At 43.9% G+C, this 461373-nt stretch carries 382 protein-coding genes, 1 rRNA gene, 1 pseudogene, 4 riboswitches and 1 other annotated feature (1 of these 389 only partly in view); of the genes and pseudogenes, 93 read left to right on the top strand and 291 right to left on the bottom strand.

Annotation, left to right across the window (positions count from 1 at the left end; genetic code table 11):
- The 5 genes from FPZ44_RS16515 to FPZ44_RS16535 all read right to left on the bottom strand — a co-directional run.
- A 16S ribosomal RNA gene (locus FPZ44_RS16515) occupies positions 1-219 on the bottom strand; the annotation flags it as partial.
- Between the two features lie 366 nt (positions 220-585).
- On the bottom strand, positions 586-3045 hold the full coding sequence (locus tag FPZ44_RS16520; protein ID WP_144991892.1) for a glycoside hydrolase family 31 protein: 2460 nt from the start codon (positions 3043-3045) through the stop codon (positions 586-588).
- Between the two features lie 282 nt (positions 3046-3327).
- Entirely contained in the window at positions 3328-4173 is an 846-nt protein-coding gene (locus FPZ44_RS16525) for a sugar ABC transporter permease (RefSeq protein ID WP_144991893.1), read from the bottom strand.
- On the bottom strand, positions 4170-5510 hold the full coding sequence (locus tag FPZ44_RS16530; protein WP_261378396.1) for a carbohydrate ABC transporter permease: 1341 nt from the start codon (positions 5508-5510) through the stop codon (positions 4170-4172). The genes FPZ44_RS16525 and FPZ44_RS16530 overlap by 4 nt, the downstream gene beginning before the upstream one ends.
- Before the next feature lie 107 nt (positions 5511-5617).
- The gene (locus tag FPZ44_RS16535; protein WP_144991894.1) at positions 5618-6901 is read right to left on the bottom strand and encodes a sugar ABC transporter substrate-binding protein; all 1284 of its coding nucleotides are present in this window, start codon (positions 6899-6901) and stop codon (positions 5618-5620) included.
- Positions 6902-7511: 610 nt separating this feature from the next.
- Here FPZ44_RS16535 and FPZ44_RS16540 point away from each other — a divergent pair.
- Positions 7512-8555, top strand: a complete 1044-nt coding sequence (locus tag FPZ44_RS16540; protein WP_144991895.1) for a LacI family DNA-binding transcriptional regulator — start codon at positions 7512-7514, stop codon at positions 8553-8555.
- Between the two features lie 151 nt (positions 8556-8706).
- Here FPZ44_RS16540 and ligA read toward each other — a convergent pair whose 3' ends face one another.
- From ligA to FPZ44_RS16630, 18 genes are all read right to left on the bottom strand, one after another.
- Positions 8707-10767 (bottom strand): NAD-dependent DNA ligase LigA, encoded by a 2061-nt coding sequence (gene ligA, locus FPZ44_RS16545; protein ID WP_261378397.1) that lies wholly within the window; start codon positions 10765-10767, stop codon positions 8707-8709.
- Between the two features lie 186 nt (positions 10768-10953).
- Positions 10954-13404: a DNA helicase PcrA gene (gene pcrA / locus FPZ44_RS16550; RefSeq protein WP_144991896.1), complete on the bottom strand. Its 2451-nt coding sequence runs from the start codon at positions 13402-13404 to the stop codon at positions 10954-10956.
- Positions 13405-13475: 71 nt separating this feature from the next.
- Positions 13476-14228 (bottom strand): heptaprenylglyceryl phosphate synthase, encoded by a 753-nt coding sequence (gene pcrB, locus FPZ44_RS16555; RefSeq protein ID WP_261378398.1) that lies wholly within the window; start codon positions 14226-14228, stop codon positions 13476-13478.
- A gap of 493 nt (positions 14229-14721) precedes the next feature.
- A complete protein-coding gene (locus FPZ44_RS16560; RefSeq protein ID WP_144991897.1) occupies positions 14722-16128 on the bottom strand; it encodes an undecaprenyl-phosphate glucose phosphotransferase in 1407 nt (468 codons plus the stop codon).
- 72 nt (positions 16129-16200) lie between these two features.
- The gene (locus FPZ44_RS16565; RefSeq protein ID WP_144991898.1) at positions 16201-17088 is read right to left on the bottom strand and encodes a glycosyltransferase family 2 protein; all 888 of its coding nucleotides are present in this window, start codon (positions 17086-17088) and stop codon (positions 16201-16203) included.
- A 141-nt stretch (positions 17089-17229) separates the two neighbouring features.
- A complete protein-coding gene (locus FPZ44_RS16570; RefSeq protein ID WP_144991899.1) occupies positions 17230-18150 on the bottom strand; it encodes a glycosyltransferase family 2 protein in 921 nt (306 codons plus the stop codon).
- A gap of 13 nt (positions 18151-18163) precedes the next feature.
- Complete coding sequence (gene rfbD / locus FPZ44_RS16575) at positions 18164-19012, bottom strand: dTDP-4-dehydrorhamnose reductase (protein ID WP_144991900.1); 849 nt, start codon at positions 19010-19012, stop codon at positions 18164-18166.
- Positions 19012-20031: a dTDP-glucose 4,6-dehydratase gene (rfbB, locus tag FPZ44_RS16580; RefSeq protein WP_144991901.1), complete on the bottom strand. Its 1020-nt coding sequence runs from the start codon at positions 20029-20031 to the stop codon at positions 19012-19014. The genes rfbD and rfbB overlap by 1 nt, the downstream gene beginning before the upstream one ends.
- A 12-nt stretch (positions 20032-20043) precedes the next feature.
- Positions 20044-20592 (bottom strand): dTDP-4-dehydrorhamnose 3,5-epimerase, encoded by a 549-nt coding sequence (gene rfbC, locus FPZ44_RS16585; protein ID WP_144991902.1) that lies wholly within the window; start codon positions 20590-20592, stop codon positions 20044-20046.
- Positions 20593-20610: 18 nt separating this feature from the next.
- On the bottom strand, positions 20611-21354 hold the full coding sequence (locus tag FPZ44_RS16590) for a sugar phosphate nucleotidyltransferase (RefSeq protein WP_144991903.1): 744 nt from the start codon (positions 21352-21354) through the stop codon (positions 20611-20613).
- Positions 21355-21397: 43 nt separating this feature from the next.
- A complete protein-coding gene (locus tag FPZ44_RS16595; protein WP_144991904.1) occupies positions 21398-22507 on the bottom strand; it encodes a glycosyltransferase family protein in 1110 nt (369 codons plus the stop codon).
- A gap of 101 nt (positions 22508-22608) precedes the next feature.
- Positions 22609-24057, bottom strand: a complete 1449-nt coding sequence (wsfD, locus tag FPZ44_RS16600; RefSeq protein ID WP_144991905.1) for a glycan biosynthesis hexose transferase WsfD — start codon at positions 24055-24057, stop codon at positions 22609-22611.
- A 12-nt stretch (positions 24058-24069) separates the two neighbouring features.
- Positions 24070-25011 (bottom strand): lysylphosphatidylglycerol synthase transmembrane domain-containing protein, encoded by a 942-nt coding sequence (locus FPZ44_RS16605; protein WP_144991906.1) that lies wholly within the window; start codon positions 25009-25011, stop codon positions 24070-24072.
- 13 nt (positions 25012-25024) lie between these two features.
- A complete protein-coding gene (locus FPZ44_RS16610; RefSeq protein ID WP_144991907.1) occupies positions 25025-25441 on the bottom strand; it encodes a divergent PAP2 family protein in 417 nt (138 codons plus the stop codon).
- A 13-nt stretch (positions 25442-25454) separates the two neighbouring features.
- A complete protein-coding gene (locus tag FPZ44_RS16615) occupies positions 25455-26354 on the bottom strand; it encodes a decaprenyl-phosphate phosphoribosyltransferase (RefSeq protein ID WP_144992704.1) in 900 nt (299 codons plus the stop codon).
- A gap of 40 nt (positions 26355-26394) precedes the next feature.
- The gene (locus tag FPZ44_RS16620) at positions 26395-28677 is read right to left on the bottom strand and encodes a methyltransferase domain-containing protein (protein WP_186786110.1); all 2283 of its coding nucleotides are present in this window, start codon (positions 28675-28677) and stop codon (positions 26395-26397) included.
- Complete coding sequence (locus FPZ44_RS16625) at positions 28667-29971, bottom strand: ABC transporter ATP-binding protein (RefSeq protein WP_144991909.1); 1305 nt, start codon at positions 29969-29971, stop codon at positions 28667-28669. Before FPZ44_RS16625 ends, FPZ44_RS16620 begins: the two co-directional genes overlap by 11 nt.
- A gap of 12 nt (positions 29972-29983) precedes the next feature.
- The gene (locus tag FPZ44_RS16630; protein WP_144991910.1) at positions 29984-30793 is read right to left on the bottom strand and encodes an ABC transporter permease; all 810 of its coding nucleotides are present in this window, start codon (positions 30791-30793) and stop codon (positions 29984-29986) included.
- Positions 30794-31251: 458 nt separating this feature from the next.
- Here FPZ44_RS16630 and FPZ44_RS16635 point away from each other — a divergent pair, with 458 nt between their 5' ends.
- Entirely contained in the window at positions 31252-33708 is a 2457-nt protein-coding gene (locus FPZ44_RS16635) for an O-antigen ligase family protein (protein WP_144991911.1), read from the top strand.
- A 36-nt stretch (positions 33709-33744) separates the two neighbouring features.
- Here FPZ44_RS16635 and galU read toward each other — a convergent pair whose 3' ends face one another.
- A complete protein-coding gene (gene galU / locus FPZ44_RS16640; protein WP_144991912.1) occupies positions 33745-34617 on the bottom strand; it encodes a UTP--glucose-1-phosphate uridylyltransferase GalU in 873 nt (290 codons plus the stop codon).
- Positions 34618-34754: 137 nt separating this feature from the next.
- Here galU and galE point away from each other — a divergent pair, with 137 nt between their 5' ends.
- Positions 34755-35750 (top strand): UDP-glucose 4-epimerase GalE, encoded by a 996-nt coding sequence (gene galE, locus FPZ44_RS16645; RefSeq protein ID WP_144991913.1) that lies wholly within the window; start codon positions 34755-34757, stop codon positions 35748-35750.
- 184 nt (positions 35751-35934) lie between these two features.
- Here the strand turns inward: galE and FPZ44_RS16650 are convergent, their stop codons facing one another.
- The 9 genes from FPZ44_RS16650 to uvrB form a co-directional block, all read right to left on the bottom strand.
- Positions 35935-38493: a U32 family peptidase gene (locus FPZ44_RS16650; protein WP_144991914.1), complete on the bottom strand. Its 2559-nt coding sequence runs from the start codon at positions 38491-38493 to the stop codon at positions 35935-35937.
- A gap of 153 nt (positions 38494-38646) precedes the next feature.
- Positions 38647-39744, bottom strand: a complete 1098-nt coding sequence (locus FPZ44_RS16655; protein WP_144991915.1) for a stalk domain-containing protein — start codon at positions 39742-39744, stop codon at positions 38647-38649.
- A 167-nt stretch (positions 39745-39911) separates the two neighbouring features.
- Positions 39912-40550: a PepSY domain-containing protein gene (locus FPZ44_RS16660; protein ID WP_144991916.1), complete on the bottom strand. Its 639-nt coding sequence runs from the start codon at positions 40548-40550 to the stop codon at positions 39912-39914.
- 400 nt (positions 40551-40950) lie between these two features.
- On the bottom strand, positions 40951-41478 hold the full coding sequence (locus FPZ44_RS16665) for a PepSY domain-containing protein (RefSeq protein ID WP_144991917.1): 528 nt from the start codon (positions 41476-41478) through the stop codon (positions 40951-40953).
- Positions 41479-41662: 184 nt separating this feature from the next.
- Positions 41663-42700: a S1C family serine protease gene (locus FPZ44_RS16670; RefSeq protein WP_186786111.1), complete on the bottom strand. Its 1038-nt coding sequence runs from the start codon at positions 42698-42700 to the stop codon at positions 41663-41665.
- 309 nt (positions 42701-43009) lie between these two features.
- Positions 43010-43249 carry a hypothetical protein gene (locus tag FPZ44_RS16675; RefSeq protein ID WP_144991919.1) on the bottom strand — a complete coding sequence of 80 codons (240 nt, stop codon included), beginning with the start codon at positions 43247-43249 and terminating at the stop codon, positions 43010-43012.
- A 272-nt stretch (positions 43250-43521) separates the two neighbouring features.
- Positions 43522-44289, bottom strand: a complete 768-nt coding sequence (locus FPZ44_RS16680; protein ID WP_144991920.1) for an HAD family hydrolase — start codon at positions 44287-44289, stop codon at positions 43522-43524.
- A 390-nt stretch (positions 44290-44679) separates the two neighbouring features.
- On the bottom strand, positions 44680-47571 hold the full coding sequence (gene uvrA, locus FPZ44_RS16685) for an excinuclease ABC subunit UvrA (RefSeq protein WP_144991921.1): 2892 nt from the start codon (positions 47569-47571) through the stop codon (positions 44680-44682).
- A 105-nt stretch (positions 47572-47676) separates the two neighbouring features.
- On the bottom strand, positions 47677-49674 hold the full coding sequence (uvrB, locus tag FPZ44_RS16690) for an excinuclease ABC subunit UvrB (protein ID WP_144991922.1): 1998 nt from the start codon (positions 49672-49674) through the stop codon (positions 47677-47679).
- Between the two features lie 310 nt (positions 49675-49984).
- On the opposite strand from uvrB, the gene FPZ44_RS16695 reads away from it, so the two are divergent.
- Both FPZ44_RS16695 and FPZ44_RS16700 read left to right on the top strand, forming a co-directional pair.
- Positions 49985-50797 carry a flagellar motor protein gene (locus FPZ44_RS16695; protein WP_144991923.1) on the top strand — a complete coding sequence of 271 codons (813 nt, stop codon included), beginning with the start codon at positions 49985-49987 and terminating at the stop codon, positions 50795-50797.
- The gene (locus tag FPZ44_RS16700) at positions 50781-51647 is read left to right on the top strand and encodes an OmpA/MotB family protein (RefSeq protein ID WP_144991924.1); all 867 of its coding nucleotides are present in this window, start codon (positions 50781-50783) and stop codon (positions 51645-51647) included. The genes FPZ44_RS16695 and FPZ44_RS16700 overlap by 17 nt, the downstream gene beginning before the upstream one ends.
- A gap of 254 nt (positions 51648-51901) precedes the next feature.
- On the opposite strand, the gene FPZ44_RS16705 is transcribed toward FPZ44_RS16700, so the two are convergent.
- The 5 genes from FPZ44_RS16705 to ftsE form a co-directional block, all read right to left on the bottom strand.
- Complete coding sequence (locus tag FPZ44_RS16705; protein WP_144991925.1) at positions 51902-53206, bottom strand: PDZ domain-containing protein; 1305 nt, start codon at positions 53204-53206, stop codon at positions 51902-51904.
- A 220-nt stretch (positions 53207-53426) separates the two neighbouring features.
- On the bottom strand, positions 53427-54863 hold the full coding sequence (locus FPZ44_RS16710) for a S41 family peptidase (protein ID WP_144991926.1): 1437 nt from the start codon (positions 54861-54863) through the stop codon (positions 53427-53429).
- Positions 54864-54932: 69 nt separating this feature from the next.
- The gene (locus FPZ44_RS16715) at positions 54933-56174 is read right to left on the bottom strand and encodes a murein hydrolase activator EnvC family protein (RefSeq protein ID WP_261378399.1); all 1242 of its coding nucleotides are present in this window, start codon (positions 56172-56174) and stop codon (positions 54933-54935) included.
- 63 nt (positions 56175-56237) lie between these two features.
- Positions 56238-57155, bottom strand: coding sequence for a permease-like cell division protein FtsX (ftsX, locus tag FPZ44_RS16720; protein ID WP_144991927.1), 918 nt, complete (start codon positions 57153-57155; stop codon positions 56238-56240).
- Positions 57145-57831, bottom strand: a complete 687-nt coding sequence (ftsE, locus tag FPZ44_RS16725) for a cell division ATP-binding protein FtsE (protein ID WP_144991928.1) — start codon at positions 57829-57831, stop codon at positions 57145-57147. Before ftsE ends, ftsX begins: the two co-directional genes overlap by 11 nt.
- A gap of 303 nt (positions 57832-58134) precedes the next feature.
- On the opposite strand from ftsE, the gene FPZ44_RS16730 reads away from it, so the two are divergent.
- Entirely contained in the window at positions 58135-59571 is a 1437-nt protein-coding gene (locus FPZ44_RS16730; protein ID WP_144991929.1) for a VanW family protein, read from the top strand.
- A gap of 185 nt (positions 59572-59756) precedes the next feature.
- On the opposite strand, the gene argH is transcribed toward FPZ44_RS16730, so the two are convergent.
- The 71 genes from argH to FPZ44_RS17085 all read right to left on the bottom strand — a co-directional run bounded on the left by argH (position 59757) and on the right by FPZ44_RS17085 (position 151933).
- Positions 59757-61202 (bottom strand): argininosuccinate lyase, encoded by a 1446-nt coding sequence (gene argH, locus FPZ44_RS16735; protein ID WP_144991930.1) that lies wholly within the window; start codon positions 61200-61202, stop codon positions 59757-59759.
- An 88-nt stretch (positions 61203-61290) separates the two neighbouring features.
- Positions 61291-62571, bottom strand: a complete 1281-nt coding sequence (locus FPZ44_RS16740; RefSeq protein ID WP_144992708.1) for an argininosuccinate synthase — start codon at positions 62569-62571, stop codon at positions 61291-61293.
- Positions 62572-62714: 143 nt separating this feature from the next.
- The gene (gene argF, locus FPZ44_RS16745) at positions 62715-63662 is read right to left on the bottom strand and encodes an ornithine carbamoyltransferase (RefSeq protein ID WP_144991931.1); all 948 of its coding nucleotides are present in this window, start codon (positions 63660-63662) and stop codon (positions 62715-62717) included.
- A gap of 112 nt (positions 63663-63774) precedes the next feature.
- Entirely contained in the window at positions 63775-64980 is a 1206-nt protein-coding gene (locus tag FPZ44_RS16750; protein WP_144991932.1) for an acetylornithine transaminase, read from the bottom strand.
- A gap of 125 nt (positions 64981-65105) precedes the next feature.
- Positions 65106-65927 carry an acetylglutamate kinase gene (gene argB / locus FPZ44_RS16755; RefSeq protein WP_144991933.1) on the bottom strand — a complete coding sequence of 274 codons (822 nt, stop codon included), beginning with the start codon at positions 65925-65927 and terminating at the stop codon, positions 65106-65108.
- A 14-nt stretch (positions 65928-65941) separates the two neighbouring features.
- Positions 65942-67228, bottom strand: coding sequence for a bifunctional glutamate N-acetyltransferase/amino-acid acetyltransferase ArgJ (gene argJ, locus FPZ44_RS16760; RefSeq protein ID WP_144991934.1), 1287 nt, complete (start codon positions 67226-67228; stop codon positions 65942-65944).
- A gap of 58 nt (positions 67229-67286) precedes the next feature.
- Complete coding sequence (argC, locus tag FPZ44_RS16765; protein WP_222429817.1) at positions 67287-68354, bottom strand: N-acetyl-gamma-glutamyl-phosphate reductase; 1068 nt, start codon at positions 68352-68354, stop codon at positions 67287-67289.
- A 537-nt stretch (positions 68355-68891) separates the two neighbouring features.
- A complete protein-coding gene (locus tag FPZ44_RS16770; protein WP_144991935.1) occupies positions 68892-69785 on the bottom strand; it encodes a YitT family protein in 894 nt (297 codons plus the stop codon).
- Positions 69786-70100: 315 nt separating this feature from the next.
- Positions 70101-71217, bottom strand: a protein-coding gene (prfB, locus tag FPZ44_RS16775) for a peptide chain release factor 2 (RefSeq protein WP_261378421.1) whose coding sequence is annotated in 2 segments (ribosomal slippage) — positions 70101-71144 and positions 71146-71217 — 1116 coding nt in all. Because the reading frame shifts where the segments join, the coding sequence is not laid out codon by codon here.
- 174 nt (positions 71218-71391) lie between these two features.
- Positions 71392-73893, bottom strand: a complete 2502-nt coding sequence (secA, locus tag FPZ44_RS16780; protein ID WP_144991937.1) for a preprotein translocase subunit SecA — start codon at positions 73891-73893, stop codon at positions 71392-71394.
- 270 nt (positions 73894-74163) lie between these two features.
- A complete protein-coding gene (gene hpf / locus FPZ44_RS16785) occupies positions 74164-74721 on the bottom strand; it encodes a ribosome hibernation-promoting factor, HPF/YfiA family (protein ID WP_028593778.1) in 558 nt (185 codons plus the stop codon).
- Between the two features lie 419 nt (positions 74722-75140).
- Positions 75141-75338, bottom strand: coding sequence for a cold shock domain-containing protein (locus FPZ44_RS16790; RefSeq protein WP_019424729.1), 198 nt, complete (start codon positions 75336-75338; stop codon positions 75141-75143).
- Between the two features lie 163 nt (positions 75339-75501).
- Positions 75502-77163, bottom strand: coding sequence for a glycosyltransferase (locus FPZ44_RS16795; RefSeq protein ID WP_144991938.1), 1662 nt, complete (start codon positions 77161-77163; stop codon positions 75502-75504).
- Between the two features lie 31 nt (positions 77164-77194).
- On the bottom strand, positions 77195-78946 hold the full coding sequence (locus FPZ44_RS16800; protein ID WP_144991939.1) for a glycosyltransferase: 1752 nt from the start codon (positions 78944-78946) through the stop codon (positions 77195-77197).
- A gap of 42 nt (positions 78947-78988) precedes the next feature.
- Positions 78989-80239: a flagellin lysine-N-methylase gene (gene fliB / locus FPZ44_RS16805; RefSeq protein ID WP_144991941.1), complete on the bottom strand. Its 1251-nt coding sequence runs from the start codon at positions 80237-80239 to the stop codon at positions 78989-78991.
- Positions 80240-80260: 21 nt separating this feature from the next.
- On the bottom strand, positions 80261-82138 hold the full coding sequence (locus tag FPZ44_RS16810) for a tetratricopeptide repeat-containing glycosyltransferase family 2 protein (protein ID WP_144991943.1): 1878 nt from the start codon (positions 82136-82138) through the stop codon (positions 80261-80263).
- 4 nt (positions 82139-82142) lie between these two features.
- Positions 82143-83246 carry a glycosyltransferase gene (locus tag FPZ44_RS16815; protein WP_144991945.1) on the bottom strand — a complete coding sequence of 368 codons (1104 nt, stop codon included), beginning with the start codon at positions 83244-83246 and terminating at the stop codon, positions 82143-82145.
- Positions 83247-83313: 67 nt separating this feature from the next.
- Positions 83314-87861 carry an IPT/TIG domain-containing protein gene (locus FPZ44_RS16820; RefSeq protein ID WP_144991947.1) on the bottom strand — a complete coding sequence of 1516 codons (4548 nt, stop codon included), beginning with the start codon at positions 87859-87861 and terminating at the stop codon, positions 83314-83316.
- 18 nt (positions 87862-87879) lie between these two features.
- On the bottom strand, positions 87880-88227 hold the full coding sequence (locus tag FPZ44_RS16825; protein WP_144991949.1) for a hypothetical protein: 348 nt from the start codon (positions 88225-88227) through the stop codon (positions 87880-87882).
- The gene (fliS, locus tag FPZ44_RS16830; RefSeq protein WP_261378400.1) at positions 88214-88615 is read right to left on the bottom strand and encodes a flagellar export chaperone FliS; all 402 of its coding nucleotides are present in this window, start codon (positions 88613-88615) and stop codon (positions 88214-88216) included. Before fliS ends, FPZ44_RS16825 begins: the two co-directional genes overlap by 14 nt.
- Positions 88616-88646: 31 nt before the next feature.
- Positions 88647-90143, bottom strand: a complete 1497-nt coding sequence (gene fliD, locus FPZ44_RS16835) for a flagellar filament capping protein FliD (protein ID WP_144991951.1) — start codon at positions 90141-90143, stop codon at positions 88647-88649.
- 17 nt (positions 90144-90160) lie between these two features.
- The gene (locus FPZ44_RS16840) at positions 90161-90496 is read right to left on the bottom strand and encodes a flagellar protein FlaG (protein ID WP_144991953.1); all 336 of its coding nucleotides are present in this window, start codon (positions 90494-90496) and stop codon (positions 90161-90163) included.
- A gap of 91 nt (positions 90497-90587) precedes the next feature.
- Positions 90588-91418 (bottom strand): flagellin N-terminal helical domain-containing protein, encoded by an 831-nt coding sequence (locus tag FPZ44_RS16845; protein WP_144991955.1) that lies wholly within the window; start codon positions 91416-91418, stop codon positions 90588-90590.
- Positions 91419-91583: 165 nt separating this feature from the next.
- Positions 91584-91826, bottom strand: coding sequence for a carbon storage regulator CsrA (gene csrA / locus FPZ44_RS16850; RefSeq protein WP_144991957.1), 243 nt, complete (start codon positions 91824-91826; stop codon positions 91584-91586).
- On the bottom strand, positions 91826-92254 hold the full coding sequence (locus tag FPZ44_RS16855) for a flagellar assembly protein FliW (protein ID WP_144991959.1): 429 nt from the start codon (positions 92252-92254) through the stop codon (positions 91826-91828). Before FPZ44_RS16855 ends, csrA begins: the two co-directional genes overlap by 1 nt.
- A gap of 67 nt (positions 92255-92321) precedes the next feature.
- Positions 92322-92894, bottom strand: a complete 573-nt coding sequence (locus tag FPZ44_RS16860; protein ID WP_144991961.1) for a DUF6470 family protein — start codon at positions 92892-92894, stop codon at positions 92322-92324.
- Positions 92895-92904: 10 nt separating this feature from the next.
- Entirely contained in the window at positions 92905-93798 is an 894-nt protein-coding gene (flgL, locus tag FPZ44_RS16865; RefSeq protein ID WP_144991963.1) for a flagellar hook-associated protein FlgL, read from the bottom strand.
- A 14-nt stretch (positions 93799-93812) separates the two neighbouring features.
- Positions 93813-95381, bottom strand: coding sequence for a flagellar hook-associated protein FlgK (gene flgK / locus FPZ44_RS16870; protein ID WP_144991965.1), 1569 nt, complete (start codon positions 95379-95381; stop codon positions 93813-93815).
- A 152-nt stretch (positions 95382-95533) separates the two neighbouring features.
- Positions 95534-96031, bottom strand: a complete 498-nt coding sequence (locus FPZ44_RS16875; RefSeq protein WP_144991967.1) for a flagellar protein FlgN — start codon at positions 96029-96031, stop codon at positions 95534-95536.
- Positions 96032-96039: 8 nt separating this feature from the next.
- Positions 96040-96327: a flagellar biosynthesis anti-sigma factor FlgM gene (gene flgM, locus FPZ44_RS16880; RefSeq protein WP_418789183.1), complete on the bottom strand. Its 288-nt coding sequence runs from the start codon at positions 96325-96327 to the stop codon at positions 96040-96042.
- A 126-nt stretch (positions 96328-96453) separates the two neighbouring features.
- Positions 96454-96858: a TIGR03826 family flagellar region protein gene (locus tag FPZ44_RS16885; protein ID WP_144991971.1), complete on the bottom strand. Its 405-nt coding sequence runs from the start codon at positions 96856-96858 to the stop codon at positions 96454-96456.
- 193 nt (positions 96859-97051) lie between these two features.
- A complete protein-coding gene (locus FPZ44_RS16890; protein WP_144991973.1) occupies positions 97052-97969 on the bottom strand; it encodes a ComF family protein in 918 nt (305 codons plus the stop codon).
- Positions 97970-98167: 198 nt separating this feature from the next.
- Entirely contained in the window at positions 98168-100213 is a 2046-nt protein-coding gene (locus FPZ44_RS16895) for an ATP-dependent helicase ComFA (RefSeq protein WP_144991975.1), read from the bottom strand.
- 369 nt (positions 100214-100582) lie between these two features.
- On the bottom strand, positions 100583-101026 hold the full coding sequence (locus tag FPZ44_RS16900; RefSeq protein ID WP_144991977.1) for a glycosyltransferase family 2 protein: 444 nt from the start codon (positions 101024-101026) through the stop codon (positions 100583-100585).
- Between the two features lie 278 nt (positions 101027-101304).
- Positions 101305-102027, bottom strand: a complete 723-nt coding sequence (locus FPZ44_RS16905; protein WP_144991979.1) for a response regulator — start codon at positions 102025-102027, stop codon at positions 101305-101307.
- Positions 102028-102031: 4 nt separating this feature from the next.
- Positions 102032-103192, bottom strand: coding sequence for a sensor histidine kinase (locus tag FPZ44_RS16910; protein ID WP_144991981.1), 1161 nt, complete (start codon positions 103190-103192; stop codon positions 102032-102034).
- A 62-nt stretch (positions 103193-103254) separates the two neighbouring features.
- Positions 103255-105945, bottom strand: a complete 2691-nt coding sequence (locus FPZ44_RS16915; RefSeq protein WP_186786113.1) for a stalk domain-containing protein — start codon at positions 105943-105945, stop codon at positions 103255-103257.
- 271 nt (positions 105946-106216) lie between these two features.
- Positions 106217-110578, bottom strand: a complete 4362-nt coding sequence (locus FPZ44_RS16920; RefSeq protein ID WP_144991985.1) for an Ig-like domain-containing protein — start codon at positions 110576-110578, stop codon at positions 106217-106219.
- 170 nt (positions 110579-110748) lie between these two features.
- Positions 110749-111948 carry a methionine adenosyltransferase gene (gene metK / locus FPZ44_RS16925; protein WP_144991987.1) on the bottom strand — a complete coding sequence of 400 codons (1200 nt, stop codon included), beginning with the start codon at positions 111946-111948 and terminating at the stop codon, positions 110749-110751.
- Positions 111949-112129: 181 nt separating this feature from the next.
- Entirely contained in the window at positions 112130-112417 is a 288-nt protein-coding gene (locus FPZ44_RS16930) for an alpha/beta-type small acid-soluble spore protein (protein WP_144991989.1), read from the bottom strand.
- 222 nt (positions 112418-112639) lie between these two features.
- Positions 112640-113209 (bottom strand): hypothetical protein, encoded by a 570-nt coding sequence (locus FPZ44_RS16935; protein WP_261378401.1) that lies wholly within the window; start codon positions 113207-113209, stop codon positions 112640-112642.
- A gap of 27 nt (positions 113210-113236) precedes the next feature.
- Positions 113237-115777, bottom strand: a complete 2541-nt coding sequence (locus tag FPZ44_RS16940; protein WP_144991991.1) for a hypothetical protein — start codon at positions 115775-115777, stop codon at positions 113237-113239.
- A 168-nt stretch (positions 115778-115945) separates the two neighbouring features.
- On the bottom strand, positions 115946-118993 hold the full coding sequence (locus FPZ44_RS16945; protein WP_186786114.1) for an S-layer homology domain-containing protein: 3048 nt from the start codon (positions 118991-118993) through the stop codon (positions 115946-115948).
- A gap of 616 nt (positions 118994-119609) precedes the next feature.
- The gene (locus tag FPZ44_RS16950) at positions 119610-123611 is read right to left on the bottom strand and encodes an S-layer homology domain-containing protein (RefSeq protein ID WP_144991995.1); all 4002 of its coding nucleotides are present in this window, start codon (positions 123609-123611) and stop codon (positions 119610-119612) included.
- Positions 123612-123823: 212 nt separating this feature from the next.
- Entirely contained in the window at positions 123824-124951 is a 1128-nt protein-coding gene (locus FPZ44_RS16955; RefSeq protein ID WP_144991997.1) for an MraY family glycosyltransferase, read from the bottom strand.
- Positions 124952-125068: 117 nt separating this feature from the next.
- Positions 125069-125824 (bottom strand): WecB/TagA/CpsF family glycosyltransferase, encoded by a 756-nt coding sequence (locus FPZ44_RS16960; protein ID WP_144992716.1) that lies wholly within the window; start codon positions 125822-125824, stop codon positions 125069-125071.
- An 8-nt stretch (positions 125825-125832) separates the two neighbouring features.
- A complete protein-coding gene (gene csaB, locus FPZ44_RS16965) occupies positions 125833-126960 on the bottom strand; it encodes a polysaccharide pyruvyl transferase CsaB (protein ID WP_144991999.1) in 1128 nt (375 codons plus the stop codon).
- Positions 126936-128945, bottom strand: a complete 2010-nt coding sequence (locus tag FPZ44_RS16970) for a DUF5693 family protein (RefSeq protein ID WP_144992001.1) — start codon at positions 128943-128945, stop codon at positions 126936-126938. The genes csaB and FPZ44_RS16970 overlap by 25 nt, the downstream gene beginning before the upstream one ends.
- A 144-nt stretch (positions 128946-129089) precedes the next feature.
- The gene (gene fabZ, locus FPZ44_RS16975; protein WP_144992003.1) at positions 129090-129527 is read right to left on the bottom strand and encodes a 3-hydroxyacyl-ACP dehydratase FabZ; all 438 of its coding nucleotides are present in this window, start codon (positions 129525-129527) and stop codon (positions 129090-129092) included.
- A 192-nt stretch (positions 129528-129719) separates the two neighbouring features.
- Complete coding sequence (locus tag FPZ44_RS16980) at positions 129720-130244, bottom strand: CDP-alcohol phosphatidyltransferase family protein (protein WP_186786115.1); 525 nt, start codon at positions 130242-130244, stop codon at positions 129720-129722.
- Between the two features lie 154 nt (positions 130245-130398).
- Positions 130399-130734 carry a DNA-directed RNA polymerase subunit beta gene (locus FPZ44_RS16985; protein ID WP_144992007.1) on the bottom strand — a complete coding sequence of 112 codons (336 nt, stop codon included), beginning with the start codon at positions 130732-130734 and terminating at the stop codon, positions 130399-130401.
- A 21-nt stretch (positions 130735-130755) separates the two neighbouring features.
- Positions 130756-131598, bottom strand: coding sequence for a flagellar hook-basal body protein (locus FPZ44_RS16990; protein ID WP_144992009.1), 843 nt, complete (start codon positions 131596-131598; stop codon positions 130756-130758).
- A gap of 33 nt (positions 131599-131631) precedes the next feature.
- Entirely contained in the window at positions 131632-132483 is an 852-nt protein-coding gene (locus FPZ44_RS16995; RefSeq protein ID WP_144992011.1) for a flagellar hook-basal body protein, read from the bottom strand.
- Positions 132484-132561: 78 nt separating this feature from the next.
- Positions 132562-133563 carry a rod shape-determining protein gene (gene mreB, locus FPZ44_RS17000; RefSeq protein ID WP_144992013.1) on the bottom strand — a complete coding sequence of 334 codons (1002 nt, stop codon included), beginning with the start codon at positions 133561-133563 and terminating at the stop codon, positions 132562-132564.
- Positions 133564-133746: 183 nt separating this feature from the next.
- The gene (spoIIID, locus tag FPZ44_RS17005) at positions 133747-134034 is read right to left on the bottom strand and encodes a sporulation transcriptional regulator SpoIIID (protein WP_028593821.1); all 288 of its coding nucleotides are present in this window, start codon (positions 134032-134034) and stop codon (positions 133747-133749) included.
- Positions 134035-134210: 176 nt separating this feature from the next.
- Positions 134211-134912, bottom strand: coding sequence for a peptidoglycan DD-metalloendopeptidase family protein (locus FPZ44_RS17010; protein WP_418789187.1), 702 nt, complete (start codon positions 134910-134912; stop codon positions 134211-134213).
- Positions 134913-135116: 204 nt separating this feature from the next.
- Positions 135117-136376, bottom strand: a complete 1260-nt coding sequence (gene spoIID, locus FPZ44_RS17015) for a stage II sporulation protein D (RefSeq protein WP_144992017.1) — start codon at positions 136374-136376, stop codon at positions 135117-135119.
- Positions 136377-136694: 318 nt separating this feature from the next.
- Positions 136695-138032, bottom strand: a complete 1338-nt coding sequence (gene murA, locus FPZ44_RS17020) for a UDP-N-acetylglucosamine 1-carboxyvinyltransferase (protein WP_144992019.1) — start codon at positions 138030-138032, stop codon at positions 136695-136697.
- Positions 138033-138242: 210 nt separating this feature from the next.
- Entirely contained in the window at positions 138243-138497 is a 255-nt protein-coding gene (locus tag FPZ44_RS17025) for a DUF1146 family protein (RefSeq protein ID WP_144992021.1), read from the bottom strand.
- 94 nt (positions 138498-138591) lie between these two features.
- Positions 138592-141129, bottom strand: coding sequence for a S8 family peptidase (locus FPZ44_RS17030; protein ID WP_144992023.1), 2538 nt, complete (start codon positions 141127-141129; stop codon positions 138592-138594).
- Between the two features lie 552 nt (positions 141130-141681).
- Positions 141682-143349 (bottom strand): NADH-quinone oxidoreductase subunit N, encoded by a 1668-nt coding sequence (locus FPZ44_RS17035; RefSeq protein WP_144992025.1) that lies wholly within the window; start codon positions 143347-143349, stop codon positions 141682-141684.
- A gap of 4 nt (positions 143350-143353) precedes the next feature.
- Complete coding sequence (locus FPZ44_RS17040) at positions 143354-144967, bottom strand: complex I subunit 4 family protein (protein WP_144992027.1); 1614 nt, start codon at positions 144965-144967, stop codon at positions 143354-143356.
- A complete protein-coding gene (nuoL, locus tag FPZ44_RS17045) occupies positions 144968-146944 on the bottom strand; it encodes an NADH-quinone oxidoreductase subunit L (protein ID WP_144992029.1) in 1977 nt (658 codons plus the stop codon).
- Positions 146945-146964: 20 nt separating this feature from the next.
- On the bottom strand, positions 146965-147276 hold the full coding sequence (nuoK, locus tag FPZ44_RS17050; protein WP_144992031.1) for an NADH-quinone oxidoreductase subunit NuoK: 312 nt from the start codon (positions 147274-147276) through the stop codon (positions 146965-146967).
- Positions 147277-147843: an NADH-quinone oxidoreductase subunit J gene (locus FPZ44_RS17055; protein ID WP_144992034.1), complete on the bottom strand. Its 567-nt coding sequence runs from the start codon at positions 147841-147843 to the stop codon at positions 147277-147279.
- On the bottom strand, positions 147836-148288 hold the full coding sequence (gene nuoI / locus FPZ44_RS17060; protein WP_144992036.1) for an NADH-quinone oxidoreductase subunit NuoI: 453 nt from the start codon (positions 148286-148288) through the stop codon (positions 147836-147838). The genes FPZ44_RS17055 and nuoI overlap by 8 nt, the downstream gene beginning before the upstream one ends.
- Before the next feature lie 67 nt (positions 148289-148355).
- Positions 148356-149366 (bottom strand): NADH-quinone oxidoreductase subunit NuoH, encoded by a 1011-nt coding sequence (nuoH, locus tag FPZ44_RS17065; protein ID WP_144992038.1) that lies wholly within the window; start codon positions 149364-149366, stop codon positions 148356-148358.
- On the bottom strand, positions 149366-150466 hold the full coding sequence (locus FPZ44_RS17070; RefSeq protein ID WP_144992040.1) for an NADH-quinone oxidoreductase subunit D: 1101 nt from the start codon (positions 150464-150466) through the stop codon (positions 149366-149368). Before FPZ44_RS17070 ends, nuoH begins: the two co-directional genes overlap by 1 nt.
- 5 nt (positions 150467-150471) lie before the next feature.
- Positions 150472-151065: an NADH-quinone oxidoreductase subunit C gene (locus tag FPZ44_RS17075; protein WP_144992042.1), complete on the bottom strand. Its 594-nt coding sequence runs from the start codon at positions 151063-151065 to the stop codon at positions 150472-150474.
- On the bottom strand, positions 151062-151580 hold the full coding sequence (locus FPZ44_RS17080; RefSeq protein ID WP_144992044.1) for a NuoB/complex I 20 kDa subunit family protein: 519 nt from the start codon (positions 151578-151580) through the stop codon (positions 151062-151064). The genes FPZ44_RS17075 and FPZ44_RS17080 overlap by 4 nt, the downstream gene beginning before the upstream one ends.
- Entirely contained in the window at positions 151565-151933 is a 369-nt protein-coding gene (locus tag FPZ44_RS17085; RefSeq protein ID WP_272482994.1) for an NADH-quinone oxidoreductase subunit A, read from the bottom strand. The genes FPZ44_RS17080 and FPZ44_RS17085 overlap by 16 nt, the downstream gene beginning before the upstream one ends.
- A 625-nt stretch (positions 151934-152558) precedes the next feature.
- Here FPZ44_RS17085 and FPZ44_RS17090 point away from each other — a divergent pair.
- Positions 152559-153344 (top strand): alpha/beta fold hydrolase, encoded by a 786-nt coding sequence (locus FPZ44_RS17090; RefSeq protein WP_144992046.1) that lies wholly within the window; start codon positions 152559-152561, stop codon positions 153342-153344.
- Between the two features lie 360 nt (positions 153345-153704).
- Positions 153705-155045: an FAD-dependent oxidoreductase gene (locus FPZ44_RS17095; RefSeq protein ID WP_144992048.1), complete on the top strand. Its 1341-nt coding sequence runs from the start codon at positions 153705-153707 to the stop codon at positions 155043-155045.
- 110 nt (positions 155046-155155) lie between these two features.
- Here FPZ44_RS17095 and FPZ44_RS17100 read toward each other — a convergent pair whose 3' ends face one another.
- From FPZ44_RS17100 to FPZ44_RS17215, 24 genes are all read right to left on the bottom strand, one after another.
- Positions 155156-155569, bottom strand: a complete 414-nt coding sequence (locus FPZ44_RS17100) for a F0F1 ATP synthase subunit epsilon (protein ID WP_144992050.1) — start codon at positions 155567-155569, stop codon at positions 155156-155158.
- Positions 155570-155637: 68 nt separating this feature from the next.
- On the bottom strand, positions 155638-157044 hold the full coding sequence (gene atpD / locus FPZ44_RS17105; protein WP_144992052.1) for a F0F1 ATP synthase subunit beta: 1407 nt from the start codon (positions 157042-157044) through the stop codon (positions 155638-155640).
- A gap of 34 nt (positions 157045-157078) precedes the next feature.
- The gene (gene atpG, locus FPZ44_RS17110) at positions 157079-157954 is read right to left on the bottom strand and encodes an ATP synthase F1 subunit gamma (protein WP_144992054.1); all 876 of its coding nucleotides are present in this window, start codon (positions 157952-157954) and stop codon (positions 157079-157081) included.
- Positions 157955-158063: 109 nt separating this feature from the next.
- Positions 158064-159578: a F0F1 ATP synthase subunit alpha gene (atpA, locus tag FPZ44_RS17115; RefSeq protein ID WP_144992056.1), complete on the bottom strand. Its 1515-nt coding sequence runs from the start codon at positions 159576-159578 to the stop codon at positions 158064-158066.
- 32 nt (positions 159579-159610) lie between these two features.
- The gene (locus FPZ44_RS17120) at positions 159611-160159 is read right to left on the bottom strand and encodes a F0F1 ATP synthase subunit delta (RefSeq protein ID WP_144992058.1); all 549 of its coding nucleotides are present in this window, start codon (positions 160157-160159) and stop codon (positions 159611-159613) included.
- Positions 160156-160641, bottom strand: coding sequence for a F0F1 ATP synthase subunit B (gene atpF / locus FPZ44_RS17125; protein ID WP_144992060.1), 486 nt, complete (start codon positions 160639-160641; stop codon positions 160156-160158). Before atpF ends, FPZ44_RS17120 begins: the two co-directional genes overlap by 4 nt.
- A gap of 96 nt (positions 160642-160737) precedes the next feature.
- Positions 160738-160953 carry a F0F1 ATP synthase subunit C gene (gene atpE, locus FPZ44_RS17130; protein ID WP_028593843.1) on the bottom strand — a complete coding sequence of 72 codons (216 nt, stop codon included), beginning with the start codon at positions 160951-160953 and terminating at the stop codon, positions 160738-160740.
- 101 nt (positions 160954-161054) lie between these two features.
- On the bottom strand, positions 161055-161831 hold the full coding sequence (gene atpB / locus FPZ44_RS17135; protein WP_144992062.1) for a F0F1 ATP synthase subunit A: 777 nt from the start codon (positions 161829-161831) through the stop codon (positions 161055-161057).
- Between the two features lie 27 nt (positions 161832-161858).
- Positions 161859-162233, bottom strand: coding sequence for an ATP synthase subunit I (locus FPZ44_RS17140; protein ID WP_144992064.1), 375 nt, complete (start codon positions 162231-162233; stop codon positions 161859-161861).
- Entirely contained in the window at positions 162226-162459 is a 234-nt protein-coding gene (locus tag FPZ44_RS17145) for an ATPase F0F1 (protein WP_144992066.1), read from the bottom strand. Before FPZ44_RS17145 ends, FPZ44_RS17140 begins: the two co-directional genes overlap by 8 nt.
- Positions 162460-162635: 176 nt before the next feature.
- Entirely contained in the window at positions 162636-163790 is a 1155-nt protein-coding gene (wecB, locus tag FPZ44_RS17150; protein ID WP_144992068.1) for a non-hydrolyzing UDP-N-acetylglucosamine 2-epimerase, read from the bottom strand.
- Between the two features lie 73 nt (positions 163791-163863).
- Entirely contained in the window at positions 163864-164493 is a 630-nt protein-coding gene (upp, locus tag FPZ44_RS17155) for a uracil phosphoribosyltransferase (RefSeq protein ID WP_144992070.1), read from the bottom strand.
- Positions 164494-164723: 230 nt separating this feature from the next.
- Positions 164724-165764, bottom strand: a complete 1041-nt coding sequence (locus tag FPZ44_RS17160; protein ID WP_144992072.1) for a glycine-rich domain-containing protein — start codon at positions 165762-165764, stop codon at positions 164724-164726.
- A 228-nt stretch (positions 165765-165992) separates the two neighbouring features.
- Positions 165993-167249, bottom strand: a complete 1257-nt coding sequence (glyA, locus tag FPZ44_RS17165; RefSeq protein ID WP_144992074.1) for a serine hydroxymethyltransferase — start codon at positions 167247-167249, stop codon at positions 165993-165995.
- A gap of 160 nt (positions 167250-167409) precedes the next feature.
- A complete protein-coding gene (locus FPZ44_RS17170; RefSeq protein WP_144992076.1) occupies positions 167410-168006 on the bottom strand; it encodes a TIGR01440 family protein in 597 nt (198 codons plus the stop codon).
- 18 nt (positions 168007-168024) lie between these two features.
- Positions 168025-168483 (bottom strand): ribose 5-phosphate isomerase B, encoded by a 459-nt coding sequence (gene rpiB, locus FPZ44_RS17175; protein WP_144992078.1) that lies wholly within the window; start codon positions 168481-168483, stop codon positions 168025-168027.
- 171 nt (positions 168484-168654) lie between these two features.
- Positions 168655-168738: riboswitch (ZMP/ZTP riboswitch) on the bottom strand.
- A gap of 45 nt (positions 168739-168783) precedes the next feature.
- Positions 168784-169374, bottom strand: a complete 591-nt coding sequence (locus FPZ44_RS17180; protein ID WP_144992080.1) for a low molecular weight protein arginine phosphatase — start codon at positions 169372-169374, stop codon at positions 168784-168786.
- 61 nt (positions 169375-169435) lie between these two features.
- Entirely contained in the window at positions 169436-169993 is a 558-nt protein-coding gene (locus FPZ44_RS17185) for a manganese efflux pump MntP (protein ID WP_144992720.1), read from the bottom strand.
- Between the two features lie 160 nt (positions 169994-170153).
- Positions 170154-171470: an L-threonylcarbamoyladenylate synthase gene (locus FPZ44_RS17190; RefSeq protein ID WP_144992082.1), complete on the bottom strand. Its 1317-nt coding sequence runs from the start codon at positions 171468-171470 to the stop codon at positions 170154-170156.
- A 495-nt stretch (positions 171471-171965) separates the two neighbouring features.
- The gene (spoIIR, locus tag FPZ44_RS17195) at positions 171966-172775 is read right to left on the bottom strand and encodes a stage II sporulation protein R (protein WP_144992084.1); all 810 of its coding nucleotides are present in this window, start codon (positions 172773-172775) and stop codon (positions 171966-171968) included.
- A gap of 878 nt (positions 172776-173653) precedes the next feature.
- Positions 173654-174568, bottom strand: coding sequence for a peptide chain release factor N(5)-glutamine methyltransferase (prmC, locus tag FPZ44_RS17200; RefSeq protein WP_144992086.1), 915 nt, complete (start codon positions 174566-174568; stop codon positions 173654-173656).
- The gene (gene prfA / locus FPZ44_RS17205; RefSeq protein WP_144992088.1) at positions 174565-175635 is read right to left on the bottom strand and encodes a peptide chain release factor 1; all 1071 of its coding nucleotides are present in this window, start codon (positions 175633-175635) and stop codon (positions 174565-174567) included. Before prfA ends, prmC begins: the two co-directional genes overlap by 4 nt.
- Before the next feature lie 80 nt (positions 175636-175715).
- Positions 175716-176816: a redox-regulated ATPase YchF gene (gene ychF, locus FPZ44_RS17210; protein ID WP_144992090.1), complete on the bottom strand. Its 1101-nt coding sequence runs from the start codon at positions 176814-176816 to the stop codon at positions 175716-175718.
- Between the two features lie 355 nt (positions 176817-177171).
- Complete coding sequence (locus FPZ44_RS17215) at positions 177172-177912, bottom strand: Calx-beta domain-containing protein (RefSeq protein WP_144992092.1); 741 nt, start codon at positions 177910-177912, stop codon at positions 177172-177174.
- A gap of 190 nt (positions 177913-178102) precedes the next feature.
- Here FPZ44_RS17215 and FPZ44_RS26515 point away from each other — a divergent pair, with 190 nt between their 5' ends.
- Positions 178103-178246, top strand: a complete 144-nt coding sequence (locus tag FPZ44_RS26515) for a hypothetical protein (protein ID WP_186786116.1) — start codon at positions 178103-178105, stop codon at positions 178244-178246.
- 122 nt (positions 178247-178368) lie between these two features.
- On the opposite strand, the gene FPZ44_RS17220 is transcribed toward FPZ44_RS26515, so the two are convergent.
- From FPZ44_RS17220 to cls, 15 genes are all read right to left on the bottom strand, one after another.
- Entirely contained in the window at positions 178369-180822 is a 2454-nt protein-coding gene (locus FPZ44_RS17220; RefSeq protein ID WP_144992094.1) for a beta-ketoacyl-[acyl-carrier-protein] synthase family protein, read from the bottom strand.
- 9 nt (positions 180823-180831) lie between these two features.
- Complete coding sequence (locus tag FPZ44_RS17225) at positions 180832-181956, bottom strand: aminomethyl transferase family protein (RefSeq protein WP_186786117.1); 1125 nt, start codon at positions 181954-181956, stop codon at positions 180832-180834.
- 68 nt (positions 181957-182024) lie between these two features.
- Positions 182025-182318, bottom strand: a complete 294-nt coding sequence (locus FPZ44_RS17230; protein ID WP_028593862.1) for an acyl carrier protein — start codon at positions 182316-182318, stop codon at positions 182025-182027.
- Between the two features lie 42 nt (positions 182319-182360).
- Complete coding sequence (locus FPZ44_RS17235) at positions 182361-182831, bottom strand: acyl-CoA thioesterase (protein WP_144992098.1); 471 nt, start codon at positions 182829-182831, stop codon at positions 182361-182363.
- 553 nt (positions 182832-183384) lie between these two features.
- The gene (fabZ, locus tag FPZ44_RS17240) at positions 183385-183909 is read right to left on the bottom strand and encodes a 3-hydroxyacyl-ACP dehydratase FabZ (RefSeq protein ID WP_144992100.1); all 525 of its coding nucleotides are present in this window, start codon (positions 183907-183909) and stop codon (positions 183385-183387) included.
- 51 nt (positions 183910-183960) lie between these two features.
- On the bottom strand, positions 183961-184713 hold the full coding sequence (fabG, locus tag FPZ44_RS17245; protein ID WP_144992102.1) for a 3-oxoacyl-[acyl-carrier-protein] reductase: 753 nt from the start codon (positions 184711-184713) through the stop codon (positions 183961-183963).
- A gap of 2 nt (positions 184714-184715) precedes the next feature.
- On the bottom strand, positions 184716-185660 hold the full coding sequence (locus FPZ44_RS17250; protein WP_186786118.1) for an ACP S-malonyltransferase: 945 nt from the start codon (positions 185658-185660) through the stop codon (positions 184716-184718).
- A gap of 604 nt (positions 185661-186264) precedes the next feature.
- On the bottom strand, positions 186265-187206 hold the full coding sequence (locus FPZ44_RS17255) for a hypothetical protein (protein ID WP_144992106.1): 942 nt from the start codon (positions 187204-187206) through the stop codon (positions 186265-186267).
- Between the two features lie 213 nt (positions 187207-187419).
- Complete coding sequence (locus FPZ44_RS17260) at positions 187420-188778, bottom strand: sodium-dependent transporter (protein ID WP_144992108.1); 1359 nt, start codon at positions 188776-188778, stop codon at positions 187420-187422.
- A 229-nt stretch (positions 188779-189007) separates the two neighbouring features.
- Positions 189008-190786 (bottom strand): methyl-accepting chemotaxis protein, encoded by a 1779-nt coding sequence (locus tag FPZ44_RS17265; RefSeq protein WP_144992110.1) that lies wholly within the window; start codon positions 190784-190786, stop codon positions 189008-189010.
- A gap of 233 nt (positions 190787-191019) precedes the next feature.
- Positions 191020-192081: a type 2 isopentenyl-diphosphate Delta-isomerase gene (gene fni, locus FPZ44_RS17270; protein WP_144992112.1), complete on the bottom strand. Its 1062-nt coding sequence runs from the start codon at positions 192079-192081 to the stop codon at positions 191020-191022.
- A gap of 244 nt (positions 192082-192325) precedes the next feature.
- A complete protein-coding gene (gene sdaAA / locus FPZ44_RS17275; protein ID WP_144992114.1) occupies positions 192326-193192 on the bottom strand; it encodes an L-serine ammonia-lyase, iron-sulfur-dependent, subunit alpha in 867 nt (288 codons plus the stop codon).
- 29 nt (positions 193193-193221) lie between these two features.
- Entirely contained in the window at positions 193222-193884 is a 663-nt protein-coding gene (gene sdaAB / locus FPZ44_RS17280) for an L-serine ammonia-lyase, iron-sulfur-dependent subunit beta (protein ID WP_144992116.1), read from the bottom strand.
- A gap of 263 nt (positions 193885-194147) precedes the next feature.
- A complete protein-coding gene (locus FPZ44_RS17285) occupies positions 194148-195026 on the bottom strand; it encodes an ABC transporter ATP-binding protein (protein ID WP_144992118.1) in 879 nt (292 codons plus the stop codon).
- Positions 195027-195277: 251 nt separating this feature from the next.
- A complete protein-coding gene (cls, locus tag FPZ44_RS17290; protein WP_144992120.1) occupies positions 195278-196795 on the bottom strand; it encodes a cardiolipin synthase in 1518 nt (505 codons plus the stop codon).
- A 352-nt stretch (positions 196796-197147) separates the two neighbouring features.
- Between cls and FPZ44_RS17295 the strand changes: the two genes are divergently transcribed.
- From FPZ44_RS17295 to FPZ44_RS17305, 3 genes are all read left to right on the top strand, one after another.
- Complete coding sequence (locus FPZ44_RS17295) at positions 197148-197720, top strand: TetR/AcrR family transcriptional regulator (RefSeq protein WP_144992122.1); 573 nt, start codon at positions 197148-197150, stop codon at positions 197718-197720.
- A gap of 108 nt (positions 197721-197828) precedes the next feature.
- Complete coding sequence (locus FPZ44_RS17300; protein ID WP_144992124.1) at positions 197829-198176, top strand: DMT family transporter; 348 nt, start codon at positions 197829-197831, stop codon at positions 198174-198176.
- Positions 198176-198490 (top strand): DMT family transporter, encoded by a 315-nt coding sequence (locus tag FPZ44_RS17305; RefSeq protein WP_144992126.1) that lies wholly within the window; start codon positions 198176-198178, stop codon positions 198488-198490. Before FPZ44_RS17300 ends, FPZ44_RS17305 begins: the two co-directional genes overlap by 1 nt.
- 400 nt (positions 198491-198890) lie before the next feature.
- On the opposite strand, the gene FPZ44_RS17310 is transcribed toward FPZ44_RS17305, so the two are convergent.
- Positions 198891-199571 (bottom strand): TorD/DmsD family molecular chaperone, encoded by a 681-nt coding sequence (locus tag FPZ44_RS17310; RefSeq protein WP_144992128.1) that lies wholly within the window; start codon positions 199569-199571, stop codon positions 198891-198893.
- A gap of 859 nt (positions 199572-200430) precedes the next feature.
- On the opposite strand from FPZ44_RS17310, the gene FPZ44_RS17315 reads away from it, so the two are divergent.
- The 5 genes from FPZ44_RS17315 to FPZ44_RS17335 all read left to right on the top strand — a co-directional run bounded on the left by FPZ44_RS17315 (position 200431) and on the right by FPZ44_RS17335 (position 205036).
- A complete protein-coding gene (locus tag FPZ44_RS17315) occupies positions 200431-201522 on the top strand; it encodes a M24 family metallopeptidase (RefSeq protein WP_144992130.1) in 1092 nt (363 codons plus the stop codon).
- Positions 201523-201916: 394 nt separating this feature from the next.
- Positions 201917-202582, top strand: coding sequence for an amino acid ABC transporter permease (locus tag FPZ44_RS17320; protein ID WP_144992132.1), 666 nt, complete (start codon positions 201917-201919; stop codon positions 202580-202582).
- On the top strand, positions 202563-203216 hold the full coding sequence (locus FPZ44_RS17325; protein WP_144992134.1) for an amino acid ABC transporter permease: 654 nt from the start codon (positions 202563-202565) through the stop codon (positions 203214-203216). Before FPZ44_RS17320 ends, FPZ44_RS17325 begins: the two co-directional genes overlap by 20 nt.
- A 132-nt stretch (positions 203217-203348) precedes the next feature.
- Positions 203349-204131, top strand: coding sequence for an amino acid ABC transporter ATP-binding protein (locus FPZ44_RS17330; protein ID WP_144992136.1), 783 nt, complete (start codon positions 203349-203351; stop codon positions 204129-204131).
- A complete protein-coding gene (locus FPZ44_RS17335) occupies positions 204128-205036 on the top strand; it encodes a transporter substrate-binding domain-containing protein (RefSeq protein WP_144992138.1) in 909 nt (302 codons plus the stop codon). Before FPZ44_RS17330 ends, FPZ44_RS17335 begins: the two co-directional genes overlap by 4 nt.
- A 337-nt stretch (positions 205037-205373) precedes the next feature.
- Here FPZ44_RS17335 and FPZ44_RS27165 read toward each other — a convergent pair whose 3' ends face one another.
- From FPZ44_RS27165 to FPZ44_RS17380, 10 genes are all read right to left on the bottom strand, one after another.
- The gene (locus FPZ44_RS27165; RefSeq protein ID WP_222429819.1) at positions 205374-205457 is read right to left on the bottom strand and encodes a putative holin-like toxin; all 84 of its coding nucleotides are present in this window, start codon (positions 205455-205457) and stop codon (positions 205374-205376) included.
- Between the two features lie 283 nt (positions 205458-205740).
- Positions 205741-206304, bottom strand: coding sequence for a hypothetical protein (locus FPZ44_RS17340; RefSeq protein ID WP_144992140.1), 564 nt, complete (start codon positions 206302-206304; stop codon positions 205741-205743).
- 68 nt (positions 206305-206372) lie between these two features.
- Positions 206373-206825 carry a hypothetical protein gene (locus tag FPZ44_RS17345; RefSeq protein WP_144992142.1) on the bottom strand — a complete coding sequence of 151 codons (453 nt, stop codon included), beginning with the start codon at positions 206823-206825 and terminating at the stop codon, positions 206373-206375.
- 156 nt (positions 206826-206981) lie between these two features.
- On the bottom strand, positions 206982-209711 hold the full coding sequence (locus FPZ44_RS17350) for an alpha-mannosidase (RefSeq protein ID WP_144992144.1): 2730 nt from the start codon (positions 209709-209711) through the stop codon (positions 206982-206984).
- Positions 209712-209756: 45 nt separating this feature from the next.
- Positions 209757-211040: a glycoside hydrolase family 125 protein gene (locus FPZ44_RS17355; RefSeq protein ID WP_144992146.1), complete on the bottom strand. Its 1284-nt coding sequence runs from the start codon at positions 211038-211040 to the stop codon at positions 209757-209759.
- A 182-nt stretch (positions 211041-211222) separates the two neighbouring features.
- Complete coding sequence (locus tag FPZ44_RS17360; protein ID WP_144992148.1) at positions 211223-212704, bottom strand: ABC transporter substrate-binding protein; 1482 nt, start codon at positions 212702-212704, stop codon at positions 211223-211225.
- Positions 212705-212815: 111 nt separating this feature from the next.
- Positions 212816-213733, bottom strand: a complete 918-nt coding sequence (locus FPZ44_RS17365) for a carbohydrate ABC transporter permease (protein WP_144992150.1) — start codon at positions 213731-213733, stop codon at positions 212816-212818.
- A 17-nt stretch (positions 213734-213750) separates the two neighbouring features.
- Positions 213751-214698: an ABC transporter permease gene (locus FPZ44_RS17370; RefSeq protein ID WP_418789184.1), complete on the bottom strand. Its 948-nt coding sequence runs from the start codon at positions 214696-214698 to the stop codon at positions 213751-213753.
- A gap of 738 nt (positions 214699-215436) precedes the next feature.
- Positions 215437-217020 (bottom strand): response regulator transcription factor, encoded by a 1584-nt coding sequence (locus tag FPZ44_RS17375; protein ID WP_144992155.1) that lies wholly within the window; start codon positions 217018-217020, stop codon positions 215437-215439.
- A gap of 32 nt (positions 217021-217052) precedes the next feature.
- On the bottom strand, positions 217053-218951 hold the full coding sequence (locus tag FPZ44_RS17380) for a sensor histidine kinase (protein WP_144992156.1): 1899 nt from the start codon (positions 218949-218951) through the stop codon (positions 217053-217055).
- Positions 218952-219412: 461 nt separating this feature from the next.
- On the opposite strand from FPZ44_RS17380, the gene FPZ44_RS17385 reads away from it, so the two are divergent.
- The gene (locus tag FPZ44_RS17385; RefSeq protein ID WP_144992158.1) at positions 219413-220294 is read left to right on the top strand and encodes a C40 family peptidase; all 882 of its coding nucleotides are present in this window, start codon (positions 219413-219415) and stop codon (positions 220292-220294) included.
- Positions 220295-220413: 119 nt separating this feature from the next.
- Here the strand turns inward: FPZ44_RS17385 and FPZ44_RS17390 are convergent, their stop codons facing one another.
- The gene (locus tag FPZ44_RS17390; RefSeq protein ID WP_144992160.1) at positions 220414-221316 is read right to left on the bottom strand and encodes a LysR family transcriptional regulator; all 903 of its coding nucleotides are present in this window, start codon (positions 221314-221316) and stop codon (positions 220414-220416) included.
- A gap of 122 nt (positions 221317-221438) precedes the next feature.
- On the opposite strand from FPZ44_RS17390, the gene FPZ44_RS17395 reads away from it, so the two are divergent.
- Positions 221439-222482, top strand: coding sequence for a 2,3-butanediol dehydrogenase (locus FPZ44_RS17395; RefSeq protein ID WP_144992162.1), 1044 nt, complete (start codon positions 221439-221441; stop codon positions 222480-222482).
- A 129-nt stretch (positions 222483-222611) separates the two neighbouring features.
- Here the strand turns inward: FPZ44_RS17395 and FPZ44_RS17400 are convergent, their stop codons facing one another.
- The 4 genes from FPZ44_RS17400 to FPZ44_RS17415 form a co-directional block, all read right to left on the bottom strand.
- Positions 222612-224078, bottom strand: coding sequence for a VanW family protein (locus FPZ44_RS17400; protein WP_144992164.1), 1467 nt, complete (start codon positions 224076-224078; stop codon positions 222612-222614).
- Between the two features lie 259 nt (positions 224079-224337).
- Positions 224338-226008, bottom strand: coding sequence for a glutamine--tRNA ligase/YqeY domain fusion protein (locus tag FPZ44_RS17405; protein WP_144992166.1), 1671 nt, complete (start codon positions 226006-226008; stop codon positions 224338-224340).
- Positions 226009-226099: 91 nt separating this feature from the next.
- Positions 226100-227353 carry a threonine ammonia-lyase IlvA gene (gene ilvA, locus FPZ44_RS17410; RefSeq protein WP_144992168.1) on the bottom strand — a complete coding sequence of 418 codons (1254 nt, stop codon included), beginning with the start codon at positions 227351-227353 and terminating at the stop codon, positions 226100-226102.
- Positions 227354-227478: 125 nt separating this feature from the next.
- Positions 227479-227805 (bottom strand) — a binding site (T-box leader).
- A gap of 221 nt (positions 227806-228026) precedes the next feature.
- Entirely contained in the window at positions 228027-229292 is a 1266-nt protein-coding gene (locus tag FPZ44_RS17415; RefSeq protein WP_144992170.1) for an MFS transporter, read from the bottom strand.
- Positions 229293-229568: 276 nt separating this feature from the next.
- Between FPZ44_RS17415 and FPZ44_RS17420 the strand changes: the two genes are divergently transcribed.
- Positions 229569-230921: a Na+/H+ antiporter family protein gene (locus FPZ44_RS17420; protein ID WP_144992172.1), complete on the top strand. Its 1353-nt coding sequence runs from the start codon at positions 229569-229571 to the stop codon at positions 230919-230921.
- A gap of 202 nt (positions 230922-231123) precedes the next feature.
- Here the strand turns inward: FPZ44_RS17420 and FPZ44_RS17425 are convergent, their stop codons facing one another.
- Positions 231124-232674 carry an MDR family MFS transporter gene (locus tag FPZ44_RS17425; RefSeq protein ID WP_418789188.1) on the bottom strand — a complete coding sequence of 517 codons (1551 nt, stop codon included), beginning with the start codon at positions 232672-232674 and terminating at the stop codon, positions 231124-231126.
- A gap of 478 nt (positions 232675-233152) precedes the next feature.
- Between FPZ44_RS17425 and FPZ44_RS17430 the strand changes: the two genes are divergently transcribed.
- Positions 233153-233572, top strand: coding sequence for a hypothetical protein (locus tag FPZ44_RS17430; protein ID WP_144992177.1), 420 nt, complete (start codon positions 233153-233155; stop codon positions 233570-233572).
- A 262-nt stretch (positions 233573-233834) separates the two neighbouring features.
- Here the strand turns inward: FPZ44_RS17430 and FPZ44_RS17435 are convergent, their stop codons facing one another.
- From FPZ44_RS17435 to FPZ44_RS17450, 4 genes are all read right to left on the bottom strand, one after another.
- The gene (locus tag FPZ44_RS17435) at positions 233835-234680 is read right to left on the bottom strand and encodes an ABC transporter ATP-binding protein (protein ID WP_144992179.1); all 846 of its coding nucleotides are present in this window, start codon (positions 234678-234680) and stop codon (positions 233835-233837) included.
- 14 nt (positions 234681-234694) lie between these two features.
- Complete coding sequence (locus tag FPZ44_RS17440; protein ID WP_144992181.1) at positions 234695-235468, bottom strand: ABC transporter permease; 774 nt, start codon at positions 235466-235468, stop codon at positions 234695-234697.
- Positions 235468-235758, bottom strand: a complete 291-nt coding sequence (locus FPZ44_RS17445) for a thiamine-binding protein (RefSeq protein WP_144992183.1) — start codon at positions 235756-235758, stop codon at positions 235468-235470. The genes FPZ44_RS17440 and FPZ44_RS17445 overlap by 1 nt, the downstream gene beginning before the upstream one ends.
- Before the next feature lie 104 nt (positions 235759-235862).
- On the bottom strand, positions 235863-236897 hold the full coding sequence (locus FPZ44_RS17450; protein ID WP_144992185.1) for an ABC transporter substrate-binding protein: 1035 nt from the start codon (positions 236895-236897) through the stop codon (positions 235863-235865).
- A 319-nt stretch (positions 236898-237216) separates the two neighbouring features.
- A riboswitch (TPP riboswitch) is annotated at positions 237217-237332 on the bottom strand.
- 186 nt (positions 237333-237518) lie between these two features.
- Here FPZ44_RS17450 and FPZ44_RS17455 point away from each other — a divergent pair.
- Both FPZ44_RS17455 and FPZ44_RS17460 read left to right on the top strand, forming a co-directional pair.
- Positions 237519-238019 (top strand): DUF1722 domain-containing protein, encoded by a 501-nt coding sequence (locus FPZ44_RS17455; protein ID WP_186786120.1) that lies wholly within the window; start codon positions 237519-237521, stop codon positions 238017-238019.
- Positions 238020-238149: 130 nt separating this feature from the next.
- Positions 238150-238905 carry a ZIP family metal transporter gene (locus FPZ44_RS17460; protein WP_144992189.1) on the top strand — a complete coding sequence of 252 codons (756 nt, stop codon included), beginning with the start codon at positions 238150-238152 and terminating at the stop codon, positions 238903-238905.
- A 101-nt stretch (positions 238906-239006) separates the two neighbouring features.
- Here FPZ44_RS17460 and FPZ44_RS17465 read toward each other — a convergent pair whose 3' ends face one another.
- Positions 239007-239426 carry an Lrp/AsnC family transcriptional regulator gene (locus FPZ44_RS17465; RefSeq protein WP_144992191.1) on the bottom strand — a complete coding sequence of 140 codons (420 nt, stop codon included), beginning with the start codon at positions 239424-239426 and terminating at the stop codon, positions 239007-239009.
- A gap of 153 nt (positions 239427-239579) precedes the next feature.
- Here FPZ44_RS17465 and FPZ44_RS17470 point away from each other — a divergent pair.
- The 3 genes and pseudogenes from FPZ44_RS17470 to FPZ44_RS17480 all read left to right on the top strand — a co-directional run.
- Positions 239580-239744 (top strand): annotated as a pseudogene (locus tag FPZ44_RS17470) (DUF1272 domain-containing protein); the annotation flags it as partial.
- A gap of 385 nt (positions 239745-240129) precedes the next feature.
- Positions 240130-240765: a matrixin family metalloprotease gene (locus FPZ44_RS17475; protein WP_144992195.1), complete on the top strand. Its 636-nt coding sequence runs from the start codon at positions 240130-240132 to the stop codon at positions 240763-240765.
- Positions 240766-240784: 19 nt separating this feature from the next.
- Positions 240785-241492, top strand: coding sequence for a hypothetical protein (locus FPZ44_RS17480; protein WP_144992197.1), 708 nt, complete (start codon positions 240785-240787; stop codon positions 241490-241492).
- Between the two features lie 124 nt (positions 241493-241616).
- Here FPZ44_RS17480 and FPZ44_RS17485 read toward each other — a convergent pair whose 3' ends face one another.
- Positions 241617-242300: a queuosine precursor transporter gene (locus FPZ44_RS17485; RefSeq protein ID WP_144992199.1), complete on the bottom strand. Its 684-nt coding sequence runs from the start codon at positions 242298-242300 to the stop codon at positions 241617-241619.
- Positions 242301-242657: 357 nt separating this feature from the next.
- Here FPZ44_RS17485 and FPZ44_RS17490 point away from each other — a divergent pair, with 357 nt between their 5' ends.
- The 5 genes from FPZ44_RS17490 to FPZ44_RS17510 all read left to right on the top strand — a co-directional run bounded on the left by FPZ44_RS17490 (position 242658) and on the right by FPZ44_RS17510 (position 247553).
- A complete protein-coding gene (locus FPZ44_RS17490) occupies positions 242658-243164 on the top strand; it encodes an FMN-binding protein (RefSeq protein ID WP_144992201.1) in 507 nt (168 codons plus the stop codon).
- A gap of 192 nt (positions 243165-243356) precedes the next feature.
- On the top strand, positions 243357-245234 hold the full coding sequence (locus FPZ44_RS17495) for an FAD-dependent oxidoreductase (protein ID WP_144992203.1): 1878 nt from the start codon (positions 243357-243359) through the stop codon (positions 245232-245234).
- Between the two features lie 93 nt (positions 245235-245327).
- Entirely contained in the window at positions 245328-245810 is a 483-nt protein-coding gene (locus FPZ44_RS17500; RefSeq protein ID WP_144992204.1) for an adenylate kinase and related kinase, read from the top strand.
- Positions 245797-246792 (top strand): polyprenyl synthetase family protein, encoded by a 996-nt coding sequence (locus FPZ44_RS17505; protein WP_144992205.1) that lies wholly within the window; start codon positions 245797-245799, stop codon positions 246790-246792. Before FPZ44_RS17500 ends, FPZ44_RS17505 begins: the two co-directional genes overlap by 14 nt.
- A 254-nt stretch (positions 246793-247046) precedes the next feature.
- The gene (locus tag FPZ44_RS17510) at positions 247047-247553 is read left to right on the top strand and encodes an ADP-heptose synthase (RefSeq protein ID WP_261378402.1); all 507 of its coding nucleotides are present in this window, start codon (positions 247047-247049) and stop codon (positions 247551-247553) included.
- Between the two features lie 467 nt (positions 247554-248020).
- Here FPZ44_RS17510 and FPZ44_RS17515 read toward each other — a convergent pair whose 3' ends face one another.
- The 11 genes from FPZ44_RS17515 to FPZ44_RS17565 all read right to left on the bottom strand — a co-directional run bounded on the left by FPZ44_RS17515 (position 248021) and on the right by FPZ44_RS17565 (position 259931).
- Entirely contained in the window at positions 248021-248347 is a 327-nt protein-coding gene (locus FPZ44_RS17515) for a PadR family transcriptional regulator (protein WP_144992206.1), read from the bottom strand.
- 3 nt (positions 248348-248350) lie between these two features.
- Positions 248351-249721, bottom strand: coding sequence for an FtsW/RodA/SpoVE family cell cycle protein (locus FPZ44_RS17520; protein ID WP_144992207.1), 1371 nt, complete (start codon positions 249719-249721; stop codon positions 248351-248353).
- A gap of 434 nt (positions 249722-250155) precedes the next feature.
- Entirely contained in the window at positions 250156-251205 is a 1050-nt protein-coding gene (locus FPZ44_RS17525) for a type III polyketide synthase (protein WP_144992208.1), read from the bottom strand.
- Between the two features lie 435 nt (positions 251206-251640).
- Positions 251641-252513: a UbiA-like polyprenyltransferase gene (locus tag FPZ44_RS17530; protein ID WP_144992209.1), complete on the bottom strand. Its 873-nt coding sequence runs from the start codon at positions 252511-252513 to the stop codon at positions 251641-251643.
- Positions 252497-253846: an aspartate aminotransferase family protein gene (locus tag FPZ44_RS17535; RefSeq protein ID WP_261378403.1), complete on the bottom strand. Its 1350-nt coding sequence runs from the start codon at positions 253844-253846 to the stop codon at positions 252497-252499. Before FPZ44_RS17535 ends, FPZ44_RS17530 begins: the two co-directional genes overlap by 17 nt.
- A gap of 220 nt (positions 253847-254066) precedes the next feature.
- A complete protein-coding gene (locus FPZ44_RS17540; protein WP_144992210.1) occupies positions 254067-256058 on the bottom strand; it encodes a peptidase U32 family protein in 1992 nt (663 codons plus the stop codon).
- Between the two features lie 245 nt (positions 256059-256303).
- Positions 256304-257101, bottom strand: coding sequence for an energy-coupling factor transporter transmembrane component T family protein (locus FPZ44_RS17545; RefSeq protein ID WP_261378404.1), 798 nt, complete (start codon positions 257099-257101; stop codon positions 256304-256306).
- The gene (locus FPZ44_RS17550; protein ID WP_144992211.1) at positions 257098-258171 is read right to left on the bottom strand and encodes an ATP-binding cassette domain-containing protein; all 1074 of its coding nucleotides are present in this window, start codon (positions 258169-258171) and stop codon (positions 257098-257100) included. Before FPZ44_RS17550 ends, FPZ44_RS17545 begins: the two co-directional genes overlap by 4 nt.
- Positions 258144-258977, bottom strand: a complete 834-nt coding sequence (locus FPZ44_RS17555) for an energy-coupling factor transporter ATPase (protein WP_186786121.1) — start codon at positions 258975-258977, stop codon at positions 258144-258146. The genes FPZ44_RS17550 and FPZ44_RS17555 overlap by 28 nt, the downstream gene beginning before the upstream one ends.
- A 5-nt stretch (positions 258978-258982) precedes the next feature.
- Positions 258983-259555, bottom strand: a complete 573-nt coding sequence (locus FPZ44_RS17560; protein ID WP_144992213.1) for a Gx transporter family protein — start codon at positions 259553-259555, stop codon at positions 258983-258985.
- Positions 259539-259931 (bottom strand): NusG domain II-containing protein, encoded by a 393-nt coding sequence (locus FPZ44_RS17565; RefSeq protein WP_144992214.1) that lies wholly within the window; start codon positions 259929-259931, stop codon positions 259539-259541. Before FPZ44_RS17565 ends, FPZ44_RS17560 begins: the two co-directional genes overlap by 17 nt.
- A 265-nt stretch (positions 259932-260196) precedes the next feature.
- On the opposite strand from FPZ44_RS17565, the gene FPZ44_RS17570 reads away from it, so the two are divergent.
- Positions 260197-261276: an FAD:protein FMN transferase gene (locus FPZ44_RS17570; protein WP_261378407.1), complete on the top strand. Its 1080-nt coding sequence runs from the start codon at positions 260197-260199 to the stop codon at positions 261274-261276.
- Between the two features lie 217 nt (positions 261277-261493).
- Positions 261494-262834: an anaerobic C4-dicarboxylate transporter family protein gene (locus FPZ44_RS17575; protein ID WP_144992215.1), complete on the top strand. Its 1341-nt coding sequence runs from the start codon at positions 261494-261496 to the stop codon at positions 262832-262834.
- A gap of 137 nt (positions 262835-262971) precedes the next feature.
- Here FPZ44_RS17575 and FPZ44_RS26520 read toward each other — a convergent pair whose 3' ends face one another.
- Positions 262972-263136, bottom strand: coding sequence for a hypothetical protein (locus FPZ44_RS26520; RefSeq protein ID WP_186786122.1), 165 nt, complete (start codon positions 263134-263136; stop codon positions 262972-262974).
- 264 nt (positions 263137-263400) lie between these two features.
- Between FPZ44_RS26520 and FPZ44_RS17580 the strand changes: the two genes are divergently transcribed.
- The gene (locus FPZ44_RS17580) at positions 263401-264369 is read left to right on the top strand and encodes a ring-cleaving dioxygenase (protein ID WP_144992216.1); all 969 of its coding nucleotides are present in this window, start codon (positions 263401-263403) and stop codon (positions 264367-264369) included.
- 138 nt (positions 264370-264507) lie between these two features.
- Here FPZ44_RS17580 and FPZ44_RS17585 read toward each other — a convergent pair whose 3' ends face one another.
- The 5 genes from FPZ44_RS17585 to FPZ44_RS17605 all read right to left on the bottom strand — a co-directional run bounded on the left by FPZ44_RS17585 (position 264508) and on the right by FPZ44_RS17605 (position 271255).
- Positions 264508-264852 (bottom strand): FMN-binding protein, encoded by a 345-nt coding sequence (locus FPZ44_RS17585; RefSeq protein WP_028593920.1) that lies wholly within the window; start codon positions 264850-264852, stop codon positions 264508-264510.
- A 111-nt stretch (positions 264853-264963) separates the two neighbouring features.
- Positions 264964-266385, bottom strand: a complete 1422-nt coding sequence (locus tag FPZ44_RS17590) for a flavocytochrome c (protein ID WP_144992218.1) — start codon at positions 266383-266385, stop codon at positions 264964-264966.
- 322 nt (positions 266386-266707) lie between these two features.
- On the bottom strand, positions 266708-269107 hold the full coding sequence (locus tag FPZ44_RS17595) for a sensor histidine kinase (RefSeq protein ID WP_144992220.1): 2400 nt from the start codon (positions 269105-269107) through the stop codon (positions 266708-266710).
- Positions 269108-269283: 176 nt separating this feature from the next.
- Positions 269284-270240: a polyprenyl synthetase family protein gene (locus FPZ44_RS17600; RefSeq protein ID WP_144992222.1), complete on the bottom strand. Its 957-nt coding sequence runs from the start codon at positions 270238-270240 to the stop codon at positions 269284-269286.
- A gap of 172 nt (positions 270241-270412) precedes the next feature.
- Positions 270413-271255: a formate/nitrite transporter family protein gene (locus tag FPZ44_RS17605; protein ID WP_144992224.1), complete on the bottom strand. Its 843-nt coding sequence runs from the start codon at positions 271253-271255 to the stop codon at positions 270413-270415.
- Between the two features lie 246 nt (positions 271256-271501).
- On the opposite strand from FPZ44_RS17605, the gene FPZ44_RS17610 reads away from it, so the two are divergent.
- The 3 genes from FPZ44_RS17610 (at position 271502) to FPZ44_RS17620 (ending at position 273510) form a co-directional block, all read left to right on the top strand.
- The gene (locus FPZ44_RS17610; protein ID WP_144992226.1) at positions 271502-272035 is read left to right on the top strand and encodes a hypothetical protein; all 534 of its coding nucleotides are present in this window, start codon (positions 271502-271504) and stop codon (positions 272033-272035) included.
- Entirely contained in the window at positions 272035-272616 is a 582-nt protein-coding gene (locus tag FPZ44_RS17615; RefSeq protein ID WP_144992228.1) for a hypothetical protein, read from the top strand. Before FPZ44_RS17610 ends, FPZ44_RS17615 begins: the two co-directional genes overlap by 1 nt.
- Before the next feature lie 255 nt (positions 272617-272871).
- Positions 272872-273510, top strand: coding sequence for a hypothetical protein (locus tag FPZ44_RS17620; protein ID WP_144992230.1), 639 nt, complete (start codon positions 272872-272874; stop codon positions 273508-273510).
- A 197-nt stretch (positions 273511-273707) separates the two neighbouring features.
- Here the strand turns inward: FPZ44_RS17620 and FPZ44_RS17625 are convergent, their stop codons facing one another.
- Positions 273708-275141, bottom strand: coding sequence for an NAD(P)/FAD-dependent oxidoreductase (locus FPZ44_RS17625; RefSeq protein WP_144992730.1), 1434 nt, complete (start codon positions 275139-275141; stop codon positions 273708-273710).
- 103 nt (positions 275142-275244) lie between these two features.
- Positions 275245-275345: riboswitch (purine riboswitch) on the bottom strand.
- Between the two features lie 257 nt (positions 275346-275602).
- On the opposite strand from FPZ44_RS17625, the gene FPZ44_RS17630 reads away from it, so the two are divergent.
- The 3 genes from FPZ44_RS17630 (at position 275603) to FPZ44_RS17640 (ending at position 278767) form a co-directional block, all read left to right on the top strand.
- Positions 275603-276886, top strand: coding sequence for a LytTR family transcriptional regulator DNA-binding domain-containing protein (locus FPZ44_RS17630; protein ID WP_261378408.1), 1284 nt, complete (start codon positions 275603-275605; stop codon positions 276884-276886).
- Between the two features lie 313 nt (positions 276887-277199).
- Complete coding sequence (locus FPZ44_RS17635) at positions 277200-278054, top strand: ABC transporter ATP-binding protein (RefSeq protein ID WP_144992232.1); 855 nt, start codon at positions 277200-277202, stop codon at positions 278052-278054.
- On the top strand, positions 278051-278767 hold the full coding sequence (locus FPZ44_RS17640; RefSeq protein ID WP_144992234.1) for an ABC transporter permease: 717 nt from the start codon (positions 278051-278053) through the stop codon (positions 278765-278767). Before FPZ44_RS17635 ends, FPZ44_RS17640 begins: the two co-directional genes overlap by 4 nt.
- Before the next feature lie 146 nt (positions 278768-278913).
- On the opposite strand, the gene FPZ44_RS17645 is transcribed toward FPZ44_RS17640, so the two are convergent.
- Positions 278914-279207: a YciI family protein gene (locus FPZ44_RS17645; RefSeq protein ID WP_144992236.1), complete on the bottom strand. Its 294-nt coding sequence runs from the start codon at positions 279205-279207 to the stop codon at positions 278914-278916.
- A 418-nt stretch (positions 279208-279625) separates the two neighbouring features.
- On the opposite strand from FPZ44_RS17645, the gene FPZ44_RS17650 reads away from it, so the two are divergent.
- The gene (locus tag FPZ44_RS17650; protein ID WP_144992238.1) at positions 279626-281002 is read left to right on the top strand and encodes a YjiH family protein; all 1377 of its coding nucleotides are present in this window, start codon (positions 279626-279628) and stop codon (positions 281000-281002) included.
- A gap of 339 nt (positions 281003-281341) precedes the next feature.
- Positions 281342-282631, top strand: a complete 1290-nt coding sequence (locus tag FPZ44_RS17655) for an MFS transporter (protein WP_144992240.1) — start codon at positions 281342-281344, stop codon at positions 282629-282631.
- A gap of 77 nt (positions 282632-282708) precedes the next feature.
- On the opposite strand, the gene FPZ44_RS17660 is transcribed toward FPZ44_RS17655, so the two are convergent.
- The 6 genes from FPZ44_RS17660 to FPZ44_RS17690 all read right to left on the bottom strand — a co-directional run bounded on the left by FPZ44_RS17660 (position 282709) and on the right by FPZ44_RS17690 (position 292612).
- The gene (locus tag FPZ44_RS17660; RefSeq protein WP_144992242.1) at positions 282709-283113 is read right to left on the bottom strand and encodes a hypothetical protein; all 405 of its coding nucleotides are present in this window, start codon (positions 283111-283113) and stop codon (positions 282709-282711) included.
- A 210-nt stretch (positions 283114-283323) separates the two neighbouring features.
- Positions 283324-284514 (bottom strand): MFS transporter, encoded by a 1191-nt coding sequence (locus FPZ44_RS17665; protein ID WP_144992244.1) that lies wholly within the window; start codon positions 284512-284514, stop codon positions 283324-283326.
- A gap of 362 nt (positions 284515-284876) precedes the next feature.
- A complete protein-coding gene (locus tag FPZ44_RS17670; RefSeq protein ID WP_186786123.1) occupies positions 284877-285698 on the bottom strand; it encodes an MBL fold metallo-hydrolase in 822 nt (273 codons plus the stop codon).
- 273 nt (positions 285699-285971) lie between these two features.
- Positions 285972-286769, bottom strand: a complete 798-nt coding sequence (locus tag FPZ44_RS17675) for a phosphotransferase (RefSeq protein ID WP_144992248.1) — start codon at positions 286767-286769, stop codon at positions 285972-285974.
- Between the two features lie 727 nt (positions 286770-287496).
- Positions 287497-290358 (bottom strand): ATP-dependent helicase HrpB, encoded by a 2862-nt coding sequence (gene hrpB / locus FPZ44_RS26905; protein ID WP_261378409.1) that lies wholly within the window; start codon positions 290356-290358, stop codon positions 287497-287499.
- Positions 290359-290815: 457 nt separating this feature from the next.
- Entirely contained in the window at positions 290816-292612 is a 1797-nt protein-coding gene (locus tag FPZ44_RS17690; protein WP_144992250.1) for a S9 family peptidase, read from the bottom strand.
- 349 nt (positions 292613-292961) lie between these two features.
- Here FPZ44_RS17690 and FPZ44_RS17695 point away from each other — a divergent pair, with 349 nt between their 5' ends.
- Genes FPZ44_RS17695 through FPZ44_RS17710 form a run of 4 tightly spaced genes read left to right on the top strand, consistent with a single transcriptional unit; the run spans position 292962 to position 296737 of the window.
- Positions 292962-293951: a sulfonate ABC transporter substrate-binding protein gene (locus tag FPZ44_RS17695; protein ID WP_144992252.1), complete on the top strand. Its 990-nt coding sequence runs from the start codon at positions 292962-292964 to the stop codon at positions 293949-293951.
- A gap of 20 nt (positions 293952-293971) precedes the next feature.
- Positions 293972-295168: an FMNH2-dependent alkanesulfonate monooxygenase gene (gene ssuD, locus FPZ44_RS17700; RefSeq protein WP_144992254.1), complete on the top strand. Its 1197-nt coding sequence runs from the start codon at positions 293972-293974 to the stop codon at positions 295166-295168.
- Positions 295137-295967 carry an aliphatic sulfonate ABC transporter permease SsuC gene (gene ssuC / locus FPZ44_RS17705; RefSeq protein ID WP_144992256.1) on the top strand — a complete coding sequence of 277 codons (831 nt, stop codon included), beginning with the start codon at positions 295137-295139 and terminating at the stop codon, positions 295965-295967. Before ssuD ends, ssuC begins: the two co-directional genes overlap by 32 nt.
- A complete protein-coding gene (locus FPZ44_RS17710) occupies positions 295964-296737 on the top strand; it encodes an ATP-binding cassette domain-containing protein (RefSeq protein ID WP_144992258.1) in 774 nt (257 codons plus the stop codon). The genes ssuC and FPZ44_RS17710 overlap by 4 nt, the downstream gene beginning before the upstream one ends.
- A gap of 123 nt (positions 296738-296860) precedes the next feature.
- Here the strand turns inward: FPZ44_RS17710 and FPZ44_RS17715 are convergent, their stop codons facing one another.
- The 3 genes from FPZ44_RS17715 to FPZ44_RS17725 all read right to left on the bottom strand — a co-directional run bounded on the left by FPZ44_RS17715 (position 296861) and on the right by FPZ44_RS17725 (position 302209).
- Positions 296861-297556, bottom strand: coding sequence for a hypothetical protein (locus FPZ44_RS17715; RefSeq protein WP_144992260.1), 696 nt, complete (start codon positions 297554-297556; stop codon positions 296861-296863).
- 320 nt (positions 297557-297876) lie between these two features.
- The gene (locus tag FPZ44_RS17720) at positions 297877-299943 is read right to left on the bottom strand and encodes a serine hydrolase domain-containing protein (protein ID WP_261378410.1); all 2067 of its coding nucleotides are present in this window, start codon (positions 299941-299943) and stop codon (positions 297877-297879) included.
- 148 nt (positions 299944-300091) lie between these two features.
- On the bottom strand, positions 300092-302209 hold the full coding sequence (locus FPZ44_RS17725; protein WP_144992262.1) for a serine hydrolase: 2118 nt from the start codon (positions 302207-302209) through the stop codon (positions 300092-300094).
- Between the two features lie 194 nt (positions 302210-302403).
- Between FPZ44_RS17725 and FPZ44_RS17730 the strand changes: the two genes are divergently transcribed.
- Positions 302404-303117, top strand: coding sequence for a response regulator transcription factor (locus FPZ44_RS17730; RefSeq protein WP_144992263.1), 714 nt, complete (start codon positions 302404-302406; stop codon positions 303115-303117).
- Positions 303110-304603, top strand: coding sequence for a HAMP domain-containing sensor histidine kinase (locus FPZ44_RS17735; protein WP_186786124.1), 1494 nt, complete (start codon positions 303110-303112; stop codon positions 304601-304603). Before FPZ44_RS17730 ends, FPZ44_RS17735 begins: the two co-directional genes overlap by 8 nt.
- 100 nt (positions 304604-304703) lie before the next feature.
- Here FPZ44_RS17735 and FPZ44_RS17740 read toward each other — a convergent pair whose 3' ends face one another.
- Positions 304704-306122: an amino acid permease gene (locus FPZ44_RS17740; RefSeq protein ID WP_144992738.1), complete on the bottom strand. Its 1419-nt coding sequence runs from the start codon at positions 306120-306122 to the stop codon at positions 304704-304706.
- 375 nt (positions 306123-306497) lie between these two features.
- On the opposite strand from FPZ44_RS17740, the gene FPZ44_RS17745 reads away from it, so the two are divergent.
- Positions 306498-306839, top strand: coding sequence for an antibiotic biosynthesis monooxygenase family protein (locus tag FPZ44_RS17745; RefSeq protein ID WP_144992267.1), 342 nt, complete (start codon positions 306498-306500; stop codon positions 306837-306839).
- Between the two features lie 434 nt (positions 306840-307273).
- Here the strand turns inward: FPZ44_RS17745 and serS are convergent, their stop codons facing one another.
- The 4 genes from serS to FPZ44_RS17765 all read right to left on the bottom strand — a co-directional run bounded on the left by serS (position 307274) and on the right by FPZ44_RS17765 (position 314070).
- Positions 307274-308557 (bottom strand): serine--tRNA ligase, encoded by a 1284-nt coding sequence (gene serS, locus FPZ44_RS17750; RefSeq protein ID WP_144992269.1) that lies wholly within the window; start codon positions 308555-308557, stop codon positions 307274-307276.
- A gap of 425 nt (positions 308558-308982) precedes the next feature.
- Positions 308983-310740 (bottom strand): methyl-accepting chemotaxis protein, encoded by a 1758-nt coding sequence (locus FPZ44_RS17755; RefSeq protein ID WP_144992271.1) that lies wholly within the window; start codon positions 310738-310740, stop codon positions 308983-308985.
- A 318-nt stretch (positions 310741-311058) separates the two neighbouring features.
- Positions 311059-312354: an NCS2 family permease gene (locus FPZ44_RS17760; protein WP_144992273.1), complete on the bottom strand. Its 1296-nt coding sequence runs from the start codon at positions 312352-312354 to the stop codon at positions 311059-311061.
- 225 nt (positions 312355-312579) lie between these two features.
- Positions 312580-314070, bottom strand: coding sequence for an aminotransferase-like domain-containing protein (locus FPZ44_RS17765; protein WP_144992275.1), 1491 nt, complete (start codon positions 314068-314070; stop codon positions 312580-312582).
- Between the two features lie 260 nt (positions 314071-314330).
- Between FPZ44_RS17765 and FPZ44_RS17770 the strand changes: the two genes are divergently transcribed.
- Positions 314331-314954, top strand: coding sequence for a LysE/ArgO family amino acid transporter (locus FPZ44_RS17770; RefSeq protein ID WP_144992277.1), 624 nt, complete (start codon positions 314331-314333; stop codon positions 314952-314954).
- Here FPZ44_RS17770 and FPZ44_RS17775 read toward each other — a convergent pair.
- The 3 genes from FPZ44_RS17775 to FPZ44_RS17785 form a co-directional block, all read right to left on the bottom strand.
- On the bottom strand, positions 314940-315851 hold the full coding sequence (locus FPZ44_RS17775; protein WP_144992279.1) for a prenyltransferase/squalene oxidase repeat-containing protein: 912 nt from the start codon (positions 315849-315851) through the stop codon (positions 314940-314942). The genes FPZ44_RS17770 and FPZ44_RS17775 overlap by 15 nt on opposite strands.
- 91 nt (positions 315852-315942) lie before the next feature.
- Positions 315943-316623 (bottom strand): AlkZ-related protein, encoded by a 681-nt coding sequence (locus FPZ44_RS17780; RefSeq protein ID WP_144992281.1) that lies wholly within the window; start codon positions 316621-316623, stop codon positions 315943-315945.
- A gap of 140 nt (positions 316624-316763) precedes the next feature.
- The gene (locus FPZ44_RS17785; RefSeq protein ID WP_144992283.1) at positions 316764-317759 is read right to left on the bottom strand and encodes a helix-turn-helix transcriptional regulator; all 996 of its coding nucleotides are present in this window, start codon (positions 317757-317759) and stop codon (positions 316764-316766) included.
- Positions 317760-318010: 251 nt separating this feature from the next.
- On the opposite strand from FPZ44_RS17785, the gene FPZ44_RS17790 reads away from it, so the two are divergent.
- Positions 318011-319051, top strand: coding sequence for a hypothetical protein (locus tag FPZ44_RS17790; RefSeq protein ID WP_144992285.1), 1041 nt, complete (start codon positions 318011-318013; stop codon positions 319049-319051).
- Between the two features lie 142 nt (positions 319052-319193).
- On the opposite strand, the gene FPZ44_RS17795 is transcribed toward FPZ44_RS17790, so the two are convergent.
- Positions 319194-322409 (bottom strand): efflux RND transporter permease subunit, encoded by a 3216-nt coding sequence (locus FPZ44_RS17795; protein ID WP_144992287.1) that lies wholly within the window; start codon positions 322407-322409, stop codon positions 319194-319196.
- 252 nt (positions 322410-322661) lie between these two features.
- Between FPZ44_RS17795 and FPZ44_RS17800 the strand changes: the two genes are divergently transcribed.
- Positions 322662-323549, top strand: coding sequence for a TetR/AcrR family transcriptional regulator (locus tag FPZ44_RS17800; RefSeq protein ID WP_144992289.1), 888 nt, complete (start codon positions 322662-322664; stop codon positions 323547-323549).
- Between the two features lie 142 nt (positions 323550-323691).
- Here the strand turns inward: FPZ44_RS17800 and FPZ44_RS17805 are convergent, their stop codons facing one another.
- Positions 323692-325476, bottom strand: a complete 1785-nt coding sequence (locus FPZ44_RS17805) for a sensor domain-containing diguanylate cyclase (RefSeq protein ID WP_144992291.1) — start codon at positions 325474-325476, stop codon at positions 323692-323694.
- Positions 325477-325764: 288 nt separating this feature from the next.
- A riboswitch (purine riboswitch) is annotated at positions 325765-325866 on the top strand.
- Positions 325867-325972: 106 nt separating this feature from the next.
- On the opposite strand from FPZ44_RS17805, the gene ade reads away from it, so the two are divergent.
- Positions 325973-327856, top strand: a complete 1884-nt coding sequence (gene ade / locus FPZ44_RS17810) for an adenine deaminase (protein ID WP_261378423.1) — start codon at positions 325973-325975, stop codon at positions 327854-327856.
- A 143-nt stretch (positions 327857-327999) separates the two neighbouring features.
- Here the strand turns inward: ade and FPZ44_RS17815 are convergent, their stop codons facing one another.
- The 7 genes from FPZ44_RS17815 to pdxR all read right to left on the bottom strand — a co-directional run bounded on the left by FPZ44_RS17815 (position 328000) and on the right by pdxR (position 338334).
- Positions 328000-328872: a polysaccharide deacetylase family protein gene (locus FPZ44_RS17815; RefSeq protein WP_261378411.1), complete on the bottom strand. Its 873-nt coding sequence runs from the start codon at positions 328870-328872 to the stop codon at positions 328000-328002.
- A 179-nt stretch (positions 328873-329051) separates the two neighbouring features.
- A complete protein-coding gene (locus FPZ44_RS17820) occupies positions 329052-329501 on the bottom strand; it encodes a hypothetical protein (protein ID WP_144992293.1) in 450 nt (149 codons plus the stop codon).
- Positions 329502-329705: 204 nt separating this feature from the next.
- A complete protein-coding gene (locus FPZ44_RS17825) occupies positions 329706-331577 on the bottom strand; it encodes an ABC transporter ATP-binding protein (protein WP_144992295.1) in 1872 nt (623 codons plus the stop codon).
- On the bottom strand, positions 331574-333304 hold the full coding sequence (locus FPZ44_RS17830; RefSeq protein WP_144992297.1) for an ABC transporter ATP-binding protein: 1731 nt from the start codon (positions 333302-333304) through the stop codon (positions 331574-331576). The genes FPZ44_RS17825 and FPZ44_RS17830 overlap by 4 nt, the downstream gene beginning before the upstream one ends.
- Positions 333305-333344: 40 nt before the next feature.
- Positions 333345-333845: a MarR family winged helix-turn-helix transcriptional regulator gene (locus FPZ44_RS17835; RefSeq protein WP_261378412.1), complete on the bottom strand. Its 501-nt coding sequence runs from the start codon at positions 333843-333845 to the stop codon at positions 333345-333347.
- A gap of 211 nt (positions 333846-334056) precedes the next feature.
- On the bottom strand, positions 334057-336816 hold the full coding sequence (locus FPZ44_RS17840; protein ID WP_144992299.1) for a response regulator: 2760 nt from the start codon (positions 336814-336816) through the stop codon (positions 334057-334059).
- Between the two features lie 141 nt (positions 336817-336957).
- Positions 336958-338334 carry a MocR-like pyridoxine biosynthesis transcription factor PdxR gene (gene pdxR, locus FPZ44_RS17845; protein WP_335926133.1) on the bottom strand — a complete coding sequence of 459 codons (1377 nt, stop codon included), beginning with the start codon at positions 338332-338334 and terminating at the stop codon, positions 336958-336960.
- 515 nt (positions 338335-338849) lie between these two features.
- Here pdxR and FPZ44_RS17850 point away from each other — a divergent pair.
- From FPZ44_RS17850 to FPZ44_RS17875, 6 genes are all read left to right on the top strand, one after another.
- Positions 338850-340187 (top strand): MFS transporter, encoded by a 1338-nt coding sequence (locus tag FPZ44_RS17850; RefSeq protein WP_144992303.1) that lies wholly within the window; start codon positions 338850-338852, stop codon positions 340185-340187.
- Between the two features lie 644 nt (positions 340188-340831).
- Positions 340832-342169, top strand: a complete 1338-nt coding sequence (locus FPZ44_RS17855; RefSeq protein ID WP_144992305.1) for an extracellular solute-binding protein — start codon at positions 340832-340834, stop codon at positions 342167-342169.
- A gap of 119 nt (positions 342170-342288) precedes the next feature.
- Entirely contained in the window at positions 342289-343170 is an 882-nt protein-coding gene (locus FPZ44_RS17860; protein WP_144992307.1) for a carbohydrate ABC transporter permease, read from the top strand.
- Complete coding sequence (locus tag FPZ44_RS17865; protein WP_144992309.1) at positions 343170-344000, top strand: carbohydrate ABC transporter permease; 831 nt, start codon at positions 343170-343172, stop codon at positions 343998-344000. Before FPZ44_RS17860 ends, FPZ44_RS17865 begins: the two co-directional genes overlap by 1 nt.
- A gap of 165 nt (positions 344001-344165) precedes the next feature.
- Positions 344166-345503 carry a TrkH family potassium uptake protein gene (locus FPZ44_RS17870; RefSeq protein WP_144992746.1) on the top strand — a complete coding sequence of 446 codons (1338 nt, stop codon included), beginning with the start codon at positions 344166-344168 and terminating at the stop codon, positions 345501-345503.
- Between the two features lie 253 nt (positions 345504-345756).
- Complete coding sequence (locus tag FPZ44_RS17875) at positions 345757-346554, top strand: carbonic anhydrase (protein WP_144992311.1); 798 nt, start codon at positions 345757-345759, stop codon at positions 346552-346554.
- Positions 346555-346684: 130 nt separating this feature from the next.
- Here FPZ44_RS17875 and FPZ44_RS17880 read toward each other — a convergent pair whose 3' ends face one another.
- From FPZ44_RS17880 to FPZ44_RS17890, 3 genes are all read right to left on the bottom strand, one after another.
- Entirely contained in the window at positions 346685-347623 is a 939-nt protein-coding gene (locus FPZ44_RS17880; RefSeq protein WP_144992313.1) for a DMT family transporter, read from the bottom strand.
- Between the two features lie 237 nt (positions 347624-347860).
- Positions 347861-348238 (bottom strand): PH domain-containing protein, encoded by a 378-nt coding sequence (locus tag FPZ44_RS17885; RefSeq protein WP_144992315.1) that lies wholly within the window; start codon positions 348236-348238, stop codon positions 347861-347863.
- 73 nt (positions 348239-348311) lie between these two features.
- Complete coding sequence (locus FPZ44_RS17890; protein ID WP_144992317.1) at positions 348312-348842, bottom strand: hypothetical protein; 531 nt, start codon at positions 348840-348842, stop codon at positions 348312-348314.
- A 316-nt stretch (positions 348843-349158) separates the two neighbouring features.
- On the opposite strand from FPZ44_RS17890, the gene FPZ44_RS17895 reads away from it, so the two are divergent.
- Entirely contained in the window at positions 349159-351351 is a 2193-nt protein-coding gene (locus FPZ44_RS17895; RefSeq protein ID WP_261378413.1) for a glycosyl hydrolase family 18 protein, read from the top strand.
- Positions 351352-351471: 120 nt separating this feature from the next.
- On the opposite strand, the gene FPZ44_RS17900 is transcribed toward FPZ44_RS17895, so the two are convergent.
- The 8 genes from FPZ44_RS17900 to FPZ44_RS17940 all read right to left on the bottom strand — a co-directional run bounded on the left by FPZ44_RS17900 (position 351472) and on the right by FPZ44_RS17940 (position 362590).
- Complete coding sequence (locus tag FPZ44_RS17900) at positions 351472-352083, bottom strand: alpha/beta hydrolase (protein WP_144992319.1); 612 nt, start codon at positions 352081-352083, stop codon at positions 351472-351474.
- 301 nt (positions 352084-352384) lie between these two features.
- Positions 352385-354358, bottom strand: a complete 1974-nt coding sequence (locus tag FPZ44_RS17905) for an amino acid ABC transporter ATP-binding/permease protein (protein WP_144992321.1) — start codon at positions 354356-354358, stop codon at positions 352385-352387.
- Positions 354355-356115, bottom strand: coding sequence for a thiol reductant ABC exporter subunit CydD (gene cydD / locus FPZ44_RS17910; RefSeq protein WP_144992323.1), 1761 nt, complete (start codon positions 356113-356115; stop codon positions 354355-354357). Before cydD ends, FPZ44_RS17905 begins: the two co-directional genes overlap by 4 nt.
- Entirely contained in the window at positions 356115-357128 is a 1014-nt protein-coding gene (gene cydB / locus FPZ44_RS17915) for a cytochrome d ubiquinol oxidase subunit II (protein WP_144992325.1), read from the bottom strand. The genes cydD and cydB overlap by 1 nt, the downstream gene beginning before the upstream one ends.
- Positions 357118-358518: a cytochrome ubiquinol oxidase subunit I gene (locus tag FPZ44_RS17920; protein ID WP_144992327.1), complete on the bottom strand. Its 1401-nt coding sequence runs from the start codon at positions 358516-358518 to the stop codon at positions 357118-357120. Before FPZ44_RS17920 ends, cydB begins: the two co-directional genes overlap by 11 nt.
- Positions 358519-359210: 692 nt before the next feature.
- Entirely contained in the window at positions 359211-360476 is a 1266-nt protein-coding gene (locus FPZ44_RS17930; protein WP_144992331.1) for a helix-turn-helix domain-containing protein, read from the bottom strand.
- A 391-nt stretch (positions 360477-360867) separates the two neighbouring features.
- Positions 360868-361812, bottom strand: coding sequence for a 1,4-dihydroxy-2-naphthoate polyprenyltransferase (locus tag FPZ44_RS17935; RefSeq protein WP_144992333.1), 945 nt, complete (start codon positions 361810-361812; stop codon positions 360868-360870).
- A gap of 178 nt (positions 361813-361990) precedes the next feature.
- Positions 361991-362590, bottom strand: a complete 600-nt coding sequence (locus FPZ44_RS17940; protein ID WP_144992336.1) for a nitroreductase family protein — start codon at positions 362588-362590, stop codon at positions 361991-361993.
- 173 nt (positions 362591-362763) lie between these two features.
- On the opposite strand from FPZ44_RS17940, the gene FPZ44_RS17945 reads away from it, so the two are divergent.
- Positions 362764-363123 carry a winged helix-turn-helix transcriptional regulator gene (locus FPZ44_RS17945; RefSeq protein WP_144992338.1) on the top strand — a complete coding sequence of 120 codons (360 nt, stop codon included), beginning with the start codon at positions 362764-362766 and terminating at the stop codon, positions 363121-363123.
- Between the two features lie 95 nt (positions 363124-363218).
- Here the strand turns inward: FPZ44_RS17945 and FPZ44_RS17950 are convergent, their stop codons facing one another.
- From FPZ44_RS17950 to FPZ44_RS17960, 3 genes are all read right to left on the bottom strand, one after another.
- Positions 363219-363938 carry a 3-ketoacyl-ACP reductase gene (locus tag FPZ44_RS17950; RefSeq protein ID WP_144992750.1) on the bottom strand — a complete coding sequence of 240 codons (720 nt, stop codon included), beginning with the start codon at positions 363936-363938 and terminating at the stop codon, positions 363219-363221.
- 102 nt (positions 363939-364040) lie between these two features.
- The gene (locus tag FPZ44_RS17955; protein ID WP_144992340.1) at positions 364041-364349 is read right to left on the bottom strand and encodes an antibiotic biosynthesis monooxygenase; all 309 of its coding nucleotides are present in this window, start codon (positions 364347-364349) and stop codon (positions 364041-364043) included.
- A gap of 238 nt (positions 364350-364587) precedes the next feature.
- Positions 364588-365367, bottom strand: coding sequence for a TerC family protein (locus FPZ44_RS17960; RefSeq protein WP_144992342.1), 780 nt, complete (start codon positions 365365-365367; stop codon positions 364588-364590).
- Positions 365368-365924: 557 nt separating this feature from the next.
- Between FPZ44_RS17960 and FPZ44_RS17965 the strand changes: the two genes are divergently transcribed.
- Positions 365925-366737 carry a lipoate--protein ligase family protein gene (locus FPZ44_RS17965; RefSeq protein WP_261378426.1) on the top strand — a complete coding sequence of 271 codons (813 nt, stop codon included), beginning with the start codon at positions 365925-365927 and terminating at the stop codon, positions 366735-366737.
- Positions 366738-366962: 225 nt separating this feature from the next.
- Entirely contained in the window at positions 366963-367400 is a 438-nt protein-coding gene (locus tag FPZ44_RS17970; RefSeq protein ID WP_144992344.1) for a hypothetical protein, read from the top strand.
- 220 nt (positions 367401-367620) lie between these two features.
- Here the strand turns inward: FPZ44_RS17970 and FPZ44_RS17975 are convergent, their stop codons facing one another.
- Positions 367621-368790, bottom strand: a complete 1170-nt coding sequence (locus tag FPZ44_RS17975) for a DUF418 domain-containing protein (protein WP_261378427.1) — start codon at positions 368788-368790, stop codon at positions 367621-367623.
- A gap of 175 nt (positions 368791-368965) precedes the next feature.
- Here FPZ44_RS17975 and FPZ44_RS17980 point away from each other — a divergent pair, with 175 nt between their 5' ends.
- The 3 genes from FPZ44_RS17980 (at position 368966) to FPZ44_RS17990 (ending at position 372028) form a co-directional block, all read left to right on the top strand.
- Positions 368966-370342, top strand: a complete 1377-nt coding sequence (locus FPZ44_RS17980) for a carboxypeptidase-like regulatory domain-containing protein (protein WP_144992348.1) — start codon at positions 368966-368968, stop codon at positions 370340-370342.
- Positions 370343-370532: 190 nt separating this feature from the next.
- Positions 370533-371162 (top strand): LysE family transporter, encoded by a 630-nt coding sequence (locus FPZ44_RS17985; protein ID WP_144992350.1) that lies wholly within the window; start codon positions 370533-370535, stop codon positions 371160-371162.
- Between the two features lie 98 nt (positions 371163-371260).
- Positions 371261-372028 carry a YqcI/YcgG family protein gene (locus FPZ44_RS17990; protein ID WP_144992352.1) on the top strand — a complete coding sequence of 256 codons (768 nt, stop codon included), beginning with the start codon at positions 371261-371263 and terminating at the stop codon, positions 372026-372028.
- Between the two features lie 84 nt (positions 372029-372112).
- On the opposite strand, the gene FPZ44_RS17995 is transcribed toward FPZ44_RS17990, so the two are convergent.
- From FPZ44_RS17995 to FPZ44_RS18025, 7 genes are all read right to left on the bottom strand, one after another.
- The gene (locus FPZ44_RS17995) at positions 372113-373447 is read right to left on the bottom strand and encodes an amino acid permease (RefSeq protein ID WP_144992754.1); all 1335 of its coding nucleotides are present in this window, start codon (positions 373445-373447) and stop codon (positions 372113-372115) included.
- A gap of 200 nt (positions 373448-373647) precedes the next feature.
- The gene (locus tag FPZ44_RS18000) at positions 373648-374091 is read right to left on the bottom strand and encodes a threonine/serine exporter family protein (protein WP_144992354.1); all 444 of its coding nucleotides are present in this window, start codon (positions 374089-374091) and stop codon (positions 373648-373650) included.
- Between the two features lie 24 nt (positions 374092-374115).
- Positions 374116-374874, bottom strand: coding sequence for a threonine/serine exporter family protein (locus tag FPZ44_RS18005; protein ID WP_144992355.1), 759 nt, complete (start codon positions 374872-374874; stop codon positions 374116-374118).
- A gap of 159 nt (positions 374875-375033) precedes the next feature.
- Positions 375034-376299, bottom strand: coding sequence for a CapA family protein (locus FPZ44_RS18010; protein ID WP_144992357.1), 1266 nt, complete (start codon positions 376297-376299; stop codon positions 375034-375036).
- A gap of 287 nt (positions 376300-376586) precedes the next feature.
- Positions 376587-377960, bottom strand: coding sequence for a serine hydrolase domain-containing protein (locus FPZ44_RS18015; protein WP_144992359.1), 1374 nt, complete (start codon positions 377958-377960; stop codon positions 376587-376589).
- Between the two features lie 67 nt (positions 377961-378027).
- A complete protein-coding gene (locus FPZ44_RS18020; protein WP_186786129.1) occupies positions 378028-378489 on the bottom strand; it encodes a MarR family winged helix-turn-helix transcriptional regulator in 462 nt (153 codons plus the stop codon).
- Between the two features lie 271 nt (positions 378490-378760).
- Positions 378761-379372 carry a nitroreductase family protein gene (locus FPZ44_RS18025; RefSeq protein WP_144992361.1) on the bottom strand — a complete coding sequence of 204 codons (612 nt, stop codon included), beginning with the start codon at positions 379370-379372 and terminating at the stop codon, positions 378761-378763.
- 184 nt (positions 379373-379556) lie between these two features.
- On the opposite strand from FPZ44_RS18025, the gene FPZ44_RS18030 reads away from it, so the two are divergent.
- Positions 379557-380669, top strand: a complete 1113-nt coding sequence (locus tag FPZ44_RS18030) for a hypothetical protein (protein ID WP_144992363.1) — start codon at positions 379557-379559, stop codon at positions 380667-380669.
- Between the two features lie 89 nt (positions 380670-380758).
- On the opposite strand, the gene FPZ44_RS18035 is transcribed toward FPZ44_RS18030, so the two are convergent.
- From FPZ44_RS18035 to FPZ44_RS18045, 3 genes are all read right to left on the bottom strand, one after another.
- Positions 380759-381466 carry a DNA alkylation repair protein gene (locus FPZ44_RS18035; RefSeq protein WP_144992365.1) on the bottom strand — a complete coding sequence of 236 codons (708 nt, stop codon included), beginning with the start codon at positions 381464-381466 and terminating at the stop codon, positions 380759-380761.
- Between the two features lie 143 nt (positions 381467-381609).
- Positions 381610-381993: an ArsR/SmtB family transcription factor gene (locus FPZ44_RS18040; protein WP_144992367.1), complete on the bottom strand. Its 384-nt coding sequence runs from the start codon at positions 381991-381993 to the stop codon at positions 381610-381612.
- Position 381994: 1 nt separating this feature from the next.
- Positions 381995-382420: an SRPBCC family protein gene (locus FPZ44_RS18045; RefSeq protein WP_144992369.1), complete on the bottom strand. Its 426-nt coding sequence runs from the start codon at positions 382418-382420 to the stop codon at positions 381995-381997.
- 311 nt (positions 382421-382731) lie between these two features.
- Between FPZ44_RS18045 and FPZ44_RS18050 the strand changes: the two genes are divergently transcribed.
- The gene (locus tag FPZ44_RS18050; protein ID WP_144992371.1) at positions 382732-383703 is read left to right on the top strand and encodes a peptidoglycan-binding domain-containing protein; all 972 of its coding nucleotides are present in this window, start codon (positions 382732-382734) and stop codon (positions 383701-383703) included.
- 125 nt (positions 383704-383828) lie between these two features.
- Here the strand turns inward: FPZ44_RS18050 and FPZ44_RS18055 are convergent, their stop codons facing one another.
- On the bottom strand, positions 383829-384419 hold the full coding sequence (locus tag FPZ44_RS18055) for a DUF1802 family protein (RefSeq protein WP_144992373.1): 591 nt from the start codon (positions 384417-384419) through the stop codon (positions 383829-383831).
- A 231-nt stretch (positions 384420-384650) separates the two neighbouring features.
- Between FPZ44_RS18055 and FPZ44_RS18060 the strand changes: the two genes are divergently transcribed.
- Positions 384651-385478 carry a GNAT family N-acetyltransferase gene (locus FPZ44_RS18060; RefSeq protein WP_186786130.1) on the top strand — a complete coding sequence of 276 codons (828 nt, stop codon included), beginning with the start codon at positions 384651-384653 and terminating at the stop codon, positions 385476-385478.
- Between the two features lie 133 nt (positions 385479-385611).
- Here FPZ44_RS18060 and FPZ44_RS18065 read toward each other — a convergent pair whose 3' ends face one another.
- Both FPZ44_RS18065 and FPZ44_RS18070 read right to left on the bottom strand, forming a co-directional pair.
- Entirely contained in the window at positions 385612-386544 is a 933-nt protein-coding gene (locus tag FPZ44_RS18065; RefSeq protein ID WP_144992377.1) for a macrolide 2'-phosphotransferase, read from the bottom strand.
- Between the two features lie 486 nt (positions 386545-387030).
- Positions 387031-387444, bottom strand: coding sequence for an Lrp/AsnC family transcriptional regulator (locus FPZ44_RS18070; RefSeq protein WP_144992379.1), 414 nt, complete (start codon positions 387442-387444; stop codon positions 387031-387033).
- A 141-nt stretch (positions 387445-387585) separates the two neighbouring features.
- Between FPZ44_RS18070 and FPZ44_RS18075 the strand changes: the two genes are divergently transcribed.
- Complete coding sequence (locus tag FPZ44_RS18075) at positions 387586-388116, top strand: hypothetical protein (protein ID WP_144992381.1); 531 nt, start codon at positions 387586-387588, stop codon at positions 388114-388116.
- Positions 388117-388265: 149 nt separating this feature from the next.
- Here FPZ44_RS18075 and FPZ44_RS18080 read toward each other — a convergent pair whose 3' ends face one another.
- The 3 genes from FPZ44_RS18080 to FPZ44_RS18090 form a co-directional block, all read right to left on the bottom strand.
- Positions 388266-389246: a hypothetical protein gene (locus FPZ44_RS18080; RefSeq protein ID WP_144992383.1), complete on the bottom strand. Its 981-nt coding sequence runs from the start codon at positions 389244-389246 to the stop codon at positions 388266-388268.
- Positions 389236-389814, bottom strand: coding sequence for a sigma-70 family RNA polymerase sigma factor (locus FPZ44_RS18085; protein ID WP_144992385.1), 579 nt, complete (start codon positions 389812-389814; stop codon positions 389236-389238). Before FPZ44_RS18085 ends, FPZ44_RS18080 begins: the two co-directional genes overlap by 11 nt.
- 81 nt (positions 389815-389895) lie before the next feature.
- Positions 389896-390525, bottom strand: a complete 630-nt coding sequence (locus FPZ44_RS18090; protein ID WP_144992387.1) for a CDP-alcohol phosphatidyltransferase family protein — start codon at positions 390523-390525, stop codon at positions 389896-389898.
- 103 nt (positions 390526-390628) lie between these two features.
- On the opposite strand from FPZ44_RS18090, the gene FPZ44_RS18095 reads away from it, so the two are divergent.
- From FPZ44_RS18095 to FPZ44_RS18105, 3 genes are all read left to right on the top strand, one after another.
- A complete protein-coding gene (locus FPZ44_RS18095; protein WP_144992389.1) occupies positions 390629-393238 on the top strand; it encodes a PEP/pyruvate-binding domain-containing protein in 2610 nt (869 codons plus the stop codon).
- Positions 393235-394125: a hypothetical protein gene (locus tag FPZ44_RS18100; protein ID WP_144992391.1), complete on the top strand. Its 891-nt coding sequence runs from the start codon at positions 393235-393237 to the stop codon at positions 394123-394125. The genes FPZ44_RS18095 and FPZ44_RS18100 overlap by 4 nt, the downstream gene beginning before the upstream one ends.
- 67 nt (positions 394126-394192) lie before the next feature.
- A complete protein-coding gene (locus FPZ44_RS18105) occupies positions 394193-394783 on the top strand; it encodes a CDP-archaeol synthase (protein ID WP_186786131.1) in 591 nt (196 codons plus the stop codon).
- Between the two features lie 46 nt (positions 394784-394829).
- On the opposite strand, the gene FPZ44_RS18110 is transcribed toward FPZ44_RS18105, so the two are convergent.
- Together FPZ44_RS18110 and FPZ44_RS18115 are read right to left on the bottom strand one after the other, a co-directional pair.
- A complete protein-coding gene (locus FPZ44_RS18110; RefSeq protein WP_186786132.1) occupies positions 394830-397622 on the bottom strand; it encodes a phosphotransferase in 2793 nt (930 codons plus the stop codon).
- Between the two features lie 143 nt (positions 397623-397765).
- A complete protein-coding gene (locus FPZ44_RS18115) occupies positions 397766-399676 on the bottom strand; it encodes a beta-N-acetylhexosaminidase (protein ID WP_144992396.1) in 1911 nt (636 codons plus the stop codon).
- A 576-nt stretch (positions 399677-400252) separates the two neighbouring features.
- On the opposite strand from FPZ44_RS18115, the gene FPZ44_RS18120 reads away from it, so the two are divergent.
- Positions 400253-400564: a hypothetical protein gene (locus FPZ44_RS18120; RefSeq protein ID WP_144992398.1), complete on the top strand. Its 312-nt coding sequence runs from the start codon at positions 400253-400255 to the stop codon at positions 400562-400564.
- A gap of 283 nt (positions 400565-400847) precedes the next feature.
- Here the strand turns inward: FPZ44_RS18120 and rlmN are convergent, their stop codons facing one another.
- The gene (rlmN, locus tag FPZ44_RS18125) at positions 400848-401918 is read right to left on the bottom strand and encodes a dual-specificity RNA methyltransferase RlmN (RefSeq protein ID WP_144992400.1); all 1071 of its coding nucleotides are present in this window, start codon (positions 401916-401918) and stop codon (positions 400848-400850) included.
- 377 nt (positions 401919-402295) lie between these two features.
- On the opposite strand from rlmN, the gene FPZ44_RS18130 reads away from it, so the two are divergent.
- Complete coding sequence (locus FPZ44_RS18130) at positions 402296-403681, top strand: choice-of-anchor I domain-containing protein (RefSeq protein WP_144992402.1); 1386 nt, start codon at positions 402296-402298, stop codon at positions 403679-403681.
- A 30-nt stretch (positions 403682-403711) separates the two neighbouring features.
- On the top strand, positions 403712-404497 hold the full coding sequence (locus FPZ44_RS18135) for a hypothetical protein (RefSeq protein WP_144992404.1): 786 nt from the start codon (positions 403712-403714) through the stop codon (positions 404495-404497).
- Positions 404498-404588: 91 nt separating this feature from the next.
- Here FPZ44_RS18135 and FPZ44_RS18140 read toward each other — a convergent pair whose 3' ends face one another.
- Positions 404589-405425: a YitT family protein gene (locus FPZ44_RS18140; protein ID WP_144992406.1), complete on the bottom strand. Its 837-nt coding sequence runs from the start codon at positions 405423-405425 to the stop codon at positions 404589-404591.
- 687 nt (positions 405426-406112) lie between these two features.
- On the opposite strand from FPZ44_RS18140, the gene FPZ44_RS18145 reads away from it, so the two are divergent.
- Entirely contained in the window at positions 406113-407243 is a 1131-nt protein-coding gene (locus FPZ44_RS18145; RefSeq protein ID WP_335926132.1) for a saccharopine dehydrogenase family protein, read from the top strand.
- A 114-nt stretch (positions 407244-407357) separates the two neighbouring features.
- Here the strand turns inward: FPZ44_RS18145 and FPZ44_RS18150 are convergent, their stop codons facing one another.
- The 7 genes from FPZ44_RS18150 to FPZ44_RS18180 form a co-directional block, all read right to left on the bottom strand.
- Positions 407358-408335, bottom strand: a complete 978-nt coding sequence (locus FPZ44_RS18150; protein ID WP_144992408.1) for a ring-cleaving dioxygenase — start codon at positions 408333-408335, stop codon at positions 407358-407360.
- Between the two features lie 437 nt (positions 408336-408772).
- Positions 408773-409429: a hydrolase gene (locus FPZ44_RS18155; RefSeq protein WP_144992410.1), complete on the bottom strand. Its 657-nt coding sequence runs from the start codon at positions 409427-409429 to the stop codon at positions 408773-408775.
- A gap of 425 nt (positions 409430-409854) precedes the next feature.
- Positions 409855-410634, bottom strand: coding sequence for an SDR family oxidoreductase (locus tag FPZ44_RS18160; protein WP_144992412.1), 780 nt, complete (start codon positions 410632-410634; stop codon positions 409855-409857).
- A gap of 385 nt (positions 410635-411019) precedes the next feature.
- Positions 411020-411376: a nucleotide excision repair endonuclease gene (locus FPZ44_RS18165; RefSeq protein ID WP_144992414.1), complete on the bottom strand. Its 357-nt coding sequence runs from the start codon at positions 411374-411376 to the stop codon at positions 411020-411022.
- Positions 411377-411514: 138 nt separating this feature from the next.
- The gene (locus FPZ44_RS18170) at positions 411515-412261 is read right to left on the bottom strand and encodes a hypothetical protein (RefSeq protein ID WP_144992416.1); all 747 of its coding nucleotides are present in this window, start codon (positions 412259-412261) and stop codon (positions 411515-411517) included.
- On the bottom strand, positions 412254-412835 hold the full coding sequence (locus FPZ44_RS18175; protein ID WP_261378414.1) for a sigma-70 family RNA polymerase sigma factor: 582 nt from the start codon (positions 412833-412835) through the stop codon (positions 412254-412256). The genes FPZ44_RS18170 and FPZ44_RS18175 overlap by 8 nt, the downstream gene beginning before the upstream one ends.
- Positions 412836-413060: 225 nt before the next feature.
- Positions 413061-414110 carry an NAD(P)/FAD-dependent oxidoreductase gene (locus FPZ44_RS18180; RefSeq protein ID WP_144992418.1) on the bottom strand — a complete coding sequence of 350 codons (1050 nt, stop codon included), beginning with the start codon at positions 414108-414110 and terminating at the stop codon, positions 413061-413063.
- Positions 414111-414368: 258 nt separating this feature from the next.
- Between FPZ44_RS18180 and FPZ44_RS18185 the strand changes: the two genes are divergently transcribed.
- The 3 genes from FPZ44_RS18185 (at position 414369) to FPZ44_RS18195 (ending at position 417428) form a co-directional block, all read left to right on the top strand.
- Entirely contained in the window at positions 414369-415286 is a 918-nt protein-coding gene (locus tag FPZ44_RS18185; RefSeq protein WP_144992763.1) for an iron-hydroxamate ABC transporter substrate-binding protein, read from the top strand.
- 121 nt (positions 415287-415407) lie between these two features.
- Positions 415408-416424: a FecCD family ABC transporter permease gene (locus FPZ44_RS18190; RefSeq protein ID WP_144992420.1), complete on the top strand. Its 1017-nt coding sequence runs from the start codon at positions 415408-415410 to the stop codon at positions 416422-416424.
- Positions 416421-417428, top strand: a complete 1008-nt coding sequence (locus tag FPZ44_RS18195; RefSeq protein WP_144992422.1) for a FecCD family ABC transporter permease — start codon at positions 416421-416423, stop codon at positions 417426-417428. The genes FPZ44_RS18190 and FPZ44_RS18195 overlap by 4 nt, the downstream gene beginning before the upstream one ends.
- A gap of 141 nt (positions 417429-417569) precedes the next feature.
- Here the strand turns inward: FPZ44_RS18195 and FPZ44_RS18200 are convergent, their stop codons facing one another.
- The 3 genes from FPZ44_RS18200 to FPZ44_RS18210 form a co-directional block, all read right to left on the bottom strand.
- Entirely contained in the window at positions 417570-418307 is a 738-nt protein-coding gene (locus FPZ44_RS18200) for an SDR family NAD(P)-dependent oxidoreductase (protein ID WP_144992424.1), read from the bottom strand.
- Between the two features lie 210 nt (positions 418308-418517).
- Positions 418518-419261 carry an SDR family NAD(P)-dependent oxidoreductase gene (locus FPZ44_RS18205; RefSeq protein WP_144992426.1) on the bottom strand — a complete coding sequence of 248 codons (744 nt, stop codon included), beginning with the start codon at positions 419259-419261 and terminating at the stop codon, positions 418518-418520.
- Positions 419262-419300: 39 nt separating this feature from the next.
- The gene (locus FPZ44_RS18210; RefSeq protein ID WP_186786133.1) at positions 419301-420053 is read right to left on the bottom strand and encodes an SDR family NAD(P)-dependent oxidoreductase; all 753 of its coding nucleotides are present in this window, start codon (positions 420051-420053) and stop codon (positions 419301-419303) included.
- 124 nt (positions 420054-420177) lie between these two features.
- On the opposite strand from FPZ44_RS18210, the gene FPZ44_RS18215 reads away from it, so the two are divergent.
- Positions 420178-421089, top strand: a complete 912-nt coding sequence (locus tag FPZ44_RS18215; RefSeq protein WP_144992430.1) for a LysR family transcriptional regulator — start codon at positions 420178-420180, stop codon at positions 421087-421089.
- Between the two features lie 81 nt (positions 421090-421170).
- On the opposite strand, the gene FPZ44_RS18220 is transcribed toward FPZ44_RS18215, so the two are convergent.
- Both FPZ44_RS18220 and FPZ44_RS18225 read right to left on the bottom strand, forming a co-directional pair.
- The gene (locus FPZ44_RS18220; RefSeq protein ID WP_144992432.1) at positions 421171-422196 is read right to left on the bottom strand and encodes a serine hydrolase domain-containing protein; all 1026 of its coding nucleotides are present in this window, start codon (positions 422194-422196) and stop codon (positions 421171-421173) included.
- Positions 422197-422357: 161 nt separating this feature from the next.
- On the bottom strand, positions 422358-423116 hold the full coding sequence (locus FPZ44_RS18225) for a class I SAM-dependent methyltransferase (protein ID WP_261378415.1): 759 nt from the start codon (positions 423114-423116) through the stop codon (positions 422358-422360).
- Positions 423117-423502: 386 nt separating this feature from the next.
- Here FPZ44_RS18225 and FPZ44_RS18230 point away from each other — a divergent pair, with 386 nt between their 5' ends.
- Entirely contained in the window at positions 423503-423910 is a 408-nt protein-coding gene (locus FPZ44_RS18230; protein ID WP_222429818.1) for a winged helix-turn-helix transcriptional regulator, read from the top strand.
- A 267-nt stretch (positions 423911-424177) separates the two neighbouring features.
- A complete protein-coding gene (locus FPZ44_RS18235) occupies positions 424178-424717 on the top strand; it encodes an NAD(P)H-dependent oxidoreductase (protein WP_144992769.1) in 540 nt (179 codons plus the stop codon).
- 90 nt (positions 424718-424807) lie between these two features.
- Here FPZ44_RS18235 and FPZ44_RS18240 read toward each other — a convergent pair whose 3' ends face one another.
- Positions 424808-425482, bottom strand: a complete 675-nt coding sequence (locus FPZ44_RS18240; RefSeq protein WP_144992434.1) for a YdeI/OmpD-associated family protein — start codon at positions 425480-425482, stop codon at positions 424808-424810.
- 162 nt (positions 425483-425644) lie between these two features.
- Here FPZ44_RS18240 and FPZ44_RS18245 point away from each other — a divergent pair, with 162 nt between their 5' ends.
- Positions 425645-427414 carry a sulfatase family protein gene (locus FPZ44_RS18245; RefSeq protein WP_144992436.1) on the top strand — a complete coding sequence of 590 codons (1770 nt, stop codon included), beginning with the start codon at positions 425645-425647 and terminating at the stop codon, positions 427412-427414.
- Between the two features lie 9 nt (positions 427415-427423).
- On the opposite strand, the gene FPZ44_RS18250 is transcribed toward FPZ44_RS18245, so the two are convergent.
- A complete protein-coding gene (locus tag FPZ44_RS18250; RefSeq protein WP_418789191.1) occupies positions 427424-427558 on the bottom strand; it encodes a hypothetical protein in 135 nt (44 codons plus the stop codon).
- Between the two features lie 172 nt (positions 427559-427730).
- The gene (locus FPZ44_RS18255; protein ID WP_144992438.1) at positions 427731-428555 is read right to left on the bottom strand and encodes a Cof-type HAD-IIB family hydrolase; all 825 of its coding nucleotides are present in this window, start codon (positions 428553-428555) and stop codon (positions 427731-427733) included.
- A gap of 294 nt (positions 428556-428849) precedes the next feature.
- Here FPZ44_RS18255 and FPZ44_RS18260 point away from each other — a divergent pair, with 294 nt between their 5' ends.
- Both FPZ44_RS18260 and FPZ44_RS18265 read left to right on the top strand, forming a co-directional pair.
- Complete coding sequence (locus tag FPZ44_RS18260; protein ID WP_261378416.1) at positions 428850-429515, top strand: HAD family hydrolase; 666 nt, start codon at positions 428850-428852, stop codon at positions 429513-429515.
- Complete coding sequence (locus FPZ44_RS18265) at positions 429505-430122, top strand: NUDIX hydrolase (protein WP_144992440.1); 618 nt, start codon at positions 429505-429507, stop codon at positions 430120-430122. Before FPZ44_RS18260 ends, FPZ44_RS18265 begins: the two co-directional genes overlap by 11 nt.
- Positions 430123-430253: 131 nt before the next feature.
- Here FPZ44_RS18265 and FPZ44_RS27035 read toward each other — a convergent pair whose 3' ends face one another.
- Together FPZ44_RS27035 and FPZ44_RS18275 are read right to left on the bottom strand one after the other, a co-directional pair.
- Complete coding sequence (locus FPZ44_RS27035; protein WP_144992442.1) at positions 430254-431177, bottom strand: exosporium glycoprotein BclB-related protein; 924 nt, start codon at positions 431175-431177, stop codon at positions 430254-430256.
- Between the two features lie 166 nt (positions 431178-431343).
- Positions 431344-432198, bottom strand: coding sequence for an AraC family transcriptional regulator (locus FPZ44_RS18275; RefSeq protein ID WP_144992444.1), 855 nt, complete (start codon positions 432196-432198; stop codon positions 431344-431346).
- Between the two features lie 361 nt (positions 432199-432559).
- On the opposite strand from FPZ44_RS18275, the gene FPZ44_RS18280 reads away from it, so the two are divergent.
- A complete protein-coding gene (locus FPZ44_RS18280; RefSeq protein ID WP_144992446.1) occupies positions 432560-433276 on the top strand; it encodes a Dph6-related ATP pyrophosphatase in 717 nt (238 codons plus the stop codon).
- A gap of 114 nt (positions 433277-433390) precedes the next feature.
- Here FPZ44_RS18280 and FPZ44_RS18285 read toward each other — a convergent pair whose 3' ends face one another.
- The 8 genes from FPZ44_RS18285 to FPZ44_RS18320 all read right to left on the bottom strand — a co-directional run bounded on the left by FPZ44_RS18285 (position 433391) and on the right by FPZ44_RS18320 (position 441842).
- Complete coding sequence (locus tag FPZ44_RS18285; protein ID WP_144992448.1) at positions 433391-435238, bottom strand: sensor histidine kinase; 1848 nt, start codon at positions 435236-435238, stop codon at positions 433391-433393.
- Positions 435235-435915: a response regulator transcription factor gene (locus FPZ44_RS18290; RefSeq protein ID WP_144992450.1), complete on the bottom strand. Its 681-nt coding sequence runs from the start codon at positions 435913-435915 to the stop codon at positions 435235-435237. Before FPZ44_RS18290 ends, FPZ44_RS18285 begins: the two co-directional genes overlap by 4 nt.
- A gap of 82 nt (positions 435916-435997) precedes the next feature.
- Complete coding sequence (locus tag FPZ44_RS18295; protein ID WP_144992451.1) at positions 435998-436654, bottom strand: hypothetical protein; 657 nt, start codon at positions 436652-436654, stop codon at positions 435998-436000.
- A 25-nt stretch (positions 436655-436679) separates the two neighbouring features.
- Positions 436680-437972 carry an ABC transporter substrate-binding protein gene (locus FPZ44_RS18300; RefSeq protein ID WP_144992454.1) on the bottom strand — a complete coding sequence of 431 codons (1293 nt, stop codon included), beginning with the start codon at positions 437970-437972 and terminating at the stop codon, positions 436680-436682.
- Positions 437973-438023: 51 nt separating this feature from the next.
- Positions 438024-439208, bottom strand: coding sequence for an efflux RND transporter periplasmic adaptor subunit (locus FPZ44_RS18305; protein ID WP_144992456.1), 1185 nt, complete (start codon positions 439206-439208; stop codon positions 438024-438026).
- A gap of 12 nt (positions 439209-439220) precedes the next feature.
- Positions 439221-440099, bottom strand: a complete 879-nt coding sequence (locus FPZ44_RS18310) for a carbohydrate ABC transporter permease (protein WP_144992458.1) — start codon at positions 440097-440099, stop codon at positions 439221-439223.
- Positions 440100-440111: 12 nt separating this feature from the next.
- Complete coding sequence (locus FPZ44_RS18315; RefSeq protein ID WP_144992460.1) at positions 440112-440990, bottom strand: carbohydrate ABC transporter permease; 879 nt, start codon at positions 440988-440990, stop codon at positions 440112-440114.
- Positions 440991-441092: 102 nt separating this feature from the next.
- Complete coding sequence (locus FPZ44_RS18320; protein ID WP_261378417.1) at positions 441093-441842, bottom strand: N-acetylmuramoyl-L-alanine amidase family protein; 750 nt, start codon at positions 441840-441842, stop codon at positions 441093-441095.
- Positions 441843-442059: 217 nt separating this feature from the next.
- On the opposite strand from FPZ44_RS18320, the gene FPZ44_RS18325 reads away from it, so the two are divergent.
- Complete coding sequence (locus FPZ44_RS18325; RefSeq protein ID WP_144992462.1) at positions 442060-443505, top strand: DEAD/DEAH box helicase; 1446 nt, start codon at positions 442060-442062, stop codon at positions 443503-443505.
- A 229-nt stretch (positions 443506-443734) separates the two neighbouring features.
- On the opposite strand, the gene FPZ44_RS18330 is transcribed toward FPZ44_RS18325, so the two are convergent.
- On the bottom strand, positions 443735-444670 hold the full coding sequence (locus FPZ44_RS18330) for an aminoglycoside phosphotransferase family protein (protein ID WP_144992464.1): 936 nt from the start codon (positions 444668-444670) through the stop codon (positions 443735-443737).
- Positions 444671-444875: 205 nt separating this feature from the next.
- Positions 444876-445358 (bottom strand): SRPBCC family protein, encoded by a 483-nt coding sequence (locus FPZ44_RS18335; RefSeq protein WP_144992466.1) that lies wholly within the window; start codon positions 445356-445358, stop codon positions 444876-444878.
- 208 nt (positions 445359-445566) lie between these two features.
- On the opposite strand from FPZ44_RS18335, the gene FPZ44_RS18340 reads away from it, so the two are divergent.
- Positions 445567-445953 (top strand): tautomerase family protein, encoded by a 387-nt coding sequence (locus FPZ44_RS18340; protein WP_144992468.1) that lies wholly within the window; start codon positions 445567-445569, stop codon positions 445951-445953.
- Positions 445954-445972: 19 nt separating this feature from the next.
- Positions 445973-446569: a DUF1989 domain-containing protein gene (locus FPZ44_RS18345; RefSeq protein ID WP_144992470.1), complete on the top strand. Its 597-nt coding sequence runs from the start codon at positions 445973-445975 to the stop codon at positions 446567-446569.
- A gap of 134 nt (positions 446570-446703) precedes the next feature.
- On the opposite strand, the gene glpX is transcribed toward FPZ44_RS18345, so the two are convergent.
- The 7 genes from glpX to FPZ44_RS18380 form a co-directional block, all read right to left on the bottom strand.
- The gene (gene glpX / locus FPZ44_RS18350) at positions 446704-447690 is read right to left on the bottom strand and encodes a class II fructose-bisphosphatase (RefSeq protein WP_144992472.1); all 987 of its coding nucleotides are present in this window, start codon (positions 447688-447690) and stop codon (positions 446704-446706) included.
- Between the two features lie 15 nt (positions 447691-447705).
- Positions 447706-448509: a pyruvate, water dikinase regulatory protein gene (locus tag FPZ44_RS18355; protein ID WP_144992474.1), complete on the bottom strand. Its 804-nt coding sequence runs from the start codon at positions 448507-448509 to the stop codon at positions 447706-447708.
- A gap of 24 nt (positions 448510-448533) precedes the next feature.
- The gene (locus FPZ44_RS18360; RefSeq protein WP_261378429.1) at positions 448534-449214 is read right to left on the bottom strand and encodes a CBS domain-containing protein; all 681 of its coding nucleotides are present in this window, start codon (positions 449212-449214) and stop codon (positions 448534-448536) included.
- 125 nt (positions 449215-449339) lie between these two features.
- Positions 449340-450362: a type I glyceraldehyde-3-phosphate dehydrogenase gene (gene gap / locus FPZ44_RS18365; protein WP_144992476.1), complete on the bottom strand. Its 1023-nt coding sequence runs from the start codon at positions 450360-450362 to the stop codon at positions 449340-449342.
- A 229-nt stretch (positions 450363-450591) separates the two neighbouring features.
- Positions 450592-452007 (bottom strand): ABC transporter substrate-binding protein, encoded by a 1416-nt coding sequence (locus FPZ44_RS18370; protein ID WP_144992478.1) that lies wholly within the window; start codon positions 452005-452007, stop codon positions 450592-450594.
- Between the two features lie 89 nt (positions 452008-452096).
- A complete protein-coding gene (locus FPZ44_RS18375; protein ID WP_186786134.1) occupies positions 452097-453059 on the bottom strand; it encodes a hypothetical protein in 963 nt (320 codons plus the stop codon).
- Entirely contained in the window at positions 453016-453609 is a 594-nt protein-coding gene (locus FPZ44_RS18380) for an RNA polymerase sigma factor (RefSeq protein WP_144992482.1), read from the bottom strand. The genes FPZ44_RS18375 and FPZ44_RS18380 overlap by 44 nt, the downstream gene beginning before the upstream one ends.
- A gap of 210 nt (positions 453610-453819) precedes the next feature.
- On the opposite strand from FPZ44_RS18380, the gene FPZ44_RS18385 reads away from it, so the two are divergent.
- Positions 453820-454713 carry a GNAT family N-acetyltransferase gene (locus tag FPZ44_RS18385; RefSeq protein ID WP_144992484.1) on the top strand — a complete coding sequence of 298 codons (894 nt, stop codon included), beginning with the start codon at positions 453820-453822 and terminating at the stop codon, positions 454711-454713.
- Between the two features lie 63 nt (positions 454714-454776).
- On the opposite strand, the gene FPZ44_RS18390 is transcribed toward FPZ44_RS18385, so the two are convergent.
- The 5 genes from FPZ44_RS18390 to FPZ44_RS18410 form a co-directional block, all read right to left on the bottom strand.
- Positions 454777-455418: an NAD(P)-dependent oxidoreductase gene (locus tag FPZ44_RS18390; protein ID WP_144992486.1), complete on the bottom strand. Its 642-nt coding sequence runs from the start codon at positions 455416-455418 to the stop codon at positions 454777-454779.
- A gap of 135 nt (positions 455419-455553) precedes the next feature.
- Positions 455554-456000 carry an Rrf2 family transcriptional regulator gene (locus FPZ44_RS18395; RefSeq protein WP_144992488.1) on the bottom strand — a complete coding sequence of 149 codons (447 nt, stop codon included), beginning with the start codon at positions 455998-456000 and terminating at the stop codon, positions 455554-455556.
- Between the two features lie 267 nt (positions 456001-456267).
- On the bottom strand, positions 456268-457212 hold the full coding sequence (locus FPZ44_RS18400; protein ID WP_144992490.1) for a metal ABC transporter substrate-binding protein: 945 nt from the start codon (positions 457210-457212) through the stop codon (positions 456268-456270).
- A gap of 15 nt (positions 457213-457227) precedes the next feature.
- The gene (locus tag FPZ44_RS18405; protein ID WP_144992775.1) at positions 457228-458085 is read right to left on the bottom strand and encodes a metal ABC transporter permease; all 858 of its coding nucleotides are present in this window, start codon (positions 458083-458085) and stop codon (positions 457228-457230) included.
- On the bottom strand, positions 458085-458828 hold the full coding sequence (locus FPZ44_RS18410) for a metal ABC transporter ATP-binding protein (RefSeq protein WP_144992492.1): 744 nt from the start codon (positions 458826-458828) through the stop codon (positions 458085-458087). The genes FPZ44_RS18405 and FPZ44_RS18410 overlap by 1 nt, the downstream gene beginning before the upstream one ends.
- Before the next feature lie 479 nt (positions 458829-459307).
- Between FPZ44_RS18410 and mle the strand changes: the two genes are divergently transcribed.
- On the top strand, positions 459308-460168 hold the full coding sequence (mle, locus tag FPZ44_RS18415; RefSeq protein WP_144992494.1) for an alpha/beta fold macrolide esterase: 861 nt from the start codon (positions 459308-459310) through the stop codon (positions 460166-460168).
- A gap of 109 nt (positions 460169-460277) precedes the next feature.
- On the opposite strand, the gene FPZ44_RS18420 is transcribed toward mle, so the two are convergent.
- Positions 460278-460565, bottom strand: a complete 288-nt coding sequence (locus FPZ44_RS18420) for an alpha/beta-type small acid-soluble spore protein (RefSeq protein ID WP_144992496.1) — start codon at positions 460563-460565, stop codon at positions 460278-460280.
- Between the two features lie 134 nt (positions 460566-460699).
- Between FPZ44_RS18420 and FPZ44_RS18425 the strand changes: the two genes are divergently transcribed.
- Positions 460700-461373, top strand: the start of a protein-coding gene (locus FPZ44_RS18425; RefSeq protein ID WP_144992498.1) for a hybrid sensor histidine kinase/response regulator. Its footprint extends 2467 nt past the window's final position; only the first 674 of its 3141 coding nucleotides appear in the window; the start codon lies at positions 460700-460702; the stop codon falls past the right edge of the window.

Below are 461373 nucleotides of genomic sequence, written 5' to 3' on the forward strand. Positions count from 1 at the left end.
TCCGTCTTTCTCTTCTCCCTCAGGCGAGGAAAAAGCCTATCCGGTATTAGCTACCGTTTCCGGTAGTTATCCCAGTCTTACAGGCAGGTTGCCTACGTGTTACTCACCCGTCCGCCGCTAACCTTCAGGAGTGCAAGCACTCCATCAAGTCCGCTCGACTTGCATGTATTAGGCACGCCGCCAGCGTTCGTCCTGAGCCAGGATCAAACTCTCCATAAAAGTGTTTGACTTGCTCATTTGTATTGCTGACGAGAATTAATTCTCATTGCTTTGTCATTTGTTCAGTTTTCAAGGAACTTGAAACATTCAACATTTTGTGTCGAACATTTATATATGTTATCAGAAACGATTTTGTCTGTCAATTCTTTTTTTCGACTCTTTTCAACAACATTTTGTTTAACTTGTTGTTTTTTGTTTCGTCGTCGAACTGACAAGAATTAATTTATCATGAATACAACTTTGTTGCAACTAATAAAATATTCCATTTTAACAAATAACTAATCTCTCCTACTATTTAAATCAAATAGAAGCCGCCTTATCACTCTCACGAAGGATAAGACGGCCTCTATTCAGGTTATTAATATACTATTTAAGAACAATTATTGCATCCAATAGAGAAGCGCTATCTTGGCACTTCACAACTACTTCTTTGCTTTCTACATTCCAAGACCAACCGCTAGCAGCTTGATTCAAAGCTTCCTCAGACAACTGTTCGCCAGCACCTTGCACTTGAGCAGGAGCTTCTGCAAGACCAATTACACGAACATTGATATGAGAACGTTTGGCCTCATAGCCTTGATGCTTATAATTCATTTGAATGCGAACGCTATCTGCACCTTGTTCAACTTCAGTGCTTACGATATTGTACGCGCCCTCTTCATATTTGTAAGTCAAGCCGTCATCTTCATACCAGTTAAGGTTGTAGTTGCCTGCTTCACCTTTCAAGTATACGCATGCTGTTACACTTGCGTCTTCAATCGCTTCACCTGCATATTGACGCAGAGATTCTTCCATACGAACGGAACCAGCACGTACATACAACGGCATTGTTTCGATTGGTGCATGTGCATGAATATGACATCCACCTTCAAGACGCTCACGTGTCCACTCGTCATACCATTCACCTGCTGGCAAGTAGACAGAACGCCATTCTGTGCTCGGACGATAGATTGGTGCTACAAGAACAGAGTCACCAACTAGGAACTGGTCACACAAGTTGAATGTTTCAGGATCGTTTGGATACTCAAGCACAAGCGGTCTCATAATTGGAAGACCTGTTTGAGAAGCCTCATGGAACCAGTGATACAAGTAAGGCATCCAACGATAACGAAGAGAAATGTATTCACGTTGAATGTTTTCGTACTTATCACCAAAGGACCACGGCTCTTGGCGTACCATGTCGATTGCGGAATGGTTACGTGCGAACGGGAAGAATACGCCCATTTGCGTCCAACGAGTCAACAATTCTCCACTTGTGTGGTGTGCAAATCCGCCGATATCCGGACCTGAGAACGGTACACCAGACATACCAAGGTTAAGCACCATTGGCATAGCCATAGACATATGCTCCCAGAAGCTGCGGTTGTCACCTGTCCATACAGCTGCGTAACGTTGAATACCGCTGTAACCAGCACGAGTTAGAACGAATGGACGATTGCCCTTCAATTCTTTTTTCAAACCTTCGAAAGTCGCTTGAGACATGTTCATTCCATACAAGTTATGAACTTCGCCATGCGTCTTGCGGTTTCCGTCGTTGCCATGAACGATTTCTGTATCCATTGTCTTCGTTTCGTTGAAGATCGCTGGCTCATTCATGTCATTCCAAATACCCTCGATACCAAGGTCCGTGTAGAAGCTTTGCTTCTCACCCCACCAGTCGCGAACACGTTCTTCTGTGAAATCAGGGAACGCACTTTCTTCTGGCCATACTTTACCGATATATAGTTGGCCTTCTGCGTATTTACAGAAGTAGTTGTTATCGATACCTTCCATATATGCTGGATATTTAGCGTCACGCTTAACACCTGGATCAACGATCGGAACGATGTGGAAACCCATCTCTTTAAGCTCTGCCATCATACCAGCTGGATCTGGGTAACGCTCTTCATCAAATGTGAACACACGATAGCCTGTCATGTAATGAATATCAAGATGGATAACATCACAAGGAATCTGTTTTTCACGGAAGGAACGAGCCAAGTTCATAACTTCCTCGCGGTTCATATAGCTATAGCGAGATTGATGGTATCCAAGCGACCATTTTGGAGGCAATGGCATACGACCTGTCATTTCTGTATATTGACGGATAACTTCTTTTAAGTCTGGACCTGCATATACGTACATATCCATATCGCCAGTGCGAGTCTGGATCATAAATGCATCTTCATGAACACGCATATCGAATACTGTGCGTCCTGGATTATCAAGGAACAAACCGTAAGCTTGACCTTGACGTAATACTGCCATCATTGGGATGGACTGATACAACTCTTCCATTTCAGGCACGTGTGGTGCGTATACGTCTGTATTCCACATTGTGTAGCGCTCACCGCGCTTATCAAGGAAGCCTGTTTTTTCGCCAAGACCGTATAGACGATCTTCAGACTCCATTGTAAGTTGTGCTGTGAAATCCCCTTGATGCTCAGCATGACGAATCAGGCTGCGCATTGCAAATAGCTTGCGGCCATTTTGCATCACGTCAAACGTTCCATTTTGACGATCGATATTCATCGTAAGTTCGCCATAAGTAACGAGGACCGTCGTTTCCGTAACACTATGCTTTAGCTGCTTCGCAGAAAGAGTGCCATCTTCTTGACGGTTGATCATCGCTGCAGATGTGCGCCAGTCTGGCTTGTTGCCGTAAAATACTTTCCACTGCATAACTTGTTCATTGATTGCTTTTACAGCTAGATTAAATCTTTCTCCCCACAAAATGAGAGCTTCACCTTGTACTTCAACTCGTGTAACACGTCCTAGAGTAAGACCACTTTTCACTTCTTGTTGACCTTTTGCATCTGGATGTATCGCTTCACTTGTATCCAACATGGTTGAGGCCTCCTTTCTCTCTATACCGAATCCATTCGTTTTTTTGTTAAAGCGGTTAAACATAACTATGGCATCATTGCTTATGATAATTGTGAATATTATTATTTTCCGATCGCCGATGCAGCCGAATGATTGATAACTGTTCGTCATGATAACATCCGACTGCAAACGATCATTGTCGTAACTTTTAAATCGGTAGTGATGTTCAATCGAGTACAGCCAGCTTTTTTCTAAACTGTTACTAAATCGTATTTGAGTTTCTTCTTATATGAAGAAATGAATTTATCCTTTGCTCGCTCCAGCCGTCAAACCTTCCACTAGGAAGCGTTGTAGGAACAAGAACAAGAGTGTAATCGGAACTGCGATCAGAACGGAACCTGCCGCAAACATCGTAAAGCTACTGGATGAGTTGTTTGCAACCATATCCCATAGTCCAACTGCGAGTGTCCAGTTCTCTTTCGTACGTAATACCATTCTTGCCAAGATAAAGTCTACCCATGGACCAACGAATGTAGTGAGTGCTACATACGTAATCATTGGCTTCGACACTGGTAACATAATTTTTGTGAAAATCGTCCAATGCGAAGCACCGTCAATACGAGCCGCCTCTTCTAAGCTCTTCGGAATCGTATCAAAGAATCCTTTGACGAGGAATACACCCAACGGTGCACCTGCCGAGTAAACCAATATTAATGCCAAGTGAGAATCCAACAAGTTAAGTTGATTCAACAAAATGTATATCGCGATGATTGACATGAAACCTGGGAACATCCCTAGTACCAAAATCGTTGACAGCACTGTTTTGCGCCCACGGAAACGGAAACGAGACAACGCATAAGCAGTCGTAATAACGAGACACAGTGCAATAATCGTGGTGCATATCGCAACCTTCAACGTATTCAAGTACCACTGCCCATACATAAACTGCTCAGATGTAAAGAGATTCACATAATGCTCGAGTGTTGGATTCCTTGGAATCAATGTATCACTGAAAATGGACGTCCCCGGACGAATGGATGACATTAGGATCCATAACGTTGGATAAAATACCGTCAGGGCGATTAGTCCAAGTAAGATATAGCTTAACGTCAGACGAATAATAGACTTTTTCTTTCTCCCCATCATCATTGGATCATATCCTCCTCTTGGAACGAACGCGTACGTCTATAATTCCAGATCGACAGAGATGCAACGATAATAAAGATGAGAATACCAATCGCAGCAGCGATACTGTACTTGTGATTATCGAGTGTCAGCTTATAGAGCCATGTAACAAGCAAGTCTGTGCTTCCTGCATATTGATAGTCACCATTAGCTGGTGCACCACCTGTCATCAAGAAGATAACGTTAAAGTTGTTGATGTTACCTGCAAATTGCATGATGAGAATTGGAGCTGTTGAGTACAATACCATCGGCATTGTAATAGCACGGAACTTCTGCCAAGCGCTTGCCCCGTCAACATCAGCTGCTTCATACAGGTCTTTCGGAATCGTCGTCAATACGCCTAATACAAGCACCATGGTTACAGGAACACCAACCCATGTATTTACTAACAGCACCGTTACTTTCGCCCAGAATGGATCAGACAGCCACGGCAGCTTGCCAAGGCCGAAGTAGGACAAGTATTGATTAATCGGTCCGAACTCGCCGTTGAACATGTTGCGCATAATCAAGAACGATACCATTTGCGGAATTGCATATGGAATGATGAAGATTGTACGCCACATTACTTTGAACTTGATACCTGCTTGCTGAATAAGAAGGGCAACGAGAATACCGCCGAAATAACAGCTCACTGTCGCTAGAACTGCCCAAATAAGTGTCCATGTAAGTACACCGTAGAACGTTTCACTCCACGTACCAAGTGTTAGCAAGTCTGAGAAGTTTTTAAAGCCAACCCAATCGACAAGATTACCTGGCGGGATATGACCCGGCATAGAATAGTTCGTGAACGCCAACATAATCATGAAAACGATTGGCATGATGGTAAAGAACAACACACCTGTAGCTGGAAGCGCAAGGAACAAATGTGCGAACTTATTTTCACCTACATACTGCAAGCTTTGAATAAAATTATTCTCTTGTCCACCATTCTCGATTGTCGTTCTAACACGATATGCATCACGCACCACCGTAACAAAGATCCAAATAAACAATAAGAAGACTAGTATGGTAATTAGACCTTCTATAATTAGAAATATAGAATGATCCCCATGTACCGTTTGCCACATCTTGCCGACTTTTACTCTTCCAGTTGGTGTATCGCCAAGTGTAACGAGTCCCCATACCGCTTGCGGCATCGCTGGAATCAGATACATCAACATCATAATCTCGGACGCAAGCAGTATCGCACCTTTAACGAACTGGCGATTGTAGAACTGTCCTAAGCCCCATACTAACGCGGACATAACAGCTGCACGTGTCGCCTTGCTAGTTGGCACCGCTTGCTTCATTGTAGTATCCATTAGGCTTCTCTCCTTTCCTATGTGCCCTCCTGCATAAACAGATCATGTTCATGATGAGAGGGAAAAGCCCAGAGAAACCTGTGCTGTTCTCCGGGCTTCCCTATCTATTATTGTTTGATTGCGTCTGTGATCTGCTTAACAGCACCGTCAAGAGCCTGTTTCGGATCTTTACCTTTATTCAATGCGTCACTGAATGCAGATGCCATTGGACTCCATACACTGTTCATTTCAGGAATAGCTGGCATTAAGTAAGAGTTTTTGAACTGCTCCAAAATAGCTGATGTGATTGGATCACTTGTTACTTTGGAATCTTTTGCTGCTTCGATGTTAGCTGGTACAGTACCTGTCATTTCGAACTCTTTCAATTGCGCTTCTTTGGAAGATGCGAATTCAGCATACAACTTAGCTGCATTCGGGAATTTCGTAAATGCGTTAACATACCAAGCTTTTACACCAGAGAAGGACTTGGATGGTTTACCTTGAATGGATGGGATTGGAGCAGCTCCGAAATCGATTCCGGATTTCTTCAAGTCACCAATAACCCATGGACCATCAACGCTCATTGCCAATTGTCCGCTTGTGAACAAACCTTTTTTAATATCAAACGTTACGTCAGATGTTTTCAAAGGCAATACTTGTTTAACAAAATCTTGTTGGAACTTCAAACCGCTAACTGCACCTTCGTTGTTCAAGCCGATATCAGCTGTATCTGTATCATTTTGACCAAAGATGTAACCGCCAGTGGAAGCGACCCAGAAGAAGTCAAAGTAGAAGTTACCCATTTCCCACATGAATGTGTATTGCTTCTTAGCTGGGTCATTCATCGTCTTGGAAAGCTCGATAACTTCTTCCATTGTTTTAGGAGCTCCGTTAGGAAGAAGCTTTTTGTTATAGAACATCAAATATGTTTCAATCGAACGCGGGTATCCATAAAGCATTCCGTCGTAGGAAGTTGCGTTAACGGACAATTCCGAGTTATTTTTGCGTGTTTGTTCTTCGTGATAGTCATTTGGAAGAATAAGTCCAGCTGATACTACACGACCCAAGTTATCATGCGGGAACATAAGAACGTCCGCACCGATACCTGCAGGACCGTCAGTTGTCAATTTGTTCGCTGTATCTCCACCGGATACTTCCTCGAACTTAACAGGAATACCGTATTTTGCTGTGAACTCTTTGTTGATCGCTTCAACGAACGGGCGAGCTTCTTTACTCTCCCAAACAACCAAGCTTGCACCCTCTTCAGGCTTCAACTCACCAGTATCACCAGTAGTCGCTTCAGTAGTTGGCTGTTCAGGTGCTGGCGTAGATGCCTTGCCCCCCAAAGAACATGCCGACAAAGTAAATACCATCATTGCAGATAACAACAGAGAAACCCATTTCTTTTTCATGTGCAGAAACTCCCTTCGTTCTGTATGCTGTGGTCCTTATTTCTGGCTTTCCTTCTAAAGCATGTTAGTGAAGGATGAAGCCCCTTGCTTGAAGAGGTTGTTCAACTCGTCCTCTTTGCGAACTCGTACGTAAAACGATATATCCGATCGTGCCCTGGTCTTCTTCACTTCTGCGCCATGATGATCAGTACTCAAAAAATGAGTTATCGGTATCTTGCAAGCTGGATAATATCCACACTCACAATACATATACTATTAGCATGTATTATAGGCTTACCTGTTTACCGCTAAAGTAATTCACCTTGGAGCTAACCGTCCTGAAGATCCCCTCTCCGATTAGTAATGTAGCTTTACTTCACGAGATCTTTACTGGCCAATCATTTTTTATGCAAACCTTTGCACAATGTTTTTTAAAAATAACCGCCTTCACTTGAAAGAGATTGTAAGCGGTTACTGTTTAATTAGTATACATCGGATTTTTTTTCTTGTAAATCGTTTGCATAAACTTTTTTTTTGACTATACTTGATGATGAATATCTAAAAACACTTTAACGAGAAACCTCTAACAGGTATACTCAAAACATATTGCTTCGAAATGAGGATCCAACCTATGGCTATTACTATTGTAGATGTAGCACTTAAGGCCGGCGTTTCACCCTCTACCGTCTCACGTGTCATTTCTAACGACTCGCGAATCAGTCAGAAGACAAGTAAAAAAGTTCGAAAAATAATGGAGGAGCTAGGCTATCATCCAAATATGATGGCTAAGAGCCTTGTAACAAAAACAACCCATAATCTCGGTATCATCTTGCCTCGCCCTGCGGAAGAACTGTTCCGCAACCAATTCTTCTCTGAAATTATTCGCGGTATCGTTACAAAAGCTGCTTCAAGTGGCTATGATGTGTTGATGACCACAGGTATTAATGCTGATGAAGAAGAAGCCGCAGTACGTCGACTTGTACAGGGACGTGTAGTTGACGGTATCATTATGCTGTCTTCCCGCCAAGATGAACACATCATTTCTTTTCTTAAAGATAGGAATTTCCCGTTCGTGCTTGTTGGACGCAGTGAGCATCATGCTGATATTATCTCTGTCGATAATGATAATGTAGCAGCAGCTTATGACGTTACCAAGAAACTGCTGGAGCAAGGTCATGAACGCATTGCATTTATGAGCGGACCTGCAAACTTGACAGTATCGAAAGACCGTTTTAGCGGATACCATAAGGCACTGCTGGAAGCAGGCTTTCCGCTTCGGAATGAGTACATCTGTGAAGCTGGATTCACTGCTGAATCAGCGTCTCAAGCGGCTATGGATCTGATGAATTTGAAAAATCGTCCGACTGCCATTATAACGATCGACGACGTAATAGCATTCGGTGTCATTCGTACGTTGTGGAACAACGGAATGTTAGTCCCTGAACAATGCAGTGTTGTTGGCTTTAACAATACGATTATGTCGGAGATGTGCCTTCCCCCTATTGCAAGCGTCGATATCGGCATTTATCAGATGGGTATTTCGGCTGCACATACGCTTATTTCAACGATAAAGGGCGAGGGCTACGGTCAAGCTCGCATTATCGTACCGCACCAGTTAATTTGGCGTGAATCTGTCTCTGTTCCAGATGCTTCAAATGTTAAAACAACCGGCTAATAAGTTCAGTTATGGGCAATGTAGTGCGTGTAATGAATTGTTTTCATACCACAATACGTATGCTGGTAACCCGCTGTACATGAATATCGCTTTGGCATGAATAAAGGCCCTATGTCTGCATTGTGGGATGCAGGCATAGGGCCTTTAGCATTTATTGACCAAGTGCTTCGTTTAACAGTCTAATGAGCTCATTCTCATCTGTGATGACAGGGATGCCAAGCTGCTCTGCCTTGGTGAGCTTGCTTCCCGCTTTCTCTCCTGCGATGACGAGATCGGTCTTCTTCGAAACGCTTCCTGTCACTTTCGCGCCACAAGCCTCTAACTTCGCTGTTGCATCATCGCGTGTAAGTTGATGCAAGGTGCCCGTAAGCACGACTGTTTTGCCAAAGAAGACAGATTCCGTATTTACTACTTTCTCTTCTTCAGCAGCAACTTGTGGTGCTACCCCGTGAGCCAGCATGCGTTCGATGCTGCTGCGCTGCAATGGATCTTGGAAAAATCCTACGATGCTGTCAGCAACGATAGAGCCGACATCTGGCAAGTTAACAAGTTCCTCTGGCGTAGCTTGCATAATTGCTTCAAGGCTGCGATAGTGATCCGCCAATACGCGCGTTGTTGTCTTACCCGTATTCGGAATGCCAAGCGCATTCAGAAACGCTGCCAACTCTCTTGTCTTGCTTACTTCGAGAGCTTGCAGTAAATTATTCGCCTTCTTCTCTCCAAAACGATTCAAGCCGACCAACTGTTCAAAAGTAAGTCCAAATAGATCGGCTGGATCACGCACTTCCAGCTCATCATACAATTGCTCTGCTGTCTTCTCGCTAAATGTCTCAATATCCATTGCATCACGGGAAGCGAAGTGCGACAGTCGAGCAACGATTTGCGGTTTACAACCAAGCTTATTATTACAGAACAGGTGAGCGCCGCGTAATTCTAATTCAGAATCGCACGCCGGACAAGTTGTAGGAAATACGATCTCTTCCCCTTCAGGCTCATCTGGCACCTTTCCTAATATTTCAGGGATAACATCATTCGAACGACGTATAAATACACGTGCGCCTAGTGCATGTTTCAAGTTCTTGCGCTCAATGTCTCCGATGTTGTTGAGCGTACAATTTTGCACAGTTACTCCGGCGAGTTCGACCGCTTCTACACGTGCAAGCGGCGTTACTTTACCCGTGCGTCCTACATTCCAGCTAACTGACTCTAAAATGGTAGATGTTTCTTCCGCTTCGAACTTGAACGCTACTGCCCATCGTGGGAACTTATCTGTGTAGCCAAGTACTTCGCGAGTTCGCATATCAGTAAGCTTAACAACAGCTCCGTCTATCAAGAAATCCAAGCTTGCTCTGCGCTCTTGAATACGCAACAGTTCTGCTTTAAGTTCGTCCATGCTTGAGAAATATTCAGCGTATGGATTGACTTTGAACTTATTGTCTCGTAAAAATTGCAGCATCTCCTGATGATCAGCAAATATCTTGCTTTCCGCATAGCCAATGTTATAAAAATAAGCAGATAGCTTGCGTGTCGCAGTCACTTGCGGGTTCAAGTTGCGCAGGGCGCCTGCTGCTGCATTACGAGCATTTTTAAGCGGTTCAGCTGCTGTCTCATTGTATGCTTGCAGGACAGACAAGTTCATAATGCCTTCGCCTTGCACTTCAATCGTTCCATCCTTATATGGAATCGTTAACGGCACGGATTGAATGGTCTTCACTTGTGGCAAGATTGACTCACCCATAACACCATTACCTCGGGTTGAGGCTTGGACAAGCTGTCCGTCCGTATACGTCAAGTTAAGCGTCAATCCGTCGAATTTCAGCTCGACCACGAAAGATGGATCTGGCAATTGCTTGTCAGGATTTTTACTATTGTAATCATTAATCAGCCTCAGTACGCGCTGGTGCCACGCCTCTAAGCTGTCCATATCCTGTGCTTTATCCAAGCTCCACAGACGAGCTTGATGACGATGCGGCTCGAAACCACTTAGCGTCTCACCACCAACCCGCTGCGTAGGAGAATCAGGCAGAACGATACCTGAATCTTGCTCTAGAGCGACTAATTCGTCATATAGCCGGTCATATTCTTTGTCGCTAACAATCGGGTTGTCCAACGTATAGTAGTGGTAATTGTATTGATTCAATTGTGCAATCAGCTGCTCCATACGCGTTTGCGTTGGCTCAGACAGTTGCTGGGCTTGTCGCCTCTCGTCCATCTGGGCATGCCCCTCTCATTAAGCTTTATAGCATTAATCATTGATTGTATTAAGATTTAGCCAGTAGCAGCTTACCACAGTCATGTTCCACCTCAAGACAAGTTGAAGCATAACAATGATGAACTAATATCCTCCCATTTACCTCATGGTGGATTCATCACATTTCACATCAACGTATAAAGGTAACTACACCTTCGTTACTGGCGCAAATGCTGCTAGCAAACGTTTAAGCCCTACAGGTGCTGGGAAAGCAATTTGCAGTTCTGTATCGGTACCTGTACCTTTTACAGAAACGATGACGCCTGTTCCCCACTTCGCATGAGAGACCTTGTCACCTGCTACGTATGAAGCATTACCGCCACCTGTTTCACGCGCTTTATCGAGCGGAGAGGTTACCTTAACTTCCGGCGCACTTGGACGCACTCCTTGTCCCGCTCCCATTGAGCTGGTACGGTTCGCTCCACCCGAACCAAAGCCACCAGATCGTGACTGACCTGGTGCAATACCTCCTCCTGCTCCATAGCCAACCGTACCGGATTGGGATCCGTTATAACCTAATCCACGTCCACCGTAAGCAGAAGCAGTTCCCTGACGGCCGTAACGGTCATATTGACCATAGCGGCTTCCTGACGGTGAAACATCCTCTTTCAAATGCTCCGGTATTTCATCTAAGAAGCGAGAAGGCTTATTAGCATTGGTTCGTCCAAAGAGCGTACGCGTACGTGCACAGCTCAGGAACAACTGTTTCTCAGCACGTGTAATCCCTACATAAGCAAGACGACGCTCTTCCTCTAACTCATTTTCATCGGTAAAGGTACGACTGTGCGGGAATACGCCTTCCTCCATACCGATAATAAATACAACAGGGAACTCCAAGCCCTTCGCACTATGCATCGTCATTAAGATAACAGCATCTTGCGGTTCGTTCTCATCTGCTTTGTCTCCAAGCGTATCAATATCCGCAATAAGCGCTAGATCCGTAAGGAAGGAAACAAGTGATTTGTCCTCGTTACGCTTCTCAAATTCTTGAGTAACAGACAAGAACTCGTCTATATTCTCTAGTCTCGCTTTGGATTCCAATGTATTTTCACGTTGGAGCTCAAGCTTGTATTCAGATAATTCAAGCAATTTCTCTGTCAGTTCTGTAACTGACAAATACTCTAACATACGATGCAGACTATCGATCATCGCGTGGAACTCACGCAACGCGTTCTTTGTCTTTGGCGCAATATCCAACATGTCCATATCTGTAATGACTTGCATCATGGAAACGCCTCGTGACGTAGCTGCTTCAGCAATCTTAGCCAATGTCGTCGCACCTATACCACGTTTCGGCACATTAATAATACGATCCAAATCAATATCACTGTCAGGATTGGAAACAAGCTTCAGGTAAGCGAGCAAGTCTTTAATCTCTTTACGATCATAGAACTTGATGCCGCCGACAATTTGATACGGAATATCTGACTTAATAAGAATTTCCTCGATAACACGAGACTGTGCATTCGTACGATATAAAATAGCGTGATTGTCATACGACATCCCACTCATCTGATTTTTCTTAATTTCCGCCGTAACAAAATAACCTTCATCATGCTCTGTATCTGCTTGATACATCTTGATCAGGTTGCCTTCGCCTGAGTCAGTCCATAATTTCTTCGGCTTGCGTCCTGTATTCAGCTTAATGACTTCATTCGCTGCGTTCAGGATATTTGCTGTGGAACGATAGTTCTGCTCTAGCAGAATCGCCGTTGCACTTGGGTAGTCTTCTTCAAAGTTCATAATATTTGTAATGTCCGCACCACGCCATCCATAGATGGACTGATCGCTATCACCAACGACACAAATGTTTTGATGCTGATCTGCTAGCATACGGCAAAGCATATACTGGGCACGGTTCGTATCTTGATACTCATCTACATGGATGTACTTGAACTTTTTCTGGTAATAATCGAGTACTTCTGGCACTTCACGGAATAAATCCGTCGTTTTCATAATTAGATCATCGAAGTCGAGCGCATTGTTAGCTTTAAGTCGTTTCTGATATGCTTTATACACTTTGGCTACAATACCTTCGAAATAATCTCTGGCCTTTTGCTCGAATCTACCCGGAGCGATAAGTTCATTCTTTGCTGAACTCATAACGGCTTGTACAGCTTTCGGGTCAAACTGCTTGGTGTCTATATTCAAATCCTTCATACAACCGCGGATAACCGAAAGTTGGTCAGAAGAATCAAGAATCGTAAAGTTGGATGTAAAACCAATCCGTTCAATATCTTTTCGCAAAATACGTACACACATCGAGTGGAACGTCGACACCCAAATATCGTGACCTTCTGGCCCGACTAACTTAGCTACACGCTCTTGCATCTCACGAGCTGCTTTATTCGTAAACGTAAGCGCCAGTATACTCCATGGAGCTGCCTTGCGTGTTGCAATTAAATAAGCAATTCGATGGGTCAGTACGCGTGTCTTACCTGAACCCGCTCCCGCCATAATAAGCAGCGGTCCTTCCGTTGTCTCAACAGCACGACCCTGCTCAGGATTTAGCTTCTTAATTGCAGCGTGGATATCCACGCTTAACTGAGGGTTCGGTCGTTTATTATCACTTCCAGATGATTGTAAAAATTCAAACATAATGCCGTTGCTCCTTTCTATATAAATAGGTTGTCCTGTTTAGCTTGATTTGTTCATTTCTCTTCTCTTTATTAAATATTATCCTCTATTGCGACTGCCTTCACTGCATTTACCGTAGCCAATGCCGCTGCCATATCTTCATAAATAATATTGCCTACAACAACGATATCAGCTGCTTCAGCGGCCTCCTGCGCTTGTTCTACAGTCGTAACGCCGCCTCCATAAATGACGAATGCCTGACTCATAGCTGTTCGGATTGCTTTCACCGCATCCATATCGCCAAATGCACCGCTGTACTCTACATATACAAGTGGCAGCCTCATCAACTTGTCCGCTACTTGAGCATAGGCCACAGCTTCTTTCTTCGTGAGGTTTGCCTTGGCTTCGCTCACTTTTGCCGCTGTACATTCTGGGTTTAGAATTAGATAGCCTTCAGGAATAAGAAGATCCCATGGCATCATATACCCGTATTGCTCAATTGCACGCTGATGCTGGCCTACCAACCAATCTGGATTCGTCGTATTAAGTACCATTGGAATCAAGTATGCATCGAATCCTGGAACGACAGCATCCAAATCGGATACTTCTTGAACTACGGGCAGTTCATAACGTCGAATACGTGCCATTAGGTCCACTGTATTGTCAAATGTTATGCCACTCGATCCGCCAACGATAATAGCATCTGTTCCTGAGAGACATACTTTATCTAATGCCTCATCACTGATTTCCTTATCAGGGTCCAGCTTAAAAACATGTCGCCATGATGGCAACTGTATATCATCAATTGCACTTCTATGTGCTTCTTGCTTTACCGAAGCTGTCACGTTGTTACCTCCACTCTATCCTTACACCTCGTTATTACAAGGCGAGCTTACACACGTAATGTCTGGCACAATTTCGCCCAATAAAATTAAGTCTAAGTGAGTACGTAGGGGGTGTCAATGTGAGTATGTGGAGGCATCAGAAAATGAAGATGTGTTATATACAAACTTCACGATATACGAATGTACGTTCTAATTTAATTGTATAAAAAATACTCCGCATTGTCACGTATGACATGTTAGACGGAGTATCATTCATCAAGCCATACATATGCTTATCCGCAAAATAGGTGAACACCATCTAGGTTAACCATCTCCATAGAAACAAAATGGTTACCCACAATAATAGACCTAGAAGTATGCCGTTCAACCAACCACGTCCAGTTGTACCTTCTTCCCATGAATCCGGTGCCTGCTTCATAAACGACCAACTCCCCTTCTTAAGAATGATATTCTCAGTCTGGGGAGTTTTTTCTTCGTTTTATACCTATTACGATTAATAAGCGTTTTTATTTACGAATCCATTCCAAATCGTCTTCCAAATAATTTTGATATCAAATAATAAGGACCAGTTCTCAATATAGAAAATATCGTGGCGGATGCGCTCTTCAATTGATGTATCTCCACGGAGGCCGTTACTTTGCGCCCATCCTGTAATTCCAGGTCTTACGTGATGCTTAACCATGTACTTCGGAATCTCTTCCTTGAACTGTTCTACAAAATAAGGGCGTTCAGGGCGTGGACCTACTACACTCATATGGCCAAAAAGGACATTGAAAAACTGTGGCAGTTCATCTAGACTCGTTTTCCGCAAAAAGCTTCCGAACTTTGTCTTACGCGGATCATTTTCCGTTGTCCATTGTGTATCTGCCGTATGTACCGTATCAACCCGCATGGAACGGAATTTGTACATGTTGAAATTTCTACGATTCAGGCCGACACGTTCTTGCTTAAAGATAATAGGACCACGAGAAGTTAATTTGATACCAATAGCAATTGCAGCTAAAACAGGTAACGTTAAAAGAATCGCTGTAACGGCAAATAAAATGTCAAAGCTTCGCTTAAATATACGATTACTCATTATATCTAATGGAATGTCCCTTACGTTAATGAGCGGCATGCCAGCAAAGTTGTCGAAGTATGGTCTAGCCGGTAAATAGTCAAAGAAGTCAGGAATAATCAACGTTCGTACTCCCGCTTTTTCACACACATTAATCAGTGTTGGAAATTTATGATGCACATCGAGTGGAAGAGCAATAATAACTTCATCGATAAGTTGCTTATTCAAAATGTCTTCCAGTTCATTCAAGGTTCCTAGTATCGGTTTGTACGCTTTTTCATCATCTCGATCCCATACAGCATGATCATCAAGGAATCCCACCACTTCGTATCCTAATTCAGGTGAATAGGATAAATTGGAATAGAATCGTTTCCCTAAAGAGCCCGCTCCAACAATAAGAATGAACTGTTTGTTATAACCCTTTTGTCTAACTGTACGCAACGTCAGCTTAACTGCATAACGGTACAAAATTGTCAGGAATGTAGCTGTGGTAACAAAGATAGCTAGATATTCACGAGAAATGTGAACTTCCTTCATTACGAACAACAAACCAAACAGTATAAACAAACTTATCACTTGAGTTTGAACGATACGTATGAGTTGGTCTGCAAATCGTTTCTTCCGATGGATCATGTACAGTGAAGTTAGAATACCAATTAGCAGAAAAACAAGTGCATATGCTCCAGACCACATAAGATAGCTGTTAAATGGAAGCGCCGAATCTCCATTCAACAGTCCACTCTTGAACTTGATCCACCAAGCGATGCCCATGGCAGCAGCGACACATACCATATCAAACAGCATATACATATTGGTTAAAAACCTTTGGTTTTTGCGAATCATATTGACCTCAACCTTATTTCAATGATTTACTTTCATTTCCTATTATAACGCAGTTCCCATGTTTACATAAAGTTATTTCTTATTTGTAAACAATGCCTTCGCCTTAAAACAGGTATTCAGTGCTAACGCTACTGCTGTCTTTACCACGATGCCTGTATACATAAATGCATTCACCCACCACGGATAATACTTAGCAAAGTTTTTCTTATGAAGAAGATAAATCGCTCTATGAAATTCATACGTAATTTTGTACGGCTTGTTGCGGCTACTAGCTCGTTTTAAATGAAGAATGGATGTAGCTGCGTGGTAATAGTTCACCCATCCTGCCTGCTGTATACGATAGCACCAGTCCACGTCTTCCCCATACATAAAATAATCCTCATCCAACATACCAACCTGTTCAATTGCTTCACGCCGCACCATCATAAATGCACCTACAAGGCAGTCAATTGGATACGAACCATTCTCGTCCAAGTCTCCACGATGGTAGGCATTATATTTCGGGCTATTTGGATAACGTTTTGAGATACCTGATACATAGTAAAATGTTGCTGCTGGTGTTGGAAAACCTCGCTTGCAAGCTTTGTCTAAGCTGCCATCAGGCAGTACCACTTTGCATCCTGCTGAACCAACTTTAGGGTTCTCATCCATAAATCGAATCATGATATCAAAAGTGTCAGGTTGTACAATTGTATCGGAGTTAAGTAGCAATACATATCTGCCCTTTGCAACATGCATTCCTTGATTATTAGCTTTGGAGAATCCAAGATTATCTTTATTTTCAATAAGATGAACACATGGATATTGTTGTTTCACCGCGACTACTGTATCATCCTTTGAAGCGTTGTCCACCAAGATGATTTCGTACGTATATTCAGTCTCTGACTCTAAGACGGAAGCTACGCAGTTCAAAGTTAATTGCTTCGTATTATAATTCACAATAATAATGGAAAGATCCATAAATATACTCCTTTACTTCAGCTACAATTAACCCTTAACATGAGTCATTGCTTGTACGTAACAGACTATTTTGATCACTTACTATATGTGACTATAACACAAAACCGACAGCACTTGGCTTTTCCCTCGCTGTCGGTCTGTTTATATATAGCCTATCATAATTAGAAATTGAAATAATCTCTGCTCTAACCATGATTGACGATACAGTCTGCACTTCTTCAAAAATCGATATCGCTGAATCCAATCCAATCGCGGTTCAATAAACCATTCTAATTGTTCTCTCTTTGAAGGCTCGAGAAGATGTGCATAATGTCGTGAAAATTCTCGTGCTTGGCGAACCAATAATCGTTTGCCTGAATGCTTACGGAAACTAGCCCATTTCTTCAGAATTAGCTCCCATTTAGATGCATTCCCACCTACTACATTATTTTCATGCTGTCGATACAAAATGGAAGGCTCTGCTTCGTACCGCACATCACCGAATGCAGATATACATAAGTACGCCCACCAGTCATGCATTAATATTGCATCAGTCTCTACCTCACTTTGAGCAAGTAAGTTCCTAGCCTTCTTATTAAAGGTTATTGTAGCACCAACTGCAATATTTTGAATCAATGCATTGTTAAATCCAGGTGACTGTTGTGGAAGTGCTGGCCATATATTTAACTCATTCAAATTCGAATCAACCATTTGGGTAGCTGTAAAGAACATGGCTGGCAATCCTCTTCCACTCAGGCTATCTACAGCTCTCTGTACTTTATCTGTCAGCCAAATATCATCCTGATCACAAAAACAGAAGTAGTCAAAACAATCATACGAAGCTTGTATGAGTTCCATGAAACTTCTGACCACACCTACATTTTCCCCTTGAATTAACCGAATTCTATTCGGGAAAGATTCCATAAAACTTTGAATTTCATTAATTGTGTCATCTGTAGAACCATCATCACGTATCAAGATTTCGATATTGGTGTAGCTCTGTTTAATAATACTATCCAGCTGTTGCTTAATATATCGTTCTCCATTATAAGTAGACAATAGTACTTGGACACTGCTGCTCACCTTGACACACTCCCTATTTGATACTACTTGCTAGTATAAAACGTTTCAACGCATCTTTCCAATGTGGGAGTGTTTCAAAGCCATTTGTTCGAATGCTTAGCGGTTCCATCACTGAATACTGCGGCCGTGGAGCAGGACGCGGAAATTGTTCTGTCGTACATGGGATTAACTCAATATCTATATTACTCCGCCTCATTATTTCTTCCGCAAATTCATACCAACTGCAAACACCTGAATTGGATGCATGGTATATTCCATAGCGTTCTGTCACCACCAAATTCAGTAAAAACTCCGCTAAATCAACTGTATAAGTAGGAGAACCTATTTGATCATGAACGATGGACAATTGTTCTCTCTCCAAACCAAGTTTCATCATTGTCTTCACAAAGTTAGTACCATACTGACCGAACACCCAAGAAGTACGTACGATAAAATAACGCGAAGAAAGAGTTTGTACTAATACTTCCCCCGCTCGTTTAGACTTACCGTATATTCCTTGCGGATTCGTATTGTCGTACTCATGATACGGCTTATTGCCGCATCCATCAAATACATAATCCGTACTAATGTATACAATCTTAGCACCAATTAACTCAGCGGCGACTGCTACATTACGAGTACCAACAGCATTAACCAAATAAGCTTGATCAATATCCGTTTCCGCCTGATCCACAGCTGTGTAGGCTGCACAATGTATAACTACATCAGGCCGTTTTTCGATGAGCACTTGCTGACATTGCTCTTGCTTCGTTATATCCAATTTGGTACGATTACAAGCTACAACATCATGTCCATGTCCAAGGAATAACTCCACAACATCCTGTCCCAGCTGTCCATCTGCACCAGTAACAAGAACTTTCATTAGTTACCACCCAAGCGACCGGCATACTGCTTATTGTAATATTCTTGATAAGCACCCGTCAGAATTCGTTTCCACCACTCCTGATTATTTAAATACCAACGAATGGTTTCTCTAATGCCCGTTTCAAAATTGTGCTTTGGCTGCCAGCCTAATTCAGTAGTAAGTTTTGTCGCATCAATCCCATATCTTCGGTCATGACCTGGTCGATCTTCAACATAACGAATTAAGGATTCAGGCTTACCAAGCTCCTTGAGAATTGTTTTAACGATCTGGATGTTTGTACGTTCATTGCTACCGCCTACATTATAAATTTCACCATTTACTCCTTTATGAACGACCAAATCAATCGCACTGCAATGATCTTCTACATACAACCAATCACGAATATTTAATCCATCTCCATACACAGGTAGTTCCTTATCTGCTAGTGCATTAGCAATCATTAAAGGAATGAGCTTCTCTGGGAAATGATAAGGGCCATAATTATTCGAGCAGCGGGTAATATTGATTGGGAGTCCAAATGTTTCATGGTAAGCACGAACAAGCAGATCCCCCCCAGCTTTACTAGCTGAGTAAGGGCTATTTGGAGCTAGAGGGGTCTCTTCCGTGAATAGTCCTGTTTCTCCAAGCGAGCCATAAACTTCATCAGTAGAAACCTGTACAAATTTTTTCACCTTATATTTTTTAGCTGCATCAAGTAATACTTGAGTTCCTTGCACATTTGTTTTCACGAAAATGCCAGGATCAATAATCGAGCGATCCACATGAGATTCGGCTGCAAAGTTAACAACAACGTCAACGCCTGTTTGAAATAGCTTATCTATCACTACTTCATCGACAATGTCTGCTTTTACAAAGGAGTAGTTAGGATGATCTTGCACAACTTGCAAGTTCTCTAAATTCCCTGCGTACGTCAATACATCGACGTTTATAATCTGATAGTTCGGATATTTATTAAGCATATAAATAACAAAGTTACTACCGATAAAACCGGCACCGCCTGTAACGAGTAATTTCAAGGCTTCTTCCCCCTACTCAAAATTCATTTCGGCATCTTTTAATAATGGGAGCTTTTCATCCTTAACTGATAGAATAGGATTGGATGTTGGCCAATCTATCCCTAGTGTCAGATCATTCCAACGAATTCCACGGTCATGCTCTTTAGAGTAGTATTCATCCACTTTATAAAAGACCTGCGTGTTCGGCACTAACGTACAAAAACCGTGGGCAAATCCTTTCGGAACTAGCAGCTGCCGTTTATTATACTCACTAAGAATAACACCAACCCATTGTCCGAAAGTAGGAGAGCTTTTACGAATATCAACGATAACATCATAAATAGCTCCAGAAAGCACACGTACAAGTTTCGTTTGTGCTTTATCATTCAGCTGATAATGTAAACCTCTTATTACCCCTGTTTCTACAGATAAGGATTGATTATCTTGTACAAATGTATGCTTTATACCGATTTCATGAAACTTCTTTTCATTATAACCTTCCATAAAAAAACCCCGGTGGTCACCATGGACCACCGGTTCAATTATACATGCTCCTTGTAAATCCAAAGGTATGACTTTCATCAGCGTATCCTCCCAAAATTACAACTTCAAGGTACCAAACTCACTACCAAAAATGATATCCTTCGCCAACTCGTTCGCACGAGCTAGAGAAGTATGCGTACCTGCATCAGTCCACCAACCTTGCAAAACATCAAAAGTAAGCTCTTCACGTTTAATATATGCATTGTTAACATCCGTAATCTCTAATTCACCGCGACCAGACGGCTTAAGTGTTTTAATGATATCGAACACCTTAGAATCAAACATATAAATCCCTGTTACAGCATAATTACTTTTCGGTTGACTAGGCTTTTCTTCAATAGAAATAATTCTCTCACCTTCGAGTTCAGCCACTCCATAGCGCTGAGGATCATGAACTTCTTGAAGAAGAATTTTCGCTCCACTACCTTGTCTTCGGAAATTATCCACATAAGCTGTAATATCGTCTTCAAAAACATTATCACCAAGGATTACAATCATTTGATCATTACTTACAAAATGCTCCGCTAAATCTAATGCTTGTGCAATACCCCCTGCTTCATCTTGAACCTTATATGTGAAGCAGACTCCTAATTCACTTCCACTACCTAAAAGGTTAACAACATCCCCCATATGCTCTTTACCAGTAACAATAAGAATATCAAGTATTCCAGCTTGCTTAAGTTTGTCTATGGAATGAAATATCATTGGATATTTTCCAACAGGCAGCAAATGTTTATTTGTAACTTTAGTTAAAGGAAAAAGGCGAGAACCCGTTCCACCCGCTAATATAACACCCTTCATATGTTGGTTCCTCCTCGATCACTTGTCATGAGAGTAGTCTTAATTAAAAGTGATTGTTACGCTCTATATATTTTTGAATAATAGTTTGTACCTCAACTATTCTCTCGTCCCAACCGTTGTTGTTAATAAAATTCATTGTTGCTTCTTTTGAACTCTTTGTTCTAGGCTCTTGTAATAACTCCCTAACAATATTCACTAAATCATTATTATTCGAATAAAGATATGCATAATCATTAAATTTAATCGTTTCTTGATACTTCACGACTATAGTAGGTTTATGAAGAGCAATATACTCGTACACTTTAACAGGATCAACTGATAAAATCAGCTCATTAATTTTAAATGGCATAATAAAAGCATCTGCCATTTGACAATGGTTAAATAGTTCTTCATGCTTAACTGTTCCTCGATATTGAATACGTGGATGTGATGGAATCTCGATTTCTTTGGGTCCATACAATACAATTTCAACATCATCAAAAGTGTTTACTACTTCTAAGATTGCTTCAAAATCAACCCACTCGCCTATAGTTCCAAAATAGGTGATACTAAATAGCTTTTTACGCTCAGCTAAATTAGTATACTGTATGTCATGCTGAAATACAGATTGTCGTTCTATTGCATTATTAACAACATATACATTGTCCCCCGAGCCTCGCTCTTTCATTTTTAATTTTAAATTTGCTGAAGAAGCAAATATAAAATCAGCTCGTTGAATTAATTGTTGCTCAAGACCATAAATAAAGTCCTTTATCTCTCTTTTTTGAGGAAAACCCATTACATCATCCATACAATCATATACTATGATGGAATTATTTAATCGACTGATATCTATAAATTGAAGCAATATCGGAGATGTAATCCATATAACGGTATAATCACCGTTATATATTTGCTTCAATTTGTTATGATTGATTGCAGTTTCAGCCATCCTCAACAAACGATACCGAGCTGACATGGGTACTTTTTTCAGTGTTTCAATTTGTTTCAAACTAGAAGCCCTACTATTTTTTATGGAATTGTTATCTGTGTATTTTTTTACATAAAACAAGTCGACTTTATATAAATCACTTAACTTCTCAGCTAAAAAATGTGGTCGTTGTTTTATCCAATTCCAATCCACATGCATTAGGTATGCTATTCGGTAAGACATCAATCCCACTCCACATTTTTACTTTTTATACATAATCGAAACAATTAAAAAACATGCCCATATCTAATTAGAGTATGGGCATTCTAGCAACATGATCATTTTTAGTTAAGCTTCTTCGCACCAAAAAATCTATTGTTAGTAATTAACTTCCAAACAACTATAAGGAGGCTAATAAAAATAGTTACATCAAATAAGACATTAAACAAGAATAAATGCTTTTCGAATTCATTCGTTCCTTCTCCTGCAATAGTTGCCGGTATTTGTAATACAGCAACTACTCCGATCATAAAGAAGTATTCTAAATGTAACTTATGCTCTTTTTTAACAGCTTTAAAGTATAAATATAACAATAATAGAGAGTAGGAAATGATATAAATATACAAGAACAAATATGATTTTCCAAAGAAATGTTCTTTTAAACTACTCCACCAAGATAGAATTGTAGCTTTTTCTCTTGGTGATGTATCTTCGCTCTTTTCGTAATTGCCCAAATAATCTGGACGTACAACAAAAAGAGAATTGCTATTTTTATTAATGATTTCAAACAATTTTGCAGGATTCTTTAAATAAAAGCCGACTACTTTAGAGTTAGAAATATTTTTGTTGAAGTTGTTATAAAACTCCTCAGTGTGTATATCCATCGGCTTATTAGCTAAAAAGAATGTCGTATCCTTAAGAATTGCGTATTCTGGTGTAACATTAAATGACTCCAAATCCGCTTCAGGGTTTGATGAATACTTTAATACACCTGAAAAAATACTATTATACTGGTTAACCTGCTTGATTGTTGCAGGCGTACTCATAAACATGGCAGCTGATGACAGCAATAACGTTAATGATACCAGCGACAGAATAACTCTGTCCTTTAATGTTTTATGAATCCACATCAATCTAATAGGAAACAATAAAAGAAAGAAACCAATTACACTGGTTTGAGTTTTGGCTGTTATAAATATAATTGTTGAAATAACGAACAACACAATCAATCCATAGTTGAGGCTATCCTTTTGAATAATATTAACTGACAAAACAATAGTAAGAAGTAAAAATATATAGGCAGCTGATTCACTATAAAATGAATTAAAATAACTAAGGTAACCAATATCACAAAAAACAAATAAGAATAATAAAATCATCGCCCATTTAATAATCTGGCTACTAGTTTTTATTTTTAGTAAAAAATAAAAACTTAGCAAGAATACTACCATATGAATAAAACCCAAAAAACGAATGTCAAATACATCATCACTTGTAAAAAGATTATCGACAAATACTGCAAACTTTACCAGAAACGTCTGAGAAGTAACATAATAATCATTTCCCAGCTGATGAGGCACTACAGGGATAGTTTCAAACTCTGTTGTTATATAATCAAAAAACATATTAGAATTATCTTTATCAAAGTACTTTAACCCAGCATTGTCCATAACCCTTATAAAGTCACCATTATTAGCTAAACCTACTACTGGTCTCATTAATAGAATATAGGTTAATAGTACACCTAATACAACTAATAATATTGCCCCTGTTCTTTTATTTATGTGACTCATTACAAAACCCCTCTATATATACTTGGTTTTCTTTTTGAAAAACACTATAATGCCTATAGCTACTCCTAACCACAAGGTAATTACCCTTATAAGAAGAGTCAATGATATAGCCAGTGATTTTTCAACTCCAAATGACAGGAATAATCCCGTCATACTGATTTCAGAGACTCCCATTCCACCCGGCAACATAGAAACTGCACCAGCCAATGTGCCGAAAGAGAAAATAAATAGATTATGCAAAAGCGATAAATCAAGGCCTAGTGATTTCGTGAAAATATATAACGATATACAGTCTGTTAACCAAGCAAGCGCACTGAGTAAAATAGATATCGCAAGCGGTTTGAATTTAAACAAATCCTGTGTATTACCGTAAAATTGTATAATGCTTTCTTTCCTCTTCTCAACCCACTTAACTTTACACAAGAACTCTATAATACTAATACTAAGTTTTGGTCTTTGTAAGATAAATAATGTTATAGTAAGACCTAAAAATACTGTAAAAAACAAAACTACTCCGAACGAGAACAAAGTAATCCCTAAACTCATTATAAGTAAGATTCCAAACAAATCAGTTATCCATTCAGATAAAATTACAGGGGAAGATTTAGATAGTTCTGTTTTGTTCAGTTTCTTCAAGGAATGAATTTTTATTAGTTCCCCTACTTTACCTGGCGTGATTGACATGGCCCTTCCAATCCAGTAAATGTTAAACGAATCTCTTTGAGGAACATGAATCCCTACTGTGTTGAGTAAATACGACCACTTCAAAAATCTCAGGTAATAGCCTAAAAATGATATCACGATTGTTGCTAATAAATAAATTGGATGAATCTTTGATATAGTTTCAATAATTAAATTTATATCACCTAGTAAAATAAATAATAAAAATACAAACGCCCCAATAAACACACCAGTGATTATCTTGGTTCTTAGCTTTTCATTATTCTCTAACAAAGTATCTCACACCTTAAGAAAAAGACTGAAAAATAATGTTTAATATATATCCCAATATTACTCCCAAAACCAAACCACCCAAAACCTCTACTTTAGTATGCCCCATACGTTCTCTGAGCTTTTCTTTTTTGTCCTTATATTCTAATTGATTCAATACCTTTGCATGCTGCCCTACAAATATCCGTAATCCTGTAGCGTCAATAATTACTATATACGTAATAGCAACAGCCAAGCCAAAAATAGGACTAAAGAAACCTTCATTTAAACCTACTAAAATAGTTGGCGTGGTAATTACAGTCGTATGAGTACTTGGGAATCCACCATTACCAATTAAATTTTTAGCTTCATTCTTAAAACGCACATAATTAATTAAATATTTAAGAACCCCTGATACAAACCACGCAATGAAGGGAGCTAGAAAATATGGCACTCTAAATACCACCTTACTCGAAATATTTTAAAATAATAAAAACGGAAGATGCGTACATGATCACAGTCACCAATATATGCTTGTCTTCCAACAAAACTTTTTCTGGTGCTCCACCTTGTTTTTCAATATGTATGAGATACAAATATCTAAACATCCCGTAGATCACCATAGGAATAGTCCACATCAAATGAATAGAGTGTTCAGATGTAAATGTGAACATAGAGTAACTTATTATTGTTGCAGTGGTTACGATAGCACTTAGCTGATTTAAAAATTCTGAAGAATAACTATCTAGCACTTTTCTATGAGTACCTTTCTTATTCTCTAACAGTTCAAGTTCATGCTTTCGCTTATTAATTGCCATAAATAGCGCTAATAACATCGTACAAAGCAAGAACCATGGTGTGAAGTTAACACCAATGGCTAACCCCCCTCCAATAGCTCTCAATACAAAACCTGCGGCGATAATCATAACATCCAAAATAACAACGTGCTTCAGTCTTAGCGAATAAGCTACATTTAATAAGAAATATATTGCTATTGTCACAAAGAACAATGGATCAATTACTAAAGAGAGAATTAATGTAGAAATCAATACAATAGCTCCGAAACAAATAGCTATATTAGCGTTTAAAGCACCCGATGCCATTGGTCTAAATTTTTTCTCAGGATGTTTTCTATCAGCCTCTCGATCAACATAGTCATTCAGGATATATACACATCCTGAAATAAGGCAGAACAAGAAAAATGCAATAATAGAATTATATACCATATTAACATTTAATTTGCTCAATGAAAACAAAGGCGCTGCAAACACAAGTAAGTTTTTAGTCCACTGCTTTGGGCGCATTTGCAGTAACAATAACATGAAAATATTTGATTCGCGCAACGCACCTTCGGTATTATCCATCATCTTAGTTGATAGTTTCAATTAATTCACCTGTTTCTATTATTTATAGTGAATCGTTGTTGTCTATAAGTTGAGCTATATGCTTAGCTTTTGACTTCCACGTATTGTCTAGCGCTTCACTGTTTATAATTTGGTTATACTCCACATCATTTCTCATACTTAATGCTTTATCAATAGAATCAATAAATGAATCATGATCTTTTGCAACAAGTACTGACTTATACTTTCGGCATTCAGGCAAGTCACTAGTGACAATTGGATGACCTAGCGCCATGTACTCGAATAGTTTTATAGGTGATGTAGCCTCTGTAATTTCATTAATTAAAAATGGTATTGTTGAAACATCAAAATGTACAGCATACTTAGGAAGTTCCTTATAATTAATCGGACCAACAATACTAATGTTCTCATACTTGCCTAAGTCATGTTGCTCCAAAGAACCATCGTAATTCCAGCCAATCAATAGTATTTCATAATCCGGTCTTTCAGATGCTAGTTTTTCAACTAGTCTATAATCAAACCATTTAGCTAATGCACCAAAGTATCCAATAATCGGCTTCTTCTTGTTAACTATTTTTTTGATATCATCTGGTACTACGCTCTTATCCACTGACTGAAAATGATTCATCTCTACTCCGTTAGTTACTAGCTTAAAATTATTACTACGGTATTGAGATACTTCTTGATAAAGCTTATCTGCAGTGGCAACTACAATACATCTTTCATCTTTCAATACATCCAAATGTCTTCCAATTACATTATTTTTCGATGTACAAAGATCTTCGTGTAATGCGTCCAAATACTCATACAAAACCTTATTTCCAAGTTGCAGTTGTTCATGAATAAACTCGGATGTGATCTGACCATCTTGGGCATAGACATGTACAATACGAGACTTAATATTTTTCATTAGCAACTCATACTGATCTGTTATATAAAGATTTGGATAGCCTTCGTATTCCTTAAAGCCTCTAACATCATCGTAATGATTGATTGTGCAATAAAAATACAAATAGCCACAATCTGATAGGTTAAGTGCTATATGCTGCGGTCTTTGGAATAAAGGTATGTCCCAATCTAGTAATGGTGGATAGATGATAATTGGTTTATCTTTATGATGCGATAAGATTTTTTGTAAATTGTATTCATTCTCACTCTTATATCGAATATTAATATATTTCTTTTTTAGTTTAGAATAGACTTTTTTCGTCGTTACCTTTACTCCATTATTTTTAATGGATTTAAAAAATTTACCTATATTCGATCCATCACGCAGTTTATAGTATTTCCTTGCAACTTTCCACAAATTAGAGTCATGAATTTTATTCAATTCAAGTGTAACTGCATATCTCTCATCGATAAGCTTAGCAACTTCATACTTTTGTTTATCAACTTCCTGCTTTTGCTGCTCCACTAACTTTTTCTCTTTTAATAAATCAGCTTGGATTTCAAGAATTTCTCCTCTACATTTTTCAAGCTCTTCATGAACTTGAACAGACTTCTGAGAGAGTGTTTTAATTTGGCTATCAAGTTGATTTACTTCATTTCGGCAAGCTACCAATTCACTTTCTTTCTGCATAACGTGTATCTGGGAAGAATGTAGCTCTTGCCTTAGACTTCCATTAAGATCCAATAGTTCAGTTCTCTGTTGTTCTATTCCTTTTAAATAAAGGACATTATAATCAAACTTTATGTTCTCTATATCAACTGTATTTGAATTAGCATAAACAACAAAGACTTGTTTACCATACCAAGGTGTTTTAGGATCTCTCCTACAATCAATTTCATTAAAATGCACCAAATTGAAATTGTTCATAGCAACAGGAAAAGTATTATAATCAAATGTGTAAAAATGTTCACTTATCCTGTCGTATTCTTGGAAAGGCAACAATAAAATAATATACTTCGCCGTTACTTCTGTGAGCTTTCGTATAGATTCCATTGGATTTAAGAAATGTTCAAATGTATTAGAAGAGAAAAGAACATCGTACTTTTTTGATAGTTCTTGAATATTTCCGCATATAAAATTCAAGTTTGGGTAAGCTAATTTTGCTTTATGAATAGCCGACTCAGAGAAATCCATTCCTACTAGTTCGTTTTCTGCAAAAAACTGAGATAATACGTGTACACCATCACCCTCAGCACAGCCTGCATCACAGAAACTTAGCTTATTGTCTTTGATATCCTTTGATAACCATTCAGGAAATTCTTTAATAGCTAAGTTCACGAAATACCCGGTTTGTTCTCTCCCTTTATTTTCTTCCCAATCTGTATCGAATCTATCGTCCCAATACTCCTTTGTGTTCACAGCATTTTTAGACATCATTTTCCAGCTCCAAATAATTAATTTTATGAATAACAGGTACATTCATTACGCCGAACAATATTTTATCAGAGGTAACTTGGAAGTATTTGGCGCCTTCAATATAATCATAGTACTCTGGAATTGTATTTTTCCGATCTTCAATTGCAGCGACTAGTACATATTCTCCAGGAGTTAGATAATTATAGAATTCAAAAGATACTCTCGCATAGTTCCCTGACTTATTAATTTGGAATCTCTCATTATCAAAAGTTGTAGATACAACCAAATCAAGTCCAACTTTATTTTTTATCGAGACTGCAATACTCAAATGTTCAAGATCCATGATTTCGGAAACATAAAATATGATGTCGATTTGAATATATTGCCCCGTGGATATACTATCTACTTTCTTTTTCTTTTCATTAAACATTTCTACATAACGAATAGAATCGGGAGAGCTCCCCCACCTATTTAACGGTTTGAAATCACTTCTCTCGATATTATTTTCAGTCAATGCTACGCCGCTCTTACTCGAAGTTCCCATGCTATTTTGTCCTGCTTCATTTTTACTTAATTGATTCATATACTCAATATAATTAGAGGTAACTTGAGTAGCATCTCCCTGCTCAAAAACTACCCCTTCATTAATCCAAAGAGCACTGTCACAGAAGTTGCGTACAGCATTAATATCATGGGATACAAATAGAATAGTTACGCCCTTTTCTTTCAACTCTCTAAATTTGTTATAGCATTTCAATTGGAATCTAACATCACCAACAGCCAGCGCTTCATCAACAATTAATATATCAGGATCAACATTTATTGAAACTGAAAATGCAAGTCTAGCAAACATACCGCTTGAGTACATTTTGACTGGTTGGTTTACGAAATCTCCAATGTCAGCGAATTCAAGAATACTTTCTATTTTTGCATCAATTTCTTCTTTCGATAGTCCTAAAATCGTGCCATTCAAATAAATATTCTCAATCCCGGTATACTCTGGATTAAATCCTGCACCTAGTTCTAACAGTGCTGATACTTTGCCTTTAATATTAATTTCTCCAGAACTTTGTGATAGGACACCGGTTATAATTTTCAACAAGGTAGATTTACCCGAGCCATTTTTCCCGATTATCCCCATTGTCTCGCCTTTTTTCAATTCTAAAGAAACATTTTTCAAAGCATAATATTCATTGTGATACTTTTTCGATGTCAGACTGAATGATTCTTTCAATCTGTCTATCGGTTTTTCATACAATCTGTAAACTTTCGAAACATCATTCAGTTTAATAACACATTCGAAATCCGTACTCATATCATAAACTCCTCATAGCACATCAGAAAAATGTGGTCTTAATTTTTTAAATAAAGTCACGCCAACAAACAAGAGAACTGTACAGAATCCCCAGAAATATATAGTTAGGCTTGGTCTTTCCCAAAACCAAGTATGATATAAAAATGTCTGTCTATACCCGTCAACAATATAATATAGAGGATTTAATTTTATAAAAATCTGATACTTCTCTGGTAAAATATCATACGACCAGAAGATCGGTGTTAACCAAAATCCAAATTGCAAAATCATATTTAGTATCTGTCCAACGTCCTTAATAAAAACAATTAAGGCCGATAAAACCATCGTTAACCCCGTTACAAGCACCAATGTTGCAAATAGATAATAAAAATACTGTAAGTAATATATGGTGTTAGGGAAATCGTATAAGTTAAGCAGCAAGAACAAAATAGATACAAAGAAAATATGAATAAATGAAGCTGAAATTATTTTTACAACTGGCAATATTTCAACTTTGAAAACTACCTTTTTAACTAAATAGCTATTATCCACAACTGCATTTGCAGCACCAGAGACACTTTCAGAGAAAAAGAGCCATGGGACCATCCCTGATAATAACCATAGAATAAAAGGAATATCTCCAATAGGCATCGACCTAAATCCAACTTGAAAAACAAACCAGTAAATTAGAATCATCAATGCCGGGTGTACAAATGCCCATAATATTCCTAAATATGAACCTAAATGTTTGGATTGAAAGTCTTTCTTCGATAAGCGAAGAATAAGAGACTTATTAATATATATGTCTTTAAAAAAACCAAAGAAATCTCTTAACACACTCATAACGCCAAATTATCCTTTCATAATACGATTTATCTTTCATCCTGTAAAAGCTCTATCTTCTACATCAATACACATCTCATTAAAAAGAGTAATGACTATTCCGTAAAAGAAGCTTTATGTTCAAATGCTAGTTACTCGGTTACTCCTTTCAACATTGTTTTCGACTATCCATGTCATCCTAAGTATCAAATGTATAGAATCAATTATTCAAAGTCGGGGAATTATTTCTTCCCCCGTAATCCCTTTACTGTATACCTACTATAAACATAACTTTTCACAGAAGAGATTTACAGAATATGTATAACTATTCTTGATAACGAACAAGAGAATAAACATGCAAACCTATCTATATGTCAACTTGTACCCACACATTTATAATATAGATATTTGCTTTGACTCGAGTCCATTTTTTATTTATGGTAGTATAAGAAAAAATGCTCAGTAAAGGAGAGTAAAACTTGTCGACATATGGATATGTAAATCCATCATCTAAAGGCGGTAAAGATTCAATCCAGCGCCCATGGATTTTGGTTGGAATCGTCGTGCTTTTTTTAATTTGGTCACCATTTAGAACTGCTCTATTCAACGGACAGATCAGCTCTTTTGAAGAACCAATCTATGCTGCAGTGCTGTTTTCAGCAATACTAGGCTTTGTAATGATACCCACAATTGCTAAACAATTCAAGTGGACTAGCCAGCATGATACTCTTAAGCTACTTATATTTTTACTTCCAATAAGCTATGGAGTTTCGCTAATTAATGCAGCTTCTTCTTATCTAGCCGTCAATATGCTGCTAATTATGACGATATATGCGCTATTTTTTATCGCCTCGTCTATTATAACGCAAGATGGCGCCTTAAATCGAATTTTATCAATAACTTTAGTAGCTACATCTTATATGATTGTCCTATTCGGATTACTCCATTGGTTAGGAAATGGCCCTGGTGTTACATCACTAGTCAAGTGGCTTGGAGTTCCATTATCAGATGATGGACAAGTTTATCGCGACGCAGTTATGGTTGACTCTAACGGAGCGCGTCTAACATCTGTCTTCCAATATGCGAATACATACGCAGCATACCTTATGGCATTCTTGTTCGCAGCACTTTACCTCATAGGAATAGATAAAAAATGGTGGGGCCGAGGCATTCATAGCTTTATGCTCGTACCAATTGTTCTATCCATTTTCCTGACGTTGTCTCGTGGTGGACTTGTATTGCTGCCAGTAGTATTCGTAGTGTTGTTGCTATTCTTGAAACCACATCGCCAGATTATATGGATTGTACATCTACTAATAAGTGGTATAGCAACTATTCTGATTTTAAATCCTGTAACAGAATTAGGGCTTCAATTACAGCAAACTTTCAATACAGGGCAATCTTTAAGCGGATGGGCGTATATCTTAGTTGCATCCCTAATCTCAGCAGTATTATCGCTAGCTATAGAACGTTGGGTTGCTCCTTTGCTTGAACAAAAACTAAGCCGTCTTTCTGCACGTAAAGCTTCATCATTCTTTATTCCAGTAGGCGGTGTTGTACTAGGGGCAATCGTAATTGCACTCCTTGCAGGTACAAGTGCAAAAAATATACTTCCTGAGAATATCAAAGTTCGATTCGAAAACATTAACTTTGAGCAGCACAGTGTTCTTGAACGTATTACCTTCTATAAAGATTCTGCTAAAGTAATAGCTGACTACCCACTCATTGGTGCCGGTGGTGGTGCATGGGCTGCATTGTATGAGGAATATCAAAATAACCCTTATACATCTCGTCAAGCTCACAGCTTCTTTATGCAATATGCGGTTGAGGTTGGTCTAATTGGTTTCGTATTGTTTATGGGAATTCTCATTTATATTTACACGCAATATATTCGTTCTTACATTCGAGCTTCTGAAGAGAAACGTGAAAGTTACTTCCTGTACTTCATTATTGCAACTTCTATTCTCGTGCATAGCTTAATGGACTTTAATATGAGCTATGTGTTTATAGGCGTACTTGTATTTATTGCACTAGGCGCCATGACTGCCGCCATAGATGACAAACCATTGAAACGCTTCACTTGGCAACCGAAAAAGGTACGTATCGTATTTAGTAGCATCATCGGTGTACTATCTCTAACATTACTTATTACTGCAAGTGTATTTATAAGTGCAGCAAACGGTCATGCTCAAGCTCATGAAACAGCCCAAGCTTCTAATAATTTCAATGAAATCATTGAACCGCTTGATAAAGCGTTAGGTATACGTCCTACTCACCCTGACTATGTGAGATTTAAGACATCCCTATTAGTTCAGGTATATCAACAAACCCAAGATGATGCTTATTTCAATGAGGCAAAAGATCTGTTGTTATCTACTCTAGAACATGAGCCTTCAAACCGGAACTTATGGAATCAACTTGTATCTGTATATGCAAGCAAAGGAATGGAAAAAGAAATTTATGATATTTTCCATCAAAACAAGGAACGCTATCCTTGGGAGCTTGATTGGTATGAAGAGTACATGAAGATTTCTTCCCGTTTAGGGTATGTCTCACTTGAAAATGAACAAGAAAAGAACAAATATCTAGGTTCCACGTTACAAGCACTTGAGCATATTGAACAAGGTATGGAGCATCTCAAAACATTGCCTAAAGGACAGTTACAGGGTGATCCATTCCACATAACTAACAAAGTAGCCTTGTATGCTGGCCAAGCTTATTTCTTACTTGGTCAAACTCAAGAAGCACACGATATGATGAAGCCTCATTTACAGGCCGATCTTAAGGATCAAACGAATCGCGAGCTAATGAGATGGTATCTAGCATCTGTACAAAAGCTCGGATTAAAAGATGAGACAAATCTAGCAAGCTTACTTGCAGCTGATCCTAATGAACAAGCTCAGCTCGACTCATTAGTGAATTTAAAACTAAAATAACAATAAAAATGGCACGGGATTAATCCCGCGCCATTTTTATTTACTCTTTTCAAGTTGCATCTCCATAAATTTCAGTAGCTCACCTCTTAATTCAGGACGCTGTAGTGCAAAATGAATCGTAGTCTCGATAAACCCCAGCTTCTCTCCGACATCATGACGCTGCCCTTCGAAGTGATACGCTAACACCTGTTCTTCTTTCCCGACAGCAGCAATAGCATCCGTTAATTGTATTTCACCATTAACGCCAGCCTCTTGCGCTTCAAGAAGCTCAAAAATTCTTGGAGTAAGTATGTATCTCCCCATGATCGCCCAATTCGAAGGTGCAGAACCAACCGGAGGCTTCTCCACTAAGCGTTCTGTGGTCATAATTCGTTCTGTCAGCTGACGACCTGCCACAACCCCATATCTACTAACATCTTCCCAAGGCACTGGTTGAACCCCTACAACGGAAGATTCATATTGTTCATATACATTAATCATTTGTTTTAGACAAGGCTGTTCTGCCTGTACGATGTCATCTCCCAACAGAACCGCGAATGGCTCATCGCCTATAAACTTACGAGCACACCAAATTGCGTGCCCTAACCCACGCGGCTCCCTTTGACGAATATAATGAATATTCGCCATTTCTGAAGACTTGCGAACTTCTTCAAGCAACGCCAATTTATCTTTTTCCATCAACACATGTTCAAGCTCGAAGTAATTATCAAAGTGATCCTCAATTGCTCGTTTTCCTTTACCCGTAACAATAATAATATCTTCAATTCCTGAAGCAACCGCCTCTTCCACGATGTATTGTATGGTCGGCTTGTCTACGATAGGAAGCATTTCTTTTGGCATTGCCTTTGTAGCAGGCAGGAATCTCGTTCCTAGACCTGCAGCAGGAATGATGGCTTTACGAATCTTCACTTGGTCATCCCCTTAGCTTTGATTTATAATCAAGATAAAAGACATTATACAAACACCTTCTACCTTTTACCAATTCAAAACATTATACTACAATATAAGCTTTAATACATATAACTAAAATCAACAGGAGGAAACCCATGAGCATTCTTGTGACAGGCGGTGCAGGGTATATCGGTTCTCATACCGTACAAGCTTTACTTGATGGTGGTTATAATGTTGTCGTTGTTGATAACCTCACCACAGGACATATTGAATCGATCAATCAAGCTCAAGTTAAATTCTATTCATGTGATATTAGAGATAAAGAAATGTTGAGCCGTATTATGCGGGAGCACTCTGTTGAATCCGTTATTCACTTTGCTGCCAGCTCCTTAGTGGGAGAAAGCATGAAAGATCCAGCAAAATATTATGACAACAATGTGTACGGAACTCAATGCTTGCTCGAGGCAATGTCATCCCAAAATGTAAAACATATCGTTTTCTCATCAACCGCTGCAACTTATGGAAATCCCAAGCAATTACCTATTCTAGAAACGGAACCAACCATGCCAACAAACACATATGGTGAAACGAAGCTTACAATGGAACGTATGATGCGATGGTTTGAGCAGGCATACGGAATGACCTATGTAGCACTTAGGTATTTTAATGCAGCTGGTGCTAGCGAAAACGGGGCAATTGGTGAGGATCACACACCAGAAACGCATCTTATCCCTCTTGTACTTCAGGTTGCTTTGAATCAACGGGAACATATTTCTGTATTCGGCGATGATTACGATACTTCGGACGGTACATGTATTCGTGACTATATCCACGTCTCCGATTTAGCAGACGCTCATGTTAAGGCACTTCAGCACCTACAAGACGGTGGTACTAGCGATGTATTCAACCTTGGTAATGGTAACGGATATTCCGTATTAGAAATTATTGAAGCAGCACGCGTCGTAACCGGACATTCCATTCCAGCTCGTATGGAAGCAAGACGTGAAGGTGATCCAGCAATCCTCATCGCAGATGCTTCCAAGGCTAGAGAACAACTGAAATGGGTTCCCCAGTGGACGGATATTCAGCAAATCATTTCTTCAGCTTGGAAATGGCATCAGGCCAATCCAAAGGGTTATGCTAATGAATGATAGAAAAGCTCTAACAGGCACCATCTACATCGTTAAAAAAATCCCTCTACACGACACCTATTATTAGGAGCGTGTAGAGGGATTTTGCTATTATACTTACTTCATCTTTTTCAATTAAGCCTCTCATGCAATCGCACAGATTACATCATAACGTCAATTAAAGTGCAATTAAAGAAGATCTCTATTATTTCACCAACTGACCACGTGTAACTCCAAGTTGGTTAGTTGCTTTCAGCTTACGCCATACTTGCGTGCCGCTAACTTGGCCAAGCAAAGCTTGCTGATAAAGATCAATAACCTCAGATACCTGCTCCGGTGTCTCCTCTAGGAACTCTACGCGATAAGTCGGAACACCCAATTCCATAAAGTTCGCCAAGTATTCTGCACCCGATTGCTCGATAGCGTTATACACCGTGTTACGACAGCCTTCGTCAACACGAACAGGGTGAGACATTCCGATACGGTCACGCAAGGAAATGTTGTGTTCCTCACATGGACGGCCACAGTTCGTATAGTCAGTACCCTCACTTAGGAATGTACAGTACGTACAGTGCTCCGTATGGAACATCGGCAAATGCTGATGAATAACGATTTCAAGCTTGGACGTTTCTGATTTACCCAACATATCAACCATTTGCTGAATATTCAAGTCATACGATGGAGTAATCTTGTCCAAACCTTCCTCGATAAATAACTGAACCGCTTTATGGTTCGCTACGTTCAAGGAGAAGTCACCGATAATTTGTGGGAACTTACCGTATTCCAGCTGAACGTCAGCAGGTACAATACCTTCAGCAATTTGCTTTTCCCACCCCGCCTTAGCTTGCATATAGAAATACAAAGCTCCTGTATTACGCACCAACACCGCATCTGGCTTAAGCTTCAAAATGTTGCGATGGTATCCGTTCTCGTTCGGCATATGAATACGCGGCGTAACAAGTGCAATTGGCTTGCCCGCAGCGCGACATGTTTCGATTGCAGCAGGGAACTGCTTAATAAATTCGAAGTCAGCGTAAATCATCGCTACATCCGTTTTTACCGCAGTTTGTACCTGTTCCAGTGTACGACATAGTACCGTCAGCTGCGCTTCGCCATAAGCGACAGGCGTGTGCTCAACAACCCCATCCGCCATGACATCGACGTTATGCTTTACATACACAGGAGGCTTCGGTCGCTCGCCTGCCAAGTGATCCACAGCACGACGACGAATCGCATTCAACTCGCGCATTGGGACAATTACGTCACCTTCCAATGTTACGTCGATCTGCTCCAATTGGTATACTGTACCGCCAAGGCGGCCAAGCTGCTCTTCCAACAAAGCTTTGTCCATCGGGCGTTTCTGCGCCGCTTCCAGCATCATCTCAGAAGCAACTTCAACAGTTGTTCCCTTTTGCACGTCTGTCCACCACGTACGCAAAGGCTCGCCTACACGGCCTTCTACGCGCACATGCATCGGGAATACCTTATATGGCTTCTCCGTGTCAAACGTAGCACGCATGCGCTTATCTAACGCCTGGTCACTTGTCTTCCAAATCTTATCGCCAACTTTAACTCGACGAAGATCTACATCGCTGCGGCCTGGAACAATGTCCACGACCCAGCCTTCTTCCGCTTCGCCTTCGAGCTTAACGCCCTTGCGGCGAAGATCATAGATGCGTCCGCCTTCTTCCTTCTTCGTCGGGTCGCCTGCATCAAAGCCAATACCATCTCCGCGCTTAAGGGGCGCTTCGATCTTACACACGACGCCGTCGCGCAGTACTTGCTCAACGCGTCCTACATACACACCGCGGCTCTTCGGGAACGTACCGTCTACGAGCTGTTTATTGTTCGTACCGCTCAAGAAGCCATGCGTAAAGCCGCGAGAGAAGCTCTGCTGCAGTTCACGTACTTCTTCCTTCGTCGGTCCCGTCCATGTACCCGCAAAATAATCATCAATTGCTTTGCGATACTTGCTCACAACGTTCGCTACATACTCAGGCTGTTTCATACGGCCTTCGATTTTGAAGGAAACAACGCCTGCTTCAATTAAATCAGGAACGAGCTCAATTGCCGCCAAATCCTTCGGTGACAACAAATATGTGATATCACCCATCGGTTGATGCTCGCCGTCTACCATCATGTCATATGGCAAGCGGCATGCTTGTGCACATTCACCGCGGTTCGCAGAGCGGCCGCCCCACATCTCAGATGTCAAACATTGTCCTGAGTAGGATACGCACAATGCACCGTGTACGAATACTTCAAGTGGTACATTTGCAGAATCCGCAATTTTTTTAATCTGCTTCAAGTTATTCTCACGACCAAGTACAACCCGCTCCATATCGTACGGCTTCGTAAACTCAACCGCTTCAGGCGACGTAATCGTCATCTGAGTAGAACCGTGAATCGGGAAGTCTGGAGACATCTCACGGATCATTTTCACAAGACCTAGATCCTGTACAATAACCGCATCCACCCCTGCATCGATACAAGCATCGATAAGAGTCTGCGCATCCTTCAATTCGTCCTCAAATACAAGTATATTGAAAGTCAAAAACCCTTTTACTCCATAGCTATGCAAATAAGCCATAATGTCTGGTAGGTCATCCATGCGGAAGTTATTTGCACGCGCACGCGCATTGAACTTCTCTACACCGAAAAATATCGCATCTGCTCCGTTTGCAACGGCAGCTCTCATACAATCCCAATCTCCAGCCGGCGCCAACAACTCTATATCTTCTCGTCTAATCTCTCTCATTCTCATCCTCCGTAAGTTGCGTTAAGCACTAACTATATAAGTTTACCCCATTCCCCTGCTTCGATCTACCTAAAGTGATCATTTGCCATGATAACGGTCACAAAAAAAAGCGCTACTCCTCAGAAATCGGAGTAACGCGGCTGTATGGTATACTGCGGTTCACTGAAGTTCACTATCGCCAGAACCAACTACATGATTAATATTTAAAGTTTCTACGCCTTCCAGCTTATACTGAAGGGCAAACGTATTCACGAGAGAAATGTTGTCTCTCACTTTATTTCTATCTTTACTATACAAAACGATTGTAAATGCAGTGTCCCCGGCATATATAGTCCTCAAAAAAGAATAGTTATCCCCCTCATAGTAACCAAATTCATAGAAGGTGTTTCCTGCATAAGTGCCTATTCGAGGCTTTTCAAAGCCTTTTCCCTTTTTCGAACTATATCCATCAATCGAGTCAAAGTTCCCAAATGTGTTAGTTATTCTATTCTCATTATAGTAAGGCTTATGCGTTGGTTGATATTTTCTTAACCTTATATATAAAGTTAGATCATCATATCGATGTTCAAAAGTATGAGTTCTATCACTATTCATAAACTCATTTGGTCGCTTCCACTCCGTTGGATAAGCAATAGACCAACGGTAGTTAGGATGGCCAATACGTCGTAAGTTATGAGCATCATGAAGAATTTTCTTTTCTTGCTTAGATACATCTGAGTATCGAACCAAGGCATATACCGGAATGTCACTATAAAAGTGGATAAAGTACTCCATCTTATATGTATCTTTAAATACCCGGATCGGCATAACCATCTGTTCCCCACTTCCCTTTGTAGCGACTGGCAGATTTATATCTTTTCCATTTAAAATAGCGTGACGAGAGTCGCTATAAAACTCCCATGTCTGATTATCGTTTGCAAGTAGAATCCGATTTCCGTCTACACTCAACTCTAGGCCAGTAAACTTTGCAATCCAATGAGCCGGAAGCATAAAATGCTCATTTTCAATATAAGGCTTATTCTTCATTTTTATTATTTTGCCGTTATAAGAAGCTTCATTATGACCTGGACTTACATGTAGAAAATGTACGTCTTTATAAGAGTCAAATAGCTTTTCATCTGTCTGCGAAGCCGCCTGCGCCGCAACCTGATCAGTAGTTGAGATAACCATCCAACCTAATATACTCACAAATAACAATATCATTTTAGCGGTGCTGCCCTTACAGCATTGTACATGCACATTTCTGCTCATTAGCATCTTTTCGTTCTCCCCAAGTTGTATTGTTGAATAAACAAATAAAATAGCTCTGGCCCAGTCCTCAGATCACCCCCCTACCGCACGCCCCAATTATACCCAACCTATACACAAAAGAGCACCCCTAGGGATGCCCTTTTATCTACTTCTAAATTAAATATCTTCGCTAATTAGTCTTCCAATTCCACTTTTAATACTTTGCCTGTCTCAGCACTTACGTACACAGTAGCATCGTCGCCCTTTTTCACATCAATTTCTACTTCATATACATATTCATATACGTGATTGCGGAACTTTTTCTCAAGCTCAACATCTTCCACTTTACCAGATACTTGGGACAATGCTATTTTCTTAGCTTGCTCTTTGCTGAAATTCACTTTAGTTGTAGGTGCATTTTTCTTATCATCACGATCATCATTGTCATCGTCATTATCATCATGGTCGTCACGATCGTTATAATCGTCGTCATGCTTGCCATTCTTTTTAAAATCCTTTTCCCACGTCACAAGAGCTGTCGTTGCATCGATGATCACTTCATCTTCTTTATCTTTGCGGTTCTCGAACTCAACATGATAAACGAGACGACCATTGATGTTCTCCAATTCGATTTCATCAATTTTAGCATCCTTGAACAAACCTTTAGCGATTGTCTTCGCTTGTGCGAGAGATAGTTTCACTTCATTTTGATTAGCTGCTTGCACTGCTCTTGCCTTCGTTTCGTTATTGTTGTCGGCCATAACTACAGAACCAAATCCTACGCCACCCATTAATACTGCTCCTGCAACTGTTGCTACTACCCAATTTTTCATTTTGTTTTCCTCCTAATAATGTATCGTTAAATTTAATTTCATTCGTACTTCGTAATCATCTTCATTCTTGCGACTATGCTGCCGTTTGCTCTTGTTGTTCTTTCCTATGACCTTATATTAACCCTGCTAAATGAGAACACATGGATAGAAAGATGAGAATTTGATGAGAAATGAGCAAGAAAAGATGAAACGGTTTATCACTATTGCAATATTTCTGTAAAGGCTATTGGCATGAGCATTCCTAAGCCCGAACATACAGAAAGACACCTCCTGGGGAAAGGTGCCTCTCATCATCCCTGCTATTTATATAAAAACAATTGGAGTGGCCAACATCTTACTTATTATTTGTATTTGTTCTTGCTGTTGTTGCATCTAATCGAACAATACGAATAACTAAATCTTAATCTTCGTCTCCATCATCACTATCATCATCTTGATCGTCATCGCTGTCGTCATTATCGTCATCATCATTATCATCGTTGTCATCATCTTGATCGTCGTTATCATCATTATCGTCACGATTATCATCTATATCGTCATTATCATCATCGTTGTCATCGCGATCATCGTCTCTGTCATCATGATCATCATCGTCATCATTCGATTTGAAATCTTTTTCGAATGTTACGCTTCCCGTATCTGCATCAATGTAAATCTCATCTTCTTTATCTTTGCGGTTCTCGAACTCGACATGGTACACAAGACGGCCATTTTTCTTTTCCAGCTCGATCTCATCGATCTTGCCGCCGTTATACACTTGCTTCGCAATTTGTTTTGCTAACGTTAACGAAATTCGAACTTCGTTCTTTTTCGAAGTTTGCACAACCTTCGCTTGCTTATTATCATGATCCGCATTCACTACACTACCAAATCCAAGTCCACTTACCACTAACGCACCTGCCACTGAAGTCGCAATCCATTTTTTCATCTTACATTTCCTCCTTGAAAGTTGAATTGTCGTTATGCTTCCTGCTGTACGATTCTGCTGTTCTTACTTACATCCTTATCATAGATGTCGAAAATGAGAAGAAAATAATAGCAAAATGAGAAATTGATGAGAATATAAGAATAACAAAAAACCTGCTCCGTGAAGAAGCAGGTCCACCATCTTCTTATTTTTTCCCTAACGTTACTTTCTTTTCAACTACTTTACCATTAGATCGTTGCTTTACCTTCACCTTAATGGTTTTACCCGGCAATACGCCTTTAAGCGCCTCGTTTACATCAACAATCGTTTGAACAGCATGACCGTTCACGGTGAGCAGTTTGTCTCCTTTGCTCAAACCCGCTTTTTTGGCATTTGCCGATTTCACCTCTGTAATCGTCAATCCTTCTTTCGTCGGCAATCCGTAAGAGGCCGCCCAGCTCTCTTCCAACATAATACCAATCGAAGCTCGTCTCACCTTGCTATGTTGAAGCATTTCAGATACTACCCATCTTACCGTATCTGCAGGCACAGCGAATCCAAGCGTATCAACATCCTCGCCGAATGCCTTCAACGTATTTACACCAATTACTTCACCACGTAAATTAACAAGCGGTCCGCCGCTATTTCCTGGATTGATCGCTGCATCTGTTTGCAAATATCGATAAGGCTCATCAATATTGCGATCCAATCCGCTTACAACTCCTGCACTCACGCTATTTCGCAGCTTTACTTGTAAAGGAACTCCGAAAGCAACAACTGTTTCACCAAGCTCCACTTTTTTGTCATTAGAAGCCAGCTTCAGCGTCTTCAAGTTCTTTGCATTAATTTTAATCAAAGCAATATCAGTCTCTACATCTACCAGAGACTTCACCACATCGTACTTCTTCCCATCCTGAAAAATAACTTTTACATCTTTGAGCCCATTTACTACATGTGCATTTGTAACGATCCAGCCATCACTGCGAATGGCAAAGCCAGAGCCAAATCCTAGCGCATCCCGCGGATCTTCCACTTCTTCTAACAACAATGGATCTTGCCCAATAATCGTTACTACCGCAGGATTCACCTGTTTTACTAGATTCGGAATAACATTCGATGACACTTTAGCTAAAGCAGTTGAAGATTGTACAGCTCCTACAGAATGAGGAACCACCGTTACGGCTACAGCCATAACTAACGTTATTATCATAGTAAATAAAGGCCAACTTCTCGTTTTCTTCACACCCAGCACTCCTGACATTGCATATAATCATATTCTCATATCTATCTATTATAGTCGTTCTCCCTAGTTAGGGAATAAAAAAACTCTTTGACGATAATCATCAAAGAGCTCAATACTATCCGACGTCTATAAATCAGTCCCCACTTGACTGATTTCTTCTACACATATCTGTTGTTCCACTTCCCAGCTTCTAACTCAGCCGGCAGCGATGTCCCTTATTACTCTCATATGTACGAATACCCCATTACATATAAATCAAGCAAGAGTTAGCAACATCCTACGTTATCAAACTAATAGAAGCTAGCTGCATTACTTTAAAAAGAAGAAATAATCTGGCGGATTCATTCCAAGATACCCGTAAACCATAACGATATCTGCAAGAATAAATGTAAGCAAGCTTACTGCAGCAAATCCAAGTGCGAATAAGTTACGGGGACGCTGCTTCACTTGTCTAATCAGTGCCCAGAGCAAAATTAAAGTAAATGCGACCATAAATACATCGAACCAATCAAAGGCGACTTTGCCTGCCTCACCTGCAGCTATTAACATGGTGGACCTCCCTTTATGCAAAGAGTTTACCTATCTTATCCCATGTTATATTTATCCATTCTATCTTGCAACATAAATGTTGGAAATCCAACTAGATTGTCACGATTTAGTCACATTTATAAATGGCATACAGAGTACATCGTGACTATATTCATGGTCTTGACTGATTAATAACCTTAATTATTAAGTTCGTAAACTGCTCCGGTATGTATGACCTAAGCATATTTGCTAATTCCAATGAGCCGTCCAACAAACCATAACATCTACTTACCCTATGGAAGTAGTTCAATCTCATCATAAGAGCGAATCATGACATGCGCTGATGCTGGCTTTTGTTGAAAGCGTCCATCCTCATCAATAAAAATGTGCATTGCACAGCCTGCGCTAGCACTCATCTCCATATCCCCAGTAGAATCTCCAATGACGACAACGTCCTTCGGCTCTAATCCAAGCTCTTCACAAGCCAAATACACCATATCCGGATATGGCTTGCCATGTGATACACAATCATCCCCAACGACACTATCAAAATGCTGGCGAATCCCCATCTTCGTCAGATGATCTTGGGAAGGCTCTTTATCATCTGCAGTAACAACACCTAATTTTAGGCCAAGTTGTTTACAGCGCTCCAAGAACGCCACAACTCCACGCACAGGTTCAATTTTGGCGTTTAATACATTGCCTGCATTTGCGTGTTCAAATACATCGGTAGCGCGACGTACCGCGTCATTCCAAGGCACACCAGCCCGATATAAATAATAAGCAGCGATCCCTATCATTTGCGAAGGAGAACCCATCGCAAGTGGGCCAAAGCGGTCATGAGACAATACATGACGCCCCTCATCAAGCTCAACACCTAGCAAAAAACCTGGCCCCTCAGGTAGTTCTGCTCCTTCTAGACGCAGCTCCCGCTCCAAACCCTCTAACACGGTTTCTGCCCAACGGCCCCATAGACTAATAAACTGCAATAAAGTACCGTCTTTGTCTAACAGCACACCTTTTACTTGCACACGATTGCCGCCTACACTCAGTTCTGCCATTTTTCTCACCCTTTGCCCTGTAGTCCATTCACGGATATTTCGTCTATACAATGTTTTCGACAAAGAAAGTCTTTTTCCTTCCAACAATCCCCTGTCGTAGACAACAGTTGAGTAAGCTTACGAGCCTGAAATCTAAATCCGGTACAATTGGCAACCAATATGCAAGCAGATCCTAAAACGATTCGAACGCAGCAACAACGGCGCATATAAAAAATGCGATGTAATCAGGGAAAGCTGCAATAATACTGCCTCCCTTGCTACATCGCATTAATAACTAGATCACGATTAAAAATTATCAATTAACAATCAGCGGTTACAAGCTACAAAGTATCCCGATTGTCATGTACCACTTAACTTCTTCATTGTGTCATAACTACTTGTAATTAAGCCTTATGTCGAACTGCCTACTTCAGCATTTTCGTCTATCTGCTGGCCTTCCAACTCGACTGTACGTGCACGATCCCGCTCCATAATCGGAAGCAAATACTGACCGGTGTATGACTCTTTCACTTGAACGACTTGTTCAGGCGTACCTTGTGCAACGATCATACCACCGCCGCTGCCGCCCTCTGGACCAAGGTCAATCATATAGTCTGCTGTCTTGATAACATCCAGGTTATGCTCAATAACAAGCACACTTTCACCTGATTCAACAAGACGGTGCAGCACTTCCAACAATCGATCGATATCCGCCACATGTAGACCTGTCGTCGGCTCGTCCAAAATATACAGCGTCTTGCCCGTGCTGCGACGGTACAACTCAGAAGCAAGCTTCACGCGCTGTGCCTCACCGCCAGACAATGTCGTTGCCGGTTGTCCCAATTTCATATAGCCGATTCCAACATCGAACAGTGTTTGCAGCTTACGATGGATGCGAGGGACGTTCTGGAAGAAGACAACCGAATCCTCAATCGTCATGTCCAAAATGTCAGCAATGTTTTTGCCTTTGTATTTAACGTCCAACGTTTCACGATTGTAGCGCTTGCCTTTACATATTTCACATGGCACGTACACATCCGGCAGGAAGTGCATCTCAATCTTAATAATTCCATCCCCGCGACAAGCTTCGCAACGTCCACCCTTCACATTAAAGCTGAAGCGACCTTTTTTGTAGCCGCGAATCTTCGCTTCGTTCGTTGTCGCAAACAAATCACGAATATCGTCAAAGACACCCGTATACGTTGCTGGGTTGGAACGTGGCGTACGTCCAATCGGTGACTGGTCAATATCGATAACCTTCTCAATATGCTCAAGGCCTCGAATTTCACGATGTGCACCAGGACGAACTTTTGCCTTATGCAGATCACGTGCTAACGTCTTATAAAGAATTTCATTAATAAGTGTCGACTTACCTGATCCCGAAACTCCAGTTACAGCCGTAAAGACACCTAACGGAATCTTCACATTGACGTTGCGCAAGTTATTTTCCTTTGCACCACGAATCTCAAGCCAACGATCATCGGTCTGACGACGCTGCAACGGTACTGGAATGAATTTGCGTCCACTCAAATACTGACCCGTCAATGACTGCTCATCCTGCATCACTTCTTGCGGTGTACCTTGTGATACAACCATACCACCGTGAATGCCCGCTCCTGGCCCGATATCAATAATATAATCGGCAGCCAGCATCGTATCTTCATCATGTTCAACGACAATGAGCGTGTTGCCCAAATTGCGCATATGCTCCAATGTCCGAATCAAACGGTCGTTATCACGTTGATGAAGTCCAATGCTCGGCTCGTCTAGAATATACAATACGCCCATGAGGCTGGAACCTATTTGCGTAGCAAGACGAATCCGCTGCGCCTCGCCACCTGACAATGTGCCAGCTGCTCGATTCAGCGTCAAATATTGAAGCCCGACATTTACTAAGAAGCCCAATCGAGCATTAATTTCCTTCAAAATAAGATTCGCAATCAATAATTCCTTCTCTGTTAACGCAAGCGATTCGAACCACTGCTGCGCCTCACCAATCGATAATGCTGTCACGAATGCCATGTTCTGATCGTTAATCGTAACAGCTAGACTTTCTTTGCGCAGACGGTGACCTTTACAGCCGCCGCATGGCTTCGCACTCATAAATCCTTCAATAAATTCACGGATGCCTTCAGAAGCTGTCTCGCGATAGCGACGTTCTAAATTATGAATAACGCCTTCAAAGGTAACTTGAGCTTCCTTGCGATGTCCGAAGTCATTTTCATATACGAATCGAATCTTCTCAGCTCCTGTGCCATGAAGAATCTTCGTCATATGCTCAGCTTCCAACTGTGAAACCGGAATGTCTGTCGGAATAGAATAATGCTCACAAACAGCACGAAGGAACTGTGGATAATAGTTGGACGTACTTCCCGCCCATGCTTCGAATGCTCCATCATCGATCGATTTATCCCGGTCTGGCACAAGCAGCTCAGCATCGACAATCATTTTCTGTCCAAGCCCATCACAATCAGAGCAAGCACCGAAAGGACTGTTAAATGAGAACATACGCGGTGCCAACTCATCGATGCTGAATCCACACTCTGGACAAGCCAGATTCGAACTAAATACGAGTTCTTCCTGATCGATAATATCAACGATGAGCTTGCCCCCAGACAAGTTCAATGCAGTCTCTATCGAATCTGCAAGCCTTGCTTCAATATCATCCTTCACAACGATACGGTCAACAACTACCTCAATATTGTGCTTCTTATTCTTTTCTAACTCAATCGTATCAGATACTTCGCGCATTTCTCCGTCAACGCGAACACGAACGAAGCCTTGTTTTTGAATATCAGCAAACACAGACTTATGCTCGCCCTTGCGCCCCGAAACGATGGGAGCTAGCAATTGCAGCTTGGTCCGTTCCGGATAAGTCATAATTCGATCGACCATCTGCTCAACCGTCTGAGATGTAATCTCAAGACCATGGTCCGGACAGTGTGGGCGCCCAATACGTGCAAACAATAGACGAAGATAGTCATAAATCTCCGTTACCGTTCCTACTGTAGAACGAGGATTACGGCTAGTTGTCTTCTGATCAATTGAAATGGCAGGTGAAAGCCCATCAATTGAATCTACATCCGGCTTCTCCATTTGTCCCAGAAATTGACGTGCATAGGCAGACAAAGATTCTACATAACGGCGCTGCCCTTCCGCATAAATCGTATCGAATGCCAAAGATGACTTGCCAGACCCACTCAAACCCGTCAACACGACGAACTTATCACGCGGGATCGTGACGTCGATATTTTTTAAGTTGTGGGCTCTTGCCCCTTTTATGACGATATTCTCACTAGCCAACTTACACCCTCCGCTCTAGGTTCACGCGAACCACAATTTCAAGCTTCTATATCATTAAAGTAGAACGAAATATCCGTTCTTACCTATTCATAACTCCGTTATTACTTAATCCATCGCACGCAATTCCAACAATGCATCACGCAACTCCGCAGCACGTTCAAACTGCAAGTTCTTCGCAGCTTCTTTCATATCCTGCTCTAAGCGCTCAATGACGGCATGGCGATCCTTCTTCGACATCTTCTCGATAGGCTTGTTGGTCGTGTATTCTTCCTTAGACTCAGCAGCCTTCGTCGCTTCAATAACATCCCGTACTTTCTTGCGGATCGTTTGCGGCGTAATACCGTGCTTCTCATTGTATGCGATCTGAATCGTACGACGTCGTGCCGTTTCTTTGAGCGCTTTATCCATCGAATCCGTGATCTTATCACCATACATAATAACGAATCCATCCGAGTTACGCGCCGCCCGTCCGATCGTCTGAATGAGCGATCGTTCCGCACGCAGGAAGCCTTCCTTATCTGCATCAAGAATGGCTACCAGCGATACCTCTGGAAGATCCAGTCCTTCCCGCAGCAAGTTAATGCCGACTAAAACATCAACAACACCGAGACGTAGATCACGAAGAATCATCATCCGCTCTAACGTTTTAATATCTGAGTGCAAGTATTTAACCTTGATCCCTACCTCTTTCAAATATTCCGTTAAATCCTCTGACATCTTCTTCGTCAACGTTGTAACGAGCACACGCTCATCCTTGTCAATACGCGTCCGTATTTCCCCAATAAGATCATCGATCTGTCCCTTCGTAGGACGAACCTCGATAACAGGATCAAGCAATCCTGTTGGACGAATGATTTGCTGCACCATTTCTGGCGTATGTTCCAATTCAAATGGTCCTGGCGTTGCTGAGATAAACAAAGCTTGATCCACCTTGCTCTCGAACTCCTCAAACCTTAATGGTCGATTGTCCAATGCAGAGGGCAAACGGAAGCCATGCTCAACTAGAACAGTCTTCCTTGCTCTGTCACCGTTGTACATGCCTCGAATTTGTGGAAGCGTTACATGTGACTCATCGACAACAACAACAAAGTCATCAGGGAAGTAATCCAACAAAGTGTATGGCGTCGCACCAGGCTCACGGAACGTAAGTGGACCCGAATAGTTCTCAATACCGGAACAGAAGCCCATCTCCTGCATCATCTCAATATCATAGCGTGTACGCTGTTCAAGACGCTGTGCCTCCAGCAGCTTATTCTCACTGCGCAGCACTTGCAGGCGCTCTTCCAATTCACGCTCAATATTAACGAGTGCCACCTTCATCGTTTCTGAAGCTGTAACGAAGTGAGATGCTGGGAATATAGCTACATGATCACGCTCACCAATAATCTCACCAGTAAGCACATCAATTTCCGTAATGCGCTCAATCTCATCGCCAAACAGCTCTACTCGTACGGCCTGCTCTCCCTTAGATGCTGGGAAAATCTCGATTACATCGCCTCGCACACGGAATGTTCCTCGCACGAAATTCAAGTCATTACGCTGGTACTGAATGTCCACCAACTTGGACAGTATCTCATTACGTGACCTTTCCATGCCCGTTCGTATAGAAAATACCAGATTCCCGTATTCAATCGGTGAACCTAAACCATAAATACACGATACACTCGCTACGATGATGACATCTCGACGCTCAAATAGCGCTGACGTCGCAGAGTGACGCAGTTTATCGATCTCTTCATTAATACTTGAATCTTTCTCAATATACGTATCCGATGATGGAATATAAGCTTCAGGCTGGAAGTAATCATAGTAACTCACGAAGTATTCCACCGCATTATTAGGGAAAAACTCTTTGAATTCACTGCACAATTGAGCAGCCAATGTCTTATTATGTGCGATGACAAGTGTTGGTCGATTGAGCTTGGCAATCGTGTGAGCAATCGTAAATGTCTTACCCGTACCCGTTGCACCAAGCAGTGTTTGATATCGCTTCCCCTCGTAGACCCCTTTAATCAGTTCTTCAATCGCCTGCGGCTGGTCTCCCTGGGGACTAAAATCCGATACTAATTCAAACGACTTCGAACTCATTGGAATATGTTCCATACTCGCTTATCACCGCACCCTTCATCATTAATCTTAATCTAGTTTAACCATGCTTCTAGGTCTTGAGATTCATTTCCCTCAACCACTGTCATTATGCTAAAGTTTCGCTTCCGAACACCCGATATATGAAACAGTATAGCCCTATCACAACAGCAAATATCAATGCTAAATAGCTATATTTAAAATGGTCGGATATATGATCGATCCATCATAACTTTCATACGTTAAAATAAGAATGTTTGTTCCCTTTTATTATACTCCTAACACGGTTTGGATGCAAATGGGAACTTCATTTAGGAGGATACTATTTATGGACAAAACGACGATTGTCGGAATTGCTGCTGGGCTTATTGCACTCATCGGCGGATTTATTATGGAAGGCGGACATTTGAGCGGTCTGTGGGAAAGTACAGCAGCTATCATCGTATTTGGCGGTACAATTGCTGCAGTCGTTGTCAGTTTCCCAGCCAATCGTTTGCGCACAATACCTGATGCATTGAAAATGGCGTTTACACAACCAAAATCTGAGATGCCCCAACTCATAGATGATATGGTGGCAATGGCTACTCAAGCACGCCGCGAAGGTGTTCTCGTTCTGGAGGATGCAGCACACAAACACAACAATCTCTTCCTGAAAGAAGGGCTGCTGCTCGTCGTTGACGGTACAGAAGCAGAGACTGTAAAAGAACTGACTGACTTAGATATCGACGCTGTAGAACAGAAGCACGAAGGTTACGCCAAAATATTCGAAGCTGCGGGCGGATACGCTCCGACAATGGGGATTATCGGTACAGTCATGGGTCTTATTCACGTGCTTGGCAGCTTAAATGATCCTGCCAACCTAGGACCAGCAATTGCAGTTGCATTTACAGCTACTTTATATGGTGTAGCGACTGCCAATGTCATCTACTTGCCGGTATGCTCCAAGATCAAAGTTCGCAGCAGTCAAGTTATTCGAGAAATGGAAATGATTCAATACGGTATCCTCTCGATTCAAGCAGGTGAAAACCCACAAATCATCCGCAAAAAGCTAAGTTCCTTTATGCTAACCGAAACGTCTCATCAACCGTTAGCCCGTATGCCGGAAATGAATCGGGGGATGAAGGTTGAGACGCAGAAATAGAAGACGCGGACAAGCTGCCGCAGCCGAAAATCAAGAAAGATGGCTCATCACCTATGCCGACCTGATTACGCTGCTTATGATTTTCTTTGTCGTTATGTATGCGATGAGTCAGGTCGATTTAACGAAATATGAATCTTTATCCTCCACCCTTTCATCTACATTTAGTGATAGTGGAGGCACAGGCCCACTTCCTGACGGAAGCGGTATTTTAGAAGGCGCCCACACGAAGCCAGGAGAAACAGGCGGATTACAAACGAAGGTAGACGGGGGCTCTGGCGATCAAAATACCGACAAGCGCGACGGCAAACAGCCAGCTGCGAATCAGGGTGTTATGATTGGTCAAATTACGCAACAGGACTTGGCCTTCCGTAAGCAGGAGCAGCAGCTTCAAGACACGATGAAGAAGATCCAACAATATATCGATGAAAATAAATTACAAAACTCCATCAGCGTCAATGATGTACCTAAAGGAATCGAAATTCGCCTAAGTGATCGGCTATTATTCAGTCTCGGGCAATCCGAGTTAACAGCTCAAGCCGAACCTACGCTAGCAAAACTTGCATCTCTGTTCGGACAACTTGACTCTATGATTAGTATTGAAGGCCATACAGACAATCTGCCATTTGCGTCCGGCAGCCGCTACAAAGATAACTGGGAGCTGTCAGCCGAACGCGCATTGTCTGTGCTCCGCTTCTTTATTACAGAGCACAACTTAAAGACCGAACAATTCCAGATCGCAGGCTATGGGGATACACGACCTGTTGCTACTAACGATACGGTAGAAGGACGACAAAAAAACAGGCGTGTAGAGATTATCATTCTACGAAACGTCATGCGACCAACTTCATAATCGTTTAGCCAACACAACACCGCACCGGGGATAACCCTCGGTGCTTTTTTCTTCCATTTTCACATTACGCACAGTTTATCCACATTTTCACACAACTTATTCACATATACTTTTTGGTTATACACATTATCCACCTACTTATACACAAATATTGAATAACTATTGTGAATATTCCATGAAAGCACTTTCTTATCCACAAAAATGCCCTGATTCCTTATTGGAGTCAGGGCATAAACTACGCTATCAACAGCTTATTAAGAAAGAGTATGCTCTTCCGATGCTTGTTCAAGACGTTTGTTTGATTTTTTTGATTTTCTCCACGGAGATAAGAACAATTGACGCACAGATACCGGCTTCATTTCAGCAACATAGGATACATGGTTATCCGGAGCTAACAACACACCTAATTGATGATGCTCGTCTGCATACATAGCACGCTGCACAAACTTCACATCCCCATTGCTATTGAACACTTCAAGCTTACAAAAGGCCGCATTTGCGCGTAAAGCTTGATGTAATTCTTCTTTCGTACGGGTAGGTACGCCATTAACTTTCGTAATAATCTCTCCTGGCTGAAGCTTCAACTCCTCCGCCGGACTTCCCGGCAGCACCGCTTGGATAAGCAAGCCACGTTTATCATGCGTATACATCGGGCTTCGCCCTGACTCCTCGCTGCGACTTTGATAAACAAGCCATTCATGCATCACTATAGCCACTAACGCTCCGATCGGAGCTAGAGGATACCACCAATGGGCTAGCAATGCCACCGCCAGCAGTGCTGCAGCATACATATACAGCCTCGATGCCGTAACTCTCGCCTTATCTTGCGGCAAATACGTATAGGTCATATCACTAAAACCAATGACAATTGGCAAAGCAGTGAACGTCCATCCCGAAACCCCTATTCCTTCTGCAAACAAAGGCATCCAAGGCAGTGTCAATCCATCAGCTGCAGGAACGAGCAGCAACAACGGCATCGGCCAGAACATGTTCATCTGATAACCACCTACGATACGTCCGCGCTTGCTATCCATATAGAAAGGACTTGCAAAGCGCGCCGCTTGCTTACGTACAAGCCAAGCTTCCGCTGCATGAACGAGCGCGATAATGACGAGCAAGCCTGCCGCGTTCATATCTCTCAGATCTGTTATCCACGCTGCCATCCATCCTGACGGCTGCCAATCGGGCATAAGCCGCAATATAAGCTGCAGCAGTACAAGTACGCCTCCTGCATAAGCAAGACAAATCCAACGAACACGAAATAGTATGAGTACAACAGTTAGAATCCAAAGCAATATCATGACAGAGCTAGGAATTAGCGCACCAAGCCCTACAGCAGCAAAGCTGACTATAATTCCAGCAACTAATCCTCCAAGCAGAGCTCTCCAAGTCTGCTCCAGCCAACTCCGCATCTTAACCGCATATAACCGTCGTTCTAGAAGCATTTGACGACGGTATTGTATCGCTATAAACACAACTGCTAACCAATAAAACGGATTCAACAGCCATGACAGTATTGCTTGAGCGATTCGAGTACCGAATGCAACGATGAGGTCCACATCTTTCGCCCCCTTCTAATCTTACAACTTTAATAGTTACAGTGACTAACGACCACTTTTGCAGCTGCCGTTCGTGTCAGAACACCACGTATCGGTGTATCGTTTATTCACGAGGCTGTATTCCAATACCTTACCATATAAAATAAATGAGTTACTAACAACATAACAAAAAGAGAAGGCACAAGCCGAAGCCTGCAACCTTCTCTATATTCGACAACGACTAACGGATTTCCTTCTGTACTGCTTTAATCGCAGCATCCAATTGTGCATCGTTCTTCGGATCACGAATCGCTTTAATGACCGCTTGTTCCAATTTCTCCGCAGTTTGCTTATTCACTTCCCCCGTCACTGGAAGACTATGATCACGCTGGAACTTCTCTACCGCTTGCTTCGTATCAGGCGAGAAGTACCCATCTACTCGATCAACCGAATAGCCAAGACCCTTCAAAATATGTTGAACGTTCGCCACATCTGGAGATGTCAAATTAAGCTTCAGCGTTTTATCTTTCGGAATAGGCGCTGCTTGGAAGTAGCTTGGTTGAGCTACTTTTACATCCGGTTCGATTCCTTTTTCATGAATCCATTTTCCATCCGGTGTTAGCCATTTCGCAATTGTGAGCTTGATGAGATCCCCGTCATTTTTAGAAACAAGGTGGCTTGCTTGAACCGTGCCTTTGCCAAAAGTATGATCACCAACAAGAATCGCTCCAGCCGATTCCTGCAAAGCAGCTGCCATAATTTCCGAGGCACTAGCGCTGCCCTTATTCGTTAGCACTGCAATCGGATAAGGTTTCACATCTTTCGCACCTTTGGACTTGTATACGTCCCGCTTCTTATCTCGATACTCCACTTGCAAAATAGGCTTACCGCTCGGAACAAACTGCTCTGTCATTTGCTTAACGGTATCCAGTACTCCGCCTGGGTTATTCCGAACATCGATAATGAGCCCTTTCATCTGCTTCGCTTCCAGCTCTTTAAGTGCCTTTTCAAAACGTTCAGCTGTATTAGCAGAATATTGACGAAGCTCAATATATCCAATATTGCCTTCCAACATCGATGGATATACCGTCTCTAAATCTACCTTGTCCCGCTTAATATGGAACACCATAACTTGTTCATGTCCAGGCCGCTTCACTTCAAGTTTAACGGTAGAACCTTTAGGACCGCGGATTTTACTAACGGCTTCCGTCAATGTTTTACCATCGAGACTTTCACCATCAACCGTTAAGAGTACATCCTTAGGCTGCAACCCTGCTTTCTCAGCTGGGGACTCTTTGATCGGAGAGACGACCGTAACAGCTCCATCCTCTAACGATACTTCAGCTCCGATTCCTGTAAACTCTCCCTCAACACTTTCATTAAAAGAAGTAGCCTCACTTCTTCTCATATAAGTGGAATAGGGGTCTTTCAATACAGCGAACATTCCGTCTAACGCGCCGGACACTAACTTTTCCCGATCGACTGGCTCTATATAATTGCTCTCAATAGTATGAAGCACAGAGTTAAGCTTCTGCATCTGCTGCGATGAGAACCCCGTACCTGTTGCATTCACATGGCCGGAAAGAGCCGGTACGTTCAACACAGCCACCGTCAGTAGGCTGCTCAACACGATTGCACTGCCTACCATGAGCGCTACTGTCCGTCCTTTGAATGACATCTGCTCACCGCCTTCATGAATTAGAGCTTGTAATATGCTCCACAATTGTAGTATATGTCTATGTCTATCTTATCCATTCAAATAATTTTCAGGATCCATCTTATTTCCGTTTAAACGAACTTCAAAATGAAGATGGTTACCTGTCGAGCGTCCTGTCGTTCCGACCTCAGCAATTTTCTGCCCACGACTTACAACATCGCCCTTACTTACTTTAATACCGCCATTGCGAATGTGACCATAAAGCGTCCACAAGCCATTGCCATGATCGATGATGACCGTATTGCCGTATCCATTCCACAACTCTGCCATGATGACAGTACCGCTTTCCGCTGCATATATTGGCGTACCTGAAGGAGCTGCCATATCCATACCACTGTGGTTAGCTGCTCTGCCTGTAATCGGGTCCGTACGACCACCGAAACGAGAAGTCAGCGTATAGTTATCTTTTAACGGAACTGCTAGCTTACCGCCACTGTAGGCCGGCACACTTGTCACGTGAGAAGTAGTTGATTTTTTCGCTCTTTCTGCAGCTTCACGCTTTCTGCGTGCATCTTCTGCGGCTTTCTCCTTCAACAGCTTCGAACGCTCCATCGCAAACTCGACAAGCATCTTATCTTGTTCGTCGCTTAATCCGTGAGCCTCTTCAATTTGCTGATCTAGGCTTGCAATCATAACTTCTTTTTCGCGCTCTTTCTTCATTAGATCCTGCTTAGTTTCATCTAACTGAGCGTAGAGACTTTTGACGCGTTTAAGATCCTGCTCAATTTCTTTCTTCTTCTCGATTACGAGCAGCTTGTCCTTTTCATGGTCTTCTAGAATCTTCTGATCCTGATTGGCGATCAGTTCCAAAGAATCAAGGCGATCCAAGAAATCTTTAAAGCTAGTCGCACTGAACAATACATCCAAATAAGAAACATTGCCGCTCGTATACATCAGCTTCACACGCGTATCCAGCATTTTGCTTCGCTCTTCAATACGTCGATTGGCTTCTTCTAATTGGAATGCATTCTCGCTTAACTTCAGCTCTGTTTTATCAATATCAAGCGAAACCCTTGTCATTTCTGCAACCTTTGACTCGATCTGACCAGAAATAACTTTCATATCCGCTTGTGTCTTCTTTTTGCTCTTCGCTGCCGTAGCAGCCTTAGCATCGGCATTTTGTTGAACTTGCTCAGCTTTACGCATTTCCTGCTGTAAATCTTTTAATTTGCGGTCAATGGAGCCTGCCTGAGAAGCTTCTGTGACTGCAGCCGGTGTCATCGTGAGCAGCATAGCTCCACACAACACAACCGCGATACTTTTCTTTTTCAACAAAGTCTCCTCCTCGTTCCATTAAATCAATACATTTATTGTTCATGCTCCATATCCGCTATACTACACTTTCAAGAACTTGCGAATTGAAATGGTACTTCCCCATACTCCGATCAAAATTCCTAGAGCCAGCAAGCTGCCAAATGCAAACGTCCAAATATTGCTTAACGGTAGCATATCGATAAATTGCATGCCCAGCGTATCTGCCGTAAGTGCAAACAGCTGATTGTAAGCAAAGAACAAAATAGCAATGGTAACAACCGAACCGATAAGTCCGATTAACGCACCTTCAATGAAGAACGGCCAGCGGATAAACGAGTTTGTTGCCCCTACCATTTTCATAATGCTAATTTCACGCTGACGTGCCATAATCGTAATCTTAATCGTATTCGCAATTAAGAACATAGCCGTGAAGCCTAAACCGACCACAAGAATTAAGCCAAAGTTACGAATCATTTCTGTCAATTTGAATAACTTCTCAACATGACCTTGTCCGTAGTTAACAATATCGATAGGCTTGTCCTTATTCGTTTCATTCAAAGCTTGAATCTTCTTCGCTACTATCGGAACCGTCTCTGGCTTGTACACTTCAACGGTGAATGAATCAGGAAGTGGATTCGTTTCAGGAGTATATCCTTTTACAAGATCCTTTCCTTTGTCGCCAAGTTTCTTTTCTAATATCTTCAAGCCTTCTGCTTTAGGAATAAGCGTCACTTGGCTGACTTCGGACATATTTCCGATGTCTGTTTCCAACAGATCAACTTGTTCTTTAGATGTTCCAACTTTCAGGTATACACTAATCGTTATTTTACTATCGACCTGGCTCATCAAATGGTTCAAGTTGAAGGACAATAGAATAAATACACCTAAAATAAACAATGAAATGACGATTGAGCTTATTGAAGCAACAGACATCCATCCATTGCGTACAATGCTTTTGCTGCCTTCTCTAAGATGGCGGGATATTGTATTAAGTGTCATAACCGTAATCCCCCCGAGCCTCATCGCGCACAATCGTACCTTCTTCAATCGCAATGACACGACGCCGTATTCGGTTAACGATGTCTTTGTTATGCGTTGCCATAATAATGGTAGTGCCTCGATAATTAATTTCTTCTAACAGCTTCATAATCTCCCAAGATGTTTCAGGATCCAAGTTCCCTGTAGGTTCATCGGCTACAAGTACCGCAGGATTGTTAACGATTGCGCGCGCAATTGCTACACGCTGCTGTTCACCGCCTGAAAGTTGAGATGGCAAGCAGTTCATCTTCTGCTTCAAACCAACCAGCTCCAATACTTCTGGGACACGTCGCTTAATAACCTTCTTCGGCGCTTCAATAACTTCCATTGCAAATGCGACATTTTCATATGCCGTAAGCTTCGGAAGCAACCTGAAATCTTGGAAAATGACGCCGATATTACGGCGTACATATGGAATTTTGCGCTGCTTCAGTTTTCCAATGTTAAATCCATTTACGAAGAGCTGGCCCTTCGTAGGCACTTCTTCTCTATAAATTAACTTCATAAATGTAGATTTACCTGCTCCTGATGGACCAACTAGATATACGAACTCGTCTTTATCAATGAGGACATTGATGCCGCGCAATGCATGCGAGCCGTTCGTATAGGTCTTCCAAATATCTTGCATCTCAATCAAAAGTTATCACTTCCTATGTGTATAAGATCAGCCCTTATATATTCGACACTAGGCCGCTAAATCCTCTTCAATTATTACAATTTCTACACCATTTTGCGGTTGACAGGGAAGAAACTCATTATTTCCCGGGAAAATGTCTTAACATGTCCAACATTAGCCAAATTAATCGACATAAATGGAATAATAATCCTTCCAATTAAGGCTTATAGTAGTTGAAAATGATTTAACTTGATATGGAAATATTCACAGCTTATCCGCATAAGATGGGAAAGACGACCTTGATGGACAGGGGGCTGCTTCCTAATGCTTAAAAAATATAAATGGATAATCAGCATTTCACTTCTTCTCGTCCTTTCCTGCAGTGCCTTATGGTACTGGGCTGAACGTTATACACAATCCAATACCATTCCCGCACATGTACAGTTATCCGGCTGGCTAATCAGTGGAATGGATATAACAACATTCGAACAACAGCTAGCTGAGCGAATACGTAAGCTCGAGCAAAGAGCCATTGTATTCACCTTTGATGCCGCTAAGCTCCCTCCAGTCCGAACCACACTCGCACATATTGGCGTACGTTATCAGGCTGCGGCACTTATGGAGCAGCTTAAGCAATTACAGCAAGGATCATTGTGGCAGAAAATACATAAAAGGCTATACTTTCAAGAACAGTGGTCGCTAACATTTGATTGGGAGCAATCTATTTGGAAAAATAGATTTACACCTCAATGGGAAGTAAAAGCTTTTGGTACGCCTGTCTCTGCCGAGCGAGTCATTACAGCAAACGATACGATAGAGTACAAAGTGGATAAACCTGTATACCGCCTTGACCGAGTACAGATGGAACAAACCATACGTGCTGCACTACCAGCTCAATGGACCACAACTCATCCAGTCGTTGCGGCGGCGCCGCTTCAGCGATATGAAGCACCTGTTACCCTTCGCTCCCTGCAAGCGGAAGGGATTGAACGCAAAATTATGGAATTCTCGACGACTTTTGTACAAGAAGACGATGGACGAACCCATAATGTCAAAGCCGCTGCTCAAACGATCAACAATATGATACTCAAGCCAGGCGACGTTTTTGACTACGATCGCGTCATTGCCGACACCGAACGACAACACGGCTTCAAGGAAGCTCCCGTCATCTTCAACGGCAAGCTTGTACCAGGTGTGGGAGGCGGAATATGCCAAGTTTCGAGCACGCTGTACAATGCTGCACTACGATCGGGACTTCACATCGTAGAACGCAGAAACCACTCCTTGCCTGTAAAATACCTTCCACTTGGATTAGACGCCACTTTTTCGCAAGGATATATTAATTTCAAATTTAAAAATACGACTGCCAAACATCTGCTTATTCGTACCGCAACAGAAGAAGACCGCCTCACGATAAAGCTGTTTGGGACGATGGACACAAGCATACAGTATAAGATGGAGACCAAGACGCTCAAAATCATGAAGCCAGATGTAAAATACGTACGGAACAATCAACTTACCCCTGGCACGCAAGAGTTATTGCAACCTGGAAAGAACGGCTTTCAAGTCGAGACCTACCGCTTAAAGCTGGTAGATGGCAAAGAGGTTTCACGCGAACGGGTTTCGCTAGATACTTACAAACCACAACCTTCATTAATTGCCGTCAATAATGGAGGCACGCCTGAACGTGGAGCTGTAGAAGAGCGCAAGCCAATTGTAGAAGATGGACTGCATGGCCCGAACTTCGATCAAGGCAGATAAAGAAAAAATATATTTTTCATGTCGACAAACTTATTCAAAGTGAACTTATTTATGTTTCTTGCTGTTCAACTACACATACCATTACAAACCAAACAGCACGCGTTAGCGCCTCACGGGACGCTATTAACGCGTGCTGTTCGTATTGGGGCATATCATACTGCCCTTGAATTAGCTAGCTAACCTCACTACTTTGCAACCGCAGATTGGACTTGAGCTGCAGCTGCTTCAGCTTGCTTCTGCTCATTCCAAGTGCTCGTAACTTGCAAAGCCTCTGCTGCACGAACGATCGCCGCCTCAACTTGCGGCTTAGCCGTTCCGCCGTATACATTTCGTGCATTCACGACCTGTTCAGGCTGAAGCACATCATAAATCTTCTCATCGAACAACGGAGAGAACTGTTGGAATTCCTCAAGCGACAAGTCCAGCAAGTAAACACCCTTCTGAATGCAATACAGCACCGTCTTCCCAATCACTTCATGTGCTTGGCGGAATGGCAATCCCTTGTTCACAAGGAAATCGGCAATATCCGTCGCGTTTGAGAAGTCTTGGTTGACCGCTTGACGCATGCGGGCGCGGTTTACTTTCATCGTGGCAATCATCGGTGCAAACAAGCGCAATGCACCATCCAACGTTGCAACCGTATCAAACATGCCCTCTTTGTCTTCCTGCATATCTTTGTTATAAGCTAGCGGAAGTGCCTTTAGTACAGTCAACATGCCGATAAGATTGCCATATACCCGCCCTGTTTTGCCTCGCACAAGCTCAGGCACGTCTGGGTTCTTCTTCTGAGGCATAATGCTAGATCCCGTACAGAAAGCATCATCCAGTTCAATGAATTGAAACTCTGTACTCGACCACAATACAAGTTCTTCACACAATCGCGATAAGTGCGTCATAATGAGCGAAGCATTGGCTAGAAACTCCACAATGAAATCCCGATCACTTACGGCATCCAGACTGTTCTCATAAATACGCTCAAAACCAAGCTGCTCCGCAACAAAGTGACGATCAATTGGGAATGTTGTCCCTGCCAGTGCCCCTGCCCCTAAAGGCAGCGTGTTGATACGCTTGTAGCTGTCTTTCAGCCGTTCAATATCGCGTTCGAACATCGATACATAAGCCAGTAAGTGATGTGCAAATAAAATAGGCTGCGCACGCTGGAGATGTGTGTACCCCGGTATGATGGTATCTATGTTCTCCTTCGCCTGTGTAATCAGCGCCTCTTGTACATTGCCTAACAGTTCGACGAATTGAACGACATGTTTACGCAAATAAAGATGCATATCTGTAGCAACCTGATCGTTACGGCTGCGACCTGTATGCAGCTTGCCCCCTACAGGTCCGATCAGCTCAATCAGCTTTTTCTCAATATTCATATGGATATCTTCATCTGATACGGAGTATTCCATCTGCCCCGCTTGAATCAGTGCAAGCACTTGCAATAACCCATCCTTAATGCGATCCGCATCTTGCTGCGGCACGATACCGCAGCGACCGAGCATCGCAATATGAGCGAGACTACCTTGTATATCTTCTTCTGCCATCTTCTTATCGAACGTAATCGATGCCGTATATTGTTCTACGAGCTCATCCGTCTGTTTCGTAAACCGTCCGCCCCAAAGCTTGCTCACAATGTCCCCTCCTGCCCATGAGAATATCTATCTACATCCAAATGGTACGCCTATCCTTATTACATGCCTTCACGAGTCAAGCTTCAGCTCAGTTCGTATATACGGCTTCAGCCGTTTGCTTTGGAACTGCTGTTGTTGCACTTGCACTATGCACACCAGCAGAAACTTTCAAACGCAGTGCATTCAACTGAATAAAGCCAGTCGCATCGTTCTGATCGTAAGCCTGTGTCGGATCCGCTTCCATCGTCGCGATATCTGGATTATATAGGCTGACAGGACTTTTTACGCCTGCGCCAATCACATTTCCTTTATAAAGCTTCAAGCGCACCGTACCCGTAACGTTTTTCTGACTTTCTTGTACCAATGCTTGAATAGCCAAACGCTCTGGTGCAAACCAAAAACCGTTATAAACGAGATTGCTGTATTTGGCAATGAGTGAATCACGTAAATGCATTACTTCGCGATCCATCGTCAACGACTCCATTTTGCGATGAGCCGTAAATAAAATCGTTCCACCTGGCGTCTCATATACACCACGGCTCTTCATGCCCACGAATCGATTCTCCACCATATCAACACGACCGATACCGTGCTTGCCGCCAAGCTCATTTAATTTCTCCATCATCTGCAGCGGTGTATGTGCATCACCATTGATCGCAACACAGTTGCCCTGTTCAAAAGATAGCTCGATATATTCAGCCGTATTTGGCGCATCTTCCGGAGATACACTCAACACGAACATTTCTTTATTTTCATCTGCACTCGGATCAAACCAAGGATCCTCTAAAATGCCGCTCTCGAAGCTAATGTGGAGCAAGTTGCGGTCCATCGAATATGGCTTCGCAGCAGAAGCTTGCACAGGAATACCATGTTTCTCCGCATATGCGATCATTTCAGCACGGCCCGGGAACTGCTCGCGGAAAGCCTCTGAACGCCAAGGTGCAATCACCTTAATTTCTGGCGCCAGCGCAGCCGCTGTAAGCTCAAAACGTACTTGGTCATTGCCTTTACCAGTCGCACCATGTGCGATAGCAGTTGCACCTTCAGCACGGGCGATCTCGACCATACGCTTCGCAATAAGCGGACGAGCGATACTCGTTCCTAGCAAGTACTGCCCCTCATAGAGTGCGCCTGCTTGAAACATTGGCTGAATGAAATCACTCGCAAACTCATCTCGCAAATCATCAATATAGATTTTGGATGCGCCTGTTGCCAGAGCCTTCTCCTCTAAACCATCCAACTCTTCCTTCTGCCCGATATCTGCAGTAAAAGCTATAATTTCAGCATCATACGTTTCTTTTAACCACTTTAAAATTACTGATGTATCCAGCCCGCCAGAATAGGCCAGCACGATTTTCTCCTTCGCCATCGTTCCCGCTCCTCTCAAACTCCCGCCATCTGCTAGTTCATCCTTGATTCTATTACGATCAATTGCAATTTCACTGGTTGCGCTACATGGAGCGAGCAGCTTCGGTTGCAACGGAATAGTTCTCCATATACATTGTGAAAATACTAGTCACGCATAATAGCAGCCATAATCGCTTTTTGTGCATGCAGTCGATTTTCCGCTTCATCAAACACGACGGAATGTGGGCCATCAATAACGCCCTCACTCACTTCTTCCCCACGATGAGCAGGCAAGCAGTGCATGAATAAGTAGTCTGACTTGGCATATTTCAAAAGCGACTCATTCACCTGGAAGTTCTTGAATGCTCTCTCTCTATCCTGCTGCTCGGATTCAAAGCCCATGCTAGCCCACACATCAGTGTAAATAAAATCCGCGTCGGCTGCCGCTTCCTGCGGATCGGACGTCAACGTTATCGCTGCCCCATAAAGTTCGGCTTGTTCTCTGGACTGCTTAATAACGTCCGCATCCGGCCCATACCCTTCTGGTGTCGCTACTGCGATGTGCATACCCAACTTAGCAGCACCCATCATGAGTGAATGTGCCATATTGTTGCCATCACCGATATAAGCGATCTTTAGCCCTTCCAATTTCCCCTTCTTCTCATAAGCAGTCATATAGTCAGCCAACGCCTGACATGGATGATTCAGATCGGACAATCCGTTAATAACCGGAACCGTCGCGCTGCGAGCCAAGTCTATGACTGTGCTGTGCGCAAACGTACGAATCATAATGCCGTCCACATAACGGGACAGTGTTTGCGCTGTATCGGAGATCGTTTCACCACGACCAATTTGAATATCATTTTTACTCAAAAACAATGATGTTCCACCTAACTGGTACATCCCTACTTCAAAGGAGACCCGTGTCCGAGTGGAAGACTTTTCGAATATCATCGCAAGCGATTTGCCTTTAAGAGGCTGGGACGGAGCACCCGCCTTTTGAAGCCGCTTCAGCTCGATGGCATCATGTATCAAGGCATATATTTCTTCTTGTGTATAATCTGCAAGAGCGACAAAATCCCGCCCTTTTAAGTCCAAAAGTGTCGATGTCATTGGGCTTATGCCTCCAATCCAAACAATTTCTGTGACTTCATCATCTATAGCCGGCATAGCCAACCTGTTGAGTCATCTATATTTCACAGCTAAGCTGCATCGTTTACATTTATTAACCGACTTGAGCAGTCTGTTCTGCCAATACACGTTCTATAATCGCTACAGCTGCATTGATATCTTCTTTCGTTACACGCAAGCTAGGCAGCAATCGAATTACATTCGGACCTGCAGATACCACTAGCAATCCTTCTTGATGCATCTGAGCGATCATGTCTCCTGCCGCACCATCATACTCAATACCAACAATTAGCCCCATTCCTCGGATAGCTTTAACCTTTGGATTCGCACCCAGCTTCTGATGAAGCTGAGCCAGCAAATAACTGCTAATCTCCGCTACTCGCTCAGGAATTCTCTCTTCGATATGGGTTTCTAATGTGCCGATAACAGCTGCCATAGCAATTGGTGTTCCGCCAAACGTCGTACCGTGAGTGCCAGGACCAAATGCATCTCGCAAATATTGTTTCGCCAACATCGCCCCAACTGGGAAGCCGCTGCCCAAGCCTTTTGCTACTGTGAAAATATCTGGCTTCAATCCAAAATGCTCATGTGCAAACCAACGTCCAGTACGACCAACACCCGTCTGCACCTCGTCAATTATTAACAGCAAGCCATGTACAGCACAGAGATTAGCCACGGCTTCTGCAAATTCAGCAGTAATCGGTATAACTCCACCTTCTGCTTGCACAATCTCCAGCATGATGGCACATGTTTTATCCGTGATCACTGCTTCGAGCGCTTGAATATCGTTATAAGGTACACAGCGGAATCCATCAGGCAATGGTGAGAAACCATCCTTCACCTTGTCCTGACCTGTCGCTGTCAGCGTTGCCAATGTCCGGCCATGGAACGACTGCTCAAACGTAATCACTTCATATCGTCCTGTATTTGCAATCTTTTGGTGATAGCGACGAGCAAGTTTGATTGCCGCCTCATTCGCCTCAGCACCACTATTGCAGAAGAACACTGCATCTGCACAACTGCGCTCTGTCAACAGCTTCGCTGCTTGTTCCTGCTGCGGAATATGAAACAAATTCGATACATGCCACAACGAATCCAACTGTTCGGTCAGACGTGCTTTGACCTGTTCAGGCACATGACCAAGGTTGGTAACAGCAAGCCCACTCATAAAGTCCAAATATTCGCGGCCATTCTCATCCCACAGTCTGCTGCCTTCTCCTTTTACAAGCGTAATCGGGTAACGGTTATAAGTTGGAAACAAGGAACTTTTATCGGACATACCAATCGTATTATTGCTCATCGACTATCCCTCCCTAATGAAAACTACAAAATCTATTTAATCTATCGAGTCTTCGATCATTCGATCTATTTCATATTTGAACGAAGAACAGTAAGAACATTGCTAACACACTGTCCTGCAACCACTTAAACGATAGAAACAGCTTCACGCACTATTCTCGTACCGATTGCTTCTCCAGCTACTAACTTTTGAATCACGTTTGGCTCCGTCCCATGTGCAATAATTACCTCTGCTACACCGCCATCCATACACTTCATAGCAGCTCGCACCTTCGGGATCATGCCTCCGTATATTTCACCGCTAGCAATCATAGCTTCGATCTCCTCTGTCGTGACGATAGGGAGTACTTGCTTCTCTCCATCCACGACTCGCATAATGCCCGGGACATCCGTAATGACAAGCAATTGCTGCACCTCTAAATGAGCTGCTACCGCCCCTGCCGCTGTATCCGCGTTAATGTTATAACGCTGGCCTGCTGCATCGATTCCGATCGGTGCTACAACTGGCATATAACCCATTTCGATAATGCCGTTAATGATTTCTGCTTGCACACCAACCACATCACCAACAAAACCAATCTCAGCCGCATTCGAGACAGGCTGTGCCTCAATTAGCCCTCCATCTGTGCCTGACAACCCGATGGAGCTTGCACCTAGTCGGTTCAGCCGACGTACGATTTGCTTGTTCATACTGCCTGCGAGCACCATCTCTACCACATCGAGCACTTCTTCACTCGTCTTGCGCAAACCATTGACGAATTCAGACTCAATACCGAGCTTACTGAGTGTTTCAGAAATTGCTGGTCCTCCGCCATGTACAATAATCGGCATCGTTCCCGATTGCTGTACCTCTCTTAATTGCTCATAGAAGCTGTCGGGCAAGTCAGCAAGTGTACTGCCCCCGCATTTCATCACGAATCGCCTCAACGTCCTTGCTGAATGTCCCATACGACTTCTCCTCTCTATGTTCGATATGCCGCGTTGATGCGGACATAATCATAGGTGAGATCACAACCCCATGCGGTTGCACTGCCTTGCCCCATATGGAGGTCGATCGTAAATACGATCGTATCCTCTTTCAAATAAACCAACGCCTCGTCCTCGTCGAACACAACTGGAGTAGACTGCGTAAGTACCGGTATCGGTCCTAGTAAAATATCGACGGTATCTGTATTAACCGCTTCACCTGAATAACCAACAGCTGCAATAACGCGGCCCCAGTTCGCATCAGCTCCGAATACAGCTGACTTTACAAGACTGCTGCCGACTACGCTCTTCGCAATAGCACGAGCGGCTTGATCATGCACCGCACCATTGACCCGCACCTCGATCAGCTTCGTTGCCCCTTCTCCATCGCGGGCAATGGCCTTGGCCAGCACCTCATTCACATAGCGAAAAGCTGCTGCAAATGAAGCCCAGTCTGGATGCTGTTCATGCAGCGGCTGATTGCCTGCCACACCGCTTGCCATAACGATCAGCATATCGTTCGTGCTCGTATCTCCATCGACGGTAATCATGTTATACGTGGCATCCGTCGTCTGCTTGAGTAGGGAATGCAATACGTCTGACGCTACGACCGCGTCTGTCGTCACGAAGCCAAGCATTGTCGCCATGTTCGGATGGATCATGCCCGAACCTTTGGCTGCGCCTGCGATCGTCACCAACTGACCGTCGACCTGAACCGTTACACATACTTCCTTCTTCACAAGGTCGGTGGTCAGTATCGCTTGGCAAAATTGCTCGGCACCGTCTCGCGCCGAGCTAAGCTCAGCTGGGAGCGCTGCAATGCCGCGCTCTACGCAATTCATCTTCAGCGGCTCGCCGATGACGCCTGTCGAGGCTACCGCCACTTGATGCGCTGCCACGCCGAGCTGCTCAGCGAAGGCATCGCGCATGCGGTAAGCGTCCGCCTCGCCTTGCGCACCTGTGCAGGCGTTCGCGTTGCCGCTATTGACGATGACGGCGCTAAGTTTGCCTTCCGCCGCTAAGCTTGCGCGTGTCACGTAAAGCGGAGCCGCCTGAAACGCGTTCAACGTGTACACAGCTGCCGCCGTTGCAGGAACGTCGCACACAATCGCGCCTATGTCGTTGCGACTCGTCTTTTTCAATCCACAATGAAGACCTGCTGCCCGGAATCCCGCCGGGCTTGTAATCGAGCCATCCACAACTGCAAATAGCTGCTGCCCGCTTCCACTCTGATCTGCACCACCGGCAACCGTTGCCGATTCAGATATCGCCTTATTCGTCATGGCTATCCCTCCGCCTACTCTATATCCAAATCTGTACTGGTCCATGTCTACCTATCGATTACGGATAAACAGGCACGTATGATAGTCCTGTTGTCTCGTCCCAGCCCATCATTAAGTTCAAGTTCTGAATGGCCTGCCCAGCAGCGCCTTTGACCACATTATCAATGACGCTAATAATGGTCACTCTCTGCGTACGCTTATCTACGCTAAAGCCAATATCGCAATAATTGGAGCCGTATACTTCCTTCGTTGCGGGCCAAGTACCCTCAGGACGGACACGAACGAATCGGCGACCCGCATAATGCTCACTGTACAATTGCACAAAGTCATGATCGGCGTAGCTACCGTTCAATTTGGCATACATCGTGCACATAATTCCACGCGTCATCGGCGTCAAATGCGTTGTGAACGTAACCGTTACTGGCTTGCCATGCACATCTTGCAGCACTTGTTCAATCTCAGGAATGTGCTGATGTCGATTTACTTTGTATGGCTTGAGGTTCTCATTGATCTCCGCATAATGGGATGTCAAGTTTACTCCCCGCCCAGCACCTGACACACCTGATTTCCCATCAATAATGATCGAATCCCCATCAATCCAGCCTGCCTGCAGTGCTGGACCAAGGCCTAGCAGCGCTGCTGTAGGATAACAACCAGGATTGGAGATGAAAGGTACTCCTACCACATCTTTTCCGTACCATTCACTCAGTCCGTATACCGCAGATTGCAATAATTCAGCCGGTGCTGGCTCATGTTTATACCAGTGCTCGTATTGCTCGCCGCTCTTCAATCGGAAGTCTCCTGACAGATCGATCACCTTCAGACCAACCGCCAGCAGCTGCGGCACCAACTTCGTACTTACACCAGATGGAGTTGCTGTGAAGACAACGTCTGCCTTTGCTTTCATTTCAGCTGGATCAACACCATCCAACGTATCCATCAAAATTTGATTCAAATGAGGATAGCCTGCTGCAATGGATTCTCCTGCGCTAGACGCCGAGATAACAGATGTAATTTCCACCCCTGGATGATGGATTAAAAAGCGAATAAGCTCGACACCGCCATACCCTGTCGAACCGACAATTGCAACTTTCACCTTCGTTTGAGCCTGCTCTGTCGTATGCAACTAACTCTCTCCCTCCACCTGATACTTCGGAATCCAACCGCCCGCTGGCTCCATATAAGTATCCGTTCACTTATGTATAGCCGATAAGAAGTTATGCATTATTATACTTACTATGTTATATAGATACAATAACTTTTTTGCTCAATTACAAATCAATGATGAAATTGAACAAACAAAAAGCAGAAAAAACTCTTATGTACCAAGGGATCTAGACAACATTAGTTCCTTTTAATTTTTTTCGCATGAATGGACATTATTCATTCATGCATGAATAATGCATAAGAAAGGTGGTGTGACTCTTATTTTAAATAGATGAGCAATAGGAGAAAAATGAGAAGATATAAAGGTGTATTTTGGGAGGTGGACTATCTTTCCTTAATACCGTTAGCATTGAGACACCCAACAGCTGCTGTATAATCGACAAATTTCAAAAATGAGTACTAAAAAAGGACCGTAGCCACGGTCCCTTCTTTCATCTATTGCATAGTTTGTATTCCATCATCTTCAGCATGGTAAAATACCATCTAATGCATCAACTTATGCCGGTATCTTAAAGCCCTCACCTAATACCTCATTCGTATCGCTAATAATTACAAATGCATTAGAATCTACGCTTTGTACAAGCTGCTTCAGCTTAATGACTTCGGTTTGGCCGACCACCACCATGAGCACAATTCGTCCTTCACCGGTGTAGCCACCTTCACCATGCAACTTGGTCAAACCACGGTTTAAGTCCTTTAAGATCGTAGCACTCATCTCCTCAGTCTTATCCGTGATAATAAAGGCTACCTTCGTATAACTAAATCCGACTTGCACGACATCGAGCGTCTTACTCATCACAAACAGTCCAATAAGGGCATACATCGCATCTTCAAACGACAATAATATTCCAGCCAAAATAATGACGATTCCATCACACATCGCGATTGCAAGCGGCCTGCTAACGCCTAGATAGGTATGAATAAGCTGAGCCGTAATCGCATTTCCACCTGTAGATCCCCGACCATGGAACACAAGACCAAGACCGAGACCAATTCCTATACCGCCAAAAATAGAAGCCAACAATGGATTATATGTAGCAGCAGGCAAATCAGAGGTTAAAAAAATAAATGATGGCATAGCGATTGAACCGATTAAAGTTCGTATACCAAACTGCTTGCCTAACAACATAACACCTAAAATAAAGAGCGGAATGTTAAATGCATACTGCGTTATTGCCGGTACCCATCCAAGCACTTCTTCCAACACAATCGATAATCCAGAGATGCCGCCGGAAGCAATTTTATTAGGCAGCTGAAACATGTTAAACGTAATGCCCATAATGAAAGCACCAAACAAGATTAATGCGTAGTCTAACACAATACGAATCGGATGATTGACGGGAAATAACGGCGCTCCTCGTCGTCCACGCTTTAATGACCAAGATGACATAAGTATTAATTCTCTCCTTTAATGATACTGCCTAACTTTTCTCCAAACAGACCTTACCTTGTTCGCGCAATCTCTCTCTATTTGTGTATCAAAATCATTTCATCCCCCACGAATTTGATTCATAGGAGTATTGGATGACCACCACTTGAAAGTCTTCACTTTATATTTTCATACTTTAAAAATGTGACGATTCAATCGCGCAACAAATGTAGTATGCGCATCTACAGAACAAGCATTCTTTGTTAAGGTACAGCGTTCAAGCATACAAAAAAACCTGCTCCGACAAAGTCGGCGCAGGTTCATTTTAAAGTACTATTAGCTCTCCGAAGAAGAGACGATTCTAGTGCGCAAATAGGCTTCAATGAACATGTCGAGGTCACCATCCATGACGGCGCCGACATTGCCAGATTCCACTGATGTGCGGTGGTCTTTGACCATGCTATACGGGTGGAATACGTAAGAACGGATCTGGCTACCCCAGCCAATCTCCATTTGCTCTCCACGTATTTCTGCCAGATGCTTCTGCTGCTCTTCGATCTTCCGCTCAACGAGCTTGGAGCGAAGATGCGTCATCGCACGTTCACGGTTCTTGATCTGTGAACGTTCTGTCTGACATGTAACAACGACACCCGTTGGGATGTGCGTAATCCGTACCGCGGAGTCCGTCGTATTGATATGCTGTCCACCCGCACCACTTGCACGATACGTGTCGACCTTCAAATCTTCCGTACGAATTTCTACCGTTGTATCATCTGTAATCTCCGGAACTACGTCACAGGATACGAACGATGTATGTCGACGTCCAGAGGAATCGAATGGGGATATACGAACGAGTCGATGAACACCCTTCTCCGCCTTCAAATATCCGTAAGCATTGAAACCTTTAATGAGAAGCGTTACGCTCTTAATTCCCGCTTCGTCGCCAGGCAAATAATCAACGACTTCTACCTTAAAGCCACGTTTCTCTGCCCATCTCGTGTACATCCGCAGCAGCATTTGTCCCCAATCCTGAGACTCTGTACCGCCCGCTCCTGGATGCAACTCTAGAATTGCATTGAATTTATCGTACGGCTCGCTCAATAACAATTGCAACTCAAAGCTTTCGACCTTATCCAACAGCTGCTTTACTGTGGACTCCAGTTCAGTCGCAAGCGACTGATCCTGTTCTTCCTCAGCCAGCTCCAGCATCATGGCTACGTCTTCATGTTCTTGAGACAAGGCCTGATATTGGTCAGTAATACCTTTAACACCGTTAAGCTCGGCAATTAAACCTTGCGCACGTTCGTTATCGTCCCAAAAGTCAGGTGCAGCCATTTTCTCTTCATAGTTCGCAATCTGCTCCAACTTAAGGTCTAAGTCAAAGAGACCCCCTAAGATTCGTGAGCTTGGATGCGATATCTCGCAGTTGATGACGAACATTTGGATCGATCATCATAATTCACCTCACTAAATATTCATGTACATAACAACGGGCACCCAATGCGGCTGCCCGTTGTTACATACAGTTGTACCTCAAAGTAATCAATAGTAACGCACACTATAGTCAATTGACTTCTAGCCCTTGTATGAAGGCTATCCGCTCTCTGACTAGTCATTTGCACGTTTCTTATTTACCGTGGCACTGTTTATATTTCTTGCCGCTTCCACAAGGGCAAGCATCATTACGTCCAACCTCTTCATCCTTCTGAACAGGACGCTTCACGCCAGGTTCAGCATTCGTAGAAATCTTGCTCTCATCAATGACTGCCTGACGCTGTACATTTTGATCCACATGGGACTTCATCACAAGTGTTGATACTTCTTCCTGAATCGCCGCAATCATTTGATGGAACATTTCATAACCCTCAAATTGATATTCGCGAAGCGGATCTGTACCCCCGTATGCACGAAGATGAATACCTTGGCGCAGATGATCCATCGCATCGATGTGATCCATCCACTTCGAATCTACCGCACGAAGCACGATAACTTTCTCAAATTCGCGCACAAGCTCTTCGCCCATTGTTTGCTCGCGCTCGATATATTTAGATTCCACCTTGTTGAAGAGCATTTCCTTAATCTCTTCTTTCTCTTTGCCCCATAGATCGTCCTTCGTAACCGAACCATCTTCAAGCAAATGAAGGTGCATATAACTCATAATTTCTTCGTAATCCCAGTTCTCAGGAACTTCTTCGTCATTACAATGCGCATCTACGATACGATCGATGCAAGGCGAGATCATATCCATAACGATTTGGCGGATATTTTCTGCTTCTAGAACCTCACGGCGCTGCTTGTAAATGATCTCACGCTGTTGGTTCATCACGTCATCATACTGAAGAACGACTTTACGCATGTCGAAGTTGTTACCTTCAACGCGTTTTTGAGCCGACTCAACTGCCTTCGTAATTAACTTGGATTCGATCGGTTGATCTTCTTCAAAGCCCATACGTTCCATCATTGCCATAATGTTATCAGCACCGAAACGACGCATTAACTCATCTTCAAGAGACAAGTAGAACTGAGAAGAACCTGGGTCACCTTGACGTCCTGCACGACCACGCAACTGATTATCAATACGACGGCTTTCATGACGCTCTGTACCGATGATGTGAAGACCACCCTTTTCGGCTACACCTTCACCAAGCAAGATATCCGTACCACGGCCTGCCATATTCGTTGCAATTGTAACGGAGCTCGGCTGACCTGCACGAGAAATAATTTCTGCCTCTTCCGCATGGAACTTCGCATTCAATACTTTATGCTGAACACCTTTTTTACGAAGCATGTCAGATAAGCGCTCTGAATTTTCAATGGAAACCGTACCTACTAGTACTGGCTGTCCCTTCTTGTTACATTCAACAATCTGCTCAACCGCAGCCTTAAACTTGCCGTTAACCGACTTGTAAACGACATCTGGTATATCTTTACGTTGGTTCGTCTTATTCGTTGGAATCTGAATAACTTCAAGTCCGTAAATGCTCTTGAACTCTTCTTCTTCTGTTTTTGCTGTACCTGTCATACCTGCAAGCTTGCGATACATACGGAAATAGTTCTGGAATGTAATCGTCGCGAGTGTCATGCTCTCGTTCTGAATTTCCAGACCTTCCTTCGCTTCGATTGCTTGATGCAAGCCATCGCTGTAACGGCGTCCAGCCATCATACGTCCCGTAAATTCATCAACGATAACGATTTCTTCATCGTTAATAACATAGTCCACATCAAGACGCATAATGTAGTGTGCACGAAGCGCTTGTTGAATGTGATGGTTCAACGTTACATTCTTCACATCGTACATGTTTTCGATGCCAAAAGCCTTCTCGGCCTTCGCCACGCCCTGCTCTGTAAGCGACACTTGACGAGTTTTCACATCAATCGCATAATCTTCTTCGACTAAACGACTAATGAAACGATCCGCCGCAAAGTATAACTCCGTAGACTTGGAAGCCTGTCCAGAGATAATAAGCGGTGTACGCGCTTCGTCGACCAAGATAGAATCGACCTCATCGATAATCGCAAAGTTCAATGGACGCTGTGTCATTTGCTCTTTGTACAACACCATGTTGTCACGCAAATAATCAAATCCGAACTCATTATTCGTTCCATAAGTAATATCGCAAGCATACGCTTCCTGTTTATCATCAGGATCCATATTCGCCAAGTTCAATCCCACAGTCATGCCGAGGAAATTATAGACTTGGGACATAATCTCGCTATCACGTGTCGCCAAATAGTCATTGACCGTAACAACGTGTACGCCTTTACCTGCCAACGCATTCAAATAAACCGGCAAAGTTCCAACAAGCGTTTTACCTTCACCCGTTTTCATTTCTGCAATCTTGCCTTCATGAAGTACCATACCACCAAGCAACTGTACATCATAATGACGCATACCCAGGGTACGCTTCGCAGCTTCACGAACAGTTGCGAACACTTCTGGTAAGAGCTGATCCAATGAATCGCCCTTCTCAAGACGCGCACGGAACTCATCCGTTTTCGCACGAACCTGTTCGTCTGTTAATTTTTCGAATTCCGGTTCCAAGCCATTAATGAATTCAACAGTTTTCATTAACCGTTTTACTTCACGTTCATTGGCATCTCCGAATATTTTTTTCACAAGTCCTAGCATGGTTAGCCCCTTTCACGCAAAACAGAACGTATTCTCACGGCTTATCTTGCTAAATTAGGCCTGCAACTGAGAACTTGTTCGTTGACTCGTTTTGCAATAAATTGTAACATTTTCATGGGATTGTCGCAACCGTCCCAGTCCCGTCCTACGGGTCTATAAGTCTTATAATCTATTATACGTGAAAAGAGCCCATTCCGTTGTGGGAAATAGGCTCTGATCTTCATAAATTAAGGACATCGTCCTTTATAATTAGAAAGTACGCCTTATCAGTTAACCTTGCTCAATGAGGCCGTAGCGACCGTCATTCCGGCGATATACGACGTTGACTTCCTTCGTATCAGCATTAGAGAAGACAAAGAAATTATGTCCAATCATATTCATCTGGAGAATCGCTTCCTCCACATCCATCGGTTTCAGAGTGAATCGCTTCGTTCGAACGAGCTCCAATTCATCTTCTTGTTCCTGTACTTGTACAGCTGAATGTGCAGCGTCCCCATCAGTAAACAATTGCTTCAATCCACCGTCATGACGTTGGCGGAACTTACGGTTTACTTTCGTCTTATGCTTGCGTATTTGGCGTTCAAGCTTATCAACTACTGCATCAACAGATGCATACATGTCCTTGCTGCGGTCTTCCGCACGCAATAGTAAACCTGGCATTGGAATTGTGACTTCAACGCCGTGCAAATCACGGGTAACGCTCAGCGTTACGTTCAAGTCAGAAGTAGGTGCTTCAAAATAGCGTTCAAGTCGGCTTAGCTTCTTCTCCACATACTCGCGGAGAGCGTCAGTAACTTCAATCTGTTGGCCTCGAATGCTGTAATTCATAGGGCACTCCTCCTTTGCTTACCTCTATTATATCATATGGGCCCATATGATTTCAAAAGAACGTTTACGATTATAAGAACTTTATTTCATTACATGTACCCGTTCTAAGGGAGGATTGAAACAGCAGCGGAATATTATTATGGAGTTGAGGGAGATTGATGATATCAAGAGCATTAATACTCTGCATGAGATATTGCAACATTCGTTAAGTCAAAGCAGCAAACCGCAGAAAAAAACGTTCCTACATTTGCATTAAAATGCTAAAGCGAGTATAGTGGAGAACAGTCTATACGAGAACACAAAGAAACTCAGCCTTTTTCAAAGGCGAATCCGCATACTAATAAACAAGAAAAAACCCCCTGAACGGATCAGAGGGTTTAGCTAGCGTATCATATATTATGCGGCGATTGCCGATATAATTACAACTTGATTACGTTAGCTGCTTGTGGTCCGCGAGCGCCTTCCACGATATCAAACTCAACTGCTTGACCTTCTTCCAACGTCTTGAAGCCATCAGTTTGGATAGCGGAGAAGTGAACGAACACGTCGTTACCTTCAGCTGTTTCGATGAAACCGTAACCTTTTTCTGCGTTGAACCATTTAACTTTACCTTGCATCTTTATACATCCCTTCATCTTCAAGTACCGTGAAGTTTATCTTCACAACATCGACTATATCATCAGGTGGAAGCGGTGTCAACGAAAAATTGTTATATGTTGCTAGTACAGTTGCTTTTCATTTTTAAGGGTTTATTCACATCTAAACCACCGAAAATAAACACTACAAAACAAGATCTGACATGTATCTACGCTCAATATCCTTACGTATAGATGCGAAAGCACTTTGTTCGTTCTGAGTGGCATTATCTTTGTCAATCCGTTGTGAATATTCAGCGGTAACTTGCTTTATATGTTCAAACTCAGTTACCCTACTCAACCGAATCCAGAAGTCCCAATCTTCCAATACTGAGTAGGATTCATTGATTAGACCGCTCTGATCAACTAACTCTTTTTTAAATAATACTGTGAGAATTGGTAAATAATTTGTTTTGATTAATAGCTCAGCATCAAAGTCCCTTGAATAATCGAGTCTATTTTCATACGTAATCCAGTCATCATTTATTTTATGCTCAAGTCGAAGCATGGCATCTGAATAAGCAACAGACACTTCCTTTTCCACAATCGTCTTCATTAAAGTGGAAATATGTTCAGCATATACAATATCGTCATCATCTACAAAATTGATATACTCCCCATTTGCATGCTTTAACCCTATATTCAGCGCTGCAGCACGACCCACTGATTGTTCATACGAAATATATCTGTAAGGAACGGTCAAACTCTCAACAACCAGCCCTACATCCTTCCCGCCATCATTCACAACCACTACTTCAATATTGGAATATAGTTGCTGGTTCAAACTTTCTAAACATCGCAGTAATAATTGCTCTCTATTTTTAGTCCGAACGACTATCGAAACAAGCGGCGGATCAGAAAGTTGCTGAATAAATAGTTTAGAAGGATCATTTTCATCACTATCTTTTAAGGTTTTGAGCAGGTCAATGTTGATTAATTCATTAATAGTCGATACATACCTGCCTTTCTCCATTTTAGATCGGTTCGTATACATGTTAATAATATTTCGTAGAAATATATTATTAGGCAATAGATTTTGAGCAGATTTCAGCATTTCTGCAATTTCTGATTCGACTTGCGACAACTGGAAACTCATGTAATTTAGCGCATAGTCCAAATAGGCAGTGACTGTATGGTACGGATTATCGATGTCAAAATAGTCTACTCCAGCTTGTTTCTCCACTACTTCTATTTCAAATGAATCTTCCCAATACAATTGAGTACAAAATAAATATCTATTTTCCACTTCAAACTTACGTCTGAATTCAGGATCACTATAGTGTAATTTACGGGAAATATTTTTGTGCGGATTACGGATAAAGGACTTCGGTTCAAATATTAGCCGATCCTCTTTCACATCACACAACCATAAATGTTCCGGATAACCATGTACATGTTCATTATAACGACTCGGCATCTCAACAAATCCTCGTTTAGCAACACGAGAGAGCTCCTTTGCTGCGACATCTGGCAACGCGACATGCTCTAGAACATGTCTACATATAACAAAATCAAATTCTTTATCCTTAAAAGGTAAGCTCAAAATGTCACATTGGACATACTCAATGTTGTCCAATATTTGAAGAGAGTTCCCTCCCCTGTGACGATTATCTTCAAAAAACATATCTGTAACTACACTGGCATAAGCAAACGGCCTAGAGCCCCCCCCTACATCTAAAACACGATCACCTGGCTTTATTTGAAATATTTCCTTAAGCTTCTGATCATGGTATGTAGGATATTTGCTGCCATAAGGAGTTTCGTATCGAACTCTATGCTCATCTGCAATATATTTAATTGTTACCATCACTATCCCCAACTCCTTACACTAATGGCTGCTATTTAGAATGACTAGGAGTGACGAACAATTCAAGCAAGTCTGTATATGCCGCTTCATCCAATCGCTTCAATCTGTCCGCATATGTCATTGAAACGCGTTGTTCACCCAAGAAATGAAGAACGTAAGTCATATTATAGAGTACTTCTATATCATCAGGTGATAATTGAAGCGCCGACTCTAAAAATGGTATGACTCTGTCATAAAAACCTTGTTCAAAATGAGTAACCGCTAAGTAATTTAAAAGCTCAACTGGTTTTTCAACATGTTTTGAAACAATCGTACTGATGACTTTTTCTGCCGAATATGGCTGCAATATGCCTATATTGTGTTCCTTGTTATTTCTATTCGCATCTATTTCAGTTACTAGATCATCCAAAATATCTTTTCTGGCTTGAACGATATAATACTTCGCTTCGGTTTGCTCCAAAAATTGAGGATTACCTACAAGAGAGAGCTTTTCCATGAACAATTTTTCCTCTAATGACTCTCTTCCCTTCACACCTACAAGCACTTCTTCTTGATACCCTGTACGGCTAAGCATTGTTTTTACATCTTGTTGCGTGAAATAGCGGATATTAGGTTTCTTTAGTGCATCTAGCTCTGAGTAGAACCAGGAACCTTTCACAAACTGTGTTACGACTAAATGATGCAGCATATTCCGAGTTTTCATTAACAATTTACCTTCTCGTTTTAAATAATGCCTCAGTTCTCGGACAAACGCCTCAGGATCATACAATTTCGCAAGGGAATCAGAAATGATAATATAGTCGAAAGTTGCTGCCGGGTAAGTTAACTCTAGTTCAAGATCTAGATTAGAAAAGTCAACAACATTTATATTTGCAATCAATGAAGCTACTTCAGCTTCGGCTGGATTCATCTCTATTCCGTACAATTCACTATTTTTGAATTTATTTTTTATCGCTAATAACGTTCCGCCACTGCCACAACCAATTTCTAAGACATTTATACTGGCATCGGCTTCACAATTAATCAGAGACACGATATCATTTTGAATCATTTGCGATTGATCAGGATTGAATCCCCACTTCGACTCAAATAAACCGACGTTCCTTTCCAACAACTGTAAGAACGAAGTGTTTTCTTTAAAAGAAACACTCCCGAAATGATGAATAAATGTATCTTTACATAAAATAAGCTTGTAGCCAGCTTTTCTAATTCGAACTGAGTAATCATCATCCTCATAATTACCAGGGGTGAATCTCTCATCAAGTAACCCGATTTGGTCTACGACAGATTTCCGTATTAACATACAAAAACCTACTAGTTTCAATCTTTCTTCCCATTGATTACGATTAGAATAATTGTATTGCTTTGCAAACAACTGCATAGACTCCACGCTATTATACGATACAGGTATGGTTTGCCCGTATGAACAGTGATTCGTGACACAGCTAACAGCACCAATATCTTCATCGCTAGTTAAACATCCAATCAAGTTATCTAGCCAATTTTCTGTCACAATAACATCGTTATTCAGTAATAAAATATGGTCCCCATTGGAAATCTCTATACCTTGATTACAGCCTTTAGGAAAACCTTCATTTTGTTCATTATAGATGACCCTGATATCAGACTGCGCAGATAACCACGGGACTGTTTCGTCTGTAGATTTATTATCCACGACAATAATTTCATAGCTATTAGGCCTAGTATATCTTCTAATGCTTTCAATACATTGAATGGTATAGTCAAGCTTATTATGTGTTAAAATGACAATACTTGTCAGCATGTTAAACCTCCGTTAGTAGCAAACCCATACATACTTATTAAGCTAGGTTATATTTGTTGTTACATTTATATCTTTAATCAAAGTAGCAATATGCGCCAGCGAATTAAACTTGTTGTTCTCCAACAGATCTATTACACTCCTTGCAAAGTGTGCATTGTGCTCCATCGTTTTAGATATCGATTGAATCGTTCTGAGGACGATGTCATGATCTAATCCATTGTGACATCCAGCTACGCCAACCAAATGTATTTTCATCAATGCATAATAAATCATTATGGCAGTGTATTCTTTAAATATTATAGATAAATCACTAGGAAAGGCTTTAGAGAATATCGTGTTAACTATATAATTTTCTAACACGTATTCATGTCGATTCATATATGGTGCATAATAGACCATAAAATTCTGCTTATAAGTTTCAAATAGTTTAGAAGAGGGAGTATCTATTTGCTCAACCCCATACCCTATCTTCATCTCATTAAATACTTGGTCATATCTTTTGCTCGTCGCAGATTGCTTATGTCTAAATTGCAATATTTCCATTATAATTCCAACTTGCACATCTGTGTTAACCGCAATATTCTGAATTGCATTTATATATCCCACATCAGACATTTTATTACGATAGTCCGCAACTATAGTCTCGATATCCACTGTATTTCCTGCATCAATCTCTTTTTGAATACGATCAATAAATAATCCTAAAATAATTAATCGATTACAAAGCTCCAGCTTTCTATTTTGTGTAATTTCAATACTGAACATCCGAACAGACCAAAATAAATGTTGATAATTCGAAGTATCATTCGTATTAATTAATCGTGCGAGGGACCAATTTCCTGATACTTCGTAATCTATTTGTTCAAAATCTATCCCTTTTTCATTGAACAATGCCAACCGAGCGATTTCAGGGCAAGATACATTAGCAGAAAGTTCAAATTGTTCACTAACGTGATTAAGGACACGAGGGTAGGTCGCACAAGTAGGGGATAATGCTCCCTCTCCTAATTCTTGTTGAATAGAGCACCAACTCTCGCTTGTAAGCATGGGACATTTTTTATCATCATCTAATATAAAATATGCATAGTCATTTTTTGTTTTTGTTCCCTCTGTTTCCATGCGCATACTATTTTTTAATTTATTTTTCAGTTTTAGATTCTTCGTTTTCTTATATTCTTTATAGACTTCCTTGTTGAGGGTAATTTTCCAACCTGCACAACAAGTATCTTCACAATCTCCACCTATACATGAAAACTGCTTCATGTACGAAGGCATTAAAGTATTTTCATTCATATCCGAATCTCCTTTAGTGCATTATTTCATTAGCTGCTGATGAATCCACCGCGAATGCGGTTGAAGCCTTTGCATTTCTCGTATTAATATTTGTTGTTCAGCAACGTTAACACTAAGCAGTTTCCACATGCGATATAAGCTATCCATGCTCTTTTTTATATTGGCTGCTTGCTGATAGTAATAAAGAGCGTCTGAGATATGACCGATCTTCTCCAAGGATTTGGCTGCCAACATAAACACTTTATAGTTGAAAGTAGCATGCTTATCCTCAACTAAAAGGTCTAGCGCTGGTTCGTAAAAGCCAAAGGCAGCAAATTGTTCACTCATTATATATCTCATCTCTGGATCTAACGCGTAAGGAAGTATCTTCTCCAAAAGATCGTATCTCCGTAAATGAAGCAAATCTTTAATTAATTGCTTCCATATATGTTTTAAAGTTGAAGACAGGCTGCTCTTTTTTGGTTCATCTAATAAGAGAAGCTGTTGCAACCATTTATTTTCTTGTTGACTTAACCCAAATTTCAACTTATAGGATTGGAAAACGGAACTATCTCCGGTCAATAATCCTAGTAAAATAACATCATTTAAAAATGGCTCAACATTATCGTTATCATTAATTATGGAAAGCTCATGTTGTACTGCTTCGTAATTCCCTTTACATAAGAAATAAAATACCGAGATAGGACGAGACGCATTTATTGATGCCTCTTCCATAAATGTAACGAACAGCGGATTTCTCAGATGGTAGAGAGCTCCAATGATTTTTATGTAATGTTCCTGCTTAAATGGAATTAATGAAGCTAGTTTAGACCTTAGTTCTTCATAAGTGAGAGCCGGTTGTACTTCTAATAAACGATTCAGAATCATCGCATTATCCGGAGACAACGTCAGTGCACGTTCCAAATATCGTAATGCCTCTTCCAAATCCCCTTCTATTTCAGCAATTTCGGCTAATTTAACTAACGCTAAATAGGAATCTGTTCCCACTTGATATACAAAATCATCAGCTCTGCCTTTTTCACCGATTGCCAGACATTTTTTAAAACATCTTTCTGCATCTTTTACACAATGTACTTCCAAATAGCAATGTCCAACTAAGAAAAATAAATCAACTGCGTTTGGATATAACTGCAGAGCATCTTCTCCTACTTGTATTGCTTCATCCCATCTTTTCAATTCGAATAGACATTTGATAATGTTGTAGACGACTTTCTGAGAGAAACTAGTAGTTTTTCCCGATGCATACGACTTTTTCAGTGCTTCAAGAGCTTCTAAATATCGATTATCCTGCATGTATTGTGCACCAAGATTAAAGTAATTAAATGCACTTGGTTCTCGATCAATAGCCTTTTTAAGAATGCGCATATTTCTAGTAGATTTATCTTTTAACTGTACATTTTTCTGAAGATATCCATCGTGTTCAATATAGCTGGATAATGCCCCCCACTGCTCCGTCTCGTAATTAACTGGAATTTGCTCATGTAGGGCTCCCACATATCTATACTTTGGTGTATTTTTAAACAATCTTGCGAACTGATGAATGATAGTTTCACCTGAATCCACCTTATTGTGGATACTAACGTTATAAAAATCTTTAACCAAACCTGATTGCAATTCATTGTTAGTATCTATAATTATTTCATCTGCATCCAGTTGAAGGATGTAGGTTCCCGTCGCATGACCTATGGCATAATTCCGCGCTGCTGCAAAATCTTCGTTCCATTCAAAATCATACACATGCTGCGTATAACGACTAGCAATCTGTTTAGTCCGATCATTCGAACCTGTATCTACAATAATGATCTCGTCCACCACATGTTTAGCACTTTCTAGACAGCGCTCCAAACAATGCTCTTCATTTTTGACTATCATACATAGTGAAATCGTATCATTATTCATCGTATCATCCCTTTATTAGCTGCTTTAATCGTATTACCGATTGATTGGCTAGTTCATAATTGTACGAGTTGCCTTGTTCATAGTGATATAACGCAAGTTCTATATTTCCAGTCAGCTCATAATACACTCCCAGATTGTAATGTGCTTTATACGTACCAACTCCTGCAACCGTCTCATACTTTGAAGACGTCGGAGCCCCAAGCTGCAAACAATTCATAAATGCGTCTGGAATATACGGTAACCATTCTGGATTTTTTGCCTCTACAAGTGCTGTACCGTACATATAATATAAATCGGTATAATCGGGGTAAATATCAATAGCATCATTTAGACATTTTTCGAATAGTCCCCACTCTTTCAAATGGATATATGTATATCCGAGCGTCAAATAGGTTGTACTTAAATAATGCTGTTTGGTAGAAGCCATGCTGTCTATACATTTCGTAAGTGCCACAGCTGCGGATTGGTATTCTTTCATTACATAATAGGTTCTGCCTAATTGAAATAATAAGTAGCTGTCATTTTCATTGGCTTCCAAGCTAGCTTGGATCAATGCAAGATTACGTCTGTATTTGTCTTTACTCTGGATTTCTTCATCCTCATAACCAAAATGATCAATTACAATGCCTGTCCGAATAGATTTAATGGTTTCTTGCTTATAAACTAGCTGTTCATGAATTCTTCCCTGATATTTATAATCTGGTCGATTTGGAAATAATCGAGTAATGGTAGACTCAGAAATCTCCCCTGATTGAGTTGAACTTCTAATAACCACATCACCCGCATAACCTTTACCTTGTTCCATGATACGAAGAGCTTGTTCCATAATCTCCATATCACATAAACTAAGTCGCTCATCTGCATCAAGCACAAGAATATATGGTTGATTGGCATAGGATATACACGCATTCCTCATATCTGCAAAGCTATTATTCCAGGTCATGCCGTACACCCGTGCTCCACTATTTGCTGCAATGCATCCCGTATTGTCTGTAGAACCTGTATCAAGAACAATCACCTCTTTTACATATGGCTTTACAGACTCTATCGCTTGACGGATATGCTTTTCTTCATTTTTTACGATCATACATACGGATATAGGAAGCATCTTCTATCATCTACCTCTCTTCTAAAATGGAAATGAGCAGGTGCAATGCACCTGCTCATCCTCTTATTTACAGATACGTAAATCCACCTGTAACAACTACTTCACCTGAACCATTGACTACTTTAACATCTACAGCTCCTGCAACTTGTGTACGTGGAACCAACACATCTACTCTTGTTGCCGAGAAGTAAACCGTTCTTACTTCTACACCGTTAATGGATACTTTTGTGGCTTTATTAAAGCCTGTTCCATTAATAGTAATATAGTAATTGCCAGATGTTTTACCGCTGTTAGGACTAATGCTAGTTACTGTCGGTGCCTGTCCTTGCTGGCCACCAGATGACTTATAAGTAAAACCGTCCGATTTTACTGCTTCGCCTTTTGTACCGTTCACTACTTTTACTTCTACAGTTCCTGCTGTTTGCGCTGCTGGTACTAACACATCCACTCTTGTTGCCGAGAAATAAACCGTTCTTACTTCTACTCCACCAATGGATACTTTCGTTTCTCTATCGAACTCTGTTCCGTTAATCGTGATGTAGTAGTTGCCTGACAATGCTCCATTGTCTGGAGTAATGCTTGTAATTGTCGGGTTCACAACTGGTGGTGCATTGTATGTGAAACCATTGTCTACTACTGCTTCAAATCCTGTACCGTTTACTACTTTTACTGTGACAGGACCTGGTGTTTTTGTTGCCGGTACAAGCCCTTTCAACTCTGTTGCAGATACGAATTCTGTCGCTACTGGTGTTCCACCAATATGCACAACCGATTTATTATGGAATTCTGTACCTGCGATCGTAATTTGGTAATTACCCGCCATTGCTCCGTTGTCTGGAGTAATGCTTGTAATCGTTGGAGCTGTTTGCGTCGGTGGCGCGATGTACGTAAAGCCATCTGCTTTTACCCCAGCTTTTGTTCCATTTGCTACTTTTACTTCCACAGTTCCTGGTGTTTGTGCTGTAGGTACCAACGCATCAACTCTTGTTGCAGAATAATAAACTGTTCTTACTTCTACTCCATTAATAGATGCCTTGGATTGTTTAGTAAATCCTGTTCCCGTAATCGTAATGTAATAGTTACCCGCAAGCGCTCCTGTATCTGGGCTAACGCTCGTGATCGTTGGGGCTTGTTCTTCTGGTGGCGCGTTATACGTAAAGCCATCCACTTTAATTGCTTCGCCCTTCGTACCGTTCACTACTTTAACCTCTACAGCTCCTGCTGTTTGCGTAACTGGTACCAATGCTTCCAATTTAGTTGCTGAGTGATAAACCGTTCTTACTTCTACTCCACCAATGGACACTTTCGTTGCTTTATCGAATTCTGTACCGTTAATTGTGATGTAGTAGTTTCCTGCCATTACTCCATTATCTGGAGAAATACTTGTAATTGTAGGAGTAATAACTGGTGGTGCATTGTATGTGAAACCATTGTCTACTGCCGCTTCAAATCCTGCACCATTTACTACTTTTACTGCTACAGGACCTGGTGTTTTTGTTGCTGGTACAAGACCCTTCAACTCTGTCGCAGATACAAACTGTGTTGCCACTGCTGTTCCGCCAATATGCACGACGGATTTACTATAGAAATCTGTACCTACGATCGTGATTTGGTAGTTACCTGCCATTTCTCCATTGTCTGGAGTAATGCTTATAATCGTTGGTGCTTTTTGCTCTGGAGGCGCGTTGTATGTGAAGCCACCTGCTGCTACTGCTTCACCCTTCGTACCGTTTACAACCTTAACATCTACTGCTCCTGCTTTTTGCGCTGCTGGTACTAACGCGCTCAACTCTGTTGCAGAGACATAAACCGTTCTTGCTTCTACTCCACCAATGGATACTTTCGTATCTTTATCGAACTCAGTTCCTTTAATTGTGATGTAGTAGTTCCCTGACAATGCTCCATTATTCGGAGTAATGCTCGTAATCGTTGGGTTCACAACTGGTGGTGCATTGTATGTGAAGCCATTATCTTTTACTGCTTCAAACCCTGGTCCGTTTACTACTTTTACCGCTACTGCGCCAGCTTTATTTGTCGCTGGTACAAGTGCTTTCAACTCTGTTGCGGATACAAATTCTGTCGCTACTGGTGTTCCACCAATGTGCACAACTGATTTGTTGTGGAATTCTGTACCTGCGATCGTAATTTGGTAATTACCTGCCATTGCTCCGTTGTCTGGAGTAATGCTTGTAATCGTCGGTGCCTTTTGTTCTGGAGGGGCGTTATACGTGAAGCCGCCTGCTACAACAACTTCACCTTTTGTGCTGTTTACTGCTTTTACATCTACTGCTCCTGCTTTTTGTGCTACTGGTACTAGCACGCTCAATTCTGTTGCAGAAACATATACCGTTCTTGCTTCTACTCCACCAATGGATACTTTCGTATCTTTATCGAACTCAGTTCCTTTAATTGTGATGTAGTAGTTCCCTGACAGTGCTCCATTATTCGGAGTAATGCTCGTAATTGTTGGATTCACAACTGGTGGTGCATTGTATGTGAAGCCATTCGCTTTTACTACTTCATAACCTGTGCTGTTTACTACTTTTACATCTACTGCCCCTGGTTTGTTCGTCGCAGGCACTATCGCCTTCAACTCTGTTGCAGAGACAAATTGTGTTGTAACCGGCGTTCCACCAATGTGTACAACCGCTTTGTTATGGAATTCTGTACCTGCGATCGTAATTTGATAATTACCTGTCATTGCCCCGTTATCTGGAGTAATGCTTGTAATTGTTGGTGTTTTCTGCTCTGGCGGCGCATTGTACGTGAAGCCACCTACTTTTACTGCTTCATTGTTTGCACCATTCGACACCTTAACATCTACCGCTCCTGCTTTTTGCGCAGCTGGTACTAGCGCACTCAATTCTGTTGCAGAAACAAATATCGTTCTTACTTCTGTATTGTTAATAGATACTTTAGAGTCTTTAGTAAAACCTTTACCAGTAAGCGTAATATAATAGTTACCTGCCATAGCTCCGTTATCCGGAGTAATGTTCATAAGTTCAAGTTTTTCTGGTACTGGCGGCGCATTATATGTAAATGCTCCTTCAGCCGATACTTCAGACAGAGTACCATTAACAATTTTCACGGCAACAGGGCCATGTACTGTACTAGCTGGAACTAGAGCTCGAAGTTCTTTACTTGAAATAAAAACAGTTCTAGCTGGAACGTTGTTAATGCTAACGACCGAACCACTGTGGAAGTTTTCTCCCGCAAGCGTTACGTAATATTGACCTGCCATATCACCTTTATTAGGTGTAATACTAGTAAGTACAGGCACTGGATGCAGATACTCATACCCTTGGCTTACTACAGCTTTCTGAGCATCTGGATTCGTTACAGTAACATTAACCTTCCCTGCTTGACCAGCTGGAGCTGTAACAACCAACTTTTCAGAACTTACAAACTCTACATTTGCTACTACGTTATTACCAAAGGACACAGTAGACGTAGCTTTGAAGTTCTTACCGTTAATTGTAATCGTTTCTCCACCCTTGCTAGCACCTAGGTTAGGCTCAATAGATGTTACTTCGGGACCATGAAGAGATACATCAACAGTTGGCTGGTTCACTTGGAAACTTTGCTGTTGATCCAAATGATTCTTATAACTTACTTGAATTGGCCCTTCCCCCAAAGAAACCTTTCCAATGGAACCATTTTGTTTATGCTTAACTTTAAATGTTAGAGTTAATAACTCTTCTTTAAGCTCATTGAACTTCCAAGTCACTTTATTGCCTGCTACTACTGGTGCAGGAATATTATGTTCGTACGAACCAGGAACGATCTCGAATTCAGGAGACAAGACATCCTCAATCACTACGTTATACGCACTCGCTATACCGATTTCTTTCGAGATGGTTTCATAGACTTGTTTCAATTTATCAGAACTATATTCAATATAATGGTGTTTCTCAGTTGTAGCCATGTTTCTCATTAGTTGTTTGATGCTCTCGTTGTCTCTGCCGCCTTGAGTCAACAAACCAACTGTGTAGAACACAATACCTTCATTTTTCGCAGCTTGAGCTTCTCGTAATGCATCTGGGAAAGAATTTGCTGCTCCATCTGTCATCAATACAATTACCGGTTGTGCACCGGAACGGCGGTTATTTAATTCTGCTCTTGCTTTAGCAATAGCATCATGAGTGGCTGTACCACCACCTGCAGTTAAAGTTTCTATGTAAGCATTAATTTCTTGAGCATTTGTAGATAAAGGCTTAGTGCTAGCCGAAGCACTATAGTCGACTATACCAACTTGGTGTTTCGTTGGGTCAAGCATCTTCGTCTGATCAAGCATATTGACGAAATGTTGAGCTGCTTCTTTCGCATTTTTCATTTTATCTTCGCCGTTGTTCTCTGGATGGCTCGCACCCATACTTCCCGAACGGTCAATGACGAGAATAACATCATTTGGCTTTACAAAACCAACTGGTGGACTTCCTTTTACTTGCAATGTAACTTCAGCTTCGCCACCCTCTTTCAATTGTGCCGGTGCTGACTTGTTAACGGATACCGTATGAGTACCTGTTGCAGCTGAAATCGTTGCTAGAGGCAAACTAGTAAATGCTAATACAAATACAAGTAGCATTGCTAGCAGTCTAGATCTAAATAAGCGCACGGTAGTTCCTCCTATTGTTTATTGTTTTCTATCCAAGAAAAATGATTCTTGGCTAGCTTGATACCGCTGATATTGATTATTAGCAGCTTGTTTCCTATCTAGCAAATCCATTTTGTTGCGTAATTGTGACTGTTCGAATTGAATAATATCTATGAGTTGATGATGATAACGCTGAATTTCTTGCAGTTCAGTTTTGTGTTCAGGACCGATAGAATATATGGCCAATTCTTCATAGCATTTATTAATATGAGAAGAGACTCTTTCATAAGCTTCGAAAGAAGGCTCCTTAAGAATCTCTAGGTAGTAATCCTTGAGTTGCATAAGCCACTCCGCCACCCAATCTTTCCCATTATTAGACAGTGACATGCTGTCCACTCTTCCTAACGATTAATAATGCCTCTTTCCACGTTTCCACCATCTCTTTAGAGAACTCCAACACATCGTCTAACAACTGTTCATTGCGTTGAATCATGAAATCAGTCAAGTGACGCTGATAAAACATATACAAATCATATAACTCACGAGCAATCGCATGCTCCATATTCAATGTGATTGTAAGCTCATTAATTATATCTCTCGCCTTATATATGAAGCGATTCATTTCCTCAAATTGTTGCTGAGCAAATAAATGTTTCGCTTTCAGCAGAGACTTAACCATTTCTTGATATAACAACAAAGTCAATTCACCTGGGCTAGCTGTCTCTACCTTAACTTTCAAATACTGATCTTGTTGCTTAGCGTTATACATCATCATTCATCTCTCCATCAGTCAATCTTTTGTTACGTCACATTGCGCCTAACTGCTGCGATAACCAACTTCCTTTATTGTTCAATCCTTGAAGCGACTTTTCCATGGCAGTAAATTTCTTGTAATACCGATTTTCGATATCTACAAGGCGTGCCTTAATTTCTGATTCCTTGCGGCTTAATGCTCTTAATTCTTTACCCATTAAGCTTTCATCCATAGATTCCATGGACACAGTAGAAGAGCCAATCCTCTTACCTATACTATCAATTCTTTTCGTAGCTACTTCATAGATTCGCTCTGCAAATCCTTGCTCACTACGTCTAGTTGCAGTGTTAGCAGCTGAATTGGCTGGTGTGTTTGATGATTTTGTAAAGAGTGTAACTACCTGATCAAACTTTGTATTAAGCGCTTCGTCTAACTTCGCCTCATTAATTTCAAGCTTACCATTCTTCTTATAATCCGAAGACTGCTTAATCCCGATATCTGAAAGAAGCTTAATGTCATCCTTACCCACACCTGCTAGTGGGGTCCGGATCGCCACTCGTAGTTCATTTACAGCACTCTCTAGAAAGTCATCACTATAAAGGGTACCTTGTCTCGCCTTTTTCTCCCACTGCTCAATTTGCTTGTCTGACATCGCATCTCGTTCTGCGTCAGTAAGCGGCTGATAACCGCGGTTCGGACGAGTCGTAGTAGCTTCAGAGAATTTGTCCACTAAGTCATTATATTTAGCTACAAAGTCCTTGATTTTTTCTTTAACACCTGCTTGGTCTACATTCGTTCCTAACGTAAATGTTCCCGTTCCTTTTAAAGCTACCGAGATCCCATTAATATCAACCGTATTACTAGAAGACTTAATAGTCGTCGGTTGACCGTTAATCGTATACTCAGCATCTTTACCCGTTGCCGCTGCTGCGTCCATATTAAGTATGCTTTTCAAGCCAGTACCGCCCACAGTAACCTTGGCTGCACTGCCCGATTCAGCAGAACTTAGCATGAATCTCTTAGTATTCTCATCAAAATACGCACGTACGCCTGTATTACCAGAAGCAGCATTTATATCCGCAACAATTGACTTAATTGTTGAAGTACCTGCCGTCACGTTAATGGTAGTGTTAGTCGCACCATCTTTATTTTGAATTGTGAACGTCCCACTCGTAGTGACTGGATTTTTCAGATCATGAGTAACAGGGTCACCAATTACTAATGCCCCAGTAGCTAGGCTCTTAACATCTACTACAGCACTAGTTGCTGTAGGCTTGTTTGATAAAACATCTGCAACATTGGTATTAGAAGATGTGACTTTTACTTTTGTAAATTCACCTTGCATGCGCAAGTCTGTGACACTATTTCGGAGCGAAAGCATTGTTGAATTGGCTGAACGATATTCTTCTCGCTGCCAAACAAGTGACTGCTTTTGACGATGCAGCTTATCTAGTGGAAGTCGCTCCGCTCGCATCATATCACTTACAAGTTTTTCAATATCCATACCAGAAGAAAATCCGCTAACGCGAATCGGTCCGCCTATTGCCATAACCCTCTCCTCCTTACTTAAATTTTTTCATCTAGAAACAGACCATTTTTCACACAAATGTTATACATCATATCTAGCATTTTCTCACTAGGTATTTCTTTAATAACCTCATCTGTGCTGCTGTCAACAATAGTTACCATGATGGCATTCATGTTGTCATGCATCTTTACCTTGATATGTGTCTGGTTTTCCTGCATCGCATTGTTGAACTTATCTACTAACTCTTCTACTGTATATTTCTTCTTAACCTCAGTGCTTGCCAGCTCTGCCGCCATGCCCGTTTCCTGTGAAGTCGGCTCAGATTTGCCTGAAGGGAACATGGACAATGTCGGTTGAACAGAATCAATCCGCATGAATTCCACCTCATACTTCTATAATGAAATAGGTAAAGGTACTCTAAGCATAAAAAAAGCCGGCCGGAAAACCGGCCGGCCTTGTCCCAAATTAACGGAGCAATTGCAGTACACCTTGTGGCTGCTGGTTAGCTTGCGCCAACATTGCTGTTGCAGCTTGGTTAAGAATGTTATTCTTCGTAAAGTTACTCATTTCTTTCGCCATATCTACATCACGGATACGGGATTCAGCTGCTTGCAAGTTCTCAGCTGTTGTACCCAAGTTGTTGATAGTGTGCTCAAGACGGTTTTGAACAGCACCAAGGTTAGAACGAAGACCGGATACTGTGTTAATTGCAGTTTGAATCTTCGTCAAGTTCTCTGTAGCTTTAGCGTTAAGCTCTGTAGCGCCAACACCTTCCAGAGGAGTCAAAGTTGCAACTCCAAGTGTTGTTGCATCTGCTTTCTTAAGGTCAACAGCGATTACTTCACCTTCGTTAGCGCCAACTTGGAATGTAAGTGTAATATCTTCAGCCATAAGTTTCTTTTGGTTGAATTGTGTTTGCTCAGCAACGGAAGTGATTTGTTGAGACAATTGTGAAATTTCAGTATCGATCTTAGCAGCATCTGAAGTTGTCAATACTTCGTTCGCACCTTGAACCATCAACTCAGACATACGTTGAAGCATAGCGTGAGTTTCGTTCAATGCACCCTCAGCAGTTTGAATCAAGGAAATGCCGTCCAAAGAGTTCTTGGAAGCTTGCTCCAAGCCACGGATTTGGTTACGCATTTTCTCGGAGATTGCAAGACCAGCTGCATCGTCAGCAGCACGGTTGATACGGTATCCAGAAGATAATTTCTCCAAAGATTTACCTTGTTGAGTGTTGTTGAAAGACAATTGACGGTGTGCATTGTATGCACTCATATTGTGGTTAATACGCATGATTAAGTTCCTCCCTGGAATCGTGTTATGGTGTTCGCTTCCTTGCTCACACCCTACTAGTCAAAGCATGTTCTTCGGCCGATAGAATCATTACATTTGACCTATTACTTATTATATCGGCTTCACGTTCACGAAGTTTATAGCTGATAAACATTTTTTTATTTTTTATCGTTTTTTATTTAAAATACTACTGCTGATTGCACCCCAGTCCTCTGCGGACAAGCTTTCCTTCGACGCAGCTTCGTTTTGTGCCTTTATGCTCAGATAAATCTCTTCTCGATATACTGAAATGTCGGAGGGAGCATCTACACCAAGACGAACTTGATCGCCGTTCACTTCAACTACCGTTAATACGATATCATTTCCAATCATAATCTTCTGACCTTTGCCCCTTGTTAATACGAGCATTACGATTCGCCCCCTATCGGATGCTGTACATCGTATGAAACACCTTCCAATACGACCTGAGCAGCTTGCCGAGATTCTGTATTAATAATGATAGGAGCTTTCAAGTTTGTTGTCATTCGCTCCTCACCTTTAATTGTCACGATCGTTCTAACTGCCACCTGATGCTCTGACTCAATCTCAAGCTTATGTTTCCAATTTCCAGACAATTCAAACCCATAATCAGACTCATATTTAAATGGATCAACTACGATAAACGTCAAATCCGCATCATCAACACTTTGCAACAAATCAATCTCGACCTTAAATCCTACAGCCTGAAGCCAAACATATTCCTTAAAATCTGAGAAACCAAGAATTCCTTGCTCGAAGCGGATAATGTCGGAGGAATCGACCTCTAATAAACCTAATCGTGTAGACTGTACTTCCATAATTATGTGTCCTCCTCGAAATAAAAATAGCTATAAAGAACAAAGTTCTATATAGCTAGATCATAATTTACATGACAGCATCTAACTGCTGGCCAGTGGCATTAAAAAATATAAAGTTCTTTTGTATTAGGTATGGATTAACCTTACCTGGATAGTAATCAATCGAAGGTTTCGTACGATGATATTCGAAACGAACTTCTCCCTGCTTCCAATCCGTCTGAAGCTTTCCGGGCATGTAGACGACATCCACATTATCGTAGTTAGGTTCGCCTAAAATACTTATCGGAAATTCCCTAAACATTCTTTCACGAGCTATTTCTGCAAAAGCATTGCTTTTCTCGTGACAAGCCATCATCCGATCGCCTTCTTGAGCTAAATTCGCAATATTTTGCATGGATATTTGTAAAGACTGCTGCGCTATTCGATCTGTAACTTCCTCGAAGCGCCCTCTACCGAGAGCAGACCATGCCTTCCGTGAATCAATAGACAATTCTCCGTCAGTACGCGATAGCTCCACCGTGACATGTTCTTGTTTAATTTCCAATTGCGGAGGCGGCGTTTCAATTGTCAACTGACCTGATTGCCGTTCAAGTCCGATCCTTGAAAATTGCTGTTTTATTTCAATGCGAGGCAAGTTCACTTTGCTTCACCTACCGTAGAAAATCAAGCAAGCTTGGACGTGAAATACGCGCAATCGTATCCAAGGAAGCTTGGAATATACTTTCTGCTGTTTTCAGTTCCGTAATAACCTTAGGCATATCAATATCTTCTGTTTTCGATTGAAGACCGATGTAATTTAAGTTCAAATCCTCTAATCTGCTCGTTGTGAACTCAAGACGATTTTGCTTTGCTCCAGCTTCAGCTTGAGCTAATGTCAATTTCTCTAAATTAGCTTGGAGCTTAGGTATAGCAGATGCAATCGCATTTGTATTATCATCTTCTAGCGCCTTCTTCATGTCAGCAACCACTTTGAACATTCCGTTTGCCTCACCGAATTTACCAAATACGCTGTCTCCAAGTAAATTTACATCAACATAAAGTCCTGCCCCAACCTGATACTGCACAACCCCTTGATCCAGTTCATAATTTTCTTGCGCTGGATCCGGTGGGTACGGTGGTTGATCAATACGTTGACCATTGAAAATATACTTTCCTTTAAATTGGGAATTCCCTAGTGATACAAGGTGAAGGTAGAGTTGTTCTACTTCACTAGCTATACTTTCACGGGCATCATCAGGCACTGTATCAGATGAACCTTGAACTGCCAAATCGGATAAACGTTGAATGATTTGTGTTGTTTCGCCAAGTACTTCATCCGTATATTTCAGGAAGCTATCTGCATCCTGGACGTTGTCTGTGAATTGAGTGGTTGAACTTATTTCTGCTCGATAATGCAGTGCGCTCGCTACGCCTACAGGATCATCCGAAGGTCGATTCAAACGACGGTTTGTCATCAACTGTTCTTGGTATTTATCAAGCCGTTTGTAGTTGGCCTGTAAGTTCTTCATCATGGAATCGCCCATCATGGACTGTGTAATACGCATCTAGCTTATTCCTCCTATCTGCCCACGACACCTGTGCCGTTAATTAATTTATCCAACATTTCATCCATTGTCGTCATTACACGTGCCGAAGCACTATATGCATGTTGGAATTTAATCATATTTGCCATCTCTTCATCGAGCGACACACTACTTATAGATTTACGTAAACCATCCGCATGCCCAGTTAACAACTCACTGTTCTCGACCATTTTAGTTGCATGATCTGACACATTACCTAATTGAGCCACAACCGATTGTACATAACCATTAATAGTCGCAGTGTTTGTGACAGAGCCCGGTTGCGTAAAGCTATAAATGCGCTCACTTAAACCCGCAATCAATAGGGCCATATCACCATTACCTTGCAGCGCCACTTCAACCTGTGAGCCGTCAGGTTGCGTTCGAAGCTCCGTTCGCATCGATACACCAATATTTTTCACATCTTCCTTAATGGAAGAATGAAGCACGATATTGTCCGCGGTAATCGTAGTACTGCCATCTTTCGTTGCAAAGAATGGAGCGCCAGATTGAGCAGGCGACTGCAAATTGTAACCAAGTGCATGAAGCCCATTCAGGCCGTTCACGGTATGCTTCGTATCTGCCAAAAGGCGGCGTGGGTTCGCAGGATCCATTTGCGCACCTTGAATGGTTACACCTTGCGGTAAAATCGTTCCTGCTGGAATCGTCACTTCAACCGGGCCTGTTGCGATCGCGTTCGCAATAATATCAAGTTGTTGGCGATAATTAGCTACATGAATATCACGAGAATCAACATATCCTTTGATCTCACCGTTGGTCACCCCACCAATATCCCCTACCGTTATCGGTGTGGATACCATGTTATCCACGACCATTAATCCACCAAAAGTAACTTGATAATCAGCAGCTGTTTCCGTTACCGTAACGTTACCGAGTCCAGACAACTGATCCACTAGCAAATCACGTTTGTCACGAAGATCATTCGCATGATCACCAAGTCCTTCAATACGTTTAATCATCGTCGTCAAATCAGATACTTGTTGAATGTAATTGTTAGCTTCGGAAACCTTCACGTTAATACGTTCAGTTAAGTTACTCTCCAACACTTTCAACTGACCAGATATATGACCAAATGTCTCTGTTAAAGAGATCGCTTTTTGCTGAACCAACGTACGCGCAGATAAGTCGGAGTTACCCGGGTTTTTACTAAGCAGTTGCCATGCATTCCAGAACTCGGAAAGATTTTTGGCAATGCTATTATCCGATGGCTCATTAAAGATACCTTCAATATTGCGAAGTGTTTCTTGCTGCACTTTCCATGTAGACTGAACTGTATTTTGATTACGGTACTCTATATCTAGCAGAAAATCTCGAATCCGATAAACACTCTCTGCTTCTACCCCCATCCCCATCTGGTTAGGGAGCTTGGAATTGTTATGCAGTCCTGGATAATCAATTGGGCGAGCTGCGACGAGTCGAGTTGCCTGTCTAGAAAATCCTGGTGTATTGGCATTCGTAATGTTATGTCCTGTCGTTGCTAGTGACAGTTGATGGGCAGCGACGCCGCGCTTACCAATTTCTAATGTATGAAAAGTTGAACGCATGGGGCGATGTCCCTCCCTCTCTTGAATTCGTTCCTCTGTGTATGATTCACATGTGCAAACACGATTAAATTTCTAACATTCTATTAAAACTGAAAATCGCGCTCACTTAATTAAAGCAATAAAAAGTATTACTTAATTATGCTATTAGTTTCTTACGCTCTCGTATCGAACATGCTGCGACCAATCTTAGACTGTGGCTGCTGCGGATGACGGTATAGCGATTCATCCTCCGGACGACTTGTCATAATATTCAGTGAGTAATCAACGAAATCCAATGACTGCTGCAACAACTCACGTACGAATTGATTCTCTTCTTTCAATCGATTCAAAAGAATGTTCAGCGACTGCTGTGCATCCTGAAGTTGCAGCCGCTCTTCTGGTTGAAATACAAGACGAGAAAGCTCTGATACGGTAAGTCGAAGATTCGAACGAATCCCTTTCTCTTGGACAAAAGCCAATGAAGCAGCTACTCGCTCATCATCAGCTTCTGTTACAAGCTTCAAAATTCTATTTTCCTTCGAGGTTAAGCTTGCTAGCGCTTGAACATCGTTGCGAGTAATAACACCTTTTTTCTGTTCAGCTATTTCTAACAACTGTTCATGCAGCACACGCAGCGTGTCCAATGCCGCGATAACCCGCTTTATACTCATCTCATCACCTATTTCTTTAAATCACGACTAAATATCGGCAGCAACTTCTCTGCAATTTTATTCGCATCGACATGGTATGTTCCAGTAGAAACAGCTTGCTTAAGCTCCTGAATGCGCTCCGCTTTGCTGCTATCTTGCGTACGAGTGTTGGCGTCTAACAATTGCTTCGCTTCTGTAGAAATCGTAACCTCATCTTTGCGTTTGGCAGGCTTAGCTGTATGGGAAATCGATTGCTGACGCTGATATTGTTGAGCCGCTCCAATTCGCTGTGTATCATTTATCTTCAACGTAGTCACCTCATTTCAAATCAAAAAGCCGACGACCTTTACTAAGATTATCGGCTTGATGTCAACAATTATTTAGCTATCCAAAAAAAGAAAATTAATACCCTCTTATAAAAAGAGCTAATTAAACGATCCATGCTACTCTTTATCCGTTATCCTATACGTTGTTGTACCGTTCTTATTCAATGTGTTCGTCTGAGACTCCGCTTCGGTCTTAGCTTGGGAAAGATCATTAAGTAAGCGGCGACGGCAGCTCTCACACATATGGCCTTCTTGAATAAAACCTCCGCACACATCACATGGATAAGAAAGATTGGGCATATTCAATACAGAAATACGTCCCTCACGAATAAATTGTGTAATCTGCCGCACGCTAACCCCTGTATCATCCGATAGTTCGGTCATCGTCGCTTGTCTATGTTTTCGCAAATAATCTGCGCAAAGCTTGTAATCCGCTTCGATGTCCTTCAGGCAGTTGGGGCATATATCTTTATATACTTTCGCGAACAGTCGCCCGCAACGATTGCAATTGCTTAATTCCATCTTCGACACCTCTTTACCTTTATCTGATTCCATCATAACGCATGTTTGAACAGATGACGAGGGGTGCTTTTTAAACAATATTGAAAAATGTCGAACTATGGTGAAACAAGAAGGGTATGGTGATATTTTCTGTACCTCTATAAATGTATGGGGCTGAATATGTAAGTCATCGATATGATCCTAACAACGAGCTTCAGGCACGTGCCCATGTGTAACTACAAATAATTGCTGAAATTTCATAGTCACGGAGGGCGCCCGTCAATGCTCCTGCACATGCCCGAACAGTACTGCCCGTCGTATACACGTCATCTACGAGTAGGATATACATTGGGGATTTGTTAGACGTATTTGTATTTGCGCAAAGCGTTTGCAGAGTCTGAGTGTGGCAGCGGTAAGCGCCAGCTAGCGCAAGTTCTCTACCACTTCGCCCCAGATGGCTCTGCCTTCCTTGATCAGTCATGCGCGTGAGCAAAGGCATGACCGGACAGTCCCACGCTGTTGCTAGCAGCGTGGCAAGGCGCTCAGCTGGATTAAATCCGCGTTCTACCAATCTCTCTGCCGTGGATGGAACAAAGGTGACCACGTCCGGGTATGGGACAGACGGAAGTCGATACAACCAGCGCCGCAGACGCTCGTAAAAAGGCAACGGTGATATGGAGATCTGCTGATGAAAGTTCGAAATCGTCGCAGCAAGCAGCTCGTAACGGTGCAGCATCATGCCCGCCATGATAGCAGCATAGCCTGCATCGCCTTGAAATTTAAAGCGATGAAGCCATGCTTTCATCGCCTCGCTGTAGGCAACGGCACTGCGATTTGCAGCAAGTCCATACGCAAGGAGTGGATGTCGCTCGCAATCCGTACAGCGAACTGCTCTCCCACAATGCGGGCAGCCAATTTGTTCAATATAGGATATGGATAATTGACATGATACGCAAAGCTGCCTACTCCAAGATGCAACAGAATATGTTGAGGCTCTGTGCGATCGACTTCTACTTCCTAACTTCTTCTCGGTATAGAGAGCCGATACATACGGAATCTTCCCCTCACAACCTATACACATACTAAAACGGGACATACTTACACCTTCATACCAGCCTTTTGGAGTATTCATGTGCCATCTCCACTCCTTCATTTAATGACCATATCAAGCATATAAAGTCTGTTTCATTTCATACTTCACTTACGAATCAATCAAACATATAAATTTCTATATTTCCAACTTCACACAAGAGACTAGGTTCTACTGGAATTCAAATATGCAACATATAGAACATTATCATCATTCCAAGATGACAGGACACGTGGCCTTTTATTCAACATTTTGCAGGGCGCCCTCAGTTCTTAGATAACCTCCGCGTTTCGCAAGCCTATTCATTCGTTTAATCTGCACCACTGCCTCTTGCTGTGGTTTGGTCCATTGTGGAGCTGCAAAATAAACGAGACCGTGTGGGTCATCCTTAGCTCGTCCAGCACGACCCGCCATCTGTACGAGTGAGGATGCATCAAACAATTTGTCATCTGCATCCAAAATGATGACATCGCTCTTAGGAACCGTAACGCCACGCTCCAGAATAGTCGTCGTGACCAGCAAATTAATTTCTCTGCTGCGAAACTTTTGAACTTTCTCAGTCCGCCTAGCATCAGCAGCGGACGTTCCTTCTACGATATACGCGGGCAACGCTGTACGCAGCAGCCGTACGATGCCCTCGATATGGCGAATTCGCGCTGCGAATATAAACAGCTGCGCTCCCCGCTCCAGCGACTGATGGATCACTTTCATCAGTCGCCCATGCAGCCGCCCCCCTGCAATCTGGCGGGCAACGGCTGGCATCGTGAGCCGCATGGGAACAGGCAGCGGCTCACGATGATAACGCACAGGCACAATCGCCTGTGCGAGTCGGCCCCGCCGCACAGCGCGCTGCATCGCCTTCGGCGGTGTAGCCGACAAATACACAAACGCCCCGCCAGGCGCGCACGCCTGCCTAGCGGCTCGTTCAAGCATCGGGTTGTTGTGGAACGGAAACGCATCCAGTTCGTCCACAACAACCAAATCAAACGCTTCGCGAAACCGCATCAACTGATGCGTTGTCGCAAGCGTCACCTCGCCTGGGTCCCACCTCTCTTCGCTGCCGCCGTAGAGCGTTACGACCCGCACATCCGCAAATGCTTTCGCTATGCGTGGCTTCAGCTCCAGCACAACATCTCGCCGCGGCGTTGCAATGCAGACGCGCCCGCCACGATAAAGCGCATGCGCAACAAGCGGATACATCATTTCCGTCTTGCCCGCTCCCGTTACTGCCCAAAGAAGAAACTCTCCTTTCGCTTCTTTCCCAAGTTGCCAGTGCTTCTCCAAATATCGAAGCGCCAACTGGCTCGCATCACGCTGAGCAGGTGCCAAACCAAAGCGTTCAAGTAACGCTGCTATATGCGACTCCTCTGCATGACTACTAACAGCTGCATCTGCTGCCTGAATAAGTAAACGTGCACCCTTTCTTGTTCCAATGATAAGTAGTCCACATGTTTGACTTCGTCCCAATTGCAGGCAACCAAGACAGGTATAGCAACATTCTGACCCACATCGTTCACAGTGTGTAACCCTCAACTGCTCACCAATACTGCCGCAGCGCCGGCAACTTTCTTCCCTTCGAATTGGCCCTTGCCTCTCCTTCACAAAACTCGAAAAAATAGTAGCAAGCATATTTCTCACCCATCTGCTCAGCCCTCCCCTAGGTTCGAACGCATCGCTCCAAGCCACTCCATTTGTGAGTTCAATGTGCCCCTCCAATACACCCTGCTGTAACAAACTCAACAATTGCTCGTCGCTCAGCACAAATTGATTGTGCTCAACTACACTTCTCACCTCACTTTCAAGCAATGCTTTTCCCGTTAACAAGGACATCAAGCTACGATATATAAACTGACCTTCCGATATTTCGCTAGCAGCCAGTGCGGAAGTATCCGTCCCCCCATTTATCTCAAACTCTAGGTTCCTATTACGCTGCAGCAGTGAAGCTACTTCTAACAGTTCATCATTGGGAAGCACCCTGACTTTCAGCCATGCATGACCGTTCAACCGTTTTAGTCGATCACTGAATGTGTGTAATAATGTCTTTCCATAAATGGTCCATTCCCCTTCATCCCATCGGTCCATCGCTGACTCCACAGAAAATCTCTCCACAGTTTGCAGCGCTACATCAATGGGTACTCTCAAATACCACAGTACTACTTTGAATCTGTCCGATCGTTCTGTTCCCTCACGCTGTCTAGCTCCCCAATGACACACATCAATCCGCCAGTCTAATGAAAATCTAAGCTCCCACCTATCTGCTAGCTTAATCGCATACAGCCATAACATATGTCTCACCTCCACCTCTGGAAAATCATCAGGACAAATGAAAATCAATCTACCTGTCGACAACTAACAACATAGAATACGACAAAAAAGCACACTCGCTCTGATTATCATCAGGACGATGTGTGCTTCACATCATTCAAACTATTCACGATATCCTTACTGAGGATACTTTTGCATCAGATTAGATTCCAACTACCATCCGCTGTATTCACAGTTACAGAACTCGGTATGTTTTACGATATGCTCCTAAGCTTGAAAGCATCCATTCTGCTCACATTCAATCGACTCTATGAGCAGATGCATGCTTTCATTACGACTTGAATCCGCTCTCATCGACGCCTGCGGCGTACCCAACGCCGCCAGTGCCGCCTACACCGTGCCGCCAGCCAAAAAGGGAAGCTTCCGCCAATTGTCTTGACGATGTAAATAAAGAATAATTTGCATTTCTTCAGCTTCCTTTGCTTGCTGTAACTGCGCGACACGCACTTCACGTGCCTTCACTGTTGATTCGGTCACGACATGACAAACGACTCCATACCGCTCCATCATGCGATTCACAATAGGAAGAGTCTCATCCGTAGATCCGCCATCCAATACGGTTATCTCCAAACGCTTGCCTTTGAACCAAGCATACCACCAATAAGCACGTATAATCCATTCCAAATGACGCTCATCATTTTGCGCTACAATGACAACATGTATCCAAGGTTGCGGACGATTTCCCCGCAGCTTCTTCGTAAGCCGGTGCGCTAGATGAACAGCCACTGCCGCCAATCCGTAGCACAATACGATCCAACCCAACATCGTGATCATGCGGCCCACCTCCTTACTACCAAGTGTATGCCGCGATATGCGCTACGGTGACGGACAAGCGTCGTCATTTTTCACTTTTTTTCTAGAAGTTGTACACAGTAGTCAGAACTAATATCATTCGTTTCCTAAGTCCACGAATTCTAGGTGTGAAATAAATGCATGGTACAATGAGATCTCACTTTTGAATTCATTCAATTATAATGGCGTGTTCTTGCCTCTTATCATCGTTCATACTTCACACATATGTATCGACGATTAAACCACTAAACCTGCTTAACTTACAACGTCACCCAACCATTTTTAATCGAGTTAATAACAGCTTGTGTCCGATCATCAACTTCCATCTTCTGCAGGATGCTGCTTACATGGTTTTTGACCGTTTTCTCACTAATAAACAAATATTCACCGATCATTTTATTGCTCTTGCCTTCCGCCATTAGACGAAGCACTTCAGCTTCCCGACGTGTAAGCGGATTACCCTCAATATGATTAAGTCGTACACCAGATTCTCTTACAACATCCTCATCCATAATGCCGCGTTCATCCAGTAATGTCATACGGCGCAACTGTTGTATCAATTTACCTGTCACTTTTGGGTGAATAAAAGCATGACCTGCTACAACGGAGCGAATAGCATTAATGAGTGAATCGGCTTCCATATCTTTAAGCAGGTAACCGGTAGCACCTTTGCGGAGCGTTTCGAAGACATAACTTTCATCATCGTGGATCGACAATATAATGACCTTAACATTAGGGAATATATCTTTCATTCGTTCCGTTGCAATTACTCCATTTTCAACAGGCATGTTGATATCCATTAATACTACGTCCGGCACCTCGTGGTTGCAGAACTCTAATACCTGTATCCCATCACCACACTCCCCAATTACTTCCAAATCATCTTCCATATTGAGAATGCGTTTCAATCCTTCACGGAAAAGCTGATGATCGTCAGCAAGGAGTACTTTGATTGTACTTCTACCCGTCTTACGACTCTCCATACACTTACTCCTCTCTCTTTTCTACATTTATTGGTATGAAAAATGATAGTTGAGTTCCCTGATCTCTACTCGATCGAATCTGCATACGGCCTTCCAGCAACTTTACGCGCTCTTTCATACCAATGATGCCAAAATGGCCTTGTTCTTTAGAAATAGACTCCAATGATTCAACATTGAACCCTTGGCCGTTATCTTCAACAACAAGTTGAACCTCATTCTCCTCGTAGGTCAATTTACACGACACATAAGAGGGATCGGCATGCTTAGCAGCATTCGTAAACATTTCTTGTACCAATCGGAAAATGGCGGCTTCCATAGCCGACTTTAGGCGACGTTCTTGCCCTTTCACTTCCAGCATAGTCTTAACTTTCATCTTCTCTTCAAAATCATGCACAAATTTGCGCAACGTTGGGACTAACCCCAGATCGTCCAACGTCATAGGTCTTAAATTGAAAATAACTTTTCGGATTTCTTCAAGACCGCCACGCAACTGTGACTTCAAATCTACTATTTCGTCCTGAACCACTTCAAATTCCTGCTTCGACAGCATTCTTTCTACAATTTCCGTCCTAAGAACTACGTTGGCCAGAGACTGAGCAGGACCGTCGTGTATATCACGAGCGATACGTTTACGCTCTTCTTCCTGGGCCAATATAATCTGAAGTCCTAAAAGCTGACGATTTTTGGCTGATTCCAAAATTCTTGTCACCTGCGTCAAATCACCCGACAAGTAATCAAGAACTACACTCATTTGAGAGCCAATCGTTTCTGCCTTCTCTATGGACGCATCGACATTGCGCATTCGTTTAGACAGATCATCACGACGCGTCTTCAAATAGTTCTCTTTCTCACGAAAAATCATGAGCTCAACCTGATATTGAGTAGCCTTTTCGTAAGCGTTCTTGCTGTCTTCCTCGCTGAATTTGGAGAAATCACGACTAACTTCAGTTAAACGCGAACGAGCCAGACGAAATTTTCGTTCCAGCTCGTCTACCTTATCACAAATGCGGGCGGTTTCTTCCATAAGCTCCGTCATTTGATATTGAAGATTAGCAGCTTCATCACGAGCCGCCTTTAGAATTTCGTAGATTTGATATTGACTATCCTGCATGACTTTCGTGGCATTTTTTATGACACGATCGATTTGGTCGACTTGATGGTCCACGCGTTCTCCGTCTCCTTGCCTTGAAAAGGGTAGTTGGATCTATCGACCTTTATCATACCATATCAGCGGATAGTAATGGACTTCGACTTTGGTTCCCAATTTACGGATAGGCCTAATTGTTCGGAAACAAGTCTCAACGGGACTAAAGTCCTGCCACTTCGGATGATTGGAGACACTTCCGCCAGCTTACGTTGTCCATTGCTGAAGTAAGACTTGTTATTAACCGTTAATTCCAAATAATCATCTCCGCGAAGAACCGTCACTTTCTTTGCTCCGTTATTCCAAGTAGCCTGACCACCGAATTCGTCCAATATTACTTTGACCGGTACATAAGTTGTACCATTCAACACAAGTGGAGACACATCAATGGTCTTCTTCTTGCCGTTCACTGTAATCTGTTTGCTGCCTACTGTAAGCTTCATATCTGCCTTTGGCATCGAGATTGTACCTGCTGGCAACATCGCTTTCACATTATCAAAAGCAATTTCTCCCACGGATGCTCGTTGCTCCTGACCATCTTCAAGATTAACGACATACAGACGTTTCAACGTATAAGGGCCACCACCCTTAATTTCAGACAAGTCAACCTTAATGTTCTTCCATCCATTCCAGTTCAACGTCTTAGCTACATCGATCATATGTGCTTCGCCACCGCCATCAATGACTTCAGCTCTCAGCCAATTGCTGCTGTTATCACTGTATACGTCGAGTGTAAATGAAGCTGGTGCTCCTCGTAGTGGAATTCCCTTGCTGCCATTTACAAAGGAATAGGCAAATTTATTGCCGGAACCATTCGTCATATCATAACTAAGTTTCAATACTTTGTCCGAAGCACTGCGCCCATCATAACTACCAACGACCGATGTTTGTCCTGTCGTTGTCGCCTTTGGAAGCCCTGCAAAGCTTGGAGACAAAGTGGAACTATTGAAGTTCTCAATAAGTGTTTCCGTGCTCTCAGATAGTGGGATCATCGTTTTTATGCCATCATAGCTTGCGAATGCATACCCGATCTTTGCATTTTTATCTACAGCAGTTACATTCAGCACTCCATTTTTCACATTGCCTTGGAACCCTTTGAATTCCCACTTAATAGATTCTGCAGGTACATTTACGGTACTACCATCTTTCAGCTTCGCTCGTACAGGTACAGAGATGGAGCTTCCTACTTGCAGCGGTGCCGTAGAACCAGCAATATACAGTGCCTCTAGATCAGCTGCCCCGATAACATCAACAGACAGTGTTTCCTTGGAATTGCCTGATTGTGCGATAACTTGTCCTTTGCCTGACTTCTTCGCTTCAAAGGATTCCCCATTCCATGCAAGCACGCTATTTCCTGATTTCCACGCAGCATTGAGGTTCGTTGCTTCAACCGGATTGTAATATTGATCATATGCTTTCACCGTATAGTTTGCTTGCTGACCGATAAACAATTTCTTCGAACCTGACAATACCATACCTTTTACTTCACCTTGTGGAGCTGTTGTATACACGCCAATACCGTTAACCACATTTCGCTGTGTTTGGCCATATTCCGTATTATGCGTCAACGTAGTGCCCTGTTCAGCTAATGGACGATGTACCATCGTTGTTGATCCGCCACCATCCAAGTTAACTGCCTTCCAGCTTCCTAAGCTTACTAGGACATCTTGAAGCTCTTTAAGCGTCAGTCCTTTACTGGAATCACTTTTCTCTGCAGTTACGATATAAACAAATCTTCCATCCTTGGAGTAGCCAATAGCTGTTCTCGCACGGGATGAAGTACCACTTATATTAGCAATTTCACGAGTGTATCCAGATGCTGCTCCGTTTTCCACCAATAGCGTGTGACCGCCTACCATCATGTCGAACTGACTTGGATCAATCTGCTGCCCCGTTGTCTTAGAAACCAAATGATAGTCTGCTTTAACTGCAGAACCAACCTGCATATGCTCACGCATATATTCTGCTGCTTTACCGTGTCCACGAATAATATATCCGTCTTCTGGTACGACGATAGGCAGACCACCTTTATCACCAAACTCCACTACGACTCCATCGCGAACAAGCGCTTCTGTTGCGGTTGTGGAGCTGTTTTTAGGACGTTCTTGATTTTTCCAAGCGCTTGTGTAAATGTACATTTTGTTTACGTGGCTGTACGAGTTATCTGGTTCCATCATATATGTTGTTTTATTTATACCTGCAAGAGGGAACGTTGCACCGCTATTACTTGTAACGTTACCATCGAACGTATAGTGATCAATACTCGGTTTACGATCTTTGGACAAGCCAAAAGCATACATACCTATAAGCTCAGATGGACTGGAAATCATCTCACCTTCAGAGATTTGAGCGCCCATTGGTGCTCCTTCTCTTTTCATATCGTAATAGTCGCCGTTAACAGCAGCAACCGCTCCATTTTCCTTTGCCATTCCCGAAACATTTTGATGTGTATTCAATTTATTGTCTTTACCAGTCATTACATCAAGCTTCACATATGGATTGCTCAAATCAGCACGCAATACGTGAACATTTGTTTTGGACTTGTATTTGTATTGCTGACGCAGCACACCTGAAGTTACAATCTCTTCAGACATTTTAGTCATGGATGAATTTGCTCGGAATTGTTGAGATTGATTCTGATCTTCTGTTTGACTATCTGCATACGCAGTCAACCCTGCTACTCCATTCATCGTCACTAGCATGGCAGTACTAATAAGAAATACCATCCATTTTGAACGACGAGTTGTGCGTACTTGCGTTGTTGCTTCTGTCACTTTCGATTCACTCCCCAAAGTAGTCGCGGCTTCTCTCATCCCAAATTACGCTTAAGCCACTCATTTCTATTGCATGTTAATCCGCTTTCTCCTGCCAAGAGTACATAGTTATATGTATACTCTACTATATTCATAGTTATAGACTCCTAATTTCCATAAAAAGTTTCGTCTATTTCACTGTATTTACTAACCATATCACTATGAATCTAGCAAATCTGCACAAAAAAGCTAGCAGAATGAAAAATGCTTCAAACTGCTAGCTTTTATTTGGCTACATATATTGTATTTTCTCAAGCATACGTCTGATCATTGATGTCGCTTGGGCACGAGTAGCCTTCGTACGAACTCCGAATGTATTTTGGCTCATTCCCTGAATAATACCTGCCTCCAACGCCTGAGCTACCGTTGCTTTGGATTTGGAAGCAAACTGACCACGATCACTGAATCGAGTGAAATAGCTATCTACAGACTTCGACAGCTGCTGTGTATAACCTGCCGTCTTCATCGCTCGGATCATCATCATCGACATGTGCTCACGAGTAATCGGATCGTTAGGTTTAAATGTTCGATCTTCATATCCTAGAATGATACCAGCTTTCACTGCAGCGCCAATATAAGGTGCATCAGTATTGCCCATGGATACATCTTTAAAGCGGCTTACTTGATTCGAATCGCCTTTTAGGCCTAAGCCACGTGCAATCATTACCGCAAACTCACCACGGGTTACATTCCGATCTGGTTGGAACTGATCGCCCGTAGCAGCATCTGCAATAAATCTTCCAGCTAATGCATTAATATCGCCAGCAGCCCAATGTCCTGCTGTATCCGAGAAAGCTCTCGTGCTGTTAACAACAGCAATACGTTCGTTGCTTGGCGCTTGGCTTTGCAGAACATGTGAACCTTGTTCAGATTTAATCTGAGTTGGCATATAACCTAAACGCACCGCTTGAGAATCAAGCATCACTGCAATCGTTTTATTCTTATCAAGCGTAGTATTAGAACGATAGTTAACTTGTGTTTTCACTTGAACATCGATTGCCTTAACAGATGGGACAGACGTAAACGCAGATACATTGAAATCATATACTCCTGTCACATCCTGACCCGACTCTTTCGCCAACCAGCTAGTATACAAGGAAGATTGACCTGTTTGCTTCTCAATTTGCAGCAATAAAGTTGCACTTGAAGCAGATGTATTCAGCTGATTCGAAATATTTTGTAATGGCAGATCACGAAGTGCAATGGTGTACATCCAATCACCGTATCGCACACCTATTCTAAGATCTTTGCCAGCACTCATGACTTCCTCAATTGGCTTAATTGGGATTGCTACCATTGCTGCTTTCTCATTTGTCGGTACATCAACAACAACTGTATTCAATCCTTTTTGGATCGCGTACTCCATAGAGGACTTCCAATGATCCTGCTTGACTGTATATTTATTTGTATGCTGCTTATTCCGTGACATATCTATGTTCTTAGTTGCTGCTTCCGCTTTAACTAGCAACACTTTGGATAGGAACAACGTATAAGCTGCTTCTTCTGTGTTTGCAGGCTGGCCTGCAGATGGCGTACCGCCGTTTCCTCCACTAGCCGAACCTAGACCTACATCGAAATTAGAGAAGCTGCGAATTTTATTTCCACTCATATCTGTTAACGGGTATGCATATGGAGCACTATACGTTAACTTAATTGACTGTGCATTGCTAATCGCATTAAACAACGTCAGGGTTACCATAGTGTTGTTAACACGAACTGAACGGATGGACTCCGTCTTGTTATCTACACGCAGAGAGAAATTTGTTTGTGCTGGTACAGATAAATTGTCCAACTGCTTGGAGAATTCCAACGTTACGGTATCTCCGCTCACATAAGCTTTATTAAGCTGCGGTTGACTCGTATCCGTTTGATTACCAACTTTAATAACGCTAAATTCTGGTGCCTGATTGCCTGCCAAGTCCACAAGCCTTACCAAACCAGGTACATACGATAAAGTGACTAGATCATTGCGATTTGAAACCGAAGACTTCAACGTCAAAACAACCTGATTGCTTCGAACTTCAATTTTATCAACATAGCGCGCTTTATCATTAACCAGCACCGAATAATGACTCTTCATCGGAAGCATGTCCGGTCTTAGCCCTTCATTATAGGTAAGGATAACTTTTCCGCCATCTACATGGGTAGATACTAGAATTGGTGCCTTTGTATCAACTGCATTACGCAAATAAAGTGGACCGAACCCTGCAATATTCGCATCGTATTTATCTTTGAGCGGATAAGCTCCAGGCTGATATTCTACCGTCACAACTTGACCATCCGCGACAGAAATCCCTAGCGTCAATATTAATGTTGAGCTAAGTCCACCTTGGATAGAAGTTGGAGTATATGCAATTCCATCAACGATAACTTTAAATTGAGATGTTGCTCGAGAATCAATTTCTTTCAGTGATTCATTAAAGTTCATTTGAATAATTGCACCCGTTACAGTTGCACCCGAAATTCGAGACATCGACTCTTCTATTTTGTTAGTAACATCGCGACTGGATATGCTAGCTACACGATTTCCATTCCGATCTTTTAGCGGAATAATACCTTGTGTGTAGGATACTCTAACAATTTGACCAATAGCTACTCCACTCTGAAGCTGTATATTTACTTTATTACCGTAGATTAAAATACTTGAAATTGGGCGAGCCTCATCATTGACCGTTACTTTAAAGCTATCTACGTAAGGTGTGCTGCTGCTGTCCAAATCTTTATTATACGTCAATTCAATTGTATTCGACTTCGACATTACGATAGATTCCAATGTTGGCGCTACCGTATCTGGAACCAATGTAGTAAATCGCCATGCATTTGAAATACCAGGGTATGAATTCCCAGCCAAGTCTTTTACAGCATCCTTGCCAACATCTACAGTATAGTTGGTACCAGAAGCTAAGAGAGAACGTGGTTTAATTCGTACCACACGCTTATTGGCAGGATCAACACGTACATCTACAGGAACGCTATAGCTTCCGCTTCGCTTCAATGTTATGCTACCACTGCCCAATTGAACATCCTTACTCATCGTCATCACGAGCTCTGTATTCAACGGAACATTCCGTGACTGATCGCTAGGCGATACATAAGAAATCGCAGGAGGACTTGTATCGGCCGATACCTTAAAGTTCCATGTGCTTTTGTTTGTAATACCAGCATAAGAGACTCCGTGTACATCACGGAATGCACCATCGGAGACTAATACATAATAATTCTCATTGTCTGTCAATGCATTCTTTAGAGCAAGCTGAATCGTAGAAGTACCCCCACCTGTAATAGAAGAGGAGTTTACGCTAAATTCTTCTACAACCTGATCATTGCTTGTTTTTTTAATTACAACATTTCCAACACCCGGATATACAGGTCTATTAAATGTCAGACTAAGCTTAGGTCTTGTAGATAAACCAGAACTTCCATTTGCAGGCATGTATTGTGTAACTGCTAAACTAGAGGTATCTTTACCTACTTCCGTCGTAAAGTTCCATACATTTGCAGTAGATATTCCTGCATAAAGCGCTCCATCTACATCATAAAACGCACCACTATCTATCAATACATAGTACTCAGTATTGGGTTGTAAATCAGTTACACGCACACTGACACTGCGCCCTACCACTGAAACGTCTCCGGATTGGACATTAATCGTCTTTGTATCATTATCACGAAGTCGTTTCACATGTATATTTCCAGAACCTTTAAGAACTTCTTCATTAAAAACGAGATTCATTTCCGTATTAACAGAAACGCCGCCTGCTTTGTGCTGTGGAGTTGTAGTGATCAGGGTTGGAGCGACATTGTTTGCTGACACAGTACGGAAGCTCCACTGCCGATCCACTAAACCGGCATAATCTTGTCCATTACCATCTTTAAGTGCCCCCGGCGTAATCGTAACATGGTACGTCGTAAAATTTTTGAAATTAAACGGTCCAGCGACTCTAATCTGGCTAGTTCCCAATTGAGTGACACGTGGACTTGTTATGGAGATCATCTCTATAATTGCACCATTTTGATCTTTAATAACAATACTACCTTGATTCGCGAATACGACCTTATTAAAATTTATTTCTAACGATGTGTTAATGGGAACACCGATTGCTCCATTTGCCGGAGTTTGAGTAGCAACTTTAATTGGGTCAGTGTTAGCATCTCCACTGGTCTTAAAGCGCCATTGAGAAGCTCCTTGAATTCCCGTAAAACTACCGCTACCGCCTTCAAACGTACCTGCACTCATTTGAATATAATAATGAGTATTAGGCTGCAGGTTAGGAATTTTAAATGAAACTACCGATTGCTGAATAGAAACATCCTTTTTTTCAATCTTAGCGATTTCTCTATTATCTTGTGCTTGATGAACCCCAATGTACGTATTATCCTTCATCTGCACAGACTCTGAGAATGTGATTGAAAAGACGGCATCTTTCTGCACTGCTTCATTCCCTGAAATTGGTGAATAACTTATTACTTGAGGACCACTATTGAGAATAGTAACTTGGCCCGATTGTGCTGCTGCATATGAAGTAGTTAGAAGTGCCAAACTTCCTTGCAGTATAAGCATTATGGCTAGTATTGCTGATAGGTATCGTTTCATGTATTTTATCCCTCCGAAAAAAGACACTCGTACATATATTTTCGGACAATTGCGTGCAAATGTTTAGAGTTATGGCTAAGTAAGAATATAAAAAAGAGCTTTGGACAATTTGTTTATCTGTCCAAAGCTCTCTAATCATTATGATTAATGTAAAATTGCAGGTAAAAATATTATAGACCAGCTTGCTCACGCAATGCTTCAGCCTTATCAACTTGCTCCCATGGAAGCTCAACATCTGTACGGCCGAAGTGACCGTAAGCAGCCGTTTGCTTATAAATAGGACGACGCAAGTCGAGCATACGAATGATGCCAGCCGGACGAAGGTCAAAGTTGTTTTGGATAAGCTCAACGAGCTTCTCTTCTTCAACCTTACCTGTACCGTACGTATCAACGTTTACGGATACCGGTTGAGCAACACCAATAGCGTAAGCCAATTGGATTTCACATTTATCCGCAAGACCTGCTGCTACGATGTTTTTCGCTACGTAGCGAGCTGCGTATGCTGCAGAACGGTCAACTTTTGTAGGATCCTTACCAGAGAACGCACCGCCGCCATGACGAGCATAGCCACCATACGTATCAACGATAATTTTGCGGCCAGTAAGACCCGCATCCCCTTGAGGTCCACCAATAACGAATCGACCAGTTGGGTTAATGAAATATTTAGTCTCGCTGTCCAACCATTCTGTTGGGACAACAGGTTTAATAACATGTTCCAAAATATCGGATTGAATTTGTTGAAGAGTAGCTTCCTCAGCGTGTTGTGTCGAAACAACAATTGTATCTACACGAACTGGTTTGCCATCTTGATATTCAATCGTTACTTGTGTCTTACCATCTGGACGAAGGTAGCCAAACATACCATTTTTACGCACTTCGGACAAGCGACGTGCAAGACGGTGCGACAATGCGATTGGAAGCGGCATTAACTCAGGCGTCTCGTTCGTTGCAAAACCGAACATTAAGCCTTGGTCACCAGCACCGATGTTGTCGCGCTCTTCCTTAGCATCTTCTGTACGTGTTTCGATACCTTCGTTAACCCCTTGAGCAATGTCAGGAGATTGTTCGTTGAGGGAAGTCAAAACTGCACACGTATTATAATCGAAACCATATTTCGCACGTGTATAACCGATATCTTTAATCGTGTTGCGTACGATAGATGGGATATCAACATAATCGGCTTTAGTGCTAATTTCTCCGATAACAAGAACTAGTCCTGTCGCGACAGATACTTCACACGCTACCCGAGCATTCGGGTCATTAGCGAGAAAGGCGTCCAATACCGCGTCTGAGATTTGGTCACAGATTTTATCTGGATGACCTTCAGTAACGGATTCGGAAGTGAATAAGTGGCGTCCTTTAATAGACATTGGACTCAACCCCCCATACCTATAATGTAGGCTATTCTCTTAGGAATGCCCATAACAAAAAAAGTACCTTTTCCACTTGGAAAAGGTTGTTATACCAGCCTTCGAGAAAACATATTACTGTATTTAGGGGTTGATGTCAATCAATGTTGACAAATTTCGTCTTCCTTATATTACTTGTCAATTATAATTGCCCGTAAAGTGTTTTTTCCGCTTCTTGAATGAGACGTTTTGTTATCGTTCCGCCAACAGAACCCACATCTCTTGATGACAAGTGTCCCCAGCTATCACGCGAAGAAATTCCATATCCCGACACCGGAATTGCGCCTAGCTCGGAGCTGAATTCAGTGTCAGCCAATCCACTCTGAATTCCGTTATACGCTACTGGAAGGCCTAATTCAGCAGCGATTTCGTATTTCATACGATAAAGTGCATCCTTACTTGCTGGAACCAGCTTCTTTTTGTTAGCCATTAAAATTTCCTCCTCGTTTGTGCGCAGTGTGCAGTATTAGCCATAAACATCAGCTGATTAGATGGTCATAGTATGTGCTACGCTTACCCATACACTCGAAGGAATAGTTTCTGGTTCTTCCTATAATAAGAAAGAGCGACATCGCTGCCGCTCTTCACTGAAGTTACTTTATTATTGTCAGCATATAGGCTGACGGTTGAAACACTATATGCTGTACTTAAACTAATTTTCGGTCTGTTTCTCAGTTGGCTCCTCAACTGGGACTTGCTTTACTTCATAACCGCCACGGACAGCGACTACAACTTGATTTTTAGGTGTGTCTGAAGCTGTAATACCACGGCCGTCTCTTGGGAATAACAATAAATGATTGTTTACTACCGTCATGCCATTTGTTAAGTCTTTACCATCCGTTAAGTCTGATACGCCGCTCGCATCGGAGCTAAATACTGTTGACTTTCCAGCACGAACTACGAATTCAGCACCTGCCTTACCGATTAGCATTTGACCAGGCTTTATCGTTACAATTTTTAGAGATGTATTCTCAGCTTCAGGCTTGTCCGTGCCTTCAGAAGGTTTATTACCTCCTGTTGTACCAGAGCCACTAGTACCCTTGCCTAGCTCGGCCTTTAGCTCTTGAATTTGTTTATCAACATAACTCTTTGTAACAAGTGGGTCTTGAGAATTTCCTGGTTGAGCATTTAATTCACTAAGACCGCCTACAACCAATATACTCGCGCCGAGGCATACAGTAAGAACTAAACTTTTTTTCATTCTTGTCTTATTGGATAACATCGTTGTACCTCATAAAGTGTAGTTTTTTTATTTAACATTATAAGCGCGATGTTCTAACAAGAGCTTCTTAGCACCATTTACCTCTTCATAAAGACGCAAGTTGAATCCAGATTGCCCAATGCCCTTCATCGCTGGATTATCAATCGTGAAGGATTGTGGTACCTTCTCTCCAACTTTTAAGTTATCTTGACCTACTTCATACGATTTTGTAAATTTATTACCATTATACTCAAGTTCGAATAGAAGCTTTCTCTTCTCCAATACCTCTTCAAATGGATTATGCTCCGACAATGTATATTCAAAGTTAAATGTAGACTGTCCATTAGTATCTTCAGTAGCATTAACTTTGTTAAATTTAAACGTATACGGACGCAATTCGATAGGATCTAGGATATAATCTTCTACTTTTGTCTGATCATCCCCTAGAATCAACAATGCTCCATTAACATAACTGTCGGCTTTTTGGGTACCAGATGCATATTTGCCCTCTGTAATTCCTTGTCCAACAAGAATTTTCAAATCGCTAGCTTTATACTTTTTAGGTATATCAGCAGTTATTCCTACCAAGTTCACGCCGTCTGGAGTAACTTCTTTATCAGTCAGCGTTATTTTCGCTGGAATCTGTACACCATTGGCTACATCATAGTAGTATGCCATTACTTGAGGCATCTTCGCAAAACGTCCACCTGTATTACGATAAGAGACCAAAGTACGGATTGTGTTTGTATTGGTTCCTTCATACAAGCTCGTCTCCAGTACGTTCATCTGTGCTTCTGCACCTGGCTGTTTTAAAGTGTAGTATGCCGTTGATGCAGGGTCATAAGATGGGAGCTCCGCATCCACAGCCTTTATCATAAAGTTACCCATTGTGCTTGTCGGCTTATCATTGATAATTTCACTTAATGTAACTTTAGCGTTATCAAATTTTGATGTAGCCGATACTTTGGATGTCGCAATAAATTGTGCAGACTCTCCCGGTTTGAGGCCAATCGCTCCATCTACCTGAAGGAGTTGAATTTCCTTACTGTCCACTTTTACGCCACTCAACCATGCATTCATAGCAAACTTCGGTAACGGCTGCGTGTCTTTACCTGTATTTTTGATCGTGATCGTTGTGTTAATGATATCCTTGGAATCCCACGGTAAGCGTTCAAAGCTACCAACATTCACTTCATACGTACCTTGCTTATTCACGTACGTTGCTTTGGAATCCGTTGTAATCGACGTCGTATCTGGAACCATGTATTGAGCTAACAAATAATCATTGCTCTTATTTTCATCAGCAACACGTTTTACCGCCAGCTTCATATTCGTTAAAGAAACACTTGCTGGGATAGAAGCTGTTATTGTCGCTTCTTCGCTTACTCCAGGAAGTAGATTCCCCTCAGGTTCTCCAGCCTGTACCGGATATGAAGTGCCTACATTCGTTAACAACTCGAATTGCAGCTTAGGCTTCTTAATGGCTGATTTACCGATATTTTTCATGGCATATGAAATAGTAATATTATGATACTCAGAGTTCGTATCAACCATCATGTTCGTGATCTTTGTATCTATATACTGATTGTCAATTAGCAGCTTGTACGACTGCCCTTTTAACGTAACAGCACCTCTAGTATCATTTGCTTTCAAATGACTATATGCAACAGGGAGATTTGCTTTTGATGCACCAGTTCCTGCCCCTTCTCCCGTTCCGGTCGGCGCTGCTCCTGATTCCTCAGCAATAAATAATTGGTACGTTGCCTTCTTCAAGTCAGTAGGTAACTTAGAATAGAACTTGACTTGAGCAGACTCCCCTGGCAGCAGAGATTTCTTAGCCTGAACAGAATCCAATGTATAGTATCTATTTGTATTCGTACGCAAATAGAATTTAAGAGACTCGAGATTCACTGCACTATTTGACGTATTTTTGATATTCACTGTTACTGATGCTTGAACGTGGTTACCCACATTCGTTAAATCCAGGTTAGACGACGAAATGACGAGTGTGTTTTGACCTTGCTTAATTTCACGCGATTTCCCTACTGGAGTAATGTAGGAGTAGTTTTTCGGAATCGTAACAGACCCGATAACTCTTTCAAAGCTGCCGTTAGACATCGAGAAATCCCATTTAATAACCGATAACTTCAAATCACTAAGATTTAGCTTGCTGTCTACTTTGGCATGTATTTTAAAAGTTTTCTTTGATTTAGCTGGAACGATATTATCTTTCTTCTCAGTAAGTCCCATAAGTTGAATTGGATACTTATTACCCATATTGGAACGTACAGAGAACCAATAATCCATTAGGCTCAAGGAGCGATTGCCATCATTGTGCACAGTTACAGTGAAATAAACATTTTTTTCACCTTCTACATGATAGAACTGTACATCATTGACTTTCAAATAACTTGTAGATGTTAGCTTAACTGGCTTTAGATCAGATGTCTTAAACAATGCATTATTATTAACCGTTTGGCTCTTAGCTGGTGCCGCTGTTGCTTCATTGCTATTTATAATAGATCCATATGTAGAGACTAGTAGTGTCAGTGAAAGCGTCGTAGCAATAATTCGTTTTTTATTACTCAATTATTTTCAACTCCTTAATTCAATCATATCAATGCATATACTAATACTTTACCTTTAATTGTATCAGCTGGATAGTTAAAAATAATTAATACTTTATGATTTTATTATGATAAAGAAAAAAGGTGTTTAACAGGAGACCCTGTTAAACACCTTTTTAGTTAGCTATTATTACTCAACTACAGAGATTACCAAGTCAGTTGCAACGCCATGTACAGCTACTGTCGCGTAGATGTAGTCTTTAGCTGCAAGTTTGCCAGTAATTACGCCGTTTTCAACCTTAGCAGTTTTAGATTCAACCTTAGTAACAACAACAGTTGAGCTTGCTACGTTGTTAAGGTGACCTTTCAAGCCGTATTGATCTTCAGCTTTGATTACAGAAAGGATGTCACGTACGTTATTGAAGCCAGTAGTTACTTCGATCAACTGACCATCAACTTTCTTAATTGCTGGTGTTTTAACAGCATCCACAGCGTCTTTATCTGTTTCAACTTTAGTGATGGATTGAGCTTTGTTAGATACAGTAATTGTTTGCTCAAGTCTAACAGGGTTCACTTCAGAACCTTTAACAAGAACTTGCAATTTCACATCTACAGACTCATTGTTACCCAAGTTAGCTACGTTAGCTTTAAGCTTCTTGTTACCTTCTACAGTGATGTAGTTAGCATCAGCAACAACAGTGTAGTCTTCTGGGCTCAACACTACTTTAGTACCGTTAGCACGCTTACCAACTACTTCAAGCTCTTTGGAGTAAGTAGCATCTGTTACGGAACCGAAGATGTTAGTTTTACCAGCATACAAGCTGCCGATAGCTTTAACTTCGTAAGAACCGATGTTCTCTTTGTCAACTACGCTTACAGCTGCAGTTGTTTGGGAATCAGCGATAACCTTGAAGCCATTAGCATCTTTCTTGTAAAGAGCTAATTCAAAGCGAGCATCACCTTTATCTAGAGTTGTGAATTTGATTTCAGCGGCAGATTTGCCGTTGAAGAACAATTTATCACCGTCTCTGTAAGTAGCACCAGTTACACCTGCATCTTTAAGTTGTTTACCAGCTACAAGCTTACCGTAGTTCTCAATTGCGATGTAAACATCGTCAGCAAGCTTATCAGCTTTGATTTCACGAGAGTACTGATCAATTACATCGATGCTACCTGGTTTGATAGTGAATGTAGCGTTTGAACCGTATGCAGTGTTGAACTCTTTGTCGAATCCTTTAACTGCATCAGCTTCAGCTTTCTTCTTAACATCGATTGTGATAGAGTTCATTGCTGCGTTGTTGTTTACTTGCGTTGTAAACACAACTTGACGACCTTCATTTGCTGGAACTTGGAACTCGAAGAATCCTTCACGAGTCTTTTTGTCCTCAACAAGTTTCAAGTTGTCGCTAAGTTGAAGAGATTTATCAACATTAACGTATCTGTTCAAGTCAGAGAACTTAGTAACTTTGTTACCTTTTGCATCGTAAGCTTCGAATGGAATCTTCGCAGTTCCATCACCAGCAGCTACTTCAGCTTCAGGTTGGAATAGTTTAAAGGTCTTCAATTCAGTACCTTGACCAACAGTCACTTTGTGGGAGAACTGTTTGCCGCTACCGAAAGCAGTAACTTTAATTTCTACGTCGCCTGTAGTACGGAACATGCTGTTACCAGGGTTTTTGAACTTGATAGCGAATTGATCGCCGTTTTTACCTTGGTTGATTACTGCTTTGTTTTCTACATCCAATGCCATAGGATTGGAAGATACAACAAGCAAGTTATTTTCTACATCGTTCTTATCGATACGGTTACCGTATTGATCTTTAACGTCGATCAAAAGGTAGAACTCGTCTTTAGTGAAGTCAGTTGTTGAAGTCAATTCTCTGCCATCGATGTTGTAGATTTCTTTGAATTCTACTTCAGATGCACGAGCTGGGAATCCAACGTTAACAGTTTTGTTTTCAACAATACCAGCGTTGTTATCATAAACCATAAGAACGATTGGCTCATTGTACATGAACTTAGTTTTATTTCCGCTGTTATCAGTAGGAGCAGCGATAGTCAAAAGACCATCTTTAGCTTCTTTGTAGCTACCTTTGGAAATAGTCCAAGTCAAGTTAGCAATTTTGGAAGCATCTTCACCGTATTGGTTCAATACTTTGTAACCAATTTTAAGCTCATCGTAGTCGTTGTTTGTAGCAGCTTTGTCGCCAACGATTTCGATATCAGTTACTTTTTCTGCTTCAACTTTAGCTTTAGCAGAGACAGTTTTGTCGCCTACTACCAAGTTGATTGTGTACTCACCTTCGGAAAGCTTGTTGGAAGCTTCAACGCGGTAAGTCAATTTGTCTTCGGAGTAAGTAGCAGTTTTCACGTCGATAGCCGTGGAACCACGCTTAACTTCGAATTTAGCTTTAGCTGTATCAACTGTACGGTTAAGCTTAACTTCGAAAGTTTTAGCACCTACAGTTTTAGCTTCGATTGCAAGAGCTTGCAATGTAACTTTAACTTGGTGTTTAGCACCTTTATGTGTAACTTCTACAGTAGTCTCTTTACCTTCTACAAGAGCAGTGTCAAGAGTATGTTTTACAGTTTCACCATCAGTGAACTTAACTTCGATTGTTTTCTCGTCGATTACTTTAACGGAATCAACTTTAACAGAAGTTTTTTGTTTGATGTCGTAAGCTGCTTCTACCAATACAGCACGTTGAACTGGAACGTTCCATTTGCCGTCTACGGAGAAGTCAAAGCCAGCTGCTTTGATTGCTGCAACATAGCCGTAAGCCCATTTGGATACGCCTTCTACTGCAGGAGCATCTTCAACTTTTTTCAAGCCAAGAGCCAATGCGAAGGATTTCGCCATTTGCTCACCAGTTACTTTACCTTTAAGATCGAACTTCTCGTTACCTACGCCGGACATGAAGCCAGCTTTAGTAACAGCTTCTACATAACCTTTAGCCCAGTGAGTGCTGTAGCCTTTGTCTTTGAAGGAGTTACCTTCTTCTTTGGACAAACCAGCAGTTAGAGCCAAGATCTTAGCGAACTGAGCACGGTCAGTGTGAAGGTTAAGTTGTGGATCGATGTTACCGTTTTTGTCTTTAACACCAGCGAAGATACCATCTTTCACCAATGCATCAAATTTTTCTTTAGTTGTGAGTTGTGCTTCAGCACCGAATGCTACGTTTGCGAACATAGAGAACGCCATAGCAACGGAAAGCAGCATAGCCAATCTTTTCTTCATAACCTTTTTTTCTCCTCCTCTAAATTGCTTCGGTTGTTGAGAGTGTTGCTCTGAAAGATTTCTCATTTCCCTCATCGCCGATTCACCCCCTTCCTATAAGTAGAGCGAAATGGTTTATAAAAATGAAGTCTGTAACATGAGTCATGTCACAGAAACTCGTAATCGAATTGGGATTAAATAGAGATAATTCTTCCACTCTAGACATTATACATGTACCAAAGCCTAGCGTAAAGTATATTTTTGTGAAAAACAGGGAAGACTAATAAATTATTTCCGCTTGTTTTTCGACTTCATGTAATTAAACGCGCTAGTTGCAAAAAAGTTGCGGCTAGAGCAAAAAAACTTTTTTCTTTTTCAGAACTCGCCATAGTTAATGCTTTATGACGCTGCAAAAAAAGCACGAAATAAGCACTGCCCCATTACTTTGTAAAATCTCTAATTACATAATAAACCATAGTAATTATTAATCTCGTAAATATTTAAACAATCTAATTTAAATAGCATCGTGATTTACAATTCATTTTAGAAGAGAGTCGAAGTAAAGGATTCTGCTTCGACTCTCCGTTGAGTCATTAATTACATTCAGGCAATGTTCTAATCAAGTCAGCTAAATCAATTAAGACATCTTAGGCAGTTTCTTTAAATCAATCATTACTTTTGCAATTACAACTGCAGCATCACCGCGTAACATGTTCGCTTCAGGATTGAACATAAAGCCTTTCTCAGGATCAGATGGATCTACTGGCATACCTTCGATAAGCCCCTTCTTAGCAATAGCAAGTACCGCTGGCTGAGCATAGTAATCTATCTTGTCAGCATCCTTAAAGAACTTCAACAAATCTTTGCGAATCTTAGAGCGATCTGTTTCCATCTTCAGGTTCATCGCTTTCGCGAGCATAACGGCAGCATCTTGACGAGTCAAGTTGGAATCTACACCGAATACGTTCGGTGAAATACCACGCACAATTCCTTCACGAGCTGCTGTTTCGATATAACGGAAATCCCATAATCCAGCAGTATTCACTTGACTTAAGTCCTGATCTGAAGGCCAATCAGCATCATCAAAGTGTCGTGGACCCTCATAATTAAGAGGCAAATCAAGAGCTCGCACGATCATACGAGTAAATTCAGCACGGGTTACATACATATCTGTTCCGAATGTAGTCAACGGTTGTTCAGGGTTCATAACCCCTTTTCCAAGTACAGCCTCAATATAGTTACGTGCATATGGATGCTGCACAACATCATTATAAGATGAGCCCAACTTAGCCACGACATAGTATCCAAACTTACGGAATGGCACTGTAATTGTGCGTTTCTTATCATCAACAACGCCGCCGATGTTTTCCCACTGTTTCAATTCTGGATCGAAACGGAACACAGTAACAAGTTTACCACCGTCTTGTGCCATATTTTTGTCATAGGACAAAGTCAGCTTCCCTTCCTTAGAAGGTACGAGTTCACGATCCATAGTACGATTGTAGAACATGCTAACAGGTGCATTCGGGAATTGATATGGATCGCTACCATGTTCAATAGGATCGTAATTTTGCTTTGTCATCAAGTCATCCGCTAGACCTGGATCAATCCAATAAACCGGGCTGGCTTTGATAAAGCTTTCTGGGAAGCTTCCACGGAATACGTTACCCGCCTGATTCATTTCCAAATCAAAGTTTGCTGGAAGTTGGTCAGCTTCAAAGTCATACTGATTTACACGACCATTTTCCGGGTTAGCGATAGAGAATAGCATTTGGTTACCAGAATATACTTGATGCTTAAACTCCTCAGACTTAGTTGCATCGCGACGTATGAGTGACGTTCCCTTTGCAAAAGTAAGTCGAAGGCTGTTATCAAATGCTTTATGAGAAGACTTCATCGACTCCATGTACTGTCCACCTGGAATACTTGTTGGCACGTACTTGACCATGATATGAGCCTTTTCAACATCGTCACCACGAGTAATTGTAAATTCAATCTTATTTTCTCGATTTGGTTTTAAGCCTGTGACAACAGTACGGAACGCGTCTTCATAAACAATTCTTCCATCATAGAATCGATCGAATTTTTGTCGTTTTGCTTCTACTTTATTGATAACTACTTTATCAGCTCCTGGGGAGTGAATAACCACTTCCAAGAAGTTTTGGTTAATAGTACGAACCTGATCAACAGGTTGAACAATCATGTACGGTACGTTAATTGGAACAACCTCGATCCGATACGTTGCTCTCGGACCGCCTTCACCGTTGTTATAAGCAGTAATATTCAATACGACAGGGCTTCCATCGATCGGAATATTCATGCCCTTAATTTTGAAAGCAAAGCTCTCCGTTTCCACAATATATTGAACTTCAATATTAGTTGCAGGAGCATTAGCCTTGCTCGGTACATCCATTATTTTAATACCATTTTCAATGACCTGGAATTCATTGCTTAATGTCCATGTCAATTTATCTTTCAAGTTTGGAGAGCTAACAACGATCTTGTACTTATCAGAATTGTCATTCGAGTTTCTAAGTTTATCGATCTCCGATGAAATTTGTGCATCTGTTTTACCTAAGTCGTAAAAATCAAATGTACCATACACATTCATCTTGCTCTCACGTGTATAGAAGATATCGCCTTTTTTCTCGAACTTAGCTTTCTCAGGCTTAGGAATCAGCACATCTTGATTCACGCTATAAGGAAACACCCCATCCGTCTTAGGGACCGGAATAACTGGAATATTAAGCGGAATAATTGTGACCGTCGTTACCTTTTCATAAATAGCTTCCTTCGTCCGGTAAACAAACTTAATCTTGTTCTCACCAATGAACAGCGCTTTAGTTGCAGCATCAACACTACTTGCAGAAAGTCTAAATTGCGTCTTGTCTGTACCGTTTGGCTCTAACATAAGTTCTGTATTATTTAAATAAAGAAATACATTGCGCTTCTCTGTAGCTGAAACATCCGTATAGCGGATAGCGTTCGGATCAGAGACATTTAACAATGAACCTTCTAAGTTTTTAAAGAATGTGTCTAGTGTTATGATATCTTGCAAATTTCCTGTTGTAGTGTCAAAAGGAATCGATCTTCCATCATAAACCGTATCGAACTTCATAAACGGACCATATAGTAATGTTACCGTTGCAAAATAAGATGTGCCTCCAAGATCGAACTCAATCGTCTGCTTACCACTGATCGGCAATGAGTTCAGCTTGTAAATGATACGTGTTAGCGTAGTCGGTACACCGTTTATATTTTCAACTACAGTACCACCTACAATTTTTCCATCAAGATCAACTTTTGTTAAAGGGTTATTTGCAGAATCTTTAATACCTTTAATCGTGATATCTTGAGAGCCATAGTTCGCGACTAAAAACTCAATAGCCGTTGGCATGGAGGACAGTTCAGCTTTATCAAGCTTGCTGCCTGAAAGATTCAATACATCGCTATCTGACATGCCGTCACGATAATTCCCCAAATAACGGATATCATGGATAATTGGCATACTCGCATCTGTCAATGTAAAGCTCATAGCTGTTCTATCTTTCGTACCAGAGACAAGATTCGTCCCTGCTAACTCCAAACGAAGCAATTGGTTCAGCTTATTTGCTAATTGACCTGTTAGATCGATATCGAACTCAACATGAACATAGTCATCTATGATTTGTTGATTTTTAATCGTGATAGGTGCCGAAGCAGTCATTCCTGTCAAAGTGTACTCCAAGCTTACAACAGGATTAGTTGCTCCTTTTTGAATCGGAATAATTGCTTTACCATGGATAATTTCGCTACCTAGGTTTAGCGTTGGATTAGATGAAAGATCGATCTTATCCGAACCGTTCAAGAAATGAACATCGTAGAAAGTGACTGTATTGTTATACAAAGCCACCTCACGTACCGTTTCAACTACTTGCGTACCGTTCAAAGCACGGATTTTAACTATGTTTTTACCTTTTGTCAGCAAAATAGGAGAGGCAAAAAACTCCCAGTTGTTATTTTTGGATACGTTAAACGTCCAACTGTTGTTATTTACGACAACTTGAACTTTTTCAGCATTCTTTGCTTTACCTGTAATACTAACTGAAGCAGTGTTACTATTGTTTGGAGACTTTGAGTTGACAATCGTAGTCCCTAATTCTTTCAATTCTTGACGAGCACCGTTCAAGGATACTTGCAAATCGGAAAGTGTTGGTCCATTACGATACTCAACATAAATGGAATCGTACACTTCCGTAGAGCCTTGCAAACCTTTAAATGTGATACGGTTCAAACCTGAGAATAATTGAAGATTAAACACCTTCAAGTTTGTACCATTCACAATGATATTTGCCGTTTGCTCCTCACGGGAAGTTACTACATGCTCTTGCCCGCCTGGAGTTATCGTAATTTGTTGCACACTATATGAGATTCCCTTTGCGCTCACACCGTTAATTGAGCCGTCCAAGGTGATACGTTCGTCACTAGTAACCCTAGCGCTTTTTGCGTCATATTGCTCATTTGGGAATACGAAAAATCCCCCGCCCGCAGCTTGAGCTACCGAACCAAATGGCAATGGCACCATTGTAATGAGAAGGGCTAATGTCAGCATAATCGCTAAGCATTTCTTCAAAGCGGGTGTCTTCCTTAGTGCTATCATTATCTTCGCTCCTTACCTAATAATTTGTGTACTCATGTTATCGGTTGGAAACATGTAAATGTTTAGATTATGATGTAAATCGATTACAAAAAGCGACAGAAAACACTAATAATCAGCTATTAGAAAATACTTAAAACATAATTAGAAAACACAAAAAACCTCCTCTCTCTAGCAATGCGCTAGGAAAGGAGGTTTTACGTAATTATTTTAAATTATGAGTCTGAACGCGACTCAACTTTTACTCGAATACGATGAAGCATATCCAGCATTGGTCTTCGTTTCTTACTTACAATACCGATGACTTCAGCTCCTAGTTGCAAAGCAACTAGCAGGATGCAGATTACTACAAAAGTAACCCAGTTCGCATGGTGCGAAGCTGCAACGGATTGAACGATAGCAAGTATACCGAAGAACGTTGCGATACCATAAATAATGAGTACCGTCTTGCGATGACTAAAGCCCAGCTCTCGCAAGCAATGATGCAAATGGCCTTTGTCAGGAGCGAAGATTGGTTTCTTCTGCAACCAACGACGAACGATAGCAAAGAACGTATCAGATAATGGCACTCCAATAATAAGAAGCGGTGTAACGAAAGATACGATTGCAACTTGCTTGAATCCTAACATAGATAAGACCGCGAGACTAAAGCCTAAAAATAATGAACCGGAGTCCCCCATAAATATGCGGGCCGGATGAAAGTTAAAGAACAAAAATCCAATAATACTGCCAAGCAGCAAGACACATAATAGAATGACTACTGGATTGCCCATAAATACAGCCATTACAAGCAGCGTAGCAATAGAAATAGCAGATACGCCAGCAGCAAGCCCGTCCAATCCATCAATTAAGTTGATTGCATTCGTTACACCAACAATCCAGAAGATAGTCAGCGGGATTGCAATCCAATCATCTATAGACAAATATTGATTGCCGAAAGGTACATTTACGAAGTTAACCGTCAGGTCAAATCCAAATACTACGACACATGCTGCAATAATTTGTCCAAGGAGCTTAACCTTAGCAGACAACTCATAAAGGTCATCCAGTGCTCCAATCAATACGATAATTGAGCCACCAGCTAAAAGCCCCCATACGAGGTTGCTGTCTCGCTCAGTAGATAACAATAGGTCAGGTGCAACAACCATTAAGCCTAACAGCGATATTACAAATGCACCGAAAATGCCGAGTCCACCCATGCGAGGCATAATCCGAGTGTGTACTTTTCGAGCATTAGGTACATCAACTGCTCCGATCTTAATAGCAAAAGCTTTAACTAACGGTGTTAAGCCAGTGGCTAAAAGCAATGCCAGCAGCCCACCAAGTACATATACGGTTACCATCGGTTATTATCAACCTCCATTTGACTCCGGATTGAATTATACTCCGTTCGAAATGGAAACACCAGCGCCCAAATCAGCAGGAAAACAGGCGATATCGAGAGATTATAGGCGAATTCATTACTTTTTCTTCACCTTTCCTTTGTCTCGCACCACTTTCCACACAAATCTAGGAAGCGCAAGCATTCGCTTATAGCGCCAAGGTTCTTTCATCAAGCGGTAGAACCATTCTAGACGCAATGAACGCATCCATTTCGGAGCTCGTTTCAACTTTCCAGAGATAACATCGAAGCTGCCGCCAACCCCCATCATAATCGGAACATTCAATTGTTCCCGATAGCGGGCAATCCACGGCTCCTGAGTTTCAGCTCCTCTAGCGACAAATAGCAAATCCGGCTGAGCCTGCACGATATCGTTAATAACGGCTTCATCTTCCTTTTCAGTAAAGAATCCATCACGGCATCCAACGATTTGCACACCTGGATACAGCTGCTGCAATCGACTGGCAGCTGCCTCGATAACTTCTGGAGCTGCTCCAAGCATATACACTTTCCAGCCCTTGTCATTGCCCACCTTCATCAATTCATAAAGCAGATCAAATCCTGTAACCCGCTCTTGCAAAGGATCTCCGATGTAATCAGCTGCCCATACGATACCTGTTCCGTCAGCCACAATAATATCCGCTTGCTCCATAATCCGCATATGATGCTCATTTTCAATCGCATTCATCAGAATAATCGGATTCGCAGTAATGACATGAGTAGGTCTTCGATCTGCAATAGCAGAAGCCATCCAGTCGACAGTCTCCTTCATCGTCATTTTAGAAAATGGCACACCATATATTGAGACTGTTGCATAATCCCTTGTCGGGTTCATCATATCACCTAGTTCGTTTGACGCAGTAACTGCACAACTTGTTTCGCTGGCAGCTCTGCTTCTTGTATAAGTTGCTGGATTACCTCTTGATGCTGCTCACGCCATCTTTCTGTATTGCTTAATACAGAAGACGCTTGTTCTGCCGCACGCTGAGGATGAAGCTGCTTAGTCGTTCCAATGGCCTGCTCACCTAAGCGATTGAGAAACTGGTCAATCTTAGGATCATAGGATACTCCCAATACAGGAACCTGCTGGGAAGCTGCATAAATGAGAGAGTGCAGCCTCATACCAACAAGTACACGACAACGACTTACTTCCTTTAGCATGTCCAAAGGATGCGGATATATCGGACTGATACTGACAGCCGAGCCATGTTTGTCTGCATTACTCAGACGCTCCATAACGTAACGGGATGCCGTCTCATCCGAGTGACCATGAAACGGAAGGAAACGAATATGCAATTGCTGCTGCTCCAACCATTGTTGCAGCATCTCCGCAATGCGGTCCATATCCGTGCGATCCTCGTTCCAAAAACGAACAGACACGCCGACAATCGGTCTTCCCTCTTCATCAAACCCGGATGATTGGGGTGTACCTGATGGAAGTCGCATTCCCATAACAGGATCAGGTACGACTTCAATAGAGCTCTTATTGAGACCCATTTTCTCCAACAAAGCTGCAGACTCCACATCACGTACAGATACGTACGCAGATCGTGAAAATACATTTTTGATAAAGGGATAAAACAGCTTGCGTTGAACGGGTCCAATTCCTTGTGCATATATAAATGTCGGCTTGCCAAGCCACTGTGCGAGTTTCAGAACACCAAGGTAATAAGGAATTGTCTTCGCACTAGTTGCATCTTGGAGCAAGCTCCCGCCCCCACTAATGAGGGCGTGACTGTTCTTTAATGCTCGTCTAACTTCACCAATTTTCATACGATGTACGGCACGAACGCCATACAATGCTGTCGTAGCAGCAGGATCTCCAGATAACACAACAGGTTCAATGCGAATTCCAGCTTCCCGTCCTGCTCGTTCTAACGCATTCAGGATCGAGTTGAGAACTGCTTCATCTCCACTGTTATTGAAGCCGTAGTAGCCAGAAATGACTACTGTTCGAACTTCGGACGCCATGCCTCCCAACACCTTTCTACCACAGTCCAAATTACCATTGCAATGACGCCGATAATTAAGCCCAGCCCCATGCCAAGCAGCGTACGCGCCAACGAAATCATAACCGGAGTATGAATGTGGGCGAAAGTATCCACCATGGACAATTGCCCAATTACCGCAATAATAAACAAGAATGAACCCCAACGATAACGGAGTGCAATGAACGCTCCAGCTAACAACATCGGGTGCGCCAATAAAAATTCTTTGTTACGCGGGCGAACACCGAATGTACTCTCAAGGAAAGTACGGAATGCCATTTCTAGAGAGCTTACCGAACCTGCATTGCCTGTACGAGACAAATAGTACATGCCGATAATGCCGACTACGCCTAACGACAATACCCAAAGAACAGTAATTGGCATAGCAAGCCAACGCTTCGCTTCCTTGAATACAGACTCGCCGCGATATAGAAATACATACAAAGCTGTCAATGCAATTGGTGCAAGATGCAATAAGCTTACGCCACGGAATTGATTGAGCACGAGGCTGTAAGTAATATTGTTCAACAATGCAATGACAAAAGGTACCGCAATTAGCGATATTAGAGAAGTTCGTACGAACAAAGCAATCGCCAAGCCTAAACGGCGGCCGATTGATGTAATTCGTGGTGACATCTCAATACGTCGTATCGCCAATATCATCGCAATGGTTGGTGCACTAATTGCTGCACCAAGAGCCAAGCCCTGTTCCAGCAATCCTGACTTCTTTAGTACAAACAAGCCAGCAGTTCCTATTAAGCCTAACACGAATGCAGGTAGCATCACAAATGGTACAAAATATGAAAGAAGAAGCGCAATTAGCGCTACAGCACCCACAACAACAAGTGCTTTCGCATATCGCTGCCAACTAGCATCCACAACTTCAAACGGAGTTGCTTGTCCAAATGAGAATCCATCTTCTGCAATCATAGCCAAGCCTTTACCTGGTTCTTGCATTGAACGAATCAAATTATCTGTAGAATCAACAACGATGTTCTTCTTCGCGTCACGCTTCACCATCGCGTTCAAATAGAACATACGAATGTTGCGGTCCTTAACAGCAAGGGCCATACGATCTCCAAGTACTTCTGGCTCATTGAATGACTCTGATTCTCCAATGGAATGGATTCGAACCACATTATAGTCAATCAAATAAGCCAATCGGTTAAAGCCTTTTTGCGGAGCTTTCAGACCCTCGATCGTTGCAATGCCAATCTGATGCTTCTTCAAAAGTTCAGCAAAATTCGCCAAACTCTTCGTTTCTTCATCATCTGTGAATCCTTTTACAGATTCACCATCGAACAAAATACGCTTCACACCTAGTTGAGCAAACTGCTCCAGCTGCTTGTCTACCTGTTCCGCATCATATGGGACAGAATCAGACAAACGAGGCACGATCGCAAATCCTTTGCTTGCCAGTAATTCCAACGCCATCGGATCATGCGGCAATGCTTGCAAAGTCGCAAATTCCATTGGCGTCTCAAGTACAAGACCTACTTTACCCTCCAGCTTCCAATCACGGACAACAACCTCAAGTTGAGTAAAGGTGCTGCGGATCATTGGAGCAAGCTGCTTCGCTTCCTCTTCGCTGTTGAATAGCACATAAGTAAAGTTTTCAGTCATAGATGGCAGCTTCCCTTGCAGCATAGCTACCTGACTTGAATTATACAAATAAATACGTTTAGCATTCTCAAGCTCACGCAAAGAGCTTTCGAACACTGCCATGGATTGAACACCCGCTTCTTTTAGCAGATCCAATCGCTCATTTAAATACGCTGTTGGATTCACTTGGTACAATGAAACATCGATCAGGTCGCGGTAGTCCATAACGACTTCAACCTGCTTCGATGATTGCTCTGTCTGTACACGTTGTACCGTAACCGCTAACGAAGCAATTACACCAATGATGACAAGAAGCCATAACCACTTCTTCGCACCACGGTTCCACTCTTCTAATTTATTAAGCACGTATTTCCCTCCTTGAAACGTTCCACCCAGCTGCCGTGCTCGCTGCTCTCTGGCAGCTTTTTTATTCAGCTTCGTTTTTCATGTATGCTTAGACATAATATGGATTGTTCACTTATAGCGAACTGGAACTGATACTGCACTAAATTAAGCTTCTTGCTTAGCAAGAGCAAATGTAATGTCGGCCTCTGCAACTACTTTGTCTCCGACTTTTGCGACTCCTCTGCCTTTACCAACCGTACCCTTTATGCGTGTAATCTCTACTTCAAGAAGCAGCGTATCACCCGGTACAACCTGTCCACGGAAACGACAATTGTCGATCCCACCGAAAAATGCAATTCGCCCGCGATTTTCTTCTTTAATAAGCATCGCAGCAGCCCCTACTTGTGCAAGCGCCTCAACGATAAGCACCCCTGGCATTACAGGGTATCCAGGAAAGTGTCCAGCAAAGAACGGTTCGTTCATCGTGACATTTTTAATACCTACCGCACGTTGGCACTCCTCGATCTCGATAATTCGGTCTACGAGCAAAAATGGATAGCGGTGAGGAATAATCTCTTGAATTTGTTGAATGTTAAGCTCCATGATAATTGGCTCCTTCCTGAATAAAAAAGCTTGATTAGGCAAATACTAAGAACATCCTTCATCGACTGCAGGCGTGAAGGTTGAGATAAGGAGCTTCTTCTTGCGGTTCGGCCGTTTATAAGAAGCTCTTTTCACTTGCATTTTGACACATGGCACTGAATCCATTTAATTATGTAACAATACTCACAACATTTAATGAATGGTATCCTTGGTTTGACCGTTTACCCTTATAATTTGTATCGAATATAAGAGCGATGTTAAGTAAGAAAATCCGATTACGATCCACAATACTGTTACTGCATACTGCCACTGAAAATAAATCATGACAATTGCTGCATACAGCAGCACCGTCGTCAGCTTACCCATAGTATTCGCCGCTAATGTCTTCTTACCCCTCAAATAGAACCATAACGAGCCCAGAATCATACCTCCATCTCGAACAAGCATGGCAGCCACTGCTAATATCGGCATATCCTTAGACCATAGTAAAGAGAACATCACTGCCAAAATCATGAGCTTATCTGCAAGCGGATCCAACATTTTTCCTACAAAGGTGATCTCATTGCGCTTGCGCGCTAAATAACCATCTAGTACGTCGGTCAATCCTGCAAATAACCACACGACAAAAGCGATATATCGTTCTCCAACAAAGAAGAGCATTAAGTAGACGGGGATGAGCACAAATCGAATCGCTGTCAGAAAATTCGGTACATTCACCCCAAAACCTCCAGTAACCCCCATTTTCTTCTTTCCTTCAACCTATTATACATGCCCGTTATCAAAAATAAAACCGCACAAAAAACACCCTGCGACACACGGGATTAGTGCCCGAATTTGTCACAAGGTGTGTATTTGTCATTTCACGAAACAATTAACCAAACACAAGATTATATACATGTATGAGAGGCTTTAACGATAAAGCCTCGGATAACTCCCCATTACCGATCACAACATAGCCAATAGCAAGACCTATATATGCCATAAGCAGACAAAGCATCGGTACAACAACAAGTCGAAACACCCATTTTAGCGCAGTGGATTTCTTTCCGATATCGTTGGAGTTGGAATGCTGTCCCTTCTTATTATCTGGCTCTGTATTGTCAGAGGAAGGAGACTTGCTTCGTTCCAATCCGCCTGCTTCTTTATAACGATTAGAGCGGCTCAACGGTTGTGAATTCGCCATTATTCGCTCTTTCCCGTTCTCCATTAACTATTCACCTACTTCGCTTTAGCCCCTCAGGCTGTTCGCTAATCCCCACATGGAATCACCAGAGGAAAGCGCCCGAGCTGCCATCTGATAGGCGCGCTGAGCTTGAATAAGATCTGCCATCTCATCCGTTAACGAGACGTTAGATTTCTCCAACATACCTTGTCGCACCGTCAATGGCAACATACCATCTGGTGGAATATTCGTCAAGTTCAACGTCGTTACTACCGTTTCTCTTGGTGTCCCTGCTGGAATGACATACAAATTGTCATCCGCCTGCATTAGCAGTTCAGGTTTCGTAGGCTCGACAATTTTCAATACCCCGACTTGAATAGGATCGCCTACGGCACTATTGTATTCAAATACTCTTCCGAGAGAGTCGATACGCAGTTCAAATCCATTTCGAATTCGGATAGGCTGATCGTTCGCGCCCATAACAACATGACCTTGCTTCGTCGTCAATATACCGCCCGGGGCAACACCAGCACGCTCATCAGGCATGAGCTGAAATTGACCTTCACGAACGAAAGCATTTCCTTCTGCAGTTTGAACTTCGAACAAGCCGTTCCCTTGCAGCGCTATGTCTGTATCAACACCTGTTGATACGAGTTCACCTAATGAGAAATCACGCTGGATACTGTTCAATCTTGAACCATAGCCTGTTGTATAACCAGATGGTGTAGCACGACCTGGTCGTTCGAAATCATCACCCTGCTGAAGAACATTTGTCATGACATCAGCAAAAGTAGCCGTCTTACGCTTGTATCCATTTGTATCTACATTAGCAACGTTATCCGCGATAACATCTAATTTATTTTGCAAACCATTCATCGCAGTCGATGCAGTGATCATAGAAATGTTCATATCAACACGCTCCTATCCGGCTTATTTTCGTGACTATACACGGCCAATCTCGTTTACGGTCTTCTCCAACGTCTTATCATAGAATTGAATCATCTTATGATTCGCTTCATAGGCACGAAAAGCAGACATCATGTCTACCATCGACTGTGACGTATCCACATTTGAACGCTCGAGATAGCCCTGTTCTACACGAACAAGTGCCGGATCCACTACAGCTGCTTGATTATTTTCAAGACGGAAACTTCCATGTCCAGCTCGAATCAAATCATTCGGGTTCTCAACGCGAGACAACAATAATCGTTCTCCCAAATCTGCACCAGTACGCGCATTAAACATACGTCCTTGCGGATCTACTCGCAAATCCTGTATAGGCGTATCCACCAAGATGATTGGTGCATTATTAGCACCCAGAACAAGCGCCCCGTCTGCAGTTACCAATTCTTGATCTTCATTTATTGTGAAGTGGCCATCTCTGGTATAAAGAACTTCCTCACCTTGTTGAACGGTAAAAAATACTTCCGGCTTGTACGTTACATTCCCTTGCTCATCGATGGACTTACCAGAAGCATCGAAGTTCATCCCAGGCACTTCGATATCAGATACGAGCGCAAAGTCCCCCATCTGTTTCGTCTGCATCAGATCGCCCTGTACGAACAACATTTGGCTTTCTTCCCCAAACACACCCGTACCTAGCTGGCCAAGCTGAGCACCTGCTGCTTTGTCACTGCCCATAAGACGAATCATCATCTCAGGAAATGAGCGTACAGATGTATGTACCGCTTTGAAACCAGGGGTCTGCGCATTTGCAATATTATTCGTAATCGTATCATGTCGACGCTGCTGTGTAATCATGCCAGAAGCTGCCGTATATAATCCACGTATCATGCTACATCTTCCTCCCGTAACACCTTACCTTATGAGGGTACAAGGCATCGCATATAGATATATAATCTATATATCGGATTAGAAACGTCTTTTCTTAACGACACGATCAAGATTGTCCAACATGATTCCTGTCCCTTTTACAACACAGTGCATCGGATCCTCAGCAATAAGTACAGGTACTTTCAATTCATCCGCCATCAGCTCGTCCAAACCATCCAGCATCGCCCCGCCACCAGTCAAGATAACACCACGATCAATAATATCTGCAGATAGCTCAGGTGGTGTCCGTTCTAATACCGACTTGGATGCCGCAACAATAGCCGAAATCGAATCCCACAGCGCTTCACGCACTTCAGCAGATGTAATCGTCACCGTATACGGAAGACCGGACACCATATCACGACCACGAATGTCCATTTCCTGCTTAGTACCTCCGGGACGAACAGAGCCGATTGTAATTTTGATATCTTCTGATGTGCGCTCACCAATGAGCAGCTTATATTTATGTTTGATATAACGCATAATAGCAGAATCGAACTTATCTCCAGCTATTTTAATGGACGAAGCCGTTACAATGTCGCCCATAGATAATACCGCTACGTCTGTCGTACCGCCACCGATGTCAACAACCATGTTTCCGCTAGGTTCAAAGATGTCCATACCCGCACCAATAGCGGCTGCCTTTGGCTCTTCCTCTAGGAAGACTTCCTTGGCGCCGCTACGCTCAGCTGCTTCTCGAATTGCCTTCTGTTCTACCGATGTGATGTTCGTCGGCGCGCAAATTAATATACGCGGATAGGAATACCATTTGCGACCGCCGACACGTTGAATGAAATGCTTGAGCATTGCTTCTGTAACTTCGAAATCTGCAATTACTCCATCCTTAAGTGGACGGATAGGTATAATATTTCCAGGTGTACGCCCCACCATTTTACGTGCTTCTTCGCCGACAGCTAATACGCGTTTGCTATCGCTTTCAATCGCGACTACTGACGGCTCATCCAAGACGACTCCTTTCCCTTTCACATGAATGAGAACATTCGCCGTTCCTAAGTCTATTCCGATATCCTTGCTCAACATAGCATCGAGAGCCTCCACATTCCATATTTCTTCTAAATTACGATCATTTCCGACCATTTCCAGCAAGTTATTTACTCGATAAAGATATCATATATTAAGCTCTCGGTTCAATGACTAATGAGAACGTGTAGTATATTTACGGAACGGACAAAGGCGTACTGCTGTTCACATGTAGCGAGTGAGTCAAGACTTACCGGCTGCAAGCACCTCACGCTTTTTGCCAGTTGTCTTTTTGTATTTTATCTTAGTTGCTTCTCCTCCTCGCAGGTGGCGTACAGACTTATGGTATTCGAGAATGTGCTTGACTTGGTCCGCCAAATCCGGATTTATTTCCGGCAGCCGCTCGGTCAGGTCTTTATGCACCGTACTCTTGGATACACCGAACTCCTTGGCAATGGTGCGTACCGTATGTTTCGTCTCCACGATACAGCGGCCGATTTTAATAGTCCGTTCCTTGATGTAATCGTGCACGTTCCCGCCTCCCCTACTTGACTTAGTTTGGTACATTATATGAGGGGTCTTCCCACTTATGCTTTATAACCAAGCCTGACAAGCTTAGGGATATTGTAATTTTTTTTGAAAACAACAAAAGAGCCGCCCCATTGAGGCAGACGCTTATGCGCTACACTCGGGACAGCTCTGATTATTTATTGATTTTTAGTCAGCAAAGTCGTTGGGTTAACAGGCTTATCATTTTCATACACGCTAAAGTGTACATGTACGCCTAAGCCTTTCTCTTGCTCACTCGTTCCAGCGATCGCAATGGCGTCACCCTTTTTAACAGCGTCGCCTTTTTTCACTTTAATGTCTGTTACACTTTGATACAATGTCTTAAGTCCATTTCCATGGTCTATCTCCACCACATTGCCCATAGTTGGATGCGCTTCAGCTCGAACCACCGTACCACTCAATGCTGCCACAACATCAAAAGGTTTCTGATCTTTTCTAGCCAAATCGATGCCTACATTAGGAGTAAATGTTTGGTTATGCTGTACAACTGCCTTTTCTTGCTCTTCTTTAGTTGCATTTGCATCATAGAAGCCCATTACAACATCAACTGCTTGTGCATCTAATACAGGCCAGCCAAGCACTTCATTGCCTGCCATTACTTCTACAGCTTCACCCGCCGCTTGCTCTGTGGTGCTCTCAGTTACTGACTTACCCTCAGTTTGGACCGCCGCTGGGTTCTGTTTCAGCTGCTGATTGGACCCTTGGTAGATCCATACTAACGTTAAGATAAGGGCTGCTGCGGTGACATACAAGGCTGGAAATACCCACTTCTTAGACAACAGCTTTCTCCATCCAGTTGTTGGAACCGCTGGAGTTCCTGAAAGCTTCGAAGCTTCCATAGAAGACGGTTGCGTGCTAGACGAATTCATTTTCGAACCTTTACTATTTTGGTTCTGTTCACTCATTGGTATCACCTCAGTAACCATTGTTACCGTGGCTTTTCCTTTTATACGTATTCATTTGATATTTTCTAAGTTTTCTAAGTTTCTTGCTATCAAGATACGAAACTAGTGAGATATAAAACTTATCCTTTGCCTGCACGTTCAAGACTTCTTCGACCAAACATCCTCTAGCTTCTTTATCTTGGTTCCAACATAATAGTAGGTCACAATCTGCTCCGCCTTGCTGCCTTTCAGCGCCATTCCCTGCGCCCCATACTGGCTCATACCTACCCCATGCCCATAGCCATATGAGGTTAACACCACTTTGCCGTTCTCCCACTTCCACTCTACCGAACTAGACGTTAAGCCGAGGCGCTCGCGCAGCTGCCGGCCGGTCAGCTTGGCATCGCCGATGCTTAGCTCGGCGATGCGCTGGCCCTTCGTGCGGGAGAGGACCTTGATACTCTCCCGCACGGTGCGGCTTCCCTGTTCCGAAGCCGCTTCCTCGTCCGCCGAGAGCGCTTCGAAGGCGGGAACGGCTGACGTATCTACGCCTAGTTTGCGCAGCATTTCGGCGGCGTCGAGCTTGACCGTGTTCGTGAAGCGCGGAGATATCACGCGATCCCACGGGCTTGGCACACTTCGCAAATATGGTATTGGCGGAGTGGCCCAGTAGTCTTCGGCATTCTCAGTATGACCATTGCTCGTAGAGAAATATGCCGCTTGGATAGGTTCATCCTTATAAGTGAGGATGAGGCCTGCCGTTTCATTAACCGCGCGATTCAATTTTTGTAGCATCGATTTCTCACGATCCACCATTTTAGCCAGCGGCTTATAAGCTTGATGAGCGACTGAACCAAGCACATCGGCGCCTTGCGGTACATCGTCACTCTTGCCTTGCATAAGCCGACGGACAATAAAGGTTCGCGCAGCAATCGCCTGCGCCTTGAGCGCTTCCAGCTCGAAGCGCTCTGGCATCTCCGCTGCTACAACGCCGCGCACGTAGATTTCCAAAGGAACCCTCTCCACTGTCTGCTTGTCCGCCAAGTATACACGCACATAAGGCGCTTGATTACGCGGCTCTTCGATCATTGCGGCACTACTCGTACTCTCTTTGGATGAAACAGTCGGCGTCCCTGCTGATTTCTGCTGATCTAGGCTTTCTATTTCCTTGCGCTGTACATTCACGTGTGGTTGTTCTACTTGCTTATTTGCAGGCATAATCGCTCCCGCTTTATTGCCAGCTCCATACCTACTAGGCTCGACAATACTTAATGGCAGCAGCATAAGGAGAAGAACGAGCAGACAGGCGCCTGCCGTTATAGCGAGAAACTTGCGTCTCTCCTTATTCCAGTGCCACGAATAGAAACGAAAAGCACCTTTCGACTTAAGAGACTTTCCAAGCTTCCACCGTCTCGACATCTACCGCTCTCCTTTTCTACTTCCTCTTCACTCTCGTATAACCAATTCTATTTTCAACGATATGCAAGATTAAGAGGAGATAGAACCATTTAGAGCTTACCCTATAAACCTTACGTTCTATTTTTTCGTAAAAATATGGAACTAAATAGATGCCTTGCACGTCTATATAAATAGAGAGTTGCCGACATTATTTACAACTCCCCATATGCAAGTCTAACCATACAAAAAAAGCCGTCCCCCTAAGGAAACGGCTTCTCCATTCAAATCACATTCAATCATGAACATACATCATTCACGCAAACACTGTCATAACGAAACTTACGCCATTGTTGACTTAACACGCGATGCATCGCTGCGTTTGATACTTCCGTCTTCATCAGCAGTAGTTGACGTTGGCTCTGCATGTACGCGCCAAATATCTGCACCTAAAGCGGACAACTTCTCAGCCAAATGAACATAACCACGGTCGATATGATGCGTCCCGCCGACTTCTGTCGTACCTTCCGCTACCAAACCTACACAGATTAACGCCGCGCCTGCACGAAGATCCGTTGCAGTAACCTTAGCTCCTGTCAACTTCAATCCACCAGTAACAACAGCTGCACGCCCATCGACTTTGATATTTGCGCTCATAAGGTTGAATTCATCAACGTGCATAAAGCGGTTCTCAAATACCGTTTCCGTAACAACCGAAGTACCTTCAGCTGCCAAGAGAAGTGCCATCATTTGAGATTGCATATCAGTTGGGAATCCTGGATACGGCAATGTTTTCACATCTACAGCTTTAAGTGGTTTATCCGCGATAACACGAATACCATTCTCGTCTGGCTGAACCGTAACACCCATCTCTTCCATTTTAGAAATAACAGGACCTAGATGATCCGCGATCGCACCTTCCACATAAACGTCTCCGCCTGTCATCGCTGCAGCAACCATGTACGTACCAGCTTCAACACGGTCTGGAATAACAGTATGCTCTGCTCCACGCAGACGCTCAACGCCCTCGATACGGATAACTCCTGTACCAGCACCACGAACTTTAGCACCCATCTTATTCAGATAGTTCGCTAGATCAACGATCTCAGGTTCACGTGCTGCATTTTCCAGTACAGTAGTACCTTCAGCAAGTGTGGCTGCCATCATGATATTCTCAGTTGCGCCAACACTAGCTACATCTAGATAAATTTTTGTGCCTTTTAAACGGCCGTTAATTTTTGCTTCAATATAACCTTGTCCAAGTCCAATTTCGGCTCCCATTGCTTCGAAGCCTTTCAAATGCTGATCAATCGGTCTTGATCCGATTGCACAGCCGCCTGGCAGTGATATACGTGCTTTACCAGTACGAGCTAGAAGCGGTCCCATTACTAAGAAAGAGGCGCGCATCTTGCGCATCAATTCATAAGGAGCTTCATGAGAAACTAATGTTTCTGCATTGATCTCAACGGTTTCGCCTTCATAACTTAGGCTCGCACCCAACTTTTCAAGTACTTGATGTATCGTCTTTACATCCTCAAGTGGAGGAGCATCGTGAATAACACTGACGCCTTCTTCTCCGAGTAACGAAGCCGCAAGAATGGGAAGAACTGCATTTTTCGCGCCACTAACACGCACAGTTCCTTTCAGTCGCTTGCCTCCGCGGACGATAAATTTACTCATCCTATTTCCCTCCGCGCTATTTTTCCGCCCCATCTAATCTATATATCTGTAAATAATGGTACGTGTTCTAAATGTCCACCTAACATAATAACATTCCCGTTGAAAGATGGACAAGCGTAAATTTCGACAACATCATTCCACAAGTTTCTAGCAGTTATCACCATTGTTGACAACTACACCTTATGTTATTCGACATTTTTCCATTTTTGGCTAGATTAAAAAGCGAAGTGCATTCGTCCATGTCAAATAATCAATGAAAAAGCTTGCTACAGCACGCCCCATAATAATCGCCAATAGAAGGCGAATAACTCTGCCCTGCGGGCCTTGAGGGTACTTAATAAACAAGTCCAGCTTCACATGCTGCAGCGCCCACCATGAAATGGCAATACACAGCAGAGCAACAACCATGTTCACAATACCACTCATCCCGGCGGTCATAGATACATCTCGCAGCGTATCCTCCATTGCCTTTCCCCCTCATGCAACCTGCCATTGCTGTTTCATCCGTAAGGAGAACTACACACTCGCATTAGCTCCGTGCACTTCCTATTCTACATAATTACCAGAGCCAGTTCAAAAACACGAACCATAATCGCAATCGATCCGCTCTGGTCATGATGGAGCTAGGAGCTTCTACTTGGCTCGATTGCAGCGTCATTTCTTCATCAGCATCAAGATTGGGTAGCTTGGCATTCAAAAAATTTGACTCACTCGACATCCCATTACCAGCTGATGCTGTTGAGGTTGCTGTCCGTTTATCCAGTTCTAAACGCAGCTTGTAAGGCTGATGAGAGAAAGCAGCATCCGATTTAACTTGAATGTAATACGTGCCCGGCTCTAATTTCGTCCCTGTAACCAGTTTCGTTTGTCCCCGTTCATTCCGAGCACCTACCAATTTCTCTTGTCTTTTCGTCTGCAGGCTCACATCCATTTTCCGCTCTTGTGGAATTTGGCTTATGCTTAAGGAAGCATATACAGGCTGAGTAACGTTGAATTGGAACCAGTCCGCATCCTCAGATGCATGGATAACCGCTGAATAGTCATACTCTGGCACAATCGATACGGCCTCGTACATTTTGTTGTTAGGCTCATTGGGATCCGAATACTGAGGAAGTATTTCTACTTCCATTTTATAAAGTCCGCTTGCAGGCTCAGAACGAGATGTAACTGCATTTTGAACTTTAATATCGTATCTTCCTGGATTTAGCCCTTCCAAGATAACCGTTTCAGTCTCACCTTCACGAGTCTCATCAAAAAATTGGGATTCCTTCCACTCCGTACTCTTCATTGTAATCAGTGGATCGATTCGTGCTGTTGTTGTCGTCACTTTCAGTTTTAATGTTGACTTCGTATCAAGCTGAATACGATACCAATCGGCATCCCGTGTATGACTGAACGTGCCGACAATTTGCTGATTACGTGCTGGCAGCATATGTGCTTTGTACTGTTCATCGTTTGGCTCGAACGGATCTTCATAGATAACAAAGCGAGACGATATCTTGTACGCAAATGGCTGTCCAACAGTTGCTTGTTCTTGACGAATTCGAATAAATTGTTTGCCTTTTTTCACAGGGAGATTTACAGAACGGCTTACTCCGCTATAATGCCTCACCCTCTGTGTCTGCTCATGTTCATGGCGTATTTCTACCGTTCCATTCCCCACGATCCGCTCCAACTTCAGCTGCAGCGTGCCATCATAAGGAACATCCACTCGATACCAATCGGAACGGCCATTATCATCTATATACCCACTTCGACTCGTATCAATCGGGAAAATAACGGCTTTATTTTTAGTCGTATTATCTGCTCCAGCTTCACGCTTGATTGGCTCTTGTACTGCACGTTCTGCACGCAGCAAACCATATCCGCTAGCCGAATCCCATCCCGCATCTTCCACATCCTCAGCCGTCATCCGAAGATGATCTCTGATCTGATAAGGCTTCAACTCAGGATGCTTATTCCATAATAAAGCTGCCACCCCAGCAACTTGCGGAGCAGCCATTGAGGTCCCCTCCTGCTCACGGGTACCTCCACCAAGCGCCGTCGTGTACACATGCCACGGTGCTACGATATCTACTTCAGCTCCGCGATTGGATCGTGCCTCTACACGGTTAAGCGGCGTCACCCCACCTACCGCTAGCACAGTCGGATAAGCAGCTGGATACTTAACAGCAGCACGATCTTCAAGCTTCATCGCATCGTTTCCTGTCGCGGCAATTAGCAATACGCCTTTTTGCTCCGCATAATCAACGATATCCTGCATGTACTTTGAATATCGGTAAAGACCAACCGACATGACAACGATTTTTGCACCGTTATCTACCGCGTACAAAATTCCTGCACCAAGCTTGTCTTCATCTCCATATCCACGTGAATCCAAAGCTTTGATAGGCATTACTTTCGTGTTCCAGCTTACTCCGGCAATTCCTTTAAAGTTATTCCCAACCGCAGCAATAACTCCCGCTACGCTCGTACCATGCCCATTGTCATCCTTCGGCAATCCATCATGAAGCAAATTAATGCCTTTTGTCAGATTCGGCTTCAGATCAGGATGCTCCAAGTCCACACCCGTATCGATTAAAGCAACGGTAAGATTAGAGCTGTTCATCGCTTTATTTTCACTATGCAGATAATTCCATGCCTGATCGACACCCGTCTGTTTCAAATAATACTGACGGTTATAATATTGATCGTTTGGCTCCACATGCGCCGCCAACGTCTGCACTTGTTGATTCGGTTCTACATATTGCACAGCAGGTGAGGCATGCAGCAATTTCATCCACTGCTTCAGTTCCATACCTTCTGCAGGCTTCATAACCGAAATATTCATCGTTTCCTGTACACTCAACACACTACTATTGCTCACAATCGCAGGGTCAGGACTGCTTCCAGCCTTCCACTTCACAATCCAACCCGCTTCCTCGTTCGCATGGTTGCTGTACGAAGTCGCTAATCCCACATTTGAGGAGCTCGATAGATGTGCATCACTGCCCCATCCTAGCTTCGAGTTGGTTGGACCCACACTACTTAAAATTGTCGTTAACAGCAGTACAACAACCCATACCAGGAGCATACTTCTACTAGATCGTTCCCACATTCATTTCACTTCCCATGATGTTCTACCCGATATTCCATATTCCAATGATACCCACCTAATCTCATAGGTTCGGATTATAAAAATGAAAATTCACTTATCCTTAACGTTTAACCTTCTACTTGCTATCTAGCAAGCTGCCACATGGACAACCCTATTAGGTAACCATTCTTCATAACATTGCCCAATCCTGTCTGCCACTACGATTTTAGTACGATAGTCCTGTTATGTAGCTTTCATCTGGCATGAATCGTTAAGAATAGGCATCATTATATCATATTGCCAAGCACTATATCTCTTCTTTCAAAATGTGGTAGTAATTTATTTTTTCTTCCAAATCATCAATTCGCAGAAAAAAGCCTGAAACACATCGTAGTACGAGTTACATAAGTTGAACGAACCCATTCATGTGCCCTGCCTAAGGCTAGCAGATCATTCAACTAATCTAGAAAAGGGTAATCAAACACCCTTTCTGTAGACGTACTATCCGTGTATTCAGGCTGCTGCTCCAGCTACTTATCAATAACACCACATAGAGCAAAGTCAAACCTTAATTTATGAGGCTGCATAAATATCGTTCGCAAGAGATAGAAGTGTATTCACCCACGTCATTAGCTCATTCGGGAAAATAGCCAGTAATAGGACCGCAGCAGCACTAAGCGCAACCACTGCTCCCGAAGCGACAGATACGCGAATACGATTAAAGCCAGAAGATTCAATTTGCCCTTTCGATGCTTGTTCTTGTTCGGTCCTATGAATTTGATCAGCTTGTGAGTATAGAGCATTTCCAGAGTCACGCATAAACATTTGGCGAATGAATCCAAAATACACATAAAACGAAATAACACTCGTTACTATCATGACAATGGCAAGCCACAGTGCATGTGTCGCCACTGCCCCGAGCAAAATGTAGAGCTTGCCAAAAAATCCAGCTGTAATCGGAATGCCTGCCAGTGAGAGCACGAATATCGTCATCGCTGCAGCCAGCCACGGAGATTTATAATACAAACCAGCAAAACATTTCAGCTCCTCGTGTCCAGCCCCTTTACTTACAATCGCTAGAATCGCAAAAGCACCGACAGTCGTGAACGCATAAGCGATCAAGTAATACCAGAAGGCAGAGAAACTCGAGCTGTACCATGCAGTAGGTTGAAATATATTCAAACCTAACGGGACAAGCAAATATCCAGCATTAGCTACACCTGATAGGGCGAGAAGTCGCTTCACCTTTACCTGTCGAAGTGCCATCGTTGTCCCTACAATCATAGACAATGCAGCAATGGATAATAGAATGAGTGACAAATCCTCGTTAATGACAGCACCCGCAGTCGAACGGTCTCCAAAACCAATGATGTAGTTAAAGCCAAATAAAATGTGGAATACAAGTCGAAATAATAACGCAAGAACAGCTCCCTTAGATACAACAGATAAAAACGCTGCAATTGGAGTTGGGGCTCCTTCATATACATCTGGCGACCAAGCATGGAAAGGAGCGGCAGCTATTTTGAATCCGAAACCGACAAAGAGAAGCAGCAGGCTGAGATATAGAAGGGGAAGAAATTGGCCCGCATTTTGGGCAAGCGTCTCCGCTATTTGACCCAGATGGGTCGTTCCTGTCATTCCATACAAAAAGGACATTCCGTACAAAATAAATGCTGATGCCGTACTGCCTAACACGATATACTTAAAAGCTCCTTCAGTTGATCGTCGATCCCGCTTGCGTATCGCCACTAATAAGTAAGAGCTGATACTTAACAATTCTAAACCGACAAACAGCGTAATCAGATCAGAGGAAGAAGCCAGTATGAGCCCACCAAGCACCGCTGGCAGCAGTAAATAGTAGTATTCGCCGCGATGCTGAATTTCAGATTCACGGACATGGTCAATGCTCATCCCGATAACAAGTGCAGTTCCAATTAACAGAACAACTTTTATCAGCAGCCCAAAATTATCGATCCGATAACTGCCTCCTAATAGCTCGATCACACCAACTTTATGGCCAGCACTCGCGTCTTGATAGCGATCTACTAGTGTCCAAATAACAGAGCCTAACGATAGCAGCACCGCAGTAAGAGACATTCCACCTATCCAGCTGCGATTGACGCGGCGAGGAAGTAGCAAGTCCACGATAGACATGACGATAACGGCAATCACAAGCGTCAACTCTGGCGTCATTAACAGCAGTTCGCTCCCCTGTAGCGGTTGAAACAGTTGTGAATCCATACTCTTACCTCCCCGCCTGGATACTGTGAATAATATGCTCGATTCCTTGCTCAACTGGCATAGTAACAAAGGTTGGCATTACACCTATTAAAATAATGGCGAGCGTCAGCACAATAGCTGGCACTGCTTCAACAGCTTGTGTCCCTTTAAGCTGAGCAAATCGCTTATCCATTGGTCCATACGTTATTTCCAACACTCCGCGCAAGACATATACAGCACTTAAAATGATGCCGATTCCTCCTGCAATAGCCGCCCACGGCAGTTGGCCATACAAGCCTAGCAGAGACAACAGTTCCGCCATAAAGCCAGACAAGCCTGGTAGCCCAAGCGAAGCTAAGCCTGCCAGCAGCAGTACTGCACTTAAAAATGGTAGTCGCTTCGCTAATCCACCCAGCTCATCAATACGACTCGTTCCGGTTCGTTCCAACAAACAGCCTACTACTAAGAAGAACAAAGCTGATATAAAGCCATGCGAGACCATTTGCAAGACAGCTCCTTGCAGGCCAATATCATTCATCGCAGCGATGCCTAGCAAGACAAATCCCATATGACTAATGCTTGAGTAAGCCAGCAAGAGACGCAGTTCTTTTTGCACAAAAGCAAGAAGAGCTCCATAAACGATGTTAACAAGACCGATGATAGCGAGTACCGTCGACCAAGAGGCGAATGATTGTGGCAGCAAAGCAACGCCGAATTGAATAAGTCCATACGCTCCCATCTTCAGCAGTACTCCTGAGTGAAGCATGACCACTGGTGTTGGTGCTTCCATATGGACACGCAGCATCCATGTGTGGAAAGGGAAGATCGGAAGCTTAATACCAAAGGCTACGAGGAGTAAAATAAAAGCTATCGTTCTCCAAGCTTCGGACAAATAAAAAGGATTGAAGCTGCTAGCTGGCCCAGGCAGCGTATTAACAAACGATTGTGCATCACCTAGCTGACGAATTATTTGCTCAAGATCACCGCTGTAAACAAGGTACGGCGACGCACCTGCTTCTCCATGAACAGCGAGACCTGCCGTTACAGTTAGTATAAGAAAGGCTATCAGCAGCAAAGCAGAGCCTAGACCGTTGTAGACAAGGAAGCGATTGGCAGCCTTCTCTCGTTTAGCAAAACCCCATATTCCAATCAAGAAAAACATCGGCACTAGTGTCCATTCAAAAAATAGAAAAAACAAGAACAAGTCTCTTGCCATAAACACACCCAACATGCCTACCTCAAGCAGCAAAAACCAGATGTAATAGCTCTTCACACGCTGCCTGATCGTTAAGGAGGCCCATGCTGCCATAGCTGTCACAATGGCTGTCATTACCACCAGCGGAAGTGACAAACCACCGATACTCAAATGGTAATCAATCTGGAATGACCAAGACTGTAAAAGAGGCTGCATTGCCTCGATATTTAATGGTATCGAGATCCAGTTGTATCGTTCAGTTAAGTTGTTTTCCTGTCCTCCAACATTCGCATTTGCATATACGAAGAGAGCAAGCAGTAAAGGTAGCAGAGCAGTCGCAATACCGATACAGCGCAGCAGCTTCACACGATTATGAGGCACAAAGCTAAGTAGTAAAACGCCAACTAGCGGTGAGAACATAAGCAAAGTTAACCACGGCACCATCTACCACAACCCCTTTCCGAGCAGCAGCAGCAAAAGCAATAATGCGGAGAAGCCGTACAACGACAGCAAGCCATAGGACTGCAATTGACCATTTTGTACTCGTGTAAACAGTTTGCCGAATTGGACCGTGCAGCTAGCTGTGCACCGAACAACCCCATCGATAATATAACGATCAAAAACGTACAGTACTTTTCCCAACACTTTGAGAGGATAGACAAAAAACAGTGTATACAGCTCATCGACATAATACTTGCGCTCAATGAGATGGTATAGCGGCTTCAGCACACTGCTCCACCGATCTTCTCGCACGCCGTTCGGTCCGTAGACGACATACCCGAGCCCAATCCCGCTCAATGCAACAATCGTAGAAAGGATGATCACGATCCAGTTCGTATGGTCACCAGCCGCCTCACCAGTAAGCCATGTCTCAAAACCGCTATTGATCGGCGTATAAACGAAGCCTGCCACCACTGCCAGTATCGCCAGCACGATCAAGGGAATCGTCATCACAGCTGGAGACTCGTGAATAGTAGACTCTGTTTCTTTATGTACAATACTTGATGCGTCCGGCTTCCTTCGAGCTCCATCCGCTGCCCCACTTGCTTCAACTGCCGTCTCCGATGTTGATAATGCACTTGCTCCTGTGAATGCCATAAAAAACAATCGAGACATATAAAATGCCGTCAAAAATGCGGTTATTATACCAACCACAAATAGCAGCTTGTTGCTTTCCCAAGCGACGCTCAAAATCGCATCCTTTGACCAAAAGCCAGACAATGGCGGAACTCCAGATAAGGCCAAGGCGCCGATGGCGAAGGTCCATGCCGTAATTTTCATATTGTGGCCACGCCCGTCGATTTGAAAAATATTTTGGGTATGTACCGCATGAATGACACTACCTGCTCCTAGAAATAACAACGCCTTGAAAAATGCATGTGTAAACAAATGAAATATACCTGCTGTAACAGCGCCTAATCCTAGCGCAAGCATCATATAGCCTAATTGACTTACCGTGGAGTAAGCTAGTATTCGCTTCATATCCCGTTGAGCAATAGCGATTGTTGCGGCAAATATCGCTGTAAATCCCCCAACAGAAGCTACGATTAGCAGCGCTGTCTGAGACACCTGAAAAATATCAAATGCCCGAGCCACCAAATAGACACCCGCGGCCACCATCGTTGCCGCATGGATTAACGCCGAAATCGGTGTCGGTCCTTCCATTGCATCAGGCAGCCACGTATGAAGCGGGAACTGGCCTGATTTGCCTATTGCCCCTAAAAAAATAAGCGAAGCGATCCAAGTCGCTAAACCTGCTGATATCCCGTATTGGGACATCGTGTCCGCGCTAGCAAACACTTGAGCGATGGTCTGAAAATCCAGCGCATGGTTCGGCATATGCCAGAACAAGATTAGAATAGCGATAAGCAGGCCGACATCCCCGATTCTCGTCATAATAAAAGCTTTTTTTGCCGCTGCACGTGCGGATGAACGTTCGTACCAGAAGCCAATTAAGAGAAATGAGCATACTCCCACTAGCTCCCAAAATATATACAGCTGCAGCAAGTTAGGCGATAAGACTAACCCGAGCATTGAGAACGTAAACAAGCCTATATATGCGAAAAATACAGATTGTCGCTCATCATCTGCCATATATCCCTTGGCATAAAGATTGACGAGTGTGCTAACTACCGTAACAATGACAAGCATAAGCGCATTTAAGTTGGTCAGTTCATAACCGAGCTCAAATTGGACAGCACCAAAGCTCAGCCAATCAAAATTCACAGTGTACACATCTGTATTTGCCGTCAGTCTTTCCAGCAGTATAAGAATGGACAGGACACAAGCAATTAATGAGCTGCCAACACCAACGAATGCCGCTGCCCCTTTAGCCGCGCTCCTTGCCAACGTCAGCAAGAGGAACGTAAGTAATGGAAAAATAGGTACCGCCCACACATACTGCGCATAGACGCTCTCCATATCCCCGCCCTCCTTTCCGATTAGTTTCGCAGTTCATTAAACTCATCCACATTCGTCGTACCCCGATTGCGGTATAACGCAATTAGAATCGCAATGCCGACCGCTACCTCAGCTGCAGCAATTGCGATGCTAAATAAGGAAAACACTTGTCCTTTCAAGCTCGGCACAACCCCGTACTTCGAGAACGCAATCAAATTCAAATTAACGGCATTCAGCATCAACTCTATCGACAGCAGTACAATGACAGCACTGCGCTTCGTTAACACCCCGTATAGTCCAATGCAAAATAAAATAGCAGCCAAAGTTAAATAGGAAGCCAGCATCGAACTCATTTACTCCGCCTCCTCTCTAGTGGCAGAGCCGGCTACTTCTTTTTCCTCCGCATCATGCTTAGCCACAACAATTGCTCCGATAAAGGCAACCGTTAGCAGCACAGACAGCAGTTCAAACGGAATGACATGCGCAGTGAAGATCTGTTTTCCTAATTCCAACGTATTGTCCTCGGCAAGCGGACCTACTGCGGGAATCGATGGAAATGAAGTGCTGCGAATGGCGAAAAATATAGCGCCAAAAAGAGCTAAACAGCCAACCCCAGCTAATATACCTTTCCATTGAATGCGAGGTGACTCTTCTAACTGGTCATGCTTGGTCATCATAATGCCGAATATCATCAGAATGGAGATGGCCCCCGCATAAACAAGAATTTGGACGGTCGCTACAAATTCCGCCTCAAGCAGTACATACACGCCTGCTAAACCAATAAACGTGAAAGCCAACGATACGACCATGTGTATAATTTTGCTGAAGTGCAACATGAATACAGCACCTGAAATAATGCATACGGCCAATATAAGAAACAATATCGAATGACCGTTCCAAACAAAGTTGAGCTCAAACATCTTTTTTCCCGCCTCCCTTCGGAAGCATTGAAATGTTGTCATAGCGAATTTGCTGATTGTTTCCATTCAGCCACTCTCTATCTTTGAACAACGTATCGCGGCTATAGGTAGCCAACTCAAAGTTATTCGTCATCATAATCGCCTCTGTCGGACATACTTCCGTACACAAATCACATAAGATGCATATTTCAAAATTAATATCGTACGTATCGATAACCTTTCCCTTCTTAGTAGGGTCTGGATGCGGCTTGCCAGTTAGCGTTATGCAATCCGTAGGACAAATGCGCGCACAGGCGTTGCAAACGATACACTTATCAGGGTCAAAATGCTGAACTCCTCGGAATCGCTCTGGCATCTGCATTGGTACATCAGGATAGGCATACGTAACTTTTTTGGATGTCATAGCTTTCAGGGTGACCGCCAATCCTTTAAACAACCCTTTCACAGACTTCCCTCCATTCACCTGCTTCTTCCTTAAGCATTCACTGAGTGTTGAGACTTTCATGCCGAATCTATTTCACGACCAGTTCGATGTACGCTGCTGTAACAAAAATATTGATTAACGCAAGCGGCAGCAGTACCTTCCAACCGAAACTCATCAATTGATCAACACGGATACGCGGCATCGTTGCACGCAGCCAAAATAAGAAAAATACAACGCACACAAACTTCAACATGAACCACAGCAAGCCAGGGATGAAATCCAGTATGGCAAGCGGCGGATGCCAGCCGCCAAGGAACAACACGGTTGTTAAACTAGCAATCGCGAACACGTACACATACTCCGCCAGCATGAAGAAAGCAAAGCGGAATCCGCTGTACTCCACATGATAGCCCGCCACCAACTCCGACTCTGCTTCAGGCAAGTCAAAAGGGGTTCGATTTAGTTCAGATACAGCCGCGATCATAAACACAACAAAGCCAATGATTTGCGGAAGCAGGTTCCATTCCCAAAAATTACTGCCCTGCCCCTCCACAATTCTGCGCAGGCTTAAGCCTCCACTTAGCATGACAACGCCGACTACTGATATGACGAGTGGAATTTCATAACTTATCATTTGTGCCGCTGAGCGCATGCCCCCGATTAAGGAATATTTATTGTTGGAGGCCCATCCGCCCAAAATAATGCCAATCGTGGACAAACTAGAAAGAGCTGCATAATAGAGCAGCCCTACATTTAGGTCTGCAAAATACAAGGAAGGTGTGTAAGGGATAACCGCCAAGACTGCAAAGGCAGGGACGAATGTAATAATAGGAGCTAGTATGAATAAGGTGCGGTCCGCTTTTTGCGGAATGGTATCTTCTTTGATGAGGAGCTTTAATACGTCTGCGACAGACTGGAGCAACCCTAATGGGCCGACACGAGTTGGACCATGCCTGAACTGCATCCAGCCGATTACTTTGCGTTCGAAATATATCGCATAGGTAACGAATCCTAATACGATAAATAGAAACACGATTGCCCAGCCAAGGAAAATGAGACCGTTCTGCCAAGTTAGTGTCTGTTGAATCAGTTCATTCATTAGCAATCCACCTCCCCAACTACGATGTCGACTCCGCCAAGAATCGTAATTAGATTGGTCATCGACTGACCAACGAGCAGTTCCGGCAAGATTTGCAGATTCACAAAAGAAGGTCTTCGGAATTTCAATCGGTACGGTTCTGCTTTGCCTTTCGAAACGATGTAGCAGCCGATTTCGCCGCGAGGCGATTCAATTCGGGCATATACTTCACCAGCAGGTGGACGAATGACACGCGGTACTTTGCCCATGGTCTCGCCTCCGGATGGAAACTGCTCTACCGCCTGCTCCAAAATACGCAAACTCTGTACGATTTCCTCAATTCGAAGCAAATAGCGGTCATAGCAGTCTCCGTTGAAAGAAAGCGGCACATCAAAGTCAAAGCGCTCATAGAGGCTGTATGGCTCCTGCTTGCGCAAATCCCAGTTCACGCCTGTACAACGCAAATTAGCACCGCTCAACCCGTATGCAATCGCCGTCTGTGCATCATATTTACCTACGCCTTTAATCCGCGCTAGGAAAATCTCATTTCCACTGACTAACTTGTCGTATTCTTTCAACCGCTTGCGCATATAGGGGACAAAATCGCGCACCTTATCGATCCAACCACTAGGGGCATCCCATTTGACTCCTCCTACACGCATATAATTGTAGGTAAGTCGCGCTCCGCACAGCTCATTGAATAGATCTATAATGACTTCACGATCACGGAACGCATACAGAAATGGACTCATTGCCCCGATATCCAGCAAATACGTTCCCCACCAAACCAGATGACTAGCCACTCGCTGCAGCTCCATGACGATTAGGCGCATAAACTCAGCCCGTTCTGGGACTTCAATGCTCATCATCTTCTCCACAGCGTGCACGAGCACATAATTGTTCGTCATTGCAGAGACATAATCCATCCGGTCAGTGTAAGGAATAATTTGCGTATAGTTCAATTGCTCCGCCAGCTTCTCTGTGCCACGGTGTAAGTATCCCATAACAGGCGTTGCTTCTTTTATGACTTCACCATCCAGCTTCAGTACAATGCGAAACACGCCATGTGTACTTGGATGCTGAGGTCCAACATTCAATAGCAATTCCTCCGTGCGAATCAACGCGATTACACCTCCGAATCTGACGGATCATAATCTTTACGCAGTGGATGACCCACCCAATCATCTGGCATCATGATGCGCCTTAAGTCTGGATGTCCGGGGAAATCAATTCCGAGCAAGTCATACACTTCACGCTCATTCCAATTGGCCGTTGGCCACAGTGGAGTTACAGAAGGTATCGACGGTTGCTCCCTCTCCGTCTTCACATGAACCGCAATCTCCCGCCTAGTTTGCAGGCTGATTAGATGGTAAACAACCTCAAGCTCATCTCCCAAATCAACGCCAGCCAGGTTTCTTAAATAGTCGCATGACCAATCTTTATTTACCTGGAGCCAATGAGCAGCAGCAAGCCAATGACCCTTTTTTACTGTTATCGTGGGCAGATGTCCGTTCACTTCGTTAATAACAGCTTCCTCTACAGCACCTTCTGCTATGTCGTGCTTCAATTGCTCGACTAGACGGTCAAGTCTAGCTTGAGGAGTATCTTCTACCTGTTCCGTTCGTTCGGTTACATAATCGTTGTCTTGCTCCACTTGCTCTGCGTGTTCAGATGATTCTGTTGCATGAGTGATTGGGGTTTCCTCTGGCTTGTCACTCATCGGATTGTCACCCGTCTTCCTGTCTTCGCTTCGTAACGTATTTTTTCTTGCAGCTTATTGATTCCATAAATTAAAGCAGCAGGGTTCGGGGGACAACCTGGAATATACACATCTACAGGAACAACCAGATCGACACCATTTACAACCGCATAAGACTTCACATAGGGGCCACCAGCTGTTGCACATGAGCCCATCGCAATAACCCACTTTGGTTCAGGCATCTGATCATATAAACGACGCAGCAGTGGTGCCATCTTTTTCGTTACTGTACCAGCTACAATCATGACGTCCGATTGACGAGGCGATGTGCGAAACATAACCCCAAAACGGTCCAAATCATAATGGGAAGCACCTGTCCCCATCATCTCAATCGCGCAGCAAGCGAGTCCGAATGTCAATGGCCACAGTGAATTGCTGCGAGCCCACGCCTTTAACTGCTCCAGCGTTCCCATAAACACGTTTCGTTCAAGCTCACGACGCTCATCAGGTGATATCGAATCTAACGCGAATTCCATTTCAACACCTTCTTTTTCCAGGCATACATCAACCCTACAAGCAGCATGGCTACGAATATTAACATTTCAATCAGCGCAAATAAGCCCAAGTGATTGTAAGCGACAGCCCAAGGATATAAGAAAACGGTTTCCACATCGAAAATAACGAACATCAACGCAAACAAATAATAACGAATGTTGAATCGGACTTGTCCTGCCCCCACAGGCTCATTCCCACTCTCATAAGTCGTCATCTTCATTGCAGTCGGCTTATTCGGCCGTAAATATCGTCCAAGCGTAAGTGCAGCAATAGGCAGCATAATGCCTAGAGCTATAAAAATAACTACAATGACGTAATTGTTAATATAGGCCATAATCATCTCCTCCGTCTGGCAAATAAGAGCATTCATTACTTGCCCGTTGTTCACCCCACATAGAGATAGCCAAACAAGCCACCTATTAAGATGTATATGAAGTTCGCTCAAAATGAGAATACAATCTTCGCTTGAAAACGATGTTTGAAGGGAACGGAGATACTTGAATAGTTATAACGAAGTTATAGTGATAATGCTGCGGTGAAGTACGGATAATGATTGATAAACAACTCGTGCTTGTATGATAAGGAAGAGTTAATAAGAAGGAGAAGAGGTCATTTTAACTTTCGGAGACAAAAAAAAGGACCGCGGCTACCACCCGCGGTCAATGGAGGATGAGGAAACTACCTTACAACCAACCTACTGCAACGTCTGACCAAGAAGTAAGTCTTAACTGATAAGGGGGGGATAATCCGTTCTCAATTTTGTCCTTGAGAATGATTATCAATCTTAACTGAATTCAGTATATGATAATCTTTCTCAATTGTCAACACATCGGATTGATCATTTTTTAAATGAATATTTTTGGAGCAACCTGTGCCTCTTATTGTTGTTTCAGCTACTCTATTTCGTCTTTGTTTTTTTATGGTATAATTATGTAAATACTTACATTGAGGTGAGTGGTTTGACTCTACACTATAAAGAATATGGACATAAGCATGCTCCCCTGATGGTGTTTATTCATGGTGGCGGTGTAAGTGGATGGATGTGGAACAAGCAAATCGAGTATTTTAAACACTTTCACTGTATAGTTCCTGATATGCCAGAACAAGGGCAAAGCAGCGCAGACTACCCTTTCACAATCAATACCAGTGCAGAAAAAATGATTGCGTTAATCGAAGAAAAAGGGCAAGGAAAAGCAGTTATAGTTATCGGCTTCTCTTTAGGAGCTCAAGTATTAATAGCTATGCTTGGCATGCGGCCAGACTTAATCCAATACGCCATGATAAATAGCGCTTTAGTAAAACCTATCTCCTACGCAAAAATAATTACAAAATCTCTTGGGGTTATTCACCCTTTAACTAGAAACAAAACGTTTTCCAAGGTTCAGGCCAAGTCCATGTACATAGATGCAGCTCTTTATAAAACCTACTACTATGAGAATTCCCGTATGAGCAAGGATACTCTATCTAGAATCCTGAACGAAAACATGTCTTTTACTATCCCAAAAAGCTTTGAGCGGGCTAGCGGTAATATACTAGTAACGGTTGGCGAGAAAGAAAAGAAAGTGATGAGAGACTCTATGATTGAAATCATAAATAGTAACCATAAGTGTCGAGGCTTTGTATTTCCTAAAATGGGCCATGGTATTTCTTTAGCAAACCCTCAGTTTTTCAATCATGTAGTTGAAAAATGGATTCAACATGATACCTTACCCCTATCGTCGACCGAATTTATTCGAACGAGTTAAATTAGTTAAATCGTCGGTCTCTCACTTTTACATACAACTACGTGCTGATTTATAGCCATCCTATTCTCAGGATGGTTATTTTTATTCCTCCGTAGCAGCATTCCATGATTGCTTCACTTATTTTCCTTGTTCTTTTTTTCACATATTGTTCACAAGTGTTATCAAAAACCCTATTGAGAATCTTTTCACATGGTATATACTATGGATATGAAAGAGGTTGTGATTATTATCACATGATTCACCTAGCAAGTAAGTTTTCATTTTTTATTTAGCTTTTTTAGTGAATGTTTTCACTTTCGCTATATGACTCCATTTATTAAAAATTAAACTATCTTATTCCCTTTAAGGAGGAATTCACATATGAAAGTAGCCGTTATTGGTTGTACACACGCAGGAACAGCAGCAATTGTCGAGACAGCAAAGCGTTATCCAGAAGCTGAAATTACCGTTTATGAGCGTAATGATAATATTTCTTTCCTATCCTGCGGAATCGCACTATACGTCGGAGGAGTAGTGAAAGATGCACAAGGTCTCTTCTACTCTTCGCCAGAGAAGATGAAAGAGCTTGGTGTTAAGATGCATATGCTGCACGATGTAACAGACATCGATATTGAAAACCACACGTTACATGTTCGCGATTTACAGACAGATGAGCAAAGAGAAGATACTTTCGATAAGCTTATCATTACTACAGGATCGTGGCCAATTGTACCTAAGTTCGAAGGCGTTGATTTGAACAATATTTTGCTCTGCAAAAACTACAATCACTCGAATACGATTATCGAGAAAGCAAAAGATGCTACAAACATCGTCGTGATCGGCGCTGGCTACATTGGTATCGAATTGGTTGAGGCTTTCGAAGAATCCGGCAAGCACGTAACACTCGTAGATATGGAAGATCGTATTATGCCGAAATATCTTGATCCTGAATTTACAGCACCAGTAGAAGCATCATTCCAGGAACGCGGCGTGAAGCTTGCACTTGGTGAAAAAGTGGAACGCTTCGAAGGTACAGATGGCAACGTAAGTGCAGTTGTGACAAATAAAGGCCGTTATGATGCAGACCTCGTTATTTTGTGCATTGGCTTCAAACCTAATACAGAGTTGTTCCAAGGACAGTTGGAGATGCTTGATAACGGCGCAATCAAAGTCGATGCATACATGCGCGCAAGCCATCCTGACGTCATGGCTGCAGGGGACTGCTGTTCTGTCTTGTACAACCCTACAGGTGAACAAGTGTATATTCCACTTGCAACAAATGCAGTTCGCATGGGTACAATCGCAGCTTGTAACTTAACCGAAAATCGCATGCGCTCGCTTGGCACGCAAGGAACATCGGGTATCAAAATTTACGAGCATCATATTGCTTCGACTGGTCTAACAGAGGCTGCAGCTGAACAGCTTGGCATGAACGTAGCAACGAGCACATTAGTAGATACGTATCGTCCAACGTTCATGCCGACGGCTGAACCATTGACTTTGAAAGTCGTATACGAAGCTGATACACGTCGTATCTTAGGCGCTCAGCTCGCTTCGACCATTGATTTAACACCGGCGATTAATACGATGTCGGTATGTATTCAAAATAATATGACTATGGATGAGCTAGCTGTGGTCGACTTCTTCTTCCAACCGCACTTCAATAAACCATGGAACTACTTGAACGCTGTAGCTCTTCAAACTTGGAATGAAGCTCATTAATCGATTAGCTCTACTACATGCTATCTGTAAACACTCTAATGCTTCCCACCCCATTTATATATAACAAAAGAGGCTGCCTATCCTAATTGGATAAGGCAGCCTCTTTATGATTATCGGTTCTCCGATACTTTAAGACGCGCAATTGCACGTTGAAGCGACAGTTCCGCACGACGGAAGTCAACATGATCCTGCTTACTGCGATCTGCCATCGAAATACGCTGCTCCGCACGAGACTTGGAAGCCTTCGCACGATCTACGTCGATATTTTCAGGCAATTCTGCACTTTCTGCCAGCAAGACCACTTTATCCTTGCGTACTTCCAAGAAGCCGCCATGAACAGCTACAAAATGCTCTGTACCGTTCACTTTGATCTTCATTGGAGCGATCTGAAGTGGTGTGACCATCGGAATATGCCCAGCTAAGATGCCAAGCTCCCCTTCAACGCCTTTCACGCTGATGCTGTTCACTTCCTGCGCAAATACTTTGCGCTCAGGAGTGACAATCTCCAACATAAAGGTGCTCAAATGTGGTTCCTCCTTCCGTTCCGAACTTCGTTAGATGAAGATTCGGACCGTATCACATCAAGCTGCTATTATAGCGATTTCGCTTTCTCAACAGCCTCTTCGATCGTACCAACATACAAGAATGCTGCTTCTGGAAGATTGTCATGCTTACCTTCCAAAATCTCTTTAAAGGAACGTACTGTTTCTTTAACAGGTACGTATTTTCCTTTGTGACCTGTGAATGGCTCTGCCACGTGGAATGGCTGGGACATGAAACGCTCGATCTTACGTGCGCGCGCAACAGTCAGCTTATCTTCCTCGGACAATTCGTCCATACCCAAGATTGCGATAATATCTTGCAGCTCTTTGTAGCGTTGAAGAATACGCTTAACGCCTTGAGCAACGTTGTAATGCTCTTCACCTAGAACTTCAGGTGTCAAGATACGAGAAGAAGATGCCAATGGGTCAACCGCAGGGAAGATACCCATCTCGGAAATACGGCGCTCCAAGTTCGTCGTTGCATCCAAGTGAGCAAACGTCGTTGCTGGAGCTGGATCCGTATAATCATCCGCTGGAACGTAGATCGCTTGGATCGACGTAACGGAACCTTTTTTCGTAGAAGTAATACGCTCTTGCAATTGACCCATCTCTGTTGCCAATGTAGGCTGGTAACCTACCGCGGATGGCATACGTCCTAGCAATGCAGATACCTCAGAACCTGCTTGCGTGAAGCGGAAGATGTTATCGATGAAGAGCAATACGTCTTTACCTTCTTGATCACGGAAATATTCCGCCATCGTCAAACCTGTCAAAGCAACACGTAGACGAGCTCCAGGTGGTTCGTTCATCTGACCGAATACCATCGCTGTCTTCGCGATAACGCCAGATTCACTCATCTCATGATACAAGTCATTACCTTCACGTGTACGCTCACCAACACCTGCGAATACAGAGATACCGCCGTGCTCTTGCGCGATGTTGTTGATAAGTTCTTGGATCGTTACCGTCTTACCTACACCCGCACCACCGAAGAGGCCGATTTTACCACCCTTCGCATATGGAGCAAGCAAGTCGATAACTTTAATTCCTGTTTCAAGAATTTCTGCTTGAGTGGACAACTCATCGAACGTAGGTGCTTCTCTATGAATTGGGTTAACCAAGTCACGGTTTACTTCACCAGCGTTATCGATTGGCTCACCCAATACGTTAAATACACGACCCAATGTTACATTACCAACTGGTACTGTAATCGGTGCTCCGAGGTCTACTGCTTCGATACCACGAACCAAACCGTCTGTAGAAGACATCGCAACGCAGCGAACTACGTTATCGCCCAAGTGGACGGATGCTTCCAACGTTAGGTTGATATTAGGCACGCCAGGAGCTGTCGATTTTTGTTCGATCTTGATCGCGTTCAAAATTTCCGGAAGTTGACCACGTTCGAATTCAATGTCAATAACCGGACCTGTAACGCTTAACACGCGTCCTTTGTTCATCTCGTTCCCTCCTACTGAAAAACTGCCTTATCCATTAAGCCTGAGCACTCGCTCCTGCTACGATTTCGGAAATTTCTTGCGTAATAGCCGCTTGGCGCGCACGGTTGTATGTCAGTGTTAATGAAGAAATCATCTTCGTTGCATTCTTCGTCGCACTGCCCATCGCCGTCATTTGCGCACCGAACTCACTCGCTTTCGCGTCGAGTACTGCGCTATAGATAAGCGTTTCTGCGTACTTCGGCAGCAAGTGAGCCAACACTGTATCCGCATCTGGCTCATACTCGTAGGTTGCCGTAGCTTGCACCGCTTTAGCGCCGCTTACAGCGTTATCTTCTAGCGGAAGCAAACGCTTTTCAACCGGAGTTTGCGTAATCGCATTGATGAACTCGTTGTAGAACAGATTCAATTCATCGTATTGACCTTCTTCAAAATATTGAACCGCTTTGTAGGCGATAGTTTTGATGTCGGCAAACGTCGGTGAATCTGGTACTTCCGTAACATCTTCTACGATTGGCAATCCTCTGCGGCGGAAATAATCACGGCCTTTGCGTCCAATAACAAACAACGCGTACTCATCCGTCGAACGATGGCGCTCTGCAATCGTATCCATCAGCTTACGAATGACGTTGGCGTTGTAACCGCCTTTCAATCCGCGATCTGATGTAATGATGAGATAGCCCGTCTTCTTGATAGGACGCTTCACTAGCATTGGATGCTGAGCATTTTGCGTACCTGCCGCGATGCTGTTCACAACTTCTTTCAGCTTTTCTGCATAAGGACGAGCCGCTTGCGCAGCTTCCTGTGCACGACGAAGCTTAGCAGCTGCAACCATTTCCATCGCTTTCGTGATTTGTTTCGTGCTCTGAACGCTCTTAATTTGGCGCTTTATTTCGAGCATACCTTTAGCCACTTACGTTTCACCTGCCTTATCAGCTCTGCCCGAGACAGAGCTTGCTTCTTCGCTTGAACGTGGTGAACCGGGACGCAGCAATGCGCACCCGGTTACCCTTTATATTTCATTAAGCCGAAACGGCAAAGCTTTTCTTGAACTTTGTCACTGCTTCAACGATCTGATCTTCCGTCTCTTTGGATAGATCTTTCGTGTCACGGATCGATTCAAGGATAGCTTGAGCATTAGACTCGACATAAACCAAGAACTCTTGCTCAAAGCGACGGATATCGGACAATGGAATCTCATCAAGATGACCACGAGTAGCGATGTAAAGACTCACTACTTGCTTCTCAACCGCAAGCGGTTGGTTAACACCTTGTTTCAAGATTTCCATCAGACGGTCACCACGGTTAAGACGGGACAAAGTGGATTTATCCAAGTCGGAGCCGAATTGGGAGAATGCTTTCAACTCGCGGTATTGTGCGAGGTCAAGCTTCAACGTACCAGCTACCTTCTTCATCGCCTTAATTTGTGCAGCACCACCTACACGGGATACAGAGATACCAACGTTTGTCGCTGGACGCTGACCCGAGTAGAACAAGTCTGACTCTAGGAAGATCTGTCCGTCTGTAATAGAGATAACGTTTGTCGGAATGTACGCAGATACGTCATTCGCTTGCGTCTCAATGAACGGCAATGCCGTCAAGGAACCGCCGCCATTCTCATCGCTCAGCTTCGCTGCGCGCTCTAGCAAACGGGAGTGCAAGTAGAATACGTCACCCGGATATGCTTCACGGCCCGGAGGACGACGGAGTAGCAACGAAAGCTCACGGTATGCAGCCGCTTGCTTGGACAAGTCATCATAAACAACGAGAACGTGCTCGCCTTTGTACATGAAGTACTCACCCATCGCGCAACCAGAGTAAGGCGCCAAGAAGAGAAGCGGAGCCGGCTCGGATGCGGATGCCGTTACAACAATTGTGTAGTCCAAAGCACCGTGACGACGAAGCGTCTCAACTACTTGAGCTACAGTGGATTGTTTTTGGCCGATAGCAACGTAAATACATTTTACGCCGTTACCTTTTTGGTTAATGATTGTATCGATTGCAACTGTCGTTTTACCTGTTTGACGGTCACCGATGATCAACTCACGCTGACCACGACCGATAGGAACAAGTGCATCGATAGATTTGAGTCCAGTTTGCATAGGCTCATGAACCGATTTACGGTCGATAACACCTGGTGCTGGAGACTCAACTGCGCGGAATTCTGTCGTTGCGATTGGTCCTTTACCATCTACTGGCTGACCAAGCGGATTCACGACGCGGCCAAGCAAAGCTTCACCGACTGGAACTTCCATGATGCGTCCTGTACGTTTAACTTGGTCACCTTCACGAATGTCTTTGTAAGGACCAAGAATAACGATACCGACGTTGTTTTCTTCCAAGTTCAGGGCCATACCCATTACGCCGTTTGAGAATTCGAGCAACTCACCGGACATACATTGTTCTAGGCCGTGAACACGGGCAATACCGTCACCGACTTGAATAACGGTACCGACCTCTGCTACTTCGATTTGAGACTGGTACTTCTCAATTTGACTTTTAATCAGCGTGCTGATCTCTTCAGGTCTGATGCTCACTCGCTTCACCCCATTCTTCCGTGCTTTATCTATTACCGTGCAATTGCATTCAATTGTTGTTGTACGCGTGCCAATTGACCGGATAAGCTTCCGTCATAGAGACGGTCGCCGATACGGACTTGGATACCACCGATCAACGTTGGATCGACGATGTTATGCACACGAATCGTCTTGTTTTCTTTCTTGCCGAACACAGCAGCGATCTGCTGTTGCTCTTCTTCACTAAGGGCTACTGCTGAACGAACCTCAGCACTTGCCACTCCAAGCGCTTGGCCTGCAATGCGGACATAATAGTCCAACAAATCGCCAAGCAGCAAGATGCGACCGCGTTCCACGAGCATTTGCAGCGTGTTCAACACGATCTCGGAAGCATTTCCTGCGAAAGCCGCTTTCAATACATCCACTTTTTCCGAACTATTAATGTTTGGCGTTGTCAGAAGCAGTTCCAACTGATGGTTGTTACGCACTGCCTCTACGACCGAGCGCAATTGCTGCTCCGTCTCAACAACGGATTGACGTTCGTTCGCCAATTCGAACAGCGCCTTGGCATAACGTTTAGCAACTACGGATTCTCGGCTCATTGTTTGCCTCCTACCTCATTCAGGTATTCGTCAACCAATTGAGCTTGGTCCTTCTCATCGACTTGCTTCTTCAACAATTTGGAAGCGATTGCGACAGACAAGCTGCCAACTTCTTGACGAAGCTCATCAACTGCCTTGTTCTTCTCATTCTCGATGTCACGTGCTGCTTCATCTTTGAGACGAACAGTTTCTTGCTTAGCTTTGTCAATGATCTCGTCAGCTTGACGAACAGACGTCTGCTTCGCTTGCTCAATAATATCGTACGCTTCTTTGCGAGCTGTAGAGAGAGCTTCTTTCTGCTCTTCCACATACGCTTGAGCTTGTGTACGGCTTGTTGCTGCATCATCCATTTGCTGTTTAACCAACAGACGACGCTTTTCCATTACTTCTAGCAATGGCTTAAACGCATATTTCTGGAGTAGCACATATAGAATAAGGAAACCCAGAATTGCAAACACGAAATTCTCCCAAATAAACGCCACTACAGTCACTCCTTTCCGGTAACCTCACTTACAGGTCCTAACAAAACGAAGGCGCGGATGGCATCGGCCTTCCCCGCCAAACCGTCTGACTATGAATTAAGCTCCGAAGAAAATCAAGAAAGCGATAAGAGTAGCTGCAAGAGGGATAACCTCTACTACACCGACACCGATGAACATTGTCGTTTGCAATTGGCCACGTGCTTCTGGTTGACGAGCGATAGACTCAACTGTGCGGGATACGATCATACCGTTACCAATACCTGCGCCCAATGCGCCCAAACCTACTGCTAATGCTGCTGCTAAAAATTCCATTTGTTACATCCTCCTTAGAACTGGTTAATAGTTTTGAAATAATAATTAGTAGAACATTCCTTACCTTCGTTATTCTCGAGGTGAGTCATAACTTCTAGTTCTTAATGTTCCTCATGAATCGAAGCTTGAGCGATGTATACCATCGTCAGCATCGTGAAGATAAACGCCTGCAATCCACCGACAAACAAACTGAAACCTTGCCATGCTGCAGTGAAAGGAAGACCGAAGATACCAGCTTTGATAAGCGTCGATAGAATAACTTCCCCTGCAAAGATATTCGCGAACAAACGAATACCAAGCGCTACTGGCTTCGCCAAGTTCTCCACGATATTAAGTGGGAGGAAGATTGGGAATGGCTCAATGTAGTGCTTCAGATAATGCTTGCGGTTGTGCTTCAAACCTAGATAGTTCACCAGGATGAAAATCACGGTTGCTAGTCCCATGGTAACCGCGATATCTGCCGTTGGAGATTTCCACCAGAGCAATTGAATATGCTCACCTTCGCCAAGTGCGTCAAACGCTGCTTGGTTAGTAGCCAAAATCTCGTAACCAAATATCGATGTTGGTCCATGTGGTTCTGTAATAATTGCAAATGGCAATCCTAGTATGTTGGAAACGAAGATAAATAGCATAAGGGTCATACATAAAGATATGTATCCCAGACCTTTCTTCAAATCCATTGTACTGCCGATAATGCCTTGTACGAATTCGACAAGCCATTCCATGAAATTCTGCATACGTGTAGGATTGTCAATCGACAAGTTTCGGACAGCCACGCGTGCTAGGACAAACACGATGAGACCGGAAATGAGGAGCATACCTATTGTTGATAGGTCAAAGTTTATCCCCCAAATCTGAATTATTGGAGCAAAATGCATGTAATGTGTTCACCCCTTTCCATAGCTTTATTTATTTTTAGATGCTACTGAAATAGCGACAACCAAGATTATGAGCTGCGATAAAAACAACCCGATAATTGTCGACATAAGGGATATCTGTTCAAACTTCACTGCGATCATAACGACCAACAGCGAGATGCACATTCTTGTGAGCAGGCCGAAATTAACTCGTCCTTTCTCTTGATTGGCCGCCATTTCCGACAGACGCATAACCTTCATGGCCAAATTGCGCACTGTAAGCAAACCTGCGACCAAGCCTAGTGCTAGACCAGCCACTAAGGGCCGATGTTCGGGTAAGAACGCCCATGCGAACAGCGCTGCTGACATCAGTAGAAACACTGTTCTAGTAGCTGCGTTCACAATGGAAGATAATTCACTCATTTTGTTCCCCCATGAACTTTGTCACATAGTAGATGATATGAATCACCCCGGTCACAAATCCGATAATGACACCAAGGCCAATCCAGATTCTAGGACCCTCCCATTCTTGCCTCAGCCAGCTCCCTATCAAGTATCCAACAAGAATATACAAAATAAGGGTAACGCCTGCGCCGCCGATAGCAAGAGCAGTCCGCCATGTGCTCTCGTTATGATTACTAGGTTTCATAGGCTATAATTCCCATTCATTTTACTTAATACTATAAGAACTTGTCAACGAATGTTAGCCAGATTTTGCCACGTTTTGTAGACAACTGTCCAAACTGTACGGCTTGTACGACTCTCGCACAAACCGTACAGTACTACTGTATGCTGAACCGTTTTTAAAGAGAAGAGCCTATCGCATTAAATTGTGAACTTTGTGTGAAATGGCTCAGGTCTTTCTTCGTTTATACCGAAGCTGTGAAGAATCGCACTGACAATTCTCGCAGAAGCTTTGCCATCACCATACGGATTTGCCGCTTGGCTCATGCGCTCATAAGTAGCAGAATCTTCAAGCAACGCCTTCGTACGCGCGTAAACCTGCTCTTCTTCGGTACCTACCAACTCTAATGTACCAGCTTCGATTCCTTCAGGACGCTCTGTCGTATCTCGCAATACAAGTACAGGAACACCGAATGACGGCGCTTCTTCCTGCATACCACCGGAATCTGTCAGAATCAAATGCGTATGCGGATAGATATTGTGGAAGTCCACCACATCCAATGGCTCAATAAGCTTAATACGCGGATGATCACCCAACATTTCATGAGCTGGTTCACGCACAGCAGGGCTTGGATGTACCGGATAAACGATAGCAATATCTTCGAATTCATCTGCAATGCGACGTACAGCACGGAAAATATTACGGTGCGGTTCACCTTGCGACTCGCGGCGATGCGCAGTCATTAGAATAAGGCGCTTACCCTTCGCCCAATCTAGCACTTCATGCTCATAATCATCCCGTACTGTATATTGAAACACATCTGTTGCCGTGTTGCCTGTGACATAAATCGATGATTCTGATTTGTTTTCTTTGCGTAGGTTGCCAGCCGACCAATCTGTTGGGGCAAAATGTAAGTCAGCCATAACGCCAGTCAACTGACGGTTCATCTCCTCAGGATAAGGAGACATTTTATTCCAAGTACGCAACCCAGCTTCAACATGACCAATTTTGATCTGCTGCATGAATGACGCATAGCTTGCCAAGAATGTCGTCAACGTATCTCCATGAACAAGCACGATATCCGGCTTTGCTTCACGAAGTACTGGCTCAAGACCTTGAAGAACTCGAATGGAAATGTCATTTAAAGATTGCTGCTTCTGCATAATGTCTAAATCATAATCCGGCGTAATCTTGAATACTTCAAGCACCTGGTCAAGCATTTGACGATGCTGAGCCGTTACGCACACGATAGACTCAATATGCTCTGGATGCTTTTGCAGTTCCAAAATCAATGGAGCCATCTTAATCGCTTCCGGTCGAACACCGAATACCGTCATGACTTTAATTTTGCTCATAGGTCAATCCTCCGATATATATCATCATGAATGTAAGCGGCAGCCTATTCGGCATGCCGCTTTGTCTAGTTTATTACTTTGTGCCAAACAAGCGATCTCCTGCATCACCAAGACCAGGTACAATGTAGCCATGATCATCAAGCTTCTCATCAAGAGCAGCCAAGTAGATATCTACATCAGGATGCGCTTCTTGAACAGCTTGTACACCTTCAGGAGCAGCAATCAAGCACATAAGCTTAATTTGCGTGCAATCACGCTTCTTCAAAGAGTCGATAGCTGCAATAGCAGATCCACCTGTTGCCAACATCGGATCGATAACGATCAGCTGACGCTCTTGTACATCTGTAGGCAACTTCGTGTAGTACTCAACTGGCTGCATCGTTTCAGGGTCGCGGAATAGACCTACGTGGCCAATTTTCGCACCTGGAATTAGCTTAACGACACCTTCTACCATGCCAAGGCCAGCACGCAAGATCGGAATCAAGCCAAGCATTCTTCCCGCTACAATTTTAGCTTCTGTCTTCGCTACGGGTGTCTCAACAATCGTTGTCTGCAATGGAAGATTACGCGTAATCTCATATGCCATCAATGTTGCAACTTCATCAACCAGTTCACGGAAATCTTTTGTCGATGTTTTTTTGTCACGAATCAATGTTACTTTGTGCTGAATTAATGGATGATCACAAATGACCAGTTTGCTCATAATAAATAGTTCCCTCCGCAATTTACTCTCATCGTTGAATGCAAACAGTTACATTACACTCGTCCGTCTTCAAACAGCCTTTATTATAACATTTTTACCTATTGACTGCACGTTAAAGAGCCTCCCATTTCTTAGTCCGCTCACATTTTCATAGGATGCACAATTGAAGCTTACCCTATTTGCTACTCGACCTTCCGTGACAGATTACATATCGCTATAAAAAACGATAATTAAGAACTGCCGCACCCCGAGCCGCATGAGCTGCCACAGCTGGAGCTGGAGCCAGAATCGCCGCTGCCACTTCCTTCACTATTACTGCTGCCATAGTCACCACTCGATGAACCACAAGCGCTTGCTCCCGTTGAACAGTTGCTCTTATCGTTTTCTGACATCTCTTCTTCATAATTGACATGATCCGTCGTTGACGCAATAAACATAACCGAAGCCGCCAGTCCCCACTGAAGATAACTGTTATCTTGCTGTGATTGTTGGCGTGAGACAAGATGACCTTGGCGATCCTCCAATCGATAACGCAAATCCCGAACACTTTTCATATCACGCCATTCATCAGCTTGCTGCATTTGCAACCGAGCTTGTTGGATTAAATAGGTCGCTGCCTCTCTTGCCTCAGGAGCCTTTTTCCAACAACTACTGCGAAACATCCGGCGCTCTAATTGTTCCCAATCCGAATGAACGAATTCCTGCTGAAAAACAGGGTCCAGCGGATAACGGAAAAACTTCCCCCACAACTGCTCTGTATATTCGGTTGGTGTGAACAATTGACTATATACCCAATCAAACCATGCACGTAAATGAGGAGTCGGATTCACCGTAACTGCAGGCTCATGATGAATTTTTTCTCCAATATAACGTGTTGACCATTGGTCATAATGGCTTGTAAACATAAGCATTTCATGCCATACTGCATCGACTTTACTGCTGAACATAGGTACTTCTTTTAACATAGCGCATATTACAAAATACCGATCCAATTCTAACTTGCGCCAACTGTATTCCGAATCTGTCATACCCGAAAATTCCTCAAGCATTCGGAGCTTAAGACGCTCCTCGTATTCCGAAGTCCAGCTATGTAAATAATGCTTAACAAGCGGGTACACAGGATGGCTGTGATCTACACCAAGATAGGCTGGGGCAGTCCCTATATAGGGTTTTTCCTTGTTCGATCGTCTATTTCTTGCTTTGGGAGACGAAAATGTAATAACAAGCAGTAAAACGAAAATAATAGCAAAGACTATTAATATTGCCTCCATCTGTTACCCCTCCTCTTTAACCATTACTATATTATACGCTGACATTTCAAAAACGGATCAATATTTCATTTTATAAAATCTTCATAAAAAAACCGTCCGCCGCCTCTAGGGCAACGAACGGTGGTCAAACCTATACATAAGCACGTCATATCATGCAGACTTCACATAGGTTATACGATACAAGTATAGATAATGTTATTTACCTTGCAAGTACAAATATGATTGCGCTTATGCGTCGTAGGACAACTGTGTATACAGTGGATACTGATCCGTCAATGCACGCACTTTGCCACGAGCTTGTTCCAACGTTGCTTCATCCGTAGGATTTTTCAACGTCATCGCAATTACTTCTGCAATAACACGCATTGCTTCTTCATTCATGCCACGCGCTGTTGCTGCTGGCGTACCAACGCGAATACCGCTCGTAATGAACGGGCTCGTTGGGTCGAATGGGATCGCATTTTTATTACAAGTGATGCCGACAGAATCAAGCACTTTTTCAGCATCTTTACCTGTAATGTTAACGCTGCGTGTATCGATAAGCATCAAATGGTTATCCGTACCGCCGGATACCAAATTCAAACCGCGAGCTTGCAGCTCTTCAGCCAACACTTGAGCATTGCTGACAACTTTTTGTGCATATTCCTTAAATTCTGGTTGCAAAGCTTCACCCAATGCAACTGCTTTTGCAGCGATAACATGCATAAGCGGCCCGCCTTGCGTACCTGGGAATACAGACTTATCGATTGCAGCAGCCCATGGCTTACGGCAAAGAATCAAGCCACCGCGAGGTCCGCGAAGCGTCTTGTGTGTTGTTGTCGTTACGAAATGCGCGTGTGGAACTGGGTTAGGATGCAAACCTGCTGCAACAAGACCCGCGATATGAGCCATATCGACCATGAATAGCGCACCTACATCATTAGCGATAGCAGCAAGTGCTTCAAAGTCGATCACGCGTGGGTATGCACTTGCACCTGCTACGATCATTTTCGGACGGTGCTTGAATGCTGCCTTGCGTACTTCCTCATAATCGATGCGGAACGTTTCTTGATCCACACCATAATCTACGAAGTTGTAAAGCACACCTGAAGCATTAACTGGACTTCCGTGCGTCAAGTGACCACCATGCGCCAAGTTCATACCTAGAACCGTATCTCCAGGTTTCAGTGCTGCTAAATAAACAGCCATATTCGCTTGAGCACCAGAATGCGGCTGCACATTTGCATGTTCAGCTCCGAACAATTCTTTCGCACGGTCACGTGCGAGATCTTCTACGATGTCGACGTGCTCGCAACCACCATAGTAACGACGACCAGGATAGCCTTCCGCATATTTGTTCGTCAACACTGTTCCCATTGCTTCCATAACTGCTTCGCTCACAATGTTCTCAGATGCGATAAGCTCGATGTTGTGACGCTGACGCTGCAGCTCCAAATCCATTGCCTTCAATACCTCTGGGTCTTGCTTTCTCAAGAAATCTACCATCGACGTATCCCTCCCACAATTCATCCATACTTCAATTATGCTCAACGCTTTTATATAAATTGACCGAAACGACTATGTAGTTCAGTTATCGTTCCGTGAGCAAATCAATTCCATTACTGTGATTGTTCCATGTTCGAATAATAATGGATTCACGCAACCGTTACGTACAGCTGCCTAATGTATCATTGTCACTATCTTGTTCGAGCCTATATACAGCTCGCTCGCCTCCGATTAGCTTAGGGCGACTCGTTGCCATTGTAACTCGGGCAGCTCCAATCGTCCGGACAGCGGTTCGTAACGGCACAGCCACATGACGCAAATGCATACCAATTAGTGTTTCCCCAATATCCATGCCCGCATGTGCAGACAGATGTTCTACCACACACGGATCGCTCATATTGCGATAAGCGATGGAAGGCATGGAACCTCCTGCCCGAGGCACCGGAATTGCACCGACTTCTTCTAAGCGCATAGTTTCGCACAGTGAACGCTCTATAACCAATGCCCGATTCAAATGCTCGCAGCATTGAAATGCCAGCTGTAATTGATATCGAGATTGAAGAACTTGCAATCCCTCATAGAGCGCACGTGCTACATCTAGTGTTCCAGATGTGCCAATGCGTTCTCCAATCACTTCACTTGTGCTGCAACCGATGACCACGATTTGACCTGGTCGCAACTCAGCAGCCTCTACTAGAGCATTTGCCGCTAGCTCCGCTTCGGCACGAATGGACTCAAGTTGATCTGGATGCTGCATGATGAGTCTCCTTTCCGCTTAAGGAGCTGCGTGATATTTGCGCTCGATTTGGGCTACTTTGTTCAAGCGGCCTGCATGACGCTCACCCTGGCTAAACTCCGTAGACAGCCATACTTTCACGATTTCTTGTGCTACACCTGGACCTGTTACACGCTCTCCAAGAGCCAACACATTCGTATCGTTATGTTCGCGTGTCGCTTGAGCGGAGAAAAGATCGGTAACAAGCGCACAGCGAATGCCTGTCACTTTGTTCGCTGCAATGGACATACCAATACCTGTTCCGCAAATGAGGATACCCCTATCTGCTTCTTTATTAACAACTGCCTCTGCTACTGGCAATGCATAATCTGGATAGTCGACAGATTGGTTGCAATCGCAGCCGTAGTCCTGTACCTCATGTCCCATTTGTTGAATTACTTCAATAATATCTTGTTTCAAACGCACACCTGCGTGGTCTGCTCCGATTGCAATTTTCATAGCAAGAATCCCTCCTACGGTTTATGCCACTATTATAACGAATTTTGTAGAAAAAGACGCATTTCTCGCAAATTCGTCACAAGGGATTAACATCCAAATGCGCTAAATCCTTGACGGAGAGGTGTGCAGATAACAAAAAAAGAGCTAAGCATACGCATATGCGTACACTTGCTCTTCTGCCCAGGCGACCGGCCGTATTATTCGATGCTCCATCGTGGTATTTCTCCACTCTTGTCGCCAGTTACATCGAACCTCGCGTTTGATAATTGAATCATATCGCAAACCAATAACAAATTCAATTTATTTTTGGTCAAGCTTGTCCAAAACACGCTCTAATGCTGTTCGAATTTCATCCGCTGTCAATCGATACTGGTCTAGGTTTCCTCCGTATGGATCTTGGATGTCCAAACTAGGCATACGTGCTTGTAATTGATAGACTCTTGCAATTTCCAGTTCAGACGGCTGTTCTCCCATCGACAACTTCAGCTGCAATTCTGCCATCAGGGAATGCAGCTCCTGATGGATTTGTTCATTTTGATTGGACGTGTTGTTCTCTTCCACATATTCTTTCAGCGTAAATACTTTATCAGCTGCACCCTCGAATTGGTGGATCACATGCTGTTTGTGACTTGAGGTAAGAGTTAATATAATATCCGCCCAATCGACAGTGCCTTTCTCCAAAGAACGGGAGGCAAAAGATTCATTCGTCATATTCCGTTCATGCAATACCGTCTGTGCATGCCTAGACATCGGCATACCATCCATTGCTGCGACTCCAGCCGAACGTATTTCCACCGCGATCCCGCGTTGAGACGCCATATGACGCAGCAGGGATTCTGCCATCGGACTGCGGCATGTGTTGCCAGTGCATACAAATAAGATGCGTGTCATCGTTGTCCCTCCACGGTACATTTTCATGCGCCCAAGCGCTTTATATCTATTGTACCCGATTCTACGAAGGAATCAAAAAGAGGATGCCAAAAACGAGCAGGACTGCTCCTCCTATTGCCTCACCATACTCACCTATACGCTGGCCAACAAGTTGTCCCAGCTTTAGTCCCAATATAGCCATCATTCCACCAAATATCCCGAACAACGCGACGGTGAGCAATAAATTCCATTGGAACATACCAAGCGATACACCAACGGAAAAAGAATCAACGCTGACGCTTAGCGCAAATATTAATGTCCCCCACCATGTGCTTGTCTGGAATAAGCCCGCGGAATCACCTTTCAGCGTACTATATATCATATGTATGCCCAACAAGAGTAAGAGCGCTCCAGCTGCATAACTCGTAAGCTGCCCCAACACCGCGCTCATATAGGCACCAGTTAACAATCCCAGTAGTGGCATAGCTATATGAAAAAGAGCGATGCTACTGCTAATGCGTACCATATCAACCGCCCGCATCCCCTTCATCCCGATACCTAAACAGAGGGAAAACGCATCGCAACCGAGCGCTAACGCCATAATCAAGATTGTCATTAACTGGCCGAACGGAACAGCCATTATGTCTCCCAAGCACTTCCCCTCCTTGTCCGATATCTAATTCAGCCTATGCGGACAAGGAGGGAATCATGACAGAGGAGGCCAGCAATCTGCGGCGCTGGCCTCCTCTGTCTGGGTCGCCCTCGTTCCACTGGAACGAAAGGCGTATATGACGCGTACGTTATGGCACGCGGACGAGACGGTGTCCGGCGGCTTTTACAAGGCGGTTCATCACCGCTAAGCCGATTCCATCTGCTGGACATGTCTCGGCGGCAATGTACGTTGCGCCCGCTTCATCGAAGCGGCGGAGCGCATCGTACAGCAACTGAGCAGCCTGCTCGAGCTGCTGCAAGCTGCCCAGCTCCACGACGACGTCAGCGCGGTAGCGATCGGCATGCTCATGAAAGGTGAGCACGCCTGTCATTTCACCGCGCTGCTTCGCGTCGTCGAGGTCGGCTTGAATGTAGGCCGACACCGCTTGATCATTATCGCCCTGCACGAGATACATCGTGCCCTGCGGCGCATAATGTGCGTATTTCATACCAGGCGAGCGCGGAGCGGCCGCATCTGGCTTTGATGCAGACACCTGACCATCCTTCGCAGGTTCCACAACCAACTCACGTGGTGGCAGTTGCTCTATATCTGCACTATCTATGTTCACTGTATTGCTCTCAATGCTTACTGTTTCATTTTCAGCTGACGCAGACTCTGTCAGAATGTTATCTTGGCCAGAATGCTCATGGTTTGTAGCAACTTCAGCAGCCACTAATGTCGGGTCAACTGCACGATCAACCGTAACAGGTGCACCAAGCTCTGCTAACATATCCAACGTTACACCGCCTGGACGCAGTACATGGATACGATCACCGTCAAGTTCCACAACCGTAGACTCTACGCCAACACCCGTTGAACCACCGTCGACAACACCTGCAATTCGTCCCGCTAAGTCCGTCTCAACATGCTCAGCACGTGTTGGGCTTGGCCGACCTGATCGATTGGCACTTGGGGCCGCAATTGGTTTGCCTGACGCAGCAATAAGGCGAAGCGCAACCTCATGATCCGGCATGCGCACCGCTACTGTTGACAGACCTGCGGTCACTCGCGGAGAAACCGCTCCTGGTCGAGCAGGCAGAACCAATGTCAATGGACCTGGCCAGAAGTGTTCCATGAGACGACAAGCAAGCTCATTATACGGCAGTACGAGATTATCGAGCTGTTCTCGATGCGCAATATGCACAATAAGCGGATTATCAGAAGGTCTTCCTTTTGCTGCGAAAATGGACTCCACAGCTTCCGTAGATGTGGCGTCCGCACCTAAGCCGTACACTGTCTCTGTCGGAAAAGCCACCGTCTTCCCTTCCGCCAAACACAATGCCGCTTCCTGAATCCACTGCTCTTCCTCCGCTGGTTCTGCTCCTTGCAGGTGCCATACTTTTGTTTGCTCTTTCGGCAGCGATCCAAATCCACTGTATTGTGGATCCTTATTATTTACTGTCATGATGCCTATTGCCTCCTGTCACTGTACAACATTTAAATACTCTATTTATCAGCAGACACTGCCAAACTAATGTATTTTCACTGCTAATCGCTATATTCATCATCAAGAATAGCCAAACCGTAAGAAAGAAGATGCCGGGTTCAGCGGCATCTTCCTGTCGATTCTCTCGGATCTTTTTCTAAATATAAATCGGTATCAATTACTGTAGTGGTTCTTGCTTAGAACGTACTTAGAGCGTACTTAGAACTTACTTAAAACAAGACATCCTTCTATACAAAACAGTCTCCGCGGTACTCTGCGATCGGCACCTTCGCTTGTCGACTGTATATCTCATTTCGACCTGATATGAACCTCAACTAGATATTAATTATAATGAAATGATAGCCGTGAAACAATGATAATCAATTCCTTAGTACACTTAGCAACCGGGTAAACCAAATTCATTCTCCTGATAAACTCTTGTCGCTGCATCCCTAATACATATCACATCAGATTTTAAAATAAGGACTGAACTACGTTGCTCACCCATTCAAAAATTGATACAAGAACATCCCATAAGAAAAAACGCACTTCCCGTTCCGCTGTTCCAGCTTCAGCTCCTGCAGTTGCAGGCACTTCCGACTTCGTTGACGACGTTCCTGATTCTATCGTATCTGCCGCTCCAGCTACTTCCGCCTTACCAGTTTCAGCTGCAACAGCTGTTCCTTGTGTACCATCTACAAAACATAATGGCGGAAATAATACACACCACCAGTTCTGACCTTCACCGCTGCCTAATGTAATCCGTAAAGCTTCATAGTTACCGGCTGGATAAGCTTGACCACCGTACAACTTCGCCGGGAACGGAACAACCTTCAACTCCGCCTTTACTCCGTAAGCATATCCCGCTTCTGCAACCACTTCATCTGCAATATTTTGAATTTGTTCGAGATGTGATTCAATCCAATTTTTTGCCTCTTCACGGGAACGCGGCGTGCTGCCTTCTTCTAGCCAACCATTCATCGCTTCGACAACAGCATCCCGCACCTGTCTCTTTACAGCCTGATCTGCCTCTTCATCTGAATGAGCTAGTATGCGAAGTCGGATAGCATCTTCAGGAATAGCTTCTTGAGCTTCTTCGGCTTTTGAGCTTCTCGCTACCGTTCCCATCAATTGATTGTCAGAACTACTTTTTTCCGTTCCTTGTGCTCCTTGCTCCATTGCAGAATTAGCTTGTACGGTCGTTCCATTTCCATCCCAACTCATCACGATACCAACAGCCAAAGCTGTCAGCATCAGCATGTTCAGCCAAGTGCGACGTTTCATAACGGTTATGCTCCTTGTGAGGTTGGGCGCGCCTCTTAGCCATCATTATGTCCCCAACCTCTCAACGCTAAACCTATGAAACTATTAAAAATATATTCTACTCCAGTACTCTCCAACTCTAACATTTATACTTCTTAGCAAAGCAAGGCTATCATATATGATGATCCTCTACTCAACATGCCGGAATTTACTGAACTATATTTACTGAACTTCACTGTGCAGTACGTTACAGTACATTACTGTACATACTTTACGTCACTCTAATGTACGTCAATCACTCTCATTTCCTCACCCTAAACACCGTCTCTTCCTTACGCACAAATCGATAGATTTGTCCTAGCAAAAGTGGACATGTATTTTTAAAAAGACTTATATTCTCTTAGCAAGAAAAACGACTCTGAGTATACCATATATTGAGATTATTCCAATTCGCTCCCTACATGTTGATCCCATGAAGACAACAGCTCTATTTTTTCCAGTGTCCACTTTTGCAAAGACATTTCCACCACTTTTCTCCTGTACACATACACTTCCCATAAAATTAAAACTTGAGCTTAAGATCAAAAGTTTCATTTCATAAGTGCTAACTTTATAAGCTCATAAATTCATATAAAATATTTGAATACTTGTTCATTCAAGCAAAAGGATTTGGCATGTCTTCTTTATTTAAGAAGTAAATGCTAAATCAATGTAATATCCTCCAGATCCACCTCCACGAAAATAATGCACTCCCCAAAAGATAATGTAACGACATCCATCCACAAAAATAAAAAATAGGCGAGCATCGCCCGCCTATCTAAGCACTTAAAATCCCTTAACTCATGCGGTATTATCGCAGTAAGTATGTTGAGCATTATTATTCTTTTAGCTAAAGATCGCTAATCCAGAATACCTAACACATGCCGCTCTATCCCTGCCAGATCATTAACGATACGGATATGCGGGTAACCAGCTTCGCGCACGAGTGCAGCCACATCCTGCGCCTGACCACGACCAAGTTCAAAGGCAACTATGCGCGGCAAGGATGCTAATCGGGGCAGCATAGCCATCATGCGACGATACGGTTCCAGACCATCCTCGCCGCCGAACAAAGCGGTGTGCGGCTCATAGTCACGCACCTCGCGCATCAATCCCGCTCTATCCTCATCAGGGATATACGGAGGATTAGATACGAGCACATCCAGCTCAATACCTTCAAGAGGCAGTAACAGATCACCTTCCAGCCACTCCAAGCGCTCTACTACGCCCAACTGCTGCGCATTGGAACGTGCCACTCTCAAGGCTGCGGCCGATATATCAACCGCCCTGACATGCCAAGAAGAGCGCTCTGATGCTAATGCACAAGCAATAGCACCACTGCCTGTGCCTACATCAGCAGCACGGATGGAAGCCGTTCGTCCCCATAGACGTTCCGCCTCTTCCAGTACGGCCTCTACGAGCAATTCCGTTTCAGGACGAGGAATCAGGACGTCCGGCGTCACTCGAAAGCTTAGTCCATAGAAATATGCCTCACCAATAATGTACTGAGTCGGCTCTCCACGACCTCGGCGTTGAATCATCTCACGGTAGGATTCATGGCTCGCAGCAGGGAATTCATCTTGCATCCGCATTAAGTACGTAACGCGCTCCCAAGTGAGCGCATGTCGCAGCAGCAGCTCCGCATGGTGTCCAGCATCCTCAACACCAGAAGCAGATAAATAAGAAGAAGCCTGAACCCAGGCTTCTCTTATCGTAAGTGGAGGAATAAGAGAGAACGGCTGTAACGGTCCGTCAATCAGGTTCCGCTCACTCATTGATTCTCTCTCTCCATAATTTCAGCTTGCTCTGTCACAGTCAGCGCTTGAACAATCTCTTCCATATCGCCATTCATGACTGTCTCAAGCTTGTGCAAAGTAAGACCGATACGGTGATCGGTTACGCGGCTTTGCGGGAAGTTGTACGTACGGATACGCTCACTGCGATCACCTGTACCAACTTTGCTCTTACGCTCACCCGCGTACTTCGCTTCTTCTTCTTGACGCTTAATATCGTAGATACGTGCGCGTAGAACTTGAAGCGCCTTGTCTTTATTCTCGTGCTGTGACTTACCGTCCTGACACTGTGCTACAATGCCCGTTGGAACGTGTGTTACACGTACCGCAGACTTCGTTGTATTAACAGACTGACCGCCTGCACCAGAGGAGCAGAACGTATCAACACGAATATCTTTATCGTGAATCTCGATCTCGAAATCATCAATTTCAGGCATTACTGCCACTGTAGAAGTCGATGTATGAATACGTCCGCCAGATTCTGTTACTGGAATACGTTGTACACGGTGTGCACCGCTCTCGTATTTCATTTTGCTGTAGGCACCTTTACCCGTAATCATAAAGATAACCTCTTTGAAGCCGCCCAAGCCGTTCACGTTCGCTTCCATAAGCTCTGTACGCCAGCCTTGAGAATCTGCAAAACGTGTATACATGCGATAAAGGTCAGCCGCGAACAACGCCGCTTCGTCACCGCCTGCTGCACCACGAATCTCAACGATTACGTTCTTATCATCATTCGGGTCCTTCGGTAAGAGCAAGATGAAAATGCGTTCTTCCAGCTCTTTTTGACGAGCTGAAAGCTCCTCAATTTCCATTTTTACCATTTCGCGCATTTCATCATCGAGCTTCTCTTGCATCATCGCCTTAGCCGCTTCTAATTCCGTCATAACGGACTTGTATTCCGTATATGCTTCATAGGTTGGCTGAAGATCAGATTGCTCCTTTGAATATTCGCGAAGTTTCTTAGAATCATTAGCTACATCTGGGTCACAAAGTAGCTCGCTTAGCTTATCATAACGATCAGCCAACGATTGCAAACGATCTAACATGAAACGTTCACCCTCTCCTCAATTATTGTGTACATATCGACATCATCTATTTGTACTAAGCCGTCTAAGACAACTATTTATTAAACGTTGAAGCGGAAGTGCATAACATCGCCATCTTGAACCACATACTCTTTACCTTCAAGACGCAATTTGCCTTGCTCCTTCACCACATTCATAGAACCGCCAGCAACCAAGTCATCATAAGATACAACTTCCGCACGGATAAAGCCGCGCTCGAAGTCAGTGTGAATAACACCAGCCGCTTGAGGTGCTTTCATACCTTTACGAATTGTCCAAGCACGAACTTCCTGTACACCAGCAGTGAAGTACGTGTACAAGTTCAACAAGCGATAAGCTGCTTTAATAAGACGGTTCAATCCGGACTCTTCCAAGCCAAGCTCTTCAAGGAACATGTCACGATCTTCGCCTTCCAGCTCAGCAATCTCTGCTTCTACCTTCGCACTGATCGGCACAACTTCTGCGTTTTCTGCCGCTGCAAACTCACGAACTTTTGCAACATATTTATTGTCTTCCGCAGAGGCCACTTCATCTTCACTTACGTTCGCCGCATACAATACAGGCTTAATCGTCAACAAATGAAGCTCACGAATAGCAATCTTCTCATCGTCAGTTAGCTCGATACCGCGAACAGGCGTATCGTTGTAGAGAGCTTCCTTCACTTTTTCCAACACTTCTACTTCGAACGCAATTTTCTTATCTCCGCTCTTCAAGTTCTTCTTAGAGCGATCAAGACGCTTCTCTACAGACTCCAAGTCAGCAAGAATAAGCTCAAGGTTAATCGTTTGAATATCGCTGATCGGATCAACTTTACCATCAACGTGTGTAATGTTCTCGTCTTCGAAGCAACGAACAACGTGAACAATCGCATCAACCTCGCGAATATGTGCCAAGAACTTGTTGCCCAAACCTTCACCTTTGCTCGCACCACGTACGATACCAGCGATATCAACGAATTCAAAAGCAGTTGGAACCGTACGGTTAGGTGTAACAAGCTCTGTTAATTTCACCAAGCGCTCATCTGGAACTTCTACAACCCCTACATTCGGATCAATCGTACAGAACGGGTAGTTTGCAGATTCTGCCCCCGCTTGTGTGATCGCATTAAACAGTGTTGATTTACCTACGTTCGGAAGTCCGACAATACCTGCCTTAAGTGCCATATCAAATATCTCTCCTTCTCATCATCTCATGTATCCAATCAATCCGTGCACACTTATGCCAGCAAGAAAGACATAAGCTCACTAGAACAACATGTTTCCTTAACAACGTATCCAGACGTGTCTTATCACGCCCTGCAAAAATTCCTTAACCATTATAACCAACAACGCAAAAAAAACCTAGTCATCGACTAGATTTTTTCCGTATTATCCACATATTCTGCTAAATAAGGAAGGCCGTGTGCCATTTTTAAAAACGACCATGCTTACTAACAGCTTATTTCTCGTTTTTATATCGTTTTTTTATAGCTTCGAAACAGCCTTTCGCCATCAACAAACAGCTTCTATCTATTTACAATTAATCATTATCCGTTATAAATAAAATCATGGAACGTCGGAAGCCTAATACTTCGTTATCCCCTTGCAGCAGTGCTGTAAAGTTCTCTTTCTTTTCCGGCTGATTATCTTCGACAAGCGGCAGTTCATATACTTTGCTAGTCTCACCATCTTTAAAAGTAACAGTGAAGATCGTATCTACAAAATCTTTTCCTGCTTTCGCAGAACCACTGCAGAAGCATATTGTCGCTTCAATAGTTCCTTTTTTCCCGCCAACTCGCTCTACAGCAATTTTAATAGTGTCTCCCTCAACAGCAGACGTATTCGGCTTGCTGAACTGAATTTTGCCGCGTGGTTCCGTCTCTCCACAAGCTTTCCGATCTGTAACCGCAGTTGTCAAAGTCTTGCTGTAATTCTCATCTTTAATGGTAAGTGTTACTTGATCGTCTCGCTTTTCACTTTTCACCGAAAATACATCATTCGACTTACCCGGCTGAAGAACTTCAAAGCCACTATCCTCAAAACCAGGCATACCCTTTGTGAACCAATTTACTTTAACAACAGAAGTACCATGATTTGATACACGCCATTTGTCAAAGCCTTTGTTGTCCGAACATACATAAACAGCTTTCACATTCGCTTGCTCAGGAGCTTTATTTGCATAAGCCTGAGACGGTGCAACGACCCCCATAAATAACAGCACAAGTACAAATAAGGAAACTAATAATCGCTTGTTGACATCATAGTAAATAGAACTAGACATCGCACTACTCCTCCTCACCTTATCAGTTTAGATACAATATGTAACGAGACTATAGTACGATACCAATCGTATCATTGTCAATGAAAACGAATAGTTTTTTTATCCTAGTTGCATCTTACTACTGCGACAATATGCGACCATAGAAACGCAACTAACGAACTATACAAAATGTATCGAAAGGATGACATGAATGGAAAACAAGACGCACCAAGGCAATTATAAGGGTACGACCAAAATGCATGCCAAAAATCAAGATATGGCATTCGTCAATGATACGTTGGAGCAAGCGAAAACAGCGGTTCCCTTTCAGCAAAAGCCAAAGAAGACGGATTAGCTTCATACTCTAATCTCGAAATGGTCACCTTTAACCCGCAACGATCAGTACGTTTATTAAACGTATAACGAAAAAACCTCGAACGTCTGCCTAACACGTTCGAGGTACCTATATATTCGTATTTATTCGTACCTACCTACAATCAATGAATTGTAGCTGCCGCCGTAGGCAAATGAGCTAATCATAGCGTGACGAACTGTCACTTCATGTCTCTCGCTTGTAACAAAATCCACATCGACGCCCTGCAATGGCTCATTCAAATGGAGCGTAGCAGGTATACGACCGGTTTGCATTGCATTTAAAGCTGTCCATAAACCGATAGCTCCTGCCGTACTATGTGTTTCACCAAAGTAAGACTTAGGTGCACTCACAGGAACCGTGCCGCCAAATACACGATTCAGAGCATGAGCCTCCGCATAGTCAAAAATGCGGTGTCCACAGGCTGCCGCTGCCACGTAGTCAATGTCCGAAGCAGACAATCCCGCATTATGAACGGCAGCGCGGAAGCTATCCGTCCATTCTGTACCCCGTGGATTGATACCGCCTAGCAGGCGAGTATCTGATGTCATGCCAAAGCCCTTCAATTCTGCCCTCACATTTGCTTTACGCTCTAGAGCTGCTTCTTCACTCTCAATAACGTAACAGAAACTGCCGCTGCCTAACACAGCTCCATCTCGATGTTTATCAAATGGACGAATGGCGCTTTTGCTCAAATAACCTGAAACACGCTGATATCCTGCCAATAACGGTTCATTAAACTCATCCGATGAAACAACAAGTACCGTCTTGCATTGACCAAGCTGGATCATGGCGTTCGCATAGTAAAGCGCATTGATAAATGAAGTACCGCCTGCCGCAATGGTAGATGTGGGCCCTTTAATATTGAAGTTCAACCCGATATGACCTGCAGGAGCATTCGTAACTGTGTTCGGGAACAGCTTGGCATTTGCCGCTTTAATACCATCATTTATGATGGCGCGATTAAAGGCATCGACCGTCTCAATGGGTCCTGTCCCTGTCGCAAATATAACGCCTATTTGCTCCTGATTCGCGCGATTAACAACAATCCCTGCATCCAGCAATGCCATTTTTACAGCCGCTACAGCTTGCTTACTAATCGTATCCATTTTACGCAGCAGACTTGGATTGATCATCTTCGCATAGGCAAGTTCAGGGACTTGTCCAGCCTCATGAAGCTGATAAGGGCTTGAATCGAACAACCGAATAGGGCTAACTCCACTTTCTCCACGGACTACAAGGTCCGCCATTTGCTCAAGGTTAGCTGCATTTCCGGCTAATCCGCCAACCCCTGTGATAAGTACCCGTTTGCGTGCAGTTGGTAAGCTTTCCACCGACTGATTATTAGACTTCCCGAGCAAAATGGTTGCATTATTTCCACCAAATGCAAACGAGTTGGAGAGCGCCACCTGTACATCTATTTCACGGCCCTCATTCGGAATAAAGTCCAAATCAAACTTCTGATCTGCGGAGTTAAAATTGATCGTAGGCGGTATATAACCATCTTTTATGGCCAATGCCGATACAATCGATTCAGCCGCTCCAGCAGCCCCAAGCATATGCCCTACCATCGACTTGGTTGACGATATGGGAACGCGCTGTTCCTGAATGAGAGAACGCATGGCTTTCGGTTCTGAAGAATCATTTGCAGGTGTCCCTGTACCATGTCCGTTAATATAACTAATATCCTCTACCGTAACACCAGAACGTCTAAGCGCACCTTTCATCGAACGCAGCGCACCGGCCCCACCCGGTTCAGGCGCTGTTTGATGATAGGCATCAGCAGAAAGATCGTAGCTGAGTACCTCGGCAATAATCGTAGCGCCGCGCTGCAAAGCTACATCCATACGCTCTAATACGAGAATGGCTCCACCCTCACCTAAGTTCAAGCCTGCACTTGTACTATAAGGCGCGCAGGCTCCAGCACTCAGTGCCTGCAAGCTATTGAAACCGCTGTAGGACAGACGAGCTAATGGATCTACGCCGCCAGTAAGCATAATATCCGCCGCTCCCATACGAATCATGTCTGCCGCATAACCTATCGAATTTGTACCAGCCGCGCAGGCGTTGGCAATTACACTTCGTGGTCCCTTCAATCCGAGATCATGAGCAATATTATCGCAAGGCGCATGCATCGGATATTTCATAAGTAAATGCTCTTCTGCATGCTCTAGCCCTTGGCGAATCCATTGTTCATGAAACTCTTCCCCGCTCCTCAATCCACCTAAACATGTGCCAAGTACGATACCGAGTCGATAAGGATCAAAGCTTGCTATATCAAGCCCTGCTCTTTGAACAGCTTCACGTGCTGCAATGACTGCGAATTGGCCTGAACGATCTAGATGCTGAAGCTCCTCCTCAGAGAAATAGTCTTCAGGACGAAAACCATCAACCTCGCCGCCTAGCTTAGCATCAAGCTCTGCCGTATCGATCGTCGTGACGAGCCGTATCCCGCTCTGACCAGCTGTCACATTGCGCCAGAACTGATCAATATTTTGTCCATTTGCACAGATGATGCCGACACCAGTTATCGCAATCTGAACCTGATCGTTTGCCATAGGATCACCTCATATCATCTTTATGGACCATGATTTAGGAAGCACATAAGGGGAAGATACCGTATTTAGCACAATAGACTCTCCCGCTTCATTGATACCCTCTAACTCAATTCCAGATACGGCACATGCATCATCCAACAAAGCCAAACCAAGCTTTTTCTCAAGTGTAGGACTATAGGCGAGTTGAACGATATGGCCTACCTTATTACTGGACAACATAACAGCGTTCCCGATTTCAAGAGTTAAAGTATTGTCCGCTGTAAAACCAATGAGATGCTGCTTGTTCTCCTGTTGTAGCTGCTCCTGTAAAGCAGAATAACCTACATACGCTTCCTTATGATAACTTACAAACCATTGCACAGCCGCTTCATATACCGTCAATCCGTTACCTTCAACCTGAGCACGAGGCTGACGTACTTCTAACATGGCAATCTCAAGCGCTTCGAGACCAACAGGCTCTATCTTAATCTCTAGCTCTCCCTCTTCTTCTTCCCATGCTTTCAATTGCTCCCACGTAGAAATCGCTTGATGATGCGGAACGATGATCTTATATCCATATTCACCTGTGAACCCACTACGGATAAATACGATCGGTTCATCCTCCAGATCGATTTCTACAAATGCTTGATAGGGAACCGAGGAAATATCAAATGGAACAATGGTTTGCGCAAGTTTCCACGCATAAGGTCCCTCGAATCCGATCATCGTTTTTGTAGCGTTCCAATTCTCAATTTCAACGCCGTCGCTTTTACGTTCAGCAAGCCAGGCTCCCACTTTATCCCGTTTTGCGGCAGATGTCTCAATAAGAATGGCCTGTTCCAAACGATACACACTTACCATATCGATGATCTGCCCATCTTCGTCCAGCATGAGACTAGTCAATGTTTTTTCTATATCAAGGAAATCAATATCCTTTGTTAGCAAAGAACTGACAAACTCAACGAAATCTTCCCCACTAATCACATAAAGACCTGATGCGGACAAATCAATTAGGCCAACATGATTACGCAAAGCATGATATTCATGTTCTGCGCCTTGGAAGGAGGCAATTACACCGTATCCTGATTCATCACGAAGTACCCCGTGCTCAGATAAACTTTTCGTTAATTCGGACATGTTCAATACATTTATCATGTGATCACCCGATTTCATCATAGTATGAGCGTTAATCTGTTACCGTTGGAAGACTGCGTAATTCTCTATTAAGAAGCAGCTTTCGTATTAGATACAATATAGTCAGCCACTTTATTTACAGATCCAAAAACCGCCATGTTATCATCAAAAATCGTTACACCAAATTCATCTTCAATCGCTACTAACAGCTCTAGAGCGTCGATAGAATCCAGACCAAGACCGCGCCCAAAAATGGGTTGGTCATCCGTAATAAATGCCGGGTCAATATCCATATCAAGTCGCTGTACGATAATTTCTTTAATTTTACTTGTCAGTGCCATTCTCTCTGCTGCCTGTGCAAAGCCAGCCTCATACGTATTCATCTATGCATTCCTCCCTAGGCTATATACACATATTTAATCCATTCACTGCTTCTGCCACAACGTGCCGTTATGATACTGCTCAATTCGTTCTCTCATTGTTCCTGGCAGCTGATAGATCGTCTGACCCTCTGTATTCATCAATGTGTGAACAGAACGTCCTTCTGCCAGCAGCTCACGACCATATTTACGGAAAATACGATATTCAAATTCAAGCAGCGCCTTCTCCGGTGTCTTTAATATCGTTTCGATAATGACCGTTTGACCGAATCTAGCAGATGCTTTGTAAGAACATTGGATATCAATGACGGGAAAAACAAAGTTGTTTTTGTTAACAAACGCTTTTCCCCCGATTACACGGATAATTTCAACGCGCCCCAACTCAAACCAAACTAAATACGTACAATGATGCGCTACTCCCATGAGATCGCATTCAATGTAACGGACAGGAACTTCCATCGTTACCGGCTTATAAATAGGAATTCCTCCTTCGTGGAATGAACGATATGAATGCAAACCTGCACGAAAATAGATACAGTTAAATAGAACGGTAAAGTCAAGTACAGGAGTAACCGCTTACAATTCGCTCAATTCATATATTGTGGTGTGACTTCATAAACGTAAACCGTAAAAGATATAGGACTGAAAAATAGAAATGAAATGAATAATCTCGGAATATCAGCTATTAAAAGTGTGGACTTGCTTATAGAACGATGTATTAGCGATGATGTATGTAGACATGAAGTAGGTTGGACTAGCATGAGTATTAATCGTGTGCACCATTACATGTTGAAAAGATTAGGAACAATTCCCCCTCCAATCAAATTACAATTGATGACAACATCGGTCATTCAACCCTTTTTTCTGATTAAATAGTCGCATTTTCGACATTTCTTTTATATTCGCTTCTTTCTTGTTTTTTCCTTCTCCTTTCAAAAAAATTTTAACGTTTCAACTTCATAGAATGTGGTGATTAATACTTAGCATGTTTCCCCTTAAATATATATAGCGAGCAACCTTGGTCACTTTAAGCGGCTAAGGTTGTTTGTCTATACACCCTATGTGCCTATTAAGCTTGATCTGCACGGTGAGAAACATTCAAGCTGCCTTCAGCTACAATTTGCTTATCTACCATAGCGGATACCTTTACTTGATATAGTGCGCCTAACGATCTACCCACTTGAACTTTTAACAGCAACTGATCGCCTGGCACAACTGGCTTCATAAATTTGAAATCTCTTATTGATGCTAAATAGCCCACTTTAGAAGAAATATCTTCGCCTTCTCCAGCCATCAACTTCAGAATACTTTCGCGGCTAACAGCTGATTCGCTATCACCTTGCTGTATTTCATATAAAGCTCCTGTTATGTGTACGAGTGCCGTCATTTGGGCCAATGCTTCTACGATAAGAACCCCCGGCATAATCGATTCTTTCGGGAAATGCCCTTCAAAGAATGGCTCGCTTACCGTAACGTTTTTAATTCCAACACCACTCATGCCAGGTTTCAATTCGACTATACGGTCAAGCAGTAGAAATGGCCAGCGATGTGGTAGAAGCAAGCGAATATCATCAGCATTTAGTATCGTCTTCAATTGTGAATCCCCCTTTATATGTATAACAAACATGGTTGGTGGTTACTTAGCCTATCCATTCACCATTCCGCCATCTACTGTATACACTTTGCCCGTAATGTAGGAAGCTCGGCTTGAGGCTAAAAATGAGACCAAATGTGCTACTTCTTCTGGACGCCCTATACGTTTGAGCGGAATATGCTCGATGTACTTTGACAATACTTGCTTGTCCATTTTTTTTGTCATATCTGTCTCGATAAACCCAGGTGCTACAACATTCGCTCGAATCTGGTACGCCGCGGCTTCGGCAGCCAAGCTCTTTGTGAACGCTATCATACCACCCTTTGAAGCAGCATAATTGGTTTGTCCCGGTGTGCCTGTAATGCCGCTAGTCGATGCCACATTTATAATAGAGCCCGACTTATGCTTCATCATCACTTTGAGTGCCTCACGTGCGCACAGGAACGTTCCCTTCAAGTTTACTTGCAGCACGTCATCCCACTTCGCCTCGCTCATTACCGCCAAAAACCCATCTTGCGTAATGCCCGCGTTATTCACTAAAATATCAAGTCTGCCATACTCTGTCTTCACTAATTGAAAAAGTCGTTTGATATCCTGTTCATAGGCAACATTGACTTGTACTGCCTTAGCACAGCCTCCAGCCTCCTTTATGTCAGCCTCAATGTTTAATGCTGCCTTTTCATTACTCGAATAAGTGAAAATAACCGTTACCCCTTGGTTAGCCAAATCTTGAACAATCGCTTTGCCGATCCCTTTCGATCCACCGGTAACAACCGCAATCTGTCCTTGCTCAAACCATGCCATCCCTATGCCCCCTCTTTAAACTTCCGCATTAGTTGCAATACTTTCTCTAGCTCCATAGGAGAGTTCGTAGATTGCCCTTTCCAATGGCTCCCGAATGAGCGCATCATCCCCGTGAGCGTATTTCCAGCGCCTACTTCGATGACATGTTGGACTTCATATTGACCTATAGCTTCTATTGTCTGGCTCCAAGCTACTGGTTGCGTGCATTGTGCTCGAATATCCTCCATAACATCAGCAACTGCTGTCGTTACTTTTGCCGATTTATTGAGCACGACAGGAATTTGAGCATCGTAAAAGGATAAACCTTCAGCATAGGCCATTAATGGCTCTTCCATCTCAAACATAAGTCGAGAATGGAACGCATGCGATACGGCCAAAGGCTTCGTTTTTATCCCTTGTATCGCTTGCAACTGCTCCAACAGCATAGGAACGACATGATTCGCGCCCGATACTACGATTTGGCTTGGTGTATTCTTTCCAGCAATATCAAGATCCATTTCCTTGACTAATGCTGTCACCTGTGACATCTGCTCTGGTTGTGATACTACAACAGCAGCCATCGTTCCAGGCGTCTGTACAGCAGCCATGAATTCACCACGCTTGCGTACCAGTTTCACTGCATCAGCAAATGATAGAACACCAGCGGCTACTAAAGCCGAAAATTGACCTACACTATGACCAGCTACAATATCAGGACACAGACCTTCTCGAACAAGCACCCGCAAAATACCGCTACTAACTGTCACAATGGCTGGCTGCGCAAATTCAGTCTTCATCAGATCACGTTCAGGACCTGCATAACAAAGCTGCCTTATATCAAAGCCGAGCGCATCACCAGCTTCTTCAAAAATAGATTCAAAGTCATTACCAAATCTTCTAGCATAGTTTTTACCCATTCCTACGATTTGAGATCCCTGACCAGGGAACAAGAAAGCCACTTTTCCCATAGCGCCCCTCCATACATGCATTTAGAAATAGGCGTCTGCTTCCTACCTTTCAGCAGCGCTTATGTATTGCTTTAAAGGTATACCGAATGAAAGCATAAAGAAATAAACCTGGCTAATGAAAGAAAACTAGCTGTTTTTACCTAAATATCGAAATGCTTGGTTAACTCGCGGGAAATAATACGTTATTGTTTGTGCGTAGAACTCGATTAATCGATATTCATTCTTTTTAAAAATGAGGTAATTGCGGCTCCCTCTAAACAAGTGAGATACGTTTAAATCTTGCGGATTGTAAATCGGTATGATAAGTTGCTTTCTTAACTTAGTTTTCGCCTCCTTTATTGCGTTATAAATAACATAGTTGAGGATTCGACAATATTTGTATTCGTCATCTTCCTTTTTTATCCTCCTGTCGAATCAAAAAATATTTGAAAATGATTATTTTATCCTATTGACAATAAATTCTATGTTTCGTCAAACGAAGACATGTTTCAACATCAATATAAGCGGTTACTCCTATATTGAACGACATTCTCCCTTTTTTTATACAAGAACGCAAACAACCCCAGCTGCTAATTAGCGGCTGGGGTTGTTTGTGTTCTTTAAGTTATTTTACTGGTTCAGGTAGTACAACAATTACATAAGCACTACTTTGTGCAGGAAGGGAGAATGTAGTTGCAAGAGAATGATAAGCAGCTACCTTCGTGCCTTTCTTGATCTCTTCCGGCTTTACTGGTGTGCCGACAATGTTAATAATGGAAGTATCCTCGTTAAGATGAAGGATCATATCGTTCTCCATTTTTTTGTCGCCCGCTGTATCAATATAGATGCTCTTTGCATCTTTGCTCATATCTTTTCCTACAACGCCTTCTACGTGGCTTGTTTCACCCAAGACAACAATCTTTTGAGCTGGGCTAATTGGCGGCAAGCTTGCTGTCATCATCGGACCGTAGTGAGCCTCAATGCGCTGACCAGCTTTCAGATCGGACTGCTTAAGCGCTTTACCGTTTTTATCTGTGATAACCGTCTCTTCAGACATGTTCAGTACGATTTTGCTATCGCCAACCATGACGACACGGTCTTTTCCTGTAGAATCAATGATACCTGTAGATACCATTGCTTTAACCTCCGGACGCTCAACTACGAACTTCTCCGCGTTACCTTTAGCTGGCAAGCTCTTCGTAATCGCTGGGTTATAATAAGCTGTTACCGTCCATTCTTGCTGCAAAGCTTCCAACAAATCAGCAGGATTACCATGCTGATCAACAACTGGCACGCTGTTAGTTACATTCAGGATGATTGTATCCTGATCTATTGGGCGTAGCCCTTCGCCTTTAACGAAAACTTGGCTGCCTTTCTTTGTATGTACAATCTGCTCCAATAATCCTTTTGTACCTGCTTGCTCAGCTGCTTCTTGCTTGTTTTCGATAACCTTTGCAGTAGGAACTGGTCCTGTTGCATTTACGCTGCTAAGAGCGGATGCTGACAATGGTAGTGCTAAAAGTGTAACGGCTGTTGTAGTTAGGAGAAGTTTATTCCATGCTTTCATAACTAGTACCTCCTCAAAGTTGTGTTGTTCTTTTGTGTTCATGCTTCAGACGGGCTATATATGTCGAAGGTTGCACATACACACATTTATTATGATTGGAAATTTTTTCTTATCCCCTTTTTTATACACAAAAAAAGCAAACCTTCTTATAAAATGAAGGTTTGCTCGTTTCTTTCCATACTTGCTTTTCAATTCTTAATGTCAAACTGTTTTTTAAATGATCCCCGCATATTTGAGGAAGATAAGCACAATTAGAATTGGGGCAATATAGCGCATGGAGAACAACCAAGCCTTAAGCCACCATCCTTTCATACCTGTTTCTTCCCCCGCACCCTTCCAGACGAATCCGACTAGAATGGTCACGAACAAGCCACCTAACGGAAGCATAATATTGGATGTCACGAAATCCAACCAATCAAACAAGTTGCGACCTGCGAACGTCACATCTGACAGTGCGCCACCTGCTGCTAATGTTACAGGTAATGCCAGCACATACATGGCAATCATAACAAATACAGTCGCCTTCGTACGGCCATGACCATATTTACGCATCAAGTACGCGACAGGCACCTCAATCAACGCTAAACAAGACGTAATCGCTGCGATGGCCAGCAAAATAAAGAATAAACCGCCAAACAGATTGCCAAATGGCATCGCTGCAAAGGCAGCTGGCAGTGCTACGAACACGAGTCCTGGACCTGAGTTCGGTGCGATCCCGAATGTGAAAGTCGTCGGGAAGATGATGAGACCTGCAATTAGCGCATACGCCAAATCTCCAGCCCCAACCGCAAGTGTTGCCGCTGATAACGACTGGTGTTTCTCCACATAAGCTCCGTACGTAAGCATCGCGCCCATCCCTAGAGAAAGCGAGAAGAACGCTAGCCCTAATGCCTCCAGGGCAGAAGTGAACGTAAGCTGTGAAAAATCAGGATATAAGAAGTAACGAATACCTTCCGCTGCTCCATCCAACGTCAACGTACGCACGAGCATAATAACGAGAATGATGAGCAAGCCCGGAATCACAATTTTATTAAACTTCTCAATACCACTAGATATCCCTTTTGCGATGACAATACCCGTTATGATAAAGATAGCAATTTGCCACCAAATAGGAGCAGTACTTGCTGTGAATGTATCGTAAACTGCTTGATAATCTGTACTTTCAAATAAAGCTCCGCTTATCGACTGTACCGCATAATGCAGTGTCCAGCCCGCGATTGTACTGTAAAACGTCATTACGAGGAATGCAGCCACAACGGAAACAAAGCCGAGTGCTCCCCACCACTTCTTGCCTGACAACTTAGAAAAAGATATAACGGCGTCGCCACGACCTGCACGACCAACTGCCAACTCTCCCATTAATACGGGCAAGCCAACGATCAACAAGCAGGCAATGAACAATAGGAAGAAGGCACCTCCGCCATTCTGTCCTGTTACATACGTAAATTTCCACATATTACCCAAACCTACAGAACTTCCGATTGCCGCCAAAATAAAGCCTGCGGAACTGAAACGTTCTGTTGTGCCAGCCTTCTTGTCTACAGTAGAAGGACTTTCTTGCTTGTTTGACATGCTGTTGATGGACACCCTCTCTACTCAAATCCGATTGTAATCTGGTCTTAGGACCGATAAGTATAAAGATCATTGTAATCACAACAAACCGCTAATAGCTAAAGGTAAATGTTACCGGTATCAAAAACATATGTAGACAGTACCTATTTGCGATTATTCTCTATCCCTTACTGTTCCCATATCGCCCTTTACTACTCTTGCCTGCACGTACTTCTTCTTACTTTTATAACTATTTCTTACTGCCAATTTTGGCTTCTAAACGGAACTTGTTCACTTGCTCGTCGAGCCCAAATGCCATTTCATACAACTCGTCTAAAATAGTTGAAATTCGACTCATATGATCCAACTGTGTTGTCGTCATCGTTGTGACAAGCTGAACTTCTCCCGCTGCATTCTCAGACAAGGCAGCCATTTCCGAGCTGGCTGCTGTTATCTCCTCTGTGCAAGCACTCATCTCTTGCACGGACGCCGATACAGACTCTGTTTGCTCTACCACTTGGTTTATCTGCTGATGAAGCTCACTGAACATAACACCCGCTGCTGATACGGTCTCTTGACCTGCTTGCGTTTGACTGGATACTTCAGACATCGCATCTGCCATATAGCCCGTATTACGCTGAATTGCCTCAACCATCTTGCTTATTCGTTTCAATGACTCTCCAGATTGATCTGCAAGCTGGCGAACTTCATCCGCGACAACACTAAATCCTCTACCGTGTTCACCAGCACGAGCCGCTTCAATGGTAGCGTTAATCGCTAACAAGGATGTCTGTGAACTTATTTGTTCAATAACCGTAATGACATGAACGATTGCTTTCGAATGCTGCTGCAGCTCCTGTACCGTATTCCCAGCGCCTTGTACAGCTTGATGAATCCGATCCATTTCATGAACGGCTTGCTCCATCTTCACTGCGCCACGCGCTGCATGCTGGCCTGCATGCTGTGTAATATCAGCAACTTCAGTCGTAGCATGAACAATATGCTGAATGCTGTTTGCCATATCTTCCATCGCGCGCAGTGTCTCCCCAGCAGAAGACTGTTGACGCTTTGCACTTTCGTCTGTACGCTGCATCGCTGCTGCCGTCTGTTGAGCACCTTGCTGAGACTGTACTGCAAATTCAGCAACAACAGATACGTTATCCATCAGTACACTGGTACTCTTTTGAATGAGCTCCACAAGCTGTCTCAAACCCTGAATCATTTCGTTGTAGCTCACCGACAGACGACCTAACTCATCAGTTCCGATATCTTTACTCGTTGCACTCAAGTCGCCGCTTGCTGCTCTGGCCATCAAATGCTGGAGCGCATCAATCGGTTTACGGATCGCCTTACTTGTTGCTACGCCCATCCATATACAAGCAATAGCCATAGCGATCATAATGACAACATTTAACGTTCGACTTTGAATTGCATCCGACTTATTATCCAAATAAATTTGCTCCGCCGCTTTTAGGCTACTTTCCTCAATAAGCAGCATGTCAGCGAACACTTTTTTCTCAATCGGCCTTATTTCTGCTTCGATATCTGGCTTAAACTGTTCCAACTTGCCATCAGCAATATAGCCTTTCATCTCTGCAGCCAAATATTCCAGCTTAAATAAATGTGTCTCGATCGCCTCCAAATACTTTGCTGCCTGCTGCCCATGGCTGCTCTTATTGATTTCCTGCAGCGGCTGGCGAACCTCCATAACGAAGCGCATATAATCATTGACATGTCCCGTTGCCTCATCCATCGTTTCACTTTCAATCGTACGTTCCAAGTACAACTCGGACTGTTTGAAGGCAAGCATCATTTTCTCTGCGCGAATGACATTTTGCATATGTTCGTTGTACATTTGATCCATGCTGTCGATGAGTGTCCTCGAATGCAGGTTGGATACCGTTCCGGCTATCATAAATCCAACCGTAATTATAGTTACAAGAATAATGAATCGCTGTTTAATAGACATTCTCTTTTTTTGAAAAACGCCTTGCATTGAACGAGTAATTGTTGCTACCTTCTGTTTCATGCTGTCAGCCCCCTGATGTATAGATTCAGCCGATTTGCGTACACATCCCGACGATACGGCTATGCAACTACAGTAAGTGAATCTATATGTACCTATAATTAGATGTATATGTAGTTAAATACTCATATAAAATTCAACATATAATAGCCCTAATCTCAAAAAGCCGATGCAGCAGCTATCCACTGTCATCGGCTTGTTAGAACAAAGCAAATCTGAACTTACTTATGTTCTCGTTATATTTTTTTCAAAAGTCGCTTCGTGTGGCGCAGTTCCTCAATTGTACGTGCTCCAATTCCGAACATCGTAACTCGAAGTTCGAACTCTATTTGAGCCAACACATCATCAATCGCTTCGTCCGAATCAACAGCTGCTTGCAACAGCGAACGCCCGAAGCCCGCTGCATCGGCACCCAAAGCAATAGCCTTAGCTGCTTCAACCCCGTTATGCATCCCGCCGCTCGCTACAATCTTAATCTCCGGTAACGCTTCGCGCACTTGAATGACACTATCAGCGGTCGCAATGCCCCAGTCCGCAAAGACATCAGCAGCTCTGCGCTTCATTGCATCGTTGGAGCGGTACTTTTCTACCTGAATCCATGAAGTACCGCCTGCACCCGCGACGTCAATAAATTCGACACCCGTATTAGCAAGCTGCACCGCTGTATCAGAAGCGATTCCCCAGCCCACTTCTTTCACACCTACTGGGACAGAAAGATTACGACATATATGTTCGATCTTGACCAACAATCCGCTAAAATCAATATCTCCTTCAGGCTGGAACACTTCTTGCAAAGCATTCAAGTGGAGAATCAACGCGTCAGCCTCAACAATCTCTACCGCTCTTTGGCATTCCTCAATACCCATGCCGGCATTAAGCTGCACCGCACCAATATTAGCAAAGATAGGGATGGTAGGTGCAACGTCACGCAATCGGAAGGTCGAAGCCACTTCTGGATTCTCTACCGCCGCACGTACAGATCCTACCCCCATTGCCCACCCGCGTGCCTCAGCCGCTTCAGCCAGTCGGCGATTAATGCTGCCTGTCCCATAGCTCCCGCCTGTCATCGAGCTAATTAGTAACGGGGTCGCGACTCGCTTGCTGAACCATGACGTAGACAGATCAATGTCATCAAAGTTTATCTCCGGCAATGCCTGGTGAAGAAAGCGATACTGCTCCAGACCTGTTAATACACCGACACTGTTTACTGCTTCATCCAAGCAAATGCGGACATGCTCTGCTTTCCGCTGCTCGGTTGCACCGTGCGTAGGCGCAGCCTGACTATTCCATTCTGACATCAGTTACGACCTCCTCAGCAGCACGCTGCTCCATGCGAAGCCTCAGCATATAATTATATGTTAGGCTTGTCTATATATTCCTTATGCGAGTGCATATCCAAAGGAAAATTGGAATGCACATATATGTTTGTATAATTACATTTAGACTCTCAAATATTTATTATACCTTATATGTTCAGCTGTTTAACATAGTAATATTCCATCGCCAGCCTATTACCTCAACATGGACAGAATACCTACTCTGCTACTGCATGATCTGCTTCTTCAGTTTTTCACCTGTCGGTGTTGCTGCAAGACCGCCTTGCGCGGTTTCTTTCAAAGCGACCGGCATCGTTTGACCTATACGGTACATTGCATCGATAACCTCATCACATGGAATAACGCTCTCAATACCTGCAAGCGCCATATCTGCTGCCATCATCGCCACAGCCGCACCCATTGCATTACGCTTTACACAAGGTACCTCAACCAATCCTGCGACTGGATCACAGACCAGCCCCAACAAGTTCTTAAGGGCGATTGCCATCCCCTGTGCGGATTGCTTCGGTGTTCCACCTGCTAGAGCTACAATGGAAGCTGCCGCCATACCGGAGGCCGTGCCCACTTCTGCCTGACAGCCGCCTGCTGCACCGCTAATAGATGCATTATTCGCTGCCACAAGGCCAAATGCTCCAGATGTGAACAAGTAATCTATCATCTCATCACGGCTTGGATTCAGCTTTTCACGCAAAGCAAACAACGTACCCGGCACAACGCCTGCGGAACCCGCCGTTGGTGTTGCACAAATCATACCCATTGCGGCATTGACTTCATTTGTTGCGATTGCCTTGCAAACAGCATCAAGCAGTGTATCTCCGCTTAAGCCTCGCCCGCTGTTCATATATGCTTTCAGCTTTACTGCATCTCCGCCAGTCAAGCCAGAATGCGACTTCACACCAGCCAACCCGCGTTCCACTGCTTGCTCCATCACATCGAGATTGCGGCCCATCTGGGCGCGAATCTCTTCCCTCGTTCTATCGGTAGCCTTCATCTCCAGCTCAATCATAATTTCTGCGATCGAACAGGAGTGCTCCTCCGTTAATGCAATTAGCTCCGCTACATTGCGAAACATAGTGTACCCCCTCAACTAGTTAGCCAAAATTAATCTTCCATTCGAAGCACACGAATAACGCCCGCCAGTTGGTTTATCTCATCTAACAACGGCTGCTTCATTCGTTCATCGGTTTCTATAATCATCAAAGCACGCTCGCCTTTTTCCTTACGCGATACTTTCATATTTCCGATATTTACTTGCTCTCTACTTAACAACTGAGTAACTGCAGCTACGACTCCAAATCGATCCTCATTCACGATTAAAATAGCAGGACACGTGCCAGACAGCTGAAGCGGAAATCCGTTCAGCTCACAAATTTCAACTTTGCCGCCACCGATTGAGATCCCGACGATCTCCATATTATCGCGCTCATCTTGCATGCGGATACGAGCCGTGTTCGGATGATCGGGCACAGCTTCCTCTGTCGTAATGGTAACTGCCATGCCCGCTTCCTCTGCATAGCGCGGTGCTTCTGGCAATCTGACATCATCTGGCTCATAATCTAACAACCCGCCGATCAATGCCACATCTGTTGCGTGACCTTTATATGTCTCTGCAAACGATCCGTACAACGAGATGTGCACCGACTGCGGCTGACGCCCAAAAATACTGCGAGCAAGCCTGCCAATCTTAGCAGCTCCCGCAGTATGCGAACTTGACGGCCCTACCATAATGGGCCCGATTATATCAAAGACGCTGCGATATTTCATAAAGCGCACCTCCGTCTTCTATTCAATATGATTTCTCTATCCACTGTGTGCGTAAAATGCACGAACAACCCTAATTGTACGCGACAACGATACATTCTCCAACTTCAATTTTTTAAATCTAATTTGAAAATGTTGACATGGATAAATTTGATTCAAAAACACTCCGCACTGTATTTTTGTAAAACAACAAAAAGCCCGCCCCTTCTCACCTGTAATGTGAGAGGAGGGCGGGCTATGTATTCCCATCTATAACATTGCTGCGGTTATTTCGCTGCCACTGCCAAAGCAGAATAATCAGTAGCAACGGCACGCAGCAAATCAGCGTTTTGCTTGAACGAGAGTGCATCTTTGATGCAATTGCGTCCTTTCCCATGAGGCACGCACATTGGGGTGCCAAAGATCGGATCACAGCAGATCATGCAATCCATCTGGAATACATCCTTCACGAGCTGTGGGGATAGTATTTCTTCTGGTGCGCCTTCTGCATAGATGCCTTTATTTTGCACAGCAACGATATAATCTGCGTAGCGGCAAGCCAAATTCAAGTCATGCAGTACCATGACGACCGTACGGCCTTCTTCACGGTTCAAATCATACAGCAAATCAAGAATCTCAATCTGATGGCTGAGATCCAAATAGGTTGTAGGCTCATCCAACAGGATGATATCCGTATTTTGAGCCAATGTTAGCGCAATCCACGCACGCTGACGTTGGCCGCCTGATAGCGCATCTACTGGACGGTGCTTCAGTTCTTCCATCCCTGTTACCTTCAAAGCATGATTAACGCAGCGCTCATCTTCTTCTGACCACTGCTTCAGCCAACTCTGATAAGGATATCTGCCCTGCTTCACCAGCTGTTGTACCGTCAATCCTTCTGGAGCGACAGGCCCCTGAGGCAAAATAGCGAGCTTGCGTGCAACTTCCTTCGTAGAAGAAGTATGAATATCATGCCCATTCAAGAGGACAGAGCCTTCGTTCGGCTTGAGCAAACGAGCGAGTGAGCGCAGCAGCGTTGACTTGCCGCATCCATTGCTGCCGATTAGTACTGTAATCTTCCCCTGCGGGATATTTAAAGACAACTGATCCACAATGACCGTGTCATCATAGGCTAATGTTATCGATTCAGTCTGCAATCCTGCCATGACGGCCCTCCTCAACGTATGGGCCCAGCTCGAATTCCAACCCCATACCTAAATTGATAAACTGCAAGCGTTAAAAATAATGATAATCGTTCTCATCTTTTCTCTATGATGACATATGCCCATTAGATAGTCAATCGTTTCCATGGCACAATATAGGTTGAATTTTTTCGGCTATCGGTAACAAAAAAAGGTTCCAGCATGCTCCACCTACAAAGAACATGCCAAAAACCCTTTCAAATTTAACGCTGCTACTATAATAACGGAGAAAATAATCGTGCTAAAGATTCCAAGAACCTCGTTCTTTTTTTCCTCTTTTTGAATTGTTCTTCATTAATACGAGCTGCTGATTGAAGATCACGCTCAAAGTCTGTCACAAGCCGCTCGATACTATCTGTACGCACAAGCAGCGCATTCACCTCAAAGTTCAAATAAAAGCTGCGCATATCCATATTCGTCGTGCCAATGGTCGCAATTTCCCCATCGACAATGACGAGCTTGGAGTGCAAGAAGCCTTTTTCGTATTCATATATTTTGACACCAGACTCAATGAGCCCTGGGAAATAGGAATGAGATGCGAGAAAAGGCAGCCATCGATCTGGCTTCGCAGGAAACAGCAATCGAATATCAAGCCCTGATAAAGCAGCTACCTTAAGTGCAGTAAGCAAGTCCTCATCTGGTACAAAATACGGGGTAGCGATCCAAATCGACTTCTGTGCAGAAGTGACCATCGAGAAGAACAGATTTTTCATCGTCTGGAATTCTTGATCGGGTCCACTCGCAATAATTTGGACAGCCCCGTGCTCTGCTTCTGGATTTAACGTGTTGCAGGATACAAAATATTTCGGATCTACAACCTTCTCCTTCATCATATGACGCCAATCTTTAAGGAAAATAGCTTGCAGCGTTTGCACCGCTTCCCCCCGAACAATCATATGTGTGTCCCGCCAGAAACCGTACGTCTTGTTACGGCTCAAATATTCGTCCCCAACATTTAATCCCCCCATAAATCCAACGCTACTATCGATAACTACAATTTTCCGATGGTTACGATAATTAACCTTGTTGGACACAAGATGGAATCGCACAGGACCGAATACAGCCACTTGAACGCCTGCTTCACGCAGTTCTTTTACAAAGCTTTTTTTCAAATATACACTGCCTACCGCATCATACATAAAACGAACATGTACCCCGGCTTTTGCTTTTTCAATCAAAATTTGCTGAATTTCTCTACCAATATCATCATCGCGGTATATGTAATATTCCATATGGATGTGATGCTGTGCCATTCGCAATTCATGCAGCAAGGCGGAAAAGGTCTCTTCCCCATTCGTCAGCACCTTAGTCTCTGTAGAAAAACTAACTGTACTATTACTAATACGATTCATAAGCAGCAGCAGCTTGCGCTGTTCTGACGTAAATTCTCTGGCTGTGTATTGGCTCTCAATCCACTGCGCCTTTAGAAACGCATACTCTTCTTTATCACGCTTCGCCTTCTTCGAGTACTTGCGACGTTTGCGATAATTTTGCCCAAACAACAGGTAAAAGACGAATCCTAGCACAGGGATAAGTGCTAGAATTAGCAGCCAAGCCATCGTACTGGATGGATGTCGATTCTCCATGAAAATAATAAGAGCCAACGTGAAAACAGCAATTGTAGTCAAAATACTTAGCGTTGTGGCAATTGTTCGACCAAATGTATCATTTACGTAGTAGCCGAGCGTTAAGAGCATTATTAGAAATAATGTAATTTGCATGCCCCTTCTCATTACGTGTGTGCCCTCCACTTCGAATGTCTATGTGTTTATTATGCCCTTAACTCTCTTCTCTTGCCAATCTACATTTCGTGTATGATCATTACACTCCGTACATCATGCTCAATCGCTATTCATAACAAATGCAGAAAAAAATCTTTTTTATATATATTGACAGACATATCTCCATGTGAAATAATAGCACCATATTAACTAACGACCGTTAGGTAGTTAAAATAAGTTCCATGACAAAGTTGATTATACTGATGAGTAATATGAAGCTCGGCATACAAAATTCTCTAACTTGCTTATCCAGTAGGAACAGCCTGTTTGGAACAAAATAATGCTAATGAGGAGGTCTCCTATTATGACAGCTAACCGGATCCAACAAGTTGCACTTGCCCACTTTGCGGAGCATGGCTACGCGGAAACTTCGCTCGCAATGATTGCTGAAGAGGTCGGCATTAAGAAGCCTTCGATATATGCACATTTTAAAAGTAAAGATGATCTTTTTCTGCGGGTCGTTCAAAATGTGTTCCAATCCGAGCTGGATTACATTACAAAGCTGGCTGAAGCAAACCGTGAAATGCCATTAAAGCAGCTGCTGCCGTTGATGCTTACCACTTATCAAGAACGGTATGATACACATCCGGACATGAAATTTATGCTGCGTACCTCCTTCTTCCCACCTGCTGGGATGGAACAGGAAGTCATGGAGCGGTTGTATACGTATTTGGACACCTTGGAGAAATATGTAGCTTCACGTATTTCAGCTGCGGTGCAAGCGGGAGAGATTGCAGATGTGAACGCTGAACAAGCTGCCACAGCATTTCTTTGCTTGCTTGATGGATTTTTCGTAGAGCTGCTTTACGGCGGTCCGGAACGTGCTTCGCGAAGACTGGAAGCAGCATGGTTATTTTTCTGGAGAGGCTTGAGTTAAGAGCAGTAACAATAAACCAAGCACACTTACATTACACACGTAATGGAATGACTGATGTTGTGAAGTAATGAAAATTATTAAATAGATAAGGTAAAGGGGAGAATCAACGTGAACAAGCATTGGGGATTGGTACTCTTAGCTGGATTTCTAGAAATTTTCTGGGTATCTGGCTTGAAATATTCAACGGAGTGGTGGCATTGGGCCTTAACTATCGGTGCTATTGCTCTGAGCTTCAAGGTGTTAATTGAGGCTGCTTCCAAGCTTCCACTTGGTACGGTATACGCTGTGTTTACGGGTATCGGTACTGCAGGTACCGTACTAATGGAAATTCTTGTATTCGGGGAGCCCGCCAACCCAATTAAACTATTCTTCATTGCAACGCTGGCTGGTGCCGTTATCGGTCTTAAGCTGGTAACGAAAGATGAGAATGAAGAAGCGAAAGAAGGTGCAGCATAATGGCATGGTTGATATTGATTACTGCAGGTTTGTTTGAAGTGGCAGGTGTACTCGCAATTAAGCGTGTTACGACACATCGCAATTGGCAGTCATACTTGATGCTTGCCGTAGCCTTCGGATTAAGCTTCTCGATGCTTTCTTATGCAATGAAATCCATTTCGATGGGTACTGCATATGCCATCTGGACAGGTATCGGTACAGCGGGTAGTGCTGTATTAGGAATGACCCTGTTCAAAGAGCAAAAAGACTGGAAGCGAATCTTGTGTATCGCAGTCATCATCGCTTCTGTTATCGGTCTAAAGCTGTTAGCGTAACCAACTATAATGGGTTATGTATTTGTAAGTAAGTTTTCGTAGGTATTCAATAGATGCAAGTAAACTATCGTAATCTAAGATGCCTATGCTTGAAGCACTTCTTATCACTTATAAATAGCGTGTATAAAGAGCACTTATACAGACAAAAGCAAAAAAGACCTGCCTTAACGACAGGTCTCACGGGCTGTCTCCGTCATATATACATGACCCGAGGCAGCCCTTTTATTATTCTAAATCTATCTATTTATACAATGCCCTACGTCAGATGGCCTCATTTTCATACTAATTATCTCATACTACAAACCTTTACGGTTGTTCTCGGTTACATGTACAAAGGTACAAGATCGCAAGCTCCAAGCTTGCATCTGTTCAAAAGGTTATTTCCAGCAAATTTATGTTTCTATGCCGCGTCCCCTTCTAGCGCCCAACGTGCTTCTCGTGCTACAAATTCTTGCAACAGCGTACCAATAGCACCGTACAATGGGTGTGTCGTATACTGTTTCAAATCATCAGCGAAGCGTGCCGCCCAACATTGCAAATGCTCCTGTACAAATCGACGCTGCCCATTCATATAGCGGCTGAATCTTTCTTCGGTCATAACCGTGTTCAGCATTTTTTCAATTAACGTAATCATAAATTCAAGTTCAATCGCAATATGGTCGTCCGTCTCGCCTCTTAGCTTCTTAAAGTGAAGGCTGAACTGTTCATATTCCTTGCAAACCTCTTGTGCATAAGACTTCGGCAGCATCTGCTCGTTCGCACGATACATCGTCTCACATGGAGATACAGGCAGCTCGCCTCCACGGTTGAACAAACGTGCATATTCATCACGCAAGCGAGCGAACAAACGATACATATCCTCTGCTGTCATCTTGCACAACGTCTCATGAACGATACGTGCTCCTTCTGAGATCTGTGACAATCTAATCAGTTCTGGATGATTGCGCCATGACATTATCACCTCAAGTGTCGGTGCTTCCCCAAGAAAATCAACCAACAGTTGATAACCGGCCTTTCGTATCTCTAACTGTTCTACGGTTTGTTCATTCCAATGGACTGGCTGTTCTGCCGTTGTCGCCATCGTCGGTCCCCTCCATCAAAAATCATCCTTTTTCCTATCCTTACATTTCCATTTTCCCACAGATGAAGATGAAATAGTGTGCCAAAAATCAAAAAATCGAGCTAGAATTCGAATATTATGTGAACCTCATCTCAAGGACAGAACGAACTGTTCTCAGTTCGGCACTAGTCGGAAAATGATACCACAGAATTATTATTTCTCTGTTTGAATGATATTTACTTCCACAATCTTTCACTATTCGCTTTATTTCATCAGACTGTAGTCGAATATAATCGAAAAATGTTCCACGGGGAACGTGAAACATTTGGAAATAAATAAGGTCTAGTTTCGACTATTCTGGAGTCTATGCTTTCATCCTTCATGAACATGAAATCCAAGATGGGACAGGCGATGGTGCAGACTTACAGGCTGTATGTGCAAGCGGCTCACAGGCTGTATCATCTGCTTTCAGATGGCCTTACAGGATAGAAGGCATGTCCCTTCCACCTTCTAACGGTCGCCATTGATGTTATTTTCGCGAAATCGCCGATATTAATTATGTAACGGTCATAGGAGCGCTTATTTTAGCCATCTTGCTGAATGATATCGCTCACATTGAAAAAAAAGCTCACTGACAACCTTTATATTTCAAATGAAGGATATTTGAACTGAATAGCCTCTGTGGCAACCGTTGCATCAATGCCATTCATTAAAGCTCACTTTACACCTTTTCTAACATGTCAATTTCCTTCAGCTTCTAAGAACTACTTACACAACCACTTCTACAACTCCCGGTGCTTTCTTTATCAAATTCGCATTTCTAAGACAAACATGATATCGTCGATATATATCAATTTAGAACGGAAAGGATGACTACACCATGAATAATCTCGTACAACAGCTTTATGAAGCAATGGAGCGCATGCAATGGGACGCTATGCTCATTACCGATCCGAAGCATGTGTATTACTTTACCGGCTTTGCTTGTGACCCACATGAGCGCTTCCTCGGTATCGCGCTCGTACAAGGACAAGAACCTGTCTTGATCGTCCCTGCTCTAGATGGAGACAAAGCTGCTGCTGATTCTTCCATTAAGCGCATCGTGACTCACAAAGATACGGACAATCCTTATTCCATTCTACGCGAACAGCTACCAGCTTCCCTTCACACATTTGGGATTGAGAAGGCACATATGACGGTACAGCGCTATGAGGCACTGCAAGCTGTCGTACAAGCTGCTAAAGTTGAAGACATCGGGCAAGAACTGCAAGCACTTCGTGTTGTAAAGACTGATGCAGAAATTGAGCGCATGCAAGCTGCTGCTGACTGCGTTGAAACAGTGCTTGGCAACGTAGTAGAGCGCGTGCGTGTCGGCATGACCGAAGCTGAAGTCGTAGCAGAGCTAGAGTATGAAATGAAGAAGCAAGGTGCTGAAGGCCCTTCCTTCTCTACTATGGTGCTGACAGGCGACAATTCTGCACTACCGCACGGCATTCCAGGCACACGCCGTATTCAAGAGGGCGACCTGCTATTGTTCGACCTTGGCGTTTATTTGGACGGCTATGCTTCCGATATTACGCGTACGTTTGCCGTTGGCGAAGTAAGCGATGAATTAAAAGCTATCTACAACACCGTTCTAGCGGCAAACGAAGCCGCAATCGCAGCAGTGAAGCCCGGGGTTACATTCGGTTCCCTCGACCGTACAGCACGCGATCTCATTACAGAGCAGGGCTACGGCGAATATTTCACGCATCGCCTAGGCCACGGCCTCGGTATCGATGTACATGAGTATCCTTCTATTCATGAGCAAAATGAAGATATCCTTCAACCAGGCATGGCATTCACAATCGAACCTGGCGTATATGTTCCAGGCGTTGGCGGCGTGCGTATTGAAGATGATGTTATCGTTACGAAGGATGGCGTGCGTGTATTAACGTCCTTCCCTAAAGAGTTAACGGTTATCGGCGTATAACACGATAGAAGAGTGCGGGTTCTTTATGAATCCGCACTCTTTTTTTAATACATGTTGAATCTTTTCTCCAGCGGCAAATATAAATATACGAATGTTTATCAATAACCCAGTTGACAAGTTGGTTTACTATGAAATAATATAGTGGAAATATTAGTATTAGATTCAATGATTTGAATACGATATAGCTGACCGTACGGACGGAAGCCCTATTCTTACGCTAGGATGCACCCCACGCATCCCTAGTTGGAATACGGGCTTTTTTTATACCCTTCTTGCGAAGGAATGTCCAGCCAAGGTTCCTACCCTGCAGCATACTCCTGTCCCCGCACCCTCCCTCGTCGTCGCAGGAGCGCGCGGGAGTAGGAACCGATTCACTATCCTATGAGGTGAGAAGATGAAGCTTGATACTACCTTCATGATCGATCGTATCCCTGACTTTATCCAAGCCGCTTTGCTCACCGTTGAGATCGCAGCTATCGTTATTGCTGCCTCCCTGCTCATTGCGAGCATGTATAACGTTATTTTGTATAACCGTGTTCCTGTCATAACCACGCTTGTCCGTATCCATGTGGAAATAGCCCGCAACACGCCGCTGCTCATCCAGTTATTCTTTTTGTATTTTGCTCTGCCCTCACTTGAGATTAAGCTGTCCAACTATGATACTGCGATTATCGCGATGACTTTCTTAGGGGCTGGCTATTTAACAGAAGTGATCCGCTCGGGCATAGACGCCGTACCTGCAGGCCAAGAGGAATCTGGATTAGCGATTGGCTTAAGTAGAGCCCAACTGTTCCGCTACATCATTTTTCCACAAGCCTTACGCATAAGCACCCCTGCTTTATTTGCCAACTTTATATTTTTACTCAAAGAAACGACGGTCGTCTCCGCTATCGCGATTCCTGAAATTTTATATACGACAACAAGCTATATTGCGCTCTATTACAAAACATACGAAATGCTAATCATGATGACTGCGATTTACCTCCTGCTGTTCCTGCCGCTTTCATTTTTGCTCTCTTGGGTTGAGAGGAGGTGCCAGCATGGAACTATCGGGACTTGAATTGCTCCTACAATCCATGCCACAGCTCGTAAAAGGATTCATCCAAACGCTGCTGATCGCCTTTTACAGCATTATCTTAAGTACTATCGGCGGCATCCTGTTCGGGGCACTGCAAACGATCGGTTTACTATGGCTAAACCTACTGACCCGCTTCTATTTGGAGCTGTTCCGTTCCATACCGATTCTAGTTTGGCTGTTCTTCGTTTATTTTGGTCTACCGCTATTTTTCAATGTTCACTTATCCAGCTTTACATGTGCCGTACTTGTCCTTTCGCTGTGGGGTATTACAGAGATTGGCGAAGTAGCACGTGGGGCCTTTCAATCTATCGCTCGCGGACAACGTGATGCTGGGCGTTCGATTGGTCTCAGCACGATCCAGCTCTATCAATACATTCTCTTTCCACAAGCGCTGCGCCGAATGATACCGCCATCTATCAATGTGTATACGAGGATTATTAAGACGACTTCACTGACAGTGCTCATTGGAGTAACCGAAGTCGTTAAGGCTGGACAGCAAATTATTGAGCGGACTGGTGAAGCCGTAATGATTTACGGAAGTTTGTTCGTCTTCTACTTCTTGCTTTGCTATCCCTTGTCTGTCCTGTCGCGCAAGCTGGAAAAGCGCATGACCTAATATGACAGTATAAAAATATGAAAATGAAATCTCTGTTATGTGTACCTAGAAATGTACCTAGAAACTATGTACCTTCCAAATCGAACTAACCTCGTTGCTTGTTATAGAGAATAGAGAGAAAGGAACAGATTAATGACACATACCGCTGCTTCTAAACCCATTTTGAAGCTGATGAATGTCGGCAAGTCATTTCACAAACAAGTTGTCCTGAAAAATATTCACCTCACCGTCCAACGAGGCGAAGTCACCGTCATTCTCGGTCCGAGCGGCTGCGGCAAAAGCACGCTGCTTCGCTGCCTGAACGGACTGGAGCTCATAGATGAGGGAAGCATTCGTTTCAATGAGCTGGAGCTTACGCCCAAAGGCCGACAATGGCAGGCTGTACGCGAGCGCATCGGAATGGTGTTTCAAAGCTATCATCTATTCCCTCATATGAAAGTGATCGATAATATTTTACTCGGCCCCCTAAAGGTACAGAAGCGCAGTAAAGCTGAAGCCCTTGCGCAAGCAGAAGAGCTTCTTGAACGTATCGGCTTGCTCGACAAGCGAGATAGTTATCCACGCGAGCTATCAGGCGGTCAACAGCAGCGTATCGCGATTGTTCGCGCCCTGTGCATGAATCCAGAAGTCATGCTATTCGATGAGGTAACCGCCGCCCTTGATCCAGAAATGGTGAAGGAAGTGCTTGAAGTCATGCTTCAGCTGGCACGAGAAGGGATGACGATGATTATCGTCACACATGAGATGGGCTTCGCCCGTGCTGTTGCAGACCGAATTGTGTTTATGGATAAAGGATCCATTATCGAGCAAGGAAATCCGAAAAGCTTCTTCTCAGAGCCGCAAACGGATCGCGCCAAGCGATTTTTGCAGCAATTTTATGAGATAGAGACATGGAAAGGGAGAGATGTCATATGAAAAGAACATTTCATTCATTCGTGACCGTACTTGCGGCAATCCTACTTGTAACAACGTTATTGGCAGGTTGCGGCGGACAGAGCGACAAGCCGTCTAACGGGCAAGATACTGCGACTGACAAATCGAATACGGCAGGATCGAAAGCGAGTGGATCTTTGCAGCAAATCAAAGACCGTGGCAAGCTGATCGTTGGTATTTTTACCGATAAACCTCCATTCGGCTTCGTGGATGAGAAAGGCAGCTATGTCGGCTTCGATACCGACCTTGCAAAGCGGTTTGCCAAAGATTTGCTTGGCGAGGAATCAAAAATTGAATTTGTAACCGTAGAGCCAGCTAGCCGAGTACCTTATTTGCAAAGCGGCAAGGTTGATCTTATTCTCGCTAATATGACCGTTACCGAAGAACGTAAGCAAGCCGTTGATTTTACAAATCCAAACTTAAAGGTAGCTACTCAGCTAATCGTTAGCGATAAGAGCGGCATTCAATCGTTAGCAGACATTAAGGGAAAGAAGATCATCGTTACAAAAGGGACGACCGCTGATATTTATTTGACGAAAAACAATCCAGATGTTGAGCTCATCAAGTTCGATAAAAATACCGAGTCGCTGCAAGCGCTCAAAGATGGCCGCGGAGATGGCTATGCACAGGACAACATAATCCTTTATGCATGGGCACGCAAAAATACGGGCTATACCGTACTTACAGATAAGTTGGAAAAAGAGGCCCCAATCGCTCCAGCGGTGCAGAAGGGCAATGACGAGCTGCGAGAATGGGTAAATCAAGAGCTGGCCAAGCTCGGCGAGGAAAAGTATCTGCTAAAGCTCTACAATCAGTATTTACGCAGCGAACTCGGACCTGATGTAGATCCCAACGATGTTATTGTGGAGGGCGGCAAGTGGCAATAATGAGCGAAGTTATTGAGCTATCAGTCGTTAATAGCATACGAATAGACAAAATACGAAGAAATGCATATGCCATTGTCAGAAATAAGCTGTTTACCGTATACAATTGCGCCAATTTCGTTTGATACACGAAACACCCCTTATCCTACTCATAGGACAGGGGATTTTGTGCTGTCGATTTTCACCATTTCGTAGGTTTACGGAATAAATCCTTGAGGTTATAATAATCATAGAAAAGAGAGCCATGCGTCAACATGGCTCCGGCACAACACCGCAATAAGAGCGGTCGGCTGCAATAAGCACCGGTACAGAAATAGACCGAACCTTTGCGGGGGGCGGTCTATTTCCGTTTATTGACGGATATCAGCGCGATGAGAAGCGTCCCAAAGCTTATCATAAGCGTAAGCGCTTCGTACACTGACATGGGGCATCACCTCCCTCTGGGGAAGCTAGCCGACCGCGCCCTTATGGCCCTTTTTGTGCTTGTCTCATTATATCATGATTTACGCGTTAGAATTAACAAATGTTTCTCATATGAACTACTTTTGGTAAAAATTTATCCAACTTTAAGATTCATGTTCGAGCTTGCACAAAGTTGCTTCGTTGGATCACCGACTTCTCCTTCGTGCGGACAAAAGTGCAGCTATTTTAAGTAGAAATCATCATTTTGAGATACATAAGGGCAAATGTGCAGTTATTTTTCTCGATTATGCACTTGCTAAATCAATCCTCGTTTGTCCATCCGTTTTTTTCACTGTGACCTCCAGCTCTAATGCTTGAGCAATCTCACGAATAGGCACATACAGCGTTCCTTTCACAAGGATAGGGCCGCGATACCGCTTCTTATCCACTTTGCAAACATCGGATTCCTGCACACAAATTTGTTCGGGCTCATAGATCTTCTTATCATGAGGACCAATATCTTGACCCACAGGACGCGATTGAATCCAGAAGCCACGGTGCTCGTTGCCCCAGACCATTACTCGCTCTTCATTGAAACTAAACTCATACTGATGATAATCGTACAGCTCAGAACGCTTTGTATAACTAATTTTTGTCTGTAGCTTCTCAGTTAACGCTCGTAACGACACATAGCTCTTTCCGTCATTTACATATACGTGAGAAGTGCTTATGTTTTGCCCAACTACCGATAGTACATACTTTGATGGTAGTGCAGCTGCTTCCCCTTTTGTATCGAATCCAACCGTTAAAATAACAAACGCAGTTAGCAGCCCCATAACTAACCTCATTGTTGTTCTTTTTACCTTCATAAAAGAACCTCCTTATTTGCAAAAAGATTTATACAATATGAATCACCAAATTATCTACCATTGAATTGCTAACTTGATCTAACAAACCGCTTCACAACTAAACCTACATGAAAATAAAAAAGTGCAGAAAAGCTAAAAGCAAGCATATAAAATAGAACATTATTAAAGGTAACGCCGTTTCTAGAGATCACTAAAGCAGCAGCAATATAAGCCCAATAAACAACTACACCAGACAAAAAGAAACATAAACTACCGATCGCATATTTTATAAAAGAAGAGTATGTTAGCTTTTGAATCATTGAAGTTAATGCAATGGAGGTAGGCACACCCGTCAGAAGAAAGAATGGGGTAGCAAATATGAAGTAAATAAATACAAGACTACTATAGGAATAGTTCAAATCGAGTGAATGATAATTCGTTCCTTGATTGATATCGTGCATCCAAGCTAGTAATGGACAAGCGAGCAAACTAGATATGAGCGCCGTAATCAGTTCTTTCTTAAAAAGCATCTTAAACCGCAACACACCAACTCCAATCCACTCTATTTTAGAGTAATTATATCCAATTAGAAAAACGGATGAAATACCTATTAAGCTTATTCATTCCATTACCACTTCGCATATAAAAAAGACTGGCTGCTTCTCTGCGAGCATACAGAGAGCAGCCAACCTTTTTAATTATTTCATGCCGAGCGTAAAGATTTCCGCTGCGCCGAGATCCATGTTAGCGCGCTGCGCGTCTACGCTGGCAATTGCTTCGCCTGCGCGCTCCAGCACGTCCGAGCGGTAGAACCCGCTCGCTGCTGCTGGCAGCGTTACGCTAAGCGCGCGCGGTTCGTGCGCAAGGTTGTACCAGCGCGCGACCATGTCGCCGGTCTCTTCCGCCATCTTCAAGGAAGAGAACGCGACACCTTCGCCTTCCCATGCCATGAAGGCGTGGTCTGCCGCGAAGCGGCCTTCGTGCACGTCCGTTTGACGCACGAGGAAAGGCACTGGGAAGCTGTAAGCTTCCGCATAGGCACCGGACGCCACTACATCGCCCGCATGCGGGATGATGCTGTAGGAAGCGGTATTCGTGCCAAGGCACTGCGCTTCTGGCGTCGGGAAGTAGCCCCAGTCGCCAAGCTCGCCCGAAGAGCGAAGCAGCGTAACCGCAATCGTATTTTTATTGTCCTGCGATACTTCGTATTCGCATAGACCGATGTTCGCAACCGTCAACCCATGCGCGCCGTCGCTTACGCTGACGAATGCTTGCTGGTGCTGATCGTTGCTTGGGTTCTGCCATTCTTGTTCTGGCACGTTGTTGCGGCGTGCCACTTCGAAGATAGAATCCGCCACATGCGTTTCCGCTGTAAATCCTGTTGGGAACAAAGCACGTACACGATGATCCTTCGATTGATTCTCCATCGTCACGTTTACGTCCACACGCTTTGCACCGCGATCCAACGTATAGCGTGTGACGATCACGAATGGCACCATCTCTGTAGAACGCTGTGCCGTACGTTTCGGGAAGTCCACGACGTCCAGCATTTCTTGCTTCAGCGTTTCATCCGCGGATACCGGGATGCTCCAGTTGTGCTTCACTTCGATTACCGCACGGAATGCTGTATTCTCGATTAGCTTACGCTCCGCCTGAACATCCTTCGTCGTTAACGGTGTAGAGCCTTGCGGCATACGGAACATGTACTCGTTGCCGATGTCACCCGCGTCTTCGTAGACGTTAAGGCCATCGTACACGTGCCCTGTTCGTTTATCCGTCAGCTTCAATGCACCGTCCGATTGAACTTCTGCTTGCAGGAATTCGTTTTCCAGCGCGAACTCGCCTGTAACGAGGCTAGAAGCCTCTGCTGTTGCTGCTGCACCCGCTTCTGTAACAGGTACCCACGCCAACGTCTTGTATCCGAACGCTTGAATATGCTGCGCCTGCACGCGTACTTTGATAATGCGTGCCATATACGGCTGACGGAACTTATCCTTCGGCAGGTCATAGCCGAACATCACGCCTGCATCCTCCCACTCGCAATCGATCGCGTTGCCATTCGAATCAATAACTACGCCTGGCTCAATCGGCTCTGGCTTCATTTCTGCCGCCAACACTGTTGGATGCGCTTCGCTGAAATAGCGACGCTTCAATTCAAGCGTTACTTCGACAACCCCACTGCGCTCATAACCAGATGTGTTAAACACCGTAAACGGTACTGCACGCTTGCCTTCAAATGCCGTCGTATCGATTTGCGGTAGCAAGGAATCCAACGACTCGTTCACGATCATTTCTGTCATATGCTTGGACTTCTCAAACCGAGTCACCATTTCACGATGAACCTCATCGACGGAGCAGCCGCAAATGCTGTCATGCGGATGATTCTGCATCAATGTCTTCCATGCATAGACGAACAAATGATGCGGATAAGGCTTACCTGCTTGATGAGCAAATGCCGCCAACGGCTCTGCTACTTTTTCCAACAGCGTCTGGTTATCTGCATTCATTTGCTTCAAATACAAACGAGAAGAAGCCGTATTCACCAAGGTGTACCAGCCATCTGTACGCTGACTGCGCAATTCGCCTTCTACTGTCTTCAAGTTCTCAGGCAATTCCTCACGCACACGGTCTACATACTCGTTAAAGTTGGAGTGCACGAAGTCTACGTCAGGGAACAATTTTTTAGCTACTTCGATCGCTTGCGAAAGATCCGTCTGGATCGGCTGATGGTCACAACCGTTCATAAACAACAAGTGATTCGTCGAAGCGAATTTCTCCGCGTCTGGAATGCGTTTCTCCCAATAAGCTACTGCTTGTGCTTCATCTACAGGTACTTCCATACCGTTGCAGTACCAGTTCGCAAACAGAATGCCGATGACACGGGAACCATCTGGAGACTGCCAGATCATTTCAGAGAATGGTGACTCGTAAGATGCATCTTCAGACACTTGGTTGTTGAAGCCTGTTGGCTTAACACCGCGACCGAACATCGCAACATCAATGTCAGCTTGCTTCAAAATTTGCGGCGCTTGCCCCATATTACCGAAGGAATCTGGGAAATAGCCGACTTTCGAAATTTTGCCGCCATACTGCTTCGTGTCACGGTGACCGATCTGCAAGTTACGAATATTCGCCTCGCTGCTCGTCAGGAACTCGTCCTGTAGGATGTACCATGGTCCGATATGAATGCGTTCTTCCGCAATATATTGTTCCAGCTTGCCTTTCATTTCTGGACGTACTTGCAAGTAGTCCTCCAGCATAATCGTCTGTCCATCGAGGTGGAAGCTCTTATAGTTAGGATCACGTTCAAGTGTTTCTAGCAGCGTGTCCATCAATTCTACTAAGAGTGCATGATGATATTCATAAGGCATATACCATTCGCGATCCCAGTGTGTGTGGGAAATAATATGAGCCGTCTTTTTCGTCATAAGTCTCTCTCCTCTCCAACTTAAAAGGGCGTTTCATTTTGCAATCTATTTCTTCAACCAGAACTCACGGTGGATCAATTCAGAGAACAAGCTGTTCGACCAAGCGAACCATTCGCGCGTAAACTGCTTTGCATCGTCTTTGTGGAAGCCTTCGTGCATATAGCCTAGCTCTGCATCTGTATCTACTAGCATTGCGATAACTTCTTGAATCTCTTCATCTGTAGCAGCCGTCAAGCCTTGCATCGACAAAGCAATATGCCAGATGTAATCTTTCGGCGTATGTGGACTGCCGATACCGCGTGCTTGCTTGCCTGCGTAGTAGTAAGGATTTTCTTCGCTCAAAATAAGCTTTCTTGTATTTTGATAAATCGGATCGTCTGCTGACGTATAACCGAGGTACGGAATCGCGAGCAAGCTCGGCACATTCGCGTCATCCATCAAGTTATAGTTGCCGTACCCGTCTGTTTCATAAGCGTATACTTTTCCGTATTTCGGGTGATGGAAGATACCATAGGCTTGAATGCCTTCATCAATCTCTATGCCCAATCGGCGTGCCTTCTCTGCGAACAGCTCATCCTGATACACATCGCGTGCAATCTCTTCTAAGTAACGAAGAACGACAACCGCGAACATATTGGATGGGATCAAATAACCAAACGTACATGCATCATCACTTGGACGGAAAGCAGACCAAGTCATGCCTGTATAGTTAACTGGCATACCCATGCCATTATTTTTCAACGTATCTGTCGGACGGCAATCTTGGCGCTGGAAACGATAAGATGACTGCTCGAAATGACGCTGCTCTGTCGTCCACAAGTTCATAATGATATGTGCAACATGGCGGAATTCGCTATCGAACAACGAAGTGTCGCCAGTTGTTTTCCAGTACAAGTATCCAAGTTGAATCGGATAGCAAAGTGAATCAATCTCGTATTTGCGCTCCCATACCCAGCCATTCAGCTCCGTTATATCACGGTGATGAATCTCCTCAAGTGGAACAGGCGTCTCATTGAATGCATTAGCATACGGATCGATCTGAATATACTTCATCTGCTTACGTACAAGGCCAGCAATAATGCGGCGTACGTCTGCGTCCTCTGCCGCCAATGGCAAGTACTGGCGAACTTGGGCGCTGGAATCGCGCAGCCACATCGCAGGTATGTCACCTGTGAATACATAAGATGTGCCATCCTCATGCAGCTTTGTCGTTGTTTTCAACGTATTAGGAAAACAGTTGAGGAACAACTGCTTCAATTTCTCATTATCGTTTAATCGAGTTGATGCTTCTTCCATCACGCGAAGCACGGCTTGGGGTAGACGTTCCATATCGATTCTCTCCTTCTCTCCTAGGGCAAAAATGAAAAGATGCTGCTCTTATAAGACACAATCAGGTGAAGCCGATGCTCCACCTGATTGCATAGATCGGGCTATTCATTTCGCTTCTGCGGATGTTTCATTCTTGTTGTCAATGCTGCAGTAGACAAAGATTCGTCCAATCACATCGAAACTTATTTTTTGGATGCTTTCCATGCATCCAATTGTGTTTGCATTTCAGCTTGAACCTTATCCAAGCCAGCTGCTTTGAACTTCTCGATTGCTTTAGGAACGTAAACTTTAGGGTCTACTGTACCTGTGAACAAGGAAGCGTAGAACTCTTCTTTCACGTTTTGCAATGCTGCCACTTCAGATTTCACGCTGTCCGCGTTGAAGTGGAATCCAAGCAATGGTGCATTTTCAGCAGAATTGTTAAACTTCTCGAATTGCTCCCATTTGTCTTTAGGGTCTGTAGGCAGCTTATCCAAGAGGAAGAAGTTACCCAATGTGAAACCAGGCATATCGTAGCCTTCTGTCTTAGCAGGCAAGAATTCAATTGTTTCTGCATCGATACGCTTGAAGTGCTCGCCTTCGATACCATGGTTGATCATGTTGCGAAGCGTCTTGTCAGAGTTCAGCAAGTTCAAGAACTCTACTGCTTTCTCTGGGTATGCAGAGTTAGCAGATACCGCATGCATTGCACCCATTACAGACCAATTGTATACATATGGTTTCGTGTAAGGTGTAGAAACAACTTCATAACCCATAGATTGAGACCACAATGCGTCAGCAAACGGCTGTGTATCTGGCATGTCTACGAGCCAGTTACCTGTTTTCATTTCATCGCCGCTGGATGCAGTAGAAGCATCTTTCTTCAGGTAACCTTTTTTGTAGTACTCATGCATCGTTTCCAAGTCTTTCATTGTATCCGGCTGTTCCAAAACATTTACGAGTTTCATTTCATTTGTATCTGTCAAAGCAACACCGATTGGCAAGTTCTCAGAAATCAAATCATAGTTCAAACCGAATTTGAACTGCTTATCTGCAGATAGCGGATACATGCCTGGCTCGCCTGCTTTTACTTTTGCAAGGATCGGCTCAAGGTCTTGAAGCGTTTTCACGTTTTTGTAGTCGATACCGTATTTATCTACAACCTTCTTGTTGAAGCGGAAAACTTTCTGTGCAGGCAACTCTTTGTTAACTGGAATTGCATACGTCTTGCCATCGATTTTCGCACCTTCTAGGAAGGATGGATGAACGTTCTTCGCGATATCTTGGCCTTTTGTTGCCAAAAGATCATCAAGCGCTAAGAAAGCACCTTTTTTCGCGTTTGTTACATAGTCGAATGCCCAAGAAGCTGTGAATGCGATGTCGTAAGGCTCACCGGAGTTCGCGATTACTTGCATCTTCTCGTTGTACTCGCCCCAATCATACATTTTCATCTTGACGGTTACACCGATCTTTTCTTTCGTATACTCGCTGACTTTTGCCATTACTTTGTCAACGTCTTTTTGTGGAGTACCGATTGTATACCAGATTAGCTCAACTGGCTTTTCAGCTGTGCCTTCTGTGCTACCGCCAGTTGCTTCTTTTTTACTGCCGCAGCCTGTGAGAACAAGAGAAGCGACCATTACGAGACAGAACGTCATCATGAGCAATTTTTTTGCTTTAGCCATTCTTGTCAACCCCTTTGTATAAGCGTGATGAATTGCATATATGGTGTCTGCCCTGACCACGATGACCCTGAATCCCCTATCACTCAGTGGCCAGAGCAGGAATACCCGGCATTACTCTTTTACTGCACCAATCGTCAAACCTTGAACGAAGTAGCGCTGGAAGAACGGATACGCACAAGCGATAGGTACAGTTGCCAATACGACAAGTGCCATTCGCGTTGCTTCTGCAGGCAAGGAGCGCATGAGTTCCAACGATTGTCCAGATGCACTTAGCTGAGCATTGTTCATCAAGAACTGCATACTGTTCTCAATTCGCATTAGCATCGCTTGCAATGGAACGATGTTCGGATTGTCGATGTAGAGCAAAGCATTGAACCAGTCGTTCCAATAGCCTAGCGTCGAGAACAATCCAATCGTTGCAATACCTGGTAAGGAAATCGGCAATACGATTGTGATAAACGCTCTTAGCTCGCCCGCACCGTCAATTTTTGCAGATTCGATAATCGCATCTGGAACCGAAGTGCTGTAGAACGTACGCATAATCAAGATGTAGAATGCGTTTACCGCCAATGGTAGAATCAATGCCCAAATGCTGTCTTTCAAGTTCAGCACTTGTGTAGCTACCATGTACGTTGGTACGAGACCACCATTGAATAGCATCGTGAAAAAGGCCATAAAGGAGAAGAATCCACGATACTTGAAGTTCTTCCGAGATATCGCATAAGCGAACAAACAAATCGTAACTAAGCTGATAAGCGTACCCACAATGGTAATAAAGATCGTTACCCCATAAGAGCGAAGTAATTGATCGCCTGCTTTGAAAATGTACTCATAAGCAGCGAAGCTCCATTTTTCAGGCCAAATGGAATATCCATTTTTGTTCAACGCCGCCTCATCTGTAAATGAGATAATGACAACGAATAAGAACGGGAACACACAGAGTAAAGCGAATCCGCCTGCGATAATATTGAACACCACATTCATCATTGGTGAGAGATGGTGGACGTCGCGGTGTTTTTTCTTGCGCATAGTCAGTCCTCCCTACGTTAGAACAACGCGTTGTCTTTGTTGGATTTACGTACGATCCAGTTCGATGTGATGACGAGAATGAAACCGATGAACGACTGATATAGACCTGCTGCCGTACTCATCGTAATTTCCCCTGTCGCCTTCAATCCACGATAGACGTACGTATCGATAACGTTCGTAACCGGATACAGCGGACCAGAGTTCCGCGGTATTTGATAGAACAAACCGAAGTCTGCGTAGAAAATACGACCAATCGCAAGCAGCGTCAAAATCGTAATCAGTGGTGTAATCGATGGAAGCGTAATATGGCGAATTTGCTGCCATTTGCTCGCTCCGTCAATCATCGCAGCTTCATAATACGTTTTATCGATACCAACAATCGCTGCCAAGTAAACAACGCTGGAGTAACCGACGCCTTTCCATATGTTCATAAAGGTCAAAATGTAAGGCCAATACTTTGTCTCGGAGTACCATGAAATAGGTTCCGCACCGAACCAAGCAAGAATCTGGTTCATAACCCCTTTGTCTACACTCAAGAAGCTGAATGTAAAGTAGCTGACGATAACCCAAGACAGGAAGTGCGGCAGGAACATACCTGTTTGATAAACCTTTGCTAGACGCTTGTTCACAATCTCGCTCAGGATGATAGCCATTGCGACCGAACATACCAAACCTAAGATGATAAACACAAAGTTATACAAGATTGTATTTCGTGTTATCAAGAAAGCATCATTTGTACTGAACAAATATTCGAAATTCTCGAAGCCTACCCATTCACTCTGCATCAAGCCAGCAAAGAATCCATCTCGATGAATCCGATAATCTTTGAAAGCGATAACAGTTCCGAGCATCGGTAGGTAGGAGAAGAACAAGAACCATAGTGCTCCCGGGAGTACCATGAGAAGAAAGATCCGGTTGCGATAGAGGTTCTTTAAGCTGTTCATAATCGTTTGCATCCGATTCATCCCCCGTTGCTTTAATGTAAATTAAGCGTAACGGATCTGATGTATTTTCTATAGTCAACAAACTTTAGATTTGGTGTACAAAATAAAGAAAGGGCTTACATTGGCTATAATTAGGACACCAAATTGATGAATACCCTTAATACATATAGCTATGTAAGCCTTTTATCACGTCTGTTGATTATCCAATATTCAAAAGTAGAACATGCCTATTTCGTTGTCGCATTCTTGTCTTTAAACGTTCTTGTCTTTAAATAAGTGAGCTTGATTGCCTAAGTATTCGGCTAGCCGCCTAGTATAGTGTGGAGAGAACCGTGTGAAAAAGGAAGCTGCGCATGTTCACTGCATGCATACCCTAGCATGATTGCTTGCTTGCTCTAACGGTCGCCACAGAGGCTAATCTGCCTCTATTCACTTATTTTGAAATGTAACGGTTGTCAGTGAGCCTATTTTTCGGAGTTATCGATATCATTCATCAATATTTCTAGAATAGGCTCTCTGGCGACCGTTAAAATTCTAATATGGACGATTTCACTAAAATAACGTCATTAGCGACCGTTAGAGCAAGCTGCGTCGTACAGCAACGACTTTACGTAGAATGCTCAACAACACATTCGCGGCATATGTTCACGATGTACGCACACGATGCATGTTCCACACGCCATATGTTCACAGCGCATGCTTACAATGCAAGTTGTCACCCTTCTATTAAGCAAGTGTTCCTTATTCAATGTCTTGCTGTTAGGAACGGAGTTCTTGCTCCACACCGCTCCGCATTTCCCGATATTCTTTGGGCGAAGTACCCACATACTTTTTGAACTGTTTATAAAAATAGCTTTTATCCCAATAGCCGACTTTCTCAGCGATTTCGGTCATGCGATAGTGCGTCTCTACTAATAGACGCTTTGCATTTTTAATGCGAGTCTTGTTCAAATAATCCGAAAACGTACCGTTCATTTCTTTTTGGAACAATTGCCCCAAATAAACAGGATTAATATTGTACACCTGACTTAACGTCTTCAGCGACAGCTCCTCCGCATAGCGCTCCTCCATATGCTGCAGCACCTGCTTTACAACCGGAGACATATCCTGCGGCTGCGTGAGCAGGTCGATTAGATGATCCGCTATTTTCGCTACATGTTCCCTAATCGCATCTAGAGAATGCAGGCGATAGACCTCACTGAACCAGTCAATATCCTTGGCGGGCAACTGAACAGCCGTCTCCTTAATGGACTGCTTCCACACCATTAACAGCTCAACCGCAAAGTTGCGCACATCACGTGGCTCCGCCCCATCTGATTCCGTCAGATGAAGGAAGTCCTGCTCCAATTGCTCATGCAGCTGCTCCCTATTTTTCGCATACAGCAGTCGCACATAAGACTCAACATCAGGCTGCAAGGAAGCTGGTCTTGAAGAACGGTAGCGCATCGCTTCCTCGTAATCCAATATCATTTCATCCATCCGTACAAGATGATAAGGCTGCAGTTGCTTCGCATGAGCATAGCTTTGCGCTGCTTTCGTGTAGCCAGCCTGAATACTACCTGTCGTCAATTGTAGAGTAATGCCGCCCAGCTTTTGTTCCGTCTCTTGCTTCCATTGCCGCAGCGTTCCTAGCAGCTGTTCTTTATCGGATTGTGTATCCCCTATGCCGAATACAAACACGACTTCTCCATCCCATTCACGCACAATGAAGCTGTATTCGTAGGAGTGGATAAATTCATTTGCGGCACGCCATAGCTGTTCCTGCTGGAGTTGTTGCATTTCAGTCGCAAATTCGCCTTCCATGCGAACGAGCACCGTCCAATAATACGCATGCTTAAACTGCAAATTTAGCATGTCGGCACGCTGCTGCAGCTCTTCCATATGAATCTGATCCCGTACCCAGCGATATAATACATTTTCACGCAAAATATCACGATTATGCAGCTCCACCAATTGACTGGAGCGCGCTTGCTCCATCTTCTGTACGGTCGTTTCCAGTGTAGAACGGAACTCCTCTAAATTAATCGGCTTCAGCAAGTAGTTCTCAACCCCAAGCTTAATGCCTTCCTTCACATAACCGAACTCATTGTACCCGCTCAAAATAATGAAACGAGTATGAGGATGAACAGTCTTCATGCGCTCGATAAGCTGCAGCCCTGTCATTTTCGGCATCATAATATCCGTTACAACCAAATCCACTGGCCGCTCTTGCAAGGCTTGCCAAGCAGTTTCGCCATTTTCAGCCTGACCTACAATCGTTAAACCATAATCGTTCCATTCTAAAATGCTTTGCAACCCTTCTATGATGAACGGTTCATCGTCTACTAGAAATACTTCAAACATGTCGTATCCCTCCACTTCAGATGCGTGCGTCACTAGCCTATTGGAATGCGTATTGTTACGGTTGTGCCTTCTTGATAGATACTGTCAATCTCTATCCCAGCCCGATCGCCGTACAGAATTCGAAGCCGGTTATGGACATTTTTAATGCCTAGAGAGCCATGATCCTGCAAATCATCGCTGCTCAATTCTTCTTGCAGCTGCTGCAAACGCTCAGGTGGAATACCCGAACCATTGTCACGAATGCGGATAACGAGTTCTTCTTCCTCACGCAGTACATGAATCCAAATATGATTATCTGTCCGCTCCAAGCCCAAACCATGGACGAGATAGTTCTCAATCATAGGCTGTACGGATAGCTTCATTACCTGATAACCGCCAAGGCCAGCATCCATCTCAATTGTGTATTGCAGCTTGTCTCGGTAGCGAATACGCGTCAGCTCCAAGTAGCGTTTACAGTTCTCAATTTCTTCTTGCAGCGTAATATGCGTCTTATCCTTAACCATATGTCGGAAAATGGAAGCCAAGTTATAAATCATATCGCCCACATCATGCGCGCCTTTTGCTACAGCCCGCATGCGGATCACTTCAAGCGTGTTATATAAGAAGTGAGGTTTAATCTGTGATTGCAATGCCACAAGCTCGGCATGCTTTTGCTTCAACTCAGACTTATAGACACGATTAATGTAATCCGATAAATCGTTCACCATATGATTGAAGCTATTCGCAATATCAGATAGCTCATCTTCTTGATGGAAGTTAATACGTGTATCCAGCTTGCCAGCTGGTACTTGCTTCATCGCTTTCACGATAACTTGCGTCCGTCTAGAAATACGAATCACAGTCACGTAAGCGATTGCAACGACTAAAATTACACATAGCACCGTCACTACACCGATTGTTGTTCGCACACCTGCCAGCCGATCTGTCACTTCCCGAGATGGAAGCATGGAAATGACCGTCATCCCCAATTTATTCGTTTGCGATAACGTTACATACGTTTCACCGATACTATCCAAATTCAACTTCAACGGTTGATTGCGCTTCATCGCCAGCAGCTCAGTTCGATTATTTTCATAGGCGGTCGCCATTTTCTTGTTATTGAAATAAATGACTTGAGCCTGCTCGTTCAAAACGATAACCGAATCAAGCTGCTCAGCATCCACCAGCCTATGGCGAATGCCATCGATGCCGAAGTCGATCAGAATCTCACCAGATGTCGTTAGCGTATCTGGATTGTTAATACGATTGGTTACCGTAAAATAAGGAAGCGCAGATGGCTCTTTGTCTGCCTCTAATGGAGCCTGTTCCTTTGCCTCCTCGCTGTGTTGAGATGCATTTGGGTTATCGATATCTATCGTTGCATCCTGTGCTTCATCTTCATCTGAAATCTTTGATTCATTGTCCTGCTCTGGATAACGATCCCGAAGGAACTGAGGATCGGGAGTAACTTCCCATGGATACACTTTGCGGAAAACACCGTTATCGCTATACATAAAAGCAAACCCTTGTCTTGGGCTTACTAGAACAATATTTTTCAGATCAGAATCTTTCCAAAATTGATTCGCATAGAACGTGTGAAAGTCCCGCACAAAGAAGCTATTGCTCTCGCTGTACGTATCTAATCGATAGCGTAAGTAGGACTCATAGCCATTTTCCAAAAAGTATACCGTATCTCTTATCAGAACGTTGTCTTGATAAAGCTGCTGTAAAAGCAGCTGCGATGTCTCGTACTTCTGGTCAAAATATCGATTCATCACATCAACCGAGCGCTGCTGTTCTAGCAGCATCGAGCTCATATCTTTACGAACAAAAAATTGATAGGTAAAAAGAGATAACGTTACTAATGATATAAGAGCGATACAAGAGTATACGACAATTAATTTATTAAATAACCTGCGTTTAAAATGAGTCTGATAGATTCTTTTAAGCATCAAACAAAGCCTCTTTTCTCCGTACACTCGATACGATAAGTGGCATTACTCTTTATTAAATGTAAGCGCATACGAATATGACTATCGCCTGTCTTTCTAGTATTAATATAAATGATATATATGTATATAACAAATGAGGAATGCCATACGATTTACTAAATAAACAAGCAAAAACCTTATGCAAAACCTCTTTGTTAACGTTTTGTAATCTTTTCCTCACCCCCTAAATATCCCAATACAGCGGGCGTTACAAGCTTTATCCATAATGTGGGTGATCGTTTTATACGGCTAACCGTTTGACATGGTTACAATTTTGTAAGACAATAATCAATGTATTAAGAAACTGTCATAACTGATGCTGCTTACATACATTCACGCATTTGTGATATCGGATTTATAAGTTACGACAGCTTGATACGAAATTCCAAATACTTATGTAGTTACTTACAGGAGGCGATGATTTGAAAACGGCAATAAAGACAGTTCTCCTAGCGGGAGCGGTCTTCGGATGCATGCTCTTTACGGATGGCGCGCTCGGAACGAAAGCTTACGCCTATGACGGAGACAAAAAAGCTTCAATTACAATCAATGGTCAACAACTTACCTTTACAAATACAGTACCTGTATTGGAAGATGGGGAGACGATGTACGTCCCAGTTCGCGATTTCGTGAACAAGATGGGATGGACGATGTCTACATCTGACATTAACAGCAATCATATGAAAATTATTGTCAAAAGCGCTGATACGACAGTCGAATTCCGTACAGATTCCGCTACGGTAAAAGTAAACGGAAAATCGGTTAAAATGTCGGATAAGCCTTGGATATATAAAAATACAACTTACATTCCATTGCGATTCTTTGTTGATGAAATGGGCGTAAAGTTCACTTGGGATGCGAAATATTTAAAGACACTTCCATCTGTAGATCGCAACAAGAAGGAAGTTTCCATCCAATCCAGTAAGCAAGACTTGAACAAAGTAGATGCTGTTATTAACACAGCTTACAGCTACATGGGCGTGCCATACGTATGGGGCGGAACAACTCCAGCTGGATTTGACTGCTCTGGATTCTTGAATTACGTATTCGGCAAACACAATGTGGATCTTCCACGTACCGCACATGATATCTACAAAAATGCCGGTGTAGACGTTAAAAACCCTCAAAAAGGAGATCTTGTATTCTTCTCTTCGAGTGGTTCACGTATTACACACATCGGTATCTATGTTGGAGATAACCAATACATTCACGCTTCCTCTGGGAAAGTGAAAGGTGTTACGGTTTCTAGCCTTGGTTCCAGCTGGTCTAAACAGACTTATGTTGGAGCGAAGCGCGTTCTATAAAAATTTAATAAGAAGCTATTTATCTAAATGTCCAAAAAATGATAAGGGTTGCCCGCATGTCACACTCGTTGACTGGGCAACCCTTTTTTTATGCAAATATCAGCCTAGTTCCACTGATTTTAATTCGGATAATACTGTTCGTCTTTAAAAAGGTGCATGAACTCCTTTAACAGCATCGACATACGTTTGCTTCTCATCAACCAGCCAAACTCCACAGGGGCTTGCCATCCGTGATCCAAATCTAATGCCACAACCTCCCCTTGCTGCAACAATGGGTGCATGTAGAAGGAATAATCATGTCCCACTGTAACTGCCAACCCTTCTGCCAGTGCATAGGTAATCGCATCTACATTTTTTGTAGTAAATAGTACCTCTACTTTACCTGCTTGTTGTTGAAATTCACCCATGAACCAATGCACATAATCGTCGTCATACAAAACAAATTTTTGCGTTTTTAATTGTTCTACTGTTATTTTTGAGTGTGAAGCAAGCATGGAATGACGGTTCATGCATACTACCATTTCCCCAGTTAGCACAGGTTCAAAATGAAGGGTAGCATTTTGCCGCAACATTTCTTCTGTCATCGCTACAAAGGCTGCATCAACAATTCCTTCTTCCAGATTCCTTATCATATCGAAAGTACCTTGCTCTGAAAGTGAAACTGTAATATGAGGATATTTTTTCTTTAACATAGCAACTACCTTTACGAAGCTCCCCATAACACCTGGTATACCTGCAACAGATAATTGGTTACTGATTGCCTCGGTCTGCTCTTGCGCTTCTCCGTAAATCTCATCAATAAGATCAAGAATTTGTACTGCCTTCTTAATGATAACTACGCCAGCTGCAGTAGGTTGTGTACCATGACGACCGCGTTGAAACAAAGAAACACCGAGCTCTTTTTCGAGCGCTGTGATTGATTGGCTCAAACCAGATTGCGTAATGTGCAGATGGGATGATGCTTTGGATAACGACTTGAGCTTGGCCGTCTCCACGATATGATGAAGCTGCTCCAAATTCATAACCGTCCCCTTTACTTTAGTACGACTTATATAACTATTAGTAGTAGTAATTATACTAAAGTTAATAGCCTTGTTACACTACAATTAGAGCTTCCTATTTGCTATAAAAGGAGTTGTCCATCATGAAAGCAGCCGTATGGTACGCTAAAGAAGATATCCGCGTTGAATATATCGATGAACCTGTTGTGCGTCCTGGAAAAGTAAAAGTGAAAATAGCTTGGACAGGAATTTGTGGCAGTGATTTGCACGCTTATCACGGCCATGTCGTTCAAGTCAATGAACCACACCCCGTCTCAGGAGAAATGGCACCGCTTACACTAGGTCATGAAAGCTCCGGATTTATTGTAGAAGTCGGAGAAGGTGTAACTGGCTTTACCGCTGGTGACCGTGTAGCTATTGAACCAATGCTGCGCTGTGGCAAATGTCAAAGCTGCAAAGATGGAAATCCGAACTTGTGTGACCACATTGGATTTATTGGTCTGCATGGAAATGGTACATTTGCTGAGTATGCAATTGTAGATCCTTATATGCTGCATAAGCTGCCTGATCATATTGAAATGGATGAAGCTGCACTTATCGAACCTACTGCTGTTGCGTTCCACGCGGTGAAGCTAAGTCAGCAAAAAGTTGGGGATAAAGTAGCTGTATTTGGTGCTGGTCCAATCGGACTTCTGACTATCATTTCCGCTAAAGCAGCTGGAGCTTCTCAAATCATTGCTGTTGATATTTCCAGTGAACGTCTTGCCTTGGCCGCTAAGGTCGGAGCAACTGCAGTTATCGATGCAACGAAAGAAGATGCAGTACAATCCATTCTTGCCAACACAGGTGGCGTAGATGTTGCTTATGAAGCAGCTGGGGCAGCAAGTACAGTGAACAATGCCTTAGCTTCTTTACGCAAGCAAGGTGAAGTTGTTATTGTATCCATTATCCCTAATCCGATTGCAATTGATATCAATCCGTTAACAATAAAAGAAGCTAAGATGACTGCAACCATTGGATATCGCAACGTTTATCCACAAGTAATAGACATGATTGCTTCCGGTACGATGAATGTGAAGCAAATTATTACAAAGAAAATTCCACTGGATAAGATCGTAGAAGAAGGCTTCCAAACACTTATTACAGACAAAGCACAAGCCAAAATTCTCGTTGAGCTGCAGGCTTAATTATATATAGAAAACCCCTTATTACACTGAAATGCTGCCTTACATAATCATTGGAACGCACTAGGTTTATCCGATGAACATCGTAAGGATTACACTTCAAAAGTAATAAGGGGTTTATTATAAAATTGATTAGTATCGCTCTTTTTCCTCTATACGTTCTTCTTGGTGTAGCTTATATCTCGATTGCGGCAGCCTCTCTTTATTAACGACAACGCCATTCCGCTTCTTCAAACGATAAGAATCCACGATAATGCTCGACTGTTCTGGAGCTATTTTATCCGTAATTTGATTGCTTATCTTTAATACAGGGCTATTACGCTGTTCCGTAATGACATCATACGTAATACCTGGGAGCTGTTGACCGTACACTTGTACTTTCAACCGATTGCCCTCCACACGAGTCGTCCAGACGACATCTCCTCCCGTTTCATTCGTCATTACGAGATCAGGACCATCTGTTGAATACGTTGCATCTCTGCCCAGCGGCACATACGGAACAGGAAGCGAATGTGAATTGCGTTCCACTACTCCCATACCCGCTAATAAGCCAGCATTATACATCGTCGTAGACGTTTGGCATATCCCTCCGCCTATTCCATCTACCATACGTCCATTCTCTATAACAGGAGCCATCATCAGCCCGTATTGCTCCTCTGTCTCCTTTACAATATCGCTGTATCTAATTTGCTGATTAGGACTAACAACGGCACCATTCAGTGCTTTGGCGCTTGCACGTACGTTGTGAGCATGGCCTTCCCCGCGATTTGCAATCAACGTTGTATATTCACCAAGCAATGCATTGGGCTTGCGCGTTTTCAATGTTTTGACTGTCAAATCCGCCGGTATCGTGACAAGCGGCATCCGCACCGTCATCGTCTGTGTGGTATCTGGATGGGATTTCAATTTACTCACAAGCTGTATAAGTGATTGCTCCAGCTTATCTTCATCCAGTTCCCAGCCATCTACTTCTTCTTCATATTTGACTTTAAAAGGTGTTATGTATTGGGCTTGCGCATTTTTTGGTTCACGATCAATCGTAGTCCCGAATGATTTACGAACAGCATTCGTCATTTGGTCCACATGAAGACTCGTCTCGATATCCAGGCTTTCCTCCGCTAATTCGCGACCTAGCTTCCATTTATGTGCGATGTTACCTTCTTCCCATTGGTGCAGCTGATTAACGGCTTCTTCATTTTTGAATGTAAAACCAAGCTCTTTTAATGTAAAAGTCTGTTCCATTAAAGGATCGAGTCTATTATCTGTACGATCTGGCACAAATTGAACGGTGATCCCTTCAAACGCAGCAATTTGTTCGTTCATCTTCGTTAATACTTCAGCAGGCTGCAATCCGCCTGCATCTATGCCCATCACGCGATATCCATGCGGAAGCGGAGCTTCGTCCATATGCATCGCCAGATAAGTTCCTAAGCCAATTATAATAATTGAAATCATGCCAAACACAGCAGCAATCTTTCGTTTATGGGATTTGACCCAACCAAAGAAGCGGCTGTACCAAGAGGATGAAGGTTGGGTTGAATTTACAGGTTCATGCTCTTTCTGAGAATCCCTATCCAACGGTTCTTTACGCTCGTTCATGCAGTCTCAATCCTCCTTTGCGCTTACCACTATAACGGAATATCCATGCAGAAGGGTTACAACGTGTTTACGTTTTGATATTTTCCTTCTCTTATCGTGCCTTCCTTCCCCCTAAAAGTATACAGAAGTCGTCGTATTTATGAATCTTTTGCTGAAAAGTACCAAATCTGCAAGGAATACCGCAAGCGCTCCAACATACAAAAAGAGCCTTTCCTCCACCAAAAAAGCAGGAGGGAAAGGCTCTTCAGTAAAATAATAGTTAGTTCTTCGGCAATTGGAAGGAGCTCTTCAACGATACGATCAAGTTAAATACGATCTTGCCGCCCTTCGTGTACTTGGAATCAGCATTGAAGTAGCCGTGACGGAAAAATTGCAGCTTGTCATGCGGTTGAATATCCTTCAAGTTCGGCTCAATGAAGCCCTGCTCGACAACCATCGAATCTGGGTTGATTCGATCAAGGAATGTCGTCTCTTCTGTAGCTTCTTGCTCAGTTTCGTCAAGAATGAGCGGCTCATATAAACGGAACTCCGCTGGTACAGCATGCGTCGCTTCAACCCAGTGGATCGTCCCTTTTACTTTACGACCAGTAAATCCGCTGCCTGACTTCGTTTCTACATCATACGTACAGTGGATTTCTGTTACGTTGCCGTTCTCATCCTTAATAAAGTCGTTGCACTTAATAAAGTAAGCATGCTTTAGACGCACTTCATTGCCAGGGAACAAGCGGAAATATTTCGCTGGCGGATTCTCCATGAAGTCATCTTGCTCGATATAAATTTCGCGAGAGAATGGAATTTGGCGCATACCCATTTCAGGAACTTCAGGGTTTACTTCTGCATCCAACCATTCTACTTGTCCTTCTGGATAGTTCGTAATAACAACCTTCAACGGTTGTAAAATACCCATCGTACGTGGAGCTTTCAGCTTCAAGTCCTCACGAATGAAGTGATCCAGATACTTGGAGTCAACCGTACTGTCAGACTTCGTTACGCCGATTTCACGACAGAAGTTACGAATTGATTCTGGCGTAAAGCCACGACGGCGCAAACCAGAAATCGTAGGCATACGCGGATCGTCCCAACCGTCAACAACACCTTCATCAACGAGCTGCTTCAACTTACGCTTACTCATTACCGTATTCGTAATGTTCAAACGAGCGAATTCATACTGATGCGGCGTACTTGCCATTTCTGTCTCTGCAACAACCCAGTCATAAAATGGACGTTGATCTTCGAACTCCAGTGTACAAATCGAATGCGTCACGCTCTCAATCGCATCTTCAATTGGATGAGCGAAGGCATACATCGGATAGATGCACCAAGCATCGCCTGTATTGTGGTGCGTTGCATGTGCAATTCGATAAATAACGGGATCACGGAAGTTGATGTTCGGTGAAGCCATATCAATCTTCGCACGAAGTACTTTTTCACCATTGCCAAACTCACCGTTGCGCATACGCTCGAACAGCTCAAGGTTTTCCTCTACAGAACGGTCGCGATATGGACTGTTCTTACCTGGCTGCGTCAATGTACCACGCATTTCACGCATCTCATCTGCGTTAAGGTCACATACGAACGCTTTCCCCTTCTTAATAAGAAGAACAGCGCGTGCATACATTTCTTCGAAATAATCGGAAGCAAAGTAAAGTGCGTCCCAATCAAATCCGAGCCATTTCACATCTTCCTTGATGGATTCTACATACTCAGTATCTTCCTTCAAAGGATTCGTATCGTCGAAGCGCAAATGCACACGTCCCTTGAACTCTTTCGCCAGTTCAAAGTTCAAGCAGATCGACTTCGCATGACCAATATGCAAATATCCGTTCGGCTCTGGAGGGAAGCGAGTAACGACGCTGTCCACGTTGCCTTCCTTCAAATCATTTACGATAATATTACGAATAAAATTCGATGTGCTCGGAGTTTCCACCATAAATCAACCTCTCTGTCTAATAAAACTTTGTTACATAAATATAACGTCAAACCCCCATCAGTTCAACTCTGAGGGGGTAACTCTCAACCATTTATACGAGTAAATCGAACAGAAGCGGATTTTTATTAAGCTCAACATAATCGAGCCCTTTCTTATTCATTCGATCAATGAGCAAGTTATAATCCTCTGGATGCTTCAATTCAATTCCAACGACGGCTGCTCCATTATCTTTATTATGCTTCTTATGATACTCAAAGCGCGTAATATCATCATCTGGACCCAATACATTTTGCAAAAATTCACGAAGTGCACCTGCGCGCTGCGGGAAGTTAATTGTAAAGTAATGTTTCAATCCTTCATAGATGAGAGAACGCTCTTTGATCTCTTGCATACGATCTATATCATTATTGCCGCCACTGATGACACAGACGACATTTTTACCTTTAATCTGATCCTTGTACAGATCAAGTGCCGCAATAGACAGTGCACCCGCAGGCTCAACCACGATAGCACTCTCGTTATAAAGCTTTAGTATTGTTGTACATACTTTACCTTCTGGTACATGGATGACATCATCCAATATTTTTTCACATATATCATAGTTCAATTGTCCAACTCGTTTTACAGCTGCACCATCGACGAACTTGTCGATTTGATCCAATGTAACCACTTGTTTCTCAGTAAGTGATGCCGTCATGGAGGCAGCACCCTTCGGTTCTACACCAACGACTTTGGTAGTTGGACTAATCATTTTCACATAGGTGCCGACACCTGCGGCTAAACCTCCGCCACCGATCGTGACGAACACGAGATCAGCAGGAACGTCCAATGACTCCATAATTTCCATCCCCACGGTACCATTGCCCGCAACAATATGGGGGTCATCGAAAGGATGAATAAATGTCATCCCCTGTTCATTGCAAATGCTCATTGCCTTTTCGTATGCATCATCATACGTATCCCCAGTTAGGACGACGGTAACATAGGTGCCACCGAATCGCTTTACTTGGCTGACTTTTTGACTAGGTGTCGTACTCGGCATAACGATTGTGCCTTGAATCTGCAAGGCTTGGCAGGAGTAGGCTACCCCTTGAGCATGATTGCCCGCACTAGCGCAGACGATGCCTCGCTCCAGCTCGCTTTGGGAGAGATGGCGAATTTTATTATAGGCTCCACGAATTTTGAATGAACGTACAATCTGCAAATCCTCACGCTTTAAATACACATTGCAATCATATCGAGCGGACAGTATCGGATCGCGCTGCAGCGGAGTCCGTACAATTACTTCTTTTAATACGTGATGAGCACGTACGATATGTTCCATCATTCCTGTCGTAGTCGTCATGTTCTGTCTCTCCTTCTCCATCCTATGTCTGTGTAAGCCTGCCATCACATTTGAAATGCCTAGTTCTTTGCTGCATGGTATACGAACATTACCTATAAAAAAGAGTACAAAAAAACTCGCCCCTAAAAAGGGACGAGTTGATCTCGTGGTACCACCCTTGTTCCGCACATCGCCAACTTCATCATAAGGAATCTACAATTCTGGCATAGCCAGACATTCAGTGTCCACTAATTGAAGCTGCCTTTCCGATCTGCGGCACTCCGTTGCGCACTAGCGCTATCCCGATAACGAGGGACTAACCGTCTGCACTTACTGTCTTACTTAATTAAGTATGACGCATTCAGCGCAGCATGTCAGAGAGGATATGTATCTGCTTCCGCCACCGACTTACACCAACCGTCGGCTCTCTGTAGACTTCCCGCTGACACATCTAGTCTCTTCAACCAAATTGAATCTCCAGCACAGTTCATCACTGCGCAATTGTTGGGTTATTACGTACAACCGATATAAATTGCACGCAACCAGAAAGGTAATTCATTCCTGTTTCCATCAAGTTATTAATCCCTATTATGTGCTCGCTAGTGTTAAAAAGTCAATCGTTCCTTGCGGAATTTGTCTTCCTAGAGTAGACAATATTTATAAGCGTGAAGCCGAATGCCACCACAAATGCTGCTTACTTTGAATTTGCAATAGCAGCCTTCCCTGTCAGCTCTTCTACTTGCTTTGACGCTCGCATACGAAGGATAGAAATAATAGACAAGATACCTACAATAAACAGCACAGATGAAATGGCATACATAGAGGACAATGGCAGCACACTCTTCACGACACCAGCCAGCGACATCGTAATAACCATCGCTCCCATAAACATCGGACTTAAAATACCGTTGACCCGGCCTATAAAATCAGACTCTGTATTTTTAAGAATCAACGTATTGATACCTATCTGGATTGCAGGCAGGAACAACCCACTGAAAAACTGTGCCGTTAAGGTCAGCCACCATAGATGGGACACACCGATTACGACGAACACAACCGAACTGACCGCCATGCCCACTGCCAGCATATGCTGTGGCTGAAGTCGTTTGGACATCATCATCGCCAACGCTCCACCAATCAGCATCGCACCACCGTTGACCATCAGTAAATACTGCAAGTGACCTTTCGGAAGCCCCAACTGCTCTGTAACAACTAGGATACCCAAGGGTTGAATAAGACCAATCGCGAAGCCCGCCATCGCAAAGCAAGCCATCAGCGGCTTAAGAATGGAACTTTTCCACACATAACGTGCTCCTTCCATCAATTCAGATCGCAGCGATGTGCTCGTTTCCTGCTTTTCCTCCTTACGATCAGCAGGTAGAAACAACAGCGCAACCGCTGAAAGCAAGAACATAAAACCAGTAATAATGATTGAGGTTTGAATGCCGTATTGTTCATAGATAATGGTGCCAATTGCAGGACCAGCAACCATAAATAGCGCACCCATCGTCTGAAAGATGGACATTCCTGCTTGCAATAGCTCTTCAGGAACGTGCTGCTTAAACAGCTTCATCGATGAAGGCTGTGAGAACTGTGACAAAATAGCTGAAATAAAGGTTGTGAAAAACACGGCTTCCCAGGAGCCAATAATAATCGTTGCCAAAACGACAAAGACAGAAATCGCACTTAATAGGTCACACCAAATCATCGTTCGTTTTGGACGCCAACGATCAGCAAAGGCCCCACCAATGAAAGAAAAAATAAAGATTGGAGCAAACTCAGCGATCGAAACGAGCGATAACGCTATCGGGTTATTATTCGTCATCTCGACGACATAGAGCAAAACAGCAAAGTTCCGTATCCATATGCCTAAATGCATAAATAGGCCAGCCAGCATAATTGCCTGCACGAAACGATTGCTAAATAAACTTACTACAGAAGGTGCTGCCGCTTGATTCATTTGAGTCCCCCCACTATACTTCCTTGTTACCACTTACCAAGTTTACCCATAACGCAATTGAACTTCAATACATCGATAGCATTGTTTCTGTCTCTATCTCTAGACGTATATAGAGTGCGTATCTGGCATAATCTGTGCTTAAAAAGGGAGATTGGAGGGATAGTAAGTAAATAGAATCATGATCCACTCTTTACTTCATCTTGGTAAAGTGGTAATGTATTAGCAAACAAACGTGTTTACATGACCTTTATACTCTTACAAGACGGGTGACTTTCTATGAATGCTGTACTGTTATCATTAGCTGTTCTTTTCATTATAAGCTTATTCCGAATCCAGGTCGTATTCGCACTCTTGATCGCAGCCGCTGTTGGCGGTATTGCAGGAGGCTTAACCTGGGCCACTACCATCGATACCTTTACGACAGGACTTGCTGATAGTGCTACGATCGCTGTGAGCTACGCTTTGCTTGGCGCTTTCGCAGCTGGCTTAACTGAGACTGGGCTGCCTTCCCAGTTGGTTCAAGGAGCCCGCAAGCTGCTCGGACGCTCTACCCAACAAGGGAGCTCACGCCGTACGACAACGATCGTACTCATGCTGCTCGCAGTGGCCTTTATTGCAAGCCTATCGCAAAATGTCGTACCGATTCATATTGCCTTCATTCCGATACTGATCCCACCGATGTTGGTGATCTGGAATGAGATGCGCGTGGATCGACGCGCAGTTGCATCCGCATTGACGTTCGGCTTGATTATGCCGTATATGCTAATCCCAGCCGGGTTCGGGGCGATCTTTCATGACATCGTTGCGAAAAATATGACGCAGAACGGTCTCGCTGTAGACGCCAGCTTGCTGCCGCAGGCAATGTGGATTCCGGCGTTGGGCATGGTCGCCGGACTACTTGTCGCGATCGGCGTGTCCTACCGCCGTCCGCGCAGCTATTCGTCAACAGCGGCGGCACAGCCTACTGTCGCTGTTGACGAGCGCGATTCGAGCGCAGCGCAGCTGCCAGGCGCTCGACGGGGCACGGTGGCAGGCCTCGCGTCCATTGCCGCGATGCTTGCCACGCAATTGGCGACCGGCTCGATGATTGCCGGAGCCGGAGCAGGGCTTGGCGTGCTCATGTTGGCACGCCTGATGACGCGCCAGCGCGCAGAGCGCGTATTCACGGACGGCATGCGCTCGATGTCATACATCGGCTTCGTCATGATGTCCGCAGCAGGCTTAGCTGCCGTCCTGCGCGCAACTGGAGACATCGACGCACTAGTTGAAACATCCGTCGCTTATGTAGGCGACAACCGCGCCATCGCAGCTATACTGATGCTGCTTATCGGCCTGCTTGTCACTATGGGAATCGGCTCGTCATTCTCGACGATCCCGTTGATCGCGACCGTATTCGTGCCGCTGTGCATGGAGTTGGGCTTCAGCCCGCTGGCTACGATTTCCCTTATCGGTACAGCTGCTGCACTTGGCGATGCAGGCTCCCCTGCGTCAGATAGTACGCTCGGTCCCACAGCCGGCTTAAGTGCCGATGGACAACACGATCACATCTGGGATACATGTGTGCCAACGTTCCTGCACTACAATATCCCGCTGCTCATCTTCGGCTTTATTGCCGCTATGGTGCTCTAGAATAATCGAATGCTGCTGGCTTTATAAGCTTTATACAAAATAAAAAGTGCTGAGTCCCGAGAAGATCTGATTATCTTCTCGGAGCCCAGCACTTTTATGTTTAGAGCTGCTTATATGTGATAAGCAAACTTCATTAGCTTGCCCTTCGATCTCATTACATTTAGCTAGATCATTAGACTTCGTAAGATCTCAGTAAATTTGGTTAGCTGACATTAGATGCCTTAGCTTTCTTGTCACGCTCCGGTTTCTCTGCCTGGATGCGTTCTCCACCCATAAGCGCAATCGAGATAAGTGCGAGGACAACAGGAACGAGAATCCAGCCAAACGTACCGCTAATCGACTCTGCCAAGCTGTTAATCAACCGCTCATATACATCAGGTGGAATTTGCTTGCGCGTCTCCTCTGCCAACAATACTTGAGCATCAATTCCTTGCATCGCTTCTGCACTAGGCATCGCTTGTGAAATGCTGCGATTAAACAAGGCAGACTGCACCGCTCCAAATACCGTAATGCCAAGTGTCATCCCCAGCGAACGGAAGAACGACTGCGTAGCATTTGCTGTTCCACGCTTATTAAAGTCCATCCCATGAACAGAAGCCAAACTGATGAGTGAAAACGAGAATCCAACTCCCATTCCCGTCAATACCATGTACAACGTCATCAGCGTACGAGGAGTGTCAGGCGATAGTGTACTTAGCAGACCAATTCCAGCTGCCAACAAAATACCCGATACGATCATAAGTGAACGGAATCTAAGTCTGGACAAGAGAATGCCCGCTGCTGTACTTGTTACAACCGAACCAAGCATCATTGGTGTTAAAATGAGACCGCTATTTGTAGCTGTCCCCCCATACACACCTTGGACAAACATCGGAATATAGACAACAGCGAATACGAAAATCATCCCATACAAGAAGCCAATACATTGGCTCGTTGCAAACAGCCTTCGTTTAAATAGCGAGAACGTAATAATCGGTTCCTTTGCTTTTGTCTCAATCCATAGAAACAGAGCCAAAAACACCGCAAAGACCACAAACAAACTAATAATCGGCACAGAGTTCCACGCATAGGTTTTACCGCCAAGCTCAAGCGCGAACATGAGGCTGACCACTGCTATAATAAGCGTAAATGCACCTGCCCAATCGATTTGCTGCTTCTTTGTCGGTGAAGTTTCCTTGTAGAACTGCATAATGAACCAGAACGAAACGATACCGAGCGGCAAATTAATATAGAAAATCCACTCCCAGCCCCAGAAATCCGTAATGTAAGCACCAAGCAGTGGACCCATCACACTAGAAGTGCCAAACACGGCACCAAATAGCCCTGTCATTTTGCCGCGCTTCTCTGGTGGGAATATATCAAAAATAATCGTGAAAGCAATTGGTACGAGTGCACCGCCGCCAATCCCTTGAATGACACGGTATAGCGCCAACATCTCGATGCTGTTAGCTGTTCCGCATAATATACTGCCTAACAAGAACATTAACAATCCAAATATGTAGAAACGTTTGCGGCCAAACATATCCGATAGCTTACCGAATATCGGCATACCCGCCATCGTAGCAACAATGTAAGCTGAAGTTACCCAGACGAACTTCTCCCAGCCTCCTTCACCACCGATATCTGCAAGAATTGTTGGCATCGCGGACGCGACGATTGTGTTATCCATCGCAGACATCAGTATACCAAGCAGCAATCCGGCTACGACGAATGGAAGCTTATTTTGATTTTGATTGGCTAACATATTTCTCAGCTATCCCCCTTTATTTATTGACCTGCTGAGCCGATAGATCTATTACACACCTTTTCAACAAACTAAATTGACCCCTAGTCACCGAACATTCCCCTGTATGCAGTAATATGGCAATATCGATTATTTTTCTATTTTCTGTTATCATTTCTTACAACACTACAACTATACCATAGTTAATGAACCATCAGTCAGGTAAACGAAATCGTTTATGACACCATTGAATATGTTTAATCTTGTATATATTCAACCTTCAAGCAACCTTCCCTTTTTCATTTACACCAACCTTCCGTTAGCACTACCGTCACAGATTAAATTTGCAAAACCATGTTTATTTACTATATAGAATGCAGCACATCACGCGAGCTCGTAGAACAGCCCTTTAAATAAGGTTCCAGTTACGTTATTGTTACATTCAAATACATAATTACATCATTACACACCATTACATTCATTTCCGTAGCAAAGGAGAAACGTACGCATGTTAAACTCAACACATACATACGGTCGTGACCGTTTCCTATATGTAGGCTTATTTATTTTTCTCGTTATTGCAAGCATTGCTCTAATTGGCTGTGGCAGCGGCAGCAAACAGGAACTTCTCGCTCCTACGTTTGTAACGCTTCCGCAGTGGGGGCATATTCCCATTCCCGAAAAAGTGAAAGAAGATGAGTCTACAGATAACCGTTTGAACTATTTAATTGCCTACGAATACAAAGCTTTTGTTGATTACTACTTGAAAGAACTGCAAGCACTTGGCTGGAGCTTGGAGGAGTTCGAGGCGAACAAATTATTTCATGCCAGCAAAGGGGACGACGACTTCGTCATTATTATGACGAAAACGGATAAAAAAGATGTCGTACGACTTACCATTAAACGAAAAGAAGTAACAGGAAGATAAATGACAAAAGAAAGGTAGTTACTCGAACCATCCATCTAACAAAATAAGCAGAACAGACAGAAGAGATAAGATGCAGCAGCATACTTCTAATTGAGAAAGCAGCAACCAATTTCCTGCATCTATGTAAAAAAGCGTATTAGGTCTACCAAATTGAGGGTCAACCCCCAGTTATGGTGCCAATACGCTCTTTTCGTTATCCTATATTTCACACACGAATATCGTGTACATGTACTTATACGCTTAGGCCTGCCCCCACCGAACTCTACCGCAGCAGCGCCTGAATGTCCTGCTTCATTCGTAAAAATTTCGGATCATTTTGCAGTTCTTCACGACGAGGCCGTTCGAATGGCACGTCAATTCGCTGCAGCACGCTGGCAGGCCGTGCGCTCAATACGTAGATGGCATCAGACAGCAGCAAAGCCTCTTCGATGCTGTGCGTAATAAACAACACAGAGCGGCGATGACGCTCCCACAGCTCCACGAGCCAGCGTTGCATATCACTGCGCGTTAGCGCGTCCAGGGCGCTGAACGGCTCATCGAGCAACATCAGCTCATGCGGGCTAAGCAGCGCTCGCAAGAAGGCTGCCCGCTGCTGCATTCCGCCAGACAGCATGTGCGGATAGGCGCGCTCATAGCCTTCAAGTCCGACATTGCGCAGCCATTCGCGCGCCTCAGCCCGCAGCTCGCGTTTCCCGCGTCCAGCAATCTCTTGACCAAGTATGACATTGTCCTCAATCGTTCTCCACGGGAACAGCGCCGCCTGCTGGGGCATGTAACTTACATGACCAGTCTCGCCAACCACTGACTTGCCATGAATGGCAATATCGCCAGCTTCAGGCTTCAATAAACCGCCTATCAAGTGGAATAGTGTGCTTTTGCCAGAGCCAGAAGGACCTAGCAAAGAGACGAACTCTCCCTTGCGCACTGACAACGAGATGCCGTCCAGCACCTGCACTCTGCCTTTCGTTCCTTTGAACGACATATCGACCATATCGATATGCAGCGCTAATGGAGAATCGACGTCAGCATCACGTTGTTGTACATGTTGCTGCAATTTTACATCCTGTTGATTGTCCTGTTTGAACTTCGCATTCTCTACATGCTGCATTTCATCGCTCCCTCCTACTCTTCATCCGTGGAACGCTGTCCATGCCAATGAATCAATCGACGTTCGATAAACTGGATAACCTGGAACAACATCACGCCAAGGAGTACTACGATAACGATAGCGACAAACATCCGATCCGTACGGTATGCTGCTTGCTGGAGCAGCATATAGTGGCCGATTCCTTTATCTGTTCCGATCCATTCCGCCACAAGAGCACTCATTACACTATACGCAGCCGCAATCTTCAATCCAGAAAACATCGAAGGCAGTGCATGCGGAAGCTCCAATTTCCAAAACAGCTGCATGCGACTCGCACCAGCCATTCTCATATAATCGACCATCATCCGATCTGTACGAGATAACCCATCCATCGTAGCAATCGTAATCGGGAAGAAGCAGACAAGTGCAATGACAATGATCTTAGGAAGCAAGCCGAAGCCGAACCAAATCATAAGCAGCGGCAGCAACGCAATCGTCGGCACGTTTTGACTAATAATAATTAAAGGATAAACCGCTCTCCTTACAATTGGAACAGGGTGCAATACCATAGCAACTAGCAAGCCTACAGCCGAGCCAATCCCGAAGCCAACCAATGTCAGCTTAAGCGTTGCCCAAGTATGACCCAATAACGTCTTCCAGCTCGCCTTAGCCTCCTGTACAATATCGTACGGACTTGGAAGCATCCATTTCTCAATATCAAACACCGATACGGTAACTTGCCATACGATTAGGAGCAGAAGAACCGCCACTAAGGGCGGTCCAACTTGTACAAATTTGCGACGCAGCATTAACGGTACTTCTCCGTCAATTTATTCATGGAGATGCCACTAGGATTGTACACGATTTTCACTTGCGACATCGCACTCACACAGCCCATTTCGACCATAGCTTCGCTCATTTGTTCAATGACACGCAGCAATGTGGAAAGCTCCCCTTCCATTGTCGTTTCCAATGGGTTCACTTGATATTTCACACCTGATGCTTCGATAATAGCAATTGCACGGTCTACATAAGGGATAACGTCCTCACCATTTGGTGTTTTCGGGATAATTTGAACACTTACTAAACTGTTTGCCATGTTCATCTTCCTTTCCTCAATAAAGGTAAGCTGCCCTATTATTCAACAATAAGGCTTATTATATATTCAACTGCAACATCACTACGTCAAACTTACTCTCGCACTTAATTTGCACTTGGCAAGAAATCATTTGTAAATGCCTTATCCACATCAATGGATTTGTCCATCAACTTGTTATCCACAAGCCACTTCGTATAGTTATCCCATACTTCGCGTTTCTGCTCGCCCCAACGCGGCGCATCCTCTTGATACTTTGTGGATAGCCATTTTTGGCTGGCATGTACAAGCTCTTTATCCAAGTCTGGTACAGCCTTGAGCAGCAAGTCTGCCGCTTCTTCCGGCTTCTCAATCGCCTCTTGATATCCTTTTGCCGTTGCCTTCATAAAGGCCTTTACTAGCTCAGGATCGTTCGCAATTAACTGCTCATTCGTTGCAATGACAGGCGTATAGAAATCCAGCTCTTTCGCAAATTCATTCATATACAGCATATCAACTGGCTCACCGCGCAGCTCTGCTTCTATGCCTGTCCAGCCATAGAACACCCATGCAAAGTCAATGTCACGCTTCACGGCTGTAAAGTAATCTGCTTCACCGATATTAACATTTTTCACCTTGCTATAGTCAGCATCCGCTTGCTCCATTACCGTACGCAAAATGGCTTCTTCTACCGGAGAACCCCAGCCGCCATAATTTTTGCCTTCAAAGTCCTTTGGCGTTGTAATGCCTTTGGACTGCGGAGCAGCAAATCCAGACGTATTGTGCTGAATAATCGCAGCTAGCGACACGATTGGCACCCCTTGCGAACGTGCCTGCGTCAATGACTCTTGTACAGAAACCCCGAACTGAACTTCACCAGAACCAACTAGTGTATTCGGGTCCCCAGCCGTGGATTGAATAATGTCCACATTCAATCCTTCCTGCTCATAGTAGCCTTTTTCCTTCGCTACATATAAACCTGTGTGATTCGTATTTGGTGTCCAATCAAGCACGATCTTCACATTACGCAATTTGGCAGTCTCACCAGCTTGCCCGCTTGATTTTGAAGCTTCCTTCTCCTTTGCTCCACAAGCCGCCAAAGTTAATCCCATAATTATCACTAGAAAAATAGCGATTGCACGTTGTTTACTTGAAAATTGCATCGTATGCCTCCTCAGTAGACAGATTGAATTGAATGTGAAACCACCCACTGTACAATGGGTAAAACGGGTCATGCTTGTTCGTGCAACTTATACACATCATGCACCATATCATCTGGGCGTCATTCTATCTTTATCCACATGTGGACAACAAAAAAAGACGTCCCACCGGGACGCCATCGCTGCGTAATTGGAATTCAGTGTATGGTCATCGAACCTTTGTGCATATGATTTCCTATGTACTCTTGTGTTATGTATCTAACACGATGATGTCTGGAAGTCATGCTCTTGGATGCTTTAGGAGGCGCAACGCCCCATTCCCATGTTCACTGAATCAATGTTTCCTACGCTGGCATTACCCAGATCAGGTTATAAGGGTCGGTATCTTCAAGGGATACATTCTCAGCCGGCCATATTCCAGCTCCCCAAGTGCTATTGTCACTATCGAACAAACGTTTACAACACGTAATTATAGACTTCGCCGGTTGGATTGTCCAGATATTTCAACATCATTCGACTCATGCTATTATGATAGTACTAGGACTTTGATCGTTATGAGGCTTCACTCTAACCTACTATTGTTATGTCGTGGTGCAGACCTCTGAAAGGAACATGTGGGAAGTGATGTGTGAAGCTAAGAACAACTGGCAGCCAGACTCGGAACAAATAGCTCTAAAACAGAGTAAGAAGCAAGCCGAACAGTTCTGGGCATCCAATAAGTATGATGTGATGGCACGTGGGTATGCTTCCTATAAACAAATATCTGCTCGCTATCGTGATGCCTCTACTGCAGCTGATTATGAAGCAGCTATGCATAGCATATCCCATACGCTCAGCGTTCTTCCCTATACGATGAAAGGGCTTCGAACTTCGGTTGAGCATATGTGGGGATATGTGAGCAAGCATGTGCATGAAGAAGAGCGCGCAGTGTTTCAGCACATATTCGATACATTGGAATGGCAGTCAGAAACTTCTGAACTCGAACCAGATGCATTCGAAACTGCCGCGCCGCTGTTGCTCCTTATTCAAGAGTTCGCTATAAAATACGATGTTACTTATATCAAGCAAACAATGGCTAACAGCTTTCCACGATTAGCAGAGAACCATCAGCAAGATCACAATTAAGAACAACAGTAGGCTGCTTGGGCATGATCGAACAACTGTCCAGTAGCTAGCTACTTTGTTAAATCAATTCTACCTATAACCATATACATGCAGAATGACTTCATGTACAGACAGGAGGGTTATTACAACGATGCAAGATGTACTTATCGGAAGTGCCGTCTCCGCGATGTCGACGGGGCTCGGAGCTATTCCTATTTTATTTATGAAAAATGTCACCCATCGCTGGCGCGATATATTGTTGGCCTACACGGCAGGAATTATGACCTCCGCCTCGATGTTCAGCCTTATTCCAGAAGCATTAAGCTTATCTAACACATGGATCGTTGCATTCGGCTTGATGCTGGGATGTCTGACTTTATTGTGGTTAGAAGGCATCGTGCCACATGTAGATCTTGAAAAAATGGAGCATGCTTTAGGCAGCAGCAGCGGTCATGCTCACGCTCCAATCGACCATAAATCGATGCTTATTATTGCCGCAATTACGTTACACAATCTACCTGAGGGATTATCCGTTGGGGTTAGCTATGCAAGCGGCAGTGAAGCGCTCGGGCCGTTAATTGCCTTTTCCATCGGCTTGCAAAATGCACCTGAAGGTTTTCTAGTTGCTCTCTTCCTCGTCACGCAGAACGTGAACCGTTGGAAGGCACTTGGTGTAGCTGCCCTAACAGGCGGCGTGGAGATTATTACTGCGCTGCTCGGATTTTTCTTAAGTTCCTTCGTGAGCAATCTCGTGCCGTACGGATTATCATTTGCAGCTGGAGCGATGCTGTTTATCATTTATAAAGAGCTAATTCCAGAAAGCCATGGCGATGGCCACCAACGCGCCGCTACCATTTCTTTCGTAGCAGGTATTATTACGATGCTCGCTCTGACACAATGGGTGTAAGGTGTAAAATATTTTTAATGTGACAAGCAGAAAGACGAGGCTGTGATTACTCACACCTCGTCTTTTTTATGACTATCACTGGCTACCTTTACTACTACCATTTAGATCGCCTTAAACTTCACTGGCGACGAAAAATTAACAAGCGTCGTGGATGTCGAAAACTCTGAGACCTCATCGATAAAGGACTCTACCTCATGAATCGATTCCGCCACAATTTTAACAAGATAACAGTACTGCCCCGTAACGCGATGGCATTCAATGACGATCGGAGACTGTTGGCAGAATTGCTGAAAGACGAGCATTTTTTTCGTTTCGAATAAAATAAAGCCGGTAAAACTTTTGTTCAACTTCTCAGGGTTAACGATCGCTCGATATGCCTCAATTACACCAGCACTCTCCAGCTTCCGCACGCGCTCCGTAACAGCTGGCGTAGATAGATTAACAATTTGCCCTAGTTTTGTCATGGAGATACGACCGTCCTCTTGAAGGATGCGCAGCACTTTTTCATCGATATGATCCATCTTGACGTTCTCCTTTATTTTTTAAGGTTTGATTGCAATACAGCTAAAAATATTTAGTTTCAAGGGTAAAACACCTTTGAAAGGTTATGTAAGTTGTTTCCTACAATTCATATACTTTTAGTATAACGAATATGCGTTCGAGGGGGAGCTAAAATGACACTAAAGATGATGACTAATTGTAAAAGATGTAGCCAACGCATTCAAGAGGATGAAGCAGCTTATATATGTGTTGAAGAGCTTACCTATTGCCAGTCATGTGCATTTGCGTTGGAACATGCTTGTTCCGCTTGCGGCGGAGAGCTCGTTCGTAGACCCCGCCATGCAATTACGGCGGCAAATAAGGTAGCAAATCGCAGCGGATGGAGCGCGTATGGGATGCTTCCTTTTTGAAAATTGTGCATAAATATTAAATCCATTGAGTATACAAAAAAAACCCAACAATCACACTCCGACAGTTCTATAAAATATTATAGAAGGCAATAAGCACTTAAATTATTCTATAATGTTGAGAAATAAGCCGAGGACTACGTTCCCTCGGCTATTTTTATTAATTCCCCCCCTATTTTATAAGAAATCACAATCTGTTTGTGAACAACAACTTAAAAACGCATAAAATTTATTCAAAAAAATGCCTTAAATACCTTTTATATGATAATATGGGATTCGATTTAAAAATATTAATATATAGGGAGGAAATAAGTAAATGAAGATTTTTGCTGAAACAAAGAAGCGCTTCAAATTGTCAATGATCATAGTGATTCTTGTCGCTTCCGTAATTTCTCCAGCAATATCCAATGCATATGAATATTATGGATGGTGGAACGATCCATATAAAATGATTCCAGGTATTTCTTCTGGGACTTATATAGTGGATACGATTGATAACTATAATTACAACGGAAAAGTATTCATGTTTCAAACAGCGTGGAACTCAGCAATGGATGAATGGAATAATAGAACTGAAGCGAATATACAAAACAGCATTAATGTTAGTGGGCCAGAACGCATAAGAATGCGGGGAGAGAATTATGGAAATGTCGGATTGCAAGGCTGGGTAACCGTTTATAAAAATAATGTAGTGGTAGGCGATGGAGATGCTACTCCTTTACCTGTCACTTCTGGTTGGGATTATGCAATTGCTACCTTAAATGCTCATTCTTTAAGGGACTACACTTACCCTCAGTATAGAGCCGTTGGAATTCATGAGCTAGGACATGCGCTTGGTTTAAATCATGAGACAGACGGAACTCCTTCAATTATGAATGACAAATTATATCCCCCTAATAGCTATTTAGTTCCTCAACAGGATGATATAAATGGAATCAACAATCTCTATTAATGAATAGGAGGATTTATTGATGAAAAACATAGTATCGACTCTGTTTATAGTAGCATTGATTATAACAAGTTTGTCGGCCTGTGGTAATGAAAAACAAAGTCAAGCACAACAAAAAAAAGAGCGCAATGTGTATTATGGAAACTTTATGTTGGACACACATTATAAATCTTTAGAGGAGTTAGCTTATGATGCTGATCTAGTAGCAGAAATAGAAGTAAATGCAAACAATCATAATATTAGTTATATAGACCCAACGTTTAAGACAATTGAAGTTAAAATCAACAATGTCTTGAAAGGGGATTCAAAGATCAAATCCCAGGCAATTCGTATTCTTGAAATAGCCTCCACTGTTAGCGAAAATGCAAATAAAAAGAATATAGTGTTCCTCGATAAATACGAAGGTCCCCTAGCAGATGATGTCTATGTTATTGTGGGGGTATACCAAGGAATGTTTAAACTTGATGAAGCTAATCAAGTTGTTTATGACGCTGATAAATACGAAGGTGTTAAGCACTTCCAAGCATCAGTGGAAGGCTTAGATAAACAATCTTTTGAACATAGAGTTCAAGAAGCCATTAAAAACGCTAGTCCTCCTCAGCCGAATATACCTCAATTAAGTGAGGCTGAAAAGAAATTAGCAGAAGAAGAAGGCCACAAGATGTATCTGGAAGATAAAAAGCGACTCGAAGAAATGAAAAAGAAAAGCGTGGAAGAAAAACAAAAGTAAACAGAACCAGCAAATAAATAAAAAGGCAGCCTATTAGCTGCCCTCTAGTTCATCGAGCAATCTTATCCGCTATAGGGTAAAGATTGCTCTTTCATTTTCTTTTGTCATTTATCTTCACAACGCATCATGACCACTCACGCGTACGAATGTTGCGTGCCCAATAGAGGAACGGTGTCGATGCAATCGATACGATTAGTTTGATTACATATGTCGTAATGAAAATTTCGAACCATACATCCCATGGGAATACGAATGCAAATGCGATAAAACAAAATACGAATGAGTCTGCCAATTGGCTTAATCCCGTACTTACATTACTGCGAATCCACAGCTGATTCGGCTTGTTGAACTTCTGCTTGATGATGCTAAACAGCTTAACATCTAAGAACTGACTGATGAAGTAAGCCGTCAAGCTTCCGATCGCGATACGCGGCATCAATCCAAAGATCGATTCCATCGCGTGCTGCATCGTCAAATCCCCTTGTGGTTCAAACACAAGCACAAGCTGCATCAGGACCGTTGTCATAATAAGCGTAAAGAACCCAAACCATACAGCGCGGCGCGCCTCCTTCGGTCCATACTTCTCATTTAACAAGTCCGTTGTCAGGAACAAGGTTGCATTTGCCGTGTTGCCTAACGTCATAACGATCGAAAACATTTCAATCGTCTTTGTTACTTGGATGTTAGCAAGAACAGTCATAACCCCGATCCATGCATACATCCCAAATTTACCGAACTGACGGTAACAGAGTAGGAAAAATACGAAGTTCACGAGAACGAACAGTATCCCCCAATAAAAATTAAACATAAGGATTTCCTCCTAGTTTTGATATCGCGGGATGGTTACGAACCGCGGTGCGAATCGCACGATGTGCTAGCACAATGAGTTACTATATCACAATTAAAATGAAGCGCCAATAAATTTTTATTTTCCATTAGAATTGTGATAAATATCATAGCAAATTAGCTCTAATTTTGCGTATATTTCTGGAATTGTGATGAAAATTTGAACATTGTTATCGATCGCTCAATATGATGCAAAATACGTATGATAAAGCCTTGAATCGTATTGCGAAAGTGCTACAATGGACTTGAAATTAGTAAGATAATTTTTTCACAAAGTAATAATAACTTAATTTTACAAATTAAAAAGGTGGGGGAAATCATGAAAAAACTTTCATTGATCCTTGCAATGACAATGGCATTCGGTTTACTCGTTGGCTGTGGAGCTAAAGAAGAAGCGAAAGATACAGCTCCTAAAACAGAAACAACAGCTCCAGCTGCAACAACAGAACAACAAGCAGCGTACAAAGACGGCTCTTATCGTGCTGAAGGCAAAGAGTTCGATGCAAAATCCGGCTGGAAAGGCACTGTAGAAGTTACTGTTAAAGACGGTAAAATTGCGACAGTGAATTGGGATGCAGTTCACAAGGATGGCGGAGACACGAAAAAAGTCCAATCGCAAGATGGCCGCTATGACATGGTAAAGGGCGGAGGTAGCTCCCATTGGCATGAACAAGCTGCATCGATGGAGAAAGCACTTATCGAGAAGCAAGATCCAGCAGCTATCGTGTTGAAAGAAGACGGTAAAACAGATGCAGTAACCGGCGTTTCGATTCACGTATCTGAGTTCGTGCAGTTGGCTCAAGAGGCTCTTGCAAGCGCGAAATAATTGAATGCTCGTTCATGAGACAGCTCCGCTGTAGAGAAAGCAAGTATGGATCTCACGTTTTGTGGAGTCCTCCCCTTTTCTGCAGCGGAGCTCCCTTTTACGTATAGAATGATTTAAATTTGAACATTTCCACAATAGCACTAACACGAAAAGTCCAATCGGACACTAAAATTTTAGGGGTGACCAAATACCATGAAGAAAATCGTTGTACTCGGCGGCGGTTATGGTGGTGTCTTAACAGCGAAAAAGCTGGCGAAGCGCTTAGCGAAGGACAAAGACGTCAGCATTACACTTGTCGACCGCCATCCATACCATACGATGATGACGGAGCTGCATGAAGTAGCAGCTTGTCGTGTCGATGAAGAAGCTATCAAAATGGATTTGAAGCAGATCTTCGCAGGCCGTAAAGTTGATGTAGTATTAGATGAAATTAAAAATATTGACTTCGATGGCCAATCGCTAAAAGGAAACAAGAAGACGTATGACTACGACTATCTTGTTATCGGTACCGGTTGTAAGCCTACGTTCTTCGGTATTCCAGGTGCAGAAGAGCATGCGATGACACTATGGTCATTCGATGATGCAGTGAAATTGAAGCGTCAAATCCGCGATATGTTCAACCTTGCATCGAAAGAGCTGGATGAAGAGAAACGCAGACAAATGCTAACATTCGTCGTTGTTGGTGCAGGCTTCACAGGGATCGAGCTGATTGGTGAAATTGCAGAATACCGTGAAGAGCTATGCCACGAATATCATATTGATTCAAAAGATGTGCGACTCGTTGTAGCCGATATGGCACCGAAGATTCTACCTATTTTGCCGGACAAGCTTATTAAGAAATCCGAAAAGTATTTGCAAAAAATGAACGTAGAAATGATTACAAGCGCGAAGATTACAGGCGTGACTGAGAATTCTGTCGTGCTTGGTGATAAGGGCGAATTGCAAGCGCAAACGATCGTCTGGACAGCTGGCGTAGAAGGCTCAGAGCTTGTTGGCAACCTTGACGTACAGCAAAATGGACGCAAGCGTATCGTAACAAATGATAAGCTGCAATCCGCTGATCATAAAAATGTATACGTTGTTGGCGACAACATCTTCTATGTGCCGGAAGGCGAAGAACGACCTGTACCACAGATGGTTGAAAATGCGGAGCACTCTGCTACACTAATCGCTCATAACATTACAGCCGATATTAAACAGACCAATAAGTACAAATCATACAAGCCTACCTTCCATGGTACAATGGTTTGCATCGGTGGACGCTATGGGGTCGCTGCCATTGGCACACCGAAGAAAATGTTCCATTTCACAGGCTTTATGGCGATGTTCTTCAAACATATGATTAATATCGTCTACTTCTTGCAAGTGCTTGGCTTCCATAAAGTCTGGTCTTATAAAATACATGAGTTCTTTAAAGTGAAAAATAAGCGCAGCTTCGTCGGTGGACATCTCGCTATGCGCTCGCCGAACTTCTGGCTCGTGCCGCTTCGTATTTTCCTAGGCTTCAAATGGTTAAGTGAAGGTTTGGCGAAGCTTCCTAAAGTATTGGAAAATCCATCGAACATCTTCCTAATTCCGCCCAAAGCGGCCGATGGAACGACAGGTGCTTCGCAAGCAATTGAAGCCGTTCAACAAACAGTTGACGGGCATACCGCTGCTTCTTCCGTCCAAACAGCAAAGACAGCTGTTGAAGCGATTCCGGTTCCGGATTTCCTCAAGAGCATGGTCGATGGAAGTATGGATATGTTCTTCTATACTAGCGATGGCGGTTACACAGCATTAGCGACTATTTTCCAAACGGGAATGATATTTGCTGAAATTATTTTCGGCGCGATGCTCATCCTAGGCTTGTTCACATCGTTGGCATCCATCGGTACGATTGCGATGGGCGTTATGATTTATACATCTGGTATGGCACCATTCGAAATGCTATGGTATTTCTTCGGTGGTATCGCTCTCATCGGTGGTTCGGGCAGCACGCTTGGCCTAGACTACTACTTGTATCCGCATCTCAAACGAATTTGGAAGAACATACCTTTCGTGAAAAAATGGTACCTTTACACGGACTAATCCGTAGTAAATAGTATATTCATTTATATAGGCGTAAAGTAATGTGTACATCGTGCACATTACTTTACTTATTTTATCGGGAGGCGGGGGATCATGATAACGCAATTCATTCAAGACATGTATGAACAATTGGAACGAGAGCTTCCAGAACAAGCCGGCATACAGCTCAGCGCAGATCTACACAATATAAGACTTCAGGACATGGCCGTTCGCTTGCATCATGTTGAGATGGCCCATAAAGAACGACTAGCCTTGCTTGGCTGCTATGCGCTTGTCCTTCTTTCTTTGCGCATTCATGACCAACTCCCCACCGACCCAGCAACTGCTGGACGATCTGTACTGGATGGAGACTTTATTATGAGTTTCTATTTGCAGTTCGCCCTGCGCCATGGATTCATTGACTTGATTGCCGAGCTCGCTCCTGTCATTAAGCAAGTGCAGCTTAAGCGTGCCGAGCAAAAACTAGCGGATGAAGCCAATATACACAAACAAACGATAAAATTTATAGCTAAACGATATAAAAAACTGTATCCATTGACTCAAACGTTTAAGCAGGTGACGTATGACGTTGTCTAACCCTGCTCTATCCGACCAATTGCAAATCTCCATGAGACGGATTAACCGTGATTTGGAGCGTATCGTGACGACTGACCCTGATATAGCATCCCGCTCCATTGTAAGGAAAAGCGTACTAGAGCTTATTCGTTCAGGCGGCAAACGGCTCCGTCCAATTATGGTTATCGTCGGAAGCCGATTCGGGGCGAAACCGGAGAGTACGAATGTGTATCAGCTAGCTGCTGTCTGTGAATTCATTCATGCGGCTTCCCTTGTGCATGATGATATTCTCGATCAGGCCGACACCCGCCGTGGACAGCCGTCTTTACACAAAATAACGGATGTGAAGACCGCCGTACAAATCGGCAACTACATGATGAGCCGCGTATTGGAACTGCTCTCTGCTCGCACGAAAGACCGTGACCGCAACATCGAAGAACTTGCTTCGTTAACAACGACGCAGTTGTGCCTAGGCGAGTATCAGCAGATGGATAATCGTTATAATTTCGACCTGACTTTGGAACAATATTGGGAGAAGACCCGAAATAAAACAGCTGTACTTATGGCTACCTCGCTGCATCTAGGTGCTAGAGCAAGTGAAGCCGATGAAAGTGTGGCTAAGCAGCTGTATGAGTTCGGTGATCAACTAGGCATGGCGTTCCAAGTGCGAGACGATGTGCTCGATTTGCAGCAATCTACCGAAGTACTCGGTAAGCCTGCCGGAGCTGATTTGCGCAACGGACAAGTTACCCTGCCTGTCCTGCTGGCAATGGAGGAACCCGCTATTGATAATCATTTGCGGAAGCTGCACGAAGGAGCACCCGATCATCTCTTCGATGAGGCGATCACGCTCATCCGAAACTGTGGTGCGATAGAACGAGCATTAGAAGTCAGCCACACCTTTATGCAGCGCGCATGGGATATTACCGAACAGCTATCCGGCCATCCCGCTCATCGCGACTTACAAACATTGTGGCATTATTTTGAGAAGCGTACGTATTAATAAGCAATATGTTCGTGAGTACGTCTGACAACACAATAGGAACCAATCCTGCGGAAACTGCGGAAAAATAAATAAGCTCTTCGCCCGTGTACAGTGTACATGCGCGGAGAGCTTTCTGTTATACGGCATGAATGACTCTTTTTCGTGTATAATCACAATGGTAAAATAAAAGTGGGACAACAGCATTCGCATTGTCCATTACAGACCACCTGCACGATTGCTTATAGGTGGACGTTCATGAAGGAGGACCGAGTGTGAAGCCACGGCGATTTGTAATTGAAGCAGTCATGTTAGCCGTATACGGTCACCTATTCGTCCCGAAACGGCCTGTAGAATATATGATTCCATACTCTACGATTAGTGAATTGTATGAGATACGTATTACAGACGAGCGCATTATGCCTGATCCAGAGGATGACCAGCATGCTAAGGAACACATGGACTTGCTGATCGGACTTTTCGAAAGACCATTTAATAAGAAAAAGATCGACCGCGCACTAGGCATTCCTTGGCGGCAAAGCGCTCCTTTGCTAATAAACGAGTATGTATCCATTATCATCATTAATGGGATGGACAGCATGCAGTACGGCGAAACCTTTGATCCGATTGAAACAGAGCTGATTCTCACTTGCATGCGCGAGCAAGCCCCGTTGCTGACCGACCAATTGGAATACGTCGAACGACTTATTCAGCATGAGGTACCGATTCCAATCTATGATATTGAAGATTATGAGTATGCATTGGAACATACGGAGGAATAAAAGGATAGCTAGCAAGTGATTCATCAAAGGCAGACGGCGAAAGACGAAGGTCCAGTCACGAACAGGTCTAAACGGCTTCCTGATAGGTTACATCAGTGGCTTGTGACTTGTAACTATGTGACTTTATGTCTTTCGCCCCTATCCTTACATAAGTAAACGAAAAGTGCGCAAAAGGATACTACGCATATTCGAGAGACAGAGTCAGTTCTCTCTCAACAGGATAAATTACATTAACGATTGCCACAGAGGCTATTCCGCATATATTACTTGTTTTTGATATGTAAAGGGTGTCAGCGAGCTTATCTGCTCCAGAGAGCCATATTATTAGCCAGATTTGCTATAATAAGCGCTCGTACGACCGTTAAAATTTTAATACAGATGATTTCACGAAAATAACGTCAATAGCGTTCGTTAGATGAAGCGCCACGGCGTGATACAATGCAAATTATAAGGCCCACGACCGATCGTTACATTTCACCGATCACACGATTCAGCGATACCTGGAACAGCTTCCATTCCTCTGTTTTTTCTTGAAGCTGCTTCTTCCCTTTATCGGTAATATGATACGTCTTCCGAGCTCGTCCTTCTGCTTCACTCCATATCGCTTCCACATGACCTTCATTCTCCAATGCGTGAAGAATAGGATACAGCGTACCTTCCTTCAGCGCAAATACTCCATTGGATTGAGCATCTAACCGCTTAATGAGCTGGTAACCATACATCGGCTGCTGTTCCAACATGGAAAGCACAAGCATTACTGTGCTACCCTTGAGCAATTCTTTGCTCACTTTCATCTATCATCTTCCTTTCCCTATTACAACTGTCCTATCCCAATTAACCTCATGTTTTGGAAGGGTATCTTTACGCATATAAATATTCGTACATAATCCAAGCGCAAACATCCAAATGAGCATTGAATTCGCACCATAGCTTAATAATGGCAAATTGGCCCCATTCATAGGAACTACACCAATCAAACCACCTATATTGAATATAACAGGGATTGTAACATAGCAGCTAATGAATAACATCAAGCCTCTCCCAAAACGCTGCTTTACTTGATACGAAGAACGGAACAGCCAAATCAATCCTCCAAGCAAGATAGCTAGTACTCCTACGCCCACAATCCAACCGAATGCATAAACAATAACGACTAATATATGTTCAGAATGTGGATATGGAATATCCGCTCGCTCAATCCATCCTTTTCCCCACCAACCTGCTTGTATAAGTAAATCCTGCAAATGATAGAACAGCCACAATGCATCACTCGTATGATGACCTAGCAAATGGCTTCCCCACGATTCTAACCTCTGCATCTGAATCAGGTAAGATTGTAAATTTAGAAACCCTAGCAGGCCTACACTTAATGCAGCAATTGCTCCAATAATCATGGCTTTCAAAGAAAACGAATGTATGAACAATATCAGAATGAAACCTAGTAAATAGACAAAGACTTCATAATATTGCGCTCCATTAACAAAGGTGATCACAGGAATAATCCCAATGAACTGAAGAGTCAGCTCCCCTCTAAGACTAAGCTCTGGATGCTTGACACGATATTGTGAAATGATTAAAAAGATCGCAAATAAAAATAAAAATGTCGTTAGAAATCCAACATCTAATGCAATAGCACCGATACCAATCCAAGATCCCGCCCCATTTACCTCTATCCCTATTAATCGTCCACATCCGAATAAAACCATTGCAGTCACATATAAAAACCATCCTTTATCGCGCCACCAACGATAATCGATTAATGAGGTAATGAAGAATATAACAAGTCCAAACCCTAGAAAAACAAAGTGTCTATCCAACAAGCCCCTTTCCGCATAATTACCATTCACCGTATGTTGCAAAGCCCAAATACCCAATGTACTCACTACTAATAAAATAGCAATCATACCCCAGAACAGCCATGGAAACCGTGTTCGATGCACGATATTAAACTTCTCTGCTATCGTATCTATAGCTCCCATTTGCCTAATCGCATTCGCTTCGGCTTCGGAACGAGACATCCCCTTATCCATTTGCTCCTCGACCTGATTGTACAGATGATCCTCCAGCTCTGCTCGTATGCTGGCTCTCATTTCTTGCGCACGAATTCCCGCTTCTACTTGCTCCACATAAGAATCTAATACAGAACGCTCATTCTCTTCTCGATCCATGGACAGGCATACCTCCTCTTGTTCGCAACCTATTTTTCCACAATGAACCAATATTATACCTAGAATTACTATACATAGATTTACTATGCGTGTAAAGGTACATATCTATTTTTAGCTATATTTATCTATTCCTAGCCTATATGTTAAGCAGCTCCTATTCGCATTAACTGAGGATCGTGCATGAGAGTACGCTTAAGCGTGTCGGCAATTCAATTATCGTTCCATAGAAAAAAGGAGCAGCTAGTAGTTTCGCTGCCCCTTTCATACCTATTAGTTTCCTCCCCCGATTACAAGACTCCTCATGTTAAACAATCTCCGCTTATTACCTTATTCTACTTTCTACTCCCTCCCCTTTACATTTCTCATCCTCTATCTCCTATCACAACGTGAGCTAACTTACTCCGTGGTTCATTCGCCTTCTACATCTCACCCTGCTACTCTACCCAAGTACCTGCACACATTTCCGCCGTAAAACCTGGCCCGAAAGCCGCTAATAGCCCTTTATCCCCAGGCGAGCGCGTTCCCGCTTCAAATAGACGAGCTAATACATCAAAGACGACAACGCTGGACAGGTTCCCGCATTCTGCTAGACTCTCTCTGCTCAAGGCCACACGCTGCTCAGCAATGCCAAGATGCTTCACCAGCTCATCTAATATACGACGCCCCCCTGTGTGGAATACGAAGAAATCGAGATCAGATGGTGCCCGCTGCACCGTCTCTTCCACAAATTCGCGCATAACCGGAGCTACCGTCTCAATCGTATACATGACCTGCTTGTCTAACACAAAATGAAAGCCAGTATCCTTCACATCATAGGCAATATAGTTCTCCGTATGCTTTATCAAATAGGAGGCATTCGACTCTACCTGGAAGCCTGTCCCGCTAGTACTTTTCATAACACAAGCAGACACGCTGTCCCCAAATAAGGCAGCAGATACAAAGTCAGAAATTGCACTCTCAGCAGGCTGGAAGCAAAGCGAGCACAATTCTGCACTTACGATAAGGACGTTGGCACCAGGGAATGCTTCGCAATATTCAGCAGCACGATTAATCGCAGATGCTCCAGCAGCACAACCAAGCTGTGCAATAGGAAGCTGTTTCGTTTGTTCACGGAATGGCAAATCGCTTATTAGGTAGGCGGTTAAGGAAGGCATCATGAATCCGGTACAAGATGTCACAATGATGAGGTCAATTTGAAAAGCTTCTAGTTCGGCGTTCTCCAGCGCTTGCTCAACAGCTTGTACACTAAGCCGTCTCATTTCTTCTTTGTAAATAAGGCTCCGTTCTTCAAATCGAGAATGAGCAATAATCTCTTCGATTGGACGGACGATATAGCGCTCATTTACTTGTGTATTGCGAATCATACGATTGATTTTGCTCCAATCGGGATGATTAGGATGGAGCCGTTGAAGCACATCCACCATTTCATCTTGGGTAATGCGATATTGTGGACGTACGATAGCCGGTTTCGTTAATATACCCATTAAGGTCACCTCATCATATACAATTTGGATGGAAAATGATAATGATATACAAAACTAACAAATGAAATTCAAGCAAGGATAGGTGTATCATTTCGATAAAATAGAAGTCGAAGGACATCATGTAGAGATGAAAGGTATCCGGCAGGAACAAATGAAGGAAGAGAGTCACCTTTCCTATGGGTTAGAAGGACGCTTGACGATGTACTTACTTGCATTTCATGGAGCAGCGGATGGTTAGAACATGTAGGATTTCTGTCTGTAGACTAGAATACAACATATTCTCCGATGGGGAAATATGTATTTTTTCATGTGTTTCTTGGATCTTCATACCTATTCCTGTCGAAATGCAGAAGAATGAAAATAGCCGCTGGTCGAAAATACGAATCATTCGCACTTCTGCAGCGGCAGATTTCATATGTGGTGGTTATAAACTTGCTATAGCAGCTGATCCAGTAGCGTACAAGCTAATATAACCATACTAATGACTTGATTCAAATTATAAGAGGCAACATTCATCCGTTCACGGCTTGTCGGCTTAATGATCCGGTGCTCAATCGCAAGCAGCACGATAGACAAACCTATCCCTATCAAATATACCCATCCAAGTGAATCCCGGAAAAAGTATAACAGAATAAGCAGCGATACCATCACTGTATGCAGTGTGCGAGAAATGAACAACGCATCCTCATAACCGAATACACGCGGAACGCTCCACAGCCCTGCACTTCGATCAAATTCGATGTCTTGTGTAGCATATATGATATCAAAGCCTGCAATCCATAGCATAACGACTGTACCAAGTATAAATGGCGTCAACGCCCACTCTCCTGTCACTGCAAACCATGCGCCAATAGGGGCAGACGCAATCGTAAAGCCGAGATAAAGATGGCTCAGCCATGTAAACCGCTTCGTGTATGAATAACTAGAAATAAGGACAATCGCCACTGGTGACAGGGCTAAACATAGCGGATTCAACATACCCGCTGCTAAGATAAATAGCGCATAGTTCAATACAATGAATACCGTTACCTCACGCTCCATCAGTAAGCGTTTAGGCAGATGACGATGAGCTGTACGTGGATTTTGTGCATCAAACTCTCTGTCCACGAGACGGTTGAACGCATTGGCTCCGTTACGCGCCGCCACAAGCGCGACTAAGGACCACAACATCACTTCTCCAGCTGGCAAGCCATCAGCTGCCCACATCATCGAAATAATAGCGAAGGGCAAAGAGAATAACGTATGCGAGAACATAACCAGCTCTCCGAACATACGAGTCTTATCGACGACCTTATGAATCGCGTCCATCTTTCGACCCCCTCTCCTCATCGGTATAAACCGCTTCAGAGAGAACTTCATCTAGCACGGAAAGCATCGTTTGAATTTCATCTTCCGGCATGATGAGCGGAGGCTGGAAGGCAAGCACGTTGCGCCCGACACCATTTTTACCAATCAAATACCCGCGATGTTTCATGCTCTCCAACACACGATCCGTCAACGCTGCATTTAAGGACGCCTCACCCGTATTTAGCTCGGCTCCTACCATGAGCCCTTTACCGCGAACATCTGCGATGACACTGTGCTTTACTTGGAGTGCACGCAGTCCGTCTTTCAGTTGACCACCTAACTCGGCAGAACGCGCTACAAGCTGCTCCTGCTCTATATAATCCAGCACTGCCATGGCCGTTGCAGCAGAGACTGGGTTACCCCCAAATGTCGAAGCAGATGGACGATTGAAGCTGGCTGCAATTGCATCTGTCGTTGCAAAAGCTCCAATAGGTACGCCATTGCCAAGTGCTTTCGCCATCGTAATGATATCTGGCGCAATCTCATAATGATCCATGGCGAACATACGGCCTGTGCGACCAAAGCCGGTCTGGATTTCATCTGCAATGAGCAAGACACCATACTCCGAAAGCAATGCCTTCACTTCACGGAGATACCAATCAGGTGGGACGATTATCCCCCCATTGCCTTGAATCGGCTCCACGATCATGGCAGCAAAAGTATCCCCCTTTTCCGCAAGTACTTGTCGCAGCGCTGCAATGGAACGATGGGCTGCATCCTCTGTGTCCATCTCTTCATCGTACGGGCGAGGAATAAAGGTCACATGCGGATCGAGATAATCATCTGTACGCCACATCGGCATCCCCGTAACGCCCATCGTGAGGAACGTTCTACCGTGCAATCCATATTCCAGCGCAAGGAAGTCTTTGCGTTTCGTATGCAGCCTCGCCAGCAGCAAAGCCCCTTCATTCGCTTCAGAACCGCTGTTGCAGAAGAACGTTCGCTTCAACTCACCTGGCAAGTAATCATTTGCTAAACGCTCTGCTAGTTCAACCATTGGCTCTGTTAAATAAATCGTCGTCGTATGCTGCAGCTTTGTTAGCTGTTCAATCGTCTTAGTCGTAATATGCTCGTTGCAATGTCCGCAAGCGACGACTGATACACCTGCGAAGAAGTCTGTGTACTCCTTGCCTGTATGATCAATAAGCTTATGCATGCTGCCCTGTACGATTTGCGGTGGGTCTTGATAAAAATGATGAGTACATGGGAAGAAATATTGTTTACGCTTTTCTAATACCTTATCTGGACCGATATAGGTTGGATGCATGGTTGCCGTTGTTGTCGTACTATTCATACGTCATCACCTCTTCACGTTCTTTATCCGTATATCCTTATTTTCTGCTCGTTTACACGTTCATCGTTACAAACCCTAGTTTTTATAGCGTCACTATCACATAAACTGGATTGATCTCGGCGATTACTACTTACAATTACTATTCGCTCTTACTACCGCCTAGCGACTATCAACTATTAAATATCAAATATCGGCTATTAATTATCTCCTCTAGCCTCACCTACGCATTTGTGCTTATCAGCTCAATATGGCGTGCCGCCCCGAACTGCAAGCTGCCAAGCGTATAGCCTGCATAAACGGACTTCATCTGCGCGAACAAGCTGCCGCATTGATCCAAGCTATCCGCTGCTTGACGATAGGTGCGCACAATGGTCCGCAGCTGCTCCTCCGTATACGTCTTGCCCTCAATCCGGAAATAACGAACACCTGCTTCATACAGCTCCTTCATCATAGGCAAGTAGCACAATTCTTTGGACAGTGCGAGATGGTTGCGTCCGCTCCAATCGCGATAAACAGGACTCTCCCCTTTATCTGTCATAAGGACAAGATATTGATTATCCACATAAGCGTTATCTTCTTGACCGATCGACTCCATCACTTCTGTATTTTCGTAGAGATCAAGCTCCAAATACATAACGATAGGTGAGCCGTGCACCGTCATCTCCACAGGGACTTTTGTATGCTCCATAAAGTTCGCCAAGTCATTCAGCGGTAGCTCCATCGAAGCATGTACCCGCTCCACACCGAAGTGCTTCTCATACACAGCAGCAGACATATAGTTGTATACATTCAAATTGGCATCGCCAATCATAGGCAGTCCGAGATCAAGGGAACCAAACTTATGCAGCGCCCCGAAATTGGATACGAGTAGTCCATCCAGACCATACATGCCCTGCTGCTTGCCTTGCTGCAAGAAATGCGTGTACTGCTCCATATGAAGCTCCGTCATCATACGAGGAGTACCAAGAATGATTTGGGACGAACCCTTAGCTGCTGTCAGCTGCTCCATATCTTCACGACTATACGGACGATCCGGCATATAAACATCACCTGTTAAATAGATGATATTTGCTCCTTCTTCAAGCGCAGCTTGTGCCTGCTTCACATTGTTGACATGTACCGCAATTTGCGGACGTTCTGTGTGATCGATATCTTTTTTCACATCAGCAAGACGCTCACGAATTTGAGTGACACGCTCTTCCTTCAATTCGCGCTCTGCTGTAGGTGTACTGAATACTTTTCCTGTACTATAAAACTTCCCTGTCCCCTCATAACGCCTATTGATATAGTCAAGACCCGGCTTGCCAAATGCATATGCGGTTGAAAAATCCCGCTTCCGGTTGTCGTGCAGCTTGTCCGCATCTTCTGTGCGATTGTAGCCGATTGGATCGGCGATATAGCGATCAATCGCATCACCATATTGATTGACCAATAAATTTAGGAATTCGATATCGCGCATTCTGCCTTCAATTTTGAAAGACATAATTCCTGACTTAATCAGTTCTGGAATATGCTCATACATGTACATGTCTTTTGCAGCGAGAGGATATTCTGTCGGATAAATATGCCCGTCCTTCTTCACGCGGTAATCCCAGCGACAAGGCTTCATGCAGCGCCCGCGTTGGGCACTATTGCCGAAAATCATCGAACTAATCGTACAGTTCGCACCGTGAACCGTGCACATGTCGCCATGAACAAAGTATTCGAACTCCATGCCGCTTTTCGCTTGCAGCAGCTCTGCTGTGTTCAGGTCCATCTCACGGGAGGCAACAACCCGAGTCACCCCAAACTTCTTCATCGCTTCGATCATCTCTAAATTGTGAATGTTCATCATGACCGAAGAATGCACCGGAATATTCGTATAGTTCTGCTCATGAATAAGTGGGAACACCGCCATATCCTGTGCAATAATTGCATCAGGACCGACTTCATTGAGGAATTCGAAATAGCGCTTCGCCTCATCCAAATCTTCTTCGTTCAACAAATTGTTCACGGTAACATACGCACGCTTACCCCGGTCATGGGCCATGCGAATAGCTTCACGAACTTCGTCATACGACAAATTGTACCCTTTGCGCATCATCCGCATATTGAGTGACGGCCCACCAAAGTAAACCGCATCACAGTTCATCTCAATAACCTCTTGGAAAATAGGAAACGTTCCCGCAGGAGCCAACAACTCTATCTCTTTACCGTTGAAATATCTAGCCATAAACCGTTCCTCCCCATCTACGATTGGTATCTATTTTTATTTGTTGAATTTGATTCCATGATGTCAGTTTCATAAAAAATTAGCTGCTATATTATCAATCAACATTAACAATAAAATTTGTGATAATTTTCACTTTATAAGTAATATGCATGCTATTCGTGCTGCTGGTACCTTACCATTAATCTAATATTCAGCCGAATACCTGCTGCACATAGCGATTTTTATAAAATAGGTAGGGCCTTAGTCTACATTACAAAAGTGAAGATAAGCAGCATTCCAAAACCGATGAGAAACAGCGAATCGATTCGCTGCCACTTCAACACACGAAGTGAAGTCCTTGCTCTATCCAACACATACCCTCTCGACTCCATCGCCTGCACCAAGTCTTCTGCTCTGCGAAAAGCCCCTACGATAATAGGAACGAGCAGGGTCAATAGCATCTTCCCTTTCGCCGCCAGCTTCAAATCGTTAATATCTGCTCCACGGGATGCCTGAGCCTTTAATATCCGATCCGCCTCCTCAAATATCGTCGGGATAAACCGCAAAGCGATCGTAATCATCATCGTCCACTGCTGTGGCGAAACGCCTATGAACTTTAGCGGCTTCAATACCGCCTCTAGCCCCAGATTCAATTCGATTGGTGTCGTCGTAAAGGTTAGGATCGACGTAAAGCAAACGAGCAGCAGCATGCGCCATACGGCTGATAGCCCAAGTAATACCCCTTCGCTGCTAACATGGAAGCTGCCTATTTCAAACAGTGGGCTGCCGCCTTGCTCAAACAGCACATAGAACAAAAACATGAAGAACATAAGCGGCCATAACGGCTTGGAAGCTCGACCATAACGGGATAAGGGGATGCCTGAGCTTGCTAAAATAAGCAATGCGATCACAGTTATCGTGCTTAGTTCCACGAGTGAATGAGCGCTAATGACAGCGGCAAGAAACAGCAGCATGGCTACTAGCTTCGCCCGCGGATCTAAGCGATGTACCCATGATGAAGCTTCTACATAACGGCCCATCACCAACTTAGATGACTGCATCATCGCTCATCCTCCCCTTTCAACACGCAAAGTGAACGCACTGCACTTTCACTATCCCTTGTTATCGCGTAATAAACATTGGCCCCTAGCTCTGCTGATTGCTCAGATTGCTGCTGTTGAAGCAGCTTCGTGCTTCTAACAGTAGGAGACAAGGCTTGCTCTCCGTCTTGTTCCCGCTTACGCATCTGATGTATCTGACGTACCTCAATCAGTCGCTCTGCCCATTCGCTGGCCGTAATGGGGACTTCTTGCCCCTTTGCTTCTAGCACGCTGCTCCGCTCTTTACAGCGCTCATCCAGCAGCTGTCTTAACCGCAATGCGGCAGGCAGGGCGAGCCCGGCATCCTGCAGCTGCAAAGGCTGTGCCAGCAGCTCAGCACGACTGCCTTGAAACACCAGTCGTCCAGCCTTCATGAGCATGTAATGGCTCGCAGCAGGCAGCACTTCATCGAGCCTATGCGTAACGACGACGACTGTCTTGCCTTGCTCGACCGTGAGCCGATGCAATAGCTGGATAAGCTCCTGTCTACTGAGCGGATCGAGTGTAGCCGTCGGTTCATCCAGCACGAGCAAGTCCGGATTGGATGCCAGCACAGCTGCAATGGCCGCCTTGCGCATTTGTCCACCGCTGAGCTGGAACGGATTCATCGTGAGCACAGCTTCGGGCAGTCCCACCGTGTGCAGTGCCTCACGGGCAGCTTGTCGTGCCTCCTGCTCAGACATGCCAAATTGTAAAGGACCAAACATAAGGTCCTGCTCCACCGTATCTGCAAACAGCTGCTGCTCAGGGAACTGAAAGACGAGTCCAACCCGTTTGCGCAGCGGCTTTAGCCCTTTTTGCTTCACCCCAGCTTCGAACATTACATCCAGCACACGTATTCGGCCAACAGTTGGCTGGAGGATACCGTTCAGATGCTGCAATAATGTTGACTTGCCGGAGCCAGCTGCGCCAAGAATGGCATAGAATTGCCCTTGCTCCCATTCAAAGCTGATATCCTTAAGCGCAAATGACTGAGCACTGCCACCGTTAACAACATATTGATAACCTAGCTTTTCACTGGACACGATGGCCATAATGCATTCACCAACTCTTCTTCATCTCGGCATATATCCACATCGACGCCCCGACGTCTTAGCTCTAGCGATAACTCAACGGCAAAGGGCGGGCGTAGACAACATTCCTGCAGCAGCTCTCCCTGTACGAACAGTTCCATTGGAGTTAAGCCAGCCACTAGCTTGCCGTCCTTTATGACAAGTACACGATCAGACGCCATAATCTCTTCCGCATCATGCGTAACGGATACGATAGTCAATCTTCTTTCTACACGTAATTGCCGCATGCGAGTCATAAATTCTCGCCTCGCCTGTTCATCCAGCATGGACGTTGCCTCATCCCAAATCATGACCTCAGGATCAAGCACGAGCAGTCCCGCAATCGCGACACGCTGTTTCTGCCCACCAGACAAGGAAGATGGATGACGATGCAGCCAATCTTGAATGCCCAACTCGACTGACACCTGATTGATCCTCCGCTGCATCTCTTCTTGAGACAAGCAGCGGTTTTCCATCCCAAATGCCATATCATCTTGCACGGTAGCTGCTATAAATTGATTGTCTGGATTTTGAAATAAGTAACCGACTCGTCGATGTATATCGCTAACCGTATGACCATCCAGCGTTACACCGCCAATCTGAATCGTGCCTGACCGCGGCGCAAGCAGGCCATTCATCAGCTTCGTCAATGTGGATTTGCCAGAACCATTCGGACCTACAATGGTTACCCACTGTCCCTGTTCTATATGCAAGGACAAGTCTGCAAACATCGACTCACGCTTCGGATACTGGAAACCTACTTGATTGAATCGTATGATAGCTGCCACCACCTTTACTGCATTTCTGGTGCAAATGGTTCAAACAATGAAAGCTTGGAAAGCGAGGCAACTACGTATTTTACCGCAATCCCTACAAAGATACCGGTCACAATTCCAAGCAACATCAACGCAGGCAGATAGAAATAAATCTTCGTCGTTTGGAAAACGATATAGGCTGCGGTTAGCTGCCCCACATTATGCGCCACGCCACCCATTACACTAACTCCGATGAGACTGAGACGACCGCGTCCAATACGGATAAGGCCGTACATAACGATGAAACTGAACAGTGCGCCTAGGAAGCTAAATAAAAAGGCTGAGAACGCTCCGTATATCAAGGTCAAAATGAGTGCTTTCAATATGACTAACGCTAATGAGTCTCTCCAAGGCAGGAAGCATAAGCATGTCAGCACCATAATGTTGGCCAAACCTAGTTTGGCACCAGGGATCAGCATAAACATTTGTGTTGGAATCATCGCTTCGACTAATCCAAGCACAGCTGCTACCGCCGCAAATATGGCAATAATAACGGTCCTCTTCAACTTGAGCGATGAAGACGACGAGGAGTAATTAGCTGACGACGGCATCAATTCCACTCTCCTCTGCTTGATCCGTTTTTAACTCTATGAGCACGCGATGAGGCAGGCAGACAATTGTATCTCCCTTGCGGTTCACAAATCCAAATGACAGGCACACCTGATCAGGACAATCAGCCTCGATCATTTCGATGCCATAATTATGAACTTTTAATACATTCGTACCATGATCGGTTGGTACCGTAATGATTTGCTCTTCTTCGGTTAACATCACTTGCTTGAACAGCTTGCCATCAACCGTAATCTCTGCCGTCATCGTCTTATTGTGATTATTTTCACTTGAATTCTGAATCAACCACCTAGGAATAAAGAAAGCAAGAGCGGCGACAATGACGAGGCAGATGATTATTACATCCCCACGCTTCATACTCAGCATCTCCTTAAGCTGTTAAATAACGATCTTTAAAATTTTAATGATTTCAAATTTCAATATAATTATACTGCCACCTCATTTTTCATTCAATGTTGGCATCTTAGATGGATGACAGAAAAACCCTTATACAGAGGGATTTTGGCTTATTTTTTGTGACAAACTTCCTAGGCAATGCAACCTCATTCTGATATAATGATGTGCTAAAAGACAGGCAGATCGTATAAGCCTTTACCTACGGACAAATTTTGGAGGGACAACTATGAGAGAAATGCGCTCGATGAAACTTCCACGCTGGGCTGTTATTGTTGCAGTGGCGCTATCCATCGCTATATTGACAATAGGGTGTAATGGACCATCTTCCGATTCAAAACAGGTGCAGCAGCCAACGATTCAATCCAAGTCCTATTTTATATTTGATACCATGGTTACGGTGAAATTATACGATGATCCTGCTTATGAGCAACATTTTGAACATATTTTGAACATTATGAAAGACATCGAGCGCAAGATGAGCCGCACACTGGAAACAAGTGAACTTTACAAACTGAACACCCATGCTGGCAAAGGCCCTTATCAAGTTTCTGATGAAACTTTCATGGTTATCGAGAAGGCATTGGACTATGCGGAGAAAACGAATGGACGCTTTGATCCAACGATAGGACCGCTCGTTAGTTTATGGGGAATCGGAACCGAGCAAGCACGTGTGCCAGCTCAAGCTGAAATCGATGAAGCGCTCAAGCTGGTTGGCTATGACAAAGTAACGCTTGATGCCAACAAGAAAACAGTAGCATTGGCGAAACCGGGCATGGAGCTCGATTTAGGCGGTATTGGTAAAGGATACGCAGCTGACGCTATTGCCGACTATGTTCGTGAGCAAAACGTAAAGAGCGCAATTATTGATTTGGGCGGCAACATATATGCTGTTGGCGCGAAGCCAGGCGGGCTCGACTGGACGATTGGCGTACAAGATCCGAACGAGACACGCGGCAATCAGATCGGCACGATGAAAATTAAAGATCGTACCATTGTGACTTCTGGTGTGTATGAACGTTATTTGGAGCATAATGGGCAATACTATCATCATATTCTCGATCCGAAGACAGGCTACCCTGCCAAGAGCAATCTGAATAGCGTCACCATTGTTACAGACCGCTCTACTGATGCAGATGCGCTGTCGACTTCTGCTTTCGCACTTGGCGTTCAAGATGGGATTGCCTTCATTGAAGCGAAACCGAATGCAGAGGCTATTTTTATAACGGAAGACAAACAAGTATATACCACGTCAGGCATTCCAAGCTTCTTCACCCTGACGGATAATCAATATAAGTCCATGGATTGAATAACGAGAATGGACATGCAGCAAGAAGTTCGACACAGACTAGACCCGCCATGGAAAAGGCTGACCGGTCACACGGACCTGTTACGTCTTTTCCATGGCGGGTCTTTATCTATATACAGCTGTAGGTAAGAGAAAGGCCACTGTACAAATGCATGTAGCACGCTCTATCCATCGCTAGTATCAGCTTTGTTTAACAGAAAGGAAGGAGCTACGTTATATGTTTTTATTGCAATTAATTATCGTCTTGCTTGCCATCTATGCCGGCTCAAGACTTGGAGGTATAGGTCTTGGCGTTATGGGCGGGCTTGGTCTCGCCATCCTTACGTTCGGCTTTGGGCTCGTCCCTTCCGATCCGCCGATTGATGTCATCCTTATGATCGCAGCTGTCGTTACAGCGACCGCAACGATGCAGGCGGCAGGCGGTATGGATGTGCTCGTCAAAATAGCAGAACGCGCCCTGCGCCGTAACCCGCACCGCATCACGTTTATGGCGCCTGTCGTTACATACCTGTTCACACTTTGTGCAGGAACCGGACATGTCGCTTACTCTGTCATGCCTGTTATTGCGGAAGTAGCACGCCAATCTGGCGTACGTCCTGAGCGCCCGATGTCCGTCGCGGTCATCGCTTCGCAGCAAGCAATAACGGCAAGCCCGATCTCGGCTGCTACTGTAGCACTCTTGGCATTGCTTGCGCCACAAGGTTATACGCTGCCGAACATATTGCTCATCAGCATTCCGGCTACGATTATCGGCTGTATCGCGGCTGCGCTAGTAATGAACCGTTACGGCAAGGCACTTGCAGAGGATGAAGAGTTCCAGCGCCGTGTAGAAGCAGGAACGGTACCGCCAATTGGTGAAGCGGATCGCTCAGGCTCTGCTGCCAACGATGACGGCAAGCTGCCGCGCGGAGCGGTTGCATCGGTATTTATTTTCCTAGTCGGCGTTATTGCCGTCGTATTGTTCGGCTCTTTCCCAGACCTTCGCCCATCTTATATGGATGCAGAAGGCGTCATGAAAACACTTGGTATGCCGATAGTGGTTGAAATCGTCATGTTGTCGGTCGGCGGTATTATTTTGCTTGTATCGCGCGCTCCAGCAGAACGCGTGGTGAAGAGTAATATTTTCAGTGCAGGTATGCAGGCTGTTATCAGCATTTTCGGTATTGCTTGGCTCGGGGATACGTTCTTCCGCGGCAATATGGAGATTATCGATGCAGCGATCAAAGATACAGTTACGGCTGCACCATGGATGTTCGCGGTTGCTTTGTTCTTTATGTCGATCCTGCTAAGCTCGCAGGCAGCAACGGTACGCGGATTGATGCCGCTTGGCATTGCCTTAGGCATGCCAGCGCCAGCCTTGATCGCGATGTTTCCATCGGTTAACGGCTACTTCTTCTTGCCGAACTATCCGACGGTTATTGCGGCGATCAATTTCGACCGCACAGGTACAACGCGAATTGGTCGCTATTTGCTGAACCACAGCTTTATGGTTCCTGGTTTAGTCGCTACGATTGTTTCTGTAGCCGTAGGCTTTGGCCTAACGAAAATTTTCTTATAGAAGCATACGGTATTCAAAATACAAGGACGCAGGCACTTCCATCTTCATGGGAGACGCTTGCGTCTTTTTATAATGGGTAGCTTGGTTTTCCTTTAGTCTAGGAAGCTCATCGAAAATGTAAAATGCGGGGGAATTACTTACGGAGTCAACACTACCTCATATTGTGTATTCTCATCTTGCAGCGATACAGATTGAACCGGCTCGGCTGATACATTTACCGTAAATGGAATAAGTACGACGATTACGACTAAGGCTAGTGTTAGAATCGCTTGTGAAAAATCAATGTTCGTTTCGTTGTTCATGTTGGCGTTCGCTCCTTGTTTGTTTATATGGCAAGTATATCGAATGCTCGAATGGGATGCCTTCGATTTAGCTGTTGAAACCTTTCAATTTTGTCAGCCAACTACAAGCTAGCTGAAGTTGGAATCAAGTAACAGTACCTTGTCAAGTTCTCATAACCGGGATTGCACACATACTCGCTTGACATATTTATCAAAATATAATATCTTTAATTCAAGATATTATAGATCGAGATATAAGTTATCACCCTAGAGGAGGTTCCCATTATGAATTTGAAAGGGATTCACCACGTTTCGCTACTAACCGCAAATGCTGAGAAGAACTTGGCATTCTATACCGATATATTAGGCATGCGTCTTGTGAAGAAAACAGTTAACCAAGACGATACATCGATGTATCATTTGTTTTACGCCGATGCAGAAGGCAATCCCGGTACAGAGATTACATTTTTTGAAATTCCAATGGCAGCTGCCCAACAATACGGGATTAACAGTGTTTCCGCCACTTCCTTGCGTGTTGCTTCAGATGAAGCGCTATCGTTCTGGAAGCAGCGCTTCGAAGCACTTAAAGTTCCACATGGCGAAATTACCGATCGCACGGGGCGCAACTCGCTATCCTTTGCTGACTTTGAGGGTACCAAGCTGATTCTTGTCTCAGATGAGCATAACAGCGGTGTAGCTGGCGGAACACCTTGGACGCACGATGATATTCCATCACAGTACGGCATCATAGGGCTTGGACCAATTAAGCTGACTGTTCGCAAAGCTCAATCGACGATTAACGTATTAACATCCGTTATGGGCTTCCGTCATAAAGCGTCCTATCCGTCTTGGTTTGACGGTCAACCGGATATTATCGTACTAGAGACAGGCGAAGGCGGAACTGGCGCTGAAGTTCATATCGAAGAACGCAATGATCTGCCAATGTCTCGTCCAGGTCGCGGTGCTGTGCATCATGTCGCCTTCCGTGTAGACAATGAAGAGGAAATGCGTCAATGGGTCAATCATATTGAACAGCACAATCTGCCAAGCTCAGGCTTTGTAGACCGTTACTACTTCCGCTCACTTTATTTCCGCGAGCCAAACGGAATTTTGTATGAGCTAGCAACTGACGGGCCTGGCTTCGATACGGACGAAGACATGGAGCATCTAGGCGAGACACTAGCTTTGCCACCATTTTTAGAGCCACAACGTGAAGAAATTGAAGCGAAGCTGAAACCACTTCGCACACGATGATCGCTATTGGTCTTCTTTCCGCTCAATATACAAGCATTGTCATTGAAATATTAAAAATGAAAAAAGACGACTTTCTACTCCTACATTGGATCGATAGTCGTCTTTTTCATGTTTTCGGACTGTTCTATAGTATGTTTCTTATTTCTTCGCTTGCTCCAACGCTTGCTTCACAGCAGCGATTACACCTTCCGAGGACTTGGTTGCACCTGTCAGCGCTTCAACTTCATCTGCTCCTTGCTTCTCAATGATCTCAGGAACTGTGTTGTCTGTTACCGCTTGAATCATCTGCGCAGTCTCTTCATGCTGCTTCACTTCAACGGATTCAATCTTGCCAGACTTAACGGTTACAGCCACAACGATATCACTGGTCGCTCCTCGTGACTTGCCTTCATAGACTCCATCTTTATAAAGACCACCATTTCCACAGCCCGACAGTGCGAGCATAGCTGCAATCCCTAGTATGATCCATGCTTTTCTCTTCATCACAATCTCCCCTTGATGTCTATATATTTAAAGCAGAATTACGGATGGCTCCACAAAATTTCCCGAATCAATTCCATCCCGCTACTTTACACCATTTCTCGTAATACCTTGCTACTGCTCCGCCTTCACATGATTGAATGCATTCAAGCCAGCAATTTTGCCGAACGTAATAATGTCTGCCAACGCATTGCCGCCAAGTCGATTCCCGCCGTGAACGCCGCCGGTCACTTCACCTGCTGCATACAAACCTTTTATGGCTTGTCCGTCTTTGTTCAGTACCTCAGCATCTGTATTAATTTTCAGACCACCCATTGTATGATGGACAGCGGGCGTTACCTCAATCGCATAAAATGGACCATCTTTTAGCTCACGCGGCAGATCTGGACGCTGGAATTGTCCATCTTTGCCTGCCTTAACACCTTTGTTGTAGTTGCCCACTGTGTTAGCTAAAACAGCCTTTTCAATTCCCAACTTTTCGGCTAATGCTTCTACACTCTCTGCTTCGGTAACCAATTGCATCTTGAAATACTCTTCTGTCGCTTTCAAGCTGTCCCGAAGTCCTTTATCGAACAACAAATACGCACGTCCATCTTGTTGTCCCAAGATTGCTTTAGATACAACATCTCGCGTTAACAGCTCATTGACGAAGCGCTCACCGCTTTTATTGACCAAAATAGCTCCGTTTCCTCTTACGGCCTCTGTCACCATCACACCTTTTTCCGGAACGACAGTCGGATGCGTTTGTATTTCAGCCATATCAATAAGAGCAGCGCCATGCTTCTCCGCAATCGTTATGGCATCTCCGGTCGCGCCTGGATGGTTAGTGGTAGCGAAGCCTTTCAGCTCTGGCTTATATGATATGACCATCTCTTGATTTGCGGAAAATCCGCCCGTTGCCAGTACAACCGCTTTCGTCTGGATTGTATATTCCTTGCCCTCTTTATCTTTCGCCGTTATACCAGTGACCGCCCCATCCTTATCGATAAGGATATCCGTCATTTGATGGCGTGTACGTACATCAATGTTCTTTTCCTTTGCAGTTTTCTCTAGCACCATAGCAATATGAGAACCTACTGCCGCTCCACCTGCCGGACGGTGCGTACGATTGACGCTCGCGCCAGCCATTCGGCCAACATCAGACATATCCGCACCATAGTTCTCTAACCACTCCACCGAATCTTTTGCTTGTTCTGTAAGTAGCTTGACGAGCTCTGGGTTATTTTTTTTATAGCCACCTTTCATCGTATCCTCATAAAATAACTTCACACTATCTTTGAAGCCCTTATCTATTTGCTGCTTCGTTCCAGCAGCATTTAAGCCGCCTGTTGCACGAGCTGTATTCCCACCAACGATCGGCATTTTCTCCAATACAATAACATTCGCGCCTTCTTCTTGCGCACGTACCGCTGCCGCAAGTCCTGCGCCGCCCGCTCCAACGACAACAACGTCTGCCAACTCCTTCTTCGCCCCGCAGCCCGACAATAATGATAAAGCCATTGCAGCCGCAAGTACGGTTGGTATCCACTTCTTCATGATGCAGCACTCCCTTATGATGATGTTCTCTCTGTTTTCGAAGCTATAGGCAGTCCGTCGATTAATAACTAGCCTAGTTTGCCTACGCTTCAACAAGTGATTATTTTCACTTGAATTCAACCTCATCGTAGCATATCATTAGTGTTAATCATGTGAACTAATTCACATGATTAACAAGATGACATACACAACTATGCCTCATAAATAGCTAGGAGTTATACGAGCCATAACACACCATATTCTCACTCAACGCAACAAGCCAGCAAGTTCAAACCAACTCACTGCTGGCTGTACCTTGCTGGCTCTAGCATCCATCCATCGCTCATTCCACCATATAAATATAGGACGCATATTGCCCTTGTTCTGATAGCTTAATCGGCAATCGGATATGCACGTCGAACCCGCCGCCTATACTTGTTATGATCTTTATCTCTCCTTCTAGGCTTCGTACACGTTCATGGATGCTCGATAATCCCATATGCATTCGATTGTGCTTCCAAGCAATTTCATCCATTCCGATTCCATTGTCTGTGTATCGGAATAAAATATAATCTTCACTCTGCCGCAGCTCGATAATAGCGCAGTCTGCCCGGGAATGCTTGTCTGTGTTCCGAAGGAGCTCCTGAACGATGCGATATACACCTGTCATTAATTCGTTGCTCAGCGTGGCATTCACAGGAAAGGCTAATAGCTCTATCGAAAAATTTACTCGAAGCAGTTCATGCTCAATTAGATGCCTGAGTGATTCAGCCAAGCCCATTTCTTTCAACAATTGTGGTCTCAGTTCTTGGCATGTCTCACGTATTTGATGAATGACATCGAGCAGGCCTTCCTTAATCTCTAGCAGCTCACGCTGCAGTTTAGGACTCATCGGATAGTCCATCATAGATGTTTCCAGCTTACGGTACCAGATAATTTGATCTTGCAATGCCGCATCGTGCAAATCGGAAGCAAGTTTTTGCCGCTCATTTTCAGATAGACAAAATAGTAAGCGCGACATCCATGGAGAAGTAAGCTTACGATTGTTCAACTGGTCTTGTAAATCCTCCACCATGCGCTCCACAGAGTATAGATTTTCATACACAAGACTGGCATAGCGCGTAATCGTTTGCAGCCACTTCCATTCATCAGGATTGAACTGTGTATGATTGGACTTATTACTCAGCCATAATACTCGATACGTATGCTTAAAACAGCCTAACACAAGAAGAATGCCATCTGACAAGCGTACAAGTTCGGCGATGCGCAATTCACTTACTTCCTTAAGAATAGACTTGGAAGCATGGCGCGCCATTACTGTATTTGGCAGTGGACTTACCTGCTTGGCAGCAAGATCTACATCGAAGAACTGATAGCTGCACAGCGGAAGCATTTCTGTCAGTTCTTGTCCAAGAATGTGTTCCAATTCCGCATGCTTCATTACTCCTGACAGTTGGCGAGAGAACCGTTCCAAACTATCCTGCCCGTTAAATACATTACTAAAGAGCCGAGAACGGAACTGATTCGACAGTATTTCGTTTCCATACAAAAGAAGCGTGATCGACAGCAGCATAACAAGGAATAGCTTAACTAGTTTCCCCGTATCAAGTACAAACCCAAAGTCAACGACGGCTGCGATCACCGAAACAATGATTACCGCTGGCAGAAAGGCTACAACGAGAAATCTTCTAAATCGGGTCACAATAAAATCGATATCAAATAATTGCTTAGATGAAACTAAATACATATAGCAAATAGGCAAACTGAACAAAAATAGTGTACTAAAGGGGACGTTCGTGTCCTCTCCATTAAAAAAGTACGGCATAATCACATTGAGTACAATGAATGGTGTAAATGCTACGATATGAACAACGAGAAAAATTTTAAATAGCGGGGGGGAGTTGTCCTGTCGATGACGTAAGAAAAGTTGAATTAAGCGAAATAAACAAATACCGTAACCAACCGCAATTGTTACTTTTATTAGTAAAGGATTCATTCCTTTTATATCAATAAATTTAAATAAATAGCGATTGGACCAAATGAAAATACTGACGATTACATCAATGACAAATAATGAGGCAAGCAACTTCTTTGAAATAAAGGACAAGTCAAACTTCTCCAAAAATACGTTCATAAAATGCATAAAGATGTAGGGGATGGCAGGAAGAGCAATCATGATAATTGCTCCACCTACTATATCCTTATTGTAAGATGCAACATTTCCGTAAAAAGATATACCTATGATAAGAAAGCAGGCGATAAGTATTCGAGCATCCGGCTGATCTCGTTTATTTTTCCATAAGTAATAGGCCATATAAGTAAACAAAATTAAGAAAATAGGAGACAAAATAAAAAGGACAATAAACAAATCCTGAGGCAATCCCCCACGCCAATCATCCTTTAACAGGGCTGTCTGAACTTGATTCCCTTGTTTTAGGATCGTTAGTTCCTGTACGGCTCCCGGAACGACATAATAACCATCAATACGGTCATCCTCCGAATAGTACTCATGAGCAGGGATACCATCCATCTTAACAATCTGATCACCTTTCTCAATCGGAGCATCATATATGGCTGTATCTGCCAAGACATAATGAACAACATATTGCTGGTCATCGATTCGCTCGAGGGTTATCGTTCTAGGCGGCGCAAAATACGAAGCAAACGTTAAATACAAGACAATAAACAGCAAACCTATTACTACTACATATAGCTTCAAATTATTTTCTATTCTTTTAGACATGGACAGACAACACCTTTATAAACAAATAGTTTTCCTGCATGCCTATATTCATGAAGTAGTTTAGAAAGAGAAAGGATCACCTATCGGCCATCCTCATAGCATTGCAGCATATATTCATTTATGTGCTACTATCCATCATATGTAAACGAATTGTTGTCTGGTAATTACCACAATTTTTATTGCGGTGCTGCCTCTGCTTGCTCTACACCTAAAAAAATAGCCTTGAATTCTTCTAAGTAGGGGGCAGTTACTGGGTTCTGCTTAAACAAGTCTTGAAATTGATAATAATGAACTCTCATGCGTACTGCCGAAGCGATAAAGGCCCCTGTCTTTTCACACGCTTCATGAAGCTCCCCTATCTTCTCTTCCGGGAGATAGTCGGAATACCCATTCATATAATCCTTAATCCATTTATACTCGTTCTCATCAACGGCTTCTGCCAAATACAAGAGCGGTGCTGTGCGCTTCCGTTTAGAAAAATCATTTTTAATGGTAAGCTGATGCATATCCTTCATATCATTTTTCAATTGGGAGGAAAGGCCCATTTCTTTCGCATAAGCTGCTACCGTTGCATTCCACTCTCCTGTCGCCAATATTACCCCTGTCATACATGCCATTATGAACATAGATGCTGATTTTTGCTCCACCATTTCCATATAGGCAGGAATGTCAGCGATATCATTTTCCAGGTCAGCCATTTGCCCATTTACCGCGACTACCATCTGGTGATTCATCATTTCCAATGCTGCACATACGTATTTCTCATTCATAGTGGAACGGCATTGCTTCATTGCCAGCGGCACTAATTGCAATAGCCCTAAAGCTACGTTAAGTGACAATGGCATCGGTAACTTCATCCAGCGCTTATCCTTATTATCTTGATCTTGCAAATCATCAATCACATCGGATGCCAGCAAGAACAACTCAACTGCTGCACAAGCTGAGTAGATTCCTTCATCTACTCCTCCGAACATTTTATAATGATACTCGGCCAACAGCCCAATCCGCGAATGGGCTTCTGTTCGCTTTTCTTGTAAAAATTCATGTGCATACTGCCGCATCATCGACTGTGTGAATGCTTCGTCGATCAAATCCTTAATGATGGTATCAACTCGTACCAGCTTATGTTCCATAGCATCTCCTCTTTATTTAGAAATAAAAACAATATCAGCATAGTTCTATAGGGCTACGAATACTGTAATTATTATAAATATAGGTACATACATTCATTTATTCAATAACAAAAGGCTCATTCCTCCTATGTTTTAGATGGAATAAGCCTTATTTTAATAAGGTTTACCGTATTCAATTTGCTTGCGCCTTTACCTTATCATATGCGATCGTATTATCATTTACAGCGATAGGCGATACTTTTGGCTGAGGTTTCAAATATGCTGCATAATATACGCCTGCAACGAACAGCATCCCCCCAACAAGATTGCCAAGCCACACGGGAATAAAGTTCATAAAATAATTTCCCCACGTATAGTAGCCTTCAAAGATGGCAGCAGGTATAACGAACATATTTGCTACTACATGCTGAAATCCTATTGCAACGAATGCCATCGTAGGGAACCAGATTCCGAGAATTTTACCGCTAAAGCTTTTTGAACCGTAACTGACCCATACCGCAATAGCAACCAGCCAGTTGCAGCCAATCCCCGATATAAATGCTTGCAGAAACGATTCATCCAGCTTATGACCAGCCACTGCTATCGTTTTCTCCAAATATACACCACTAGCTGTCAGCCCGACGATATGCCCGAATGCATAGGCGACAAATACGGCACCAGCAAAGTTAGCAATCGTAATGATGATTAGATTTCTAGCAGCTTCCCAAGTCGTAATGCGCTGTTTCATACGAGCCAACGGTACCGCCATCATATTGCCGGTCAGCAGTTCACCGCCACCAAGCAGCACAAGAATGAGTCCTACCGGGAACAAAGATGCTCCAATAAGATTACTAATACTCCCCCATTCACTTGGTACCGCAGCCGTAATACGTATATATAACAAATAGCCAAGCGCTATAAAAGCACCTGCGACGAATCCAAGAACCAGCATGACCGACAATGAATTTCTTGCTTTGACAGCTCCCGTCTCGACCGTTGCTATTGCAATTTCATTGGGCTTCAAGTAACCTGACATCGTTATGTCCCCCTTGCCGAAATAACTTCCCACCTAACTATCTTCATTGTATCGATCATCTTCTGCTCGTTATGTGATTATAATCACAATCTTATACACTTCTATCTCTACCGTTTCACTCCTAATGTCCCTACGAAAATGAAAACGACTTACAATTCATCTCGGCTTCTCTCCTAACACACAATCAATGATACAGCTTGGCGCATATTTTACTAGTAAGAAAAGCTAGGGAGGTGCGGTGCGCATATGCCAAATAAAGCGGTATTTAACTACTCATCCATGCCACTATACACATTTATGACCAACACCTATACAGGTCCTGGTGTCCTAGCAAGTGCGGTACAGGCAGCCGCAACGGCGGGTGTTGGCTTCCGGCTTACTACCACTTCCGTCAGTGTAGCGGCAAGTTCAAATCTACTCTTGCAAATTACAAATCCAGTAGCGAGCATCAGAACGGTCTATCTCGCAGAAATATCGGGCGGAACTACTGCAGCAGCAACGATAAATGTATATTCAGGTGGAACGATTGCAGGCGGAACGACCCCTTCGCCAATAAATACTCAGTTAGGGTCATCTACGACGAGTGTCGTAACAACAAGACAGCTTATCGGTACCTTAGGCGGAACGCCAACTACCTTTCTTTCCACCTCCGTTACTGCGGGAGCTTTTCTTTTTAGCTTTCACGGTGGAATCGTCGTCCCAGCCAACCAAGTTCTCACGGTATCGCTTGGCGTAGGTGCCCTGACAGGCTCAATAAATTTACTATGGTGGGAACAATAATGCCTAACTTCTATCCATTCAATCGTTCAGACCGCCCCGTCTTCGATCAAGTTACCAATACCCTTAGTTCGCCGGTCATTACGGCAGGAACTCCTTATAGTGCAAGTGTTGCTGGCAATGTATACAGCGCCTTTACAACCACATCGGCTTCGCTTGGATTACTCGGTGGAACCGTGCAGTCCTCGATCCGACTAAATAATCCAAGCAGCACGCGAACATGCTACATCATCCGCGTAGCAGGCGGTGTTGGCGTCGGATTAAGCTTGTTATCCAGCTTAACGGCTTCCTATTCGCTCTATCAGAACGGTACTCTAACTTCGCCAACTCCCCTTACACCAATAAATGCGAACTTAGGCAGCACAAATACGAGCAGCATGAGTGTAACAAGCTCGACTGGAGCCGTTAGCGGCGGTACTTTGCTGCTCACGGTACCTGTCAACGCTGGAGCAATTATAGCCGATTACAATGGCAGTATTATTGTACCGCCATCAACAACTCTATCATTGTCCATTAGTGCTGCTTTGACGGTTGCAGGAACCTTATCGACGCAAGCCAGCTTCCTTTGGTGGGAGGTTGGGTAACAGTTGAAGAAAGAAGCGCCTCGTGCAGACACTTCGCATTACAGCGATGGTAGCACGGGGCGCTTCTCGTTTTAATATTTATCTATCGACTCGCTATGAAAATGAAACACATATATGTCATAGCTATTCCAGAATATATTTTCTCAAAGTCACCCTCCATTAAGTTACAATAGCCTCCATCTGAACTTTACTTTTCCTTCCTTCAACACTAATATACAATTATTGACTTCTCAATATCTAGGAGGTAGTATTCATTTGAAAATGAAATACATGCTTTATTTATTATTTACTACACTATTAATTGTCGGCTGTAACGAAAAAGAAACAGATTCCACTCCTCAAAAGCATATCCCTTCAATGACTCAAAATGATAGCACTCCACATAAAAGTATACCTAATAATGACGAAAAAATATTAACTTATCCAGAGTTCCAAGAGCTTGCAATTGATTTGGAGAAAAAACTAAAAATAAAGGGATTTCATTTCAAAAACGGAAGTAGTACACTCACAGATATTACATTGATAGATAAAAAATTAACTTTCGGTAAAAGAGACACATTAGTCTTAAGCGGTTCGCTAGAACCTAACAAAATTCCTCAACCCACTCATCATCTACTAATTTTCGAAGACAATGATGACCCTAGCAAGGTAAAAAATCAGCTTGTCGTCAGACTAGCTTATACAAATTCATATATCGGAAACGATATTGTTGATGGAAATAAAAATGCTGGTTTTAAAGGAACAAATCAGACTTTAGCAGAATCTACAGAGTTAATGATACTAAGTTATAAAAATCTTATCATAAGTGTTCAATTGACTTCTCAAGATAAGACAAACCGAGATTTATTTATTGATTCTATACACCCTATAGTCGATATGATTAAAAACTATTGATTCGCAAAATGTTGAAAAGTAACCTCTCCCCAACCCATCATGCTATTTCTTTTAAATGTAATATGGTTTGTATTGAAAATAGCCTAGCAACCTCCAATCTCATTCTGGAAGCTGCTAGGCTACTACTATGTCTTACATTATAACTACATCTTCATCATAATACTTTCTAGTAGGCTACCGATTACTTGCTACATAGTCTATCCCCGCTTCGCGATAATACCGCGCGCGATATGCACGCCTGCTGCGCCTGCTTGCGCGAGACCACGTGTAATCCCTGCACCATCTCCGCCGCAGTACAAGCCTGCGATCTCGGACTCAAAGTTACCGTCCAACTTCGGACGTGCAGAGTAGAACTTCGCTTCTACCCCGTAGAACAACGTATGCTCGGATGCGATACCTGGCGTCACTTTCTCCAACGCATCGACCATTTCGATCAAGCTTTTCATCGTATTATAAGGAAGAACAAGTCCCAAGTCTCCTGGGACAGCTTCCTTCATCGTCGGTTCCAAGAAACCTTCGCGAATACGGTTCTCCGTTGAACGTCTGCCACGGATAATATCGCCGTATTTCTGCACGATCAGGCCGCCGCCAGACAAGTCATTCGCACGCTTACAAATTTCACGAGCATATTCATTTGGCTTATCGAACGGCTCCGTAAATTTATGCGAGACGAGCAAGGCAAAGTTCGTGTTTGGCGATCCGAGCTTCGGATCTTTATAAGAGTGACCGTTCGCACACATAATGCCACTGTGGTTCTCAACCACAACATGCCCAGATGGATTGCTGCAAAATGTACGGACACGCGTACCTACAGAAGTGTTGAAGACAAATTTCCCTTCATATAAATGCTCGTTAATTTCACGCATCACGACATCGGACGTCTCCACACGAACACCAACATCGACTTGGTTGTTATACATTTTCAAACGACGCTTCTTCAATATATCGGTCAACCATGCCGAACCATCTCGACCAGGCACAATGACAACAGCTTCCGCCTCATAGCGTTCACCATTTTTCAGCTCGATACCTTTCACCGAATGGCGGCCGTCTTCTTTTACTGTGATAATATCTAGAACTTCCGCTTTATAAATCATATCGATATGAGTAGCCAGCTTCTCATATATCGATTTCAAAATCTCCAAGTTCTGCTCTGTACCTAGGTGACGCACTTGTGCGCGCAGCAGCTTCAAACCAGCTGCATACCCTTGCTGCTCAATACGACGCACCGTCTCAGTGGTCGGGTCTGTAATGTTTATCGTTGCGCCATGCTCCAAGTTAATCGCATCTACATAGCGAATCAAATCCAATACTTGAGTTGGAGAGAGATAGTCCGTCATCCAACCGCCGAATTCAGTCGTAATATTGAACTTGCCATCACTATAAGCTCCTGCACCACCAAAGCCATTCGTAATCGAGCATGCTGGTACACAGCCAGCAAAGTCCTTCTTGCCTGCCGCAGGCGGGCATTTTGAAATTTTCTCCTCCAAAATTGGACAATTGCGTCGATAAATATCATGACCTTTATCAATAAGTGCCACCTTAAGCTGTGGCGACTTCAACATCAATTCATAACATGTAAAAATCCCTGCTGGTCCTGCCCCGACTACAATTACATCGTATTTGCTCATGAGCTCCTCCTTAAGGTCCATTCGAATCGTTGCCTGCTGTACACTTTCCTCATCCATTGGTTTCTGACGATTGAACATGCCAAAACCCGCCTACACGAAGGTGCGACAAAGCGCGCCTCGTCGTAGACAGGAATTTACGGCTCCTTGTAGAGACCCCTGAACCTTATTATCAGGGTTATACGAACGAAATGAATTCTATTTATAGTAACCTTCGTGCAACATCACCTATTGTAGAACTATAACACGAACGAGTCAACAATAATTTTAATTAATGTTCGTGTTTAGGTGATGTCGACTAGTTGTTAAATATAAATCAATCTTTATATATTCTATTTTACGAACATTATTTTGATACCCACAAATAACCATATTTTATCTAGCTTATCTAAATATTTCGTATTATCATTGTAAGCAACTTATTATTCACCCAAATTTTAACTACTAACAGGAGTGAGCCCATCATGATGGCAGCTACGACAGGCACAACAGGTACTTCAAATACACTAGATGCAACCACAGATCCATGTCTTATTGTTCGTGATCTGCATGTTACGAGAGGAAACTCAACTTTGCTCGGTAAACTTTCATTTGAGTTACTCCCCGGGCAATGCTTAGCTATTCAATCCAATCACATAACAGGCCAGCTTCTTATCGATGTGATGCTCGGCTTGCAAGAACCCTCAGCTGGACAAGCATTGCTCCATGGCCAACCGCTCCGTAAGAATGGAGAGCTATTGCCATCTATTAGCTGTGTACGTCAACAATCTGCTGTATATGAAAGACTTCACGCTCGCGAAGCACTCACTTTCTTTATGCAGTTGTATGGCAAAAAAGATAAAGCACGCGTTCAATCCTTACTTCAGCTCGTCGGTCTTAAGGAAAAGCAGCATATCGCACTTGGAAAGCTTACTCCTTCTGAGCAGCGGCGCTTTCATTTGGCCCGGGCTGCTGCTCAACGCCCTGATCTTATTCTTATCGAAGATCCTGAATTCCAGCTTGATATGGAAGGCAGTTATTTGCTCAGACAATGGATACAAGCTGTGACTGAGGAAGGAACAACTGTATTACTGACCGTTCCCGCCCTTGAGGATGCATTAACACTTACTCCGAATGTAATCCGTTGGACGAGGACAGGCTTTAAATCAGTCATTATTGAAGAGGATGAAGAAAGTAATGTTATCGATAATAAAACTGACTTAAGCGTAGCAGACAATATGGCAGACACAACGATTGTAGAAAATGCTGAACACGCAACTTCCCATGTAACTGTATATGGAGATGAGCGCGCACATACGGAGACAAAAGTGGCAAATGCTGCGTCTCTGCAAGAGAATTCCGTTCAACCTGAGGATGTTGTTACAAATGATTCTGAGCCTGAAACAGCAGCATCGACGATAATTACTCCATTTAAGCTGGATAAAATTCCAGCACGCATTCAAGACAAGATCATTCTTATTGATCCGGTTGATATTAATTATGTAGAAAGCCAAGATGGCATGTCTCACCTGCATGTACAGTCTGATGTATATCCGAGCTCCATGACACTGCAGCAATTGGAAGAAAAATTGAGGGTATACGGATTTTTTCGCTGTCATCGCTCTTATATCGTAAATATTCAACGCATCCGTGAAGTTATCATTTGGTCGCGCAACAGCTACAGTCTCATTCTTGATGACGATAAGAAAAGCAAGGTGCCGCTATCTAAAAATAAATACGAAGAAATGAAGAACGTAATGGGTCTGTAAGGGCCCATTTTTCGATCATATCAGCATAATTTAATGTTCCATTCATGTTTCATATGTGTACCACTCAGCCTGAATAATGATCTATTCATGGCAAAACAAATGCGATCGATGACCATACGGCGTACGATGAGATTGTGAACGGCGAGGGCAACAAGCAAGCAACGACAGCAAAAGTAATACGCCAGCAGCAGCAACAGTGAAGGAAATACACCATAAACAGCTGCGCTCCTAATCCGCTCACAACTATTTAATACGCTTCATTAAACATGCGGGACATACCCGCCATCATACATCGCAAAGTGAGGGTGCATTTATGACTTCCATTATTCAAATTCAGAACGTAGCGAAAGCGTACGGGAACAAAACAGCACTGCAGCAACTTAACTTCGAAGTCGCACAAGGAGAAATTTTCGGCATGCTCGGACCGAGCGGTTCAGGCAAGACGACGACAGTAAAAATATTAACGGCTCAATTGCTTCCATCCAGCGGACACGCTTCTGTATTCGGCGTTGATCTGGCGAAAATGACGGAAGCCGAGCGCCATAACCATATGCGCCAAATCGGAATTTTAACGGATAACAGTGCCTTATATGAAAGACTAACCATTCAAGACAACTTAGAGCTGTTCTGCAAGCTTTACGGCATTCATACCAAACAAATCGCTACCGTGTTAGAACAAGTTAACTTGAGCAGCGAACGAAAAACAACAGTAAAAAGTTTATCAAAAGGGATGAAACAACGTGTAACGTTGGCCCGTGCTCTGCTGCATGAACCGAGGCTACTATTTCTCGATGAGCCAACTTCGGCACTAGACCCGACCAATACACGCAATATTCATGAATCATTACGCCAGCTCAATAAGGCGGGAACAACCATTTTCCTGTCTACACATGATATGGAGGAAGCGGAAGCATTATGTGACCGCATCGCCTTCTTGCATCAAGGTCGTATTGCAGCATTGGATACACCGCAGCAATTGCGGCTCACTTATTCGGACAACTCCGTTACCGTCTCAACAACAGAAGGTTGTTATCACCTTACACAAAATGAAGAAACCGCAAAACGAATTTACGAATGGATGAGCCAAGGTAATCTGAAGTCGATCCACTCCAATGAACCAACATTAAGCGATATTTTCATTACACTTACAGGGGGTACATTAAAATGATGTTATCTATGAACCGATTAAACGCAATAATTGTAAAAGAATATAAAGATGCACTGAAAAATTCGACCTTGTTATTGACAGCTATTATCCCAATTTTACTTTCTTATGCTGTTGGTTCTCTAATGGATGATGTAGTCAATCCCCTTTTTATTACGCTGCCCATTAATATGGCGCTCATTATGACCGGAGCTAGCGTACAAGCGATGATGATCGCAGATGAAAAAGAAAAGCATACGCTCCGCGTGCTCATGTTATCACCAGCTCGTCCTACCGAGGTTCTACTTGGCAAAAGCTTTATTGCGATGATAATGACGTTAATCGTTATGGTTGTTTCTTATATGGTCGCTGGCATTGATACGATCCCATTGACCGGTTTAATTGCCATATTGATTCCTAGCATCATTCTCTACTTAGCTCTCGGTACGATTATCGGATTATTGTCCCGCACAGCTATGGAAACCTCTTTCATTAGTATGCCAATCATGTTGTTATTCTTAATGGGACCTATGTATGCTCCTGCACTTAATATTGAACTGCTTACATCCCTTATCGTGTATACGCCAACGGAGCAACTATCAGCAGCAGTCGGCATCTTGTTGGAGGGCGGCACAGTTGCAGACATTTGGAAGCCGATAGCGATTGTATCCGCATGGATGGCAGCAGCTGTTGTCGCTTGCTTAGCGCTTTATCGCAGCAAGCGCTACGACGGATAACGTCAATTGATGACAATATTTCCCGAGAAATAACACAAAAATCCCTGTTAAGGATAGCAGCATGGTTCCTTAACGGGGATTTTGACGTATTCGAAGTGAAACACCAACTATTTACTATCTAATATCTAGGTGTCTACATATTCATTTCAGGACAAAGACAACCTATCCCTCAAACACGCATCAGCACGCGTAATCCGAATACGGTCAATCTTGTACTCCGCAGCGTTATGCTGGTAAAAGGAATCTTCAGCTATCATCCTTCTTACTTCCTCTTCATCATCACTATCAACAATAATGATCCCACCATCCCGCGGCTCAAATGGCCCTGACAGAAGAAACTTGCCTGCCGCATAATAGCGATCCAGGAACGCCAAATGCGCCTGCAAATGCTGGTCAACCTCTTCCAATGCTTTTGTATAACGAATTTCCACTAAGTACATACGAATCATCCTTTTGTTGGAATACTACTGTTACTGTGAGTACACATGAAAAATACGCATCTGTTGCACGCATATTTCGCTAACGAGTGCCATGACCGCTATTTTCATGAAATGGTTCATTTCAGATTTTTAGCGGTTGTAGTCGAGCTTATTTGGGTAATGAGGGTAAATGATATCGCTCACTCTAACAAATAAACGCTCTCATACCCGTTACATTTCAAAATCTATCCGTATACACGAAATAGCCTTCGTGGCGACCGTTAGGGCATCGAATCCTTTGCCCGAGATGAATATTAACCTCCCCAATAACTACGTGTTAATAACTTCCATCCCATAGAGGGTTGGAATTTGACCTAGAATCGTATAAAGTTGTCCTTGTTGCATATTTATACTTATTTCGGTATAGGAGATACAGATCATGAATTCACATAAAGAAACGGTACCGTCGCCGGATAAATGGCCAACGCTCGCTTCCATTTTAGCCTTTGCCATTCCATCCATTATCGGCCTTATGCTGTTCGTCGTTCCTGTTACATGGAATGGCGAAGTGACAGTACCGATCGCTTTCTTAGCTAAATATATTCAGCACCTGCTGGGTGACTTTATCGCTCCTGCTACGGTAGCTATCATTACAATCGCATGGGTCGGCTCTACGATTTCCCTTCTGCTTAAGCCTAAACAGCTGTTAGCGAAATCGCTATGGCGTACCTTATTTCATATAACACCATTTTGGTACGCGGTTCGCACGGTAGGACTCCTATTCGCTTGGTCAGTCCTGTTAAAGATCGGTCCTGAGTGGATTTGGTCAGCAGATACGGGTGGAATGCTGCTCGAAGGATTGCTACCCGGCTTGTTCGTCGTATTCCTGCTAGCAGGCTTGCTGCTGCCACTGCTCGTCGACTTCGGCTTGCTGGAGTTCGCAGGCACATTGATGACAAAGATTATGCGTCCACTCTTCAAGCTGCCAGGCCGTTCCTCGATTAACTGTATGGCTTCTTGGCTTGGAGACGGAACGATCGGTGTCATGATGACAAGCAAGCAATACGAAGAAGGTTATTACACAAAGCGTGAAGCTGCTGTTATTGGTACTACTTTTACAGCTGTATCGATTACATTTACCTTCATTGTCTTGTCCAATGTTAAGCTGGGACATTTATTCCTACCGTTCTATGCGACAGTCACCTTTGCTGGCATTATTGCCGCGATCATTATGCCGCGTATACCGCCGTTATCTCGCAAAGCCGATACGTATTATGAAGGCGTAGAACCGCAGCAGGATGAAATGATCCCTGCACAATGGAAACCATGGCGCTGGAGCTTGCATCAAGCAGTAACGAAAGCACAAAACCATAAAGGTGCAAAGGCATTTATGAAGAACGGTTTCCATAACATCTTAGACTTATGGATCGGCGTTCTTCCTGTCGTAATGGCCATTGGTACAGCTACCGTTGCATTAGCAACGTATACGCCAGTGTTTGAATGGCTCGGCAAACCATTTATTCCAGTTCTAAATCTTTTAGGTGTGCCTGAAGCGGCTGCAGCATCGCAAACGATCATGGTCGGTTTCGCAGATATGTTCCTGCCTACGGTATTGGCATCCGGTATCGAAAGCGAACTAACTCGCTTTGTCATTGCTGCCTTGTCGGTTACTCAACTTATTTATATGTCTGAAGTAGGCGGACTACTGCTTGGATCGAAGCTTCCTGTGAAGCTGCACGATTTGATCATTATTTTCTTGCTTCGTACGATTATTACGCTGCCAATTATCGTTGGTATCGCACATCTCATTTTCTAAAATGAAATTGCATTACACTTCAATAACTAGCTCATCGATAAGCACCTCTAATCGTAAACACTGGAACCTTCCACAAAGAATCGTTCCCGTGCATACGGTAGGGGTGCTTTTTCATCGACTAATCAGCAGAATCGCTAAACGTTACTAACGCCTATCATTTTTGCAAAATAATCAGCATATGCCCGCTCAGATGAAAAAGAGATATGATATCTCCCTTTTTCGGGCTAATTTGTATATTGCAGCCCCCGACATACAGGAGTATCGTTAACTATTAAATCCGTTAGTAAAGAATGGATATTGGTATACATCCTCTTACATATAAAGCGAGGTGCCAACCTGATGTCACAGCCATCAGCAGCCACTACGAATCATACTGTCGTATCCCAACCGAAAAATGAGCATAAGCTCAATGCACAGCAAACGACACCAGCTCCCAGAACGCTGTATAACATTTTGCTGGCTATCAGCTTCGTTCATTTGTTCAACGATTCGATACAGGCGGTTATCGTAGCTATTTTTCCGATCCTGAAAGACTCCATGCAGCTTAGCTACACCCAAATTGGTTGGATTTCTTTCGCGCTGAACGTTACTTCATCCATTTTGCAGCCTGTCATTGGCTTCGCCTCGGATCGCAGGCCTACGCCTATGCTGCTGCCGATTGGCATGTGCTTCACCTTTACAGGCATGCTTGTCCTTGCCTTTGCACCAACTTACGCAGTCGTCATGGCAGCCGTCATCTTCGTCGGCCTCGGCTCAGCTATATTCCATCCAGAAGGAATGCGAGTCGCTCATATGGCTGCCGGCGGCCGCAAAGGCTTAGCCCAATCCATTTTCCAAGTCGGCGGTAATTTGGGACAGTCACTTGCCCCACTATTAACGAAATGGGTATTCATCCCCTTTGGACAAATGGGCGCATTAGGCTTTACTGCTATTGCCGCAGCAGGCATTGCTGTCCAAACCTATATCGCACGTTGGTATCAAGCTTCCCTGAACAACGGCTACGTATTTGCCAAGCGCAAACCTCAAGGCCAAGTGGATTCTGCCCAGCGTAGAAAGGTATGGACGATAACAGTCATAATTATCGTACTTGTCTTTGTACGCTCATGGTATTCATCGGCAATCGGCACCTATTACTCTTTCTATTTAATTGAGAAATACGGATTGTCGATTGATGCAGCTCAAGTCTATATTTTTGCCTTCCTGCTCTCTGGTGCAGTTGGTACGTTCTTTGGCGGGCCGTTGGCAGATCGTTTTGGTAAAAGGAATCTCATTATTACCTCCTTACTTTCCGTTATTCCATTCGCACTGATATTGCCTCATTTGCCGCTGTCCTGGGCAATGGTTGTGCTTAGCTTGAGTGGATTTGTCTATTTCACGAGCTTCTCTACTACGGTTATCTATACGCAAGCACTTCACCCTGGCAGTATCGGTACTGTGTCAGGTCTTATAACAGGATTTGCTTTTGGCATGGGTGGACTAGGAAGCTTAGCAATTGGTCAATGGATTGATGCTCGTGGAATTGAAACGGTTATGTTTATATGCGGGTTCTTGCCGCTGTTCGGTTTACTGAGTCTTCTTCTTCCGAATGACAAGGAGATTGATTCTTGGACTTCACCAACAAAAGAATAAGTGCGTACAAAAATAGCCACCGCAATGGTGGCTATTTTTTGCATAATCTATAAGTATCACTCAAATGAGATTTTGTCTTATCTAGATGTAATAGAAATGCGAATATGAACAGATTGTGGTTGATCACTCAGCAATGCAGCATACTTTTGCAGCATTTTTGAAGTTGCCACGCCTGAAGCGAAGCCTTGCACATCTAATTGGATGTCACCGTTTGCCAAATGAATCTCTTCCTGAATCGGTAGGGAAGGTACATGTATAGAACGACGATCGTTATCAAGTGGAATCGACAAATCATATTTCTTTGTCACTTGATCATAGATTTTGTGTTTCTTCAACCACATATAGTAAGCATTGTTGTGCGGGAATCCTAACCCTTTGCGTATGTCTGATACTTTGTAAGTTGCTCGTAAAGATTTAAGCGCCTCAACTTTTTGGTCATTATCTAACTGTTCCAGCTCGGAAAGTGTAATAGATAGGTCCATAGCTAGCCTCCCTCTTATATTATCAATTTGAAATATTAGAAACATAATAACACTAAAATTGTAAGAAGGAAACGGGATGAACTGCTCTATACACACTATTTTTCACTTTTTTTTAAAAAAGACGACCCGAAATATGTTATAAATTACATGATATCACCAGTAATATCGAAAACAGTATGGATTTTTTTTCTATTCCGACATCAACAATTGTTATACACGTTCGCTGACTTTCAGTTGTACTTTTCCAACTAACACAATCATAATTAGCAATCCAGCCAATACGCATCCTGCAATACGAAGTCCTGTGTCATAGCTGCTCGTCAAGTAACCAATACCCGAAGAACCCCCGACTACACCAAGTGAGAAAAATGCATAGAACATGCCGAATGCTTTACCTTTATCTGCTGCCGAAACATGGCGAATGAGCAGTGTATTCATCGAAGGGAATAGAAGTGCATAGCCTAATCCGTATACACCCATCGTTATATACATCATCGTCTGATCCGTTGTAAAGGACAATGTCAGCAAGGATGCAATCACAATCCCGCCACCAAGCATAATGAGCTTTAACGGTGCTACCCGATCAAACAATCGGTTCGTTGGCAGCATAAAGACCATAATAGCCACGACACCGAACGTACTCAGCATCATTCCTGAAGCTTGGCCCCCGAATTCCAGCGCATCTGTCTTTATCGGTAACGCGAAAGTAAGCGAACCCATCCCAAACATCAGTGCAAATGCAGCGATATAAGACTGCACAACAGGCCGCATAGCGAACAAGGCTCTAAAGCTGCTCTCTGGTTGGAGCCTGCTAGGTTGTGATTCTGCCAGCTCAGCACTACTCTTGACCCCGTTTGAACGTTCACCCGCTGTGCGAGGAATAAATATCGTCAACAAAACGCCAATAGCCAGCAAAGCCGCTACTGTAAGGAAAGGCGCTTCGAATCCTAGCTTTGCTTTCATAATACCGCCTGTAGCTGGACCAATAATCGCAGCTAAGCCAACTGCCGCGCCAGATAAGGCCATCGACTTCCCTTGACGTTCGTCAGGCACATGTCGAGATATTAAAGTAAACACGCTCGGTACAAGCAATCCCCCTGCTAAACCATGTAAAAATCTTACCGCGATAAGCTGGGTGTCCGTATTCACTTGTGAATACAACAGCAAAACAGCGGATGTAAGTATAAAACCAATCAACAGCACACGCTTGCCGCCATAGCGATCAATCCAGCGTCCTGCTGCAATATTACCCAACATATTGGTCAAAGAATACATACCAATAGCCAGCCCAGCCCCAAGAGAACTCGCTCCTAGGTGAAGCGCATAAGGTCCAACGACCGGCAGTTGTACAAATGTATCCATAAAGCAGATGATGACCAAAATATACATCAATGCTTTCATCTAACTCGTGCAGGAGATCTCTCTGCCTCTTAAGGGAGGAAGTAATCGTATCGGATTCGCTAGACGCTAACTTCGTCCATTACGTTATCCAACACTTTCCCCTGCTCCTCCTTTCTGAGATAAAATATGGGAGTTATAGATTATTTCTTCTACTCTCATGAAAAAAGGAATGCGTACATGCATTCCCTTTTATTGTACGTGATTTGCCCGCAACACGCGATAGCAGGAAGGTAGAAACGTTATGGAACCTTTCCTTCTGTTCACGGATTCGACATATGATGCTCCCACTCCTCTAATCTTCGTCCTGCACATCCAAAGCGGATAGTAATCAATGTTCATGAGAAGCAAAGATGAAAGAGTTGTCACAGCTGTATCTTCATGCCGTCATAAGCTACTTGAATACCCTGCGGCTCAAATAAATCAATTAACTCCTGATGTGTCAGATGTGCGTTATGGGAGAAATGGGTCACGATAAATACAGTATGTTGATCAGCCGCCCCACACGCGATTAAGCGTTCCTTTGTCTTCATTACCTCTGCTGCATTCATATGCGTACCGGAATCAGGGTCATTCCCCATCGTGCATTCCAATATGGCAGCACTTAGCTTGTGCCCTTGCTGACCTCGTTGTTCCAGCCAACTCCATGTCTCATCCGGGAACCAGCCGCTGTCATGAGCATGCAATATCGTATAGTCGCCTTTTTCGATCCAAAAAAGCAAACAGGTTTCTACGTCCATATGATAGGCAGGCAGCGCGACAATTGTCGCTGTACGTGTCTTGGTTGGTACAAATAACTGCACCCGATGCAGCACATATTTACTCGTATGACCGATTCGCTCACGGATACGAGTAAGAGGCATATCATGGGCATAAATATGAATGGGCTCATCTCCTGATTGCGCGTACCCGGGCAATCTTGCCTCTAAGTCCTCTGCGTACAGATGATCAGAATGAGAATGGGTAATGAGCAGATCTTGAATATCCTCCAAATCTAAATCATCGCGCAGCATATGCAGCAGTGTATCTGGTGGGAAATCGATCTTCAACTCCTGATCGATCACGACTGACGTGCGAGTACGAATGTCTTTCCCCTTAAGCTTTCTAGCTTGTTGACATAGTGTGCAGCGGCAAAACAAGGATGGAATACCCTCATAAGCAGCTGTACCAAGCAGATGGAGCAGCATATTGAATGACTCCCCCTTCTTACATCCTGTTTCTATATGTATATGCGGTAGCATGACAAACTCAGCTGTAAGAAGTAACGAAAACGCTGCAATAAACACAAGAAATAAAGACATTAAATCAGAATAAGAAAGGGAGATACTATGATATCGATCACATATCAACATGCGCGTAACAACTAAATCGACACTCCAACATACGCCATGAAAAAAGAGACCATCAAAAGATAGTCTCTTTTAAACGCTGCATACCGTTAGTTCATTAAGGCAAAGCCCTTACATCCACTCTTTTCCGTGCTCGCGAATGAATCGAAGTTCCTCTTGATAATGCTCATAATGTCCTTCATCGATCATTTTTTGAAACGCCATATCGCCTTCTTTGGCTTTCCTTTGTATCGTTTTACATAACCCTTCTACGCGCAGCAGCACCATTTCTACAAACCCTTTTTCAATTCCCTCCATACCATAGGAATCAAAAAACAAGGCAACCCTTTGTTTGATGCGCTCAGCATCTTTCAACCGATCATAATAAATAGCTTCCCCTGCTTCCGTATGATAAAGCCTACTTAAAGGAGCGCAAGTGTAAAGCGTATAGGCGATATCCCAAAGTCTCGGACCAGGGGCAACCAAATCAAAATCAATCACACCTACTGGTTTCTCATTATTAAAAATAATATTATAGATGGCAAAATCATTATGGCACATCACCTCAAATGGCTGCGGGGTGTTATCAAGGGATTGCCAACGTTCATCTATCGGAAAATCACTCACCGCATCATGATAGAGACGAAGCATCTTTGCTATCTCTTTTAAGGCCTCATCCGACCACATGTATGGTTTTAACGGATAATTGCCAGCCTCACCCTCGATAAAAGATAAGATTTCTCTCCCTTGTTCATCGATACCTAGAAACCGTGGCACACCATGCAAGCCTTTGCTCTCAAGATGCTTTAGCAATGTATGAATAGTAATACTATCAGGCTTTATCTCTCGTCGTACCGTATCTCCCATACGAGATACACTGGAGACATTCCCTCCTGTTAGTGCTTCTTCTTGTTCGTAATGACTGCTCATTAAAACTCCCCCAATTTAGGGACCCTATGATTGTGTCAATAGAGATGTATGTTTACCCATAAATAAAAAACAGATACACAAAGGTATCTGCTCGGTAATGGGAATATAATTGACCACACCATGTGCCCCTTGAATGATTTAAGATAGACAAATAAACGCATCCTTACGTGAGAAGGACCGCCGCTATCTCTATCCAATTAAATAATCATTTCAAGGTATTCCACATGTGTATAGATTCCCCTCTCTTTACATCTCTAACTTAAATCTTACCATACATTACTAACTATGAGAACATTTTCGGACAGGGTAATCAAGCGTCTTTGATATAAAGCGAGGGGCAAATGCGCTAATGGTTGCCATAGAAGCTATTCTTTGCATATAGATGGATTTTGAAATGTAACGGGTATGACAGTGCTTATTTGTCAGAGTGATCGATATCATTTACCCTCATTGCTAAAGTAAGCTCAACTACAACCGTTACTAATCTGAAATGAATGATGTCACGAATATAACGTTCATGGCGCCCGTTAGAGGAATCCGGGTAAGTTATCGAACGATACAGCGCGGTCCGAGGATCATGTCTGCAAAGGAATTGTATCTTATTTAATTATTCAGTTAATCGATTACTCAACAGATGTGCATGCAAATCTACTTTTAGCATTCAAACTGCTAGTAGTACCGTGTTCAAATGAAATAACCGAATCCCTATGAGGATTCGGCTTATTTTTTATGTGTTGGAAGGTTTCGTGCGTCTGGTTGCCACTGCTACCAACGGATCGTCTGGCCAGTAGTGCTTCGGGTAACGGCCTTTGAGGTCTTTTTTGACCTCAAAGTACGTATTCTGCCAGAAGCTCGCCAAGTCTTGCGTAACCTGCACCGGCCTCTGTGCCGGGGACAGCAGGTGGAGCGTCAGCGGGACGGCGCCGCCTGCGATGCGCGGCGTCTCCCGCATCCCGAACAGCTCTTGCAGGCGTACGGCCAGCACGGGCTGTTCGGGATTGGTGTAGTCGACAGCGATGCGCGACCCACTCGGCACTGCGATGTGGGTCGGGGCTTCGTCGTCAAGCTGCTGCCGCTGATTCCACGGCAGCAGCCCTTCCAGCAGCGCCATGACCTGCAGCTTCTGCAGGTCATGGCGGCTACTGAGGCCGTACAGATGGGGCGCGAGCCAGTCCGCCATGTTGGCGGTGAGCCCGGCATCTGAGACATCCGCCCAATCATGAGGGCGGTGATGGTGCAGGAACGCTAGTCGCGCCTGCAATTGGCGCGCGGATTTCGTCCATGGCAGCATCCCAATACCAAGCGGATGTCGGGCGATGCCTTCCATAAGGACGGCCAATACTTCATCCGCATCAGGATTGGAGCATGGACGTTCACGCAATACAATGGCACCAAGTCGAATTTCTTCTCTCGCTCGAACCGCCTCAGCTGTTTTGTCCCACTCAACGGCAACTACATTCTCGATTTGATCGGCCATAGACCGCTCAAAAGCTTCTTTCTGTACCTCTATCGCTAAACGGATACGACTGTCGGTACCTTGGTCGTCCAAATCAACAGCTACGATGTAAGGTGCATAATGGATACGATGCTGTGCTCTACCAACTCTCACAGACGAGCCTGTAAATGTGTGCGCCGAATGGCCTCCATTTTGTCCAGTGAAACTAGCTCCACGCCCGTTACTTAGCAAATAACGTCCATCTTCACGCCGTTTGCCAATTCGATCTGGATATGCCATAGCCAAAAATACACTAAAAATCTCACTAAAATCGTTGACGCTGCTTGTTTCGACTTCTCCATTGGACACTTTCCCATGACCTTTATTACTAGTATCACTAGCATTATTAGTCTCGCTAGTAGCACTTGAATAACCCACTTTATATACCCTATTAGATAATTCCCCAGCCGCTCTTAACTCTCCATCACCTTTAATAGCAGATTTTCGAGAAGTCCCTGTCCACTTTTCATCGATAAGTCTGGATAAACGCTTTGCCTCATCCTTAATCCGGCGCACGACCGCCTCATCTAATGAAACAGAACCTCCTAAACCAAGTGAATCTGTAAAGGTGGTATTATCGGAATACTTCTCCCTCTGCTCTTGCTGATGAGCAAGCAGCAGCTCCAATCGGAGAAGCAAATCTGGGTTAGAGACAACATACGAGGACGTTCCCGAATTTCCCACAGCCCCACCTCTGCCACTTGCGCCGCTCAGTAAATCCCGCTCCTGCAGCATCGCTGCCAATAGGCAAGCTTGTTCCGCCACACCAAGCGGTATCGCCTTCAACAGCATATGGGCAAGCCGTGGATGCAAACCGCTCAGTGCCATCTGGCGTCCGTGTTCGGTAATACTGTCTTCCGCGTTCAGCGCACCAAGCTGCCTTAAAAGCTGCTCAGCCTGCTGCAAAGCGGCGGTTGGCGGAGGCGTCAACCATGCTAGTGAATTCACATCTGTTCCCCATGCTGCCAATTCCAAAGCCAACGATGCCAAGTCTGCATCCAATATTTCTGGCAAGCGCTGCTTCGCCAAATGACCGTGCTCCGCTTCTGACCACAGTCTATAGCAGACCCCCGGCCCTAGCCTTCCCGCACGACCTCGGCGCTGATCAGCTGCGTCCTGTGTTACTCGCTCCGTTACGAGTCTTGTCATCCCCGTTCTTGGAGAATAGCGAGATACACGCATCAATCCGCTGTCGATGACAATTCGAACACCATCTACTGTTAAGCTCGTCTCCGCGATAGAAGTGGTAAGCACTACTTTACGCTCTCCCTGCTTAGCAGGTGCGATTGCTTCATCCTGTGCTTGCTGCGGCAGTTGTCCATGCAGTGGAAGCACCTTTACCCGAACTGGACCAGACTCCCCACCATGAGCCTGACGAGACAATATACTCGCCAACTCCCGCTGAACCCGACTTATCTCTCCGACACCTGGGAGAAACACGAGCATATCTCCTGTCTCATCCTGAAGCGCGGCTGCAATTTGCCGTGCTGCTGCCACTTCCATTCGGTCTTGCGCACGAAGCGGTACATACCGAGTGTCTACCGGATACATACGCCCTGCGCTTCGAACAATTGGCGCATCTCCCAGCAGTTCAGCTACCAGTTCAGCCGCAATCGTCGCTGACATGACAAGCAAGCGCAAATCCTCGCGCAGCACAGCTTGCGCTTCGAGCGCCAAGCTTAGTCCCAAATCAGCGTGCAAACTCCGCTCATGGAACTCATCAAAAATAATCAGTCCGACCCCTTCCAATGAGGGGTCTTCCTGCATCATGCGCGTCAGGACGCCTTCGGTCACAACCTCGACGCGCGTTGCACGGCTCACCCGGGTGTCCATGCGCACCCGGTAGCCAACCGTATCGCCGACGCGCTCACCAAGCGTCGCCGCCATATACTGCGCAGCCGCGCGTGCCGCCAAGCGGCGCGGCTCCAACATTACGATGCGCCTGCCAGCAAGCCATGGCGCATCCAACAACGCAAGCGGGACACGGGTCGTCTTACCCGCCCCCGGCTCCGCCACTAACACCGCTCCCGTCCGCGCGCTTAGCACATCGCGCAACGCGGGTAATATTTCATCTATAGGCAATATGCCAGACATTTCATTCACTCCACAATCGTTATTGTATCCTCATCATAGACGACAAAGAAACCGAATACCAGCTGTCGATCATAGTTGTACAATCAGACGAACTACCGTCATTACCTCAGCCTGTCCATCAAACAACTACAGCCCAACACTACGAACGAATATCGTTTGTAGTGTTAGGCTGTTGGGCTGTTAAGTACTGAGTTATTTATTTAGTTATTGAACTGTTTGTTAGCTATCTGTTCAGAAGTAATTTCGGAAGACCCTTCATTTAGATTAGTGCCAAATATGCAGTTATTTAATCTGAAAATGCCCTTATTTGAGATATTATCGGCAAAAATACATCTATCTTAGCAATCTTGCCTATTTCAAATGCAAATCGAGAAAATTAACTGCACAATTGTCCTTATTACTCACAAAATGAAGTTTTCTACTTCAAATAGCTGCACTTTTGTCCACAACATATTTACTACCCTTGATTTCGCTTTAAAAATGCAGATACACGGCGGCAAGCTGTAATATTGTTCTCCGTACGTGAAATGCCATGCCCCTCATCATCAAAGACAAGGTATTCCACATCACGTCCCTGCGCACGAAGCGCTTCTACAATCTGATCGGATTCTGCCTTTACAACACGCGGATCATTTGCCCCTTGAATAATTAGCATTGGGTTCACCATCTGATCAAGATACGTAATCGGAGAGTCTTTAACAAAGCGCTCATGATCACGCTCTGGGTCACCAATCCAACGATCCATCATTGGCTTCCAGAACTCTGGCACAGACTTCACAAACGTAAACAGATTGCTTACTCCCACAATATCAACTGCCGCACGGAAATAGTCTGCATTGCGTCCTGCCAATAGCAAGGTCATATAGCCGCCATAGCTTCCACCCATTACAAATAGTCGTTCTCGGCTCGATATCCCTTGCTCAAACAGCCAATCCATACCGGCAAGACAATCTTTACGCGGCCCTTCGCCCCATTCTCGCTCTACCAGTTTCGTGAATGATCGGCCATAGCAGGTACTGCCGCGGAAATTCGGACAGAAAAGATGATAGCCCTCAGCGAGCAAGTATTGGAACATCGAACGGAAATGTTTGCGCTCCGCATACTGCGGCCCTCCATGCGGCCAGAAAATCGTATAACCATTGGCCAATTCATCTTTGGCACGGAACAACAATGCCTCAATTTCCATGCCATCGAATGACGTATATTTCACCGTCTCTGGAGTGACGAGATCTTCCCGTGTAAGTCCAAGCACGATATTGCGCGTCAACATCGTCCATTTTCCATTATCATATTTATAAATATTATCCGGATCGACTGCTCCTCGAGCCAATATATAGAGCTTGCCTGATGCTGCCACATGCATGTGTTCTACAACACTGGTTGGAAGCTTCAGCGCCTCTAAGTTTCCTGTATCATACGCATACACATAAAGTCCGTCCTCTACTCCCTTTTCGGTCAGCACATAGATGGAACGGGATTCTTTATGCCAGTGCAGCTCAGACACGCCCTCTTGCGGTATTTCAAATAATGTCTGGAACTCGCCTGTTGAAATCGTATACTTTGCTGCATATGCAAATTCAGCTTTATAATCCGTTGTAAAAATAATCGTATCATTATCAATAAACCGTACATTGGCTGTCACTTGCTCTTCATCAGCACTTGGTGTCAAGCATGCTTCTACCTCATCTGCCCCTCGAACGAGAGCAACATGGTACGTATTAGAGTATCCTTTCCCGTACACAATCTTCTTTTCATCTGGACTCACAGCAAGCAGAGATGTCATTGCATCTTTGCCTTCAACGATTAACTTCTGCTCTCTCGTTTTCAAATCCAGGGCATATGTATTTATAAACTGCGGATTGTTCTGTGAAGTCCCATAATAGAGACGTTGTCCATCTTCCGATAGGGAGCTAAAGAAGAATTTATCTGTCGGTTCCCCTTCCACCAACTTTAACGGTACACCACCTTCAGGACGCAGCGCATAGAGATGGTAACTTTCATTCCCTTCATGGTCGAAGCCAGCTAATATATGACGGCCTTGTGGATCTATTTTTATAAAATTGCATGATTGCCCTTGATAGGTTAATGGATAAGGATAAGAGATTTCATCATGAAGCTCGATTGCATACATATCTAACTTTCCGTTCATATTCGAACTGAATACGAGTCTTGATTCATCAGCACTTACATCAAAATTTCGAATGACAAATGATTTATAATACTGCTCTGCATCAGGCTTTGGAAAATTGATCATGGAATGCTCCTCCTATAAGATATCATCGTAGTTGTTAAAAAGTGGATGAACACTTTTCATCATTATATAGAGTCCAATTCCTTTACACAACCAACTTTAAAAGGAGGCGTAATCCGTCTAGAGACCGATGCGATAAACAGGAAAATATCCGTACTAGCCCATTGACACAAAAATTTTCCAATGTTATGATAACTGCCAACCAAAATACCAAGTAATCTCATAGGTATTATATATCTACCGGACAACCGGAGATGACCAACACTTCTTTGTGGGAATGAAGAGGGAGGCATCTCCTTTTTCGCGTTCCTAACTGTCATTTTTACAAATTAGGAAAAGGGGCGTGGAGAACATGCTGCTAAAAACGATTCGTACATTTAAATGGATTGCTGTCGGAGCTTTATTGTTGATGGTGCTGAGCGCTTGCGGCGGTGTGCAGCAACAGAACGCCGCAGTTGAAGGAAATAATGAAAGTAAAGCTAAGGTCATTCGGATCGGTTATCAAAAATATGGGGTACCCAACTTCCTTAAAGTACGCGGAGGGCTAGAAAAGAGACTGGAGCAAGATGGTGTTGCAGTGGAATGGACTGAGTTCCCTGGAGGGCCGCAGCTGCTAGAAGCGCTTAATGTCGGCAGTATCGATCTCGGACATACCGGAGAAGCACCGCCAATCTTTGCTCAAGCGGCTGGAGCTCCACTTGTTTATTTAGCTCATGAAGCATCGCGTCCGCACAGTGAAGCTATTCTCGTTCTTCAAGATTCCCCCGTTCAATCTGTAGCTGACCTTAAAGGCAAAAAGATTGCATTAAACAAAGGCTCTAATGTTCATTATCTGCTCGTAAAGCTGCTAGAGCAGGCTGGACTTCAATATAGCGATGTAAAGCCTGTGTTCCTGCCGCCTGCTGATGCGAGAGCTGCATTCGAGCGTGGAAGTGTGGATGCATGGGCAATTTGGGACCCGTATCTTGCATCTGCTCAAAAGAACCTCGATGTAAGAATCGTTGCCGACGGTGAAGGCGTTGTGAACAACTTTGAATTTTATCTGGCGGTACGCAGCTTCGCGGAAAACAATCCTGACATTATCGACGCTTTATTTGAAGAGCTGAACAAAGCCGGAGATTGGGCAAACGCTAACCATAAAGAGTTGGCAAAATTGTTATCCCCACAGCTTGGCATTGATATCCCTTCCCTAGAGCTGGCTTCTAGCAGACGGGAATACAATAGCGTTCCAATTAGCGACAACGTTATCGCGGAACAGCAAAAAGTAGCTGACACCTTCGCTAAGCTCGGCTTGATACCACAGCCGATACAGGTCAAAGAAGCACTATCGAACCGCAAATAAAAAATAATGGAGGGTTCTATATGGAAATATTCTGGTTTATTCCGACACATGGTGATGGCAAATACTTAGGTACAACGACAGGAGCACGCGCAGTCGATTTTCCTTATATGCAGCAAATCGCACAGGCGGCGGATCGACTAGGTTACAGCGGTGTGCTGCTGCCTACCGGCAAATCCTGCGAGGATGCATGGGTAACGGCATCTGCCTTGATCTCCTCCACAAATAAGCTGAAGTTTCTCGTCGCCCTCCGCCCAGGATTGATGTCCCCAACTCTAGCAGCTCGTATGGCCTCTACTTTTGACCGCATTTCCCGAGGCAGGCTGCTCATTAATATCGTGACAGGCGGTGATCCTGTAGAGCTGGCTGGTGAAGGTGTATTCCTTGATCATAATGCGCGTTATGAGCTGACGGATGAATTTCTTCATATTTGGCGGAAGGAACTGCTTGGAGAAGAAGTGTCTTTTGAAGGCAAACATCTGCAAGTTCGCGGCGGTAACAATCTATATCCTACTATTCAAAAACCTTATCCACCCTTGTACTTTGGCGGTTCATCATCTGCTGGTCAGCAGGTGGCGGCTGAGCATGTCGATGTCTACTTAACGTGGGGCGAACCTCCTCAACAAGTAAAAGAGAAGATCGATCATGTACGGCAACTTGCTGCCCAGCAAGGACGCACGCTGCGCTTCGGAATCCGCCTACACGTCATTGTACGTGAGACGAACGAAGAAGCTTGGCAAGCTGCTGAACAGCTGATTCAATATGTTGACGATGCTACGATAGCCGCTGCACGTAAAGTATTCGGCCGTTATGACTCCGAAGGACAGAGAAGGATGGCGCAGCTTCATCACAGCAGCCGTGAATCGCTGGAAATTAGCCCGAACTTATGGGCCGGAATCGGACTTGTAAGAGGGGGAGCAGGGACAGCACTCGTGGGTGATCCTGACACCGTTGCCGCTCGAATCAAGGAGTATGCGGAGCTTGGTATCGAAACCTTTATTTTGTCCGGCTATCCGCATTTAGAAGAAGCTTACCGCACAGCTGAATTGCTATTCCCGCTGCTCCCAATTAGACAACCTCAACAGCAAGAAGAAGCCGACCTTGCAAATAGTCCTCTCGGTGAAATTATCGCCAATGACCGACCACCAAGCCATGCAGCTATCCGTTCCACGAAAGAGGTGACTGCTGATGCAAAGAGCACGGCTCGACAGCACGCTTAAAAGATGGCAGAACCGCTCATGGATTGCATGGGTCGTTCCGATTACCTTACTCTTATTGTGGCAAGTCCTTGGTCAGCTCGGAGTTATATCTACTCGTATCCTACCTACACCTATCGCTGTCATAGAAGCGCTTATTACTTTAATCAGCAACGGCATGCTATTTGACTATATTGGAACAAGTACAGGACGTGCGCTTATTGGTTCCGCGATTGGCGGGAGCATCGGCTTTAGCCTTGGTCTGCTGAACGGGGTTGTTCCTTTGGCTGAGAAATTGACAGATACGTCGATTCAAATGGTTCGTAACATTCCTCACCTTGCGCTCATTCCGCTCGTTATCCTATGGTTTGGAATCGACGAGGCAGCGAAGCTTTTCCTCGTTGCACTCGGAGTGGCGTTCCCTATTTATTTGAATACGTTCCACGGTATTCGCAGCGTCGATCCAAGCCTAATTGAAATGGGCAAAGTTTATGGACTGCGAGGCTGGGCGTTATTCCGCAATATCATTCTTCCGGGAGCACTTCCCTCCATTCTCGTCGGGGTGCGCTTTGCACTGGGCACGATGTGGATTACACTCATCGTCGCGGAAACGATATCAGCGGATTCAGGCATCGGCTATATGGCCATGAATGCCCGTGAATTTATGCAAATGGATGTCGTCGTCTTGAGCATCCTTTTATATGCACTGCTTGGCAAACTGTCTGATTCAATCGCCAAATGGTGCGAAAGGCTGTTCTTGCAGTGGCATCCGAATTACGGAAAAGGACAACAGGCTGGCAAGAAAGGAGTGACCTCCTTATGAGTACGGGTGTATTCGGATCTTCACTCTCCGCTTCCCAAGTATGGAAGCAATTCGATCATGTGACTGTGTTGGAGGAACTAAACCTTCAGGTTAAACCCGGAGAATTTATCGCCATCGTAGGGAAAAGCGGCTGTGGCAAAAGTACGCTGCTTCGCTTAGTAGCTGGCTTGGATGAGCCAACAGACGGAACGCTGCTGCTCGATGGAAAAACGATACAAGGCATCGATCCTGATACGAGGGTGTTGTTTCAAGATGCTAGACTACTTCCTTGGAAAAAAGTCATCGATAATGTGCGAATTGGCGTGCGCGGCGGAAATCCGGACGATGCTGCAGCAGCACTGCGAATGGTCGGACTCGAAGACAAGGCGCATGTATGGCCCAGTACATTATCAGGTGGACAGCGGCAAAGAGTCGCGCTTGCGCGGGCATTAGCTGGCCATCCACGATTGCTGCTGCTAGATGAACCATTAGGAGCGCTCGATGCATTGACCCGCATTGATATGCAGGATTTAATCGAGAAGCTGTGGCAAAGGCAGCGTTTCTCTGTCATTCTCGTCACCCATGACGTCAGCGAAGCGGTGGCACTTGCCGATCGTGTCGTGTTAATGAAAGATGGAGCCATCGCACTCGACGTAGCCATTACACTTCCACGTCCACGGGAACGAGATAGCGGCTTTGCTTATTTTGAACAGCTTATATTGGACCGTGTCATGGAACGCGATTCCCGCTCTGAACGAGCTTCCAGACGGCAGACGTCCTATTCCATTTGATAGACGACAGCATACAATCGAAAAAGCCAGAGGCATTAGGATGTCTCCTTTGCTTCTGGTTTCTTTCTCGTATAAAAATGATAATTTCTCATGCATGATCTTAAACAAGTGATTTTTCTACCGCTATGAAACAGCTCCAGACTCACCCGGTTGCAAACTCCCAAGATGTGTACGACACTCCTCTACAAATACCCTTGGCTCATCGAGCGTAAAATATATATCTGTAACTGTCTGATTAGCGCCCAGCATAACCCCTATCTTGGTCGCTTCTTTTAGTCGAATGTGTATATTTGTCGATGGTCCAATCGGTACGAAGGAATGCTTCATTTCTTCACCTGTCAGCTCAACATTATTCACCATCTCTATGGTCTCAATTTGATCATAGGTGAGTTCCACTCGAAGCTGATTTCCTAATCGAATCCATATTCCTTGTGCAGTTACACCGATTGGATTGAGCTTCATTGCTCGATAATCGGAAATAAGCCATATAATCATATATACATTTCCAATAGACAGAATCCATGCCAATACGGATGACCATTTCGCTACAAAGAAATGAACAATTAATCCCTCTAAGACAAGAAGCTTAATAATAAACAAAACCATCGTCAGCCATCCTGATTCCTTATGCACGGTAAATGACTTCGCATGATCCCGCTCAAAAGAATGTTTGCCCCAAGACAACAGTACATAATAGTATACCGCTAGCTCGTACGCAACATAAGAGGTTACGCCCCTTCGACCAAACAGCGATGCAAGTCGGCCATAAAGCGCCTCCATTGGATGAATGCGTACCGTGCCCGTGTCATACTTCTCCATGCCCGCACACTCCTTCTTTGTATATCCACCTCTACTTATGTTCAGTATATCTTGCTACTCTTTCATGAATCTGTCCGCTTCCTTTCATTAACCTTACAATTTTATACAATAGTATGTATTCATCTTATTCTCCCCAAGCAAGTATAGCGATAAGCAATATGAGGCAACTGCCTATGCCTGATCCTACAAACCTTCATCAATATTCAAAACAAAAACAGCCCCGAGTCTGGGGCTGCTCTTCGATGGCGCCCCCAACCTTCGAGACTGTTCTTTTCGGTGATTGCACCTGCTAGCTAACTTGCTACAAGTACATGCTTAGACTATTTCGCCGCCCCGTCAGTAGGGAAAGACATTGTGTAAAAAATAGCCGCTGCCTCTTGTCGCAACAATGGCTTACGAGATTGATAGTCGAAAGAACCGTCTTTCCCCTTCTTCACCTCTGGACCATATAATCCGCTGGCGACCATGAACTTTACACCCTCAACTGCCCAAGCGTCTGTTTTGCCTGACAGCTTTGCATCCTGCGGTGCAGCACCAAACGATTTCATCACTTTCCAGATCATATCCGCTGCCTCTTGCCGTTGAATAGCCTTGTCGGGATAGAACTTCTGCGATTTATCTAGTGTCACGACTTGCATATCAATTGCCGTTTGAATCGCAGCCGCAAATTCGTGATTGATGCTGTCTTTCGCAACAGGCTTTTTGTAAGAATAGCCCATGTCCATATAATCCGCCAAGAGCTCCACAAACTCAGCCCGCGTCATTTCCTCTTTAGGCTCAAGCTCCAGTTCATCTTCATCCGCGTCCTCACCTACATGAAGCGTAATAAGCGAACTGATGCCGTCAATATAAGTACGATATGGATGATTGCGTCCTACATCTTCATATTTCAGCGGTGCTCCAATCTTTTTTGCCCAGCTCACAGGAGATAAAGAAGCAAAGTAAGCATATTCAATCTGGCCATCTATCTCTTTAAATGCCAACTGGGAGCCCTCTTCGCTCATAAAGAGAAACTCATCTACTTGTTTGTATTTGAACGGAAGATTACGTACAGACAGCGTTCCATCCTCATTCGCCTTAACTGGGAAAACCATCAGGCCGATGCGCAAGTCTTTGTACACACCTTCATAACGTGCCAACTGCTCTTTCGTCGGTTTCAGAAATTCTGGCTTAGATGAAGAATCTGGGAAGTAACGATTCATAAATGCTTGGAGGTACATCTCTCTTAATGGCGCATTGGAGTTATAAACAATAAAGACACCCGTATTTTGTTTCGGCAGGAGCCACAACATAGAGGAATGGGCTGGAAGGTCTCCGCCCTTCATGACAACATGCTGTCCATTAAATAAATGGTGGTTAAAAAATTCATAGCCATATGCCATATTCGGTAACTTAGGATGGATAGATACTTGTGGGTTTAACATGTTATCCAAAGAATCGGATTGTAAAATACGGCCTCCTTCATAAACACCGCCGTTCAGTTGTGTGAGCATGAACTTGGTCATATCTGCTCCCGTCGACAACATACCGCCTTGTGGAGCATCTGTTGGTTTCATGTTAATGATCGGCAATTCTGTATTTCCAGGAGCATAGCTTTTAGCTAGCTTGCTTCTTAACTCAGAGGTTAGCAGAAAGCTGCTATCGTTCATGCCAAGGGGATCAAGAATATGTTTCTCGATATATTGATTGAACAACGTCCCCGATACCTGCTGAACGATGTAGCCTTGCAGCATCGATGCGAAGTTATCATAGCTATACACCTCGCCAGGCTTGGTCGTAATTTCTGGCATCTGATCACGAACGACATCCTTTAATGCGGTGATAGAATCTAAATCAGGCTGCATTGCATCCATAGAATCCGCATATTCCACACCAGACGTATGGGTCAACAGATGCTCCATCGTTAGCTTGCTGCCCGTCTTATTTCTCAGCTTCGCATCTCCAAGATACTGCTGTACGTCAGCGTGAAGATCGATCTTTCCCTGTTCAACTAATTGCATGACTGCAGTCGCTGTGAACACTTTCGATACGGAAGCGATACGAAATACTGTTTCTTTCGCATCGACCGGCTTTTTATTTTTCACATCAGAGTAGCCGTATCCTTTTTCCAGCAGTACTTTACCATCCTTAACGACGGAAACAACTGCACCTGGTGCAAGCTGTTTTACTTGCTCCTGCTGAAAAAATTCATCTGTAAACTTCTGAACATCCTCCGGACTAAGGATTGCTGGGGCTGCAGGAGCCGCTGTCCCTTGTTTGATTGTTCCAGCAGAAACATCTGATGATGCCTTTGGATTTGCTTCAGCCGCAAAGCTAAAGGTTGGGGTGAGCAGCATAGCTATTGCCAGTACAGCGGCCCACATGCGAGTAATCTTCGTTTTCTTCATAGATATCCTCCCTGTAAGAAATAAAAAATTGTTATCCTACCACTTCGACTCATTTACATAATATTCCTACTTCGATTTTTTTAGTTTAGCAATTATTCATTTATAGATGCCCTAGTAGTGATGAGTAGATTGCATCCATCCTCATCTTCTACTCTAGCGGTAAGGCTATTTTGTAAAATAGTGCTGCTGCTTCTTGAGTCAACAATGGTTTTGTCGAGAGATAGTTGAAGGCCCCGGTCTTATCCGGTTTCACTTCAGGACCGAAGAAGCCTCTCGCAACTACAAATGAGACCGCCTCCTGGGCCCACTTATCCGTTTTTCCTGAAAGCTTCACTTCTACCTTTGGCATCCGATATAAACGCCAAATGATATCTGCCGCTTCTTGACGCGTAATCACTTGATCGGGCTTAAATTGACCATTTTTATAGTAATTCAAGTTAATTAAGTCCAAATCAACAGCCGTCTGTATTTCCTTTTCGTAACTATGGAATTTTATATCTTTGAAAATGGACTTGTTCGGGGAATAGCCAGTCTCCGTAAAATCTACGAGGTGTTTGATGAACTGTGCTCTAGTCAATGGCTTAGTCGAATGAAAATAAGAACTCCATCTATGCCCCACATTGATCATACTGCTTATCCCATCTGCATATTTTCGATACGGATGCTGCTTCGGGAGATCTGGATATACTCTCGGCTGAGACAACTTACCTGCCCACCCATTGCCATTCATAAATGTTTGGGCATATGTGATTTGGCCCTCTTTCTCTTTGAATACAAGAGCCTCTCCTCTCTCGTTCAAGAAGAGCATCGGATCAACTTGACGGTACTTTGCAGAGGTACCAATACTATCGCTTACCGAGAGCGTTCCGTCGGCATTCGCCTTTACTTTTGTAAGCAATATGCCAATACGATAGTCACGATATAGTCCTTCATACTTCCGCAGCTCCTGCAGGGAAGGTGTTTTAAAGACTGGCTTAGGCCTTGTGTCTGGATAAAATTGATCCATAAATTGTTCTGCAAACGCCATCGTCAATCCATTTGAACGATTAAAGCCTAGGAATATACCGACGTTTTCGTCTGGGATCATCATCACTAATGCGGAGTAGTTCAGCATGGCTCCTCCTTTAATAGGAACATTGCGGCCATGGAAAATATGTGGAGCTAGATATTCATACCCGTAGCTCATGTTAGGTATGTCAGGATGAATAGACAGCTGCGGAGTAAGCATTTGTTTCACCGTCTCAGGCTGCAAAATACGTTGACCGTCCAACTCACCACCGTTTAGCTTCGCTAGCAGGAATTTGGCCATATCTGCCCCCGTACTTACCATGCCCCCTTCTGGAAGCACCGTTGGCTTGAGCAGCATATCCGGTATCAACTGGCCATCGCCATCGTAACCTAATGCCTTAAGTCCCTTCAGTTTTGGAGTAAGCACGAAGCTGCTATTGTTCATCCCCAGCGGTTGAAAAATATGCTTATCTACATAATCTTCGAACAACAGTCCTGATTGCTCCTGAACAATATATCCTTGCAGCATAGAGGCAAAGTTATCATAACTGTGAATTTCTCCAGGCTTATACTCTACAAAAACCTCATTACGCATTACATGATCTTTCAGCGGATAATGCTGACCTGACTTCGCGGATTTTGCTCCTAAAATATCGACATCTGCATATTTCACACCGCTCGAATGGGTAAGTAAGTGCTTCATCGTTAATGGATCTCCCATTTTTCTATGCACTTTCGCTTGCCCCATATAGCGGTGGATGTCAGTGTTCAGGTCAATGCTGCCCTGCTCTACGTGCTGCATTACAGCAGTAGCCGTAACGATTTTCGAAACCGAAGCAATGCTGAACACAGTCTGTACAGGGTCGACTGGCTTTTTCTTCGCGACATCCGCAAAGCCATATCCTTTCTGAAGCAATACCTCTCCATCTTTCACGACCACAGCAACCGCACCAGCCATTTGCTGCTTTACTTCCTCTCTTGAGAAGAAATCATCTGCAAAAGATTGCACAGTTTGTACAGTTAAAGGTGCTGCAGAAGGCTCGCCAGCAAATGCTGTCTCCATGTGGACGGCACCAAAAGCAGTCGTGCTTATTCCACTAATCATGCGGAATGGATCCATTGATTTTATGCGAGCTACTAAACTTGTAACTGATTCCTGATGTGTTCTGTCCTCTGCAGCTAATACCGCTACTGAACCCGCGAGTTGCAAAAGCAGTGAAGTTGTTACCAACAAAATAGAACACTTGAATCTTTTCACCTTTGCAAAGTCACCTCCATTGGAAATAAGTAAGAGTGTATCTACGTCTACGTCAAATGAACCCTTTATTGGGATTGTACCTTCCCAATCTTTCCGTCAACTTTCATTATTCTTACATTAATCTTACATAAGAGGAAAAGGGTTCCGCTCGAAGAATGTTTACAGTACGCTAGTAGAGAAAGGAGGAGAATGACATGCCACACACCATTTTAATCGTTGATGACGAGCCGGAAATTATAGAGATGCTGCAATTATTTTTAGAACGGGAATCGTATACAATCGTTGCAGCAAATGATGGACAAGAAGCACTGCAACGGCTGCAAGAGCACACTATTGATCTAGCCATTGTGGATATTATGATGCCGAGGATGGACGGTCTCCAATTGCTAACAGAGCTGCGCTTGACGAATAAGCTTCCTGTCATTCTTCTATCTGCTAAGAGTGAAGACAGCGATAAAATTGTTGGATTGGGCCTTGGGGCTGATGATTTCGTCGCCAAACCCTTCAATCCGCTTATCGTTCTTGCCCGCGTGCAAGCACAATTGCGTAGAACGTATACGTTTAATGAAGAAGAAGCTTTGCCATCCATGCCGCCTACACGTGTGGGCGAACTGACACTGGATCATGACTCTTGTTCACTCTTGAAACGAGGTCAGCTTATTAGCTTAAGCGCGATTGAATATAAACTGCTTCATATGCTGATGAGTGCACCTGGGCGAGTGTTTACGAAGAAGCAAATTTTCGAACAAGTATGGGGCGAGCACTATATGGCTGATGACAATACCATTATGGTTCAGATGAGCAGATTGCGGGACAAAGTGGAAGATACGCCAAGAAATCCATTGTATATTAAGACAGTACGTGGACTTGGTTATCGCTTCGCAAAGAGAGATGAGCTGCATGCGTAAACCTAAAAAGCTTAAGGCCAAAAAGCTATTCAGGCGCCTAATTAGCTATTACATATGGTTCTCGATCACGATTACCTGTATCGCTATCCTCGTCTTCGGTTTCATCATTTTTCGAACAGTCGGTCCCGTTGAAGAAGTGTTGTATCCTGGCATACAAAGTAATGTAATCGTTAAAAGCGATTATAAGCAAATCGACGCTTCTTTCATTCAATCAATCGGGGGCTGGGTAGAAATTGTGGATCAAGAACGGCAAGTTGTCCATATCATTGGTGAAAAAAAGGCGGGACCTATGCAATACGATCGAATGCAATGGCAAAAGCTATTTTATGATAGTAAGACAAAGCCCTACTATGTATCGTCTGCTCCTATTCCAGGTACGAACGATCAGCTGTTGGCGGTAGTCTTTATTTCTTCGGAATATGCGATACATGAGCCCCTCCTTCATAAAATGGCAGAGGAAATCAACGCAGATTTTTATCATTCGCTGCTCATCGGGGTGATTCTTCTCCTTATCTTGTTTATGATAAATTTGTTTATTTATGGGCGCTTGGCATCCAAACGAGTCACCGGACCACTCAAGTCCATCTTAGGAGGTCTTCACAGTATTGTGGATGGGCAATACGACAAGCGGCTCCAGTATTCAGGCGATTATGAGCTGCAGCAAATTCAAGATCATTTTAATACGATGGCAGAGAAATTAGAGCAGGCCGAGCAAATGAAGCAAGAAATGGAAGCAAGCAAACAGCGGATGCTCACTGGCATTTCACATGATTTGCGGACACCGATCACGACAATTCAAGGCTATACACAAGCACTGCAGCTGGGGCTTATTGAAACGGAAGAAAAACGACAGCAAGTACTAACAACCATGCTGCAAAAATCACAACGTGTCTCTGAATTAATCGATGACTTCTTCGAGCTCTCAAAGTTGGAAAGCTCTGATTATCCGTGTGAGCTAGAGCAAACTGACCTGTCTGAGTTCATTCGCGAAGTCGCAGCGGAATATTATCCGCTTTTTGAAGAACAGAAATTTGTATTTAACTATTACATCCCAAGTAAAGCAGTCTCTGTACCTGCGAACAGCAGATTATTGTACCGAGCGGTATCGAATCTACTGTCGAATTCCATTCGATACAACCCTCCAGGTACAACCGTGTCGATATTGCTGAATGTCATGCCCTTAGAGGTGCTTATTCGCGTCGAGGATAATGGTGTGGGCATTCCGGAAGAGCTGCGGACTACCATATTTGATGCTTTCTCACGAGGCGACCGTGCTCGTAAGAGCGATGGCGGTACGGGCTTAGGCCTTACGATTGCAAAGCATATCGTTGAGAAGCATAACGGAGAAATTAAACTGCAAAGTGTCGCCGGAAAAACAGTATTTGATATATGGCTACCGGCGCAGCAAACGATGCGAACTACAGAGAAATTAGTGAATAGGGCCGCTCAAAGAAAGCCCCAGGACTGTCTGCGAATAGGCAAATAGAGAAAGCCCCTGTTCATCTTTTCTAGGAAAGGAAAACAGGGGCTTTATGCAGCGGTCTAGTCTAATGGAAGACTGTACTACTACATGCTCTTGCTTATTACTAGCGCTTGCGTCTTGCCATAATTGGCAAAATAAGACCAAGGCCAAGCAATGCGAACGGTGTTATGATATTCAGTCCGAATTGGAAGTACCACTCGCTCGTGAACATAGGTACTTTCGGGAACATCCCCATTAAGCACGCGAATGCCGTAAACACGAAGCACCATAGGCCAATTGCGAAACCAACTTTATTGTTTTTCACAAACTTATAATCAGAAATGAACTTATCCGATAGCTTCATCAATGCCATGAACGCCAAGAAGACGAACAAGTAACGAAGCGGCATTACGATAGAATTTAAGTCTAGCAGCCAGTTGAACAACGTATTCATATTACCGATACCGAATGCCGGCACCATAATAAGGATACCAACCAATATCGCTGTCATAAGATAGCCGTTCACTGGTGTACCACGCTTATTCGTCTTGAGCAAAGCACGCGGCACATAGCGATCATCCGAATCAGAAAGCAATACTTTAAGCGGTGCATCAATGGAAAATGCCAACGCAGAAATTTGCGCCAACGTATTCGCCAAAGCGTATAGAATCATGAGCACGTTACCAATGCCGTAGTACTCGCCAAGAATTTGGAACGCATAGTATTGACCATTCATTTTCAAGTCATCAGGGATATTGTTCGAGTCGAACATCATACCCATTGCAAATGAACCGAGAAGTGCGCATACTGCAACCATAATTGCCAACACAAGCATACCACGCGGGAATTCCTTCGTTGGATTATGCGTGTTATTTACATAAGGAGAGATTTTCTCCGCTCCACCCACCGCAAACACGAGCATAGACAATGTCGTGAAGTAAGCAAAGTTGAACTCTGGAATAAAGGATGATACCGACATATCTGCTGTCGCTACTTGAACCCCTGTCAGCATCGGCGCTGTCACAGCAAGTGCAATGTACAAGAGAGACATGACGAACACGGAAATACCTGCTATCGTACCGATACGCTTCAGTGAAGAAATACCGCGAGATGCGATCCACAAGAAGAACAAGAAAATAAGCAGCGTAATCGTTTGCAGGATGACGGGAGAAAATTCTTTTACCAGCGTCCCCTCGCCTGTAGCTGCCCAACCGAGTGCGATTACGATCGCCTGCGGCTTCTGTGCCAAATAAGGAATGTGTACGACCCAGTAGGTCCAAGCTGCAAAGTACGCAAGGTTAGCACCCATCGTTTCTTTAATCCAGCTGCTAACGCCGCCTTTTCCATCCTTAAAAGTGGAACCAAGCTGTCCGACCATTAGCGCGTATGGAATAAAGTACAACGCGATAATAAGAATCCACGAGGTGATGACACTTAAGCCTTGGTTCGCATAGTTATTCACGACATTACCGAATCCCCATACGGATACGAAGGCCATGAGCGCGATGTTATACCATCGCAACTTTTTTGCGTCGTTGTCAATCATTGATGTCCAAGCTCCCTTTCTTTCTGTTAATCTAAGTTGTTATTTTGAATTGGCGTATCCTGTACATGTACGTGCATAAGCATGTAAAAAAGAGGCTGCACCTGTAGGTGTAACACAGTAGCGTCCACTCCATTATTTCATAAAATCATAGAAAACAATGTATGGAATTACATATACAAGATGTGCTTATATCAGTATACTCCTACCTTTTCAACAACCCTAGCGGAAATAGTATCCTCTTATTGGTATATTAAGGTGATAGATGGTACACAAGGCTCCGCTCTCGCTGCAGATATCTCTTACCCTTGTAATTGATAATGATTATCAATATAATAGGTATATGTTGTCATTATAATCGGGGAGTGTGTACTTATGTTTATCGAGACGAAGACGATCGTTGTAAAAGAAGGCTTTTCCCAGCAAATTGTAGATCATTTTACAGGACCGGGCATTATCGAGCATTCTCCAGGGTTTATCGATCTCAGTGTTCTAGTGAAACGAGTTCGTCGCGGTGACGAAGAAATTATCGTGCTAATCCGTTGGGAGTCAGAAGCTGCTTGGAAAGGCTGGGAGACGAGCGAAGCTCATATCGAGGGACATCGTCAAAGCCGTGGCAAACCTAAGCCGGACTATGTGATCAGCTCCGCACACGCGACCTATGATGTGAAATCCTCTAAAGGCCCTGCTGTGAAAACCGAAGCGGTAGAGCATTAATTTTTAGTAAATTATTTGTTTAAATGCAGATGAAAATAGAAACGTTTGAAATGTTAGAGAGGCTGCTCCTATGAGGCATGGTACTTTTAGAAGGTTAGATTATACTAACTTTCAGATTACTGTGCCCTAAGAGACAGCCTCTTTCGGTATAATGCTATGATTTTGGTGCATATTCATCATGACAAGAAACCATTTCATCATGTATTAGGACAATTATGCAGTTATTTAATCTGAAAATAGGCTTATTTGAGCTATTATAGGCAAAAATACATTTATTTCGGCTCTTTTTTCCTCTCAGGCGCCTAATTGAGAAAAATAAATGCAGTTTTGTCCTTATCTAACGCGAAATGATAGTTTCGAATGAAAATAACTGCACTTTTGTCCAAGTCATCCTGTTATATCCGCTCAAGTGAAAGAATTGGCAAACGTCATAACTATTGTGGCGGCGCCAAGTAAGCCAACCCATTCATATATGGGCGCAGCGCTTGCGGAACGTGTATGCCTCCATCCTCATCCTGATGGTTCTCCAACAGTGGAATCAAGATGCGCGGCGTAGCAACGGCCGTATTGTTCAGTGTATAAGCAAACTTCAATTGTCCCTCTGCATCTCGATAACGAATACCCGACCGCCGTGCTTGGAAGTCCAGCAAATTCGACGACGAATGCGTTTCGCCATATGCTTGCCGACTAGGCATCCACGTCTCTATATCGAACTGCTTGTATGTCTTCTGCGCCATATCACCTGTACACACCGCCATCATCCGATAGGGAAGCTCTAACAGCTGTACGATTTCCTCCGCATGCGCCGTAATCTCCTGATGCAGCTGCTCTGCTAACGCTCGATCCGCCTCACAAATGACGACCTGCTCCACTTTTGCAAATTGATGCACTCGATATAGTCCATGCACATCCTTACCCGCCGAGCCTACTTCACTGCGAAAACAAGTCGATACGGCTGCCAAGCGAATCGGCTCACTCACATCTACAACTTCATTGCTGTAATAAGCAACCAGTGGCACCTCCGAAGTCCCCACTAACCATTGATCCTCATCCACAATTGCATACGACTGATCCTGTCCTGTTGGAAAGAAGCCTGTATTCATCATGGCAGCTGTTCGTGCCATCAGCGGCACCTCGAGCGGTGTAAAGCCACGCTTCATGAGCAGATCCAGTGCTAGCTGCTGTACCGCACGATGAAGCAGAACCCCCGCTCCTTTTAAATAATAATGACGGGTTCCCGCTGTCTTCACTCCTCGAGGAATATCAATCATCTCATGCAGTTCACCAAGCTCGATATGATCCCGCGGTTTGAACGTTGGCGCTTCAGGAGTTCCTACTCGCTTCACTTCCACATTGTCCGCATCCGAGCGTCCATGAGGCGTATCTGGCGAAACAATATTAGGCACATACAGCATTCCTTCGTTCAACTTAATCCGCACTTGCTCAAGTTCTTCCTCCAGCGTCGACAAGCGCTCATTCATCGCTCTTACCTGGTGTTTCACCTGCTCCGCTTGGATATGCTCTCCGTTCTGAATAAGCATGCCCACACGCTTGGATTGCTCATTGCGCTGCTGGCGCAGCACCTCTACCTGTTGAAGCAACTCTCGCCTTTCTACATCCAAATCCAGTAGCTGTGCAATATCAATATTTATCCCTTTCAGCCCCGCTACTTGCTGCACCTCATTCGCATTCATTCGTAACCATTGCAGATCCAACATACACCGCACACTCCTTCTCTTGTTGTGTAAAAAACAAAAAGAGCCCTCATCCGTATGGGACGAGGAGCTCTCTGCTCGCGGTGCCACCCAACTTGACCGAACTCGTTACAGTTCGATCCTCTTTGGTTCCGCGATAACGGGCGGGCCCGGTTAACTTAGGGGAATGCTGTACCCTACTGGTCAGCTCCCTTAACGAAAACGCCTCCGAGTTGGATGCTCTTCACTGGCGAATGGTCGTGTTTATTTTGAGTGAGTATAACAGATTTGCTTGAAACAAATCAAGTGCATCTTGCCCACAACGTATCGTGCTTTCATTTTGTTGCTTTGATGCTGACACTTTGCTTCAAGAGATTTCATCTAGTGATTACATCTAGAGTTCTGCGCCTGGAGTTTTGATTCTAGTGATTGCTTCTAAAGTTTGGCTTCTAAAGCTTAAACTTCTGCATTTCCGCATTCATGTCCTTCATTTTGCTGCCCAACCAAGCAGCTGTGCTCGCCATCTCCTCCACACTTGCCAGCTGCTCTTCCGAAGAGGCAGCAATGCTTTGTGCGTTATCAGCTGCATCCTTTGCAATCGCGGCCAAGCCGTTCATCGAAGCAGATACTTGCTCTGTACCAGCCGACATCTCTTCTGAAGCGGCAGATACTTCTTGAATATGCTCCGCTACACGCTGAACCGCCTCATGCAAGCTCTCAAATTGTTCACCAGCATCTCGTGCAATCTTCGTGCCCGTTTGTATTTCATCCGCACTGCGCCCCATCGTTACCGATAACTGTTTTGTCTGAACGATAACGGATTGAAGCTGTCCACCAATCTGCTCTGCAGCTTGACCGGTCTGTTCCGCTAGCTTCCTCACCTCATGTGCGACTACAGCAAAGCCCTTGCCGTGTTCCCCCGCTCGTGCAGCCTCAATAGAAGCGTTTAAGGCAAGCAGGTTAGTTTGCCTTGCTATCTGCTGAATGGAAGATACGATTGCTTCGATCTGCTGGGATTGCCCAGCTAACTGATTCGCCTGCTCAGAAGACTCATGAGCAGCCACCTGAATACGATTCATCTGCGCAATCGTCTGCTTAATCCTATCACTGCCCTGCTCTACCGTCGCTGAAGCATCACTACTCATTTCCGATACGATCAACGCCGACTCCGCGATACGTTGAATCCCGATCGATACCTCTTCCATGGCGACCTTACTGTCTTCAACAGTTGCCAAATGTGTATTCGAACCTGTTGCCACTTCCTCAACCGCTGCTGCAACATGTTGAGCCGATTGAGCATTTTGATCAGAAATAATCGCCAACTGTTCCGCAGATGCAGTAACTTGCTCGGTTGTCTCTCTTACATCAGCCGTAATTTTACGCAAAGCTTGAACCATTTGATTAAAGGACTGTGCGAGTTGGCCAATTTCATCTTTGGATGAATTCGTTACAGATACGGTAAGATCGCCTTGAGCTGCTTCCTGTGAAATTTTAGTCAGCTGCTTAAGCGGTCCTACCATCCGGCGAATCAGCAGAACAAATACCACCATAATACCCAAGCCCGTAGCTACACCTACGCCTGCTGTCTTCCACAAAATAGTGTCTAGTTCAGCATCGATCGTGTCGTAATTGAAATCGACCGCAAATAGTGCCACCACTTCCTGCTGTTCATTACGAATTGTAGTCATCGTCGTAATCCATTTGCCACCTAGATCCTGATACACATCACTAATAGCAAAGCCATTACGAAGCAACTCGTCCTCCGTTTGCATCCACTCAGCTGGAAGGACATATAATTGCCCTGGCTGTACGCCGCTGTCTTTTATAAACTCCGTGTTAGCATGCAGCAATCGCTTGTACGTCTTTCCATCTTTCTGTGTGTCCTCTGGCAGCAGCAGGTAGCTGTTACTTATGAAGCCATCTCGAACCATATTATTGAGGTTATCGCTAATCCACTCGATATTTTCGTCTTTCAAATACTGCTCAAGCTTCAGCTTGTCCAGCTTCGCCTCTGCACCTATGATGCCTTCCAATTCAACCTCAGCTTGCTTCGTTAATGTCTTATGTAATTCCGTAAGCTCGTTATAGTAAATCCCTCTTTCTGCTACATAACTATAGCCAGTAAGAATACTGGTAAGCGTAACAATAAGGGCAAAAATACTTAACGCAGACTTCACCACGATACTCTTGGAAATAAAGCCTCGCATTATAACCCCTCCATGCTCACAATCATAAAATCCCTTTTTCTTGAGATATCCTATTTATGTGTTCAGTTTTATAGTAATATATCGACATTATTCGACAAATATTAATACTTTTGCGAACTTTCTTTACTTCTAAGTTAGAGCATTCCCTTAGAATTGATTACTGTTGCAGCCGCCCTTTATCAAGCGCAGCAACAACATTTTCTTGCTAATGGCATTAAATCGCCTAATCTTCTTAAACAAATTTAAGTAGGTTTAAACAATGAAAAACAAAAAAACGCCTTCCCCTCTGGGAAAGCGTCCTTTATGCTCTTTATTTTATTAATGCGCTGGGAAATAGACCATTTGCAGTGCAAAAATGACACCGAAAATATAAAGCAGTGGATGTACCTCGCGTCCTTTGCCGTTGAACAGCTTCATCACTGGATACGTAATAAATCCAATTGCGATACCTGTTGCAATGCTGGACGTCAATGGCATGCTCACAATAATTGCGAACGCCGGGAATGCTTCATCGAACTGATTCCACTTAATACGCGCCAAGCCATCCATCATAAAGCAGCCAACAATGATTAGCGCCGGTGCCGTAATAGCCGGCAAGCCAGAAATCGCTTGAATGACTGGAGCGAAGAACAAGGATACCCCGAACATAATCGCTACCACAACGGTAGTCAAACCTGTACGTCCACCTGCCGCTACACCTGCGGATGACTCAATGTATGCTGTACATGGAGTTGTACCCATAACTGAACCCGCTGTTGTTGCGAAGGCATCTGCCATAAGCGCCTGCTTCGTGCGCGGTAGCTTGCCATCTTTCATAATTCCTGCTTGCTCAGCAACACCAATCATCGTACCCGTTGTATCGAAAATCGTTACTAGCAAAAATGCAAATACGACTGTGTATAGACCGTGTGTAAATACACCTTGTACATCTAGGTCAAACAAAACAGGTGCTGTCGGCAAAGATACAACGCCTGCATCAAAGTTCAACAGACCCATAAAGCTACCTACGATAGCGGTAACTGCCATACCGACGAACAACGCGCCTTTTACGTTGCGAACCATCAAGATCAGTGTCACAAGAAGACCCAACAACGTCAAGATCGTAACAGGCTGATGCAGATCCCCAAAGCCAACCATTGTCGCTTCATTTGGAACAACGATACCTGAAGATTTCAAACCTAGAAAAGCGATAAACAATCCTATTCCCGCCGTAATACCGAACTTCAATGCTGGCGGAATCGCTGCGATCAACATTTCGCGCAGCTTCGTGAACGTCAAAATGACGAATAATATAGCAGCTAAAAATACAGCGCCGAATACAACTTGGTAAGTTACGCCTTGTGAAGCAACGACAGAAGCAAAGTAAGCATTCATGCCCATGCCCGGCGCGATCGCAATTGGGTGGTTAGCAAGCAAGCCCATTAGCAACGTTCCGATAATCGCGGAAATAACCGTCGCTGTGAACACCTGCTGAAAAGGTACCCCTGCGGATGATAGTATAGCTGGATTGACGACAACGATATACACCATTGTTAAAAACGTTGTCATACCTGCCGTAATTTCTGTGCGGACATTCGTTCCGTTTTCCTGAAGTTTAAACCATTTCTGCAACATACGGATTTTGCTGCCCCTTTCAATAAGAACACTTGGATTACTTAATGCATGCTACCTTATATACGATTTAATGTCAATGAAAAAACGTAATTTGTTCGGATTTAAATATTTTGGATTGGTTTAATAGACATAATTAAAGCTAAATATGAGCTAAACACGAACATTAAACGATTTGAATGTCACATTTATCCTATACTTTTTACCTCGTGCAGCTCTGTTACTGCTTCACCCCTGCATGCGGATAAGCTCTGCCAGCTTTCCCATCGCAAATTTCATTTCCTCTATAGGCGCATATGCATATGACAGCCGCAGCTGTCTGCTAGCTCCACGGTCATAAAGTGTACCTACATTCAGCAATATCCCAGCCGAAAGTGCCCGATCGAACAACTTGTTCAGCGAACACCCACCCGTCAACGTTACCCATATGTAGAACCCGCCAGTCGGCTTCTGCCAAGTCGCAATGTCATGCCAATCTTGCTGCAACAGTTCTAACATGGTATCCCTACGAATGCGTAGTTGTTCACGTAGTTGTTCCATATGCCGCTGATGATAGCCTGAATGAAGCCAATGGTATGCCATAAGCTGCGACACAGAGCTGGACCCATAATCCGTCTGCATTTTAATGTCTGCTAACCGCTCAATTACTCGCTCTGAGCCTACGATCCAGCCGATTCTCAATCCAGGGCTGACTATTTTCGAGAGTGTGCCGACATAAAGGACTTGCCCACTTGTGTCCCTCGCTTTTAGCGCAGCAGGCGGTCGATGATCAAGCCATAACTCTTCATATGCGCCATCCTCTAAAATTGGCAATCCAATCTGGTCGCAAACCTGCATCAGTCGCGTTCTCCGCGCTTCACTCATCACGATTCCAGTTGGATTGTGATAGGTAGGATTCGTATAGAGTAGCACGGCTTGACGCAGCTGCTTCAAACGGGCCAAGGCAGAGGCCTGCAAACCTTCCGCATCCATAGGAACACCTGCTAGACGAACTCCAGCGGATTGAAACGCATGGATGGAATATAAATAAGAGGGCTTCTCCAATAGTATCGTCGATTGCCGCTCTAATAATCCTGCCGAAATAAGCTGAAAAGCTTGCAATGCCCCTGATACAACGAGCACATTTGAAGGCGAAGCATTAATACCTCGTCGCCCCAATTCTAGACATAGTTCACGTCGCAGCTGCAAAGATCCCAGCGGTTCTTCATAACTAAGTGGTACTGTATCCAATGAAGATGCTATTTCGGAAAATAGATGCCGCATAGACTGCTCTGGCAGCAGACTCGGTGAAAGCTCACCCGTTCCTAGCCGAATCATGTGGGGTGCGAATTCCATTCTGTTTATCGTCTGCACCAGCGGTAAATTCGGATAGTGCATGCCCTCTTCCACGTAATCATTCCAATGCTTGCGGGGGGAAGAGGATGGTTGAATACCTTCGCTATCATGTAAGGTCAGATCATCTACCTCTCCATCTCCAGCTACCCGTGTGCCTCCCCCGCTGTTTCCCTCCAGCATTCCTGCAGATACGAGCCTATCCATAGCTGCGACAATCGTACTTCGATTAACACCGAACTGTTTGGCCAACACCCGCTGCGACGGAAGCTTCATACCCTGCGTCCATTCGCCGCTCTTTATTTTAGCGATAATATAAGCTTCAATTTGCTGGTAAAGCGGTAACGGATCGTTCATATCCGGCCGCCATTGCGATAATTGATTCATTTGACACGCTCACCTTTTTGCGACGTTCATCCCACATAGGGTGCACAAGCCTGCTAGTACCTACCGAGCTTGCATATAGAGGCAGATTACTAGTTATGCATCGTCTTATTTGGAATGTTATTCCTTTGTATACTTATGCTTATTATAAATTTGGTTGGCTGCGCGTTCAACCAAATGGTTGGGTACATCCGCCCAACCATTCTATATGATTAAATACATCAACGAACTTGAAGCTATACATAAGTACAGGGGGAAACAACATGGTAGAAGCATTCATTCATGGTATTTTGCTTGCATTCGGACTTATTTTGCCGCTAGGTGTGCAAAATGTATTTATTTTCAACCAAGGAGCGATACAACCACAATTTAATCGGGCATTGCCTGCTGTGCTAACCGCCGCATTTTGCGATACGCTGCTTATCTTGCTTGCTGTACAAGGGGTATCACTTATTATTTTTCAATGGGACTGGTTAAAGCAGATATTGTACGGGGTGGGATTCGTATTCATGCTCTTTATCGGTTATAGCCTGTGGAAATCTGCTGGAACTCAAACGACGGTCGAAGATCGAGTGAAGACAGCACTAACAGGCCGCAAACAAATTTTGTTTGCAGCTTCTGTTTCGATTTTCAATCCACATGCTATTTTGGATACGATCGGGGTCATTGGAACAAGCTCGTTACAGTACGAGGATGAAATGAAGTGGGCGTTTACGCTAGCCGCTATCGGCATTTCATGGCTATGGTTCTTAGGCTTGGCGGCCGCTGGCCGGATGCTGCGCACCGCCGATACCTCAGGGAAATGGATTGCTGTATTTAATCGTATTTCTGCCATTACCATATGGGGGATTGCCTGCTATATGCTTGTTACTTTACTCAGAGGCTGAACTGCCCAATCTCCCATAAGCTCGTAAAGTAAGCAGTCTATCTATCGTAATGCTGCCGCGCCACTCCAATTCGCAGGCTGGACTAACCGCTTCCCAACGAATCGGCCAACCGCCGTCCGCCTGCTGCTCGGTCAGTAAGTGATCCAAGTGACGGCTTATATCTTCTGCCGTAACCAGCTTGGCGACAGAATGATCAGGTGCAGGAGCCCAGTCGAGCACTTTGTGCACATAGCCCTCGGCCTGAGGATCAAGCTCGATAATACCTGGCCGCTTAATGAGCTCATCCAACCATACTCGATACTCTTGTACTCGTTCAGAATCAGGAGCATGCTCTAAGAAAGTCGCAGCCTGTACAATATCATGATAATCATATGGATTTAGCTCATCCAACTGACGCCACATATATTCCACAGACGACTGGAACCACTCCTCTTCCTTAAAAGAGTGCTGCGCAGACAATTTGTACAACAGGCCAATGATGTTACCCGTTGGGTTCAAGGATGGCAATTGATCTTCTTCCCTATACCACCATGGAGCGTGTGGATAATCATTCACCGCTAATGTCGCTAACGGAAAGCCTCCTGCAGGGCGCGTGATACCCCTCAAATAACGACCAATCCCCTCCATAATCGTCGAATCTACATAACTGACTTCATCCATCAATCTAAGTGCCATCTCAACAGGAACAGGCTGACTATGTGGACATCGAATGTCCGGCTCCAACGCTTGCCCAAAGCCACCATCCTCATTCTGATACGCTCTCAATGCTGCAATGACCTGTTCAGGACTACCCTGTTCAAAATGAAATTCATATCTTCTTCGATCAAGAAGTCTTGCCTGCCGATACATAAATTGCTTCGCTTGTCCTAACGCCTCAACACTCTTCTGTCCTGCCATCTCCCAATTCCCTCCCATATTTCATTCCCTACATTCCCCGCTACACTACTAAAAGAGCTATTTAACTAGCACCTAGCGCATAACATGCTAACTATAGACCCAAAGCTTTGCGAAATGCCTTGTTTGCTTCAGGCGTGCATACAGAAAACAATCGTTCTTCCAGCCTTGCCTGTGCTTCATCCCGTGTAAGTTGCTCCTCTGCTAAGCCAATACCACGCATCCAATCCCCCAGTGTCTCAAAGGACGTATTGCGCCAGCCGCCTCTTAGCTCACCAACCTCATTCCGCATATCCTTTACACCTGAAATAACAATATCCATCGTACCTTGAAGCTCCAAAAGGCCCCGATCAAAATCTTTCTTCTTATCCTGCGCCTTCATTCCTGCTTCTGCCCGGAGCGAGCGTGTCTCGATGCCAGGGTTCGCTTCAATAATGGCATACAACTCTTTTGCTTCACGAGATAATTGACCACCTGCGTAACGTTCCTCCACAGACTGCTCACTTCCAATAAGCGCCCTAAGTGCAGATACAAGATCAGCAGATACGAGCACTGACTTTTTCTTCAAAAACTTACCGTATGCGGCGCTCCCATCACTAGGAAAACGAACTCTCCAACGCCACGGATCATTGTCTTCATCCGTATGCCACTGCTCACTGGGTGTAATTACATCCAAAGAAGGATGATTCGGTATCAGTTTTGCTAATGGCAAAATACCGACTTCTCGTATCACTTCAACAGCTTCATCATACGTACAAATGCGTTCGCGATTCATACTTACGAACCTCCTATATCAACGGTTCTATACATTCGAAGATGAAAATCTGTAACTCATTTAGAAATGGCACTGAACGCTTTCGCCCTAGCGCATGCTTCCTCCAAGAGCGAATGTTCACACCTTATTATCCTGTATGGTCAATTAGACTTTCCTTCATAACGGGCATACACTTGAGCTGCCAACTTTGCAACCTCTTCTCGAAGCTCAAGAGGCTCCAACACTTCAGCATCCATGCCAATCCGGTAAAACCACTCTACTGCCCACTGCCATTCTGACCTTGGAAGTTCTGCATCCAGCTCCCATACGTCATCCCCGCACAAATGAACCTGCTCACCTAGATGCTCATCTTGTTCCACCTGGAGCATGCCACGGTAGGTAAGCCGAGCTACGATCCGCACACGCTCCGTTCTTTGTTCGAATAAGTCAGGAGCCAGAATTGTTGTTGAAGCTTGGTCTTCGGAAGCTTGATATGGATCGCTTTGCTGCACAGCCGCAGTACCCATTCCTGCTTGTTCGTCCAATAATCGAAGCTCGGCAACGCGATCCACTCGGAACGAGCGCGATTCACCATGTGTGAAAGAATAAGCCTCACAGTACCAAAATCCATTCGCCGTATAGACCCGTTTCGGCAATAAATGGAGCCACCGCTCGTGACGCATAGATCGATAGAACACCTCTATCGCATGTCCTTCTACAGCGGCCTCCAGCAGTTGAGTCAAATAAGGTGCGCGGTAACTGCGTTTTGGCATAAACAGCTCCATTTTTTCTAGCTTTGTATCAAGTTGTGAGCGATAAGAAGGTGCCAGCGCATATTTTAACTTGTCCATGACCGTCCATCGTTCCGCATTGAACGGCGAGTCTGCCAGTTGAGTCATTCCTTGCAGCGCAACTAGTGTCAGCAAGGCTTCTTCCTCACTTAGCGCAAGTGGAGGTAAATGATATCCTTCCATGAGCCTATAGCCGCCACGTGGTCCACTTTCTCCATATAGAGGGACTCCCATTTCGCTAAGCGTCTGCATATCTCGCAAAATGGTACGCTTCGAAACTTCGAATTTGTCAGCCAGTGACTGAGCTGTTTCTGATTGCTGCTGCAATGCCATCACGATAGCGGTCAAGCGATCACTTCGCTTCACGACTACACCTCCGACTAACAATTATCGTCATTATAGCACTGTATTAGTGACAGCTTGCGTGTCACCAATTCCAAATTTATTTTGGATAATAAGCTTAACTTGCCTGCTGTTATCATTAACTAAACTTTCTGTCACCAAATTGAAATCCATTTGTATCCAAATCAATCGATTTCACAAAGAAATTCGTAACGATCTCTGCTCCATTTCGATCTACTATATACTCGCAGTTTCATAATCCATAGGAAAGGCAAGTGAATCCCTTGAAAAACATGCTCACGAAAGTAACGCTAGCGCTAAGCATCGTCTCTACATTTTCATTAGGAAGCTTGGCAAGTAACACTTCTGCTCTACCTTCCAACACCTCTCTGCAATTACAACCGACAGAAGCAAAGACAGAATCAGCAGTAGTAACCACACAAGAGACCACAAACAAACCGTTATCTACTAAATCATCCAAGCACAAAAATGTCATCGCGAACATGAAAAAGCTAGCCAGTAAAGCTAAATATGCACATGAGTTAATTACGTACATGGATAAACATATTCACAAAGTAAAGCCTGAGCAAGCCACGGAGATGCTCATCATTTTAGAAAAATATTATGAAAATCACGTTGAACAAGTCATTGGCCAGCTAAATGAATTAATTGCAAATCCCAAACTACACGCCCAACTTAAGAAGCTCGGCAGCAATCTAAATAAGTTCGATAAAATTAAAGATAAGTCGTTCAAGAAATGGCTGCTCCTTCAACAAAAAGGCAAGCTAAAGCTAAATTACGACGGTACCCTCTACTTCTACTACGTTGACTATGAAGCGATCCAAAAAGCCTACGGCTCTGCATTTAACAAAGATACCGCCTTCTACCTTCAATATACGACGCTTAGCAACAAAGAGCTTTACTATATTTATGACGATAACAAAAAACCTCCCTACGAAACACTAATGAAACGTGCTGCTGTCATTGACGAATATATACAAGCGACACCTAAGAGCCGACACTTAAAAGAGATAAAGGATTTACACCATGGCTACCTGTGGCAATTTTTCAATCGAAATTGGGATGATATGATCGATAAAAAGACTGGAAAGCTTCACCCTAAAATGAAAAAGACGTATGCAAGCTTAATCGAAAAGTACGGTGAATCGAGAAGCGGCAGCCTGTTAGTCAAATATGTAGATTTAATTGCACAGCATAAAGACGCCATTTCAGATAGCGATGGAAATATCCTGCCGTATATGAATAAATTTTGGGAAGAAGAATATAGCAAGCTTTATAAAGAGACATTTAAATAACAGCTTCAGCATGAGGCACGCCCTATCGAATATTTACAAACGCTACGATAAAAAAAGGGTTGTTCCCACCATGGGGAACAACCCTTTTTACATTTTTACGTTATGCTATCAATCACGAGCATATCGGGATTTATCTAGTAGCTTAAGCAGCGTTAGCCTTTTTCTTCTTCTCTTTACGGCTAATTTTGCTAACTGCCTCATAAACGATCGGCACGACTAGCAATGTAAGCAATGTAGAGCTCGTCAATCCACCGATAACGGTTACGCCAAGACCGCGGGAAATAACGCCGCTGCCTTCCATACCCATCGCAAGCGGAATCAATGCCCCGATTGTCGCGATAGCCGTCATCAGGATCGGACGAAGACGTGTTGCTGCCGCTTCAAGCAACGCTTCGCGAACAGAATATCCTTCTTCTTCCTTCTGGATAACGCGGTCGATCAATACGATCGCATTCGTTACGACGATACCGATAAGCATCAGCATACCAATCAAGGACGAGACGCTGATCGTCTCTCCTGCGATAAACAGCGCGACAATCGCACCAATTATCGTGAATGGTAGAGAGAACAAGATTGCAAATGGTGCTAGACCGCCGCCAAATGTAATCACAAGCACCAGGTATACGATTGCGATAGCCGCGAGCATTGCAATACCAAGCTGTTTGAACGACTCTTCAATATCAGCTGTTACCCCGCCTGTAGAAATTTCAACGCCTACAGGAAGCTTCATCGCATCGACTTCTTTTTGTACAGCAGCAGATACTTCCGATACATTTGTACCTGCAATTTTACCGCTCACGTCTAGAACGAGACGACCGTTCTTACGTGTAATCGTGTCAGATGTTGTACCTTCGTTCAGCTCAACAACATCCTTCACTTTCACTTTCGTGCCAAGTGGTGTTGTAAGCTCGCGGTTCAGCAAATCATCAATAGAGTTTGCCTTCTGTTCCTTCACCTGCAAGTATACATTCAGTTCTTCGCCGTCTTTCTCAACGGTCGTCAACACAGGACGTTCACGCTGCTGGCTAAGTTCCATACCGACCTGAGCAGATGTTAAACCATATTGGCTTAACTTCTTATGATCAATCGTTAACGTATACTCCTCATACGCATCAGACAAGCTGGACTCGACGTCCTTCAAGCCTTCAACTGTAGACATACGCTTCTCTAGTTCTTCAACAACTGGCTTCATTTTCTCCATGCTGTCACCGAACACATACATCTTCATATCATTGCCGCTAAATCCGCCAGTGGCCATGTCCATTTGGCCCCACTCGCCTTTTGGCGTTTTCGCCTGCAAGTCTGTTATAACCTGTTCTTTCAGCTCAGTAAAGTTAGGCGTGTCCGGATTATAGCTAATAAAGAACAACGCCTGATTGCGTGCTCCCGGACTCATTGGGTTCTCACTACCTACTGAATACTGTACAACATCTGCGTATTCACTGGCGCGGAAATACTCTTCTGCCATTGCAGATGTCTTCTTCACATCTTCTAGTGTTTGACCTGCTTCAGGATTGAAGGTTGCGATAACCATCTTCTGTTCCTCAGACGGCAGGAAGCTAACGCCAACGAATGGTGTAAGCAACAAACTTCCTACAAGCAAGGCAACCGCGATTAGCGATGTAATTACTTTATGATTCAAAGACCATTGCAGCGTTTGCTTATATGCCAAAGCCAAACGGCCCGGGTTATCTTCATGATGCTGATGTTTATCGCTAATACCGTTTTTGAACATTTGATGTGCCATCATTGGTACGATCGTAATCGCAACAACCAAGGATGCAAGCAAGGCAAATACGATCGTCAAGCCGAATGGCAAGAACATTTCACCGACCATCCCCGAAACGAGACCGAGCGGCAAGAATACCGCAATCGTTACGATAGTAGAGGACAAAATCGGCATAAACATTTCTTTCGTTGCCTCACGAATGAGATCGAATCCTTTTAGCTTCTCTTGCTTCAAGGACATACGACGATAAATATTTTCAACAACAACGATAGAGTCATCGACAACGCGTCCGATCGCGACCGTCATCGCACCAAGCGTCATAATATTGAGCGTAATATCCATTTGGTTCAATAGGAGAACCGCAATAAGCAAGGACAATGGAATCGATACAACCGAGATAAGCGTTGTACGAAGGTTGCGCAAGAATAGCAAAATGATAAGCATAGCGAAACCTGCACCGAACAAAGCTTTACTTAGCATCGTGTTTACCGAATCTTCAATCGGTTTACCTTGATCGGATGTAGAAATAAACGTCAAATCAGGGTACTTCGCTTCAAAGTCTGCAACGACAGCCTTCACAGCATTTACAACCTCAACCGTATTCGCGTCCGCAGCTTTTACGATCTGCATACCGATAGCATCTTGACCGTTCGTACGGGATACGGACTCTGCTTGACCTGTCAGCTTAATGTCAGCCACTTCACTAAGCTTAACTGTTGGCATCTTCAAATCTGCAGCTGCCTGCCCTTGTGCACCAGGAGGAATTGCCTGAGCTCCTGCTCCTGCACCCGCAGCAGATTGACCCGCTGCACCTGGCATTGCTCCCATTCCAGCTCCAGGCATTGCCGGTTGTTGTGCACCAGCACCTGCTCCGCCCATTGCAGCCGGATTGTACGGAATTTCAAGATTGCGCAGCTCTTCCAACGTCGTCAGCTTACCATCAACAACAACGGATTGCTCCGTATCACCGAATTGGTACAAGCCTAGCGGGAAGCGCAAGTTAGAAGCTTGCAGCAATCCACGAACTGTATCCTCTTGCAAGCCATATTTCTTCATCTGATCGTCCTTGAACGTCAGCTGCACTTCATCTACTTGTTGACCGGAAACTTGGATGCTGGCAACGCCATCAACACCTTCAAGCTTTGGTACGATTTCTTCTTCCACTTGCTTCGTCAGCTCTGCAAGCGATTGTTTGTCATTCGCTGCACTCAACGTAATAACAGGGAAAGCACTGAAGCTCATACGAGATACTTTCGGAGATTGCACGCCTTCTGGCAAGCTAAGCTCAGCCATCATGCTCTTCACTTCTGCTTCTGCCTTCTCCATATCTGTATCGAAATCATACATAATCGTTATCGCGGATGCATTCTGGAACGATGAGGAATCGACGCTATCGACTCCCGCCAAGTTCTGTATCCTCTGCTCTATTGGCTTGGTGACTTCATCAGCCACTTCCTGTGGAGCAGCTCCTGGATACACAGTCGTTACCGTTACAACAGGTGTCGTAATATCCGGCAGTGTCTCCATTTTCATTTGCGTACCTGAGTACAATCCCGATACAACTACAATAATCGTGATTAGCCACAGCGCAAATTTGTTTTTCAAAGAAAAATTAATAATACTGTTCAACGTTTCTCCTCCACTTCTATTTAGCTCTTCAACCCTCGTCTCTGTTATCGCGCACATCGAATAACAAAGACGGCGGGTACCTATAGCTTTACATCCTTATAAACATTACTTTTGACTGACTAGTCATAATAATATAAAATATAACTGACCAGACAGTCGGAGTCAACTAGTGGACGTCGTTCAGAATGAACATTGACGAACAGAGCATTCGCGTCATAATAAAGGTACCCGACATAAATAGGAGCGTATCAAATGAAGGAAAAAGAAAAATGGTTGATCGAGGCTGGTATGAAGCTATTCGCTCGCAAAGGTGTATTGGCTACTTCCATACAAGAAATCGCTACCGAAAGCGGCATTTCCAAAGGTGCTTTCTACTTATATTTTGATTCCAAAGAAGACCTGCTGCTGGCGATATTTAGATACTATTACGACCTTATCAATACCAAAGTTAACGAAGTGGGACAACATATAACAGACCCGAAGGAACGGTTCGTTCGCCAGCTCCAAGTACAGCTGGAGGAGATTGAAAAGCATAAAGAATTTATCGTTATGCATGCACGCGAGCATGCCATTCCGTTTAATAAAGATATTGCAGAATTTGTGTTTACAATGCGGGATGAGATGTTTGCTTTTTTCCGGAACCATCTCATTCGAATTTACGGTGAACAGCGTGTTCAGCCCTATGTAACAGACCTTACCTTGCTTACGCAAGGCATGATGCAAGTATTCTGTGAGATGATGCTGCTTCATAATAAGCCAAGCGACCTTGCAGAATCAGCAGCTTATATGTTACAACGCATCGAACATTTGCTAGAAGGCTTCGAGCGCTCTGGTGATAAGCCAATTTTCGAATCTTATTACAACCATAGTATGTGCTTGTCATACGCAACCGAGCCAGCCGATCCTAAGCAGCAGTTGCTGCAGGAGCTTCATACACTGGCAAAGGGAGCAGCAAATACGGCCGATGACGAGCATCTTCGCATTACTTTGGATGTGCTGATCGAGGAGCTAACAGCCGATGAGCCACGTCAACCAATAGTTGAAGGCATGCTGTACAACTTACGAAATTATGAAGCACTAGCACCTACTATTGAGAAAGTTCGCAATCAATTCAGCAGCGCTTCTAACTCATCAAAATGAAGATAAGGCAGAGACATGTAAGAGATAATCTTTTGGATACAACAACCTCTCTTTCAAATAAAAGAGGCGAAGCAACCTCAACGGTCCCTCGCCTCATTCTGTGATCTTCCTATATATTTAGGAAGCTAAGCTACTACATTTTCTACTGCCCATGTATCCGAACTTGGTTGCGGCCCGCTTGCTTTGCCTCGTACATCGATTGATCCGCCAACTGTATCAGCAGGCTTTCTTGTCCTTCCTGCTCAGGCTGTACCTGCATCGTAAAGCTGCCCAAGCTGCAAGTTACGACTGAAAATGCTGGCGATACATTGTGCATAATGCCTAAATGTTCTACGGTTAAGCGCACAGATTCAGCAATAACAGCTGCCTGTATTTTATCTGTCTGCGGTAAAATAATCGCGAACTCTTCACCGCCATAGCGAGCTACGATCGCATTAGAGTCGGATAATGCATCTCGTACCGCATGGGCTACACGCGTTAGGCACTCGTCTCCTTGCTGGTGACCATACGTATCATTGTACAACTTGAAATAGTCGAGATCGAACAGCATAAGCGTTAGCGGTGTGCCTTCTTCTGTTGAAGCATGCCATTCCCGCTGCAGTACCTGATCGAAATAACGTCGATTGTACACTCCCGTCAAACCATCTCGGAACGAGAAATCTTTTAATAAATGGTTTGCCATTTGCAGCTTCTCATTCGCTTCTTTCATTCGCTGCTCTGACACAATCCGTAACGTAACATCGCGGTAAAAGATCGAGAGCCCCCCTTCTGTAGGGTACATTCTCGTCTCCAGCCAACGCTGCTTAGGCTCATCAAACCAAAGAAATTCGGTTCTGACCTTTTCCGTCATTGTGCGCATACTATGCTCATACCATTCCGTATCTAGCAAATGCGTATTATATACCCAAAAGTGCTTGCCCTTTACTTCCGAAAATATAATGCCCTCAAACTGTTCTGCACTCTTGTTCACAAACATAAATCTCCAATCATTGCTCAGCGCCACGAAGCAATCCGATAAGCTGTTTAACGTGTTATTGAGGTGCGTCTGTGACCGTTTGAGTTGTGCCTGTGAGCGAGTCAAACGAATATAGAGCTGATTCACTTCAAAGAACAACACAGCAAGTGCAGCTGTAGCCGACAACAGCGCATTAAAGCGCGCCATATACCAACCAACACTGTATCTTTCACCTGCGTACAAGGTTAGAATGACGTCTAAACAGAACGTAAATACCGATAGCGTCAGCCATATATGCAGCACACTGTTGAATTTCGTCCTTAGCAACAACATCGTAAACGCTATTACATTTAAGCCAGCAACAACAGGTCCTATCCCTGAGTAGACAAGCTTTTCATAATTATGCCCATCTAAAAATGCCGGAAGGGAAGCACGATAGTAGTACAGCAAATAAGTCACAACGACAACGACAGCTCCTGTTCCTAGCAGCATCCCCCATCGCAACAACTTCTCCCTGCTGAACTTCGCAGGCTGAATGTTCCTTTTCAAATTCAACGAATATAAAATAATGCCTATCGGATAACCAATATGCCATACCAACCATAGCCAAAGGGATAATTGCTCCAAATTGCCTACCCAATGATACGGTAGTATACCCGGAAAAGCAGCGGCATGCGGAATAACGATAAGTGCTGTAAATAAGAAGGTCGCGGAAAGAATGAGCAGCGGCTTTTCACCAGATGCCCGATATTGTATGTAAAAGAGGTGCGAGGTTACAAAGTCCCCGATCAATACCCATGCAATGAAGAGAGGATAAAAAGCATTTACTTCTAGGAAATGGTTCTTCGCATAGGGGAGAACAGACATCGACAGACCAATGATCAACAAGCCAACAACAGTTGCAATAATCGTCTGCTTTCGTGTTGGCGGTAACTTTAACAAGGTTGTCAATGGATCCTTCATATCTGACATTACTCGTTCAACCTTTCTTCATCATTAGTTGCTGCATTGAAATATTCCCAAACAAATTTACTCTCTGCGTAACTTGTTTTCGTTCTTCCTATCTTCCCCGAAATGTAACTTTTATCTTACTACAAGGAAGATGCAGTGTACACCTACACCCATATGAGAGCTTATAGGGAGCTTATACAATTCATCATTACATGTATCGGTAACTTAGGCTGCTTTACACCTGTACATACTGCACCAACTTTATGACAAAGCTATTGACTGCTGAAGCGCAGCCCTATAGAATAAGTGAAATTATATATGTCACCATCTCGTATAGGGTCGGAAATAAGGTCCGACTGTTTCTACCGAACTACCTTAAATAGTTTGACTACGAGGGAGGAACAGGCTGCTTCCAAGCTGAACAAGCTTATGGAGTGCAATCGACGGTTCATCTAGACAGCAGATTAGAAAAGCAGTGTTTCGCATTTATGCCGCAGCTTTTCCTGCTTGTCTTATTGTGTCTACCCATTTTGGGATAGATCGAATCGCAGATATTGCCCGTAGTTCCTTCTACTCCTGTCAAACTCTAAGTGTTCGATTCGATACGCTAGAGTTTTTTTCATTTGGAGGGGAATTGCAAGTGACAACGGGACACACAGAAAAAGAAACAGCCATGAAGCAGTGGATTGCCGCTGCCTCCAAACGTGAACAGGCAGATATCGTCATTCGCAATGGCCGCATCGTAGATGTATTTCAACACGAGATCAGAGAAGGCGATATCGCAATAACGAACGGACGTATTGTCGGTATCGGCGAGTATGAAGGCAAACAAATTATTGATGCAGAAGGACGCTACATCTGTCCTGGCTTTATTGATGCCCATGTCCACATTGAATCTTCGATGGTCACTCCCTCGGAATTCGCGCGTGTGGTGCTGCCGCATGGAGTCACTTCTGTCATCACAGACCCGCATGAAATTGCCAATGTCAGCGGTACAGCAGGCATTCAATATATGTTGGACGCATCCGAAGGACTACCTCTCGATGTGTATGTTATGCTTCCATCTTGTGTACCTTCTACACCCTATGAACATGCTGGAGCTGTGCTGCAGGCGGTTGCATTAGAACCTTTTTATCATCACCCTCGAGTGCTTGGACTAGCAGAAGTAATGGACTATCCTTCCGTTCATAGCGGTGCGCCAGATATGGTACGCAAGCTAACTGATGCTTATGCAAGAGGTAAACTTATTGATGGCCATGGCGCTGGACTAAACGGAGAGCAGATTGACGTTTATCGAGCAGCAGGCATACGAACGGATCATGAATGCGTGTCTGCTGAGCAAGCACGAGAACGTCTTAGCCGCGGCATGTATGTGCTGCTGCGAGAAGGCTCCGTTGCCAAAGATGTACGCAACCTTGCTTCCGTCGTCACCCCCCATAACGCACGCCGCTGCTTATTCTGTACAGATGACAAGCATTTGGACGAGCTTGTACAGGAAGGGAGCATTAACTGGAATATAAAGCTAGCGATTGAATCCGGCATTCCAGCTTTGACTGCCATTCAAATGGCGACATTAAATGCTGCTGAATGTTACGGTTTGGATACAAAAGGAGCTGTCGCCCCCGGATATGATGCCGATTTGCTATTTCTTGATCAACTAGACACGGTAGAAATTAGCCATGTATTCAAAGCAGGTAAACTTGTCGCTTCTGATAGAGCATATATAGGGCCAAAATTGACGATTACCGCCCCACCATCGACTGTATTGAACAGTGTTCGATTAAACCATATACAAGCTGAGCAGCTCAGCATTCCATTGCCTGAGCACAGTTCATGCTCCATTATTGGCATTCAACCTAACAGCCTGTTAACTGATCACCTCGTTGAAGAGGTAACTATTATAAACGGTTGCTTCCAGCCTTCAATTCAAGCTGATCAATTGAAAATGGCTGTACTTGAACGCCATCAGCATACCGGCCATATTGGACTTGGTATCGTAAAGGGATTTGGCTTCAGTGCCGGGGCAATTGCATCTACTGTTGCCCATGATTCGCATAACCTAGTTGTCGCAGGTACGAATGATGCTGACATGTTGGTTGCCATCGACGAGCTTCGTCAGGTAGATGGCGGACTTACTGTCGTCAAAAATGGAGTCGTACTTGCCACGCTTCCGTTACCGATAGCAGGTTTAATGGCGACACAGCCTTATGAAGAAGTATTGAACCAGCTCGAGCAGCTCCATCATGCCTTGGATCAAATCGGAGCTTCGACTGACTTCCATCCATTTGTGACCTTATCTTTCTTATGTCTGCCTGTTATACCAGAGCTCAAGCTGACGGATATGGGATTGTTTTCATTCCAATCCTTCAGCCATATTTCAATATGGCAGTCACGCTCGTAAGAGCCGCATGAATATGCCTTTGCCAGTTATTTTTATTAACTGAAGCATACAATTGACTAGCTGGTTTTAACTAACAAAGGCGCCCTTTTGCGGGCGCCTTCCTTCATGCTCATGCTGCTTAGCTATTTAAAAGATGGAATGTTTTATTTGTAAGCAGGCTTTTGCAGTAATTCAGGAACAGTTACCAACTCTATCCCTTGATCCCGTAGCTGTTTGATGATTCTCGGGAGAGCTTGAACGGTTCCGCTCAAGTCCTCCCCTTCTCCACCAGCAGAATGCTGCAGCACAATAGAGCCCGCTCGAACATCGCCCATTACATTTGCCACTACTTGATCCGCATTCAGACCTTTCCAATCCAATGAATCCACATTCCAATTCACAATGGATATCTTGTTGCTTACGAGCCATTTGATCTGTTCTTCGGTAATATTTCCGTATGGCGGTCTAAGATACCTCATCGTTTTGCCTGTTAATTTCTTTATCGTTTGCTGAGTATCTGATACTTCACGTTGAAATACAGTGTTCGATACCTTTGCCAAATTAGGGTGATTATACGTATGGTTTCCTAATATATGCCCTTCTTTTACGATACGATCTATGATATCAGGATGCTTCTGCGCCCTGTTGCCAACAACGAAAAAGGTCGCCTTCACTTTATATTCCTTCAGTACATCTAGAACTCGCGGGGTAAATAGTTGATCAGGAGCGTCATCGAACGTTAAAGCTACACGCGGTGGCGTTGATGGGCCTGAGAAATGAAAGTTCGAACGGTATTTTTTGCGAAGCTGTTCCAGTGTCAGTGGTTGCGTATTGCGGTTCTTGTTTTCAGGTCCGCCAGCAAGCTCAGGCGCTCCATTAGGTACAAGCTTGTATTCTTTAATCGTATTATTTTTAACCGAATTCGCTTGATTGGAATTCGATGTTCCCGTTGTATTGGAGTAACAGCCTGCTGTCATCACAGCGAGCAGAAGACTCGTAAACAAGCATCTCCGCAAATATCCTTTACGCACCATCATTTTCATTGCCCCCTAAATATATATAAGGTTACAATTCCCCATTCAAGTGAGGTTCATGATGGCATCTTATACCTACTACCTCTTGTCATACGTTAATACTGTATTATTACTGGTTATGAGCCACAAAATGGTGACTGACAACTTCTTAAACAAAAAGAGATGCCCTTTGTGGCATCTCTTCACTTTTCGAATAAACTATGAACCGATTTGAAATCAAATTGATTTGTTATCCGGTATGAATCCCCTTTACTTTTTTCAAAAACATAGGTATCAGCAGAGCCCGTATCAGTAACAACTAGCCCCAAAACGATGTCATTTCCACTATTTATCGTTAAATGAACTGCAAATTTTTCACTAGGTGCTGGAGAGTCCTCAGCTATTAATTCAATATCAGAATAAAGTTTAAGTATTGCATCTATTTCCTCTTTACTTTCTGTATGAATCACTCGTTTCTCTCCACCATATTCCTGCAAAGTAACATCTGTAATTTCTTTTCCCTTTAAGCTATTGCTAAGTAATTCATCAAACGAAGTTTTAGTTTTTTTATTAGCGTTATAAATCAGTGTTCCTACAACACCAATAATCAAAATTCCAACAACTACATAAATCAAATTCTTGTATTTTCCCAATATGATTTCCCCCCTTGATGGAGTTTTTTTACATTATTTTCATCTTACCAAAGAATCATAAGATTTAGAACAGACACAAGTACTAATAAAATGGATTTTAATAAGGTGACATATATAGAAAAATTTTTTTACCCTAACTATAAAATCAAAAAATCCCTAGTCCGCTGTTTAGCTAACTAGGGATTTCATTTTCAACATTTCACTTTATACAGCTTGACCTTCATCTGCAAACTGGCTGTTATACAAGCCCGCATAGAAACCGTCTCGCTCCAGTAATTGTTCATGCGTACCTTGCTCGATCACACTGCCCTTATTCATGACAAGGATGAGATCTGCATCACGAATCGTGGACAGTCGGTGCGCAATAACAAAGCTTGTTCTGCCGTTCATCAACGTGCTCATTGCCTTTTGAATATGAACTTCTGTCCGTGTATCGACGCTGCTTGTCGCTTCGTCCAAGATCAATATTTTCGGATCAGCAAGAATGGCACGCGCGATGGTAAGAAGTTGCTTCTGACCTTGAGAAATATTCGAAGCTTCTTCATTTAATACCGTATCATATCCTTCCGGAAGCGTACGAATGAAGTGATCGGCATGCGCCGCCTTCGCTGCACGAATAATCTCGTCCTCAGAAGCACCCACACGGCCATACGCAATATTGTCACGGATTGTGCCGTTAAACAGCCACGTGTCCTGCAATACCATACCAAACAAGCTGCGTAATTCCGCACGTTTCATTTCATGAATAGGTACGCCATCAATCGTAATCTGTCCACCGTTAAGCTCATAGAAGCGCATAAGCAAATTGATTAGTGTTGTCTTGCCCGCACCAGTAGGACCGACTATTGCAACCGTCTGACCTGGTTGCACCTGCACGTTCATATCTGTCATCAATAGTGCATCTGGCTTGTAACCAAATTGCACATGATCGAAGACGATAGCTCCACGCGGCGATGCCAACTGCTTCACTTTATCGGAATCAGGACGCTCTTCCTCTTCATCCAACACTTCGAATACACGCTCTGCTGAAGCGATTGTGGATTGAATCAAGTTCGCAATGTTTGCTGCCTGCGCCAAGGGCTGCGAGAACTGACGAGTATATTGAATAAAGGCCTGAATGTCACCAATTTGAATCGTACGATTCGTTACGAGCACACCACCAACAACACAGACAAGAACATATCCAATATTGCTGACGAAGCTCATTAACGGCATAATCATACCAGACATAAATTGTGCGCGCCATCCTGCATCGTATAAGCGATCGTTCACCTCATCAAACTTCTGTAGCGACTTCTCCTCACGACCAAATGCCTTCACAATTTGATGCCCTGTGTACATTTCCTCAACATGCGCATTCAATTCGCCCAATGAATCCTGTTGGTTTTTAAAATGCTTTTGCGAGCGGCCTGCAATGTTCTTCGTTGCGATAATGCTGAGCGGCAATGTTACCAACGTAATTAAGGTCAGCAACGGACTAATCGTAAGCATCATAATGATAATACCGATAATGGTAATGACCGATGTAATTAATTGCGACAAGCTCTGCTGCAATGTTGTACTAATATTATCTACATCATTCGTTACCCGGCTCAGCATCTCGCCATGCGGCTGTCTGTCATAATAGGATAACGGCAATCTTGCCAACTTGCGATTGATTTGTTCACGCAAATCGTACACGACTCGCTGCGCAATTCCTGCCATCACATACTGCTGAACATACATAAACAAGGCACTAAACACATACAGCACAACAAGAATCATGAGAATATTCCAAATGTAACCGAAGTCAATTCCTGCACCAGGAACCCCATTCATCATATTCATAAGCCCTTCGAACAATTTCGTAGTGGCTTTACCCATAATCTTCGGACTGACAATCGAGAACAACGTCCCCAATATGGCCATAAAGAAAACAATGATAAGTGAAGTTCTACTCGGTTTTAAATAACCAAGCAACCTGCGCAGCGTACCTTTAAAGTCCTTTGCCTTCTCACCAGCAACAGCCATACCAGGCCCCATAGGGCCTTTCGAACCTTGATGTCCGTGAGGGGATCGTTCTTTTTGCTGACTCATGCGATCTCCTCCTCTGTAAGCTGGGATGCTACAATCTCCTGATACACTTCGCTTGATTTAAGCAACTCTTTATGCGTGCCGATGCTCGCTATTTTACCATCATTCAAAACAATGATTTGATCAGCATCCATAACCGTACTAACTCGCTGAGCAATAATAATGAGTGTAGCTTCCTTTGTCTCTTGCTTCAAAGCAGCACGCAGCATGGCGTCCGTCTTGAAATCCAAGGCAGAGAAGCTGTCATCGAACAAATACACATCCGGTCGACGTACTAGCGCTCTCGCAATCGACAAGCGTTGTTTTTGGCCCCCTGATAAGTTCGTTCCGCCCTGAGACACCATCGTTTCATAGCCTTCGCCCATCGACTCAATAAAATCAGAAGCCTGAGCGACTACTGCTGCATGGCGCACTTCTTCATCTGTAGCCTCATCTTTACCGTGGCGAATGTTTTCTGCGACTGTACCTGAAAATAACACAGCTTTTTGTGGAACGAGACCAATCTTATGACGTAAATCCCCTTGTTCCAGCTCACGAACATCGACACCACCTAAGCGAATAGCCCCTTCGCTTACATCATAGAAGCGAGGAATTAAGTTCATCAATGTAGACTTACCAGATCCCGTACCACCAATAATTGCGGTAACCTCGCCTGGGCGAGCTTGAAAACTAATATCGCTAAGTGCAGCTTCTTCTGCACCAGGATAACGGAATGTAACTTGATCAAACTCCAAATATCCCTTTTTGCCTGTATCCACAGACTTAGGTTGTTCTGCATCTTTTAGCTCTGGCTTCATATCAAGCACTTCATTAATACGAGCTGCGGAAGCAGAAGCACGTGGAATTAACACGAACACAAGTGAAAGCATAACGAGCGAGAACATAATTTGCATCGCGTATTGGATAAAGGCCATCAGGTCACCGACCTGCATACTTCCACTCTCAATGCGAAGACTGCCGAAAGCAATAATCGCAATCGTCGTCAAGTTCATAACCAGCATCATAACAGGCATAAGCAAAGCCATAATACGGTTAACTTTAATACCTGTATCCGTCAAGTCGCGGCTAGCCTCTTCAAAGCGTTTCTGCTCATGCTCGACACGATTGAAGGCACGAACAACGCGGATACCTGTCAGTCCTTCACGTACGACAAGGTTGAGCTTATCAAGCTTCACTTGCATGGCTTTGAAGAGCGGAATACCTTTACGAGCAATAAAGAAAATAACAAGTGCCAACACCGGCAATCCAACAGCTAACACCATTGTAAGTGGGCCGTCTTTGGATACCGCCATAATAATACCGCCAATACACATAATAGGCGCCATCACCATAATGCGCAGAATCATAACCAACACTTGCTGCACTTGGTTAATATCGTTGGTCGTACGTGTAATTAAAGATGACGTCCCCACTTTGTCGAACTCCTGCAAGGAGAAGTTCTCTACATGCTGGAATACGTTGGCTCGTAAATCTTTACCGAACCCAACTGCTACTTTGGATGACCAATAACTGGCCCCGATAGCACAGAGCATGCCTCCTGCAGCGATCAGGAGCATCAAGCCGCCCATTTTCCAAATATAATTAACATCACCCGTAACTATCCCTGTATCCACAATATCCGCCATCAACGTCGGCAAATACAGCTCTGATAACGTTTGAATAAAGACGAGTGCCAGTACGATTGCTGTCGGAAGACGATATGCCTTCAAAAAGCGAATCAGCTTCATCATAATGATCCATCTCCTACTCCAAAATCCATTCCTCTTTGTCTTACTGTTTGTCGTGCTTATCCATACAATTCTTACGCTCGGCATTTTCTTGCTGGTAGTAGTCAAACACCTTCATTAACAGCACTGCAAGGCGCTCGCTATCTTCTAAGCCAAGGTGATCAAGAAGCCCATTGAACGACTTCATAAATCTCTTCTTAGCCTGTGCTGCAACTTCTTCTCCTTCCGAAGTCAGCTTCACTCGAACTACCCTTCGATCATCCGGGTCCATATAACGCTCAACCCAGCCACTCTCCTCCAATCGATTAATAATCTGTGTAATTGTGGGAGACGTAACATTGAGCATTTGGCTTATATCGGACACACGCATTGCTTGCTCTCCTTCAAGCTGCGCCTTCTGGATACAAAATAGTACTGTCATGTCACTACGCTTCTGCCCATCTGACGTTTGCTGCTGCCATTCCGCACGCTGAAATTGCCGAAATGACCTCATTAACTTCTGTGATACTTCATCTCTTCTCGAATCAGTTCCTTTTTCAGACACGATTGCCACCCCAGTTCTCTATTCTCTAACTTCTTCAAGTCATTCCGTAATTATTAAATAACCAACCAATTAATTAGGTTGCCTATCTATTAGGTTACCTAATTATATGACCTCACCAATTCCAATGTCAAATCCAAAGAAAAGCAAAAAAATAACCTCCAAATCTCAAGATGACTCGAAGATTTGGAGGTTATTTGTTATTTACGTATTCTTAGTTCGTCAGCCACACCTGCATGAGCGAGAATAACTGCTCCATATTAAGCGGCTTGCTTATATAATCAGAAGCGCCAGCATCCAGACATTTTTCTCGATCCTGTTTCATAGCCTTAGCTGTCAAAGCAATAATAGGCACATCATCATAGCCGTGCATTTCTCGAATACGCGACATCGCCTCATATCCATCCATTACAGGCATCATGATGTCCATAAGGATTAGATCCACCCGCTCATTACGATGAAGTTCATCCAGCGCTTCCTTACCGTCATGGGCCGCAATGACCTCAACGCCTTCCTTTTCCAAGCGATTCATCAATGCAAATACATTTCGCACATCATCATCAACAACTAGCACACGTTTACCTTGGAACAAGTAAGCTCTTCCCGTATGCTCATTGTTACCGCTGTGACTATTAGGGGAATCTTCCTCTTCTTTGTTAGTAAAACGTTCTAGACGAGGAGGCATTTCCATTGCAGCAGCCGCCTGATGATAGTTGAGCTCTTGTTGTATCGCCTTTCCAGAATCAGCATCTGTCAAAGATGGTACGTACACGATGAACTTGCTTCCTTCCCCATGAACGCTGCTAACCTCAATCATACCGCTTAATAAACGACATAGCTCTCGGCATATAGATAGACCTAAGCCCGTTCCACCAAATTTACGGTTCGTATTGCCGTCAGCCTGACGGAACGCATCGAAAATAATAGCCTGTTTATCTGCTTCGATACCAATGCCTGTATCCGTAACTTCAATGGCTAGCCATGATGATAAATCAGCTCTCAATCCTGCCGTCATCACTTTCTTACATTCTGCTTCATTTAATCCTCGCAAATGGAGTTCAACTAAGCCCTGCGACGTAAACTTGAACGCGTTGGAAAGCAAATTGCGCACAATTTGAGTCAACCGCTGTTCATCCGAATGTATTACTTGAGGTACAGAAGCATGATCGATATGCGCATGGAAGCCTAGATTTTTCTGCTCTGCTATAGCTGCAAATTGAGCTCGCATATTATCGCACAGCTCTAATGGACACATGGCTTCGATGAAAATATCAAGCTTACCCGCTTCAACCTTCGATAGATCGAGAATATCATTAATCAAATTCAACAAATCGGTACCGGCTGTATGAATAACGCGAGCATACTCCTGCTCTTCTGCATTCAAATGGCCTTCCTGATTCTCATGAAGCATCTGAGACAGAATGAGCATGCTATTCAACGGAGTGCGGAGCTCATGAGACATATTCGCAAGAAACTCCGATTTATACTGAGAGCTTTTCTCCAACTGCATCGCATACTGTTCCAGCTCGATTCGAATCTGATCCAGTTCATTCGACTTCTGTACCGCATTGCGATTCTGTTCCTCAAGCTGCTCATTCGTCATGCGCAGCTCTTCCTGCTGCATTTGCAGCTCTTCAGACTGGGATTGCAACTCCTCAGCCATAGCTTGCGCTTCTTGCAGCAAACGCTCGATTTCCATCCGGCTCTCGACGCTATTAATCGTGCCTCCGAAAGAAGAGATAATGCTTTCTACCAACTTCAATTGCTTGGATTGGAATACATCCAACGTAGCCAGCTCAAGCACAGCAATGATTTCACGCTCATATTCGATCGGTGCAATAAGAATACTGCGCGGTTTGCCTTGTCCAAGCGTAGACGATACCTTGATGTAATCATCGGGAATATCATGAATAACCATTAAACGATGGTCAGCAACTGCTTGCCCGGCAAGCCCTTCTCCTATAGAGAAGGATGCTATGCCAACATCTGATTGAGCTCCTGCATAGCACGATGCCTTAACATAACGTGATTGTGCACGTCTTCCTACTCGCGTATACATGACCCCATAGGAAGCACCGGTTAATTCAGACATCTTAGTAATGAATGTCTGGGCCAGCGTCTGCATATCCTCTACCTCTTGATACATCTCCATCACTTCAGTCAAACTGGACTGAATCCAGTTCTGCTCCGCATGTGAATCAATGAGCTGATTCGTAGCTGTTGCCAGTTCTCCAATCTCATCATCGGTTTCTGCTTGAAGTCGATCCGTGTAGTCTCCCTTTTTGGAAGAAATATAGTCGATCGTTGCGGTTACTTCTTTGAGCATTGCCACAATTGAACGCGAAATAATAACTCCTGTACCAAGAGACACCACCGTAAGAACAATGAATAGGGCATACATTCCCCATTCCAGTATATTGCTCTGCTTCTCTAATTCATTGACTCGCTCTTGCGTAATTCGCTGCTCCTGAGTTTGGAAATCAGCAAATTGTTTGCGCAACTGGTCCACATAGCGCTTGCCCGTCATGTTTTCCTCAAGCAGATCATTGAATGCATTCTGCCGTTGATTAGCAGGTAAGGCCAGCAACGGTTCACCGAACTCTTCAATCCAGCTTCTAAACATCGAATGAATCGAATGAAGCCGCTCTACTTGCTGCGGATCAGAAACAACGAGATTATAGAGCTGCTCCCAATCTGTCTCCCATTGACTCAATGCAAAGGTATAGGGCTCCAGGTAAGCACCATCATTGGAGAGCAAATAGCCTCTTAGTCCAGTCTCCAGATCGAGCATATGCTTCTCTACTTTATGGCTCAACAAATGAACTTTCATATCGTTGTTAACGATGTTATCCGTTTCATTTTTAATCGAACTAACTTGTACATTCACGCCTACAATAGAAATAATTAAAAACACTAAAACTAGGACGTAGCCTAGTAAAATCTTCTGACGTATCGTCATTTTTAACTTATGCAAAAAATAGCCCCTCCCAACTTCCTGTAATAGGGTCAATCTGTTGCGAACATGAGTGTGCCCTTAAATAAAGGTCACGTATGATTATACCTATAATCGCCTTAAAATGAGATAAATTTTGCAAGATTTGAAATAAAGCATTATTTAGAACCATACTTCGTGCAGCAAGCGAACCCCTTCTTCAATCTCTTCTTCCGTCAGTCCCCCAAATCCGATCAGCAATCTAGTTGCTAAACTTTGTTCCGAGTTCATCCAGAAACGAGATGTTCCATACACGCGCACGCCTTGGTTGGCCGCAAGCTTAATCAGCTCTTCCTCGGTATAATCGCTATGTACTTCCAACACGACATGAAGACCTGATCTGTGACCGATAACAGATGCCTTCTTCCCAAAATAACGAGAAATGCATTCGACGAGCAGCGCATGCTTCTTCTGATACACCTTTTTCATTTTGCGCAAATGCTTCTCCCAATGACCTTCTGCCATAAATCGTTCCAGTGTATGCGTATGAATCGTAGAAACGGTAGGCTCTAATTCGCACACCCGCTCTCGGAAAATGGGTACAAATCGCTCGGGAAGAACCATATAGCTCATGCTAATACCATATAGCAATGCTTTCGAGAAAGTGCCCATATATACAACACTATCCGTCTTATCCAGCCCCTGAAGCGCAGGGATTAAGCAGCCCTGATAGCGGAATTCGCTGTCATAATCATCTTCTATAATAAGAGCCTGCTGCTCAGCCGCCCATTGCAGCAGCTTCAAGCGCTTATTAACGGACATGATCATGCCTAAAGGGAATTGATGCGAGGGTGTAACGAATACAAGCTTAGCCTTAGTACGCTTCACTGCTTCAACATCAATTCCATCTTCTTGAAGAGAAATAGGTGTAATCCTATAGTTCTGATGAACAAATGCCGACTTCACCCCATTATACCCTGGCTCCTCCATCGCCACTTCACGATGATCGCCGCCAATTAGCTGACAAAGCAAGGTTGTTAGCTGTTGAATGCCTACACCCATAACAATCTGTTCAGGCCTGCATTTCACACCCCGTGAATAGCGCAAGTAACTAGTCAGCTGGCAGCGCAATCCATACTCCCCTTGAGGATCACCCTCTCTAGTAAGTGCTCTTGTGTTAGCCTGCATCGTCTGTAAAGAAATCCGATTCCATACGGTATATGGAAAATAACGCATATCTGTTGAACCATTGCGGAAATCAATCCGTATCTCACGCGCAGTATCCAGTCTTTCCTCAGAATACGGGTCGCTTATTTGCTCTTTCATTTGCTCTGCTCTGGCCTTCTGCTCAGAAAGTAAATAATCTTGCTCCAACTCTACGACGTACAGACCACTTCGTGCTCGACTCTCTGTATAGCCTTCTGCAGTCAATTGCATATAAGCGGACTCTACCGTGTTTCTGCTGATGTGCAAATGTTCAGATAGTTGGCGGATTGCAGGCAGTCGAGTTCCCGCAGGCAGATGTCCGTATGTAATCTCATCTCGAATATACTGATACAGCTAAACATAATAGGGAACATTGCGATCACGGCGCAAATCTATCATCAGCTCTAACATAAAAGGTACCTCCTGAAATTATTCGCCTGTCCTCTTGTAAAACGAATGCATTCTTCCCTTTCATGTATCCTTGACCCTACTATAAAAAACGAAATTGACCCTAACAATTAGGGTCAGATCTTCGTATACTGAAAACCAACCAAACCATTTGCGATCTATAAAGTAAAAGGTTGTCTACCTATATCTATCATATCATATACTTCAATAATGCTGCTTTGAGGAGGGATATCCTAAACGATAAAGATAAAAATCATGCCATCGACTATGAATCACACTAGCTTTCGTAAGTGAAAAAGATATATCCTTCGTCGTATGGATATTTCATAAGCAATATCAGCTGATTTGGAGTTTTTCACACTGTAGAGCTTCTTTATTACCTTTCCCTGCCAAAAAAACTACTGTTACAATATACATAGTTACGATTTACGTAACGATAACTGTCGGAGGATCATACAACTATGGGCTGGTGGCATCAAGCAAGAAATGATGTGAAACGATGGAATCGCAATGTTAAGCTTTTCTTCTTATCTAATATGCTGTATCAGTTCGGAAGCGGCATGTTCATGGTACTGTACAACTTATACATACAAGCGCTCGGCTACGGAGCCGACATGAATGGCAGTATTGTCAGCATTCAATCACTGGCAACAGCCTGCATGTTCATTCCAATTGGCTTGGCGGGCGATCGGCTGAGCCGCAAACATATTCTTATTATTGGTGCTCTGTTGACCGGGCTTAGCTTTATGGGGCGCTCTTATGCAGAAGATCCTCTCAGCTTGCAGACCTATGCGGTCATTACAGGTTTATTTATTTCTTTCTATCAAGTTATCGCCATCCCATTTTTAGCTGAAAATGTGAGTAAGTCGGAGCGCTTGTCGCTGTTCAGCATTCACTTTTCAGGGGTACTGGCTGCTCAGGTAGTCGGCAGCATCGCTGGTGGATATGGTGCCGATATGCTGCAAACACTCGGTTGGAGCAAAATTGATAGCTTACAGACTGTCCTTATGCTTGGTGGTGCTGCTACAGTCGCTTCTTTCCTCCCGCTTCTCTTTATTAAGGAGAAAAAGAAGGCAGCAGCAGAAGTTCGGCCTCATCCAATACCCGTTGAGAAGAATAGCTATGCACAATCTGACGCAGATGACAGCTCACTATCTGTGCCGATGGCCACTGCTGTTTCAACTCCTGAGCAGACGAAGCGAAGCGATTGGCTTAATATCTCTCAGTTTACAACGGCTCAACTGTTAGTCGGCTTCGGATCAGGACTGGTTATCCCATATTTGAATATGTATTTTACTGATCGATTTGCAGTATCACTGACAGCGGTCGGACTACTCGTTTCATTAGGGCAAATTATGACGATTGTCTCGATGCTAATTGGACCTACGCTTGTTGCCAAAGTAGGGCAAGTACGTGCTGTCGTTATTTTTCAACTTCTATCCTTACCGTTTCTATTGTTAACAGGCTTCACAACGGTATTCACCATCGCTGCCTTTAGCTTTTTATTCCGTCAGGCCTTGATGAATGCAGCGAATCCAATACAGTCCGCCTTAATGGTGGAACGAATCTCGGATGCACGCCGTGGAATTGCCAACTCCTTTACACAGACTGCTTTTATGCTCGGCTGGGCAACGATGGGGCCAGTGCAATCCGCAATATTAAAAACCTATGGTACATACTGGGGCTATGCAGTGACATTCTGTATTACAGGTATCCTATATATTACTGCCGCTTGCTTGTTCTACTATGTATTCCGGGAATCAAAGCAAATGAAAAAGGAATCTCAGCTGCTCGGCTAAACAACGTTCAGCAGTATGCAACAGCTTAAGAAAGAGAGCGATCTCGCTCTCTTTCTTACATTTTATAGCATAATTATATCGCTTAAACATATGTATTAGTGAGAAACAATACCGGACAATAGTGATTGTAAGTATATACATACACCATAAAGAACATAGAAATACTCAAGTCTACAGCGGCTAATCATCACTACTTTTGTCGAATAATGTCGCTCTATAAAATATTTCACTATTTATCAACAAAGTTGTTGTAAGCGCAACCAAAACTTTATACAATGAGAACAATTAAAAAGGGAAACCTGATAGACATCTAGAAACTCACCCACAATGCCTACCTTTGCAAATCATTTCTATCAATCTTACCATGACTAACTCACCATGATCTTCACACCTACCTACATAAGAAGCTTATTTTTAACTCTATTTCACTAAGGAGGTGATGCCCCTCTTTGAGCGGGTATGCCTTGGAACTTTGCCGCGTCTTACCGGTAACGTATTAGCATGAAATAAGCAATAAAGTATCTGTAACAGAATAACGAATCTATTCGATTGATGAATACCTCCTAGCTCTAGCACCTAAGAAGGGAACACCTTATTTAGCTTAAGCGAACAGACATTAAATTCTTAAAAGGGAGTGTTATCGGATGAAAAAAAGTTTGAACTTGTTACTAGTTACGATGATGGTATTTGCCCTCGCTCTTGCAGGCTGCGGCGGTGGTGGCGAGAAGAAGCCAGCAGACTCAGGAAATGGTGCTGCGGGTGATCCAACTGCTGAAGAATTCTCCCTTGTAGTCAGACATATTAACGTACGGGCTACAGCGGCTAAGACGCTCAAAATTCTTGAAGACGTAGTGAAGAAAACAGAGGAAGAAGTACCGGGCTTGTCCTTCAAGCTGGACGGTGTTGAAGATACAGTCAACCGTGACGTCAAGTTGAAAGCGGAAATGCAAAACAACAACCAACCGCCTATCTTCAACTTGTTCGGTGGCGCTGACACTCAGAACTATGCAAAAACAGGACGACTGCTTAACTTAACTCCAATTCTGGAGGAGTTGGGCTTGTCCGATCAGTTCTTTAACTTGCGTGAGTTTACGGTAGACGGCAAAGTGTACGGCTTGCCAGAATCCGGATTCGTGGAAGGCTTCTTCTACAACCGCAAACTGTTTGAAGAAGCAGGCGTTCAAGTTCCTAAAACGTGGGAAGAGTTCCTAAAAGCATGTGAAGCATTAAAAGCGAAAGGCATTACACCAATTGCACTCGGAGCAGGCGGCGGTGATGGCTGGGCTGCAAACATGCTTCTTAACAACTTGTTCGTTGGCTTAGGCGGACCAGAAATTCAAGAGGGCTTCGTAGCAGGAACATCCAAATGGACAGATGCCCCAGTCGTTGAAGCATTTAAGCGCATAGTAGATTTGAAAAAACAAGGCTTCATTGATCCGAATGTCCTTGGACTAAAATATTCGCAAGGTCAGGCTAACTTCTACACAGGTAAAGCGGCTATGTTGTTTGACGGCAGCTGGGCAGTTAGTGCGATCACAGGCGAAGATTCCAAAGTAGCTAATGATGCTGGATTCTTCCGTATGCCTAATCTAGGCGGCGGCGGTGATGGTTATATTAACGGTGGCTGGTCTAACGGTTATGGATTCTCTGGGAAGTTAAAAGAGCATGAACTTAAAGCAGTTAAGACGTTCATTAAAAACTTCTACACGGTTGAAAACCAAACACGTGGACTTGTTGAAACGAGCCGTATTCCTTCCATGAAGGGCGTTACAGATTTGTCTGGTGCTAACGAGCTGACGAAGTCAATTGGTGAGCAGCAAGCTTCTGCAAAAGGTGCATTCCCTGCATTTGATGCCGTTGTCCAACAAGAAGTTAAAGTTACGCTGGAAAGTACGATTCAGGAAGTTCTAGGAGAGCAAATCTCTCCTGAGGATGCTGCGAAACGCCTCCAAGAAGTACAAGAATCAGCTAACAAAAAGTAAGGAAACCGTTTTTACACGAGAACCAATTAGAACCTCTAACGGCAGATCGGGGCTGCAACTTACGTTGCAGTACCCGGTCTTTGCCCATTAGTGGGTCATAAGGACTTAGGAGATGAGCCATGAATAAAATACAGCGCAACCTTGTGGCATTTGCCATGTTTGTCGTCCCTGCCCTAGCCTTGTACATAACGTTCTATTTGGTACCGCTCTTTAATTCCTTGCAATATTCCGTTACAGAGTGGAATGGCATTAACGACCCCGTATATACAGGGCTAGATAATTTCCAAAAAGCAATGGGAGATGAAAAGTTCTGGGTAGCTTTCTGGAATAACATTTATTTCGTATTGTTCTCTGTCTTTATACAAGTACCAGTTATCGTAGTTGTATCGATTATGATCAGCAGTGTAAGAAGAATGTTAGACTTCTACAAGTTGACCGTATTTCTGCCGAGTATCTTATCCACTGCCTCCGTTGGGGTTATCTGGCAGTTTATTTATGCACCAGATGCAGGACTCTTAAACCAACTACTACGTTCGGTTGGGCTTGAATCGTGGGCAAAAATATGGCTCGGAGACAAAACGACAGCGATGTTCTCGATCCTCGTTACAAATGGTTGGCAGTGGACGGGCTTCTACATCGTTCTCGTGTTAGCAGCCATTTTTTCTATCCCGAAAGAAATGTTGGAGGCTGGCGAAATCGATGGAGCTGTCGGATGGAAGAAGGCATGGTTGCTCACGATACCACTCATCCGTCCTGTTATCGTCGTAACGATGCTCCTATCGATTACAGGCGCGATGAAGGCGATGGATATCGTTATGATTATGACAAACGGCGGGCCATTCCATACTACGGAAGTTATGGCTACGTACATGTACAAACAAGCCTATTCCTTAAGTGATTTCGGTTACGCGAATGCGATTGCCATTATTATTACGATATTTACCGCGATATTGGCATTAGTGTATCACGTGATTAACAAACGGACGGAGGTAGACTACTGATGAAGCAATCTCGTTCTGTCAACTTTGTATCCCACATCGTTCTCGTCATTTATGCATTGCTCGTCATCTACCCATTGTTCTTTGTCATCTCGTCTTCATTCAAAAATAACAGTGAAATATTCGATGATCCATGGGGCATGCCTATGAGCTTCTCATTCGATAATTATATTGAAGCCATGTCCAATTCTCATATCGATAGTTATTTTATTAATAGTTTGTATATTAGTACGATCTCTACCTTTGCAACCATTTTATTATCGACAACAATTGCCTATGCGGTAACACGCATGAAGTTCCATACGCTTAGCAAAGGGGTTTATAGTTTACTTTTGCTGTCCTTATTAATACCGCCAGCGTCACTACTCATCCCTTTGTACAAAATGATTAATGACTTCGGCATTTACGATACGCCATTGGCGCTTATTATCCCTTACTCTGCCTTCGGGATCCCTTTGACCGTGTTCGTTATTGCGGCATTTTTGAAGTCCATTCCATTGGAACTTGAGGAAGCAGGAGTTATGGATGGCTTGAATACATACGGTTTACTATTCCGTATCGTTATCCCACTCACTTTACCGACACTAGTTACCGTATTTATTCTGAACTTTATCGGCAACTGGAACGAATTCGTTATGGCGAACTTGTTCATTTCCAATGAGGCATCGCGTACGCTCCCTGTCGCGGTCAAATCCTTTGTCGATCAGTACAATATGAACTATGGCGCGCTAACTGCTGCGATAACGATAAGCATTATCCCTGTCATCCTCATTTACAGCTTCTTGCAGAAGAAGATCATTGAAGGGGTTACGGCAGGAAGCGTGAAAGGTTAATAACAGCTGTAATTGGATCGTATATTATACATAAAGTCATCTCAACGATAAGGTTGGGATGGCTTTTTTTGTGGCAAGATGAGTAAAGCATGATTGTTATTGTTTACAAAGACAAGGTGAAGAGATATAGTATCGTTTTGAGGGTTGGAGGTGAATGCACATATGATTAAGAACTTAAAAAAACAAATGACTACTTGGACGCCGTCTCGCGTACTCTTATTCGGATTCATTGCGCTCATCGGGCTTGGGACTATACTTTTAAAGCTGCCAGTTGCGGTACATGAAGGACTCCGCATTACTTGGATAGATGCATTCTTTACGGCTACTTCAGCGATCTGTGTAACAGGACTTACCGTAGTAGACACGGGTGCAACGTTCACCGTCTTTGGCGAAACGATTATTATGTTACTCGTCCAACTGGGCGGGATCGGATTTATGACCGTAGCGATGCTCGTCTATTTGATGCTCGGCAAGCGTATTTCGCTTCGTGAGCGTTTAATTCTGCAGGAAACGATGAATGCAGGCAGTATGGAAGGAATTGTGCGCATTATTAGACGTACCATTATATTTGTGTTCGTCATTCAAACTGTTGCTGCACTCATCCTAGCTCTGCACTGGATGCCGGAAATGTCCGCTGGACAAGCTCTATACTATGGCGTATTTCATAGCGTATCGCTGTTTAATAATGGTGGCTTTGACCTATTCGGCAATAGTTTTCAAAATTACGCAGATGACTTGCTCTTCAACGTAATTGCCTTTATTCTCGTTATTTCAGGTAGCTTGGGCTTTATCGTACTTGCCGAGCTATATGACTATCCGCGTTTGCGCAAGCTATCGCTGCACTCAAAAGTAGTACTCTCGGTTACAGGCATATTGATCGCTGTAGGAGCTATTTTTATTCTACTGTTCGAATGGTGGAATCCGCACACGCTCAAAAATATGTCGCTAGAAGGCAAGCTCTATTCAACGATGTTCCAGTCGATCTCGACGCGTTCTTCAGGGACGACAACGGTCGATATTACAAATATGAATCAAGTTACACAGTTCTTTATGATTATTCTCATGTTCATCGGCGGATCGCCAGGTTCTGCCGGGGGCGGAATTAAAACAACGACCTTTGCTATTCTTATCGCAGCTGTATGGGCGATGATGAGAGGCCGTGAAGATGTCGTATTGTTCCGCAATCGACTTTCCAAAGATCTTATTCTTAAGGCACTAACGATTATTTTCTTAGCGATCTTTATGGTACTATCCGTTGCGATGCTATTAGCCATTACCGAAGATCAACCATTCTTGGCTATACTGTTCGATACAACCTCAGCTGTAGCGACGGTAGGCTTGTCTATGGGCGTTACAGAGCAAATGTCTGAGTTCGGTAAGATTGTACTTTGCTTCGCTATGTTTATCGGACGTCTCGGACCAATGACACTGGCTTATGCACTTGGCAGCCGCCGCGAGCAGTCATTGTACCGCTATCCAGAAGGAAAGATTATGATCGGTTAATAATAAGCGCCCGCTTCGAAAATAAAAACGCTCCACCGCAGCTTATGCTATAGGGGAGCGTTTTTTTGCTTATTAATAAGAAAAATAGACGCACGTCAGTAAGTAACTATTTTTACATAAACTATTTTCCTACTTGTAAATTTCAGCTATTCGGTTTATCTTCTGATCATACCCACAGCAGGGTGGTGGTACATACCAAAGCATGCATTCAAGAAAGCGCATACATTTTATGTGAATACAAAGGAGAGAATTTATGTTGAAACGTAAATGGACAAGCTCTATGATTTTACTCAGTTTAGGATTAGCGTTAACCACCTTCACACCTGCTCCGGCTTCTCAGCCTGTGATCGCAGCTGGATCAGGCGCACATTGGTCATATGAAGGCTCTACTGGGCCCGAACATTGGGGAGATTTAAGCGAAGCTTACCAGATATGTAAAGTAGGCAAACAACAATCACCGATCAACATCGATACCGATGAAACAACTGAACATGACAACGACAAAGGATTTACAACAAAGTATAAACCGTCCTTATTCACTATTTCCAACAACGGTCACACCATCCAAGCTAATGCTACCTCCCAGGACAACACACTTCTTATTGATGGCAAAGCCTATTACCTGCTCCAATTTCATTTCCATACACCTAGCGAACATACCATTGATGGCAAAGCATCTCCACTCGAAGTTCACTTCGTCCATAAAAGCGCAGACGGACAGCTGGCTGTGCTCGGCATCCTTATTAAAGAAGGAAAGGCGTCCACTGCACTAAGTGAAATGTGGTCGAAGCTGCCTAAAAAAGAAACGAATACAGACATCAAGTTAGCGAAAACGATTGATATCAATCAACTGCTACCTAGCGACAAAGATTCTTTCCGCTATGCTGGTTCTTTGACGACACCTTCGTGTAACGAGGGAATTAAGTGGACCGTGCTTGACGATCCTATTACAATGTCACCCAGCCAATTAAAAGCATTTCAAGCTATCTTCCCGAACAACAGCCGCCCTGTTCAACCTGTGCATGACCGCGTAATTCATCAATACGATTAGTGTTCAATAATAACGATTGAAGAAATGAAGAAGCTGTATGTCAAGTTACCAATAGGCCTGTTCGCAGTATCCAAAATAAAAGGGTATCCCCAAAGTCAGTTTCTATAACTTTTGGGATACCCCTATTATATTATCCAGGACGCTTTGCCATTTGAGCCTCGATCTGCTGCTGCCGACGTTGACGCAGCCAATCTTCCAAACCTCCTGAACCGAGAAGGACACCCATAATAATAAGCAGGAAGCCTCCAATCTGCGCCATAGTAATTGTTTCTCCAAGCAATACGACAGAGCCAACTAAGGCAAAGAACGGTGTGAAGTTCATAAAGATTGCCGACTCAGCCGCTCCTACTTTTCCAACCGCATAATTATAAATAAGATGACCGATTGCCGTTGATACGATAGCCGATAAGACAAAAACAACCCAAACATCAGCTGTAGCGCCTACCATACTGCTCAATCCATCAGGTTCTGCGATTAAGCTGATAACGAATAGGACACCCGAACCGAGAAGCAGCATATAGCCGGTCATTAGACGCGGATCTAACGTATCAGCTGCTTTTTTAATCAAAATATAACTGAAAGCTTGGGCAACGATCGCTAAGAACACCTGAACGTCTCCTAGCGAAAAACCGCTCATATCACCCGAGCTCTTTAACATAATAAAAGCAACGCCGGTAAATCCAAGGATGATACCAATCGTCTTAAACCAGGTTGCTCGAGCTCCTAAGAAAATCATAGCCATTATTGCAGTCAAAAGCGGACCTGTTCCAAGTACTAGTCCTGCACTGGAAGCAGAAGTCCCCGTAAATCCAAGTGACAAGAAGTAATGATGCGCAACAACGTTGAACAAAGAAGCAGCCGCAACATACTTCCATTCCTTTTTCGTTAGCCTGCGTACTTTGCCAAGCGCGAATAAAATGATAAACACCGTGACGGCTGCTAATAATATACGAAAAGCCGTCATAGTCAACGGCATAAAGTTCGCTACTAATACCTTCATCATGATCGTGTTCATTCCCCACGCCAGCATGACAAAGATGAGCAAGCCATAGATCCCCCATTTTTTCATTCATAACACTTCTTTCTGTCTACAAGTTGTGTATCTCTCCGACCTATATCATAACGGAAATGTCCACTAATTCCAATCATTTTGATCTATTTGTTTCCCACAGAAGGACAAAAAGCCCGTATTATGGATAACTCCATAGATACGGGCTGCATTTTAATATGTATGATATTACGTATTCCGGGTCACTGACATAGGAATTAACCTAAATAAAGGGTAGAACAATGTAAAAGCGCACGTTTATTTCAACACGTATTCCGCAAGAACAGACTGCACTTCATAAATGTTAAGGTTCTTATTGAATTGTTTCTGCAACGGCGTAGGGCTTCCAGACACCCAAATCTTCAGCTCAGCATCCATATCGAAGCTGCCTGCTGTTTCGATGCTGAAATGAACAATACTCTTATACGGAATCGAACGGTATTCAACCTTTTTACCAGTGATGCCCTGCTTATCTACTAAAATGAGGCGCTTATTCGTGAACAAGAACATATCACGAAGCAGCTTGTATGCCTTTTCGATCGACTCTGAACGGGACAAAATACTTGCATATTCTCGATTCGCTTCCTCAAGACTTACCTCAGAAGCATTACCCATAATTCCATCAAAAATGCCCATTTCTCTTCCTCCTCAAGTAACTAAGTTGTCTCATACTTAGTATATCATGGAAATATCCGAGAATGCCTCTACATTAGAGGTGCCATACCACAAATTGCTCAGGATGCTTACGAATGTCTCGTGCAATGGCAGAACGAAGTTCTGGAAACAGGGTGATCACGATCTGATCAAGCTCTTTCATTTCATGTTGTAAATCCGGGTATTCTGACATATGCTCACCAAAATAGTCACAAATTTTTCTACCGTTCCGCTGTGCTATCTCTGTCATTCTGTCTCGCAAATCCTTTAATTGTATAAAAAATGTACTGACTTGCTCGCCTGCTACTCGACGCATATAAACATCAACAACATTCCAGAATGGTCCGTGAGCAAATATATATTCTAGATGGCAAAACCATCCGTACACGCCTTGCGGGCCCAGATGTCTAGCAAAGGTCTGGAACAAGAACAAGGACCGCTGTCCCTCCGTTAATGTATAAAAAATATCGGTTGATATTCGCACCATTTTTTTATCTACCTGATGAGCAATCGTCTCGTTGCATACAATTAATAAACGTTCATCATCCATTGTTTCGAATACGTGTTTTTGTATAGTAACTAGCACCTTAACGCCCTCCTGACGATCAACAACGCAATAAACCATTTATTGCCATGAGATGAATCCAACTCGATTATAGCCGTCTATGTATAGAACGAGCAATAGGTTTCATCTCTTACAGCAAATTACTCTAGTGAATTGTAAGATATCTGCCATCAAGTACACGAACAGCTATATCGATAACACTATCATAAATAGTTGCTTCCTCACTCTTGATCATTACGTTCTATTTCTATTAAGATAGGTTCAACATTATAATTGTAAGCGCTTTATATATTGTAGTAACAGGGAACAAAATACTATTTTTAAGGAGTTGATTACTTTGTCGACGGATAGAAAACAGAATAGAGTTAAGAAGTTTTTCCTTCTGAGCGCAAGCTTTTTACTCGCCATCAGTTTGTTCTCGACATCTCTGCCCCCGGCTTCAGCAGAAGCAACAGTACCAAATGCAACTACGAATCAGCCTCCTTCTATTCCTGCAACTATGGATATTTCTCAAACCGCAGCTCCAGCAAACAATCCTACTACAAATCCTAACCAAGCGTGTCGGCCAGCAGGTTTGTACGACTCTGGTGTACAAGGCATCCCGTATTGTACAGTCTATGACAGTAATGGTCGTGAAAAACTCCCCAATGATTCCAAACGCCGAATTATCGGTTACTTCACAGACTGGAGAACAGGTACAAATGGTAAACCTAAATATTTAGTGAACGATATCCCATGGAGCAACATTACCCATATCAATTACGCCTTCGCGTATATCGATGGCAGCAATCAAGTGTCTGTCGGAGCAATGAGTCCTACTAATAAAGCGATAGGCATGCAATGGCCTGGCGAACCAGCAGCAGCAATGGACCCAGCATACTCCTATAAAGGCCACTTCAACCTTCTCAACAAATTCAAAAAACAGCACCCTGGTGTCAAAACATTAGTATCCATTGGCGGCTGGGCTGAAACGGGCGGGTACCCTGATGCATCAGGCAACCGTATCAGCTCGGGTGGCTTCTACACCATGACTACAAATGCAGACGGCACGATTAACCATGCAGGCATTAATACCTTTGCTAATTCTGTCGTTACATTTCTTCGTCAATATGGATTCGATGGGGCTGATATCGATTATGAATACCCAACTACGATGGAACAGGCAGGCAACCCACTAGACTGGGCAGCTTCTACACCTCGTCGAGCTGGCCTTAATGCGAGCTATGTGGAATTGCTGAAAGTGCTACGTACAAAGCTGGACCAAGCCTCTGCTCAAGATGGAAAGTACTATATGCTCACCATAGCTTCCCCAGCTTCTAGCTATCTACTTCGTGGTATGGAAACTTCTCAGGGATTGAAATATCTCGATTATGTAAACATTATGTCTTACGATCTGCATGGATCATGGAATGAATTCGTTGGACCTAATGCCGCTCTATTTGATGATGGTAAAGACGGAGAGCTTGCTGCTGCGGGCATGTACACGTCACCAGATTACTTAGGTATGGGACATTTGAACACAGACTGGGCCTATCACTATATGCGCGGCATGATGCAAGCTGGACGAATTAATGTCGGGGTGCCCTACTATACGCGCGGCTTCAAAAATGTCCAAGGAGGTACAAATGGACTGTGGGGCAAAGCGGCGACCATGAACTGTATGCCAGGTGAATTCAAATGTGGAGATGGCGCTATCGGCATCGATAATATTTGGCATGATAAAGTAAACGGCCTCGAAACACCTGGAGGCTACAGTCCAATGTGGCATGCGATGAACCTTGAAAATGAAATTCGCGGCTCTTATTTAAATATGTTCGGGCTCCCTCAAGCGCAAATCGTAGGGACTTATAATAAACACTTTGATAGTACGCTAGTTGCCTCATGGTTGTGGAACCCGCAAAAGAATGTATTCCTCTCTACGGAAGATGCGCAATCGATTACGGCCAAGGCAGACTACGTCATACAAAAAGGTATTGGCGGTATTATGATTTGGGAGCTTTCAGGGGACTATGATTTCTACCCTCAACGCAATAACGGCCAAGGCGAGTATTTTATGGGCTCTACACTGACAAAAATTATTCATAATAAGTTCAAAACGGCGGCTCCTTACAGCAACGTTAACTCAGGAACATTGCCTCCACCAGCAAGTACGCTCAATGTAAAAGCAGAGTTGATCCAGTTCCCGTTAGGTGGAAACAATTTCCCAGTAGCACCTAAACTTGCCCTTACAAACAACACCAATGCGGTGATTCCAGGCGGGTCGGTGCTGCAATTCGATATTCCAACATCCGCACCTAGTAGAGTAGAGAATTGGAACGGTTACCCGATAACGGTCACTCCAGGTCATACAGGACCTAATGTTGGCGGCCTGCAAGGGGACTTCCATCGGGTTACGATGACAATACCAGAGTATGAAACCATTCAAGCTGGTCAGACAAAATTGATTCAAATGGCATTCTTCTTGCCTATCTCTGGTCCAACCAATTACAGCTTAACTGTGAACGGAGTAAGATACGGCATTCAATATTAATCACATGTGAATCACTTCGTTAGCTAAGTTAAAAGGCCGGGCAGATCCTACAACTGCCCGGCCTTACTTATGGGATAAGCAATTACATTCAAGTTGATATCTAGACTTTACAAAGTCTAATTAAGCAGTGTAGTGCTTCGCAAACCAAGCTCCGGAAGCCTTCACTTCATTTGGGGTCAGCTGGTGTCCAAGATGGTCCCAGAACAATTGAACCTCAGCACCCGCATCTTGCAACAATGCTGTCAGCTCTTCTGTTTCAGCAGGTGTGCACATGCGGTCATTGGAGCCAGCTCCAATAAATACAGGTAATCCACTTAAGTCAGGCAAAGCTACACCACGTCTTGGTACCATCGGATGATAAAGAACTGCACCGTGCAGTGCATTGGGATGATGGAAGAGCAAGCTCCCAGCAATGTTAGCTCCATTTGAATAACCTACTGCTACGACACGTTCACGGTTAAAGCCGTACTGATCTGCTGCCGAATCAATAAAATCTTTTAATTCCTGTGTGCGGAATAGAAGATCTTCCTCATCAAATACCCCTTCAGCTAAGCGGCGGAAGAAACGAGGCATCCCGTTCTCCAATACGTTACCGCGAACACTGAGTATCGAGGACTTCTGCGACAACATCTGGCCTAGTGGAAGCAAGTCTTGCTCCGTGCCTCCTGTCCCATGCAGAAGCAGCAATACAGGCGCATTAGGATCCGTTCCTTCTATAAATACATGCTTCATAACAAATCCTCCTTAACAATTAAATACATTGTCTCCTATTATGAGTTGAGACTAGCCATTCGATTCCCAACTAATATTCATTGCAATGATTTATATCTCGAATTCAAGATATTTGATATGTATGTATCATACCGCTTCCCTCTCTATCTGTCAAACCTATGCCACATCATCGAAATTCAGCAAATCCTCTCCTCCCTGCAAATGACTGAAAAAAACAGCACAGCTACTGCCCCTAATTGGGCAGCTACTGTGCTGTGCATGATATACCTTCCTTGCACCGAGGATCATTCTTATGATTCGATCAAGGTGCTTCGATCGCCTGTATGGCAAGCGGTCGGTCAAGTTGGTACAGGCGACGATATCGCGCCTCCTGCTTCATTAATTCTTCATGGGTGCCGCGCATAATAATGCGGCCTTCCTCCATGAAGATGACTTCATCCATCTGCTCCACCCCTACGAGATGATGGGTAATCCAGATGAGCGACTTATCCGCCATAGCGTCGAACATCGTCGCTAGCAGTTCCCGCTCCGTGCGCGGGTCGAGACCTACCGTTGGCTCGTCGAGAAGCACAACCGGTGTCTGCTGCAGCAAGATGCGCGCTAGCGCAACTCGCTGGCGCTCACCGCCGGAGAATCGCTGCCCCGCCTCATGCATAGGCGTGAGATACCCTTCGGGCAGCGATTCAATTAAGCCATCCAGCCGCGCTTGGCGGGCGGCTTGGCGAATCTCTTCCTCAGACGCGCTGTTGCGTCCGAGGCGAATGTTGTTCGCCACGCTCGTATCGAACAAGTGCGGGCTCTGATTGAGCACCGATACGACGGCTGCGATACGATCTGCGCCGGCGTAAGCATGCGCTGGCGTTCCATTGACGGTGACCGCGCCCGATGTAGGGGCGAGCGCACCTTGAATCAACTTCAGCAGCGTAGACTTGCCTGCGCCGCTGCGACCAATAACTGCTATCTTCTTGCCATGCGGAATATCAAGCGTCAGCTCTTCCACGGCCATTTCGCCACCCTGATCATAACGGTAGCTCGCTTGCTCAATACGAATGTGTGCTGACTGTCGGGCAGCCCTCACAATGTCCTCCGTCACAAGATCTTCCGTAATGAGGGAAGAGTTATCTGGATTGCTAAGGTTGTTATGGTTGTTATGGCTGTTACCGTTGCTGCAGTTGTCGCGGTTACCACAATTTTTACGATTGTCACTGTCTCTATCATCAACAGCTCGCTCTGCTCTATCGCTAACCTGTTGTTCCCCAAAAGTAAGGCCTTTCTTCCCAGCCCCCTCACTTTTTCTTACATTTTTACTTACACCTTCGTCTCCACCTTGATCCACCTTCGCCATTCTATCCAAGGAATCTGTATACTGCGGCAGTTTATCAATCGCATCCGATACAGGCAGGAACGCCTCCATCATCGGGAATACGACAAGCACGAATGCGGCGATAAGCGTTGCATCAATCGCTTGTGCAGCAAACATCTGCGCTGCCCAATAAATCATCGAAATTACAACCGCCCCAACGACACCTTGTGCTGCAAAAGTTCGCCACTTCGACCAATTGCTCAAGGAGCGCTCAATACGCGCTACTTCTGCTTCTTCTCGTTCATAGTCGTTAACAAATGTCGCCTGACGTCCGCTAATAACCCAATCCCCCATACCAAGCACCGCATCGGTTAACTTTTGATACAACTGATTGCGCTTCTGTTTCAATTGACGGTTGCGCGACTTATTCACATACAAAGATAACGCGGGCAGAACGAAAATTAGTAGTGCGATATAGAAAGCCATCAACAGCGCAAACGCAGGATCGAACCAGCCAAGCGCTGCAATAACGACCGCATAAGCAGCCAGTGCTACGATGCTCGGGAAAATGGTCCGCATAAAAATATTTTGCAAATACTCGATATCATCTGCCAACATCCCGAGGATATCTCCTGTGCGGAAACGAGAGCGAATGAACAACGCCTGCGGCTCCAGCAGTCGATACAGACGTACTCGCATATGAGACAAAATACGAAGAATCGTATCATGGCCGACCAAACGCTCTACATAATGCACAACCGAACGACTAATACCGAATGTACGCACAAGAACGACGGGAACGTACACCATTAAAATATTTTCCGGACGAAGCGATGACTTCGAAATTAAATAGCCTGATGTAAACATGAGTGCTGAAGCACATAGCGCCGTCAATAGACCGAGAAAGACGATGAGGGCAAAGCGCCACGTATGTGTTGAGAAATACGGTCGTATCCAATCTTCACGCTTCATCCCTCGTCCACCCCTTCCATTTGCATGCGCATCATCTCGTAGTAGAGCCCTTTGCGCCCCAATAGCTCCTCATGTGTACCCGTTTCCGCTATGCGACCATACTCAAGCACGATTACCCAATCCATCTCCGTCATCCAGTGCAGGCGATGAGTTGCCATTAGAACCAGCTTGTTCTCAAATAGAGGAAGCATCGTCTCTTTCAACTCATACTCCGTCTCAATGTCCAAATGCGCCGTTGGCTCATCCAGCAGCATAATAGGCCGCTGACTCAAAAATGCACGTGCCAGTGCTACACGCTGTTCTTGCCCTCCACTAAGGGAACGTCCGCCATTGCCAATCACTTCGTCCATGCCTTGAGGCAGACGTGCCACAACCTGCTCTAGTCCAGCAGCAGCGATGGCTTGCTGCACTTCTTTCTCAGACGCATCAGGCGTATAGAAACGAACATTATCAGCTAAAGAGCTATTGAATAGATACGGCTGTTGAGGAATATAAGTCAGCTGCTGTCGCCAGCCTTCTTCCGCTAAGCTTTCTATAGCCGCTCCATTCAGCGTCACATCACCAGATGATGGTGCGAGAAACCCACCGAGTATATCGATAAGGGTTGATTTACCCGCTCCACTCGTACCGATGATACCGATCTTCATCATCCCTTGCACCGTCAGATCAACATTATTAAGCGAAGCTGGACCTTCCGCTTCATGCTTCAAGCTAACATCTTTCAACGTTAGTGAACTATCCTTCGTCCACGTCCACTCCGCTTGCTCAGCAGCCTGTACAGAAGTAGAAGAAGACGCAGGCTTCACTGCTTCTGCTTCGCCCTTTTCAATAACAGCACGAATAGCCTTGCCTGCTTCCTTGCCCTTTAACGTCGCATGATAATCAGCACCTACCATACGAATCGGCAGGAAATATTCTGGTGCCAGAATCAATATTAATAGCGATGGATACAACACCATATCGCCTTCAATAAGGCGCAATCCGAGATTTACCGCTACCATTGCGACAGACAGCGTCGTAAAGAAATCGAGTGCAAAGGAAGACAGAAATGCCATGCGCAGCGTCTTAATCGTCGCGGAGCGATAAGAATCACTTACACGTTCAATCGTGTCGCTGTGCGCTTTACTCTGACCGAGCACTTTCAAGGTCTCTAGTCCACGCAATGAATCCACAAAATGATTGGACAGCAGTCGATAGGACTTCCACTGGCGCCCCATATGCGTCTTCGTCGCAAGTCCAAGCAAAATCATAAATATAATCAAAATCGGCATCGTTACCGCCAAAATAATGGCGGCCACAGGGTCCAGCCAACATACATAGCCCAGGACGATAATCGGTGTAATCGCAGTCCCTATCATACGTGGGATAATAAGCTCCACGTAAGTTCGGAACTGAGCAATTCCGTCCAGTACGAGCGTTACGACGTTGCCCGTCCCTTCGGATTGGACAAGACGCGGCCCGAACTGAAACAGCTTGCTAACCAGCTGCTTGCGCAGCTCACGCCCTGCCGTCTCCGCATATCGATAGGCGATCTTCTGCATAAGAAGAGCCGTTAATTGCCGGATAAAGAAAGCGAGCAGGAACTTGGCGATAGAGTCGACTTGTTCCTGCAGCGCTTGGCCTGCAAATAGGGAGGAGATCGTCTCTGCCAACCCTATTGCAATATATAGGATGGACACACTGTGAATGAAGGTCAGCAGTACAATAGCTACTACAACGATTTTGCTTCCTTTAAATCCAAGTGTGTGTTTATCCATCAGTATTCTAGATGCTCCTTCTCAGTAACACGTTTGTGGAAGACAAAGTAACTCCATGCTTGATAGGCCAGTATGAACGGCAGTAAAGTCGCCGCTACAATGGTCATAATGCGAAGCGAATAGTCTCCCGACGCCGCCGCATACACGGTCATGTTGTAGGCTCTGTCGATTGAGCTGATCAAGACGTTCGGGAACATCGATACAAAGACAGAAGCAACCGCCAATATGATTACCGCACCTGTCATGCCAAATGCCCAACCATCGCGCTTCTTGCTCATAAAATAGCCCGCTAGTATATAAGCGATAACGCCTAGCACGGCGATTACAAACATAACAGCACCGCGCGATTCAAAAGCAGTTGTCATCGTATACGTCATAATCCCAAACACAACTAGCAGAGCCGCGAGTGGGAGCAGCAGCATTTTCCCCTGCGCACGCGCTCGCTCTTGCAAGCTTCCCACTGTACGAAGTGTCGTGAACATTAAGCCGTGTACGTAACATAGAAGCGTAACGATAATGCCGCCTATTACGGTATACACGTTCACAACTTGGAAGATGGTTGCGTTCATCTCCATGTTCTGATCGATAGGCAGTCCTTGCAGGAAGCTCGAAAATACGACGCCAAATAAGAACGGCGGTAAGAGGCTCCCTAGTAGGATAACGATATCCCAGTTCTTCTTCCAACGCTCCGTGTCGCCTTTACCTCTGAACTCAAAGGCTACACCACGACCGATCAAGGCCAATAGTAAGAAAACAAACGGGATATAAAATCCACTGAACATCGTCGCATACCAGTGTGGGAACGCTGCGAACATCGCTCCCCCAGCTGTCAATAACCATACCTCATTGGCATCCCAGAACGGACCGATTGAGTTAATAAGGATACGGCGTTCCGTATCTGTACGAGCTAGGAACTTCGTCGCCATCCCTACTCCGAAATCAAATCCTTCCAAGAAGAAGAACCCGACAAACAACACCCCGACTAGAACAAACCACAGTTCACTATACTCCATGGTGCACCTCCCTATCGAACGGGTCACTTGTTTTATCTTCGACCTTATCAATAATGGCTGGACCTTTTTTGATGACTTTCAAGAACAGACGAACAAGGATATACGCGAGCACGCTATAGATAGCGGTAAACGCGATTAGCGAGAACAACACTTCATTCGCTGTAACATTAGGAGAAATACTGTCTTCCGTTTTCATATAACCAAATACCGTCCACGGCTGTCGACCGATCTCAGTCATAATCCAACCTGCTGTGTTCCCAATGAACGGCATCGAAATTGCAGCCACCATAAAACGATTGAACCATTTGTTTTTATGCGATAGCTTATTACGAGCGGACAAGTACAATCCGTACATGGCAAGCACGATCATGATACAGCCTGCCAATACCATGATACGGAAGCTCCAGAAAGTCGTCCGTACAGGCGGAATATAATCTCCTGGGCCATATTTCTGCTCGTACTCAGCTTGCAGCTCGTTCATTCCTTTTACATCACCAGAGAATTTGCTATACGTTAAGTAACTGAGCAAGTAAGGAATTTTAATTTCCATTCCATTCTCTTTCTTCTCTGGATCAATGCTAGCAAACAACGTCCATGGCGCAGGATCTTCACTTCGATCCCATAATGCTTCACTCGCAGCCATTTTCATTGGCTGTGTATGCATCAAATACTGTGCTTGCTGATGCCCATATACCGCGACCAAAATCGAGGAAATAAGAGCTACAATAATAGCTATATGGAAAGATTTTTTGAAAAACTCCCCGTCCTGCTGCTTCAATATTTTATAAGCACTTATACCAGCTACTAAGAAAGCACCCGTTCCAAACGCTGCGAGAATCGTATGCGGGTACTCTACCCACAGTTGACCATTGGAGAGCAATGCTCCAAAATCATTCATTTCCGCTCGCCCATTAACGACCTCAAACCCTACCGGTTGTTGCATGAACGAATTCGCTACCAATATCCAGAAGCCAGACATCATTGTACCGATCGAAACAATCCAAATACAGGCCAAATGCAGCTTCTTCGATAAACGATCCCAACCAAATATCCAAAGACCAATAAAAGTAGATTCCAAGAAGAACGCAAGCAGTGCTTCTACCGCTAACGCAGGACCGAACACATCACCGACAAATCGTGAATAATCCGACCAGTTCATACCGAACTGGAATTCTTGAATAATACCGGTAACAACGCCGACAGCAAAGTTAATCAGGAACAGCTTGCCCCAGAACTTCGTCATCCGCTTGTACTTCTCGTCTCCCTTGACGACATACATCGTCTCCATAATCGCAACGAGTAGTGCTAGACCAATTGACACCGGAACGAAGAAGTAATGAAAAATCGTTGTCGATGCAAACTGGATTCGCGATAACATAACCAAATCCATGGCTATTGACTCCACCTTTCTATTGAAATATCCATTTCAATTTAAACTTTCTTTCTGCTTACCCCACTAAAGTACATAGTTGAACAATTAACTTGCTAATTACCTCATAGCGTTGATGTGACTCATTTCACATTGTGTCAGAAAAACAAAGGCATCAATGTGATAATTATCACAAAAACAGACGGATAGTTTGATCAAAATGCAAACATTGCTCACGCGTCACATTTTCGCTACAATACAAGGCATTGACTTTTGTGAAAACATTCACTTTTTAAAATAAACTTGTACGAATACTGTCACAAATCGCCCTAGATCACCTTTTTATAACCGCCATCCTACGAATTAACATTTCTTATCTTCCTGGACATTACCCACAAGAGAAATTGATGCAAAAATAAAAGCAGTCATGCTGCCTCACCTTCACGAAGCAGCACTACCGCTATAATCGGATTTTGACCATGATACTCCACGTCTCCAACACCGGTTGCAATCTATCCTCTTTTACCTAACGTATGCAAATGTACGCTGCAGCTTAATTTGTATTGATTTTGTGACCTTCCCATGGAAATCCGCCACCTGATGAATCAGCAGCCTCCACGCTGACTGAAAATGCCGAAAATGTAGAACATACAACACAAGCTAACAGTATGAGTTTGAGTCCTCTTTTTCTCACAGCATAATCCTCCACTCGTTTATATAGAGCACATTCGCTCATAAAATTGTTCTATATCTATAATGGTAGAAACATCTTTAAACTGATCATCACGCCTTAACAGTTTGAACAACGAATGCATGCACTGCCGCTCACTTTGAACATCATTAATTTGTGCATAGGTCATAGCACTTTGCATATAACTGTTGGCTGCGTCCTCCAGCTGATTTGTTTTTACGAAATAGTCTCCTTTGAGTCTATAAAAATAAGCCAGTTCATAGAATTCAAGCGGAGTCGTATACGTAATAGAATGTATCGCTTCCTCCATAGACAGAAGCTGCCCTGCCGCTGCTACTTCATCAATGCTCATATACAAGGAAATATACTCATTTACAACGTGAATCTTAAATTCATCCCTGCATGCAAGCAAGCACTGATCGAATTGAGTAATGGCCAGCTCCACGTCTCCTCGCTTGGCATGAAGCATAGCCTCCAGTAATTTATCGTTATCCTCCACCTGTGAATGCTCATAGGCTTGATACTGCTCTTGATACTGCTTCGACAATTCATAGTCGTTCAAATAAAAATAAGAAAATCTAAGAATACCGATAGCATGCATGTAAAATCTGTTCTCTCTATCATCCTCTTGGATAAGGAGTTTGCAAAAATCCACACTTTCTTGATATAAGCGCAGTGTATAGGCATGCACAGCCAGTTTATAATACACTTCTGTCCGCTCTCGCTTCGATAAAAGTTCAATATAGTTCAAAATATACTGACCAGATTGGTAGGTTTCCTGCAGGTTGCTGAAATCATTTCTTTCAATACAATATTGTTGGTATAGTCCTTTAGCGATGTAAACCATAATGCCATGACTTCGTGAGTATTTTATGATGAGTTTGTACAAGAGAAGCTTTAACGAGGTGTCCTGTAAAGAAGCGGTAGTTGTAAATAATTGCTCGACCAAATCATAACTGTCTTCTTGTTCCGTTTCGAGAAACTTGGTTGCAATTTTACGAATGATAAAGTTAGATTGTGAGCTTGCTATAGACTCTTCCAACAGGCTCCATAACACGGTAGCCCGCCGCTCTACTTCCATATAGCATTCCACATATTCATCGAATGGGATGTCCAGTAGAGATGCAATCAAGGCTACGGTCTTGAAATCCGGCCTTTTCACTTCCCTATTTTCGATCTTTGATATGGTCCCTTTATTAATATTTGCTCTTCTGGCAAGCTCCGAAAGGGTTAGGTTAGACTTTAGCCTATATTGTTGAATCAAGTCAGCTAATGACAGTACGGCCATACTGGATCACTCTACCTCCCTTTAGCAAATTGCGCACAATGAGTAATCAATTATGCCTATGCCACGATTCTATAAGAAAGTAGGCAAACGATAAACGTTATACCATACCTAATGCATCCTTTTTTTGCTAATTTTCAGAGTACCATGTTTTTGCAAATCCCGCAACAGCCTAACATATATAGCAGGCATTGTCGAAATCTTACTGACTATGTATTCATACAAAAAGCAGCCCCCATGTCATCAAGCAAGACCATTTGGGACCGCTTTTTTGATTGTCAGCCTAGTTAAAATGGACTTGGAACAAGGAATAGCCATGGAGCCGTAATCGTACCCATGAGCAAATCAACCCGGTGTGCTATGGATTCCGGTACGCCGTGTTTTCTACGAACTATTACAATAAAATGGCCACTGCGAATACAAAAATACGAGCTGTGTTTAATTGAATAAAGTTTTTTACCACTAAGCCAAATGTCCGCTCTTTCGAACAATCTTGCGTAAATACAGCAATCCGTCTGCGAAGTGGAATAATCGTCAACAGGACAGGCAAGACAATCAGCGGATGGATGCCAAGTACGAGCAGCACAATCAGATCAAGATAGGAGAAATAATAAGCATTACGGAACAAAACAAGCGCAGAATCTTTGCCAATATAGACGGGCAATGTGTATCGTTTATTCTCGATATCCTCATCTTTATCGCAAATGTTGTTAGCTAACATAATGTTGCCGATCGTCAAAATAGTTGGAATTGAGATTAGAAACACGAACAAAATCTCTTTCACATTAACGTCCAGATAAACGTGCCCGTTCTCCCAAACAATACCCGCCAGTTGTGTAGGTTCTACATGTACATAAGCCGAGATAAAGATGATAACGAAGCCCATAAACAGTCCTGAAAACAGCTCGCCCAAGGGCATTCGAGAAATGGGAATCGGGCCTAGTGAATACCAAAAACCAACGAGGAAGGACAGTCCGCCGAGCAGCAACACTAACAAATTCGTCTGCAGGAACAATAGGAAACCCGCCACTATTGCTATCGATAACAATACAAAGATGAGAAACAGGACACTCCGCTCGCTCAACTGGTGTCGGACGATTGCATTATGCTCTTCATAGCCGTAGCCGTTCCGTTTCACGGCCTTTTTATAGTCACCATAGTTGTTAATAGCTGTCGTCGCCATATCAAATGCCAGCAGTGAAGCAAGCATCAGCAAAAAGTGATCCATGTGAAACTGTTCGAATCGATACAAGGCATATAAGCTTCCTAATGCAAATGGAATCATGCTCGCGGCTTTTGTTCTTAGTTCTACTACTTGTAAAAAGCTTTGAAACGTCACAGTACTACCCCTTTTTTTATAATCTTCATACCGATAAATACACCGATTGTATAAGAAAACAGGAGGTACCGACTAGGATATATATCACAAATTTAATCTATTTCTAAAAAACAAAGACACTCGCCCCCGATGTAGGAGTGAGTGTCTTGCATATATTCGTTCTATTACAATATGCGCCTTATTTGAACACTTTAAGACGGCTATCTAGCGGCTGGAATGCTTTTTCACCCGCCGTAACTGTTGGCTTACCGAATGGCATTTGTCCTGTTAGCTTCCATGTGGATGGAATGTTCCATTCCTCTGCAATTCCAGCATCTATAAGCGGGTTGTAATGCTGCAGCGTTGCACCGAAGCCTTCTGCATCCAATAGTGTCCATACAACCAATTGAAGCATACCGCTAGATTGCTGCGACCAGATTGGGAAGTTGTCACTGTACAGCGCGAACTGCTCTTGCAGCCCTTTTACTACAGCCTCATCCTCGAAGAAGAGCACTGTACCATAGCCGCTGCGGAAAGCGTCCATTTTTTCTTTTGTCGGCGTAAAGTTCTCAGCGGGAACGACTTTGCGAAGCGCGTCCTCAGTCAAATTCCACAGCTTATCATGCTGCTCTCCAAGCAATACAACAACACGTGCGCTTTGAGAATTAAATGCGGAAGGTGTATGTTGTACCGCTTCAGCAACCAACTCTTCAATGCGTGCATCCGACACGACATGGTCCTTGCTAATTCCATAAATACTGCGTCTTTCCTTCAATGCTTTCAATAGATCTTTGCTCATTTTAACATTCTCCTCTGCTTGTAAAGTTCTCTTCAAATAAAAATATTTTTTATATATACTTACTTTTATATAGCATCATTTCACTTTCTTTATTATATCTCTATAATAAATAATGTAAATTACGCACTTTGAAGATATAAAGTATCTTTAAAGATACTTATAGGGGGATAGGCATGGAGAAGAAAGATCCTGATCTATGCAAAGTCGAAAATACGCTTCATATTTTGATTGGAAAATGGAAACCTCTCATCATTATGCACTTGATGTTCGGTGGTACGAAGCGATTCAGTGATCTCCAGCGTGCTCTTGCTGGCATTACAACAAAAACGTTGACTACACAGCTGCGAGAACTGGAGGAACAGGAAATCATCCTGCGCGTCGTATACCCAGTAGTTCCTCCACGCGTGGAATACTCGATTACGGAATATGGGATGACACTTCAGCCTGTTCTTCATTTAATGCATGAATGGGGAAATGCTCATCTCGAACGACAGCTGAACAAAGAACAATCTACCTTCAACAACAACCAATAAACGCAAAACAGCCTTGGCTCGGTTGAATCCCGAACTAAGGCTGTTTCTTCTAAAGCTATAGCCATACTTACGACAATAGCGTAGATGGATGCGTATTACTGAGGGTTTGTCGTCCAAATACCTGCTGTTTTTACAAATACACGTGCAGGCAGCTTCAATGTCGCAAGTGCAAGTTCAGCCACATCTTCAGGCTGCATCATGCGATCCTCGTCACCAATTTTAAGGCCAGCACTAGTAGCCAACTCTGTATTTACTGTGCTCGGTGTAAGAGCTGTAACACGGATGTTGAACTTACGCACTTCTTGCATAAGCGCTTCTGTCATACCCATAACCGCAAACTTGGACGCATTGTAGGCAGAGCCTGTCGCGAATCCGCGCTCACCAGCTGTAGAAGCTACGTTGATGATGTTACCACTGTTTTGGCTGATCATATGAGGAAGTACCGCACGAGTTACATAGTACGTACCCATCAAGTTAACTTGGATAATACGCTCCCATTCTTTTGGATCCATATCCACAAGCGTACCGAACGTAGCGATACCTGCGTTATTGATGAGGATATCTACTTGGCCTAGCTCACCTACGAGCGCAGCAACCGCCTGATCAACTGTTTCTTGGTTCGCAATATCTGCCGACGCGATGCTTACGCGGATACCGTACTGTTCTTGAAGCTCAGCTTGAAGCTTCTCCAAGTCAGCGCTCGTGCGCGCGATAAGACCAAGGTTCGTACCTTCCTTTGCAAGGGCATGAGCAATCGCCTTACCGATTCCTTTACCTGCGCCTGTAATAAGAGCTACTTTATTTTTAAATTCCATCATTATTCTCTCCTTCTGACTCTGATGCCTAAACCCGGTGTTATTGTGCTGCTCTATTAAGTACTTACTGCAAATGCTTCTATTTGAAGTGTAACTACAGTGCTATGCTTGACTGGATACGACCATTTCATACTTATTCAATGAAGCTCCAAGCATATATTGCTTCGACTCCCCACCACCGCGATGTGATTCACGGAAAGATTCGCTCGCTGTCCAATTGCGGAAAGATTCTTCGTTTTCCCACAAGGTACATACTTTTAGCTCTTCTTCCCCTTCCTTACCTTCGCCAAGCCATACTTCCAACCGTATAAAGCCAGGCATCTGCTGTACACCTTGCGCTGCAGCAAAGCGCTCTGCCACCTGCTTTCCATGTCCCGCCATGATTCGAATAGTGTTCGTTACGACAAACATCGCTTCTCCTCCTATACAACCTAATACTTGCATGAACAAGTGCATGTCAGCTTACCTCATTTATTATAGTAGAAACATGTCCTCAACACCAATCGCTTCCGAAAATGGATTCCCTTTTTAGATAGTTCTGACACTTTCAAAATAATAAAGGTCTGCTCGTATGCAAATGAGCTTCCCTTGCAGGCTTCTCACTACATACTTGCAGACCTCGTTGTTATTTGTTAAATAGATTTATTGATTAATGATGAGCCTCTGCTTCATTTTTAGGCTCAACTTTCTCCTTCGACATGAACCAGCCAGCTACAGCGATAGTAATCATAACACCCCAGAAGATAAGCTTCCATACTGGATCTTTCGGGAATGTCTTCGCTAATACACCGATATCAGGGTGTGAAAGCGTAGATACCGTCAACTTCACGCCTACCCATCCTACGATAAGGAATGCAGCTGTTTCCAAGCCCGGACGTTTAAGAAGCAATGTCGTGAAATAAGATGCTGCGAAACGCATGATGACGAGTCCGATGATACCACCTGCCAAAATAACGAGGAAGTGTCCACCATCCATGCCGCCGATTGGAGGCAAGCTCGTCGTTGGCAATGTAATCGCAAGCGCTACTGCCGCCAAGATTGCATCAACCGCGAACGCAAGGTCTGCCAACTCTACTTTTAATACCGTAACCCAGAAGTTCTCTTGCTTTTCCTTTACGTCCTTCTGATGACTGTCTTTCTTGAGCACGTACCTCTTCACCATGAAGCTTATCGATATAAAGAGAAGATACGCTGCCCCTATCGCTTGCACCTGCCACACATTTGCCAAGTAGGAAATGATGAACAAGGAACCGAAGCGGAATACAAATGCTCCAGCCAAGCCGTAGAAGAGCGCCTTCTTTCTCTCTTTCTCAGGCAAGTGTTTAACCATAATAGAAATAACGAGCGCATTATCGGCTGCTAAAATACCTTCAAGCGCGATGAGTACGAGCAATACCCAGCCGTACTGTAACAACAAACCAACATCCATTGTAACTCCTCCTTTGTCAATCATACATGTATTAGATGTAACCAATGTGAAGGCATATAAAAACCTCCACCCCGTTCATACGGCGGTGAAGGCAGCACACGTACGTATTCCAAGAGGATACGCCTTCACCGATTGGCAAAGGTCTCGCAACAACGTCCAGCGTTGTGAATAAAGCCGGAGACCCTAAGGTCACGTAATGACGACTTTATTACGGAGCTACTCCCCTTTACTATTACGAGTATTATATCACGTGATTAAAAAATGGAAAACACGAAATTCAGTCATATTATCCATAAATCAACGAAATTCAGCCTTTTATAAAAATTAAAACCAATTATACTCTCTATTTCTTATATTTTAGCCAACTTTCTGTCTATTACTCATATTATTATGGATCTACCAAGGGATTGTTACCTGTATCAAGCCATGCTACGATGGGTATAATCTTTTCCTAATGTCACCCAATGCGAGGACTGTTTATGATGACTGCTATGGATAGTAACAAGAATACTAAACCTGTAAATACATGCAATATATTCGGCAGCGAATTTGCCAATATGCTGCTGCTCGATCGTACACATGAAATCGAAGAGCCTGATGCGCTCTACTCCTTTGCGCTGGACGAGCTTCTATGCCGGTATACAGGGCAGGGCGGTCCGCCCATCTGTCATCTGTGGCGGCATCCAGCGGCCTTTATTATGGGGTTGCGCGACAGCCGTCTGCCGCAGGCAGCTGAGGCGGAGCGCTGGCTGCAAGCGCAAGGCATGTATACAGCCGTGCGCCATTCTGGCGGAGCAGCGGTTCCGCTCGATCTTGGCGTCGTGAATATTTCGCTTATCCTGCCAAAGGCGGATTTGAGCGATCGTCATTTTCACGACGACTTTGAGCGGATGTACAAGCTGATTCAGCTTGCGCTGCAAGCGCAGGGCGAGCGAGTCGCTAAAGGTGAGATCGCCGGAGCGTTCTGCCCGGGCGATTACGACTTGAGTATCGACGGGCTGAAGTTTTGCGGCATTGCGCAGCGTCGACAGACGAAGGCTTTTATCGTCCAAGCCTTCGTGATCGCCGCCGGCTCGGGGCAGGCGCGTGCCCAATTGGTACGCGACTTTTATGACCGAGCCGCTCTTGGTGGTGCTGCGCCGTCCGACCACCCACTGGTGGTAGCGGACAGCACCGCGAGCTTGGCCGAGCTCACTGGACTCGGCCCGGATGCCGCGCAGGCGTTCACGGACGCGGTCAAGCGCGTCATCCGTGAACGGCAATCGCCGCAGGCTATTGCCGATGCGGCATCCATGTTCCATCTCCCCGAACCTGCGCAAGTTCGGGAGATGGCGCTAAAGCTGCGCAACCGCTACGCGATTCAATCGTAGCGGTTGCGCATGCAGCCCTGCTCGAGTAGCAAAAAAACATATAAACAAAATGTAAAATGATCAGCTTTTATGTTGATGATCACCCAAGATCCAAGTAAACTAAGATCACGGTTCCAATTCATGATTTGAGCATGATGTTGAGGAAGACCGACCCTATTTTTTGTTGCACCCGGTACGAGCTTTCACAACAACATTTGAACCATCAAATCTTGAGGAGGAACAAGCATGGAAAACAATCAGGTATTAGATATTTTGCTGCAAATTAAGACTCAAGTGGAAGGTCTGCATTCTACGGTAAGTAACATCGAGATTAAAGTAGATACCATCGAGACTAAAATTGATGACCTGGAATCCAGAATGAGCGGTATGGAGTCGCGAATGGACAACATGGAGTCCAAAATGACCAATATGGAGTCAAGAATAGGCAGCATCGAATCCACAGTGTCCAATATGGAGTCAGATATTGCGGGAATCAAAGAAACCGTAAATCGTATTGAACAGCAGCAGCAAGAGGATGTAATTGCTCTCTTGAAAGTAATTGACTGCAATGTGACCGAAATCAACGAACGGCAAGAGGAAACCGACCACGTAATTGATGTATTAAGCGCTAGGACGACCAGACTCCAGGCCAAAACCGAGCATTTGTCCAATCTTGATAATTAATACGCACACAACACCCGAAGTTGGTGACATTGTGTACAACTCTTCACTACGACTAACTAACCAACTACCGAAATTACTACTTCATCCAATAACCATTTACTTGTGAAACTATAAAAAGTAAAAATAGCCATCCTCTCAAGATATCCCGTACATACTACGTGGTACCCATCAAGAGGATGGCTATTTCATTTTATTTATCTAAAAAATATACGGCTATAAACTAAGATGAGCTGCTCTCTGTACTCGGCTGCACTGTTTCCTTACCAAGTGCTGCACGTCGCAACGGACTAAAGCGGCCATACGTACCAGCACGCCACAGCCATTCCAAAGGACCCATATTGTAGCGTCTCAGCCACCAGCGGCTAAATAATATTTGCAACGATACTACAACAACAGCGAATATCGCCCCCATCCACAAAGGAGCAGCCCCTGCATTTTGCCAAATGAAGTGCAGCACGCCCATCGTAATGATGGTTTGCATTAAGTAGTTGGTGAACGCCATCCGACCTAAAGCAGATAACCCTTGGAAAGGTTTCACCCCGTAACGAGCCACGAGCCGCAGTAATGTACACACATAGAAAACCGCTATCACTTTCCCCGTTACATGCGTATAGAACGTTACATCCGATGGTTGATAAGCGGTTGGGTTAGCAATAAAAACTTGCACCATAGGAATAAACAACAACGCTGCTAAGATAAGCGAACTCCACTGCACAATTCGTATGTTCTTTCTCTGCTCCACACGAGGCTGAAACCAGCCATTTCGGGCAGCGAATATCCCTATCAGTGCGCAGCTTACGATATCAAGTAACATCAATATGCTATTTGGCAAACCAAATGTAAGGAAGAAATTAATTCGTTCACTCATATTCGGTACATGCGGCAGAAGTACACTTACATCTGCATATTGATCAGCAGGCATGAACGCAGTCAACGCTAGCAAGCCGTTGAACATACTCAACATAACCAAACTCCATACGATGAGTGTCTTTGACGAACGCTTATAGAAAAGGAGCAGCACTAAACCCGCCAATGCGTACGTATTTAAGATATCTCCAATCCAAAACAGTACGACATGAGCAACCCCTACTACGAATAGAAGGAATAGACGCCTGCTCATCAGTTTATTTGCGGATAGTCCCCGATTTTCCGCACTTTTCATAAAGAGATGGAAACCCGCTCCGAATAAAAAGGCAAAGATCGTATAAAACTTCGTTTGAATAAATAAGTCATACAACCATCTTAATACGGCGTCTGAGCCAAATGCTGTATCATAAAATAAAACACCGCTGCCAACCATCTCTGGAAAGTTAACGATAAAAATACCGATAATCGCAAATCCTCGGATAATATCCATCGTATCGATCCGCTGACTCTTCTGTATTTGCACGGACAAAATATCTCCCCCTCGCTTATTATGCATAACCTACCTGCTACTATATTTCATTAAAAAGACAAAAACAAAGCCATCTATTATTAAATTTCACTTAACCTATTGCTAACAAGTAGAAAAAGATGGAATATGAAAGATGTAAGGTAACCAACTTAATAGGAAGGGTGTTTATATGAGAAAAGGTTCGTTGTTCGGTCCACTCATGATGTCCATCGCTTTGCTAGGTAGTGTATTATGGCCGCATGGCCCAATCACCGCTGCTCCTAGTATTCCACAGGCTGCCTTGAATACCGCTTCAATTGAGCAACACGCCGTACCAGATCATCTTCAGCAGGACAAGCTTCAACTTCATCAAGCTCAACAAACATCAGCCACAAACACGACAACATCTACGCTCACATCACAAGCTCCTCTTGCTACAACCAATCCAACACCTTCTGCTATCCACAACAATCCGAACAATGCAATTCCGGTTGTTACTTCCGTTGTCTATTCCGATACAATCGCCGAAGCGAACGGCCAACGCTGGTATACGTTCCAGACAACCAATCCTGGAAAGCTAACCGTCTATTTGCAAACCGTACAAAATGCAGCTGTCGATTACAACTTGCATTTATTCCGCTTAGATACGACTACTTACAACTTAGTTGAACAAGAAATCTCCTCTTATGGTCCAAATACAAACGAGCTATTAAGCCGCATTGCTCCAGCTGGCATTTACTACGTAGCTGTCAACGCACAAACAGGCTTTGATGCAACCAACCCGTATTTATTTACGATCCAAGAGTCCCCTGTTTATGACAGTGCCGAGCCTGATGACAACGTCTGGAAGGCTAAACCGCTTACCAATGGTATCAATGTAAACCAGACGATTGATAACTTGTTTGATGAGGATTGGATTAAACTTACCGTAACAGCGCAGAAGTCATTCCGCCTCAAATTTAACAATACTGCCCCTAATACGAACTACCAAGCTCAAATATTCAATCAGAACCTGCAATCTATAGGAACGATTAATCAAAATACGAATCAGGATCTTATCGCCAATTTCGCGGCAGGTACCTACTATGTTCGTGTGCAATCCTTATCTGGCTTTGATGCCACAAAAACATACAACTTAGCCATAACAGAGTTTAAAGCACCTACCAGCGTAAATATTTCTCACGTTAGCACAATATCCGATATCAACGCCGGACAACGCATTAATTATGGATATGGCTTGAAATGGAGATTTAAAAATTCAATAACGATTTCAGGTACCGCTTACGATGCTTCTGGCGCACCTGCCTTCAACGCACCTATCACCGTTGCTTTCCAGACTGTCATCAATAATAAAGTCTATCAAGCAAGCACAAACACAGGCCCGAGTGGTGCCTTTACGGTTACGATTAACGGCGTACAACCAGCTGCTGGGCAATACAGCTCGCATGTGACGGTATCCACACACTACTTTGACATTATCCCTCTTGGCGTCTACTACAACGGAAACTCGTTAAGCTCAAATGATACCTCCCTCTACCATTGGGCTTACTCTATTTGGACGGGCTAAGCTAGTTATCTAATCTTATACTTAACACTGCATAATAAATAATACGAAATAAGGTCTTGGCTATTCCTTGTGGACAAGGGATAATCAAGACCTTTCTTTTCTTAAAATGACGTCTATCCCCATCATTCCATGCATACGATGACTTGTACACTTTGTACCACTTATTCGCAAGAGATGGGAAGTGATCGTTGTGAACGCATTTCTAACCTATGTATTTCTTGGCATTTCACTATCAGCCCCGATTGGCCCCGTAAATGCTGCCCAGCTTGAGCGCGGGGCGAAATACGGCTTCTTGCACGCTTGGCTTGTCGGCCTAGGCGCTATGGTAGCGGATCTCATATTTATGCTGCTTATTTATTTTGGTGTTGCCCATTTTCTTACTACACCTTTTATGCAAACATTTTTATGGGCTTTCGGCTTCTTTGTCCTTATGTATACAGGGATTGAGACACTCATGAACGTAAAACAACAGCAGCATGCGCTGCAATACCGCAGTGCAGAGCCAGCTTCTAAGTCATTTCTATCTGGATTTCTAATGGCCATCTCCAGTCCTCTCAGCATACTATTTTGGCTCGGCATTTACGGTGCTGTACTTGCTAAAACGGTAGAATCACAAGGAGTAGGACACATTTTATTTTATAGCGCGGGGATCTTCGTCGGCATTTTATTATGGGACTTCATTATGGCAGGCTTCGCTAGCACGTTGTATCGATATGGAAACTCACTTGTATTGCAAATGATCTCCCTTTTGTCTGGACTATCCCTTATTGGCTTTGGGATCTATTTCGGTGTAGAAGCAATCATGTCTTTATTCGGATAAACATCAGACTTAACCGCCTTTCTGAAACTGTTCATCGGGACAGTCACCCAGTTCCTCTCCACTCCATAAGATGTAGCAAAAAAAGTGGAGGTGGAACGATGTCTGTTCCAACACTACTCACGAAGAGCTGGATCGAAGCTAATTTATTGGAACTGTCCTTGTGGCAGCAGCATGCATACCGCAACTTCGTAGAGATGGTTGCTGACAAAGAGAACACGTATCCGTGTGTACCTGCAAGACTTGGATTTCTAGCAGACAGCTTGCGATTCGGTTTCGTTGATGATGCAAGGACCGAGCATGCGTCTGCCCACTTGGCCTCTCTATTGCAGCAGTATGGAGAGTGCTCCCGAGAAACAGGTCCGTATGCCTCCTTAGTCGTACTGTTCGATACCCCTGAGGATTCGGTTGGTCGTTCTACAGTCGAACAATACGAAGAACTGTTCTGGTCTCTATTAAGCCGTGTCAGCAGTCATGATACAAAAGATTGGCCCGACCATATCGCCAAGGACCCTGCTCAGCCAAGCTGGGAGTTTTGCTTCGATGGAGAGCCCTATTTCGCCTTCTGTGCCACTCCAGCTCACGTCTTACGCCGCAGCCGCTGGTTCTCACACTTTATCCTTGCCTTTCAACCCCGTTGGGTATTTGAGAGCATTAACGCCTCTACCCCGCTTGGAAATAGCTTAAAGAAAGCCATACGCAAGCGATTGGCTGATTATGACGAGATCCCTATTCATTCATCGTTACAATGGTACGGACAAGAAGGAAATTTGGAATGGAAGCAATATTTTTTACGAGACCAAGATGAGCTGCCTTCGAAGTGCCCATTTTCCTACATGAAAAACTTATTTAAAAAAATCCGCTCTTAACTGTAAGTAAGAGCGGACTGTAACCGTTGATTAGCATAATGCTCTGAGGTCAGTTCGCATCTCGATCTCTGGAGCATTATGCTGTTAATGCGCTTCTTCTCGCTTCCACCGCTGATGCATAATAAGCGTAACCCCTCCAATAACCGCAACGAACAACAGGCTGACGAATAACCCTGGCCTGCTCGACTTGTCCCACACTGTGCCCACGACTGCAAGTCCAATTAGCAGCAGAGCAATAATGGCCTGCATTTTCCCCCACCAGTTCAAGGTTATTAGCTTCAAATAAGAGAGAACTACACTTGCCCATGTGTACATTAGGACAAGACCGCCTGCCGTCGTAATATGCTCGAAAATGCGCTTTGGAATGAAATAAGCCAGTACAATGGAAACGATGGTACCCGCACAAGTCACACCTAACGCGGAAAGTGGGAAATCACGCTTCCCTTCTTGATCGGACAGCCTTCGCGGAGCATCACCGTCTTCTGCCAAGGTTACTAACACAATGGTAACGGCATAAAGCGAGGCAGCAACGGATGAGAATCCTGCAATAATAAGCACCCCATTAAAAATATTTACGATAATGGGCATTCCGCCGTATCTCAAGGCACTAATAAACGGACTCTCCGATGCGGGCAGGCGATCCAACGGCACCCACAACAAGACAAGGGCAATAGCAGCCAGATAAAGCACAATAGTCGTTGCCAACATTACTCCGCCTGCCTTGGATGCCTCCTCTGGGTGTTCTAATTCAGCAGCCATCAAGCCCATTACCTCGATACCTGCAAAAGCGTAAAACGCATAAATAAACGCCTTCCATATACCCATCACGCCGGATGAAAAAAAGCGCTGGGTGAGCTGTTCATAGGAAATAGCAGGATTCGTTCCTTGGAGTAAGCCAAACGCTACGACTGCTCCAATAATAATGAACATAATGAGCGCTGCTAGCTTTACGATTGCGAGGACACTCTGTGTTGCCTCCAACACTTTTATGCCGAAGAAAATGACGATCATCCCCAACACCGCATAGCCAGCAGCAAACATCCATAGTGGTATGCTAGGGAACCACAGCTGTGAGAATAGTCCGAGGGCCATTAACGAGCTGCCCAAAATGAGCATCTCGGAGGACCAATACAACCAACCGCTTCCAAAGCCAGCCCAGCGCCCGAATGCCAGCTGGGCATAGGTACGGAAAGAGCCTTTGGCAGGCTGCATAGCGGTTAGCTTTGCTAAAGCCTGTAAGACAAAATAAGTGCCTATTGCAGCAAGAAGCAGCAGCAATAAGATGGCATAACCGCTTTTTTGAATCGCTATGCTCGTGCCTAAGAAAAAGCCAGTCCCTAATGTACAACCGATGCCGAATAAAGATAACCGCCACCAAGGCATTTTAGCGCTTGATGATTGGTGTTGAGAATGCTGCATATGTTGAGCATGATTTGTTGGTTCCGATTCAGATGAACGTTGTCGCTGATTGTTATGGTGCTTCGTATTGGCCATCCTGCTTATCCCTTCCATATCCGATAGAACTTACTATGGTCTTGTGGGATAAGGTTTATGTAAGTCGAAGAAAGAGAAAAAGCCAGACACAGCCATCGCACTTACATGCGATTGGCTCATCCGGCTTAATAACGCGCTCTTGCTTGATATTTCGTTATAATCTGATTGACGACTTCAGAGAAGACTAGGCCAATCGCGATTGATCCTGACAGCATAAAAGCTTTAATCGTCAATTCGATGGCTAGCGTGTAGTTGTTCTCCACCATTTTTCTCATCGCGTCGTAGGCCATTCCCCCGGGCACGAGCGGAATGATACCGGCTACACTATAAACAATGATAGGCACCTTGTACATTCTCGCAAACAGTTGACTGACAACAGCAACTAAGAACGCAGCTGCTAATGTAGCTGGGATCACATCAATACCCATGAAGAGACTCAGTGTTATATATACGCACCAGCCAGCCATACCGACAAAACCGCATTGCAGCAGCGTTTTTCGAGGCACGTTAAAAATAATGCCAAAACCAGCTGAAGAGATAAAGCTTGTAATCAAATGCTCGATGAGCATGGGAATCCTACCCCATTTCTTTCGTTAATAAATCGACATGACAAAAGCGATACCCGCTCCAATGGCAAAGGCAGTCAGAAATGCCTCTGCACCCTTAGACAAGCCTGACACAAGATGACCTGCCATCAAATCCCGCACAGCGTTTGTAATGACAAGTCCAGGTACTAGCGGCATCACAGCACTAATAATTATTTTATCCAACTCATTACCCAACCCTGTTTGATAACAGAAATAAGACGTTAAGCCAATAATTGTTGCAGCCATAAATTCAGCGAAGAACTTGATTGGAATAAGCCTGTGTACATAAATAAAGGACACAAAACCAATTCCGCCTGCGATTAGCGCTGGCAAGAAGTCCGGCCATGTTCCTCTGAACATAATGGCGAAGCAGCCGCTCGAAATCGCAGCTGCGACAATCTGAAGCCACACTGGGTACGCCAAATTGGCGTTATCCACTCGCTTTAGCTTCTCGTATGCCTCTTCTGGCGATAATTCGCCTCTCGTGATCGCCCTTGAGATATCGTTAACCAACGTGACCTTTTGCAGGTCTGTTGAACGGGTCGCGATCCGGAATAACCGCGTCGTAGATACGGCTCCATCAATCGCAAAAATGATGCCCGTTGGAGTGACATAGCTGTGGGAGTTCTCATATCCATAAGCATCTGCGATCCGCATCATCGTATCTTCTACGCGATACGTTTCCGCCCCGCTCGCAAGCATTATTTTCCCAGCTAATAAGCATATTTGAGTAATTTCTATATTCCCATTCGATTGATCGTGCATCAATGATTCTCTCCTACGAAGTAGCAATTATCAGGATTATATCCTTTTCCGCTCGTTTTTGAAAGAAATGTCTGCTTCATTTTCATGAAAAAAGAGTGCTTCCCTGTCTAAGATGACAGTAAAGCACTCCATTTATCCTCTGAAGTTGCAATTGTTCGATTATCGGCTCACTTTTACAGCAGGTTCAACCTGATTGGCGTTCATCACAGCCTTGTATGAGATCGACTCCAAATAGTTATATTGACTCTCAACGTATTTGTTATCACGCTTCACAATCTGGTCGTTCTTGATATAGTACGGATTGAAAGCCATACTCACCTGTCCGTCATCCAACGTGACATGCAGTAAGCCCGTATCCGCGTTGCGTCCCTTTACATAATTGGGGAATAGAAAATTCCCGATGGAATAGGCAATCGGCTTGCCTTTATAAAACTCAAAGCCTTGCAATACGTGCACATGGCTGCCGACGATAGCATCCGCTCCTGCATCTATAATTTCTTTGGCATACGTGCGCTGCCAAGGAGCAGGACGATTCTCTTTCTCTACACCCCAGTGCATGTACACAAGCAAGTAGTCGCAGTCTTTACGCTCACGCTTAATGACTGGTAGTACACTTGATTTATTATAGGCCTCAGCAATACCCGGCTTGTTACCATTAGCAAACCAATATGTTTGAGGGATGAATCGCGAAAAGGCTAAAAACTTCACTTTCTTACCATTCAACTCTACCGTATGTGCTTTATATGCCTCTTCTTCTGTTCTTCCTCCACCCACATAGGGAAGTTTCGCCTTCTCTAAATGTTTGAGCGTATCAAGGAATCCTTTATCCATAAAATCAAGCGTATGGTTATTGGCAATCGACACGAGATCGAAACCTGCATTTTTCAATCCTTTTAACGCGATTGGATCAGACTTGAAGTTATATAGCTGGTTCGTATCTTTTACATGATGCGTTGTAATGGCTGTTTCTAAGTTAACAAAGGCGTAATCGGCCTTTTCAATTTCTGATTTCACATGAACATAGGGATAATCCGTGCCTTTCTTGCGGATCGTCTCTTTTACCGACCAATCCATCATCGCATCTCCAGCAAACACAAGGTTGATCGGCTCATGAGGGGAGACAGATTGTTGTTTATTATTATCCTTCTTGCTCGCTGTATTTCCTACTACTTGGTTGCCCTTCGGTGCCTGCGGGGCTTGACTTGGCTGCTTGGCAGCATCACTCGTTACTGGTTTCTTTTGGCCCTGTACTTCTTCCAAAGCTTTATGCTGAGCGATTGGAGGTGACTGATTTACATTTAGCTGCAGCCCTTCTTGCTGCATCCATACTACTACACCACCAATGGCAATAAGCAACAGTGTCCATGTCATCCAAAATAGAGGGTGAAAATGATATTTATGACGTTTCTTTCTAGACATACGCATGCCGTAGAACTCCTTCACTTCGTTGATCCTTTAGCTAAGTAAGCCTAAATTTATGATCCATCATATACTAGCGCACAAGAGAAAAGGTCTCAATTTCTTTAAGATTAGTATATTTACAGAAATATGCATTCAATATTTATGCAAAATTTAACTCCTTTATTCCAAGCAAAGTTTCTCCAACCGTTAACACAAATATGTAATAAGCCACTGCCTACGAGAATAAATTCCCCAGCAGCGGCTGTGTTCATCAACTTTTCAGCTTGAGATAAATGGAACTAGCTTAATCCTTAATCTACTCTCACGGCACGCTTAGGCTCTTCTCCTTCATATAGGATGAAAGCACGCGCCTCATCATCGGTTACTTCTACAAATTCTACTTCTATCGTTGTCTGATGAATAAAATAACGCGTCTCTGTTGCAGGATGGAGGGCCATAACTTGGCCATCAATGGTTAGGAGCAGGCGATCATCTTCCGTATCGACTTCAGCCTCTACCGTATTGTCTTGCTCCTCAAAGCGATAGCAGCCCGTGTACGTGTCATAGAGGTCAGGCAATACCTGGATAGCTTGTCTCGGAGAAATAAAGGCAGGTATTTCGTACGGCTCATCAAATAAAATATGCTCACAAGCCGTTTCTATCGCCTGAAGATACGCATAGTCATGGATTACATTATTAAGAATGATGAAGGTCTTTTTTTGCTCTATAAATCGTTTGTAATTCGTTGCGTAACCAGGCCATCCACCACTGTGGCTAACTAGCATCCCACGGTTATCCTCTTTAGAGATAAGCCAACCGTAACCATACGGGAACGTTTCTCCGTTATTCAACAACGTAGGAGTAAATGCTTCTACCAGCGATTCCTTTGTAATCCATTCACCTGTGTGTAAGGCTTGGTCTAATTTCAACAAATCTGCCAACGTAGAATTAACAGTACCGTCACCTTGAATACCATCCAAATAGACAACCATTTCGGTCTCAGGAAGCGTATCTGGAAGCACGAAGCGCTCTTCTTTCACATCCCACACATATCCGAATGCGTAGTTATCGATCGTTTGATTGGAATATCTGCGGTTATATATAAGCGTATCCTGCATACCCAAAGGCTCAAATAGATGCTGCTTCATAAAGTCTGTGAAGCTCTTGCCGCTTACTCGCTCCGCGATAATGGCAAGCAGTACATATCCCGTATTGCTGTATTCCCACTTGTCTCCCGGGGCAAAGCGGACATCCGGTTGATGCTCGACTAGCAGCTCCAACATATCTTTATTATCCGCGATATTATCTTTATCCCAATGCTTCACAAACAAAGTCATATAGTCAGGCATCCCTGAAGTGTGCTGAAGCAAGTTCTTAATCGTAATATTTTTATAAGGCAGCTCTGGAATCCATTTCTCTACCAAATCATCGACTTGCAGCTTACCTTCCTGAGCCAACAATATAATGCCCAAGGCAGTAATCGGCTTTGAAACAGAAGCAAGTTCAAAAATAGAATCCTTGTTTAGCTGCTGTCCCTTTTCCAAGTTTGCATACCCGAACGCACCATCGTAAATAACTTGCCCTTGCTCTGCTACTAGAACCGCTCCATTGAACTGTTCTCTCTCCGCAAGCGTATTGAATAACGTCTCTAACTGTTGTTGTTTATCCGCAACTAATTTACTCATAACTAACTCCTCCTATCCCATAATGGATTGTGTATGATAGTTTCATGGTGCTAGTGTCTGTTCTGCATCAGTTTTGGCCAGCCAACTCCTGCTCAACAATACCTTTCAACTTAAGCGTAATATGCTTGAGCTGCATCACCTCTTCCATCGTTAACTTTGTATAATAGCGCTCAATGATGTCCTGTTCGACCTGCTGCATTTGCGCGAAGTAATCCTCGCCCTTTTCACCCAAGCTCACTAATATTTCCCGCCTGTTACTTGGGTTAATTTCCCGCTTCACATACTTGGCTTTATCCAGCTTACTAATAATTTGACTGACGGCGCTTGAAGAAACCTTCATTTGATCCGCAATTTCTCGAACAGTCGCTTGCTTCTGCTTGTACACAACCTCTAGAATCAAGGACTGCTTTACGGATAACTCGTGCTCCATAATCTGTTGATAATAGGGCAGCAGCATCGCATTGAGCTCATACTCTGCCTCATTAATTTCTTTTACAATAGGAATAAGTTCATCAATTTGTTTATTCATCTTAATTATTAAGTTCTCCTTATTGTTAAGTTATCTTAACAATAATATAGCATCATTTCCCACATCCTTCAACCTACACAATTACTCGCTAAAAACCGAATCTGTCGTTCCTGTTCCTTCTTTCTTAACCATCACCTAACCCCAGCATATCGAATACTGAGTCCCTATCTTTTCTTATAAAAAACCGCGACCGCTCCCCAGTACAATAAGTACTAGGCAGTAGTCGCGGTTTAACAATAAGCAATGAAATAATGTTCACTTGCCAGTATTCTTATTTCCAATCTGTAAGTTGAGCAGCAGGAATACGGGATGAAGGGCGTCCTTCTTGTTTTTCCTTACCAATTGTAATCAACATAATCGGTACATAGCGCTCATCAACTTCGAACTCCTTCATGAAAGTAGGAGCATGGAAGCCGCCGATTGCATTCGTTCTCCAGCCGCGCTCTTGTGCTGCATACATAAATGTCATTGCAGCCAAGGAACCATTGATTAGTGCGGCATTATGCGCAACCTGTTTATCCCCGTAAGCGCGATTGATCTGGCCTTGCAATGACGTTGCAACCTCTTCTGCCAAGAAGCCAGCCTTCACTGCTGGCAAAAATACATCATCAAAGTGACGATAGGCTTCTGTATCTCCCAATATCGCTACTGTTGCAGACGCATCTACCACTTGCTGTTGATTGTACGCGATAGGAAGAAGCTTTTGCTTCGCTTCCGCACTCCCAATCACAACAAATCTCCAATGCTGCAAGTTCCAAGCAGAGGGTGCCTTAGCCGTTAGATCAAGAATCTCTGTTAGTTCTTCGTGGGAAATCTCTGCATTCGCATCGTATACTTTTACGGAGCGGCGCTCATTAGCCACTTCTGAAAATGATTTCGTCATTATCGTGATAACTCCTCACCAGAAAGTAATTTACTTATATTTTGTAAGTAAATATAGTGTATAGGAAAATTGATTTTGCTGTCAATAACCAGCTTTTATCCCTGATTATAAGGAGATTGCCCATTACCCTCGCCCGCCTACATGCATAAGATGGCTCAGAATCTAAACAAAGTGAGGGACGTACATGGCTAATTTCTACGCAGCTTACAAAGCTAAAATCAAACACGCCGATCAATTGCTCAAACAGAAAGGAATTGTCGGGGTAGGTGTCGGATATAAAAATCCTAAGCAGCCGAAGCAAGGAGCATGTGTCGTCATCTATGCAGAAACCGCCTCTGCTGTAAGTACAAGCTCTGTTCCAAAAGCCGTATCCACAACCGTACAAGGCAAAGTCGTTCAAGTTCCTACACGTACTATTGTATCTGGAAAAATCAAAGTATTTCATGATGCCAAGGCTAAAGTCGCTCCTTATACCGATCGCATTCGCCCAGTCCCAGGCGGATACAGTGTAGGGTATCCCTCACTGCCCGCTTCTCCTGGTGTCTCTGGAACAGGTGGTTTGATTGCCATTAACTATCCTGCTCAGACCCAATATTACGTATGCAGCAACAACCACGTCCTCAACCGCAACAATTCAACGGATTATACCGAAACGATTCAGCCCGGAGCTGCGGACGGCGGGCAGGCAACCACTGACGAAATCGGTAGATTAGACAGATTCATACCTTTGCAAAAAACAGGAGATAACTATCTCGATGCGGCCACATGTATCCCATTAGACAACAGCTTATTAAGCCCCACTTATGCGACAGTCGGAGTCGTTCCAGGCCACTTATTAACGTATCGTGTTGGCGAGGTATTCAAAAAGGTAGGGCGTACGACTGGTGCTGTTACAGGTACGGTAGAGTCCGTCCATACGGATTTCACCGTGAACTACGGAGATTACGGTGGACTTGGTGTCATTCAATTCCGTGATCAGTCTGTCATTTTAGGTGCAACCCCTACTTCATTGCCAGGTGACTCCGGATCTATTTGGCTGCGCAGCAGCGATAATTACGCTGCTGCGGTTAACTACGCAGGCTTCGAAGATGGACTTCGCTCCATTTCCTATCCTTTCGGCTGGTTCTCCCAGTTATTCAATGTGCGGGTTGCGCAGCCGAACCTAGGAGCAGGGGATATTAGAGGCGTTCGAAAGAAGAGCTACTCCTATACTCGTCCATTAACAACAAAGCAACTTAAGGCCATCAAAACATTTCTAAGTCGAAAAGCAACCGAAATCACCCGCCCTCAAATTTAGCAAAGGCTCACCTTTCATTGGTGTCAAAAACAGAAAGAACCCTGTACCAGGGTTCTTTCTTCTGCTGCTTTCGTTCACTTTTCACACTTTTAACAAATACAAGTCTTTCGCTTCTGTCCTACGCGATTCATCGACTCAATTTTCTCAATATAAGCCGTTGCTAGCGGAACTTTACACGCTGTATTGCCCACATCTACACTTACTTTGCCGATATGAGCTGCTACAGCCTTGGCCTCATCGTGAAGAGCTTCCACATAGGTGCCTACACTAATGACAAAGCTGTTCATCGTATATCGTACTCGATTGCGTTCCTGATGAATTGTACGCTCCACTTGTTCTAACAGACTACGTATTTCGTCAATATCTAAATCTTCATCAGGTGCAATAGATAAAAAGTTGGCATACGTGCTCCACCCACAGGTAGCTGTCGTTTCCACCTCGGATTGAATCCATTTACGGGCTAATTCTAACGCATAATGGCTCTCTGCTGTCACACTTGCCACCGTATATTCTGCAGGCGCATGCCATTTTGCCTGACTCACCCAACGCTGCAGCTGATCTTTTGTCATCATTTTTGGGCGAACAGACAACCCAGCCAAATACATGGCATCATAGTTTCCTGTCTCGTATAGCGCTAAAGCCAGTTCTTGATCTTTCTTGACGTACTTGACCAGCTTCTTCATGTCACCGACTTTAACTCCGAACAATGGCTCCTCGGCTCCATGACGCAGAAACGTCTTCTTCGTTTGCTCTGTACCGAGTGCTTCCAGCTTACTCATAATCTCTTCTATACTCAAAGGAACGATACCACCTTTACCTTTTTAAATCCGCAATCCCTATAGACATAACATATCATGAACATTCCTGTACACCAACAGCAAAGGCCACTCCTCTACAACACGACCATGCGTTGCTAAGGAATGACCTTTTCATAGCTGCTCTATTCGTTATGATGACTTGGCTTCATCACTTCCAGTTTGCCATATCGCTCGGCCTCTTCTGTCGAATCAGACTCTACATAATGTTTAAGCATTGACAGCTTGTTATCCCAGAACCGTTCATAATAAGATAGCCAACGCTTCAATTCTTGCAAGGGCTCAGACTCCAGGCGATAGCGCGTCTCTCGGCCAACTTTACGATCTTTGACAAGCCCCGCTTCTGCCAATATACGTAAATGCTTAGATACCGCTGTTCGACTCATTGGAAAATGGTCGCTTATAACGGTTACAGGCATCTCCTGTTCGCTCAACAGACTTAACAGTTGGCGACGGGTAGGATCTGCAATCGCTTGAAACACATCGTACTTCGGTTGAGGAGCAGCCATCTTAACCCTCGATCGTCTTACGCAGCTTTTCCATAATGCCTATCCAGCCTTGGCTCATACGGTCACGCACTTCCGTATGGCTTTGGCCGAACTCCGTAACTTTGTCCGCATCCCAGCCCCCATGGATAAGCGTAAACTCCGTCACATCCCCTTGCTCTTCTAGCAAGAACGTAAGCGTCCAATCTTTGCCCCATGTAAACGATAGCTTATGCGGCGGATCAATCTCTGTCACTTCGCAAGGTGACTTCCCGAAGGGTCCTGCCTCCAAGTGGAATTTATGTCCGACAACAGGCTCAAAGTTGCTCGGCATGAACCACACTGCGATCCCTTCTGCTGTAGAGACTGCATCCCATACTTTTTGGATCGGTGCTTTCAATTGTACGGTTTTACGAACTTCTGCAAATGTAGACGTGTCGTTATGTTTCAATGTAACTCCTCCTCGATGTAGCAAGCTATATGTGCAATATATTGCTCGTTTATATGCTCGATATCCAGCATGCTGTTATTTACATATATCAAAATATGAAACCATTTGGTTTCACTTTAGACATTATTATAGGGCACCATTTGGTTTCACGTCAACGCACAATAACTTTCATCATCTACCTGTTTTCTGCGTTAACTCACTAATGAATAGGAGATTTTAAATTTCCGCACATTTTCGTAATGAAAAGGAAACTTTGAGGAAATAGTAATGCTTGTTGAAAATTAACATTAAGGAAAGATGGTGGAGATGGTATGCAGCAGTGGCAGTGGAATGTAGACTCCCACGAATATACAAGGAAATCCGGGTGGGCGATTACGAAATGTGTCGCCACTCTTATGTTGGCTATCGCGCTGATCGTTAGTATGCCAAGTACGACTTCAGCACTTGGTAAAGGATCCAAAGGGCCAGATGTTTACGTAGTTCAAGGCATGCTGAAAGTGTTGGGCAGCTACTATGGCAACATAAATGGATATTTCGATGAAGCTACCGTACGAGCGGTCAAGCATTTTCAGAAGAAGCATGGCTTGCCGGTAACAGGCTATGTAGATAACCGGACACTAGAAGCTATCTTATACGCTTATGACAATGTGAAAATTCCAAGGCACCATCGTGGGCGAGGCTATAGTGGTGGCCACGGTGGCGGTCAAGGTCAAGGTGGCGGTCAAGGTCAAGGCGGTGGTCAAGGCCTAGGCGGTGGTCAAGGTCAAGGCGGCGGTCAAGGCCTAGGTGGCGGTCAAGGTCAAGGCGGTGGTCAAGGCCTAGGTGGTGGTCAAGGTCAAGGCGGCGGTCAAGGCCTAGGTGGCGGCCAAGGTCAGGGTAGCGGCCAAGGTCAAGGCGGTGGCCAGGGTCAAGGCGGTGGCCAAGGTCAAGGCGGCGGTCAAGGTCAAGGCGGTGGCCAAGGTCAAGGCGGTGGCCAGGGTCAAGGCGGTGGTCAAGGCCTAGGTGGTGGTCAAGGTCAAGGCGGCGGTCAAGGTCAAGGCGGCGGTCAAGGTCAAGGCGGCGGTCAAGGTCAAGGCGGCGGTCAAGGTCAAGGCGGTGGCCAAGGTCAAGGCGGTGGCCAAGGTCAAGGCAGCGGTCAAGGTCAAGGCAGCGGTCAAGGTCAAGGCAGCGGTCAAGGCCAAGAGCCATCTGAGAGTGAAAGCCCAACTCCACCTCCTAGCAAAGACAACGGTTCTGCCCCTGAAGGTAAAAAGGGAAAAGGCAGCTCACCTTCTGTCGATTAATACATGCATGGATGTAAAATAAGCATATGAATACAGCACCCATCCAATCGCTTACAGTATAAACGCAACGTTTATGCTGACGATTAGAGGGTGCTATTTTATTTATTTGATATCTATGCACAATCTCATGCGTTCAACATCTCCATAATAGTCGCCTTCTGCTGAGCATATTGCTCGTCCGATAGAACGGGTTGGAATCCGCTCTGTGGAAGCTCTGGCAGCAAATGATGCCACGATTTGCATCCCTTATAGGCTTCATCAATGGGGATTGATATCGGCTGTTCAAGTCGGTACATACGGATAAATAAAATATGTAATGGCAGCTTTCGCTTCCAACGCAAACGTACATCCGCGAAGGAGTCCGTCCATATATGATACGCCGATAGCGCTCGCAACTTTTCCTCATCCATAAGCTCGACATCATCCGTCACTTCAGCAAAGTATTCGATCGTTACGTTCGATTGATCCGCAGACCACCCTTCCAAGGTAGCTTGCAGCAAGTACTGATATTCTGGCTTCACTAGCTCTGCCTTCTGGTGTTCATAGGTCGGGTACAAATAGAACCTGTTATTTTCTAGCTTAAATTCTCGCGTTTCCTCATACAGCCCGCCCTTGCGAACCGTAATAATCTGCTCTCCTGCACCTAGCGCCTTTACTGCTACAGCCCATTCTTTTAGCGATAATGTGGACGTTGGCTGCTCAACCCGGCTGGACATAATGGCCCGCTCCTCTCCATACTCTCCGTCTCTTATACGATGGAACGTAAATCAATCCGATGTGCTCTCAGTTAGTTTATCAGCCAATTGTTCAGGCTCGCAATCATGTTCCAATAAAAATACCTATTATTCGCATTTGTATAGATGAATTAGAAATACCATTTTTTTGATCATATACTAGGTAGGTGTAAAAATGTAGGTTTCAGTATGTCGGGAGGCGAGGTTAGAACTATGATTGTTGAGCTAGATAAGAATGACTACCATCTCATACGGCCATTATTGAAAAAAGATACAGAGCTGGATAGCTTACTCATTCAAGCCGTTATCAACGGCACGAACCGTGGACATATTTATGTAGATGATCCTATCCAGCCGCGCACGGCGCTCATATATGTGGTGGGCGTCATCGATTTTTTCATCGGAGATCCCCATAACGACACATTTACAAGCCACCTGAACACATTCATTGATAATATCTACAAACAGGTCAACTTAGACACTTGCGGTGGAACTTGGATGATATCTGCTGTATTTGATAAAGAGTGGGAGACGGTGTTAGAAAACGCATATTCGCAACGAGATTATGATACGGACAACGATCTGTATTTCCAGCTAAATGCAGACAAGTTCCATGCTTTGAATAAGCACACCCCTTCCTTATCTAAGGAGTACATGTTAACCCCACTTACCAAGGAAATAATTGAACATAAGCAAAATGAAGAGCTCTTTGAAGACTTTCACGACTTCTGGAATACTGTAGATGAATTTATCAATCAAGGATTCGGCATGGCCATCATAAAGAACGGACAAGCTGTAAGCACTTGCTACACCTGCTTTGTAAACGGATCTCAACATGAGATAAATGTCATTACAACCGAAGAAGAAGAGAATCAAGGATTCGCTACAATAGTCAGCCGAGCATACATACAACACTGCCTACATAACGGGATAACCCCTCGCTGGAGTACCAACGAAACAAACGTATCGTCCTGCAAGGTCGCAGAGAAATGCGGGTTCGAATATGTCTACAAATTGAGAACGTACGAGTTTGAGTTTTGAACATGCTTGTCTATAATCCCAATTGAAACGTCAAAATCCTTCCTAACGTACGGCTAGGAAGGATTTTATTTGCATACCTAATGATGTTGTTATTGAATTATTGAAAAAGAATACCTATCTAGAAAAGTCGCACCTACGCTTCTGTGACACCTAACGCAGCTCTCGCCATATTCATAACCTCATCATCACCGGATGTTAAGGCGAACAAACCAAGCAGTACTGGGTAGGTCGTCAACTGTTCCACGATATGATCCTTCATTCTCGGCCATACACGCCCGCCCGCTTCCTCGTAACGAGTCAACAGCTCCTCCAAGCGCTCTTCGCCAAATACAGCACAGTAGAGCACAAAATCGGTCCCAGGGTTAGCTACTTCCGCCTCCGTCCAATCCAACAAACCCGTCACCCGCTGCTGCTCATCAATAATAATGTGCGGTGGGTGCAGATCGCCATGAACAAGCACCGAGTGCGGCGGCCAATAGGAATCGTCTGTCATCCATTTTTGCCAGCGATCCCATAGTTCCTCGGAAACGCCTATCTCCTGCTTAACCCTCTCCATATGCTGAGCTAACGTTTCACGCGCTTCAGCCGGACTTTTCACACGTAATCCAGCCGCTCTGGCAACATCATGATCGATACTGTGCAAGGCAGCTAGAGCTTGGGCCAAAGAATCTACAAACTGAGGTGAAAGGTCCTCATAATCCATATTCCACTCGTAATTCCGTACCTCCAAACTTACCCCTGCCGTAGGAACCCCTTCTAATAAAGGATACGCAATGAGTTCTGAGGTATAGATCCGCCAATCAGGAACGGCAACCGGAAAATGCTGCTTCAGCAATTTCAATACGCGGTGCTCATTGTCAGCTCGCTCAAGCACATCCGATCTTCTCGGTTTACGGAGCACCCATTTGACACCATCTGTATCAGTAGCAAATGCAACGAGAAAATCCATCCCTGATTCATTGATCTCCACTTTCTCTGTTCGTAAATGAATGCCATGCTTCTCAGCCAGTGCTACCATTTCTTCAACTCTGTTATCGTGATTATCTTTCGTTCTTATATCGGACATCCTTATATTCCTCCCTTATGATACGGTTCATGTAAAACAACAAAAAACACAAGCCTACTGCTGCCTGTGTCATCTGTAATCGGTAGGAAGAATATTATGTCCCCTAAACATGGTATGCGATGAATCATAAGAAAGATGCAGAAATACAAGCTATCGGCAAAATACACAGCCTCGATAGCGGATCGCTCATCTCTTCCTCACAATATCAACTTATTTCCATAAAGGTAACTTAAAAAAGGGCACACAGCCCCCTCGTTAGCCTATAGCTATCTGGGGTTACCTTTAAAAAATGGCAGACCAATCCCGATTACTCTGTACACATGACAGAGCCTTTGAGCAGTATTTCGTTAGCGCAAAGTTCTTAATCGAGAATGATTTACCACACGTAACCCCTCCGTTCCATTAAAGTAAGTTTAGTTTATCAAAATAAAAATCCCATTTCAATACATTAGTTAACATGGAAACATTGAAAATGTCCGACTAATCTCATTTATACTGTCCAATTGAAATGTTGATTCTGTAGTGACCGTAGACCAAGATCTCATCTAACAACTGTGCCAACGAATGGTGATCGGGAACTTGTACCTTCAAAATAAAGCAAGGATCGCCGCTCACACGGTGAGCTTCCTTAATAACGTCTCGCTGCTGAATAAACTCTTGAAAGCTCGTATGCCTGTAATCCTTCATCATCACGATAATGAATACACAGTAGGCGCTTCCCATCAATTTTTCATTTACTCGAACCGTGTATCCCTCGATAACGCCCATTTCCTCTAGACGTTGAATCCGATTCGCCACAGCCACCCCTGACATGTGGACGACCTCCCCAATCTGCTTCCACTGCATTCTTGAATTCATCTGCAAGCACCGGATGATTTCCATATCAATGTGATCCAACATGCGTACGCATCCTTTCACCAACAAAGTAATAACAGCAAAATGCTTTCACCAATGCATGTAAAGACCACAGATGTGTGCGCTAGAATGAGCAGTAGAGGATCCTCACCCTATAATAATGAACGATATAAGGAGGTTTTTCCATTGTTAAAAAAGGTGTTCGGCATGTTGATACTTACGCTAGCTATAACGGTGCTTGCAGGCTTTAGTCATGAAACCGTGGGCTTATGCGGTCAAACCAACAAAGGGGTCCTTGCAGCTTCACATGGACAACAAACTGCCCTTGCTGCTAGTGTCTCATTATTGAAGTCCACTCCCCTAAATGATGTAGAGGACGACGACATTGACGAAGAGGATTATGAAGATGAAGATAAGAAAAAACCTTATCGGCTTAATGCTTCCGTGGAAGAAGATGATGATCAATATATTTTGCGTATTCGCACTAACTTAAGACTATCGATTAAAAACTATAATGGTCCCCCTGTAGAGGGCGAAGGACATATTCACTTTTATTTAAATGGCAAATTAATTGGACCCATCGTAGATAAGAAACCATTCAAGTTAACCAATCTAGTGGAAGGAAAAAATAAAATCCGACTCGTGTTAGCTCAAAATAACCATTGGGAAACTTATGGGGTTGTGAAGGAGCTGACTGTAGAGAAGGATTCCGATTAAGCTAATTGCTAGGACAATAGAACAAGGGGCCGTCCCTGTCGTCATAAACGACTTGGTAAACAGCCCCTTCCTTTCACTACTAGCTAATTTGCTCTATTCATACGGATTACCACAGTATCCTATGGTGTTGAGCCACTCCCACACACAGACTACAACCCCTTAGCCGCTTGAACCAGTTGCTCCTTTGTTATTGCAGAGGAATCGCTCGCTACTCGATAAACGAATGTTTGGCCCTCGTGTATTTCCATCCACATCACTTCTTGATAAGTAAGACTCGTACTGAACAAACTATTATCGTCTCTTGTATAATGGGCTTGGCTCCCATTAATATTCAGAGTCTCATAGGAAGAGGAAGATGGAATGATGCCTTTTATGCTGATTTTCTCCGAGGAAGTTTCGACTCCAACATAGATTGCTTGCTGCTTGGAGTTACGATATATGGACGTAAAAATATTCAATGGCCCCTCAGATGACGAAACTTCTTTGCGCCACACAACTTTTTTACCTGTATCTTTGCTTTCTCTTTTAAGCTCATCCAATGTTTCCGTAAATGAGTCGGAGAAAAATAAACCAAATGGCGATCCCTTCATCCCTCCCTCAAATAAAAAATCGTCTAGAATATTGCTTGGAACGGAGTCTGCTACCCCCGCATGAGGGATCGATAGCTTCCAATTTTCTAAATTTTCGTTTACTGCCGGCCTAGAAACGGGGAATAACGGCTTACCTTGTAGCACCTCTTCCCCCTCCAAATCAGCAAAGTAGACAAGAGCATTCTCGCCTATCTGTAATTGCTCCTTTACATCAGCAAGTGAACGGCTAATAGATGTAAGCTGCTCTTTATTTAAGGTTACTTCCTCAGATATAGCACTCATCGTTACTGATATGTTTCCTTTACTTTCTTCAAATAAAAAGCTCATCCCCGCATAGGTAAAGCCTAATAAAGTGGCAGCTAATACAGTAATAACGGCTAGTCTAGGTAAATTCCATTTCCTTAACATAGACGGACCCTCCCTCGTTTGTACCATGTGACTTCGATACAGCGCCATCATACGGGAATCTACAGAAGGAGGACACGAAACAGCTTGTTTATATTGTTCAAACTCCTTTTTCAACTTCGTTTCAATAGACATACTCATTAGCCCCCGTCCCCGACTCCTTGCCTTGATATTGATGACGCAATCGTTTCAAGGCACGATGGTGTCTCGATTTTACAGTACCTATCGGAATTTGAAGCAATTGTGCTATCTCCTCTAACGAGTGATCTTGATAATATCGGAGAATAACAACTTCTTTTAGATGTAATGGCAGTGTACTCACGATTGGAAGTAACTCTAACTGATTATCTAGTGCGGCAAATTGTTCTGCTGCTGCTCGATCCGATTCATCAGAGGAAGCTCTTTGCACACGATCCCATATACGGAATCGACGCCACCCTTTCCGCTTCCAGTTCCGTACTTGGCGAATGATAAGACCATTAAACCACGCACGAAATTTTTGATCAGGAACATAGTTATCCGCACTCCGCAACAGCTCCAAGTACACCTCACTCATCACATCTTCAACATCCTGTTTGTTAGGTACAAGATAGTAAATAAAGCGATACGTATGATCTCGTGTCATCTGATATACAATCTGAAATGCTTCTTCATCACCCTGACTCATCCGGATAAGCCAAGGCTGTATATCGATCTCCTTCATAGGGCCAGCCTCCATTCAGGTCTTACATGTCATATTGGCTCTATGTACAAAAAAGGTTCCCATTGTTTTATCATCATTTTCTTATCCTTGTACAAACCACACCAACAGGACCGAACCTGGGACAAGCATATACAATAGTTTTGTTACAAAGCCATTCTTGGGATAAGGAATTGCAGATACCATGAATATAGCAGTCAGGAGGAAAAATAAGCAGAGGAGCATGAGTTGAAGGTCCAAATTCATCTTACTCACATGTAACAACGCAAATATAATTAAGAACCAGCTGGCACACACCGTTGTAGGTACACCTTTAAAATAAACGCTCTTATCGACTTGCTGCATTCCTGAAATATTGAAATACGCAAGACGCCATATACCTGCCATCAAATAAACTAATAAGAATGGCAGCATCCATAAAGTTGTGAAGCCATAGAAAATCCCTACATATAACGGTGGGTACAAGCAAAAGTTAATGACATCTGCCAAGCTATCCAATTGCTCACCGAATGTTGACGATTGTCTAAATCGACGCGCTACAACCCCATCTAGACGATCAAGTAAGATCGTAATGGCGTAGCTTGTAAATGACCAACTCAACTTATCGTGGAGTAAGAGTATAATACTAACGAATCCGGCCACAACAGACCATGTCGTTAATAGATTAGGAGCATTCCAAAATTGCATAGCAGGGAAATACATGCGTATCTTCATAAAGTTCTCCTTTCGTAAAACTAATGATTGGTATGTACATAGAAAGCAACTATAATAAATCCATGATATACCATAAACAATAACTTCCGATGGAGTTGATTCGATGACTAAGCATATCCCTCAACGAGATCAGCAACCTTGGATGGTCCTGCATTTATCAGCAGAAAAAGGAGAGTTTACTGCCGTTGGAGGCAAGGCAGCACGCTTAATCGAGCTGCATCAACGTCATTACCCTGTGCCTCATGGATTCGTCGTCACAGTAGCAGCCTTTCAACGATACTGCGAATATAATCAAATAGACACTAATTGCGATGAAAGTGATAGAAAGCTGCAAGCTGATCAGGTCTTAAAAGGTAACTATCCTCCTGAACTCAAGCATGAGATAGAACAAGCCCTTTTATATTATTCCTTCACCACCTATGCCATTCGCTCCTCCTCTATTTTAGAAGATGGAACGATTAATTCCATGGCAGGACAATATCATACCTATCTAAATGCAACAGTCGATGAGGTATTCACACTTATTAAAGCTTGTTGGGCGAGTATGTACAGCACCGCAGCAGTAGCTTATAACGAACGTAATTTAACGGTTAATGCCTTTCAGATGGGTGTCATTGTTCAAGAACAGAAAAATCCCCAATACGCAGGAGTACTTTTCACCATGAACCCCGTCAGCAAAGATACCGATCATCTCATTATTGAATGGGTAGAAGGCTTAGGAGATAAGCTTGTATCCGGTGAAGTAACGCCGAATCGAATCGTTGTATCCCGCCTGACTCGGCAAGTGACTTTTCACGTTGGCACTGCTCTACCGCCTCATCTCATCCTTAGGCTCGTTCAACTCTCACTCAGTATCGAGCAAGACTATCAATTCCCAATCGATGTGGAATGGTGTATCGAAGAAGACGAAGTCATCATACTGCAAGTTCGCCCGATTACAGCCTTACAAGGGAAACAGAACATTATTTGGACAAACGTCAATATGGTGGAAAACTTCCCTACTGTAGTAACTCCCTTCACATGGTCGATCGTTAGTTCATTCTATCAGCATTATACTAGACAAATGATGAAGTTGTTCGGATGGAAGGACTCAGAATTGGAGCCACTTCGAACCGTCATTGATTACTCCACAGGCATTCATGCAGGACGAATCTACTATAACCTGAGCAATTGGTATGAATGTGCTTATTTGCTGCCTATCGGCCCGTTGCTTAAAACACTTCTTGATAATTTTATTGGTCAGCAAGTCCCTTTTCCGTTCATACCAAATACCGACATCCCCTCCAAGTTCAACAAGCAAAATAAAATCAGACGCTACCTTTCCTTCTCCTACCATTTCACGAAGTTGTGGATGTCAGCCTCAACCCGAGTGGAACAATATGAAACTGCTTTCTACGAAAGAAGGTCCAAGTGGCGCGCTGACGGCTATAAACAGCTGTCACTTCAGCAATTGCTCCAAGTACTAGATGACATAATGAATGGACTGGTAAAGCACTACTATGATCGACCTGCGGTCGTCGACTTACTGGCGGCAGTGTTCCCAGGAGGATTGAAACTTCTCGTTAAGCGCTGGCTACAAAATGTCGACATCAATACGGATTTAGCTGTTGTTCATCTTATGCAAACAGAAGACCTCCGCAGCTTAGAGCCTTCACACCTTATCGAAGAACAAGCCATTCTCATCCATTCACATGCTTCATGGCAGCGTCTATTGGAAGAAAACAAACTGGAAGAACTTGAACTACAACTTCATGGCGAGGCAAGGAAGAAGTTTGAACTATTTATGGAACAGTACGGTGGAAGATGCTATCACGATTGCACGATTGTCTCTCCTACTTTTGAGGAACGACATGATTTGTATTGGCAATTAGTAAGAAAATATCAAGCTGCTTCACAACAGCGTACTTCCTCATCATCGAATCCATCGCTAACACAGGAAACCCAGTCTTCTGTTATCGATTGGACAGCACATATCCAGCAATCCTTAACACGTTGGCAGCGAGTCGCTTTCCGCTTCCTGCTGCATCATACCCATCAATCGATTCGCTTACGAGAGAGAAGCCGTATTATCCGCAGTTTATTATTTGGCGAGATTCGCCAGATCGCGCTACAGCTCGGGCAACGGCTCGTTGAGAAAGGACATTTGGAACAAGTTGATCAAATTTTCTACTTGCAATGGAACGAGATTCAAGATCTCGCTTATGGGAAATATCAATTCCCTGAGACAATTCCAATGCTTATTGCACTACGTCAAAATGCACATCAAAATAACGAGAGTACAGAACCTCCAAGCCTGTTTGTGCGTGAGCAAAGTATTTATTATCAAAGCCAACCTATGCCGACTGTCGATTATGATCAAGAACATACACGACTTGTAGGCATTGCTGTATCAGGAGGAACCGTTACCGGACGAGCACGAATTATCTTTGATCCCGTAAATGATCCAGGCTTGGAGCCGGGTGATATTCTCGTTACGAGGAGTACAGATCCAGGTTGGACACCCTTATTCAAAATTGCAGCCGGCTTAGTTGTCGAGAAGGGGGGCATGTTATCGCACTGTGCAATCGTGGCACGAGAATTCGGTATTCCTGCTATTGCCGCTGTAGAGCGAGCAACCTCACGCATTGCCGATGGAGATATTCTCATCCTCCATGGTGATACTGGTGAAATTGAACGGGTTGAACTGGCTGCTGATGTACGAGACATAATATGATGTACTTATGGCGCTTTATTCAAGAGCGGTACCCGTTATTCATAACGATCCCACTATGCGTCATCATCACGTTAGGCCTAATACCGACTCACGATACTGGTAAGTACCACAATCACTTGTTAGTGAGTTCGCTTGCCGTACTTACGACATGGCTCGGACTATTATCGCTGCGCGCAGCGGATGATTTACATTCCATACAGGCCGACCGAGATAAGAGTCCTCATCGTGGTTTAGTGACAGGCTATATTCAAGCCTCTGCGCTGCGCCGCATCTGTATACTCATTCTAGTACTCCTTATCTTTCTGCACGTCCAGAATTGGATTGGAGTTGTGATACTATGTTTTCTCACGGTTTACTATTGGTTGTGGTTCAAGTTAAGTCCACACTTCCCAATCTTACTTCGCCCTTTCGGTTCCAATTTCATATTTGCGATCATACCGTTTTATATAGGTGCTTTACATAAAACACCTTGGCAGATGGAGTCTTTATACTTTGCAGGCTTCCTTTACTTTGCTGTTATTGCCCATGAATATGCCCATAATGTACAGCCCGATAGGAAGGATGAGCATGAGCTAGAAACTACATCCACGCCACTTAGATATACACAGATCATCGGTGCAAGAGGTACCGCTATTCTAGCCGGATGGCTATTTGCGAGTTCATTCATATGCGGCACTATAATGGCGAGTATCATGAAGGAGAGTGCTTTTTTAATCACACTTATCATTCATATGCTTGTGAATACCTACTTAATCGGCATGTTGATCTACCAGCCTACCTCGAAGCTTTCCCGAAAGTTCTACGTACTAGGCTACACCTTTTTTATCATCCCATTAGCTGTCCGCATCATAGTGAGGACGATAAATGTAACACCGATAGGTAACTAAGCCATGGCAATAGAGTTCTTTTCATAAAGAGAAACAGCAACTATAATTCAGAAAGGTTCGAATGCCCATGCTATTATCATTGCAAATACTATTATTTATGATGCCTGTTATTTTGGGTGGCGTCACAAATATGATATTTGTTAAATTGCCTTTTGTTCGCAAGCATCGCCGTCCAATGGATGCTGGGCGATATTGGAGAGATGGAAAGAGGATTTTCGGCGACAATAAGACATGGTATGGATTTATGGGCATGATCCTATTTACAGCATGCTGGTTCGCAGCGATGGGATGGCTCGTTGATCACTGGACTTGGTTAAAATCCAACTCCCTCCTACCATGGGATACCTATAATACTCCTTATACAGAATGGATGATTGGCATGCTATGGGGATTCAGTTACGTGTTGTTCGAACTACCAAATAGCTTTATCAAACGCCGCTTAAACATTCCACCAGGTCAAAACCGAAAAGGATGGCTCGGTATTTGCTTCACGGTCATTGACCAAGCTGACTCGGTTATCGGCTGTATGATTGCCACTTATCTTTTCTATCAGCCTACAATTCTTGAAGCTGCGTTGTTCCTCCTAATCGGGACAGCTGTTCATTATATTATCAATATACTTCTCTATCTCACTGGATTGAAACAACAAGCGGGATAACTTGCTGTACAGGCAGGTTATCCCGCTTGTCTCTATGTGTAAATCCTTAATTAGCAGGTTGCAGCTCGATAAGGCGTGGATTCTCCTTGACCTTATCGAGAATATATCGAGACAGATTTTGATAAATCGTCTCCATATACGATAAATGCAGCAAGTTATTAGCCAACAAATAGAGATTATAGCGAACCGCCGCTAACTCCAAAGCATTCAGTAATGTAATTTGTTCAAATTCCTCCCGGTCCAGTAATATCCCACTCGCTTGCTCCAAATAGAGGCGATATTGTTCAATGTAGGTATCCCATTGCTGGATCGAGGCATTCACTCCGACTGTGTACGACAAGAACTCCACACAATCATGCTGAGGATTCTGATAACATACAAGTTCCCAATCATACACAACCAACTGCTTAGTACCAGCAGTAGATCTTAAGCCTAAATTACGCGGGTTAAAGTCATTGTGTGTAATCGTCTGATGATATTGCTTCATTCGTTGCTTATGAGAAGGAAGTTGGACAATAAATTGACGCAGCAAATGATAGAGGTGTGAAGAGATCAGTGTGGGATAGCGTTCATAGTTGTATTCCGTCAAAGCAAGCAGTAGCTCAGTAGCATCCCCACAGCTATATTCATCTAGCCGATCAAGCTGAAGGACAGCAGGCAGTTCATCTGCTTTATTCATAAATAACGCATGCATCTTTGCTGCATCCGCAAGTACATAATCAATATGTTCTTCATCCCAGACAGTAAGCGATTCAATCGTCCCGAGATGACTGCAGGAAGATAAGTCTTCCATAAGGATAGCATAAGCCTCCTTGTCTTCATCACAAGTTACACCGTACACATGTGGACAATACTGTAACAATGTCATCGGTGCCTGTTGATAAAAAGTTATTTCTCTAACGTGGGATCCTTCAAATCCGAAAATATGCATTTGCGATTCAAATAAACCAGATAACCGGTCATCTCCAGACAGTTTTGCAATTCCGATACCTAAATCCATAACTTCTCGATCATTGGATTTCACTTTCAGAATAACAGGAAGATAAGTACTAGATGTATGTCTTAAGTTAACTTCTTGCTGAAGATGAGGTTGCAGATGCAAGAGATAACGATGAAGACCTTGAAACGAACTGTTATTGGCTTTAAGCATATTAGTAATAACACTTGAGTCGGTGTTTAATGGTGTAAGTTCAAAAGACGTTACTTTACCGTATGCCTCTCCGAGAAGTGCTTGAAAAAATCGAGGCTTAATATCGCTCCGCCGAATCCCCGTTCCTTCAGACTTTCTTCCTAAACGCTCATGCGCTTTGACAAACTCGTTTGAGATAATAGCTGACGAAGTAGATAAATCTAACGCGAGGCAGGCAGATGCTATAATTTCTGCCAGCTTGTACACTTTGCCACGCCCGTAACACCCCATCATCTCAAGGCATTCACGCTGAGTGGGTAAGCTTGTTCCTCCTCCCACTGTGCCAATAACTAATGAAGGAAGCTGTACATGAAAGGAAATACCATCACCTTCCCGACGCGCCTTAAAAATACCACAGCTTGCCTCATGAATCGAACCCATATCTTGTCCAGTAGCGCTAAATATACCCGCAATTATGTTGGCGAAATTAACGTTATGTCCGATCATTCCTGTTTGCATGGCACCAACTTCTGCTGCATACCAACTTTTCATGTATTGATCCACGGAAACTCTCAGCGTCTGCTTAAGTATAGCTTCTGGAATATGGATCGAGGCATTTACCTGAATTCCTCTTCCTCCGATAAAACTGCGGTATGCTACCTTTTTGTCCCCTGCCTGATTGCCTTCAATTATATAGCGTACATATTTTAATTCTGCAAGATGTTTAACCTTAGACGCGATCCATTCACAAGCGACATAGGTACAGGAAGTAGTCATATTTTGTCCAGCGGCATCTCCTGTTTCGTAACCGAACTGCACATGTACGAAATCTGCGAATGGGTAAGTGTGTAAGGTGATCAGCTTAGAAATAGAGGATACTCGTTCAGCCTCAGCCTTAATTGACACTTTATGTTCATCTATCCATTGAGCAAGCCTGATCGCACTAGACATATCCTCGCAGAAAAATACAGGAGCTCGAACCATCGTCTGCTTAAGGACATGTACCTCAATTCCTCCTGCAGCATTACAAGCCTTAGCCCCTCTGGAAATGGAACTAATAAGCGCTCCTTCCGTTGTCGCTATCGGAATTGGTATATGCCCATTTGCGTAGGTCCCCCGAACCCACAATGGAGCTGTAATTCCTAAAGGAACCTGAATAGAACCTATATAGTTTTCAATATTTCCTGCAAGAATAGATGGCTGTTCATGAAAGAGGGATTGATTTACATGCTTGAGCGTATTACTGGTAAATTGCTCAAGCCACTGTTGGCGTGCTGCTACTGCATCCTTAGTATAGTGTTTTCGCCCAACAAAGGAAGGAAATGGGGTTGGTTCCGACTGTGAAAAACGATGTAGAGGTGAATTCCCTAAGATGACCGCGTATATATGCTGATGTAGGAAATCGATAGACTCAGCACCCTGCAACTTTACAGCTATTATCAGAGTGCACTCATCTACAGAAAGCGATACGTCAGTAACTATGAACTGATGGCCCCCTTTATCCGTGTCGTATTCATACAAACCAATGCGAGATAATTCATCGCCTGGCTGCAGGTGCAAGTCATGTTGTTGAGTCATTATTCGAAAGCCATCGTACCAGTAATGAGACATATACCCTTCATAATATTGACTTTTATACTCAAAATATAACTTTGGCATTCGCCGATCATGAAAACTACGCACTTGCTGCCTATCATCAAAAAGATCCATCAAAATCCCCCTCCTGGCGCTTGTACTCGTCGACATTTCACATTTAATGCAAATATAAAGACACTATCCGGTACGCCCTCCGACAGGATAAAAAAAGCGACTGAGCTTTATGTAAAGTCTCAGCCGCTTTGTTCAATGAGCCGTCAAAAAGGATTCATGACGTGGAAGAACACATTTGGCGATGCCATCCGGTAGTAGAAGCTGCACCAGCCAGCACCTTTATTGTTAAAACGATTCGTTGTGCTGTATACAAGACGCTCTTGTTCCAGCTCTTCTATCTGACCAATACGCCCTTCAACATAATCAATCAGGCGCATGGAAGCTGTATCTAGACGATTAATAACGCCGCCGTAGCGAATATCAATGACTTCCCAACCAAAAGGCTTAAACATACGCAGCCACTGACTGCGATGCGCAGCACGTAGCTCCTTCACTCCTTCAGCGATTGCAGGCAGAACATCTACGGCAATACGCTGCAGTGTTTCCTTATCGCCCGCATCATAAGCACGCTTCAGCTCGATGCCAATTTCACTTTTCAGCTTTAACACGCCGCACAGCTTCTCTGGCACATCGAAGATGTAATCCAGTTCCGCTTCAGGCACACGACTGCTGCGAATCGCCTGCTCTACTTTCGCGTAATGAGCCGACATTTCCAATCCTTCAATCTGCTTGTCGAACAAGCCAAGCAGCACGTCTTGATACAACAAGAACTTACATGGATTGCTCTGCTTCTCATTGTTAGGCTCTGCGCCAGGCGTCTCATCCAAGTCTTTCATTAGCATATAAGCGTCCATCTCGATGCCTGTACAGAACTTCACGCGCTCTGCCAGCTTCGCTTGATCCAGTTCACCCTCGGCATAGGCGTGCTCCGCGTAGAACTGCAAGCCGAGCAATGCGATATATGGGTTGCTTTCCATTCCATCATCGCCCCATAGCGTTGCGTATGCTTCGCCGACACCTGCCCGTTTACACGCCTTCAGTGCACTGTCGGTAGCGTTTAAGGACATGCCGTAGTTAACGCCAAACGTATTGAACACCCATACTCCGCCAGCAAATACGAGATTACAGTTCAATGGGCGATGCTTCGCAATAAGCTTATCGTAATGCTCTTCTTCCATATGGTTATAGTCCCAATACACCATATCAACGTCACTCGGAATACGATTTGCCATCGATTCAGAAAATTGACTCTCTGTATCGAAATGTTCTGTACCGTCAGCAGAAGTGAATTTCAAAAACATGTCGCTCCACATCATCGGCTTTAAGCCGCGACGACGTACGATTTCCAGCACCTTGTCCAAATGAGACATCATAATTTCAAAGCGCTCTACATATCCGTTCTTATCTAGATACTTACCGCGGCCAAGCTCTTCCGCCTCATCCATACCGATATGAACTTTACGACTGCGGAAAGGAGCGCTAACCGCTTCGATCATGTTCTCCATTAGCTGGTTCGTCTTCTCTGTACCAACTAACAAAGCACCCTTCGTATCTTTATATTCTCTTACTGGCTCCCACTTGAGAAACTCCTCTAGATGAGCAAGCGTCTGGATGCTTGGGAATGCCTCAATACCGAATTGATCCGCATAATCATCGATCTCACGAAGTTCAGCTTCTGAATATCTGCCTCTCATATAGCCAAAGTACGGCTCTGCCTTAATCTCATACGTATCTTCCATATAGAGCATGACCGAGTTCATGCCCATTAGTGCCATTTTACGCAATAAATATTTAAAGCTATCCAACGTCAGTACCGCATTGCGAGACAGGTCGAACATCGGCCCAACAGTATGGATATGCTGCTTCTCTTCAATATGAAAAGACTGCCCGCCGCTGCCATGCTGCACGAGAAGCCCGAGCCCTCTATAAAATTGATGCTTATGCCCGTAACGAATATAGGCTTGACCTTGCTCTAAGCCAACCTCCAGGTTGCCTGTTGACTGCTCCACGCGGACAAGTACACCATCTTTTGCCTCACTAAACCAATTTTCCTGCGCCAATGCACTAATACCAGCTGCTAGATTCGTCAAATCTCCCTCAAATCGCAATTTCATCGGTACTTCCTCCTAACCAAGTATTCATAGTATGATTTCTAATTTCTATGTAATGACAAGTTCATAGGAAAAATATAGTTCGATCTCATTGTAGTACAAACGCGTAGGTTTGAGGAGGTAGTCTCAGCAACGATTCGTTACAGTATTAATCGTAAAATAGACGAATTCTAGTATCGTGAAGAGTTTCTTAGAAAGGATATGATTCTTTTTTAAAAAGGAGAGCGTATCACCAAATATGGATTGAAAAAAATAACATGGAATATGATAGATAAATATGAAACTATATACTCTCATATGCGTATGTAAATATGTACCTTATTCGATAGAGGTATTCGTGATATCGTTACCCACATAACTTTGCTTATTAGGCAAGACTCACGCAGCAGAACTGCAAGGGGAACCTTGATATGCGAAATAGGACAAGCATGTCATACATAAGTTTTGGTTGCTACAGTTCATAGAATAACGTTAGCGCTAAATCATGCTAATTCTTTCGCATCGGATATGTATCAAGGCTGTGAGGATGATTCTACCCCCATTGGAGCAACTATCATTTATTTTAGAGGAGATGTTAACATGTTTGGATCAAACGGATTTGGATTTGGCAACAAAAGCGCTCGCGTAGGCGATCAAATCGATGCTGAAGTAAAAGGTCTTAAAAACGTAGTAAACAGTGTAAACATGGTAGCTCAACAATTCGATTTCGTTGAAGCTCAACTTCAACAGTTCGCTCAAATTATCGGTAACTCTGATCCAATGGCAGCTATGCAGTTCCAAAACCTTCAAGCACAAATCAACAACATCCAAGGTCAAATCGTAGCTAGCCTCGGTCAAATCAACCAAGGCCTAACGAACATCGATGCACTTACAGATAAAATTCAGAACTAATTGATTTCATTATTCCATAAGTAAAGGGCGTCCCTAAGGTTCACTACCTTGAAGGGGTCGCCCTTTTCTTTGTTAGTACCACTTTATGACTCTAATCATGTCGAGGTTCTGGTGCATTACTTCTCTCAATAACAATCTGTCGTGCAAATTCCATTATATCTTGCACACTTGCCTTAAACGTACGTTTTACATTTATCACAAAAAGAGCGCATCCACAGCATAGGATACGCCCTTTGATATACCTTGATCAAGATTTCTAGCCAAATATATCGCCTAATCAAGCTTATTTATTCGCTTCAGCCTTCTTCATCTGCTTACTGCGTAATTGACCGCATGCGGCATCGATATCACTGCCGTGCTCTACACGCACGCTCGTATTAATCTGATGCTTCTTCAACACATCATAGAATTCCGTCACCGAATCGCGTGTTGTGCGTTGATATTGGCTGTGCTCATCGACCGGATTATATGGAATCAAGTTTACTTTCAAGAACTGACGCTTATCTTGAATCAGCTGCGCCAACTCTAGCGCATGCTCTGGGCGATCATTCACATCTCGCAGTAAAATATATTCCAACGTCACTTTCTGGTTCGTCTTCGCAAAGTAATAATCCAACGCCTCCATTAACTGCTCAATTGGAATCGCACGATTAATCTTCATAATTTGCGTACGAAGCTCATTGTTCGGCGCATGCAAAGACAACGCCAAATTCACTCGCAAGTCCGCATCTGCGAACTCCTTAATCTTCTTAGCAAGTCCGCTCGTCGATACGGTAATCCGTCTTGAGCCAATCGCCAAGCCTTTACGATCCGTAACGACTTTCAAGAAATCAAGCAAGTTCTCGTAATTATCGAACGGCTCCCCGATACCCATTACAACGATATGGCTGACAAGCTCACCTTTGCCAACTGCATCAAAATGATGCTGAACCTTCATAATTTGCTCCGCAATTTCACCGCTGGATAGGTCGCGACTCTTCGCAATCAACCCACTCGCGCAGAAGCTGCACCCGATATTACATCCAACTTGCGTCGTTACACAAACGGATAGACCGAATTTATGTCGCATTAATACGGTTTCGATAAGGTTGCCATCTTGGAGCTTGAAGAGAAACTTGATCGTGCCGTCCGCAGATTCCTGCTTCACATGCTCCGTCAACGTTTGAATGACAAAGTGCTCAGATAGTAGCTGCAAACAATCCTTGTTCACATCATCCATTTGAGCGAAGTCCGTAACCCGCTTACGATACAGCCAATCCCACACTTTTGCTGCGCGAGATTTCTTATGTCCATGTTCGGAAAGCCATGCTATCAATTGATCTAGTGTTAATCCATAAATGGATTGCTTATTCATTCGTTGTCCTCTTTTCAAAACACTGAATTTCTAAGTTCTATGTTACGCAGCTACTTGTGCATTTCAGTAAGCCGCGCCTATGTTCACAGTCTGCTTCTTATTGTCCCAAATTTTATATGTGAAAACAAGTGAATTTGATGAAGAGGCTCTGCTAACGATTTAACACAACATGAATTGGAATCAAAGGAGGAATTTGTTTATGACTGTCGAATAATATCGTTTATTATCATCCTATCTTGCCCAAGTTTGAAAGATTTCCCCCAATTTCTCGCATCCATGTACAACCCACATACATTCATTTTTCCTTTAGCAAGTTAGCAAGACATCCAATCTAGTACCCATCCAAAAAAAACGAATAGGCAAAAGGAGTGTTTCGATTGAATCGTAAACGTTGGTTTATTTCCGTTACCCTAGCATGCGTATTGTCTACTGCTTCGCTGTTCTCTACAGCCTTTGCAAGCAATGACCACGACAAACATTCTTCCCCAAAGACAAGCGAACACAAGCATCATGAAACTAAGGTACCAACTAAAAACAGCTTCCAATTGGCAGCTACTTACGCCATGCCTAGCAAAGCAGCAGAAATTATCTCCTCCACCCCAGACGGTAGCACACTTCTCGTAACCGAAGCCAACTTAGGCTCTATTAGTGTCGTATCCATTAAAGATCTGAAGAACATCCAAACCGTTAAACAAATTAGTTTGAAGTCTATATCCGCTGAAGCAGAAGTAACAAGTGTCGTTGTTACACCGAATGGCAAATATGCATTAGCAGCAGTACGGACAGGCGACAACGTGAACAATGCTAATAAAGGTGTCATCGCTGTTGTCGATATCGCAGCTGGTACAATTGCCAAAACGTACGAAGTAGGAATCGGTCCTGACGCGATCGCCCTCTCCAAAGATGGCCGTACAGCAGTTGTCGCTATTGAAGATGAAGAGCTTGATCCTGTTCTCGATGAAATTGACTTCAGCAAAGTAAAACGTCCTGGCTCTGTAGCCATTCTATCCTTCCCTAAGGCAGATGTGCTGAACGGAACGGTAACCGATGTCCCAATTGATCTAACAAACGTAGGCCCAAATGTCACTTATCCAAATGATCCACAGCCTGAATACGCAGCCATCAGCCCTGATGGAAAGACCGCTGCTATAACCCTGCAAGAGAACAATGCGATTGCGCTCATTGACTTACAGGACAAGAAAGTAACCAAAGTATTCGGCCTTGGCACAACGAAGCACAAAGCAGACTTGAAAACAGACGGCGTAGTTTCCATTACCGAAGATCTCACTGCTCGTCCTGAGCCAGATGGAATCGTATGGAGCGCAGACGGCAAATACTTGTACACTGCCAATGAAGGCGACCTCGGTTCTAATGAATTCAAAGACGGCGTATACTCCGGCGGACGTAATATTATGGCATGGGATCGCAACGGCAATGTCGTATATGACAGCATGGAACTAATCGATCGTGCCAACGCGGAAGCTGGTGTATATCCAGATGACCGCAGCACGAAACGCGGCAGTGAAGTGGAGAACTTAACGATTGGAAAATTCGATGGTAAGCAGATTCTTGCTGTATGTTCCGAGCGCGGTAACACGATCTTGTTCTTTAACGTAACGAATCCGTTGAAACCGAAATACCTGGGCTTAGTTCCATCTGGCGGTAAAGCACCAGAAGGGATTCATAAAGTGAACAAACGCGACCTGTTCGTGAGCGCCGATGAGAAGACAGGTACGTTGAGCTTCTATGAGTATAAAGATTAATCGATCTATGGGAAGCAAGCAGGAGGACATGTGATTAAAAATCTCAAAATTCACCTCGCGTGGCTCACCATCGTGCTATTGATCACGGGAACAACCGTTGTGGCCTCCAATGAGTGGGTTGTCACCAAATACGAGGGGAGCATATTTTTTGAGGGGAAAGAGCTCGGAAATCATCCAAACATGCCATTCCTGCAAAAAGACGGACTGACGTATATCCCTGTTCGTGCCATTGAAAATGCCAGTATAGGCTTTACGCGGTACGATTCAGCCAATAAAAGCATTTATATCGATATGTTCAACTTTGTTGATGGGGTTGGAGGTTCTTCAAACTTATATGCCGAGAGCGAAGATACTTTATTTCACCTGCGTATTAACAGCAGTAAGGAACGATATAGTGTAGGCGAGCCGCTGGCAATATGGTCCGTACTGAGCAACAGAAGCGATAAACAGGCGAAAATCCATCATGGTAGCCCTTTGCTTCATTACTATGTCAAAGATGCAAAAGGGTCCATGTTCGGGGAAACAAGAGCATCAGCTCTGCGGACAAGCACGGTAGCCGCTCATTTCCAGGAAGCTAGACCATTGAGTAGGTTTACCGCCTATCAGTACAATCGCGGATCATCACCACGATATGATCTAGAAGGCGGCGAAGAAATTTTTAAGAAGGAAATAACTAGACCTCTTCACTTGCCTGCGGGAACCTACACGATTGGTGTCGTTGCAGATTACCGCATACCGAGTGATTATCCTACGAAAAGCTTTATTGATTTGCCTGAACATCGCTTAGAATCAAGCATCCAGATTACGATTGAATAGTCCTCCTTGCAGGACATATAAGATAGGATGTAAATACATGCAAAAAAGGCGAGGAGGCTATCCCCAAAGGGTGCTCCATCGCCTTTTTCCGTTATTTCGATATATCTACAAATCCTTCGCCGAACACGTCGCGCACATCATGAATCGTTATAAACGCATCCTTATCGTGAGATCGCACAATTTTTTTCAATGCGCTCACTTCTTGTTTGCTAATGACAACATACAGGATTTCCTTCGGTGTATTCGTATAATGACCTCTTCCATAGAAGACAGTAACGCCCCGATCCATCGACAAATTGACCTGCTCCGCAATCTCTTTATGCTCGTTGGATATAATCATACAGGCCTTTTGTGTATTTAGACCCTCAATAATAAAGTCCATTACCTTCGTACCTACATACAACATCACGATCGTAAACATCAAGGCTTCCGCACCAATGATGAAGTAGGAGGAGAACGCTACGATGAGATCAAAGAACAACAGACCATAACTAATGTTCCAGTCTAAATATTTGTTCGTAATACGTGCCAGAATCGTCGTACCCGCCGTTGTCCCGCCTACTCGAATAATTAAGCCAAGTCCGACACCAGTAAACACACCGCCGAAGATCGCGTTAATAATCAATTCGTTGGACGCAATCGTCCAATCTTCGGTAAGATATAAAAAGAGGGAATTAAATAAGACCGCAATAATCGTATATATCGTTGTCATCTTGTCGAGGAATCTGTAACCGACAATTAACAAGAACGCGTTAATAACTAAGTTGACGAGCCCTGGAGACCACTGAAACAAATAATAAAGAATAATTGTAATCCCTGTAACCCCGCCCTCACCGAACTCATTCGGAATAACAAAGACGTTGATCGCTACTGCAAAAATAAACGCGCCAAGCATAATCATAAAAATGTCTATAAATCGCTTCTTCATCTTTTCTCCCTTTCTGGATGACCCCCATAAGATGATGTTGATATCTAGTTGTCATAAAATAAAAGCCATCCTCTATGAAGAGCATGCTTACTGTAAAATAATTCAATCTAGAATCATCTATGTATGCTGACTCATGAATCGGTATCATGATCTTCAACTACGTATGATTAACGTGCTGCATTATCACGGTAACTATACGCACGACTTATTTACTCATAAGGACAGCCGTCATATCGGTCAGCACTAACAAGATACCATATACTAGTATTTTCGTCTATTGGTCAATTACCTTTAAAATCACTGCAAGTAAGAAGCCAAATCGTCACTATTGTGCCACAAAAATAATCATGTATTGACAATAAATTAGTTTAGTAACTATACTATATGCATAGGAAATATTGATTATGCAGTACCTACCTATAGCTTCAAGAGTAACCATGGTCTTGGACGATTAATTATGCAGCTGCCATTTTATAAGGTAACCCATTTTCGATTAAGTTTAGCAAGGCGCGACCATTTTATTTTTAAAAATGCCCTAGAAAAATAAATTTGACCAGATCGAATTATTTTTTTGATTTTTAGTTTAGTAACTAAATTAAATGGCGAAAGTCTCACAATTTCACCCGCGATACTTAGCGCGCGAATGGCCAGACCAAGGACATTTATAAACTTAGATAAGGAGAGATTATGATGAAAGATCGTATTATTGTAATTGGCGGATATGGACATGTAGGACAAGCAATCTGCAAGCAGCTAGCTGATTATTACCCTAGTAAGGTCTACGCCGCTGGTAGAAATTTAGCGCGTGCAGAGCAATTCTGCCGTACAACGAATGGCAAAGTGAAACCAATTCAAATGGATGTCAGCTCAAAAGTTGCTCCCTCTTTGTTAGACAACGTTAAGCTGGTAATCATGTGCTTGGATCAATCAGATACTGACTTTGTGGAAACTTGCCTGCAGCGCGGGATTCATTATGTTGATGTATCAGCTAACCCTTTATTTCTTTCCCAAGTTGAACAACTGCACCATACAGCTGCATCTCATGGTGCAACTGCTGTGTTAAGTGTCGGACTTGCTCCCGGGATGACCAATCTGCTCGCTAAGTATGCCAAGAGTCTAATGGATCAGACCGAGACCATAGACATCTCCATTATGCTCGGATTAGGCGATAGCCACGGCAATGCTGCGATTGAATGGACGATTGATAATGTAAGTACGCAGTTTGAAATCATGCACAACGGCCAGATTAAAAAAGTTTCAAGCTTTACTGATGGTAAAGATATTCAGTTCGGAGCCAAGTTGGGGCGTAAAAGAGCCTACCGATTTAATTTCTCAGACCAACATGCCATACCACATACCCTTGCTGTTCCTACTGTGTCCACACGTCTCTGTTTTGACTCGAACCTGATAACTCGAATGCTGGCTTGGTTAAGAACCTCTGGATTGTTCCACTTATTAAAAATAAAGGAGATTCGCCAAGCTGCCGTGCTGGCCTTCAGTAAGATTCGATTAGGAAGTGATCGATTTGCAGTTAAAGTAGATGCTCATGGTAAACAAAATAACGAATACGTCTCAGTAGAATGTCTTGTACAAGGTAGGCATGAAGCTTCTATGACAGCGGCCGTAGCGGCTGCAATCACAGCTGCGGTTTATCGCTCTCCCCTACCACATGGTGTGTATCATATCGAACAATTATTTCAACTACAGGATCTCCTCCCTGCTATTGAGCAAATAGCAGCGATAGACATTCGAGCGAATGGAAATGTTATCGATCTCCAGCAACACGTAGACAGGAACATTTCTTCTGCTGCCGGATAATGTTAGCGATAAACAAGGAGAGACTGAGCAATTGTAAATTGCACGGCCTCTCCTCTATCGTTTACATCTATTTAGTTACGGACATGGATGAAAGTGAACAAGCCTTAACCTCCATTACTCCTTAACAAATGTCTTCGTGCTGCGCACCGTATCGATTGGGCGAACCAATTTCTCGATTTGCTCACGCTTCTGCTCTAGGAACGGTGGTAGGGACAATTTCTCGCCTAGTGTCTCATATGGCTCATCTCCCATAAATCCAGGGCCGTCTGTAGCGAATTCGAACAAGATTTGTGGTGCTACTCGCGCGTACAGTGATTCGAAGAAGTAGCGATTCACATAGCCAGATGTGTTGAAGCGATAGCTTTCCAAACGCTCCATCCATGCATCCAACTCTTCACGGTTATCAACACGGAATGCCACATGGTGTACCGTGCCGAAGCCTTGCTGTGCACGTGGAAGAGACTCATTATGCTCAACTACGACTTGCGCACCGTTTCCGCCCTCTCCCATCTCGAACAAGTGGAAGTCGCCTTCCTGCGCAATCTCTTTGAAGAAGAATACTTTCTCCAGCACTTCCTTGAAATAATCAAACGGAGAAATACGGATAAAGACAGGTCCTAAGCCAGTGATCGCATATTCCAATGGAATCGGACCATCTTGCCAAGGTGTACCGGATGCGATGCCCTTATTATGTTCGTCTGAGATAAGCTGATAATGCTGATCGTCGAAATCAACAAAAGACAACGTCCGTTTCCCGAAGAACGTTTGAATCCCCGTATGTTTTACTTCCAAGCGATCAAACCGCTTCACCCAGTAGTCCAAAGCTGCATCCGTCGGCACACGGAATGATGTTTTCGCAATTTCATCTGTGCCATGAACGCCCTTTTGAATGCCAGGAAAATCGAAGAATGTCATGTCTGTACCCGCACTGCCCTTATCGTCAGCAAAAAATAAATGGTACGTTTGAATATCATCTTGGTTGACTGTTTTCTTTACAAGACGCATTCCTAATACATTTGTGAAAAAATCGTAGTTCTTCTCCGCGCTGCTTGTTATTGCTGTAACGTGATGGATACCTTTCAATGGGTTCATTATCATTACCTCCGTGTTGTTGTCATATTTGAGTCTGCTCTGTTTCAAAAATACTAACCATCGTAATTGGCTGTTAACCAACTTATTTTATAAAATGGGGCTGCTGCTTTTGATACTCATATATGTTGATTTATCTTTAATTAATATATCTTTAATTCGAGATAAATATATCACGAGTATTAGTCGCTGTCAATAAGTAAGTACCTTAACTTGTAAAGCGATAACGATTCGTATTGGTTGATGCCTAATCCTATAATTATCTATATTCCAACATACAGGTGTAATGATAATGAAGCCATTTACCGTTTTCACTTGGGCATATTCCCTTTATAAATAGCAGGGAACCGGTTGACACAGAACGGTCCCCCAGCTATGTCGGTACGGAATTACACTGAAACTAACTTACATGTTCAACACAGGTGAAGCATGGCTCGTCATTACTTCGTATCTTTCGCAGCTTGACCCTCACTAAATGCACGGTTGAAACTTTCAATTAACAAGCCGTAGTTCGGCACAAGCTCTGCAATTAATTGTGCAAATTCTGCAGCATCCGGGCGATTCCATGTGCCCTGAATCTCAGAAATAACCGCCAACGTGTCAATTGGAATGGCACCAGCTTGCACCACGCGAGCAAGCGTAATGTCTGTCGCCATTTTGCTCCAGTTACCAGATGCATCAATTACAGCGTATACTTTGTAGCCTGCCGCTAGAGCAGACAATGTTGGGAACGCCATGCAAACGCTAGTTAGCGTACCAGCAATAATCAATGTTTTCTTGCCTGTTGCTTCTACTGCTTTGACGAAGTTCGGATTATCCCAAGCGTTAATCTCACCGTTACGTGGTACATAGACAATGTCAGGCAAAATTTCCTTAATCTCAGGAATCAATGGACCGTTCGGGCCCATAGGTACAGAGTCTGTTGTAATCGTAGGCATTTTTGTCAACTTAGCCAGCTTAGCAAGCGCGATTGCGTTGCGGCGAAGCGTTGGCACATCCATATCTTGAACCGTTTGGAAAAGACCGCTTTGATGGTCAATTAGTAAAAGTGCAGTATCGTTAGGGTCGATAAATACGTTTTTATTTTGAGTAGTCATGATTCATTCCTCCTAATGATTTAATGTCTAGATTGCGCCAGAAACTTAATCACGAAATCTCGATTATAAATATCTTTAATTCGAGATATTAGAGAAAAAATATTGAAATGTTTGCCCTAGGTTACAAACATTTCGTTACTCTGTGAGGAGTATTACTGTGAAAGATAATTAGCCGATGACGGTAATGTAAGCAGCTTGCTGTTTGCTTCGTTTAATTATCTTGAATTAAAGATATATGTTTTCGAGATAAATGTCAACCCCTGTTGTTACGCTTCACTATTTTATCTATAAACCTGCGTTCTTTATCTATATGTATGAAAAAACGAGCCTCTAACATCCGTATAGAGACTCGTCGTATCCTTCCAAAGAGAGAGATTGCATAAACATGATGAGCTCCTTCTCCCCTACTTAGTTATACGTATATCCTATTTTCCTCTAAATCCACCTTCGGATTTAATGACTTGCCCCGTAATCCACTGTGACTCATCACTGGCCAAGAAACGAATGGCTCGCGCCGCATCTTCCGGCACTCCGATTCGCCCCATTGGGAACATAGGCTGTAAGAAGCCTTTCAGCATGTCGTCCATCCAACCAGAGTCTGTCGGCCCCGGATCTATTCCGTTAACCGTAATATGCAGCGGTGCCAATCCAACCGAAAGCGGTTCGATCAGTCCCAACAGCGCACCTTTGGTTGCAATATACGCCAAATTGTCTGGATCGTCTCCTTTGGACACCATGTAGACAATTCTTCCCGAGGTCCCTGCCGGATAATACTGTTCAAATCTTCGCGCAAACGCCAAGCTCAACATAATCGTTCCCTGATTGTTAACCGTGTAATGCTGATCGAGCGAGCGTAAATCAAGCGTGCGATAGTTAGAGGACGCACAGTAAGCCGCATTATTAATCAATATCGTAGGGACGCCTAGCGTTTTCTCGACCTGTTCCATCATGAGCGATGGCATATCAGGATTCGCATAATCGGCTTCCATATGACTAGCCCGCACGCCTAAGCTCTCTAGCTCCTGACATAATTGCTCTGGCCAGCCTAGCTCTCCACCATTACCTTCCGCTGCATCGAACGCATGCCAATGCGTAAAGAAAATATCCGCTCCTGCACGTGCTAACTCGCGGCATATAGCTGTTCCAATTCCCGTAGAGCGACTTGCGCCCGTAACGATTGCGATTTTATTTTTCAATGAATACATAGTTGATTCCTCCGTTTTATTCGAATGGAGGATAGCAGGCGTTGCATAGTAGAGATGCGGATTGGCCGTTCCTATTTCCTGAATGCTGTACATAATCACACAAAAAAGCGGACACCCAAAAAGGTATCCGCATTATGAATGTATATATACATCGCTCATCCTGCGTATCCTGTAAGGTTGACGATAGAGATACCAAATAAACGCGAGACAGAAACAAAGCAACAAGCGTTGCACCTCTGCACTCTACAATTGGTATGCTATCAAGTTCATCAGCTTTACAGGTTAATTGGACACATACTAAGCGATTGGCTCCTTCCACTTGCATCTCTGACTTCAGCATAACAATGGCTTCACTCAAAGGCAAGGCAATGTTTGGAACCTTTACTTATTTATAAAATACTTTATCCACGTTGTACTTCGCGTGGAATTCGTTAATGATGTACGTTTCGTAAATTTCACGATCTACTGCATCTTCAATCACACATACTTCAATTTTGCTTACTTCGTTTCTGTAATTTTTCATAGGCGATACAGAATCTTCGAAGTGCTTCTTAATTCTTGGTCTAAGCTTTCTCGCTTTACCTACGAACAACAACTCATCCTTGCTGTTGTAGAACATAAAGATGCCACCCTTTTCTCGCGTGATGAGGTGGAAATCGGTAAAGCCATAAATATTGCTCAGCTCAGGAGCAATCTCTTTGTAAATTGTAACGTCCGGCGTCGGGACTGTAATGTTGATCATTATCGTTCACTTCCTTATCTCTCTTATAGGTGTACATACTATCACAATCTCTATACAAAACCAATCTGTATGTAGATTGAGCTACCAACAGCAAAAAGCCGCTCCTAAATTTCAGGAACGGCGTTGCACGCTAGTGGTCTACTTGCTGTTCGTTTCCAACGAATCGATGATTTTACCAAGTGCAGCTTTATCAAAGGATTTCTCTGCCATTTGAAACAATTCAAATGTAAAGCCTTCGTGCTCCCAAAGAACCGCTCCATTTGCAAAATAAACTTTTTTCCCGCTGATCTCCTCCACTCGGACTTCATCGGTTGTACTCATGCCATTCTCACCACCCTGTGAGATTAACAAGGAAATAAACTCTCCGCTATTCTTATATTGAAGCTCTACCGTATCCTCACCATGAATGACAGCATTATCGAACTCATATTGATTCGCTAACCATGTTGATGCTGGGAAATCGACGCCCATCGCAGTACGAGCCTCTTCCAAAGACATCTGCGGCGATTGTTTATCGTTAATCAATACCGATTGATTCTGTTGTTCTTTCACCGTGCTAATCTCTTGATCATATTGCGTAATTTCCATATTTCCAACTTGAAAACTAGCCAATACAGAGCGGATCATTTCCTGTGCAAATGAAGTGCTCGATAAAGTGCTACCAAGAAGAACAACAGCAGCAGCACTTACAGCTGCAACTTTCCATTTAACTTTTTTCATATATACACCTTCCCTTTTCGCATGATTAGGTTGAATCGTTCCGATTTCCATTTTCGATTTGATACGCTTATAAATTCTATCCTTAGCTGCGGTATCGCCTATCTCCGCATTAGTTAGCAACTGAGTTATATCCCGAAACTCTTGCGTGTCCTGCTCTTTATTCATCGTAAACCCCCTCCGTCTCTAACACTTTGTGGAGCTTCTTCAAGCTTCTATAGAGCACAACGCCAATGTTGGAATCACTGACGCCTAACAAGTCTGCGATTTCTGAGTTCTTTAAGCCCGCCCCGTATTTCATCGCAATAATATGACGCTCCTTATCACTTAACATAGCCAGTGAAGCAAACAAGGCTTGATGATGATCATCTTGGATAACCACATCCTCAGGAGATGGCCTTTGCAGCACCATATTCACAATGGAGTCAAGGGAAAAGCTAACTCTTCGTTTCTGCACACGGAAATAATCCGTCACAGCATTGCGGGCAATAGCAAACAACCATACTTCGAAGTTCGATTTCTCTGGTGAAAAGCTATTATATTTGGACACGACAACCTCAAAGACATGGCTGCAAATGTCTTCTGCCGCATGATGATTGTGGATGCGATAGCAAATATATTTAAACACGCGTTTGTAGTACGATTCGTAAATGATAGTGAATGCTTCTGTAGAGATGGTGTTGTCTTGAATATCGCTTATGGAGGCTGACTTAATGCCTATGTTCATTTGGGTAATCTCCAAATGTCGTTTCTCCTTTCTGTTACCTATTTCGTAAGAAACAAATTGCGCAATTTGTTGGTGGTGCATTTTACATAAGTTAATACGAAGAAAGGAGCGAACCATTAACAACCTATCTGAAAAAAATGGGGAACAGCAACGTGCGGAGTTTGGTATCGTTGCATACATACAGCGTACACAAAAAAACGGGCACTCCATAGTGCCCGTTTCAACAATCTATTTATTCAATTAGCTCATCATTTGCTTCACAAGCTCGCGGTTGCGCTCTTTAAATACTTCATTATGAGAGGAAACCATCCCCCATTTGCTCGCTTCAGGTTCAATAAACTGCTTCGCCTGATTGACTGCATTCGCTGCGTCTTGGAAAGCTCCTGCAATAAGGTGCAGTTTGCCTTCATGATGCAAAATGTCTCCCGCTGCATACAAACCTGGTACAGATGATTCCCCTTTCGGATTACATCCCATATAGAAATCATCCACTTGTTCGATGGGAAGATCGCTATTGCCAATCAACGCTGAATCACGTTCATAGCCATGATTGATAATGACTTCGTCAATGGCCAACTGTGTCACTTCACCTGTTTGATGGTTCGTCAGCTCAACACGCTCAATCACTTCATGACTCTCATCCGCAATTAGCTTCGTAATCGTCGTATGGAACAAACACTCTACGGAGCTGTTCATCAACTGTGAGACCTGTGCTTCATGACCGGACAGAGCATCTTTGCGGTAAGTCAAATATACTTTGCCTGCAATCGGCTCCAGCTCATTGGCCCAATCCACAGCTGAATTACCACCGCCGGATATAACAACCGTCTTCCCTTTAAAATAAGCTAACGATTTAACTGTATAGTTCAAGTTCGATACTTCATAACGCTCAGCGCCTTCGATCTCCAGCTTCTGCGGATTCAAAATTCCGCCACCAATCGCTGCAATAACCGTTTTCGAGTAATGTTTCGTTCCCGACGCTGTATGTAGCACAAACAATCCGTCTTCATTTTTCTCGATGGATTCTAATTTCTCATTTAATACGACTTCAGGATTAAACGTGAGACCTTGCTGAACGATCTGCTCAATAAGTTTCGCACCCGTCGTAGGTACAAGTCCACCTACATCCCAGATCATTTTCTCCGGATACACGTGAACTTTACCACCTAGGCGTGGCTGGAATTCGATAAGCTTCGTCTTCAACTCACGAAGACCACTATAGAAAGCAGAGAACAGCCCAGCTGGCCCTCCACCAATAATCGTTACATCAAATACATCTATTTCGCCCATCTCCGCACGCTCCTTATCATCCTCCGCAAGCTAGTAGGAGCATGCGAGGTTTACTTTAACTTTGATTATTATAAATTCCCATTATTTATTAAATTGACAAGTTAGAACGATAATCTTATATTAATAACGTACTGTTAATGATAATCATTATCAGTATAAAACGCAATACGATATATCAACCTATTTGTATCGTTATTGTGAATCTCATTTAAACGTCAACGATTAGCAGTAAGAAACTGCCTAAAGGAGTTACATATGATGAAAAAACTATTCTTCCCACTGCTTCTCTGCCTGCTTGTCCTTAGTGCATGCGGCAACCAAGCACCAGCTAACAAGGAAGCTGAAGCTCCTAAAGAAGCAAAACCAAGCACAATTACGTACCAATCGGAAAACGGCCCTGTTCAAGTTCCTGCTGATCCTCAGCGTGTCATCGTTCTATCTTCATTCGCAGGTAATGTAGAGTCCTTGGGCGTTAACCTAGTTGGCGTAGATTCTTGGACGAAGAAGAACCCGAAGTTTGAAGAAAAAATGAAAGATGCTGCAGAAGTATCCGATGAGAATTTGGAGAAAATTATTGAACTTCAGCCAGACCTTATCATCGGATTGTCTAATATTAAAAATGTAGAAAACTTAAAGAAAATTGCACCGACTGTCACGTACACATACGGTAAAGTCGATTATTTAACGCAGCATATCGAGATCGGCAAGCTGCTCAATAAAGAGCAAGAAGCACGTGCTTGGGTCGATGACTTCAAGAAGCGCGCACAGGAAGCTGGAAAAGAAATTAAAGCTAAAATTGGCGAAAATGCGACAGTGTCTGTTATTGAAAACTATGACAAGCAGTTGTACGTCTACGGCGACAATTGGGGTCGTGGTACAGAGATTCTATACCAAGAAATGAAGCTTAAAATGCCTGAGAAGGTAAAAGAAATGACGAAAGACGGCTACTATGCCCTTTCAACGGAAGTTCTATCGCAGTATGCGGGTGACTACGTCATTCTCAGCAAAACTAAAGAAGGTGACCATTCCTTCCAACAAACCGAGACATATAAGAATATTCCTGCGGTGAAAAACAATCGCATATTTGAAGTGGATATGATGGAGTTCTACTTCAATGATGCACTTACGCTTGAGCTGCAGTTAGACTTCTTTATTAAAAGCTTTCTCGGCAAATAAGTAAGTAAATAAGCAAGCATTCGTACGACCAGGATAACAAAGAACCTTTTCCTCCACGCTCTCATGTGGGTTGGGAGGTTCTTTTGTCCTTTTATTCTACGACAGAAAAGATGAGGGACTCATGATAAAACAATACCAAAGTGAACGAACCATCCCTTTTACCCTGAAGTTAATCGTTGGGTTCATCTTATTACTTGTAACGTTTGCAGCCTCGCTTATATTCGGAGCAGCCGATACCACTTTATCAGATGTTTGGCTGGCTCTGACGTCGCAGCAAACGGGCGAAGGCATTACAACAATCCGTGAACTGCGCCTCCCGCGAGAGCTAGGTGCGATGTTCGTTGGAGCTGCATTAGCCGTATCCGGAGCCATTATGCAGGGTATGACGCGCAATCCTTTGGCTGATCCGGGATTGCTCGGCTTAACAGCAGGGGCCAATGCGGCACTCGCAATAACACTAGCCTTTATCCCGACAGCCAATTACTTTGGCATCACGATTGCATGCTTTATTGGTGCTGCAGTCGGGGCGTTTATCGTATTCGGCATTGCTTCCTTGAAGAAGGGCAGTCTTTCGCCACTGCGTCTCGTATTGGCGGGAGCTGCGATGACAGCATTCTTGAACGCAATTGCGGAGGGGATAGGTATTTACTTTAAAGTGTCCAAAGATCTATCCATGTGGACGGCTGGCGGATTGATAGGTACTACATGGGGGCAGCTGCAAATTATTATTCCGTTTATATGTATCGGCCTTATTCTCGCACTTCTATTTTCAAAGCAGTTGACGATTCTGAGCCTAAGCGAGGAAGTTTCGATCGGACTTGGGCAAAATATTAAATGGATTAAAGCCGTACTGTTTGTGGTCACAACGCTTCTTGCTGGTGTTTCTGTTGCACTAGTCGGCAATATCGCCTTTCTTGGGCTTATGATTCCGCATATCGTGCGCGGCATCGTCGGGACCGACTATCGTTATATTATACCAATGTGCGCATTAGTGGGCGCTTCCTTCATGATGTTTGCAGATACGATGGCACGCGTGATTGGTGCTCCTTATGAAACACCTATAGCAGCTCTTATTGCTGCTCTTGGCCTACCATTCTTCTTGATGATCGTATTAAAAGGAGGGAAAACACTTTCATGATTCCTCCAACTCTTATTCGTAAACAGCGATTGCTGCTTATTGCATTCTCGGCACTTATTTTACTAACGATTATCATTAGCTTAGGAATGGGCTTCTCCTCCGTTTCGTACGACCGGATATTGCCTACACTGTTCGGCAACGGTACGTTCAAAGAAGAGTTCGTCTTATTCACGCTTCGCCTGCCTCGGATTGTCATTACTGTGCTTGCTGGTATGGCATTAGCGTTGTCAGGTGCGATTTTACAAAGCATTACACGTAATGAGCTAGCCGAGCCGGGTATTATCGGTATTAACGCAGGGGCTGGCGTCGCGATTTCAATATTCTTTTTGTTTGCACCGATTGATGTAGATTCATTTGTCTATGTCCTTCCTGCCGTAGCTTTTGCAGGGGCTTTACTGACGGCAGCTCTCATTTATGCATTTTCCTATAATAAGCACACGGGCTTACAGCCTGTTCGACTTGTTCTCGTTGGTATTGGGTTCTCCATGGCATTGTCGGGACTGATGATCGTGCTCATATCCGCGGCGGATCGCAACAAAGTTGATTTTATTGCAAAATGGATGTCGGGCAATATTTGGGGGGCGGACTGGCCGTTCGTATGGGCACTTCTTCCTTGGCTCATCGTACTGATCCCGTTTACGCTGTATAAGGCAAATCGGATGAATATCCTTATGCTAAGCGAGCCTGTCGTTGTGGGTGTAGGGGTTTCTGTACAGAAAGAACGAATCGTGCTGCTGCTGGCAGCTGTCGCTTTGGCGGCATCTGCGGTGTCCGTGACAGGGGGCATTGCCTTTATTGGCCTTATCGCTCCTCACCTAGCAAAAGCACTTATTGGGCCGCGCCATCAGCTGTTTATTCCGTTAGCCGTGCTGCTCGGCGGTTGGCTGCTGCTCGTTGCCGATACGATTGGCCGCAATATTGCTGATCCAGAAGGGATTGCAGCAGGTATTATGTTTGCAATCATCGGGGCACCATACTTTATCTACTTGCTGTGGAGGAAGTAGCGACCATAATGTACGTACGAATACGCATATCTTTCTCCAAATAAATAGCAAGGCAAGAGGTATCCCTTTTCTTTTATCTATCAACTCAATTAGAATGCTGCAGAAATCGCCTCATTATGAATCCTGTTTTGCCCTTACACTTTAGGCACTCGGCCACGTATCAAGCTGGATTGAGTTAATGGAACATATCCGATCGCGAGTAAGGGCAAACGTGATCGCCTCCACCACATGTCGATTGGAAATGCTTTGTCCGTCGCGAGTGTTTCGAGGTTGAGACCACTCTGGATCAACCGGAGAAACATCGTCAAAGTCAGGTGGATATACTCCAATAACGCGAATTCCTTCTGGCTTGAGGCGATGGCGCAGCCGATCTGTGAAGCCAGCTTGTGCAAACTTGGCAGCATGGAACGCTTCATGCGCTGATTCATGCTGAACATTTAACAGACCACATACGGAAATCATATTGACGATATCGGCACCCTTGGAGCGGCGCAGCATCGGTAGGAAATGACGTGTAATCAAGGTTGTACCTACGGCAGCAGAGTTTATCGTATCGCTGATCTCTTCGTCACTCACGCTATCAAATTCCCCAGCCAACCACATCGCACCGTTGTTAATAAGGATATCGATGTCAGCACTCTCCTGCTCAACCGCTTCGGCAAAGGAGCGAATCTGCTGCGGATTACGCAAATCCACTGCGTATTTCAATGGCACCTGGCCCGTGGCTTCCTCTACAAGTCGGCATGTTTCGTTAAGGCTATCCGTTGTCCGTGCAGACAGAAATAACTGAGCTCCCATCTTAGCTAAATGGATCGCTAATGCTTGCCCTAATCCACGGCTCGCTCCTGTAATGACCACTTTCTTCCCCGCTAATTCCATCGGTTTACCTCCTTAATTTGAAACATTTTACCATCCAAGCATAATAGACACGACCAACTTTGTAAACAAAAAAGTATAAAAAGTAACCGGTCGAGTAATGAATTAATGTATCTCCATGAACGCCGAATATATTTTTGTATAAAAAAACAGCCCTAGTCCCGTTTTTAATTACCGAACTAAGGCTGCTATTCGCCGAACGCTTATTCTATTTTATTGGGCTGTATATCCACCATCTACAAGCAAGTTAGCTCCCACCATAAAGGAGGAATCATCGCTCGCTAGGAACAAGATTGCTTTTGCAATTTCATCTGCACGGCCAAGGCGACCAATCGGATGGCCAGCAATCAACTTATTGCGCGTCTCTTCACTCGCTTGGCTAAGCAGAGGGGTATCGATATAGCCTGGACATACGGCATTTACACGTATACCTTGTTTCGCATACGTCACGCCGAGCGTTCTCGTTAAGTTCACGACGCCCGCCTTTGCAGCTGTATACGCTGTTCCATTTACTTGACCAATATGCCCCAGCATAGAGGCCATATTTACGACAACACCGCCCGTATCTTGCTTTAGCATTTGTTCAATCGCGTATTTATCACTAAGGAATACACCAGTTAAATTAATATCGATCATCTTCTGCCAACGATCAAGCCCTAACTCATGGATAGGTGCGGAATCGCCAATCCCCGCATTTGCAACCATAATGTCGAGCTTTCCGAAATGACGAACCGTTTCGGTAACCAAGTGCTGAATATCTGCTTCTTTTGAAACATCCGTTTTTACAAAGAGAGCTTCACCCCCCATTTCTTTCAATGCTTGAACGATTTGTTCTCCCTCGTCAGAAAAATCAGCGACTACTACTTTGGCACCCTTCTCGATAAATAGCTTAGCAGTTGCTTCCCCAATTCCTTTTGCCCCACCTGTAACAACAGCCACTTTTCCTGTAAGCTTCATACGACATTCTCCTTTTCATCCGTTATAGCCTATCGAAAATTATCGAGCGGAAGATCCTCCATCAACGACCATTTCCGTACCTGTAATAAAAGTAGACTCGTCAGAAGCTAGAAACACGACCAAATGAGCGATATCATCAGGTGTACCTAATCGCTTCAATGGAATATGGCTCGCCAACTGCTCCGTCGTTAGTTTGACACCCGAAGCCACCGCATCTCCCATCGGTGTTTGAATAACACCGGGGTGGATCGAGTTAACACGAATTTTATGCTGAGCGACTTCCATCGCTATATCTTTTGACATAATGCGAACAGCGCCCTTGCTTGCACCATATAGAGCATGGTTCGGGGCACCCTTCAAGCCTGCAATGGAGGAAGCATTAATAATGGAACCGCTTTCTTTATTGCGCATAATAGGAATAACATGCTTCATACCAAGGAATACTCCTGTAACATTGATGCCCATCAGTCGATTCCATTCTTCAATCGTGTAATCCTCAATCGGCTTGCTGCTGAATATGCCTGCATTGTTAAACAGTACATCAATGCGCCCATATTTGTCGTTAGCCTCGCTTACAACAAGAGCCCAATCTTCTTCGGATTGAACATCATGCTTGATAAACATTACGTTCTCGCTGACCCTTTTCAGTTCATCGCATGTTTTACGGCCATTTTCTTCATTTATATCTGTAAAAATAACGTTTGCGCCCTGCTCCAAAAATTTTTGAACCGTTGCTCTACCAATTCCCGTCGCTCCACCCGTTATAATCGCTGTTTTGCCTTGTAGTCTCATCACATGTAACTCCTTCCGAGTAAGCTATGATTCTGATTACATCTTAACACCTCGGTATGTTAAATTAAATTTTAGAAAACTTAATATAGGTTAAGCAAAATTAATATAAAGAAGGTGCGGTAACATGAACCTTGATCAGATGCACTATATTGTTGAAGTAGCCAAGACGAAATCACTGTTATCCGCTGCAAACAATTTGCATGTCACTCAATCTGCTATTAGCCAATCGATTACGAACCTGGAAGAAGAGCTGGGCATTAAAATATTCAATCGTTCCCGGATGGGAAGCATTCCTACTCCAGAAGGAAAGAGCATCATCAAGAAAGCATTAGAAGTGATTAGGGCGACACAAGATATTAAAGATGAGGCAAAATATTATACGGAAGTCTCGGTAAGCAAGCTGCGTATCGCAACCATTCCCGGCGTGATGTATCCTTTAGTGCGAACCGTAGCAAGTTTGAAAAAAGAATATCCCAGTGTTCATTTTGGCATAGCAGAAAGAGATCCCGAAGAAATCTTAGCTCAGATCAGAAAAGATGAAGTCGACTTAGGACTAATAAGCATGTATCAAGATATGGCCTATAATGGACTGGCTGGCCTGCATTTTGAACCAATATGGAAAGGCAATATCGTTATTGGTGTATGGAGAAACTCCCCTTTGGCTTCCAAAAAGCAAATTTCACCTGAAGAAATGGTGCAGTATCCTTTTGCTTTGTTGGATATCGAATATACCCATAAATTCATCAATGATTTGGATGAGACAGTTGGACCCGTTAATGTGCTGTTTTCAAGCAATAACGGTCTTGCGCTAGCCTATGCATTGAAAGAACAGCTGGCGATTACCGTTGGATATGACTTTTCCATTATTGATCACCCTCTTGTTAAGAGCGGCGATCTTGTACTGCTTGAAATCACCGGTCTGGAACAGAAACCTCTTCTGCTTGGCTGGGTACGAGCCGAGAATAGTAAAACATCATTGATTTCAAAACAATTTATGAATCGTTTCGAACAGGAAATTGGGTTAGGTTATTTGTGAATAAATAAAAAAGCACAGCAAATGGAGGATAACCCCTCACATAGCTGTGCTAATCAAATTCAATTATTCCCGCTTTATCATTTAGTCCCATCCATCCTCAATCGTAGACAGCATTTCGTAAGCCCCACCGGACTGATTGGAACATACCACAATGCTGAGCGATCGCTCAGGATAAAACGCTGTTCTAAAATTAACGCCTGGATCGTACCCCATCAACACATAATACAGTGAGCCCTCTGCATTCTTCTGAAGCCAAACCCCATAACCGTAAGAGAAATTTTTCTCCGCTTCTGTGTGCTCACGTAGCAAAAGATCGGTTGTCTCTTTACTCAGTAATTGGTGATTCATAAGTGCATCCCATAATCGTGCCATATCAGCAGCTGTTACATACGCCCCACCATCTGAACCACCTTTAGCCGGCAGCGCATATATATTCGTTCTCCAACCGCCATCTGGTAAATCGATATATCCTAGCGCCGTGCGTGCCGGCAATCGATCTGATTCAAAGTAACCTGAGTCCACCATACCAGCTTTATCAAATATATTTTTCTGGACATAGTCACTAAATGACATGCCACTTGCTTGCTCCACAATCAATCCTAATAATATAAAGCCTGTATTATTGTAGTGGAAGCGGCTGCCTACCGGAAATTTCATCGGCTTATGCTGAAACAGCGGTAAGAAATCGTGCAGTCTCCTAACATGATACATCGGCGTAGTGATCCACAATTGCTCAAAGTCATCCATTTCTTCTTCATCAAAATAATCCGGTACACCTGAAGTATGTGTTAGCAAATGGTGAACCGTAATGTTATCGTCGAAATGGGGAAATGATACTTGTAAACACTCTTTTAGTGTGGTGTCAAAAGATAACTTTCCTTGTTCAACAAGTTGAGCTATGGCAATGGCAGTGAATATTTTACAGCCTGAAGCAATCCCGAAGCGAGTATCCATCTTATTAGGAATTTCATCCGAACGATTGGCATAGCCGTAGCTGCGATGAGCTAGGATAGAATCTCCCTGTTTTACAAAAACGGCCCCAGAGAAATTCAATTTGGTTTGCGCTGCTTCTATACGTTCAAGTAGGTTATTCATACTCATATTCATGCAATCTCCCTCAATTATCTTTTTGCTCATAAGTGTGGAACTTAGCAAAAGAACCTTCTCTTCCGCATATACCAGGCGTAGTTGAAGGTTCTGTCGCTTCTATATATTTAGGAGCCAGATATTTAGGAGTCAGGTTAGCTGCTATCTGTCTCTTTATAAAATCATTTTCTAGCTATCAGGAAAAATCGATGTTCCATCGACTCCACATAGCCCTTCTCCTCCACTTGCTCTTGAAGAAGGCATAGCTTATCAAAGCACTTCTCCACCGTGAAATTAGGAAACTCCCATTCGATGATTTTTGCAAAATAAACGAGCGCGCCTACATCAAAGAACTTCAACGTCGGGAAATACTCCCCCGAATCGATGATCGTAAACCCAGCCTCGACAAGCTCTTCACTGCTGTTGGCGAGATTGAACGTCCGGTCCACGATCTTAGGTGTTCTTCCTAATAAAAAGGTGGAAAGCTCCTTGTTGTTCTGTCCCCCAACCTGCTGCGTAACGAAGATGCCATTCGGCTTGAGAATACGGCGTACCTCTTCTACAGAGAAGGCTTCGTGTCGGTTGATCACCAAATCAAAGAAATTGTCTTCAAATGGCAGCTCATTGTCATCTACAACTCGCCTAACCTCAATCCCATGAGCAGGCAGTGTCCGCTTGCACAGTTCATAGTTGGGCAAATAAGCTTCCGTCGCGAACGTGCTGCCCTTCGGCGGTGACAGGGATAATAGAAATTCTCCCCCACCTGTACCCATATCCAACAGTGTCGTGGACGAATTTATATAAGATAAGACTGCGGCTTTGTAATCCCAAGGCTCGTTCTGAAACTCAGATCGCCCATCAATATAAGAAAAATCCCAGCCTGCAAATGTCTTTTCCTCTTCTGATTTCCAAAGGTTCTTCCATTCATTTGTCTTCATCATAACTGTACCCCTCTCGCATCATTGATTATTAATTATTCATGTGCGGATGCGGTGCAGCTGACTGATAACAGTCCTAATATAAAGCTCGGCGCAATCTGTTATCAGATTAGCTCAACTGCACCGAGCAGTTACCCATTTTCATCATTAGAATAACCTCTCTTAAACGTGACATATACATATATTGTACATTAGTTAGTAATTATATGTAAATATGAGCATTTATATATAATAACTTTGGGCCGCCGTAGAAACGAGGTAGACGAGGTACTTTTTGCGTATCGTTCAAGCTCCTCTTAAGGGTTTTGTGGTTTACATTTCCAATTTAACACCATATACTTTTTATAAGTAAGTACGCACTTTCTCGTTCGATACTTACCAGAAGGGAAGTGTTCCTAATCAAAACCCCTAGTCCATTCTACGAATTCAACGGGAAGACGTATCAATGCCCGATCGAACTTTCCATTGCCCTATTCGCTGGAAGATGGAAATCCACTATTATTTACAAGCTTCTTGATGGCAAAAAACGCTATGGAGAGCTGAAAAAGCTAATCGAAGGCATTAATCACAAGGTGCTTGCCGAACAACTGCGCGACCTCGAAGCAAGCGGAATTATCGCTCGACATGTCTATCCAACGAATCCTCCAAAAGTAGAGTATGAACTAACTCCTCTCGGCGAAGGCCTAAGACCTGCCATTGACCATTTGCAGCAATGGGGACTTCAATTCCAAGCCGAACACTCAAAAGCTAAGTCGGCTACCATCAATTGTCCCGAACTTACTCAAGAACAAAAATAAAAAACCGTCACGGTTACCGCACCTGCAGGTACTGACCCCCCATTTATCAGATAGGAGTCATTGCTGTATGTGCATAAGCGCTGGACGGTTTTTTCTGTTTTTCTGTTTTGTCTTCTATAAAATGAGATCCCTTAAAGTAACACAGCTTACGCTTACCCGTTGGTAAGTATCTTCCGAAAAAGTGCGTACTTATTTTTTGTACGTAGTTGATTTATGATGAGTACTATTAAGTCATACATTCAAATTGGAAAAGTAGGAGTGGTAATGATGAGCGTGTTAGTTATTGTGGTTCACCCTAATTTAGCGGAATCAAAAATTAATAAAGCATTGGTGGAGGAGCTGGGCAAGCATGAGCAGATTACGGTTCATTCCCTCTATGAAGCTTATCCCGATGAAGTCATTGACGTTGCTCGCGAACAGCAGCTGCTCCTAGCGCATGATCGTATTATTTTTCAATTTCCGCTTTATTGGTACAGCAGTCCACCGCTTTTGAAAAAGTGGTTCGATGTGGTGCTGCAATTTGGCTGGGCCTTCGGACCAGATGGGGATCACTTGAAAGACAAAGAAATTGGTGTAGCAACATCTACTCACGCTACAGCAGAGGAATATCTATCAACGGGTACGAACCGTTTCACAATCGAAGAACTCCTTAGACCGATTGAGGCAACAATCCATTTTATTAGCGCTACTTACCTCCCCCCTTATGCACTTCATGATGTAGACAACTTACGTGAAGAACAGCTGGAGCAAAGCAAGGCTGAGTATGTGAAGCGCATTACATCTAAGAATCTCTCTCATACGGGATAAATGCGATTACGGCGGTAATAATAATCATACACATAACATACGAAGACCCCCTAACCATTAACAGATTGGGGGTCTTATTATTTGTCTAATTTACGAGTGATCTTTACGATACAGCTCACGACTCTTATAGCCTGCTTGAAGAATCATTTTCATCTCGTCACGACGCTTCGATCTTGTGGCTTCTTGCTTTGCGCTGTACACATAACGTGCCCAGTCCTTACGGTATCCTGGTGTAAGTCCCTGATAAATCACAAGCAGTTCAGGCGTATCTGCCAAGTCCTGTTCCACACTCGGAATGAGCGCAATATAATCATCTACACATTGACTGGATGCAGAGGAAGTCTGACCTTTACCCTTCGCATCTTCTTTAAATCCAACTACCGTGAATACCTCATCCAGTCCGACCATACGCGCAAATTTAACCGTGCTTGTCCCGACATAACCCTGCTCATCGCTGCCTAAGCCTGTCATCAAATCATCTCGATGAATGAACGTATCGTATACTTTGTTACCCTTTTTCGGATAGGCGGTAAAAAAGTAGCCATTTTTATTTAAATGCTGCTTTTCAATTACACGATTCATAAGTTCCTTTAAAGACTCCATATCCAACGTAAAAGCGAAGATAAGATCGTAGGATTGGCCCTCTTTAAGTGTTGTATCATATCCTGACAGCTCCGTGAAATAATCAGAATCTTCAGGTTGATTCAATATAGCCACTTGCTTATATTTTTGTAGATTTAATTTTTCTACGATAGTTTTAGACATTCGTACTTCATCTCCTGCCCTGTATGTGATCGAAAACATACTTGTACATTCAGTATAGCCGATAGTATGGCTCTAAATAAAATAGCTGTGACACACCGCACTACTATTTCCACATTCCTGCACATAGCCTTATGGTAAATAGGTAACCTAGGATGTGTTAGCATGGATGACAAGCGAGCCGCCAACAGACAACTGCAAAGGCCGAATTTCCTCGTGATGCTGGTCGATGAGGAGCGATATCCCCCGATTTATGAAAATGCAGAAATTCGAGAATGGCGCCTGCAAAATTTGATTACACACCAGCTCCTACGAGCTCACGGAATGGAGTTCCAAAGGCATTATATTGGCAGTGCTGCCTGCTGCCCTAGCCGAGCTACATTTATGACAGGGCAATATCCCTCGCTTCACGGTGTTAGTCAGACGACAGGTATGGCCAAAACCCCTTTTGATTCTGATATGTTCTGGCTGGATCACAATACCGTTCCTACAATGGGAGATTATTTCCGCGCAGCAGGATACCAAACGCACTATAAAGGGAAGTGGCATTTTTCATACGAGGATATTGTTATTCCTGGCACACATACAGGACTGGCTAGTTACAATCCGCAGACGGGCGTGCCCAATAAAGAAAGAGAACAGCTGTACAGCAACGCTAATCGCCTAGATAACTTCGGCTTTTCCGGTTGGATCGGACCTGAGCCGCATGGTCAAGACCCTAGAAACTCAGGCTCTTCCGCCGCCGTCGGACTTAGCGGAAGAGATGTCGTCTATGCGGCGGAAGCTGTGCAGCTCATCGAAGCGTTGGATGTTCAAAAACAGCAGCAGCACGATACCCCACCTTGGCTTGTCGTCGCTTCATTTGTAAATCCGCATGACATTGTGCTGTATGGCTCCATTACAGCTCATCTGCCCATGTTCCGTTTCGATGTCGATCCTACTGTACCAGAGGTTAATCCTTCACCAACGTCTCACGAATCTCTGTTAACGAAGCCACGCTGCCAAGCAAGCTACCGCGATATTTATCCGATAGCACTCCAGCCTATACTGGATCAGCCTTTTTACCGCAGACTCTACTATCAGTTACAAAAGAACGCCGATCAAGAAATGTATAAAGTATTTCAGGCGCTCACCCGCTCCTCCTTTTACGACAATACCATCGTCATCTTTACCTCCGATCATGGGGATTTGCTAGGCACTCATGGCAATTTGCATCAGAAATGGTACTGTGCGTATGAGGAAATGCTGCATGTTCCATTTATTATCCACAATCGGCAGCTATTCCAGCAGCATGAACATATCCACAAGCTGACGAGTCATCTTGATCTTATCCCCACGATGCTCGGACTTGCCAATGCAGATGTGGAGGCTATTAAGACGCAGCTGCAGCACAAGTTTAGTGAAGCTCATCCGCTCGTTGGTCGCGACCTTACGCCAATTGTGTTGGATGAAAAAGGAGCAGAGAAAATAACGAACGAGCCGATCTACTTTATGATCGATGACGATGTTACACGCGGACAGCATCAAGTTAATCCTTTGGGGATTCGATATCCATCCGTCATCCAGCCAAACCATGTTGAGACGGTGATCACGATGCTGCAGCAAAATGGGAAGGATGAGCTGTGGAAGTTCTCCCGCTATTTTGATAACACTCAATTTTGGAGCAAGCCCGGGGTACAAGATGAAACGATGCGTCCAATCGGTAAGACGGCTAAAGGGCAGACGGAATGGGTGACGCAAGTGAAGACGGAACCCGCACCGGAGGAGTACGAACTATATAATCTTACGGCCGATCCACTGGAAGCCCATAATCTAGCCCATCCTTCGTATGCAACGCCCTATACCGAGGGCATTCAAGCTCAAATGATGCAGCTATTAGACGAACAGCGCAAACAGAAGCGTCTCACTCCTACGCAAACGAACCAGATCAAGTAAGTTTTTTTCTTAGCAGGGCTTCGCTTCTGCCAAACCAAAGCCCCACTCCCCTGTTCCCGGTATGATCACATTGCTCATTGAACCAAACAAACCTGGAACAAAGACGAGAGGAAGCTGGTTGTTACGATGCAAGTACATGTTCATGTGTCTTCACCTGCCTATTTTTTAAAAGTACGCCCCTTGCATATGTATGCGACCTACTACCTGAAAAGGCACTAGAAACAAAAAGAAGCATAGCGCTGCTGCGAGGAATCCATCATTGAGCCTCGCAGCTTTACTATGCTTCTTGCTATTTTGCTATAGATAAACAGTATCGTTACGTTGCAGGAACAAGATCCTTAAGCACAAAATGTTCTACTGCTTTCGCTACCCCATCATTCATATTTGTATCGGTCACATAGTCAGCAATCTGCTTAATTTCATCTGGCGCATTGCCCATTGCAACAGCAAGACCTGCGAATTCAAGCATCGCCACGTCGTTATAGCCATCGCCCATGGCGATGACTTCGGAGCGCTCAATGCCGAGCTGCTGGATGAGATGATTCAAGCTTGTCCCTTTGTTCACACCGTCTTCCGTAAACTCCAAGAAAAATGGCTTGGAGCGCATCACGTTTAATTGCCCTGCCATTTTCGCTTTTAGCTTCTCTTCTACAACGACAAGCTTTTCGGGCTCTGCTACCATAAGCACCTTCACGACCGGCACTTGAACCGCTTCAGCGAAGCTCGGTACCTCAACTACTTTCATCCCTGTAATTTCAGATTCAACATGGGTATATTTAGTTGCTTCCTCTGTGATAATATCATCGCCGACATACGTCAAAGCGGATACGCCCTCTTCAAGGCTCATCCCATGCAGCGCGTGCGCCATCTCTGGCGTCAACGTACTGCTGAACGACTCTTCTTGCGTCTTCCAGTTAATAATTTTCGCACCGTTGAAGGATAGAATGAAGCTTCCATAACGCTCAAGGTGCAGCTCATCTGCCAACGCTCGCATCGCATAGGTTGGGCGGCCTGATGCCAACACAACTTTAACGCCTGCTTCCTGCGCAGTCATAAGTGCTTGCTTGTTTCCTGGCGAAATCGTTCCATCATCACGCAGTAATGTATCATCAAGATCGAGTACAATCATTTTATATTTCATATGGCAACATCCCTTTATCTATGATCTAGTAAAAGTTTAGTAACTCATTCTACTATACCATTTCTCTGGATGCTGAGGCTCACCAATATATGTTGCGGATGCTTCTAAATGGGCATCTCCCCCTTAATGCCCAACCTATAAATGAGTAGTTCTTCACAGAACCTCTTTTTTTTCTGAATAAGGAGGAAAAGAGATAGGAATTATGAATGGAATCCCGTTAGTGGAAGAACGTGGAATCAACCTGCTATAATCAATGTAATTTCTTTCCGCCTAGCAAAGGAGCGTGTTCTATAGATGTCGATGAAAGCCATGCTTTTTGATTTTGATGGAACGCTTGCTGATACACTGCCGTTATCGTTCAATGCCTTCAAGTCCGTATTCAAGCAATACGACAATCGCGAAGTGACAAACGAAGAGCTAGTCGCGATGTTTGGCCCAACAGAAGAAGGTATCATTTATACGAACTTCGCTAACAAGCCATTCGTACCAGACGCGATTCAAGGCTACTACTCCTACTATGAAAAAGAACATCATACAGAGTGTCAATGTGACCAAGGCATTATCGATCTCCTTCTATTTTTGAAAGAGCACGGTGTAAAAATTGGCGTCGTCACAGGCAAAAGCAGACGCTCTTTTGATATTTCTGCTGCGGCCTTACAGCTCGACTCCTATTTCGATGTATCCATCACAGGTGCTGATGTCGTTCAACCAAAACCCCATCCAGAAGGCATTCATAAAGCACTCCATACATTAGGGATTGATTCGGAAAATGCAATCTTTGTAGGTGATAGCAATGCGGACATTCTCGCTGGAAAAGCTGCGGGATTACGTACATACGCGGTCCAATGGCTGTCTACTTGCCAAAGCTTAACCTATAATGTGGAACCAGATGGCCTCTTTACAAATGTAATGCACTTCCGCGAGCTTCTTGAGAAAGAGGTCGTTATCCATGGACATTAAGTGGCTGGAATGGGCAAAACAAATCCAAGCAATAGCCCAAACAGGACTCACCTATACGCAAAATGAGTATGATATCGAGCGGTACGAGGCTTTACGAGACATAAGTATCGATATTTTAGCGAACCATACTTTTACCGATAAAGAGAAAATTGCACTTACCTTCGCCAGCGATCTCGGCTACGCCACTCCGAAAGTGGATATTCGCGGCGTGGTATTTAGAGACAATAAGATTCTTCTTATTCGTGAAAAAATAGATGGCGCATGGGCGCTGCCCGGCGGTTGGGCAGATATCGGTTTCTCACCATCCGAGATTGCAGTAAAAGAGGTTAAAGAAGAATCAGGCTTTGATGTTGTACCCATCCGCCTGTTGGCGGTCTTGGACAAGAAGTTTCATAACCATCCACCTGAACCTTACCATGTCTATAAGCTGTTTATTCGGTGTGAAATTGTTGGCGGTGAAGCGGCAGCAGGGTTGGAGACAAGCGCAGTTGAATTTTTCGAGGTGGATCATCTGCCAGAGCTATCACTTGAGCGAAATACAGCTCAACAGATTAGGACGATGTTCGAATTTCTTGAGCATCCAGATAAGCCCGTCATTTTGGATTAAGAAATGGACAGCTAAAAAGAACCAAGCATTCGAACAGAGGAAGACCATCTCCACACTCCGAATGGTTGGTTCTTTTTACTATATCTACACTACAAGGTAGGCATTCTAATATAGGAGCTATTGGGGATTATTTAGTCTATCGTAATGCCTGCGCTTGCTAATCCAGAAAGAACAGAGCCAAAAAAAGTGCCTAATGTGTTAGGGATGACAATAAGAAGCAGCTTATCTCCAGGTACTACAGGGATATTTTGAACACTCACACCACTCGCATTATCTCCAGGGGCAACGTTACTAAAGTTGGGTGCCAATGCTAATGGTGTCCCGACTGGATTATAGATATTGCTAGTAGCTGGCGCAAGATATAGCTGCATATTAACTTGTAAAATCCCCGGTAAAAGTCCCTGAGATATGACGAAGAAGAAGCCAGCTAGCGATGTAATCGTACCCGCTCGAGGAACAACAAAGCCGAAGTTGGGAACATTGGGCAATCCAATCGTTATGGAACCGCCCGGGGTCACACTTATCGCTTGTGCAGTTCCAAATGACAGCATTCCTCCATCTACAATTGGGCCATCTGCAGCGGTAATTAAATCAATGACATCATTCCCTGAAGCATAAGGGATGACAGCTCCTATACCGATGGCTGTTGCTCCTGTGGGGCCAGTGACCCCAGTTGCACCAGTTATACCTGTAGCTCCTGTAAGCCCCGTGGCTCCTGTAGTACCTGTGAGGCCTATGGCCCCAGTTATCCCCGTATTTCCAGTTACTCCAGTGGCACCTACAGCTCCTGCTGGCCCCGTTGCTCCAGTCACTCCTGTAATTCCAATTCCCGTAGGGCCAGTGGTGCCCGTAATGCTTAAACCTGACGGACCCGTTGTACCTGTAACGCCCGCTATTCCTGCTGGCCCTTGAGGACCTTGCGGTCCAGGAGGTCCGGGAATTCGTTTTTTTACTACTTTAATGATCACTTTTTTGCATATTTTATGCCGTTTAAGCTTAACTTTACATCGATGGCCTTTTTTAAAGGTTTTTCGGTGCTTTCTTGGATCAGACACCGTATCGTCCCCCCTTCTCCGTTTTACTTACCAGCATTTTATTGGGTAAGAAGACAATTCGGTTGGACATCTGTACCTTTCACTAATGATTTTTCTGTGTCACTTGTCCATTTCCATAGACAAAGGCCGCCCCAAACAGGGCGACCTCTTCTAGTCAATTTTCAAATTATTGTTTTTTTACAACAGGAATCCACAGCTCATTTTTATTTTCTTCTGGCGGCAAATAACTCTCAATCGCAGGCAAGTTAGCAAGATCGTAGGAAGATACCGGCAGCCAATCCGTATATAATCGTTTCCAACTTTCTTGGATGTTCTGTGGTGCCCCAGTCGATTCAAAAACAGCCCAGGTTGCTGCTGGAATAACAATTTTAACTAATCCGTCAGGGACTTCTTGATCCGATGCAATCGCCATGTAGTAGTCGAATCCATCATTTTTCCCCCATTGCCCACTTGCGCAAACGCCTAGAATACCACTAATTTTGTTCGACTCATTTCGAATAGATAACAGCGTTTCAAATAGCCCTTTCCCTTGTACCTCCACCCATAACTGCGGAATGACCTGATACGAATCTTTATGGCTCACATGCTCTTTCTGGCCAATAATGGTGAAGCTCCCCACTTCTTCAATTCGGTAATCCATAGCGACGACTCCTTTAATGGAAATTTGAAAGGACAAGCGTGGATAGGCTTTGAGCTGCGTCCCTACACTACGTGCTGCCGTTGGTGTAGTGCCATGTAATTGTTGAAAAGCTCGCGTAAACGCTTCTGGCGAATCGTATCCGTACTTGAGTGCAAGATCAATCACCTTCTCCTGACTATTTTGCAGCTCAAAAGCAGCGAGAGTCAGACGGCGGCGTCTTATATATTCTGATACAGGGACTTCGGTAATAAACGAGAACATCCTTTGAAAGTGATACGTAGAACAGCATGCCACTTTCGCTACTTCTGAGTAAGCAATGTCTTCCGTAATATGTTCCTCAATATAATTGATGGCTTCATTCATTCTCGCGACCCAATCCATCCACATCACCTTCCTTTCGAAACTTACTATATCGTGCTTTAAAGCTTGCAGCCGTGCATTTGATGCACCAAAATGCAAGGATATGTTTTTTCAAAAATGGATGAGATCCAACAACGAATGTAAATAACTCATAGCATCTGTGATTTAGTATGTATTTCGTTCAAGACCGTAAAAAACCTTTATCCCCTCCACATTGCTGCGATCACCCAATAAGTTGAAAACGAATGGAGGAAAATGAGACAATAACAATAACGTGGATAAGAAAGCACAGATTCTCAAACAATCACAATCATGTAGGTATCCTTTGTACGAATCATAGCTATCACGAAAATAGACATCTTGGGTAAAGGGGAAAATACGTATGACGGAAGCTAACATTAACAACTGGAGAAATGGAGCCGCTGGACGCAAGTTTATCGCTTCGTTTAGTGGAGGGAAAGATAGCGTCTTAGCACTGTATAAAGCGATGAAAGTCGGAGAACCATTAGGGCTCATCGTTATGCTTGAAGAGGAAGGGAAACGCTCCCGCTCCCACGGCATGCCGCCTGAACTTATCCGCGCACAAGCCGAATCGATAGGCTTGCCCGTATTTACAGCGGCGGCAAGCTGGGCAGATTATGAAGCCGTCTTTATCGATCTTCTGGAGCAGGCAAAGCAGCAAGGTGCCGAAGTGTTAGTAACGGGCGACTTGGATATGCCTGCTCACGGCTGCTGGCAGGATGGCATTACACAGCGAGTGGGAATGAAGCTCGGCATGCCCCTTTGGGAAATGGATCATCGCGAAGCTGTCGATGAGTTTATTAATCTAGGGTTTGTTACAGTTGTTGTCACGGTGAATCTATCATTAGGGATGACAGAAGACGATCTTGGGCGAACGCTAACGCATGAATATGTGAAAGAACTTGAAGCGCGTGGCATCGACCCTTGCGGAGAAGGCGGAGAGTTCCATACGACGGTCATCGATGGACCTATTTTCAAACATCCTATTCCTGTTCGTAAATGTGAGATACTAAGGCATGAAAACTATGCCTTTCTTCCGTTAGAGCTAGATGAAGCGAACAGAATATGTGGCTCATAACCTATAAGAGCTCGAAGTACCCACTGTTGAAATCACACATAAGCCATCCTGATTAGGATGGCTTCTATCATTTCTTGCCTATATTCCTTGTTTATATGGTAATTGATAAAACGGCTAACACTTACGCAAATAAAAATAGAATTGAACACCATCTTCTGTATTTTCAACGCCGTACGGTACATGGTGGAGCTCAAGAATATTTTTGGAAATCGCAAGTCCGAGTCCGGTTCCGCCCTGAATCCGTTGACGAGATGAATCCCCCCGATAGAAACGGTCCCACACTTTATCCAACTGAGAAGGCGGAATATGAACCCCTTTGTTCTCGATACTTACTTTTATGAACTCGCCCTCTTCGACAGTCAAAATATACAATTGCTCTCCTTCTGGCGTATAACGAATAGCATTCGTCATAAAGTTAGTAATGACCTGTTCAATGCGGAGCTGATTCGCTTCAACGGTTAAAGGTATAAGCTGTATATGGACGCGAAGTTGCTTCTTTTCCAACTCCGGTGCAAGCTGTTCACATATATAGGCTATGATCGTATCAAGCTGGAACACATCCATCTCCATCTTGAACGTGCCGGATTCAAACTTAGCCAACTCCAACATATCCACGATCATCAAGTCCATTTTATCGACTTCTTTCACCATCGCCTCAAAATAATGCTCTCGTTTATGCTGGGCAACCCCGTCTCGCAGTATAGAAATGCAGCTTTTCATAATGCTTAAAGGCGTCTTCAATTCATGGGATACACCAGCAATAAATTCTTTCCTTGTATTCTCTAACTGCTTCTCCTTCTCAATATCTCGCTGCAACTGCTCTATATAAGAATGTAACGTCTGCGAAAGCTGATTAATATTGGACGACAGGTCACCAATCTCGTCTTTCGATCGGATAGACAACTGTTCAGAGAAGTCCAGATTCGCAATTTTTTCGGTAGTACTATTGATTCGTAAGAGCGGCTTAGCTATCTTTTTGGAGTAATAAAAGGAGACGAGAACGACCAGCAGCAGCGCAAGTGCAATAACATATCCATAGTACTCCTCTAGCATTTGTACAGCTTCATCAACGGGCTGCAAGGATGCCATTGCGAACAAATAAACTGTTGAACTATCACTACCGCGGATCGGTTTAATAAATAGTTTATACTTCACATTATTGTGCACCCTATCTAGCATTTTCATCGAATTGATGTGCATATCATTCACAGCATCTTCGTCCTGCAATAAGTCTGCTTGGAATTGTTTAATTTCCCCCATAAATAGGGCATCATCATACATCAGGCTCGAAACATTATTCTCTTCCGGAATCCGGATTTCGGTAATTGTTCCATACATGAATACGATTGAACCATTAAGTATATTTTCTTTAACTCTCTTGTCATCGGTTACTTGCCCAAAATGCTCATTACCCCAAGAGTAATTACCTAGATCTGGGGATCTAATCCGCACAGGGACATATGTCTCATCCTTATTTATTGCTATAACAGTAACTTCTGATCCTACGTGAAAGATCGATGAATCAGCAGCTACTTTCTCTGTGCTGACCAGATTGTAAAGGGGAATACGAATAATTTCATCAGAGATCACGTTTTTAACACCATCAGTGCGCTCATATTTGACGCCTTCAGAGGGCTTGCTTTGCCTAGTATAAGAATCTAGCTTAACCTTCACATAAAAGTCATCCGCACCCCGCAAGTTACCGTGGCTATCGAGCGTCGTAATCCATGTATTATTGTCCCGATAGAACTCTTGCTCCAGCCTCTGTATGGCAGGTGTGTTTCCATTGGCATTTACATAATCGCGCTCGAACAATTGTATGTTAGCTTGAATATCATCCAGTTTGCGATTCTCATAATACTGTTTGAAGAAAAATGATTGTCCAACATACACGGTTGCTAAAATAAGCATACATAATGCTGTCGTTAAAAAAAACAGCTTCCAGACGATCCCTACTCTCATACGCTTGCCTCGAACTTATAACCAATGCGCACGACCGTTTTGATAAGCTTGCCCTTACTGCCAAGCTTGCCCCGTATATTTCGAATATGTGTATTTACCGTGCGATCATCACCTGAGCTCTCGTACCCCCAAATCTTCGTAATCAATTGCTCTCTAGTAATAACAATCCCTTCGTTCACCATCAAATAAGACAAAATCTCAAACTCGGTATAGGTGAAGCTGATACTAGCACCGTCAATCATCACCATCCGTGAAGCATTATCGATACACACACCGCCATATATCAAAGTATCTGATAACGCTGTAGTTGTTCGAGCTCGGCTGTCGAGTAGACGCTTAGCCCGGGCTAACAGGACGGGTGGACTGTAGGGCTTCGTCACATAATCATCCGCCCCTAGTTCAAAGCCTAGGAGCGTATCATCTTCGTCCACCCGCGCAGTTAGCATAATGATTGGGACGTCCGAACTTTTACGAATACGCCTGCATACAGACCATCCATCGAGTTCTGGTAGCATAATATCTAGCACGATCAAGTCCACTTGGTGCTCTTGAAACAAGGCTAAGCCTACCTTGCCATCAGATGCTTCCAACACGTCATAGCCATCGTTTATAAAGTAATCTTTTGCAATTTCCCGTAATATTGGTTCATCTTCAACGATTAGAATGGTCTTTGGCATCGTGATAACTCCTAACCCTAGGTTGTGATATCTGTATTATACCAGCACATAGAAGCCATCTCCCTACCACCTGATCTTTACACTACTTCATTCGGATAGATTCGATCATTTTATTGGCTAATACGCTCCATTCTTCTTGTATCCCAATGGGGCTAGAGACTTCAACTTCCAGATGCCCGCCATGTAAACTTGACCAACATAGAAGGACATATTTATTTTTAGTCGTTATCTCTTGCACCGCCATATGCTTACCGTCAACTTCCCTGACTCCCTCACTTATTCCCTCAGCACCTTCATAATTCTGCTCTAGAATACCCTTCATCTTTTTCAAGCTTTGTTCACCTAGACTAGCCTCTCCCCCGGTTTTTTGCTCAGGATCATGCTTGATCGTAAACGTAACTTGATTGGATTCATCACGAAACTTGATTTCCTGATCGTTGGGAGATTCCTCCTTAAATCCTTTCGGAATTAAAATCTCCAGTTGATTAGAAAGTATACTCTTCCTTTCTAATCGGTCATCTGATTGATCAGTGAGTGCATGCTTCTCTTCTAATTTTTCACCTGTTGTATTCGCAGGGATTATTTTAATAACTTTTTCGTCGGGAAACTCATCTGTTGACTGAGAATGTTGTTCTTTACTTGAATTTTTATTTGCACTTAGGTTAGATGCAACCTGAGTACAGCCCATGATGGTACTTACGAACACGATAAACATGAGAAGGACAGCTATGTGCTTCATCTTCGATCTCCTCTCGTCATACCATTTATTCATTAAGGTAGGTCATAACACGATTCTGGATCAGATTAGCAACATCTTCCGCCGACTTCTGACCACTAAAGTAAGCCACTGCTTCTTCACTTATAATAGACTGAACCTTACTATCTTCCTTAATAAAGATGCTGGCGTCAGCAATCATCTGCTTTAAAATTTCCATATCTGCAGCGGTCACGGGTACATCCTCTCCAGTTACCGAACTCACCTTTCCCTTCTCCAGCAATTGATTCATTGCTTTCTCATTAGCTGACTTATTTACCGCAAACCCTTGTTGATTTGGCTTAGATTGAAATTGATCAGATAAGAGAAACTTAAGGAATTCCCACGCCTCTGGCTTGACCTTTGAATTAGCATTTATTGCGATGGGGTTATCTCCCCTAAAAGAAACTCCTGAAGGCTGTTCACTCGTATGAGGCTTGCGATATACCTTTCCTTGCTTGAAGAAACTGACGCTTTCTGTAAAATAGTCGCTTGGCGAAAACATTAACATCGGGTAGAAGTAAGCCTCTCCTACATATAGAGCGTTATCCGTAATGACTTTATCGTCGTACATGGCCTTCACCTGGCCCAGCATATCAATAAAGAAGGGGGACTGGAACTTGGCGTTCGATGTTGACGAATCGACCAATTGCGAATAGTTATCTGCAACAAGATAGCCTAACATTTGTTCTGGAGGCGTATTGCCTATCGCATAACGACCATTTTTCTCATGCAACTGCTTACCCGCCTGTGCAAATTGGCTCCATGTCCAATGCTTATCATCAATTTCGAGCTGTGCAGCCGTGATCGCTTCATTATCTCCGAGTAATGTATCTAGGAAAAATCTCGTCGGCAATACATAAAGACCGTCATTCATTTTCGCATGTTCAAAAATATTCATATAATAATGATCTTTATTAAACGACTTATCCTGCTCCATCAATTCCGTAAGATTGACGAGTGCATGTTTATTTACGTACTTTCCAATCTGAAGCCCCGCAACGTTTAGATCAATTAAGTCCGCACCTTTACCAGAAAGGATTTGTGTATTTGTAGTTTGCACATACTTTTCGAAATCTGCCTCAGTGTTTCCTCCCTCGGATTTGTACTCCTTAATTTCGATAACTGTATCCGGGTGCAAAGCCTCAAACTCAGCCTTCGCTGACTTATAGTAATCACTCGCCGTATGTACGGAGAGAACCACTGTCTTACGTCCGTCCCCTTTCGGCTGCTCATTTCCAACTGCACAGCCTGTAAGGGTGATAGCTAGTATTACACACATCAACATCAACCATTTTTTCATTAGTAATTGTCTCCTCTCATTATGAAAGCTGAATCATACCTATACGAATTCCTATTGTGGTCTTACTCTACTTCCCTCTACTAATGGCTCCGTACTTTCAACGACGATCTGCTCATTTAGATAAGCACCAGAAAGGATAACGGTTTCACTGTCATTGGCAGATCCTACTGCAACCTTGGTTTTTCGGATGTAGTACGTATTGCCGAGAGGTCCTTTATCTTCCTCTACTACATGTACATAGTGGTTCGCTCCTTCTTTATGAATTGCCTTATTGGAGAGGAGCATACCGCCCCCTTCCCCAGATGTGCGGGTCACATTCACACGGACTTGTTCACCTGTTCGAACGGTTTTATCCAATACGTTTACAACAATACGATTCCAATCCACTGCCTCTAACGGCTGCTGGATACCTGTTTCTGCTTCACCTACAGATAGGGAGGGAGAGGAGGGCGCTCTAGCATCCACATGCTCTATCGTTATGATTGTGCCATTCAGCGGTCTGGTAGCCCCGCCGCCATAACTTTGCAAGTCCAATTTATCGCCCATCTTCATTTCCTCAGTAGCAGCTGCAGGAAGTGAAAGTTCCGTCTGATAACCCAAGCTTTCGTTCGATAGCCGAACATCGAAACCGTCATTGGCCGACGGCGCACCTGTGACAGCATTCAACTTCGTAATGACTCCATCAAACGGTGCCACAATGTTTGAATCCCGTCGGATGCTCTGTTGTAGATTTTGTATCTTTCTTTCCTGATTCTCTATTTGCAATTGCGCGAGCTTCATGTCTCGTTTGGAGGCACGCATACTCGCTTCATCATTATTCCTTACGGCTTCCACATAGCGTTCTTGGGGTGCTTCCAACTCCAGTTTCATCCTCGCAAGTATGCCTTGCTCATCTTGCAGCCGATTGTGAGCATCCGGGTTCTCATATGTGATCAGTGTCTGACCTTTTGTTACTCGATCGCCCTTCTTTATCCTTACATTTTTCACGGTCCATTCAGCGGAGCTTGATAGCTCAACCTCACTTACTGGTCGTAGTGTTCCAATCGCACGAAACTCTTGAACGACCTGCCCCTGTTTTCCAACCTCTGTCCATACTTTGGGCAAATCCAACGTTCTCAGCGTATTGCTGTACAAAGTAAGGATTAGCAGCGCTATCGTACTTCCTATTAAGAGGAATCGGAGCATTTTTTTTCGTTTTTGAATGGAATGTTCCTCTACGCTCGCATTTTCATTCATACGATGACCTCCTTATCCTTTAATACCTGACAGCTGCACGCCCTGTACGAAATAAGACTCTGCATATAGAAATAAGAGAACCATTGGTGACATATACAACACCGAAGCGGCAAAGCCCACTCCTTTCGCTGCTTCCTGAATCCGAGATAAGTATAGTGACAAAGGCTGTTTAAAGGCATCTTCGAGAAATATCAATGGCTGCTCGACCATATTCCAGTAGTCCACAAACAGCAGAATGACGAGCGCCGCAATGCCAGGCTTCATGAGCGGAACGATAATCCGCCAGAAAATATACCAGTGTCCTGCACCATCCATAACAGCTGCCTCCACATACGCGTACGGGATAGACAGCATGAACTGCCGCATCATGAACACACCAAATGCTGAAAATATACCTGGTAAAATGATGGCACTCGCACTGTTCCCGATCCCTAACAGATCGATGATAATGTAGTTAGGTACCAAGGTTACTTGGAAGGGCATCAGCATTGTCATCAAGTAGACAAAGAATAAGACTTCCCTTCCCCGAAACTTCAGTTTTGAGAAGGCGTAAGCGGCCAAAGCCCCAACTACGGTCTGCCCTACGACAATTGGAACGACTAGAAACACGGAGTTCCAGAACATATTTAAGAAGATAGGTGTTTCCAGCAACACCTTGTCATACTGCTCAAAGGAAACCCAATCTGGAATCATTTTTAAATTAACAAAAGCATCCATCGCCCCAGATCCTGCATCTGGCATCTTACCCAGCAGTTCGTAATTATGGTTAATTTCCTTCTCCTTCATGAGCGAATTCGTAAGCTGAACCCCGAATGGTAAGAGAGTAATCACCGCACATACGATGAGAAAAAGAGACACGATACATTTGTACAACAAAGCCGACTTTTTCATCTTCCACTCTCCTTACTCCAGAGATCGGCTGAATCGCCGCTCTATTGCTAGCAAGCTTGAGACAATGATCAAAATGCATATAACCATCATTACCGCGGCTGCCGTTAACTTCTGCATATCTAACGCGGCAAACATGTTATTCATATAGTGCTGCAGCATGTAAATGCTATCGTGCGGGTAATCTCCAGCAATTAAGTACGTCACTCGGAATATATGAAACGAGTTAATAATGGAGATAAGCACAACGAAGAACATCGTCGGCGTTAAGTAAACAATTGTAATATGGAACAACTTATGCAGCGGCCCGGCTCCCTCTATATCAGCCGTCTCATAATAATCCTTCGGAATGCTTTGCAGACCAGCAAGGAACAAGATTATGTTATAGCCTAGGTTCTTCCACACAAATACAAGTGTCAGCACACTAATTGCCCATTCTGACTTCATCCAGTCAATCCGATCCCAACCGAAGTGGGACATCCAAGCATTAAGCGACCCGTTCCAGTCAAATAGGATCTGCCATACCATGACAATCGAGGCGACCGGCACGACCAGAGGTAAAACAAATGCCGTTCGAAGCCAGCGCTTCACATAGACATTCCCGTTCAATAACAGGGCTAGCAGCAACGACAATAAGATGAGTATCGGTACGCTAACAGCTGTGAACTGTAACGTGTTCATGGCGGCTTTGCGAAACGAAGCACTGGCCAGCACATTCTCATAATTCGTTGTCCCTACAAACTCGCCGCCGCTCGTTTGATCCATCACTGAATACAGAATACCTATACCAAACGGGATCACGTAAAACACTGCAAATCCGACTATACTCGGCGCCAAAAAACCAATCGCTATAATACCTTGTCTGCGAACCAATCGCCGCAATCGCAGCAGCATGACACGGTACACCTCCTTCGTTAAGATCGAAATGATCTAGGCTTGACGTACATCTGTCATGTAAATACCAAACGAATAGATTTATAAAGGCATGATTGTCACTTAATGTTCATGAAAATAATCGATCACACCATTAACGATCGCCTCCGATGCCTCCTTGTGAAACTGCAAGGATCTCATTCGTGTCTCATCTTTTTCATTTGAAATGTAGCCCAGTTCAAGCAGCAGCGCTGGGACTGTATTTTCACGAAGGACATAGAAATCTCCCACTCTCACTCCACGATCTCTCGTGTCAAAGTCTTTCTCCATCAAACGATCATGAACCGCTTGAGCGATCGGTTGATCTTTACTATTTTTATGGTAAGTCGTCATTCCTTCTACATCGTTCGTTGTGAACGCATCGAAGTGAATGCTGAGGAAAAGATCAGCCCCTGCTTCTGTAGCCACATCCACACGTTGCTGTAGGTCAACGGCCTCGTCCTGCTCTCGCGTTAATAGGACTGTCGCTCCTGTTCTCTCCATCAACTCTTGCTCAATTTCTTTTGACATCTGCAGCGTCATATCTCGCTCTATCGTTCCTAGCTGACCGATAGAGCCCGGATCTTTCCCACCGTGACCCGGATCAATGACGATCGTTTTTCCTTCTAGCGGTCGTCCAGATGCCGCCATCAATGGCTGAACCTCTACATCTACAACATCATTGATGTTGTAGTAGAAGAATAGCCCTACTACGAGTAAACCCAGCACGCCTAGCAGTGCTAGTTTAGAAGCTATTTTCGATTTTTTAAAATTTATCGATCTATAGGCTAAATCATCGTTTGTCAATTTTGTTCGTTTATTGAGTCGTCTCATCACAGTTCCTCTCCCCTGTCTTTCCATCAGTTGACCTTAGTCTACTGACCCTGTATAAAGATGAGATGAAGATGCTATAAAGATGAATCAAAATATAGGTTTTAATTTGGTAGAATACTGAATCAAGAATGGAGAGTATAATAGAGGAGTATACGGAAGATAAACGGTGGAACTCTGTATGTATATAGTTCGAAATAAAGCGTAGAAGAGGTTTAACATGAGCGAGAAGCAGTTTACAGATTATCCATTAAGTGAAGAGATCGTGAGAGCACTAACTAGCTTAGGTTATGAAAAGCCAACAGAGGTGCAAACGAAAGTCATTCCTGTTGCATTTGAGAAAAAAGATCTTGTTGTCAAATCACAAACAGGCAGCGGTAAAACCGCCGCTTACGGTATTCCACTGTGTGAGTTAGTGGAGTGGAACGAGAATAAGCCGCAGGCGCTAATCCTTACACCAACTCGCGAACTTGCGTTACAGGTCAACGAAGACATCATGAACATAGGCCGCTTTAAGCGAATTAAAGCAACCGCTCTGTATGGAAGACATCCTTTTTATGAGCAAAAGGCGGAGTTGAAGCAGCGCACCCATATCGCGGTAGGTACACCGGGTCGTGTATTCGACCACATTCAGCGCGGCACGTTATCGCTAGAACGCATTGCTTATCTCGTTATTGATGAAGCTGATGAAATGCTCAATATGGGCTTTATTGAACAAGTTCAGGCGATCATTCAAGAGCTGCCTCGTAATCGAGTGACGATGCTGTTCTCCGCTACGTTCCCTGAGGACGTAGCTAAACTTTCGCGCAAATATATGGACAATCCCGTTGAGATCGAGATTAAAGCGAGCGGTGTCACGACGGCTACGATTGAGCATGCACTTATTCAGGTGAAAGAGGCAGATAAGCTAGATGTGCTTCAAAATCTACTTATTGTTGAGAGCCCTGAAAGCTGTATTATTTTCTGCCGTACGCAGGAGCATGTGGATCGTCTGTTCAGAGAAATGGCTGAACTTGATTATCCATGTGATCGCATTCATGGCGGCATGGAGCAAGAAGAGCGCTTCGAGGTTATGAACGCGTTCCGTAGAGGACAATTCAGGTACTTGATTGCGACCGATGTAGCTGCCAGAGGAATCGATATCACAAATATCACCCATGTCATTAACTACGATATTCCGCTCGAGAAAGAAAGCTATGTGCATCGCGTGGGACGTACGGGGCGTGCAGGCAAAACGGGCAAAGCGATTACATTCGTTACGCCTAAAGACAGCAATCGCCTAGCTGATATTGAAGCATATATTGGATTCGCAATTCCAAAAGTAAACGCTCCTTCCGAAGAAGCAGTAGAGCTGCGTAGAGAACAGTTCGAACAAAGCTTGCACGTCGGACAGGTGCTTAAAGTTGATAAGCGTGAGCAATTGAATAAGCAGATTATGAAGCTGAACTTCAATGGCGGCAAGAAGAAGAAATTTAGAGCCGTAGATTTTGTGGGAACTATCGCTAAGCTAGACGGGGTAACTGCAGATGATATCGGGATTATTACGATTTTCGATCATGTGACAGATGTAGAGATTCTGAACGGCAAAGGGCCGCTTGTACTTGAAATGATGCAGGACATTACGATAAAGGGCAAGCTTTTAAAAGTCCGTAAAGGCAAGAAGTAATTCTATCATGTAACAGGTACGAAACCTTCTTATAATCAACAGCGACCGTAATGAAACTCAAAAGCCGCCTCAGATAACGAACTGAAAGCGGCTTTTGGTTTTTAGCCAACGGCTTTTTTGCTGTTTAATCAAGAGCCCCCCCTATCTTTCGAGATAGCAGCTGGCTCGTCTTATCTATTCTTTGTCTATCACGGTCACGGTTTGGCTGCTAGTAAAAGTAATCCTCTATTTAAACCTGACTGTACCACTTCGGAACCATAAGCTCGAAGTTGCTATGGTCATCCATACACCTTTGAATTCTTCTCATAATATCATCAAGCTCGTCCGTGTTTACTTTCAACACCCATACAACGGATGAAATTAAGGTCATCGCGAGATACAGAGAGTACAACCGCCAAAACTCTTCATTAGGCTCTTCACCATGATGGTATCCCCGAATTTGTCCAGTTGAAAAAGGAATACTAACTTCCGTACTAAACAACCCAATTTTCACAAACTCATGAATCGGATCTCCCCAGTCATCTCGATCGAAATCAATGACACCGGAAAATTTACCGTCCTTTATGACCAAATTACGAGGATGAAAGTCATCATGCTGGTACTTATTCGGTCGATCTTTCATTAAGTGAAGATTGCTATCGATAAATGATAATAGCACCGCATCATTAGGGATGACGACCCCACATTCCGCATATTGCGTTCGATACCTTTGATGCTTTCTAGACATGAGTTCATACCAAGGTTCCTTATGATCAGGTGCAGAAACTTGGTTCATTTTCAGCAGTTCTATACCTGCTTCAACACCAACATCAAACTGTTCTATTTCCGTTAACTGCGGCAATTGTTCAAAAGCCTCATTGCCCGCAACAAATGAAAGAATTGTATAACCTAGCTCTTGTTCTGGAATTGTACCAATCTCGATTGGTCTAGCACATCGTACAGCCCGCTGTTCCATCAGCTGGAGATGTTTAAATTTGATTTGCTTGTCGCTGTGCATATCTATGCTATAGGTTCTGAGTATGTACTGAGGGTGTTCATTGCTATCATAGACGATGTATTTCTTATCACTTGAGTACCCTTTATGAATCTGTTCAAGCCTACTACTGTTACGAAGGAATGGAATGGCGTCTCGTAAAATCTCTAGTTGTCTCATATTGTCACTCATGGTTATCCTTTCTCCTATTATTTTAACGTTAACTGAAATAATCAGGCTAACCAATATACCATATTCTTCTTATATAGGGAACAAATTAATTATAATAAAGACCACGCTAAGACGATATAAAAAGGAAAGGAGCCTTACCCGCATCTTTGGTAGGTAGACTCCTAATTTGTATACATTCGTAATTTCTAAATTTCAGGGTTATGTCTCACACTTGTGTATATTCATCAATTAATTTTATATACTGCTCATACCATGTTTTCCACTCATCTGCACGTGATTCAATGGTTCTTCCATCTAGCAGCGCGTGAATAACGTCCAAACATACATGCCAGCCTGCAAGGTCCTTTGGCGTGTGGTCTGTAATCTTATGAATGGTTTCTATTAAAAACAGTTCACATCCATCAGGCGTAGGATGCAGCTCGAAACGGACTCGGTCTTCCCCCCATGTATATGCCAACACAGAATACGTTTGAAGCTCAAGGATGTCAAGCTCCTCGAACGTTCCGTCCTGCATATCAAACTTGATAACTCCTCCTACTCGAAGCTCATCTACCCGTAACTCAGAGAACCATTGCTCTAATTTATCATTCTCCGTCAACATAGACCATACTTCCTCAACAGAGTGCTGTAGATGACGCTCGAAACGGGCTATATGTCCGCCTTCAACTTGTTGCAGAACAGCTAACATAGATATACCTCCTTAATACTAGTACTTGATACTACTCCTTCTTATTATGTACGATTTCTATACAGGAACACACCCCACCGTTGTTAAATGCAGCATGTGTTCAATCTAACCCTTATTTGCATCTCCACTTCCACTACTTGTAAAATGAAGTAACTAAAAACGAGCAGCGCATATAATCTACCACCATAAATGAATAAGGAGAATGATTATGGCACAAGTAAAAGTGTACGGATCACATGATTTCTTAACATCTATTCAAGCCCAACTGTCTGACATCATCCATTCTTGTATTGTTGATTCACTACAACTGCCCCCTGATAAACGATTCCATCGCTTTTTCCGTATGAAGCCCGAAGATTTTATATATCCCTCCGATCGAACAGAAAAATATACGATCATAGAAATTAGTATGTTTGAAGGACGTTCGGTTGAAGTCAAGAAAGAGCTCATACGTCTGCTATTTGATAGGATCAGTACATTAGGTATAGGAATAAACGATATTGAAATAACGATTTTTGAAACACCAAAAAGCAGTTGGGGAATAAGGGGATTGCCCGGTGATGAGCTGCAATTGAATTATAAAGTAAATCTTTAAGCGGAAAGGATGGACACCCTTGAAGGAATATATTATTGAAAAGCAAACGGGAAGAGCCTTCACTCTAAAGGCAGGAGATCTTATTTCCATTATCGATATCGAGGGAAAACAAGTGGCTGATTTCTTTGCGGTTAGTACAATGAATCATCAAGAGTACTTCTCAGCAGCTGTAACCATCGACTGCAAAGAGTCCTTGCTAATTACAAAAGACGACACCCTGTATACTAACTTGTACCGTCCGATGTTCACGATGATACATGATGATGTAGGCATACATGACTTGCTAATACCATGCTGTAGAAAGCAAATGTACAACCATTTTTTCAATAACGGTCACGGGCACAGCAATTGTTTTGATAACATCAATCAAAGTCTGAGTAAGTTTGGGATACCCCCTTTTACAACGTTACAACCACTCAACTTATTTATGAACACCAGTATAACCCCAGAAAAGAAAATCATAATAGACCCACCACTGTCAAAACCCGGAGATACCGTTACACTAAGGGCTGAAGTGGATGCTATCGTTTCTATATCGGCATGCAGCGTTATTGAAGGACCATGCAATGATGGGGTATGCAAGCCTTTAAAAGTAAGAATAGAACAAAGAGACTAACCCAACAGCCATGAATAACTGAAAGGTAAGCCTCTTTGAATTGTAATTTGCTCTTCTCATAGTTACTCGAATCCGCTTCTTGTAGTAATTAACGCTTCTCTACTTCTATAGTTGTTTGCTTTGAAGTTGTCTGCCTATGAACATTGAGCTTTCTGGACAACATCCAGCAAAGGTTTATTCGGAATATAATGCAGCGATTTAATATGGCGGATCGTTCGCGTAGCGGCACGCATAACCATGGAATGAGTCTCTACTCGATTGCCCGGCAAATAGCGGACTCCCTCTAGAAACTCCCCAGGTGTAATGCCCGTTGCCGCAAAGATAACATCCTCGGTGCCAACCATGTCATCCATCGTCAGCACCTTCCGTGGATCATCCATGCCCATAAACTTGCAGCGCTCATAATCCGCAGCATTGGCAGGCATCAGGCGACCCTGAATCTGGCCGCCGAGACACTTGAGCGCAGCAGCTGCAAGCACACCTTCCGGTGCACCGCCTGATCCTACGTACATATCGATGCCTGTCTCAGGGAAGGCTGGAGCCATTGCACCCGCTACATCGCCATCGCTCAACAGCTTGATACGAGCACCCATGCGGCGCAGTGTCTGAATCATCTCTGCATGTCGCTCACGATCAAGAATCATGACGGTTAATTCTGAAATAGGCTTATTCAAGTGCTTTGACGCTTTTTGAAGTGTAACATCGATAGGATCGTCTAATTTTACTTTGTCTACGAGTGCAGGACCGACAGCCAGCTTCTCCATATAAATATCTGGCGCATGCAGCAAGCAGCCTTTGTTTGCTATGGCGATAACAGATAACGCATTGTTTAGCCCTTTAGCAACAATCTCGGTTCCTTCCAGAGGATCAACAGCCACATCCACTTCCGGGCCATCCATGCTTCCGACTCGCTCACCAATATAGAGCATTGGTGCTTCATCCATTTCCCCTTCACCAATGACGACGGTTCCTTGGATCGAGACCGAATCAAACATGGCTCGCATCGCTTGTGTCGCTGCATCATCGGCAGCGTTCTTGTTGCCTCGACCTGTCCATGGAGCGGAAGCCAATGCTGCCAACTCCGTTACTCGCACAATCTCCAAAGATAATTCGCGCTCCATATCGACGCCCCCATTTTAGTCACGATTCATAATCATGCCTGCGGTTTCTTCAATCGCTTTGCCTGTTACATCAATGACCCGACATTCCAGCTTGTTCATTAACTGCTGAGCATAATCTAGTTCTTCTTGGATTCGGTTCAACTGCGCATATTGCGCACCTTCTGGTAAGCCTAACCACTTCAGATGCTCACTGCGTACTCGCTGCAATATGCTCGCGTCCATCATGAGACCAACGATCCGCTCGGATGGAATCCGGAACAATTCCTCCGGGGGCTTTGCCTCAGGTGCGATAGGAAAATTGGCAACGCGCAGCCCTTTATGGGCAAGAACCATACTCAGCGGTGTCTTAGATGTACGAGAAACACCCAGAAGTACGACATCTGCTTCCTCGTAGCCTTTGACATACTTGCCATCATCACAGCGGATAGCAAATTCAATTGCTTCAATACGACGATAATATTCATCGTCAATCTGATACATAAGCCCAGGCTGTCTATGCGGTGAATCATGAAACGTATCGACAAAGGCCTGCATCATCGGGCCCAATATATCGACGGTTCGCACTCCTGCACGAACCCCTTCCATTTTCATCGTTTCTCTTAATTCAGGCTGTACTAATGTATAGGCAATAAATCCACCCGCTTCAGCCGCTTCGTCGGCAATACGCCGTATATCATCTTCATGCTTAATCTGACCGTACCGAACAATGTTTACTTTTCCATCACCAAACTGCCTTGCTGTCGCCTTCGTCACCGCTTCAGCCGTTTCCCCCGTTGCATCTGAGCAGATGTAGACGACTTGCTTTCGTTGCATTGTCATATGCGAACCCCCATAGTCGTCATATCATTCTGCCCCCGCCATTGACTCTAGCAGATCCGCAAAGATCATCGTCAAATGCTTCCTCGTTAATCTGCCTACCACTTCCGAACGAAGCTCGCCTTTGCTGTCTTTAACAGACTTCACAACAGGAACGCCGTCGATATGGTGGCGATTCAACGTCCGCGAAGCTTCCAACAAGCTAGCCTCAGGATCTAGCGTGATAATGCTCGCTTGCCTTGTCATCGCTGTCACGATAGGCAGCTGAGATGCCGTCGTTCCACCTGCAAGGAGTACCTTCAACAGATCTTTACGAGATACGACGCCTGTAAGCAAATCTTCCCCATCAAGCACGGCAAGACTGCCTACATCCTGCATAAAAATCATGACCGCAGCATCTGAAACGGTTGCCGAGTTGCGCACAACTTGCGGCAAGCTCATCACATCTTTAACCCGCAGATCGAGTACTTGTGCGAATTGCGGCATTTCCCGCTGCAGCTTCTTGCCAGGGAAGTAGCCGACTTTAGGCTTCGCTTCAACCAAACCCAGCATCGCCAATATAGCTAAGTCGGACCGCAAAGTCGGTCGCGATACACCTAGCATTTCGGCCAGCATTTCCCCTGTAATCGGCGCATTGCGCTGGATTAAGGTCAACAACTCATTTTGTCTCGCTGTTAGTTCGATATAAGCTCCTCCTCCACTCTCTATTTTTCATAGCTAGTATCTACATAATCTACATGATTTCATAAATCGAGCCATACTTCAATGATTCATTGTTAAATACATCCATTTATATATTTGTACGAGAAACTGATGCCAATGGTCCCGTCCTGCTATCCGACAGGAGTGGCTGACTTCTCAACAGCATGAGCGTAACAAATAAAGTCGTACACACGTGAGGCATAGGCCCACTCATTGTCATACCAAGCCATCAGCTTCACTTGATCCCCCCGACTCATCACACTTAAGCCATCGACAATAGCGGATTTATCGTCGCCTATGTAGTCAGATGACACCAAGGGCAGCTCGGTATAGCCAAGTACGTCCCCCATTTTTCCTTGCGATTTGATCCGGAAGCTCTCCCTCACCTCATCAGCCGTCGCCTCTCGACCGAGCTGAACCGTCAGATCGATCAGCGAAACATTTGGTGTAGGCACACGCAGCGATACACCATCAATAGCGTGAGCGAGATGCGGCAATACTTCCTTTAATGCCTTCCCTACTCCTGTAGAAGTAGGAATGATAGAACTGGCACAACTTCTAGCTCTTCTTAAATCTTTATGTGGATTATCTAAATGATTCTGGTCGCTTGTATAAGCGTGTACCGTCGTCATCCAGCCTTGTTTAACGCCATAGTCCGTATCTAATACAGAAAGAACAGGTGCAAGACAATTGGTCGTACAAGAAGCTGTGGACACAAAAGTATGCCGATCCGGATCATAGCTCTCCTCATTAACGCCCATCACAATCGTTGCGTCAGCACCTTTGCCTGGGGCAGTAACAAGTACCCGCTTCGCGCCTGCAACCATATGTTTCTCAGCGCCAGCACGGTCGTTGAACTTACCTGTCGCATCAACGACGAGCTCAATGCCGTAGTTAGCCCAAGGAAGCTTCTCTGGATTACGCTCCGAAATGACCGGGATGTGCCGTCCGTTTACGATCAAACCTTTATCGTCTGCATGAACTTCTGCTGCCCATTTACCATGTACCGAATCGTACTGCAGCAAATGCGAAAGAGTCGCTGGTGGAGTTGTCGAGTTGATAACTGCTACTTCTAAAGACCCTGAAACCATTGCAAGTGCTTTTCTAAGAAACAATCGACCAATTCGGCCCGTACCGCTAACCGCTACACGCATCGAAGATCACTCTTTTCTGTATATTGTACATATAATGTATAATATATTGTACCATTAATCAATATATAATCATCATAAATAATTATTTAATGTACATTATTAAGCGAAATATAAACGCAATATTATGCTTTTACAGTCCGATTTGTATAATGTGACCCGCATTGTTGTACACAAAAAGGCCCGTATTAGCTGTAAGACGAAGCTAATTGGACCTTTTACAAACCTAGTACTATCCCTTATTCCCTTTCTTTCTAGCCTGATCCCACAGCGCTTGCAGCTCTTGCTGCAAAGCTGGCAGTATATCATCCACAGGCTCGCCAGCAATAATCGCATCTAAGGCCATCTTCATACGTAACTTCAAATTTACCTTGAAGTCTTCCGACACACGCTGTTCTCGTACAATCTCTTCGAATCGATCCTGTGCGTTATTTGCCCTAGGGCCTAGCTGCGCCAATGCTTCAATATGTACTCCGTCTTTATCTTTCAAGTACGTCACACGAGTAGGTATATCTCCCGCTAACATTTTGGATGTAACCTTTGCCATGTCTGGACTATGAATGAACTTGATAAGTTCCCACGCCTCACGTTTATGTGGTGAATCTTGATTAATAGCAAACACATCATAAGTGGATACATAAGGAGACTCGTTTGGATAATTAGGATCAATCGGCATCGTAACGATATTCCATGCGAACGGCTTTAACTTCCTGTCTGGCCAAGTCCACATATTATCCATTTGGTCGATCATATAGGTGATATCCATCGTCATTGCAGCCTTGCCATTATAAAATGGATCTTCTGGAGTTGAATAATCAAGACGCCCATTCTCTTTCGTGCTCGGTACCCAGATTAATTCACGATCAATCGCTTTTGCCACAGTTGAAAATAGCTCCCGCCATGCTGGCGTATCAATAATAATCTTCTCTCCACGTGCATCGAACCATTGCAGATTGGACGTTTGCATCATGATAGATAGGATCTCATAACTATCACGTTGTCCTCCTGATAATCCATACAACCTCTCATTCCCTGAGCCTACCTGGTTAAATTTCTCCCCAATCTCCAACACTTGCTTCCAGCTCATCTTGTTTGTAGGCAGCTGGATATTATGCTGCTTAAAGAGATCGACGTTGTAGAACATCACATTGGTGTAGAAGCTGGGTGCCAATCCATACAGACCACCATCACCCTTTTCACGCAGCTTAGCGATAAGACCCGGGAGCATATCATCCAAGCTGTAACCTTCTTGTTGAATGATAGGGTCCATATGGTACAGCTTCCCCTGCTTAACCAATTTAGATAGATCGTCCATATTGGTATAAATAATATCCGGACGTTCCTTCTCAATAAATGACATCAGCTTCTGGTCGATCTCACTAGGAGTTAATATTGTGCCCCCATTGCCACCATCACCATCGATGAAAGATTTCGTGCTTACCACTTCAATATCCATATTCGGATATTTAACAGAAAAATAATTTCCATACTGCCGTTGGAAACTCTCCTCGTCATAGTACATTACTCGCAGTGTACCGCTTCCGTCCTCAGACAGCTCGTCCAATAGCGGCTTTTCCTTTATACAGCCGCTTAACAGAACGATAACCATGCAAACAACAACCCAACTCCACCATTTTCTTCTACCCAAGTTGTAAACTCCCCTCGATGTCTATCCTGCTATCTGGCCCTATCTACTCGTACACTTGTTAGAGCAAAATATTCTCCTCTTAGCTTCAACTATTTCATATACAACTTCGCCATTTCCACTAATTCTTCTTTCGTTGTCTTGCCTGAAGTTGTATGAATCTCATACACATATTGATATACAGGATCAGATGTCTCATCAACCCACGTAAGAGAAGACCCACCCTGCTCAAACTTAATGTAGAGAAGTTCTACTCCATCTACCGTTAATACTTCCTGTTTCACTTTAATGTCTTCATCCCAATACGTTGCGGGGATAGAATCATCCTTTTTAACGTCTTTCCTAATCGATACCTCAATTACCTTGTCTCTATGCGAGTATTTTGCACTCATATGTATGAGTCGATCAGAGAACTTTAATGGCAGCATGGCATAGTCTTTTTTTGCTTCTTTTGCTTGCTTAAGCAGCTTATCTGCAATCGCTGCCTTTTCTTTCGGAGTTGGAGGATTCGACAACACTTCCGGCTCATAGAACACTTCCGCAATTCGAAAATTTAACTTCTCATTTAGGCTCTCAACAACCTGAACCGATTTATCCTTCATATTCGCTCGAAGATCCGCCACATCGGTAAAAACAAACGGCGTAAACTTCAGGTCCAGCTCTTTATTCGGATTATGAGGCACAATATAGAAGTAGGCCGCTGAACCTTTAGGCAATAGCTCCTGCTTCAGCCTCTCACTTGTCCCCCTACGCATGCTCTCCTCTTTGCTAGGAACTTTAAAATTTGATTCCTTCAAGGGCCCGGTCTTGTAGATGACTTCACCCTGCTTATTTTTAAGAGAATTGTATTCAACCATCGCAACTGCCGTGGATGCTGTCACTAGCAATCCCACTGCAATCAATAAACTTATTTTTCTCCTCACCATAAACCCTACCTTTGGTTGCTGCTCATGCTCCGCATAGATTCGCTTCATTACTTTTTCCGTTAAATCGATATCAGGAATGTGTGGATCATGAAAAAGTTTTTTCAAATCTGGATGGTTGTTCAACATCAACTTCTTCCACTCCCTTCACTTGGCCATAGTGCTTACGAAATTTCTCAGCCGTACGTTCGTATTTTTTTCGAAGACTTGTGCTATTTTGGTTCAAAATAAAACTAATCTCCTGATAACTCTTATCCTGAACACAGCGCAAAATTAACAAGTTCCGCTCTTCCACTGATAACTTCATCATGGCCTTATGTACATACTCATCCAAATAATGCGCCTCAATCTGCTGATCCACCGCTTTATTTTCCTTCTCATCTCGGTAAAAGAAGGGCAAATATTTCACGAGCCTCCGCTTGCGTATCGCATCTATGCATTGATGGTAAGCAATCTTGTAAATCCAAGCACCAAATGGAATCTCCTCTTTGTATTTATCCAAATTGCGGTATGCCTTCAAGAACACTTCTTGTGCCATATCTTCGGCTTCCGAGTAGTTACCTAGCATGTGATAACAATAGTGAAAAATCGATTTTTGATAATGGTGCATAATCGTCTCGAAGTTTTCGATATCACCACTTTGCACATCAGCAATTACCTGACGCAGCTCAGCATCATCCACGCTCTCATCCCCTTTCACTCTGTACAACGAATGAGCTATACCACAATGTGACATTTAATCAGAAATTTTATTATACAATTACGCTAATAAGAGAAGAGAAGATCAGCAACCCGAATTGTACGGGTACTAGTATGACATAATAGATTTCCATGTAGTTTGTAACTTGGTACTATTTATGTGGAAGAGATAAATATAAGAGCGAGGTATCCTATGAGCGTTATCGTTAGCGGTGCTGAATATGAATACGTTACAAACGTCAAAGCAGATGAACAGCTTCGATCAAGCTTCTTCCAACTTGCTAAAGAAACCTTCGAGCTGGATTTTGAGCCGTGGTATCAGAAGGGCTATTGGGGCGACCGATACATCACATATGCCCTCTTAGCTGATAACAGGATTGTCTCCAACGTTTCGGTTAACGTGATCGATACGACATGGCAAGGTCAGAAATACCGATATATCGGGGTTGGAACCGTGATGACCGCCGATGCCTATCGTCAAAAAGGGTTAAGCGGTTGGCTAATGAACAACGTGCTGGACGAATGGACGGATAACTGCGATGCCATTTTCCTCCTGGCTAACGACAGCGTTGTTCATTTTTATCCAAAGTTCGGATTCGAACGAGCTGATGAATATCAATGTACGATGAACATTCAGCAATCAACTGTAGCTGCAAGAAAGCTGAATATGACGTCAGAGCAAGATATTCAATTGCTGCTCGATATGTACAAGTATTCCAATCCATTCTCGGCACTGCCTATGGAAAACAATACAGAGCTGCTTATGTTCTGCTGTACAGAGTTCTTCCAAGATTACATCTATTATGTGGAATCGCATAATGCCATCGTTATCGCCGAGCATGATGGTGAGCAGTTGATTTGCTATGATATTTTCTCAGGAGAAACTGGCGGGAGTATGGCAGATATTCTAAGTGCAGTTGCTGCGAAAAATACAACGTCGGTTGTGCTTGGCTTTACACCTAATCAGACGGAAGGCTGCACGATTGAACGCTTGCATGAAGAAGACACAACACTCTTTGTGCTCAAGAGCAAAGAAAATGTATTTGCAAGCAACAAGCTTATGATTCCTACGCTAGCTCGTGCATAACAGAAGCATACAAAAAGACCGGTCAAGAAGCCCCATGCTGCCTTGACCGGCCTTGCCTATGGTTTATTCTGCTTCAGATACAACCGTGAAGCGTGTATTTTCATGCTGTGGCTGCTCGATTTCATCTACGAGGGCAATTGCATAATCAGCATAGCTAACGTAGCTGTCACCCTTCACGTTCACAAGCAAATGATCCTTGCCTAATTGATACGCACCTGTACGCTTACCGTCTGGATTGAAGAAGGCAGATGGACTTACAAATGTCCAACGAAGGTCAGAAGCACTCATCAAGTCCTCTAGGTTCTTCCCTTGGTTCAGCGCTGTTGCCTTATACGCTTCTGGGAAATTTGGTGTATCTATCAAACGCAATGTCTTTGCCTCATCTACGTAAAGACTGCCCGCTCCACCTACAACGATAAGGCGAGTGTTGAGTACGCCCTTCAATGCAGAGATGAGTACACGACCTGCTTCAACATGGAGGTGCTCTTGCCCAGGTGCCGCCCCAAATGCATTTACGACCACATCGAATGCACTCAAATCCTGCGCAGTCAATTGGAACACATCTCGCTCCAATACAGCTAGATCTGGATTTGTAATTTTAGTCGCATCGCGAACGATAGCCGTTACATGATGTCCTCTGGATACTGCCTCTTGTGCGATAAATGTACCTGCTTTGCCGCTTGCTCCGATAATTGCGATTTTCATATGTTTTTGCCTCCTAAGTAGTATTTACTAAAAGTAATGAAATCACCATCAAATGAAACCTATACGAAAGGGATGCTATTGTTTCGATTTAGTTGTAACCATATTAGTTACAACTAGTGTTTAAAAAAAGCGCGATTACTCTCCTGCGCTCTTTGTCTTAATTTGATTGCTTAACACTTCAACGAGCTCTTTCATCGTTACTGCCTCCAGCACACCTTCCATGGCATGCTGCGCTTTTACCAGTAAAAGCTGAAGTACCGTTTCAATGTTAGCACCGACTGGACAAGATGGATTCGGCTGATCGTGAACGTGAAATAGCTTTCCTTCTTCCACGACCTCGACTGCCCGATATACATCCAACAGCGTAATCTCATCCAACTCTCGTGCCAGTGTAGATCCGCCGCTGCCAGCTCGAACATGTACAAGTCCTGCCTTCTTCAAATAACCTAGTACTCTGCGAATAATAACGGGATTCGTACCAACACTGCCAGCGATCCACTCCGAAGTATGGTGCTCATTAGGATTAATAGCCAGCAAGGACAGGATATGTACCCCGACTGAGAACCTGCTGCTAATTTGCATTGCATAACACCCTTTCGTTGTAACCATTATAGTTACAACAAGATTCATTTGTCAACCTTATATGTAGTTTACCATAATCCATCCCTGCATCATCATTCTGCATCGTAGTCCATTAGTACTCCACACGAGTTAGCAATGTAGCTGTTGCAACTAATCTAACCAGCCTAATAAGAATTAAAAAGGAACGAACAAAGACTTTACTTTGTTCATTCCTTTTCATTCAAATGCCCATACAGAGCTTAACTACTCCATAGGCAGCTGCTTCGCTTATTTCTTTGTTAAGCCCTCATAGATCGTCTTAATGTTCCACTCCATCATTTTGATGTATGTGTCACCATCTTCACCAGGCTTACCAAGGGAATCGGTAAATACTTTGCCAACGATCGGCACATCCGTTTCACGCGACACCATTTCCATACTGCGAGGGTCAATGCTCGTCTCTACGAACAAAGCCGGGATTGATCTCTCTCTAATCAAGTCAACAATGGCACTTACTTGATCCGGTGTCCCTTGATTCTCGGAGTTAATTTCCCAAATGTAGCCCGCCTGGAAATCATACGCTTCACTAAAGTATTTAAATGCACCTTCGCTCGTCACAAGCACACGTTGTTCTTTTGGAATTTGGTTGTACTGCTTCACCGCATCCTCATGAAGCTTGTTAAGCTTCTCGATATAATCTTTAGCGTTTTTCTCATACATCGCCTTGTGCTCAGGATCAACCTTGATCAAAGCATCACGAGCGTTCTCTGCATATTTGATACCGTTACGGACATCAAGCCAAGCATGCGGATCTTCTTCGCTCTCTTTGCCTTTGGTCGTCAAATGCTTCGCCGCTACCCCTTCACTAAGACGGAACACGGGAGCATTCTCACCTGACTTGCCAGCCGTTTGCAGCAAATTCTCAAACCAAGAGTTGCCCGCTTCCAGATTAAGTCCGTTATAGAACACAGCATCTGCATCCGTAGTCTTCTGTACATCAGCAGGCAATGGATCATATTCATGCGGATTGGAACCTATAGGCGCAAGACTATGTATCTCTACACGATCACCACCGACATTTTTGACGATATCGTACAAAATAGAATACGTCGTGATCACTTGCAGCTTACCGTTATCCCCCTTTTCCGCTGATTTCTTATCATTTGTATTACCGCAGGCAGCCAGCATAACCATGGTGAGAAGAAGGACAAGTACTAGATTCCACTTTTTCATAACTAAACTCCTCTACTATGAAAGTTGAGCCCGCTTTTGACGTGCCCGTACTGATTTCCACACAATTCCGTGTTTGCGAGAGAACAGAAAAGCTAGCATAAAGAATGCCGTTGCGACCATAACAATCGTGGCACCAGATGCCAAATTGTAAGTAAAGCTAAAGTACAAGCCGACAATGGAAGACATCATTCCGAACAATCCAGCCAAGCAAAGCATTACCCACAGCCGATCTGTAAGCAGATACGCCGTTGCCGCAGGCGTAATGAGCATCGCCACAACGAGAATGATACCTACCGTTTGCAAGGAAGCGACCGTAACCAGCGTCAGCAATGTCATAAGTAAGTAGTGAATGAGCTTGTTCGGCAAGCCATATGCCGCTGCAATCGTTGGATCGAATGAGGTGAGTAGCAGTTCTTTGTAAAAGGCATATACCGTGATAAGAACGACAACTCCGATGCCCACTGTTGTCCACATGTCAGAGGGACGTACAGCAAGCACATTACCGAATAAAATGTGATACAAATCCGTACTGCTCTTCAACATCGTGACAAGAATGATCCCGAGTGCAAAAGCAGACGTGAACAAAATGCCGATCGCCGTGTCATTTTTAATACGACTGTTTTGACTGACAAACCCAATGCCCACAGCTGTTAATACCCCAGTAGCAACCGCACCGATAAAGAAATTAATGCCGAACGCGTAAGACAGTGCGACTCCAGGCAGTACCGCGTGAGAAATGGCATCTCCCATAAGGGACATTCCTCGCAAAATAATAAAGCTGCCAATTACGCCGCAAATGATACCCACAACCACCGATGTAAACAATGCCTTTTGTAGAAACTCATACTGTTGAACAGCTTGTAAAAAATCCATCATAATGCCACCTCCGCTTCCTGTAGGAATCTAAGTTGATTGGCATATGCTTTGGACATGACCTCTTGATTAAGGACCGCCTCAACATCGCCGTATTTGACTAGCTCCTTGTTCAGTAAGAGCAGTTGATCGAAGTAGTCTTTCGCTTTACTCAAGTCATGATGGACGACAACAATTGTTTTCCCATCCTGCTGCAGTTCCTTCAGGATATTTACAATTGTCTCTTCACTCGCTACATCAATCCCGACAAAGGGCTCGTCTAGCAGCAACAATTCTGGCTGTTGAACCAATGCACGCGCGAGAAACACACGCTGCTGCTGCCCACCAGACAACTCCCCAATCTGACGATCCCGATAGTCTTCGAGTCCAACTTTTCTCAAGCATTCCAGCGCTAAAGCTTTCTCCTTCTTCCTAGGAAACTTGAATAATCCTAGGCTAGGATAAGTCCCGATGAGAACGGTATCCATCACCGTAATCGGAAACGTCCAATCGATATTGCTGCGCTGTGGAACGTATGCAATTTTCTTTCTCATATCCTCTGGATCTTTACCAAAGAAACGAACCGATCCTTTGTCCTTCGGAAGCAGCCCAAGCAGTGCTTTGATTAACGTTGATTTACCCGCGCCATTCGGACCGATGATCCCCACCATGCTGCCCTGTTCGATAGAGAACGATACATCTCGCACAGCTTCATTACCGTGGTAAGAGACATGAAGTTCTTTTACTGTAATAGCCTTTTCCATACCTGTTTCTCCTCTCGAAAATTTCTCGCTAACATCCGCTCTACACCATAAATCGAGTACCGTCATAATCTGTTTTGCAACGTTCTATATTAATGTGGTTAACAACAAAAGAGTTTGTTCTAGTTAAATAATATGCATTGATTTAAAAATGTTTCCCTTGTACAACAAATTAAACGATGATCCCCCTTCTGTCAATCCTATTTTTCCACTTCTTGCTTTCTCAAAGCTCACAGTTCTCCCCTTAAACGCATTACATTACTAGCTTTATAGGCTTTTTCGCATACAAAAAAGACACTTGAGCCATTCAGCCCTCGTGTCCGTCATTATGTAATATTGACTGGTACCGTTCCTGTTCAAGAGTGCTTTGATTTGTCTTGAACCTAGTTTACAAACACCTGTATTAATCGTACTATCAAATCAATATGTAAGCATGTCTTCTAAAATTATGTAATTCATTCTCGTGGATTGAGGTGCTAACTATGAGTGAACAGATGCAGCAAGTGAATGGAATAACCATATGTATGGAAAGTTTCGGCGATCCAACTGATCCTGCCGTATTGCTCATTATGGGTTCGATGTGTTCAATGGTGTACTGGGACGAACAATTTTGCCAACGTCTAGCGGATTCAGGTCGTTTTGTCATTCGATACGATAATCGAGACGTGGGACGATCCACTACCTATGAGCCTGGCACTTCCAATTATAGTTTAACCGATTTAGCCGATGATGCGATTGGCGTACTCGATGCTTATGGTATCAAGCAAGCGCATATCGTCGGACTATCTATGGGGGGATTAATTGCACAAATCATTGCAGTAAGACATCCTCATAGAGCTTTGACGATAACCCCGATTGCATCTTGTATTATTTTTGAATCCGAAGATACCAGCAAAGAATACCCTCCAATGGACGAGAACATTATTGCCTATCATACTAATAGTACAACTTTAGATTGGTCCGATGAACAAGCTGTTGCAGATTACTTAGTTGGGGGATCGGCGTTGCTCTGCGGTTCCAAACATGTCTTTGAGAAGGAGCGTGCTTACAAGCAAGTTACTCAAGAAATCAAACGTGCCAACAACTTGCTCAGCATGTTTAACCATGCTTTACTCGCTAGTAATTCCTATGAAGGAAGCTTACGTGATATCCATATCCCTACTCTGGTCATCCACGGTGACGAGGATCAAGTGAACCATTATAATTATGCGTTAACGCTTGCGAATGAAATCCCGAATGCTGCATTACTGACATTGAAAGGCACCGGTCATGAGCTGCATGCCGGCGATTGGGAAGAGGTCATTCATGCGATTGTAGAGCATACCTCATCCAAAGAGGCATGATAATAGCATAATTAATCTAGCTCATATAAGGGTTACATTCGGGCTTAGAGGCGGAACGTAACCCTTTTGATATGAAAGCTAACTATGATAACAGCCATTATCGCTATTGCTACGACTGCCGCTGCTTCGCCAACTGCTGCTCTGCAAGACGAATCAATTCACGCACCATCGAGCCGCCAATCTTCCCACCAATTTGTCCTGCTGACTCGGTCGTTAATTCACCATTTGCACCTTGCTGCAGCGGTATGCCGAGCTCTTTCGCCACCTCGTATTTCACGTCATCGGGCCGATTCGGATCAACGTCGTAGCCTTCTTTTCTCATTACCTCTACCTTAAAGGCTTGTACCGCTTGCTGAACTCCTGGTACTGCGTATTGTCGATTCCTTCTTCTTGCCACTTTAGCTCACTCCTTCACGGTCCATTTCCAATAACTTGCCCGACTACACCCTAATCATCCCTTGGTGGCACAGGCATATTCTGAAAATGAGCACTCCTAAAGGAATAACACAGATTTATAGCGAAGTTCTTTGTATGATAAAACGAATAGAAAATAAAACCACCTACAAAAACATCGTCATTATTATCATTTTTCTAGGCACTATGCTCGGTTTACGCTGGGTTTGGTCTGAGTTATTTTTCCCTGCTATCGATCACCCTCGTCCTGTTAATGGGGTACTGGATATGCGTGGTTGGGATTTAGAGAAATATGACACGATCCCGTTGGATGGAGAATGGTTGTTCTACCCTGAAACCTTTATTTCTTATCAGGACTTATCGTTAGTTGAAACGAAGCCCGATTCTATACAAGTACCAGGAGATTGGAGCAGCCTACTGGCTAACGAGTCAGCGTCTTCGTTAGGATACGGCACTTATCGGCTGCGTATTTTAGTTGATCCGTTGGAGGAGCCCATTTCTTTTTGGATGCAGGGCATACAAGCTTCATCTACGGCGGAGATCAATGGTGAAGTCGCCGCGAAAGTGGGACAACCGTCCGATCAGCCGGATGAATATGTACCTGAAAGCACTTCGTACACAGCCTCTTATATGAATGAAGGTGCAGAAGAAATTGAACTGCTTATTCGCGTAGCCAATTATGATAATCCATATAACGGCGGGATCGTACGCTCCATTCGATTTGGATCGCTGGCAGCCCTTGACCATGTGCGTTGGTATTCGATCGGATTCCAGCTCGTTTCCTTTATCAT

Origin of the sequence: Paenibacillus agilis (assembly GCF_007786455.1) — a bacterium.
Taxonomy (GTDB): Bacteria; Bacillota; Bacilli; order Paenibacillales; family Paenibacillaceae; genus Paenibacillus_B; species Paenibacillus_B agilis.

Coding starts and splice junctions, on each gene's coding strand:
- FPZ44_RS16615 (WP_144992704.1), bottom strand. CDS start 26,354: ATGATGGATAATACCGAAGGTGCGTTGCGCGAATCAAATATTTTCATG.
- FPZ44_RS18405 (WP_144992775.1), bottom strand. CDS start 458,085: ATGGATTTTTTACAAGCTGTTCAACAGTATGAGTTTCTACAAAAGGCA.
- FPZ44_RS18335 (WP_144992466.1), bottom strand. CDS start 445,358: ATGTTAGCTGTTCTGCAACAAGTTGAAGGCGGACATATAGCCCGTTTC.
- FPZ44_RS17600 (WP_144992222.1), bottom strand. CDS start 270,240: ATGGAACATAAGCTGGTACGAGTTGATACCATCATTAAGGATTTGATC.
- FPZ44_RS17190 (WP_144992082.1), bottom strand. CDS start 171,470: ATGACAGTAAATAATAAGGATCCACAATACAGTGGATTTGGATCGCTG.
- FPZ44_RS16825 (WP_144991949.1), bottom strand. CDS start 88,227: ATGTCACTGTCTAATAATGGGAAAGATTGGGTGGCGGAGTGGCTTATG.
- FPZ44_RS18240 (WP_144992434.1), bottom strand. CDS start 425,482: ATGTCTAAAACTATCGTAGAAAAATTAAATCTACAAAAATATAAGCAA.
- FPZ44_RS17585 (WP_028593920.1), bottom strand. CDS start 264,852: ATGAAGAGAAAAGCATGGATCATACTAGGGATTGCAGCTATGCTCGCA.
- pcrA (WP_144991896.1), bottom strand. CDS start 13,404: ATGTTTGAATTTTTACAATCATCTGGAAGTGATAATAAACGACCGAAC.
- FPZ44_RS16770 (WP_144991935.1), bottom strand. CDS start 69,785: ATGTCATCTTGGTCATTAAAGCGTGGACGACGAGGAGCGCCGTTATTT.
- csrA (WP_144991957.1), bottom strand. CDS start 91,826: ATGCTCGTATTAACAAGGGGCAAAGGTCAGAAGATTATGATTGGAAAT.
- FPZ44_RS17255 (WP_144992106.1), bottom strand. CDS start 187,206: ATGAAAGCATGGAATAAACTTCTCCTAACTACAACAGCCGTTACACTT.
- FPZ44_RS17590 (WP_144992218.1), bottom strand. CDS start 266,385: ATGAAGAAGTGGATACCAACCGTACTTGCGGCTGCAATGGCTTTATCA.
- FPZ44_RS17730 (WP_144992263.1), top strand. CDS start 302,404: ATGCCACACACCATTTTAATCGTTGATGACGAGCCGGAAATTATAGAG.
- glpX (WP_144992472.1), bottom strand. CDS start 447,690: ATGGAGCGCGAATTATCTTTGGAGATTGTGCGAGTAACGGAGTTGGCA.
- FPZ44_RS17760 (WP_144992273.1), bottom strand. CDS start 312,354: ATGTTGCAGAAATGGTTTAAACTTCAGGAAAACGGAACGAATGTCCGC.
- FPZ44_RS17995 (WP_144992754.1), bottom strand. CDS start 373,447: ATGCAGCATTCTCAACACCAATCATCAAGCGCTAAAATGCCTTGGTGG.
- FPZ44_RS17405 (WP_144992166.1), bottom strand. CDS start 226,008: ATGGTGGAAACTCCGAGCACATCGAATTTTATTCGTAATATTATCGTA.
- FPZ44_RS17215 (WP_144992092.1), bottom strand. CDS start 177,912: ATGTCTAGTTCTATTTACTATGATGTCAACAAGCGATTATTAGTTTCC.
- FPZ44_RS16665 (WP_144991917.1), bottom strand. CDS start 41,478: ATGAAAAAATGGATTGCGACTTCAGTGGCAGGTGCGTTAGTGGTAAGT.
- FPZ44_RS18120 (WP_144992398.1), top strand. CDS start 400,253: ATGTTTGGATCAAACGGATTTGGATTTGGCAACAAAAGCGCTCGCGTA.
- FPZ44_RS17455 (WP_186786120.1), top strand. CDS start 237,519: ATGTGTGAAGCTAAGAACAACTGGCAGCCAGACTCGGAACAAATAGCT.
- metK (WP_144991987.1), bottom strand. CDS start 111,948: ATGTCTATTAAAGGACGCCACTTATTCACTTCCGAATCCGTTACTGAA.
- FPZ44_RS17260 (WP_144992108.1), bottom strand. CDS start 188,778: ATGTCAAACAAGCAAGAAAGTCCTTCTACTGTAGACAAGAAGGCTGGC.
- FPZ44_RS16955 (WP_144991997.1), bottom strand. CDS start 124,951: ATGGTAACCGTATATGTACTTGGTGGGCTGCTGGCATTGCTTTTAGCC.
- FPZ44_RS18020 (WP_186786129.1), bottom strand. CDS start 378,489: ATGAATAAACAAATTGATGAACTTATTCCTATTGTAAAAGAAATTAAT.
- FPZ44_RS18320 (WP_261378417.1), bottom strand. CDS start 441,842: ATGAGACGACTCAATAAACGAACAAAATTGACAAACGATGATTTAGCC.
- FPZ44_RS17830 (WP_144992297.1), bottom strand. CDS start 333,304: ATGATGAAGCTGATTCGCTTTTTGAAGGCATATCGTCTTCCGACAGCA.
- FPZ44_RS18085 (WP_144992385.1), bottom strand. CDS start 389,814: ATGAAGGAGATCGATATACAGCCTTGGCTTATCCGGATGAGTCAGGGT.
- FPZ44_RS17670 (WP_186786123.1), bottom strand. CDS start 285,698: ATGCTGCTCCATCTGCTTGGTACAGCTGCTTATGAGGGTATTCCATCC.
- FPZ44_RS17640 (WP_144992234.1), top strand. CDS start 278,051: ATGATGTTATCTATGAACCGATTAAACGCAATAATTGTAAAAGAATAT.
- FPZ44_RS27165 (WP_222429819.1), bottom strand. CDS start 205,457: ATGTCAGTGTACGAAGCGCTTACGCTTATGATAAGCTTTGGGACGCTT.
- FPZ44_RS17805 (WP_144992291.1), bottom strand. CDS start 325,476: ATGTCAGATATGAAGGATCCATTGACAACCTTGTTAAAGTTACCGCCA.
- FPZ44_RS18295 (WP_144992451.1), bottom strand. CDS start 436,654: ATGAAGCACATAGCTGTCCTTCTCATGTTTATCGTGTTCGTAAGTACC.
- FPZ44_RS17360 (WP_144992148.1), bottom strand. CDS start 212,704: ATGGCTAAAGCAAAAAAATTGCTCATGATGACGTTCTGTCTCGTAATG.
- FPZ44_RS16730 (WP_144991929.1), top strand. CDS start 58,135: ATGCTTAAAAAATATAAATGGATAATCAGCATTTCACTTCTTCTCGTC.
- FPZ44_RS17030 (WP_144992023.1), bottom strand. CDS start 141,129: ATGTGGGAACGATCTAGTAGAAGTATGCTCCTGGTATGGGTTGTTGTA.
- FPZ44_RS18225 (WP_261378415.1), bottom strand. CDS start 423,116: ATGATGAAGACAAATGAATGGAAGAACCTTTGGAAATCAGAAGAGGAA.
- FPZ44_RS17570 (WP_261378407.1), top strand. CDS start 260,197: ATGAGAGAAATGCGCTCGATGAAACTTCCACGCTGGGCTGTTATTGTT.
- FPZ44_RS17755 (WP_144992271.1), bottom strand. CDS start 310,740: ATGCGAGGCTTTATTTCCAAGAGTATCGTGGTGAAGTCTGCGTTAAGT.
- FPZ44_RS16750 (WP_144991932.1), bottom strand. CDS start 64,980: ATGAGCAATAATACGATTGGTATGTCCGATAAAAGTTCCTTGTTTCCA.
- FPZ44_RS17695 (WP_144992252.1), top strand. CDS start 292,962: ATGCTGCTAAAAACGATTCGTACATTTAAATGGATTGCTGTCGGAGCT.
- FPZ44_RS16660 (WP_144991916.1), bottom strand. CDS start 40,550: ATGAAAAATTGGGTAGTAGCAACAGTTGCAGGAGCAGTATTAATGGGT.
- FPZ44_RS17075 (WP_144992042.1), bottom strand. CDS start 151,065: ATGAGTGACAAGCCAGAGGAAACCCCAATCACTCATGCAACAGAATCA.
- FPZ44_RS18235 (WP_144992769.1), top strand. CDS start 424,178: ATGAGCGTGTTAGTTATTGTGGTTCACCCTAATTTAGCGGAATCAAAA.
- FPZ44_RS18265 (WP_144992440.1), top strand. CDS start 429,505: ATGGACATTAAGTGGCTGGAATGGGCAAAACAAATCCAAGCAATAGCC.
- cydD (WP_144992323.1), bottom strand. CDS start 356,115: ATGGATAAACACACACTTGGATTTAAAGGAAGCAAAATCGTTGTAGTA.
- FPZ44_RS17220 (WP_144992094.1), bottom strand. CDS start 180,822: ATGGCAAACGATCAGGTTCAGATTGCGATAACTGGTGTCGGCATCATC.
- FPZ44_RS18110 (WP_186786132.1), bottom strand. CDS start 397,622: ATGGATCTTTTTGATGATAGGCAGCAAGTGCGTAGTTTTCATGATCGG.
- FPZ44_RS16810 (WP_144991943.1), bottom strand. CDS start 82,138: ATGAATAATGATACGATTTCACTATGTATGATAGTCAAAAATGAAGAG.
- FPZ44_RS17185 (WP_144992720.1), bottom strand. CDS start 169,993: ATGGCTGTTCCGTTCGGCCAGTTAATGACAATCTTGATTATGGCGTTA.
- FPZ44_RS17655 (WP_144992240.1), top strand. CDS start 281,342: ATGTCACAGCCATCAGCAGCCACTACGAATCATACTGTCGTATCCCAA.
- FPZ44_RS17860 (WP_144992307.1), top strand. CDS start 342,289: ATGAATAAAATACAGCGCAACCTTGTGGCATTTGCCATGTTTGTCGTC.
- FPZ44_RS18100 (WP_144992391.1), top strand. CDS start 393,235: ATGATGTACTTATGGCGCTTTATTCAAGAGCGGTACCCGTTATTCATA.
- FPZ44_RS17025 (WP_144992021.1), bottom strand. CDS start 138,497: ATGGAGGATACGCTGCGAGATGTATCTATGACCGCCGGGATGAGTGGT.
- FPZ44_RS17920 (WP_144992327.1), bottom strand. CDS start 358,518: ATGGATTTGGTTATGTTATCGCGAATCCAGTTTGCATCGACAACGATT.
- FPZ44_RS17415 (WP_144992170.1), bottom strand. CDS start 229,292: ATGAATCAAGCGGCAGCACCTTCTGTAGTAAGTTTATTTAGCAATCGT.
- FPZ44_RS16995 (WP_144992011.1), bottom strand. CDS start 132,483: ATGATACGTGGATTATATACGGCAGCTTCTGGCATGATTACACAGCAG.
- FPZ44_RS17775 (WP_144992279.1), bottom strand. CDS start 315,851: ATGGCAGGACAGAAGAGTGTTGAGGCGTTAGGACAAGCGAAGCAATTT.
- FPZ44_RS17390 (WP_144992160.1), bottom strand. CDS start 221,316: ATGAATTTGGAGCAGCTTCATCATATCGTGGAGACGGCCAAGCTCAAG.
- FPZ44_RS17940 (WP_144992336.1), bottom strand. CDS start 362,590: ATGAGCAAAGATCTATTGAAAGCATTGAAGGAAAGACGCAGTATTTAT.
- fliB (WP_144991941.1), bottom strand. CDS start 80,239: ATGAATGAAAATACTTTAATGCCTTCGTACATGAAGCAGTTTTCATGT.
- FPZ44_RS17085 (WP_272482994.1), bottom strand. CDS start 151,933: ATGGCCTATATTAACAATTACGTCATTGTAGTTATTTTTATAGCTCTA.
- hpf (WP_028593778.1), bottom strand. CDS start 74,721: ATGAATTACAGCATTCGAGGCCAACAGATTGAAGTTACTGACGCTCTC.
- FPZ44_RS17635 (WP_144992232.1), top strand. CDS start 277,200: ATGACTTCCATTATTCAAATTCAGAACGTAGCGAAAGCGTACGGGAAC.
- FPZ44_RS17905 (WP_144992321.1), bottom strand. CDS start 354,358: ATGAAGCGTGAAGATTGGATACGACCGTATTTCTCAACACATACGTGG.
- FPZ44_RS18015 (WP_144992359.1), bottom strand. CDS start 377,960: ATGAGTAAATTAGTTGCGGATAAACAACAACAGTTAGAGACGTTATTC.
- FPZ44_RS17285 (WP_144992118.1), bottom strand. CDS start 195,026: ATGGCAGGATTGCAGACTGAATCGATAACATTAGCCTATGATGACACG.
- FPZ44_RS16680 (WP_144991920.1), bottom strand. CDS start 44,289: ATGGCAGAACTGAGTGTAGGCGGCAATCGTGTGCAAGTAAAAGGTGTG.
- FPZ44_RS16650 (WP_144991914.1), bottom strand. CDS start 38,493: ATGAGAATGAGAGAGATTAGACGAGAAGATATAGAGTTGTTGGCGCCG.
- FPZ44_RS17930 (WP_144992331.1), bottom strand. CDS start 360,476: ATGGCCGTACTGTCATTAGCTGACTTGATTCAACAATATAGGCTAAAG.
- FPZ44_RS18220 (WP_144992432.1), bottom strand. CDS start 422,196: ATGAATATGAGTATGAATAACCTACTTGAACGTATAGAAGCAGCGCAA.
- FPZ44_RS17535 (WP_261378403.1), bottom strand. CDS start 253,846: ATGAATAGTACGACAACAACGGCAACCATGCATCCAACCTATATCGGT.
- FPZ44_RS17250 (WP_186786118.1), bottom strand. CDS start 185,660: ATGGGAAAAGTGGCTTTCTTGTTCCCTGGTCAGGGATCTCAAATCGTA.
- fliD (WP_144991951.1), bottom strand. CDS start 90,143: ATGGCAATAGGCGGACCGATTCGCGTTAGCGGATTTTCTTCTGGTATG.
- FPZ44_RS17575 (WP_144992215.1), top strand. CDS start 261,494: ATGTTTTTATTGCAATTAATTATCGTCTTGCTTGCCATCTATGCCGGC.
- atpB (WP_144992062.1), bottom strand. CDS start 161,831: ATGCATTTTGCTCCAATAATTCAGATTTGGGGGATAAACTTTGACCTA.
- FPZ44_RS16520 (WP_144991892.1), bottom strand. CDS start 3,045: ATGTTGGATACAAGTGAAGCGATACATCCAGATGCAAAAGGTCAACAA.
- sdaAA (WP_144992114.1), bottom strand. CDS start 193,192: ATGTTTCGCAATGTAGCGGAGCTAATTGCATTAACGGAGGAGCACTCC.
- FPZ44_RS16740 (WP_144992708.1), bottom strand. CDS start 62,571: ATGGCGAAGGAGAAAATCGTGCTGGCCTATTCTGGCGGGCTGGATACA.
- FPZ44_RS17955 (WP_144992340.1), bottom strand. CDS start 364,349: ATGTTTGTCGTAACGAACACTATTCGAATCATGGCGGGACATGGAAAG.
- FPZ44_RS18050 (WP_144992371.1), top strand. CDS start 382,732: ATGCAGCAGTGGCAGTGGAATGTAGACTCCCACGAATATACAAGGAAA.
- ssuC (WP_144992256.1), top strand. CDS start 295,137: ATGCAAAGAGCACGGCTCGACAGCACGCTTAAAAGATGGCAGAACCGC.
- FPZ44_RS17350 (WP_144992144.1), bottom strand. CDS start 209,711: ATGACGAAAAAGACGGCTCATATTATTTCCCACACACACTGGGATCGC.
- FPZ44_RS16565 (WP_144991898.1), bottom strand. CDS start 17,088: ATGGATCTTTCCATTATTATTGTGAATTATAATACGAAGCAATTAACT.
- FPZ44_RS18195 (WP_144992422.1), top strand. CDS start 416,421: ATGATTCCTCCAACTCTTATTCGTAAACAGCGATTGCTGCTTATTGCA.
- FPZ44_RS18150 (WP_144992408.1), bottom strand. CDS start 408,335: ATGAACCCATTGAAAGGTATCCATCACGTTACAGCAATAACAAGCAGC.
- FPZ44_RS18300 (WP_144992454.1), bottom strand. CDS start 437,972: ATGAAAAAATGGTTGATGTTGATGTGTGTAATACTAGCTATCACCCTT.
- cls (WP_144992120.1), bottom strand. CDS start 196,795: ATGAGAAGGGGCATGCAAATTACATTATTTCTAATAATGCTCTTAACG.
- FPZ44_RS17485 (WP_144992199.1), bottom strand. CDS start 242,300: ATGTTTAATTTTTATTGGGGGATACTGTTCGTTCTCGTGAACTTCGTA.
- FPZ44_RS18290 (WP_144992450.1), bottom strand. CDS start 435,915: ATGCCAAAGACCATTCTAATCGTTGAAGATGAACCAATATTACGGGAA.
- FPZ44_RS17305 (WP_144992126.1), top strand. CDS start 198,176: ATGGCATGGTTGATATTGATTACTGCAGGTTTGTTTGAAGTGGCAGGT.
- FPZ44_RS18185 (WP_144992763.1), top strand. CDS start 414,369: ATGAAAAAACTATTCTTCCCACTGCTTCTCTGCCTGCTTGTCCTTAGT.
- FPZ44_RS17330 (WP_144992136.1), top strand. CDS start 203,349: ATGACACATACCGCTGCTTCTAAACCCATTTTGAAGCTGATGAATGTC.
- FPZ44_RS17850 (WP_144992303.1), top strand. CDS start 338,850: ATGGGCTGGTGGCATCAAGCAAGAAATGATGTGAAACGATGGAATCGC.
- FPZ44_RS17335 (WP_144992138.1), top strand. CDS start 204,128: ATGAAAAGAACATTTCATTCATTCGTGACCGTACTTGCGGCAATCCTA.
- fni (WP_144992112.1), bottom strand. CDS start 192,081: ATGTCAGAATGGAATAGTCAGGCTGCGCCTACGCACGGTGCAACCGAG.
- atpE (WP_028593843.1), bottom strand. CDS start 160,953: ATGGAATTTTTAGCAGCAGCATTAGCAGTAGGTTTGGGCGCATTGGGC.
- csaB (WP_144991999.1), bottom strand. CDS start 126,960: ATGGCGTCCGAAGTTCGAACAGTAGTCATTTCTGGCTACTACGGCTTC.
- FPZ44_RS17770 (WP_144992277.1), top strand. CDS start 314,331: ATGGTAGAAGCATTCATTCATGGTATTTTGCTTGCATTCGGACTTATT.
- rlmN (WP_144992400.1), bottom strand. CDS start 401,918: ATGAATAAGCAATCCATTTATGGATTAACACTAGATCAATTGATAGCA.
- FPZ44_RS17355 (WP_144992146.1), bottom strand. CDS start 211,040: ATGGAACGTCTACCCCAAGCCGTGCTTCGCGTGATGGAAGAAGCATCA.
- FPZ44_RS17800 (WP_144992289.1), top strand. CDS start 322,662: ATGAAGGAAAAAGAAAAATGGTTGATCGAGGCTGGTATGAAGCTATTC.
- FPZ44_RS18065 (WP_144992377.1), bottom strand. CDS start 386,544: ATGTCCGATATAAGAACGAAAGATAATCACGATAACAGAGTTGAAGAA.
- FPZ44_RS18250 (WP_418789191.1), bottom strand. CDS start 427,558: ATGAACATGTACTTGCATCGTAACAACCAGCTTCCTCTCGTCTTTGTT.
- ligA (WP_261378397.1), bottom strand. CDS start 10,767: ATGGACGAGAGGCGACAAGCCCAGCAACTGTCTGAGCCAACGCAAACG.
- FPZ44_RS18285 (WP_144992448.1), bottom strand. CDS start 435,238: ATGAGAGTAGGGATCGTCTGGAAGCTGTTTTTTTTAACGACAGCATTA.
- FPZ44_RS17745 (WP_144992267.1), top strand. CDS start 306,498: ATGTTTATCGAGACGAAGACGATCGTTGTAAAAGAAGGCTTTTCCCAG.
- FPZ44_RS17145 (WP_144992066.1), bottom strand. CDS start 162,459: ATGAAACCTAGTAATCATAACGAGAGCACATGGCGGACTGCTCTTGCT.
- FPZ44_RS17565 (WP_144992214.1), bottom strand. CDS start 259,931: ATGAAGCGTGGGGATGTAATAATCATCTGCCTCGTCATTGTCGCCGCT.
- FPZ44_RS18000 (WP_144992354.1), bottom strand. CDS start 374,091: ATGCTCATCGAGCATTTGATTACAAGCTTTATCTCTTCAGCTGGTTTT.
- FPZ44_RS17560 (WP_144992213.1), bottom strand. CDS start 259,555: ATGCCGTCGTCAGCTAATTACTCCTCGTCGTCTTCATCGCTCAAGTTG.
- FPZ44_RS16560 (WP_144991897.1), bottom strand. CDS start 16,128: ATGATTCGCAAAAACCAAAGGTTTTTAACCAATATGTATATGCTGTTT.
- sdaAB (WP_144992116.1), bottom strand. CDS start 193,884: ATGAAATATCGCAGCGTCTTTGATATAATCGGGCCCATTATGGTAGGG.
- spoIIR (WP_144992084.1), bottom strand. CDS start 172,775: ATGAAACGTCGCACTTGGCTGAACATGCTGATGCTGACAGCTTTGGCT.
- FPZ44_RS17375 (WP_144992155.1), bottom strand. CDS start 217,020: ATGTTTGAAGTATTTCTAGTAGACGATGAACCGTTCATCATAGAAGGG.
- prmC (WP_144992086.1), bottom strand. CDS start 174,568: ATGAGTGAGCGGAACCTGATTGACGGACCGTTACAGCCGTTCTCTCTT.
- FPZ44_RS18010 (WP_144992357.1), bottom strand. CDS start 376,299: ATGCGTATGTCTAGAAAGAAACGTCATAAATATCATTTTCACCCTCTA.
- FPZ44_RS17010 (WP_418789187.1), bottom strand. CDS start 134,912: ATGGAAGCTTCGAAGCTTTCAGGAACTCCAGCGGTTCCAACAACTGGA.
- FPZ44_RS17965 (WP_261378426.1), top strand. CDS start 365,925: ATGCTGCTGCTCGATCGTACACATGAAATCGAAGAGCCTGATGCGCTC.
- FPZ44_RS17265 (WP_144992110.1), bottom strand. CDS start 190,786: ATGAAACAGAAGGTAGCAACAATTACTCGTTCAATGCAAGGCGTTTTT.
- FPZ44_RS18205 (WP_144992426.1), bottom strand. CDS start 419,261: ATGAAGCTTACAGGAAAAGTGGCTGTTGTTACAGGTGGGGCAAAAGGA.
- FPZ44_RS18005 (WP_144992355.1), bottom strand. CDS start 374,874: ATGCACGATCAATCGAATGGGAATATAGAAATTACTCAAATATGCTTA.
- FPZ44_RS16935 (WP_261378401.1), bottom strand. CDS start 113,209: ATGTTATCCAATAAGACAAGAATGAAAAAAAGTTTAGTTCTTACTGTA.
- FPZ44_RS17500 (WP_144992204.1), top strand. CDS start 245,328: ATGATAACGCAATTCATTCAAGACATGTATGAACAATTGGAACGAGAG.
- FPZ44_RS17465 (WP_144992191.1), bottom strand. CDS start 239,426: ATGGATCATATCGATGAAAAAGTGCTGCGCATCCTTCAAGAGGACGGT.
- FPZ44_RS18210 (WP_186786133.1), bottom strand. CDS start 420,053: ATGAGACTACAAGGCAAAACAGCGATTATAACGGGTGGAGCGACGGGA.
- FPZ44_RS17875 (WP_144992311.1), top strand. CDS start 345,757: ATGTTGAAACGTAAATGGACAAGCTCTATGATTTTACTCAGTTTAGGA.
- FPZ44_RS16945 (WP_186786114.1), bottom strand. CDS start 118,993: ATGAAGAAAAGATTGGCTATGCTGCTTTCCGTTGCTATGGCGTTCTCT.
- FPZ44_RS16710 (WP_144991926.1), bottom strand. CDS start 54,863: ATGTCATTCAAAGGACGGACAGTAGCGCTCATGGTAGGCAGTGCAATC.
- rfbC (WP_144991902.1), bottom strand. CDS start 20,592: ATGAAAGTCATACCTTTGGATTTACAAGGAGCATGTATAATTGAACCG.
- galE (WP_144991913.1), top strand. CDS start 34,755: ATGAGCATTCTTGTGACAGGCGGTGCAGGGTATATCGGTTCTCATACC.
- wecB (WP_144992068.1), bottom strand. CDS start 163,790: ATGAGCAAAATTAAAGTCATGACGGTATTCGGTGTTCGACCGGAAGCG.
- FPZ44_RS17855 (WP_144992305.1), top strand. CDS start 340,832: ATGAAAAAAAGTTTGAACTTGTTACTAGTTACGATGATGGTATTTGCC.
- ilvA (WP_144992168.1), bottom strand. CDS start 227,353: ATGACGACTACGACAGGAATGATGGAACATATCGTACGTGCTCATCAC.
- FPZ44_RS18260 (WP_261378416.1), top strand. CDS start 428,850: ATGTCGATGAAAGCCATGCTTTTTGATTTTGATGGAACGCTTGCTGAT.
- FPZ44_RS16655 (WP_144991915.1), bottom strand. CDS start 39,744: ATGCTAATGAGCAGAAATGTGCATGTACAATGCTGTAAGGGCAGCACC.
- argB (WP_144991933.1), bottom strand. CDS start 65,927: ATGGGACATTCAGCAAGGACGTTGAGGCGATTCGTGATGAAATGCGGG.
- FPZ44_RS17610 (WP_144992226.1), top strand. CDS start 271,502: ATGCCAAATAAAGCGGTATTTAACTACTCATCCATGCCACTATACACA.
- FPZ44_RS17480 (WP_144992197.1), top strand. CDS start 240,785: ATGAAAAACATAGTATCGACTCTGTTTATAGTAGCATTGATTATAACA.
- FPZ44_RS17595 (WP_144992220.1), bottom strand. CDS start 269,107: ATGTCTAAAAGAATAGAAAATAATTTGAAGCTATATGTAGTAGTAATA.
- FPZ44_RS17780 (WP_144992281.1), bottom strand. CDS start 316,623: ATGAATCGCGAACGCATTTGTACGTATGATGAAGCTGTTGAAGTGATA.
- FPZ44_RS17625 (WP_144992730.1), bottom strand. CDS start 275,141: ATGAGCAAATACGATGTAATTGTAGTCGGGGCAGGACCAGCAGGGATT.
- FPZ44_RS16540 (WP_144991895.1), top strand. CDS start 7,512: ATGGCTATTACTATTGTAGATGTAGCACTTAAGGCCGGCGTTTCACCC.
- FPZ44_RS17170 (WP_144992076.1), bottom strand. CDS start 168,006: ATGCAGCATCCAGATCAACTTGAGTCCATTCGTGCCGAAGCGGAGCTA.
- FPZ44_RS18315 (WP_144992460.1), bottom strand. CDS start 440,990: ATGCTGCTGCGATTGCGGCGATTGGTTCGCAGACAAGGTATTATAGCG.
- serS (WP_144992269.1), bottom strand. CDS start 308,557: ATGTTGGATCTGCAATGGTTACGAATGAATGCGAATGAGGTGCAGCAA.
- mreB (WP_144992013.1), bottom strand. CDS start 133,563: ATGTTGAGCAAGGATATCGGAATAGACTTAGGAACGGCGAATGTTCTC.
- FPZ44_RS18060 (WP_186786130.1), top strand. CDS start 384,651: ATGATTGTTGAGCTAGATAAGAATGACTACCATCTCATACGGCCATTA.
- FPZ44_RS18330 (WP_144992464.1), bottom strand. CDS start 444,670: ATGAGTGACAATATGAGACAACTAGAGATTTTACGAGACGCCATTCCA.
- FPZ44_RS18305 (WP_144992456.1), bottom strand. CDS start 439,208: ATGAATGAAAATGCGAGCGTAGAGGAACATTCCATTCAAAAACGAAAA.
- FPZ44_RS18310 (WP_144992458.1), bottom strand. CDS start 440,099: ATGAAAAAGTCGGCTTTGTTGTACAAATGTATCGTGTCTCTTTTTCTC.
- FPZ44_RS16905 (WP_144991979.1), bottom strand. CDS start 102,027: ATGGAGAGTCGTAAGACGGGTAGAAGTACAATCAAAGTACTCCTTGCT.
- FPZ44_RS18095 (WP_144992389.1), top strand. CDS start 390,629: ATGACTAAGCATATCCCTCAACGAGATCAGCAACCTTGGATGGTCCTG.
- FPZ44_RS18275 (WP_144992444.1), bottom strand. CDS start 432,198: ATGGATTGGGTCGCGAGAATGAATGAAGCCATCAATTATATTGAGGAA.
- FPZ44_RS16530 (WP_261378396.1), bottom strand. CDS start 5,510: ATGGATACTACAATGAAGCAAGCGGTGCCAACTAGCAAGGCGACACGT.
- FPZ44_RS17420 (WP_144992172.1), top strand. CDS start 229,569: ATGAATGCTGTACTGTTATCATTAGCTGTTCTTTTCATTATAAGCTTA.
- nuoK (WP_144992031.1), bottom strand. CDS start 147,276: ATGAGTTCGATGCTGGCTTCCTATTTAACTTTGGCTGCTATTTTATTT.
- FPZ44_RS17645 (WP_144992236.1), bottom strand. CDS start 279,207: ATGTACTTAGTGGAAATTCGTTATACAAAAGCATTGGAAGAGGTTGAC.
- FPZ44_RS16890 (WP_144991973.1), bottom strand. CDS start 97,969: ATGAATACTCCAAAAGGCTGGTATGAAGGTGTAAGTATGTCCCGTTTT.
- rfbD (WP_144991900.1), bottom strand. CDS start 19,012: ATGAAAGTTCTTGTTACTGGTGCAGATGGACAGCTGGGACAGGATGTT.
- FPZ44_RS16845 (WP_144991955.1), bottom strand. CDS start 91,418: ATGCGTATTAACCACAATATGAGTGCATACAATGCACACCGTCAATTG.
- FPZ44_RS17605 (WP_144992224.1), bottom strand. CDS start 271,255: ATGTCAGGTTACTTGAAGCCCAATGAAATTGCAATAGCAACGGTCGAG.
- FPZ44_RS16675 (WP_144991919.1), bottom strand. CDS start 43,249: ATGTTAATAGCTGCAGGTGAGGCAGGCAAAGTCGCCTTTGATTGGTTC.
- FPZ44_RS17095 (WP_144992048.1), top strand. CDS start 153,705: ATGAAAGTAGCCGTTATTGGTTGTACACACGCAGGAACAGCAGCAATT.
- FPZ44_RS18410 (WP_144992492.1), bottom strand. CDS start 458,828: ATGGAAAAGGCTATTACAGTAAAAGAACTTCATGTCTCTTACCACGGT.
- FPZ44_RS17520 (WP_144992207.1), bottom strand. CDS start 249,721: ATGGATCGAGAAGAGAATGAGCGTTCTGTATTAGATTCTTATGTGGAG.
- FPZ44_RS17440 (WP_144992181.1), bottom strand. CDS start 235,468: ATGCTGCGTCGCAAATTTGTACAAGTTGGACCGCCCTTAGTGGCGGTT.
- FPZ44_RS18340 (WP_144992468.1), top strand. CDS start 445,567: ATGGCACAAGTAAAAGTGTACGGATCACATGATTTCTTAACATCTATT.
- FPZ44_RS17225 (WP_186786117.1), bottom strand. CDS start 181,956: ATGATAAATGTATTGAACATGTCCGAATTAACGAAAAGTTTATCTGAG.
- FPZ44_RS17765 (WP_144992275.1), bottom strand. CDS start 314,070: ATGAATCAATTATCGCAATGGCGGCCGGATATGAACGATCCGTTACCG.
- FPZ44_RS17720 (WP_261378410.1), bottom strand. CDS start 299,943: ATGAAGAAAACGAAGATTACTCGCATGTGGGCCGCTGTACTGGCAATA.
- FPZ44_RS17160 (WP_144992072.1), bottom strand. CDS start 165,764: ATGGAGGCAATATTAATAGTCTTTGCTATTATTTTCGTTTTACTGCTT.
- FPZ44_RS18160 (WP_144992412.1), bottom strand. CDS start 410,634: ATGTATTCATTGAAAAATAAAATCGCAATCGTTACGGGCGCAAGTCGC.
- FPZ44_RS17475 (WP_144992195.1), top strand. CDS start 240,130: ATGAAGATTTTTGCTGAAACAAAGAAGCGCTTCAAATTGTCAATGATC.
- FPZ44_RS17320 (WP_144992132.1), top strand. CDS start 201,917: ATGAAGCTTGATACTACCTTCATGATCGATCGTATCCCTGACTTTATC.
- FPZ44_RS18255 (WP_144992438.1), bottom strand. CDS start 428,555: ATGAAATATAAAATGATTGTACTCGATCTTGATGATACATTACTGCGT.
- FPZ44_RS16595 (WP_144991904.1), bottom strand. CDS start 22,507: ATGTCTTACCGAATAGCATACCTAATGCATGTGGATTGGAATTGGATA.
- FPZ44_RS16840 (WP_144991953.1), bottom strand. CDS start 90,496: ATGCGGATTGATTCTGTTCAACCGACATTGTCCATGTTCCCTTCAGGC.
- FPZ44_RS17990 (WP_144992352.1), top strand. CDS start 371,261: ATGTCTGTTCCAACACTACTCACGAAGAGCTGGATCGAAGCTAATTTA.
- FPZ44_RS18030 (WP_144992363.1), top strand. CDS start 379,557: ATGGCTAATTTCTACGCAGCTTACAAAGCTAAAATCAAACACGCCGAT.
- FPZ44_RS18280 (WP_144992446.1), top strand. CDS start 432,560: ATGACGGAAGCTAACATTAACAACTGGAGAAATGGAGCCGCTGGACGC.
- FPZ44_RS17660 (WP_144992242.1), bottom strand. CDS start 283,113: ATGGACCTATCTATTACACTTTCCGAGCTGGAACAGTTAGATAATGAC.
- FPZ44_RS17675 (WP_144992248.1), bottom strand. CDS start 286,769: ATGAGCAGTCATTACGAACAAGAAGAAGCACTAACAGGAGGGAATGTC.
- FPZ44_RS17715 (WP_144992260.1), bottom strand. CDS start 297,556: ATGGAGAAGTATGACACGGGCACGGTACGCATTCATCCAATGGAGGCG.
- fabG (WP_144992102.1), bottom strand. CDS start 184,713: ATGGCATGGTTTGAGCAAGGACAGATTGCGGTTGTTACCGGTGGATCG.
- FPZ44_RS17970 (WP_144992344.1), top strand. CDS start 366,963: ATGGAAAACAATCAGGTATTAGATATTTTGCTGCAAATTAAGACTCAA.
- FPZ44_RS17550 (WP_144992211.1), bottom strand. CDS start 258,171: ATGGCCATCGTGTCCAGTGAAAAGCTAGGTTATCAATATGTTGTTAAC.
- FPZ44_RS16620 (WP_186786110.1), bottom strand. CDS start 28,677: ATGATGTCTAAAAATGCTGTGAACACAAAGGAGTATTGGGACGATAGA.
- FPZ44_RS18390 (WP_144992486.1), bottom strand. CDS start 455,418: ATGAAAATCGCAATTATCGGAGCAAGCGGCAAAGCAGGTACATTTATC.
- cydB (WP_144992325.1), bottom strand. CDS start 357,128: ATGGAGTATAGTGAACTGTGGTTTGTTCTAGTCGGGGTGTTGTTTGTC.
- FPZ44_RS17400 (WP_144992164.1), bottom strand. CDS start 224,078: ATGAACGAGCGTAAAGAACCGTTGGATAGGGATTCTCAGAAAGAGCAT.
- FPZ44_RS17430 (WP_144992177.1), top strand. CDS start 233,153: ATGTTAAACTCAACACATACATACGGTCGTGACCGTTTCCTATATGTA.
- FPZ44_RS18055 (WP_144992373.1), bottom strand. CDS start 384,419: ATGTCCAGCCGGGTTGAGCAGCCAACGTCCACATTATCGCTAAAAGAA.
- FPZ44_RS17460 (WP_144992189.1), top strand. CDS start 238,150: ATGCAAGATGTACTTATCGGAAGTGCCGTCTCCGCGATGTCGACGGGG.
- FPZ44_RS17665 (WP_144992244.1), bottom strand. CDS start 284,514: ATGAAAGCATTGATGTATATTTTGGTCATCATCTGCTTTATGGATACA.
- FPZ44_RS18170 (WP_144992416.1), bottom strand. CDS start 412,261: ATGAATAAAGAGCAGGACACGCAAGAGTTTCGGGATATAACTCAGTTG.
- FPZ44_RS16625 (WP_144991909.1), bottom strand. CDS start 29,971: ATGAGTACGGATTTCGAATGTGTTATTAAACTGAATGATGTTTCGAAA.
- FPZ44_RS18200 (WP_144992424.1), bottom strand. CDS start 418,307: ATGGAATTAGCGGGGAAGAAAGTGGTCATTACAGGAGCGAGCCGTGGA.
- FPZ44_RS16990 (WP_144992009.1), bottom strand. CDS start 131,598: ATGAACATTTCTATGATCACTGCATCGACTGCGATGAATGGTTTGCAA.
- FPZ44_RS17365 (WP_144992150.1), bottom strand. CDS start 213,733: ATGCGCAAGAAAAAACACCGCGACGTCCACCATCTCTCACCAATGATG.
- wsfD (WP_144991905.1), bottom strand. CDS start 24,057: ATGAGTCACATAAATAAAAGAACAGGGGCAATATTATTAGTTGTATTA.
- glyA (WP_144992074.1), bottom strand. CDS start 167,249: ATGGTAGATTTCTTGAGAAAGCAAGACCCAGAGGTATTGAAGGCAATG.
- FPZ44_RS17815 (WP_261378411.1), bottom strand. CDS start 328,872: ATGATGGTGCGTAAAGGATATTTGCGGAGATGCTTGTTTACGAGTCTT.
- prfA (WP_144992088.1), bottom strand. CDS start 175,635: ATGTTAGATCGTTTGCAATCGTTGGCTGATCGTTATGATAAGCTAAGC.
- FPZ44_RS16630 (WP_144991910.1), bottom strand. CDS start 30,793: ATGAGTGTGTTAAGAGATTTCTTTGGTTTTTTTAAAGACATATATATT.
- FPZ44_RS17735 (WP_186786124.1), top strand. CDS start 303,110: ATGCGTAAACCTAAAAAGCTTAAGGCCAAAAAGCTATTCAGGCGCCTA.
- FPZ44_RS17370 (WP_418789184.1), bottom strand. CDS start 214,698: ATGAATCGGATGCAAACGATTATGAACAGCTTAAAGAACCTCTATCGC.
- FPZ44_RS17530 (WP_144992209.1), bottom strand. CDS start 252,513: ATGGACGCGATTCATAAGGTCGTCGATAAGACTCGTATGTTCGGAGAG.
- FPZ44_RS17140 (WP_144992064.1), bottom strand. CDS start 162,233: ATGAGTGAATTATCTTCCATTGTGAACGCAGCTACTAGAACAGTGTTT.
- FPZ44_RS17580 (WP_144992216.1), top strand. CDS start 263,401: ATGAATTTGAAAGGGATTCACCACGTTTCGCTACTAACCGCAAATGCT.
- FPZ44_RS16695 (WP_144991923.1), top strand. CDS start 49,985: ATGGACAAAACGACGATTGTCGGAATTGCTGCTGGGCTTATTGCACTC.
- nuoL (WP_144992029.1), bottom strand. CDS start 146,944: ATGGAGAGCGTCTATGCGCAGTATGTGTGGGCGGTACCTATTTTTCCA.
- FPZ44_RS18080 (WP_144992383.1), bottom strand. CDS start 389,246: ATGTCTATTGAAACGAAGTTGAAAAAGGAGTTTGAACAATATAAACAA.
- FPZ44_RS16855 (WP_144991959.1), bottom strand. CDS start 92,254: ATGGAAGTACAGTCTACACGATTAGGTTTATTAGAGGTCGATTCCTCC.
- FPZ44_RS17545 (WP_261378404.1), bottom strand. CDS start 257,101: ATGATGCAGTCATCTAAGTTGGTGATGGGCCGTTATGTAGAAGCTTCA.
- mle (WP_144992494.1), top strand. CDS start 459,308: ATGAGTGAACAGATGCAGCAAGTGAATGGAATAACCATATGTATGGAA.
- FPZ44_RS17865 (WP_144992309.1), top strand. CDS start 343,170: ATGAAGCAATCTCGTTCTGTCAACTTTGTATCCCACATCGTTCTCGTC.
- FPZ44_RS17120 (WP_144992058.1), bottom strand. CDS start 160,159: ATGAGCCGAGAATCCGTAGTTGCTAAACGTTATGCCAAGGCGCTGTTC.
- FPZ44_RS17295 (WP_144992122.1), top strand. CDS start 197,148: ATGACAGCTAACCGGATCCAACAAGTTGCACTTGCCCACTTTGCGGAG.
- FPZ44_RS16525 (WP_144991893.1), bottom strand. CDS start 4,173: ATGATGATGGGGAGAAAGAAAAAGTCTATTATTCGTCTGACGTTAAGC.
- FPZ44_RS17180 (WP_144992080.1), bottom strand. CDS start 169,374: ATGACACGCATCTTATTTGTATGCACTGGCAACACATGCCGCAGTCCG.
- gap (WP_144992476.1), bottom strand. CDS start 450,362: ATGCGTGTAGCGGTTAGCGGTACGGGCCGAATTGGTCGATTGTTTCTT.
- FPZ44_RS18385 (WP_144992484.1), top strand. CDS start 453,820: ATGAGCGTTATCGTTAGCGGTGCTGAATATGAATACGTTACAAACGTC.
- FPZ44_RS18355 (WP_144992474.1), bottom strand. CDS start 448,509: ATGACAATGCAACGAAAGCAAGTCGTCTACATCTGCTCAGATGCAACG.
- FPZ44_RS17880 (WP_144992313.1), bottom strand. CDS start 347,623: ATGAAAAAATGGGGGATCTATGGCTTGCTCATCTTTGTCATGCTGGCG.
- ychF (WP_144992090.1), bottom strand. CDS start 176,816: ATGGCACTTAAGGCAGGTATTGTCGGACTTCCGAACGTAGGTAAATCA.
- FPZ44_RS16800 (WP_144991939.1), bottom strand. CDS start 78,946: ATGCTGACAAGTATTGTCATTTTAACACATAATAAGCTTGACTATACC.
- FPZ44_RS17885 (WP_144992315.1), bottom strand. CDS start 348,238: ATGGGCATTTTTGATGGAATTATGGGTAATGCTTCTGAGGTAAGTCTT.
- FPZ44_RS16535 (WP_144991894.1), bottom strand. CDS start 6,901: ATGAAAAAGAAATGGGTTTCTCTGTTGTTATCTGCAATGATGGTATTT.
- FPZ44_RS18325 (WP_144992462.1), top strand. CDS start 442,060: ATGAGCGAGAAGCAGTTTACAGATTATCCATTAAGTGAAGAGATCGTG.
- FPZ44_RS17615 (WP_144992228.1), top strand. CDS start 272,035: ATGCCTAACTTCTATCCATTCAATCGTTCAGACCGCCCCGTCTTCGAT.
- FPZ44_RS18090 (WP_144992387.1), bottom strand. CDS start 390,525: ATGAAGATACGCATGTATTTCCCTGCTATGCAATTTTGGAATGCTCCT.
- FPZ44_RS17035 (WP_144992025.1), bottom strand. CDS start 143,349: ATGGATTCACAACTGTTTCAACCGCTACAGGGGAGCGAACTGCTGTTA.
- ftsX (WP_144991927.1), bottom strand. CDS start 57,155: ATGACACTTAATACAATATCCCGCCATCTTAGAGAAGGCAGCAAAAGC.
- flgK (WP_144991965.1), bottom strand. CDS start 95,381: ATGCGTTCAACTTTTCATACATTAGAAATTGGTAAGCGCGGCGTCGCT.
- FPZ44_RS17630 (WP_261378408.1), top strand. CDS start 275,603: ATGATGGCAGCTACGACAGGCACAACAGGTACTTCAAATACACTAGAT.
- FPZ44_RS17435 (WP_144992179.1), bottom strand. CDS start 234,680: ATGCAGCATGTAGAGAATGCGAAGTTCAAACAGGACAATCAACAGGAT.
- FPZ44_RS18140 (WP_144992406.1), bottom strand. CDS start 405,425: ATGAAGAAGCGATTTATAGACATTTTTATGATTATGCTTGGCGCGTTT.
- FPZ44_RS17825 (WP_144992295.1), bottom strand. CDS start 331,577: ATGAGTCAGCAAAAAGAACGATCCCCTCACGGACATCAAGGTTCGAAA.
- FPZ44_RS16895 (WP_144991975.1), bottom strand. CDS start 100,213: ATGTTATGGCTGTATGCGATTAAGCTAGCAGATAGGTGGGAGCTTAGA.
- FPZ44_RS17980 (WP_144992348.1), top strand. CDS start 368,966: ATGAGAAAAGGTTCGTTGTTCGGTCCACTCATGATGTCCATCGCTTTG.
- FPZ44_RS18145 (WP_335926132.1), top strand. CDS start 406,113: ATGATGAAAGATCGTATTATTGTAATTGGCGGATATGGACATGTAGGA.
- FPZ44_RS18115 (WP_144992396.1), bottom strand. CDS start 399,676: ATGAAATTGCGATTTGAGGGAGATTTGACGAATCTAGCAGCTGGTATT.
- argJ (WP_144991934.1), bottom strand. CDS start 67,228: ATGACGAATAAGGCGATATCTGAATCGGCAACGGTTGCCGGTGGTGCA.
- FPZ44_RS18245 (WP_144992436.1), top strand. CDS start 425,645: ATGGATGACAAGCGAGCCGCCAACAGACAACTGCAAAGGCCGAATTTC.
- FPZ44_RS18155 (WP_144992410.1), bottom strand. CDS start 409,429: ATGACTACTCAAAATAAAAACGTATTTATCGACCCTAACGATACTGCA.
- FPZ44_RS17340 (WP_144992140.1), bottom strand. CDS start 206,304: ATGAAGGTAAAAAGAACAACAATGAGGTTAGTTATGGGGCTGCTAACT.
- flgL (WP_144991963.1), bottom strand. CDS start 93,798: ATGCGTATTACACAGTCCATGATGGGCGATTCCATGATGAAGAACTTA.
- FPZ44_RS17690 (WP_144992250.1), bottom strand. CDS start 292,612: ATGATCAATTTTCCAAAGCCTGATGCAGAGCAGTATTATAAATCATTT.
- FPZ44_RS16900 (WP_144991977.1), bottom strand. CDS start 101,026: ATGATCACGATGTTGGGTTGGATCGTATTGTGCTACGGATTGGCGGCA.
- fliS (WP_261378400.1), bottom strand. CDS start 88,615: ATGATGATGTATAACGCTAAGCAACAAGATCAGTATTTGAAAGTTAAG.
- FPZ44_RS18190 (WP_144992420.1), top strand. CDS start 415,408: ATGATAAAACAATACCAAAGTGAACGAACCATCCCTTTTACCCTGAAG.
- uvrB (WP_144991922.1), bottom strand. CDS start 49,674: ATGGAACATATTCCAATGAGTTCGAAGTCGTTTGAATTAGTATCGGAT.
- FPZ44_RS17445 (WP_144992183.1), bottom strand. CDS start 235,758: ATGGCAAACAGTTTAGTAAGTGTTCAAATTATCCCGAAAACACCAAAT.
- hrpB (WP_261378409.1), bottom strand. CDS start 290,358: ATGTCTGGCATATTGCCTATAGATGAAATATTACCCGCGTTGCGCGAT.
- FPZ44_RS16985 (WP_144992007.1), bottom strand. CDS start 130,734: ATGGAGAACGGGAAAGAGCGAATAATGGCGAATTCACAACCGTTGAGC.
- FPZ44_RS18165 (WP_144992414.1), bottom strand. CDS start 411,376: ATGATCAACATTACAGTCCCGACGCCGGACGTTACAATTTACAAAGAG.
- FPZ44_RS17325 (WP_144992134.1), top strand. CDS start 202,563: ATGGAACTATCGGGACTTGAATTGCTCCTACAATCCATGCCACAGCTC.
- FPZ44_RS17490 (WP_144992201.1), top strand. CDS start 242,658: ATGAAAAAACTTTCATTGATCCTTGCAATGACAATGGCATTCGGTTTA.
- FPZ44_RS17080 (WP_144992044.1), bottom strand. CDS start 151,580: ATGGAATTCGCGTTAGATTCGATATCACCTGATGAGCGTCGTGAGCTT.
- FPZ44_RS17055 (WP_144992034.1), bottom strand. CDS start 147,843: ATGTTTGAGCTCAACTTTGTTTGGAACGGTCATTCGATATTGTTTCTT.
- FPZ44_RS26515 (WP_186786116.1), top strand. CDS start 178,103: ATGGAAAACAAGACGCACCAAGGCAATTATAAGGGTACGACCAAAATG.
- upp (WP_144992070.1), bottom strand. CDS start 164,493: ATGAGCAAACTGGTCATTTGTGATCATCCATTAATTCAGCACAAAGTA.
- atpD (WP_144992052.1), bottom strand. CDS start 157,044: ATGAACAAAGGACGCGTGTTAAGCGTTACAGGTCCGGTTATTGACATT.
- rpiB (WP_144992078.1), bottom strand. CDS start 168,483: ATGAAAATTGCAATCGGAGCAGACCACGCAGGTGTGCGTTTGAAACAA.
- FPZ44_RS16815 (WP_144991945.1), bottom strand. CDS start 83,246: ATGCTTCCTATATCCGTATGTATGATCGTAAAAAATGAAGAAAAGCAT.
- FPZ44_RS17540 (WP_144992210.1), bottom strand. CDS start 256,058: ATGGCTAGATATTTCAACGGTAAAGAGATAGAGTTGTTGGCTCCTGCG.
- ssuD (WP_144992254.1), top strand. CDS start 293,972: ATGGAAATATTCTGGTTTATTCCGACACATGGTGATGGCAAATACTTA.
- FPZ44_RS17710 (WP_144992258.1), top strand. CDS start 295,964: ATGAGTACGGGTGTATTCGGATCTTCACTCTCCGCTTCCCAAGTATGG.
- FPZ44_RS17505 (WP_144992205.1), top strand. CDS start 245,797: ATGACGTTGTCTAACCCTGCTCTATCCGACCAATTGCAAATCTCCATG.
- FPZ44_RS17900 (WP_144992319.1), bottom strand. CDS start 352,083: ATGAAGCATGTATTTATAGAAGGAACGGATCCTAATGCGCCTGTATTG.
- FPZ44_RS17515 (WP_144992206.1), bottom strand. CDS start 248,347: ATGAAAGTGAGCAAAGAATTGCTCAAGGGTAGCACAGTAATGCTTGTG.
- FPZ44_RS17495 (WP_144992203.1), top strand. CDS start 243,357: ATGAAGAAAATCGTTGTACTCGGCGGCGGTTATGGTGGTGTCTTAACA.
- FPZ44_RS17310 (WP_144992128.1), bottom strand. CDS start 199,571: ATGGCGACAACGGCAGAACAGCCAGTCCATTGGAATGAACAAACCGTA.
- FPZ44_RS16590 (WP_144991903.1), bottom strand. CDS start 21,354: ATGAAGGGTGTTATATTAGCGGGTGGAACGGGTTCTCGCCTTTTTCCT.
- FPZ44_RS26520 (WP_186786122.1), bottom strand. CDS start 263,136: ATGAACAACGAAACGAACATTGATTTTTCACAAGCGATTCTAACACTA.
- FPZ44_RS17650 (WP_144992238.1), top strand. CDS start 279,626: ATGAATTCACATAAAGAAACGGTACCGTCGCCGGATAAATGGCCAACG.
- FPZ44_RS18180 (WP_144992418.1), bottom strand. CDS start 414,110: ATGGGCGAAATAGATGTATTTGATGTAACGATTATTGGTGGAGGGCCA.
- FPZ44_RS18070 (WP_144992379.1), bottom strand. CDS start 387,444: ATGTTGGATCACATTGATATGGAAATCATCCGGTGCTTGCAGATGAAT.
- fabZ (WP_144992003.1), bottom strand. CDS start 129,527: ATGGAGCTTAACATTCAACAAATTCAAGAGATTATTCCTCACCGCTAT.
- FPZ44_RS17230 (WP_028593862.1), bottom strand. CDS start 182,318: ATGAATACGTATGAGGCTGGCTTTGCACAGGCAGCAGAGAGAATGGCA.
- FPZ44_RS17315 (WP_144992130.1), top strand. CDS start 200,431: ATGAATAATCTCGTACAACAGCTTTATGAAGCAATGGAGCGCATGCAA.
- FPZ44_RS16795 (WP_144991938.1), bottom strand. CDS start 77,163: ATGGTAACAATTAAATATATTGCAGATGAGCATAGAGTTCGATACGAA.
- FPZ44_RS16920 (WP_144991985.1), bottom strand. CDS start 110,578: ATGAAACGATACCTATCAGCAATACTAGCCATAATGCTTATACTGCAA.
- FPZ44_RS17395 (WP_144992162.1), top strand. CDS start 221,439: ATGAAAGCAGCCGTATGGTACGCTAAAGAAGATATCCGCGTTGAATAT.
- FPZ44_RS17040 (WP_144992027.1), bottom strand. CDS start 144,967: ATGGTGCCGTGGTTAACTTTGCTTATGTTCTCACCGCTAGTTGGCGTT.
- murA (WP_144992019.1), bottom strand. CDS start 138,032: ATGAGTAAATTTATCGTCCGCGGAGGCAAGCGACTGAAAGGAACTGTG.
- FPZ44_RS18400 (WP_144992490.1), bottom strand. CDS start 457,212: ATGAAAAAGTGGAATCTAGTACTTGTCCTTCTTCTCACCATGGTTATG.
- FPZ44_RS17380 (WP_144992156.1), bottom strand. CDS start 218,951: ATGCTTAAAAGAATCTATCAGACTCATTTTAAACGCAGGTTATTTAAT.
- FPZ44_RS17950 (WP_144992750.1), bottom strand. CDS start 363,938: ATGGAATTTAAAAATAAAGTAGCTCTTATTACAGGCGCAGGTAAAGGA.
- FPZ44_RS18040 (WP_144992367.1), bottom strand. CDS start 381,993: ATGGCTGCTCCTCAACCGAAGTACGATGTGTTTCAAGCGATTGCAGAT.
- secA (WP_144991937.1), bottom strand. CDS start 73,893: ATGCTAGGACTTGTGAAAAAAATATTCGGAGATGCCAATGAACGTGAA.
- FPZ44_RS17450 (WP_144992185.1), bottom strand. CDS start 236,897: ATGCAATTTTCAAGTAAACAACGTGCAATCGCTATTTTTCTAGTGATA.
- FPZ44_RS17525 (WP_144992208.1), bottom strand. CDS start 251,205: ATGGGTATATTAACGAAACCGGCTATCGTACGTCCACAATATCGCATT.
- FPZ44_RS17960 (WP_144992342.1), bottom strand. CDS start 365,367: ATGGATGTTGGTTTGTTGTTACAGTACGGCTGGGTATTGCTCGTACTC.
- FPZ44_RS16930 (WP_144991989.1), bottom strand. CDS start 112,417: ATGGCTAACAAAAAGAAGCTGGTTCCAGCAAGTAAGGATGCACTTTAT.
- FPZ44_RS18025 (WP_144992361.1), bottom strand. CDS start 379,372: ATGACGAAATCATTTTCAGAAGTGGCTAATGAGCGCCGCTCCGTAAAA.
- FPZ44_RS18215 (WP_144992430.1), top strand. CDS start 420,178: ATGAACCTTGATCAGATGCACTATATTGTTGAAGTAGCCAAGACGAAA.
- FPZ44_RS16885 (WP_144991971.1), bottom strand. CDS start 96,858: ATGGAATTAAGCAATTGCAATCGTTGCGGGCGACTGTTCGCGAAAGTA.
- nuoH (WP_144992038.1), bottom strand. CDS start 149,366: ATGAATGAACTGATTCAACAGACACTAACTTGGCAGAACGGTCTCATT.
- spoIID (WP_144992017.1), bottom strand. CDS start 136,376: ATGTCGAGACGGTGGAAGCTTGGAAAGTCTCTTAAGTCGAAAGGTGCT.
- argF (WP_144991931.1), bottom strand. CDS start 63,662: ATGACATCGACACTTTTGGACTTAAAAGGGCGGGATTTTGTCGCTCTT.
- FPZ44_RS16875 (WP_144991967.1), bottom strand. CDS start 96,031: ATGAGTATAAAGCGGGTTATCGCGGCATTGGACACGCTGCGTGTGCTG.
- FPZ44_RS16790 (WP_019424729.1), bottom strand. CDS start 75,338: ATGCAAGGTAAAGTTAAATGGTTCAACGCAGAAAAAGGTTACGGTTTC.
- FPZ44_RS17945 (WP_144992338.1), top strand. CDS start 362,764: ATGGAGAAGAAAGATCCTGATCTATGCAAAGTCGAAAATACGCTTCAT.
- FPZ44_RS16960 (WP_144992716.1), bottom strand. CDS start 125,824: ATGAACCCGACAAGGGATTATGCAACAGTCTCAATATATGGTGTGCCA.
- FPZ44_RS18105 (WP_186786131.1), top strand. CDS start 394,193: ATGCTATTATCATTGCAAATACTATTATTTATGATGCCTGTTATTTTG.
- FPZ44_RS18395 (WP_144992488.1), bottom strand. CDS start 456,000: ATGCAAATTAGCAGCAGGTTCTCAGTCGGGGTACATATCCTGTCCTTG.
- FPZ44_RS16950 (WP_144991995.1), bottom strand. CDS start 123,611: ATGATAGCACTAAGGAAGACACCCGCTTTGAAGAAATGCTTAGCGATT.